General features: G+C 52.0%; 294 protein-coding genes and 4 tRNA genes. 163 read left to right on the forward strand and 135 right to left on the reverse strand.

All coding sequences use genetic code 11. The annotated features are described in order from the left end of the window. From ABD843_RS14800 to ABD843_RS14810, 3 genes are all read left to right on the forward strand, one after another. Positions 1-3,089: Ig-like domain-containing protein (locus tag ABD843_RS14800; RefSeq protein ID WP_345084785.1), on the forward strand; the 3,089-nt coding region annotated here is incomplete at its 5' end. A 103-nt stretch (positions 3,090-3,192) separates the two neighbouring features. Then, positions 3,193-3,705, forward strand: a complete 513-nt coding sequence (locus ABD843_RS14805; RefSeq protein WP_345084788.1) for a hypothetical protein — start codon at positions 3,193-3,195, stop codon at positions 3,703-3,705. 159 nt (positions 3,706-3,864) lie between these two features. Continuing rightward, the gene (locus ABD843_RS14810; RefSeq protein WP_345084793.1) at positions 3,865-6,612 is read left to right on the forward strand and encodes a 2-oxoglutarate dehydrogenase E1 component; all 2,748 of its coding nucleotides are present in this window, start codon (positions 3,865-3,867) and stop codon (positions 6,610-6,612) included. A 59-nt stretch (positions 6,613-6,671) separates the two neighbouring features. On the opposite strand, the gene ABD843_RS14815 is transcribed toward ABD843_RS14810, so the two are convergent. Both ABD843_RS14815 and ABD843_RS14820 read right to left on the reverse strand, forming a co-directional pair. Beyond that, positions 6,672-7,397: an alpha/beta hydrolase gene (locus tag ABD843_RS14815; RefSeq protein ID WP_345084796.1), complete on the reverse strand. Its 726-nt coding sequence runs from the start codon at positions 7,395-7,397 to the stop codon at positions 6,672-6,674. A gap of 44 nt (positions 7,398-7,441) precedes the next feature. Beyond that, positions 7,442-8,494: a hypothetical protein gene (locus tag ABD843_RS14820; protein WP_345084799.1), complete on the reverse strand. Its 1,053-nt coding sequence runs from the start codon at positions 8,492-8,494 to the stop codon at positions 7,442-7,444. 406 nt (positions 8,495-8,900) lie between these two features. On the opposite strand from ABD843_RS14820, the gene ABD843_RS14825 reads away from it, so the two are divergent. The 3 genes from ABD843_RS14825 to ABD843_RS14835 all read left to right on the forward strand — a co-directional run bounded on the left by ABD843_RS14825 (position 8,901) and on the right by ABD843_RS14835 (position 21,114). After that, complete coding sequence (locus ABD843_RS14825; protein ID WP_345084802.1) at positions 8,901-12,260, forward strand: PKD domain-containing protein; 3,360 nt, start codon at positions 8,901-8,903, stop codon at positions 12,258-12,260. 283 nt (positions 12,261-12,543) lie between these two features. Further along, on the forward strand, positions 12,544-15,918 hold the full coding sequence (locus ABD843_RS14830; protein ID WP_345084805.1) for a T9SS type B sorting domain-containing protein: 3,375 nt from the start codon (positions 12,544-12,546) through the stop codon (positions 15,916-15,918). Between the two features lie 282 nt (positions 15,919-16,200). Then, a complete protein-coding gene (locus ABD843_RS14835) occupies positions 16,201-21,114 on the forward strand; it encodes a PKD domain-containing protein (RefSeq protein ID WP_345084808.1) in 4,914 nt (1,637 codons plus the stop codon). A 101-nt stretch (positions 21,115-21,215) separates the two neighbouring features. Here ABD843_RS14835 and ABD843_RS14840 read toward each other — a convergent pair whose 3' ends face one another. The 4 genes from ABD843_RS14840 to ABD843_RS14855 all read right to left on the reverse strand — a co-directional run bounded on the left by ABD843_RS14840 (position 21,216) and on the right by ABD843_RS14855 (position 25,582). Further along, positions 21,216-22,499: a serine hydroxymethyltransferase gene (locus ABD843_RS14840; protein ID WP_345084811.1), complete on the reverse strand. Its 1,284-nt coding sequence runs from the start codon at positions 22,497-22,499 to the stop codon at positions 21,216-21,218. Positions 22,500-22,780: 281 nt separating this feature from the next. Further along, positions 22,781-23,656 carry a YitT family protein gene (locus ABD843_RS14845; RefSeq protein WP_345084814.1) on the reverse strand — a complete coding sequence of 292 codons (876 nt, stop codon included), beginning with the start codon at positions 23,654-23,656 and terminating at the stop codon, positions 22,781-22,783. 9 nt (positions 23,657-23,665) lie between these two features. Further along, positions 23,666-24,247, reverse strand: coding sequence for an HD domain-containing protein (locus ABD843_RS14850; protein ID WP_345084817.1), 582 nt, complete (start codon positions 24,245-24,247; stop codon positions 23,666-23,668). 108 nt (positions 24,248-24,355) lie between these two features. After that, positions 24,356-25,582 (reverse strand): MFS transporter, encoded by a 1,227-nt coding sequence (locus tag ABD843_RS14855; protein WP_345084820.1) that lies wholly within the window; start codon positions 25,580-25,582, stop codon positions 24,356-24,358. Positions 25,583-25,661: 79 nt separating this feature from the next. Here ABD843_RS14855 and ABD843_RS14860 point away from each other — a divergent pair, with 79 nt between their 5' ends. The 3 genes from ABD843_RS14860 to ABD843_RS14870 all read left to right on the forward strand — a co-directional run bounded on the left by ABD843_RS14860 (position 25,662) and on the right by ABD843_RS14870 (position 27,765). Next, complete coding sequence (locus ABD843_RS14860; protein ID WP_345084823.1) at positions 25,662-26,882, forward strand: BaiN/RdsA family NAD(P)/FAD-dependent oxidoreductase; 1,221 nt, start codon at positions 25,662-25,664, stop codon at positions 26,880-26,882. Positions 26,883-26,943: 61 nt separating this feature from the next. Next, positions 26,944-27,246 (forward strand): DUF4286 family protein, encoded by a 303-nt coding sequence (locus tag ABD843_RS14865; RefSeq protein ID WP_345084826.1) that lies wholly within the window; start codon positions 26,944-26,946, stop codon positions 27,244-27,246. Between the two features lie 237 nt (positions 27,247-27,483). Continuing rightward, on the forward strand, positions 27,484-27,765 hold the full coding sequence (locus ABD843_RS14870) for an HU family DNA-binding protein (RefSeq protein ID WP_345084829.1): 282 nt from the start codon (positions 27,484-27,486) through the stop codon (positions 27,763-27,765). 82 nt (positions 27,766-27,847) lie between these two features. Here the strand turns inward: ABD843_RS14870 and ABD843_RS14875 are convergent, their stop codons facing one another. Together ABD843_RS14875 and ABD843_RS14880 are read right to left on the reverse strand one after the other, a co-directional pair. Next, positions 27,848-28,867 carry an NAD(P)H-dependent glycerol-3-phosphate dehydrogenase gene (locus ABD843_RS14875; protein WP_345084832.1) on the reverse strand — a complete coding sequence of 340 codons (1,020 nt, stop codon included), beginning with the start codon at positions 28,865-28,867 and terminating at the stop codon, positions 27,848-27,850. Positions 28,868-28,929: 62 nt separating this feature from the next. Then, positions 28,930-29,586 (reverse strand): hypothetical protein, encoded by a 657-nt coding sequence (locus ABD843_RS14880; RefSeq protein ID WP_345084835.1) that lies wholly within the window; start codon positions 29,584-29,586, stop codon positions 28,930-28,932. A 22-nt stretch (positions 29,587-29,608) separates the two neighbouring features. Here ABD843_RS14880 and purB point away from each other — a divergent pair, with 22 nt between their 5' ends. From purB to ABD843_RS14895, 3 genes are all read left to right on the forward strand, one after another. Beyond that, positions 29,609-31,006, forward strand: coding sequence for an adenylosuccinate lyase (gene purB, locus ABD843_RS14885; protein WP_345084837.1), 1,398 nt, complete (start codon positions 29,609-29,611; stop codon positions 31,004-31,006). Between the two features lie 95 nt (positions 31,007-31,101). Beyond that, positions 31,102-33,069, forward strand: a complete 1,968-nt coding sequence (locus ABD843_RS14890; RefSeq protein ID WP_345084840.1) for a KUP/HAK/KT family potassium transporter — start codon at positions 31,102-31,104, stop codon at positions 33,067-33,069. 96 nt (positions 33,070-33,165) lie between these two features. Continuing rightward, positions 33,166-33,249 (forward strand) — tRNA-Leu (locus ABD843_RS14895). A gap of 281 nt (positions 33,250-33,530) precedes the next feature. Here the strand turns inward: ABD843_RS14895 and ABD843_RS14900 are convergent. Beyond that, the gene (locus ABD843_RS14900) at positions 33,531-34,091 is read right to left on the reverse strand and encodes a dihydrofolate reductase family protein (protein ID WP_345084843.1); all 561 of its coding nucleotides are present in this window, start codon (positions 34,089-34,091) and stop codon (positions 33,531-33,533) included. A 190-nt stretch (positions 34,092-34,281) separates the two neighbouring features. Between ABD843_RS14900 and ABD843_RS14905 the strand changes: the two genes are divergently transcribed. From ABD843_RS14905 to ABD843_RS14925, 5 genes are all read left to right on the forward strand, one after another. Then, the gene (locus ABD843_RS14905) at positions 34,282-34,920 is read left to right on the forward strand and encodes a hypothetical protein (protein WP_345084846.1); all 639 of its coding nucleotides are present in this window, start codon (positions 34,282-34,284) and stop codon (positions 34,918-34,920) included. Between the two features lie 54 nt (positions 34,921-34,974). After that, a complete protein-coding gene (locus tag ABD843_RS14910) occupies positions 34,975-35,472 on the forward strand; it encodes a GNAT family N-acetyltransferase (protein WP_345084849.1) in 498 nt (165 codons plus the stop codon). A 123-nt stretch (positions 35,473-35,595) separates the two neighbouring features. Next, positions 35,596-36,279 carry a DUF6766 family protein gene (locus ABD843_RS14915; protein WP_345084852.1) on the forward strand — a complete coding sequence of 228 codons (684 nt, stop codon included), beginning with the start codon at positions 35,596-35,598 and terminating at the stop codon, positions 36,277-36,279. Between the two features lie 113 nt (positions 36,280-36,392). Then, a complete protein-coding gene (locus tag ABD843_RS14920; RefSeq protein WP_345084855.1) occupies positions 36,393-36,998 on the forward strand; it encodes a hypothetical protein in 606 nt (201 codons plus the stop codon). Positions 36,999-37,021: 23 nt separating this feature from the next. After that, positions 37,022-38,206, forward strand: coding sequence for a DUF748 domain-containing protein (locus ABD843_RS14925; protein ID WP_345084858.1), 1,185 nt, complete (start codon positions 37,022-37,024; stop codon positions 38,204-38,206). 109 nt (positions 38,207-38,315) lie between these two features. Here ABD843_RS14925 and ABD843_RS14930 read toward each other — a convergent pair whose 3' ends face one another. Further along, positions 38,316-38,588: a hypothetical protein gene (locus ABD843_RS14930; protein WP_345084861.1), complete on the reverse strand. Its 273-nt coding sequence runs from the start codon at positions 38,586-38,588 to the stop codon at positions 38,316-38,318. 200 nt (positions 38,589-38,788) lie between these two features. Between ABD843_RS14930 and ABD843_RS14935 the strand changes: the two genes are divergently transcribed. The 4 genes from ABD843_RS14935 to treY all read left to right on the forward strand — a co-directional run bounded on the left by ABD843_RS14935 (position 38,789) and on the right by treY (position 48,524). Then, complete coding sequence (locus tag ABD843_RS14935) at positions 38,789-40,456, forward strand: ABC1 kinase family protein (protein WP_345084864.1); 1,668 nt, start codon at positions 38,789-38,791, stop codon at positions 40,454-40,456. 131 nt (positions 40,457-40,587) lie between these two features. Continuing rightward, positions 40,588-42,720 carry a glycogen debranching protein GlgX gene (gene glgX, locus ABD843_RS14940; protein WP_345084867.1) on the forward strand — a complete coding sequence of 711 codons (2,133 nt, stop codon included), beginning with the start codon at positions 40,588-40,590 and terminating at the stop codon, positions 42,718-42,720. Further along, complete coding sequence (treZ, locus tag ABD843_RS14945; protein ID WP_345084870.1) at positions 42,701-44,527, forward strand: malto-oligosyltrehalose trehalohydrolase; 1,827 nt, start codon at positions 42,701-42,703, stop codon at positions 44,525-44,527. Before glgX ends, treZ begins: the two co-directional genes overlap by 20 nt. Further along, positions 44,520-48,524: a malto-oligosyltrehalose synthase gene (treY, locus tag ABD843_RS14950; RefSeq protein ID WP_345084873.1), complete on the forward strand. Its 4,005-nt coding sequence runs from the start codon at positions 44,520-44,522 to the stop codon at positions 48,522-48,524. Before treZ ends, treY begins: the two co-directional genes overlap by 8 nt. Here treY and glgB read toward each other — a convergent pair whose 3' ends face one another. The 5 genes from glgB to otsB all read right to left on the reverse strand — a co-directional run bounded on the left by glgB (position 48,525) and on the right by otsB (position 58,200). Further along, positions 48,525-50,420 carry a 1,4-alpha-glucan branching protein GlgB gene (glgB, locus tag ABD843_RS14955; protein WP_345084876.1) on the reverse strand — a complete coding sequence of 632 codons (1,896 nt, stop codon included), beginning with the start codon at positions 50,418-50,420 and terminating at the stop codon, positions 48,525-48,527. Positions 50,421-50,457: 37 nt separating this feature from the next. Continuing rightward, positions 50,458-53,787: a maltose alpha-D-glucosyltransferase gene (gene treS, locus ABD843_RS14960; protein WP_345084879.1), complete on the reverse strand. Its 3,330-nt coding sequence runs from the start codon at positions 53,785-53,787 to the stop codon at positions 50,458-50,460. A gap of 10 nt (positions 53,788-53,797) precedes the next feature. After that, positions 53,798-55,747, reverse strand: coding sequence for an alpha-1,4-glucan--maltose-1-phosphate maltosyltransferase (locus tag ABD843_RS14965; RefSeq protein ID WP_345084882.1), 1,950 nt, complete (start codon positions 55,745-55,747; stop codon positions 53,798-53,800). 35 nt (positions 55,748-55,782) lie between these two features. Beyond that, positions 55,783-57,267, reverse strand: coding sequence for a bifunctional alpha,alpha-trehalose-phosphate synthase (UDP-forming)/trehalose-phosphatase (locus tag ABD843_RS14970; RefSeq protein ID WP_345084885.1), 1,485 nt, complete (start codon positions 57,265-57,267; stop codon positions 55,783-55,785). Between the two features lie 153 nt (positions 57,268-57,420). Further along, positions 57,421-58,200 (reverse strand): trehalose-phosphatase, encoded by a 780-nt coding sequence (otsB, locus tag ABD843_RS14975; protein WP_345084888.1) that lies wholly within the window; start codon positions 58,198-58,200, stop codon positions 57,421-57,423. Between the two features lie 151 nt (positions 58,201-58,351). Here otsB and ABD843_RS14980 point away from each other — a divergent pair, with 151 nt between their 5' ends. Together ABD843_RS14980 and ABD843_RS14985 are read left to right on the forward strand one after the other, a co-directional pair. Beyond that, the gene (locus ABD843_RS14980) at positions 58,352-58,939 is read left to right on the forward strand and encodes a YdeI/OmpD-associated family protein (protein WP_345084891.1); all 588 of its coding nucleotides are present in this window, start codon (positions 58,352-58,354) and stop codon (positions 58,937-58,939) included. A gap of 99 nt (positions 58,940-59,038) precedes the next feature. Next, a complete protein-coding gene (locus ABD843_RS14985; protein WP_345084893.1) occupies positions 59,039-62,509 on the forward strand; it encodes a TraB/GumN family protein in 3,471 nt (1,156 codons plus the stop codon). Positions 62,510-62,529: 20 nt separating this feature from the next. On the opposite strand, the gene ABD843_RS14990 is transcribed toward ABD843_RS14985, so the two are convergent. After that, entirely contained in the window at positions 62,530-62,949 is a 420-nt protein-coding gene (locus tag ABD843_RS14990; protein WP_345084896.1) for a DUF3828 domain-containing protein, read from the reverse strand. A 228-nt stretch (positions 62,950-63,177) separates the two neighbouring features. Here ABD843_RS14990 and ABD843_RS14995 point away from each other — a divergent pair, with 228 nt between their 5' ends. The 6 genes from ABD843_RS14995 to ABD843_RS15020 all read left to right on the forward strand — a co-directional run bounded on the left by ABD843_RS14995 (position 63,178) and on the right by ABD843_RS15020 (position 70,426). Further along, the gene (locus ABD843_RS14995; RefSeq protein WP_345084899.1) at positions 63,178-64,926 is read left to right on the forward strand and encodes a DEAD/DEAH box helicase; all 1,749 of its coding nucleotides are present in this window, start codon (positions 63,178-63,180) and stop codon (positions 64,924-64,926) included. A 325-nt stretch (positions 64,927-65,251) separates the two neighbouring features. Next, positions 65,252-65,629, forward strand: a complete 378-nt coding sequence (locus ABD843_RS15000) for a response regulator (protein WP_345084902.1) — start codon at positions 65,252-65,254, stop codon at positions 65,627-65,629. A 43-nt stretch (positions 65,630-65,672) separates the two neighbouring features. Then, the gene (gene truB / locus ABD843_RS15005; RefSeq protein ID WP_345084905.1) at positions 65,673-66,389 is read left to right on the forward strand and encodes a tRNA pseudouridine(55) synthase TruB; all 717 of its coding nucleotides are present in this window, start codon (positions 65,673-65,675) and stop codon (positions 66,387-66,389) included. A gap of 175 nt (positions 66,390-66,564) precedes the next feature. Continuing rightward, the gene (locus ABD843_RS15010) at positions 66,565-68,202 is read left to right on the forward strand and encodes a hypothetical protein (RefSeq protein ID WP_345084908.1); all 1,638 of its coding nucleotides are present in this window, start codon (positions 66,565-66,567) and stop codon (positions 68,200-68,202) included. Between the two features lie 157 nt (positions 68,203-68,359). Beyond that, a complete protein-coding gene (locus ABD843_RS15015; protein WP_345084911.1) occupies positions 68,360-69,901 on the forward strand; it encodes a YifB family Mg chelatase-like AAA ATPase in 1,542 nt (513 codons plus the stop codon). A gap of 207 nt (positions 69,902-70,108) precedes the next feature. Beyond that, positions 70,109-70,426: a helix-turn-helix domain-containing protein gene (locus ABD843_RS15020; protein ID WP_345084914.1), complete on the forward strand. Its 318-nt coding sequence runs from the start codon at positions 70,109-70,111 to the stop codon at positions 70,424-70,426. 72 nt (positions 70,427-70,498) lie between these two features. Here the strand turns inward: ABD843_RS15020 and ABD843_RS15025 are convergent, their stop codons facing one another. After that, a complete protein-coding gene (locus ABD843_RS15025) occupies positions 70,499-71,230 on the reverse strand; it encodes a DNA-formamidopyrimidine glycosylase family protein (protein ID WP_345084917.1) in 732 nt (243 codons plus the stop codon). Between the two features lie 27 nt (positions 71,231-71,257). Further along, on the reverse strand, positions 71,258-71,623 hold the full coding sequence (locus ABD843_RS15030; RefSeq protein WP_345084920.1) for a DUF6496 domain-containing protein: 366 nt from the start codon (positions 71,621-71,623) through the stop codon (positions 71,258-71,260). Between the two features lie 217 nt (positions 71,624-71,840). Between ABD843_RS15030 and ABD843_RS15035 the strand changes: the two genes are divergently transcribed. Further along, positions 71,841-73,988 carry a prolyl oligopeptidase family serine peptidase gene (locus ABD843_RS15035; protein ID WP_345084923.1) on the forward strand — a complete coding sequence of 716 codons (2,148 nt, stop codon included), beginning with the start codon at positions 71,841-71,843 and terminating at the stop codon, positions 73,986-73,988. A 113-nt stretch (positions 73,989-74,101) separates the two neighbouring features. On the opposite strand, the gene fsa is transcribed toward ABD843_RS15035, so the two are convergent. After that, positions 74,102-74,755, reverse strand: coding sequence for a fructose-6-phosphate aldolase (gene fsa / locus ABD843_RS15040; RefSeq protein ID WP_345084925.1), 654 nt, complete (start codon positions 74,753-74,755; stop codon positions 74,102-74,104). A gap of 216 nt (positions 74,756-74,971) precedes the next feature. On the opposite strand from fsa, the gene ABD843_RS15045 reads away from it, so the two are divergent. From ABD843_RS15045 to ABD843_RS15055, 3 genes are all read left to right on the forward strand, one after another. Then, positions 74,972-76,114, forward strand: a complete 1,143-nt coding sequence (locus ABD843_RS15045) for an acyl-CoA dehydrogenase (RefSeq protein WP_345084927.1) — start codon at positions 74,972-74,974, stop codon at positions 76,112-76,114. Positions 76,115-76,342: 228 nt separating this feature from the next. Continuing rightward, positions 76,343-77,017, forward strand: a complete 675-nt coding sequence (locus tag ABD843_RS15050; protein ID WP_345084929.1) for a calcium-binding EGF-like domain-containing protein — start codon at positions 76,343-76,345, stop codon at positions 77,015-77,017. Between the two features lie 62 nt (positions 77,018-77,079). Further along, positions 77,080-77,982 (forward strand): DUF72 domain-containing protein, encoded by a 903-nt coding sequence (locus tag ABD843_RS15055; protein ID WP_345084932.1) that lies wholly within the window; start codon positions 77,080-77,082, stop codon positions 77,980-77,982. A 15-nt stretch (positions 77,983-77,997) separates the two neighbouring features. Here ABD843_RS15055 and ABD843_RS15060 read toward each other — a convergent pair whose 3' ends face one another. Genes ABD843_RS15060 through metH form a run of 4 tightly spaced genes read right to left on the reverse strand, consistent with a single transcriptional unit; the run spans position 77,998 to position 82,896 of the window. After that, positions 77,998-78,657, reverse strand: a complete 660-nt coding sequence (locus ABD843_RS15060) for a PKD domain-containing protein (RefSeq protein WP_345084935.1) — start codon at positions 78,655-78,657, stop codon at positions 77,998-78,000. 43 nt (positions 78,658-78,700) lie between these two features. Further along, positions 78,701-79,417 carry a nucleotidyltransferase family protein gene (locus ABD843_RS15065; RefSeq protein ID WP_345084938.1) on the reverse strand — a complete coding sequence of 239 codons (717 nt, stop codon included), beginning with the start codon at positions 79,415-79,417 and terminating at the stop codon, positions 78,701-78,703. A 54-nt stretch (positions 79,418-79,471) separates the two neighbouring features. Continuing rightward, positions 79,472-80,152 (reverse strand): hypothetical protein, encoded by a 681-nt coding sequence (locus tag ABD843_RS15070; RefSeq protein WP_345084941.1) that lies wholly within the window; start codon positions 80,150-80,152, stop codon positions 79,472-79,474. Between the two features lie 20 nt (positions 80,153-80,172). After that, entirely contained in the window at positions 80,173-82,896 is a 2,724-nt protein-coding gene (metH, locus tag ABD843_RS15075; RefSeq protein WP_345084944.1) for a methionine synthase, read from the reverse strand. A gap of 90 nt (positions 82,897-82,986) precedes the next feature. On the opposite strand from metH, the gene ABD843_RS15080 reads away from it, so the two are divergent. Next, complete coding sequence (locus ABD843_RS15080; protein WP_345084947.1) at positions 82,987-83,361, forward strand: DMT family protein; 375 nt, start codon at positions 82,987-82,989, stop codon at positions 83,359-83,361. A 216-nt stretch (positions 83,362-83,577) separates the two neighbouring features. Here the strand turns inward: ABD843_RS15080 and ABD843_RS15085 are convergent, their stop codons facing one another. The 4 genes from ABD843_RS15085 to ABD843_RS15100 all read right to left on the reverse strand — a co-directional run bounded on the left by ABD843_RS15085 (position 83,578) and on the right by ABD843_RS15100 (position 86,274). Further along, a complete protein-coding gene (locus ABD843_RS15085) occupies positions 83,578-84,180 on the reverse strand; it encodes an RNA recognition motif domain-containing protein (protein ID WP_345084950.1) in 603 nt (200 codons plus the stop codon). A gap of 159 nt (positions 84,181-84,339) precedes the next feature. Continuing rightward, positions 84,340-85,152, reverse strand: coding sequence for a TPM domain-containing protein (locus tag ABD843_RS15090; protein WP_345084953.1), 813 nt, complete (start codon positions 85,150-85,152; stop codon positions 84,340-84,342). Continuing rightward, positions 85,149-85,607 (reverse strand): TPM domain-containing protein, encoded by a 459-nt coding sequence (locus ABD843_RS15095; RefSeq protein WP_345084956.1) that lies wholly within the window; start codon positions 85,605-85,607, stop codon positions 85,149-85,151. Before ABD843_RS15095 ends, ABD843_RS15090 begins: the two co-directional genes overlap by 4 nt. 85 nt (positions 85,608-85,692) lie before the next feature. Beyond that, entirely contained in the window at positions 85,693-86,274 is a 582-nt protein-coding gene (locus ABD843_RS15100; RefSeq protein WP_345084959.1) for a LemA family protein, read from the reverse strand. Between the two features lie 238 nt (positions 86,275-86,512). Here ABD843_RS15100 and kynU point away from each other — a divergent pair, with 238 nt between their 5' ends. Next, on the forward strand, positions 86,513-87,781 hold the full coding sequence (gene kynU / locus ABD843_RS15105) for a kynureninase (RefSeq protein WP_345084962.1): 1,269 nt from the start codon (positions 86,513-86,515) through the stop codon (positions 87,779-87,781). A 32-nt stretch (positions 87,782-87,813) separates the two neighbouring features. Here kynU and ABD843_RS15110 read toward each other — a convergent pair whose 3' ends face one another. Both ABD843_RS15110 and ABD843_RS15115 read right to left on the reverse strand, forming a co-directional pair. Then, positions 87,814-88,518, reverse strand: a complete 705-nt coding sequence (locus tag ABD843_RS15110) for a peptidase associated/transthyretin-like domain-containing protein (protein ID WP_345084965.1) — start codon at positions 88,516-88,518, stop codon at positions 87,814-87,816. Positions 88,519-88,558: 40 nt separating this feature from the next. Continuing rightward, on the reverse strand, positions 88,559-89,194 hold the full coding sequence (locus tag ABD843_RS15115) for an NUDIX hydrolase (RefSeq protein ID WP_345084968.1): 636 nt from the start codon (positions 89,192-89,194) through the stop codon (positions 88,559-88,561). Positions 89,195-89,275: 81 nt separating this feature from the next. Between ABD843_RS15115 and pyrE the strand changes: the two genes are divergently transcribed. After that, positions 89,276-89,881 carry an orotate phosphoribosyltransferase gene (pyrE, locus tag ABD843_RS15120; RefSeq protein ID WP_345084970.1) on the forward strand — a complete coding sequence of 202 codons (606 nt, stop codon included), beginning with the start codon at positions 89,276-89,278 and terminating at the stop codon, positions 89,879-89,881. 74 nt (positions 89,882-89,955) lie between these two features. Next, positions 89,956-90,231: a hypothetical protein gene (locus ABD843_RS15125; protein ID WP_345084973.1), complete on the forward strand. Its 276-nt coding sequence runs from the start codon at positions 89,956-89,958 to the stop codon at positions 90,229-90,231. A 76-nt stretch (positions 90,232-90,307) separates the two neighbouring features. Here ABD843_RS15125 and ABD843_RS15130 read toward each other — a convergent pair whose 3' ends face one another. Genes ABD843_RS15130 through ABD843_RS15140 form a run of 3 tightly spaced genes read right to left on the reverse strand, consistent with a single transcriptional unit; the run spans position 90,308 to position 93,082 of the window. Then, a complete protein-coding gene (locus tag ABD843_RS15130; RefSeq protein WP_345084976.1) occupies positions 90,308-91,762 on the reverse strand; it encodes a hypothetical protein in 1,455 nt (484 codons plus the stop codon). Continuing rightward, the gene (locus ABD843_RS15135; protein ID WP_345084979.1) at positions 91,759-92,241 is read right to left on the reverse strand and encodes a hypothetical protein; all 483 of its coding nucleotides are present in this window, start codon (positions 92,239-92,241) and stop codon (positions 91,759-91,761) included. Before ABD843_RS15135 ends, ABD843_RS15130 begins: the two co-directional genes overlap by 4 nt. 58 nt (positions 92,242-92,299) lie before the next feature. Further along, entirely contained in the window at positions 92,300-93,082 is a 783-nt protein-coding gene (locus ABD843_RS15140) for an ABC transporter ATP-binding protein (RefSeq protein WP_345084982.1), read from the reverse strand. A 179-nt stretch (positions 93,083-93,261) separates the two neighbouring features. Between ABD843_RS15140 and ABD843_RS15145 the strand changes: the two genes are divergently transcribed. The 4 genes from ABD843_RS15145 to ABD843_RS15160 are packed head-to-tail and all read left to right on the forward strand — an operon-like array spanning position 93,262 to position 95,672. Beyond that, positions 93,262-94,095, forward strand: a complete 834-nt coding sequence (locus tag ABD843_RS15145) for a DUF3822 family protein (RefSeq protein ID WP_345084985.1) — start codon at positions 93,262-93,264, stop codon at positions 94,093-94,095. After that, complete coding sequence (locus ABD843_RS15150) at positions 94,083-94,628, forward strand: RsmD family RNA methyltransferase (RefSeq protein ID WP_345084988.1); 546 nt, start codon at positions 94,083-94,085, stop codon at positions 94,626-94,628. The genes ABD843_RS15145 and ABD843_RS15150 overlap by 13 nt, the downstream gene beginning before the upstream one ends. Before the next feature lies 1 nt (position 94,629). Then, on the forward strand, positions 94,630-95,088 hold the full coding sequence (gene coaD / locus ABD843_RS15155) for a pantetheine-phosphate adenylyltransferase (protein WP_345084992.1): 459 nt from the start codon (positions 94,630-94,632) through the stop codon (positions 95,086-95,088). 35 nt (positions 95,089-95,123) lie between these two features. After that, the gene (locus ABD843_RS15160) at positions 95,124-95,672 is read left to right on the forward strand and encodes a GNAT family N-acetyltransferase (protein ID WP_345084995.1); all 549 of its coding nucleotides are present in this window, start codon (positions 95,124-95,126) and stop codon (positions 95,670-95,672) included. 57 nt (positions 95,673-95,729) lie between these two features. Here the strand turns inward: ABD843_RS15160 and ABD843_RS15165 are convergent, their stop codons facing one another. Continuing rightward, positions 95,730-98,897: a protein O-mannosyl-transferase family gene (locus ABD843_RS15165; protein WP_345084998.1), complete on the reverse strand. Its 3,168-nt coding sequence runs from the start codon at positions 98,895-98,897 to the stop codon at positions 95,730-95,732. Between the two features lie 355 nt (positions 98,898-99,252). Here ABD843_RS15165 and ABD843_RS15170 point away from each other — a divergent pair, with 355 nt between their 5' ends. Beyond that, on the forward strand, positions 99,253-100,122 hold the full coding sequence (locus tag ABD843_RS15170) for a sigma-70 family RNA polymerase sigma factor (RefSeq protein WP_345085001.1): 870 nt from the start codon (positions 99,253-99,255) through the stop codon (positions 100,120-100,122). A gap of 293 nt (positions 100,123-100,415) precedes the next feature. Here the strand turns inward: ABD843_RS15170 and ABD843_RS15175 are convergent, their stop codons facing one another. The 8 genes from ABD843_RS15175 to ABD843_RS15210 form a co-directional block, all read right to left on the reverse strand. Then, positions 100,416-101,162: an MBL fold metallo-hydrolase gene (locus ABD843_RS15175; RefSeq protein ID WP_345085004.1), complete on the reverse strand. Its 747-nt coding sequence runs from the start codon at positions 101,160-101,162 to the stop codon at positions 100,416-100,418. A gap of 119 nt (positions 101,163-101,281) precedes the next feature. Beyond that, positions 101,282-102,991 (reverse strand): T9SS type A sorting domain-containing protein, encoded by a 1,710-nt coding sequence (locus ABD843_RS15180; RefSeq protein WP_345085008.1) that lies wholly within the window; start codon positions 102,989-102,991, stop codon positions 101,282-101,284. A 135-nt stretch (positions 102,992-103,126) separates the two neighbouring features. Beyond that, positions 103,127-104,455, reverse strand: a complete 1,329-nt coding sequence (gene rodA, locus ABD843_RS15185) for a rod shape-determining protein RodA (protein WP_345085011.1) — start codon at positions 104,453-104,455, stop codon at positions 103,127-103,129. Between the two features lie 8 nt (positions 104,456-104,463). Further along, positions 104,464-106,491 carry a penicillin-binding protein 2 gene (gene mrdA / locus ABD843_RS15190; RefSeq protein ID WP_345085014.1) on the reverse strand — a complete coding sequence of 676 codons (2,028 nt, stop codon included), beginning with the start codon at positions 106,489-106,491 and terminating at the stop codon, positions 104,464-104,466. Positions 106,492-106,686: 195 nt separating this feature from the next. Continuing rightward, complete coding sequence (gene queA, locus ABD843_RS15195; RefSeq protein WP_345085017.1) at positions 106,687-107,736, reverse strand: tRNA preQ1(34) S-adenosylmethionine ribosyltransferase-isomerase QueA; 1,050 nt, start codon at positions 107,734-107,736, stop codon at positions 106,687-106,689. Between the two features lie 138 nt (positions 107,737-107,874). After that, the gene (locus ABD843_RS15200; protein ID WP_345085020.1) at positions 107,875-109,074 is read right to left on the reverse strand and encodes a lytic transglycosylase domain-containing protein; all 1,200 of its coding nucleotides are present in this window, start codon (positions 109,072-109,074) and stop codon (positions 107,875-107,877) included. 87 nt (positions 109,075-109,161) lie between these two features. After that, the gene (locus ABD843_RS15205) at positions 109,162-109,362 is read right to left on the reverse strand and encodes a Sec-independent protein translocase subunit TatA/TatB (RefSeq protein WP_345085024.1); all 201 of its coding nucleotides are present in this window, start codon (positions 109,360-109,362) and stop codon (positions 109,162-109,164) included. A gap of 179 nt (positions 109,363-109,541) precedes the next feature. Beyond that, a complete protein-coding gene (locus ABD843_RS15210; protein WP_345085027.1) occupies positions 109,542-110,858 on the reverse strand; it encodes a pyruvate dehydrogenase complex dihydrolipoamide acetyltransferase in 1,317 nt (438 codons plus the stop codon). A 163-nt stretch (positions 110,859-111,021) separates the two neighbouring features. Here ABD843_RS15210 and ABD843_RS15215 point away from each other — a divergent pair, with 163 nt between their 5' ends. Continuing rightward, positions 111,022-111,870, forward strand: coding sequence for an NAD(P)-dependent oxidoreductase (locus ABD843_RS15215; protein ID WP_345085030.1), 849 nt, complete (start codon positions 111,022-111,024; stop codon positions 111,868-111,870). A 4-nt stretch (positions 111,871-111,874) separates the two neighbouring features. Here the strand turns inward: ABD843_RS15215 and ABD843_RS15220 are convergent, their stop codons facing one another. Next, positions 111,875-112,282, reverse strand: a complete 408-nt coding sequence (locus tag ABD843_RS15220; RefSeq protein ID WP_345085033.1) for a Fur family transcriptional regulator — start codon at positions 112,280-112,282, stop codon at positions 111,875-111,877. An 82-nt stretch (positions 112,283-112,364) separates the two neighbouring features. Here ABD843_RS15220 and ABD843_RS15225 point away from each other — a divergent pair, with 82 nt between their 5' ends. Next, a complete protein-coding gene (locus tag ABD843_RS15225; RefSeq protein ID WP_345085035.1) occupies positions 112,365-112,793 on the forward strand; it encodes a MerC domain-containing protein in 429 nt (142 codons plus the stop codon). Positions 112,794-112,924: 131 nt separating this feature from the next. Next, on the forward strand, positions 112,925-114,259 hold the full coding sequence (locus tag ABD843_RS15230; RefSeq protein ID WP_345085038.1) for a saccharopine dehydrogenase C-terminal domain-containing protein: 1,335 nt from the start codon (positions 112,925-112,927) through the stop codon (positions 114,257-114,259). A gap of 158 nt (positions 114,260-114,417) precedes the next feature. Here the strand turns inward: ABD843_RS15230 and smpB are convergent, their stop codons facing one another. The 6 genes from smpB to ABD843_RS15260 form a co-directional block, all read right to left on the reverse strand. Next, positions 114,418-114,864, reverse strand: coding sequence for an SsrA-binding protein SmpB (smpB, locus tag ABD843_RS15235; protein ID WP_345085041.1), 447 nt, complete (start codon positions 114,862-114,864; stop codon positions 114,418-114,420). Positions 114,865-114,895: 31 nt separating this feature from the next. Beyond that, on the reverse strand, positions 114,896-115,753 hold the full coding sequence (accD, locus tag ABD843_RS15240) for an acetyl-CoA carboxylase, carboxyltransferase subunit beta (RefSeq protein ID WP_345085044.1): 858 nt from the start codon (positions 115,751-115,753) through the stop codon (positions 114,896-114,898). A 100-nt stretch (positions 115,754-115,853) separates the two neighbouring features. Then, positions 115,854-116,774 (reverse strand): cytochrome c biogenesis protein CcdA, encoded by a 921-nt coding sequence (locus tag ABD843_RS15245; protein ID WP_345085047.1) that lies wholly within the window; start codon positions 116,772-116,774, stop codon positions 115,854-115,856. A 29-nt stretch (positions 116,775-116,803) separates the two neighbouring features. Next, entirely contained in the window at positions 116,804-117,178 is a 375-nt protein-coding gene (locus tag ABD843_RS15250; RefSeq protein ID WP_345085050.1) for a response regulator, read from the reverse strand. 160 nt (positions 117,179-117,338) lie between these two features. After that, positions 117,339-119,006 (reverse strand): ArnT family glycosyltransferase, encoded by a 1,668-nt coding sequence (locus ABD843_RS15255; RefSeq protein WP_345085053.1) that lies wholly within the window; start codon positions 119,004-119,006, stop codon positions 117,339-117,341. A gap of 61 nt (positions 119,007-119,067) precedes the next feature. Then, a complete protein-coding gene (locus ABD843_RS15260; RefSeq protein WP_345085056.1) occupies positions 119,068-119,460 on the reverse strand; it encodes a YraN family protein in 393 nt (130 codons plus the stop codon). Between the two features lie 89 nt (positions 119,461-119,549). Here ABD843_RS15260 and ABD843_RS15265 point away from each other — a divergent pair, with 89 nt between their 5' ends. The 3 genes from ABD843_RS15265 to ftcD all read left to right on the forward strand — a co-directional run bounded on the left by ABD843_RS15265 (position 119,550) and on the right by ftcD (position 122,666). Beyond that, positions 119,550-120,536 (forward strand): bifunctional phosphoglucose/phosphomannose isomerase, encoded by a 987-nt coding sequence (locus ABD843_RS15265; RefSeq protein ID WP_345085059.1) that lies wholly within the window; start codon positions 119,550-119,552, stop codon positions 120,534-120,536. Between the two features lie 133 nt (positions 120,537-120,669). Continuing rightward, positions 120,670-120,879, forward strand: a complete 210-nt coding sequence (locus ABD843_RS15270; protein ID WP_345085063.1) for a hypothetical protein — start codon at positions 120,670-120,672, stop codon at positions 120,877-120,879. Between the two features lie 98 nt (positions 120,880-120,977). After that, positions 120,978-122,666: a glutamate formimidoyltransferase gene (gene ftcD, locus ABD843_RS15275; RefSeq protein WP_345085066.1), complete on the forward strand. Its 1,689-nt coding sequence runs from the start codon at positions 120,978-120,980 to the stop codon at positions 122,664-122,666. 142 nt (positions 122,667-122,808) lie between these two features. On the opposite strand, the gene ABD843_RS15280 is transcribed toward ftcD, so the two are convergent. The 4 genes from ABD843_RS15280 to tmk form a co-directional block, all read right to left on the reverse strand. Next, positions 122,809-123,888: a TolB family protein gene (locus tag ABD843_RS15280; RefSeq protein WP_345085069.1), complete on the reverse strand. Its 1,080-nt coding sequence runs from the start codon at positions 123,886-123,888 to the stop codon at positions 122,809-122,811. Positions 123,889-124,118: 230 nt separating this feature from the next. Next, positions 124,119-126,563, reverse strand: coding sequence for a YfhO family protein (locus tag ABD843_RS15285; protein WP_345085072.1), 2,445 nt, complete (start codon positions 126,561-126,563; stop codon positions 124,119-124,121). An 80-nt stretch (positions 126,564-126,643) separates the two neighbouring features. Then, positions 126,644-129,088, reverse strand: coding sequence for a YfhO family protein (locus ABD843_RS15290; RefSeq protein WP_345085075.1), 2,445 nt, complete (start codon positions 129,086-129,088; stop codon positions 126,644-126,646). Between the two features lie 117 nt (positions 129,089-129,205). Next, positions 129,206-129,820 (reverse strand): dTMP kinase, encoded by a 615-nt coding sequence (tmk, locus tag ABD843_RS15295; RefSeq protein WP_345085078.1) that lies wholly within the window; start codon positions 129,818-129,820, stop codon positions 129,206-129,208. 116 nt (positions 129,821-129,936) lie between these two features. Between tmk and ABD843_RS15300 the strand changes: the two genes are divergently transcribed. The 11 genes from ABD843_RS15300 (at position 129,937) to ABD843_RS15350 (ending at position 147,810) form a co-directional block, all read left to right on the forward strand. Next, positions 129,937-130,047, forward strand: coding sequence for a 30S ribosomal protein THX (locus ABD843_RS15300; protein ID WP_345085080.1), 111 nt, complete (start codon positions 129,937-129,939; stop codon positions 130,045-130,047). Positions 130,048-130,153: 106 nt separating this feature from the next. Beyond that, entirely contained in the window at positions 130,154-131,134 is a 981-nt protein-coding gene (locus ABD843_RS15305; RefSeq protein WP_345085083.1) for an SDR family oxidoreductase, read from the forward strand. A 105-nt stretch (positions 131,135-131,239) separates the two neighbouring features. Beyond that, entirely contained in the window at positions 131,240-133,507 is a 2,268-nt protein-coding gene (locus ABD843_RS15310) for a S8/S53 family peptidase (RefSeq protein ID WP_345085086.1), read from the forward strand. Between the two features lie 50 nt (positions 133,508-133,557). After that, complete coding sequence (locus ABD843_RS15315; RefSeq protein WP_345085089.1) at positions 133,558-134,715, forward strand: homogentisate 1,2-dioxygenase; 1,158 nt, start codon at positions 133,558-133,560, stop codon at positions 134,713-134,715. 157 nt (positions 134,716-134,872) lie between these two features. Continuing rightward, positions 134,873-136,078: a phosphoglycerate kinase gene (locus ABD843_RS15320; protein WP_345085092.1), complete on the forward strand. Its 1,206-nt coding sequence runs from the start codon at positions 134,873-134,875 to the stop codon at positions 136,076-136,078. A gap of 329 nt (positions 136,079-136,407) precedes the next feature. Next, entirely contained in the window at positions 136,408-137,481 is a 1,074-nt protein-coding gene (locus ABD843_RS15325; protein WP_345085095.1) for an anhydro-N-acetylmuramic acid kinase, read from the forward strand. 337 nt (positions 137,482-137,818) lie between these two features. Then, positions 137,819-141,631: a DNA-directed RNA polymerase subunit beta gene (rpoB, locus tag ABD843_RS15330; RefSeq protein ID WP_345085098.1), complete on the forward strand. Its 3,813-nt coding sequence runs from the start codon at positions 137,819-137,821 to the stop codon at positions 141,629-141,631. A gap of 46 nt (positions 141,632-141,677) precedes the next feature. Then, entirely contained in the window at positions 141,678-142,028 is a 351-nt protein-coding gene (locus ABD843_RS15335; RefSeq protein WP_345085100.1) for a four helix bundle protein, read from the forward strand. 48 nt (positions 142,029-142,076) lie between these two features. Then, positions 142,077-146,399, forward strand: a complete 4,323-nt coding sequence (gene rpoC / locus ABD843_RS15340) for a DNA-directed RNA polymerase subunit beta' (protein WP_345085103.1) — start codon at positions 142,077-142,079, stop codon at positions 146,397-146,399. Between the two features lie 144 nt (positions 146,400-146,543). After that, on the forward strand, positions 146,544-147,125 hold the full coding sequence (locus ABD843_RS15345) for a M949_RS01915 family surface polysaccharide biosynthesis protein (protein WP_345085106.1): 582 nt from the start codon (positions 146,544-146,546) through the stop codon (positions 147,123-147,125). A gap of 40 nt (positions 147,126-147,165) precedes the next feature. After that, complete coding sequence (locus tag ABD843_RS15350) at positions 147,166-147,810, forward strand: M949_RS01915 family surface polysaccharide biosynthesis protein (RefSeq protein ID WP_345085108.1); 645 nt, start codon at positions 147,166-147,168, stop codon at positions 147,808-147,810. A 14-nt stretch (positions 147,811-147,824) separates the two neighbouring features. Here ABD843_RS15350 and yihA read toward each other — a convergent pair whose 3' ends face one another. Next, positions 147,825-148,448 carry a ribosome biogenesis GTP-binding protein YihA/YsxC gene (gene yihA / locus ABD843_RS15355; protein ID WP_345085110.1) on the reverse strand — a complete coding sequence of 208 codons (624 nt, stop codon included), beginning with the start codon at positions 148,446-148,448 and terminating at the stop codon, positions 147,825-147,827. Positions 148,449-148,644: 196 nt separating this feature from the next. Between yihA and ABD843_RS15360 the strand changes: the two genes are divergently transcribed. Next, positions 148,645-151,623, forward strand: a complete 2,979-nt coding sequence (locus ABD843_RS15360) for a T9SS type A sorting domain-containing protein (protein ID WP_345085112.1) — start codon at positions 148,645-148,647, stop codon at positions 151,621-151,623. A 157-nt stretch (positions 151,624-151,780) separates the two neighbouring features. Then, positions 151,781-152,707 (forward strand): bifunctional riboflavin kinase/FAD synthetase, encoded by a 927-nt coding sequence (locus ABD843_RS15365; protein WP_345085115.1) that lies wholly within the window; start codon positions 151,781-151,783, stop codon positions 152,705-152,707. Between the two features lie 264 nt (positions 152,708-152,971). On the opposite strand, the gene ABD843_RS15370 is transcribed toward ABD843_RS15365, so the two are convergent. From ABD843_RS15370 to ABD843_RS15380, 3 genes are read right to left on the reverse strand one after another with little or no spacing between them, the layout of a single operon-like run. Next, positions 152,972-153,094, reverse strand: coding sequence for a hypothetical protein (locus ABD843_RS15370; RefSeq protein WP_345085118.1), 123 nt, complete (start codon positions 153,092-153,094; stop codon positions 152,972-152,974). 5 nt (positions 153,095-153,099) lie between these two features. After that, complete coding sequence (locus tag ABD843_RS15375; protein WP_345085121.1) at positions 153,100-153,768, reverse strand: hypothetical protein; 669 nt, start codon at positions 153,766-153,768, stop codon at positions 153,100-153,102. Between the two features lie 27 nt (positions 153,769-153,795). Further along, positions 153,796-154,599 (reverse strand): DUF6597 domain-containing transcriptional factor, encoded by an 804-nt coding sequence (locus tag ABD843_RS15380; protein ID WP_345085124.1) that lies wholly within the window; start codon positions 154,597-154,599, stop codon positions 153,796-153,798. A 143-nt stretch (positions 154,600-154,742) separates the two neighbouring features. Between ABD843_RS15380 and ABD843_RS15385 the strand changes: the two genes are divergently transcribed. The 3 genes from ABD843_RS15385 (at position 154,743) to ABD843_RS15395 (ending at position 157,241) form a co-directional block, all read left to right on the forward strand. Next, positions 154,743-155,117 carry a BlaI/MecI/CopY family transcriptional regulator gene (locus tag ABD843_RS15385; RefSeq protein ID WP_345085127.1) on the forward strand — a complete coding sequence of 125 codons (375 nt, stop codon included), beginning with the start codon at positions 154,743-154,745 and terminating at the stop codon, positions 155,115-155,117. Between the two features lie 6 nt (positions 155,118-155,123). Beyond that, complete coding sequence (locus ABD843_RS15390; RefSeq protein ID WP_345085129.1) at positions 155,124-156,308, forward strand: TonB family protein; 1,185 nt, start codon at positions 155,124-155,126, stop codon at positions 156,306-156,308. 159 nt (positions 156,309-156,467) lie between these two features. Further along, a complete protein-coding gene (locus ABD843_RS15395; RefSeq protein ID WP_345085132.1) occupies positions 156,468-157,241 on the forward strand; it encodes a DUF475 domain-containing protein in 774 nt (257 codons plus the stop codon). Positions 157,242-157,280: 39 nt separating this feature from the next. On the opposite strand, the gene ABD843_RS15400 is transcribed toward ABD843_RS15395, so the two are convergent. Together ABD843_RS15400 and ABD843_RS15405 are read right to left on the reverse strand one after the other, a co-directional pair. After that, positions 157,281-157,913, reverse strand: coding sequence for a hypothetical protein (locus ABD843_RS15400; protein WP_345085135.1), 633 nt, complete (start codon positions 157,911-157,913; stop codon positions 157,281-157,283). Between the two features lie 141 nt (positions 157,914-158,054). Then, positions 158,055-158,798 carry a biotin--[acetyl-CoA-carboxylase] ligase gene (locus ABD843_RS15405; protein WP_345085138.1) on the reverse strand — a complete coding sequence of 248 codons (744 nt, stop codon included), beginning with the start codon at positions 158,796-158,798 and terminating at the stop codon, positions 158,055-158,057. A gap of 80 nt (positions 158,799-158,878) precedes the next feature. On the opposite strand from ABD843_RS15405, the gene rsfS reads away from it, so the two are divergent. From rsfS to ABD843_RS15425, 4 genes are all read left to right on the forward strand, one after another. After that, positions 158,879-159,271 carry a ribosome silencing factor gene (gene rsfS, locus ABD843_RS15410; RefSeq protein ID WP_345085141.1) on the forward strand — a complete coding sequence of 131 codons (393 nt, stop codon included), beginning with the start codon at positions 158,879-158,881 and terminating at the stop codon, positions 159,269-159,271. 59 nt (positions 159,272-159,330) lie between these two features. Further along, a complete protein-coding gene (gene ftsH, locus ABD843_RS15415; protein ID WP_345085144.1) occupies positions 159,331-161,355 on the forward strand; it encodes an ATP-dependent zinc metalloprotease FtsH in 2,025 nt (674 codons plus the stop codon). 180 nt (positions 161,356-161,535) lie between these two features. Further along, complete coding sequence (locus ABD843_RS15420) at positions 161,536-162,201, forward strand: LutC/YkgG family protein (protein WP_345085147.1); 666 nt, start codon at positions 161,536-161,538, stop codon at positions 162,199-162,201. A gap of 360 nt (positions 162,202-162,561) precedes the next feature. Then, positions 162,562-163,731, forward strand: coding sequence for a class I SAM-dependent rRNA methyltransferase (locus ABD843_RS15425; protein WP_345085149.1), 1,170 nt, complete (start codon positions 162,562-162,564; stop codon positions 163,729-163,731). Positions 163,732-163,804: 73 nt separating this feature from the next. Here the strand turns inward: ABD843_RS15425 and ABD843_RS15430 are convergent, their stop codons facing one another. Beyond that, positions 163,805-168,397, reverse strand: a complete 4,593-nt coding sequence (locus tag ABD843_RS15430; RefSeq protein WP_345085152.1) for a T9SS type A sorting domain-containing protein — start codon at positions 168,395-168,397, stop codon at positions 163,805-163,807. Positions 168,398-168,800: 403 nt separating this feature from the next. Between ABD843_RS15430 and bshC the strand changes: the two genes are divergently transcribed. From bshC to ABD843_RS15470, 8 genes are all read left to right on the forward strand, one after another. Next, positions 168,801-170,408: a bacillithiol biosynthesis cysteine-adding enzyme BshC gene (bshC, locus tag ABD843_RS15435; RefSeq protein WP_345085155.1), complete on the forward strand. Its 1,608-nt coding sequence runs from the start codon at positions 168,801-168,803 to the stop codon at positions 170,406-170,408. Positions 170,409-170,490: 82 nt separating this feature from the next. Next, complete coding sequence (locus ABD843_RS15440; RefSeq protein WP_345085158.1) at positions 170,491-170,967, forward strand: RNA polymerase sigma factor; 477 nt, start codon at positions 170,491-170,493, stop codon at positions 170,965-170,967. Between the two features lie 2 nt (positions 170,968-170,969). Further along, complete coding sequence (locus ABD843_RS15445; protein WP_345085161.1) at positions 170,970-171,830, forward strand: hypothetical protein; 861 nt, start codon at positions 170,970-170,972, stop codon at positions 171,828-171,830. Positions 171,831-171,866: 36 nt separating this feature from the next. After that, complete coding sequence (locus ABD843_RS15450; protein ID WP_345085164.1) at positions 171,867-172,718, forward strand: hypothetical protein; 852 nt, start codon at positions 171,867-171,869, stop codon at positions 172,716-172,718. A 220-nt stretch (positions 172,719-172,938) separates the two neighbouring features. Beyond that, positions 172,939-173,574, forward strand: coding sequence for an START domain-containing protein (locus tag ABD843_RS15455; RefSeq protein WP_345085167.1), 636 nt, complete (start codon positions 172,939-172,941; stop codon positions 173,572-173,574). A gap of 104 nt (positions 173,575-173,678) precedes the next feature. Beyond that, entirely contained in the window at positions 173,679-174,272 is a 594-nt protein-coding gene (locus ABD843_RS15460) for a TetR/AcrR family transcriptional regulator (RefSeq protein WP_345085170.1), read from the forward strand. Positions 174,273-174,319: 47 nt separating this feature from the next. Further along, positions 174,320-175,492: an acetyl-CoA C-acyltransferase gene (locus tag ABD843_RS15465; RefSeq protein WP_345085172.1), complete on the forward strand. Its 1,173-nt coding sequence runs from the start codon at positions 174,320-174,322 to the stop codon at positions 175,490-175,492. 1 nt (position 175,493) lies between these two features. After that, positions 175,494-175,721, forward strand: coding sequence for a DUF2798 domain-containing protein (locus ABD843_RS15470; RefSeq protein WP_345085174.1), 228 nt, complete (start codon positions 175,494-175,496; stop codon positions 175,719-175,721). Between the two features lie 55 nt (positions 175,722-175,776). Here ABD843_RS15470 and ABD843_RS15475 read toward each other — a convergent pair whose 3' ends face one another. Both ABD843_RS15475 and fmt read right to left on the reverse strand, forming a co-directional pair. Next, positions 175,777-176,922, reverse strand: a complete 1,146-nt coding sequence (locus ABD843_RS15475) for an acyl-CoA dehydrogenase family protein (protein ID WP_425575772.1) — start codon at positions 176,920-176,922, stop codon at positions 175,777-175,779. Between the two features lie 77 nt (positions 176,923-176,999). After that, positions 177,000-177,932: a methionyl-tRNA formyltransferase gene (gene fmt / locus ABD843_RS15480; protein ID WP_345085636.1), complete on the reverse strand. Its 933-nt coding sequence runs from the start codon at positions 177,930-177,932 to the stop codon at positions 177,000-177,002. Between the two features lie 131 nt (positions 177,933-178,063). Here fmt and ABD843_RS15485 point away from each other — a divergent pair, with 131 nt between their 5' ends. Then, positions 178,064-181,327 carry an amidohydrolase family protein gene (locus ABD843_RS15485; RefSeq protein ID WP_345085176.1) on the forward strand — a complete coding sequence of 1,088 codons (3,264 nt, stop codon included), beginning with the start codon at positions 178,064-178,066 and terminating at the stop codon, positions 181,325-181,327. 82 nt (positions 181,328-181,409) lie between these two features. Here the strand turns inward: ABD843_RS15485 and ABD843_RS15490 are convergent, their stop codons facing one another. Further along, positions 181,410-182,666, reverse strand: a complete 1,257-nt coding sequence (locus ABD843_RS15490; protein WP_345085178.1) for an NAD(P)/FAD-dependent oxidoreductase — start codon at positions 182,664-182,666, stop codon at positions 181,410-181,412. A 121-nt stretch (positions 182,667-182,787) separates the two neighbouring features. Between ABD843_RS15490 and ABD843_RS15495 the strand changes: the two genes are divergently transcribed. Both ABD843_RS15495 and ABD843_RS15500 read left to right on the forward strand, forming a co-directional pair. Next, positions 182,788-183,321: a hypothetical protein gene (locus tag ABD843_RS15495; protein ID WP_345085180.1), complete on the forward strand. Its 534-nt coding sequence runs from the start codon at positions 182,788-182,790 to the stop codon at positions 183,319-183,321. A 59-nt stretch (positions 183,322-183,380) separates the two neighbouring features. Further along, positions 183,381-184,859: a tetratricopeptide repeat protein gene (locus ABD843_RS15500; RefSeq protein ID WP_345085182.1), complete on the forward strand. Its 1,479-nt coding sequence runs from the start codon at positions 183,381-183,383 to the stop codon at positions 184,857-184,859. Positions 184,860-184,907: 48 nt separating this feature from the next. Here ABD843_RS15500 and iscX read toward each other — a convergent pair whose 3' ends face one another. The 4 genes from iscX to ABD843_RS15520 form a co-directional block, all read right to left on the reverse strand. Next, a complete protein-coding gene (gene iscX / locus ABD843_RS15505; RefSeq protein WP_345085184.1) occupies positions 184,908-185,138 on the reverse strand; it encodes a Fe-S cluster assembly protein IscX in 231 nt (76 codons plus the stop codon). Positions 185,139-185,170: 32 nt separating this feature from the next. Beyond that, entirely contained in the window at positions 185,171-185,506 is a 336-nt protein-coding gene (locus ABD843_RS15510; RefSeq protein ID WP_345085186.1) for a 2Fe-2S iron-sulfur cluster-binding protein, read from the reverse strand. Between the two features lie 151 nt (positions 185,507-185,657). Next, on the reverse strand, positions 185,658-186,053 hold the full coding sequence (locus ABD843_RS15515; RefSeq protein ID WP_345085188.1) for a VOC family protein: 396 nt from the start codon (positions 186,051-186,053) through the stop codon (positions 185,658-185,660). Positions 186,054-186,106: 53 nt separating this feature from the next. After that, positions 186,107-186,280, reverse strand: a complete 174-nt coding sequence (locus tag ABD843_RS15520; RefSeq protein ID WP_345085190.1) for a phosphatidate cytidylyltransferase — start codon at positions 186,278-186,280, stop codon at positions 186,107-186,109. A gap of 138 nt (positions 186,281-186,418) precedes the next feature. Between ABD843_RS15520 and ABD843_RS15525 the strand changes: the two genes are divergently transcribed. Further along, a complete protein-coding gene (locus tag ABD843_RS15525; protein WP_345085192.1) occupies positions 186,419-187,258 on the forward strand; it encodes an endonuclease/exonuclease/phosphatase family protein in 840 nt (279 codons plus the stop codon). Between the two features lie 51 nt (positions 187,259-187,309). Next, positions 187,310-188,335: a nucleoid-associated protein gene (locus tag ABD843_RS15530; RefSeq protein WP_345085194.1), complete on the forward strand. Its 1,026-nt coding sequence runs from the start codon at positions 187,310-187,312 to the stop codon at positions 188,333-188,335. Between the two features lies 1 nt (position 188,336). Here the strand turns inward: ABD843_RS15530 and ABD843_RS15535 are convergent, their stop codons facing one another. After that, positions 188,337-190,445, reverse strand: coding sequence for an endonuclease MutS2 (locus ABD843_RS15535; protein WP_425575781.1), 2,109 nt, complete (start codon positions 190,443-190,445; stop codon positions 188,337-188,339). A gap of 97 nt (positions 190,446-190,542) precedes the next feature. After that, on the reverse strand, positions 190,543-191,235 hold the full coding sequence (locus ABD843_RS15540; protein WP_345085198.1) for a hypothetical protein: 693 nt from the start codon (positions 191,233-191,235) through the stop codon (positions 190,543-190,545). A 140-nt stretch (positions 191,236-191,375) separates the two neighbouring features. Between ABD843_RS15540 and ABD843_RS15545 the strand changes: the two genes are divergently transcribed. The 3 genes from ABD843_RS15545 to ABD843_RS15555 all read left to right on the forward strand — a co-directional run bounded on the left by ABD843_RS15545 (position 191,376) and on the right by ABD843_RS15555 (position 194,956). Further along, positions 191,376-192,455 carry a ligand-binding sensor domain-containing protein gene (locus ABD843_RS15545; protein ID WP_345085200.1) on the forward strand — a complete coding sequence of 360 codons (1,080 nt, stop codon included), beginning with the start codon at positions 191,376-191,378 and terminating at the stop codon, positions 192,453-192,455. A gap of 217 nt (positions 192,456-192,672) precedes the next feature. After that, complete coding sequence (locus ABD843_RS15550) at positions 192,673-193,689, forward strand: TIR domain-containing protein (protein ID WP_345085202.1); 1,017 nt, start codon at positions 192,673-192,675, stop codon at positions 193,687-193,689. Positions 193,690-193,693: 4 nt separating this feature from the next. Further along, on the forward strand, positions 193,694-194,956 hold the full coding sequence (locus ABD843_RS15555) for a hypothetical protein (RefSeq protein WP_345085205.1): 1,263 nt from the start codon (positions 193,694-193,696) through the stop codon (positions 194,954-194,956). 18 nt (positions 194,957-194,974) lie between these two features. On the opposite strand, the gene ABD843_RS15560 is transcribed toward ABD843_RS15555, so the two are convergent. From ABD843_RS15560 to ABD843_RS15595, 8 genes are all read right to left on the reverse strand, one after another. After that, a complete protein-coding gene (locus tag ABD843_RS15560) occupies positions 194,975-195,127 on the reverse strand; it encodes a hypothetical protein (RefSeq protein ID WP_345085208.1) in 153 nt (50 codons plus the stop codon). A gap of 17 nt (positions 195,128-195,144) precedes the next feature. Then, positions 195,145-196,128 carry a pyruvate dehydrogenase complex E1 component subunit beta gene (locus ABD843_RS15565; protein ID WP_345085211.1) on the reverse strand — a complete coding sequence of 328 codons (984 nt, stop codon included), beginning with the start codon at positions 196,126-196,128 and terminating at the stop codon, positions 195,145-195,147. 41 nt (positions 196,129-196,169) lie between these two features. Further along, positions 196,170-196,712 (reverse strand): hypothetical protein, encoded by a 543-nt coding sequence (locus tag ABD843_RS15570; RefSeq protein ID WP_345085214.1) that lies wholly within the window; start codon positions 196,710-196,712, stop codon positions 196,170-196,172. A gap of 46 nt (positions 196,713-196,758) precedes the next feature. After that, positions 196,759-197,259, reverse strand: coding sequence for an acyl-CoA carboxylase biotin carboxyl carrier protein subunit (locus ABD843_RS15575; RefSeq protein WP_345085217.1), 501 nt, complete (start codon positions 197,257-197,259; stop codon positions 196,759-196,761). 138 nt (positions 197,260-197,397) lie between these two features. Next, positions 197,398-198,471: a Glu/Leu/Phe/Val family dehydrogenase gene (locus ABD843_RS15580; protein WP_345085220.1), complete on the reverse strand. Its 1,074-nt coding sequence runs from the start codon at positions 198,469-198,471 to the stop codon at positions 197,398-197,400. Between the two features lie 106 nt (positions 198,472-198,577). Further along, entirely contained in the window at positions 198,578-201,907 is a 3,330-nt protein-coding gene (secA, locus tag ABD843_RS15585; RefSeq protein WP_345085223.1) for a preprotein translocase subunit SecA, read from the reverse strand. Positions 201,908-202,160: 253 nt separating this feature from the next. After that, positions 202,161-202,763, reverse strand: coding sequence for an IMPACT family protein (locus tag ABD843_RS15590; protein WP_345085226.1), 603 nt, complete (start codon positions 202,761-202,763; stop codon positions 202,161-202,163). After that, a complete protein-coding gene (locus tag ABD843_RS15595; protein WP_345085229.1) occupies positions 202,750-203,256 on the reverse strand; it encodes an acyl-CoA thioesterase in 507 nt (168 codons plus the stop codon). Before ABD843_RS15595 ends, ABD843_RS15590 begins: the two co-directional genes overlap by 14 nt. Between ABD843_RS15595 and ABD843_RS15600 the strand changes: the two genes are divergently transcribed. Beyond that, positions 203,218-203,829 carry a fumarylacetoacetate hydrolase family protein gene (locus tag ABD843_RS15600; protein WP_345085232.1) on the forward strand — a complete coding sequence of 204 codons (612 nt, stop codon included), beginning with the start codon at positions 203,218-203,220 and terminating at the stop codon, positions 203,827-203,829. The genes ABD843_RS15595 and ABD843_RS15600 overlap by 39 nt on opposite strands. A gap of 12 nt (positions 203,830-203,841) precedes the next feature. Here the strand turns inward: ABD843_RS15600 and ABD843_RS15605 are convergent, their stop codons facing one another. From ABD843_RS15605 to ABD843_RS15615, 3 genes are all read right to left on the reverse strand, one after another. Next, positions 203,842-204,285, reverse strand: coding sequence for a hypothetical protein (locus ABD843_RS15605; RefSeq protein ID WP_345085235.1), 444 nt, complete (start codon positions 204,283-204,285; stop codon positions 203,842-203,844). Positions 204,286-204,364: 79 nt separating this feature from the next. Continuing rightward, a complete protein-coding gene (trmD, locus tag ABD843_RS15610; RefSeq protein ID WP_345085238.1) occupies positions 204,365-205,039 on the reverse strand; it encodes a tRNA (guanosine(37)-N1)-methyltransferase TrmD in 675 nt (224 codons plus the stop codon). 161 nt (positions 205,040-205,200) lie between these two features. Continuing rightward, positions 205,201-205,707, reverse strand: a complete 507-nt coding sequence (locus ABD843_RS15615) for a ribosome maturation factor RimM (protein WP_345085241.1) — start codon at positions 205,705-205,707, stop codon at positions 205,201-205,203. 231 nt (positions 205,708-205,938) lie between these two features. Between ABD843_RS15615 and lon the strand changes: the two genes are divergently transcribed. From lon to ABD843_RS15640, 5 genes are all read left to right on the forward strand, one after another. Then, positions 205,939-208,362: an endopeptidase La gene (gene lon, locus ABD843_RS15620; RefSeq protein WP_345085244.1), complete on the forward strand. Its 2,424-nt coding sequence runs from the start codon at positions 205,939-205,941 to the stop codon at positions 208,360-208,362. Positions 208,363-208,472: 110 nt separating this feature from the next. Continuing rightward, entirely contained in the window at positions 208,473-209,138 is a 666-nt protein-coding gene (locus ABD843_RS15625) for a hypothetical protein (protein WP_345085247.1), read from the forward strand. Between the two features lie 153 nt (positions 209,139-209,291). Further along, a complete protein-coding gene (locus ABD843_RS15630) occupies positions 209,292-221,822 on the forward strand; it encodes a T9SS type A sorting domain-containing protein (RefSeq protein WP_345085250.1) in 12,531 nt (4,176 codons plus the stop codon). Between the two features lie 108 nt (positions 221,823-221,930). Beyond that, positions 221,931-222,812, forward strand: a complete 882-nt coding sequence (gene atpG / locus ABD843_RS15635) for an ATP synthase F1 subunit gamma (RefSeq protein WP_345085252.1) — start codon at positions 221,931-221,933, stop codon at positions 222,810-222,812. Between the two features lie 218 nt (positions 222,813-223,030). Beyond that, a complete protein-coding gene (locus ABD843_RS15640) occupies positions 223,031-227,794 on the forward strand; it encodes a translocation/assembly module TamB domain-containing protein (RefSeq protein WP_345085255.1) in 4,764 nt (1,587 codons plus the stop codon). 16 nt (positions 227,795-227,810) lie between these two features. Here ABD843_RS15640 and ABD843_RS15645 read toward each other — a convergent pair whose 3' ends face one another. Beyond that, positions 227,811-228,665 (reverse strand): N-acetylglucosamine kinase, encoded by an 855-nt coding sequence (locus tag ABD843_RS15645; RefSeq protein ID WP_345085258.1) that lies wholly within the window; start codon positions 228,663-228,665, stop codon positions 227,811-227,813. 243 nt (positions 228,666-228,908) lie between these two features. Between ABD843_RS15645 and ABD843_RS15650 the strand changes: the two genes are divergently transcribed. The 4 genes from ABD843_RS15650 to ABD843_RS15665 all read left to right on the forward strand — a co-directional run bounded on the left by ABD843_RS15650 (position 228,909) and on the right by ABD843_RS15665 (position 232,832). Further along, positions 228,909-229,877 (forward strand): lipid A deacylase LpxR family protein, encoded by a 969-nt coding sequence (locus tag ABD843_RS15650; protein ID WP_345085261.1) that lies wholly within the window; start codon positions 228,909-228,911, stop codon positions 229,875-229,877. 365 nt (positions 229,878-230,242) lie between these two features. Next, a complete protein-coding gene (locus ABD843_RS15655) occupies positions 230,243-230,827 on the forward strand; it encodes an RNA polymerase sigma factor (RefSeq protein ID WP_345085263.1) in 585 nt (194 codons plus the stop codon). Further along, positions 230,808-232,076, forward strand: coding sequence for a hypothetical protein (locus ABD843_RS15660; protein ID WP_345085266.1), 1,269 nt, complete (start codon positions 230,808-230,810; stop codon positions 232,074-232,076). Before ABD843_RS15655 ends, ABD843_RS15660 begins: the two co-directional genes overlap by 20 nt. Before the next feature lie 210 nt (positions 232,077-232,286). Further along, entirely contained in the window at positions 232,287-232,832 is a 546-nt protein-coding gene (locus ABD843_RS15665; protein ID WP_345085269.1) for an REP-associated tyrosine transposase, read from the forward strand. A gap of 385 nt (positions 232,833-233,217) precedes the next feature. Here the strand turns inward: ABD843_RS15665 and ABD843_RS15670 are convergent, their stop codons facing one another. After that, positions 233,218-234,168, reverse strand: coding sequence for a proline and serine-rich protein 1 family protein (locus ABD843_RS15670; protein ID WP_345085272.1), 951 nt, complete (start codon positions 234,166-234,168; stop codon positions 233,218-233,220). A gap of 237 nt (positions 234,169-234,405) precedes the next feature. Here ABD843_RS15670 and hemL point away from each other — a divergent pair, with 237 nt between their 5' ends. From hemL to rlmB, 3 genes are all read left to right on the forward strand, one after another. Further along, a complete protein-coding gene (gene hemL, locus ABD843_RS15675; RefSeq protein ID WP_345085275.1) occupies positions 234,406-235,689 on the forward strand; it encodes a glutamate-1-semialdehyde 2,1-aminomutase in 1,284 nt (427 codons plus the stop codon). A 107-nt stretch (positions 235,690-235,796) separates the two neighbouring features. Beyond that, a complete protein-coding gene (locus ABD843_RS15680; RefSeq protein ID WP_345085278.1) occupies positions 235,797-236,720 on the forward strand; it encodes an SGNH/GDSL hydrolase family protein in 924 nt (307 codons plus the stop codon). Between the two features lie 59 nt (positions 236,721-236,779). Further along, a complete protein-coding gene (rlmB, locus tag ABD843_RS15685; RefSeq protein ID WP_345085281.1) occupies positions 236,780-237,532 on the forward strand; it encodes a 23S rRNA (guanosine(2251)-2'-O)-methyltransferase RlmB in 753 nt (250 codons plus the stop codon). A 110-nt stretch (positions 237,533-237,642) separates the two neighbouring features. Here the strand turns inward: rlmB and ABD843_RS15690 are convergent, their stop codons facing one another. The 3 genes from ABD843_RS15690 to ABD843_RS15700 all read right to left on the reverse strand — a co-directional run bounded on the left by ABD843_RS15690 (position 237,643) and on the right by ABD843_RS15700 (position 239,685). Further along, entirely contained in the window at positions 237,643-238,170 is a 528-nt protein-coding gene (locus tag ABD843_RS15690; protein WP_345085284.1) for a lipocalin family protein, read from the reverse strand. Between the two features lie 147 nt (positions 238,171-238,317). After that, the gene (locus ABD843_RS15695) at positions 238,318-238,992 is read right to left on the reverse strand and encodes an outer membrane beta-barrel protein (protein ID WP_345085287.1); all 675 of its coding nucleotides are present in this window, start codon (positions 238,990-238,992) and stop codon (positions 238,318-238,320) included. Positions 238,993-239,049: 57 nt separating this feature from the next. Then, on the reverse strand, positions 239,050-239,685 hold the full coding sequence (locus ABD843_RS15700; RefSeq protein ID WP_345085290.1) for an outer membrane beta-barrel protein: 636 nt from the start codon (positions 239,683-239,685) through the stop codon (positions 239,050-239,052). Between the two features lie 70 nt (positions 239,686-239,755). Here ABD843_RS15700 and ABD843_RS15705 point away from each other — a divergent pair, with 70 nt between their 5' ends. From ABD843_RS15705 to ABD843_RS15720, 4 genes are read left to right on the forward strand one after another with little or no spacing between them, the layout of a single operon-like run. Further along, complete coding sequence (locus tag ABD843_RS15705; protein ID WP_345085293.1) at positions 239,756-240,064, forward strand: hypothetical protein; 309 nt, start codon at positions 239,756-239,758, stop codon at positions 240,062-240,064. A 2-nt stretch (positions 240,065-240,066) separates the two neighbouring features. Further along, positions 240,067-240,831, forward strand: coding sequence for an MBL fold metallo-hydrolase (locus ABD843_RS15710; RefSeq protein WP_345085295.1), 765 nt, complete (start codon positions 240,067-240,069; stop codon positions 240,829-240,831). A 46-nt stretch (positions 240,832-240,877) separates the two neighbouring features. Continuing rightward, positions 240,878-241,339: a GNAT family N-acetyltransferase gene (locus ABD843_RS15715; protein ID WP_345085298.1), complete on the forward strand. Its 462-nt coding sequence runs from the start codon at positions 240,878-240,880 to the stop codon at positions 241,337-241,339. Between the two features lie 58 nt (positions 241,340-241,397). Next, positions 241,398-241,877: a GNAT family N-acetyltransferase gene (locus ABD843_RS15720; protein WP_345085301.1), complete on the forward strand. Its 480-nt coding sequence runs from the start codon at positions 241,398-241,400 to the stop codon at positions 241,875-241,877. Between the two features lie 65 nt (positions 241,878-241,942). On the opposite strand, the gene ABD843_RS15725 is transcribed toward ABD843_RS15720, so the two are convergent. Together ABD843_RS15725 and ABD843_RS15730 are read right to left on the reverse strand one after the other, a co-directional pair. Then, a complete protein-coding gene (locus ABD843_RS15725; RefSeq protein WP_345085304.1) occupies positions 241,943-242,923 on the reverse strand; it encodes a hypothetical protein in 981 nt (326 codons plus the stop codon). Positions 242,924-243,180: 257 nt separating this feature from the next. Further along, positions 243,181-245,598, reverse strand: a complete 2,418-nt coding sequence (locus tag ABD843_RS15730; protein WP_345085307.1) for a TonB-dependent receptor — start codon at positions 245,596-245,598, stop codon at positions 243,181-243,183. Between the two features lie 264 nt (positions 245,599-245,862). Here ABD843_RS15730 and ABD843_RS15735 point away from each other — a divergent pair, with 264 nt between their 5' ends. The 6 genes from ABD843_RS15735 to ABD843_RS15760 all read left to right on the forward strand — a co-directional run bounded on the left by ABD843_RS15735 (position 245,863) and on the right by ABD843_RS15760 (position 252,105). After that, positions 245,863-247,332: a phytoene desaturase family protein gene (locus tag ABD843_RS15735; RefSeq protein ID WP_345085309.1), complete on the forward strand. Its 1,470-nt coding sequence runs from the start codon at positions 245,863-245,865 to the stop codon at positions 247,330-247,332. 6 nt (positions 247,333-247,338) lie between these two features. Continuing rightward, a complete protein-coding gene (locus tag ABD843_RS15740; protein WP_345085311.1) occupies positions 247,339-248,175 on the forward strand; it encodes a phytoene/squalene synthase family protein in 837 nt (278 codons plus the stop codon). Next, entirely contained in the window at positions 248,172-248,672 is a 501-nt protein-coding gene (locus ABD843_RS15745) for a hypothetical protein (RefSeq protein WP_345085313.1), read from the forward strand. Before ABD843_RS15740 ends, ABD843_RS15745 begins: the two co-directional genes overlap by 4 nt. A gap of 11 nt (positions 248,673-248,683) precedes the next feature. After that, positions 248,684-249,169 carry a sterol desaturase family protein gene (locus tag ABD843_RS15750; protein ID WP_345085315.1) on the forward strand — a complete coding sequence of 162 codons (486 nt, stop codon included), beginning with the start codon at positions 248,684-248,686 and terminating at the stop codon, positions 249,167-249,169. Next, the gene (locus ABD843_RS15755) at positions 249,162-249,881 is read left to right on the forward strand and encodes a lycopene cyclase domain-containing protein (RefSeq protein WP_345085319.1); all 720 of its coding nucleotides are present in this window, start codon (positions 249,162-249,164) and stop codon (positions 249,879-249,881) included. Before ABD843_RS15750 ends, ABD843_RS15755 begins: the two co-directional genes overlap by 8 nt. 202 nt (positions 249,882-250,083) lie before the next feature. Further along, positions 250,084-252,105 carry a DUF7619 domain-containing protein gene (locus tag ABD843_RS15760; RefSeq protein WP_345085322.1) on the forward strand — a complete coding sequence of 674 codons (2,022 nt, stop codon included), beginning with the start codon at positions 250,084-250,086 and terminating at the stop codon, positions 252,103-252,105. Positions 252,106-252,180: 75 nt separating this feature from the next. Here the strand turns inward: ABD843_RS15760 and ABD843_RS15765 are convergent, their stop codons facing one another. The 5 genes from ABD843_RS15765 to ABD843_RS15785 all read right to left on the reverse strand — a co-directional run bounded on the left by ABD843_RS15765 (position 252,181) and on the right by ABD843_RS15785 (position 258,178). After that, positions 252,181-253,752 (reverse strand): Na+/H+ antiporter, encoded by a 1,572-nt coding sequence (locus tag ABD843_RS15765; RefSeq protein ID WP_345085325.1) that lies wholly within the window; start codon positions 253,750-253,752, stop codon positions 252,181-252,183. Positions 253,753-253,805: 53 nt separating this feature from the next. Further along, positions 253,806-254,276 (reverse strand): DinB family protein, encoded by a 471-nt coding sequence (locus ABD843_RS15770; RefSeq protein ID WP_345085328.1) that lies wholly within the window; start codon positions 254,274-254,276, stop codon positions 253,806-253,808. A gap of 109 nt (positions 254,277-254,385) precedes the next feature. After that, positions 254,386-255,480 carry a fatty acid desaturase family protein gene (locus tag ABD843_RS15775; protein WP_345085331.1) on the reverse strand — a complete coding sequence of 365 codons (1,095 nt, stop codon included), beginning with the start codon at positions 255,478-255,480 and terminating at the stop codon, positions 254,386-254,388. Between the two features lie 253 nt (positions 255,481-255,733). Beyond that, the gene (sucC, locus tag ABD843_RS15780) at positions 255,734-256,951 is read right to left on the reverse strand and encodes an ADP-forming succinate--CoA ligase subunit beta (RefSeq protein ID WP_345085334.1); all 1,218 of its coding nucleotides are present in this window, start codon (positions 256,949-256,951) and stop codon (positions 255,734-255,736) included. Positions 256,952-257,176: 225 nt separating this feature from the next. After that, entirely contained in the window at positions 257,177-258,178 is a 1,002-nt protein-coding gene (locus ABD843_RS15785) for a fatty acid desaturase family protein (protein ID WP_345085337.1), read from the reverse strand. Positions 258,179-258,330: 152 nt separating this feature from the next. Between ABD843_RS15785 and ABD843_RS15790 the strand changes: the two genes are divergently transcribed. The 4 genes from ABD843_RS15790 to ABD843_RS15805 all read left to right on the forward strand — a co-directional run bounded on the left by ABD843_RS15790 (position 258,331) and on the right by ABD843_RS15805 (position 260,455). Then, the gene (locus ABD843_RS15790) at positions 258,331-258,834 is read left to right on the forward strand and encodes a hypothetical protein (RefSeq protein ID WP_345085340.1); all 504 of its coding nucleotides are present in this window, start codon (positions 258,331-258,333) and stop codon (positions 258,832-258,834) included. A gap of 47 nt (positions 258,835-258,881) precedes the next feature. Then, positions 258,882-259,088, forward strand: coding sequence for a hypothetical protein (locus tag ABD843_RS15795; protein WP_345085343.1), 207 nt, complete (start codon positions 258,882-258,884; stop codon positions 259,086-259,088). Between the two features lie 135 nt (positions 259,089-259,223). Beyond that, positions 259,224-259,958, forward strand: coding sequence for a head GIN domain-containing protein (locus ABD843_RS15800; protein ID WP_345085345.1), 735 nt, complete (start codon positions 259,224-259,226; stop codon positions 259,956-259,958). 50 nt (positions 259,959-260,008) lie between these two features. Further along, positions 260,009-260,455, forward strand: coding sequence for a DUF2147 domain-containing protein (locus ABD843_RS15805; RefSeq protein WP_345085348.1), 447 nt, complete (start codon positions 260,009-260,011; stop codon positions 260,453-260,455). Positions 260,456-260,462: 7 nt separating this feature from the next. Here ABD843_RS15805 and ABD843_RS15810 read toward each other — a convergent pair whose 3' ends face one another. Next, complete coding sequence (locus ABD843_RS15810; protein ID WP_345085351.1) at positions 260,463-261,623, reverse strand: amidohydrolase family protein; 1,161 nt, start codon at positions 261,621-261,623, stop codon at positions 260,463-260,465. A 28-nt stretch (positions 261,624-261,651) separates the two neighbouring features. Further along, positions 261,652-263,517, reverse strand: a complete 1,866-nt coding sequence (locus tag ABD843_RS15815; RefSeq protein WP_345085354.1) for a pseudouridine synthase — start codon at positions 263,515-263,517, stop codon at positions 261,652-261,654. 114 nt (positions 263,518-263,631) lie between these two features. Here ABD843_RS15815 and dnaG point away from each other — a divergent pair, with 114 nt between their 5' ends. Next, on the forward strand, positions 263,632-265,599 hold the full coding sequence (gene dnaG / locus ABD843_RS15820; protein WP_345085357.1) for a DNA primase: 1,968 nt from the start codon (positions 263,632-263,634) through the stop codon (positions 265,597-265,599). 2 nt (positions 265,600-265,601) lie between these two features. Here dnaG and ABD843_RS15825 read toward each other — a convergent pair whose 3' ends face one another. The 4 genes from ABD843_RS15825 to ABD843_RS15840 all read right to left on the reverse strand — a co-directional run bounded on the left by ABD843_RS15825 (position 265,602) and on the right by ABD843_RS15840 (position 268,644). After that, a complete protein-coding gene (locus ABD843_RS15825; protein WP_345085360.1) occupies positions 265,602-265,868 on the reverse strand; it encodes a hypothetical protein in 267 nt (88 codons plus the stop codon). After that, positions 265,865-266,137 carry a hypothetical protein gene (locus tag ABD843_RS15830; RefSeq protein WP_345085363.1) on the reverse strand — a complete coding sequence of 91 codons (273 nt, stop codon included), beginning with the start codon at positions 266,135-266,137 and terminating at the stop codon, positions 265,865-265,867. Before ABD843_RS15830 ends, ABD843_RS15825 begins: the two co-directional genes overlap by 4 nt. A gap of 52 nt (positions 266,138-266,189) precedes the next feature. Next, entirely contained in the window at positions 266,190-267,863 is a 1,674-nt protein-coding gene (locus tag ABD843_RS15835; RefSeq protein WP_345085365.1) for a helix-hairpin-helix domain-containing protein, read from the reverse strand. Between the two features lie 286 nt (positions 267,864-268,149). Continuing rightward, the gene (locus tag ABD843_RS15840; protein ID WP_345085367.1) at positions 268,150-268,644 is read right to left on the reverse strand and encodes a hypothetical protein; all 495 of its coding nucleotides are present in this window, start codon (positions 268,642-268,644) and stop codon (positions 268,150-268,152) included. A 355-nt stretch (positions 268,645-268,999) separates the two neighbouring features. On the opposite strand from ABD843_RS15840, the gene ABD843_RS15845 reads away from it, so the two are divergent. From ABD843_RS15845 to ABD843_RS15855, 3 genes are all read left to right on the forward strand, one after another. Beyond that, positions 269,000-270,868, forward strand: a complete 1,869-nt coding sequence (locus tag ABD843_RS15845) for a tetratricopeptide repeat-containing sensor histidine kinase (protein WP_345085369.1) — start codon at positions 269,000-269,002, stop codon at positions 270,866-270,868. Then, positions 270,865-271,611, forward strand: a complete 747-nt coding sequence (locus ABD843_RS15850) for a LytR/AlgR family response regulator transcription factor (protein ID WP_345085372.1) — start codon at positions 270,865-270,867, stop codon at positions 271,609-271,611. The genes ABD843_RS15845 and ABD843_RS15850 overlap by 4 nt, the downstream gene beginning before the upstream one ends. Positions 271,612-271,955: 344 nt before the next feature. Next, positions 271,956-272,903: an NAD-dependent epimerase/dehydratase family protein gene (locus ABD843_RS15855; protein WP_345085375.1), complete on the forward strand. Its 948-nt coding sequence runs from the start codon at positions 271,956-271,958 to the stop codon at positions 272,901-272,903. A gap of 97 nt (positions 272,904-273,000) precedes the next feature. On the opposite strand, the gene ABD843_RS15860 is transcribed toward ABD843_RS15855, so the two are convergent. Both ABD843_RS15860 and ABD843_RS15865 read right to left on the reverse strand, forming a co-directional pair. Continuing rightward, positions 273,001-273,777, reverse strand: coding sequence for a T9SS type A sorting domain-containing protein (locus ABD843_RS15860; RefSeq protein ID WP_345085378.1), 777 nt, complete (start codon positions 273,775-273,777; stop codon positions 273,001-273,003). A gap of 59 nt (positions 273,778-273,836) precedes the next feature. Continuing rightward, a complete protein-coding gene (locus tag ABD843_RS15865; RefSeq protein WP_345085381.1) occupies positions 273,837-275,873 on the reverse strand; it encodes a vWA domain-containing protein in 2,037 nt (678 codons plus the stop codon). 106 nt (positions 275,874-275,979) lie between these two features. Here ABD843_RS15865 and ABD843_RS15870 point away from each other — a divergent pair, with 106 nt between their 5' ends. Then, positions 275,980-276,765: a hypothetical protein gene (locus ABD843_RS15870; protein ID WP_345085384.1), complete on the forward strand. Its 786-nt coding sequence runs from the start codon at positions 275,980-275,982 to the stop codon at positions 276,763-276,765. Between the two features lie 8 nt (positions 276,766-276,773). Here the strand turns inward: ABD843_RS15870 and ABD843_RS15875 are convergent, their stop codons facing one another. Then, positions 276,774-278,153: a hypothetical protein gene (locus ABD843_RS15875; protein WP_345085388.1), complete on the reverse strand. Its 1,380-nt coding sequence runs from the start codon at positions 278,151-278,153 to the stop codon at positions 276,774-276,776. A gap of 47 nt (positions 278,154-278,200) precedes the next feature. Next, positions 278,201-279,589 (reverse strand): hypothetical protein, encoded by a 1,389-nt coding sequence (locus ABD843_RS15880; RefSeq protein WP_345085391.1) that lies wholly within the window; start codon positions 279,587-279,589, stop codon positions 278,201-278,203. A gap of 108 nt (positions 279,590-279,697) precedes the next feature. On the opposite strand from ABD843_RS15880, the gene ABD843_RS15885 reads away from it, so the two are divergent. Further along, a complete protein-coding gene (locus ABD843_RS15885; RefSeq protein WP_345085394.1) occupies positions 279,698-280,297 on the forward strand; it encodes a hypothetical protein in 600 nt (199 codons plus the stop codon). Here the strand turns inward: ABD843_RS15885 and ABD843_RS15890 are convergent. Together ABD843_RS15890 and tsaD are read right to left on the reverse strand one after the other, a co-directional pair. Then, a complete protein-coding gene (locus ABD843_RS15890) occupies positions 280,292-281,014 on the reverse strand; it encodes a tRNA1(Val) (adenine(37)-N6)-methyltransferase (protein ID WP_345085397.1) in 723 nt (240 codons plus the stop codon). The genes ABD843_RS15885 and ABD843_RS15890 overlap by 6 nt on opposite strands. After that, positions 281,008-282,018, reverse strand: coding sequence for a tRNA (adenosine(37)-N6)-threonylcarbamoyltransferase complex transferase subunit TsaD (gene tsaD / locus ABD843_RS15895; RefSeq protein ID WP_345085400.1), 1,011 nt, complete (start codon positions 282,016-282,018; stop codon positions 281,008-281,010). The genes ABD843_RS15890 and tsaD overlap by 7 nt, the downstream gene beginning before the upstream one ends. Before the next feature lie 87 nt (positions 282,019-282,105). Between tsaD and ABD843_RS15900 the strand changes: the two genes are divergently transcribed. Both ABD843_RS15900 and ABD843_RS15905 read left to right on the forward strand, forming a co-directional pair. Continuing rightward, complete coding sequence (locus ABD843_RS15900; RefSeq protein ID WP_345085403.1) at positions 282,106-284,763, forward strand: glycoside hydrolase family 2 protein; 2,658 nt, start codon at positions 282,106-282,108, stop codon at positions 284,761-284,763. Positions 284,764-284,807: 44 nt separating this feature from the next. Next, positions 284,808-285,647 (forward strand): hypothetical protein, encoded by an 840-nt coding sequence (locus tag ABD843_RS15905; protein ID WP_345085406.1) that lies wholly within the window; start codon positions 284,808-284,810, stop codon positions 285,645-285,647. Positions 285,648-285,716: 69 nt separating this feature from the next. On the opposite strand, the gene pckA is transcribed toward ABD843_RS15905, so the two are convergent. Both pckA and ABD843_RS15915 read right to left on the reverse strand, forming a co-directional pair. After that, on the reverse strand, positions 285,717-287,330 hold the full coding sequence (pckA, locus tag ABD843_RS15910; RefSeq protein WP_345085409.1) for a phosphoenolpyruvate carboxykinase (ATP): 1,614 nt from the start codon (positions 287,328-287,330) through the stop codon (positions 285,717-285,719). 198 nt (positions 287,331-287,528) lie between these two features. After that, positions 287,529-288,719, reverse strand: a complete 1,191-nt coding sequence (locus ABD843_RS15915) for a pyridoxal phosphate-dependent aminotransferase (protein ID WP_345085413.1) — start codon at positions 288,717-288,719, stop codon at positions 287,529-287,531. A gap of 183 nt (positions 288,720-288,902) precedes the next feature. Between ABD843_RS15915 and ABD843_RS15920 the strand changes: the two genes are divergently transcribed. Next, entirely contained in the window at positions 288,903-292,094 is a 3,192-nt protein-coding gene (locus ABD843_RS15920; RefSeq protein WP_345085417.1) for a tail fiber domain-containing protein, read from the forward strand. 109 nt (positions 292,095-292,203) lie between these two features. Here the strand turns inward: ABD843_RS15920 and ABD843_RS15925 are convergent, their stop codons facing one another. Further along, positions 292,204-293,511, reverse strand: coding sequence for a hemolysin family protein (locus tag ABD843_RS15925; RefSeq protein WP_345085420.1), 1,308 nt, complete (start codon positions 293,509-293,511; stop codon positions 292,204-292,206). Between the two features lie 202 nt (positions 293,512-293,713). Here ABD843_RS15925 and ABD843_RS15930 point away from each other — a divergent pair, with 202 nt between their 5' ends. Next, positions 293,714-294,301 carry a hypothetical protein gene (locus ABD843_RS15930; RefSeq protein WP_345085423.1) on the forward strand — a complete coding sequence of 196 codons (588 nt, stop codon included), beginning with the start codon at positions 293,714-293,716 and terminating at the stop codon, positions 294,299-294,301. 2 nt (positions 294,302-294,303) lie between these two features. Here ABD843_RS15930 and ABD843_RS15935 read toward each other — a convergent pair whose 3' ends face one another. The 7 genes from ABD843_RS15935 to metG form a co-directional block, all read right to left on the reverse strand. Then, positions 294,304-294,771: a hypothetical protein gene (locus tag ABD843_RS15935; RefSeq protein WP_345085426.1), complete on the reverse strand. Its 468-nt coding sequence runs from the start codon at positions 294,769-294,771 to the stop codon at positions 294,304-294,306. Then, positions 294,768-296,999, reverse strand: coding sequence for a T9SS type A sorting domain-containing protein (locus ABD843_RS15940; protein WP_345085429.1), 2,232 nt, complete (start codon positions 296,997-296,999; stop codon positions 294,768-294,770). The genes ABD843_RS15935 and ABD843_RS15940 overlap by 4 nt, the downstream gene beginning before the upstream one ends. 333 nt (positions 297,000-297,332) lie before the next feature. Next, on the reverse strand, positions 297,333-298,301 hold the full coding sequence (locus ABD843_RS15945; RefSeq protein WP_345085432.1) for a polyprenyl synthetase family protein: 969 nt from the start codon (positions 298,299-298,301) through the stop codon (positions 297,333-297,335). Continuing rightward, on the reverse strand, positions 298,302-300,335 hold the full coding sequence (rnr, locus tag ABD843_RS15950) for a ribonuclease R (protein ID WP_345085435.1): 2,034 nt from the start codon (positions 300,333-300,335) through the stop codon (positions 298,302-298,304). It lies immediately after the preceding gene. 169 nt (positions 300,336-300,504) lie between these two features. Further along, positions 300,505-300,894, reverse strand: a complete 390-nt coding sequence (locus tag ABD843_RS15955) for a HEPN domain-containing protein (RefSeq protein WP_345085439.1) — start codon at positions 300,892-300,894, stop codon at positions 300,505-300,507. Beyond that, positions 300,891-301,208, reverse strand: a complete 318-nt coding sequence (locus tag ABD843_RS15960) for a nucleotidyltransferase domain-containing protein (RefSeq protein WP_345085442.1) — start codon at positions 301,206-301,208, stop codon at positions 300,891-300,893. Before ABD843_RS15960 ends, ABD843_RS15955 begins: the two co-directional genes overlap by 4 nt. Before the next feature lie 54 nt (positions 301,209-301,262). Continuing rightward, positions 301,263-303,380: a methionine--tRNA ligase gene (gene metG, locus ABD843_RS15965; protein WP_345085445.1), complete on the reverse strand. Its 2,118-nt coding sequence runs from the start codon at positions 303,378-303,380 to the stop codon at positions 301,263-301,265. A 151-nt stretch (positions 303,381-303,531) separates the two neighbouring features. Here metG and ABD843_RS15970 point away from each other — a divergent pair, with 151 nt between their 5' ends. Beyond that, complete coding sequence (locus ABD843_RS15970) at positions 303,532-304,752, forward strand: trans-sulfuration enzyme family protein (RefSeq protein ID WP_345085448.1); 1,221 nt, start codon at positions 303,532-303,534, stop codon at positions 304,750-304,752. 148 nt (positions 304,753-304,900) lie between these two features. Then, positions 304,901-305,896 carry an amidohydrolase family protein gene (locus ABD843_RS15975; RefSeq protein WP_345085451.1) on the forward strand — a complete coding sequence of 332 codons (996 nt, stop codon included), beginning with the start codon at positions 304,901-304,903 and terminating at the stop codon, positions 305,894-305,896. Between the two features lie 5 nt (positions 305,897-305,901). On the opposite strand, the gene ABD843_RS15980 is transcribed toward ABD843_RS15975, so the two are convergent. From ABD843_RS15980 to ABD843_RS15995, 4 genes are all read right to left on the reverse strand, one after another. Continuing rightward, complete coding sequence (locus ABD843_RS15980) at positions 305,902-307,254, reverse strand: T9SS type A sorting domain-containing protein (protein WP_345085454.1); 1,353 nt, start codon at positions 307,252-307,254, stop codon at positions 305,902-305,904. 12 nt (positions 307,255-307,266) lie between these two features. Then, positions 307,267-307,977, reverse strand: a complete 711-nt coding sequence (locus ABD843_RS15985; RefSeq protein ID WP_345085456.1) for a carboxypeptidase-like regulatory domain-containing protein — start codon at positions 307,975-307,977, stop codon at positions 307,267-307,269. A 100-nt stretch (positions 307,978-308,077) separates the two neighbouring features. Further along, positions 308,078-308,377 (reverse strand): hypothetical protein, encoded by a 300-nt coding sequence (locus tag ABD843_RS15990; protein WP_345085459.1) that lies wholly within the window; start codon positions 308,375-308,377, stop codon positions 308,078-308,080. An 85-nt stretch (positions 308,378-308,462) separates the two neighbouring features. Further along, positions 308,463-310,241: an ATP-binding protein gene (locus tag ABD843_RS15995; protein WP_345085463.1), complete on the reverse strand. Its 1,779-nt coding sequence runs from the start codon at positions 310,239-310,241 to the stop codon at positions 308,463-308,465. A 231-nt stretch (positions 310,242-310,472) separates the two neighbouring features. Between ABD843_RS15995 and ABD843_RS16000 the strand changes: the two genes are divergently transcribed. From ABD843_RS16000 to ABD843_RS16015, 4 genes are all read left to right on the forward strand, one after another. Beyond that, positions 310,473-311,159 (forward strand): succinate dehydrogenase cytochrome b subunit, encoded by a 687-nt coding sequence (locus tag ABD843_RS16000; RefSeq protein ID WP_345085466.1) that lies wholly within the window; start codon positions 310,473-310,475, stop codon positions 311,157-311,159. Between the two features lie 50 nt (positions 311,160-311,209). Then, positions 311,210-313,186, forward strand: a complete 1,977-nt coding sequence (locus ABD843_RS16005) for a fumarate reductase/succinate dehydrogenase flavoprotein subunit (RefSeq protein ID WP_345085469.1) — start codon at positions 311,210-311,212, stop codon at positions 313,184-313,186. Beyond that, complete coding sequence (locus tag ABD843_RS16010) at positions 313,186-313,863, forward strand: hypothetical protein (protein ID WP_345085471.1); 678 nt, start codon at positions 313,186-313,188, stop codon at positions 313,861-313,863. The genes ABD843_RS16005 and ABD843_RS16010 overlap by 1 nt, the downstream gene beginning before the upstream one ends. Positions 313,864-313,927: 64 nt before the next feature. Next, entirely contained in the window at positions 313,928-314,698 is a 771-nt protein-coding gene (locus tag ABD843_RS16015) for a succinate dehydrogenase/fumarate reductase iron-sulfur subunit (protein WP_345085474.1), read from the forward strand. Between the two features lie 208 nt (positions 314,699-314,906). Here ABD843_RS16015 and ABD843_RS16020 read toward each other — a convergent pair whose 3' ends face one another. Beyond that, entirely contained in the window at positions 314,907-316,697 is a 1,791-nt protein-coding gene (locus ABD843_RS16020) for a hypothetical protein (RefSeq protein ID WP_345085477.1), read from the reverse strand. 112 nt (positions 316,698-316,809) lie between these two features. Between ABD843_RS16020 and ABD843_RS16025 the strand changes: the two genes are divergently transcribed. The 8 genes from ABD843_RS16025 to ABD843_RS16060 all read left to right on the forward strand — a co-directional run bounded on the left by ABD843_RS16025 (position 316,810) and on the right by ABD843_RS16060 (position 326,437). Then, positions 316,810-317,400, forward strand: a complete 591-nt coding sequence (locus tag ABD843_RS16025) for a hypothetical protein (protein WP_345085480.1) — start codon at positions 316,810-316,812, stop codon at positions 317,398-317,400. Positions 317,401-317,464: 64 nt separating this feature from the next. Next, positions 317,465-319,291, forward strand: a complete 1,827-nt coding sequence (gene uvrC / locus ABD843_RS16030) for an excinuclease ABC subunit UvrC (protein WP_345085484.1) — start codon at positions 317,465-317,467, stop codon at positions 319,289-319,291. 38 nt (positions 319,292-319,329) lie between these two features. Beyond that, a complete protein-coding gene (locus tag ABD843_RS16035) occupies positions 319,330-320,001 on the forward strand; it encodes a copper homeostasis protein CutC (protein ID WP_345085487.1) in 672 nt (223 codons plus the stop codon). A gap of 6 nt (positions 320,002-320,007) precedes the next feature. Beyond that, positions 320,008-320,919, forward strand: a complete 912-nt coding sequence (locus tag ABD843_RS16040; protein WP_345085490.1) for a ChaN family lipoprotein — start codon at positions 320,008-320,010, stop codon at positions 320,917-320,919. A 137-nt stretch (positions 320,920-321,056) separates the two neighbouring features. Beyond that, positions 321,057-321,812, forward strand: a complete 756-nt coding sequence (gene lptB / locus ABD843_RS16045) for an LPS export ABC transporter ATP-binding protein (protein WP_345085493.1) — start codon at positions 321,057-321,059, stop codon at positions 321,810-321,812. Positions 321,813-321,962: 150 nt separating this feature from the next. After that, entirely contained in the window at positions 321,963-323,480 is a 1,518-nt protein-coding gene (locus ABD843_RS16050; RefSeq protein ID WP_345085496.1) for a GH3 auxin-responsive promoter family protein, read from the forward strand. Positions 323,481-323,580: 100 nt separating this feature from the next. Continuing rightward, a complete protein-coding gene (locus ABD843_RS16055) occupies positions 323,581-324,675 on the forward strand; it encodes an Ldh family oxidoreductase (RefSeq protein ID WP_345085499.1) in 1,095 nt (364 codons plus the stop codon). A gap of 37 nt (positions 324,676-324,712) precedes the next feature. Continuing rightward, complete coding sequence (locus ABD843_RS16060; protein WP_345085502.1) at positions 324,713-326,437, forward strand: M23 family metallopeptidase; 1,725 nt, start codon at positions 324,713-324,715, stop codon at positions 326,435-326,437. Positions 326,438-326,512: 75 nt separating this feature from the next. Here the strand turns inward: ABD843_RS16060 and ABD843_RS16065 are convergent, their stop codons facing one another. After that, positions 326,513-328,834: a zinc-dependent metalloprotease gene (locus ABD843_RS16065; protein WP_345085505.1), complete on the reverse strand. Its 2,322-nt coding sequence runs from the start codon at positions 328,832-328,834 to the stop codon at positions 326,513-326,515. A gap of 182 nt (positions 328,835-329,016) precedes the next feature. Here ABD843_RS16065 and ABD843_RS16070 point away from each other — a divergent pair, with 182 nt between their 5' ends. Together ABD843_RS16070 and ABD843_RS16075 are read left to right on the forward strand one after the other, a co-directional pair. Next, the gene (locus ABD843_RS16070; RefSeq protein ID WP_345085508.1) at positions 329,017-329,964 is read left to right on the forward strand and encodes a class I SAM-dependent methyltransferase; all 948 of its coding nucleotides are present in this window, start codon (positions 329,017-329,019) and stop codon (positions 329,962-329,964) included. A 72-nt stretch (positions 329,965-330,036) separates the two neighbouring features. Beyond that, entirely contained in the window at positions 330,037-330,384 is a 348-nt protein-coding gene (locus ABD843_RS16075; RefSeq protein ID WP_345085511.1) for a c-type cytochrome, read from the forward strand. 39 nt (positions 330,385-330,423) lie between these two features. Here ABD843_RS16075 and ABD843_RS16080 read toward each other — a convergent pair whose 3' ends face one another. Beyond that, on the reverse strand, positions 330,424-331,353 hold the full coding sequence (locus ABD843_RS16080; RefSeq protein ID WP_345085513.1) for an aspartate carbamoyltransferase catalytic subunit: 930 nt from the start codon (positions 331,351-331,353) through the stop codon (positions 330,424-330,426). A gap of 45 nt (positions 331,354-331,398) precedes the next feature. Then, complete coding sequence (gene pyrR, locus ABD843_RS16085; protein ID WP_345085515.1) at positions 331,399-331,941, reverse strand: bifunctional pyr operon transcriptional regulator/uracil phosphoribosyltransferase PyrR; 543 nt, start codon at positions 331,939-331,941, stop codon at positions 331,399-331,401. A 160-nt stretch (positions 331,942-332,101) separates the two neighbouring features. Between pyrR and ABD843_RS16090 the strand changes: the two genes are divergently transcribed. Together ABD843_RS16090 and ABD843_RS16095 are read left to right on the forward strand one after the other, a co-directional pair. Next, on the forward strand, positions 332,102-332,530 hold the full coding sequence (locus ABD843_RS16090) for a hypothetical protein (protein WP_345085518.1): 429 nt from the start codon (positions 332,102-332,104) through the stop codon (positions 332,528-332,530). A gap of 62 nt (positions 332,531-332,592) precedes the next feature. Continuing rightward, complete coding sequence (locus tag ABD843_RS16095) at positions 332,593-333,396, forward strand: CHAD domain-containing protein (protein ID WP_345085521.1); 804 nt, start codon at positions 332,593-332,595, stop codon at positions 333,394-333,396. A 144-nt stretch (positions 333,397-333,540) separates the two neighbouring features. On the opposite strand, the gene ABD843_RS16100 is transcribed toward ABD843_RS16095, so the two are convergent. Beyond that, positions 333,541-335,814, reverse strand: coding sequence for a T9SS type B sorting domain-containing protein (locus tag ABD843_RS16100; RefSeq protein WP_345085524.1), 2,274 nt, complete (start codon positions 335,812-335,814; stop codon positions 333,541-333,543). Between the two features lie 147 nt (positions 335,815-335,961). Then, positions 335,962-338,157, reverse strand: a complete 2,196-nt coding sequence (locus ABD843_RS16105; RefSeq protein WP_345085527.1) for a glutamine synthetase III family protein — start codon at positions 338,155-338,157, stop codon at positions 335,962-335,964. 312 nt (positions 338,158-338,469) lie between these two features. Between ABD843_RS16105 and ABD843_RS16110 the strand changes: the two genes are divergently transcribed. From ABD843_RS16110 to ABD843_RS16125, 4 genes are all read left to right on the forward strand, one after another. Then, on the forward strand, positions 338,470-338,955 hold the full coding sequence (locus ABD843_RS16110; protein ID WP_345085530.1) for a DinB family protein: 486 nt from the start codon (positions 338,470-338,472) through the stop codon (positions 338,953-338,955). A 147-nt stretch (positions 338,956-339,102) separates the two neighbouring features. Further along, the gene (locus tag ABD843_RS16115) at positions 339,103-339,606 is read left to right on the forward strand and encodes a hypothetical protein (protein ID WP_345085533.1); all 504 of its coding nucleotides are present in this window, start codon (positions 339,103-339,105) and stop codon (positions 339,604-339,606) included. Between the two features lie 64 nt (positions 339,607-339,670). Then, the gene (locus tag ABD843_RS16120; protein WP_345085536.1) at positions 339,671-340,603 is read left to right on the forward strand and encodes a hypothetical protein; all 933 of its coding nucleotides are present in this window, start codon (positions 339,671-339,673) and stop codon (positions 340,601-340,603) included. Between the two features lie 132 nt (positions 340,604-340,735). Beyond that, on the forward strand, positions 340,736-343,357 hold the full coding sequence (locus tag ABD843_RS16125; protein WP_345085539.1) for a DUF3857 domain-containing protein: 2,622 nt from the start codon (positions 340,736-340,738) through the stop codon (positions 343,355-343,357). 9 nt (positions 343,358-343,366) lie between these two features. Here the strand turns inward: ABD843_RS16125 and ABD843_RS16130 are convergent, their stop codons facing one another. The 4 genes from ABD843_RS16130 to ABD843_RS16145 all read right to left on the reverse strand — a co-directional run bounded on the left by ABD843_RS16130 (position 343,367) and on the right by ABD843_RS16145 (position 344,747). Further along, positions 343,367-343,834: a hypothetical protein gene (locus tag ABD843_RS16130; RefSeq protein ID WP_345085542.1), complete on the reverse strand. Its 468-nt coding sequence runs from the start codon at positions 343,832-343,834 to the stop codon at positions 343,367-343,369. Between the two features lie 223 nt (positions 343,835-344,057). Continuing rightward, the gene (locus tag ABD843_RS16135; protein ID WP_345085545.1) at positions 344,058-344,447 is read right to left on the reverse strand and encodes a DUF1398 domain-containing protein; all 390 of its coding nucleotides are present in this window, start codon (positions 344,445-344,447) and stop codon (positions 344,058-344,060) included. 70 nt (positions 344,448-344,517) lie between these two features. Beyond that, positions 344,518-344,603 (reverse strand) — tRNA-Leu (locus tag ABD843_RS16140). A gap of 71 nt (positions 344,604-344,674) precedes the next feature. Continuing rightward, positions 344,675-344,747, reverse strand: a tRNA-Gly gene (locus ABD843_RS16145). A gap of 120 nt (positions 344,748-344,867) precedes the next feature. Between ABD843_RS16145 and ABD843_RS16150 the strand changes: the two genes are divergently transcribed. The 6 genes from ABD843_RS16150 to ABD843_RS16175 all read left to right on the forward strand — a co-directional run bounded on the left by ABD843_RS16150 (position 344,868) and on the right by ABD843_RS16175 (position 350,144). Beyond that, positions 344,868-345,551 carry a heme exporter protein CcmB gene (locus ABD843_RS16150; protein WP_345085548.1) on the forward strand — a complete coding sequence of 228 codons (684 nt, stop codon included), beginning with the start codon at positions 344,868-344,870 and terminating at the stop codon, positions 345,549-345,551. Positions 345,552-345,648: 97 nt separating this feature from the next. Then, a complete protein-coding gene (locus ABD843_RS16155; RefSeq protein WP_345085551.1) occupies positions 345,649-345,969 on the forward strand; it encodes a hypothetical protein in 321 nt (106 codons plus the stop codon). A gap of 144 nt (positions 345,970-346,113) precedes the next feature. After that, positions 346,114-346,443 carry a hypothetical protein gene (locus tag ABD843_RS16160; RefSeq protein WP_345085554.1) on the forward strand — a complete coding sequence of 110 codons (330 nt, stop codon included), beginning with the start codon at positions 346,114-346,116 and terminating at the stop codon, positions 346,441-346,443. A gap of 131 nt (positions 346,444-346,574) precedes the next feature. Next, positions 346,575-348,896 (forward strand): TonB-dependent receptor, encoded by a 2,322-nt coding sequence (locus tag ABD843_RS16165; RefSeq protein ID WP_345085556.1) that lies wholly within the window; start codon positions 346,575-346,577, stop codon positions 348,894-348,896. 27 nt (positions 348,897-348,923) lie between these two features. Beyond that, positions 348,924-349,490 (forward strand): hypothetical protein, encoded by a 567-nt coding sequence (locus tag ABD843_RS16170; RefSeq protein WP_345085560.1) that lies wholly within the window; start codon positions 348,924-348,926, stop codon positions 349,488-349,490. A 96-nt stretch (positions 349,491-349,586) separates the two neighbouring features. Next, complete coding sequence (locus ABD843_RS16175) at positions 349,587-350,144, forward strand: hypothetical protein (protein WP_345085563.1); 558 nt, start codon at positions 349,587-349,589, stop codon at positions 350,142-350,144. 8 nt (positions 350,145-350,152) lie between these two features. On the opposite strand, the gene ABD843_RS16180 is transcribed toward ABD843_RS16175, so the two are convergent. Continuing rightward, a complete protein-coding gene (locus ABD843_RS16180) occupies positions 350,153-350,590 on the reverse strand; it encodes a TlpA family protein disulfide reductase (protein WP_345085566.1) in 438 nt (145 codons plus the stop codon). Between the two features lie 248 nt (positions 350,591-350,838). Between ABD843_RS16180 and ABD843_RS16185 the strand changes: the two genes are divergently transcribed. Together ABD843_RS16185 and ABD843_RS16190 are read left to right on the forward strand one after the other, a co-directional pair. After that, complete coding sequence (locus ABD843_RS16185) at positions 350,839-352,278, forward strand: MBOAT family O-acyltransferase (protein WP_345085569.1); 1,440 nt, start codon at positions 350,839-350,841, stop codon at positions 352,276-352,278. A gap of 3 nt (positions 352,279-352,281) precedes the next feature. Next, a complete protein-coding gene (locus ABD843_RS16190; RefSeq protein ID WP_345085572.1) occupies positions 352,282-353,235 on the forward strand; it encodes a hypothetical protein in 954 nt (317 codons plus the stop codon). 7 nt (positions 353,236-353,242) lie between these two features. Here the strand turns inward: ABD843_RS16190 and ABD843_RS16195 are convergent, their stop codons facing one another. Continuing rightward, entirely contained in the window at positions 353,243-353,944 is a 702-nt protein-coding gene (locus ABD843_RS16195) for a hypothetical protein (RefSeq protein WP_345085576.1), read from the reverse strand. A gap of 345 nt (positions 353,945-354,289) precedes the next feature. Here ABD843_RS16195 and folK point away from each other — a divergent pair, with 345 nt between their 5' ends. After that, entirely contained in the window at positions 354,290-354,760 is a 471-nt protein-coding gene (gene folK, locus ABD843_RS16200; protein WP_345085579.1) for a 2-amino-4-hydroxy-6-hydroxymethyldihydropteridine diphosphokinase, read from the forward strand. Positions 354,761-354,768: 8 nt separating this feature from the next. Here folK and ABD843_RS16205 read toward each other — a convergent pair whose 3' ends face one another. Beyond that, complete coding sequence (locus tag ABD843_RS16205; RefSeq protein ID WP_345085582.1) at positions 354,769-356,142, reverse strand: DUF5723 family protein; 1,374 nt, start codon at positions 356,140-356,142, stop codon at positions 354,769-354,771. Between the two features lie 117 nt (positions 356,143-356,259). On the opposite strand from ABD843_RS16205, the gene ABD843_RS16210 reads away from it, so the two are divergent. Continuing rightward, on the forward strand, positions 356,260-356,679 hold the full coding sequence (locus tag ABD843_RS16210; RefSeq protein ID WP_345085585.1) for an acyl-CoA thioesterase: 420 nt from the start codon (positions 356,260-356,262) through the stop codon (positions 356,677-356,679). Next, positions 356,676-357,935, forward strand: a complete 1,260-nt coding sequence (locus ABD843_RS16215) for a CinA family nicotinamide mononucleotide deamidase-related protein (RefSeq protein ID WP_345085588.1) — start codon at positions 356,676-356,678, stop codon at positions 357,933-357,935. Before ABD843_RS16210 ends, ABD843_RS16215 begins: the two co-directional genes overlap by 4 nt. Before the next feature lie 103 nt (positions 357,936-358,038). Here ABD843_RS16215 and ABD843_RS16220 read toward each other — a convergent pair whose 3' ends face one another. Both ABD843_RS16220 and ABD843_RS16225 read right to left on the reverse strand, forming a co-directional pair. Then, a complete protein-coding gene (locus ABD843_RS16220) occupies positions 358,039-360,315 on the reverse strand; it encodes a zinc-dependent metalloprotease (RefSeq protein ID WP_345085591.1) in 2,277 nt (758 codons plus the stop codon). Positions 360,316-360,686: 371 nt separating this feature from the next. Then, positions 360,687-361,157, reverse strand: coding sequence for a Dps family protein (locus ABD843_RS16225; RefSeq protein ID WP_345085594.1), 471 nt, complete (start codon positions 361,155-361,157; stop codon positions 360,687-360,689). Between the two features lie 158 nt (positions 361,158-361,315). Here ABD843_RS16225 and thiL point away from each other — a divergent pair, with 158 nt between their 5' ends. The 3 genes from thiL (at position 361,316) to gldA (ending at position 363,992) form a co-directional block, all read left to right on the forward strand. Then, on the forward strand, positions 361,316-362,341 hold the full coding sequence (gene thiL, locus ABD843_RS16230; RefSeq protein WP_345085597.1) for a thiamine-phosphate kinase: 1,026 nt from the start codon (positions 361,316-361,318) through the stop codon (positions 362,339-362,341). Between the two features lie 106 nt (positions 362,342-362,447). Further along, a complete protein-coding gene (locus ABD843_RS16235) occupies positions 362,448-363,002 on the forward strand; it encodes a hypothetical protein (protein WP_345085600.1) in 555 nt (184 codons plus the stop codon). Between the two features lie 78 nt (positions 363,003-363,080). Further along, a complete protein-coding gene (gene gldA, locus ABD843_RS16240; RefSeq protein WP_345085604.1) occupies positions 363,081-363,992 on the forward strand; it encodes a gliding motility-associated ABC transporter ATP-binding subunit GldA in 912 nt (303 codons plus the stop codon). A 7-nt stretch (positions 363,993-363,999) separates the two neighbouring features. On the opposite strand, the gene tamL is transcribed toward gldA, so the two are convergent. Continuing rightward, positions 364,000-366,438, reverse strand: a complete 2,439-nt coding sequence (gene tamL / locus ABD843_RS16245; RefSeq protein ID WP_345085607.1) for a translocation and assembly module lipoprotein TamL — start codon at positions 366,436-366,438, stop codon at positions 364,000-364,002. A gap of 36 nt (positions 366,439-366,474) precedes the next feature. On the opposite strand from tamL, the gene ABD843_RS16250 reads away from it, so the two are divergent. The 3 genes from ABD843_RS16250 (at position 366,475) to hisS (ending at position 369,726) form a co-directional block, all read left to right on the forward strand. Next, positions 366,475-367,215 carry a TrmH family RNA methyltransferase gene (locus tag ABD843_RS16250; protein WP_425575779.1) on the forward strand — a complete coding sequence of 247 codons (741 nt, stop codon included), beginning with the start codon at positions 366,475-366,477 and terminating at the stop codon, positions 367,213-367,215. A gap of 83 nt (positions 367,216-367,298) precedes the next feature. Next, positions 367,299-368,093: a proline and serine-rich protein 1 family protein gene (locus tag ABD843_RS16255; RefSeq protein WP_345085613.1), complete on the forward strand. Its 795-nt coding sequence runs from the start codon at positions 367,299-367,301 to the stop codon at positions 368,091-368,093. 220 nt (positions 368,094-368,313) lie between these two features. Continuing rightward, complete coding sequence (hisS, locus tag ABD843_RS16260; protein WP_345085616.1) at positions 368,314-369,726, forward strand: histidine--tRNA ligase; 1,413 nt, start codon at positions 368,314-368,316, stop codon at positions 369,724-369,726. Here hisS and ABD843_RS16265 read toward each other — a convergent pair. Beyond that, positions 369,721-370,125 carry a helix-hairpin-helix domain-containing protein gene (locus ABD843_RS16265; RefSeq protein ID WP_345085619.1) on the reverse strand — a complete coding sequence of 135 codons (405 nt, stop codon included), beginning with the start codon at positions 370,123-370,125 and terminating at the stop codon, positions 369,721-369,723. The two genes, hisS and ABD843_RS16265, sit on opposite strands and share 6 nt — an antisense overlap. Before the next feature lie 98 nt (positions 370,126-370,223). Here ABD843_RS16265 and ABD843_RS16270 point away from each other — a divergent pair, with 98 nt between their 5' ends. From ABD843_RS16270 to ABD843_RS16280, 3 genes are all read left to right on the forward strand, one after another. Beyond that, entirely contained in the window at positions 370,224-370,844 is a 621-nt protein-coding gene (locus ABD843_RS16270; RefSeq protein WP_345085622.1) for an ABC transporter ATP-binding protein, read from the forward strand. A gap of 51 nt (positions 370,845-370,895) precedes the next feature. Further along, positions 370,896-370,967: transfer RNA gene (locus ABD843_RS16275), tRNA-Arg, on the forward strand. Positions 370,968-371,231: 264 nt separating this feature from the next. Then, complete coding sequence (locus ABD843_RS16280; protein ID WP_345085625.1) at positions 371,232-372,731, forward strand: hypothetical protein; 1,500 nt, start codon at positions 371,232-371,234, stop codon at positions 372,729-372,731. A gap of 296 nt (positions 372,732-373,027) precedes the next feature. Here ABD843_RS16280 and ABD843_RS16285 read toward each other — a convergent pair. After that, positions 373,028-373,418: START domain-containing protein (locus ABD843_RS16285; protein ID WP_345085630.1), on the reverse strand; the 391-nt coding region annotated here is incomplete at its 5' end.

Raw genomic sequence — 373,418 nt, forward strand, 5'->3', positions numbered from 1 at the left:
CATCGGCCATCACCGGCACGAGGGTGATATGCCAGGGCAATACGAGCACCCTGTCCAACGGCATAGGTGGCGGTACCTGGACAACGGCCTCATCTGCCATAGCCACCATAGATAACAACGGCATACTGACCGGTAACGGCCAGGGTGTGACCCAGGTGATATATGAGCTGCCCACAGGCTGCTCGCGCAGTGCTAACGTAACGGTGAACGCCCTTCCTGCGGCCATCACGGGCAATACCATACTGTGCGCACAGGGCGCATCTCAGCTGGCGAGCGCTACGCCCGGCGGCAGCTGGAGCAGCAGCAACACGACAGTGGCCACAGTGAGCAATACAGGTATGGTAAGCGGTCTTACCAATGGTTCGGCCAATGTATCGTATACCCTGTCCACCGGCTGCCGCGCAGTAGCAGCAGTGAACGTGAACGCGCTTCCCGACAATATAGGCGGCGCCACATCGGTATGCCAGGGGCGGTCGGCCCTGGTGCTGAACAGCACCGGCAGCGGTACCTGGAGCATAGACAATACAACGGTAGCGAGCATAGACGGCACAGGTAATGTGACCGGCCTGATGCCCGGTACTGCTACGATAAAGTATGAGCTGCCTACAGGTTGCTACAGGACGGCGGCCTTCACGGTGAACGCGCTTCCTGCGGCCATCACAGGCACTATGGGCATCTGCCAGGGTTCGGCAACGACACTGGGCAATGCTACGCCTAACGGCAGCTGGAGCAGCAGCAACCCTGCGATAGCGCCTATCAGCAGCACCGGTTCTGTTACGGGTATGCAGGTAGGTATGAGCACCATCGACTACACCCTGCCTACAGGCTGCAGCAGCAATACGACGATAGTAGTGAACGCGCTTCCTGAGATAATAACAGGTACTGCCACGGTATGTGCGGGCGGTAACACGCTGCTGGAGAGCATCACGCCCGGCGGCACCTGGAGCACATCGAACGCAGTGGCCTCAGTGAACGCAGCAGGCGTAGTGAGCGGTGTGGCAGCAGGCACAAGCACAGTATATTATACGACAGGCAATGGCTGCCGCAGGGCGCGCATAGTAACGGTGAACGCGCTTCCGGGCCTGATAAGCGGTGTGAACACGGTATGCCCCGGTCTGAGCACCACGCTGGGCAATGCTGCCGCTGGCGGTAGCTGGAGCAGCGACAATGGGGCTATGGCCTCAGTGAACGCTGCCACAGGTGTGGTAACGGCCATGGGCAATGATGGTACGGCCAACATCATCTACACCCTGCCTACAGGCTGCAGCCGCAGCCGCCAGGTGACCGTCTACCCATCGGTGGATGCGATACTGGGCGCAGGTGCTATATGTAAGAACGAGACCACCACTATGAGCAATACGACAGTGGGCGGTGTATGGAGCAGCAGCAACCCGGCGGTAGCCACCATCAGCAATACAGGTGTGGTGACAGGTATGGGCGCAGGTCTTGCATCTATAGCCTATACGATGCCTACAGGCTGTAAGGCTACTACAACGATAGCCATCAACGGTTTGCCGGGCAATATCAGCGGTGCTGCAGCAGTGTGCGAGGGTTCGACAGTGGACCTGAGCAATACGGTGAGCGGCGGCAGCTGGAGCAGCAGCGATGATGCGATAGCGATGGTGAGCGCAGCAGGCAGCGTGACAGGTGTTGCGGTAGGTAATGCTACAATGACGTACACCCTGTCCACAGGCTGTAAGGCCACCATGGATATGGTGGTGAACCCGCTTCCTGAGGTGAAGAACGTGACCGGCGGCGGTGCATACTGCGAGAACGGGACAGGCGTAGCGATAGATGTTGACGGTTCGCAGGCAGGTACACTGTACAAGCTGATGAACGGCGGCAGCACGCCTGTACTGACAATGATGGGTACGGGTGCCGTAGTGAACTATGGGCTGCAGACAGGGGCCGGTGTATACAATGTGGTAGCGGTATCACCGCAGGGCTGTATGGCCGACATGAGCGGTACTGCCACGGTGAGCATCACTGCGCTGGTGACGCCTGCGGTAGTGTTGTCATCGGGTAGTGGCAGCACGGTATGTGCGGGTACAGGCGTACTGTACACAGCTACAGGCACGAATGGTGGTACAGCACCTACATTCACATGGAATGTGAACGGAACGGATGTGGCAGCAACGGGCACTTATTCATTCACCCCTGCCAATGGCGATGTGGTGACGGTGAAGTACACGAGCAATGCGGCATGCGCTACCCCTGCCACGGTGAGCAGCAGCATGGTGATGGCGGTTCGTGAGAACCTGACACCTGCAGTGAGCGTGACGGTAGGTCCTGACGATAGCCTGTGCGCAGGCAGTGTGGCCAGCTTCAGCGCGAGCGCGGTGAATGGCGGTACGGCCCCTGTATACACATGGCTGGTAGATGGTGTGATAGTGAGCGGCGCAACGAACGCTAGCTATGCCTATATGCCGTCGGATGCGGATGTAGTTACCGTAAGGCTGAACAGCAGCTATGCATGTACGTCGGTGAACGATGTGCAGAGCAATGGTGTGACGATGCACATGTCTCCTGTATATGTACCGGAGGTAGAGATAACTACCGACCCCGGCACACAGGTGCAGAAGGGCACAGAGGTGACCTTCACTGCGAATGTGAAGAATGCGGGTCCTGCTCCTGTATACCAGTGGCTGGTGAACAACTTCGAGATATCGGGCGCCTCATCATCGGTGTACACGACATCGAAGCTGAAGGATGGAGATTCTGTGACCTGCCGCGTGACCGGTACAGGCGAGTGCAGCAAGGTATCTATCAATTCTGTATCGATGAAGGTGACACCTGCCACAGGCGTGAGCGTACAGGCTATAGGCAACAGCGAGATAAGGCTGATGCCTAACCCGAACGCGGGTGTGTTCACGGTGAGCGGCACCCTGGGTACAAGGGCCGATGAGGCGGTTACGTTCGAGGTGACGGACATGCTGGGCCAGGTGGTATACCGTGGCAGCACTGTTGCCAAAGGCGGTACACTGGAAGCACGCATAGAGCTGACCAACACCCTTGCCAGCGGCATGTACATGCTGAACATGAGCATAGGTGCAGAACGCAAAGCGTTCCACTTCGTAGTGAAGCAATAATATCTATCAGTGATAGAATAATAGCCGGGCCGCCTTATAGGTGGCCCGGCTTGTTTTTAAGGGATAATGGCAGATGATGGGTGTATCTTGCAGCAGACAGATCATGAAAGGATATAGAATAGTATTGCTGACGCTGCTTTTTGCAGTGATGTGCAGCATGCATGCGCTGGCGCAGAAAGGCGATATAAGCCCGCAGGATGCCGCAAAGGTGGATAAAGCATGGAGGGCCTTTTTAGGAGGCCTGCAGAAAAGAGATACGGCCCAGTTGCGCAGCATGTCTTTACCCAGGATAGAATGTGTGCCCTGCCAGGACAGGATACAGGGCAGGTTAGAGTACCGTGTGGGGCTTGATACGTTTCTTACGCATCTCAACAGCTGGCCGCCCGATAGATGGAATGCGATAATGACCAGGAAATACTGGGTCAATACTATAGTGACCAGCCATACCCCACCGGGCATAATAGATACCCGCAAGCATTTTCTTATATACGAGCTGGCGTTCGTGACCACAGAGCCTAATGTGGTAGCGCCTGGGCACGAGGGCGTAAGCCATTTGTTCCAGTTCATAGATATAGATGGAACACTGCGGTTCTACGGCATGGCCACGGTGCCATGATGCGCTTTTTGGCATAGATATGTCAATGTGTTAAATGTTATTGGTTCTATATTCGTCCGGCTTATAAATACTGGTCTTTTTCCTTGTAAATCCGTAAATTGCGCCGTTCAATATGAGGCCTGCATATCGCACGTCTTAAATGCTTATACCATCGTAAAAATGAAGGATCTCTCATTCGTCATCGGACCTACGCCGGAATACATAGAATCGCTTTATCGCGATTTCGCCAAAGACTCCACAACGGTAGACCCCGAGTGGAAGAAGTTTTTTGAAGGGTTCGATTTTGCTGTCAATAACGACCTGGCGAAAACCCCTGCCGAGGCAGGTAAGGCCGCAGTGAGCAGCACTCACCTGGAAAAAGAACTGGGCGTGTTCGAGCTGATACGCGCGTACCGCAAGCGTGGGCACCTTATGGCCACTACCAATCCCATTCGCACCCGCAAAGACCGCCATGCGCAACTGGAGCTTGCCAATTTCGGCCTGTCTGACAGTGACATGGAGACCGGTTTTTTTGCCGGAAAGGCCATAGGCCTGAAAGATGGTAAACTGAAGGAGATAGTGGCCCGCCTGAAGGAACTGTATGCCAGTAATGTGGGCGTAGAGTATACCTACATCAACGATACTGAAAAGTGCCAGTGGGTGCAGAAGACCTATGAAAACCTGATGCGTACACCGCTGAACACAGGCCAGCGCAGGCGTATACTGGAGAAGCTGAACGAGGGCGTGATCTTCGAGAAGTTCCTGAATACAAAGTTCATAGGGCAGAAACGCTTTGGCCTGGAAGGTGGCGAGGCTACCATAGCCGCGCTCGATAATATCATCAATGGCGCTGCAGAGGCCGGTGTACAGGAAGTAGTGATAGGTATGGCCCACCGCGGCAGGCTGAACATACTGGCCAATATACTGCGCAAGACATATGAACAGATATTCTCTGAGTTCGAAGGTAATATGCCGGAGGACATGACCATGGGCAGTGGCGACGTGAAATACCACCTTGGTTTTCATAGCGATATCACTACGCCGGGCAACAAGGCCATCAATGTGCAACTAGCACCCAACCCATCGCACCTGGAAGCTGTAGACCCTGTGGTGCTGGGCTTTGCACGCGCCAAGGCCGATACACTTTACGACCGTGAATATGACAAAGTACTACCCATACTGATACATGGCGATGCCGCTGTGGCAGGCCAGGGTATCATATACGAGCTGCTGCAGATGTCGAAGCTGGAAGGCTACCACACAGGTGGTACCATTCACTACGTCATCAACAACCAGATAGGCTTCACTACCGATTTCGACGATGCACGTTCATCGGACTACTGCACCAGCATAGCTTCTATGCTGCAGTGCCCCGTGCTGCATGTGAATGGCGACGATGCCGAGGCCGTAGTGAAATGCGCCATGCTGGCTCTTGAATACAGGCAGAAATACAACGAGGACATCTTCATAGACATGGTATGCTACCGCAAGCATGGCCATAACGAGGGCGATGAGCCAAAGTTCACCCAGCCGCAGCTGTATGCGCTGATAGAAAAGCACCAGAACCCGCGCGAGATATACATGCAGTACCTGATGGAGCATGGCGATGCAGAAGCAAAGGAGCTGGCAAAGGAAATGGAGACACGTTTCTGGAACGACCTGCAGGCACGCCTGGACGAGGTGAAGCAGAAGCCCCTGCCATACAAGTACCAGAAGCCCGAGATGTGGTGGAAGGAGCTGCGCAAGGCAAAGGCCACAGACCTGGAGCGCTCGCCGGATACGGCCATCACTACCGATCAGTTCAAACAGTATTTCAGTTCGCTGATGCAGTGGCCATCGGACTTCAGCCCGCTGCGCAAGGTAGAGAAGCTGCTGCAGGACAAGATAAAATTGTTCGAGACGGATGGCAAGGTAGACTGGGCCACAGGTGAGCTACTGGCCTACGCCAGCCTGCTGGCCAGCGGCAACGAGATACGCCTGAGCGGCGAGGACGTGAAAAGAGGTACTTTTTCTCATCGCCATGCGGTGATATATGACCAGAACAGCAACAAGCCTTATAACCGCCTGAGCAGACTGCAAAAAGAGCAGGGTACGCCATATATATACAACTCGCTGCTGAGTGAATATGCGGTGCTGGGCTTTGAATATGGATATGCCATGGCCAACCCGCACAACCTGGTGCTGTGGGAGGCTCAGTATGGCGATTTTGCCAATGGCGCACAGATAACCATAGATCAGTACATAGCCAGTGCAGAGCAGAAGTGGACCGCAATGAACGGCCTCGTGATGCTGCTGCCGCATGGCTACGAAGGTGGTGGTCCGGAACACTCCAGCGCACGCCTGGAGCGCTTTTTGCAGAACTGCGCCGAACTGAACATGATAGTGACCAACATCACTACCGCGGCTAACTTCTTCCATGCGCTGCGCAGGCAGATGTCGTGGGAGTTCCGCAAGCCGCTCATAAACTTCTCTCCCAAGGCCAACCTGCGCCATGCACGGTCCTACTCCTCTATGGAAGAGTTCACAACGGGTGGCTTCAGGGAAGTGATAGACGACCCGAACGTGAAGAGCGCAGCAAAGGTGAAGCGAGTACTGCTGTGTACAGGCAAGATGTACTTCGACCTGAGCGAAAAGCAGCTTGCCGATAAGCGCGAAGATGTGGCAGTAGTGCGCCTGGAGCAGCTATACCCGCTGCCCATAGCACAACTGCGCGAGATACGCGCCCGCTACAAGAAAGCAGAGTGGGTGTGGGTGCAGGAAGAGCCGCAGAACATGGGCGCCTACTGGTACCTGTATATGCATGCAGGTGCAGAGGGCTTCGATATGAGGTACATCAGCAGGCAAGCAAGCGCATCGCCGGCTACCGGTTTTGCCAAGAAGCACGCCATAGAGCAGGCCGACCTTGTAGAGCAGGCATTCGCCAAATAAGTAGCTGATAGAACAATACTATAGCGAAAAGGGTCTTTATCCGGAAGGGTAGAGACCCTTTAGCTTTTCAGCCATTTCACAAGGTCTGCCACTACCTGCGATGTGATGGTGTGCGCCATGCCGGTATATGTATGCAGTTCGGGCTTCAGGCCCAGTTTCACCAGTTGGTCGTAGCCATCTTTGCCGTCCTGGTAAGAAAGGATATTATCGGCCGTGCCATGGGCAATGAAGATGCGCAGACGCGACAGCGTGGGCGATGGCTTTATTTCTTTCTCGAGCCCGGTGGGCAATCCCCCGCTCAGTATGCCTATGCCCTTTATGGTGGCCGGCGATGTAAGGCCTACCTCGTAGCTCATAATAGCGCCCTGGCTGAAGCCCATAACATATATATTGGCAGCATCGGCATGATGCCAGCTCACCACTTGTGGTATGAATTTCAGCAGCAGGTCACGGCTATCCTCTACCTGTGCTTTTATGGGTGTGTACTTCTGTTTCGACCGGTCCTTCTCGAACCACTGGAAACCTGTAGGCCCCTGCGGGTAGGGTGCCCGTACCGATATGACCAGGAAATCATCGGGGAAGAATTGCGCCAGCTCAAAGAGGTCGGCCTCGTTGCTGCCATAGCCGTGCATCAGTATCGCCACAGGTGGCTTGCCTGCATGTGTCCTTGGCTCGCGAACAAGGTATTTCAGCGCCAGGCCTTCCTGTAGCATATTGTTCTGTGCGCAGGCAGAGAAAGCTATGCTGATAATGGTGCAGCAAATAAAAATGGCGATACGTTTCATATCGCCAAATTTAGGCATTGCTGCCAATAGGTTTGCAAGAAGTATTACCTGTAAACGGTACCCCTTATCTTGGCCGATGTGAGCAGTGGGTTCACCATCAGCGAGTCTACGGTCCTTTTATCTATGGTCACAAGGCCGCTTATGCTGGCCCGCGATGTGAAGAGGCCCAGTACGTCCTTGCCTTTTATATTGGTATATACCGGCGATATCTCGCTGCCCGTAAGGCCATTGCCCTGTATCAGCAGTGCGTTCCTGTAGTTGGCATAGTCGGTCGTGCTCAGGTATACGGTTATGCGGCTGCGGTCCAGCAGTCTTACTATATTATCGGGTGCGGCGCCCATGCCCAGTGCCATAGCGCTGTGCAGCGAGTTGTTGGATAGCTGGTAGGAGAATGAATTCTTATCTACAGGCTGGTAACCGGCATCCATATCATAAGAGCGGGGCGTATGCGCCTTTGTATTGATGTCGGAATCATGCCAGTTGAAGGTGATGAATGACTGGGTTATCCTCACCGGGGTAGACTCGCCATTGTAACTGTAACCCACCAAAGGCTGGTAAGTGCCATCGAAGTCGAAATACCTCTTTGCTATCACAGAGTAGAAACTCATACCGGCAATGTTCAGAGCGCTATTGGTGAGTATAGGCACCTGCAGGGTAGGAGGTATATTATTGATAACAGGTGCATCGGCAGAGTCTACATTACCGGTATTGAAGTGTACTATCTTCAGGCGGTATATATATTGCGGATCCAGCGGGTCGGTGAATTTGTAGGCATAGTTCGGCGATGTGAAGAAGGTGCCGGGCTGTTTTGTATAGCCTTCCTGTGCCATATCTACCCTGCGCAGGTGTATAGAATCGACATAGGCATGTACGCCGTTCACACCCGCTGCGCGGTAGCGTTCTACGCGCACATTTATATTATTAAAAAAATTAGAATCTGAACTCTGCGCCATTGACACAGCGCTCTTGTTCTCGTCCAGGAATGCTTTTTGTATGCGAATGTAGTGGGCCGTATCGGCTATATCCAGGAAACCATACACTACAGTTACGTCTTTATAGGGTGCCGTTACTTCGAATTTTTCTGAGCAGGAGGTCATCAGAAGCGCAGCGGCTGCGGAAAGGGATAAAAATATTTTTTTCATCTAAATTTCAGGTAAAAGCGCTCAAAGATAGCAGAATAGTTGAGACATGGTCTTCGGGAAGAACATTTTACAAAAATGTTAAGATTTATGTATTTAAGCACATCCGCTCACTGTTTTGTTTTCCACACCCGGCACACAAAAACATTAAGAAGATATATTTTATATAACACAAAGATCAACGGTCTCATTCGTGTTGAATATATTTGGTACGGCTCACGAATGGTAGTTGTTATAGTAGGGTAGTTAGTAAAAAATATCGTTAAATATCGTTACTTTTATACAAACGTTTTTGTGCCAGATACCGTCTCTTAATAGCGGTAAAGTATTTGTTGTACCACACACTGTTTTTAATTCGATGTATATGAAAAGAAAATTGTCTACACTCGTATGCAGGTTGTCGCTGATAATGCTCTTCATGGTCAGTGCAAAAGCCTCGTTCGCCTCGCACATAGTAGGCGGAGACCTGTACTATACCTGGATCACAGGTAATACCTACAGGATAACAGTGGTGCTATACGGCGACTGTGGCCCTGCCAGTGCATCGGTATTTGGTACACTGCCTACGGGTGCGCCCCAGGTATGTGTGTTCAACGGTTCCACCCCGGTCACCACCATTTCCTGCGCAGTACAGGCGCCCTCGGCAGGTACAGAGATAACGCCCGTATGCCCCGACTCGCTGACAAGGACACAATGCGTGAACCCCGCCAATCCCATTCCCGGTATCAAAAGGTTCGTTTATTCGGCCAACTATACACTGCCCAGTACATCTGCCAACTGGCGTTTCGTTTTCAACTCGAACCACGTCTCTGCTTCTGCCGGCCGTGCTGCTGCCATTACCAATATAGTAGGGCCGGGTGGTACGCTGATGCAGCTGGAAGCTACTCTTGACAACACTGTTTACAGCAATACATCGCCCAGTCTTACGGTGGTTCCAACGCCCTTCTTCTGCCTCAATACCCCCATATGCTATACTCCTGGTGCTATAGACCCCGAGGGAGACAGCCTCAGGTTCGAGCTCGTACCTGCTACCAATGCTACAGGTGCCTGTACTTCTATAGGCGGCCCTGTAGCGTATACAGGTGCAGGAATATCTGCTACCAACCCACTCACTGTGGCTCCGGGCAGCTTCAGCTTCAACACCGCCAATGGCCAGGTATGTTTCAACCCCAATGCACTGCAGCGTTCCATAGTCGTGTACAAGGTGAATGAATACCGCGATGGTATGCTGGTAGGATCGTGTATGCGCGAAATGACCTTCCTGGTACGCAACTGTACGGTGTTCCCGCCCACCATCGATACGGTGGCCACAGGCGGTGTAGTGGTACGCGACGGTGGCCCTACCTCTACCAGCTTCCATGTATGCGGCGACCAGGGCGCCTTCACGCTGAAGATGGAACCCCGCCCCGATGCTAGCGTTGCGCCACCCCTGAAGGTGACCGTGACCGCTACGGGCGTACCTACCGGCATGACCTTCTCTGTAGTTGGCAATGGTACCGATACCCCGCATGTGACCTTCAGCGGCAATGCATCGCTGATGGCCCCGGGCGTATATACCTTCTTCCTGAACCTGCGCGATAATGCCTGCCCGCTGAACGGTAACAATACCATAGGTTATACCCTTACCATCTACCCTGTGCCTACCATAGATGCCACGGTGGTATCGCAGGCCACCTGCCTGCAGGATGCCATAGTGCGCATCACTCCCGGCGGTACGGGCAAGCCATGGACGATGAAGGTGATAGACCCATCGCTGGCGCCCGGAGTGGATACGATAGCTACTTTTGTGGATTCCGTAGCGTTCTACGATACGATACCTCCCGGTGCGCTGCCCGGCCCCAACCAGTTCTATGTGAAGATATTCACGTCGGTATCTACAGAGTGTGCGCTGAGCGATACATTCAGCCTTGTAGTGCCATCGAAGCTGCTACCTGTTGCCGATACGGTACACCCGAGCCACTGTGGCAAGAACGATGGCCAGATAATACTGACGAACCTGAACGCAGGCGGCATAGATACGGTGACCTATAACAAGGATGGTGTACCTCAGACACCATACATAGCTATAGTGGACCCATCGGGAACACTGACGATACCGAACCTTCGGGGAGCGGTGTATACGAACATAGTTGTTCGCTACGGGTATTGTACCTCTGACCCGATAGGCCCTGTGACGCTTGTGGACCCACCGTTCACGCTGCGTGCAGTGACGTCTCAGAACCCTACGAAGTGCGGTTTCTGCGATGGCTGGATAAAGCTTCATGGTCTGCACCCCGACCAGCTGGACACACTGACCTACAACAAGGACGGTCTTCCCCAGACAGCGACCTCGTACTACATCAATTCGGACAGTACGATAACGCTGAACGGTATGTGCGCAGGCACCTATACGACCTTTACGGTGAAGACAGCAGGTGTGTGCCAGAAGACACTGACCACGATAGTGACGCTTGTAGCGCCCCCGATAGGTGCGCTGTTCGATACGATAGTGAACTATGGCTGTAAGGGCGATACGCTGCAGGTGATAAACAATTCGTTCCCTGCGAGCGACCTTACCTATACCTGGGACTTCGGTGATGGCGGTACCTCTACCGAGGTGAACCCCGTGCATGTGTATACGAACACGATAGGCGCATCTTATACCATAAAGCTGTATGCTACTAACACAAGGTGTATAGACAGTTCTATCAAGATACTGAACCTGAACCACTTTGTGAAGACGGACTACAGCACGAGCCCCACAGAGTTCGTGTGCCAGACAGACCCTGTAACGTTCACGAACCTGTCCACAGGTACAGGAGTTGACTATGCATGGTACTTCGCAGACGGTACTACTGCCAACACTACTGATGTGGTACACTCCTACACGAACATGGGTACCTATACCACGATACTGGTGGGTCACAATGTGACGGAGAGCGTACACTGCTACGACACTACGCGCAGGAGCATAATAGTTGACTCGAACAGCATACTGTCACTGAAGGTATCGGGCGATGTGAACGCGATATGCCGAGGCCAGGCGGTGACGCTTACGGCCATCTACACCAATAGCGGTCAGCTGAGCAACAAGTGGACGATGACGGATGGTTTCGAGATGGTGGATGTGAACCCTGTGCTGCACTCGTTCGAGGGTGTAGGCCCGATGAACGTGCGCTTCGATGCGAAGTTCAGGGCTTGTCCGGACAAGACGATAGAGCGCAACATCCATGTGTTCGATGTGCCGAGCATCTACCTTGGCGGCGACACAGCGATGTGTCCCGGCAGCAGCCCTATAAAGCTGATAGACACGAGGAACGCATCGAATCCGAGGGCGAAGTGGCAGTGGAGCACCGAGGAGACCACCTCGAGCATCATGGCCAAGAAGCCGGGTGTGTACCGTGCCACGGTGACAGTTGATGGTTGTAGCACTACGGACAGTGTGACGGTACGCAGGGATTGTTTTGTGGATGTACCGAACATCTTCACTCCGAACGGCGATGGTGTCAACGACCATTTCTTCCCGAGGAGGTTCCTGTCTCGTGGAGTGACGGCGTTCAAGATGAGCATCTACAACCGCTGGGGCCAGCCTGTGTACGAGACGAGCAACACCGATGGTAAGGGTTGGGATGGCGCACTGAACGGCATACAGCAGCCTGAGGGCGTATACATCTATGTGATAGATGTGACCTTCAAGGATGGCCAGATAGAGCAGCAGAAGGGCAATGTCACTGTCATGAGATAGATAGTAATGAATTGTTTATATAAAGGTCGCCAGCAATGGTGGCCTTTTGTTTTATTATATAAATATCTATTGGTAAGGAGGTGACAAATAATGGTCTGCCACATTAAAAGGAGATAAGAATTTGGTCTGTTAATATATTTAGATGGCGCAAATTTTTATTATTTGACAAAAAGGAATTATTTTTACTCACATGCCAAACGAAAAGCGATAAGAGATCGTCTAATTTGGATGTAAGCTCATTTTTTGAGTGTAAACTTTTTATTTTCTGTCATCAACATATAATATGAAAAGAACATTACCATTACTTTTCCGCAGTATGCTCATTGCATTCTTCTGCCTGTTCGCAACAAAAGATTCTTTTGCGACACACATAGTAGGCGGAGACCTGTACTATACCTGGATCACAGGTAACACTTACAGGGTGACAGTGGTACTATATGGCGACTGCGGTCCTGCTAGTGCGGGCGCTTTCGCCTCTTTACCCACAGGTACGCCTCAGATATGTATATATAATGGTGCTACATACCATTCTACGCTCACACTCGATCAACCGGTGCCTTCGGCAGGTACGGAGATAACTCCCGTGTGCCCCGACTCACTGACCAAGACCCAATGTGTGAACGTGTCGAACCCTATACCGGGTATCAAACGTTTTGTGTATTCCAAGAACGTAACGCTGCCCGGCGCTTCAGCCAACTGGCGTTTCATATTCAACTCGGTATATGGCTCTTCGTCCGCAGGTCGCGCGGGAGCTATAACCAACCTGGCCACACTGCCCAATATGCAGTTGCAGGCCACACTGGACAATACCGTTTATACCAACTCTTCGCCCAATCTTACGGTGGTTCCCACACCCTTCTTCTGCCTCAATACTCCCATCTGCTATACGCCCGGAGCTATAGATGGTGAGGGCGACAGCCTCAGGTTCGAACTGGTGCCAGCCGAAGGTGCTACATCTAACTGTACCGCTATAGGTACTGCGGTGGGATATGCTACAACAGCGCCCGCATGGCCAGGCATGCCACTGTCGGCCACCACGCCTCTCAGGTGTGTAGCGGGCAGTTTCAGCTTCAACACGGCCAACGGCCAGGTATGCTTCAACCCGAACTTCACCCAGCGTGCGATAGTAGTGTATAAAGTGAGCGAGTACCGCGATGGTATGCTGGTAGGTACCATGATGCGCGAAATGACCTTCCTGGTACGTACTTGTACGGTATTCCCTCCGACCATCGATACGGTGGCCACAGGCGGTGTAGTGATACGCGACGGTGGCCCTACCTCTACCAGTTTCCATGTATGCGGCGACCAGGGCGCCTTCACGCTGAAGATGGAGCCCCGCCCCGATGCGAGCGTTGCGCCACCGCTGAAGGTGACAGTGACCGCAACTGGTGTGCCTACCGGCATGACCTTCTCTGTAGTAGGCAATGGTACCGATACCCCGCATGTGACCTTCAGCGGCAATGCATCGCTGATGCCTCCCGGTGTATATACCTTCTTCCTGAACCTGCGCGACAATGCATGCCCGCTGAACGGTAACAATACCATAGGTTATACCCTTACCATCTACCCTGTGCCTACCATAGATGCCACGGTGGTATCGCAAGCCACCTGCCTTCAGGATGCCGTAGTACGCATCACTCCCGGCGGTACGGGCAAGCCATGGACGATGAAGGTGATTGACCCATCGCTGGCACCCGGAGTGGATACGATAGCTACTTTTGTGGACTCTGTAGCGTTCTACGATACTATACCTCCCGGTGCGCTGCCCGGCCCCAACCAGTTCTATGTGAAGATATTCACGTCGGTATCTACAGAGTGTGCGCTGAGCGATACATTCAGCCTTGTAGTGCCATCGAAGTTGCTTCCCGTTGCCGATACGGTACACCCGAGCCACTGTGGCAAGAACGATGGCCAGATAATACTGACCAACCTGAACGCAGGCGGCATAGATACGGTGACCTATAACAAGGATGGCGTACCGCAGACACCATATATAGCTATAGTGGACCCATCGGGAACACTGACGATACCGAACCTGCGAGGTGCTGTGTATACGAACATAGTTGTACGCTACGGCTATTGTACATCTGACCCGATAGGCCCTGTGACGCTTGTGGACCCACCGTTCACGCTGCGAGCCGTGACGTCTCAGAACCCTACGAAGTGCGGTTTCTGCGATGGCTGGATAAAGCTTCATGGTCTGCACCCCGACCAGCTGGACACACTGACCTACAACAAGGATGGTCTTCCCCAGACAGCGACCTCGTACTACATCAATGCGGACAGTACTATAACGCTGAACGGTATGTGCGCAGGCACCTATACCACCTTTACGGTGAAGACAGCAGGAGTATGCCAGAAGACACTGACAACGATAGTGACGCTTGTAGCGCCCCCGATAGGTGCGCTGTTCGATACGATAGTGAACTATGGCTGTAAGGGCGATACGCTGCAGGTGATAAACAATTCGTTCCCTGCGAGCGACCTTACCTATACCTGGGACTTCGGTGATGGCGGTACGTCTACCGAGGTGAACCCCGTGCATGTGTATACGAACACGATAGGCGCATCTTACACCATAAAGCTGTATGCAACGAACACAAGGTGTATAGACAGTTCTATCAAGATACTGAACCTGAACCACTTTGTGAAGACGGACTACAGCACGAGCCCCACAGAGTTCGTGTGCCAGACAGACCCTGTAACGTTCACGAACCTGTCCACAGGTACAGGAGTTGACTATGCATGGTACTTTGCGGACGGTACTACCGCCAACACTACTGATGTGGTACATTCCTATACGAACATGGGTACCTATACCACGATACTGGTGGGCCACAATGTGACGGAGAGCGTACACTGCTACGATACCACCCGCAGGAGCATAGTTGTGGACTCGAACAGCATACTGTCACTGAAGGTATCGGGCGATGTGAACGCGATATGCCGTGGCCAGGCGGTGACGCTTACGGCCATCTACACCAATAGCGGTCAGCTGAGCAACAAGTGGACGATGACGGATGGTTTCGAGATGGTGGATGTGAATCCTGTGCTGCACTCGTTCGAGGGAGTAGGCCCGATGAACGTACGCTTCGATGCGAAGTTCAGGGCCTGTCCTGACAAGACGATAGAGCGCAACATCCATGTGTTCGATGTACCGAGCATCTACCTTGGCGGCGACACAGCGATGTGTCCCGGCAGTAGCCCGATAAAGCTGATAGACACGAGGAACGCATCGAACCCGCGTGCTAAGTGGCAGTGGAGCACAGAGGAGACCACTTCGAGCATCATGGCCAAGAAGCCGGGTGTATACCGTGCAACGGTTACGGTGGATGGCTGTAGCACCACAGATAGTGTTACGGTACGCAGGGATTGTTTTGTGGATGTACCGAACATCTTCACTCCGAACGGTGATGGTGTCAACGACCATTTCTTCCCGAGGAGGTTCCTGTCTCGCGGAGTGACGGCGTTCAAGATGAGCATCTACAACCGTTGGGGCCAGCCTGTGTACGAGACGAGCAATACCGATGGCAAGGGCTGGGATGGTGCGCTGAATGGCATACAGCAGCCTGAGGGTGTGTACATCTATGTGATAGATGTGACCTTCAAGGATGGCCAGATAGAGCAGCAGAAGGGCAATGTCACTGTCATAAGATAGTAGATAGCAGACCCTCAGAATAAATGAATGCAGAAAGGCTGTTCCCTTAAAAATGGAGCAGCCTTTTTTGCTGTATAAGATGCTCTTCTGATGTTGGTGGAGGTAGGGTGGTCATGCAAGTGTAGAACGCCGGTCTACGGGAAGTGTATGTGGAAAAATAATTGAGTTTTTATACAAAATAAATTTTTCAAATTAGTGATCATTCTATAATTTTATACGACATGTGAAAGTATGCCCGGATCCATGTTCGGGTGTACACAAGAACCTTTATGAATTTACTGTATGGCCAAACTTTATCGTAAACTCCTATTCACGGTAGCATTCCTGGTTACCGCGCTGCCGCTCTTTGCCAATCACCTTGTGGGGATGGATCTTTTCTACACGCATGTAAGTGGCAATACTTACAAGATAACGCTCATAGCGTATGCCGATTGCGGTTCGGCAAGTACCACTTCTGCGTTCGGGCTGCTGCCTACCAGTACACCTACTGTACACATATACGATGGCAATATCCTGCACAACTCTATCAATCTTTCGGTGCAGGCCCCTTCGGCGGGGGTAGAGATAACACCTGTTTGTCCAGCCTTCCTATCGCTTACACAATGCACAGATCCGAGCTTTAGTACTCCGGGCATCAAAAAATTCGTTTACAGTGCCAACTACACGCTGCCACACGCATCATCGGTATGGCGTTTCATATTCACAGGTACTATGGGCGCAGGTGCGCTGGCCGGCAGGGCGCTGTCTATCACCAACATCAGCTCGGCGCCTGTAACATACATACAGCTCGTAGATACCCTCAACAACCTTAGCGCACCGAACTCTAACGTTACGCTTACCAGCGTACCCACACCGTACTATTGTGCATCTACGGCCAGCAACTACAATCCCGGCGCCGTGGATCCCAATGGCGATGCATTGAATTTCTCGCTGGTGAATGGCGCTGCAGGTAGTACCTCCAGTGTGCCCGGAGGGGATGTTACATATTTCCCGCCCTATTCGGGTACTTCGCCGCTTGATGCGAGCGCAATGTCGTTCGATAATGCCACGGGACAGATCAGCTTCACGGCAAGCTCGCTGCAGCGTTCACTGGTAGTGTACAACATCAGGGAGTTTCGTGGCGGTACCTTTGTAGGTTCCTGCCAGCGCGAGATGACCTTCCTGGTGCAGTCGTGTTCCAACACACCTCCCAATGGTAGTCTGTCGGGCGCCAGTGCGGGTACCATCACAGACAATACGCACTTCAATATCTGTCAGAACTCGGGTCCGTTCACGCTGAACATATTCCCCTTCCAGGCAGTTACCACCAACAATATAGTTGTTACCACATCGGGTCTGCCTGCGGGTCTTACATTTACCACTACAGGTAATAATACACCCTCGCCACACTGTGTGATATCGTGGAACTCTACAGGCGTAGCGCCGGGTGCATACACCTTCTATGTTACCTACACAGATAACAACTGCCCGCTCTCGGGTACGCAGACCATAGCCTATACAATAACCGTGTTGCCGCAGCCTACTATATCGCAAACGCTTCTGGCTGCTGCTACCTGTCTCAAGAAAGGTGCGATCACCATTACTCCCGGTGGCGGTGGTTTCCCATGGACAATAAAGGTGTCAAGGTTGACATCGCCCTTCGATACCATACAGACATTCGGTGGTTCTACCGGCGCCTTTACAGACAGCCTTTGGCCCGGCAACTATACTATTACAGCATTTTCTTCGGGTGCCGGCTGCAGGGCCACTACAACAGTGAATATTGCAGCGCCCTCTTTCCCCACACCTGCAGTTACGCTTACCAACCCCAGCTTCTGTGGCAACAACAATGGCGCCATCAGGCTATCGGGTCTTATAGCCGGTACTACAGATACAGTGAAGTATAACAGGAACGGCATACCACAGCCACCACAGCTATATACTGTAGCTGCTGATGGCAGTATCACTATTACTGGGCTCCTTGCCGGTACCTATAGCAACATAGTGGTGAGCTTTGGCAATTGCGCCAGCACACCGGTAGGGCCGTATTCGCTGGTCAATCCTGCATTCACCATGCGGGCTATCAGCGGTGTGAGTCCTACATTTTGTGGTGCATGCGATGGCTCTGTGACCCTCTTCGGGCTGAGGCCGGGTCAGCTCGATACCATCACTTACTGGAAGGATGGCGGTTTGCAGGCCCCAGTAGTTCGCCTGATAGGTGCTGATAGCCAGGTAGTGATAACAGGCCTTTGCCCCGGTACATATGCCAATTTCGTAGCGCGCACTTCGGGTATCTGCGTATCCAATGCGCTGGGCCCCGTGGTACTGGCCATACCTCCTTTTACCGCGCGCGCCATCACATCTACCAACCCACCATACTGCGGCATATGCACAGGCACTATGACCATATGGGGGCTACGTCCCGGCCAGACCGATACCATACACTTCTGGAAGGATGGCGTACCGCAAACACCCGTGGTGCGTACCATAGGTACAGATAGCACTGCCACCATCACCGGGCTGTGCGCAGGTACTTATTCCAATATCATAGTGCGTACAGCAGGTATATGCGTGTCTAATACGATGGGCCCTGTGACGCTTACTGTGCCTCCCTTCACGGTACGTACACTTTCGTTCACCAACCCTCCATATTGTGGTATCTGCACAGGTACTATCACACTTTACGGTCTTTATCCCGGCCAGACAGATACTATCAGGTTCACAAAAGATGGTGTGGCCCAAACGCCTATAGTGCGTACTGTAGCGGTGGATAGTACAGTTGTTATCACCGGGCTGTGCGCAGGCCTGTACGACAATTTTGAAGTGCGTACAGGTGGTGTATGTGTGTCCAATATCATTGGCCCTGCCAACCTCACTGTACCGCCCTTCACTATGCGTGCAAGCAGTCATGTGAACCCCGACTACTGCGGTATATGCAATGGTGTGGTGAGGCTGTATGGTCTTTATCCCGGGCAGACAGATACTATATACTACAAGAAAGATGGTGTAGCACAGCCGCCGCATGTGCAGCTGGTAGGCCCCGATAGTATTATTACTATCTCCGGTCTTTGTGCAGGTATGTACAACGACTTCGTGGCGCGTACAGGTGGTGTATGTATGTCGAACATACTGGGCCCGGAGAACCTTACCGTGCCTGCCTTCACTATGAGCTACCTTACATTCACCAACCCGCCATACTGCGGTATATGTACAGGTACCATCACACTGCATGGTCTTTTCCCCGGCCAGCTAGATACAATAACCTACACCAAGGATGGTGTACCGCAAACGCCTTTCGTGCATGTAGTGGCAGGCGATAGTACCATTACCATAACAGGCCTCTGCGCCGGTCTGTACGACAACTTCGTAGCGCGTACGGGTGGTGTATGTGTGTCCAACACACTGGGCCCTGCCAATCTTACTGTGCCTCCGTTCACCATGCGTGCGCTCAGCTTTACCAACCCGCCTTATTGCGGTATCTGTACAGGTACGGTCACACTTTATGGCCTGTATCCCGGCCAGGCCGATACCATATACTTTACCAAAGATGGTATAGCGCAACCGCCTGTAGCAGCTACCGTGGCTGCCGATAGCACCATAGTGCTTACCGGCCTGTGCGCAGGGCTTTACGACAACTTTGTGGCGCGTGCCGGTGGTGTATGCGTATCGAACACACTGGGCCCTGCTAACCTCACAGTGCCGCCATTCACCATACGCGCTCTTAGTCGTACCAACCCTACCAAGTGCGGTTTCTGCGATGGTATAGTAAGGGTACATGGGCTATATCCCGGCCAGACAGATACTATAAGCTATACTAAGGATGGTGTGCCACAAACACCGGTGCCATATGTAGTAGGGCCGGACAGCATAGCTGTGATAGCCGGTCTTTGCGAGGGTACCTACAGCAACTTCGTGGCCCGCACGGGTGGTGTATGTGTGTCCAATTCGCTGGGCCCCATCTCGCTTGTAGATCCGCCCATAATACCTGCGTTCGATTTCTTCGTACAGCTTAATTGCAGTGCCGATACCGTGACCTTCACCAATAATTCCTCACCGGCATCAGACCTTACCTACAGGTGGTTCTTTGGCGATGGCGATTCTTCTGTACTCACAAACCCGGTGCATATATATACCCTGCCTGCTATCTACAAGGCAAAACTGATCATTACCAATACCCGCTGTGTAGATAGCATAGAGAAGGATATACCCATCACCAACCTGGTAAGAGCAGGCTTCACGGCCACGCCCGATAGCTTTGTATGTACCGGCGATCCTGTAACGCTCACCAATACATCGCTCGGTTTCAACCTCAATTACCTGTGGTCGTTCGGCGATGGCGCATCAGCTACTTCAAAAGATGCGGTACACACATATAGCCGCACAGGTACCTATCAGATAATGATGGCGCTGTCGAACGATGTGCCCTGCCGCGATACTGTTTATACTACTATGATGGTAGACTCTATAAGCAAGGTGAGCATAACTGCCACAGACTCGGTTTTGTGCGGTGGTAAGACCGTTACTTTCACCGCCATATATGCGGGTATAGGCAATACAGGCATACTGTGGTCATTCGGTGACGGCTCTACTATAGCCAATGTGAACCCTGTGGTACATGCCTTCGATCGTCCGGGTACGCTGAGTGTGAGGATAGATGCCTTCTACCGTGCATGCCCCGATACCTTCGCTACCCGTACCACATGGGTGTACGATCATCCGCAGATATACCTGGGCCCCGATGTTTCGATATGTGCGGGCAGCAACCCAATAGTGATATCGGACAGGGATAATGCAAATGCCATGGGTATGCGCTGGCAGTGGAGCACAGGCAGCCGCGATAACAGCATAACCGTAGGTGCGCCGGGTGTATACTGGGCAAAAGCAATAGTAGATGGCTGTACCACGACCGATACTATAGAAGTGAAGCAGGACTGCTATATGGATGTGGCCAATGCCTTTACGCCTAATGGCGATGGTATGAACGACTACTTTATGCCAAGGCCGCTGGCAGGTAAAGGGCTGTCTACCTTTACAATGACCATCTACAACCGCTGGGGCCAGATAATATTCGAGACCGAGAATATAGAAGGTCGCGGATGGGATGGCCGCTACAATGGCGCTGCACAGCCCGAGGGTGTGTATGTGTACAAGATAGATGCCGCCTTCAAAGATGGCCAGATGGAAAAACGACAAGGCAATGTGACCCTGCTGCGATAACAATCTTGCAAGAAGAGATATAAAAGGAGAAGGCTACCGATCGGTAGCCTTCTCTCCTTTTATAGTTATGTATGTAATGGTAGGCCTGAAGTGAGGCTGATCTATGCAGTATACTCAGGGTAGAGGGGGAATGACCTCATGAACTCGTTCACCTCGCCTTTTACGGTGGTTATCACCTGCTCGTCATCGGCAGACATAAGTACCCTGTCTATCCAGTTTACCACCTGGGCCATATCGGCGGCACGCATGCCGCGTGTAGTGATGGCCGGTACACCTACGCGTATACCCGATGTGATGAATGGCGACTTATCGTCGAACGGCACCATGTTCTTGTTGATGGTGATATCGGCATGTACCAGTGTGTTCTCGGCCTTTTTACCGCTTATGTTCTTGTTGCGCAGGTCTATGAGCAGCAGGTGATTGTCCGTACCGCCCGATACTATGTTGTATCCTTTCTCCAGGAAGCTGGCGGCCATGGCCTGTGCATTCTCTATTATCTGCTGCGCATACACGCCGAACTCTGGCTGCAGTATCTCGTGAAATGCCACAGCCTTGGCGGCAATCACATGCTCCAGCGGGCCGCCCTGCGTACCGGGAAACACGGCCAGGTCTATCAGTTGGCTCATCATGCGTATCTCGCCCTTGGGCCCTGTGATACCGAAGGGGTTCTCGAAGTCTTCCTTCATAAGGATGAGGCCACCGCGCGGGCCACGCAGGGTCTTGTGGGTAGTAGTGGTAACGAAGTGGCAATGATCGAACGGGCTGCGCAGCAACTGGCGGGCTATCAGGCCGGCCGGGTGCGATATATCGGCCATTACCAGTGCGCCTACTTTATCGGCTATGGCGCGTATGCGGGCATAGTCCCAGTCGCGGCTATAGGCCGATGCCCCGCATATGATGAGCTTCGGCTTATGTTCCAGCGCCTGGCGCTCCATCATGTCATAGTCTACAAGGCCGGTCTCGCGCAGTACGCCATAGTGTACCGCATTGTACAGCTTGCCCGAGAAATTGACAGGCGAGCCATGTGTAAGGTGGCCGCCCATACTCAGGTCCAGCCCCAGTATGGTATCGCCGGGATGCAGTATGGCCAGCATCAGGGCTGCATTGGCCTGCGCGCCACTATGCGGCTGCACATTGGCATATGCTACGCCGAACATCTCTTTGGCCCTGTCTATGGCCAGTTGTTCACTTTTATCTACTACCTCGCAGCCGCCATAGTAGCGCCTGCCGGGATAGCCTTCGGCATATTTATTGGTCATAACGCTGCCCATGGCCTTCATCACCTGCATGCTGGTGAAATTCTCAGAGGCTATCAGTTCCAGCCCCTGGCGCTGGCGTTCCAGCTCTTCGTTTATCAGTTCGGTAATGAGCGTATCTGGTCGCATAAATGGTATCGTATTGGTGAGACGATGTGCAAATATACTCTGCTAATGTGAGTAATGCGGCAATGCGATAATGCGGGAAATGTGGGGCAATGTGATAATGTGCGGGGAATGCGACAATGCGAATAATGGGACAATGCGGTAGAATGTGAGAATATCACATTTGTCATATTAGCACACCTGCCGCCTGATAAAGAAAATTCCACATTTCCCACATTATCGCATTCCCCCACATTCCCCGCATTATCGCATTGTCGCATTAGCGAATCACATTGCCGCATTCCCTAATGCCCCCTGTGGTGTTTCAGAATGCCGCCGGCGGCCTCTTTTATGGTGTTGGTGAAGATGAATGCCTTAGGGTCTATGCCATGCACCACATTGCGCAGGCGGCGCACCTCTAGCCGGGTAACGATGGTAAAGACTATATCGCAGTCGTGATGTACCTCGAAGCTCTCCTTCATATAGCCGCGTTCGCCCTTGTAAATGGTAATGCCACGGCCCAGTTGCATCACCAGTTCTTTCTTTATCTCGTCGCTCTTGCCCGATATGATGGTGACGCCCGTGTACTCTTCCAGGCCCTCTATCACATAGCTGATGGTGCGCGAGGCGGTGAAGTAGGTGAGCATAGAGTAGAGCGCGGTCTCCAGTCCCAACTTCATGGCCGCTATCAGGAAAATGATGGTATTGAGGCCCAGGATGATCTCGCTGATGGTGAAGCTGCTGCGCTTCAGCGTATATAGCGCCAGCACCTCTATGCCATCTATGGCGCAGCCGCCACGCATGGCCAGCCCTATACCTATACCCAGGAAGAAACCGCCGAATATGGATACCAGCAGCTTATCGGACGTGATAACGGGGTAGGGTACCAATGTAAGGCATATGCCCAGGCATATGATACTCGCCAGCATCTTGAAGGCGAATGTTCTGTTCACATGCATGCCCCCTGCTATGATGAAGGGCAGGTTCAGCAGCAGTATGACGATGGCTATATCGTAGTGGTACAGCTCGTGTATGAGCAGGGATATACCCGTTACACCACCATCGAAGAAGTGGTTGGGGATAAGGAAACTTTTGAGTGCGAAGCCGCTGATAAGGGTACCTGAGATAGTGTATAGAGTATCTTTTATTGCGCGAGGTATGTTGCTGCCAGCAGATGTCATCGGGAGGTACTATTTTTTTATTTTCGATCTTATGAGCGCAAGATGCTCCTCTTTTTTTGCTTTTCGCAATTTTTTTGCCGAAGTGGTGAAATACTTATGCCCTTCCAGGAAGCGCACCTGCAGTTTGTTCCACTCGTTCTCGGTATTGATGAGGCCGTACATACACAGCTCGTCGAACAGGTAGTTGCCTATCTTGAAGAAATCATCGCGGCCCAGGTAGTCCAGGTCGGCATCGCAAATTATCTTTTCCAGTTTGTTGTGCGGGGTCTGTGGTATGCGTGTGGCCATTATCATGCCGCAGATACGTTCTACCTGCTCGGCGGTATAGTCATATTCGGGCAGGTACTGGCGGGCTATGTCGCAGCCCAGTTTCTCATGCTCTTTCTGCTGCACAAGAAAGCCCGAATCGTGAAAGAGCACAGCGGTAAGCAGCAGGGTCAGGTCCTCACCCTCTACCTTTTCCAGCTCGGCCAGTTGCTCTGCAGCCTTGTATACATCTTTTATATGGCCCAGGCTATGGTAGGTGAGGTTTTTGGGTAACTCTTTTTTCAGCTTGTTCAGTATGAACTTCTTTGCCTTCTCGAACTGCATACGGTGCCGTATTTAAACTACAATAAAAGTATAAAAATATTTCAGTAAAATAATTAGATACAAGACGGTATGTTTTGCAGCATAGACCGGTTCACGGGAAGGTGACCCTTATGCTTTTGATGCCAGCGGATAGCGGTCCTTGTTCAGGCGCAGCCAGTTGAAGCCCAGCGCACATATGGCACCTATGGCGCCTACTGCCAGCCACAGGGTGTAGAAGCCCAGGTGCTGCGCTGCCTGCCCCCCGCTGTATGGGCCTATCACCTGCGCTACCGACCATGCGGCGGTATACAGCCCGGCATACTGCCCACGGTTGTGGCTATTGGTGCGCCCGCTCCAAAAAGTGTTCATAAAGGGCATAGACAGCATTTCCCCGGCAGTTACCAGCACGGTAGAGAACAGGGCCAGCAACATGCCGCCCGTACCCATGTTCAGCACTACAAAAGAGAACGCACATAGCAGGCAGCCTGCCACTATGAAGCGCATATAGCCGCTGCGCTGCTCCAGCGTATATACCAGCGGCATTTCTATAAGGGTTATCAGTATACCGTTGAAGGCCATGGTGATGCCTATCTGTGATGGGGACAGCAGCAGCTTTTGCTTGAAGAACACCGGTATGGTGGCGAACAACTGGAAGAACATGGTACCGAACAATACGGTGAGCGCTATGAACACCATAAAGGGCACATCGCTAAAGGCAGAGTGGCTTTTTACCTTCGGCCCCGCATCTTTATGCGATGGGGTGGCGCTGTTGCGCGACGGTGATAATACCGCTAGCAGCAGTATGGCCGCGCCTATATTGGTGATGCCGTCTATCCAGAAAAGCAGGCTGTAGTTCTTGGAAGCAATGAAGCCACCCAGCGCCCCGCCGAATGCCCAGCCCAGGTTCACTGCCAGCCTGTTCAGCGAATAGCAGCGGGTACGGTTGGCATCGGTACTGTAGTGGGCCACGGCCGTAGCATTGGCCGGCCTGAAGGTCTCATTGAGGGCTGCCAGCACAAAGGTGCATATACATATATGTGTATAGTCCTTTAGCTGGCCCAGCACCATGAACAGTATGCCGCCACACAGCAGCGACACAAGCTGTATGTTATAGAACCCGAATTTGTCGGTGAGCTTGCCGCCCAGTATGCCGCCGCATATGGCCCCTGCACCGAATATGGCCATCACCAGCGCCGCCCTAGCTATGGTGCAGTGCATGGTGTCGGTAAGGTAGAGGGTCATGAAGGGCACCACCATAGTGCCCGACCTGTTAATGAGCATCACCAGCGACAGCCACCATGTGGCCGGTGCCAGGCCGGTATATGCGTTCTTGTATAGGGTGGTGAGCGTTCTCATTTGCAGGGCCGCAGGCGAAATGTGCCTTCGGTAGAAGTAAGTGTGTGCAAAGGTATGTGTAATTATATTTGTGCTACCGATGAAGATAGCCATAATAGGTGCAGGGGCCGCAGGATGCTTTGCTGCTGCCAACATAGCCCGCCGCAGCGGGGTAGAGGTAGCCCTGTTCGAGAAGACAGGGAAGGTAATGCAGAAGGTAAAAGTATCGGGTGGGGGCAGGTGCAATGTGACGCACGAATGCTTCGATATACCCACGCTGGTAGACCGTTACCCGCGTGGCAGGCAACTGCTGCGCAAATCGCTCTACAGGTTCGGGCCGCAGCAGACCATAGACTGGTTCGCTGCGCGGGGTGTGCGGCTGAAGACCGAGGACGATGGCCGCATGTTTCCCACCACCAACGACTCGCAGACCATAATAGATGCCATATGGCAGGAGATGCAGCAGCAGCAGGTGCTGGTATATTATCACAAGTCTGTGAAAAGGATAACTATACGGCCCGGTGAGGCGCAGCGTTTCCTCATAGAGTTCGCCGATACATCGGTATATGCTGCCGATAAGGTATTGATAGCGGCAGGTGGTTTCCCCAAGGCCGAGCAGTATGAATGGCTCACAGCCACGGGGCACCATATAGAAAGCCCTGTACCATCGCTCTTCACCTTCAATATCCCGAAGCATCCCATCACAGAGCTTATGGGTGTAAGTGTGCCCGATGCCGCCGTAAAGGTGGCAGGTGCAAAGACCACACAACAAGGTCCGCTGCTGATAACACACTGGGGCATGAGCGGCCCTGCAGTGCTGCGTACATCGGCCATTGCGGCCAGGGAACTTGCTACATGCAGCTACGAGTTCAGGGCCGTGGTGAACTGGTTGGGCGCTACCACCGACGATGAGCTGCGGGAGCAACTGCAGCAACTGCGTATGGAGCATGGCAAGCAGTTCGTAGCACAGAAGAACCCCTTTGGCCTGCCACGCAGGTTGTGGGAGTACATGATGCCACGCTGTGGCATCACCGACCAGACACGCTGGGGTGATATACCCGCGGCCGCACGCAACAAGCTCACAGAGCACCTGCTGCGCGATGTCTACAATGTATCGGGCAAGACCACCTTCAAGGAAGAGTTCGTGACGTGTGGCGGCATAAAGCTGACCGAGGTAGATGCGCAGACCATGGAGAGCCGCGTACACAAGGACCTTTACTTTGCCGGCGAGATAATGGATGTGGATGGCATAACGGGCGGCTACAACTTTCAGCATGCATGGAGCAGCGGCTACACAGCGGCCATGGCCATGCAGCAGTGATGCAGCATATGCGCAGTTCGCGCACATTGGCCTACATTTACTTTTCTAAAGAATAGCAACGATGATAGTATACAACGTGACCATAAAGGTAGAGGCCGATGTGGCCGACGAATGGGTGAGCTGGATGAAGGACGAGCACATAGCCGATGTGCTGAGCACGGGCCTTTTTACCGAATGCCGCCTGTGCCGCCTGCTGGAGCAGGACGAGGCCGAAGGTGTTACCTTCTCTGCACAATATACCTGCGCCACACTGGCCGAGTACAACAAGTATATAGACGTACATGCCCCGGCCATGCGCGAAAAGGGCTTCAAGCGCTTTGGTGGCCGCTTCGTGGCCTTCCGCTCGGTGATGGAAGTAGTGTAGGTACGGCTATTTAGTGAATTTGCAGCAAACGGTGTGCGTTTTATATCATGCTTTCATTGCGGCCCGGCAAAAGTTATGCACACGGTATCACCAATAATTGCTTTATATGAGGAAACCTGCTACTGGCAAGGGTTTTAAGGCGAAAATATTTTTTCTTCAGTGTTTGGAAGTGTGCTAAACGTAAGTATATTTGTTCCATCCACAAAAAGATCATTTCACAACAAAAAACAAACAGTTATGAACAAAGCTGAGTTAATTGACAAGATCGCTAAGGACGCAGGCATCACTAAGGGTCAGGCAAACGACGCGCTGGACTCTTTCACCAATGCTGTGATCACTACGCTGAAGAAAGGTGACCGTGTTACGTTGGTAGGCTTCGGTACGTTCTCTGTATCTGAGCGTTCAGCGCGTAATGGCCGCAATCCCCAGACCGGCGCTGTGATCAAGATCAAAGCACGCAAAGTTCCTAAGTTCAAAGCAGGTAAAGAATTCTCTACCCGTATCAGCAGCAAGAAGTAATACTTCTGCATGCACAACGGTAAATGATAATGGCGCTGATACAGCGCCTTTATCATTTTTATCACTTTGCTACAGGGTTGTATCAGCTCATCATCTTTTCCAGCTTCAGAAAGCCCTCTGCGGCGGGTGTACCCTGCCATAGTATATCATATATCACGGTGGCCATGGGCAATGGTATAGCGTACATGCCCGATATGTGCTGCATGCCGCGCGCGGCATAGTAGCCCTCTGCCACCATGTTCATTTCCAGTGTGGCAGCTTTTACAGAGTAGCCTTTGCCTATCATGGCGCCGAATGTGCGGTTGCGGCTGTGCAGCGAGTAGCATGTCACCAGCAGGTCGCCCAGGTAGGCGCTGGTATGAAAGTCGGGCTGCTCGTCGGATGGGTGTACCTTTTCGAAGTGGCTTTGCAGGAAGCCATACATCTCGCGGTAGCAGTTTGTAGCATATACGCTCAGGAAGTTGTCGCCATAGTCCAGCGAGTGGGCTATGCCTGCGCCTATGGCATATATGTTCTTCAGCACGGCGGCGAACTGTGCGCCCCATATATCGTGATTGCTGGTAGTATTGATATAGCTGTTGTTGAACGCTGCCTCTACGGCCTGTGTCAGTTCGTCGTTCAGGCCCGAGAAGGTGAGGTAGGAGAGGCGTTCATAGGCCACTTCCTCTGCATGGCATGGCCCGGTGATGGCCACATAGCGCTCCAGCGGCATATTGTATGCTGCTGTCATGTGGTCGTTCAGCAGCAGGTTGGTATCGGGCAGCACACCCTTTATGGCCGATATCACATTCTTTTGCCGCCACACCTCGGGCGGTATCTCGTTCATCACACCCTGTGCATATGCCGATGGTACGGCCACTATCACCGTATCGCATTGCTGCAGCATGGCGGGCAGGTCGTTGGTGGGCAGTATGGTATTGGGCAGAAAGCGTACGGACGTAAGGTAGTGCGGATTGTGGTTGCGGTCCTTCAGGTGGTCTATGGCCTCCTGGTTGCGCACCCACCAGTGAATGGCGCGGCCATTATCTGTAAGTATCTTGGCAAGGGCAGTGCCCCAGCTTCCATTCCCTATTATGCCTACCTGTCCTAATAGATCTTTCAATTCCTGTAGAGATGATGAGCCTCAAAAATACGCTATTTGCAATAAGTAGGGTATGACGGGTATTAGCCGGTCACCGGTACTATGGTGAACCTGCGGCATGCCAGCTCTTCCAGTTTTCGCTTGCTCACCACTATGTTTATAGGCCTTTCGGCCAGTTGGGCAGAGAAGAAGAAGTTGCACGGCCGGTCGTTATCCTTTTCGTAATAGCCTTGTTTCCCGGTGGCCCGTATCCTGGGCGCTATCGCTTCCACATATTCCCTGTCTATACCATAGTTGCGCAGCATATTGATGATGGCCTTTCGGTTCACCAGCAGCGTATCCAGCGAGAGGATGTTATCGGCCGTAAGGTGCAGCGACCGCTCACGCGGGGGTATATCATTACTTATATCGGCCCGTATCCACGATAGCAGGTAGTACCGGGTACGTTTGCCTGTATCGAAGAGCCAGCCGGGTGTCAGCTCGCCACTGCTCCTCAGGAAATCTACCTCGAAGGCGAATGTGGGCAGGTCCTCATTTATATACTGCGATACCGCCTTTTCGTCTATCAGCAGCTCTTTCAGGTCTCCTATATCGCATATGGTATCTATGCCCTGTAGTTGATGCTCCTTGTCGTTGTAGCGCCGGTAACTGGTGGTATGCTGCGGGTAGAAATACCTGTCCAGGTACTGCATCAGGGCAGTATCTGCGGCATGGTCCATATCTCTGAGCGTACGGGGCATGGGGGTAGAAATATCGGTGCGGATGATGGTAAAAGTAATAATAAACCCTGCGCTAACTATCTTTGCACCCATGGAACTCAATGCGCTATCTGCTATCAGCCCCATAGACGGGCGTTACCGCTCACAGCTTGCTACTCTCGCGCCTTATTTTTCCGAGTACGGCCTTATAAAGTATCGCGTGCGCGTAGAGGTGGAATATTTCCTCTTCCTGGCCGAAAAGAAGGTGATAAAGCTGCCCGCCGGGCTGAAACCCGCCAAACTGCGCAGCATTTACCAGCAGTTCACCGAAGAGGATGCGGCACATATAAAGAAGACAGAGCGCACCACTAATCACGATGTGAAGGCAGTAGAGTACTTCCTGAAAGAAAAACTGGAGGCCATGGGTGCAGGCGACAGTGTAGAATGGATACACTTCGGCCTCACCTCGCAGGACATAAACAATACGGCCGTACCCCTGTTGTGGAAAGAGGCCATGGAAGAGGAATTTTTGCCCCTGCTGCTGAACATGCACCTGCACCTGTACCACCTGGCGCAGGAGTGGCAGGGTATACCCATGCTGGCGCGTACACATGGCCAGCCGGCATCGCCCACTACACTGGGCAAGGAGTTCATGGTGTTCGTAGAAAGGCTGGAAGGACAGATAGACCAACTGCTGAACATACCCTTTGCGGCCAAGTTCGGCGGGGCTACGGGCAATTTCAATGCCCACCATATAGCTTTCCCCGGTATGGACTGGGTACGCTTCGGCAACGACTTCGTAGAGAAGAAACTGGGCCTGGAGCGCATGCAGTACACCACGCAGATAGAGCATTACGACAACCTGGCCGCACAGTTCGACACCCTGAAGCGCATCAATACCATACTCATAGACCTGTGCCGCGATGTATGGCAATATATAAGCATGGAATACTTCCGCCAGAAGGTAAAGGCGGGCGAGATAGGCAGCAGCGCAATGCCGCACAAGGTGAACCCCATAGATTTTGAGAATGCCGAAGGCAACCTGGGCATAGCCAATGCCCTGTACGAGCACCTGGCGGCCAAGCTGCCCATAAGCCGCCTGCAGCGCGACCTTACCGACAGCACCGTACTGCGCAACATAGGCGTACCTATGGCGCACAGCTACCTGGCGCTACGCTCTATAGAAAAGGGCCTGGGCAAACTGCTGCTGAACAAGGACAAGATGACCGAGGACCTGGAGCGCAACTGGGCCGTGGTGGCCGAGGCCATACAGACCGTGCTGCGCCGCGAGAACTACCCCAAGCCCTACGAGGCGCTAAAAGAGCTCACCCGTGGCAAAGCCAGCATCAATAAGCAGGATATACATACATTCATAGATACACTGAAGGTGAGTGCCAAGGTGAAGAAAGAACTGAAAGCCATAACACCGCACAACTATACCGGGGTAGATCTGGCCTACTAGGAAAGATATTAACGAGTGGTTATGTGGTTTTTTTGATTTATGCTATGCTTTCTGTATAACTTTGCATCCGCTTTTTAACTAATAAAGCGAAGGGTTTGGGAAAAGATCTGCACAAGGCGTCTCTTGCGGGCTTCATCATAGCGCTCGGCATTATATATGGAGACATAGGTACATCGCCGTTATATGTGATGAATGCCGTATGTAATGGCAAACAGATAAGTGAACTACTGATAATAGGTTCGCTATCCTGTATCATCTGGACCATAACCCTGCAGACCACCGTCAAGTATGTGATGTTCACCCTGCGGGCCGATAACAAGGGCGAGGGTGGTATATTCTCGCTCTTTGCCCTGGTGCGACGGCATGGCAAATGGACGGTCTTCCCGGCCATGGTGGGTGGCGCCGCCCTGCTGGCCGATGGTATGATAACACCGCCCATATCGGTCACATCGGCCATAGAGGGGTTGCGCAATATACCCGGTATGCATGGCATAGGCACGCATACCATCGTATCTATCGTACTGGCTATCATCGCGCTGCTGTTCTTTTTTCAGCAGTTCGGCACATCATCCATAGGCAAGGCCTTCGGCCCTATCATGACGGTCTGGTTCCTGATGCTGGCAGTATTGGGCATATACCAGCTATATATGGCCAACGACTGGGGCGTGTTCAAGGCGTTCAATCCCTATTATGCCATAAAGCTCCTTACCCAATACCCCAAAGGTTTCTGGATACTGGGCGCTGTGTTCCTTTGCACTACGGGTGCCGAGGCCCTCTATTCCGACCTTGGTCACTGCGGCCGGCAGAACATCCGCATCTCCTGGCCTTTTGTAAAGGCATGCCTTATCCTCAACTACCTGGGCCAGGGCGCCTTCCTGCTCAATGTGCATAGTGATGCTGCATGGAATGCCCTTGCCAAGAACCCCTTCTACGAGATAATGCCCGACTGGTTCATCATACCCGGCATACTCATAGCTACGGTAGCGGCCATCATAGCCAGCCAGGCCATGATATCGGGCTCGTTCACCCTCATCAGCGTGGCCATAAAGCTGAACCTGTGGCCCAAGATGAAGATCAACTATCCCACTATGGAACGTGGCCAGTTGTTCATACCCGGCATCAATACACTGCTTTTTGTGGGCTGTGTCATCATTACGCTCTATTTCCAGCGCTCATCCAGCATGGAGGCCGCTTATGGCCTGGCCATAGCCACTACCTTCATCATGACGTCGGTACTCTTTTCGTACTATATGTTCATCAAGCGGGTATCGCTGGTGTGGGTGGGTATATACCTGCTGGTGTACCTTACCATAGAGCTGTCCTTCATCACTGCCAACCTTGTAGAGAAATTTGCCGAAGGCGGCGCTATCACCGTACTGATAGCTGGCGCCATATTCGCAGCAATGATCACTTGGTTCAAGGCGCGCAAGATAAAGAACCGCTATGTTGAATTCGTGCGGCTGGAGAACTACATACCCATACTGCAGGAACTGAGCAACGATGTGAGCATACCCAAGTACGCCACCCACCTGGTATACCTTACCAGCGCCAATAACCCCAAGGAAATAGAGCATAAGATACTTTACTCTATACTGTACCGCAAGCCCAAACGTGCCGACATATACTGGTTCGTGCATGTAGATGTATTGGACGACCCCTATACTACCGAATATGTGGTGCAGACCATAGTGCCCAACGAGATAATAAGGGTCGAGTTCCGCCTGGGGTTCCGTATGGAGCATAAGATACAGTACATGTTCAAGAAGGTGGTGGAAGAGATGGTGGCCAATAAGGAGGTGAACGTGGTGAGCCGCTACGAGTCGCTGAGCAAGAACAAGGTGATGGGAGATTTCCGCTTCATAGTGATGGAAAAGTTCCTGTCGCGCGACAACTCCCTGCCGCTGTGGGAGCGCCTGATAATGAGGGGTTACTTTATACTCAAAAAATTCAGCCTGTCGGAAGAGCGTGGTTTCGGTCTCGACTCTTCGGATGTGACGCTGGAGAAATATCCCATCATCGTATCGGCCACGTCCGATATAAACCTAAGGAGGATATTCGAATAAGCGCCGAACGTATCAGTAAAATAATTCTCTGAGTACACATTTGGCAGAACCAAAAACTTGCTTACTTTTGCACTCCCTGACACACAAGTCAATGATGCCCAGATGGCGAAATTGGTAGACGCACTGTGTTCAGGTCGCAGCGCCTTCACGGGTGTGCTGGTTCGAATCCAGTTCTGGGCACATAAAAGCAAAGACCCGCTCAATGAGCGGGTCTTTGCTTTTATACCAATATCGAAATTCGCGGTCGCTATTTCTCTATATTTACCCTGTTTGGCGTAGTCTCCGACTACGTCATGCTGGCTGTCGATCTCCAGATCGACGAACATATTACCGCTACGACAGATCTACAAACTCCCCAAGGGCAACCCCATACACACTGGTCTGGAGACCGCGTACCGCCATGACGAAGTCTAGAAACTTCGCCGAACTACTTTTAAGTTTGCCGAATTACGCCCGACCGGTCACTGCTTTGCATACTTTAGCGCAACATGTCCTGAGTCGAATATCTTTGAACCCACAAGCTTTAGATACAGGCTTTCCTCCAGGTTCGTGGTATCTAAGATGCGTCTGCCGGCTCCTGCTATTATTGGCTGCACCACTATATGAAATTCATCTACCAGGCCCAGTGCTATTAGCTGCGAGGGGATATCTACGCCGCCGGTAGAGATATTTCCGCCCGGCTGCTGTTTCAGCTTTAGTACCTCGTCCCTTAGGTTCCCACGAATGATGCTTGTATTCTTTCCTTCCACCTTATCCAGCGTGCGCGAACAAACGACCATATTGTTCACTGCAGCAAAGGCAGTGGCAAAGTCATTCATTGCTTTTGTACTTCCCGAACCATTTTTTGCGATATCAGGCCAGAAGGGCACCATCAGTTCGTAGGTCTTTCGGCCATACAGCAGCGTATCCGAGTCCTGCATCAGTTGTGTGAAATACTCATGTACCTCCTCATTGCTATCCCCTTTGGTATGATCGCAGCAACCATCCAAGGTCAGGTTTATTCCAAAGATCAGCTTTCGCATAGATTTTTAGTTTCTTGAAAATAGCTACTTTTTTCAACTTTAGATCTCCTTGTCCCACAGATCTTCCTTCTCGATCCTTGGCGGGAGGCGACATAGAAGCATATGCCTGGGAATACTTTCATAATAGAAAAGAAGACCACTAAATAATAGTGATCTTTATATTGCACGTCTTATGTTGTACCGGCAATTGATGAACTTCATGAAAATACCCATAGCTATCGGTATCATTTTACTGCTGGCCACCCCTGGTACCGCACATGCCCAAAAGCGAAAGAACAGGAAAGCTGTTAGAGACCCGGGCGAGTGGGTATATTCTGATGAGGTAAGTGGCGCCGATACGCTTTGGAAAAAGCGGGTATTAAGGTACATAGACCTCAGGGAGCGCACAAATGCACCCCTCCTGTACGATGCCTCTATTCCGCATGATAGTAATTTCGTAGTGCTGCTTTTCAATGGTCTGCAGCGGGGCGATTACAAGGCATACCATATACAGGAGAACGCATTGGACAGCATATTGCCAGGCAAGCAAATGCCTGTGAAAGATATACCGACCACTATACCATTGCAAGACACTGCTATAGCAGGTATAAAGATCATTGAAGATTGGTTATTCCTACGGTCGAAGGGGGAAATGACCGTTCGCATTGTGGCCATAGCTCCCGTGACTACCGGTAAGACCGATGTCTTTTGGTTGTTGTTTCCCGACATCACACATATGCTTGCAGCGCACTACATACCTAATGCCAATATCCGCCTTAGTTACTTGGACTACTTCGAGGCACGAAAGTTCTCAAGCAGGATAATAAAGATGAGTGGCAGTGGTCAGTGATCTCATCATCTTGTTCTAATGCCCTATCTTCATACCATGTATTCGTACGAAGAATTGTCAACATCCCGTCTCGCACTTCGCAGGTTAAGGACCGATGACCTGCAGGCCATATTTGCGTTGCGCTCTGATGAGGCCGTATGCAGGTATATAGACAGGCCTGTGATACAGCATGCAGATGAGGCCGCTGCGTTCATTGAAAGGATCGTGAATGGGTATGCCAACAATGATATTTATTACTGGGCGCTTACCCCTAAAGAGGGGCAGGATCTGATAGGTACCATTTGCCTGTGGAACTTCTCTGCCGATGGAACAGTTGCCGAGGTAGGCTACGAAATGCTGCCCATGCATCACGGCAAGGGCTATATGCACGAAGCGCTGGCCGCCATAAGCCAATACTGTTTCAATACCTTAGGGCTTACTGCTATCGAGGCATTTACCCACCACGCCAATACAGCCTCCCGGCAACTGCTGGAAAGAAATGGCTTCATCCTTTGCGAGGGCAGGGTAGACCCCGATGTAACGGCAAATGTGATCTACAAGAAAGGCAGATAGCTTTCAGGGCCAAGAGTATATATGTCTTGAGCTAGGATAAACATAATTTCCCTACCCAAGTTTATAAAGCCACGGCACATACCGCATACGAACTTTGTGCCACTGCTTACAACCCGGCAGTATTTGCGCTTGAAACAGAAGACCACTTTTCTTTATCGCAACGGCCTGAGTATAGTGCTTTTGCTGCTTATGGTCGTTTTCTGGACATCGCAGGCCATAGCCGGGTGGCTGGACCATAACGAGACCCTCACCGAACTTGGTGCACCCGCCCTCACTCTGGGCCAGTACCTTGGCAGTGGCCATTTTGCTTCTGCTACCTTTGAGAACTGGGAGAGCGAATTTCTGCAGATGGCGCTTTATGTCATACTCACCGTATGCCTGCGGCAGAAGGGTTCTGCAGAGTCGAAGAAGACCATGGACGAAGAGGGAGCAGGAGAGGAGGACATAGACAAGGAACCGCAGCCCAAGGCAGATGCGCCATGGCCGGTGCGCAGAGGCGGCATATGGTTAAAGCTTTACCAGAATTCGCTGTCCATTGTTTTCGTGTTGTTGTTCCTCGGTTCGTTCTACCTGCATCTTTGTGGTAGTCTTCGCGACCAGAACGATGAACTGCGCCTGAAAGGCAAGCCAGAAAAGACGGTGACCGAATACCTGGGCGATGCACATTTCTGGTTCGAATCTTTCCAGAACTGGCAGAGCGAATTCCTTGCCGTGGCATCTATAGTGCTGCTGTCGGTATGGCTGCGACAAAAGGGTTCGCCCGAATCGAAGCCGGTGGATGCACCGCACAGCCAGACCGGCAAATAGCTGCAGAACACCTTGTGGCCTTTTTATAAACTATTTCAAGAAGCTTGTCAGAGTGCCGCCTGTAGCTGTATTTATTTTTGTGCATAATAGTTACCCTAATGAATACCCTCACTATGACCGAACTGATTCCCGAACAGATAAGTGGCAAGAAAGTAGATCTGTCGCATACCGCTGAGCTAGCCACGCAGGAAGAGGCCGCAGCATGCTTTGCCCGTGCCCGCATGCGCATGCTGGATCCCGGCACATGGCACGAGCTCTCCGGTGCATTGAGCGCCGAGTTCATACTGGTACCACAGACCGGTACTCCACCGCATCAGTGGGCACAGACACACGATCATATAAAGATAGATATACCCGGCCCGGGGCCCTCTTCGGGCAAGGGGTACGACTGGGTATTGATAGAACTGATAAAGGACGAAACAGATGCCATCGCCCCGAGCGAGCGGGTAGGCATGAGGCTGTCGCCCTGCAGCGACCCTACCGGTAAGGATACCGATACTGCGCATTTCTTTACAGGGCAGGCCAGCTCTACTTTCGTTATTACACGCAATGGTAATAAGGTCGTTGCACAGTATCACGGCCGCAACGAAATGCCCAATATAAAGACCACTAGGACAGTGGACAATATACGGAATGCCATTGTAGCATCGGGCGCATTGGCCAGCCTTTCAGAGATGCAATGGATGAGCCTTATCAAGGGTTTTCTGAAGAACGAATAGGCCATACCTCTAAAACATGTCCTATGCAACAAAAGAAGCGCAGGCGATACATTATCATTGGCAGCATTCTGTTGCTGCTTATCATAGCACGGCTGCTATTGCCTTATTTCGTATTGAAATATGCCAACAGGTCGCTGGCAGAGATGAAAGGCTACTATGGGCATGTACACGATATAGACATATCGCTGTATCGTAGTGCATACCAGTTGGATAGTATCTACATCAACAAGGTAGACTCTGCCAGTGGGCAACAGGTAGATTTCTTCAGCGCGCGTAAGATAGACCTAGCCATAGAATGGCAGCCATTGTTGCATGGATCGGTAGTAGGAAATATCGGGTTCCTGTATCCCAGGCTGGTCTTTACAAAGGATAAGGCCGAACTGGGAGAAGTAGCAAAGGACACCAACGACTTCAGAAAGATACTTAAGGACCTTATGCCGCTAAAGGTGAACAGGTTCGAGATACAGCATGGCAGCATTCACTATGTAGACAGTACTGCAATACCTAAAGTAGATGTGTCTCTGGATGATGTATATGTACTGGCACAGAATCTGAAGAACACTACCGATAGCAGGGAACTCCTTCCATCTACCGTTGTAGCCACGGCCGGTGTATATGGCGGTACATTGGAAATGAACATGAAGCTGGATGCTCTTGCGGATGACCCCACATTCGATATGATGGCTGATATGAAGGGTGCGAACCTGGCATCGCTGAACGACTTTTTCAAGGTATACGGCAAATTCGATGTGAGCCATGGCACAATGGGCCTGTATACAGAGTTCGCTGCCAAGGAGGGGCGTTTCACAGGCTATGTGAAACCTATAGCCAAGGACCTGAAAATTCGTGGCCCCGAGGATGAGCATGATAAATTCCTGCAGAAGGTAAAGGAGAGCGCACTGAACATAGTAGGAAAGGCTGTGACCAATCCGGGGAAGAAGCAACTGGGCACCAAAGTGCCTATAGAGGGACGTTTCGACGACCCAAGCATCAACAACTGGGAGGCCATATGGGAACTGCTGCGCAATGCATTCATAGAGGCGCTGATGCCTGCCGTGGACAACGAGATAAACATTGGTTCGGTAGACGAGGCCAAAGAAGAAAGGCCGGGCTTTTTCAGGCGCCTGTTCGGTGGCAAGAAGAAAGAGAAAGAAGAGAAGGCAGATAAACAGGAAGAAGGCCTTGAGCGCTATAAGACGAACAGATAGGGTACATCCTCCTTACATCAACATATAGGGCTACCAATTGGTAGCCCTATATTCCTACAACTATGGAACACAGAAAAATGCCTTAGTGTGTAGCTGTTCCGGTTGTAGGTCATTCTTTTTTGTCGCCACTGCCGTGTACTTCGCCGGGGTTCACAGGTCCCGGCGAGTTGTGGTCTTGTTTAGGGTCTATGTCCACATTACTATTTTGTGAGTCGCTATCCTGCTGCGTGTCTTCCGCATCGGCTATGTACCCGGGCTCCATTTCGGGTTTGTCGCCCTGCTTCTCATATTGCCCTTCAAGGTGGCTGGCAGGGGCACTTTTTTTCTTGTCGCTCTGGGTGCTGCTGGTGTTGGGGTCCTTGTTCTCTTCGTTGGTTTTCATAGTTGATGTGTTTTTCTACAGCAAAGTTAGACCCCGGCCACAGGCACACCGATACGCACTTTTAACAGGATATTATATAAATATCACATCCCGCTATCGCATGCCGTAGTGGGAATTTTGCAACTGCCGGCCAAAAGCTCGAAACGATAGTACGCACATTGAAAAGTACTTTTGAATAGACCTGTCAAGAAACGCTACCCATGTCTTCTATCCCCACAAAATTCCAGCGCTATGTCAAATTCATCGGCTTCCTGGTCAAATACTGGAACAGCGATGTGATGGGACATGCCGCCAGCACGCTGAACAGCGATGTAGTACACGACGACCAATCTCATAAAAGTTACGAAAAGCCGGAAGAACTTATTGAGGACCTGAAAGATATGGGGCCTACCTGGGTGAAGCTGGGCCAGTTGCTCTCTACCCGGCCCGACCTGCTGCCCGAAGAATACCTGCAGGCACTCAGCACCTTGCAGGACAATGTAGAGCAGGTGTCTTACTCCGAGATATTGCCTATAGTGGAAGAGGAGTTGGGTGTGCGTATATCCAAGGGGTTCGCCTCTTTCGATGAGATGCCTCTTGCATCCGCCTCTATAGGCCAGGTGCATAAGGCTATCCTACGGTCGGGCAAAGAGGTGGTGGTGAAGATACAGAGGCCCGGCATCAGGCAAAAGTTCGTTGAAGACCTCGATACGATACAGGAGATCGTAGACCTTGCCATGAAGTACAGCCGCTCTGCAAGGAAGTATGCCCTTGGGGAAATACTGGAAGAACTGCGTCATATCTTGCTCAACGAGCTGGATTATAATAAAGAGGCGCAGAACCTGGTAACACTCGGCGAGAACCTCAGAGAGTTCAGGGGTATTATCGTTCCTATGCCGGTGCCGGACTATTGTACATCGCGTGTACTGACGATGGAGTATATAAAAGGCCGAAAGGTAACAGAGATAAGCCCTTTGATAAGGACCGAGGTAGACCTGCGGCCGCTTGTAGATACCTTGGTGGAGTGTTACCTGAAACAGATCATTATCGATGGTTTTGCCCATGCCGATCCTCATCCCGGCAATGTGCACCTTACCGATGATAATATGATAGTGCTGATGGACCTGGGCATGGTGGCCAGGTTCAGTAATGCGGTGCGCGACAAGATGCTGAAACTGCTGATAGCCATAGGCAATGCCGATGGTGATGCGGTCGCCAGTACCTTGCTGCAACTGAGCGCGCACGACAGGGAGGTCGATACCGACCATTTTCGCAGGAATGTGAACCGGCTGGTGCTGGATAATAGCAGGTATTCGGCAAAAGAGATGCAGACAGGCAAGCTGCTGATACAGATAAACCAGCTGGCCGCAGAGGAAGGCATCAAGATAGGGGCAGAACTGAATGTGGTGGGTAAGATACTGGGCAATCTGGACCGCATAGTGGCTGTGCTCTCGCCCCATTTCGATCTGCGGTCATCCATCAGGGAGCACCTTGAGGACCTGTTGCGAAGGAAACTACTCAAAGAGCTGCGACCCGAGAATATGCTGGAGGCCATAGTAGAGCTGAAGAACCTGGGCAAGAACTTGCCTGCCCGCATCAATGCCATCACCGAAAAGATAGCGAACAACGAGCTGGAGATAAGGGTGAACGCAATAGATGAGAAACGTTTTACCGATGGATTCCAGAAAGTGGCCAACCGCATAACGCTGGGGCTGATAATAGCCTCCATCATCATAGGCGCCGCCATGCTGATGCGTGTACCTTCCACATTCTCTATCCTTGGTTATCCGGGCCTTGCTATGCTTTTCTTCATTACTGCGGCTGCGGCTGGTTTCTACCTCATTTATATCATCATTTTCAAAGACGAGGACTTCAGGAAACGACATTGACCATATGCTTATGTGACCTTTTTATAAGCTACTGTCATAAGCGTATAAGGTGCATGCAGGGCTTTGGTAGGAGCTTTGTAGCTATACCGCGCCTCGTGCTGCGATACCATTAACAAGACCCATTACACAGAATGAGCAGAAGAACATATCCCGGGGTCCCGTTCCCGTTAGGCGCCACATGGGATGGCAAGGGAGTGAATTTTGCCCTGTATACCGAGAATGCCACCACCGTTACGCTATGCCTTTTTGACGGGAACGAGAAAGAGACGGAACGGGTGAAGATAACAGAGCACACAGGGTATATATGGCATATATACCTGCCCGGCATAGGCCCCGGTCAGCTATACGGCTATTATGTGGATGGCCCCCATGATCCCGCCAATGGTCATAGGTTCAATGCTAATAAACTGCTTATAGACCCGAATGCGAAAGTGCTTTCGGGCCACATAAAATGGGATAGCTCTCTGTACGGTTACCAGGCGGGTAGTGATGACCTCTCCTTCAATGAAGAGAACAGTGCGCATGCCATACCTAAATGCACCGTTATCAATCCCTCTTTCGACTGGGAGGGCGATACCCTGCTGAAGACCCCGTGGCATAAGACCATCATTTACGAGCTGCATGTAAAAGGCTTCACTCAATTACACCCCGATATTCCAGAGCATATACGCGGCACCTATGCAGGTCTTGCGCACCCTGCAGCTATAGAACATCTTACCGATCTCGGCATTACCGCCGTAGAGCTAATGCCTGTTCACTACTTCGTAGACTATCCGTGGCTGGCAGAGAAAGGGCTTTGCAACTACTGGGGGTACAATACCATCGGCTTCTTCGCCCCGGCCAACAGGTACAGCCATGACCTGAAGGATGGAGCGCCCGTGCGCGAATTCAAGAACATGGTGAAGGCCCTGCATGAGGCAGGCATAGAGGTGATACTGGATGTGGTGTTCAATCACACAGGCGAGGGCAACCAAATGGGCCCTACCTTATCTTTCAAGGGTATAGATAATGCGATGTATTACCGCCTTGCCGATGACAGGCGTTATTATAATGACTATACCGGAACCGGCAATACACTTAACACGCGATTGCCTGCCGTACTGAGGCTGATAATGGATAGCCTGCGATACTGGATAGTAGAGATGCATATAGATGGTTTCCGGTTCGACCTTGCGTCTACCTTAGCACGGGAGCTGCATGAGGTCAATGCGCTCAGCTCTTTCTTCAATATCATTTACCAGGATCCCGTCATTTCGCAGGTGAAGCTTATTGCCGAGCCATGGGACATTGGCGAGGGCGGCTACCAGGTGGGCAACTTCCCGCCCGGCTGGTCGGAATGGAATGGCAAGTACCGCGACCTGATGCGCGATATATGGCGTGGCGCCGATAGCTCTATCGCAGAGTTCGCAGAGCGGTTCGCAGGTAGCCCCGATCTTTACCAGGAGAATGGGCGCAGACCTTATGCCAGCGTCAATTTTATCACTGCGCATGATGGCTTCACATTGGCTGATCTCGTGTCTTATAATGACAAACACAATGAGGCTAATGGTGAGGACAATAAGGATGGCGAAAGCAATAACCGCTCATGGAATTGTGGTGCAGAAGGCCCCACAGATGATGCAGAGATACTAAGGCTGCGAAGCAGGCAGCAGCGCAATCTGCTGGCTACGCTCTTCCTGTCTCTGGGTGTGCCCATGCTGGTGGCAGGCGATGAAATGGGCAGAACACAAAAAGGTAACAACAATGCCTATTGCCAGGACAACGAGATATCGTGGATAGACTGGCAGCACAAGGACGAAAAGCTGCTTGCGTTCACACAAAAGCTCATACGCCTTACATCCGGCCTTTCCGTTTTTCACCACAAAGGCTGGTTCTTGGGTAAGAAGATAAGAGGCTCCTCTACCGAAGACATCGCCTGGTTCAGACCCGATGGCGCCGATATGACAGAGGAAGACTGGAACAATGGTTATACACGGTCGCTGGGGATATACCTGGGCGCAAAGGCTGCCATTTCATCGGGCAATGTGAAGGATGTGCCTGGGACCAATGATAATGTTTACATGATATTCAACACCTACCACGAGAATATCACGTTCACATTGCCGGCGGAGAGATATGGCAAAGAATGGGTGAAAGTAATGGACACTGCCGATGACGACGCCCACGAACAGGTATTGAAGGCCGGTGGTACTGTAGAGGCCATTGGCAGGTCGGTGGTGGTATTGGTAAATAAGCAGCGTAAAAATGAGAAGAGTAAAGGCTAGCGAACGAAGGATAGGACTGGTATACAAAGATGAAAATGCCTTTGTACGCGTATGGGCGCCAATGGCAGGGAAAGTGTCGCTCATGATAGGGCGAGAAACTGTGCATGACCTTGAGAAGGATGAGTTCGGTTATTGGACAGGAGAAGTGGCTGCACAGCCCGGGATCAAGTATCGTTTCATGGTAGACGACAAGTTGTTGCCCGATCCTGCATCGCTGTCGCAACCCGAAGGAGTTCATGGCCCTTCGCAGGTATTCGATACCACTGCCTTTACATGGGCAGATGATAACTGGGTGAACCCCGCTCTCGATAAATATGTGTTCTATGAATTGCACACCGGTGTCTTCACGCCCGAAGGCACTCTTAGTGCTATAGAAAGCAAGCTCGATCACTTGTGTGAATTGGGCATCACTGCTGTAGAACTGATGCCGGTGGCACAGTTCCCCGGCGAGCGCAATTGGGGCTATGATGGTGTGTTCCCTTTTGCGGTACAAGACTCATATGGTGGCCCGGAGCAACTACAGCAACTGGTGAACAAATGCCACGAAAAGGGGCTGGCCGTAGTGCTGGATGTGGTATACAACCACCTGGGCCCTGAGGGCAACTGCCTGCCATCTTACGGACCATATTTTACTGATAGATACAAGACCCCATGGGGCGATGCCATCAATTTCGACGATGCATGGTGCGATGGTGTGCGCGACTATTTCATAGAGAATGCCCTGATGTGGTTCCGCGACTTTCATATCGATGCCCTGCGGTTCGATGCCGTGCATGCTATCAAAGACCTTAGCGCAAAACACATATTGAGAGAGATAAGAGAGTATACTGATGAATTGATGAAATATACCGGCAGAACGCACTACCTCATAGTGGAGTGCGTTCTTAACGATACCCGTTTCGTAGAAGATACCCGGCGGGGCGGATATGGCATGGATGCCCAGTGGAACGATGAGTTCCACCATGCGTTGCGGGTATGCGCGGGCAACGAGCGGAATGGCTACTATAGCGATATTTCCGGCATAAGGGACCTCGCAAAGGCCTACACCAATGCATATGTCTACGATGGTATATTCTCCCGCTATCGCCGGAAGACCTTTGGCAGTGATGCTTCCGGTGTGCCCGGCAATAGATTCATAGTGTTCTCTCAGAACCACGATCAGGTGGGCAACCGCATGTTGGGAGAGCGTACCGGCATGCTGGTGCCTTTCGAGATGCAGAAACTATTGGCGGGCGCTGTAATGGTGGCGCCGTATCTGCCTCTGCTCTTCATGGGAGAGGAGTGGGGCTGTACCACGCCCTTTCAGTATTTCATACATCATGGCGACAAAGAATTGATAAATGCCGTGCGCGAAGGAAGAAGAAAAGAATTCGAGCATTTTTTCAGCGAGGAGAATTGCCCCGACCCGCAGGCTGAGGAAACATTTATGGCGTGCAAGGTGCCATGGGAAGAACTGCAGCAGCCGCAACATGCATTGCTGATGCGATATTACCGTATGCTCCTATCGGTACGCATGAACACACCTGCCCTCTATGTGCTGAACAGGGACAATGTGAATGTAGTGGTAGATGAAAGGACACAGACGCTCATGCTGCACCGCTGGCACGATATGCAGCATGTGATATGCGTTATGAACTTCTCAGACATGCCGCAGCTTATACAGGTGCCATGGCAACTTCCCGCCCTCAGCAGCATGTTCGACTCTGCATCTATAGAGTGGGGTGGACCGGGAGAAAGTGACCTCGATGGAGGAAGTATTGTCATCAGACCACATTCCATAGGCATATACAACGACCAGAATGTTTGATCCTGTTTCTACATATCGTATACAGTTCCGCAATGGCTTCAACTTCGATGATCTTGAAACTATAATACCCTACCTGCATCAGTTGGGCATAAAGACCATTTATGCCTCACCGATATTTAAGGCCGTTCCCGGCAGTACGCATGGCTATGATATCACCGACCCCAACAGCATCGACCCGGAGGTAGGTACATTGGAACAGTTGTACAGCATAAGCGCAATGCTGAAAGAATACCATATATCCTGGCTGCAGGATATAGTGCCCAATCACATGGCCCTGCACCACGATAATGCATGGCTGATGGATGTATTGAAGAACGGCGCCCATTCGCCTTACATCTCCTATTTCGATATAGACCTGCAACATCCTGCATTCGAAGGAAAGATGATGCTGCCCATACTTACCGCTTCGGTGCAGGATGCGCTGGACAAAGGCGATATACGGCTGGAGTATGCACAAGGCGCACCCGGGCTGGTATGCAATGGCATGACCCTCCCGCTGAATGAGGACTCCTTAGCCATGTTGTCCCAACATGATGCCGAAAAACTACTGGCGGATAAGGAGCTGCTTTCTACATTGCTGGCAAAGCAGTACTATACACTTTATCATAACGAAGAGGCCAATAAGAAGGTAGGTTACAGGCGTTTCTTTACCATCAATGGGCTTATAAGCCTGAATATACAGCGGCAGGAGGTGTTCGATGATCACCACCGCCTCATAAAGCAACTGTGCGATGATGGTATATTCCAGGGTCTGAGGGTAGACCACATAGACGGTCTGTACGACCCCGCGGAATACCTGTATCGCCTCAGAAGGCTGGCAGGTAAAGACGTGTATATCGCAGTAGAGAAGATACTGGCACAGGATGAGGAGCTTCCCGGCTGGCCTGTAGCAGGCTCTACCGGCTACGATCTTCTTGGTGTGGTCAACAATGTATTCACGGTACGCGCTGCTGCCAGACCGCTTACAAAACTCTACAGGGGTATGACGGGTATGGGGGCTGATCTGTGGGGCATGACATACCAGAAAAAGCTTCTCGTACTGCATGAGTACATGGCAGGCGACCTCGATAACCTCTGCCGACTCGCAGAGGGCCTGCTCGATAAGTACGATACCCCTGTCCCGGCCAGCACACTCAGAGCTGCCATAGGCCGTTTTCTCGCACATTGCCCCGTTTATAGGTATTATGGTTCCTTGCCTCTCGGGCAGGAAGAGGCTACAGCAGTAGAGAATGTACTGCAGACGCTTGAACGCGATAAGCATGCTGAAGAAGTACGTTTACTTCGGTATCTGCTGCTGAACAGGCCTGCCGAAGGTGATAGCGCATACAACGATCGCGCTACACATTTTTATCGCCGTTGTATGCAGGTCGCAGGTCCGCTCATGGCCAAAGGTGTAGAAGATACGCTGATGTACACATGGAACTGCTTTATTGGTCACAACGAGGTAGGAGACAGGCCCGGTAGCTGGGGTTGCAGCATAGAGCGCTTTCATGCGTTCATGCAGGACAGGCAACACAACTGGCCATTGGCACTGAACGCCACCGCCACGCACGATACGAAGAGGGGAGAGGATGCACGGGCCCGCCTGAATATGCTCACCGTCATACCCGGTGAATGGGCAAAGTATGTAGCACACTGGCACGAGACATTCATGCAGGAACAATATGCTATAACACCCAACGATGAATACCTTATATACCAGGCATTGCTGGCGGCATGGCCCATGATGCCCGGTGAATTGCAAAACCTGAAAGACCGATTCAGGGAATATATAGTAAAGGCATTGCGTGAAGGCAAGGAACATAGCAATTGGCACAAGCCGGCCGATGAGTACGAACAACGTGTGGCATCCTTTGCAGAGCAGCTTCTGGATTCTGGCAAGTTCCGGAGCTCTATGGAAGAGTTGCTTGCATCTATACACGATGGCAGTATAGCTATCGCTCTTGGTCAGTTACTGCTGAAAATGACCTGCCCCGGCATACCCGATATCTACCAGGGATGCGAGTTGTGGGACCTTTCCCTGGTAGACCCTGATAACAGAAGGCCTGTAGACCTCATGCTGCGCGAAAGTTGGCTGAAGGATATTCCCGCGCATACCCCTGCCCAATGGTGGCAGCAATTATGGAACAGCTCTGCCGATGGCCGCATCAAGCTGGCGCTCACGCACAAGCTATTGCAAGAGCGTGCCCTTGCGCAGCAGGTGTTTTCAGAAGGAGCGTATATACCGCTCATAGTGAAAGGAGAACATAAGGAACAGGTACTTGCCTTTGCGCGGCGGCATGGGTATGCCCTATATATAGTGGTAGTTGCACTGAATATTTATGGCAGAACACAGGAAGACCGGCATGATACCGTTGTAGAGTTGCCGGGGGCGAATACACATACATGGCAAGATGTACTGACGAGCGAAACATTTGAGCTAGGGCGCAGTTGCAAGGTGGGTCAGTTATTCCATACACTGCCGTTCGCTATTCTAAAGTGCATTAATAGACCTAATGAGCGCAGCAGTGGCATACTCATGCCTGTGTTCTCCCTGCCTTCCTTCTATGGGATCGGCGACCTCGGAGAGGGCACATATAGGTTCATCGATCTCCTTGAAAGCGCACATCAAAAGGTATGGCAACTGCTACCCCTCAACCCCACAGTGGCCGGCGAGGCCCATTCTCCCTACAGCAGTATATCCGGTATGGCTATGAATACACTTTTCATAGCCGCCGATGTGTTGGTAAAGTATGGTCTGCTGCTGCAAGAAGAATTGCCGCAATGGCAATTGCCATATTCTGATGCCATAGACTACGAGCTATGCAGGGAAATGAAAGAAAATATGCTGCATACAGCGTGGAAACGATACTCGAATGGAAGCTTTGAAAAGATGCGGCATGAGTTCGAGGCATTCTGCAGCGAACATGACGAATGGCTGAACGACTTTGCACTCTACGTTTGTATAAAGCACGAACAAGGTTATGAACCCTGGCATAAATGGCCCACACGATACCGTGAACGCGAACAGGATACTTTAGATACATTCGTCACTGCGCATAGAGAAGAGATCACGAAGGTCAAGTGGTTCCAATATCTTGTATGTAAACAATGGGGCGAGGTAAGACAGTATGCCAGGGTAAAGGGTGTCACACTTTTCGGCGATATGCCTTTTTACATGAGTTACGACTCTGTAGATGTATGGGCCCACCCCGAACTGTTCTGCCTTGACCATAAGGGCCACATGACAGGTATAGCAGGTGTTCCGCCCGATCTTTTCAGCGATACAGGACAATTGTGGAACATGCCTACCTACAACTGGCACACAATGCAGCGCACTGGCTACAAATGGTGGATAGAGCGACTAAAGAGGAACCTGCAGATATTCGATCTGGTGCGGATAGACCATTTCCGCGCTTTCGAGGCATACTGGCAGGTGCCTGCCGGGGCGTTCACTGCAGAAAATGGTAAATGGTTGAAGGGACCCGGTATGCACTTTTTTGATGCTGCCCGCAAGCAACTGGGGCAATTACCTTTGATAGCGGAAGACCTCGGCGAGGAAATGCAGGATGTATATGTGCTGCGCGACAAAACAGGCCTGCCGGGTATGAAGGTGTTGCAGTTCGCATGGGGAGAGAATATGGCCACAGCAGTAGATGCGCCGCACAACTACACCAGGAACTGCATAGTATATACCGGCACGCATGATAACAATACCACCCGCGGCTGGTGGGCCGACGATGCCACCAAAGAAGACAAGGAACGCTTGCGTGAATACGCCGGCCTGAAAATAAAGGAGAATAATGTGCATACTGCGATGATGCGCATTGCATATGCCAGCGTGGCAAAGATGGCCATCATCCCCATACAGGATATTTTGGGGCTAGGCAGTAAGGCCCGCATCAATACGCCCGGGTCCTCGGAGGGCAATTGGGTCTTCCGCCTGATGCCCGGTATGCTTACTGCAAAGGTGAGGAAAATGCTCAGGCAGATGGCCGTTCGCTACAATAGATACTGATCAGAAGTTGCTGCCTGTTGGTCGCAGCACTATCACCCCCAGCGGCGGCAGTACGAGCGATAACGAATGTGTACGCCCGTGTCGTGCTATGGGGAATGCCTCCAGGTCGCTGTTGCGTATACCACTGCCGCCATATCTTATGTCGTCCGTATTCAGTACTTCTTTATAGTGGCCGGGCATCGGTATGCCTATGCGGTAATTGCGCCGTACTACAGGCGTAAAGTTGCAAACAAATATTATGATGCTACCATTACTTGTTTTTCGCATCCAGCTTATCACGCTGTTCTCCCTGTCGTCGAAGTGCAGCCATTCATACCCTGTCGGCGAGAAGTTCTGCTCATACATCTCAGGCAGCCTGCACAGTGCGTTCAGGTCGCGCACCAGCGCTTGTACGCCCCTGTTCATAGGGTGTTCGTTCTCGTGCCAGTCCAGGCTGTGGTCGTGTCGCCATTCGTGTGCCTGAGCAAATTCCCCGCCCATGAATATCAGTTTACTGCCTGGGTGGCCATACATATAGCCATACAGCAGCCTCAGGTTGGCAAATTGCTGCCACTCATCGCCCGGCATCTTCTTTAGTAGCGAGTATTTGCCATGCACCACCTCATCATGCGACAGAGGCAGTAGGAATTTTTCAGAATAAGCATAGTATATGTTGAAGGTAAGCGCATCATGGTGGTGGCTTCTGTATATCGGTGCTTTTTGCATGTAGGTAAGCGTATCGTTCATCCATCCCATCATCCACTTCATATCAAAGCCCAGTCCGCCTTCATTGGTCGGCCTCGTTACACCCGGCCATGCGGTAGACTCTTCCGCTATCGTTATCACATCAGGGCAGTGTGTATGCACAGCATCGTTGAACTGTTTTATATATGCTACCGCCTCCAGGTTCTCCCGGCCTCCGTATTCGTTCGGGCTCCACTCGCCGGGTCGCCTGGAATAGTCCAGGTAAAGCATAGATGCCACTGCATCTACTCTTAGACCATCCATGTGGTATTCGCGCAGCCAATACAATGCACTCGAGATAAGGAAACTGCGTACCTCGTTTCTCGCCATGTTGAATATATAGCTGTGCCAGTCAGGGTGGAAACCTTTTTGCGGATCTTCATGCTCGTAAAGATGTGTGCCATCAAAGTTTCCCAGCCCATGTTCATCATCGGGGAAATGCGATGGTACCCAATCCAGCAGTACACCTATACCGGCCTTGTGCAGCTCATTGATGAGGTGCATCAGGTCTTGAGGCACACCATAGCGGCTGGTAGGTGCATAATAGCCTGTTGCCTGGTACCCCCACGATCCGTAGAACGGATGTTCCATTATGGGCATCAGCTCTACATGCGTGAAACCCATGTACACACAGTATGCAGGCAGTTCTTCCGACAGCTCTCTATAGCTGAGAGACCGACCATCCTTACGCCGCCATGAGCCCAGGTGTACTTCGTAAATGGTGACGGGCTTCTGCATCTGTGGTTTTCGCTGGCGCTCGTTCATCCATTTTTTGTCCGTCCATTTATATTGTCTGTCCCATACCACCGATGCTGTGCCAGGCGATGTTTCGCAATGTGTGGCATAGGGGTCGCTTTTTTCCACCACACGGCCATCAGGGCCGGTTATGGCATATTTATAGTATTCACCCTGTCCTATGCCCGGCACGAATAGCTCCCATATACCCGAGCTGTCCCAGCGTACATTCATTCTATGGCTGTCCTTGTTCCATCCATTGAAGTTCCCTGTCAGCGATACGTTCTTCGCATTAGGCGCCCATACTGCAAAGTAGGTACCTGTAGTGCCGTTCGCGTCCATTATGTATGCGCCGAGTTTATTGTACAGCTCATAGTGTACACCCGCTTTAAATAGCGCTATGTCATACTCGCTGAACCGCGTTATATGTTGTTGCATTTCCCGCGTATCCAATTTTTCTGTATCGGAACTCTTCTTAGCCATTGCCCATTATCGCTTTTATACCTCTTATGGGTATTATCACCCAGTCCGGCCGGTTGTTCAGTTCATAGTTCAGTTCATAAACAGCTTTCTCCAGTATATAGGTGTCCAGCAGTATACGCAGCTCGTTCATGTTGGGTGGTATCAGTATGGTGTCTCTTACTGTGTTCAGGTATGCCTGCAGGTAAAGAGTGTTCATGTGTCGCTGCCACTGCTCTGCAAATGGCACAAGGTGACCTATGTCATCCTTGCTCATATTGCTGTCCAGCAGCAGGCTGCCATATGCCGCATAGTGGAACGAGCGCATCATGCCCGCCACATCGCGCAGTGCTGATCGTTTCAGCCTGCGTTCGCTATAGCTGCGTGCCGGCTCTCCTTCAAAATCTATTATCATCACATCCTTCCCCGTGAACAGGGTCTGTCCCAGGTGGTAGTCTCCATGTATGCGGATCTTCGCCACATCGAACTTCTTCTGGTATATCAGTTTGAATCTTTCCAGTATGGCGTTCTTCATGCCCATCAGTTCTTCCGCTTCTGCGCGTACACTATCTGGCAGTTTTTTCAGCGCACGCGCCAGGGTTTGGAACGACCTCCGCGTCAGCGACTGGAAGGAAGAATACAGCGAGCGCTGATAGTGCTGCGAGAACCGCTCCGGTACGAATGCAGGGGCGTCCTGGGAAGAGGCCAGCGCCAGGTGCATTTCTGCTGTCCTTATGCCTAGTGTGCGTACGCGTTCTATCACCGATGTGTCCAGCAGTTCCTGTATCTCTGTAGGCAATTGTTCATACTGGTCCGGTACAGGTGCCAGCGTTCTGTACTTCTCTATATAGCCGGCCTTGATGTTCGATAGTATGCGTTCGTTGTATTTATCCAGCTTATCCAGCATGTATGCCCATCCGTCCGTATTTTCCTCCACTACCTCCTGCATCATGCCCAGTACCATATCGCCTTTTGGTGATGACCACTGTATGGCGCCCGCGAACGCAGGTATATGACCGAATGTGGTCTTCTCAGAAAGGAAACGGGTTATCTCCAGGTCAGGGTTGATGCTCCTGTCCACCTTGCGGTACAGCTTGAAGAAGTATGCCTTGTCATATATCACCGAAGAATTGCTCTGCTCTGCAGAAAGCACTTTCGATGATATAGTGCGCCTGTTGCGCGCATGCTGTCGCAACCCTTTGGAGCCCATGAAGTATAGTTCCTCTCCTGTATCTATGTTGTGCACCACATCTTTCGACATATAGGCGAACAGCGCATTGCGGTATTTGTTGCTATAGATAGCGTCGTACAGTATGCCGTTCTTCGTCTCCGTTCGCACCTGGCATATCACTGCCTGCGGCGATCCCTCTTTTATCGCCGTTGCATTCCTGCCCCATGCGAACGCTACAGGCAATTGATAGATATCCGGCAGGCCCGATGTATAGCTCACTTCTATCAGCAGTAGCAGCACATCATCGTCGCCATGTACAGGTATAGACACATGGTCCATCACCTGTATGGCCTGTATGGTACGCGCCTTTCCCCCGAACCATCGCATATTCGCCATATAGGCGGGTAATACATATTGTGCCATATCCTCTGCTACTGCGGGTTCTGTTATCTCCATCCGGTCGTTCACATGCAGCGTGAACAGGTCTTGCGAACGTACAGGGGCTTGTTTGTTCTTCTCTACCACGAACCACAGGCATTCATATTGCGAGAGGGTGAAGAAATAAGGTGCATCTCCTTTTATAGCCGGGAAGCGGTTGCCGCTGAATATCTCTTTCAGCGTGTGGTCGCGGTACTCCGCCAGGTCCAGTTCTACCGGCTGCGCAAAGCGCGATAGGTTTACCACTATCAGTATGGTCTCATCTTCATAGGTGCGGGTAAAGGCCAGCACCTTTGCATTCTCACTACTTATGAATTTCATATCACCACGACTGAAGGCCTTGTATTTCTTACGGGTGTTTATCAGTCGTTTCATGAACCACAGCAGCGATGTTGTGTTCCTGTTCTCTATCTCTACGTTCACATATTCATAGTGGTACAGTGGGTCTGTTATTATGGGCAGGTACAGTTTCTGTGGGTTGGCCTGCGAAAAACCCGCATTGCGGTCCATGGTCCATTGCATGGGTGTGCGCACCCCATCCCTGTCGCCCAGGTAGTAGTTGTCGCCCATGCCTATCTCGTCGCCATAGTATATCACCGGTGTACCCTGGAACGAGAACAGCAGGTAGTTCAGCAGTTCTATCTTCTTGCGGTCGTTGCCCATCAGTGGCGCCAGCCTGTGTCTTATACCCAGGTTTATCCTTGCCTTTGGGTCTTTTACATATACTTTGTACATGTAGTCGCGTTCCTCGTCCGTCACCATTTCCAGTGTCAGCTCGTCATGGTTGCGCAGGAACATCGCCCACTGGCATGTCTCGGGTATAGCGGGTGTCTGGTCAAAGATGTCTGTTATCGGGTAACGGTCCTCCATCTGCAGTGCCATATACATGCGGGGCATCACCGGGAAATGATAGTTCATGTGGCATTCATCCCCATTGCCAAAATAATTTGCCGAATCCTCCGGCCACATATTGGCCTCTGCCAGCAACAGCGTGCCGGGATAGTTCTTATCCACATGCCGGCGCAGCTTTTTCAGAAACGCATGTGTCTCGGGCAGGTTCTCACAGTTGGTGCCTTCCCGTTCAAATAGGTAGGGCACCGCATCCAGCCTGAAGCCATCCACACCCATGCCGCACCAGAAGTCTATCATCTTGAATACCTCTGCCTGCACAGCCGGGTTGTCATATTTCAGGTCGGGCTGGTGATAAAAGAACCTGTGCCAGTAGTACTGTCCTGCCACGGGGTCCCATGTCCAGTTAGAGCTTTCGAAATCCTGGAAGATGATGCGGGTATCTTTGTATTGCTGCGGGTCATCGGTCCATACATAATACTCCCTCATCTTCGATCCCCTTGGCGCCCTGCGTGCCTTCTGGAACCACGGGTGCTGGTCTGATGTATGGTTTATCACCAGTTCTGTTATCACTTTAAGTCCCCTGTTATGCGCCTCTTTCAGTAGCTTCTTGAATTGTTTCAGGTTGCCATATGCAGGGTTTATGGTGTAGTAGTCGGCTATGTCATAACCATCATCCTTTAGTGGCGAGGGGTAGAAGGGTAGCAGCCAAATGGTAGTGATGCCCAGGTTCTGCAGGTGGTCCAGCTTGGTCATCAGGCCTTCCAGGTCGCCTATGCCATCACAGTTGCCATCGCAGAATGCTTTGATGTGCAGCTCATAGATCACCGCATCCTTATACCAGTGCAGGTCGTCATCTATTTTCGTATTGTTCACTTTCTTTGCCACAGTATGTTCTTTAAGGTTCTGGTCTCAGTATGTGGGCCGGCATGTCCCATGGCGACAGTGATATGTAGTTGTTCCCCATCTGCCATTCGTAGCGGTCGCCACTCAGCATGTCGTATACTTTGAAGGTGCCCGGCATATCTTTCCCCATTTTCTCTGCCGATACATTCACCATTGCGCTCTGTGTATGGAAGGGGTCCAGGTTCACCACTACTATCAGCTTGCTTCCTTCTGCCCATTTCAAATAGGCTATCACCTGCTCATTATCCGTGGGCAGGAATTCTATGGCGTTCGTTTGCTGCAGTGCTGCATTCTCGCGCCTTATACGGTTCAGATAGCTCACCACTTCCTTTGTCCTGGTATACCGGCCCCACTCCCAGTGCTTTATCTCGTATTTTTCGCTATCGGCATATTCATCCTTCCCATGTGCCATTTCATTCAGCCCGAACTCATACACCGGCCCATACATGCCCCAGGAAGAAGATAGAGTGGCGGCGAGAATAGCCCTTATGATGTGTCCTGCCTCACCGCTGCGTGCCAGTTCTGGGGTGAGTATATCGGGAGTGTTGGGCCAGAAATTGGGCCGGAAATAGTACTGCAACGGTGTCTTTGTCAGCTCCGTCATATATTCCTCTATGTCCTGCTTTGTATGACGCCAGGTGAAGTATGTATATGACTGCGAGAACCCTATCTTGGCCAGGTGTTCCATGATGCGTGGCCGTGTAAAGGCCTCGGCAAGGAATATCACCTGCGGATGCTGTGTTTTTATTTCTCTTATCGCCCATTCCCAAAAGGGTAGTGCCTTGGTATGCGGATTATCCACACGAAAGATACTTACGCCCTGTTCTATCCAGTACAGGAAAATGCTTCTCAGTTCCTGCCATAGGCTTTCCCATGCAACGCTCTCAAAGTTCAGTGGCAATATATCTTCATACTTTTTGGGCGGGTTCTCTGCATGCTGCACCGTGCCGTCGGGTCGCCACTTGAACCATTCAGGGTGCTGTGCTACATACGGATGGTCCGGCGCACACTGAAAGGCTATGTCCATGGCCAGCTCTATGCCGTGTTTCTTTGCCGATGTTATAAGCTCTTTCAGATCGCGCAGTGTACCCAGTTGCGGGTGGATGGCCTTGTGTCCACCCGTACTGTTGCCAATGGCCCATGGCGATCCGGGATCGCCTATCGCTGCCACGGCCGCATTATTTCGCCCCTTTCGTTTTTCCTCGCCTATAGGGTGTATGGGCGGTAGGTATAGCACATCGAACCCCATCTCGCTTATTCTTGGCAGCAGCTTCTTTACATCTTTGAATGTGCCATGCATACCTTCCGCACTTGCTGCCGACCGTGGGAACAATTCATACCATGTGCTGAACTGTGCTCTCTGTACATCTACCTCTATTTCATGAACGGTAGGTGCGGTAGTGGTAATGCTATCCTTCTCCCTGTGGCGGCACATGATGCCTGCTGCTTCTGTCTCTGCTGCTATGGCCGCCTGCTCGTCGGCGGTGGCAGCAGCTTGCATGCGGGTCGTCCACTGTTGCAGTATGTTCTTTTCTTTGCCTGCAATGGTGGCCATATATTGCGATACCTGCATTATGCCGGCTTGTATCTCTACGGTTATGTCCTGGCTTGCGCCATGTTTCTTTTTTAGTGCTTTTTGCCACGAGGCGAAATGGTCTATCCAGGCCTGCACCTGCAGTTGATATCGCCCCAGTTTATCCGGCACAAATGTTGCCGTCCAGTGGTCATTGTTCACAAGTTCCAGTTGTACGGTCTTCCATTGCTTGTCGGTGCTGTGCTTTAGCAGCGCTTCCGCATATATCTCGTCATGCCCGTCCGCGAATATGCTGGCCGATATCGTTACCGGGTGCCCTACAGTAGCTTTCGCGGCATACCTGCCACGGTTCACAGATGGCCGCACATCATCTATTACGACCCTTCTTTTTCCGTATCTGCTGATCATTCTTCAACGTCCGTCTTTTCTATTCTCTATCATCCCTAAGAGGCCAGGGGTATATTGTTCGGGAAGACCACCGTATTGTCCTTTTGCTTAAAGGAGATGCTGGTCTGCTGCGGGCGCTTTTTTTCGTTATCCGTCTCCGTCATTCGCTCATTGAACCGTTCCGCCCACTGGAAGATGTCCGCTTCTGCTACCACCTGCTGCATCCTTTGCATTCTTTCCTTCTTCTCTTTGGCAGGCATTGTCAGGCCTTCGTATATCTTGTTCGCAAAGTCCTTGGTATCGTTCGGGTTCAGCAGTATGGCGTCCGTCAGTTCGGCTGCGGCCCCTGCGGCCTCGCTCAGCAGCAGTACGCCGTTCTGGTCCACATTACAGGCCACATATTCTTTGCTCACCAGGTTCATCCCGTCACGCAGCGGTGTCACTATGGCCACATCTGCGATCTTGTACAGTGCAGCCAGCATATGCGGTTCGAACGACTGGTAAAAGTGTTGTATAGGCTGCCAGCCGAATACTGAGTATGTTCCGTTTATCTGGCTTATCTGCCGGTTCATTTCCTCCTTCAGCTTCTTGTAGTTGGGCACATTATCGCGCGATGGTACTATGAGGTGTACCAGTGTCACCTTCTGGCGCCATTCAGGATGCTTTTTCAGGAACAGCTCATATGCCTGCAGGCGTTGCAGTATGCCTTTGCTGTAGTCCAGCCTGTCTATCGATAGCATTATCTTGGTATCGCCCATGGCTTTTACTTTCTGCACATGTTCATCTGTTGCCTTTTCTTTGGCCAGGTCGTGGAACTTCTTATGGTCTATGCTTATCGGGAATGCTTCTATCACTATTTTTCTGCCACCCATCACCAACTCCTTATTTCCATTAGGCGTCATCGACAGCACAGTTCTTACCGTGCTCAGGAAATGCCGCACATCTGCCTTTGTCTGGAAGCCTATTATGTCCGCACCCAGCAGTCCTTTCAGTAGCTCTGCCTTCCAGGGCAGTGCACGGAATATCTCATAGTCGGGAAAAGGGATATGCTGAAAGTATCCAATGGTGATATCAGGCGCCATTGCGCGTACCATAGATGGCACCAGCATCAGTTGGTAGTCGTGTACCCATACCATATCGCCCGGTCTGGCCACGTTTACCACCGCATCTGCAAATTTTTTATTCACTGCTACATATGACCTCCAGTATTGCTCATTGTAATTGCTGTACGATGGAAAGTAATGGAACAGTGGCCATAAGGTATCGTTAGAAAAGCCTTCGTAGAAATTGGCTATCTCTTCTTCGCTCAGGTAAACGGGTGTCAGGTTGCGTTCGTTCAGTTCCATTGTAGTGCTATTCTGATGCTCAGGTACCACTACCGCACCCGGCCAGCCTATCCACTGGCTGCAATAATTATTGAAAACGCTGCTGAGTCCTGTTGCCAGGCCTCCTTCGCTCTGCTGTAGTATAAGTTCGTCTGCCACCCGGCATAGTTTCACCGGTAACCGGTTCGATACATTGATGATCCGTTTCTGTTCCATAGGTCTGGTCGTTTGGTCTGTCGGTATGCTATACTGCCTTTGTGTGTGCTTCTGTCGTAAAGGTATTGGAATGCTGTGGCCTACGCTTTACACGAACTTGTTGGATAATTGTACATTTCACATGTCGTACCTATCTTAATATCTAATTTCCTTCTAGTGAGTATGCACGGCCAGGTCGTGCAGGAATGCGCGTACAGTGTTGATATCCTGTAGCCTGTACTTGGCCACAGTATCGCTCATGCCCACTTTTATGGTGGCGGCGTTCTGTTCCTCTGCCAGCGCGGCGAACATGTCCTCGTCTGTCATATCGTCACCTATCGCCAGTACGAACTCATAGTTGTTCCCTTCTATCAATGCCCTCACTGCCGACCCTTTGTTGTATCCACGGCCTTTTGCTTCTATCACTTTATTACCGTTCAGCACTGCCAGTGTCAATGCCTGCTCCTTATTTTGCAGTTCTTGGTACAATGTCTCTGCATTTTCGCTTCCTGTATGTTCTTCTGCGTTCCTGTAATGCCATGCCAGGGAAAGGTCTTTCTTCTCTACGAACGAGCCTGGGCATCCCAGCGCATACCGGTTCATCATTTCTTCTATTTCCGGCATCCAGCTTATGTCATCTGCTGCTGCTGTCTGCCATACACTATCCTTTTTTTTGAACCTCGCGCCATGGTCCGTTATCAGTCCCAGCGGTAGTTGTCCCAGCCAGTTATCCAGCGTATAGCTGTCGCGGCCGCTTATTATGTACACATCGTTCCCCTGTAGTGTTCCCAGTTGTTCCAGTAGTTGCATCAGCTCGGTATCGGGTGTGGCATTCGTTGGCAGATCGGCAAATGGCACCAGGCAGCCATCATAGTCCAGCAGGAACAGCCTGCTCTTTGCTGCGGCGTACTGTTCCATTAGGTTGGTCCTTATGGCATTGTCTATCAGAAGCATATCTTTCGCGAATATTCCGCCTATTGGATGGGAATATACCTTATTGTAAAGGTATAAGCCATAACAGGCCGCAGCTTTACAAAGTACACCTGTACATGTTACAGAATTCGCACATCACACTGGTCCAAACTGTTCGTACATTCGATCTTGCATGACCCCCAAAGAAAAACAGATAGAGACCTTTTACCCTGCAAGCGTACAGGAGTGGCGCTTGTGGCTGCAGCAGCATCACGATAAGAAACCATCTATATGGATCGTTTGCTACAAAAAGGAGACCGGCATACCTACCATAACATGGAGCGAGGCTGTAGACGAGGCGCTCTGTTTCGGCTGGATCGACAGTACGCGCAGGTCTGTAGATAGCGGCAGCTTCATACAGTTCTTTACCCGGCGCAAACCTACTAGCACATGGTCCAGGATCAATAAGGAGAAGGTAGACCGCCTGACGGCAGAAGGCCGTATGACCCCTGCAGGCCAGGAAGTGATAGAAAAGGCGAAAAAGAACGGATCGTGGGAGTTGCTGGACCAGGTAGAGGATCTGGCCATACCCAAAGAAATGGAGAAGGAATTCAAGTTGCACCCCGGTTCCAAAGACTTTTTCCTGGGCCTTAGCAGGTCTGTGAGAAAACAGATGCTGCACTGGGTGACCATGGCCAAACTGCCCGAGACAAAGCACAAGCGTATAAAAGAGATAGTGACCCATGCGGCACAGCAGCAGAGGGCTCCGCGGTTCAGGTAGTGCCCTGGTCCGTTCTTTGGGCATAAGTTCTGCTGCTTATATTATGATGCTTACCAATAATACACGACTTTTGGTCTTTGTATTTTAATACATATCCTTATGAGATCCTTCATACCCTTTCTTATACTGTTGTTCGCCCTGCATATGCCTGCTCATGCGCAGGAGACCGGCAAGACCCTATTGTGGCGTATCACCGGCAACGGGCTGCAAAAGCCATCTTATCTCTATGGCACCATGCACCTGAAGGCCCGCAAGCTTTTCGATTTCCCCGATTCCCTCTATGCCGCCCTCGACAATACCGAGGTCTTTGCGCTAGAGGTCAATCCCGACAGCCTCAACAACCTTGTTACCGACTATGCCGATAAACTCATAAACAAGAAGGAAAAAGATGAGGACCACAAGAAGGAGAAAAAACTCAGGGATATACTTACACCCTCAGAACTGAGGACCCTGCGCGAGAACCTGCCCGCCGGCAGCGACATAGATCCCGAAGAACTGACCGTGAAGCAGGCCTATCTTATGAAAGATAAACTGACCCGCCACCGTACCCACAAAGACGACATGTCCACCTTTGTAGATGCTTACCTCTATTCTATAGCCAAAGACAAGGACAAGATCATATCTGGCCTGGAACGTATGGAAGACCAGTTGAACCTGCTGCTGGAGACCGATATGAGTTCTGTGGACCCCAAGAAAATGGCCAATTACATCAGCAGCAGCACATCTATAGAGGACCAGATGATAGAGATGTACCTCGATAAGGACCTGGATGCGCTGCTGAAGCTCACCAACCTGATGTCGGAAAAACAGGAGGACCTCCTGCTCACCGAGCGCAACAAGACAATGCTGCACAGCATGGATAGCATTATGCAGTTACATTCCCTGTTCAGCGCTGTGGGAGCGCTGCACTTGCCCGGCGCTCATGGCCTTATCAGCCTGCTGCGTGCAAAGGGTTATACCGTACGGCCGGTCATGTGCAATACTTATAAGAATGGTGCCGATTACAAGTTCAGGGCCGAAGGGGCCAATTGGGTCACCGTCACCAGCGAAAAAGATGGGTACAGCATAGCCATGCCCGGCCAGCCCAACGACATCAATGCAGGCAACGGTACAGTGGTCATGAAGATGTATTTCGATCTCGTATCTTCCAAGTGCTATATCGTCAATCATACCAACCGGCCCGATACTTCCACCTCGCCCGATGAGCTGGCCGACATCATGGCAAAGAGCATGTCTGCCGTTGCCGATGATATAGAATCGCGGCCCGTTAAGAACGGTGGCCTTACCGGCAAGGAGTATTTTTTCAAGGGCAAGGCCGACCTGCATTACCATATGCAGATACTGGTGAACAATACCGATATATACATGCTGGGCGTATATGCCCAGGGGCCCACAGTGCGCAATGCCGATGCCTTTTTCAATTCGTTCAGGCGCATACCCAAATCCAGCGCAGCCCTCATCACCCGCACGTTCGATGATATACGCCTCACAGCCTCTGTACCCGACAATAAGCCGGTACGCGCCGTAGAGCATTCCGAAGATTCATCGGGCAAGCAGACGGTATATACCATAGTCGATCCTGCATTGGGGGTCTATTATTTCATAGTATGCAACGAGGTAGGTGTCGGTTACAATTTCAACAACGATACTGTGTTCGTACGCGGTATGAAAGACAAGCTGGCAGGGCAAAAGCTGGGGAGCACCTTCAGCAAGATAAGCCACGATGGCTATAACGGATATGATATAGAGACCGATCTGTTCAGCAATATGCGTATAAAGAGCAGGCTCCTGTTCTGCGGCAACAGGGAGTACAATGCACTGGTACAATACCCCGATAATGAGAAGAACAGCGCCGGTGCCGATGAGTTCCTGCGCTCTTTGCGTGTCATACCTTCATATCCAGCATCTATGCACCTGCAGATGCCATCTACAGGGGCGTTCAGCACTTTTGCACCTCTTCCTTTCCGCGAAGATACCGCCGATGGACCAGGTGTAGATACCACCATGCCCTATACGCTTACCTACCAGTGCTTCGATACCGGTACACTGCTTACCTACGATATACGCGTGAAGCGGCTGAGCCCCTACTACTGGAATACCGACGATACCCTCATGCTCCGTACATGGATCAGTATGGTCATACTTCCTACCGATTCTACCCCCGTCTATACATACCGCACAAAAGACGGCATGCTGTATGGCGAGGCCCGCGCTTACAAGACCTATTCCGATAAGATACACCGCATAGTTGCCATAAGCGATGGTCGCACCCGTTATATGCTCGACTGCACCTACCCCATATCGCTGAAGGACGACAGGCGTATAGATTCCTTCTACTCAGCATTCAGGGTATTAAAGAGAGACCTCCAGTCCCTGCGCCGGTCTTCCGATGCTCTGCTTGCCGATCTGCATAGTGCCGACTCTGCCACCAATGCCCGTGCCAACAAGTCTATAGACGAGGTGTTCTTTTCCACGAACGATCTGCCTATTTTGCTCAGAGAGGCATGTCGTCCTTTTCCATACGATACCTCGTCCACCACTTATGAGGACATCAGCTCAAGGCTTTTCGACCTGGTGGTACGCTATGCAGATAGCATCACATTGCCACAGCTAAAGGCGTTGTACAATGATCCTGTTATAGCCCGGAAAGGCCGCCAGTTCAATGTACTGAATATGATATCCGACAAGGAAGATACCGTGGCCGCATATAGTATCATCAAAGAGCTATTGCTCACCTCTCCGCCTGCCCACGGCAGTTCCTACCTGTCCTATTACAGGCTCAGGAGGCATCTGCCATTGGTGCGTACACTTTATCCCGAGCTGTTGCAGCACTGTGCCGATAGTACCATCAGCTACCTTGTTTGTGAGCTTGCACACGACCTCTTGGACAGTGGTCGCATCTCCATGAACGAGATATTCCCATACGCCGCCACCATCATAGAAAAGAGCAGGCAGCAAAGGCAGCACAATGGCGCCATGCCCGATAAAAGCCTGCTTCACCTGCTGGCCCGTATCGGTTCCGCAGATGCCTGGAAGGAAATAGAACAGTATCAGTATATAAACAAGAACGGCTTGCGCTACGCGGCCGTAGTGGTGCTTGTAGATAGCCAGCGTACGCCGGCACCCGCCGTGCTGGACAGCATAGCTGCCGATAGAGACCTCAGGAAGGGCCTGTACGATATGCTGGACAAGCATGGCCGCATCTCCCTCTTCCCACGGCGTTTTCTAAAGCAGGAGCACTTTGCCGAAAGCAGTATATCGGAAATGGACTACGAAGGATATTACAGCAATTACACACCTATAGGCACCCGGATGGAAATGTATAAGGGCAAAAAGCAGAAGTTCTACCTCTACGATATAGAGGAGATAGAAAGCGGTAAGCACTACCTGGGTGTGGCCGGGCCTTACAAAGACAATGTCTCCCTTACCATAGACAGCGATGACGATGCCTCTGGTATGTACGAAGAGCCGCTGGATAAGACGAATGTGAACAACCAACTGAAAGTGTACCTCATAAACAAGAAGATAGCCGATACCCGCAATGCCGACAAGGTCAGCGATACCGATTAGGTATCAACCCCTCGGGCTGCCTATTTCTTATTGTCCACCACATCGTCTATTTTCCATTCGCCATCTTCCTTGGCCATGGTCACTACTATGTTGTGGCTGTTGTGCTGTGCATCGGTCTGGTAGCTCACACGGTATTCTTTCTCGCGGCCCTGGGTGGCTTTGGTCACAGTAAGGGTCCTGGTCCATTTTGTATCATAGCCCTGCCCCGATATCACAGGGTCGTAGTCTATGTCCGTATCGTCATAAGAGCGTGCCAGGAAACCCCGTGTGCAGTATTTCATCAGCGTATCACGGCTGAATTGCTCGTTCGGTTCCCTCCTGTCGTTCTCGGTTATGTAGTAGGTATAGAAGCGCTTTAGTTTTTCTTCATTGCTTTCATGTGCGGTATCCTCGCATGCGCACAGTAGCACGGGTAAAAGCAGTAGCTTTAAAGATCTCATCAGGGGGTATATTTATTCGCAAGGTAAGGAACCGCCCGCACATCACCGGCACTTATTATTGGGTGGTAGTTCGTTGTGCTACAGCGTTTAGCATCGTTCTTATGTCTTCTCTTATGTTGCCTTTCCAATATTTTTTGATCATTTTAACCTTTTTTATATCGATGATCCGTACCTTTGCACCCGCATTTACCATACAGGTAGTGCATTTTTATCATAAAAGTTCTTTTAATGACTTCATTTTCATCGTTCTCCCTCAGGGAAGAACTGACGCAGGCTATTTCTGACCTTGGCTTTGAGACTCCTACTCCTATCCAGCAAAAAGTAATACCAACTCTCCTAACAGATCCCCAGGACATAATAGGGCTTGCGCAAACCGGTACCGGCAAAACTGCCGCATTCGGGCTGCCCTTACTTCACCACGTTGATGTATCGGAAAGGCATGTACAGTGCCTGGTGCTTAGCCCCACACGCGAACTCTGTATGCAGATACAGGAAGAAATGGGCAAGTATGGCGCATACATGCGCGGACTGCGCATTACTGCCGTTTATGGCGGCATGCCCATAGGTGGGCAGATACGCGAACTGAAAGGCCATCCGCAGGTGGTAGTGGCCACACCCGGCCGCCTTATAGACCTGCTGGAACGCAAGGCGATCAGCCTTGATGATGTAAAGTATGTAGTGCTCGACGAGGCCGACGAGATGCTGAACATGGGCTTCCGCGAGGATATAGACCTCATACTGAAGAATACCCCTTCGCGCGAGCATACATGGCTCTTCAGCGCCACTATGAGCAACGAGGTGCGCGGCATAGCCAAGCGCTTCATGAAGGACTGGAAGGAATTCGCTTCGGCGGCGGCCAATACCACCAACGAGAACATCGATCACCAGTACTACGTTACCCAGCACCACAACAGGTTCGAGACCCTGCGCCGCCTGCTCGATTTCACACCGGGTATATATGGTATCATATTCACCCGTACCAAGCAGGACTGCCAGGAGATAGCCGAAAAACTGATGAAAATGGGCTACCATGTAAGCCCCCTGCATGGCGATATGGACCAGAAGATGCGCAGCAAGGTAATGGAGCGCTTCAAGAACAAGAGCCTGCAGTGCCTGGTGGCCACAGACGTGGCCGCGCGTGGTATAGACGTGAACGATATCACACACGTTATAAACTACGAACTGCCTGACGACCCCGAAGTATATACACACCGCAGCGGCCGTACGGCCCGCGCAGGCAAAAGCGGTATATGCATGAGCATAGTATCGCCCAAGCAGATATCCAACATACGCCAGATAGAGCGTATGGTGAAGCAGAAGTTCCACAAGAGCGATATACCCGACGGTGCAGAGGTAGTGCGCAAACGCCTGTTCTTCTACATGGAGCAGATAGCCAGTGCAGAGCCCCGTGCCGACTTTGCCAAGCTGTACCGCGATAGCATACACGAGCAGTTCGCCGATGTGGACAAGGACGAGCTCATACGCAAGCTCATATGGCTGCAACTGCGCGATACCATAGATGTATATCAGGACTCCGACGACCTTAATGCAGGTTACGAGAGCAAGGAACGCAGTGGCAGGGGTGGCCGTTTTGCCCGCATATTCATAAACCTGGGCGAAAAAGATGGCCTCAGTGCCCAGAAGCTCGTACAGTTCATCACAGAGTCTACCGATATAGAGTCTAACGTCATAGAGCGTGTTACCGTGCGCGAGCTCAGCAGCTTCTTCAATGTGCCCGGCGATGCTGCTCCTTACATCATAGAGCAGTTGTCGTCCAAGAAATTCAAAGGTCGCAAGGTAAGGCTCGAAGAGACCGACCAGAACCAGGCCCGCGGCTATGCTGGTGGCGGCGGTGGCTACCGCGGTGGCGACAGGCCCAAGCCCGGTCCCCGCTATAGCAACGATATACGTTCCTATGGCGACCGCAATTCTGGCGGTGGTGGCGGAGGCTACAAAGGCCGCAAGCGCTCATCATAGTACCACTTAGGTATCAGCGATACACGATCATTAACGATCCCATGATCTCACAGATCATGGGATCGTTGTTTTTAGGAAGATCAGGTATTAGGTATTAGGCCATGGGGATCTGTGATCTGGGAATTAGGTATTAGGAATTTGGGATCTGGAATTTGGGATTTGGGATCTGGAATTTGGAATTTGAAATTTGGGATCTCCCTAATACCTAATACCTAATACCTAATACCTAATACCTAATACCTAATACCTAATACCTAATACCTAATTCCCTAATTCATAACTCATAATTCCTAATTCATAATTCAAACTTCCCTATCTTTATAATATGGCCACAGAAAAAAAGATATTCATAGTAGATGACAACGAGATGCTGTCCATGGCGCTCGAAGACCATCTTACCCGCCGTGTCGATCATGAAGTATCTACCTTCACCACCGGCGAGGAATGTATGGAGCAGATAGGCGATATGCCCGATGTCGTCATTCTCGACCGCAATCTCGATTCCGAGGACAAGAACGCAAAGAACGGGGTAGAGATATTGGCCGCTATCAAAGACTATGCTCCCGGCATACATGTCATCATGTTCTCGGGCGAGGCAGGTACCGGCACGGCCGATCCCCTCACCAGCCGCGCCGATCATCATATATACAAGAGCGAGGACGCCTTCGACCAGATAGCCGCCATCATCAGCCAGATGTCCTAGGCGTTTCCTATCTACCCCCAATAGGCTTACCTTTGCGCCCGACATGCAGAAACGACCTTTACCCGCCGATCTGAAGAAGGGCGGGGTGATACTTGTGGACAAACCATACAAATGGACATCGTTCGATGCCATAAACCAGATAAAGATAGCCCTGCGTGCCAAGATAGGTCATTGCGGCACCCTCGATCCCCTGGCCACCGGCCTGCTCATATGCTGCACCGGCGAAATGACCAAACGCATATCAGACTACCAGCAGTTGCCAAAGGAGTATACAGGCATCATTCACCTGGGTGCCATTACCGATACCTACGACCTCGAAAGCCAGCCGCACACACCCATGCCGTATGAGCACATCACGCAGGAGGCCATAGATGCCGCCGTGGCAAAGTTCACCGGCGATATCATGCAAACACCGCCCATTCATTCTGCCATCAAAAAAGATGGCAAGCGAGCCTACGACCTCGCCCGTGCTGGCAAGGAAGTAGTGCTCGATGCCCGCCCCGTTACCATAGGCGAGCTGGAGATCACCAAAGTGGCCCTGCCCGAGCTACATTTCAGGGTACTTTGCAGCACAGGTACATATATACGTTCCCTTGCGCACGATATAGGGCAAGAGCTGGGTTGCGGAGGCTACCTGCAAGAGCTGCGCCGTACCAAAATAGGCAATTTCAAGGCCGAGGATGCCCTGACCCCTCCTGCCTGGAAGGAATACTGGAAAGATACCGCTACCGGGCCCGATATGGGTGTACCGGAGCCCTGACCCCTCTACCATTTTCTGCGGCAAATAATATGGTAAGATCACTTGTTAATCACTGGTTATCGCGCAACTAATCACCCGTTAAACAGGGCCGATAATAACTGCATATCTGCAGATCGGGCGTAATATTGTAAGGATTTTAGTATGTCTCTGCCTATTACTAATTGATAATATTTTTATGGAAAGGAGTAGTGCATTCTTGGGGAAGATGGAAGACCTTGTAAGGCAGGTAGTTGCATATCACAACATACCGTGTTACAGGGTCGCTTCTGCTATAGAGAACCATGTGAACGCTAATGGAGAGCATGTGGCCGTACCGGTGGTAAGGGTAGTGGGCTTTTTCGAAGATACCATCAGTACCATCACCGGCGTGCTCAATAGCGAGTTCGAGCTGTACCAGGTCAATGTTACCGGTGCCGATGCCTTCGCCGCCTCTTCCAAAGTATACCAGGCCAGCCTCAGGGAAAACCGCATAGACCTTCCCGAATACAACATACTGCGCCCATACAAGTTCGAAGTACATGTATCTTCCATATTGCAGGATGTGTACAGTGCTATGTACCTCAGCCTCACAGGCAACAATGGTACGTCCATGCAAGACCATATCCGCAGGGATTTCAACCGCATAGGTGCCTTCCTGGAAATGGCCGATATCGAGTTCATCAAGATACGCAATAAAGTAGGTAGTGCCGATGACGGTATGGCGTACAGTGCTATGCCGCATCTGCCCACTGCCGACCGCCAGGGCTTTACACCTGTTTCCGGGCAGCAAGTGGCCGAGCCCGTTACCGCTGCTCCGCAGCAGGTAGCAGAGACACCTGTACAGGCCACTATAGCCGAGCAGATACCTGCCGCTAAGGACAACCATATAGAGCATATACAGTCGATGGATATGTCGGTAGACAGCTTCGACTCGCTGGCTGTCAGCATCGGTAATGTCGATAGCAGGAACAGCGCTTCCGGCAACGACTATTTCGATATGCTCACCTCCTCTTCTTCGCAGAAGCAGACCGATAGTTACGACCTTGTGTCTTCTGAGAAGAACACTCCTGTAGTGGCAGAGGTCATTGAAGAAATAAAGCCCGTAGAGAATGTAGTGCCTGAGCCAGCTCCTGCACCTGTGGCCGAAACACCTGCCGCTACTACCCCCGAGGTACAGGAGACCCCCAAGGCAGGTTTCGCTCCGTCCGAAGGCGTGGCCCTGAACATAGATAAGATCGACACGTTCAATATGAATGTGAGCGGCATGATAGAGCGCACTACCGAGATAATACGCGAAGTAGGCGCAGGTGCAAATGGTGCCGCCACACCTGCCATAGCCGGTAGTGTGAAGAAGGAGGAAGAAGCCGATATGGATGAGAATGCGAACATGAACGACGCATCTCTGAAAGAATTCGTTATGACCAGCCCGCTGGTGAAGGAAGTGGACCGCATGATAGCCGAAAGGGCAGGTGCCAAGATAAATGACGATGTGGACATAGAAGGCGATGTAGAGCGCCTGCGTTTCCTGAAAGTGTTCACCCTGAAGCAGCTTCACGAAAGGATAGCTGACAATAAGGACGATGTTGTGGCCTTTGCCGAAAAATGGATAGGCAAGGACAATGGCGGTTCCTTCGATTCCGGTATATGTCTCTTCTACCTCGAGTACCTGCTTGTAGGCAAGAAGAACGACCCTGCCTTCTCGGTAGAGTATGTGCTCAAGTTCATATCCGATAACGACTATAGCGCGCGCTACATCATACCTACATACAATGCCATCAGGCATGCTGCAGGCGAGCCGCAGTCGTCCAATTTCGCTCACCTCACACTGAAGTGATCGTAGCTGCTTTTATTGTTCCAGATAGATATTCAGGTCCTGCGCAACAGCGCAGGACCTTTGCTTTGTGGATATGTTCATGCATATATAGCGGGGCATATCCTTGTATACAATTTCGTTATGCTTAAATTTACCGGCTAAATATCAGCACAGGCAAATGCTCGTAAAACTATTCGGCAGCGCGGTATATGGCGTAGACGCTATTACGATAACGGTAGAGGTAGATACGCCCGGCGGCCCTATAGGAGTATACATAGTAGGCCTTCCCGATAACGCGGTCAAGGAAAGTACCGACCGTGTCATATCGGCCATACAGAATACGGGTTACGACAGGCCGCGTGGCCGCATCGTCATCAATATGGCCCCTGCCGATATCAAGAAAGCAGGCGCCGCCTACGACCTGCCCATAGCCATGGGCATACTGGCCGCCACCGCGCAGGTGCCGCACCCGCAACTGCACGAATATGTGATGATGGGCGAGCTCTCGCTCGATGGCAGCGTAAAGCCCATAAAGGGAGCCCTGCCCATAGCCATAAAGACCCGTGCCGAGAAGTACAAAGGCCTTATAGTGCCCAAAGAGAACGCCCGAGAGGCCGCCCTGGTGAACAACCTGGAGGTATACGGGGTAGAGCACATCAGCGAGGTCATAGGCTTCTTTCGCGGCGATGTGGAGCTAAAGCCGCTGAAGGTGAACACCCGCGAAGAGTTCTTCGATGCGCAATCCCACTTCGAGCTCGATTTCAATGATGTAAAGGGCCAGGAAAATGTGAAGCGCGCGCTGGAGATAGCCGCAGCCGGTGGCCACAATGCCATACTCATAGGTCCGCCCGGCGCCGGCAAGACCATGCTGGCCAAAAGGCTGCCTACCATATTGCCGCCCCTCACCCTGCACGAGGCACTGGAGACCACCAAGATACACAGCGTGGCCGGCAAGCTGCCCGGCAATACATCGCTGGTAGCACAGCGCCCCTTCCGCAGTCCCCATCATACCATCAGCGATGTGGCCCTTGTAGGCGGCGGTGGCAATCCCCAGCCCGGCGAGATATCGCTGGCCCACAATGGCGTCCTCTTCCTCGATGAGTTGCCCGAGTTCAAGCGTACCGTGCTCGAGGTAATGCGCCAGCCTATGGAAGAGCGAAGGGTATCCATATCGCGTGCGAAGGTCAGCATCGATTTCCCGGCATCCTTCATGCTCATAGCCTCCATGAACCCATGCCCCTGCGGGTTCTTCAATCATCCCGAGAAGGAGTGTACCTGCTCTCCCATCATGGTGCAGCGCTACCTCAACAAGATCAGCGGCCCCCTGCTCGATCGTATCGACCTTCATGTCGAGGTCACGCCCGTACCCTTTTCCGAGCTATCATCGCAGCGCACCAGCGAGGCCAGTGACGATGTGCGTGCCCGTGTCATAAACGCCCGCGAGATACAGGCAAAACGCTATGAGGACAGCCCGGGTACCTATGCCAATGCACAAATGAGCAGCAAGCAGCTCAAAGAGATCTGCACCATCAATACCATAGGGCAGAACCTGCTGAAGACCGCCATGGAGCGCCTCAACCTCAGTGCCCGCGCTTACGACCGTATTCTCAAGGTCAGCCGCACCATTGCCGACCTCGCCGATAGCCCCGATATCCGCCCCGAGCACCTTGCCGAGGCCATCCAGTACCGCAGCCTCGATAGGGAAGGGTGGGGCGGATAACTATTTCTGTGTCATATTTACCGCGCTTTTACTCATTTTTGTACTTTTTACGTCATTTTTTAATATTTCACATAACATTAACCTGTTGTAATATTCCCGGTTATTAATAGTTATCGTAGCTTGCAGTTGTTATTCCCTCCCCAGGGGCATTGCATACCGTACCAGTATTGTAAGAACATAATACCGGATACGCAAAAACTATGACCTATGAATATCGGCTTTGCCATCAAGACCATCCGCACGCGTTTGGCCATCAGTCAATTGGAGCTTGCGGAAAGAAGCGGCATCACACAGACCGCCCTCTCGCAAATAGAGACAGGTAAGAAAAGGCCTGCACAGAAAACACTGGATAGTATCTGTGCGGCATTGGACATACCACAGTCCATCATATACCTTGTTGCTATAGAAGATACAGATGTATCGCCCGAAAAAAAGGCCGTATACGACATGCTGTACCCTTCTATAAAAACACTGGCCCTGCAGATGGTCGATCCGGCACATCACAGCCTCATGAACGAGAAATAACCCCACGGTACATCCATCAGGGCTATATTTTTAGGTCTTTCGGCCGATGGGTCTCCCCATCTTCCTGTTATTCTATTGATACAGGCGCTGGCATTCGTTGCAGAAAAAACTGCGCCGCTTCTTGGTACCTGTTATCTTCCGGGTGATGGGGCCATTGCACTTGCCGCATATGGTCTTCGTGTGGGCCAGCCAGTGCTTTTTCAGCTCATATTTCTTCTTCCACTCCAGGAAGTCGAAACTATAGTTGCGTGCCTCATCTACCATCTTTCGTGCCTTTGCCACGGGTAGTGCACCCACCGTCGATTCCGGGTGTACCTGTATGCGGTACAGCACTTCGTTCTTTATTATGTTGCCCACCCCTGCAAATATGTCCTGCTCCAGTAGTGCATCGCATACCAGTTCGGCGGGTACCAGTTGTAGTTTCTCCATTGCTTTCTTTTTATCCCACGCATCGTTCATCACGTCTATGCTCATGTCGTAGTGGTCGCTCACATCGCCCTCCAGCATCTTTATAGAGCAGGAATAGAAGTTTATTTCCCCGTTCGTGAATGTCAGGCTCATTCTCGGGGCCTGTGGCTTGCGGTCGTTTATCCTGTACGACCCAAAGAGCAGGAAGTGTACCCTCACTATAAAACCATTGAAACAAATAAGGAAATGTTTGCCCCAGCTTTGCAGGCGCAGCACTTTTTTGCCCTTTAGGCGGGCCAGGTCTATTTTGCTGTTGCCACTCACGGCCGTTACCTTCCTTCCTGCGAATTTCGCTGCCTCCTCCTTGAGGATCACTATCGATGGGCCTTCGGGCATAGATGCGATGGGGTTTTGTCTGTCAGGTCATGCCTTCCTGGTGGCACGTTTCTTTGGGGCCGCTTTTTTAGCCGGTATGCTCTTTTGGGTAGCGGCTTTTTTCGTTGGGCTTTTTTTTGTGGCTGCCTTCTTGGGCGCTGCCTTTGGGGCGGATGCGCTCTTTTTTGTAGCGGTCTTTTTGGGTGCAGCCTTTTTAGCTGTCGCGCTTTTCCTGGTCGCGCTCTTTTTCTTCGGCACTTTTTCTCCCTCTTCCCGCGCTTCCGACAGGGCTATGGCCACAGCCTGTTTCGGGTCGGTCACTTTTTTCCCCGATCCGCTCTTTAGCCGCCCTTTTTTCATTTCGTGCATCTCTTCACGAACCTTCTCCTGTGCGCCTTTCGAATACTTTGCCATGGGTATGGGTTATGTGGTGAATAGAATGGTGTCAGGGTATTTCCCTAACAACAAAAATAGCCCTGCCCTCCGTCCCCACCGTGACGATCTGCCTGGGACATGTTATATAGTTCACACATAGCATATAGGTCTCCCCCTGTTGGTGGTAGGCTGTGCCATTGCTTATATCGTTACATTTGCCACAGTTTAGTTCATCAACATTTTAATGCAAATTCATATGAGGACGATCGCAGTTTGCAGCACATTATTATTTACAGGTATCATGGCGCATGCACAAATGAACGCATTCACGGGGCAGTATCCCGCAACGAAGAAAGTAGATCAGGCAGATGATTATTTCGGCACTAAGGTAGCAGACCCCTACCGCTGGCTGGAGAACGATATGGCCGATGATACCAAGGCATGGGTAGTAGAGCAGAACAAGGTCACAGATGCTTACCTCGACCGCATACCCTTCCGTTCCGATATAAAGAAGCGCCTCACCGAGCTGTGGAACTACGAGAAATACAGCGCGCCCTTCAAAGAAGGTGGTTATACCTACTTCTACAAGAACAATGGGCTGCAGAACCAGAGCGTGCTCTACAGGCAAAAGGGCGACAATACCCCGGAGGTATTCCTCGATCCCAATACCTTCTCCGCCGATGGCACATCATCGCTGCAGGGTATAGATTTCTCTAAAGATGGCTCACTGGCCGCCTACCAGGTGAGCGAGGGTGGCAGCGACTGGCGCAAGGTGATAGTGGTAGACACCCGCACCGGCAAAAAGGTGGATGATACCCTGCACGATGTCAAGTTCAGCGGTACATCATGGTTCATGAACGATGGCTTTTACTACAGCAGCTACGACAAGCCCAAGGGTAGCCAGCTATCTGAAAAGACTCAGATACACAAGCTCTACTACCACAAGCTGGGTACACCCCAAAGCCAGGACAAGCTCGTATTCGGCGGCGAGGCCACACCCCGCAGGTATGTGGGCGGCTATGTTACCGAAGATGGCAAGCTGCTCATCATATCGGCCGCCAATGCCACCTATGGCAACGAGATGTATATACGCGACCTCACCATGCCCGATGCTCCCATAGTGCCCGTGGTCACAGGCTTCGACAACGAGCAGGATGTGGTATATGCCGAAGGCAAGACCATGTACATCCTTACCAACCATGGCGCCCCCAACCGCAAGCTGGTAATGGCCAGTGCCGACAAGCCCGGTATGGAGAACTGGAAGACCATCATACCCGAGGGCAAGTTCCCCCTCAGTGTATCGGCCTGCGGCCGCAAGCTCTTCGCCCAATACCTGGAAGATGCAGTTTCAAAGGTCTACCAGTACGACCTGAATGGCAAAAAAGAACGCGAGATAGTGCTGCCCGGCCTGGGTACGGCAGGTGGCTTCGGTGGCAAAATGAATGAGACAGAACTCTACTATTCCTTCACCTCCTACGTCTATCCCTCCACCATCTTCCGGTACGATATAGCTTCAGGCAGGTCTGAGGTCTACAAGAGGTCGCAGGTCAAATTCGACCCCTCGCAGTACGAAAGCAAGCAGGTCTTCTACAACTCTGCCGATGGTGAACGCATTCCCATGATCGTTACTTACAAAAAGGGCATGAAGCTCACCGGCAAGAACCCATTACTGCTCTATGGCTATGGCGGCTTCAACGTCAGCCTCACACCATCGTTCAGTGTCAGCAACCTTGTGTTCATGGAGGCCGGAGGCATATATGCCGTGGCCAACCTGCGCGGTGGTGGCGAGTATGGCGATAAATGGCATGTGGCAGGCACCAAGCAGCAGAAGCAGAACGTCTTCAACGACTTCATAGCCGCCGCCGAATACCTCATAAAAGAGAAGTACACGTCCAAAGACCACCTGGCCATAGCAGGGGGCTCTAATGGTGGCCTGCTGGTAGGCGCCTGTATGACACAGCGCCCCGACCTATATAAGGTATGCTTCCCGGCAGTAGGCGTTATGGATATGCTGCGTTACAACAAGTTCACCGCAGGTGCAGGCTGGTCTTACGACTACGGTACTGCCGAGGACAGCAAGGAAATGTTCCAGTACCTGTACAAGTACTCTCCCGTACACAATGTAAAGAAGCAGGCATATCCCGCCACCATGGTCACCACCGGCGACCATGACGACCGCGTGGTACCTGCCCACTCTTTCAAGTTCGCATCGGCCCTGCAGGCCGGGCAAACGGGCGCCAACCCCACATTGATACGCATAGAGACCAAGGCAGGCCACGGTGCAGGCAAGCCCACAGACATGCTTATAGGCGAGCAGGCCGACAAATGGTCTTTCCTCCTCTGGAACATGGGCCTGCCCTACAAGGTAGCGCACACCCAGAAAGTAGACATATCAAAAGGATAGATTAACTAAGCAGATCAAATGCTCACATAGAAGAAGGGCTGACGATACCACGTCAGCCCTTCTTAATTACTATCGTACCAATTCCCAATACCCAATACCCAATACCTAATTCCCTACTGGAACACCTTCGCATCGTTCAGGAACTGCTGCAGGCCTATATCCGTCAGCGGGTGCTTCAGCAGGCCCAGTATCGATGACAATGGGCAGGTACATACATCGGCGCCGGCCTCGGCACAGCGTACTATATGCAGCGGGTTGCGTATCGATGCCGCCAGTACCTCTGTCATATAGCCTTGTGCGTTGTATATGCCCACTATCTGCTCTATCAGTTGCACGCCATCCCAGCTACCGTCGTCTATACGGCCTATGAAGGGCGATACGAAGGTAGCGCCTGCCTTGGCGGCCAGTATGGCCTGCCCTGCAGAGAATACCAGGGTACAGTTGGTCTTTATGCCATTGTCGGTGAACCATTTTATGGCTTTTATGCCGTCCTTTATCATAGGCACTTTCACCACTATATTGGGGTGTATCTCGGCTAGTTTCTTGCCCTCTTCCACCATCTCGGCAAAGGTAGTGCTCACTACTTCGGCGCTTACGGGACCATCCACTATGTCGCATATGGCTTTGTAGTGGGCGTTTATGGCATCGGTGCCTTTTATGCCCACCTTGGCCATCAGCGATGGGTTGGTGGTCACGCCGTCAAGTATACCCAGGTCATGCGCCTCCTGTATCTGGGCCAGGTCTGCTGTGTCGATAAAAAACTTCATATTATGATATTTGCAGAGGCAAAATTACTTAAATGAACGGGAACCGCATAACCGTTTTATACATGCCTTATTCACAAATGCCTATATGCATCCAATGCTATTCATCATTTATTGTACCGCAGGCTCTTAGGGTGTTCCACTTGTCAGATCTTTGATGTATTTTGCGGCCCGTACTTTTTCTAAAATATTCACGCAAGCAATAAAACGAGTAACGAAATGAATTTCCAGCTTACAGAAGAACAAAAAGCGGTACAGATGGCCGCAAGAGATTTTGCAAGGAACGAACTGCTTCCCGGCGTTATAGAGCGCGATGAAAAGCAGAAATTCCCTGCCGAACAGGTACAGAAACTGGGTGAGCTGGGCTTCATGGGCATGATGGTAGACCCTAAATGGGGTGGCTCGGGCATGGATACCATATCCTATGTACTGGCCATGGAAGAGATATCCAAGATAGATGCCTCTGTTTCGGTATGTATGAGCGTGAACAACTCGCTGGTATGCTGGGGCCTCGAAAAATATGGCAACGATGCACAGCGCGAAAAATACCTCGTTCCCCTGGCGTCAGGCCAGAAGATAGGTGCATTCCTCCTCAGCGAGCCCGAGGCCGGCTCTGATGCCACCTCTCAGCGTACTACAGCCGAAGACAAGGGCGATCACTACATACTTAATGGCACCAAGAACTGGATCACCAATGGTAGCTCTGCCTCTTATTACCTCGTTATAGCACAGACATACCCCGAAAAGGGCCACAGGGGCATCAATGCCTTCATAGTAGAGAAGGCATGGGCCGGTGTTACCGTAGGTGCCAAGGAGAACAAGCTCGGTATCCGCGGCAGTGATACGCACAGCATCATGTTCCAGGATGTGAAGGTGCCTAAGGAGAACCGCATAGGCGATGATGGCTTCGGCTTCACATTCGCTATGAAGGTGCTGGCAGGTGGCCGTATAGGCATCGCATCGCAGGCGCTGGGTATAGCCAGTGGCGCTTACGAGCTGGCCCTCAAATATTCTAAGGAGCGCAAGGCTTTCGGTACCGAGATATCCAACCACCAGGCCGTAGCCTTCAAGCTGGCCGATATGGCCACCGAGATAGAAGCTGCCCGCCTGCTCTGCCTCAAGGCCGCCTGGACCAAAGACCAGGGCCTCGACTACACACTGTCTGCCTCTATGGCCAAGCTGTTCGCTTCCGATATCGCCCAGCGCGTTACCAACGAGGCCGTACAGGTACACGGCGGCTATGGTTATGTGAAGGAGTTCCATGTAGAGCGCCTCATGCGCGATGCCAAGATCACACAGATCTACGAAGGTACCAGCGAGGTACAGCGCATTGTCATCAGCCGCACTGTGCTGAAGGGCTAAAAGACAACAAAGAACATTATACAAATAGTATCATATGCAGAGGCCGGTATCACCGGCCTCTGTTAGTTTATATTTTTCTCCTCCCTTTAGGGAGGTCGGGAGGGTTTTTTTCAAAGAAACTATTAATTTTATGCTCTTACCAAAAGTATACCATATCTTAGCCGTACAGCGTTAAGGGTAGTGGCAGTTATATCCATTTCCCCTGCTGTTATCTACAAAACACAACCGATGATGAAACAAACAAAGGCGATAGTTTATACAGTTATACTCACATTGCTGGCATTTGGCAGCGTTGTATACACTGCCTGCAGAAAGGACTATTGTAAGAACATGGTGTGCCAGCACGGCGGCACCTGCAACGATGGCGCCTGCATATGCCCGCAGGGTTTTACCGGTACCTATTGCCAAACGCCTAATGTATCTTCTATCGGCTTCCGCAACAATACTTTCACTCCCGTTACCATCACCGTAAATGGTGCCGAATATAGGGTAGACACCGGCAGCGTGCTCACATTCACCGGTTCACACGGCGATACCCTCAAGGGTACAGCCAAAACACATGGCCAGTACGGCCTCAATGTCGATCTGCCCGCGTTCAAAATAGTTTTCCCTGTGCGCAATACCCTCTATCACGATCTGGATGCGCCTGATAATACGTTCTTCCTCATGGCTACCAACAATAGCCCTGTTCCCTACATCACCCAGGTGCATGTTTTCAACGATGCCGATTCTGTGCTCGATATCACCGTTATCAACAATACCGGCGCTCCCCATTACATAGGCTATTACAATGCTACCCTGAGGTCGAAGGTGCGTCTCGAGAAAACGCCATACCGCTGGTCGTTCGATACGCTGAGCCTGCCTATGACCAAGAACCAGTATTTCAACGCCATAGCCAACTAAACGGCTCTTCCGGCAGTTGAGAAGGGATGAGTGTTGCATGTGATGAGTGAAAAGACCCTGCTATGGAATTCGGCAAGATACCTGTACAAGAACTAGAGGCTACCGACCTGCACCTGCGGCCGGAACCCGCCTCCAATGCGTCCATCCTGCACAAGGGGAAGGGCCATACTAAATTCTATATAGGCTGCGCAAAATGGGGCCGTAAGGACTGGATAGGAAAGCTATACCCGCCCGGCACCAAAGAGAAGGATTTCCTGCGGTACTATGCCCGCCAGTTCAATAGCATTGAGTTCAATGGGTTTTACTACAAGTTATACCCGCCAGAGCAGGTACTGAAATGGGTAGAGCAGGTGCCCAAAGATTTTCTCTTCTGTCCCAAGTTCACAGAGTCCATTACGCACCGCCAGCGGCTCAAAGGTACAGAGCAGGAGGTCACTGCCTTTCTCGAGGCCATCACTGCTTTCGGCCATCACCTTGGCCCCATATTTCTCATGCCGCATCCCGGCATGGGCAAAAAACAGTTCCCCGTTATCGCCGATTTCATAAATGCGCTCCCTACCGATGTAAAAGTATTCCTGGAGCTTCGGCATGAGGACTGGTACAAAGACCCCGATGGTTACGACAAAGACCTGCTCTTTTACCTTATGCAGCATAAGCGCGGCACAGTGATCACCGATGTGGCCGGCCGCCGCGATATAGTGCATATGCACCTCACCACCACCGAATGTTTCATTCGCTTCGTAGGCAATGCCCTGCATCCTACAGACTACACGCGTATAGATGAATGGGTGGCCCGTATAGGCCTGTGGATGAAGCAGGGGCTCGATACCTGCTACTTCTTTATGCACCAGCACGATGAATTGCACTCTCCCGAGCTCATAAAATACTTCATAGAGCAGATGAACAGGCACAATGGTACTGATATACCTCTCCCTGTACTCTATACTCAGCCGGGCCTGTTCTAAAGGCACCTGTCAAGGTCACTGTGTATGGATGTTGATATCGTAATGGTCCGATTTTTTTCCTGACCATTTGCTCTCATAAACGGCGCTATCGCTTGCGTAGTAGTAGTATAGGTATGTACGGGCAAAAACATCCATGGAGAAGGTGAGGACCTTTGCCGCGGTGTCTATTTTCGTCAGTCTCAAAACATTTTCCGTTGCCGTGTTCGGCATTATTATCGTGCGTGCATCTTGCACATTTATTGATAATTGGGTGTCAATGGTAACATATGTATCGGTCGCTTCATAGCCTAGTTCCTTAGCTGCTCCTGCCACTGAGCCCGCCCAGCGTCTGCTGCCGGCAAGCGCAGCCGTATGAGGCGATGAGATAGGGGCTTCAACTCTCAAGCTCGTGGAGAAGCCTCTGGCGTTCATCTGGTATTCACCCGGTGAAGAATAAGTATGCTCTACGATGAACCCGCTCACATTAGGTGTGCCATCACCAAAATCCCAGGTTATCGATGATGGGTCTTTATCAATGGTATCAGAATAGTAGAACGAGTTGACATCACCGGTGAACAGGTGAGAATTGTGATGTATAAAAATTATCGGTGGGTTTTCTTCTTCCTTTTTACATGCACATATCATTCCGATGAGGAGAAATATAGGTAGTAATGATAATGTTTTTCGGGTACGCATAAGATCTATTAAGGCTGTAAAAAAATAGAAAAATACGTTTGTTCTAGGAAAAAAGATATTCTGCCTGCTCCACACTACCCGGCTTGCCCACATCTATAAAGAGGTTGCCTGTGTGGTCATAACCTTTTACCGTGTTCTTTGCGGCATGGTACAGATACACATCTATCATAGAGAATTTCCCCTCGAAGGGCATATCCTCCAGCAACTGGCCCGATACCACCTGTATACCGCTGAAGGAGTAGGGTGTAGTGCCCGCTATGTCTCTGGCTATTTTCTGTTGTCCATTGGCATTGTTCTGCCACCCGCATAGCTGCATACCTCCGTCGAATAGCAGTTGCCGCGACGATTCGCGCTGCATCACAGCCAGTGTGGCCATGACATCGCTGGCCTTGTGGGCATCTATCATCTTGCCCAGGTCCAGGTTGGTCAGTATATCTACATTCATCACCACCAGGTCGGTCTCACCGGCAAAGTAGTGTGCTGCCTTCTTCAATCCGCCTCCTGTTTCCAGCAGCATATCCGTCTCGTCCGATATGGCTATTTCGCTGCCATAGGCATCATTATCGGCTATAGCTTCCTCTATCTGGTCGGCAAAGTGATGCACATTGATGACGACCTCGTATATACCCACACGCTGCAGGTAGCGCACATTATGCTCCAGCAGCGATCTGCCGTTCACCTCGGCCAGCGCCTTCGGTGCATGGTCTGTGAATGGCTTCAGCCTTGTACCCAGGCCTGCGGCAAATATCATGGCTTTCATGATGCAGATATATATCAGTTCAATGGAAAAGTAAGCAAAGACAGGCAATAAATACTAACTGCTCACATAAACGTAGGCGCCCAGTTGTGCTATTATGCCTATTATGTAGCCCAGCCATACATCGCCCCGCTGGTGGGCGCCCAGTGCCAGTCTTGCCGACCCTATGATGCCCGCTACTATAAGGCCTACGAACAGCGGCAATATCATGTTGGCAGGACTGGTCATCAGCAGCACTATCAGTATGCCTATCATGCCACCGGCTGCCGCAGTATGCATGCTCACCTTCGTGAAGATATTGGCAAGAAAAACAAGTATGATACCCCAGAAATTGCCCCGTAGCAGCACACGCAGCGCCAGCGGCATCGCAGGCAGGTTGTTGAATACATGGCTTATCCAGAAGTAGAAGATCATGGTGGCCAGCAGGGGTATGATGCGGTCGCGCGCTGCAGGCATCCTGAAGCTGCCTATGAAGCCCAACGGCTTCATAAGCCCTATGGCGAACAGCGGGAAGAACAGGGTAGATATGCCTATACTGGCAAATAGCAGTACCACCTGTTTTGGCTGCATACCTGCAAAGCCCGCAGGTGCCAGCTTGTATATCACCAGCGCCATAGCCAGCGGCATGAACACCGGGTGAAATATCACCGATATCAAATTGGCAACTGTCTGCATGGCCGTGGCTTTTGGCTGCACGGCTTGCTCATTCACGGTGTTCGTAGCTGTTCTTTCTTCCACTTCGTTCTGTTATCTATCTATTATTCCAGCACGGGCGATAGCCAGCGGCTCAGTTCGTCTATGCTCATATTCTTGCGGCGGGCATAGTCCTGTAGCTGATCGTCGGTTATCTTGTTGATACCGAAGTAGGTGCTTTCCGGGTGGCTGAAGTACCAGCCGCATACCGATGCCGCAGGGTACATGGCCAGCGATTCTGTTAGTTCTATACCTGCCGTCTCATGTGCGTTCAGCAGGGCAAAGAGTTTGTGTTTCTCGGTATGGTCCGGGCAGGCAGGGTAGCCCGGTGCCGGGCGTATGCCCTGGTATTTCTCTTTTACCAGGTCCTCGGTGCTTATCTGCTCATCCGGCACATAGCCCCACCATTCGGTGCGTGTACGCTTGTGCAGTACCTCTGCAAACGCCTCTGCCAGTCGGTCGGCCAGTGCCTGCAGCATTATCTTGTTATAGTCGTCGTGGTCGGCCATAAAGCGTTTCAAGTGTGGCTCTATGCCATGTATGCTCACCGCGAATGCGCCTATGAAGTCCGCCTCATGTTTGCCATCTTGCGTGTGCGCGCAGGGCTTTATAAAGTCTGCCAGCGAATAGTTGGGTTGTCCTGCAGCCTTCTTTATCTGCTGGCGCAGCATTTCCAGTGTTGCCAGTTTATTGCCCGCCTCGTCGCGTACCGATATCGTATCGGCGCTCTTCTTATGCGCCTCCCAGAAGCCCACCACACCGCGAGCTGTCAGCCACTTTTCGGTCACTATCTTGTCCAGCAGGGCATTGGCATCATTGTATAGTTTGGTGGCCTCTGCGCCTACATTGGCGTCGCTCAGTATGTCGGGGAATTTGCCCCTCATCTCCCACGATATAAAGAATGGCCCCCAGTCTATATACTGGCGTATCTCTGCCAGGTCATAGGCTTCAAATACCGTTACACCCATCTTCTTGGGTCTGGGTGGGGTATAGTTGCTCCAGTCTATCTTCACGGGGTTGGCCTGCGCATCGGCGAACGACAGGTACTGCTTCACCGTCTTCTTGTTCTCAAAGTCCTCGCGCAGTTTGCCGTACTCGGTATCCAGCCCTTGCAGGAAGGTCCCTTTCTGGTCTTTGTTCAGCAGGCTGCCTGCCACCGTCACGCTGCGGCTGGCATCCAGCACATGCACCACGCCCTCGCTATATTGCGGAGCGATCTTCACTGCCGTATGCATACGGCTGGTAGTGGCACCGCCTATCATCAGCGGCTGTTTCATGCCGCGGCGTTTCATCTCCTTGGCCACATGCACCATCTCGTCGAGCGATGGGGTTATCAGTCCGCTCAGGCCTATTATATCCACTTTCTCGCGCTGTGCCGTGTCCAGTATCTTGTCGGCGGGCACCATCACACCCAGGTCCAGCACTTCGTAGCCATTACAGCCCAGCACTACGCCTACTATGTTCTTGCCTATATCATGCACATCGCCCTTCACGGTGGCCATCAGTATCCTGGCCGCGCCTGCGGCCTCTTCGGCCGTAGTGCCTGCCGCAAGGTGTGCAAGGCGTTTTTCTTCTTTCTCTGCCTCTATGAATGGGAAAAGGTAGGCTACGCTCTTCTTCATCACGCGGGCACTCTTTACCACCTGCGGCAAGAACATCTTGCCACTGCCAAAGAGGTCGCCTACTACGTTCATGCCGTCCATCAGCGGGCCTTCTATCACATCCAGCGGACGTGGGTATTTCTGCCGCGCCTCTTCCGTATCATTGTCTATATGGTCGGTTATACCGTTCACCAGCGCATGTTTCAGGCGTTCTTCTACCGTAGTGGCGCGCCACACATCATCCTTCTTCTCTTCCTTGCCTTTGGCCTTTACCGTCTCTGCAAATGTTATCAGTTTTTCTGTGGCTTCGGGGTTGCGGTTCAGTATCACATCCTCGCACAGTTCGCGCAGCGCTGGCTCTATCTCGTCATATACCACCAGCGCGCCGGCGTTCACTATACCCATATCCATACCCGCTTTTATGGCGTAGTACAGGAATACGCTATGCATGGCCTCACGCACCACATCGTTCCCGCGGAACGAGAACGATATATTGCTCACACCACCGCTTACGCGCGTCAGTGGCATTTTTTGTTTTACTATACGCGTAGCCTCTATGAAGTCCACGCCGTAGTTGTTATGCTCTTCTATACCGGTAGCTATCGCAAAAATGTTCAGGTCGAAGATGATGTCCTGCGGCCTGAAGCCCACCTTGTTCACCAGTATGCCATATGCACGTTCACATATGTCCACCCTGCGTTGCAGGGTATCGGCCTGGCCATGCTCGTCAAAGGCCATCACTATCACCGATGCCCCATAGTTCAGGCATGCCTCGGCCTGCTCCACGAATTTCTCTTCCCCTTCCTTCAGCGATATCGAGTTCACTATGCATTTGCCCTGTATACACTTCAGCCCTGCCTCTATTATAGCGAATTTCGACGAGTCCAGCATTATAGGTATGCGGGCTATATCAGGTTCGGCTTGCAGCAGGTTCACATAGGTCACCATTGCCTGCACGCCGTCCAGCAGCGCATCGTCCATGTTTATGTCAAGTATCTGTGCGCCGTTCTCTACCTGCTGGCGTGCTACAGACAGTGCCTCCTCATACTTTCCCTCGCGTATCAGCCTCGCGAATTTCTTCGATCCTGTCACATTCGTTCGTTCGCCTACATTCACAAAGTTGGTCTCCGGGCGCACTACAAGGGGTTCCAGTCCGCTCAGTCTCAAAAAAGGTCTTATTTCTGGCATCTGTTATATTTTGGGAAAAACTGTGCAAAGGTAGTTGTTTGCCCATTAAAATAGGGCACTTATGAAACCTCGCCCCCAAAGGGTAACTTTATGCCCATGAAGGCAGTTACCACCATCGTTCTACTGGTCATATCCAATATATTCATGACGTTCGCCTGGTATGGCCACCTGAAGCTGAAGGATATAGAATGGTTCCGCAACCCAGGCCTTTTCACGGTCATACTCATGAGCTGGGGCATGGCTTTCTTCGAATATGTTTTCCAGGTACCTGCCAACCGCATCGGCTTCAAAGGGCAGGGTGGGCCGTTCAGCCTGGTAGAGCTGAAGACCATACAAGAGGCCATCACCCTCATCATATTCATGATATTCTCTGCCGTTGTCTTCAAACAACGCTTCGAGTGGAACCACATAGTAGGATTCGCACTCATTGTGATAGCTGTATATGTTATCTTCCGTAAATGGTGATCCGCTGCTTTCTATACTAAAATGTACTTTTTACCGATGGTCGAACAGCCATCTATTACAAGAGACCTCAAAACATGTTAACTCCTTCCCACCTCCCCGCGGGGGAGGCCGGGAGGGGCTTAATGCAAATAGCGCTCAGCGCATCGCCTCACTCCTCCAATGAGGGTTAGGGATAAGCTGAACGCTACATGATCAGTATATTCGGTATGGCCTTACTTACAGCTTGTTGAAATCGTCGCTGTTCGTATTGCTTATATTGCTGTCGGCATTGCCATAGCGCGGCCTGTCGTTATTGTACGATGGCCTGTCGTTGTTATAAGACCTGTCATTATTGTAAGACCTGTCGTTATTGTACGATGGACGGTCATTATTGTACTGCCTGTCGTTATTATATGGCCTGTCGTTGTTGTACGGCCTGTTGTTGTTATAACCGCCGCCGCCTTGCCTGTTGTAGCCACCACCGCCCTGGCGGTCGTTGTTATAGCCACCCGGCCTTTTGTTGTAGCCGCCGCCACCGCCTTGCCTGTTGTTATTGTAGCCACCCGGCCTGCTGTTGCCGCCGCCGCCGGTGCCGGTATTGCTCTGCTTGGCCTCTTTTACATTTATGATGTTGCCTTCAAAGTAGCTCATGTCCAGGTTGTCTATGGCATCATAGCTATGGCCCTTATCGGCCATCTCCACAAAGCCAAAGCAGCGCGATGCGCCTGTAGCATTGTCGAATATCACTTTTGAAGAGGTCACCTCGCCAAATGTTGCGAACAGGGTCCTCAGGTTATCGGCTCGTGTGTCAGGGTGCAGATTGCTTACGAATAAATTCATGACCGTGTGAGTTGTATTTAAAAGTTCTCTGCACCATTTTTTAGCTCAGGCGCAGCCTGTGAAAGGGTTCACAAGATACGCATTTCTTTCGTACTTATAACGGTGCATTAGCTGTATTAAGATTTCTTTATCAAAGGCCAAAATCCCGAAGGTGTCCTCTTACCAGCTGCCGCCGGCACCGCCGCCTCCGCTGCTGCCGCCACCAAAGCCACCAAAACCACCTCCTCCACCACCAAAGCCACCGCCGCCCCAGCCACTGCTGCGGCCACCGCCACCCAGCATATTGCCCAGTATCCAGCCGGTGGCCAGGTCGTCTATACCTGTTCTGCGGTATTGCCTGCGGCCGCCGCCACCGCCGCCTTTTTTAATGATGCTCGCTATCACCACCACTATTATCACTATTATGGCCCCGGTAGGGAAGCGTTTCCCCTCACCCCTTATGCCATCGCTCTTGTACTCGTCGCGGGTCACGGCTATTATGGCATCCGTAGCATTGTCCAGCCCGGTATAGTAGTCCTTTTCTTTAAAGGCCGGCCTTAGCTCATTGCGGAAAATGCGCGATGTCTTTGCATCTGTCAGTACGCCTTCCAGCCCCTTGCCTGTGGTTATCCATGCCTTGCGGTCGTTGGGCGCCACCAGCAGCAGCACGCCATTGTTCTTGCCTTTCTGCCCTATGCCCCAGGCGTTGAACACCTTCACTGCATAGTCCGACACATCATAGTCGTTCAGGGTAGGTACCGTCAGCACCGTTATCTGGGTCGATGTCGTTCTGTCAAAGCCCTCCAGCTTATGCTCCAGCCTTTCTTCCTGGGCCGGGTCCAGTATACCCGCCAGGTCGTTCACCAGGCGTGGTGGCGTAGGCCTCGGTGGAAAGAGGCTTTCCTTTGCCCAGGCACCTGTGCCTGCCAGCATCACCAGCAGTGCCAGCGCCCATGTCCTTAGCAGCCTGCCATATGTTGTCCTGTGCATCATTTTCCAAATACTATTTCGTCAGGCAATTCGTTTTTCGTAATGTTCGGGTCGGCCGGGAAATGCGTGGCCAGGGCATTGCCCAGTTCGTCTATGCAGTTGCACAGCCCCAGCGTATACTCGCCATTGCGCATATGCCCGCTCAGTGTGGCCGCCGCCTTTTGCCAGAATTCGGGTCCGCCGGCCAGCTCATATATGGCCTTGTCGCCGAACAGGGCGAACTGCCTGTCGTCGTACGCCACATACACTATCACTGCATTGCGCATCACCGTCTTTTCCATGCCCATCTGCACAAAGAGCTCCTTCGCACGGTCCATGGCGTCCACATAGGTACACTGCGGCTCCATGAATACCCTTATCTCTCCCGTGGTCCTGCTTTCAGCATTGGCTATGCAGGCCACCACCTTTTTTTGCGACCCCTCATCCAGGAAGTCCTTGCGTGGCGATAGTGAGAACATCTTTTTACGGTTTTAATGGTGAATGGCTATTGGTGAAAGTTCACCGGGGCCGTATCATACGGCCCCGGCAACAGTATATCCTATCTTAGAATTTCACTTCAGGCGCTTTTTCGCTGCCTGCCTCGGCCTGGTACATGGTCATTTCCTTGAAGTGGAACATACCTGCCATCATCACACCGGGAAAGTTGGTGATCTTCACGTTATACTCCTTTACGGCCTCGTTAAAGGCATCGCGCGATACTTTTATGCGGTTCTCGGTACCCTCCAACTGGCTCTGCAGGTCGCGGAAGCTCTCGTTGGCCTTTAGCTCGGGGTACTGCTCCGATACCACCATCAGCCTGCCCAGCGCCTGGCTCAGTTGCCCCTGCGACTGCTGGAACTGCTGCAGCTTCTCAGGCGTCATATCCTTCGGGTCTATCTTTATGGCCGTAGCGCTGGCCCTTGCCTGTATCACCTGCGTCAGTGTGGTCTGCTCAAAGTTGGCCACACCCTTCACTGTAGCCACCAGGTTGGGTATCAGGTCGGCACGGCGCTGGTAGCTGCTCTGTACATCGGCCCATTTCTGCTGGGCCTCTTTCTGGGCAGTGTTCATACCATTGTAGCTGCTGCAACCGCCCATCAGCAGTATGGCAACGATAACACCGAAAATAATTAAACCTTTGTTCATGTGTTTTAGAATTTGATGTCAAAAGTACGCCACACATACCGCACCGCCCAACCCCTAGTAGGTGAATGCGGTTAAAATATCGGTAATTGTAAACTGGGGGAGTATGAATGGAGGTGTTCTAGAGTTCACTCACATACTAATGACTTTCTACTTTCGTCTTTCTACTAACGAAAAACAACCATTCGCACACCGTTTCTCACTACGGCACACTACTTTTGCAGCCAAATAGCACATACACATGCCTGCAGTATACGAAGCCACGCTCGACTATGCACGGTCGCAAGACCAGGTAGACACGCTTTTCCCCTTCCGGGAGCGGTTCCTCTTCCCACAGCATAATGATGAGGATGTTCGTTATTTCTGCGGCAACTCACTGGGCCTGCAGCCCAAAAGTGTAGAATACCTCATGACCCGCGAGTTGCGCGACTGGGCCCGCTATGGGGTAGAAGGGCACTTCCGTGCAGGTTATCCATGGTTCTCTTACCACCACTTTTTTACCGAGCGCCTTGCAAAGCTAGTGGGCGCGCAGAAGGATGAAGTAGTGGCCATGAATGCCCTTACGGTGAACCTGCACCTGCTCATGCTATCGTTCTACAGGCCCACACCGGGTAGGTACAAGATACTCATGGAGGCCGGCGCCTTCCCCTCCGATCAGTATGCTATAGAGACCCAGGTGCGCATGTATGGCTACGACCCCGCCGATGCTATCGTAGAGATAGCCCCGCGCGAGGGCGCTCACCTCATAGAGCATGAGGATATACTAAAGGGTATAGCCGATTCCGGCGAAACACTTGCCCTCGTTATGATAGGCGGTGTCAACTATTACACCGGCCAGTTCTTCGACCTGGCAGGTATCACGGCCGCTGCACATGCCGTAGGCGCTTATTGCGGTTTCGATCTGGCACATGCCGTAGGCAATGTCTCCCTTAGCCTCCACGATTGGGATGTGGATTTTGCCTGCTGGTGCTCTTACAAATACCTCAATTCCGGGCCCGGTGGGGTAGGCGGTGCCTTTGTTCACCAGCGCCATGGCAACGATCCTGCTATGTTCCGCCTGGCAGGCTGGTGGGGCAATGGCGAGGAGAACCGCTTCAAGATGCAGAAGGGCTTTCACCCCCAGCCCGGCGCGGCCGGATGGCAAATGAGCAATGCGCCCGTCTTCAATATGGTGGCCCATAATGCCGCGCTCGATATCTTCGATAAGGCAGGTATGGACGCGCTGCGCCGCAAGAGTGTACACCTTACAGGCTATATGGAGTACCTGCTGCGCCAGGTGGCCCACCTCGATTTCGAGGTCATCACGCCCACCGACCCCGAGAGGCGCGGCTGCCAGCTATCGCTGCTCTTCGGTGCCAATGGCCGCCAGGTGTTCGATACCCTTACCGAGAACGGTGTAGTGGCCGACTGGCGTGAACCCAATGTGATACGCATAGCCCCGGTGCCATTATACAACACTTACGAAGACTGCTACAGGCTCTACGAGCTGATGGTGAGTGTGGAAGAATAAATGAGGTACCGTAGGGAATGTCCGGCATTCCGTTACCTGGGGCTTATCGCCCTGTCTCTGCTGCGGAAGCGGTAAGCGCTGTTCTTGATATAGGTAAAGAACGTATACTCGTTCATGCTGCTCACCTGCTCATATGTGGGCCTGAAGCGTATCATGAATTTCGCCAGGCTATCGTTCTTCAGCCCCGTCACGCGGCTCACCATCTCCGGGGAGAACCTGTGGTCCACATACTTTTCCCGCTCTTTTTCCGCATACATGTCCTGGAACTCCCACATCGCCTTGTTGCGGGCGCTCAGGGCAGAGAAAGGTGACTTTATCTTCTCTATCGCAGACATGCGCGGAAACGCCAGCACATGGCCATACAGCTCCCGCGATCGTATGCTGTCTCTGCGGTAGTCGCCGGTGCCGGCCAGCATATGGTCGTCCATTACAGGTGTTGCAGGGCGCTCCATTATTATTCGGAAGAAAGTAGGTACATACCCATGCGGTATGCGCACACGCGTCACCTTATAGCCGGGTATACGAAATTCCAGCAGCTCGCCCGATGCACCCGCTATCACAAAGGTGCCATCTATGCCCGCGCTGGTGTGTATGTCGTTATGTATATTGTTTATAGACACGCCGGGCAGGGGCTTTTTGCTTTCCATTTCCAGCACCTCGCCATGTATCAGTTGCGCCAGGCAGGCGTTGCACAGCAGTGTGCTCAACAATATGGATATCAGTACCCTTGCGTGCATTAGGTATGTTGAGCAGGCAAAGTAAGTAATATAGCGCAGCTTACCACTTGCACCCGGCCGTTTTTAACACTTCTCTTATAGCCTCGTACGCGCGCCCGGCAAAAAGGCTCATTTCCTTTTCGGCCACCCAGCGAGCCTCCAGTATGTTCTCTTCCTTCTGTGGCCGCAGCTTTTCTTCCGATGAGCCGCTCATGGTATACCATACTGTTTGTTTCAGGTATTGGTCACCATCCTGGCTATATATGTGGTAGCTGTCGCACAGGTGGGCGCGCAGGGTCAGCCGGTGCAGGCCGGTCTCTTCGCTCACCTCTCGCAGGGCGCACTCGGCTATGTCCTCGCCATCGTCCAGCTTGCCTTTGGGCAGGTCCCATTTGCCGCGCCTGAATATCATCAGCAGTGCTCCCTGTTCGTTGAACACCAGCCCACCGCCTGCCTGTATGGGCTGGTACATGGCCTGTAGCTGGTCTATGAGCGCGGTCTCCGATATATCCTCTATTATGGCCCCCGGACTTCCGGGGCGGTCCATCACCTGTAGCGCCTGCAAAAAGCTGCGCGGTGTGGCCCCACTGAAATACTGGTACATCTCGGCTACCGGGTAGGCCTCCAGGTATGCTTCATGGTCGGTGGTGAGCACAAGCGGTTTGTCATTATAATATATCTTCCGGAAAAAGATCATTGTGCTGTTTTTTTGAAGGCTTGCCGATCTGGTGTAGGTTTGCACCGTATGAGCACACCAAAACAATTCGCTGAAAAATTATTGCAAATTAAGGCATTACAGGTCAACCTGCAAAAACCATACACATGGGCCTCCGGCTGGCGTTCGCCCGTTTATTGCGACAACCGCAAGGTGCTGTCTCACCCATATGTGCGCGACTTCGTGAAGAGCGAGCTGGCCAACATGATACTCGACAAATTTCCCGATGCTGATGTGATAGCCGGTGTGGCCACTGCAGGTATAGCGCATGGCGTTATGGCCGCCGACCTGCTGAAACTACCTTTCGTATATGTACGCGCCAAGCCCAAGGAGCATGGCATGGGCAACCAGATAGAGGGTGAGCTGGCCCCGGGCAAGAAGGTAGTAGTGGTAGAGGACCTCATATCTACCGGCAAGAGCAGCTTGCAGGTGGTAGATGCCCTCAGGGCACATGGCGCCGATGTGGTAGGCATGTGTGGCCTGTTCACCTATGGCTTTCCCGTGGCCGACGATGCTTTTGCACAGGCAGGGCTGCCACTTTACACCATCAGCAACTATACCGCACTGATGGAAGTGGCCGAAGAGCAGCAACTGGTGCGCCCCGAAGATAAAGAGGTGCTGGCCATGTGGCGCAAAGACCCTGCTAGCTGGCAACCGCCTGTTATGTAGCATTTTGTTATGCTACACCCTTTTTATTATTTGAAATAAATACTACATTTACACCACTAACCGTGTATCTGAATATGAAAAGATCGTTCGCCATTACGGCCATACTGTTGTCGGGCATACTGTACCTTGCATCATGCAACAAGGGCGATGATAATCCGTATAAGAATTGGAAATGTACCTGCTTCGTTACCCAGTTCTATTATATCGATACTGTCAAAAAGACCTTCTTCGATACCGTGACGCTTAAGGCCGATAATATGGATAAGAATTCAGCTACATCGTTCTGCACCAGCGCCCAGACGGGCTATTTAGATACGTTCGGCAGTTTTGCCAAGTGTACCCTCAAATAATTTCTTTTTGGTATAAGACATAAAGTAAGGGCAGATCTGAAGATCTGCCCTTTATCTTTGGTAGCGCACTGCCCGGTTATTTTTTCCCTTTTACCTGCTTTGGTGCAGGTGTGGCCCTTTCTGCAGGTGCGGCGGCCACTGTACCTTTTTGGGTAGCTGCTTCTTCTTTTCTCCTCAGGTAGGCCGATAATTTCTGCAGAATGCCGCTATGCGCCATATACAGCACCATCAGGGGAATGAGCTTGAAAAGGCCGCGCTTGGCAGAGTTGATGACCGTATGGCTGGGTATAAGGAAACACAGCAGGCCCAGCGTCAGGAACACTACCAGCACACCCCAAAGGGCCAGCCCGCCATCTTTACTGAATTTGCGTGTCGCCACTATATCTATACCCAGCACCGCCAGGAAGAAAATGTAGAAATGTGCGAACACCTGTTCTCCCTTCGATGAGAACATAAGGTCCATCAGCAGTTCTTTGTACCTGGCAAAAAGCTCCGATACATTGGTCATATCATGGTTCAGCAGGTCTCCCAGCTTGAACTCTGCAGGTACCAGGTTCCTGATGAACACATTGCTGAGTATGAAGTTGAACAGCAGAGGCCCTGCCATGAACACCGCGGCCCTTATGGCTATCTTTTTCAGCGGCATTTTGGCCCTGTACTGGTACCATGCCATCAGCACCACTACCACGGCGGCCAGCACCAGCGTTTCCGATCGTATATAGGTGGCCATGCCAAAAAGGAAGGTTACCCACAGCAGTTCGTTCATACGGTCGTTATCCAGGTATCGCATCATAAAGTAGAAACCGGCGAAGAAGAATATCATATTACTGTAGTCGTACAGTATGATGTAGGTATAGGCAAAAAGGTCGGGTATGGCAAAGTATATCAGCATCAGTATACCCGCCAGCAATGGGTGTACAATGCTGCGTATGAGCGTATACAGCCATGTGGTGAATGCTATGAACAACACACTGAGCCATAGCTGCCCGAAGGGTAGCACCAGCATCTTGTATATCACCTGCAGACCGGTGATGAAGGGCGATTTGAACATGTTGTTGGCAGCGCCATTCAGCCTGTAGTCTACCGAGAATACCGAGTTGCGCATGGTATGCTCCTTTACTGTGAATTCTGCTATCAGCTCTGTACCCGTAAGCACATCGCGCGGGGTAGGGGGGAAGTACCAGCAGCGCCATACGCTCACTGCTGCCAGGCCCAGGAAAATGAGGATGAACGGCAGCTCATACAGTTGTGGCAGCTCCAGCCGGGGCATTTTGGTCTGCTTTATGTTCAGTAGCAGTGGTATGGAGAACAATACTGCCGAGCCGGCCAGCCATGCGTACATATTAGGCACGGTAATGGGCACATGCAGCAGTTCCATGATACAGGGCACCATAGAGTGTACGGTGACACCGCAGATGAGGGAAAAACAGAAAAGTGCCACGGCCGTCATCTCTACCCTGAACAGGCGTACGATGCCGCGACCGGTGAAATAGTGTGCGAACAATAGGAATATGAGTCCGGTGAGGTTCATAGGTCTAGCTTATATTTTTTATATATATCCAGTAGTTTGTGCAGTTCCTCTTGGTTGGGTATTCTCTGTATCATCACCTTGCCGTTATTATCGGGCAGCAGGGCGCAGTTGGCCTTTTCCACATCAGGGCTGTCGTACCATACTGCCTTTTTACCGGTGAGGTAGTAGTATACCGTTGGCTCCACTACGTTCAGCCCGTTCACACCTCTTTCTTTCAGAAATTTCTCGGGTGGCAGCAGCAACAGGGGAGAATCCAGCTTCAGTTTCGGATACATACTAACGAATTCGTTATATATGACGTAGGAAGAGCCATAGCGCGCTGCCTTGCGCTGCTCTACGCTCAGTTGGTCCTTTACCGTAAAGTAGCTGATAGATTGGTTGAATATGTTGGTGTCCAGCCAGTTCTTATAGAATGGTATGTTGAAGAACAGCACTATTGCCAGAACAGCTATGAGTGTAAGGTTTATCTTGAAGTGCATTATCCGTTATTTATCGTCAGGGTTAAAAGTAGAAAAAAAGCCGATGCGATAAAGTGCATTATTTATTTGCAGGTGTGTTTTTTGCTTCCTGCATGGCTTCCTTGGCCTTGGCCAGGAAGTCCGATGCGAATATGAACGAGTTCAGTTTTTCGTCCTTGCTGAATATGATGTCCTTGTTCGATCCCTCCCACTGCTTGTGCCCCTGGTACATATACAGTATATGGTCGCCGCTTTCCATCACGGTGTTCATATCGTGCGTGTTTATCACCGTGGTTATCTTGTATTCGGTGGTTATCTCCTTTATCAGCTTATCTATCACCAGCGAGGTCTGCGGGTCCAGGCCCGAGTTGGGCTCGTCGCAGAAAAGGTATTTGGGGTTCTGTACTATGGCGCGTGCCAGGGCCACACGTTTTTTCATACCACCGCTTATCTCTGCCGGGAATTTTTTGTTGGCATCCTTCAGGTTCACACGTTCCAGCACCTCGTTCACACGGGCCAGCTTTTCTTTGTAGCGCAATTTCGTGAACATATCCAGCGGAAACATTACATTGGCCTCTACCGTCTTACTGTCGAAAAGGGCGCTGCCCTGGAAGAGCATACCTATCTGCATACGCAGCTCTTTCAGTTGTTTTTCGTCCATTTTGGTTATGTCCTGCCCCTCATACAGCACCGATCCCGAGTCTACATCCATCAGGCCTATCATTATCTTCATCAGCACCGTTTTGCCGCTGCCGCTGCTGCCTATTATCAGGTTCGTCTTGCCCGACTCCATCTTTGACGACACATCGTGTATCACTACCTTTTCGCCGAAACTTTTCTTGATATTCCTTATTTCTATCATCGTGCTGCTATGGATGCCGTATAGGGTATCATCCCCTCTGTGATGTAAAAATAGGGTAGTTTTGATAATGCGTGAAATAGAAAAAGCGGCAAGGCGCGCATCATTTCCCGGTACAGGGGGCAGGCAAAAGATATTCAGCCATTTACCACTACAATTTCTTATCATTGTGCGGTCAAGCTATGGCGGCAGCGAACACGAATAAGAACGAACAGGTATATAACATTCGGGAAGATGAGCAGTTACTATCCCGCGTGGCGCTGGTGGTATGCGTACTCACCCGGCGCGAGCTTTACATTGCAGGTCTCAGCATCACCAAAGAGCTGCTCACCATACATTATTACGCATACAACGCCAATAAGCCCGTATGGGAGACCGGCTTCTTCGAGCAGCTTTTTGCCAACGAGCCGCTGCTGTTGGTAAGGGAGAAGGTAAAAGGGATATTCATAGCCAGCGACCGCGAGCTTATAGTGCCCGACGAGCTATACAACGAGGCCGAGGCCATACGCTGGCTGCACCGCCTGCACTTCATAGAGCAGAACGATGTGATACGGTCTCACCCGCTGGAGAACGATAAGGCCACCTATATGCTGGCCGTGCCCCTAAATATAGCAGAGCTTATAAAGATCAATTTCAAGAAAGCGGCGGTACTGCCGCTGCCTGCATACCACTTTGGCGAGCGTCCCGCGCAAAGCCTGCATCTGCAGCTCTGCTTCGGCAATGGCCAGGTGGCAGTTACCCTGCACAACTACAGCCAGCTACTGTGGCACAGATACATCGAATACACCTCTGCCGAAGATGTGGCCTTTGCTATAAGGGCCCATTGCAGGGAGAATTATATAGACCCGGCAAAGCTCACCATCACCTGCAATGCCCTTTCGGCTGCAGAGTACGATGTCATCAACGAGCTTTCTGCATATTTCCAGGTAGTGAAAGCCGGTAATGGCCTTACCATACATGCCCGCTGGGATCCTGCTATAACATTGGCAAATCAACTTTTAGAATGCGTATCGTAGGTGGTATATTCGGCGGCAGGCGGTTCTCGCCACCTGCGCGCATACCTGCAAGGCCTACCACCGAGGTGGCCAAGGAAGGACTGTTCAATATGCTGAACAACAGCATGGACCTGGAAGGTATAAAAACGCTGGACCTCTTCGGCGGTACAGGTAGTATCTCTTATGAGCTGGCATCGCGCGGGGCAGGCCATCTCACCATCGTAGAGCGCGATCCTGTGACGGTCGATTTCATTAAAAAGACCATACAGGAGCTGGGTATCAAAGACAAGATGGACCTTATTCGCAACGACGTGTTCAAGTTCATGAAGCAGAACACTGAGAAGTACGACCTTATTTTCGCAGGGCCGCCCTATGCCCTCGATACCATAGACGACCTGCCAAAGCTGGTCTTCGACCTGCAGATGCTGCTGCCCGGCGGCACCTTCGTACTGGAGCATACCCCGCGCAACGATTACCAGAACCATCCCCGTTTTGCACGCATAAAAAATTACGGCACCACAGTTTTTACCTTCTTCACCCGACCCGATGAATGATATGGAACGTATCTGCCTTTTCCCCGGAACCTTCGACCCCATTACCCTGGGGCATATCGATGTGGTAGAGCGCGCAGTGTCCATGTTCGATAAGCTGATAATAGGCGTAGGTATCAATTCTACCAAGCAGCCTATGTTCTCGGTAGAGCAGCGCGTAGGGTGGATAGGGGAGATATTCAGCCACGATAAGCGCATAGAGGTGATGGGCTATGAAGGCCTCACTGTAGACATATGCCACAAGCTAAAAGCGCAATACATATTGCGCGGCATACGCTATATTGCCGACTTCGAGTACGAGAAGGCCATAGCCGATATGAACCGTATGCTGGCGCCCGATGTAGAGACGGTCTTCCTTACATGCTCACCGGCATATTCCACTATATCGTCCACTCTTGTGCGCGATGTGATACGCAATGGTGGCAACGCCCGCCTCTTCCTGCCGCCACAGGTACGTTATTAAGAGCGATATTATCACCCGATACCCATACATAGCTCATGCAGGTACTTCTAGAGACCGAAAGGTGCATCATAAGGCCCATTACAATGAATGACATTGCAGGTATGTACGAAATGGACAGCGACCCCGGGGTGCATATGTATGTAGGTAAGAAACCTGTGACCTCTATAGAGCAATCGGGAGAAATGATAGCCTCCATCATGCAGCAGTACCGCGACCTGGGTATAGGCCGCTGGGCCGTAGAAGAAAAGGCCACCGGCAGATTCATAGGTTGGACGGGTTTTAAATTCATTGCCGGGCCAGTGAATGGCCACGCCAATTATATCGACTTCGGCTATCGTTTCGTAAAGAAGGCCTGGGGCAGGGGATATGCTACCGAGACCGGCCGTGCGGCCCTGCACTACGGTATCCGCCACCTCATGTTCAGAGATATTTTTGCCACTACCGATGTGAACAATACAGCATCGCGGCATGTGCTGGAAAAGCTGGGCTTCAGGTATACCCACACCTTCGCCTACGATGGCGAGCCCACCTGGCGACAGCCTCATGAACCTACTACCTGGTACGAATTGCAGTACGACCAATAGAAAGATAAAAGGCGACCAAGTGGTCGCCTTTTATCATCTTCGTATCGTTAGCAGCCATTACTCGTCGCCGGCGGGTGCGCTCTGGCGGCTGGCATTCTGGCGGGCTTCCAGTATCTCCCTCAGTTTAGGGTTGCGCTCAAAGAGGCCTTGCATCTTGTCTACTATGGCCTTCATGGTCACAGAATCCCTGCCCTCGTATGCTGCCTGTCCCAGGCCCTGCATTATGCTGTAGTGCTGTGCAGCGCCATCGGCCATCGCAAAGCGGCTGTCGTTGTTCAGAGATGCTATCCACTGCAGGTTCTTCTCTGTGCTGCTCATTATCTTGTTGGCTATCCTGGCTCCTTTCTCTTTCTCGCCCGCATGGTAGTATGCCGCTGCCAGCAGGTAGCCCGAATAGTCGTAGCCATAAGGGTAAGAATGCTCGGTGATGTTCTTGTTCACCTTATCCAGTATCTGTACGGCCTTGTCCCTCTGTCCTTCGGCTATCAGCTGGTTGGCCAGGAAGGCCGCGTTCATGCGGTAAGATATCAGCTCGTGACGGTTGGGCTCGTCAAAGTATACGTCCTCCCTTTCTGCGCCACCCCATACGAATTTGTTCATGAACATATCGTAGCTCTTGGCCGTATTGATGGTACCAAGCACACTTGGGTTCACCCTTACAGAGTCCATCACTTTGAACGGCATCAGGCGGTATACCATACCTTCCATGCGCATGTATTCGCCGGTGCCTACATAGTCGCTCTGGCGCAGGCCTGCGTCAAAGTATATGGGGCGTTTCCAGCCGTCGCGTGCCACGCCGGCTATTATGTTCAGCACGGCCAGGTCGCTTTTGGTAGCGGCGTTCTTGGGGAAGGAGAATCGCATATCCGTTACCACGCGTACAGTATCTTCTGCGCCTATGAGGCCACGCGCCACCAGCTCTTCTTTAGATGGGGTAGGCGTCATGAAGTTCTTCACAGGCATGTAGTTCACTATCTCATCGCCACGGCGTGCTGTCTTGTCGGGGTCGGTGCTGTTCATGAAATTGCATATGTCCTCCAGGTTGAAGTACCTGTCCTTGGGTATCTTCACTGTTGGCGGCTCGTAGAACTGTACATAGTTATGCTTGTCGCCTATGTAGTCCTGCTTTTTCCATATCATGGGCACCGGCATGCCATCGTTGGCCCTGTTGTTCAGCTGGTCTATATACCAGTCTATACCCAGCAGGCTGGTGTTGATGATGCGCACATCCCTGCGGAAGCCTTCTATTTCCTGTATGTACCACAGTGGGTAGGTCTGGTTGTCGCCATAGGTAAAGAGTATGGCATTGGGTGCGCAGCAAGACAAGGTGTTGTATGCTGTAGCATTGGCCAGTGTCTTGCGCGAGCGGTCGTGGTCGTCCCACTCTTCGGCGGCCATCAGCACAGGTGCTGCCAGCAGGCTCACGGCCACAGCGCCATAGGCGGCGCCTGCGCCATTGCCTATGCGTTTGCGCAACATATCATATATCATCAGTGCGCCCAGGCCTATCCATATGGTGAACGTATAGGTACAACCGGCAAAGGCATAGTCACGCTCACGCGGCTGTAGCGGCGTCATGTTCAGGAATATACCTATGGCCGCACCCGTGAAGAAGAACAGTGTGAGCACTGCTATGCCATCGCGCTTGTTGCGGTCGAACTGGTAGATGAACCCGAGTATACCCAGTATAAAGGGCAGGAAATACAGCTTGTTGTGTGCTTGGTTGCGGCTCAGGTCGCCCATATTGTCCGTATTGCCCAGGCCGCGCATACCGTCTATGAACGATATGCCCGATATCCAGTTGCCGTGGTCGGGGGCGCCCTGGCCTTCTACGTCGTTCTGCCTGCCGGCAAAGTTCCACATGAAGAAGCGCCACCACATCCAGTTCATCTGGTAGCGGAAGAAGAAGCTGAAGTTGTCGCGGGCCGTAGGTGTCTCGTTCTCGTCCAGGCCCAGGTAGCTGCGGTAGAAGGATATGTGGCTGGGGCTGTTGTAATCCCATATACGCGGGAAGAAGTGGCTCTGGCTTTCACCCGTCCTTGGGTCTATACCGAATACAGGATCCGTTTTGCTGCCTACTACCTCGTACACGTCCTTGCCATCCTTCTTCATAGGTGCATAGGTCTTCTTAGTGGCGTCTACATCTGTCCATACGCTGGTAAAGTATGGGCCGAAGAACAGCGGCTGCTGGCCGAACTGTTCGCGGTTCACATAGTCCAGGAAGCTCATAGGGTTATCGGGGTTGGTCATGTCTATAGGCACATCGGCACGGGAGCGGATGATGGCCGTGAAGTAGCACGAATAACCGATGATGATGAATATGATGCACAGCATACCTGTATGCATCAGGTAATAGCCCTTTTTCTTTGCGAACAGCAGCAGGAAGACCAGCAGTGCCGAAAGCAGCAGCAGGAACACTATAGCGCCTGTATCGAACGGCATACCAAGGTCGTTAGTGAATACCCTGTCGAATACCGATGCTATGCGGGGTATGTACTGTATGACGCCGAACTGTATGAAACCAAGTATCACGCAGCCTACCAGGAATGCTATGATAGTACCCATAGTGGTGGGCTTGTACCGCTTGAAGTAGTAGATCATGGCAAGGGCAGGTATGGTCAGCAGGTTCAGCAGGTGCACACACACCGACAGGCCCACCAGGAACGACAGCAGCACCAGCCACCTGTCGGCATACTTATTGTCGGCTATCTCTTCCCACTTCAGCATGGCCCAGAAGGTGAAGGCCGTGAACAGTGATGAGGTAGCATAAACTTCGCCCTCTACGGCCGAGAACCAGAAAGTATCGGAGAAGGTACATGCCAGTGCGCCTACAAGGCCGGCACCCATAATGGCTACTGTCTGTGCGTTATCGGGCTCGGTATTGCTGCCGGCCACCAGCTTTTTGCCAAAGTGGGTGATGGTCCAGAACAGGAACAGTATGCTGAAAGAGCTGGCGAATACCGAAAGTGAGTTGATGAAGAAAGCAGCATTGGTAGAGGGTGCGCCCGTCCATGCGGCGGGGCCCGAGAAGAGCGCGAAAATGCGCTGCAGCAACATGAAGAAGGGGGCGCCGGGAGAGTGACCCACCTCCAGCTTATAGGCACAGGACAGGAACTCGCCGCAATCCCAGAAGCTGGTAACGCGTTCCATGGTCATCAGGTACACCGCTGTTGCGATAGCGCACACTACCCATCCCGTAAGGTTATTGACTTTACGATAGTTCATGATACATTTTTAGAGAGCGACAAAAATAGCAAAAGTTGTCAGTTATCAATACTTTATTGCCCTGCCTATGCCACTACCGGCACACGTTTGCCACATTGCACCGCATACCTTATAGTATATAGTTACATAGGGCTGATATACAAGGTTCGCTATAAGCAGGATACGGTCTTACACAGTACTACGCAGGTGCATAACTATATCTGTAGGATACTATGATGTATTGTTAATGCCATCATAATTTTTTTTGGGTCGCATTGTTAAGACACTTAGCTTTGTGATACGATCAGCTTTTATTGCTTTTACTAGTTGCGAGTTAAATTTTTCCAAACACACACTCAATGTACCGCCTATGTCAATGCGTCAGTTAAAGATCACGAAGTCGATCACCAACCGGGAAAGCCAATCATTAGAAAAATACCTGCAGGAAATAGGCAAGGTCGATCTCATTACCCCTGAAGAAGAAGTTCAGCTCGCCATTCGTATAAAACAAGGCGACCAATACGCCCTCGAAAAACTCACAAAGGCCAATTTGCGTTTTGTGGTATCGGTAGCAAAGCAGTACCAGAACCAGGGCCTTTCGCTCAGCGACCTTATAAACGAGGGCAACCTCGGTCTCATAAAGGCCGCCCAGCGTTTCGATGAGACCCGTGGTTTCAAGTTCATATCCTATGCCGTATGGTGGATCCGCCAGTCTATACTGCAGGCCCTTGCCGAGCAGTCGCGTATCGTAAGGCTGCCGCTCAATAAGGTGGGCCTCAGCAACAAGATCAGCAAGGCATATTCACAGCTGGAGCAGGAGTACGAGCGCGAGCCATCTACCGAAGAGCTGGCCGAACTGCTGGATATAGGCACCGAAGAGGTAGAGACCACACTGGGCGTGGCCGCAAGGCATGTATCGGTGGATGCACCCTTCGTAGATAGCGAGGACAATACACTGCTGGATATACTGGAGAACCCCAATTCAGACTCGGCCGATGCAGAGCTCTACCATGGCGAATCGCTCCGTTGTGAGATAGAGCGCTCCCTCAGTACCCTCACCGACCGCCAGCGCGATGTGATAAAGCTCTACTTCGGTATAGGTGTTCCCAACCCCATGAGCCTGGAGGATATAGGAGAGAAATTCTCCCTTACCCGCGAGCGTGTACGCCAGATAAAGGACAAGGCCATCACCAAGCTGCGCACGGCCAGCAGGTGCCAGTTGCTGAAGACCTACCTGGGCAATTAATAGTACTATAATAACATCTCATATAGCGAAAGCCACCCATGCGGTGGCTTTCGCTATTATGTGAGCTTTGGGGTGGGCCATCCCCGCATATAGGACGTTCCCACTCAAAAAATATACATTCATCATCATTGGCGGTCATGTATCGCTTGCTCACTGTGAAATTTGCCCCGATCGCAACTACAATATCTGGTCCTATGAAAAAACGAATGTCTATGGGCGCTCTCGCCCAGAAAGATACATTAGTAGTATGGGTGGTGGTGATACTGCTGGCGCTGATGCTTATAGCCGTCTGATCACAGCCTGGCCACAGGTATCTTTACATCGTGGTAAAAGAGAAATTGCCAGCCCTCTGCACGGCCTTGTTCGGCATACTGCTCGCGTAGCCGCATGGCTTTTTTGCCGTCAAAGTCGTACTTGGCCACATACTTCATCTTCATCTGCTTTAGCTGTGGGGCCTCGTCTCCGCCAAAGAACACTTTGTCTGTACCGTCGTCTACCAGGTACACTATGTGCTGCGGGCAATGCCCGCCCGAGTGCATGTAACGTATGTAGCCATTTATAGTGCCGGCCTCGCCCTGCAGCCAGCGTACCTGACCTGTGGCCAGCAGGGGTTCTATATCCTCGGGGTGGTAAGATGGCAGCCCTGTGGCCAGCGCAAAGTCTGCCTCGGCTCGGTATATATAGTACTCCGCATTGGGAAAGGTGGTCTTTATAAGGCCGTTCTCATCAGTATACGTCAGGCAGCCGGCATGGTCCTTGTGCAGGTGCGACAGCAATACTTTGGTCACCTGCCCGGGTTCATAGCCATGGGCGCGCAGGTTGGCATGTATCTGCAGTACACCATCAGCGCCTTTAAAGCCCAGGCCTGTATCCAGCACCATCACATCCTTATCTGTCACCACCAGGAAGGGCAGTATCTCTACCAGCAGCGATCCCGTAGGGCGGTCGGTAAGCACATCCTTATCAGGGTCGAAGGGAACGAATTCCTTATCATGACCAATAGTAAAAATGCCTTCCGATAATGGATAGATAGCTGCCATATTGCAAAAGTAGAACGATGGAGGTCTTATTCAAAGTGCATATTGCGTAACGATAGTATAAAAGAAGAACGCCGGCACTGATACCGGCGTTCTATACTTATATCGACATTCGTTATTGTTTATTGTTTCTCGAACTTGATGGCCTTCGATCCGCCCATTCCCTTGAGTACCACATAGTATATACCGGGTGCCAGCGAGCCGGTAGCTACCGTTGTCTCGGCCTTAGTTATGTCTTGTGTGCTCAGTGCCTGGCCGGTCATGTTGTAGATGGTAAGGGTAGCATAGGCCACACCGTCTGTCCTTATGTTCATGGTCTCGCTTACGGGGTTGGGGTACAGCTCTACCCGGGTAAGGGCCGCATGCTGCACACCCGTTACAGGCAGCGGTATCTTGCTGTATACCGTATTGGTCATCACCACAGGGTTCACATCAAAGTATATGCCTACACGGTTGGCTATGGTGGTGCCCGGTGTCAGCGTGGTCTTTGCATTTATCGTGAAGGTGACCATGCCCCTGCATATCTCGTCGGCATGATGGGTGGTATCGGGCAGCAGTATGTTCGGGAAGTCGAATTTCAGTATGTTGCTGCCACCGCTCGTCATTGTCGATACCATATAGGTGTGAGTGCTTGCGCCGCGCACCATGGTGCTCACATCCAGGTAATTCGACAGGGTGTCCATTATGTGTATGTTGTACGCAGTGTCGGTACCCGTGTTCTCGAACTCCAGCAGATATTCCAGCCTTTGGCCGGCGGTTATATTGCCTGTAGGCGTTACCGATTTCTGGTTCGGGTCATAGGCTGCGCGTACCGTATCGCACCGTACCACTATATTGTTGGCAGGGTAGGTGTCGCTGGTGGTAGGTAGTACGGTGTATTTGGTATTCACGGTATCGCCTATTGTCAGTGCGGCAACAGGTGTCACCTTCACGGTGAACATTTTAGGAGTAGTAGAGGAGATCGTACCGGCATCGAACAGAACGCTTGTGCCAACTACAGTGTGGCTGGCGGCCGGCGTTATAGAAGTGTAGCTGAACTTTGGCCCGAACTCGAATTTTACCGTTGTTGCTGTGCCGGTGCAGGCAGAGTTGTACACCAGTATGTCGGCCCTGTTGGCAAGAGGACCTGCATTGGCTGGCCTGAATGTTGCCGATATGCCAAGGTCGAAGCCTGAGGCTGAGCCGCACTGCAGCAGCCAGTACTTGGGTATGTGTACCGTGGACGGGAACATAGGTATGGTATCATATATCACATCCATCGACGGGCAGGATACCATGCCTGCAGGCGGCACCACCGCCGTGAATTTGTATATGGTGCCCGGAGGGCCATATGCCCTGTAGTCGTAAGAGCAGTATGCCGGTATGGTATCTACAGGTACGCCTGCCGAGTCCACTCTTATTAGGCCGGGGGCCACTATGCCGTGGTCTGCGGCATCCAGTACACAGTTGCTGTTAAGGTCGGCCCACGCCTCCAGCCATATGTGGCTGCATGGTATGAATTCGTGCGAGTATATGGCCGAGTCGAAACGGGTGAAATTGTTCTTCAGTACATGTTTTACTGTGTAGGTGCCCGCTGTGGCATAGACGTGTGCTGGTGTCAGCGTGGCACCGCCGCTCATACAGAAGATGGTGAGCGAATCCATGGTGCCGTCTCCGTAATAGGACAATAGTTTCAGGCCGCTTATACAGCCTGTGATGTTGACCACACCGCTGGAAGACATACAGGAACTATCCACGAACATCTGTGCGGTAGTAATGGATTGTGCCCTGGCGGCGTTGCGGCCAAAAAGCATCAGCATGCCTAACAGGCATAGGTAAAAGGTCTTTTTCATAAGGTCTCTTTTTAGGTTAAGATATTGGGTACTATCCTAATAGACGTTCGATCGCTGCAAATGGTTGGTAAGATGCGGAAATACACTTCCTTGGGAAGTGTAAAGCAAAGCGGATATCAACGCTGTGATAATGACCTACTTTATCAGCACCTGCCTGTCGGCATCCAGCCTTACCAGTATGAAGATGAGTATACTGAACGACAGCAGCGACGACCCCCCATAGCTAAGGAAGGGTAGGGTAATGCCTATCACCGGGGCAAGGCCTATGGTCATAGATATATTCACCGCAAAGTGGAAGAACAGTATACAGGCCACACAGTAGGCATATACCCGCGTAAAGTCCGACCGCTGTCGTTCGCCCAGGTATATGATGCGCAGCATCAGCGATATGTACAATATGATGAGCACCGCACTGCCTGCGAACCCGAACTGCTCGCCAATGGCACAGAATATGAAGTCGGTGTTCTGCTCGGGTACGAACTGGTTCTTGGTAGAAGTGCCATTCAGAAAACCCTTGCCCATCATTCCGCCAGAGCCTATGGCTATCTTAGACTGCAGTACGTTGTACTCCGAGCTGTTGGTACGCTCCTTGCGCTCCTCGCCTGGTGCCAGTGCCTTGTTGTATTCATCAGGCACATCTATGCCTATCATAGAGTATATGCGCTCTATCTGGTGCTTCTGCAGTACGTTCTTGAACACAAAGGGCACGGCCAGTTGCGAGAACAGCAGCGAGAACAGCCATGCGCTGATGAGTATGACCCTTGCCGCCATCTTGCGCCGCAGGGTAGTGCGTATGAGCAGCCCTACCAATACCGTGAACACGGTGATAAGTATGGCCAGCGTGGTACGGTCTATGAGCAGGCTGGTAAGCACCAGCGCTATGGCCGCGAACCCTATCACCAGTATGGCATTGGGCAGTCCTTCGCGGTACATCACCAGGAAGAAGGAAAAGTATACCAGCGCCAGTCCGGTCTCTTTCTGCAGCAGTATCAGCACCGCGGGCGACAGGGCTATGGCCGTGGCTATCAACCTTTCTTTCAGCTTGCGGAAGTTGGTCTCGTTCAGCGAGAAGAACTTTGCCAGCGCCAGCGATGTGAATATCTTGGCCACTTCTCCGGGCTGAAAGCGGAAACTGCCCACGCCCAGCCAGCTTCGCGATCCCTTCACATCTATCCCGGCAAATATGGTAATGATGAGTATGGCTATACCCACGGTATATATCAGGAAGGCGAACGAGGAGAAGAACTTGCTTTCTGTAAGTATGATGATAAGCCCTATGAACAGCGAATAGCCCAGCCATATCACCTGCCTCATATAGCTTTTGTTCATCATTATGATAGAGGTATCGGTAGTGCGGTGCTCTACCGAGAATATGGCCAGTATACCCACTGTTACCAGCATAAAGTACAGTAGCAGCAGTGTGCCGTCTATACGGTTGAAAAGCGTTTTCCTCAGTTCGCCCATCGGTGTGGTTATTTACTGCTTCTTGGTCTTAAATGATGTCTTATCCAGCGGTTGTACAGTATAGAGTCCTGTGCGCGGCCGGTACTGTCAGCTATGCGTTTCCTTTCCACCTTGGCATTGTATATACGCAGGTCGCGCAGGCGGTTCACAGAATCTATAGTATATACATATTTGTTTATAAGGTTCGCCTTCAGCATTTTTTCCTCCACAGGTTTACGCTTGGCCGATATGCTGTCTTTCAGGTATTTCTCCATCAGCAGGGCGGCTATGGGTGCGGCCCATGTAGCGCCAAAGCCTGCATTCTCTATGGCCACTGCTATGGCTATCCTGGGGTTCTCCCTCGGTGCAAAGGCCACGAACATAGAGTGGTTCTGCATCTTTATCACCTCGCCGTTCACTATGGCCTTGTTCTCGGCAGTACCTGTTTTGGCGCATACTGTTACGCTGTCTATGCGTGCTGCGGCCGCTGTACCGTGGTCCACCACATCCTGCATGGCCTGCTGCACTATGGTAAAGGTGCTGTCGGGTATGTTCAGTACCACATGTTTCTGCTGGTATTTGCGCAGCAGGGTATCTTTCTCGTTCTTGCCTATCGCCCTTACGAAGTGTGGCGTATAGTAATAGCCCTTGTTGGCTATTATGCACATGCCATTGGCCATTTGCAGCGGGGTCAGCAGCAACTCGCCCTGCCCCATACCTACGAACACTATGGTACACGAGTTCCACGACCCGCGGTACATCTTGTTGTACAGTGCAGTATCCGGTACCAGGCCCTTTCCTTCAAAAGGTATGTCCACGCCCGTCTGGCGGCCATAGGCAAAACTCAGGTAATAGTCGTGCCAGGCCTGCAGGCCATCCTTCACACTGGCATATTTGCGGTAGTCCACCATCAGGCGGAAGGTGTGGCAGAAGTAAGAGTTGCACGAGTGTGCTAGCGCCGCCCTGAAGTTGGCAGCGTGGCCAGCATCGTGGTGTTCGCACGCTATGCGGCGGCTGCAGCCGCCATAGCTGCCACCACATGGGTAGCCATAGTTGGGGGTAATGGCGCCCTCGTTCAGCGCCACCAGGCCTGTGAATGGCTTTATGGTAGAGCCCGGCGGGTACATGGCCTGCGTAGCCCGGTTAAAGAGGGGGCGCGTAGGTTCGCGGTACAGGGTAGAATAGTTGCGGGCGCGTTCCTTGCCACGCAGCAGGTTCGGGTCAAAGGTGGGACTGCTTACCATGGTCAGTATACCACCGGTCCTGGGGTCTATGGCCACTACACTGCCTATCTTATTGGCCATCAGCTTTTCGGCATATTCCTGCAGCTCCATGTCCAGGTACAGGTCCAGTTGCCGGCCCGATACTTCCATGCTGTCCAGCTCGCCATTCCTGTATGGGTCGCGCGGCCGGTTGAATTTATCCCTTTCCAGGTAGTGTACGCCGCGCTGCCCGCGCAGTACCTCCTCGTATTGCAGTTCCAGCCCGCTGAGGCCTGTATAGTCGCCCTGGCGGTAGCTCTGGTACCTGGGCTTCTTCAGCATCTCCGGCGATACCTCGCCTATGTACCCCAGTACCAGGCCCGCTATGGGTTTTTCATACACGCGTATATTGCGCTCTACCAGCTCAAAGCCCGGGAACTTATACGCATTCTCCTGGAAGCGGGCCGTCTGTTCCTCGTTCAGCAGGTCCATAAATGGGCTCTGGCGCACATCCAGGTTGCGCACCAGCACACGCCCCAGTATGGCCTCGTATGTGGGTATGTCTATATCCAGCGCAGCGCACAGCTCGGCAGTGTCCAGTGTCTTGGGCACATTGCGCGGGGTTATCATCAGGTCGTAGATGGGGGTGTTAGAGAGCAGGGTCTTTCCTTTCCTGTCTATTATCACGCCGCGTGGCGGGTACACCACCTTCTTGTATATGGCTATGTCATTGGCCAGTATCTTGTACTTCGGCTCGAAATTTTGCAGAAAGAACAGCCGCAGCAGCATTATCGATGCTACCGCGATAAAGATGAAACTGATGACATACCGGCGAGGGTTTGTCGCAAGAGACATAAGGGAGATATTGAGAGACGAACCTGCTGCAAACGTACCACATTTACCTATGCCAAAATGAGGGTGTGAAAAAATATTTTCAACGGTATGTGTGAATAACTTTCAGGTATGTTACGGGCATATGGTATGCTATAAAAAAGGAACAGGGCCTGTACATGTACAAGCCCTGCGGTATGAGTGTCTTATGTATCGCTACTATATCACCAGCATGGCATCGCCATAGCTGAAGAAGCGGTATTTTTCCTTTATGGCCGTTTCGTAGGCGGTCATCATCAGGTCGTACCCGGCAAAGGCGCAGGCCATTATCATCAGGCTTGTCTTTGGCAGGTGGAAGTTGGTGATGAGCGAGTTGGCTATGGAGAAGTTGTAGGGCGGGTGTATGAACACGTTCGTCCAGCCTTCTTCGGGTTTCAGCAGGCCCTGTGCGGTCACCGAGCTTTCCAGCGCGCGCATGGTGGTAGTGCCTATAGAGCAGATGTGCCTCTTCTCTGTTATGGCCCTGTTCACCAGGTTCGATGCATAGTCGTCCACGCGGAAGTATTCAGCATCCATCTTATGCTTCGACAGGTCTTCCACCTCTATGGGGCGGAAGGTGCCGAGGCCGGTGTGCAAGGTCACCTCTGCAAATTTCACACCCACTATCTCCAGCCTCTTTATCAGTTCGCGGCTGAAGTGCATACCGGCCGTAGGTGCGGCCACAGCGCCCTCGTATTTGGCATATACTGTCTGGTAGCGTTCTTTATCCTCTTCTTCGGGTTTGCGCTTTATGTACTTGGGCAGTGGGGTCTCACCCAGCAGGTCCAGCATACCGCGGAACTCCTGCTCATTGCCATCGAACAGGAAGCGTATGGTACGCCCGCGCGATGTGGTGTTGTCTATCACTTCTGCCACCAGCTCGTCGTTGTCGCCAAAGTAGAGCTTGTTGCCTACGCGTATCTTACGCGCAGGGTCCACTATCACGTCCCACAGGTGGTTTGGCTTGTTCAGCTCGCGCAGCAGGAACACCTCTATCTTGGCACCGGTCTTTTCCTTGCGGCCATACAGGCGTGCGGGAAATACCTTGGTGTTGTTCACTATCATCACGTCCTTGTCGTGAAAATAGCCCAGGATGTCCTTGAATATCTTATGCTCTATCTTGCCCGTGTCACGGTGAATGACCATCAGGCGGCTTTCGTCACGTTTTTTGGCGGGGTGTTGCGCTATGAGATTTAATGGGAGATCAAACTTGAATTGCGACAACTTCATATAAAAAGAGATATAAGGGAAGATCGATTAAAAGTGTGCAAAGTTAGCAAATATAACGACAACTTAGGAATATAGGCAAATAATAAATAGGAAGAAGGTGACTATTTAACATGCCGCCTGCGCGGCTCATACCCTCGGCTACTTGGTGGTCTGCGCGAATATCGCTGCCGACTTTGTGGTCAACTGGTCCTTTTTGGCCAGGAAGGCGTCCACCTTGTCCTTTGGCAGGCGCAGGTTATAGAACGGGGTAGGGTAGGTCTTGTAGATGAACTGGTCATAGTCGGGGTTCCAGCGGTTCAGCAGTCGTTTGTCTATTCCGAACTCCTGGGCCACGAGGTCGAAGTGTACGGGCGCCTTGATGCGCACTATGGCCATGTTGTGCAGCTCTTCCTCGGTGAACTGTACTGGCTTCTTTTCGGCCGTAGCAGCGTTCGTTGCAGGTGTCTTTGCATTCGCGGTAGCACCGGGTGCAGGTGCCATCATATCATTCACAGATGGCCCGCTGCCTGCTGTCAGGGGTTTCAGAGGCCCGGGGTCTTCTTCCTTGCCGAATCTGAAATCCACAGGTATGCTGCCCAGGTCTATGAATTTGCTCAGGTTCTCAAATATGCTGGCCGTGGCTATGAATGCCAGTACATGGCCCTGCGTTTCGCGGGGCAGGTGCTCCTTTATGTCCCAGAAGTTGTGGCTGCCGGTACGCTCTATGGCGCGCTGCACAGGTGTAGGCCCGCTATTGTAGGCTGCTATCACCAGCAGCCAGTCGTTCAGCTGACTATAGAGCAGTTCCAGGTATTTGGTGGCCGCCGCGGTCGATTTGTACCAATCCGTACGCTCGTCCTTGCGGCGGGTCACAGACAGGCCCATCATTTTGGCGGTCGACTCCATCAGTTGCCATGGTCCCACGGCTCCCGCACGCGATACCGCTTTGTGGTTCAGGGCCGACTCTATCACCGCAAGGTATTTTAACTCCTTCGGTAGCTGTTTTTTCTGTAGTACGGTGTCTATTACCGAGAAAGGTTTGGCGCTGGCGTTCTGCACGCTGTATAGGGTGCGGTTATGCAGTTCCAGGTAACGGCGGGTGTAGTCGTTCACAAAATCGTTCTTCTCGCCGAAGTACGACCGTGTACCCGCCAGTGGCACAGGGCCATACATGGGCTTACCATCGGGCGTAGTGGCTGCGGCCATGGGCCCGGTAGGTCTCACCTGCTTTGCTGTGGTATCCTTGGTGGCCGTAGCAATAGCAGAAGGCCCTTTTGCTGTACCATGGCCCTGCTGACCATAGGTATGGCCAGCCAAGAAAAATGTTACCACGGAGAGCAAAAGAGCCTTGTATTGCATGTTTTATCGTTTTTGAGGCGGTGAAGCATGCAACCCATAAAAGGGAAGCAAAAATGAAAAATAAGGAGAATTACCGGAACGCTCTTATTAAGCGTTGTTGCCTGTGTTAGAGCGGACATTGTCCTTCTCTTTCAGGCCACTCTCTATCTCGTTCTTGATACCGTCCTTGGCATCGTTGAACTCACGGATACCTTTACCAAGACCCTTTGCGAGCTCAGGTATTTTCTTTCCACCGAACAATACAATGATTATCAGCAACAGTATCATCAACTCGCCTGAATTAGGCATACCCATTAGCATCTGCGGAAAAATATTGAGCATTGACATTGGTACGAAAATTTAAGAATAATATAAAGCAAATAATAATTATGCGTGCAAAGATACGACCTTATAGGCGGAATTACCGTTTTTTTCTTCTCCTGTGAATAAATATTGACAACTAATGACAATTCATTTCCCTGCGGCTATCACACCAGCATGGTCACAGGGTTCTCCAGGTAGGTCTTCAGCGTCTGCAGGAAGCGCGATCCCACGGCGCCGTCCACCACGCGGTGGTCGCAGCTCAGGGTCAGCTTCATCAGGTTGCGCACCACTACCGCACCATTTTCCACTACCGGGGTAGCGGCTATCTTGCCCACGGCCAGTATGCAGCTATCAGGCGGGTTTATGATGGCTGTGAACTCGTCTATATCCATCATGCCAAGGTTCGATATGGTGAAGGTATTGCCTGTGAATTCCTGCGGCTGTATCTTTTTGGTCCTTGCCTTGTCTATCAGTACGCCTGCCTCCTGGGCTATCTGCGCCAGGCCTTTCTGGTCGGCAAATCGTACCACGGGCACTATAAGGCCCTCGTCTACAGCTACGGCGCTACCTATGTGTATATGGTGGTTCTGGCGTATGAAATCGCCCATCCACGAGCTGTTCACGGCCGGGTGCTTGCGCAGCGCCATGGCGCATGCCTTTATCACCATGTCGTTGAACGACACCTTCTCTGGCGACACCGCATTGATGGCCTTGCGTGCTTCCATGGCATTGTCCATGTTTATGGTCATGCGCAGGTAGAAGTGCGGCGCGCTGAACTTGCTTTCGGCCAGGCGCTGGGCTATTATGCGGCGCATCTGTGTCAGCGGTGTATCGGTATGGCCTTCCTGCCCGTTGAATACAGGTATGGTGGCAGGTGCTGCCTTGCCTGCCGGTGCGGCGGCTGCGGCAGGTGCCGGTGTATAATTGTCTATATCGCGTTTTATGATACGGCCATTATCGCCGCTGCCTTTTACGGCCTGTATATCCACGCCCTTTTCCTCGGCCAGCCTCTTTGCCAGGGGCGATGCCTTTACTCTGTCGTCGCCGCCTGCTGCAGGTGCTTCCTGCGCTGCCGGGGCCACTGGTGCGGGTGCTGCCGCCTGCTGAGGTGCAGCGGCCTGTGGCGCTGGTGCAGATGCCGGAGCCTGTGGGGCTGCAGCAGGTGCGGCCGGTGCTTCCTGTGCGGGCGCTGCCGCCGGTCTTGCACCGCCCTCTCCGTCCAGTATCGACTGGAAGTCTTCGCCCGGCTTGCCTATGATGGCCATTATACCGTTCACGGGTACGCCCTTGCCTTTCTCTACTCCTATATATAGCAGTGTGCCATCTACATACGGCATCACTTCCATGGTAGCCTTGTCTGTTTCTACTTCTGCTATTATATCGTCCGATTTAACGGTATCGCCTACTTTTTTGTGCCATTCAGCAATGATCCCTTCCTTCATTGTGTCGCTCAGCAGCGGCATGCGTATAGCTTCAGCCATGATCCTTTGGTGTATTTTGAGTGCCAAAAGTAATTTTTTTTAGCCAATTGTTATCACTATTTCGGGCGGGTGCATTTTGCGCATACCGGCCGGTCGCAGGGCCCTGTATCGTGCCTGTTCTTTTGTGCCAAGTCATTACCTTTAGCAGCAAAATCACATACACATGATAGCATATTTGGGTACCGGCCTGCTGGGCTCGGGCTTTGTGAGGGCCATGCTGGCAAAGGGCGAGCAGGTAAGGGTATGGAACAGGAGCGCGGCAAAGGCGCAGGCGCTGGCAGAATACGGGGCTATAGTATGCGCCACACCCGCCGAGGCGGTGCAGGGCGCATCGCGCATCCACATGACCCTGAAGGACGATGCCAGCGTGAACGAGGTGCTGCAGGCCGCACTGCCCGGGTTCGCTCCCGGTGTGGTCATAGCCGACCATACTACTACCTCGGTAGCGGGTGCTATAGAGCGTACCGCACTGTGGAAGGAGCAGGGCTTTACCTATGTGCATGCGCCCGTCTTCATGGGCCCTCCCAATGCGCTGGAAAGTACGGGTTATATGCTCGTTTCGGGCGACCAGGATGTGATAGCCGGCCTTATGCCCGCCCTGCAGCGCATGACGGGCAAGGTCATCAACTTCGGGCCCGAAACAGGTAAGGCCGCCGGTATGAAGCTGGCCGGAAACCTCTTCCTTATAGCCTTTACCGCAGGTATATCCGATACACTCTCGCTCACGCATTCGCTGGGCATACCCGCTACCGACCTGATGGACCTCTTCAACGAATGGAACCCCGGCGCTATGCTGCCCGCCAGGCTCAAGCGCATGGCCGGAGGGGTATATGACAAGCCATCTTGGGAGCTGGATATGGCCCGCAAAGATGCCGGGCTCATGATAGCCGAGGCCGAAAAAGCAGGCAGGCCGCTGGCCATAATACCCGCCGCCGCTGCCGAAATGGACCGCTGGATAGCCAGGGGCTATGGCAATAGTGACTGGACGGTGATAGCAAAGGATAATTTGTAACAGGCTAGGCGCAATGCTTGCACACCCCATGTACCAGTGTATGTACGCTGGTGGGGGTGAAGCCCGCAGGCAGCTTCAGGGCAGGGGCATGTGTATGCTCCAGGCAGAACATCTTGTGGCAGCGCGTACAGTTGAAGTGTACATGATCATCGGTATGGGTCACATCGGGGCAGTCGTGGCTGCATACCGCAAAGCGGGTCACGCCGTCGGCACCCACTATCTTGTGTACTATGCCGGCCTCTTCAAAGTCTTTCAGTGCCCGGTACAGGGTTATCCTGTCCACCTTGCCGAAGGTGGCCTCCAGCTCTGTATGCGACATGGCCAGGTGCGTATCCTGCAGCTCTTCCAGCACTTTCAGGCGCACCGGGGTCACTTTCAGGCCCTTACCGCGTATATATTCGGTACCGTTCACGCAGCAAAGATAAATAATAAACGCAACATGGTTGCATTTGTGTTTTTTCCTTACATTTGCAACCGTGTTGCGTTTACACTCATTGTTGCACTCATCCCGTTACTTCTCTGGCGCCGATAAACTGGGCATAGCCAGCGCGGTCATATGCGCCGTGCATTGCCTGGTGATACCCGCCATATTCCTTATCAAATATTCCTGGGCCGATAGTGTTGCCGATGTACATGCGGGGCATCATGCTGGCCTGCCCGCCTGGTGGCATGTGCTCGATTATGTTTTCCTCGTAGTGGGCTTTGTGGCCGTGCTGCATGCCTCTTCCCATGCTCCTGCAAGGGGAGTAAAGCTCTCTCTCTGGTTCTTTTGGCTATGCCTGGCGGTAGCAGTAGTGTTCGAAGAGCAACTGCACTGGATGACCTACCTCGCCTCAGCAGGCCTCATAGCTACCCACTTCTTTAATATCCGTTCCCACAGGAACACCAGGCATGCACAGGCTTCCGATATGGCAGATAAATAATATGTCTTTCGCCATTTTTCCGCATAGTATGCATATCATTTGTATTAATAAAAAATACACCTGAATATTTTCCTTAAAATAACAACGGATTTGACCTACTTTTGCCGAAATTTTCGAGCATTACATTTGTGATGAAGCAGACAATACTGGTAGCCGGGGCAGGCAGATCATCGATATATCTGATAGAATACCTACTTGAGAACGCACTAAGGAAAAAATGGCATGTGATAGTGGCCGATGGCGATAAGGACGCCATAATGAGGAAACTGAACAAGCATCCATGCGGCGAGGCAGCAGCAATAGATATTACCAACGATGAGCAGCGCCAGTCGCTGGTACAGCGGGCCGATATAGTATTGTCGCTCATGCCACCGCACCTGCACATCCTTTTGGCCCACGACTGCCTGAAGTTCAACAAGAACCTCATCACGTCCTCCTATATATCCGACGAGATGAAGGCCATGGACGAAGCGGTGAAAAAAGCCGGTCTCGTGTTCATGTGCGAAATGGGCCTCGATCCCGGTATCGATCATATGACGGCCAGCCACATCATACACAGTGTGCGCAAGGTGGCAGGTCGCATCACTGCTTTCAGGTCGTACTGCGGTGGGCTGGTAGCTCCCTCCAGCGACGACAATCCATGGCACTACAAATTCAGCTGGAACCCCCGCAACGTGGTCATGGCAGGTATGGGCGGCGCCAAATATCTCAGCAATGGCAAGGTCACCGAGGTGCCCTACGAGCATATGTTCGAGAACAATAAGAAGATAAAAGTGCCCGGCCTGGGCTCACTGGCCTACTATCCCAACAGGGACTCGGTGAAATACCTGGATATACTGGATGTGCAGGGCATCAATACCTTCCTGCGTGCTACACTGCGCTACCCGGCCTTCTGCAAGGGCTGGCAGGCCATCATAAAGCTGGGCCTTACCGACCTGGAAGATACCATGGATACCACCGGTCTTACCTATGCAGGCTGGATAAGGAAAAAGACCGACTGCAGGCCCAAGACCGACATACTGAAACATGTAGCCACCATACTGGGTATAGAAGAGAGCGATAAGGTGATGGGTATGCTGCTGTGGCTGGGAATTTTTGAAGATAATGCCATAGGTGATAGCAAGATGTCATCGGCCGATGTACTGTATACGCTGCTGCAGGAAAAATGGCAGATGTCGCCAAAAGACAAGGACATGGTGGTGATGCAGCACGAGATAGAGTACGAACACAAAGGCAAGCTCATAACCCTTACCAGCTCTATGGTGCTGGAGGGCGATGGCGGCGAGCATACAGCCATGGCCAAGACCGTAGGCCTGCCTATGGGTATACTGGCCTCGCTGATGCTGCGCAAAAAAGTGACCCCTCCTGTGGGCGTGCATATGCCCGTGATGCCGGTGGTGTACAAACCCGTATTGAAAGAACTGGAACAGCACGGCATCATCTTCCACGATGTGGTGAATGGCTAGTGCGTTACGAGTTAAAAGGGTAAAAGGTTAAAAAGTTAATTAGGGCAATAAGTTAAAGGGCAAATGGTGTAGTGACCATTTGCCCTTTTTCTATTTGAATATTTACGATAATGGACCTTTTACCTTTTTAACCCATTACCCAATTGACCCTTAACAGTCTATTTCAGGTAGCGCTTCATTTCTCTTTCCACATCGCGGTTCTTTATGGTCTCGCGCTTGTCGTGCAGTTTTTTGCCCTTACCCAGGCCTATCTCTACCTTGGCATAGCCGTTCTCATTTATGAACACCGCCAGCGGCACTATGGAATAGCCTTTCTCTTTCACCTTGTTCTGCCACTTCTTTATTTCCTTCTTGGTCAGCAGCAGCTTGCGGTCGTGTACGGCCACATGGCCCGCATACCCGGCATTCACATATTCGGCTATATGCAGGCTCTTTACCCAAAGCTCGCCATCGTCGAACAGGCAATAGCTGTCGTTGAAGCTCACCTTCCCTTGCCGTATCGATTTTATCTCCGATCCCGTTAATACGATACCCGCCTTTAGCCTGTCCTCTATCGCATACTCGAATGTAGCAGGGCGGTTCTTGATGTATATGTTCTCAGGCAAGGTATCTCTCTATTTTACTACAGGGCTTATGTTACTGTTCTTTCATGAACCATTCTGCGGTCATGCTCAGCTTGTTCTTCAGGTTCTTGCGCTCGGTTATGAAGTCCAGGAAGCCATGCTCCAGCAGGAACTCCGATCGCTGGAAGCCGGCAGGCAGGTCTTTCTTTATGGTCTCCTTTATCACGCGGGGGCCGGCAAAGCATATCAGCGCATTGGGCTCGGCTATGTTTATATCGCCTAGCATAGCGTACGATGCCGTTACCCCACCGGTGGTAGGGTCTGTCATCAGCGATATATATGGCAGACCTGCTTTTGCCAGTTGGGTCAGCTTGGCCGATGTCTTTGCCATCTGCATCAGCGAGAAGGCGCTCTCCATCATACGCGCCCCGCCCGATTTGCTTATTATCAGCAGCGGCATCTTGTGGGCAATGCTGTGATCTATGGCGCGGCTTATCTTTTCGCCCACTACCGACCCCATGGAGCCGCCTATGAAGTTGAAGTTCATGCAGGCCACTACAAAGGGTACACCGTTCATGGTGCCGGTGCCCACTGTCATGGCATCCTTCAGGCCGGTGTTGTTCTGTGCTTCCACTATGCGCGATCCGTAGGGCTTCATATCCACAAAGCCCAGGAGGTCCTTCGGCATTATGTTCTCGAAAAGCAGGTCGTACTTATTGTTGTCAAAAAGTATCTCGAAGTATTCCAGCGAATCTATACGGTTGTGATAGTTGCACTTCGCGCATACATGCAGGTTATCGTGCAGTTCTTTCACGGTAGTGGTGGTCTTGCATTCAGGGCATTTGTGCCACAGTCCGTCCGGGGTCTCCTTTTTCTCTTCTGTCGATGTGAGTATGCCTTTTTTACTGCGACGGAACCACGTTGATGACATGATCGGTGTTATTTGGTCAGGCGACAAAGATACATTTTAAGCAGGATAAGTTGATACAGCACATATATCAAAAACACCCTCCCTGTCCTTGCAGTATATATCAGGCCGGGGGCAGAAAACGGCTGATACCCTCCAGTGGTGCGCCCCATATGCCCGGCAGCAGGTATACTATGAAAGTGAATAGCGCGATGGCAATGAAAAGATTGGGCAGCGATACATACTTTACCCCATAAAGGTTCTTGGTAGGGGCATAGTCTTTCGACAGGCGTATGACGCCCAGCATATAAGCGCCCGCTGCTGCCGCCAGCATAATGATAATGATGATGAACAGGTAACGGTCTATAAGGTGCCACTGCAGCGCCAGGTCTGTGCGCGACAGGAATTTTACGCCTATGGTCAGCGCTACGAAGCCCATTATACCTTTTACCTTGTTCAGTACTTCTTTCGATGGTACCAGTATCTCCAGTATCCTGGGGTATATGAATGGCAGCGACAACCCTACCGAGAAACCGAATAGGCTGAATGCGGGGCCCAGTACGCCTGCATTATGGCCGGTAAGCAGCGCCACCACCATCATAGGAATTACCGATGAGAACGATACCGCAGGCATAGTAAGGGCCATGTACATGATGCCCACTACATTGCCCGATCGTGCCTTGGCCGATGCTGCATTGGCCCACGATGCAGGTAGCTTGAACTCGAACACGCCCAGCAGCGATATACCCAGCCCCAGGAACAGGCGGCATATGGCAAAGTTAAAAAGCCAGTGCTCTATGAACCTGAACACACCCGTAGCATTGGCTATGATAGATAGCAGTATGCCCAGTGTAGAGAAGATAAGCACCAGTGTACCGGTATATATCAGTATGTTCTTCTGACCTTCTTTTTTGCTTTTGCTCTTGGGCGAGAGGTAGCGTACCGTCACCGGCAGTATGGCATATATGAAGGGTGTTATGGCGGTGAGCACACCCACCACTATAGCCTTCAGCAATACCCCGCCTAACAGTAAAGCATGGTTCAATGTAGAATAGCTGTTTTTTAGAACACGCCCTAACTAAGCCCGTCTATGATGGCCACTATCTTCTCAAAGGCGTCCTCGTCCTTTATCACATAGTCCTCTGCGCCCTTCCTGATGGTCTGCAGTGCCGTGCCATATGCATCCTGCCCCGAAAGCATGATGACATGTATGTATTTGTTTATCTTCTTTATCGATTCCAGTATCTGCATGCCGTTGGCCGCATCCTTGTTCTCCGAGTTCAGGTTGAAATCCAGTATCACTACATCGGGCTGCTCTCTCAGGTTCTTCAGGCATTCTTCTCCGGTGCTGAACAATTTTATCTCGTGAAAAGTTTTGGTCGTCAGGTAGTCTTCCAGAAGGGTCGACATCATCTCATCATCGTCTACAACGAAGATCTTCTTTACCATTTTATTTGCCATAGGTCAGTGGTGGGTGTTGACTTCTTTTGGGGTTGAAATATTCTATGTGTTCAAATTTAGTATTTGTTTTTCGAAATGTCAATTATGCTTTCATGAAATGCTGCCGCAGTATCCGCAGCAACCAATTGTACCACAAGGCTATATACTTTTATTGTTTCCTTTTCAGGAATACGAAGCCATTGCTGCTGCCGGTCACCTCTAGCTGTGGGTTGCGGGCATATTCTGCGCTGTCGTGCACCTTGCATATGAAGTAGGCCGGTCTGTCGGTATTGCCATATATCAGCCAGTCGCCATTGGCCTCGGGGGTCTCACGGCCGGTCTTGTCCTTTCGCACACCGCGGTATTCAGGGGCATTATAGGGCTGCTTGGCGGTATAGAAAAGGTTGGCATAGCTTTTATGCCCCAGCGGCTGCACATATACTTTCTTTCCGCTAAAGCTCTTGTAGTATTCTATGGCCGCCCGTTGCGAGTAGCCCTCTATGCGGGGCGCGCAGTACAGCAGTACGAACTGTATCGCCACCACCTGCGTTATGGCCAGCAGGGTCATGCCCTTTTTCAGGTCCTGGCGCATCATGCGTGCCGCTGCTATGATGATGGCCAGGTATATGATACCCGGCACACATGCCGCATAGCTCCACTGCACATCGGCGCGTAGGTTGGCCACGGCAAATGGGTCGGCTATATAGGGTATCAGCACAGCTTTATTGATGCCCACCGCTGGCAGCAGGGCTATCACCACCGCCAGTAATATGCCTGTTACCAGTAGCACTATGGCCGTGCCTTTGCGCAGCCTTTCCTTTCCCTCGCTCAGTGCGTATAGCTGCAGTGCGGCCAGGTAGGTAAGGGGAAAATAGCAGAGCGACGAGTAGTGTACTATCTTGGTCTTCACTATAGAGAATAGCAGTAGCACTACCCAGAACAGCAGCCACATCCATGTGGCGAAGCCTGTATCTGCCACTTTTTCGCGCTTGCGCCCCAGGTACTGGAACAGGAATGCCGATGCCGGGAAACAGCCCAGCAGCAGCACTACGAAGTGGTATATGAAGGGCCCTCCATGGTCGGAATCCTCGGTGCTGAAGAGGCGTACCTGGTACTGTATGAACTCGCGCAGGAACCACGTCCCATACTCTGTGCCATGTACCGCCGTAGTTATACCCACCCACAGCCCGAAGGGTACGGCCGCGAACACGGCCATGGCCAGCAGGTGTTTTATCTTGTACCCGTTCAGCCCGCGGTGCAGCACTATGTACACGCCTAGCGCCAGCAGTGCCACCAGTATGGCCACTGGGCCCTTGGTGAGGGCGGCCATACCCAGCAGCAGCCCGCCGGCTATGGCGTGCAGCCATGCGCGGCTACCGGTACGCAGCACATGTACCTGGTAAAAGGCCAGGAATATGAGCAGGTTGAAGGTGGGATCTATGATACCCGTTTTGAAGTAAAAATGCGGCAGCCACGATGCCGCGAACAGTACCGCCCACCATTGCCCCATCTTATGGCTTACCAGCCGCCTGCCGCAGTGGTATATGGCCACCAGTGTCATTACGCCCACAAGAGCATTTGGGAAGCGTGCCGCGAATTCATTGATGCCGAACAGTCTCATGCTCACCACCTGCATCCATATGAACAGGGGAGGCTTTTCCCAGAAGGGCATGAAGTCTATCTGCGGGCGCAGGTGGTCGCCGCTCACTATCATTTCGCGGGCGCACTCGGCAAAGTTGATCTCGTCCCAGTCGAACAGGTGTACCCCGCCCAGGAAGGGGAAGAACAGCAAGCCCGATAAAATGATGATGGCCAAATAGCCTCCACGTTCACGCATGGGGATAGATAAGAGCGGTAAAGGTCGTACAGGTTTTTGATGATGCAAAACAGATAGCGGCTTAATGGAATGCTTCCTCAAAATGTACTATCTCCCTGGCATGTTCGTCGTTCAGTAGCACACTCACTATGTCAAAGCGTACCGACCGGTAGGCCGTATATTGCTCCAGGAAGGTGCCGGCCGCCACGCGCAATGCCTCCTGTTTCCTGTGACCCACAGCCTCTTCGGGAAATTGTAATATGTTCTTCGAACGGGTCTTAACCTCTACAAATACCAGCACATCCCCCTTCGATGCCACTATATCCACCTCCTTTTTGCCCGTCCTCCAATTACGAAAAACAATATTATAACCTTTATTTGTCAAAAAGTCTACAGCGATCTGTTCGCCGTTCATACCAATTTTACTATGTTTGGGCATCGAAATATAAATATAGTGTGAAACATCCGTTCCCATGCAATAATACCCCTTATGATGTGCTGAACGAGTGAGACGCCCGGCAAGCCATACGGAAACCAGAACGGCAGATAAACTACCAACAAAAAATGAAACAATTAGTACTGGACTTCCCTTTACAACTACAGGAAGCTCTGATAATAGGAAAGAACCACAGGTTCATCACCCAACCCAGGCAATTCAGCAATATAGTAGTTACAGGCCTTGGTGGCAGCGGCATTGGCGGCTCCATAGTGCAGAACTATGTGTTCGATAAGCTGAACGTACCCTTCGTAGTGAACAAGGATTATTCACTGCCCGCATTCGTAGGTAAAGATACCCTCGTTATAGCCTGCTCTTACTCCGGCAATACCGAAGAGACACTGATGGCCCTGCAGCAGGCCAAAAAGAAGCGTGCTACCATCATATGTGTCACATCGGGCGGCAAGGTGGCAGAATTTGCCGGTGCAAAAAAACTGGATTGTATACTGGTACCTGCCGGTATGCCGCCACGTTCCTGCCTAGGGTACTCATTGGTACAGTTGCTTAGCATCTTGAACCACTTCGGCCTTATACCCGGCAATTTCGACCGTGAGATAAAGGCTGCCATAAAGCTGCTGAAGACCAATAGCGCCGATATACAGAAGAAAGCATCGGTACTGGCAAAGAAGATGTTCGGCAAGCTGCCCATCATATATTCTGCTGCTGCACTGGAGGGTGTGGCAGTGCGTTTCCGCCAGCAGATAAATGAGAACAGTAAGCTGCTGGCATGGCATGGCGCCATACCCGAAATGAACCACAACGAGCTGGTAGGCTGGCGCGACGATGCGTCGGACAAGGTAGTGATCATCCTCCGCGACCAGGACGACTTCTCTCGCGTACAGGCGCGCATGGAGATAGGCAAGAAGATAGCCAAGAAGTACAACCCCACTATATTGGAGATTTACTCTGAAGGCAAGACCTACTGGGAGCGTGTCTTCTACCTCATACACCTTACCGACTGGGTATCGGTATTTCTTGCCGACCTGCGCGGCGTAGATGCAACCGAGGTGCGTGTGATAGACTACCTGAAGGGCGAGCTGGCCAAGGTGAAATAACATAAAATAACATAGAGGTACGAAGGGCACATATATTATGTGCCCTTCGTCGTTCATGGGGTTTCCGTTAACTCGTTTTGCTGGTACGCTGTCCTTTACATATCATTGTACAGGTATAAAAAACGATACACCTATGGAACAGCAGAAAATGAATATGGCCACACTCACTGCCCTGTCTATGATAATAGCCCGCCAGGAATTTCTCACCGGCCTTATGATAGAGTCCATTGCCGTAGGCAATCCCGAATTCCAGGAGACCCTGCGCGATTCGCATACCAAGCTCGTAGAGGAGTCCTCCCGGGAATGGCTGCAACGCCTGATGGCGGTAGGGGCCACTATGTAAGCGCCGGTCTACCGGGTATGTCAGGTAAATGCCGGTAAAAAGTTCCACTCTTTTTATAGGGCATCTGCTATTTTTGCAACCTCAACACATCACGAACAATGAAGGACTTTTCTAATGCCATTATAGAATGCGTGCCCAATTTCAGCGAGGGCCGCGATATGAATATCATCAAACAGATAACCGATGAGATAGAGCGTACCGAAGGTGTGCGCCTGCTGGATGTAGACCCCGGCAAGGCCACCAACCGTACCGTGGTCACCTTTATAGGCAACCCTCATGCTGTAGTAGAGGCCGCCTATCGTGCCATCAAAAAGGCCGGCGAGCTTATAGACATGCGTACGCATACCGGCGAGCATCCGCGCATGGGCGCTACCGATGTTTGCCCGCTTATACCCATATCGGGCATCACTATGGAAGAGACCGTAGAATTTGCGCGTATGCTGGGCCAGCGGGTAGGCGAGGGTGCAGGTATACCTGTATACCTGTATGAGTATGCCGCTACTGCCGACTACCGCCGCAATCTTGCCGACATCCGCAAGGGCGAATACGAAGGTCTGCAATCGAAGATAATGCAGCCCGAGTGGAAGCCCGACTATGGCCCCGCTGCGTTCAATGCCGTGAGCGGCGCCACTGTTATAGGTGCGCGCGATTTCCTTATCGCATACAATGTCAACCTCAATACCACTTCTACCCGCCGTGCCAATGCGGTGGCCTTCGATATACGCGAGAAGGGCAGGCAGAAGAAAGATGCCAATGGCAAGATAGTGAAGGATGCCGGCGGCGAGGCTGTATGGGAGCCCGGCCTGCTGAAGAATGTAAAGGCCATAGGCTGGTATATAGAGGAGTATGGCATAGCGCAGATATCCATCAACCTCACCAACATGAACACCACGCCACTGCATGTGGTGTTCGATACCGCCTGCGAACGTGCCAATGCCCGTGGTATGCGCGTTACAGGTAGCGAGCTGGTGGGCCTTGTGCCGCTGCAGGCCCTGCTGGAGGCCGGTAAGTACTTCCTGCAGAAGCAGGAGCGCAGCATAGGCGTGAGCGAGGAAGAGCTGGTGCGCATAGCCGTAAGGTCCCTTGGTCTGGACGAGCTTGGTCCCTTCGATCCCAAAAAGAAGGTGATAGAATACCAGTTGCAGGACACCAATGCAAAGAAGCTGGTAGATATGACCGTTACCCGTTTCGTACACGAGACGGCCAGCGAATCGCCCGCGCCGGGCGGTGGCTCGGTATCGGCGCTCTGTGGTGCGCTGGGTGCGGCACTGGGTACTATGGTTGCCAATCTCTCATCGCACAAGAAGGGCTGGGACAGCCGCTGGAAGGAGTTCAGCGATCATGCTGCCGAGGGCCAGAAGCTGCTGAAAGAGATGCTATACCTGGTAGATGAGGATACCAATGCCTTCAACGCCATCATGGCCGCCTTTGGTATGCCCAAGGGGACAGACGATGAGAAGGCGGCCCGCAAAGCTGCCATAGAGGCCGCCACCATATATGCCATCAAGATACCGTTCCGCACTATGGAGGTAGCCTATGCCTCTATGGACCTGGCCATAGCGATGGGAAAGAAGGGCAATCCCAACAGCATCAGCGATGCCGGTGTGGGCGCGCTCTGTGCCCGTACCGCTGTAAAAGGTTGCTACCTGAACGTAAGGATAAATGCACAGGACCTCAAAGAGCATCCCGAGGTAAAAGACCTGCTGGCGCGTGCCGAAGAGATAAACACTGCTGTAGAGGCCAAAGAGCATGAGGCATGGAGCATAGTACTGGGCGCTATGAAGTAAGCCCCAAGCCCCTCCCGACCTCCCCCGAGGGGAGGAGGTATCAATACTAATAGAGAAGAGGCTGTATCACTGATACAGCCTCTTCTCTATTATGCAAAACATGGGCGACCCATCGCCTCCCCTCGGGGGAGGTCGGGAGGGGCTACTCCACCCAATCGCATATGAACACATTCGTGTCCCTGTTGCCGCCATTGTTCCTGTTCGATGAGAAGATGAGCTTCTTGCCATCGGGCGAGAACATAGGGAAGGCATCAAAACCCGCATCGTTCGATATGCGCTCCAGCCCTGTCCCATCTATGTTCACCAGGTAGAGGTTGAAGGGGAAGCCTCGCTCATGTTCGTGGTTCGATGCGAATATCAGGCGCTTGCCATCCGGTGCAAAGGAGGGCGCCCAGTTGGCCTTGCCCAGGCTGGTCACCTGTCTTGCATTGCTGCCATCGGCATTGGCTACGAACACTTCCATGTTGGTAGGCATCACCAGCCCCTGTGCCAGCAGGTCTTTGTATTCTTTTACCTGCTCCTCGGTCTTCGGGCGCGATGCACGCCATGTTATCATCTTGCTGTCGGGCGAAAAACATGCGCCGCCATCATAGCCTGTGGTTGTGGTTATCTGCTTTACATCGGTGCCGTCTATGTTCATCGTATACAGGTCTATATCTCCGTTGCGCATACTGGTGAACACTATTTTCTTCCCATCGGGCGATACCGTACCCTCTGCATCATAGCCGGGTGTATTGGTAAGCCTCTTGGTTATGTTGCCCTTTAGGTCGGCCACATATATGTCGTAGCTGTCGTATATAGGCCATACATACTTTTTTATCTTGCTGCGGTCGGGCACAGGTGGGCAGCTATCTGCGGCCATATGGGTAGATGCATATAGGAAGTGCTTCATATCCGGCATCAGGTAGGCGCATGTGGTACGGCCCTTGCCGGTGCTTACCAGTTTATAGCTGAATTTCTTTTTACCGGAAGCAGGTATGGTGCCATAAAATATCTGGTCGCAGGGTACACCGTCTTTCGCATCGGTGCGCTGAAAGGTCACATGCTCATTATCGAACCCGAAATAGGCCTCGGCATTATCGCCGCCAAAGGTCAGTTGGCGTATGTTCCTGAAGTGTTTCTCATCAGGGTAGGTAAGTGGTTTGTCCTGTGCTTTTGCAGCAGTGGTCAATAGTGTGGCTGCTGCCAGTAGGCTGTGAAGGTGAGTTCGGTTAAATATCATGTTTTGTTTTATGTGGCGCAAATCTACTCCAACGCCTTGCATCAGGCACTGATAATGCAGTGCATTTTGTCAGCCGATCGTCATAAACGTATATGCGAAGTAGTTGTGACGTGCGTTGCAAACGCACTGCCTGAGCATCCTCGTTGTAAACGAGGACGAGTGGGGTTAATGACGTGCGTTACAAACGCACTACCTGAGCAGCATCCTCGTCGTAGACGAGGACGAGTAACTTATCTCCTCCCCTCGGGGGAGGTCGGGAGGGGCTTCTTCCTGAATAGTTGGGAAACGGCCACACCTATAAGTATCAGTATCAGCACACTGCTTGCCATGGCCACCTTCTGCCCATTGTAGAAGCTCTCAGGCCTGAAGTGGAACTCTATACTATGGGTGCCTGCAGGCACTTTTATGGCGCGTAGCACATAGTTGGCCCTTATTATGGGGGTCTCCTTGCCATCTACATATGCCTTCCAGCCTTTGCTGTAATATATGTCCGAGAATACCGCAAGGCCCGCCTGGCTGTTGCTGCTGGTGAATGCCAGGTCGTTCAGTCCATATTGCGACAGCCGTACATAGGCCGCGCTGTCCTTGCCAAAGCTATAGTTGCCCAGCTCGTTCTTGAAGGTAGCGCGTATAATGGCCGTCCTGCGTGGCTCGAAGGCGCCGGGTACCATGGTAGTATCGCCTATCTGTGGTGCGCTCAGGCTGTTCATTTCCTCGTCGGCGGTATTGGCCCATTTCACCTCGTTCACGAACCATGCATTGCCACATGCCGTAGGGTTGGGTATAGGCTGCGGTGCCGAGCCCCTGCGGCCTGCTATGATGTACTTGGTGTTCAGCATGTCCAGCACGGCCCCGTTGAAGCCCTGGCTCATGTGGCGGTCTATCAGGTCCTGGTATATCTCCATCTTGGCAGGGTGGTAGCCGCCCACACATTTGTGGAAGTATGCCTGTACCGCATCGTTATAGGTATCGCGGCTCAGGTCCAGCACACGGTAGTACGGGTCGGGATCCTGCATGATGGCCTTGTCCGCCTCTGTAGGTTCAAAGGCCGCATCATATTCCGCAGCATCCACATAGTTCTCCTTGTTCAGGTAGTTCAGCGATGTAGGTATCAGGTCTATCACTACTATGGCGCATATACCACTTATCAGCATCGTGGGCTTTATCTTATCCTTCATATACGCCCACAGCAGGCCTGCCGTTATCAGTATATATGCCGCGCTGGTCAGGCCGCTGGTCATCGCCAGCGATGCACGGTCCTGGCGCAGCAGTTGCAGCATCTCGGGCTGCATACGGGCGTCGCTGCCGCCGGTAAAGTCGAAGAACATGCTGCCACCTACGCCCAGCAGCAGGCACAGGCCGGCGGTGATGCCCGCAGCCAGTTTTATGTTCTGCCATACTTTAGGGTCGTTCCTGCGTTCCATCACTTCATTGATGGCCCATGCGCCCAGCAGGGGGAAGAGGAACTGCGGTATCACCAGTACCATAGATGGTGTACGGAACTTATTGAGGTAGGGTATATGGTCGAACAGGAAGTAGTTGATCCCTTCAAAGTTCTTACCCCACGACATCATTATGCATATGGCGCTTGCGGCCAGTATCCACCATTTGTGCGGCGAGCGCACCACCATCAGCCCCAGTACAAAGAGGAAACACACTGCTGCACCAAAGTACACAGGCCCGCTCAGGAAGGGCTGCGGCCCCCAGTAAAGGGGCAGCTTGTCGGCGCTGCCGCCTATGGCTTCCAAGGTCTTGGGTGCTTTCGCTGCATCCTCCCCGCTGGCGCCACCGTAGAGGTAGGGTATCATCAGGCAAAATGTCTCGCCTATACCATTGCTCCAGCGGAAGGCATATTCTTTGTCCAGGCCGCCATTCTCCTTCTTGTCGTGGCCCGATAGCTCACTGGCGCCGCCGCGCATGGTCTCCTTGGCATACTCGGCCGTAGTGAGCAGCGATGGCATACTGGGGCCTACACCCACTGCTATAGCGCCAGCCGCTATGGCCGATGATATGAGGAAGCTCTTGATGCGCCCTTCCTTTATGGCCTGCACCAGCATCACTACGCCAAAGCATCCGAACATGATGAAGGAGTAATAAATGACCTGGAAGTGATTGTTGGTAAAAATAAGCGCAAAAGTCACTGCCAGCAGTGCCGCTCCCGTCAGCCATTTTTCCTTGTATATCAGGTACAGGCCGGCCAGCGCCGCAGGCAGGTAGCCCATGGTCAGCATCTTGGTCTCGTGGCCCACACTTATGATGATGCCGTTGTATGTAGAGAAAGCATAGGCTATAGACCCTATGGCGCCTACCCACTTATTTATCTTCAGCACCCGCATCAGCAGGAAGAAGCACAGCATGGGTATGAAGAAGAAGTAGGCCGGCTTGCCTATGCCCTGCAGTATGCTTTGTATGAAGCTGGTATAGTTGGTGTTGGTGGCGGCCACATAGGTGGTATAGGTGGGCATGCCGCCGAACATGCTGTTCGACCACAGTACATCCTTGCCGGTGGCCTTGTGGTATTCCATGGCCTCGTGCGACATGGCCTGCCACGATATGTTATCGTGCTGGTTCAGTTTCATCCCCTGCAACTGGGGGTAGCAATAGAGCAATGCAAGCACCGCAAAACCCACGATGATGATGAGGTCTTGTTTGTATTTCTTTATATCGAACTGCATATGATAATGGCTGAAAAGCCAAAAGTATAGCGTAGCCGATCATTTTCCTAAGCTATTTTTATAGCAGGTACATCTGCCCGTCATGCTTTTCCTCTCTTTCGGGCAGGAACGTATACCGCCGCCACGCACAGCGCTATTATCAGCAGGCTGCCTGCCATGGCCACCTTGCGCCCATTGTAAAAGCTATCAGGCCTGAAGTGGAACTCTATATTGTGGTTTCCCGCAGGTATCATTATGGCCCTCAACACATAGTTGGCCTTTACTATAGGTGTCTCTTTGCCATCTATGTAAGCCTTCCAGCCTTTAGAGTAATATATATCGGAGAAAACGGCCAGCCCCGGCTTTGGTGCCGATGAGCTGAAGGAAAGGTCGCCCAGCCCATACCGCGTCAGTGTTATTTTCGATGTACTGTCGGCCCCGGGTACAAAGCTGCCTATAGTGCTTTTGAAGGTATTGCGTATCACTGCCGTCTTGCGCGGGTCAAAGGCATCGGGTACCTGCACCGTATCGCCCAGTATGTTCGATCTCAGGGCATTTATCTCTTCCTCTGCCGTATTTACCCACTTTATCTCGCTCACGAACCATGCATTGCCGCAGGCAAAAGGGTTGGGCATCACCCTGTCCTGCCCGTCCTTGCCCAGTATTATATATTTGGTGTTCAGCATGTTCAGTACCGCCCCGTTGAATCCGTTGCTCAGGTGCCTCTCTGTCAGGTCCTGGTACATTTCCATCTTGGCGGGGTGGTAGCCGCCCACACATTTATGGTAGTATGCCTGTTGCGCATCGTTATAGGGGTCGCGGCTCAGGTCCAGTACACGGTAGTATGGGTCGCGGTCCTGCAGTATCGCCTTATCTACCTCGCGTGGTACAAAAGTATCCTCCAGTTCGCCGGCATCCACATAGTGGTCCAGCTCGGTACTGTTGTGTTGTTTGCCGCTCAGGTAGTTGTGCGCTACGGGCAGTATATCTATCACGGTTATGAGGGCCAGGCCGCCTACCAGGTAGCTTTTCCGCAATTTGTCGTTCAGGTAAGCCCACAGCAGGCCTGCCGCTATCAGAATATATACGGCGCTTTTCAGTGCGCTGGCCATGGTCAGCGCTGCACGGTCCTCTTTGAGCAACCGCACCATTTCAGACTGGAACTGCTTATCCCGGAAGCCCGAAAAATCGAACAATATGCTGCCCAGCAGGCCTATCACGGCACATATGCCTGCGGTAATGACGGCAGCATATATCACCTTCCGCCGTAGCTCTTCCCGCTGTTCCTTGTCTTCCATTGCTTCCATTATCTCCTGCACACCCAGTATGCCCAGCAGGGGGAATAGGAATTGCGGTATCACCAGCGCCATCTCTACCGTGCGGAATTTGTTCAGCAGCGGCACATGGTCAAAGAGAAAGTAGTTCACCGTGGGCAGGTTCTTGCCCCATGCCAGTACTATGCCCAGCAGGCTGGCAAAGAACATCCACCACTTATGTGGCGATCGTATCACCATCATTCCCAGCACGAACAGGAAACACACCACCGCGCCAAAGAACACAGGCCCCATTTGCGTAGGGCGCTCACCCCAGTATACAGGTAGCAGGTCGGCATTGCTACCTACTGCCTCTAGTGTGCGGGGGGCCAGATCGGCATTATCGTAGGTAGCGCCGCCATACATATAGGGTATCATTATGCAGAAGGTCTCCACCAGTCCCGTGCTCCAGCGAAAGGCATATTCCTTGTCCAGCCCGCCCGATGTTTTCTTGTCGTGCGAGCTCAGTTCGCTGGTGCCGCCGCGCATGGTCTCCTTGGCATATTCCTGCGTCGTCAGTACCGAGGTGATGTTCGGCATCAGCCCCAGCAGGCCCGTACCCATTGCCACCAGTGCAGACAGGAAGAACTGTTTTACCCTTCCCTCGCTGATGGCATCATAGGCCAGCACCACCGTAAAGCACAGCAGCAGTATGATGATGTAGTACATCATCTGGAAGTGGTTGGTGCCCGATAGCAGTACCATGCTCACCGCGAAGAGTGCACCACCCGTCAGCCATTTTTCTTTGAATATGAGGTAAAAGCCCGCTATCACGGCAGGCATATAGCCTATGGCCAGCATCTTGGTCTCATGCCCCACTACTATTATTATAGGGTTGTTCGATGCGAACGCGTATGCAAAGGCCCCTATGCTAGCCAGCCACCTGCTTACACCCAGCACCCGCGCCAGCAGGTAGAAGCACAGCATGGCTATAAAGAAGAAATAGGCCGGTTTGCCTATGGCCTGCAGCACGCTCTGTATATAGCCGGGATAGTTGGTGTTGGTAGCGGCCACATAGGTGGTATATGTAGGCATACCACCGAACATACTGTTCGACCACAATACATCCTTGCCCGTAGAGTCGTGGTATGTCATGCCCTCATGGGCCATGGCCTTCCACATCATAGTATCCTGCTGGCGTAGCTGTTTGCCCTGTAGCTGCGGGTAGCAATACAGCAGCGCCAGCACTGCCAGCCCCAATACTATAAAAAGGTCCGTTTTGTACTTCTTCAAAAGATCAGAGAACATTGTAGTGGTCGTTTCTAAAAAAGTTGAAAGGAAAGGGTTTGTGTTCTATTTACTTTATTACTCTACTTCACACTTCATAACTCATAATTCATAATTCATAATTCATAATTCAAAAAGCTTTCCCACATCTGCTGCCACTGCGTCTATGGCCCTGTTGCCGTCTATGATGGTCACTTTTTCTTCATTGCCCAGCCTTGTGAAGGCCGCCAGGTAGTTGTCTCTCACTTTTCGCAGTATATCAGTGGTCTCATACAGCTCGGGTACTTCCCTGTTGGCCACTATGCGTTGCATACAGGCCTCAGGTGGTACATCTATGAAAATGGTCATATCGGGCCGTAGCATACCGGCGCACATGCGGTTGCATTCTATCACCCAGTCCATATCCACATATACGCTATGGTATGCATACGAAGAGAAGTAATATCTATCGCATATCACCGTATACCCATCGGCAAGCATTTTCAGCAGCCCATCATTTTCATTCTGTATATGGTCCAGCCTGTCGGCCAGGAAGAGTGCGGCAATGGCTTTCTGGTCGGCCTTTAGCTCACCTCTCAGTATGCTGCGCAGCAGCCTGCCTATGTGGCCGCCTGTGGGCTCGAATGTGGTATGTACCTTATGTCCTGCCGCTGCCAGCCGTTCTGCCAGCAGCCGGGCCTGTGTGCTCTTGCCGCTGCCGTCCGTTCCTTCTATGGTTATGAATAATGGTCTGTTCATGTTGCTATATGGCAAGGTAATAAAAACCTTGTGAAATGTGACCGGGGTGTCGCTAAGATCCCCGATCTGTACTATATTTGCCCACAATTAAATAATACTTTAAAACTAAACTTATTATGGGAAGAGGTGATAAGCGTACCAAACGCGGAAAGATAACAATAGGCAGCTTCGGCAAATCTCGTTCTGCACGCACAGGCAAGAAGGCCAGGATAGCCAAGAAAGCCTAATGGCGATACACAGTAACTCAACGAATGAATAAGGGCCGTACCATACACAGGAGTACGGTCTTTTTCTATACTATCTTCACACAACTGCACACACTTCCATATTCGTATGGCGTTATTTCATGAGGCCGACCTTTCAGGCAAGCACTTCCTGGTCACAGGGGGCGCCGGGTTCATTGGTTCACACATCGTAGAGTACCTGCTGCGCCATAGTGCGGGCAAGGTGCGTGTGCTGGACAACCTCATGACGGGCAATGTCGCCAATGTCGATCTTTTCCGTAGCTATGCCAATTACGAGTTCATGGAGGGCGATATCCGCAATGCCGATGTGTGCGGGCGTGCCTGCGAAGGCATCACCCACATCTCTCACCAGGCCGCTCTTGGGTCGGTGCCCCGCTCGGTAAAGGACCCCATCACCAGCAATGAGGTGAATGTGGGCGGTTTCGTGAACATGATAACCGCTGCCAAGAATAGGGGAGTGCAGGCGTTCGTTTATGCATCTTCCTCCTCTGTCTACGGCGATGAGCCCAACCTGCCCAAGACCGAGGACCGCACGGGCAACCTGCTGTCGCCCTATGCGGTCACCAAAATGACCAACGAGCTCTATGCAGGAGTGTTCCACAGGCTTTATGGCCTCAATGTGGCCGGTTTGCGCTACTTCAATGTGTTCGGTTCGCGGCAAGATCCCAATGGGCCCTATGCTGCCGTTATCCCGCTCTTCGTTACGGGCATACTGGGCCGCACGCCGGTATATATAAATGGCGACGGTGAGCAGACCCGCGATTTCACCTATGTAGAGAATGCCGTACAGGCCAATATCCGCGCCATGCTGGCTACCGATCCTGCCGCTTTCGGGCAGGCATACAATGTGGCCGTTGGCGCCAACTATACGGTCAATTTCCTCTACCGCTCCATAGGCGAGATACTGGGTATAGACCATCCGCCCACCTATCGCGAGCCCCGCGCCGGCGATATCCGCGACTCCCTTGCCGATGTTTCCAAGGCTACCCGCCTGCTGGGTTATGTACCCACGCAGCAGTTCCTCGATGGCCTCAGGCTTACTGTTGAGTATTTCCGTTCCATACAGTAGTGTTCTGATAAATGTGAACCTTGTGCCCTTGGTGTATTCCTTTGTGTGCCCCTTGTGGTGAGATAGATACTATTTCCGACTATCTTTGTATGAAACGCTTTCTATATGAAAAGGTTCTTCCCTTTGTCCCTCCTGTGCATGTCATTACTGTCCCTGTCGGCACATGCGCAGACCACTGCCAAACTATCTACCCTTACCAAGAAGTATGTACACGATATGGCTGCATACAAAGGCAAGCCGCAGCAGGGCTACATCTACAACAGGGGCAATGATGGAACCGTTTACATAAGCGCCCTCATTCGCGTGGCCGATGCAGGCCAGGCGCAGACCGGCCTCGATGCCATAGGTGCCCACATAGGTACCCGTGCCGGTAGCATATGGACGGTAAAGGTGCCCGTAGATAAGGTATCCGCTTTCATTACCGCCACAGGCATCAGCTACATCCAGCTCGATGAACCTGTATACCCGCAACTGGATATGGCTCGCAAGACCACCAGGGTCGATTCTGTACACGGTGGCTACGACCTGCCCATAGCCTATACCGGCCGCGATGTGGTAGTAGGCGTCATCGATTTCGGGTTCGATTACAACCATCCTACCTTCTACGATACAACCAATACCACATATCGCATCAAGAAGGTATGGCAAATGAACGGTACGGCCGCACCGCCTGCCGGTTATACCTATGGCAAGGAGCTGGTAGGCGAGGCTGCCATCAAGGCCGAGGGTACCGACGATCCCAGGCAGAACCATGGTACCTGTGTGGCCGGTATGGCCGCAGGCTCGGGCTATGGGGCTCCGGCGGCCAGCCCTCGCAAATACAGGGGCATGGCCTATGAATCTGATATGGTGATGGTCTGCGTTCGCCGCGACTCCATAGGCGGTCAATGGATGGCAGGCAGCTTTTCCGATTTCCTCGATGGTGTCAACTATATCTTCAATTACGCCACCTCTGTAGGCAAGCCCTGTGTGGTCAATATCAGTTGGGGTTCACAGTCAGGCTCGCACGATGGCACTTCGCTTTTCAACGAGGCCTGCAATTCCATGTCAGGCCCCGGCAAGCTCATAGTTATGAGCGCGGGCAACGAAGGGCAGGAGAACATACATATCGCCAAGACCTTCACGGCTACCGATACCACCGTACAGTCCTTCCTCACCTTCAACCCCACCACAGTGAGGCGCACCTGGGTAGATATCTGGGGCCAGCCCGGCAAGACCTTCTGTGCCAAGGCCACGCTCTATACCAATGGTACTTCCACCGCCGGGCAGACCACCGGTTACAAATGCATAGACAATGCCGTTACCGATATGTTCCTTATAGGCGCCAATGGTATAGATACCTGTTATGTGCAGTTCATCACCTCATCGGCCGAGGACAATGGCAAACCCCGTATCACCGTCAACATCAACAACAAGAGCACCGATACCATACTCGTATCTGTAAAGGGCAACGATGGCAAGATAGACATGTGGGACGAATACTACTACTACGGCTTCCCTTACAAATACCAGAGTGCCTTCTTCAATTTCGGACAGCCATATGCGGTGGCCGGCAACAATGCTTCTACCGTGTCCGATATGGGTAGTGCTACCTCGGTATTGCTGGTAGGCGCCTATGCCTCAAAGGTCAATTTTGTGGATATCAATGGCAATTCATGGAGCTATTCCTCCTATGTGCTTGCCAACAAGCTGGTTCCTTTCTCCAGCCGCGGCCCTATGGTAGATGGCCGTATCTCGCCCGATATCACAGCCCCCGGCCTTACCATAGCTACTGCCCAAAGCTCTTACGATACCTCCCATACCGCTACCGGCACCAACAGCAATGGCACCGTATATAAATACACCGATGGCACAGGTAAAGATTATTATTACTCCGAGTTCTCAGGTACGTCGGCCTCTGCACCTGCCGCCTCGGGTATAGTGGCCCTGCTGCTGCAGGCCAACCCCGCGCTTACGCCCGCAGCCCTCAAGACAGTGCTTTTCTCTTCCGCCATCACCGATACCTATACCGGCACTTTGCCTGCAGCGGGCAATAACAACTGGGGCCATGGCAAGATAAATGCCTATGGCGCCCTCAAAAAGGTGCTCACCGACCTCAGCACCTTTACCTATACCGGTACCCGGCCCGACTGTGTGCTCTACCCCAATCCTTCCAACGGCAACTTCTCGCTCGATCATACAGCTACCGCTGCCGGTCCCGTATCGGTATCGGTATATAATATGGCAGGTGTCATGGTCTACAGCAAGCTATGGCAGGTGGCCGCAGGCGAAAATCGCCTGGGCATACCTTTGGCCGATGTTGCCAAAGGTATGTATGTGGTAAAGGTGTCCTCGCCTAAAGGCACTATAGCCATACAGGCCGCTGTACGATAGTTGTCGCCAATGGTCAGGGAATTGATTAATTTTGTTGGAAATAACAAGAGATGCCTCATTACTATTCGCTGGGGAATATTCCTCACAAACGTCATACACAGTTCAGGAAGCCCGATGGAGGCCTTTATTCAGAGCAGTTGTTCAGTACAGAGGGTTTTTCGTCCAATTACTCCCTGCTCTACCATCTGCATGCCCCTACCAGGATATTAAGGACCGAAGAGCCTGTGAGCGTGGCCCCGGTGGCGGCTACTTCCAATATCCTGAAGCATCGCAGCTTTAAAGGTTTCAATGTAAAGCCCGATGCCGATTACCTCAAAAGCCGCAAGACCGTCCTGTTCAATAACGATGTGATGCTCACGCTGGCCGCACCCACCAAAGGGCTTACCGATAATGTTTTCTACAAAAATGCTGATACCGACGAGGTCCTCTTCATACACGAGGGTAGTGGTGTGCTGCGTACACAGTATGGCCGCCTGCCTTTCGGCTATGGCGACTATGTGGTCATACCCCGTGGTACCATATATCAGGTAGAGTTCGAGAACGAGCATAACCGGCTCTTCATAATAGAGTCGTTCAGCCCCATCACGCCGCCCAAAAGGTATCTAAGCCGCTATGGTCAGTTGCTGGAGCATTCTCCCTACTGCGAGCGCGATATCCGTAAGCCGCAGGACCTTGAGACATTCGACCTTCAGGGCGAATTCCTCATAAACGTGAAGAAAAAGGGCAACCTGTACCCCATATGGTACGGCCATCATCCGTTCGATGTAGTAGGCTGGGATGGCTGCGAATATCCCTTCATCCTCAGCATACACGATTTCGAGCCCATCACCGGCCGTGTACACCAGCCACCGCCAGTACACCAGACCTTCGATGCGCACAACTTCGTTATCTGTTCCTTCGTGCCCCGCCTGTACGACTACCATCCGCAGTCCATACCTGCGCCATACAACCACAGCAATATCGATAGCGATGAGGTGCTTTACTATGTCGATGGCGACTTCATGAGCCGCAAGCATGTAGAGCGTGGTATGATAACCCTGCACCCTGCAGGTATACCGCATGGCCCGCATCCCGGTACGGTAGAGAAAAGCATAGGCGCCAAAGAAACCAAAGAGCTGGCCGTGATGGTAGATACCTTCCATCCCCTGCACCTCACCAATGATGCTCTGGGTATAGAAGACGATGCCTACATCACCAGTTGGCTATAGAATTCAAATTCTAAAATTCAAATACCAAATACCAAAATTTCAAATACCAAATACCAAAATTCAAACATCAATAACCAATTCCTAATTCCTAATAACCAATACCTGATCCCCCCACCAATTCATAATTCATCATTCATAATTCATCATTCAATAAATAATGTTCAACGATCATAACTTCAACGGAAAAAGAGCGCTCATACGCGTCGATTTCAATGTGCCTATAAAGAATGGCGTTATCACAGATGATACCCGCATCCGTGCAGCATTGCCTACCATTAAGAAAGTACTTGCCGATGGTGGCAGCGTGGTACTTGTGAGCCATTGGGGCCGTCCGCTGAAGGATATAGAAAAGAAGCCGCACCTTACTCTTGCCGACTTCACCCTCAGGCCCGTGGCCGAGCACCTCACCAGGCTGCTTGCTACCCAGGTACAGTTCTCCGACGATTGCATCAGCGAAGATGCAGCACAGAAGGCCGCTGCCCTGCAGCCCGGCCAGGTGCTGCTGCTAGAGAACCTGCGCTACTACAAGCAGGAAGAGAAGGGCGATAAGGACTTTGCCGAAAAGCTCTCTAAGCTGGGCGATGTATATGTGAATGATGCCTTCGGTACAGCCCACAGGGCCCATGCCTCCACGGCCGTCATAGCTGACTTTTTCCCTGCAGGCAGCAAGATGTTCGGCCTGCTGATGGAGGGCGAGGTAAAGGCCGCCGAAGAGGTGATGAACAATGCCCAGAAGCCCTTCACTGCCATCATAGGTGGCGCCAAGGTATCTGACAAGATACTGATCATAGAGAACCTGCTCGACAAGGCTACCGACATCATCATAGGTGGTGGTATGGCCTATACCTTCTTCCGTGCACAGGGTGGCCAGATAGGTAATTCCCTCTGCGAGGAGGACAGGCTGGATATGGCGCTGGACCTGCTGAAGAAAGCCGAGGCAAAGGGTGTTTGCATACACCTGCCTACCGATAGCATAGTGGCCGATAAGTTCGCTGCCGATGCAGCCACATCATCTGCCGCCAGCACCGAGATACCCGAAGGCTGGATGGGCCTGGATATTGGCAATATAGCTATAGGCCAGTTCCAGAACATCATCGATGCTTCCAAGACCATACTGTGGAACGGCCCCATGGGCGTGTTCGAGATGGAGAAGTTCCAGCACGGTACCAAGGCCATAGCCGAGGCCGTGGCAACGGCTACCGGCAAAGGTGCTTTCTCCCTGGTAGGCGGTGGCGATAGCGTAGCCGCTGTCAACAAGTTCCAGCTTGCCGATAAAGTAAGCTATGTTTCCACCGGCGGTGGCGCCATGCTCGAATTTTTCGAGGGCAAGGTACTTCCGGGTATAGCTGCTATAAAGAATTAGCCCCTCCCGGCCTCCCCCAATGGGAGGTGGTGCGTTTCATATCTTGCATAGCATTTTCGCTGATAATACCCGCGCGACAGCGCGGACATTGGATCTCCCTCTCCATCGGAGAGGGCTGGGGTGAGGCTGAAGGAGCGAAGATCTGAAATATACCTAAGAAGAAAAGGGAAGTAATTGGTAGCACAATGTTTATAATTTATTTTTTATAATTGACCTCCTCTCCTCATGATCATCGCATTAGCGATGATCATGAGGAGAGGTCCCTAACAGCCCTTCTCCTCCCCTCGGGGGGAGGTCGGGAGGGGCTCTTTCTGATAATGATCTACAAAGTGATAGGCCTAATGTCGGGTAGCTCGCTCGATGGCCTGGACATAGCATATGTGCAGCTAGAAGAAGTACGTGGCAAGTGGGAATACACCATTCTGCAGGCAGAATGTATACCTTACGACCGGCAGTGGAGCGCTGCCCTGAAAGGCGCTGCGGCCTTACCTGTGCCCCATATGCTGCGCCTGCATACCGCCTATGGCAGGTATACCGGCGAGGCCGTTCGCGCCTTTATGGAAAAACACGACCTGGAGCATAAGGTGCATTTCATAGCCTCGCACGGGCATACCGTTTTTCACGAGCCCGCCAGCAATACCACCTTCCAGCTTGGCGATGGGGCTTCTATAGCCGCTATTTGTGCGCTGCCCGTCATCAGCGACCTCCGCGCTATGGATGTGGCACACGGTGGACAGGGTGCGCCCATAGTGCCTGTGGGCGACAGGTTGCTGTTCGGCAGCTACGACCTCCTGCTCAACATTGGTGGCATAGCTAACATCACCATCCGCCGCCCCGATGGCGACCTTGCATTCGACGTATGCCCGGCCAACCAGGTCATCAATGCGCTTGCCGGCAGGGTAGGGAAGACCATGGACGAGAACGGAGCCATAGCGCGTACCGGTAGTATCCTTCCCGGTATACTGGCCACGCTGGAGGCTGAGGAGTATTATAGCCAGGTGCCGCCCCGTTCGCTCAGCAATGAGCAGGCAATGCAAATGGCCGATGCCCTACTTGCAGACGATACATCTGAAATAAAGGATCTGCTGCGTACTACCACCGCTCTCATAGCAGGCCGTATCACCGATGCTGTTGTTCGTTATGCCCCTAGCAGGGAGCAGGCCACTATGCTGGTAACAGGTGGGGGAGCGTTCAATACCTTCCTGGTAGATGAATTGCAGACGCTTTTAGCCCCCTACGGTGTTACTTTGTCCGTTCCTGATGCTGCCGTGGTACAGTACAAAGAGGCTCTTGTCATGGCCCTTATAGGTGTATTGCGCTGGCGCGAGGAGGCGAATGTCTTTTCTTCTGTCACAGGATCGTCAAAAGATAGTGTAGGTGGTGCCCTGTGGCTGCCCGGCTAGTTTGGTATCTGTATTATTTATTTGCGATAAATTATTCATAGACAGCTTTCTACCACCTACGCAAAAGCTGCCGGAACAGCGCTTATAAATATTAAGGTAAAATAAATTCACCCCTACTTTACTAGGTTCCGGGGTATAAAAGGATGTCTTTTAGATATTTTGGAATATTTTTTGCTTAATTAATACCCATTTTATATCTTTGCATCCCTTTTTCTAAGGAACAATACGTGCGCGCAACTGTTTTTAGTATTTTTTGATATTGCAGATCACCTGTAAGGGTAGGCTACGCCTGTCTTTCAGGATTTTTTTATTTGTATAAAAGGAGCAACAGACCATTATGGCTATAACGCAAAAAAAGACCGCATCCGGCAGGATAAATTTCGGTAAGATACATGACCCTGCAGCAACACCCGACCTTCTGGCCATCCAGTTACAGTCTTTCCAGGATTTCTTTCAGCTCGAAACGACCCCGGACAAGCGTAACAACGAAGGCCTTTTCAGGGTGTTCAAGGAGAATTTCCCCATCACCGATACGCGTAACATTTTTGTACTCGAATTCCTTGACTATTTCATCGATCCGCCCCGCTACACCATAGACGAGTGTATGGAGCGTGGTCTTACCTACTCTGTGCCCCTGAAGGCCAAGCTGAAACTGAGCTGTAACGACGAGGAGCATGTGGACTTCGAGACCATCGTTCAGGACGTGTTCCTTGGCAATATCCCATATATGACCCCGCGCGGCACATTCGTTATCAACGGTGCCGAGCGCGTTGTCGTTTCCCAGCTTCACCGTTCTCCGGGCGTGTTCTTCGGCCAGAGCGTTCACCCCAACGGCACCAAGATATATAGCGCCCGCGTTATACCTTTCAAAGGTGCATGGATGGAGTTCGCTACGGACATCAACAACGTGATGTATGCCTACATCGACCGTAAGAAGAAGTTCCCCGTTACCACACTGCTGCGCGCCATAGGCTACGAAACAGATAAGGATATCCTCGACCTCTTCGGTATGGCCGAAGAAGTGAAGGTGGACAAGAAGAGCCTGGAAGGCCACATAGGCCGCCGACTGGCCGCTCGCGTACTGCGCAGCTGGACCGAGGACTTCGTGGACGAGGACACCGGCGAAGTGGTGACCATAGAGCGTAATGACGTAGTGCTGGACCGCGACAGCGTTCTGGACGAGGCCAATGCCGAACTGGTACAGGAAATGGGCATCAAGACCGTATTCCTGCAGAAGGAAGAGGTAAGCGGCGACTTCTCTATAATATATAATACTCTTAATAAAGATACCTCGAACTCAGAGCTGGAAGCGGTACAGCACATCTACCGTCAGCTTCGTGGTTCTGACGCGCCAGATGATGAGACCGCCCGCGGCATCATCGAAAAGCTGTTCTTCAGCGACAAGCGCTATGACCTGGGCGAAGTAGGTCGTTACAAGATAAACCGCAAGCTGGGTCTTGATATCAACCTCAATACCAAGGTACTGAGCAAGGAAGATATCATTTCCATCATCAAGTACCTGGTACGCCTCACCAACGGTAAGGCCGAAATAGACGATATCGATCACCTGAGCAACCGCCGTGTACGCACCGTGGGCGAGCAGTTGTTCGCACAGTTCGGTGTGGGCCTGGCGCGTATGGCACGCACCATCCGCGAGCGTATGAACGTTCGCGACAATGAGGTGTTCACCCCCATCGACCTCATCAACGCCCGTACCCTTTCTTCAGTTATCAACTCCTTCTTCGGTACTTCGCAGCTGTCGCAGTTCCTCGATCAGACCAACCCTCTGTCAGAGATAACGCACAAGCGTCGTATATCGGCCCTCGGCCCCGGCGGTCTTAGCCGCGAGCGCGCAGGCTTCGAGGTGCGCGACGTTCACTACAGCCACTATGGCCGTCTGTGTACCATCGAAACTCCGGAAGGTCCGAACATCGGTCTTATATCTACCCTTTGCGTACACGCGCAGATCAATGATATGGGCTTCATCGAGACCCCTTACCGCAAGGTGAAGGAAGGCAAGGTGGACCTGAAGAACTTCCGCTTCCTGAGCGCCGAAGAAGAGGATCTGGCCAAGATAGCCCAGGCCAACGTGCCGATGGACGAAAAAGGCAACTTCGTAGAAGACAAGATCAAATCGCGCCAGACAGGCGACTTCCCGATACTGGACCGCGAAGAGGTAGAATACATGGACGTGGCCCCCAACCAGATAGTGGGCCTCAGTGCATCCCTCATTCCGTTCCTGGAGCATGATGACGCCAACCGTGCGCTCATGGGATCGAACATGCAACGCCAGGCAGTGCCGCTCATCGTTCCGCAGGTACCTATCGTAGGTACCGGTCTGGAGGCCAAGGCCGCACGCGACGCGCGCATACAGATACATGCCGAAGGCAATGGTGTGGTAGAGTATGTAGATGCCGACCACATACATGTTCGTTACGACCGCGACGACACAGCACGTCTCGTATCGTTCGAGGACGACCTGAAAGTGTATTCTCTCACCAAGTACAAGAAGACCAACCAGAGCACCAGCATGACACTGCGCCCATGTGTGCGCAAGGGCCAGAAGGTAAGGCTGGGCGACTTCCTCACAGAGGGCTATGCCACACAGGATGGCGAACTGGCACTGGGCCGCAACCTCAAAGTGGCATTCATGCCATGGAAGGGTTACAACTTCGAGGATGCCATAGTTATAAACGAAAAAGTGGTTCGCGAAGACTGGTTCACATCGGTACACATCGATGAATATGAGCTGGAAGTGCGCGATACCAAGCTGGGTGAGGAAGAGCTGACCCCGGATATACCCAACGTATCGGAAGAGGCCACTAAAGACCTCGACGAGAACGGTATCATACGTATAGGTGCGCACATAGGCGAGGGCGACATCCTTATAGGTAAGATCACCCCCAAGGGTGAGACCGATCCTACTCCAGAGGAGAAACTGCTTCGCGCTATCTTCGGCGACAAGGCCGGCGATGCTAAGGATGCTTCGCTGAAGGCTCCGAGCGGTACCGAAGGTATAGTTATCTCCAAGCAGCTGTTCCAGCGTGCCAAGAAAGATAAGAACTCGAAAGTGCGCGAAAAAGCACAGCTCGAGAAGATAGATAAAGTACACGAGAAGAACCTGGAAGACCTGAAGAACTTCCTGTTCGAGAAACTGCAGATACTGCTGAAGGACAAGTCTTCGGCCGGTGTTACCAACAACTTTGGCGAGACCGTGCTTACTAAGGGTGGCAAGTTCAACTCTAAGACCCTTGGCTCTATCGACTACCAGAACGTGAACCCACTGGGCTGGACAGGCGATAAGGAGACCGATGACCTCATCAACCAGCTGCTGCACAACTATAATATCAAGTTCAACGAAGAGCTGGGTCGCTACAAGCGCGAGAAGTTCAACCTGAGCATTGGCGATGAGCTTCCTGCAGGTGTGCTGAAGCTGGCCAAGGTATACCTCGCCAGCAAGCGTAAGCTGAAGGTGGGCGACAAGATGGCGGGCCGCCACGGTAACAAAGGTATCGTAGCCAAGATAGTACGCGAAGAGGATATGCCGTTCCTTGAGGATGGTACTCCTGTAGATGTGGTGCTGAACCCCCTTGGTGTGCCTTCGCGTATGAACCTCGGACAGATATATGAAACTGTTCTGGGCTGGGCCGGTCAGAAACTGGGTGTACGTTTCGCTACGCCTATATTCGATGGCGCCAGTGTAGATGAGATAGGTAACCTGATAAACGATGCGGGCCTGCCCGAATTCGGTCATACTTACCTGCACGACGGCGAGACCGGCGAGCGTTTTCACCAGAAGGCCACAGTTGGTGTCATATACATGATCAAACTGCACCACATGGTAGATGATAAGATGCACGCCCGTTCTATAGGCCCATACAGCCTCATCACACAGCAGCCGCTGGGTGGTAAAGCACAGTTCGGTGGCCAGCGTTTCGGTGAAATGGAGGTTTGGGCGCTCGAAGCATATGGCGCATCCAACATCCTGCAGGAGCTGCTCACTATCAAGTCCGATGACATCGTAGGTCGTGCCAAGACATACGAGGCCATAGTGAAAGGCGACAACATACCAAAGGCCGGTATCCCCGAATCGTTCAACGTACTCGTTAACGAGCTCCGTGGTCTGGGTCTGGAATTGAAATTCGAATAGTTCTTAAAGTAGATGGTAGAGAGTAGGTAGTAGATAGTCGCTATGTATGAATAATTTTCGGGAACTTATTGTTTGGCAGAGGTCGATCAACTTGGTTGTAAAGATCTATGAGATAACAAAGGAATTCCCAAAAGAAGAGAAGTTCAATTTGGTATCACAGATGCAGCGAGCTGCAACATCGATACCAAGTAACATAGCAGAAGGTGCGGGAAGGAACACGAACAATTTCTTCAAGCATTTTTTGACCATAGCTATCGGCTCTTCACACGAGTTGGAAACACAGATAATTATTAGTAAACAATTGGGTTATATAAATGAAGATGATTGTGGAATGATACTTACAGAGTTGAATAGCATACAAAAAATGCTGTATGCACTTCACAACTCGTTACAGTGATCGAAACAACTATCTACTATATACTAACTACTAAGTACTGACAAGAAAATGGCTATAAAAAAAGATAATCGTCCCCGCGCGGGATTTGGTAAGATCACCATCAGCCTTGCATCACCCGATGCTATCCTCGACCGCTCATATGGTGAGGTGCTGAAGCCGGAAACTATCAACTATCGTACCTACAAGCCCGAGCGCGACGGCCTGTTCTGCGAAAAGATATTCGGCCCTGTGAAGGATTACGAATGCTATTGCGGAAAGTACAAGCGTATCCGTTACAAGGGTATCGTGTGCGACCGTTGCGGTGTGGAAGTAACTGAAAAGAAAGTGCGCCGCGAGCGCCTGGGCCACATAAAGCTCGTAGTACCTATAGTACACATATGGTACTTCAAAAGCCTGCCCAACAAGATAGGCTACCTGCTCGGCGTTAGCTCTAAGAAAATGGAGAGCATCGTTTATTACGAGCGCTATGTAGTAGTACAGTCGGGCGAGGCAGAAGGTATGATCCGTACCAAGCTGAACCTGAAAGATTCTGAGAATACCGATCAGCAACTGCTTACCGAGGACGAATACCTGGAGCTGCTGGATGCATTGCCGAAAGAGAACCAGTACCTGCCTGACGAGGACCCTAACAAGTTCATCGCCAAGATGGGTGCCGAGGCCGTACATATGCTGCTTTCTCGCATAGACCTCGATAAGCTGTCTTACGACCTGCGCAACTCTGCCGCCAACGAAACTTCTCAGCAGCGCAAGCAGGAGGCCCTCAAGCGCCTCAGCGTGGTAGAGGCCTTCCGCGATGCCAATACCCGTATAGAGAACCGCCTGGAGTGGATGGTGATGCAGTACATACCGGTGATACCACCGGAGCTGCGCCCACTCGTTCCGCTGGATGGTGGCCGTTTCGCCTCTTCCGATCTGAACGACCTCTACCGTCGTGTCATCATACGCAACAACCGTCTGAAGCGCCTTATAGAGATCAAAGCTCCCGAGGTCATCCTCCGCAACGAAAAGCGTATGCTGCAGGAAGCCGTGGATTCTCTGTTCGATAACAGCCGTAAGAGCAATGCCGTGAAGGCTGAAGGTGGCCGCGCGCTGAAATCGCTCTCTGATGTACTGAAAGGTAAGCAGGGTCGTTTCCGTCAGAACCTCCTTGGTAAACGTGTGGACTACTCCGGCCGTTCGGTTATCGTGGTAGGCCCCGAAATGAAGCTGCATGAGTGTGGTCTGCCCAAGGACATGGCCGCAGAACTGTTCAAGCCGTTCATCATACGCAAGCTCATAGAAAGGGGTATCGTAAAGACCGTAAAGAGCGCCAAGAAGCTCGTAGAGCGCAAGGAAGCCGTAGTTTGGGATATCCTCGAGAATGTACTGAAGGGTCACCCCATCCTCCTCAACCGTGCCCCTACGCTGCACCGTCTTTCTATACAGGCTTTCCAGCCAAAGCTCATAGAAGGTAAGGCCATACAGCTTCACCCCCTCGTCTGTTCGGCCTTCAACGCCGACTTCGATGGTGACCAGATGGCCGTGCATGTGCCACTGAGCAATGCTGCCATACTAGAGGCACAGCTGCTGATGCTGGCTTCGCACAACATCCTCAACCCTCAGAACGGTACGCCTATCACCCTGCCATCGCAGGACATGGTACTCGGTCTGTACTACATATCTAAGGGCAAGAGGTCTACCGAGACAGAAAAAGTAAAAGGCGAGAACAAAGCCTTCTATAGCACCGAAGAGGTGATAATAGCACACAACGAAGGCCGCGCCGACCTCCATGCCTGGATCAAGGTTCGTGCCAGTGTGCGCGAGGCCGATGGCACTATGGCCACAAAGCTCATAGAGACCACCGTAGGCCGCGTAATGTTCAACCAGTTCGTACCCAAGGACAATGGTTTTGTGAATGCGCTCCTCACCAAGAAGTCGCTCCGCGAGATCATCGGCCAGATACTGAAGAACACCAACATACCAAAGACAGTACAGTTCCTCGACGATATCAAAACGCTCGGTTTCCGTACGGCCTTCCGTGGTGGTCTGTCGTTCAATATCAAGGACCTTTCTGTACCTGATGTTAAGGAGCAACTCGTTGCTGCTGCCCAGGTAGAGGTGGACGAGGTATGGGACAACTACAACATGGGTCTCATCACCAACAACGAACGCTACAACCAGATCATCGATATATGGTCGCGCGTAGATACCCGCGTTACAGAGACACTCATCCGCGAGATGGCCGCAGATAAGCAGGGCTTCAACTCTGTGTACATGATGCTCGACTCCGGTGCCCGTGGTTCTAAGCAGCAGGTAAAACAGCTCGCCGGTCTCAGGGGCCTGATGGCCAAGCCGCGTCGTAGTGGTTCTACCGGTTCCGAGATCATCGAGAACCCGATCCTGTCCAACTTCAAGGTAGGTCTGAACGTATTGGAATACTTCATCTCTACGCACGGTGCCCGTAAGGGTCTGGCGGATACGGCCCTTAAAACGGCTGATGCCGGTTACCTTACCCGCCGTCTTGTGGACGTGGCCCAGGACGTTGTTATCAACAACGAGGACTGCGGTACACTGCGTGGTATAGCCACTTCGGCCCTGAAGGACAACGAAGAAGTAGTAGAGCCGCTCTACGATCGTATCCTCGGCCGTACTTCACTGCACGATGTTTACGATCCGCTTAGCGATAAGCTGCTGGTAAATGCCGGTGAAGAGATAACAGAAGATATAGCCAGGGCCATAGAAGAAAGCCCCATAGATGTAGTAGAGATACGCTCGGTGCTCACCTGCGAAAGCCGCAAGGGTGTATGTGCCAAGTGCTATGGCAAGAACCTTGCTACCGGCTACATGGCCCAGAGGGGCGATGCAGTGGGTATCATAGCTGCCCAGTCCATTGGTGAGCCGGGTACACAGCTTACACTGCGTACCTTCCACGTTGGTGGTGTGGCCGGTTCTTCGGCCATCGAGTCGCAGCTGGCTGCCCGCTTCGATGGTACCATACAGTTCGACGGTCTGCGTACTACCAAGTACAAAGATGCTGAGGGCGAAGAGCAGATAGTGGTAATAGGCCGTACCGGCGAGGTGCGTATAGTAGACGTCACTAACGACCGCCTGCTCATCACCAACAACATACCTTACGGTTCTATACTCAAAGTAGCCAACGGTAAGAAGGTGGCCAAGGGCGATGTGATATGCACATGGGATCCGTTCAATGCTGTCATCATATCCGAGATCAGCGGTAAGGTGCGTTTCGAGAATGTTATAGAAGGTGTTACCTACCGCGAAGAGGCCGACGAACAGACAGGTCACCGCGAGCGCGTGGTAATAGAAACAAAAGATAAGACCAGGATACCTGCTATATGGGTAGATGGCAAGGAGCAGAAGATGTACAACCTGCCTGTTGGCTCGCACATCATAGTAGAGCCCGATCAGGAAGTACACAATGGCCAGGTACTCGTTAAGATACCGCGTGTCATGGGCCGTAGCCGAGACATCACGGGTGGTCTGCCACGCGTTACCGAGCTCTTCGAAGCGCGTAACCCGAGCAACCCTGCCGTTGTTGCCGAGATAGACGGTGTAGTAGGCTTCGGTAATGTGAAGCGTGGTAACAGGGAGATCATAGTAGAGAGCCGCGAAGGCCTGGTGAAGAAATACCTGGTGCCGCTTACCCGCCACATCATGGTGCAGGATGGCGACTTCGTGAAGGCCGGTACGGCCCTCTCTGATGGTGCCACTACACCTAGCGATATCCTCTCTATCAAAGGTCCGTTCGCCGTACAGGAATACTTGGTGAACGAGATACAGGAAGTTTATCGCCTGCAGGGTGTGAAGATCAATGACAAGCACATCGAGGTCATAGTTCGCCAGATGATGCGCAAGGTCAACATCGTAGACCCGGGCGATACCAAGTTCCTTGAAGAAGATACAGTGGACAAGTTCGAGTTCATGGACGAGAACGACTGGATATTCGACAAGAAGGTAGTTATGGATCCGGGTAACTCTGACAAGCTGCACGCCGGCCAGATAGTTACCATCCGCGAGCTGCGCGAAGAGAACAGCGCCCTGCGCCGTGCCGACAAGAAGCTGGTTGAATACCGCGATGCCAACCCTGCTACTTCATCGCCCATGCTGCTTGGTATCACCAAGGCATCGCTGGGTACGCAGAGCTGGATATCGGCCGCGTCCTTCCAGGAAACTACCAAGGTGCTGTCGCAGGCTGCCATCAACGGCAAGCTCGATATGCTGGCCGGTCTCAAGGAGAACGTTATCACAGGTAACCTCATCCCTGCCGGTACTGGTATGCGCGAGTTCGAGAGCCTCGTTGTGGGTTCCAAGGAAGAGTTCGAGCTCCTCCTCGCCAACAAGGATGTCCTCCAGTTCGACGAAGAAGAATAACTTATACACATCAGTTATACAAAGGCAGCCTCATGGCTGCCTTTGTTGTTTATGAGATATGCTAACGAAATAATTACACTGCAATAGCGATCCGTGGTATATATTTACGACATGAAAACATATCTATGTATAACTGTGATGTTTTTGCCATTATTGACCTTCGCAAAACGTCCCCATGCCAAAAAAGCAAGAAAAAGAGCCCTTTCCTCAGAGATAACTTATCCGCGCAAATTCGTGCGTGCCGTAAAATGGAAGGATAATTCCGGCGATAATGTGGTGGTCTTCACCCGTACTAAAAGGTCGAAAAGCGCCAGCCGCCCCGAAGAAGGATACTACGAACAGCAGCTAGAGGTACGCTATTTTCTGAACGATGGTAAACACTGGCGCCAGAAATGGAACGTGCACGACCAGGTGATGGAGTGCGATCATGAAATGGTGGCCAACTATGTAAAGAAGACATTCGCCGTTACCGACCTGGATGAGGATGGAACGGCCGAGGTATGGCTGGTATACCGCACGGGCTGCGGTGTAGATGAGCACCCTGCCAATATGAAGGTGGTCATGTACGAAGGCCAGACCCGCTACTCTATGCGGGGCCGTGTGCGTATGAAGATAAACGAGAACAAGTACGATGGGGGCGAGTATGACCTGGACCCCGGCTTTGCCAAAGTGCCTGCTTTCAAACAATATGCGGTAGACCTTTGGGAGTCCAATTCGGAAAATTGATCACATAAAAAAACATCAGCTCACACATTATATTCCTCACATGAAAAAATATCTGTTCGCACTCCTGCCGCTCATACCTGTAATGGCTGAGGCGCAACCCAAAGTAAAAGAACTTGTACCCAAGACCATACCGTCAGAGGTGTCCTATAATGGCGACCTTGTACAGGCCATAAAATGGGAAGACAAGGTAGGGGAGAACATAGTGGTCATCAGCGAGACCCCCAGCGCACAAAGCATCACCAGGCCCGAGAAAGGTTATTACGAGGCCGCGCTGGATGCACGTCATTTTGTAAGGGAGGAAGAGCACTGGCGCCCCCGCTGGACCCTTCACGATCAGGTGAACGAGTGCAACCTGCAGATAGCGGCTAACTTCGTACAGAACACCTTCGATATCACCGATCTCGATAACAATGGCATTGCCGAGGTATGGCTCGTTTACAAGGTAGGCTGTTACGGAAAGAACCGACCCTCCTTCATGAAGGTGATCATGTACGAGAGCGAGACCCGCTACTCTATGAAGGGCCTTACCGATGTGGGGGCCAAGGGGAAGTACGGCGGCAACGACCGCAGCTTCGATGCCAACTTCAACAAAGGTCCGGCCATTTTCAGGGAGCATGCCACGCAGCTTTGGGACGATAATGTGAACGACCGCGCCGGCAGGTACAAGCCCCGCCAGTTCAAATGACGGTATAGGCCTCTTTAGCCGTTCTGTTCTTTTTCCGCCTCTGCTATGCTCTTGTTCATATCTTCCATGAACGATAGCATAGCTTTGCGGCCCAGGTTCTTCACAGAGCTGGTCATGAAGGTCTGCGGAATGAATTCCCATTCCTTTTTCATAGTTTCTATGAAATGGCGGGCATTCTTTGCAGCATCCTTTTGTGTGCTCTTATCTGCCTTGGTGAATACCACATTGAAGGGAACCTCCCATTCTCCCAGCTTGCGCAGGAAGTCCAGGTCCAGTTTTTGTGGCTCGTGGCGGCTGTCTATCAGTACGAATACCGTTACCAGGTTGGGGCGTTGTTTCAGGTAGTCGGCTATCATGCGCTCCCATGCTGCACGGGTGCTCTGTGCCACCTTGGCAAAGCCATATCCCGGCAGGTCCACTATATAGAACTGCTTGTTCACCAGGAAATGGTTGATGAGCTGTGTCTTTCCGGGCGTGTTGGATGTTTTGGCCAGTTTGCTGTTGTTCGTCAGCATATTTATCAGCGACGATTTGCCCACGTTCGACCGGCCTATGAAGGCATATTCAGGCATGTCGGGTTTGGGGCAATTATCTACTTTGGGGCTGCTGATAACGTATACGGCCGATGTGATATCCATACCTCAAAAGTACGCACCGGCAGGGTATTTACAGCATATTATCCCACATGCCTCTGATCCGTGGATAATTTGAATTATGTAAAATATTATATGTGTATATTCCTAACAATGGGCACCCCTTTTGCGCCTTATAAGCAAGGCTGGAAGCGAAAGATCTTATATTTTTGCCATACGGCCCCTTAACATAGGTTTTCTGATGAGATATTGCCTTTTACTTGTATTCGCCCTTCTGTTCACTACCATAGCCAACGGCCAGATAACCGGCACGGCTACCGTATGTACAGGGGCTACCACGGCACTATCTTGCAGCACACCGCCCGGCGGCACCTGGAGCAGTAGCGATACCACCGTCGCCCGCATCAATAGTTCGGGTATAGTTACGGGCATAAATGCAGGTACGGCTACCATCACATACCAGTTGATGCCAACGGTACACACCCGCATCGTTACCGTCAACCTGGCTCCTGCGCCCATTACCGGCAGCGCCAGCCTTTGCGTAGGTACCAGTATCACATATACCTGTGCCACTACCGGCGGTACCTGGAGCAGCAGCGAGCCTGCGGTGGCCACAGTAAGCGCTACTACCGGCTATGCGAACCCGCTGATGCCCGGCACCACTGCCATACAGTACACGCTCTCATCGGGCTGTTCTACCAGCACCGCTGTTACCGTCAATGCCATTCCCGATACCATGCTCGGTCCTTCCTCTGTATGCGTAGGCGGTAGTGTTACTCTTACTTCTGCTACACCGGGCGGTACATGGATCAGCGGTAGCACAGGCGTTGCTACTATAGGTTCTACTTCGGGCATGGTAGCAGGCATAGCGCCGGGTACTACGCCTATTACCTATCGCCTGGTCACTACCGGCTGTTACAGGGCGCGTTACTTTGTGGTCAATGCATTGCCCTCTGCCATCAGCGGTCCTACCGGTGTATGCGTGGGTTCGTTCGCTACATTGTCCGCCACACCATCGGGTGGAGTATGGACCTCCTCCAACCCAGCAGTAGGCAGCATACACAGTTCCACAGGTGTTGTCACCGGCAATACCGCAGGCACTGTCAATATTTCCTATACTTTGCCATCTACAGGCTGTGCCACAGGCAGGGTACAAACGGTCAGCGTCATGCCCGGGGCCATTTTAGGTACGCCTGTTGTTTGTCCCGGCGCTACCATCACCCTTGCCAATTCTGTAGGCGGTGGCTCCTGGGCCAGTGGCACTACATCGGTAGCTACTGTGGGCGTCACTTCCGGGCCTACCACATCTGTTCTTGGTATGTCTGCCGGTACGGCCATCATCAGCTATTATACCTCGCCTGCATGCGTAGCTACGGTCGTGGCCACCGTCAGCCCCGCGCCTTCCGCCGGTACTATATTAGGTGGTAGTACGGTATGTGTGTCCACAAGCGTCACATTGTCCAGTACAGTATCGGGCGGCACATGGTCCACACCATCTTCTGCAGTTACTGTTGGCAGCGCTACGGGTGTCGTTACCGGTGTTTCTACCGGTACTGCCAATATCACCTACATTGCTACCAATAGCTGCGGTACTACTTTCACGGTGGCGCCTATCACCGTATCTGCATTGCCCGGCGCCATTACCGGCCCGGCCACTTTGTGTGCGGGTACTACCGTCACCCTCACCAATGGCGTACCCGGTGGTACCTGGAGCACCTCCTCTGTGGCACTGGCCACCATCGGTATGAGCAGTGGCGTGCTTACCGGCGTATCGGGCGGCACAGTGGGTGTCACCTATGCTATAGCTCCTTCCTGCCAGGCCACAACAGTGGTCACCGTCAGCCCCGCCCCATCACCCATCTCCGGTCCCGATAGTGTCTGCGTCGGCTCCCTTGCCCCTCTTTCCGATACTGCATCGGGTGGGGTATGGACCAGCAGCGCCCCCTCTGTGGCCACGGTTGGTGTCATAGGGGTCAGCACTGGCATGGTCAGTGGTATCGCTGCCGGTACGGCCATCATCACATACGCCATTGGCGGTTGCAATGCATACAAGATAATGGTGGTAAATGCACTTCCTGTCATTACCGCCTCCTCTGCGCCTGATGCCTGTGGCACTGGCTTCTCGCTTGGCGCTACCGGTGGAGTGTCTTATTCATGGGCGCCTACTACGGGTGTTGCCTGCCCCACATGTGCGGGTACGTCGGTGGCGCCAATTGTTTCCACCACCTATACGGTCACAGGTACCAATGCCTCTGGCTGCTCTGCTACAGATACCGTTGTGCTGGGTGCCGACCGTGTATATGGCCATATCTCTTTCAGTGGCCCCACACCTGCCGTACCCGATCTGCTGGTATGGTTGGTAAGATACAACCCTGCCGATAGCACCATCACTGCTGTCGATTCCCTGGCTACCTGCCTCGATGGCAGCACTCCTTACTTCCAGTTCTCCGGCAAGCCTGCCGGCAATTACCTGGTAAAGGCAAAGCTGTTCAGCAGCGTGCCCGGTACCAGCGACTTCATGCCCACCTATGGCGACTCTGCCACTAGCTGGACGACGGCTGCTACCGTGGTGCATACCACAGGCGCCAGCAATGCGCGCAACATCACTATGAAGTTCGGTACTGTACCTGCGGGCCCCGGCTTCATTGGTGGCAATGTATATTCGGGTGCGGGTAAAGGCACAGCAGGTACCATACCCGAGCGTGGCATGCTCATTTACCTCAAAGACGCTGCTACAGGTGTAGTGCTAACATACGCCTATACCAATGCCGATGGCGCCTATTCGTTCACCGGTATCGCCCTGGGCAGCTACATCATCTATCCCGAAGAAACAGGTTATTACACCACTCCGTCTGCGGTCGTTACATTATCAGCCGCCTCGGCATCGGCCATTGGTATCAGTTTCAAAAAGAATACTACTCTGCATACCATCTATCCGTTCACATTCACCGGTATAGGCCAGGCAAATACCACGCAGGATGGGGTAAGCATCTATCCCAACCCTGCATCAGGTATGGTGAATATAGACTGCGCCGCTCTCCGTGGCGATGCACAGCTTTCTATCGCCGATGTCACCGGCCATACCCTTATTACTACCTCCCGCCAGCTTGATGGTACTGCGTTACAGATGGATGTTTCTACCCTTGCCAATGGCATCTACATCCTCAATGTCACATCAGGCAGCGCACACATCAGCCGCAAGCTGGTCATAGCCCGCTAACTGGTCCCCGGATCTGTTTTTCGCATCGTCTTTTACAATAGTCCCCGCGCAACTGCGCGGACATCAGCTCTCCCTCTCCTTGGGAGAGGGCTGGGGAGAGGCCCGAACACGCATGTAGCCCCATCTATACGGGAAATGTTACCTTTGCGTACTTTTTATGGCTGTTCATACAGATATAAGCCAGCTAAAGGGCATCAGCAGGCCCATTGTCACCATTGGTACTTTCGATGGTGTGCATGCCGGGCATAAGGCCATCCTTAGCAAGGTGGTCACCTATGCCCGCGAGGTGGGTGGCGAAAGCGTGCTGCTCACGTTCGAGCCCCATCCGCGCAAGGTGCTCTTTCCCACTCAGCCATTGGGTATCATCACCCCACTGCAGCGCAAAACAGAGCTCATAGCCGCTACAGGCATACAGCATATAGTAGTAGTGCCCTTCACCAAAGAGTTCGCTGCCCTCTCGGCAGAAGATTATATAAAGAACGTACTGGTAGACCCGCTGCGGCCGCATACCATCATCATAGGTTACGATCATCATTTCGGTCACGACCGCACAGGCAATATCGACCTCCTGCGCCGCTATGCGCCCACCTATGGCTACAACATAGTAGAGATACCCGCCCAGCTTATAGATCAGGCCACCGTTAGCTCTACCAAGATCCGCAAGGCCATACTGGCCGGCCACATTGCCGAGGCCAATACCATGCTGGGCAGGGAATATACGCTGGAAGGCACTGTTGTGCATGGCAAGAAACTAGGCCGGGAACTGGGTTATCCCACAGCCAATATCGCGCCGCTCAATGCCGACCAGGTGGTGCCGGGCATAGGTATATATGCAGTGCGTGTGCGTATAGATAATGTGCTCTACGGTGGTATGATGAGTATCGGGCTCAATCCCACTGTCTCCCATACGCAGGATGTAAAACTCGAGGTGAATATCTTCGATATCGATGCCGATCTGTATGGGCAGGTGCTGGAGATCGGTTTTGCAGATCGCCTTCGCAATGAACAAAAATTCTCCTCTCTCGAAGAGCTCATCGCCCAGCTCCATGCCGATAAGGCAGCCGCCATGGCAGCGCTTGGCTAATGCCAATTATGCATAAAGAATATGTATTGGTAAATGTGAGCTTTGTGCCCTCAATACGTTGCAGGTACTTGTGGCTTTTGTGCTTTCCTTAGTGTCCTTCGTGGTTAGACACAGATATTATACCGTTTACACATCGAATGTCGGCATGACGCATTATAGGCCGTAACACAGCCCTCCCCAAACGGGAGGGATGGGGCTTATTACTGGTGTCACCAATGCCGGATCTTGATGTTTAAATGATATTACATGCCGTATTATTGGGGTCTAGCTATAATACCTCATAAAGATATAGTAGCCCGCTATCTGCAGTGCCAGTGCGGCTATCACGGCCATATACCATACACGCCAGTTGCCCTTTGGTTCTTTGTGTATATGGCTCTCTGTCATCCCGGTCAGAATTTGTGGAAATAGGTCGTTTCGCCCCATCCGGTATCGGTGCCCGTACGCTGGCGGAAGAAGATGGTGTCCTTCGTATATATCAGTGTGGTAGAGTTGAACCTGCCCACGCCATTGCTGCGCTCATTGCTGAAGTAGTTGCTGTCTGCAAGATACGGTAGGCGTATGTTCCATGTTCTTACGGTATTCTCATCCTCCATCGCTATGTTGAAGAGGGTATCGTTCAACGTTTGGTTCGTCTGGCCCGGGCAGCAGTTCTTATAGGTAGTGAAGCGGCCACCCCGCCATGTACGCATACCGGTTATCTTAGGCACCGGCGGTTTCAGTTTGAAGGTCTTTATATTGGGGTGGTATATATCGTTATTGATGATCAGCGTTACCGTATCATCGCCTATCTCTGTGCCGGTACCCTTCAGCGTATAGTATGTGTATTTGGGCGATGCCTGCGTGGATATGTTCCCATCACCGAATATCCACTGGTAAGTACTGTTGGCCGGTGCGCTGCTCTGGAAAGATACAGGTTCGCCCAGTATCATCTCTCCCGAGTATGTTACATCATAGTACGGCTGTGTTTTGGGTACAGGGTACTTCTCGCAGCTTGTCAGCAGCGATAGGGCGGTCACAAAGGCCAGGCAGGCAGAGAAAATGGTCTTATGGCAAGACATAGCGTTGCATACAAAGATATACGATCTTCACGAACCCGTGAACAGGTCGGACATAGTATGTGTATCAGAAAAGAACTGCATAGGCGTTACCCCCGCGAACTCTTTGAAGTCGCGTATGAAGTGCGCCTGGTCATAATAGCCTGCATCCAGTGCCAGTTGCGTTAGAGAGGTGGTCTTTCCTGCCTGTGCGCTTTTTATCCCGTTCTGCGATCTCGTTATTTTCGAGAAGGCCTTTGCGCTCAGCCCCACCGTAGCCAGGAACACCCGCTCGAATTGCCGCTCGCTCATGAACACCTCTGCCGCCAGTTGGCTCACGGCTATATTGCCGCCATTGGCGGTTATGCGCTGCACCGCATAGGCCACGCTGTCCATTCTGGGCGTTGCCGCCCTCAGCCGCCCTAGCAGAAAACGCTCCATTATCGCTACTCTTTCCTCCTCGTTACGGGCATTTCCCAGTTGTTCCTCGGTGTGCATGGCCTCGCTGCCAAACAGCGTATGCACATCCACCACCAGCCCCGTCAGCTCCTGCATCGGCACTTTTGTGAACATAGCCAGCCCATGCGGGTAGAACCTGGCCGCTACCATGCCTGTATGGCCCGTTGGGCCTACTTCTATATAGCTCTTCATTTGCCCGTGTACAAAGCTGCGGGGCTGTAGCACATACCCTTCATTGCTATCGTATTGCCGGTATTTGTCGCCGTAGTGGAATATGAGCTCTATACAGCCATCGGGCAGTATCTTCTCCTTGTGCAGTATGCCCGGTTCGCCATCTACCTGCAGGCTCCATATGCATTTCACATAGGCAGCCAGTGGTGGGCTAGGTATATACACGTTATACAGCATAGAGGGTCGGACCACAAAGATAAGATAGCCCCACCTATGCCCGTTTTTAGCGTCTGAAAAAATAACTACTAAAAAATTAGTTTTATAACTAAATACTTAGTAGTTTTACTAAAAACTTAGTAGACGCAAATATGAAACAGCAGCACAAAGCACTCACAAAGGCAGAGGAAGATATAATGCAGGTACTATGGAAGCTCGATAAAGCGTTCATAAAAGAGATAGTAGATGCTATGCCGCAGCCACAGCCGCATTACAATACCGTCAGCACCATCATCAAGATACTGGTAGAGAAAGGCATCGTCGGCTTCGAGACCTTCGGCAAGGCCAATAGGTACTACCCACTCGTTCGCAAGGACGAGTACAGCAAGAACACCATGTCGCAGTTCGTAAAGAAATACTTCGAAGGGTCTTACAGCAATATGTTCTCCTTCTTTGCCAAAGAAGAGGATATATCTGTAAAAGAGCTGGAAGACCTGCTGAAAGAGTTGAAGAACAATAAAAAATAACGTCCCATGTTATACTTCATCCAGGCTACCATATACAGCGCGCTGTTCTACGGCCTATATATGCTGCTGCTGCGGGGTAGGGTAGCACACGCTTACAACAGGGCATACCTGCTCTCTATATCCGCCATATCGCTGTTGCTGCCCATGGTACAGCTCCCATCCTTTGCGCGTAGTGCCATGCCGGCCACTGTTGTCACCCTGCCTGCTATAGATATTCTGGGCAATGCGCAGCACCATGCAGGTATATTGCCCGGGCAATGGCTGCTATATGGCTATCTCGCAGTAGCAGTGGCCGCGCTGGCAGTGTTCGCAGTACAGCTCGTCACATGTTTCCGTTTTTTGCATGGGGCGCATACCGCCCGGCACATGGGGCAGGTGCATGTGTTCATAGGCACCGGCCGCGGTCCGGGTAGCTTTGGCCGCTACATTTTCTTCCCCGGCGAAGACCTTCCTGTCGATATCCTCCGGCACGAGCTCGCCCATGTCTCTCACCGCCATACCGCCGATGTGGTGTATATGCGCCTGTTGCAATGCATTTTCTGGCCCAATGTCCTGTTGCACATCATCTTCCGCGAATTGAAGGTAGTACACGAGTTCCAGGCCGATGCCAGCGCTGCCGCAGGCCGGGAGGGTTATGCACATGCGTTGCTGCATACCGTACTGCATGCGCACAGGTTCAGTTTATCTCATACATTTTTTCATCATCCCATAAAACGCAGGATCATTATGTTACAGACACCATCGGGCCGCGCTATGCGCCGCACCACTATCGCAAGGTCTGCTATCGCCACCTTGCTGCTCACAGCATCCATCATTTATCTGCAAGGTAGCACACAGCTGCATGCAGGTCCCGTTCCGCAGGCCGGGAAAGCGAAAAAGGTCCAAAAGGCAGCCGACGAGAATGTAGTACCCGCAAAGCCATCGGTAGATGTGGCCGCCTTCATGGGGCAGAACATCAAATACCCCGCTGTTGCAAAGAACAAAAAGATAGAGGGTAGGGTCATTGTCACTTTCACCGTCAGCGAGCAGGGCGATGTCATATCTCCCGTGGTCAAAAAAACGCCCGATCCGCTGCTGGCAGAAGAGGCCATCAGGGTATTGAAACTAATGCCCAAGTGGGATCCCGCTACTAAGAATGGCAGGGCCGTTGCTTCCGAGCTGTGCATACCAGTAGTGTTCAGGCTGCAATGATCTGCTTCATATCGTAGCCTGGCCCCGCTTCCCCCGGAAGCGGGGCTTTTTTATTACGATATTCCTACATCCGGCAGGCGCCGGTCGGTTAATTGTGCATACGGCCTTACATTTGCTCTCCGGGCGCATATACCCGTCATCCCGCTTACTGCATTCCTCATGAACGAACTGATACAGGATATACTGAAGAACCCTGCAGCGGCCCTGCTGGTAATGGGCAACCTGGTGCTAATAGAAAGCCTGTTGTCCGTAGATAACGCGGCCGTTCTGGCCACCATGGTCATGAACCTCCCCAAAGAGCAGCGAAGCAGGGCATTGAAGTACGGCATATTCGGTGCATACTTTTTCAGGGGCATATGCCTTTTCCTGGCCTCCTGGCTGGTAAAGATATGGTGGCTCAAGGGCCTTGGCGGGCTCTACCTCATATACCTTGCTATATCCTGGGTCTTCAAAAAAGACCATAAGAAGGAAGAAGAACAGGAGATAAAGAAAGAGGGTAGCATGCTGTACCGCGCTACGGTAGGGCGCATAGGCAAGTTCTGGGCCACTGTAGTGGCCGTAGAGGTGATGGATCTCGCTTTCTCGCTCGATAATGTATTTGCTGCCGTGGCCATATCCAAGAACATACTGGTCATCATGGCCGGGGTGTTCATAGGCATACTGGCCATGAGGTTCGTGGCACAGGCATTCGTAAAGCTGCTGGAGCATTATCCATTTCTTGAGGCCTGTGCCTACCTGGTCATAGGTATACTCGGCCTCAAGCTCACGCTGTCTCTTGTCAGCCATTTCTATCCCGGCAGCGCCTTCGATCAGGTCTTGCAGGGCCACGAGGCCGAATGGATCACTTCCGTCCTCACCATTGCCATCTTCATAGTGCCGGTCATCACCTGCGCGCTGTTCGATATACCTCGTAAACACAAGAGCAGGCACTGATGCCTGCTCTTATATTCTTCAGTTCTGTAGTTGTCTTGCTTACCTGTGCAGCGCTACACCCACCACCGATACGCCTGTCGATAGGTCAAGGAAGATACCTGTATGGTTCGATACATGGTATTCTGTACCCACATGTATATCCAGGAACAGCGGATTGATACCCGGTATCTCGCCTACAACACCGGTATAGCCGTCCTCCCACCTTTTATTGATGAAGGTAAAGCCCAGCGATCCTGCAGCATACAGGTCCCAGCGGGGTGGCATGTTTATCAGGTCGTCAAAGTAATAGCTTGCCTTTACGCCTATGGGCACTATAGTGCCGCGATAGTAGTAGTAGCGCCCGCCAAACGTTTGTGGGTTGCTGCGGTACGATGAAAAGCCTATAAAAGGAGCCAGCGTAAAGTCCGGCAGCACATCTATCTCATAGTTGAACGTGAAATAGGGCGACCGCATCAGGTATGCCCCGAAGTAGCCGGGCCCCAGCCCCAGATTGAAGGTGTGGCCATAGTGTTCGTGGCCGGTACTTCTGTTCACGGGCGTAGCGCTTTCGCCCACTCTTATATCGGTCTGGGCAGTAGCATTGGTGAGCGGGGCAAAAAGGGTTGTGGCAAAAAGTGCGGCGGTAAGCAGAAAGGAGCGGTGTGTGTGTTTACCGTTGAATATCGCTTTCATAAATGTAGAATTTTGAGTGAACAATAAAACAACAGCATGAAGATACATCACCGAATGTATATGAAATGTGAATGTATCAGCAACGAAATGTTAGATCTCGTTGTGCTTTGTTATACCCTCCCAGTGTTCACGACCGCTGGCTCACTCATATATCCACCTTACATCCCCATGCGTATAGAAGGCCACTCTGTTGTCTTCCGTACGCACTTCCAGGGTACCATCATCATGGGCCTGTATCACAGTGGCCTGCCATGTCTCTTCCCCCTTCCCGAACAGTTGCTGCTCTCCCCGTTTATACAATATCGCATTATATGCCTCCATTATGGCGGGTATAGATACCGGCCTGCCCGATAGGGCCAGCAGTGCGCTGCGCACCTCGTCGCGTATATCGTCTATATCCAGGTCCTCGCCTGTGGCTATCTTTAGCGATGTGGCATATGGCAGCTCCTGCGGAAACTGGCTCTGCAGTACATTCAGCCCCAGCCCCACTATGCTGTGTGTCCACATATTACCGCGTAGCGCATTCTCTATCAGTATGCCACCTGCCTTTTTGTCATTTACTATTATGTCATTTGGCCATTTCACTCGTACTGTCTTATCGCGCAGCAGGTTTTGCAAAATATTGGCAACTGCCGTCGCCACCGATGCGCTGAACACGAATTGTGCCGAAATGGGTAGTCGTGGGGTCAGCACTATGCTCATCAGCAGGCTTTTATTGGGAGTGTCCGCCCACTTGCGGCCTCGCTGCCCCTTCCCCCCATACTGGCTGCGCGCGGTAATGGTAAGGCCATGGTGCGCCTTATCGTCATTTACCAGCTGCATGGCATAGTTATTGGTACTATCGGTAGTATCCAGCTTTATCAGTATCCTGTCACTATTTGTCATGTGGTGAAGTGGGAAAAGATCTATAATTTTGGATAAAATAATTAAAAAACCAATTACCCAACAAGAAAAAGGAACCTGATTTGGAGAAACTGATCACCGCATTGCAGGAACGCAAAGTTACAGCGCCCCGTCTTACCAGGAACAGCAAACTGTTCAAGATCATCATCAAAGCTATACAGGACAAAAAAGGTGAAGGTGTCGTATCGCTCGATCTCAAGAAGATCGATGAGGCCGTTGCCGACTTTTTTGTGCTCTGCGAAGCCAAGTCCCATGTTCAGCTCAAGGCCATAGCCGATAATATAGTGGAAGAGGTGGAGAAAGAGTGCGGCGAAAAGCCATACCATACCGAATACGGAGATTCCTGGACCCTCGTAGACTATGTGAACGTGGTAGTGCATATTTTCCAGCACGAGCAGCGCGCCTTCTACGACCTCGAGAGCCTCTGGGAAGATGCTCCCCGCACCGAGCACTAATGTAAGAACGTCCGCCCCGCAGGCGGATCATATTGATATTTGTTACGTCAAAGGATAAAATGGAAGAGAATAAGCAGAATAACGATAATGGAGAAATAAGGCCCGGTGGCGACAACGGGGCCGGCAATAACCAGCGTAAGGGGCCACGGTTAAATGTATATTGGATCTATGGCCTCATACTCATGGCTATAGTCGTTGCCCAGTTCCTCGGTGGCAATTTCGGTGCCTCCGTGGCCGAGCGCAGTTTCCGCGACCTTACCCAGTACATTGGCAAGGGCCAGGTAAATAAGCTGGTTGTGGTGAACAACGAGCATGTAGAGGTATTCCTGAAACCGGGTGCGGTACCGCCCTCGGCCCCGGGCAAAGTACCCGCCCTCGCCAGCGGCAGCGAAAAGACACCTGCCTTCACCTTCAAGATAGGTACTGTAGACCAATTCAATAAAGACCTGGCAGAGGCACAGAAGAACATCCCCGAGACCGAGCGTCCGGCGGTGATGTACGATCAGCGTGGCGATAAGCTCTATACGCTGCTCAATACCTTCCTGCTGCCCGTGCTGCTCATAGTGGCCATGTACTTCCTGGTATTCCGCAAGATGGGCTCTGGCGGCGGTGCAGGTGGTGCCGGCGGCATCTTCAATATAGGCAAGTCAAAGGCGCAGCTTTTCGAAAAAGGTACACGAGTGAACATCACCTTCAACGATGTTGCCGGTCTCGATGAGGCAAAGGTCGAGGTGATGGAGATAGTCGATTTCCTGAAGAACCCCAAAAAATATACCTCTCTCGGTGGTAAGATACCTAAAGGCGCCCTGCTCGTAGGTCCTCCCGGTACGGGTAAGACCCTGCTGGCAAAGGCCATGGCGGGCGAGGCCCAGGTGCCCTTCTTCTCTATGTCCGGCTCCGATTTCGTAGAGCTGTTCGTAGGTGTGGGCGCCAGCCGTGTGCGCGACCTCTTCAAGCAGGCCCGCGAAAAGGCTCCATGTATCGTCTTCATAGATGAGATAGATGCCATAGGCCGTGCGCGTGGCAAGAACATGGTAATGAGCAACGATGAGCGCGAGAACACCCTGAACCAGATGCTGGTAGAGATGGACGGCTTCGGCGGCGATAGCGGCATCATAGTACTGGCCGCTACCAACAGGCCCGATGTGCTGGATAGCGCCCTTCTGCGCCCCGGCCGTTTCGACAGGCAGATATCTATCGATATCCCCGATGTGAAGGGCCGTGAGAAGATATTCGAGGTTCACCTCAAGCCCATCAAGCGTTCTAAAGATCTCAACATTCGCAAGCTGGCCATACAGACCCCCGGTTTTGCCGGTGCCGATATAGCCAATATCTGCAACGAAGCTGCCCTCATAGCTGCGCGTAAAGGCAAGTCAGAGGTAGATATGAGCGACTTCAACGATGCCATAGACCGCGTTATAGGTGGCTTGGAGAAGAAGAACAAGATCATTCTGCCCGAAGAGAAACGCGTCATAGCCTATCATGAGGCCGGTCACGCCGTATCGGGCTGGTTCCTGGAGCATGCGCATCCCCTCGTTAAGGTCACCATCGTTCCGCGTGGTGTGGCAGCCTTGGGTTATGCCCAGTACCTGCCCAAGGAAATGTACATACGCACTACCGATCACCTTATGGACGAGATGTGTATGTCTCTTGGTGGCCGTGCGGTAGAAGAGCTGGTATTCGGCAAGATATCTACCGGCGCCCTCAGCGACCTCCAGCAGGTGACCCGTATGGCATATGCCATGGTGTCTATGTATGGTATGAACAGCGCCGTGGGCAATATATCTTTCTACGATCCGCAGAACGAGAACAATTTCTCCAAGCCATACTCTGAAGAGACCGGTAAACTCATAGACGATGAGGTGCGCAAGCTGGTAGGCCAGGCCTACGATCGTGTGAAGCAGATGCTCTACGACAAGCTGGACTCTGTAAAGCTCATAGCCGAAGAATTGCTGAAGCGCGAAGTGCTCTTCAAAGACGATATGGAACGCCTTCTCGGCAAGCGCCCTTATGAGGACAACACCTTTGCCGAGGGCGAAGAGACCCGCGAGATAGAGAACACACCGGCCACTCCGGTAGCCTAAATGATAATAGAGATACAGGGGCCGAGAGGTCCCTGTTCTTTTTATATGAAGAGGGTACCATTCTTTTTGTTCTTTGTGTATTGCCGCTATGCCCTTTGTCGTGGCCCCGATATTGACCATGTAAGTCTAAATGGTATGAAATATCTTTGTACCGCTCCGGTCAGCTAAATATCATCCTCAATGCAGACATTCAAGACATCGAAGGCGAAAGAGAACATTCTTGCGCGTATACGCAAAGGCCTTGGCGAGGCAAAGCTGCCCATGCCATTCCCCGATGCCGAAAAGAATGCCACTCCTGTTTACGGTACGCCCGGCATGTCTGTAGAGGAAGATTTTGTTATGGCCTTCAAAGAGCTGGGTGGCAAATTCATCTTCTGCGATAGTGAGGAAGATCTGCTTGCCCAGCTCACCGTTCTGCATGCCAATAAAGACTGGAAACAACTTCTCTGTACGGATGAACGCCTGCTGACCCTATGCCGCCGCAGCGGCCTGGATATAGTCTCACCCGCCGATCCTTCCATCGAAGGGGCCGATGCCTGTATCACAGGTTGCGAGGCCCTTATAGGCCGTACAGGGTCCATACTCCTTAGCAGCGCGCAGCACATGGGTCGTACCTCGCCCGTATATTATCCCATACACATCGTGTTCGCCTACCTCGACCAGGTGCATCACGACATAGCCGACGGACTCAAGGCCCTGAAAAAGAAATATGGCGCCGATCTCCCTTCCATGATCAACATAGCTACCGGCCCCAGCCGCACTGCCGATATCGAGAAGACCCTCGTAGTAGGCGTTCACGGCCCCGCCGAGGTCTACTGCTTCCTGATCAATGGTTTCATGCCCTGACCGCGATACATACAAAATATTGGTCATTGCGAGGCCTGCGCAAAGCTATGTGAGTAGCCGCAGGCCGTGGCAACCTCGCGAAAGAAACACTAGCGAACAGATATGTTCTAGCCGGGTCTCCTAAGCGTAGCCTTGTGTCAGGCTGGGACCCGGCGCCTCGCGATGTTTATAGAATATGAACAAAAAAACACATGCCCTGGCAACCTCGCGAAAGACACACTAGCGAACATGCATCACCCACATCCCTCTCCTTTAGAGAGGCCTGCCTGCCGGTAGGCTGGGTAGGGGAGAGGTCCTATCATATAATACCCCCCTCAAAGTAGTGTCCCAATATTGCACAAGGCCATTTACTTTTGCACCATGAAATGTTTTCTTAGAAAAAAGATCGGCGACCGCGTAGCCAATGGCCATCCCTGGATATTCGGCAACGAGCTAGGCGATGTTGATGGTACGGCCCAGCCCGGCGATATAGTAGAGGTATATACCTACAACGGCTCCTTTGTGGGCAAGGGCTATATCAACCCCGCCTCGCAGATACGCATACGCCTCCTCACCCGTCAGAAGGATGATGTGATAGACGAAGCCTTCTTCCTCCGCCGCATCAGGGAAGCATGGGAATACCGCCAATCGATAGGATATGTCGAGAACTGCCGCCTCATATTCGGCGAGGCCGACCAATTGCCGGCCCTTATCATCGATAAGTTCAACGACCACTTCGTGATACAGACCCTGGCCCTGGGTATGGACCGCTGGAAGGGTGCTATAGTAGCGGCCCTGCGGCAGATATTCAACACCACACGCATATACGAGCGCAATGATGTGCCCGTGCGCACACTGGAAGGTCTGCCCCAGCAAAAGGGCTTTCTTTGCGAACCTTTCGATACCAACATCATCCTCAAAGAGAACGGCCTGAAGTTCCATGTAGATATCGAGAATGGCCAGAAGACAGGTTACTTCCTCGATCAGCAGGACAATCGCCGCGCCATACAGCATATAGTAAAAGATGCCGACGTACTGGAGGCCTTTTGCTATACCGGTACATTCTCTATGCATGCCGCACACTATGGCGCCAAAAGCGTTCTGGGACTTGATATCTCTGAGAACGCGGTAAGCACCGCCCGCCGCAATGCCGAGCTCAATGGCTTCACCGACAGGTGCAGCTTCGAAGCCGTCAACGCCTTCGATGTACTGAAACAGTGGGTAAAAGATGGCAAGCGCTACGATGTAGTGATGCTCGATCCCCCGGCCTTCACCAAGAGCCGCGAGAATATACAGAAGGCCATTACAGGTTATAAAGAGATAAACCTGCGCGGTATGAAGCTCGTAAAGCCAGGTGGCTTCCTCGTTACCGCCTCGTGTACCAACCTGGTACCGCCCGAGATGTTCCTGGAGATAATAGGTATGGCCGCCAAAGATGCCCGCCGCGAACTGCGCCAGGTGACCTGGCAGACACAGGCTTCCGATCACCCCATCCTTTGGAACGTACCTTCCACACAATACCTCAAATTCCTCATAGTACAGGTACTCTGATCGCACAATGAACCATAAAGAAGAAAGGCTGCTCACTGAGCAGCCTTTCTTCTTTATCAGTATCGGGTATTTCTTATTCGCTTATCACGAAGTGGAACATTTTGTTCTCAGTATCCGAGTTCACGCGCAGTATGTATGCACCAGCGCTCAGGTGGCTGCCTATGGTTATATCCTGGTCCACCTTTCCGTTCTTCACGTTCAGCTTACCGGTGTGTACCACCTGGCCCAGCACGTTCATTACATCGAATGTAGTGTTGGTATTTTCGGTCACATTCAGGGTGCCTGTCAGTTTAAAGGAGCCATTGTTAGGGTTGGGGAACAGTGTCAGATCTGTGCTGTTCCTTACTGTACCGCTCACACCCAGGTAGTCGCCCTGTATGGTTATAGAGTTGCTGGTAGCCCAGTAGCCGGTCTCGCAGGCAGGTGTACCGTTCACCCTGCAGTATACTACATCATTGTTGTATATGGCACGGGCGTAAGAAGAATTGGTAGCGCCCGGTACGGCTGCCTCATCCACATACCACTGGTAGGTAGGGGCTGCGCCTGCTGTGGTCACTTCTGCAAAGAAGGTCACTACCTGGCCTATGTACGCGATGGTAGTGGGCGATGTTGTAGATATGCTCACCACAGGGCTTACATTAGGATATATGTTCAGCGGTATGTTGGCATATGCAGGGGCAGGATAAGAACATACATCTGTGCTGTACATCATGAATACGCTTATTACATCGCCATGTATGGGGATATAGGTGTACACGCTGTCGGGGCCTGCTACCTCGGTCACACCGAATTTTTGCCATTCGAATGTTGGTGCTGCGCCGCCATTCACATGATGTGCGGTGAAGGTCACAGGCGTACCGGCACAAAGTGTATCAATGTTCGGTGTACGGGTAATGGTCACCGAAGCGGCCAGCGGTGTACGCACCTTGAAGTTCTTGGTACGGTTACAGCCCGACACCGCAGCATAAGTGATAGTTGTGACACCGTAGTTCACACCCGTTACCACACCTGTGGTAGCTACTATAGAGGCTATAGATGCGTTGTTGCTGCTCCACAGGCCACCTGTAGATGCTGTGGAAAGCGTTACCGATGCGCCCATACACACACTGTCAGGACCTGTGATAGGTGCAGGCAGCGTATCTACTATTATCGGTGCATTGCGGAAGCAACCTGTAGATGGTATGGTATAAGTAGAAACATAGGTGCCACCCACTACCAGGCCCGATACCACACCCGTAGGGGTGATGCTGGCGCCTGGGCCGCTGATGCTCCATACACCACCCGGCATAGAGTTGGTGATGGTGGTGGTAGAGCTGCCATCGCATACGGTGATACCGCCGCCTATCGGTGGTGGTGTCTGGTTCACGGTTATGGTATAGGTAACATTATTACATGCCAGTGTATGGTAAGAAATGGACACCGTACCACCGGCCACACCATATACCACGCCTGTGGGCGATACTGTACCTACTGCGGTATTGCTGCTGGTCCATGTACCACCCGGTGTACCATTGCCCAGTGGCAGGAAGGTCTCAGAGCAGATAACATTGCCCGGGCCTGTTATAGCTGTAGGGGCAGTGCTCACTGTCATTATCCTGAATTTCTGGCAACCTGTACCCAGCGTATAGGTGATAATTGCAGTACCGCTGGCAGCTACACCGGTTATTACGCCCGTTGTGGGATGTATCATTACCACGCCTGGCAGGTTACTGCTCCATGTACCACCGGCTACGGTATTTTTCAATGTATCTGTAAGTCCCTGACAGATCACATATGGGCCTGTTATGGTATCAGGCGGAGGGAAGACGGTCACGGTATTGGTAGTGAAACAGCTGGTAGATGTGAACTTGTATGTGATGACGCTCGACCCAGCTGATATAGCAGAAACTACACCGGTATTAGAGCCTATAGTAGCTACTGCTGTATTGCTGCTGCTCCATGTGCCGCCTGTAGATGTGGTAGAGAGGGTAGTAGTAAAGCCTACGCAAGCATACATGGTGCCTGTTATGGCATTAGGTGCCGAATTCACGGTCACCACAGCCGTAGTAGGAAGACAGCCCGTCACGTTGTACGATATCGTTGCCGTTCCTGCAGCTACACCTGTTACTACACCGCTGGTGGCATTCACTGTAGCTGTGGGCGATGTGGTAGACCATGTACCACCAACGGTGGTATTGGTAAGTGTAAGAGTGTTCATAGGGCATATGGCTCCTGCACCCGATATGGCCGCTGGTGGCGCAGCAACGGTAACTGTTGTGCCGGTGGCACAGCCCGAGGGAAGTGTATAAGATATCGTAGTAGTACCTGGTGCCATACCTGTTACCACGCCGGTAGTTGCGCCTACAGTGCCAACTGCCAGGTTGCTGCTGGTCCAGTTGCCGGTACCGGGGGAACTGGTATATACCGATGATGAACCCTGGCATATATTGGCAGGCCCTACTATACTGGTAGGAACAGGGTTAATGGTAAGAGATAGCGTATATGTCCTTGCACAAGTAGTGGTCGGGTTCCTTACCGTAAGCGTACCTGTATACAGGTTTACGGCAGTGCTTCCGGGCACGGCAACATTGACCGAACCGGCTGGCAGAGCAGTGAATGCTGCTACATCAGTAGGGCCTGCCGGTGACCATGTAAGTGTGTATTGAGAAGGTGTGCCTATCGACCCCGTATACGCATATGGCGCAGACTGGGCAGTAGTAGAATAACACAGTTGCTGGCTGGTAGTAAGACCAGTGAGATATACCACATTCACAGTGTATGTGTTGGGTGTGGTAGGTGCACTTGTAACAGTGTTCACATCGGTAGCTGCAAGGCCGGCCAGTGGGCTGCTGAACACAAGCGTAGGACCAACAGCGGTCTGGGCTATCACATAGTAAGAGATCACATCACCGGCAGTTACACCACCCATGGTAGCAGGGGTGATGATGAATGACCACTGGCTGTTCGTAGCCGTTCCGCTCAGTAGTGTACCTGCTGCGCTGAACCATGGGCCTGCACCCTTACGGAAATATATCCTCGGGGCCAGAGCGCCGGCAGTAGTTATACCCAGTTTCGACTCTATGGTAACAGGAGTAAGAGTTATGTTACCATCGCTACAGGTATTTGCCAGGTTGGTGTATGTTATCTTATTCAGTATCTCATGTGCGCCTATTGTAGGGGTCACATTATGACGCAGCTCATTGTCTATATCTGTGGTTATTGCCGGAGTTGTGATGGCAACACCTGCAATAAGTGGAGCATTACCTACCACTGTCTGCAAATGCAGATCGGTACCTGATACGAAAAGTGGGGGGAAATTGATAGAGTTCACATTGCCGCCGAACCCTGCCTGTACCTGGGCAATGGTAGTGCGTGCAACGCCTGCTATGAAACCAAGATTGGTAGATGTGGCCACATAATCATTGTAGTCTATGGCCGAGAATACAGTACTTGGCGAGATACTATACAGGCCATACCTGTTACCGGTGGTCTGTGTATTGCTCAGGATGTTGTCCCTGAAATTGACACTGCCGTTAGGAAGGCCGCCAAGCGGTGCATATGGTTCCAGTACTACGCAGCCATTGGTGGCGCCGGCACCAGAGTTCGTAGCCAGTTGTATCGTATTATGGTGAATGTTGAATCCATTGCCAAGGTCCATGTATATTCCATGCCCGTTGAACACCAGCGTGGCATTTGCAGGAGCGTTCGGGTTCAGTATGAAGTTGTTGTATACATTAACGTTGTTGGAAGTGGTATTGACATCGAAGTACATACCGTGAGCGCCTGCGTTGCTGATGCTGCTGATGTTCGCTATCTTATTTCCTCTTATGGTTGTGTTCTGGGCTTCGAAGGAAAGTGTGATACCTGATGTTGGTGAAGTACCGTTGATGCTAACATTGCTGATATCATTCTCGCTTATCACAGTACCGGTGCCATTGTTCACATGTACACCGCCAAAGCCTGTTCCGGATATCACATTGCGTGTTACCGTCCAGTTCTGGTCAGTACCGGCCGGGCCATAGGCATAAAAGCCAAGTTGCGCAGATGATAGTGCGTTGTTCTGAATGGTGTTGTTCGAATTCGGTGCTTCCGCTATCGCAAAAGGTGCGGTAGCCGCACCGCCTGTAGCAGAAAGTATGGCCATACCATTCGCTACGGCGCTGCATCTTACATTACAGTTCTTTACTACGTTGTTGGTATTACCTACTGTTACAGACGCACTACCGAACCTGATGCCGGCGATTGTTCCGGCTGCCAAGTTATTGACAATGGTAAGGTCGCGGGTAGTACCACCGGCAGTATTAGAGCCGTCTATCGTTACATTGCTCGCGCCACGCAGGAAGATGATACCCCCGTTGAACGATCCCGATATCGTAGGGGTCGTTGCAGCCGCAGGTTTTATCAATACGGAAGTATAGTTGGCCGGCGCTGTTGGCGGGTTGAGCTGGGCCTGGTTGGTCTCTGCAGTATTGGCCGTTATCGATATGGTTATAGCACCCTGGTGCGTACCTGCATTGATGGCGTTGAACGCAAGCCTGAGCTGCGTATACACCGTGGGACCAAGGGTACCTGCGGTAGCGGTCACCGTCACCTGCGCCTGTGAGCGTACGGCTGCAGACAATAATAATGCGCCAACGGCCGCATATCTCATCATCTTACCTACAGAATTGATAAATGTTTTGCTCATAATGTACTATGTATTTTGTACGGTATAGTTTCGGGAAAGTAATAGATCCAAAAATAACATTTTTTTTAAGTAATACCATCATTTCACCAAAGTTCTTTTTATGGTAAAATATGTCTTTTTCACCCCCTTTCCCCCATAATATCGCCCAAGGTTAATAAAAGATATAATATTTAATAAATAATTAATTTGTTTGAACGCATCTCCCTCATCCTTATGATAGGCGTTGCCGGCCGGCCGAATGTTAGAATTCAAAATTTGTGGTTATACAGTATCGGCATACGTTATATGGTCATAGAATATTCTGTGCCTGTTTTGTCACGGCCGTGTCCCGGCATATCAATGTCATTTTCTACTTTTGGGCCATCATTACAGGGCCATCGCCGCCTTGTTCAACCCAATAGATTTGACATACGCACATATCCCTTATGCCGATACCGGCTACTTCTCCAAACTGGTCGCCGATCACATCAGTGGCCATGCGCCACTTCGCCCATTCTATGACCATGCCCCCGATGAGGCTGGCATAGCACAGGCCATACAGCAGCGTGCGAACTTCCCTGTGGACAGGCAAAGACTGGTATCGGCGCTGGAGCGGCAGTACCGGGGGCTAGAGGTGGCAGATGCTGTTACTGCCAATATCCGGTCGCTGCTCAGTGCCCATACCTACACCGTCACTACGGCCCATCAGCCAAATCTGCTTACAGGATACCTGTATTTCATATATAAGATACTTCATGCCATAAAGCTGGCAGAGCATCTCAATGCCACGCATGCAGGTAAGCATTTCGTGCCTGTATACTATATGGGCAGCGAGGATAATGACATAGAGGAACTGGGCGTGTTCCGTTTCCGCGGCGATAAGTACATATGGGATGGAAGCGGCCAAAAGGGAGCCGTTGGCCGTATGGACACCTCAGGCCTCAAGCCCCTGTTGCAGCGGGTGTTCCACATGTTCGGCCCTCCCGGCCGGGATATGGACGACCTGGTACGCATCGTTACCAAGGCATACATGGGGCACAAGACCATAGGCAAGGCTACACAATACCTGGTGAATGAGCTCTTCGGCCGGTATGGGCTGGTGATACTGGACCCCGATGACCGCGAACTGAAGGAGGCCTTCGTACCTGTGATGGAAGACGAATTGCTGAACAGCAATGCCTACCCCATAGTATCGCAGCAGACCACCCTGCTAGAGGAGCAGTACAAAGCACAGGCATTCCCCCGTCCCATCAACCTGTTCTACCTTGATCACGGCATACGCGAGCGCATAGAGCGCCAGGGCGATAAATGGGTAGTGCTGAACACTGATATCTCGTTTTCCCGCGAAGAGCTATTGGCCCAACTGCACGAAGCCCCCGAGTCCTTCAGCCCCAATGTGGTGCTGCGCGGGCTCTTCCAGTCCACCATCCTGCCCGATGTGGTGTTCATAGGTGGTGGGGCAGAGGTGGCCTATTGGTTCCAGTTAAAGACACTTTTCCGGCATTACAATGTCTTCTATCCTGTGGTCATGCTGCGCAGGTCGGTACAATGGATCGCCCGCGAGCAGGCAAGGCTGCGCCACCAGTGCGGCATTTCCATAGCCGACATCTTCAGACCAGAGCTGCAATTGGAGACCGAACAGGTAGATGCCCACACCAGTGGCGAGTGGCGCACAGGTGCAGAAATGCAGGCCATAGAAGATATTTTTGCCGGGCTGCAGGCAAAGGCCACTGCCATAGACCCTACACTGGGCCCATCGGCCGCTGCCGCCCTGGCTCGCATGCGCCGCCAGGCCGTGGTGCTGGAAAAAAAGATGCTGCGCGCCGAAAAGCGAAAGATAGAGGTAGGGTTGCAACGCCTGCACCGTCTGAAAGCCGAGCTCTTCCCCAACGGTAGCTTGCAGGAGCGTACCGAGAATTTTGCCGAATACTACCTGTCATACGGCCCTGCCTTTTTCGATATAGTAAAAGAGGGCATAGACCCGCTGAACAATAGATTCCTGGTGATAGAGCAGCCGGCGGAAGATAAATGATGTATTTTTACTATGTCTGCTGCTCCGGATTTTTTTAAGTTACCTGTAACATTTTCTCCGCTCTGCCGATATAGCTATTGAAATGAACGCAGAACAGTACAATACTTGTGTGCACGAATGGTCTGACGCCCTTTTCAGGTTCGCCTGGAAATGTACCGGCCAGCAGAGCGACGCGCACGATGTGGTGCAGGGCAGTTTCGAGGTGCTATGGCAAAAGAAGGACGAGGTGTTGCCTGCCAAGGCAAAGGCATTCCTCTTCCAGGTGGCCTATCGCCAGTCGGTAGATAATTTCCGCAAAAGGTCGCGTGTCATGTTCAAGGATGCGCCCGAGGAGAGCTATTCACCCGTTAACCCCGACCTGAAAAAGGTACTGGACCGCGCACTGGCGCAGCTGGAAGAGAAACAGCGCGCCCTGGTACTGCTGAAGGACTATGAAGGATACAGCTATGATGAGATAGGCCAGATAACCGGGCTCAACGAAAGCCAGGTGAAGGTGTACCTCTTCAGGGCAAGGAAGACATTGAAAGAATATTTGGTAAGCGTAGAAAATATCATATAACTATGATCACCTGGGAGAATTATGAGGAGTATATGGTAATGCATGCCGATGGCGAGCTTACGCCTGCGCAGGAGCAGGAGCTTATGTCGTTCCTGTACGAGCACCCCGATCTCCAGAGCGAGCTTACGGCCTTTACCATGACCAAAATGATACCTGACGAGGCCGAGACCTATGGCCGCAAGGCAGCGCTGCTAAGGCCAGTACCTGCTGCCGAAAAGCCAAAGGTGATAGCCATACCCGTATGGCGCAGGTATGCAGTGGCCGCGGGTGTGGCCGCATTGCTGTTCGCATCTACCTACAGGCTGTGGACAGGCGCAGAGCATACCGGTGGTGAGATAGCAAGCGTAGTACCGGTGCCTGCTGCACCTGCCTCTGTCGCTCCGCCAGTAGCTGCCACACCGCAGCCTGCACAGGCCATGGCACAGGTACGGCCCGCCCATGTAGTGCCCGATGTGCCCGTACCTGCACAAAGGCCCGCAGGACAGGCTACCCGCCCTGTGCGCAAGCCTGTGAACACTATCGTACACAATAATGATGTACCCGCTATGGCCGCTGTGGACATAGACAGGCTGCCTGCTGCCGGTGTAAAAGAATTGCAGGCCACACAAAAAAATATCGCGCCGGTTGTAACAAATGTTCCTGCTCTGGCGATACAAGATAGAGAAGATGATACAGAAGAAGAGGTTGCTAAAGGCTCGCTTATAGACAGGTTGCCGATAAGCGATACCAAGCGGTCCGGAATGAAAAGCCTTGCAAGTGATGTGGCCAACGGATATGGCAAGGTCAATTCGATAGGACAGGAGATAGCCCGCTCCAATGTATCTGTAAAGCTCAGGAACAAACAACTTATTTTCTCTTTCTAAAAAACAACATTGCTCACAGCACTCAATTCAACGATCATGAAACATACATTTTGCACACTAGCCATAGCAGCAGGTCTTTTATTCGCACAGAACGTGAACGCCCAGGAGGCCGAGGCTACAACCCCTAAGAAGAAACACACACTCACCATATCTAACAAGGGTATACATGTGGACGAGGCTGCCGATAGCACCAAGCTGCATGCAGGCAAAGTGAAGGAAAAAGAAGAAAAAGCAGGCAAGTTCAGGACCTCGTTCTCTATGCTCGACGTAGGTGTGAACATGCTGAACGATAATACAGTGTACACCGACCCAAGTGTGGTGAACTACCTGAACGTACCCGCCGGCAAAAGGAATGCCGAGCTCTTCGATCTGAAGCCTTCCAAGTCCATAAACGTGAACATATACCCGCTGATGGTGAAGTTCCTGGCCGTTAAGACAAAGAACCAGCGCATTTACCTTTCTACCGGCATCGGCTTCCAGGTATACAACTTCCGTTTCGAAGAGGACCTTTCCTATACCAAGAACCCCAACAGCATCATAATGGATACTATCAAGTTCAGCAAGAACAAACTGGCGGTGAACTACCTGAACGTACCCCTTATGCTCACCGGCAAGACAAGGCTGCACAAGAAGACATGGCTCACCTATGGCGCAGGCATCACGGCCGGTTACCGCCTCTCATCATGGAACAAGCAGATATCCGGCGAAAGGGGTAAGAAGAAACTGCATGGCAATTTCGATCTCGAAGATTACAATGCCTGCCTCACTGCCGAGTTCGGTATAGATGGTATACTCAGGTTCTATGGCAGCTACCAGCTCACCCCCATGTACAACAATGGTATAGACCAGCGTCCCATATGCGTAGGTATCAGGTTCAGCGGCATATAATGCGCGGAACAAATATCACAACAGGGGCCCGCACTTTTGCGGGCCTCTTCATTTGTTATTCGTATGGCACAAAATGTGAAGTAGTACAATAAGATCACATCTCCTCCCCGTATGGGAAGGGGCTGAAAAAGCACCATTTAATATTCTGCCTCTTGTTTCGTTTTTAGCTGCGGCATGCATATATTGCCGCTTACTATCAATTCCCCTCAGGGCATTCGTTATGTATAAGCTGCTTGCCATTCTTGCATTGGTGTACTGTCCATGGGCCGTCCGTGGCCAGACCGACTGGAAATTCAGAAAGGAAGAACAGGGTATAAGGGTATATACGGCCCACACCGATAGCTCCCGCATAAAGTCGGTAAAGGTAGAGTTCTCTGTACAGGCCACCCCCGACCAGCTCATTGCTTTCCTGCTGGATATACCGGAGCAGCCCACATGGATATTCAATAGCAAGACAGCCTACATCATCAAAACATTGAAACCCAATGACATCATTTTTTATTCCGAGGTGACACTGCCATGGCCTTTTTCCAACCGCGATTATGTGGCCCATTTCACTGTCAGCAAACGTTCGGAGGGAATGTATCTGGTAGAGTCGCATGCCGAGCCCGAATACATCCCTGCAAAGCCGCCATTGGTACGCATGCCATATTCCTCGGCTAAATGGAACATCACCCGCGCAGGCGATAACGAATTAAAGATCATCTATACTTTCAGCTTCGACCCCGGAGGGGCCGTACCTCCCTGGCTGGTCAATATGTTCGTCACAAAAGGCCCCATACATACCTTTCAGAAATTGCGCGAGGGCGTAAGGCGACCCGAATACCGCGATGCACATTTGTCTTTCCTCAAGTAACCGTTCCTGATATACAGAGTAGTAAAAATGTCCGGCCGAAGATAAAATATACCATTCGGTATATTTTGTATATCTTTGTACTGCGAAAGCGAAATAAGAGCGCCATGTCGAAGGCAGAAAGAACGAAAGCATACATCATAGAAAGGGCTGCGCCCGTCTTCAATACCAAGGGGTATAGCGGCACATCTATGTCCGACATAGTGCAGGCCACACAGCTTACCAAGGGTGCCATATACGGCAATTTCACAGGCAAGGACGAGGTGGCCATAGAAGTATATAAGTACAATTTCGGCGCCTTGCGCAAACGTATAGCCAACGCCATGCTTGCCGAGACCACAGCGCAGGCAAGGCTAAAGGCATATACCAATTACTATCGTACCAACTGGCAGCAGGTGCAGGAGCGCGGCGGATGCCCGCTACTGAACGCAGCTGTAGAGGCTGATGACAATGTGGCCTTCATGCGGAAAAATGTGCAGGCAAGCGCCCGCCAGTGGATAAAGGATATAAGAACGGTGATACAGGCAGGTATAGATAGTGGCGAGTTCAGGGCCGACCTGGATGCGCAGCAAATGGCCACCTCGGTATGTATGATGCTGGAGGGAGGTATGATGTTCTTCAAGATAATGGACGATCGTACACTGCTCTTTCATGCGCTGGACCGCATAGACCGCATGGTGACCCAAGAAATGATGAGATAATTTTTTTTCACCAAAAATATACCGAACGGTATAAAATATAAAATCATATGGAAGCATACATAGTAGCAGCAAAACGTACACCGATAGGGTCACTGCTGGGTGGCCTGTCATCCTTAACAGCCCCACGGCTGGGTGCCATAGCCATAAAGACGGCCTATGAAAGCATAGGCCTGGATCCGGCGCTTGTGAACAGCATATACATGGGCAATGTACTGAGCGCAGGGGTAGGGCAGGCGCCCGCACGGCAGGCCGCCATATATGCAGGTATACCTTACGAGGCCGATGCCACTACGGTGAACAAGGTATGTGCATCGGGAATGAAGGCGGCCATGCTGGGCGCGCAGCAGATACAACTGGGCCTGGAGGATATAGTATTGGCAGGTGGCATGGAGAGCATGAGCAATGCCCCCCACTATGCACAGGTGCGCCGTGGCAATAAACTGGGCGATATGACCCTCATAGATGGCATGACCAAAGATGGCCTTTGGGATGCCTACCACAACTACCACATGGGCAATGCTGCCGAGTTGGGTGTACGCAAGTATGGGCACTCCCGCCGGCAGTTAGATGAATACGCCATCATGTCCTATACCCGTGCGCAGGAGGCAGCCAACAGCGGCCGCCTTACCGATGAGATAGTACCTGTAGATGTAGAAGGAAAGGGCGGGGTAGTGACCATCGCCCGCGATGAGGATATAGACAAGATAATAGCCGACAAGGTAGCGCGGCTGAGGCCTGTGTTCGAAGAGGGTGGTGCGCTCACCGCGGCCAATTCCAGCAATCTGAACGACGGCGCTGCTGCGCTGGTACTGGCCTCTGCTGCGGCCGTACAGAAGTACGGGCTGCGGCCGTTGGCCCGCATCGTTTCCTATGCCGATGCCGCGCAGGCGCCCGAGTGGTTCACTACATCGCCTGCCGTGGCCATACCCAAAGCACTGGCAAAAGCGGGTATCGGTCTGAAAGATGTGGACCGTTTCGAGATAAACGAGGCATATGCATCGGTCATTCTATCCATACAGCAGATACTGGGGCTCGACCTGGGTAAAGTGAATGTATACGGTGGCGCTGTGGCCATGGGCCATCCCATAGGCGCATCCGGCGCCCGCATCATGGTCACGCTCCTCAATGCCTTGCGCCAAAGCGGCGGCAGGTATGGTGTGGCTGCCATATGCAACGGTGGTGGTGGCGCATCGGCCATAGTACTGGAAAATATGAACTGATATGATAAAGCAGAAAATAGCATTCGCCATGATAATGGGGGCCATCACCACCGGGCTCATATCCTTCGTGGTAGTGTCGGTCAACATAGGTTACAACGCCCGTTTCCTGGCCATATGGTCGCGGTCTTGGGCGCTGGCATGGGTGGTAGCGGTACCGGCCATTATGCTGATAGCGCCGCGCGTAGAGCGCCTGGTGCAGTACCTGTTCGGGGAAGGGAAACGGCCATAAAAGCAGAGAGGCGGTACATGTACCGCCTCTCTGCTTTTATCATTCAGGGTATCTCCTAGTTCTTCAGGATATCCCTCGATATCACCAGCTTCTGTATCTCCGATGTACCCTCGCCTATGGTGCAGAGCTTGCTGTCGCGGTAGAATTTCTCTACAGGGAAATCCTTGGTATAGCCATACCCGCCGAATATCTGTACTGCATCTGTAGATACGCGTACACATACTTCCGATGCATAGTATTTGGCAAATGCCGACTCCTTGGTCATTCTCATGCCGCGGTTCTTCAGGTCGGCTGCCTGGTATATCAGCATCTCAGAGGCTTCTATCTGCGTGGCCATATCGGCCAGTTTGAAGGCTATTGCCTGGAAGTTGGCTATAGGCTGGTCGAACTGCTGGCGCTCCTTGGCATATTTTAGTGATGCCTCATAAGCGCCCTTGGCTATACCCAGCGACAGGGCCGCTATAGATATACGTCCACCGTCCAGCACCTTCATGGCCTGGTGGAAGCCATCGCCCACAGGGCCCATACGCTGCGCATCAGATATGCGGCAGTTGTCGAATACCAGCTCGGCGGTCTCGCTTGCACGCATGCCTAGCTTATTCTCTTTTTTACCCGCAGAGAAGCCGGGTGTGCCGCGCTCTACTATGAATGCGGTCACATTATTTTTGGCCCTTGGCTCGCCGGTACGCGCCAGTACTACGGCCACATTGCCGCTTATACCGTGTGTTATCCAGTTCTTGGTGCCGTTCAGTATCCAGTCGTCGCCATCGCGGGTAGCTACGCAGCGCATATTGCCTGCATCGCTGCCGGTATTGGCCTCTGTAAGGCCCCATGCGCCTATCCACTCGCCGGTGGCCAGCTTGGGCAGGTATTTTTTCTTCTGCTCTTCGGTACCGAAGTACAGTATGTGCCCTGTACACAGCGAGTTGTGCGCTGCCACAGACAGGCCTATAGAGCCGCATACCTTGGCCACTTCGCTCACTACGGTCACATATTCAAAGTACCCCAGGCCCGATCCGCCGTATTCGGCAGGGACAAGCACGCCCATCAGGCCCAGCTCGCCCATCTGGCGAAAGAGGTCTACAGGAAATTTCTGGGTCTCATCCCATTCCATCATGTTCGGGCGAATGTGCTTGTTGGCAAATTCGCGTATCATCGCTGCTATCGACTCCTGAGCTTCAGAGTACTTAAAGTCCATCATCTAAGTAAAAATAAATTTGTAAAGTGCGCAATTTTACGACTTTTTTCTGAACAGAACTAATGCTTTCTGCTACTTTCTCACCCCCTGAAACCCCTCAGGAATTCCACTATCCCCATCTTTTTTTTGCCTTCCTGTTGCAGTTCTTTTACATATATCCAGCCATCGGCAGCGGCAAAGCGCAGGTAGGTGCTATGGTCGGTATCATATGTGCCGGGTGTGGCATTGTGCGCCTCTGTCAATGCCTCTGCCACGAATATCTTTACCGATCTGTCCTTTAGCATAGTATAAGCGGCGGGGTAGGGCGACAGCCCGCGTATCATATTATGTATATCCTTTGCGGGCCTTGTCCAGTCTATCAGGGTATGCTCCTTGAATATCTTGGGGGCATGCCGCAGTTCGCTCTCGGGCACATCGCTCTGTGGTATCTCTGTTATATCGCCTGCGGCCAATCGTTTCACGGTGGTCACCAGCAGTTCGGCGCCGGCCAGCATCAGTTTTTCATACAGTGTGCCCATATTATCCTCGGGCAGTATAGACACTTCCTTTTGCAGCAGTATATTGCCCGTATCTATCTCATGCTTCAGCCTGAAGGTGGTCACGCCGCTCACCTTGTCGCCATTCATTATGGCATGGTTTATGGGCGCTGCCCCCCGGTACTGCGGCAGCAGCGATCCGTGTACGTTCACCGTGCCCATAGGCGGCATATCCCATACCGCCTGCGGCATCATGCGGAAAGCCACCACTATCTGCAGGTCGGCATTCAGGGCGCGTAGCTGCTCTATGAATTCGGGGGCTTTCATGCTCACGGGTTGCAGCACAGGCAGCCCTTCAGCCACGGCATATTGCTTCACTGCCGACCCCTGCATGTGCATACCCCTGCCTGCGGGTTTGTCGGGGGCGGTCACTACGGCCACTATGTTCGCACCGGCATCTTTCAGGGCTCGTAAAGAGGCCACCGCAAAATCGGGCGTGCCAAAGAATACTATCCTCAGTTGTTCGAAGGTCTTCATCACGGCTGCAAAGCTAATCAGATATGGCTACCCGTCCACCTGTTATCCTTTCACCCGAAACTTCCCCCGCCGTTATTTTTCATATTACAGATCGGTGCAACTATCTTTAACCCCTTATTTTACCGTTGGTCATGCGAAAGATATCTGCAATGGGTGCGCTGCTGCTGGCAGGCCTATACATACCTGTAGCCGCACAGGACAAAAAGGACGAGAAGAAGAAATGGGACGTGAACGCCCCCGGCGCACCGGGCAGGGATGTGTCCTTCACCGTTAACGAGGGTACATGGATGAACCTGGATGTAGCGCCTGATGGCCGGGATATAGTGTTCGACCTCCTGGGCGATATATATATCATACCATTTGCCGGTGGCGAGGCCCGCGTGCTGCGCAAGGGTATGGCCATGGAGGTGCAGCCCCGTTTCAGCCCCGATGGCAAAAAGATACTCTTCACATCCGATGCAGGTGGCGGTGATAATATATGGGTCATGGACCGCGACGGCAGCAATGCCAAACAGGTGACGAAAGAGAATTTCCGCCTGCTGAACAATGCCGTGTGGGCAGGCAATGATCACTTCATAGCCCGCAAGCACTTTACATCTACCCGCTCGCTGGGTGCCGGCGAAATGTGGATATACCATATCTCAGGCGGTGGCGGCCTGCAGCTTACACCCCGCAAGAACGACCAGCAGGACCTCAACGAGCCCTGCGTATCGCCTGATGGCCACTATGTGTACTATAGCGAGGATATGTATCCCGGCGGTTTCTTCCAGTACAACAAGGACCCGAACAACCAGATATTCGTCATAAAGCGCTACGACCGCGAAAAGGGCGAGATAGAGATAGTGACAGGCGGCCCCGGTGGTGCGGTGCGCCCGCAGATCTCGCACAGCGGCAGGCAACTGGCATTTGTAAAACGTGTGCGCACAAAGACCGTCCTCTACCTGCGCGACCTGGAGACAGGCGAGGAATGGCCCATATACGACAAGCTCACCAAAGACCAGCAGGAGGCATGGACCACCTTCGGCATCTATACCGGCTTTGCCTGGACGCCCGATGACAAGAACATCATAATATGGAGCGGTGGCAAGATACAGAAGATAGATGCCACGGGTAAGAACGCCGCTACAGAGATACCCTTTATCTGCAATGTGCAGCAGCGTATCACCGATGCGGTACGCTTCAAGCAGAACCTGAACCCCGATGAATTCACGGTAAAGGTGATACGCCATGCAGTTACCTCGCCCGATGGCAAATGGCTTGTGTTCAATGCCCTGGGCCACCTGTACAAAAAAGCCCTGCCTGATGGCAGGCCCGAACGCCTCACCACCAGTCCCCTGCAGGAGGGTGAACCCGCTTTCTCGCCCGATGGCAAATGGCTGGCCTATGTGACCTGGAACGATACCCTCACCGGTAGCCTCTGTAAAATGCCTATGGATGGCAAGGGTAAACCCACGGTACTCTCCACTAAAAAAGGTATGTACCGCACTCCGTCCTTCTCGCCCGATGGCAGGTGGCTGGTATACAGCAAAGACGGCAGCGACAACTCTATGGGCAATACTTATACGGTAAAGCCAGGTATATATTACATGCCTGCTGCCGGTGGTAAAGAGGAATATGTGACCGACAAGGGCGAATACCCGCGTTTCTCTAAAGATGGCAGCCGTATCTTCTACCAGGAGGGCGGCAACCTCTTCGGCTCGCTCGATAAGTCATTCAGTAGCTGCGACCTGCAGGGCAATGATGTGCGTACCATGTTCAAGGGCAAGTACAGCAGCCAGTTCACCGTATCGCCCGATGGCAAATGGGTGGCCTTCGTACACCTGCATTCGGTATATGTGGCAGCATTCCCCGGCATTGGCAAGCCCATATCCCTGGGCGATGATGTGACGGATATACCGGTAAAGAAAGTATCGAAAGATGCCGGTATCAACCTGCATTGGGGTGCCGGTAGCAAACAGTTGCACTATACACTAGGCGACCAGTACTTCACCGTCAATATCGAAGACCGTTTCGAATTTGTGGCTGGCAAGCCCGATTCTCTCTTCAAAGCGCCGGAGACAGGTATAGCTGTGGGCCTCACCGCGAAAGCCGATAAGCCACAGGGTACCATCGCCTTCACCAATGCCCGCATCATTACCATGAACGGTAACGAGGTGATAGAGGGTGGTACGGTAGTGGTAGAGGGCAACCTCATAAAGGCGGTAGGTAAAGGCACGGCCATACCGCAGGGCGCAAAGGTGGTAGACTGTGCAGGCAAGACCATAATGCCGGGCTTTGTAGATGCCCATGCACATGCGGCCCATTTCCGTTATGGGCTCACGCCCGATAAGCACTGGCCCTATTATACCAACCTCGCCTATGGCGTTACCACCATGCACGACCCCTCGGCCGTTAGCGAGATGGTATTTGCCCAGAGCGAACTGGTAAAGAGCGGAGCCATGGTAGGGCCGCGTGTGTTCTCTACGGGTACCATACTATACGGTGCCGATGGCGATTTCAAGGCCGTCATCAATTCGCCTGATGATGCGAAGAGCGCCCTGCGCCGTACACAGGCTTTCGGTGCGTTCAGCGTAAAGAGCTACAACCAGCCCCGCCGCGAGCAGCGCCAGATGGTGATAGAGGCCGCCCGCGAGCTAAAGATGGAGGTGGTGCCCGAGGGTGGTTCTTTCTTCTACCACAACATGAGCATGATACTCGATGGTCATACCACCATAGAGCACAACATACCCGTAGCCCCCCTCTACAACGATGTGATACAGCTTTGGAAGAACGCTAAGACCGCCAATACGCCTACGCTCATAGTTAGCTATGGCGCCCTCAGTGGCGAGTACTACTGGTACCAGCACACCAATGTTTGGGAGAAGGAGAGACTGCTGCGCTTTACGCCCCGCTCGGTAATAGATACCCGTGCCCGCCACCGTACCATGGCGCCCGAGGAGGAATATGAGAATGGCCACATGCTGGTATCGCGCAGCCTCAAAAAACTCTCCGATGCGGGTGTGACCATAAACATGGGCGCTCATGGACAGATACAGGGCATAGGTGCTCACTGGGAGATATGGATGATGGCCCAGGGCGGTATGACGCCTATGGAGGCCTTGCGTACGGCCACTATCAACTCTGCCACCAGCCTCGGTTTCGATGATCATATAGGTTCCCTGCAGCCCGGCAAGCTGGCCGACCTGTTGGTGATGGACAAGAACCCGCTAGATGATATACGCAATACCGAGAGCATTCGCTATACCATGGTCAATGGCCGCCTCTACGATGCCGAGACCATGAACGAAGTAGGTAACTACGACAATAAGCGTGGCCGGTTCTTCTGGGAGCTTGGCCGCAATGCCGAGTCTTTCCCATGGCACGAGGCCGCTATAGAGCTGGGCGATCAGGAGTAGCAGCCGGTCTTTAGGAACACGACACCGCACCTACCTCTCCTTTGCAGAGACCTGCCTGCCGGTAGGCAGGGTCGGGGAGAGGCTACCTGTTGAACAATATCTTTAGGTAGAACGATGGTTTGCTGAACTGGTCGCGCAGGTCCATGTCTGTGAACATGCAGCTTATGGTATTGCGTAGTGATGGGCTTTTGTATGCCTTGTTCACCACGAAGTTGAACAGCCATGGGTATTTGCTCAGTCGCTGCAGCGTAGCGCTTATACGGAACTCATCGCCCAGCCGTTTGTACAGCACATCATCATAGTCCGTCCGTAGCCGTGCTGCCGACAGGTCGCGTTGTGGTAGTACTTCTTTCAGTGCCATTGCGGCCAGCATACCGCTGTACAGTGCATTGCCTATGCCCTCTCCGCTAAAGGGGTCTACAAGGCTGGCAGCATCGCCGCACAGTATATAGTTGTCGCCCGATAGGGGGCGGCGCTCTGTGGCCAGTGGCAGTCCCCAGCCCTGTATCTTGTCTTGCAGTCGTGCATTAGCAAATCGCGGCGCTATCTGCGGATTTGTCTTTATGGCATGCAGCATCTGCTCGCGCAGGTTTATCTTTTTCTCCCTTACTATCTCCGACAGCAGGCCCACGCCCACATTGGCCATACCATTCGGCAGAGGGAATATCCATAGATAGCCCGGTAGTACTTCCGGCAGAAAGTGCAACTCTATATAGTTATCGGGGTGCATGTCCGTCACGCCCTCGTAATACGCACGCAAGCCCACTGCATATGCCTTTGGCTGCGAGCTGTCGCTTACGAATTTCCGGTGCACTATACTTTTGTCACCATCCGCACCTATTATTACAGGCGCGGTCACGATATGGGCCACGCCATTGTGCGTCATGTTCACGGTCACCTTATTGTCGCCCCGTTCTATGTCCGTTATGCTGGCGCCCTGGTATATGGTACAGTAGGGCGAGGGCATCTTGCGGAAAAGAAAGTCGTCGAACACCATACGCGGTACGGTAAAGCCGGGGGCCTTTGTCTCTGGCGTACGTTTGGGGCTGAAGGGTATATCCAGCGCGCGGCCATTGGGTGCCACGAATTTTATTCCCCACGATGGTGTGAAAGCCTGGGGTGCATCCAGTATCTCGTTCAGCCATTCAGGGTCGGCACGGTTTATCACCAACGCCGTCTTGCCACTGCACGCATCGCCGCATACTTTATCGCGGGGGAATGTCTCCTTATCTATCACCACATGCGGTATGCCATATTTGCTCAGGAAGAACGATGCTCCCGCACCAGCCGGGCCTGCACCCACTATTATCACCTGCGTATCTGTGCTCTTGCCCATCATCTGTACCGTCAAATATAGTGCTACTGCACGACACCCGCCCGCAAAATGCACCAGATCTCATTTCTGTCGCCTGGCTTGCGAGTTGTGTGTAATATTTATAGCTTTGTTTAAAATCGCATTTATGAAACTGTTGCATCTTATAGCGGCTATGGCCATAGCGCAAATGGCCTCGGCCCAGGACTTCTGTAAGGACATAAAGAAAGAAGTATCGGACAATAAGATGCTCACTGAGTACGAATCGCCCTACAAAGAGAGTGCGCTGCCCCTCATTAGGGTGAAGCGTTCTGTAAGTGTGGATGAGGATACCCCATTCGACAATTTCGTGATGGTATTTCGTGTCATTTGCGGGGTAGATGATATATATGCCACCAATTCTGACGGCGGTAAAACAGAGAAGCCCGAAAAAAGGCTCACCATCGTTTTCGATGACAATACGCGTATAGTAGACGATACAGTAGATGTGATGCACGACATAACCGTGGACCGTACAGAGGCCATCCGGTATATCTATTATCCCGTGATCCCTGAGACCGTGGGCGATCTTTCCTCCAAGAAGATATCGAAGTTCGTGATAGCCGGCCAGGAGGTTCCCGTACCCGCCGATAATGCCAATGCCATAATGCAGTATACCAAATGCATCCGCAATGCGAAATGATCTTCCGTTCGAATAAGGTCTTAATAGTTGATTATCTTTGGCATATCACGACCTATGCAATGATCAGGTATCGTCTGGTTCTGTTATTCTTATTGTTTGCCACTCCTCTGCATGCCCAGTTGGAAGGCAAGGCATTTATCGATTCTTTAGAGCGTGCACTGCCACTTATTAAAGAAGATACCAATAAGCTCAAAGCACTGTATGTACTTTCCACCAACAATAATACCATAGACCCTGGTAAGGGGATAAGGTTCGGCGAACAATTACTGGAAATGGCTACGGCGCTCGGCAAAAAGCGTTCAATCATAGGAGGCTACATAGCTATAGGCATCAATTACCAGCACAGGTCCGATTACCCCAGGGCGCTGGAGCACTACAACAAGGCTATGATGCTGTGTTCTGAGAACGAGTATCCCGAGTTGTATGGCGACATCATAAGCCATATGGCGGTCATATTGCAGGAAATGGGCGAATATGACAAGGCCCTGGATCACCAGTTCCGTTCCCTGCGGCTCAATGAGCGGTTTCGCGATAGCTTTAATATGGGTGGCGATCTTGGCAATATTGGCATAGCCTATATGCTGAAGAAAGATTACGAAAAGGCGCTGGAATATGATATGCGGTCGCTGGAGATCTTCAAGCTCATAAACGACAAGAACGGTATAGCCCACAACTATGGCAATATCGGCAATGTATACAAGGAGTATGGGAATTATGTGCTGGCGCTGGAATATGATATGCGGTCGCTAGATCTTTTCCGGGAGCTGGAAGACTACGGGGGAATGGCCATAAACCAGGGCAATATAGGCGATGTGTACCTGGAGACAGTGCGTGCCATGGATGCGGGGCATACTCATAAGGTACTTCCCAAAGGTACAAGGCAGGAATTCCTGGCCAGGTCCATTAAGCATTTCGAAGAAAGTATAGCCCTCAGCCGGCAGATAGAGCAGCTCGATAACATACTCGAGTTCAGTAAAGCCCTCAGCGAGGCATACAGGCTCACAGGAAACTATGAAAAAGCGCTGGAGAACTACCAGCTCCATGTCCTCTTCCGTGATTCCATACATTCTGATGAGAATAGGCTGAAGATAGCCAAGCTGGAGACCGGGCTGCAACAGGGCCTGAAGGAGAAACAGATACAGATCACCGAGCTGGAGCGGCAGAACAAGCGTACCGAGCGCATTCTGTACATAGCATCGGTATGCATATTGCTTATGGTCATGGCGGTCATCACCCGCAAATTCATGGCACAGAAGCAGCGCAACAAGTTGCTGGCACAGGAACGTAAGAAGAACCTGGAACGTATAGAGAAACAGAAAGAGGTAATGAGCGATATAGCCTATGCTCACTCGCACGATGTTAGCGGCCAGGTAGCCACCATCCTCGGACTTACCGATGTTTTTGACCTTCAGAACTATGCACACCCCGACAATAAGATAGTGATAGACGGTATAGCCGAGACCGCCCGCAAGCTCGATATCATAGTGAAGGACATGATAGTGAAAGAGAACATGCTCAATAAAGACAAAAAGAGCTGATACCCGCAGGCACAGCTCTTTGCATAAGTTCTTACTAGGGAATGAGCGTTACTGGTTATCGCGCCACTCGTATACCCAGGCCGACTGTATCATTTCCAGGTGGCCCTCATTGCATTCTTCGCGCTTGCCCTCAAAGCTAGGCAGCGTCAGCACCCACTCTATCAGGTCGGTGAAGCGTATGCGGTATATCTTGCTCTCGCCGAAGTCGTCTCCGAATTTCTCGTACAGTTTCAGTGCTATGTCTTCGTGGTCATTCCACTTTATAGGCGGTTCGTACATTGGTCTGTGTAGTTAAGCTGTTCTTACAAAGTTTATTCGCCATGTATCAGCGATTGGTCGGGTATGCATACTTCCAGTTCGCCCACACCGTTCACCAGCACACACTGGCACCCCAGGCGCGAGGACAGGCGTGGGTTGCGGGCCCGGTCTATGAAATCCTCTTCACGGTCGCTCAGTTCGGGTACGAACTCGGCTCCCTTTTCCAGGTATATATGGCAGGTGCTGCATGCGCACACCATGCCACAGTTGTGGTGAAGCTCTATATTATTTTCAAGGGCCACCTCCAGTATGCTTTGGTCGGGCGCTACGTTCTCCACCGTTATCGGCTCAAGCCCCTTCTGGTCAAATTTGAATTTTATGGTATACATTATCGTTCTGGTATTCCGGCCGCAAAGGTAGCACATAGCGGCGCAACTTGTGCATATAGTGGCCAATGGCATTTGTTATCGGCTCATTGCTTATGCAAATGCATATACCCCGTAGCGCCGCTACGGGGTATATGCATATCTTGCTGGTACATTACTGCAGTTTTCCACTGCTTGCAGGCTGCAGCATCCCGAACCGGTTGCCCTCGGTATCGTATGCTGTCACTGCCCATCCTATTCCGGGCACCTCCATTTTTTCGCCCTGTATGGTGCCTCCGTTCGCTTTTACTGTTTCTATGGCTGCGTCTATGTCGTCCACTTCCAGTGTACAGTCAAAGGTGGTTATCTTGTTATCGGCAGGGCGCTGGTACAGGCCTCCGTTTATACCCCGGCTGTCCGCAGGGCCGGTGTTAAGGCCCCAGTAGTCCATGCCGCCTTTCTCCTTGGTCATTATCATGTCTATTTTCCAGTCGAAGCATTTTTCGTAGAATGTCTTCGCACGCATCACATCATCGGCCTGTATCTCGAAATGGATCACCCTGTTCGCCATTGTCTGTTTTTTTAAGAAATGTTATTGAAAGAGTACTTTGCCGGGTGGGCAGGTCATTTTTTGCCTATACGCGCCACTAGCGCCACTATGCCCACTATCACTGCCAGCATTATGAATATACCGAAACCCATACCTGCCTGGAAGATGTCGCCCACCAGTTCGCAGGAGCTTAGCAGTATGGTCATAGAGGTCAGAAGAACGAGGACGATGCTGATATTGTTTTTCATAGCATGTTGTTTTTAGGGTGGTCGTAAGTGTTGTCTATACAAAGTTGGCCCCATTATGGCCGTACATCATTATATGTTCTGTACAATAAATTACAAGATCCTCACCTTCGTATGATGCACTTTTTATACATTGTGTACATGAAATGGTCTCGCATCCTCTCGTTATCCATCCTCTGCCTTACTGCCGTGGCCGCCTCTGCGCAGACAATAGTTGTCGGTACCTTCAACCTGCGCTATGCCAATGCGCACGACACAGGCGACCTGTGGGAAGACAGGTTGCCGATGGTCGCCGATATCGTCCGGTTCCATGAGTTCGATATACTGGGCACACAGGAAGGCCTGCACCGCCAGTTGGTAGATGTATACAAGACCTGCGAAAAATATGAATTCTATGGAGTAGGCCGCGACGATGGCGCCGAGGTAGGCGAGCATTCGGCCATATTCTACCGGGCCGACCGTTTTAGGGCAGTGGATAAAGGAGATTTTTGGCTGTCCGCAACTCCCGATAGACCATCATTTGGTTGGGATGCAAAATGCTGCAAACGATTGTGCACATGGGTAAAGCTCTATGACAGGCAGGCGCAGCAGGCTGTTTGGGTCTTCAATGCCCATTACGACCATGAGGGGCAGCAGGCCCGCCGCGAAAGCAGCAAACTGGTACTGAGAAAGATAGAAGAGATGGCCCAGGGCGATAAGGTGATATTGATGGGCGACCTGAATGCCACCCGCGATAGCGAGCCATATGGCCTTATTGCCCGTTCGGGCCTCCTGAAGGACAGCTATTCGCTGGCCACTGCAAAACTGGAAGGCAACCCATCCTATCATGCCTTCGGTAAGCAGCTAAAGGGGAGCGATGTCATAGATCATATCTTCATCAAAGGCAAATTCAAGGTGGCCCGGTGGAGCATACTCAGCAATTCTTTCCACGGGAAATTCCCATCCGATCATTTCCCCGTCATGGCCGAGCTGCAATATTGATCGCCGCTGCGCTTTTTGCCCTAATATTGATCATCTAAGCTATACTACAAGATGATACAGACCGAAATGGCCATAATAGGCGATATGATAGTGCACCGCGTAGGCGACGACGAAGCAAAGGCCGTGCTGAACAATGATGTGGCCCAGGTAGGCGATGACGATGAGGCAGCCCTCTTCCGCCGCATGTTCCTCAAGCCTTTTACTACCCATTCATCCACCTTCGAGTTCTCGCATCCTGTAGATGTAGAGTACAATGTGCTCTTCAAGCTGGCCAAGGCCATACACGAGGGCGAAGACCTGGGGGAATGCTCCCGCGATATAGCCCGCCACCTGGTGTCGGTATCGAAGCACCCCAATATAAAGGAGGGCGATCTCTTCATAGCCCGGTTCGATGATATAGGCTTTGGCGGCAAGCATTATCAGGGCCTTGGTATCTATAAATTCGAGGACAAGGACAGCTACCTCGAGGTGTCGGCTACAGGCAAACAGGTAAAGTACACGCTGAAAAAGGGCATAGGCGGCCGCAAGCCCGATAAGGCCTGCCTGGTGCTTTTTACCGACGAGCCATATACGCTACTCATAATAGACAACAGCAATACCGAGACCGATTACTGGCAGAACGAGTTCATAAAGCATCGCCCCAAGAGCGATTTTGTGAACAATACCAACGATGTGATGGGTATGGCCCGCACCTTCATCACCGAGCAGATACCCCAGGTATACGAGGTGTCCAAGGCCGACCAGATAGACTTCATGAACCGCTCTGTGAACTACTTCAAAACGCATGAGGTCTTTGACAAAAAGGAATTCGAGAAAGAGGTCTTTCATCACGAGGAGCTCATAAAGAACTTCCGCAAGTTCGATAAGACCTACCGCGAGGAGAACGAGCTGGATGTGGCCGATAGCTTCGAGATATCGCAGCAGTCGGTAAAGAAACAGGCCCGCATCTTCAAAAGCGTGCTGAAGCTGGATAAGAATTTCCACATATATATTCACGGCGACCGAGAGCTCATAGAGCAGGGTACAGACAGCCAGGGCCGCAAATACTACAAGATATACTACGAGCAGGAAAGCTAGGTCATTTCTCTGCCTTTTGTTTCTTCTTCCTCACCACCACCCACTCTTCTATGTTCACGTTGAAGGGCATTTTGCCTATCAGCACCACAGCGCGTTTATCGCGCAGGCTTTGCAGCGTGCCCACCTGGTGATTGGCCTGGTGGCGCACCAGGTCGCCGGGCTGGGGTGTGCCGCCTACGGTATCATAGGTCTTATCGGCCTTCTTCGCTGCCGATGCATTGGCCTGTATCTGCTTCTTGCGGAACAGCACATTCTCTGCTGCGTTTATCACCTCCTGCTTGTTCTCGGTCTTCTTCCAGTCGTGTATTATCTGTTTGAACTTGCGCTCCGTATCGCGCAGGTAGTCCAGTTCTTCCTTCTTTACCTTGTTCTGCAGTTTCAGCGTCTCGTACTCATGGCGGCGCTTCTCCTTGTTGGTCGCCTCCTCATAGTGCTTGCGCAGGCGTTCGTTCTCCTTTAGCAGCTTGTCCAGCTCTTTTTCCTTGTCGGTCAGTTTCACGCTCTGCTGCTCTGCCTGGTGCAGCATCTTATCCAGCTTGAAGTGCTCTCGCTGTGTCAGTTGCCTGGCCCTGTCTATCACGCTCTGCGGCAGGCCGCTGCGCTGCGCTATCGCAAAGGTGTACGAGCTGCCCGGCTTGCCTATGTTCAGCCTGTACAAGGGTTCCAGCCGCTCCTCGTCAAATGTCATAGCACCGTTGATGATGCCGCGCACCTTGCCCGCCATCACTTTCAGGTTCAGGTAGTGGGTGGTTATTATACCCAGGGCGTGTTTGTGTGCCAGATCCTCTACTATAGCCTCGGCAAATGCCCCGCCCAGGTTCGGGTCCGATCCGCTGCCCAGCTCATCTATGAAGAACAGGGTCTTGCCATCGGCAAAATCCATGAAGTGCTTCATGTGCTGCAGGTGGGCGCTATAGGTGCTCAGTTCATGCTCTATAGATTGTGTATCGCCTATCTGCACCATTATCTGCCTGAATATGCCCATCTCAGATGTCTCTGCGGCCGGTATCAGCAGCCCGGCCTGCACCATCAGTTGCAGTAGTCCTGCCGTCTTCATGGCCACTGTTTTACCACCGGCATTGGGGCCGCTTATTATCAGTATGCGCTGTTGCCTGTCCAGTCGTAGGTTCAGCGGTATGGTGGGTTTATTGTGCTGCCTGTTGTACAAGTATAGCAGGGGGTGGTATGCCTTCTCCAGGTTTATGCCGGGGTGCTGGCTCAGTATGGGCATACCTGCGTTCATGTCTATGGCCAGCAGTGCGCGTGCGCGTATATGGTCGTACACCCCGCACAGGTGGTAGTAGCTTTCCAGGTGTGCCGCATATACCGATACATCTTTTGTGGCCTGCGCCAGTATACGCTGTATCTCCCGCGCCTCGGCACGCTCCAGCGAAAAAATCTCGTTGTTCAGTTCCGTCGTTTCCTCCGGCTCTATAAATACGGTCTTTTGCGTATCGCTCTCGCCGTGCAGTATACCTTTTACTATGCGTTTGTACTCTGCCAGTACAGCGGCCGTGCGCCTGCCGTTCAGGAAGCTCTCTCCTATATCGGCCAGGTAGCCTGCCTTGTTCCATTTGCGCAGCACGCTTTCAAATACCCTGCGTGCCTCGTTGCGCACCCGGCCCAGGTCGGCGCGTATGCTCATCAGCTCGCGCGATGCGTTGTCGCGCACCATGCCTGTCTCATCTATCACCGCCGTTATGGTCTCTGCTATCTTCTTCTCATAGGTCACCTTATCGCTCAGCGCCCGCAGCACGGGAAACAGGTCATTGTTCTTCTTGAACCACAGCAGTATATCGCGTATCGACAGCGCCAACTGGTGAACGGATAGTAGTTGTTCTCCCGAGAGCACACCGCCCGGTATGGCCAGCAGCCGCAGCTCCTTGGTCATATTCCGTGTATGGTCGTTGGGAAAATGGTCGCCGCTCGTCAGTATGTTCTTATACTCCAGTGCCTGTTGCAGTTCGCGCTGGGCATGGTCCTTGTGTGTATGTATACGCATATTCGCCACACGTTCGCGTGCGGCATCTGTGCGGCATTTCTGCATTAGCAGGTCGCACACCTTATTGAATTCCAGGGCTTCTATGGCATTGGCCGGGTATAGCTGCATCATTTCCTCGTCTCATGGTCGCATCAGCGACAGGGCGCAAAATTACGGCATAGGCGCGAACCTTGGAAAGAGGATGGGATATAGCGCTGCGGATGTGCTAATATTCGGTACGGCGCTCGTTGTCTTTGCTGTGGAGTATCAATTTATTGCCATCTAGTCTCACTTTGGTATCATAGGCCAATGATGCGCAGCAGCGTGGGTCATCTTTTGTATAACACGAAGATGTGCCGGTCAATAGACCATTTTCTATTCCCGTTGCGCGGAAGTAGCCTCCATATTCGTCACAGCCACATATATCACCATCAGAAGTAACAGAATTCAGTTGATAATGCCCGCCAATGTTCTCATATAAGAAAATGTCCTGCGATGCCATATTGCCACCGCCACCACCTCCTTCCGTATGTACGCTTATCGCCAGGTCGGCGGTACCATCGTTGTTGAGGTCTCCATGCAGTAGAGCGCTGGCTCCACAAAATTCTTGTGGCTTTTTAGGGATGGAAATCGCTATCAGGTAGCCATCGTATCTGTCTTCTTTTGTCGGTATGGCATAGTAGGTCATTTCCAGCAGTGTATCAGAATTCTCCTCCTCCAGCCGTGCTTTGCTGCCATATTCTTTTTGGTAATGATCTTTTATCTCCTGCAGCACATCTATCGGGATGGTAGATATCTCTGCGGTCCGGGATGTGCCTATGGTATCTGCATGGCCGCTATTCCCTGATGATGGGCCACCCGGCCCATCACACCCGCATAGGTATAAAATGACCGCTACAGTAATGCAGATGTTCCTCATTTGTCCATTCTTTTTACAATGTTCTAAATTACAGATATTGTTCTGAAAGATATGCTCGTTGCAAAATGTATCTCTATTGCGTTCTTTGATAAACTAAGAAGATAGTTTATATTTGGACTATAATTATAGTTTTGATAGAAATGAGATCCATATTTTCGGTCGCGATATGCTTATCCATTAGCTTCGTATGCGCTTCGGGTAATGCATGGGCAAACGTTCCCGGCCTTATAACTACAGGCGATACTGTAAAGGCCATAGACACAAGTGCATGGTATGTCTTTCAGGATAGGAACAACAATTATTGGTTCGGCTCTGACGGCAATGGTGTATACCGATACGACGGTACACACACCATTCATTACTTCACAGGCAATGGCCTGTGCAACGACCGTGTTCGGGGTATACAGGGAGATAGCCTGGGTAATGTATACATCAATACCTGCAATGGTATCAGCAGATACGATGGCCGAACCCTTACGACATTAAAAGCCATTCCGGCAGATCGCCTCCCCGATGCCGGCTGGCGCCTGCACACCGGCGACCTCTGGTTCGCAGGCCCGCAGGACTCCGGGGTCGTATACCGCTACGATGGCAGCACATTGTATCGCCTGCGTTTCCCGAAACTGAAGGTGGCAGAGGACTTCATTGCCACCCACCCACGGGAGCGATTCCCGGCTATGGTATTCAACCCCTACGATGTTTACAGCATTTATCGCGACCGCAGGGGGCACTTATGGTTCGGTACGGGTATGCTGGGAGTGTGCCGATACGATGGCAACACCTTTGCCTGGATACCCGAGGACGAGCTGGGGCTCAGTGCTATCGCTTATGGCGTTCGTGCTACCATAGAGGACAGGCAGGGTAGGTTCTGGTTCTCCAATACCATGCACCGCTTCCTTATACATCGCAATGCCAATGGTACTATCGGCTATACCATGGAAAAAGGCATAGGTGATGCCGATGCACAGCACCCCGCAGGGCATTCCTACTTCATGTCCGCCCTGGAAGATAAGAACGGCGATATATGGATGGTGACCTATAACGAAGGCATCTGGCGGTACAACGGTAATAGCATGACACGATACGACATAAAGAGCAAGGGCAAAAATGCTACTACCTTCACCATATACAAAGACCGGCAGGGCCGGTTATGGGTAGGTACCCATGCTGCAGGGCCATACCTGTTCAATGGTAAGACGTTCGAACCTTTCACACTCTAGAGATACCATATACAGGCTATGCTGGTCCATTGCTAGCCTATCTTGAATTAATAACACAGGGGACGAGGGGAAATAACAATATCTTTTCATTTTAAGGGATATTGATCTTTGCATTTCTATTTGAATAACGATATAGCAATAATAATTTTCTTGTAATTGAGTATGATACACTTTTTTCAATAAAATTTTATATCTTTAAAGTGTTTACAAATTTCATATGCCGATCAAGGTATTTATTGGCTCATCTTTAGAGTCGCTATTCATCGCAAAAGCTATAAGGGATAGGCTGGATGATGATCTCGTTGTAAAAGTTTGGGATACTGCATTCAGCCATGGTGACTTTTTCCTTGAAACATTATACAAGGAATTGTTTCTAACAGATTTTGGTCTATTTATCATAGCCCCAGACGATCGTATCTTCAGGAGACGCAAAAAAGAATATACAACAAGGGATAATGTAGTTTTCGAATTAGGTCTGTTCATAGGCGCTTTAGGTCTAAAGAAAGCATATTTTGTTCTTGTGGATATTAAAAAGAATGGTAAAGAAATGAAGATCGCATTACCTAGTGATCTGGGCGGCATCAATAGAATATCAATGAAACTAGAGTTGGCCGCTGACCATACCTTACTGGACACAGAACAAAATAAGCTCGCACTAGCAATGACCGCTGAAAGGATCAAAAAGGATCTGCTGTATATCAATGGTCACATCTCTCTTAATTTGTTACCATCGACGTCTTTGGCTATCGGCTATTTTGAGAATTTTATTCTCAAAGCATGTAAAGAGCTGTCTACAGAAAAAAATTTCGAATTCGATGGTAGTACATATGACCTGACCAAAGATATATTTGACTTTAACGTTGTTATACCCGATAATGGCAGTGATATGGGGCATTCTGCTTACCGTAGGTTTGTGAATAGATGTGCATTAAAACAAATAGATGTTCGGTCTAAAGATAGTGCCCGTACTTTCCCGTTTTTTATAAATATCGACATGAACAATGGCCGCGTTCAGCTTTTCGATCTTCCTACTACATTGCGTGCTTCATGGGATACGATAAGAATGATAATGCCAAAAAATACTACCGAGAACGAGCTGAAGGAGCTTGAAATAAAAGAGATAGCGAATTTTACTCGTACACTGCGACATTTGTTATCCCATCCCGATCATGCTGAATTCAGAGATAATGTCAAGCTAATTACGGTCTCAGAATTGATAGATACAAAAATGTAAAAGCATGAAAATAACAGATGGTCGTTCACTGAAAAGAGCTTTGATATTAGCTCTTATCATGTTTATTGCAATGGTGAACCATTATGTCTTTAAGACAGGGGTAAATGCGATCGTCGTTAAAACATTCGGTGCGCTGAAAATACCCTGGATAGAACTGTGCGATGCTTTATTGAGTATCCTTGTTGTTTTTCTGTTGGTGAATATCAAAAAGATCAGAGCCCGGTTCTCTAGTTACATCATTTGGCTATCGATTATACTTAGTACCACTCTAATAGCATTAGGTTGGGTATGGAATATTTATACGAAAACCGATACAGTGTTATTTCTTATTGGCCTGGCGGGTAATATGCTGGTTTTTGCAGCCACATATTGTATATGGATGTTGCTGACCTCAACAGCGTTTATGAAGAGTTGGCTTACTATTACTCTTGTAGGCCTAGGAGCTCAATTAGGGGTATTTGTTGGTGCTGCTATTGCAAAGAATATGGCCTTACAAGGGCATATAAACAAATTGCCTATCTTGATAGGGGCAATATACATCTGTCTTTTCCCCTTCATTTCTTCCTGCATACGAAAGTTTTCATGTGGCGGGGTTGAAGAACAAGAGAATACCGGATCGTCACCAAAAGAAAGTGCAACACGTTCGGTTATTCCCGGTTCATATTTTATATTCTCCATTCTTCTGCTGGTACTTTTGGGTGGTATATATGGTAGGGCTGTTAATTGGCGTATTCAGCAATTTGCTGATTACAGAACCTCTATTATAAATGCCTCTACTTTTTTAGGTGATTATTATCAAACAATGTCTGTTCTATCGATCTTGTTCCAAATATTCATCACACCAATTGTCTTACGAAAGATACCTAATGTCATTGGCTTGGTCTTTCAGCCGATTTTCGGGATATTGATAGCGGTATTAGCTATATGGAAAAACGATGTACTGCTATGTTTGAATTGTATGCTTGTTTTTACATGTTCTGACTATACTATCTATAATGCATTCAAAGAACGTTTGTGGGTGCATTTGACATTAGCACAGAAAGTATACCACAAATCTTTTGCCGCATTGTTGATACCCAAAATAGCAGGTGTTGTCAATGCATTAAGTGTGCTTGTTTTCTCGAACAGCATAGGTATCTTCTGGATCGTATTTACATTGGTCATCGGGATATTATGGACGATCACTGCTATTTTGGTGGCAAAAGTTGCGAATACCAACAAAAAGATACCAATAACCGTATTTAAGTCTTCTATTGATAAAATATGATCGTGCAAGACCTACCCGCTACAGCTTCGTGAACATTTTCGTCTCTATGCTGTTAGCAGAGAGCTGTATCTTCATGATGTATGTACCGGCCTCAAAGCGGTAATGGTGTATAAGTTGCAGGATGAATATATAAAAGCAAACCCCATGCCAGAAAGCATGGGGTCTGTCCATATCATTGTATTTTCAGTTTACTTCACCATATACATCACTTCCTTTACCAGCTTTACGGTGCGGGGCACATCGGGCAGGTAGGCGGCCACCAGGTTGGGGGCATAGTGCATGTTGGCATCGGCGCTGCATATGCGGCGTATGGGCGCATCCAGGTAGTCGAATGCCTCTTTCTGCACACGGTAAGATATCTCTGAAGATATGCTGCCGAACGGCCACTGCTCTTCCACTATTACCAGGCGATTGGTCTTCTTTACAGACTCTACTATAGTATGCCAGTCCAGCGGGCGAATGGTGCGCAGGTCTATCACCTCGGCGCTTATGTTCTCCTTTGCCAGTTCTTCGGCAGTGGCCATGGCCACCTTCATCATCTTGTTGTAAGATACTATGGTCACATCCGTACCCTCACGGCGTACGGCGGCCTTGCCTATAGGTATCAGGTATTCGTCCTCGGGTACTTCGCCCGTATCGCCATAGGCCGACTCGCTCTCCATGAACACCACAGGGTCCTCGTCGCGAATGGCCGATTTCAGTAGGCCCTTCGCATCATATGGGTTGATGGTCGATATCACCTTCAGGCCGGGTACATTGGCATACCAGCTTTCAAAGGCCTGCGAGTGCTGTGCGCCCAGCTGCCCAGCAGAGCCATTAGGCCCGCGGAACACGATAGGGCAGGTGAACTGGCCACCGCTCATAGACACTGTTTTGGCAGCGTGGTTCACTATCTGGTCTATGGCCAGTTCGGCAAAGTTCCAGGTCATGAACTCTATTATGGGGCGGGTGTTGTTCATGGCTGCGCCCACGCCTATGGCCGTAAAACCCAGCTCGGCAATGGGAGTATCTATCACCCTCCTCGGGCCGAATTCGTCCAGCATACCCTGGCTCACCTTGTAGGCGCCATTGTACTGGGCTACTTCCTCACCCATCAGGAAAACGCCCTTGTCGCGCCTCATTTCCTCTTCCATCGCCTCGCGAAGAGCCTGTCTCAGTTGTATCGTACGCATGTTCTGTTATCTATAAGAAGGTGCAAATATAATGTATCGTATCAATTTTTCTCCCTTTGGAAGGTCACTACCGATGTGTCCAGCCGGCCCTCTTCTGTCTCGCGCATGAAAGCCAACTGCAGTGTGTCATTGACCAGGTGGCGTATGGCTATGAACAGGTGCTCTGTCTCTCCATATTTATTGGTCTCGTCCAGTACCAGCAGCCCACTGTCGTTTATATACCATTTACCCAGCTCGTTCGTACCGGGAAAACCCACCACCACACTGCTGTCCTCTTTGAAGTGCAGCGTGCTGCGGGTCTCTATATCTTTTAATGCGGCATAGGCACTGTCGTATTGCTTTTGCAGCTCCTGCCGCAGGCTGTCTATGTTCAGCGTGCCATAGAGTTCCAGCTTTGTTTCATCGCTGTCGCCATTGCCCATCGTATCTATGAAACGTTTGCTATCCCTGAAAAAATCATCCCTGCCACGTTCCTCTATCCTTACAGAGCGCCACTTGCCCAGTATCTTCTTCTCTGTCCGCTCGCGGCAAGAGCCCAGTAACAACACAAGCAGCAGTACGAAGTATGCGGGTCTTTTATTCATTCGGGAATTTGGGATCTGGAATTTGGAATTTGAGACTTTGGAATTTTTACTCAAGTTCTATCAGTATCGCACCTTTCTCTACCGCTGTGCGCTCGGTGGCCTTTATGGCCTTTACGGTGGCCGGTGCGGTAGCTTTCAATACGTTCTCCATTTTCATGGCCTCCAGTATCACCAGTGCATCGCCCTTGTTCACCTGCTGGCCGGGTGTTACCAGTACTTTCAGTACCAGGCCGGGCATGGGCGCCTTTATAGGTTCAGCCTTCTGCATTGCCTTCAGGTCCAGGCCCATATTGCTCAGTAGCAGGTCTATAGGTTCTTGTATGGTGGTGGTATATAGCTGTCCGTTCACGCGCACGTCCACTTCTTTTTTTGCAGTGTCCACACGCTCTATGATAGCGGTATAGCTCTTGCCATTGTGCAGTACGCTCACCAGTCCGCCAGGCTGCATACTGATGTCCGGGGTGCTTTCTGTACCGTTGATGTGCATGATACCATCGTTATGGTCTATGCTGAATACACTCTTGTCGTTGACCGTTAGTTGTAACATGGAAGACAAAAATAATCATCTGCACCGTGTTTTGGTGGTGTTTTTTGCGACTTTTTCTAATGAGCGGCAATATCGCCAAAAGCAAAGGCCGCCATGTATAGGCAGCCCTTGTTCTTACTATTCGTAAATAATGTTCCGTTACAGGCCCGTATGCACCTTGGCTATATCGTTCAGGCGCTTTTCGGCGGCCTGCATAGCGGCCAGCTGGGTATGCGTACCCTCTCTTTCCGCTGTGTCGAATATCTGCAGCGCGCGGTCATATATCTTCGATACAGTATTGTATGCGCGCTCGCGGTTGTAGCCGTCTATCTCTATGCTTATGTTGATGATGCCACCTGCGTTTATCAGGAAGTCGGGCACATATATGATGCCTTTCTCTACCAGCATGGGGCCATGCACGTTCTCATCGGCCAGCTGGTTGTTGGCGCCGCCTGCTATCACCGGGCATTTCATCTTGCCGATGGTCTCGGTGTTCACCGTTGCACCCAGGGCACAAGGGGCGTATATATCCATCTCCAGGTCAAAGATCTTGTCGCTGTCCACCACTTCTATCGATGGCATCATGGCCAGCACTTCTTTCACTTTGCTCTCGTTTATGTCGCTGGTATATACTTTAGCGCCATCTTTTACCAGGTATTCCATCAGGTACCTGCCCACATTGCCTGCGCCCTGTACCAGCACCTTGCGGCCCGACAGGTCGTCACTGCCAAAGGCTTTCTTTGCCGCGGCCTTCATACCCATGTATACACCATAAGACGTAAGAGGTGAGGGGTCGCCGCTACCACCCATATACTCGGGCTTGCCGGTCACGAACTTGGTCTCCATTCCTATGTACTCCATATCCGTTTTCGATGTGTTCACATCTTCGGCGGTTATATACTTGCCGTTCAGGCTGTTCACGAACCTGCCATACCTGCGCCAGTAGGCCTCGTTCTTCAGTTTCGATGCATCGCCTATCAGTACGGCTTTGCCGCCGCCCAGGTTCAGGCCTGCCAGCGCCGATTTGTAGGTCATGCCGCGGCTCAGGCGCAGTGCGTCCACAAGGGCGTCCTGGTGACTGGCGTAGTTCCATACGCGCGTGCCGCCCAGCGATGGGCCCAGCACTGTGTTGTGTATGGCTATAATTGCGTTAAGCCCGGTGTGCGGGTCCTGGCAGAAGGCCACCTGCTCATGGCCCATCTGCTGCATCAGTTCTAATGTCGATGGTTGCATTGTTGGTAAATAAAGGGGTGTGACCGAATGATATTTTATTTGTGAATGTGCCCGTAGCAACGATCGTTGCTACGGGCAGGTGTTCTTTTACTGGTTCGGGAATGGCTTATTTGCCGTGGCAGCTCTTGTACTTCTTGCCGCTGCCGCATGGACAAGGGTCATTGCGGCCTATTTTCGGGCCTGCCTGTACCGGAGCGCGTTTTATCTCTTCGTGATGCTCTGCGCTGGGTTCGCTATAATAGTCTTCCTCATCGGCGGCATATGCATGGCCCGCGGCCTCTACCTGGGCCTTGTTGTCGTGCATCTGGCTCATGTCGGTATACTGCTCGGGTATCTGCTGTATGGGCTGGGGTGGTGCGTCCTGTATGGGTATACCGGCACGCAGCAGGAAGCTGAGGATATTCTTGTTCGTATCGTTCAGCATCTTCTTGAAGAGGTTGAACGCTTCGAACTTATATATCAGCAGTGGGTCCTTCTGCTCATACGATGCCATGCGCACACTCTGGCGCAGGTCGTCCATGGCGCGCAGGTGGTTCTTCCACGCATCGTCTATCAGGGCCAGGGTAATGTTCTTTTCCAGCGCCTGTATTATGGGTGCCGAGTTGTTCTCTACCGCATGGCGCAGCGGCGCGTATATCTGCATACCGCGTATGCCATCGGTAAATGGTATCACTATGTTCTCTATGCGGTCGCCGTTCTCCTGCAGCAGTTGTGCCAGGTTGGGGGTGATATGCTCGCATATAGTGGCCATCTTGCGGGTGTAGAAGTCCTTCACCTCGTGGTATAACTGCTCTGCAATGGCCTGGTTCTGGGCTTCGGCCTTACCGCCGCCGCCGATACCGGGTTCAAAGTCTATGGCCAGGTGTTTCATCACCTCCAGCTTGAAGGTCTCAGGGTCGCCACCGGCATACTGGTCCACCATATCGGCACATACTGCGAACATGGCATTGTCTATGTCTATCGACAGGCGGTCGCCGAACAGGGCATGATTGCGGCGCTTGTATATCACATCGCGCTGGGCGTTCATCACATCGTCATACTCCAGCAGGTTCTTACGCATACCGAAGTTGTTCTCCTCCACCTTGCGCTGCGCACGCTCTATCGATTTGGTGATCATGCTGTGCTGCAGCACCTCGCCGTCCTTATGGCCCATCTTGTCCATCAGCGAGGCTATACGCTCCGATCCGAACAGGCGCATCAGGTCGTCCTCCAGCGATACGAAGAACTGCGAAGAACCGGGATCGCCCTGGCGGCCTGCACGGCCACGCAACTGGCGGTCCACACGGCGGCTCTCGTGGCGCTCGGTACCTATTATGGCCAGGCCACCTGCCTGTTTTACACCGGGGCCCAGCTTTATGTCCGTACCGCGGCCGGCCATGTTGGTGGCTATGGTCACCGCGCTGGCCAGGCCTGCCTCGGCCACTATCTGCGCCTCGCGGGCGTGCTGCTTGGCGTTCAGCACGTTGTGCTGTATCTTTTTCTGCTGCAGCATACGGCTCAGCAGTTCCGACACCTCTACCGATGTAGTACCTACCAGCACCGGCCTTCCGACTGCGCTCAGTTTTTCTATCTCGTCTATTACGGCTTTATATTTCTCGCGCTTGGTCTTGTACACCAGGTCTTGCTGGTCCTTGCGCGATATAGGCAGGTTCGTAGGTATGCTCACCACGTCCAGCTTGTATATCTGCCAGAATTCGCCCGCCTCTGTTTCGGCTGTACCGGTCATACCGGCCAGCTTGTGGTACATACGGAAGTAGTTCTGCAGTGTCACCGTGGCAAATGTCTGTGTCGCGGCCTCTACCTGCACATTTTCCTTGGCCTCTATGGCCTGGTGCAGGCCATCGCTATAGCGGCGGCCATCCAGTATACGGCCTGTCTGCTCGTCCACTATCTTCACCTTGCCGTCCATTACCACATACTCCACATCCTTGTCGAATAGGGTATATGCTTTCAGCAACTGCTGTATAGAGTGTATACGGTCGGCCTTCTGCGCATAGTCCTGTATCATGGCATCCTTGCGCTGCTGCTTCTCCTCCGGCGATACGTTCATTTTCTCTATGGCCGCTATCTCGCTGCCTACATCAGGCAGTACAAAGAAGTTAGGATCTTCACCCGCACCTGTTATCAGCGACAGGCCCTTATCTGTAAGGTCTACACTATTGTTCTTTTCGTCTATAGAGAAGAACAGCTCGGCATCTACCTTGGGCATGTTGCGCTGCTGCTCGCCTATGTAATGGTGTTCGGCCTTCTGCAGTATCTGCTTGTTGCCTTCCTCGCTCAGGAACTTTATCAGGGCGCTGTTCTTGGGCAGGCCGCGGTAGGCGCGGTACAGGTGCAGGCCACCTGCATCCTTGTCGCTCTTGCCTTCCGATATCAGTTTCTTGGCTTCGCTTATGCTCTGGTTTATCACCCTGCGCTGCGCTTCCAGCAGGCGCTCTATGCGCGGCTTCAGCGCGTGGAACTGCTGCTCCTCGCCCCTTGGTATAGGGCCCGATATGATGAGCGGTGTACGCGCATCGTCCACCAGTACGCTATCCACCTCATCCACCATTGCATAGTGGTGCTTGCGCTGCACCATCTCTTCGGGGTGGTGTACCATGTTATCGCGCAGGTAGTCAAAGCCGAATTCGTTGTTGGTACCATAGGTGATGTCGGCCAGGTATGCCTGCCTGCGCTCTGGCGAGTTCGGCTCGTGTTTGTCTATACAATCCGTGGTCAGGCCCAGCCACTCGAATATGGGGCCGTTCCACTCCTGGTCGCGTCGGGCCAGGTAGTCGTTCACCGTTACTATGTGCACACCCTCGCCTGCCAGTGCGTTCAGGTAGGCGGGTAGGGTAGACACCAGTGTTTTACCCTCACCGGTGGCCATCTCTGCTATTTTGCCCTCGTGCAGCACTGTACCACCTATCAGCTGCACATCATAGTGTACCATGTTCCAGTTCACTATATTGCCAGCGGCCTCCCAGGTGTTCTTATATATACACTGGTCGCCCTCTATGCGCATATTCGGGCGCATGGGTGCCAGCATCATATCGTGCTCTGTAGCGGTAGATACTATCTCGGTATTTTCCTTGAACCTGCGTGCCGTTTCCTTTATCACCGCAAATGCCTCTGGCATTATGGCCTTCAGCGCTTCCTCTATCTGCTCGTCGCGCTTCTTTACCAGCTTGTCCACATCATTATATATGGTCTCGCGGGCCTGTATATCTTCTATACTTTCGGCTTCGGCCTTCTTGTCAACTATCTGCTGGTCTATGTTCGCTATATACTCCTGTATATATGCACGGAATTCCTGTGTCTTATTGCGCAGCTCGTCATTGGTCAGGTCTTGCAGGCCGGCATAGTACTGGTTCACCTGCGCAACAATAGGTTGTATCTTTTTTACATCCTTGTCCGATTTGCTGCCGCCGAAGAGCTTCGAAAGAAAGTTGATCATTATATAAATAAAGTAAACGGTTAAAAGTATGTGGTTCGTACAGAGACAAAAATGCCCTTACGCACTCTGCCCCCTGTTACAACATCAAGATCTATGCAAATATCTCGCAACTGTCATGTTGGCGCAAAGGGGTGCCAAAGCTACGCCAAATAGGGCATACCTGCAACAACAGATACTACCCGTTCATCACATATTGTCATGTATGTACCATATGGTAACGCACCATATGTATCTGGGAAAATGCGCCTGTCCGTCATACCTCTTTTATGCTCATGCCGCGTATGTCGGTCAGTTTTTGCAGGTAGGCGGCGGCATGGGCCACAGGTATGCCCGCGTTCACTATGCAAAAGAGCTGCAGGTCCTGTTTGTATATGGTGGCTTCGCACTGGCGCAGCAGGTACAGCACCTCGCCCATGGCCGGGTAGTCGAACGATAGCTCATATTGCCTTTCTACCCATTTCTCTGTGCGTGGCAGCCCCTCCAGCGCCATGGCGGCAGATGTTTTGTAGGCATTTATGAGCCCCGGCACGCCCAGCAGTGTGCCGCCAAAGTAGCGCACCACCACTATCAGCACATTGGTGAGGCCCATGCTGTCTATCTGTCCCAGTATGGGTTTGCCGGCGCTGCCGGCCGGTTCGCCATCGTCATTGGTGCGGTATTGGGTACCATCCATGCCCAGCCGCCAGGCATAGCAGTGGTGTACGGCCTTGGGGTGTTCTTTTTTCAATGCCTGTAGTTTTTCCTTTATATCCTGCTGCGAGGCTATAGGGTAGGCATATGCCAGGAATTTGCTACCCCTGTCGCGAAAGTCGCCCTGCCCGTTGGCGGCTATGGTAGTATATTTATCTGCTGCCATTATCGCCGCTGTGTAAGAATGTGTTCAGTTCTGCCGTCATGGGCACTATCTTTCTGGTATCGTAGTCATAGCATACCATACCGGTCTTTGCATGTGCTATCACTACCGTGTTCTCACCCCTTATGGTCGAGATATAATATAATAGGCTAAAAGTATTGCCAGATATTTCTTCAGCATATATCTTTACAGAGAGAATATCGCCATAAAAGGCTTCTGCCTTGTAGGCGATCATGACGTCGGCCATTATCATGCTGTTGCCGCCTGCGTTCATTTCCGTATACCCAAAGTGGCACAGCATTTGCATACGGGCCTCATGTATAATGGACAATATAGCATCATTGCCAACATGATCTCCATAATTGATATCTCCTATACGAACGGGGATATTGGCAATATATAATGAATTGTAACTAGGAAATACTATTTTTACGCGTCCCATAGACCGATAAATAAAATGAAGATAATTTGTGTAGGGCGAAATTACGCCGATCATGCCAAAGAGCTGAAGAACGATCTGCCTACAGAGCCGGTATTGTTCATGAAGCCCAAGAGCGCGTTATTGTTGCCTCACAAGCCGCTATATTATCCCGAATTCACAGACGATCTGCATTACGAATGCGAACTGGTGCTGCGTATCAGCAAGAATGGAAAGTTCATCCAGGAAAAATTCGCACATAAATACTACGATGCCATCACCGTGGGACTAGACCTCACCGCACGAGACCTGCAGCGCAAACAGCAGCAGAAAGGGCTGCCATGGGAAATAGCCAAAGCGTTCGATGGCTCGGCGGCCGTAGGCGAGTTCAGGCCCGTAACAGAGAACACCGATATGGGCAACATCACTTTCAGGCTCGATAAGAATGGGGAGACGGTACAGAACGGCAATACCGCCGATATGATATTTCCCGTTCACAAGATCATCGAATACGCATCCAACTATTTCACTCTCAATATCGGCGACCTCATTTTTACCGGTACACCCGCAGGTGTAGGGGCCGTAACGGTACAAGACAGGCTGGAGGCATACCTGCTGGGCGAAAAATTACTTTCGGTAGATATACGGTAATATACTGATGAACTACCCTTTACGCGGGGCAGTAAAAGTGCCCCTTATCTCTGCCTGCATATAGAATAGGGTAAAGGTCCCCTTTATCACATCGGCCGTTACCTCTGTCACAGATATTTTGCCGTTCCTGGCCATTATCATGTTACTGCCATCCTTGTACGATCCCGTATTGCCCGTCATGTTGCCACCCGGCCCGCGGTAGTCTATGGTAAATATCTTTTTTGCACCGGTAAATCCGGTTATGGCCAGTTCCAGCTCCCGGCCACCATCATCGCTCACACCCTCTATATACATTACTCCATTAGAGATAGTATTGGTCACATTGCTGGTCACCAGCACGGTATCCTTGTCCAGCGCTGCTCTCATGTCCGTAGGCAGTACTTTATCTTGCTTCTTCTTGCAGGCCATGCTCAGCGTCACCAATAGTATGGCTACGATCGATAGTATTTTTTTCATCTTTTGCTTTTATTGTGTTCGGGTAAATAGTTGTCTTTCAAATGTATGCAAAATATTGCAAAAGCACTGTTGTATTTCATTACTCGGTCATGCCGGGGCGCCGTTCCTTCGTCCGTTTCACCGATTGCTCGTACCGCCAGTCATCTATTTTCTTAGGGTCGCCACACAGCAGCACCTCGGGTACTTCCCACCCGCGAAAGTTGGCAGGCCGGGTATATACCGGTGGTGCCAGCAGCCCGTCCTGGAAAGAGTCGAACAGGGCCGATGTCTCATCGTTCAGCACTCCCGGCAGCAGGCGGCCTACGGCATCTACCACCACGGCAGCGGCCAGCTCGCCACCACTCAGCACATAGTCGCCTATCGATATCTCGCGGGTCACATAGTGTTGCCTTATGCGCTCGTCTATACCCTTGTAGTGCCCGCATATGATGATCATGTTCTCTCTTAGCGATAACATATTGGCCGTCCTCTGGTCGAAGAGGGGACCGTCCGGAGTCATATATATCACCTCTTCATAGGTGCGTTCGGCCATTAGCTTGTCCAGTAGTATGGCCAGCGGCTCCGGCATCATCACCATACCTGCCCCCCCGCCGAACTGGTAATCGTCTACCTGTCCCTGCTTGTAGGGGGTATGGTCGCGCAGGTTGTGGGTGTGTATCTCCAGTAGTCCCCGGTCCTTTGCACGCTTCATCATAGAGTGTCCAAAGGGGCTTACCAGCAATTCCGGTACTACTGTTATTATGTCTATTCTCATTTTTGTTTTTTACTTCAATTTATTGATATTAAAAATTGAAAATCAATTGTTTATTTTATAATTTTCAACAAAAACAATTGATTTGTCAAAAAAATTGGAATTCCTCAGAAAAACACCTCATATCATCCCTTTAAAATGGGCATTCTCACCCAAATATCATACTATTCGTAAACTTCCAGTAATCCTTCTGGAAGATTGGTTTTCAGTATTTTGTGTTTTATATCTATTCCTGCAAGTGTCGCATCTACCAATGGTATCAGTACCTCGTTACCTTTATAGTGCAGCTTGCCTATCCATTGGGTGCCTGTTTGCAGCACATCGTCCAGTGGTCCTATGTTGCCATAGTGAGCATCAGATATAGCAAAACCTATCCACATCAGTGGCGAATGGTCTATCATACCGGCCAGTACTTTCTCATCTGTATACACCTGTTTGGTCACCAGTTTCTTTGCCTGCTGGGGTGTGGTCACATCTTCCAGATCCACTATGTATTCCTCATCGCTCGTGGCCCTGCACTGCAGCACGAAGTAGGGTATCAGGCTTCCTTTCTGCATCTCTATCATCAGGGCCTGTCCTTTTTTCAGCCATTTGCGGTCGCCTGTTATGTGGGTCATTATCACCGATCCCGTCACCCCATGGGTAGCTACTATCTTTCCTATCCGTATCATTTGTCCACAAAGATACTTTGTATCTGCATTAGGTATTAGGAATTTGGTGTTAGGTGTTGGGTATTAGGAATTAGGAATTAGGAATTAGGGATTTGGGATTTGGCATTTGGAATTTGCTTCTTGGAAATTGTTGGGGTTTTGCCAAAATTGCCGAATTCCTCCTTTTGGCACGATCATTGCCCATTATGAATTCCCCGGTTTTAATAGTAACTTGGGTATAACTTTGTCATAATGGCGGAAATAAACTCAATGATAGATATGCTGCTGAACCAGAACGAGCAGGAAATGGAGTTCATGCCCATAGTACCCCTTGGCGAGGACGAAATGGATGAGCAGGAGAAAAGCTCGTTACCCGCAGAACTACCTATAATAGCGCTGCGCAATACTGTACTCTTCCCCAATGTGGTCCTGCCCATTACCGTAGCACGCGACCGCTCGGTAAAGGCCATAGCCGAGGCCAACCGTACCAATAAATGGATAGGGGTGATAGCCCAGAAGGATAGCAATAACGATGACCCTACCCCCGATGATATATACAGCATAGGTACCCTGGCCAAGGTGGTGAAACAGATAAAGATGCCCGATGGCAATGTGACCCTCTTCATCATGGGACGTATGCGTTTCAAGGTAGATGCCTATATCAAGACCGAGCCATACTACACAGCACGCGTCAGCTACCTCGATGATGTATACCCTAAAAAAGATCCTGCCTTCGATGCGCTGCTTTCTTCCATAAAAGACTATGGTGAGCGTATAGTACAGCAGAGCAGTAATATACCTAATGAAGCAGGTATAGTGCTGAAAAATATTGAGAACCAGTCTTTTTTGATGCATTTTATCGCATCTAATATTTCTTCGAAGCTGGCCGAGAAACAGGCCATGCTGGAGGAGAACGATATAACCCTGCGTGCCGAAAAGCTGCTGCAGTTGCTGCAGTCAGAGCTGCAACTGCTGGAGCTGAAGAACGAAATAACCAATAAGACCCGTGCCGATATAGACAAGCAGCAGCGCGAATACTTCCTGCAGCAGCAAATGAAGTCCATACGCGAAGAGCTGGGCGGCGACCCCAACGACCGCGAGATAAAAGACCTGCAGAAACGTGCCGAGGACATGAAGTGGCCCGATGCCGCCAAAGAGCTTTTTAAGAAGAACATAGAAAAGCTGGAGCGCATGCACAGCAGTACGCCCGATTACTCGGTAGTGTACAACCACCTCGATCTCATGCTCGATCTGCCGTGGGCCACATACACCCAGGACAGCTACGACCTGAAGATTGCCCAAAAGGTGCTCGACAACGATCACTATGGCATGGAAAAGATAAAGGACCGCATACTGGAATACCTGGCCGTACTGAAACTGAAGGGAGACATGAAGTCGCCCATACTGTGCTTTGTGGGTCCGCCCGGTATAGGCAAGACCTCTCTGGGCCGCAGCATAGCCAGCGCCATACAGCGCAAATATGTGCGCCTTAGCCTGGGTGGCCTGCACGACGAGAGCGAGCTACGTGGCCACCGTAAAACATATATAGGCGCCATGCCGGGCCGCATCATACAGTCGCTTCGCAAGGTCAAGACGTCGAACCCTGTCTTCATACTCGATGAGATAGACAAGCTGGGCCGAGATTTCCGTGGCGACCCCAGCAGCGCCCTGCTGGAGATCCTGGACCCCGAGCAGAACAATACCTTTTACGATAACTACCTGGAGATGGAGTACGACCTCTCCAAAGTGCTCTTCATAGCCACCGCAAATAGCTTAAGCGAGATACAACCCGCCCTTCGCGACAGGCTGGAGATCATACAGTTATCGGGTTACTCGGCCGAGGAGAAGGTAGAGATAGCCAAACGCCACCTTTTGCCAAAGCAAAAAGAATTGCACGGGCTAACTAAAGTGCCACTTAAGTTCCCCGACAAGGTGATACTGAAGATAATTCAGGAGTATACCCGCGAGAGCGGTGTGCGCGAGCTCGATCGCCTGGTGGCCGGCATGATGCGTTCGCTGGCCAAGCAGGTAGCTATGGACGAGGTGGTAGCGCCTACCGTCACGGCTGATAGGGTAGAGCAGGCCCTTGGCAAGGCCCGCTATAGCAATGATATATATACCAAGGGCCACCCGGCGGGTGTCACCGTAGGGCTGGCATGGACGGCAGTAGGTGGTGATATACTCTTCATAGAGGCTTCATTATCAAAAGGTAAGGGTGGTCTTACACTCACCGGAAATCTGGGTAATGTAATGAAGGAAAGCGCCAGTACCGCCCTCTCTTATTTGCGGGCACATTGCTCTGACCTGGGCATAGACTCTGCCCGCTTCGATGAGCAGAACGTGCATGTGCATGTGCCCGAGGGGGCCGTACCCAAGGATGGCCCCAGTGCGGGTATCACCATGCTCACGTCTCTTGCCTCGGCTTTCACCGGGCGCAGGGTGCGGCCATACCTGGCCATGACGGGCGAGATAACCCTGCGCGGACAGGTGCTGCCTGTAGGGGGCATCAAGGAAAAGATACTGGCCGCCCGCCGCGCAGGTATAAAAGACATCATCATGTGTCGACAGAATGAGAAGGACATAGATGAGATAAACGCCCAATACCTGAAGGGTCTCCGCTTTCACTATGTCACCGATGCATCTGAGGTGCTGGAGGTAGCATTGGCTAAAAAGTAGATATTTTAATATATTTATTGCATACATCCAAGGCCCGGTAGCTTATACCGGGCCCTGGTATTTTATATATTGTGGCATGGTTTATGTATAATTGTACATAAACACACCTTATGCGCCCTATTATATATACCCTCTGTTTTCTTGTCTGTTCCGTAGGTCATATGGCCGCTCAGGCAGGTTCCCAGCCCGATACCGCAAACAAGCTCAGACGGGAGATCGGTATTGGTTTCGGCCTCCTCTCTCTCGATCAGGTCCGGGGTATCACCATGGAGGCCGGGCTTTACTCCTCGCGCAAAGACCTGCCTGTCCGTATGACGGGTGCCCTCTTCCTTACTTACCGTCACTATCTGTCGGGCATGTTTGCGGTAGCGGTCTGCGTCGGCATGGACAACCAGGTAGGTTACCTTAACGCTGAAAATGGCACCCGTCTCGGCTCGTATAAAAGAGAAGTATATACCGCCGCCGCCGAGTTTTTCTGGGTCTACGAGCAAGATCTTGACGAGCCCTGGCCCGCTACCGTGTATGGCCTGGCCGGTATAGGGTATACCGGCGGTCATTCCTATTTCGGGTATTACCCGCAGTTCAGCAACAATTACACCATACCGTACAATGCCCGCATCAGCCATTTCAATGTACAGGTCACACCCGTGGCCGTCCGCTTCGGGCGGCGCATAGGTGTTTTTTTCGAACTGGGTTATGGCTACAAAGGCCTGGTCTGTGGCGGCATATCCTATTTTCCCGGCAGGGGTAGCATCATAGCGGTGGAAGAAAAGTAGCTGTCACCTCTCTGCTATTTTCCCCTCGGTCCTCTGGTCTACTCACCTTACTTGCAGTATTTTATCTATTTTTGTAACTTAGGATAAGTGTATGTTGTCCGGGAAGCATTATACCCGGACAGCTAATGGTTTGCTACAAAGAAACGGTGCAAGATGAATAGACCATTACGCTTCTATACGGCGGCTATGCGCAGCAGGGTAGAACGTAAGTTGCTGGCAATGCTCATGCTGCTGTTGTGCATAGGTACAGCGGCCAGCGGAGCCGTGTCCATCACATCGGGTACAGGTGGCGGCAATATATGTAGCAATAAGGCAGTTACCGGCGTGGCCCCGGCATTCACCAATCTTGGCCCCATTGTCATTACCGAAGGTCTTAATACCGACCTCAGCGTAGGTACCAATACATTGGTGCTATACCCGCCGGCCGGCTGGCAGTTCAGCACTACGTTGCCCTCACTTACTTATATCACAGGTTCCAACATCTCGGGTGTTTCGGGTACCATTACCAATACCGCCCTCACGGTCAATGTCACGGTCACCAGCACCGTCGGTGCCGACCAGTTCACCATATCGGGGCTGCAGGTGCAGCCGCTCACCACATCGGCACCGGCTGGCAATATATATGCCGCATCGGTATCGGGCATAGCAGGCATCACTACGGGTACGGGTGGCAGCAATTTCGCCTCGCTGGCGGTGGTAGCGCCTGTTACGGCGTCTGTCTCCATAGCGGCCAGCCCGGCGGGTGCCATATGTCCCGGTACCAATGTCGTTTTCACACCCACACCCGTCAACGCCGGTACGCCCAACTATACATGGTCGCTCAATGGTGTGGATGTATCTATAGGTAGCAGCTATTCCAATAGCTCACTGCTCAATGGCAATACCGTTTCCTGCCGCATGACCAGTAGCCTCGGTTGCCTCACCGGCAATCCTGTTCATGCCAATACCATTACAGCTACCGTGCTTATACCCCCTGCCGCTATTACCGGCAGCAACAATGTTTGCCCCGGCAATACCGTGACTTTGGGCAATACTACCACCGGCGGGGTATGGAGCAGCACCAACCCTGCTGTAGGTACTATAAGTGGCAGTGGGGTAGTAACGGGTATAGTGGCAGGTACCACTACCATATCTTATACGGTAGGTGGCTGTGCAGCCACCCGCACCGTATTTGTCAACAACCATCCCTTTGCACCGGCCCTTAGCAGCACATCGGCGGCCATATGCAATGGCAGCACCTTGCCCATCACTGCTACAGGTAGCCCTGCATCGCCCAATATTCTCAGCCAGAACTTCAACTCCGGCCTCGGCGGGTGGGTGGTAGATACCATCGGTAGCATCAACATTCTCCCGGGTGCAGAGTGGAAGGCCTGCGCCGATAGCTACCTCAACGAGCAGGGATGGTATCGCAGCCCCGACCACACCACCTTTATGATGGCCAATGCCGATACTTCCGGCTCGTCGTCCACGCTATCTACCCGGCTTACATCGCCCATGTTCTCCCTGGCAGAGTATACCGCTGCCACGCTCACCTTCCAGCATGCATACGACTACTGGCCGGCGGGAGATGTATATGTGAACCTGGAGATATCTACCAATGGTGGCAGTTCCTGGACCACCATCAACAATTTCAGGGGGGCAAATGCAGGTACCAAGATGGGTTTCGTGGGTCAGTCCTTCTCGCTCAACCCCTTCCTCGGTTACCCCAATGTAAAGATCAGATTCCACTATCACTCCAGCTTCGGCTACTACTGGGCGCTCGATAATGTGATCGTTACAGGTACGCCCGGCTACATAGCCCCTACATGGTCTCCCGCTACCTGGCTTTATACCGATGCTGCATGTACTATTCCTTATGTGGCTGGTAACCAGTCTGCTACGGTATATGTACATCCTACTGCTGTGTCCAGCTCTACGCCCATCACCTATACGGCTACATCTACCAGTGGCGCCTGTGCCGGTGCTGCCAATAGCACGGTCACGGTCAATCCCGCGCCCGGTGCCATGTCCGGTGCGCTCAATGTATGCGTGGGTACCAGCAGTACCCTCAGCAATAGTGTGGCAGGTGGTACATGGGTGAGTGGCAATACCGCTATAGCTACCATCGGCTCTGCCTCCGGCGTGGTCAACGGCCTGTCTGCCGGTACTGCCGCTATGACATATATGCTGGGTAGCACCTGTACCGCGGTAGTAGTGGTAACGGTGAACATAAGCCCTGCAGCCATTACAGGTAATACCAATGTGTGCCTCGGCTATAGCAGCACCCTTGCCAATGCCACCACCGGCGGCGGCTGGACATCCGGCGACCCCGCCATTGCTCCCGTGAACGCTACTACGGGAGAGGTCTATGGCCTGGCCCTGGGTACGGCCAATATTACTTATTCTCTGGGTGCAGGTTGCATAGCTACATCTATGGTCACTGTGCAGCCATTGCCTGCCGCTATCAGTGGCCCGGCGGCAGTATGTGCCACTCACAGCGTTACACTTACCAATGCCACCGGCGGCGGCACATGGGCCGGCAGCAATAGCAGTATAGCCACGGTAGGCTCTGCCAGTGGCGTGGTCTCAGGCATAGTCGGTGGTACGGCCAATATATCTTATATACTTACCTCCACAGGCTGCTTTGCGGTAAAAAATGTGCAGGTGAACCCCGAAGCTCCCATCACAGGCCCTACACGGGTATGTGCAGGCGCTGCCATCACACTGGCCAATAGCGAGACCGGCGGCACCTGGACTAGCGGCAATACCATTGTCGCCACCGTCGATCCTGCTAGTGGCACGGTCACTGGCGCTTCCTCTGGTACTACAAGCATTACCTATATATTGCCTACGGGTTGTGTTTCCTCCCGCGATCTCACGGTCGATCCCTTGCCTGCCGGTATCACCGGTCCCGCCTCGGTCTGTATAGGCAGCAACATCACGCTTGGGAATACCACTGCTCCGGGTTCATGGTCCGGCAGCAATGCCGCGGTGGCCACCATAGGTACATCATCGGGTATAGTTACAGGCATGGGTGCAGGTACGGCCATAATGACCTATACTACCCCGCTGGGCTGCTACAGAACGTATACCATAAATGTATTGCCCGTTCCCGCTGCCATAACCGGTACGGCCGCTGTGTGCGAGGCCGGTACCACAGTGCTCAGTTGTGCCACCACCGGCGGCACATGGAGCAGTAGCAACGGCAATGCCACAGTTACTAATGGTACGGTCAGCGGTATCACTGCCGGTCCTGTTACCATCACCTATACCATTCCCAATGGCTGTTATGCCATACGCAGTGCCACTGTAAACCCGCTGCCCGGAGCCATCACGGGTACGATGGCCGTATGCCAGGGTCTCTCATCCACGCTCATCAATTCGGCCACCGGCGGCTCGTGGACCAGCAGTAATACCGTAATTGCCACCATTGGCAGCGCATCGGGTACTATGACAGGTGGTGCGGCAGGTACATCGGTCATTACATATACATTGCCTACCGGCTGTCTCGCCACTGCCGTTATGACCACCAATACCTTACCCGGCACCCTCACAGGGCCCTCTATAGTATGTACTGGTGCATCTGTGGCGCTTACCTCTGTCACAACAGGCGGTACATGGACCAGCAGCAATGCTAACGCATCTGTAGCCGGTGGTACGGTAACGGGGGCCACTGCGGGCTCTGTCGCCATCACCTATACATTGCCCACAACATGTATGGCCGTAAAGACCATGACGGTCTATACCTCTCCGGCGGCCATTGGTGGTACACCATCTGTCTGCGAGGGACTCACGACCTTGCTTACCTGCGCTACCACGGGTGGGGCATGGAGCACCGGCAATGCATCGGTAGCAGATGTGCCCCCATATTCGGGGCTGGTAACAGGTATGGCCGCAGGCACTACCAATATCACTTATATGCTGGTCACAGGTTGTACGGCCATAGCCACGGTCACGGTCATGCCCTTACCCGCAGCCATAACAGGTACTACCAATGTGTGCCCCGGCACCAGCGCTACCCTTAGTAGCATTACTACCGGCGGCACATGGGTCAGCAGTGTATCTGCCAATGTATCGGTGGGTAGCGCATCGGGTATCATCACGGGTGGGGTAGCAGGTACCTCGGTCATCAGCTATATACTGCCCACCGGTTGCTATACTACCACATATGCCGTTACTAATCCCTTGCCTGCGGGTATCGTAGGTAGCTCGTCGGTATGCGTGGGTTCGGGTGCTACCTATACCAATGTCACAGGCGGGGGCTCATGGGCCACAAGCAATGCCGCCATAGGTACCATAGGCAGTACCACGGGTATCTTCACGGGCATTGCTAATGGTACAGTGGTCATTAGTTACATTTTGCCTACCGGCTGTGCGGCCGTGCGCACTATAAGTGTGAACCCCCTGCCCGATGCCATCACCGGCCCCGATAATATATGCCAGGGCGCTACCGTCACATATACCAATGCCACGCCCGGCGGCACCTGGACCAGCGGGGTCATTACCGTTGCCTCCGTAGGCTCGTCCAGCGGCGATGTGTTCGGCGTGTCGGGCGGTATGGCTCCCATTACCTATACCTTGCCCACCGGTTGCCGTTCGGTGTTCATACTTTCTGTCACAGCTACGCCAGCGGCCATATCGGGGTCGGCAAGTGTATGTGTGGGTAGCAGTATACTGTTGTCCAGCGCTACGCCTGGTGGTAGCTGGGTGTCCGGTGCGCCTGCTATAGGGTCGGTAAATACGGGCGGTATAGTATCGGGTGTCAGTGCAGGTACTACGCTTATATCTTATGTATTGCCGCTGGGTTGCAGGGTCACAAAGCTTGTGTCTGTCAACCCTCTGCCTGCGGCCATCGTGGGTAATACCAGCCTTTGTATCGGTACACCATCCACCTTGTCCAATGCTACCCCCGGTGGTATATGGACATCAGCCACTCCCACCATAGCCTCAGTAGGCACAAGTACGGGTACAGTGAACGGTCTGTTGGTAAATACCACTACCATCAGCTACATATTGCCCACAGGGTGCTTTACCACTACTATGGTCACCGTCAATGTGACCCCTGCGGCCGTCACCGGGGCCAGCGGCCTGTGCGAAGGACAGTCCACTATATATAATAATGGGGTTTCCGGCGGTACCTGGAGCAGCAGCAATGCATCGGTAGCATCGGTGGGGGCTTCTACAGGTGTGGTAAGTGCCATATCTGCCGGTACGGCCACTATATCCTATACACTCTATGGCGGTTGCTCCGCAACAAGGGTCATCAATATATTCCCCATACCTGCACCCATAGATGGCGCCACCAATATATGTGTGGGGCAACTAGTGACCATGACAGATGTTACGCCCGGCGGCACATGGAGCAGTACCAATATCTCTGTTGCCAGTATAGGCTCTTCATCGGGGGTAGTGATGGGCCTTGCCACCGGTACTGCAAAGATCATATATATGCTGCCCGCAGGCTGTGTGGCTTCGGTCACCATCACGGTCAATTCCCTGCCTGCGCCCCTTACCGGCTCAGCGGTCGCATGTATCGGTTCTACTACTGTGCTTTCCACCTTATCCACAGGTGGCTCATGGTCCTCCGGCGATCCCGCCATTGCTACTGTCACCGGTGGCGTGGTCTCGGGTATCGCCCTGGGTACAGCGGTCATCAGTTACTCCTATGGCGGCGGAGGCTGCTTTGTTACAAAAGTAGTTACGGTGAACCCGCTCCCGCCGCCCATTACAGGTCCTGCATCTACCTGTCCCGGCCTCAGTATCGCCCTCAGCATCGGAGTTTCAGGTGGTGCATGGAGTAGTACCACATCGCCCGGTGTGGCCACGGTCAATCCCGCTACAGGGGTGGTCAATCCCATATCTGCCGGTACTGCCGTCATTACATATACCCATTCCACGGGTTGCAGGGCATATACTACGGTAACGGTAACTACGGTACCTGCCATAGTGGGGCCATCTGTCATGTGCATGGGTACGGCCACTGCATTCTCGCATCCCAATACCGGCGGTACATGGGGCAGCAGTAATACGCTCATTGTCGGTATCAATGCCTCTTCGGGTCTTGCCGTAGGTTTCAGTGCCAATACCGCCACCATCTCTTATACATTACCGGGAGGTTGTGTGGCTAAACAGGCTGTTACCATCAATACCGCTCCTGCTGCCATAGGTGGTGCTACCAGTGTGTGCCCCGGGCTCACTACCTTGCTCACCAATACCATTCCGGGCGGAACATGGAGCAGTAGTAATACTGCCAATGCTACCATTGGCTCCTCCTCGGGCATCGTATCGGGTATAGCTACGGGTGTGGTATCCATCAGTTATACACTGCCCACGGGTTGCGCTACATCAAAATTATTTACGGTAAATGCCGCTCCCGCGACCATTACCGGCCCCGCTACGGTGTGCGCTACCAGTAATATAGCGCTGGGTATAGCGGCTACCGGTGGCACATGGATCAGCGGCACTCCGTCCATCGCCTCCGTAGGGCCCACTACCGGCATTGTTACAGGTGTTACCGCAGGTACGGTCACCATATCATACCAGCCTGCTGTTGGCTGTGTCTCTACTACTGTGCTCACGGTACATAGTGTGCCTGCTGCCATCACAGGTACCGGCATCGTATGCAGTGGCAATACCACCACACTTGCCAATACTACCGCAGGCGGCACATGGAGCAGCAATAATACCGCTATAGCTACTGTAGGCTCTGCAACAGGTGTGGTAAATACCCTGACCGCCGGTACGGCTACCATATCATATACCTTACCTGCGGGTTGTGCGGCCACATCTACCATTACGGTCAACCAGACACCTTCTGTCATTTCCGGCATACCATCGGTATGCGTGGGGTATAACACTACGCTCACCAGCCTGCCCGGTGGCGGCACCTGGACGAGCACTACCCCCGCCGTTGCTGCCGTACCCACAGGCTCGGGACTGGTGAGTGGCATAGCTACAGGTACCTCTATCATCACATATCGCCTTGCCAATAGCTGCAGGAGAACGACCATAGTTACCGTCAGTGCGTCTCCATCGGTCATACCGCCTGCTACGGTATGCCTTGGGGCTACCGCCACACTCACCGATCCCGCATCGGCAGGAGGCACATGGAGTAGTGGTAATATTTCTATAGCCACCATAGGCTCGCTCTCTGGTGTGGTAGCGGGTATCAATACAGGTACTACTACCATTACCTATACCATTGGTACGGGTTGCGTATCTACCACTACAGTTACCACTCAGCCCGTACCTGCGGCCATTACAGGCCTTCCCAATACCTGCCTCGGCATGATCACCACCCTCAATACCACTACCACAGGCGGTACATGGAGCAGTTCCAATAGCTCGGTAGCGGTGGTAGGTACAGGTAACGGTGTGGTATTTGGCGCAGCCCCCGGCACAGCCGATATATCTTATATATTACCCACCGGCTGTAGCGCTGTGCGCACGGTGACGGTGAGCCTGGCCCCGGCCACCATCAGCGGTAGCGCGCAGGTATGCGCTGGCAGTACCATAGTGCTTACCAATAGTGTGGCAGGTGGCTCGTGGAGCAGCAGCAATACTGCCATAGGTACGGTAAATGCCGTTTCCGGCCAGGTAACGGGTATAGCGGCAGGTACTACAGACATTACCTATACCCTGGGTATAGGCTGCATAGCCACAAAGACCATTACGGTATACCCGCTGCCGGCGGCCATTACAGGTACTGCTGCCGTATGTACGGGCCTCACTACCATACTTTCCAATAGCACACCCGGAGGCTCATGGAGCACCGGCGGCGCGGCATATATAGGCACTACAAGCGGCATAGTGGTGGGTGTTTCGCCCGGTACTGCGGTGGTGAGCTATATGCTAGGCACCGGCTGCATGTCTACCACCATCATGACGGTACACCCCATGGCCGCCAACACAGGTACGGCCACGGCCTGCGTAGGGTTCACCACCACACTCAGCAACACCGTAGGTGGCGGTACATGGGTCAGTGCCAATAACGCGGTAGCTACCGCAGGTTCTGTTACAGGCATCATTACAGGTGCGGCGCCGGGCACAGCGGTCATTTCCTACACATTGCCCACCGGTTGTGTGTCCACTACCGTGGTCACTATAGCTGCCATATCGGCCATCACCGGTCCCACCAATATTTGTACCGGCCTTACTACTACTTTGGGCAATGCTGCGCCGGGTGGCACATGGTCTACCTCGGCTCCTGCCATAGCCACGGTATCGGGTGGGGCGGTCACAGGTATAGCGCCGGGTACTGCCACTATCTCTTATATATATGGTACAGGCTGTGTGGCATCGGTAGTAGCCACCGTGAACCCGCTCTCTGGCATAGCAGGCAGTGGTACCGTTTGCATGGGACAGACCATCGCCCTCTCCAATGCCATAACGGGCGGCACATGGAGCACCACAGGCCCCTGCGCTTCGGTAGATGCCACTACAGGAGTAGTTACGGGTATATCTGCCGGTACTACCGATATATCTTACCTGCTGCCTACAGGTTGCCGCGCTACCAAGACCATTACGGTAAATGCATTATACCCCATCACAGGCCCCACCAACCTCTGTGTAGGTCTCTCTATGACCTTGAGCAATGCCGCCACCGGCGGCACATGGAGCAGCACCAACCCCGGTGTGGCCACCATAACCTCTGCCAGCGGCATAGTGGTAGGGCTTTCGCTGGGCACTACTACTATATCATATATACGGTCCACAGGCTGCAATACCGCATTCGTGGTATCTGTTACGCCTATGCCTGCGGCTATTACCGGCCAGCCGCATGTATGTATAGGCGCTACTACCACACTGGCCAATGCCAGCACGGGCGGCACATGGGTGAGCAGCGATATCACGGTCCTTACCATAGGCTCTGCCTCGGGTATGGTAACGGGCCTGTCTGCCGGTGCGGCCACTGTCAGCTACAGGCTCACCTCCGGTTGTTTCGCTACTACTACGTTCACGGTAAATGCCCTTCCTCCGGCCATTTCGGGAGTACTGCAGGTATGCGCCGGTTCTGCCACGGCCCTTGGCAATGCTATAGCTGGCGGCACATGGTCGGGCGGCAATGCATCCATTGCTACTGTAGCCGCAGGCACGGGCATCGTATCGGGTGTGGCACAGGGTACGGCTGCGGTCACCTATACTGCAGGTACAGGCTGTGCCACATCGGCTATCGTCACGGTACAGCCGCTCCCGGCCACTATATCGGGTAGCGGCAGTGTATGTTCAGGTGCCACTACCACACTTGCTTCTGCGACGCCGGGTGGTACATGGAGTGCCGCAAGCCCCACTGCCGGTGTAGATATCACTACAGGGGTGGTAACGGGTATATCTGCCGGTACTGCTGCTATTACTTATACACTACCCACAGGCTGTTACCGTACCCATAGCATTACGGTCTATGTACCACCTACAGGTATCACGGGCCCCTCGCAGGTGTGTGCCGGTTCTTCTATACTATTGGCCAATGCCACTTCCGGCGGCACATGGGCCAGCGGCAGCACGGGCACTGCTACTATAAATAGCACCGGCCTGGTATCGGGCATCGCTGCAGGTACTAGTACCATCACTTATTCGCTGACATCGGGATGCAATGCTCTGTATACGGTGACCGTCCACCCATTACCTACCCCCATGGCCGGTGGTATGAATGTGTGTATAGGCAGCGCTACCACACTTGCCAGTGCCCCCACAGGCGGCACATGGGCCAGCAGTGCTCCGCTGGTGGCCACAGTGTCGGGTGGGGTAGTGTCGGGTATTTCGGCAGGTACAACTGTTATTTCCTATACGCTGCCTACAGGCTGCTTTATCGCAAGTACTGTTACTGTCAATACCCTGCCTGCCACCATTACCGGTGTCTTTAAGGTATGTACAGAGCATACTACCACACTTGCCAGCACCACCACGGGCGGCACATGGAGCAGCCTTGAGCCCACTGTGGCCACCGTGAATGCCACTACCGGTGTGGTCTCTGGCATAGCTACCGGTACCGCTACCATAGTTCATACACTTGCTACGGGCTGTAGCCGGTCGGCGGTGGTAACGGTCAACCTCACACCCGCCGCCATCAATGGCCTCTCCAATGTATGCGAGGGTGCTACCACGCCGCTCACAAGCGCTACACCCGGTGGTGTATGGAGCTCTGCCACTCCTGCAATAGCCACTATTGGCAGTAGCAGCGGCATAGTTACAGGCATTACGGCGGGCAGTGCGGTCATATCCTATTCGCTTGCTGCCACGGGTTGCTATACCCGTGCCACGCTCACCGTCGACCCCGTACCTGCAGGCATCACTGGTATCACATCCCTTTGTCCCGGTACCGGCACCACCCTGGGCAATACCATACCGGGCGGTACATGGAGTGCCTCCGGCGCTGCCATTTCGCTGGATGCTCTCACTGGCGAGGTGACCGGCGTTACCACTGGTTATGGCGTTGTCACTTATACGGTCAATGGCTGCTTCGCCATAGGCGTCATACCCGTCAACCCATTGCCGGCACCTGTCACGGGTCCGGCTACCGTATGCCAGGCAGGTCTCATTACGCTGTCCAATACCACTGCGAGTGGTGTATGGGTATCGGGTACGCCCGCTATAGCCACCGTTCACCCGGCCACAGGTGTGGTCTCGGGGTTGTCCGCGGGTGTTGCCGCCATCAGTTATAGGCTACCCACGGGCTGTGCCACGGCCTTGCCCGTCACCGTTAATGCCCTGCCCGCTGCTATAGTTGGGGCCACATCGGCCTGCCTGGGTACGCCCATGCCGCTTACCAGCGCCCCCATCGGCGGCACATGGACAAGTGGCAACATCACCATAGCCACCGTAGGTAGCGCTACAGGTATGGTGACAGGCGTAACCATCGGTGCCACCACCGCCACCTATACATTACCTACCGGTTGCCGCACAGTGGCTACTATAGTGGTACATCCGTTACCCTCACCGGTATCGGGGCCATCTACTATCTGCCAGGATATGAGCGTGCCCTACTTCAGCCCCACCCCCGATGGTGTGTGGAGCAGCAGCCTGCCCGCAGTAGCCGGGGTCAATAGTGTCTCCGGTACTGTTACGGGCGTTTCGGCGGGTACGGCTACCATTTCCTATACACTTGCCACGGGCTGTAGTGCGGTATCGGTGGTAACGGTAAATGCCCTGCTGCCCATCACCGGCCTCGATCGTTTCTGTGTTGGTGATACCAGTGTATATGGCAATGGTATACCCGGCGGCGTATGGAGCAGCAATACGCCCGTTGTGGCCACAATATCTGCTACAGGTACGGCCCATGGCCTGGTATATGGGGCTACCATCATTTCCTATTCGCTGCCTTCGGGCTGTGTGGCCACCCGGGCTGTCACGGTCGATCAGCTACCTGCTACCTATGTGCTCACAGGCGGCGGCACATTCTGCGCAGGCGCTCCCGGTGCACCCATTACACTTGTGGGTTCCACTCCGGGTATCAACTACAGGTTATACAATGGTACCTCGCCGGTATTTGCCCTCATAGGTACAGGCGGTGCCTTGAATTATGGGCTGCACACCACAGGAGGCACCTATTCCATTATAGCTACTAACCCCGCTACAGGTTGCTCCCGCGCCATGACGGGTACTGCCCTTATAGACCCTATACCGGTCCTGCCTGCCGCTATCAGCATATCCTCCCCCGTGGGCGATACCATGTGTTTCGGCAGCTCGGCCCTCTTCTCGGCCATCACCGCTATGGGTGGTAGCGCCCCGGCCTACCAATGGTCTGTCAACGGTACTGTGGTCAGCACCGCATCTAGCTATGCCTATACCCCTGCCGACGGCGATGTACTCTCCTGCAAGCTCACCAGCAGTTCGGCATGTGCCACTCCCGCTGTGGCCACGGCTTATATGAACATGACGGTTCTCCCCATCGTTGCACCCGGTGTCAGCATTGCTGCTACACCCACCGGCAAGGTATGTGCAGGTACACCTGTGTCCTTCATTGCCACACCTGTCAATGGTGGCATCACCCCCGCATACCAATGGCGTGTGAATGGTTCGGTTGCCGGAACCTCCTCTGCATACAGCTATACCCCTGCCCATAACGATCTGGTACAGTGTTTCATGGCATCGGGTATGCGCTGCCGCTCTGCCGATACCGTAGCCAGCTCCATCATCACTACCGATGTGGCGCCGCTGCTCATACCACAGGTCACTGTCAGTGCCACCCCGGGTTTCGATGTATTGCCGGGCACTACCATCACCTTTAGCGCTGCTGCCACCAATACGGGTGCCGCGCCTGCTTACCAGTGGAAGATAAGTGGCTCGGCCATTACCGGCGCCACCAATACTACGTTCACATGGAGCACCTTTGCGGGAGGCGATGTGGTAAGCTGTGCCGTTACCAGCAGTGGTGAATGTGCAGGCTATACCTCGGCCGATTCCGGTACGGTCACCTTCGGTACCGCAGTACATACCAATGCCGCATCCGCGGGCATAGGCCTTTACCCCAATCCTAATAAAGGGAATTTCATACTGAAAGGCAGGCTGGGTGCCGGGGCAGGCTACACCTTGCAGGTCACCGATGTGCTGGGCCAGGTGGTGTATACCGGCGCCGGTACGGCCGCCAATGGCGCCCTTCATACCCAGGTGACCATGCCGGGCCACCTTGCAAATGGTATGTATATGCTTTCTTTGTTATCAGATGATGGACAGCGATATATCCTGCATTTCGTCATAGAACGGTAGCCCGGAATAGCCGGTGTTCATTTATTGTTAGAAAATACTTGCCATCTAAATAAAAAGATCGGTAACTTTGCAGCGTTTTAGTGAATTAATTTACTATTTTTCTACTATATGTCAGGTCAGCTTAAAGAGGTCCGTAACCGTATAAAATCAGTACAGTCAACACAGCAGATAACCAAGGCCATGAAAATGGTGAGTGCTGCAAAGCTGCGCCGTGCGCAGGATGCCATCATACAGATGCGCCCTTACTCGAAGAAGCTGCAGGAGATGCTCAGCAACATAGTAAGCGCTGCTTCTTCTGATGTGAACCTGCCCCTGGCAGAGGTACGCGCTGCAGAGCGTGTAATGCTCATAGTAGTTACCAGCGACCGTGGCCTTTGCGGTGCATATAATGCCAACGTGATAAAGGCCGCGCGCAATACCATAAATACCAAGTATGCCGCACAGCATGCCAAGGGCAATGTGACCATACTGCCTATCGGCAAAAAAGGCTACGAATACTTCCAGCGCAATCACTACAAGCTCGTAGATAACTTCTGGGAGATATTCTCCGATCTTTCTTTCGAGAATGTACGCCACGCTGCCATATTCGCACAGGAAGCCTTCCTGGCCAAGCAGTTCGACCGTGTAGAGATAGTATACAGCCAGTTCAGGAACGCGGCCACACAGGTATTCGTTTCCGAAGACTACCTACCCATACCCAGGGTAGAGAAAAAGGCCGGCAGTATGAATACCGATTTCATATACGAGCCTTCTATGGATGTGCTGCTGCAGGAGCTTATGCCCAAGATACTGAACACGCAGGTGTACAAGTCGGTGCTGGATGCCAATGCCTCTGAGCATGGTGCCCGTATGACCGCCATGGATAAGGCCAGCGAGAATGCCAACGAACTGCTGAAGTCGCTGAAGATAAGCTACAACCGTGCCCGCCAGGCGGCCATCACCACCGAGCTTACCGAGATAGTGAGCGGTGCTGCTGCCCTGCAGGGATAATATATTCCTTCAATGTATTCGGCAAAAGGTGCAAGGTCTTCCCTGCACTTTTTTTCATGCATATAGGTCTCGGTAGCTGCCACTGTGGTTATATTAACAGATATTATAGTTATACTATCACTTACGCGTTAGCAATTACCCATATTCGGCCCTATTTTTGTAGCTATTCTGCGTATCGTACAAGTATTCTGAAGAGGTTCCTGAAAATATCGGGTTATGTGCTGGGCACTATCATGCTGTTGCTGCTTACCGCAGTGCTGCTGATCAACTATTCTCCTATACAGTCCTACCTCGCCAAAAGGGCCGCTGCCATACTCTCTGAAAGGCTGAAGACCAAAGTAGAGGTAGGCAATGTGCGCATAGGCCTGCTCAATAGCCTGCTGATACAGAAGGTGTCCCTGCAAGACCGCTCGCAGGATACCATTCTCTATGCCGGAGAGATACAGGTACGCATCACCGACTGGTTCATTTTCAAAGACAAGCCCGTACTGCACTATATAGGTCTGCAGGATGCCTATGTACACCTCTACCGCGATTCTGCCATCTGGAACTATGCCTTCATAGAAGATGCCTTTAGCACCCCCGGGGCTACTAAACAGGCCAAACAAAGCAGGCCTTTCGAGTTCGACCTGCAGAAGGCCGAGCTTACCAATGTGCGCATACATATGGACGATGCCTGGATAGGCGAGGACATGCACTACGATGTAGGCTACCTGCTGGCCGATGCCAATGGCATAGACTTTCATAAGAAGCTCATAGATATAGACGAGATAGCCGTGCGCAACACGGGTATACTTGTATACGAATACACAGGCTTGCGTCCCAAACACCTGAAACCGAAACGTGGCTTCGATACCACCGCATTCAACCCCGGCAATTGGGGGCTAAAGGTGAGCGAACTGGGGCTGCAGGGTTGTTATTTCCTCTTCTCCAGCAGCGACGATATTCCCGATCCCGGCGTGTTCGACGAAACGCATATAGATGTAAAGAACATAGACATAGACATTACCGGTGTGAATGTGGTAGGCGATACCATCACCGGCAATATCAACGACCTGCATGCCGAGGAACGCTGCGGCCTTATCATAAAAAAGATGAAAAGCCGTGTATCGGTATCGCCTGTAGCATCCATTTGCCGCGACCTGTACCTGGAGACCAATAACAGTGTGCTGAAGGACTACTACGCCATGCACTACCGCCATTTCCCCGATTTCAACCACTATATCGATAGCGTAGGCATGGTAGCGCATATGAAGGAGGCCCGTGTAGATAAGAAGGATGTCATGTTCTTCGCGCCGCAGTTGAAGGACTTCCCCGATATGCAGGTCACCCTCAACGGAAAGGGCCGTGGTACGGTGGCAAACCTCTCCGTCAGCGACCTGCGTGTTTCCGATGGCCATGTAGAGCTCAAAGGCGATCTTGCCATGCAGGGCCTGCCCGATATTTATACCACCCTCATCACATACACCAATGGCGAGATAGTTACCACCGGCAAGGGTATATTGCACTTTGCCCCCGGCCTGAAAGATAACCCCAACCTCGCCCTCGATAGCCTGTCCTATGCGGCCTTCAAGGGCATGTACGAGGGGTATATAGAGAATTTCAGGGTGAATGGAGTGTTCAAGACCAACCTCGGCGATGCGGTTACCGATGTGAAGATGTACATACCCGGTTTCAGTGCCGATTCGGCCACTTATTCCGGCAGCATCAGTACCAGCAAGCTCATGCTGGGCAAGCTCATACGCCAGCCGTTGATAGGCGATATCACCGTCAACGAGCAGATCTCCGGTCACTCCTTCAACCCCGACCTCATGCAGATGCGCCTGGATGGGGTCATAAAAGATATGGAGGTGAACAGGTACAGGTATCACAACATCATTACACAGGGTACGCTGGCCAAGAAGCAGTTCGATGGCAAGTTGCTCGTAGACGATCCCAACCTCGCCCTCGATTTCGATGGACATCTCGATTACAGTGGCGAGCAGGTACGCATAAATGCTATGGCCCACCTGCTGGCCAGTAATTTCAAGGCGCTCAATATCACGTCCGATAATGTTACCGTATCTGCCGACTTCGACCTTAACTGGACGGGCAGCAATATCGATAACTTCAATGGTTACGCCAAGCTCTTCAATATCGACCTCCGCAGGAACGAACACCTTCTGGCCATAGACTCGGTATATGCCCTCTCCAGCGGCGATAGCATGAACCGCACCCTGTCTATCAATAGCGACGCCTTCATGGCCGAGATAAAGGGCAACTATCGCCTCTCCGATCTGCCCGCGTCTGTGCAGTACTATCTATCCCGCTATGTGCCCAACTATATACCCGCGCCCGATAAATATGCCCCCGGCCAGGTGTTCGATTTCAAGGTCACCACACGCGGGGTCGATAGCATCTTCGCCGTTACCATACCCGATATTCGCGGGTTCGATAATGCTGTGGTGAAGGGCTCCTTCAATACAGCCTCTGGCAAGCTCACCCTCGATGCCGATGTACCCTATGGCAGCATAGGCGCTTTCGAAATGAGCGGTATCACGGTAGAGGGGGTAGGCGACCTCAATAATATAGCGCTCAATACCACGGTCGATCTTGTGGCCGTGGCCGATAGCGCGCTGAAAGGCGCCATGAGCCTTACCACCACTGTAGGGCGCGATACCATATCCTTCACCCTCGCCACCATATCGCCCGATAAGGAAAGCTCTGCATCTGTGTATGGCCAGATAGTGGCTCGTCACGATACCCTTACGCTTACCGCCCTTCCTTCCGAGTTCTACCTATCCAAGGCCAAGTGGATGGTAGCAGGCGGCAGCAGGGTAGTGTATACCGATAAGTACCTCTCTGTAAAGGATGTGCTCATGTCCTCGGGCATACAGCGCATCGCCGTATCTACCACCGAGGGCAATAATGGTACGCTATTGCTCAACATTCACGACCTGGATGTGGCGCAACTGGGCAATATGGCAGGCATGGCCGGCTACCAGCCCGAAGGCCGTATAGATGCCGTTGTCACGGTGAACGATATGTTCGGCAAGATGCTGGTGAATGCCAATGTAAAGGCCACAGGGGTGAAATTCGGTGCCGATACCATAGGGGCCCTCTCTGTCATAGGTCAGTATGATGCCGGCCGCAAGCTCATCACCGTCGATCCGCAAACGGGTATCTTCCGCGATCATGCAGCCATATCCGTCTCCGGCACCGTATCTCTCGATAGCGCCACCCGCCAGGTCATAGATGGCTCGGTACGCTTTCGCGATGCGCGTGTGGCCTGGGCCTCGCCCTTCCTGGTGGGGCTCATGAGCGAGCTTCGTGGCAATGTCAATGGCCAGGTCAATGTCACAGGCACCGTCTCTGCCCCCAAGATAGAGGGCAAACTAGCCCTCAGCGATGCCGGCCTCCGGTTCGATTATATGGGCTGCTCCTACGCCATACCCTCCGCCTCTGTCTCTGTAGACAATAAGCGCATATCGCTCGATGATGTGACCCTCTACGATGTTTACCGCAATACCGCGAAGCTGTCCGGCTACTTCTCCCACGATCTCTTCAGCGATATGCGCATGCGCCTCACCGTGACTACGCCAAAATTCGAGGTGATGAACCTCACCCATGCGCAGAACGAGCTGTTCTATGGCAAGCTTATAGCCGGTATGGATTCCTTCACCATTCGCGGCCCGTTCAATAATGTAAGGCTCAACCTATATGGCGGCGAACCTGCAGGGAAGTCTACCATTTACATACCTGCCAGCACCGGCAACTATACCGGTGGCTACAGCTATGTATCGTTCAAGACCTATGGCGAGGACCAGGAGCCTGCAAAAAGGAAGGTAAAGGATAAGATATCCATCAACCTGGATGCCAATATGAACCGCCTTGCCGAGATGCACATAGTAATGGACCCTGCTACCAACGACGAGATAGTTACCACCGGCACCGGCAACATACAGATAGAGATACCACCCAATAACGATATGCGCATGACGGGCCTCTACACCATATCAGAGGGTACCTATACGCTCACCTTCCCGCAACTGGCCATCAGCCGCCTGTTCAGGCTGGTGCCGGGTAGCTCCATTAGTTTCAATGGCCCTTTCTCCGAGACCGAGCTGGCCGTAGATGCCACCTACACCACCAAGGCCCGCCTGTACGACCTCCTCACCGAGCTGGACAAGAGTGCGCTGGCCGGCAACGATGGGGAGCTGCGCGATGCCCAAACGCCGCAGTTCGTAAATGTGATGCTGCATATGCGCGGGCCTATATACAACTCTGCGCTCTCTTTCGATATAGACCTCGATAACAACCATTCCAAGAATACCTACGCAGGGCGTACACTGATGCTCATAAACAGCGACGACAGGCGCAAATTCGACCAGGTGGCCTCATTATTGCTTATCGGCGCCTTCATACCTAATGATGGTGGCCCCGGTGGCGCCAATGCTATCTCGGGTACGGTGAACAATGTAAGCCAGATGCTCTCCAATACAGCATCTTCAGGCCTTACGCAGATAGTGAACCGCCTGCTGGGCAACCGCAATCTGAACGTTGCCGTGAAGTACACCAACTATAACCTCAACGATGCCTCTGCTGCCAATGTGAACATGAACCAGTTGAAGTTAGGTGTCACCAAGAACTATTTCAACGACAGGCTGCTGGTGTCCCTCGGCAGTACATCGGACTGGGGCAAACCTTCTACCACCAGCACCACTACCAATTTCAATTTCGCGGGCGACTTCCGCCTGCAGTATGTCCTCTCGGGCAATAGTGGTCTGCGGCTCAATGCCTTCTCCACCTCCGATTACGATATCGTGCGCAATGGCAACATTCAGCGTGTGGGTGCGGGTATCAGTTGGCGTCGCTCGTTCGATAACCTGGGCGAGTTCTTCAGCGGCCCCAAGTATACACAGCGGCAGAAGGAGAAAAAGACCAAACGCGACTCTACCGAAGCCGTAATGCGGGCTATGGGCGCGCAGGAGATAAAGAAGTAGGAGGTGTCACAAAGCACTACTTCACCAGCTTCTTATAATACTGTAGCAGGCCATCCATGGGGCTTTTCTCTATTTTGCCCAGTTCCAGCTCGTACTGGTCGCACAGGCTCTGTATCACATCGCCGAACATATATGCCACCGATCCCGTGAAGTGCAACGGGTTCTTCCATGCCTGACGGTACTTCAGTATACTGTTGTGAAAGAAGTCGTTGATGCAGTCCTCTATTATGTTCTCTACCATATAGTGCCCGCGCAGGTCGGCCAGCATAGGGGTAAAGGAGGCCAGGTATCGGTTAGGGTAGGGGGTCTTGTAAAGCTCGCTCACCAGGGCTGTCACATCCTTCCCGAAGCGCATCTCGAAACCCGTCTGCAGCTCGGCATCAAAGGTGCCATAGGCATAGTACTGCAGTATGCGCTTGCCCATATGGTTGCCGCTGCCCTCATCGCCCGCTATATATCCCAGCGATGGCTTCTGCTCTGCTATCTTTTTGCCATCGTAGTAGCAGCTAGAGCTGCCCGTGCCCAGTATGCACACCATGCCTTTTTTGTCGCCGCACAGTGCCCTTGCCGCTGCGGCAAGGTCGCTCTGCACGGTCACCTTTCCCCCGCCGAAGTGGGTCTTTAGTATACCGCTCAGCATCTTTTGCTTCTCGGCCGATGAGGCCCCCGCGCCATAGTAGTGTATATTATCGGGCCGGTGCTTTTTCTCGCTCCAGGGCAGTTCCTGTGCCAGCATATCTGCTATACCTGCCTCGCCTTGCAGGTGTGGGTTTATGCCCTGTGTGGTAAAATGCTGTGGCTTGTGCCCTTTGCGTATAAGGCACCAGTCGGTCTTGGTCGATCCGCTGTCTGCTACTAGGTACGATGCCATATTGGTTGTGCTTTTGTTGTACGAGTACACAAATATGCAATTTTTGCAAGGATATTCCTAGCGTATATCAATGCCGGTATCAACTATTTGTTATTCTTTTTCTGTCAGCCGCCGGTAGCCGCATTGTAACATTTATTTAAATACGTTATCAATTGTTCCGCCCGTTGCCTGTCGTATCTTTATTATGCTCATTCAGCGTGCCCCCACACCATATATTCTCTTTTCTAACCCTCCCGAAGGCCTATGAGAGCTATACTGAGCGGAGGTATGTTCGCCATACTTCTTTGCCGTCCCCTATTTGCACAGGGGCAGGGTATCGACAACCTCTCTGCCGATCGCCACATCAATAGCCACCGCTATTTCCGCCTTAGTTACGACAACGACTTCTTTGCTGCCCGGGACCAGTACTATACCCAGGGCTTCGATATGGAAGTGGTCTCGCCTGCACTTGGACATAGCTTTCTGCGTCGCATACTGGTACATCCTCTGCTCAGCGATACCCGTTATGGCATCGGCTTCCAGCACAATGCCTATACCCCCTCCAGCATCAGCAGTGACGACATACTTTATGGCGATCAGCCCTTTGCCGGTGTGGCTATGCTAAAGGCTTTCGCCATTGCTATAGACAGGCAGTGGCCGCAGCGGGTATCTACCTCGGTGCATGCGGGTGTGATAGGGCCCGCGGCAAAGGCAGCCCAGATGCAGACCTATATTCACGAGCAGCTAGACAACCTGATACCCCATGGCTGGCAGCACCAGCTACAGAACGACCTTGTGCTCAATTACGGCATCCTCTATGAGCGGCAGCTATGGGCATACGGGCGCTACCTCATGCTCAGCGGCAATGCCCGTGCACATGCCGGTACCCTCAATAGCAGCCTTGGCGCGGGGCTCACCCTCATGGCCGGGTACTTCTCGTCGCCCTTCCGCAGTGGCAGCGCCGATACCCGTTTCTCTGTGTACGGTTATGCCGCTCCTGTAGGGTCGTTCTGTGCCTATGATGCCACATTGCAGGGTGGCATGTTCCGCCATACCGGTGCCTACACTATTGTGACAGAGAATGTTTCACGGCTGCTTTTCCGCAGCCGCATGGGGCTGGTGGTGAGTTTCGGGGGGATATATCTCGAGTATTTTACGGCCTTCTCTACCCGCCGCTTCAGTACAGGCAGCGACTTCCGCTATGGCGGCATACAACTGGGGGTGAGTCTGTAGGGGATAAAATGCATGGCGATAAAAATTTTATTAGATATACCCAAGATACCGGCACCATTTTACGTCTATATATGTGAGTGGTTAGTTTTAAGCAGTAAAAAGGCGCCTTTTTCATCTTGATGCACCCACTTATAAGTTCTTTGTCATCATTATTTTGGATATTAAATATTGAGTTTTCTATATTTCTATGACCTAAGGACCGATAAGACCTATAACACATGACCTATATATCCCGAACCTTATCAGCCCTTATGAACACCTATCATCTTTATTCAGTGGCAGGGTGTGAAGATGCACCGATAAAAATTGACGTTATGAAGAATATTTGGTAATTTACTAGTACTATTTCACCTATGTTGCGCCTTATGCCCGCATATTCTGAACAAGAGATAATAGCTGGGTGCCGGCAAAAAAGCCGGGCGATACAGGAATATCTTTACAGGACCTATTACAGCCAGTTCCTTAAGGTATGCTCCCGTTACGCTAAGGATATGCAAGATGCTGAACAACTGCTCAATGATGGGTTTCTCAAGGTGTTCACGCAGATAGATAACTTCAAAAATACGGGCTCGTTCGAAGGGTGGATGCGGCGCATAGTTGTAAATACATGCCTCGACTACCTTAGAAGCACATCACTGAAAGAGGAAATGGCCATGCATGTGCGTGCCATTCCTGCCGAGGAAAGCGATCTTTCTGTGACCAATGTGGGGCTGGACAACATCGAATTCAAGGAATTGGTGCTCATGATACAAACATTACCCGCCATGACCCGCACCGTGTTCAACCTGTTCGTGTTCGACGGGTTCAACCATAAAGAGATAGGAGCACAACTGGATATAAGCGAGGGTACCTCGCATTGGCATCTGCACCAGGCAAGGAATCTGCTGCAGAAAAAGATATTGAAAAGTGATAAAAATAATAATATAACGTATGAAGCCAGGAGAATTTGATGAACTGATCAGGCAGAAGTTCGAACAGAACGACTTCGCGTATGATCCCGCAAATTGGGAACGGCTCAAAGAGCGAATGGATGGGCCTGCCAAAAAACGCAGTATGCTCATGTGGCTGTGGATGCCCGCAGCGGGTATGGCCGCATCTGTGGCACTGGCCATGGGCGTTACCTCGCTGCTCAGGTTCGGCGTGCCCGATGGCTCGTCGGCCGGTGGCGGCTATGCTGCAACAGGCAAATTCAATGCCCCCCGCGAACGTGAGGATAAAGTAGTGGCCATGGTACCCTCTGTCAACTACCAGGCGACAGAACGCCCTGCGCCCTCGAGGTCGCGTACCCCGCATGCCCGCAATACCGCAAGGCCTGCAACACAGCCATCCACTACCGCCGGCAATGGCATAGGTCTGAAGCTGGACCAGATGACAAAGACATCTGTGGCCGCTAACCAGCAGCACTCTGGCAACAGGTACGATGCCGAGGTATACAATAGCGCTACGCCACCAGTAGCTGCGAAGGCGCAGCCACCCAAACCAGAGAAAAAGGCCGTAGCTGCCGTACAGGAGCCTATGCATACCTTCCGCAAGGAGGAAGCCCAGCCACCCGTGCGCAAGAAGATGAACTTCTCTGTTATACTTTCCGGCGGTGTGAACCAGGGCAACAATAACAGCGGCTATATGGCCGGCGCTACCGTGCGCAAGATGATAAACGACAAGGTATACATAGAAAGCGATATAGCATTTGCCAGCAGCGATAATGTGCAGCGCACGAAGGTAGAGTCCATAGAGACAGTAGGCGGCGGTGCTACATCGGGCGGCGGCATGGGCAGCATACAGGCCAAGGTCTCTTCGGCATCCAAGGTATCATCAGACGGTGTGGCCACACAGCCCGTCAACAACCAGGTACGCGTCATCAAGACACAGGATGTAAGCTACAACCTGTCTTATGCGCAGATAACCCCTAGTGTTGGTGTAAAACTGGCAAAACGCATGTCTATAGGTATGGGCCCCGATTTCCAGGCCATGCTGCAGGACCACAGGCCCGAGCGTTCTATAGTAGACCGCGAGAACATAGCCGTGGCGCCTACATTCGATGTGGGCTTCGTAGGCAAGACCGAATATGCCTTTACCAACCGTATAAAGGCAGGCGTGGCCTACCGCAAGGGTGTGAACGGCGTCATTGTGCCCGGTGGTAAATACATAGACCGCGATTACCTGCAGTTCCAGATGAAGTGTACCATCTTCAACAAGTAGTGGAGGTGTAGAATGATACAACAGCGGCCATCCTTGCTAAAGGGTGGCCGTTGTCTTTATATGAACGCAAGCGTCCCACTTGCATAATATCAGGGACGAAGCGGGACGCTTCGACCAGGAAGAGTATACTGTTTGACGTAGTCGGAGACTACGTCATGGTGGTGGGCGATCTCCAGATCGACGAAATATAATATTCTCTACCTTGCAGTCATGAGCACGGGTTATCAGATAGATGATCAATATGGCATGTATTTTCTCACTTTCACGGTGGTTGACTGGGTGGATATATTTACACGCAAGGCTTACAGGGATATCGTTATTGACAGTATGAACTACTGTATAAAACAAAAGGGTTTATGTGTATTTGGATATGTGATAATGACCAACCACATTCATCTTATTGCGCAAAGCAAAACCGGCAAATTATCTGATACGATCAGAGACTTTAAAAAGTTCACAGCCCGCACTATTTTAGAAGTAATAAGAACCGAGCCGGAAAGCCGACGTGAATGGATGTTGCACAGGTTCGAGTGGAATGCATCACAGCATGAACGTAACAGCAAGTATCAGGTGTGGAGCCACGCAAATCATGCGATGTACATTAGTACGGAAAAATTCTTCAGACAAAAACTAGAGTATATTCATCAGAACCCTTTACGGGCAGGATGGGTAGAACGAGAGGAAGACTACGTCTACAGCAGTGCAAAGGCATTGTTTTGTAATGTAAATGGCATGGTGGATCTGTCGTATTGGTGATATGTTGTTTCGTCGATCTGGAGATCGGTCGCCGCTATGACGTAGTCGGAGACTACGCCAAACGGCGACTTCGCCGGACAATATTTTATCTTTGAGAAACTACGCCGAACGGGTGATATGTTGCTTCGTCGATTTGGAGATCGATCGCCGCTATGACGTAGTCGGAGACTACGCCAAACGGGATAATTTTTTAATATTTCTCCCTTCCTGGACGAAGCGGGACGCTTCGTCCTATACTTTTTGAAGCGTCTCGCTTCCGAAGAAGCGCTCCGCCTCACATATATCAGCCCATCCTCAACCGGCCGAATACAATATACGACCCAAAAACAACAAGACCGCCCCAAAAGAGCGGTCTTGTGTATAAATATCAGGAAGCAACAAAGCCTTATCGGCCACCCCTGCTTATAAAGTCGTTCAGTGCCTTCTTATTGGCATCGAAGTCGAACACAGATGCCACCTTGAAGTAGTTCTGCGGGTCTACGCAACGGTCGTACGCGAATTTCGCGAATGTTACCTTTGTATTCTCGAAAGAGAACAGCCTGCATATGTCCATCACCTGGGTAGTGGTCATATAGTTGGCGCCGAATATCGTCTTTGCCGTAGACAGCTTCGTATCCTCGAAAGATGCACCGTTTATACTGTTCTTCGCATCATTGAAGGTGCGCATGTCCATGGCTACAGGCATAGGAGGTGGCGGTGGTGTATAGCCGCCATTACCGCCACGGCCACCATTGTTGTAGCCGCCATTGTTATAACCGCCATTATTATATCCACCATTGTTATAGCCGCCGCCATAGCCATTGTCGGTAGTAGTAGTGGTAGTGGTCTCGGTTATCCACTGGCCTGTTATGGGGTCCATGTAGCTGGTCTCGGTCACAGTGTTCACCTGCTGTGGTTTGCCATAGTACATCACATACTCATCGCGCGGGCCACGGTAGTTGCGGTCGCACTCGTTCATCCTGTGGAACCTCAGCTTCATCCCGCTCCTTCCACCCGATATCCTCAGCGTCAGGTTCACCGCACGGCCATCTATGGGGTCGGCTATATTCACAGTGCGGCGTATAGGTGGCGCACCATTCGTGAACATTATCTGCACATCGTTCTGGTATTTGGGCAGCGCTTCCACCCTTATTTTGCTCTGCGGCACCAGGTTCTGCTTCATGCCGTTCAGTACCAGGTAGAACGGTTCACCGTTCTCAGAGAATATAGAGAGTACGCTGTTGTCGTACTGCATATTGTCGTAGCGGTATTGAAAGCCACCATATCCGCCGCGCTGGGCGTAGGTAGCAGGCCCTGCCAGCACGGCGGCCAGCAGCAATGCGTAAGTACATTTCATAGACAAATGAGTGATCTTTTGCAAGATTAGTGAATAAAAATGAATTGTGTGATAGGTACCTGCAGAACAACTAATATGCCAAACCCACTGTCATTCTATCTCTTGTGCTGTTAATATATTCACAATGCGTATTTCCTTGTTTACTATACAAACTACAATATTGTTACAAAACACCGCTTCGGCAGCCCGTTTTTATTTCGGAAATTGCAGCCCTTTACAAAACCATATCTACTTAAAATGAGCAATACAAGCGAGCAGTTATTTCAGCGTGCGCAGCGCAGCATACCCGGCGGCGTCAATTCTCCCGTGCGTGCCTTTCGCAGTGTGGGTGGTACACCCATCTTTATGCAGCGGGCAAAGGGCGCCTACCTCTACGATGCCGACGGCAAGCAGTATATCGACTATATCAACTCCTGGGGGCCCACCATCCTCGGTCATGCCTACGAGCCCGTGGTACGCGCCATACAGCAGCGGGCCGAGCTGTCTACATCTTATGGCGCCCCTACCGAGCTGGAGATAGATATGGCCGAGCTCATCATAGGCATGGCGCCCAATGTGGATATGGTACGCATGGTAAGCAGCGGTACTGAGGCCTGCATGAGCGCCCTGCGCCTGGCGCGTGGCTATACCGGCCGCAACAAGTTCATCAAGTTCGAGGGCTGCTACCACGGCCATGCCGATGCCTTCCTGGTAAAGGCAGGCAGTGGCCTCGCTACCTTCAATATACAGACCGTACCCGGCGTTACCGCCGGTGCTGCCAATGATACCCTCACTGCCCCTTACAACGACCTAGACGCGGTAGAACAACTGGTGCAGAACAACAAGGACGAGATAGCGGCCATCATCATAGAGCCCGTAGCGGGCAATATGGGCTGCATAGTACCTCGGCCCGGTTTCCTGGAAGGCCTGCGCGCCATCTGCGACCGCGAGGGTATAGTACTCATATTCGATGAGGTAATGACCGGCTTCCGCCTGGCGCCCGGCGGTGCGCAGGAACGCCTGGGCATCCGTGCCGATATGGTCACCTATGGCAAGGTAATAGGTGGTGGCATGCCCGTAGGCGCCTTTGGCGGCCGCCGCGATATAATGGAATGCATAGCTCCACTGGGCAATGTGTACCAGGCAGGTACCCTCAGTGGCAACCCCATAGCCATGATAGCGGGCTACACCATGCTGAAGACCCTGCGCGATGAACCCGGTATCTATATCGCCCTTGAAGAAAAGACACGCACCCTGCACGAAGGGCTGAACAGTGTGCTGGCCAAGAGCGGCAGGCCATACGTCATCAACAGGCTCGGTTCTATGATCAGCATACACTTCAGCGAGCGACCGGTGAGCAACTTTGCCGATGCTGCCGCTGCCGACAATGCCACGTTCAACCGTTTCTTCCACCAGATGCTCAGCAGGGGAGTCTACCTGCCACCATCGGCCTATGAGACATGGTTCATCTGCACCGCACTTTCCGATACCGATATAGACCATACCATACAGGCCGCTGCCGATAGCCTCGCAGCCCTCTGATGGATAAAATACCGATAGAGCATTAGCTCTTCCCATCTCCTCCCCTTGGGGGAGCCTGCCTGCCGCAGGCAGGGTCGGGAGGGACTTTTTTATGTACTTTCATTGCCATGTACGGCAAGGCCATATGGAAGGTAATGTTATTTGTAAGCCCTGTATTGGCGCTGCTCATAGCTGCCGAGGTGTATTGCCGTACTCACATTGCGGCTGTCACCCGCATGGCATATGTGCAAAAGCATGCTGCCACTATAGAGATCCTCATCCTCGGCGATTCGCACGCCCAGGATGCTATAGACCCCGCAGCCCTAGGCAACCCTGCTGCCACACTGGCCCTTGGCGGCCAGCCGCTGCATGTCGATCAGTTGTTGCTATTGCGGGTCATAGGCAAGTTGCCCCGCCTGCGTACTGTGGTCATAGAGGTATCGCCCCACCGTTTCTATTACGATCTTCAGCCAGATAGCTGGAACACTAACATGTACCATGCCCTATATGGTATAGACTATATGTCGCCCGGGGCTGCGCTGGCGCATCATTCCCTGGTAGCGGCCGATACCCGCCAGTGTTTGATGCTGTTCTTTCACTCCTTCGCCGGCCATGGTCTGCCTGCGTCTATCTCTCGTTTAGGTTTTATGTGGGTCGATACCGGTACACGATTTTCCCATCTGCATTACGATACTGCCCGCATAGATACCTCCTTTCACATGAAGCATACTTTCCGTGCCGCCGATGGCCCCGCGATCAACCTGCAAAGGTTGCAGGGGATCATAGAATTGTGCCAGGGCAGGGGAGTAAATATTGTATTGGTCTGTGCCCCTGTATACCGTACCTATCTGCGGCAGCTACCGCCATCTGCCCGTGCCCGGGTGTCGCGCGCCCTTAGCGATATGGCTGCAAAATACCATCTACGCTACATCGACCATCTCACCGATACCACCTATGCCGTCCACCACTTTCGCGATGATGACCACCTCAATGCCACCGGTGCGGCCCGTTTCACTGCCATGCTGCGAGAGGAAATGGAGCTTAATAGATAACACGAACATCCCACCTCCACTCCGGGAGAGGTCTCGTTTTTTTATCGTACGTTTACAGCATGAGACCCCGCCAGCCCTCATTGCCCCTGCTTGCAGGCCGCAAACCTGTTATGGAAGCCCTAGAGCAGGGCGTGGCCATAGAAAAGATATTCCTGCTGCGCACCGCTACCGGGCCCGAGATAGGTGTGATCAAACAAAAGGCCCGCGACCTCAATATCCCCATCAGCCAGGTACCTGCCGAAAAACTCGATGGCCTCACCCGCATTCAGCACCAGGGCGTGGTGGCATGGGGTTCGCTGCTGCATTATGTCGATCTGCAGGCGGGTATATCGCATGTGGTAGAAAAGGGCGAAACACCTCTTTTTCTCCTGCTGGATGGTGTTACCGATGTGCGCAATGTAGGGGCCATAGCCCGCAGCGCCCTCTGTTGCGGGGCGCAGGCGCTCATACTGCCCACCTCGCATGCCGCCTCCCTTACCGAGGAGGCCATCAAGACATCTGCCGGTGCCCTGCGCAAGATATTGCTCTGCCGCACACCCTCGGTACAGCAAGCCATGGACGTCCTGAAGCTCAATGGTATCCAGATACTCGGCACACAAATGAAGGGCAGTGTACCCGTATACGAGAGCGACCTCACCATTCCTAGCGTCGTAGTAATGGGTGCAGAAGATACCGGTATCAGCAAAGAGGTCCTCAAACGTGCCGATCAGCTCATACGCATCCCCATGGCCGCCAGCTTCGATTCCCTAAATGTGTCTGTAGCAGCCGGCATGGTATTGTATGAGGCTATGAGGCAGAGGCTGCTTTCCTAAAGCAAAAAGGAAAAATCAAAAAGAAAAACAGCTTTACTCTTCCTCGTCTGCGACGAGGATGTAACGGATGTGCGTGCAACGCACGGTCGTCTAAAGAAAGTATAAGCCGATCACTTGCACACCTGGTCCGTCCTGCGCAGTTTTTCCAGGTCGAAGCCCTTCTTTTCCAGCCGTGCCAGTATGGCCTGGTAGGTATCGGTGCTCATTTGTGGCGAGCGCGATAATATCCATAGATATTTTTTGTTCGGGTGGCTCACTACCGCATAGCTATAGTTGTCTGCCAGGTCTATTATCCAGTACTTGCCGCTGAATGGCCAGCGGAAACGCACTTTTAGCTTGGCATTACCGCTATTCTTCTGTATAAAGGCCTTTCCCCACGCTTCCTTTACCTTGCCGTTCGGCCCATCTTTGCGGCACCGGTTGTGTACTATCACATAGCCCCTGTCGCACAGCTCATACTCTGCCGTGGTACAGTGGCATCCCTTCTGGAACCGCTGCGGGAAGGATGCTATCTCGTACCACTTACCCGCATACTTGTTCACATCTACCGATGGTACCGTTCGTAAAGGCTGTGCATCACATACAAATGCCATTGAGGCCAACAGGAAGGCCCATACTATAGCTGCATACCGTATCATAGCTGCATATTTTGGTCTGCTGTAAAGTTCTTATGCCTTACATGCAAGACCACTACATGTTTGCAGCTTTACCTTGCATATTTGCCACATGATGGACATATAGGGTCATGGCCATCTTCCCATCCTTTGCATCAGGGTTCAGAACAATTATTTGAAAAGATACACCATCCGCAGTGTCCACATATTATTGAACTGCTGGCTCCGCCCATAGTTCACAGGCACCTTGTTGCGGATAGACAGCAGCGAGTACTGGAACCGCATATTGAAGAAAAGGCCCTTCCAGCAGTGCAGGCTGCCGCCTACCAGCATGTTCAGGTCGGTCTTGTTCACGGGGTAGTCGTCCAGGTTCACCAGCGGCTGTGCCGGGCTGAATTCTATGTTCTCTCGTTTAGTACCTATATAAGACAGCGAGAACCCACCCCCGAAGTGGTGCATATGCCTGTCGAAGTAGTTGATCATAAACGGCACCTCGGCATAGTTCAGCGTTATGCGGTAGTTGGTTATATACAGCCCCGGCGCTACGGTATAGGGCATCCCCTTCGATCGTGCGCCCTTCTGTGTGTACAGTACTTCCAGGCTGCCCTTCACATGCTCGGGGTCCATATTGAAGTACACTATACCACCTACGTTCAGGCCTGCCTTAGAGTAGCCTGCAAAGTTGTCGCCATCCACCTGCGAGAAGTTTACACCCGTTACCAGCCCACCATGAAAGGTCAGGTACTCATCGAAGATGTTATCCTGCGCCAGGGTGCGCATAGGTGCGGCCAGCACCAGCAGTGTGCATACGGTAAGTATACGGCACATATATCTCTTGCCGGCCATAGCCCGATCTTTATAGAACTGCCCGTACTGTCTATACATATCGCTAAGTTACAGGTACTACAAGAATATATACATCACCCGCACCGTCCACAGATTATTGTATTGCTTCTGCGCGCGCGCCACCTCAGGCGGCGATACCGTACGCATGGGCGACAACCCATACTGGAACCGCACATTGAAGAACAGCCCCTTCCACACATGCATCTGCGCACTGGCCAGCAGGCTGTATTCGCTCATTTTGAAGGGGTATTTCGTTACATCTACCATGTTGGCGGGGTATGTATCGGCCTTCTCCACTATGTTCAGCGCCCTGCTGTATGCTGCTCCCACCCCGAAATGGCTCTTATGCTTGTCGAAATAGTTGAACATCACGGGTATCTCTACATAGGGTGCATTTATATTGTACTTCACCAGCAGGGTAGCGCTGTCGGTAGGCAAAAAACGGGCCCCGTTGTCCTTGGCCCCCTTCTGGGTATACAGCAGCTCAAAGCTTACCGCCATAGACCTGTATACGCGTACATAGCCTATACCGCCTATGTTCAGCCCCTTTTTGTAGTAGCCCGCATAGGCGTCGCCATCTACCTGGCAGAAATTGGCCCCTATCACACCTCCTACCGATATCACGCGTATCCTGTCGGTATACACATCGGCATCCTCGCTTATCTGGGCATAGGAACGGCTGCAAAAAAACATTAATAACACAACAATGATGGCTGGAAATGCTCCGAATTCTCTACTTTTATTCATTGAAACAGCCAGGCTAATGAGCTTCAAATATACACCAAACACACTGAAGAAACTGGAAGAGCTTTTCGAGGAGACAGGCTATATGATACGGTACGAAAAAGGCAATTTCAACAGCGGGTATTGCATACTGGAGGAGCGCAGGGTGGTGGTCATAAACAAGTTCTTCAATGTAGAGGGCCGCATAAATGCCCTTATAGAGATACTGCACAATATCACCGTGAACGAAGAGGCCCTCAGCAGCGAAACGCTGAAATGGTACAAACAGCTGAATGTAGCCCCACCGGGTGGCAACGACCAGCCGGTACAAACCAAAATGGACATATAGCTGTGAAAGTCACCTTCCTCGGTACCGGCACATCACAGGGTGTTCCCTTCATAGGGTGCCCCTGCCCTGTATGCAATTCTGCCGATGCCCGCGATACCCGCCTGCGCAGCGCTATATGGATAGATGCGCCCGGGGCCAGCATAGTTATAGACAGCGGCCCCGATTTTCGCTACCAGATGCTGCGTGCCGGTGTGCGCAGGCTCGATGCCATTGTGTTCACCCACGGCCACAAAGACCATATAGCCGGGCTGGACGATATTCGCCCCTACAACTTCTTTCAGAAGAACGCCATAGGCGTATATGCCACCGAAGAGACGCAGGAGGCCCTGCGCCGCGAGTTCCGCTACATTTTTGCCGAGGTGTCCTATCCCGGCATACCGCAGATAGATATGCATACCATATCGCCCACAGAGCCTTTCAGCATCAATGGCCTGCATATCACTCCCATACGGGTGAAGCATTATCACCTTGAGGTATTGGGATTCCGCATAGGCAAGTTCACCTACATCACCGATGCCAACTATATAGCGCCCGAGGAGATGGAAAAGATAAAGGGCAGCGATACCCTGGTGCTCAATGCCCTCAGGCATGAGGCACACATATCCCACTATACACTATCGCAGGCCATAGAGGTGGCCCGGCAGGCGGGTGTGCCCAATGTTTACTTCACACACATCAGTCACCAGCTGGGCCTGCATTCCGATGTGGAAAATACCCTGCCTGCAGGTATGCACCTGGCATATGATGGCCTCTCGCTGAAGTTTTAATGCATAAGATCTGTTATCTTAGCTATATCACTGGTACCCCTTGCCTATGATGATAAATATTGCTACCCGGCTTCTGGGCGCCGATAAAAAGGCTGTGCTGGACCTTTGGAACAACGAATACCCGGCCATACTGGCTTATGCCGATATCGCTGCTTTCGATGCGTATATGGATGCCCTGGCCGATAAGCTGCATTACCTGCTCATAAGCGCTACAGGAGCGGTGCTGGGATGGGCCATGACGTTCACAAGAGATGAGGAGAAATGGTTCGCCATCATCATAGATCACAGTATGCATGGCCGTGGGTACGGCACCCGTATGCTAGATAGGCTGAAGGATACAGAGCTATCGCTGAACGGCTGGGTATCGGTCCTCGATACATACAAAAAACTAAATGGCACACCCTATATATCGCCACTGGGCTTCTACCTCAGGAACGGGTTCGCCCTCACCGGGCATACGCTCGATACCGGTCAGCTATCGGCCGCGAAGATATGCTGGCAGAGATAGAACGGCGATCGCACAACAAATAACAGGCCACCGGCGTTTAAAAGGTCTATTCCCGTATATGGATAACATAGAGTATCACCTGGCCACCGAGGCCGATGTAGACATCATACTGCGATACCGCATAAAATTTGGCGAGGAACTGGCGAGTACACAGGTAGCGGCCGATGAGGCCACACTTCGCGAAAGCCTCACAGAGTACTTCGCGCGCGAGGTGAACAGGAATTATATATGCTGGTACGCTACGCACGAGGGTGTAGTGGTATCTATCGCAGGCCTGGTGGTAAGGGTAGGGCCGGGCAATATAAAGAACCCATCGGGCCGGTGGGGATATGTGATGAATGTATACACCCTGCCTCAGTACCGTGGGCGTGGCCTGTCATCTGCCATTATGGACAGGCTGCTGGCCACGGGTGTAGAACGCGGTATCACTGCGTTCGAGCTGCACTCCACGCCTGCAGGAGAACCCGTATACATAAAGGCAGGCTTCAAATTGCACAACGAGCCTACCTACCGCAAGTTCATTACGCATACCCGATAACGAAAAAAGGCCGGTCTCCCGGCCTCCTTCTTACCTGCTAAAGTGGTATATCTCCCGTCAGGATATCATTTACTGCAGTCAAGGTCGTACTGACCGCCTATAGAATTGTAGTAGAGCGCATTCTGAAAGTTGGTGCCATCGTGGTTCTGCACAAATGACATCTCCAGGTAGCCGCAGTGGCCGTCGGGCCATATGGCGTATACATTGCCGCGTATCACACGGTTCAGCACTACACCGGTAAGCTCGTTCCTCCGCACATCCCAGTCCTCCGACGATATCTTCACCTTCATCGGTTTTTCTTTCCAGTGTTCGTCGGTGGCTTTTTTCTGGGCCGCTTTCAGCATTTTGGCTTCCAGCTCGGCATCTTTCATGCCTGCGGGCAGGTCCTCGAACGTTTTTCCCATTTTTGCGGTAGCGCCCTTGGCCTTTACCAGTGTAAAGGTGCCGGTGGCTATAGGATCTTTGGTAGACCGGCTCTGGTATGCGCCGCCATACATGTCTATGCGCACCTGGTGGCTGCCTTCGCTCATCGCGTTCAGCGCATCCGTTACTTCACGCACAGCGCCTCCGTCGGCGGCATTGGGTATTATGCGCGTTTGCCCGGTCGTTTGGTGGTTGCCTTTGTCTACAGGGTATTCGCTTTTATACACTACAGGGTATTTGTCGTTATATGGTTTGCCGTCTATACTCATTATGTAGTATGCCTCGGCCCAGCTGCCACCGCCGCCCATGGCGCTCGACTCGTTCTCATAAAAATACCCCTGGTCGAAAAGCAGGTACTTGTTCAGCCCCTTGGCCAGGTAGAAGCGCCCGTATATGATGTCGCCCACATTGAACGTGCTTTTATACACACTCTCATTGTTCATATTACCTCGCGTTATCTTGTCGTTAGAGAAGAGGATCTTTCCTATGTTCTTCTTATGAACATCGCAGGTGATACCTTCATCAGGTTTGGCATCGGCTTTTTTTTGCTCGTCCTGTGCCATTGTAGAACTGGCAAATAACAGTGCTGCCGCAACAAGAGAATAACTGATAGTTCTTTTCATAAAAAGGTCATTTTTTTAGTTGTTCGCATGGCAAAGTAGCAGCAACACAATGGTACTTTTTCACGCTTCAGACCCAATCTTGTATATAGTGTGTATTTCTTGGCTGTGGCCTGGCCACGGCACGGTTGCGTACAAAAGCTACACATGGCAGAGCCGCCATTTCATAGCCGATCCAGGATGGCGCAGGAATGCTATGCCAGGCGGCAGGAGAGGTGTTAGAAGAAGACAGGAAGGGTAAAATAGAAAGGCTATCGTGTTTACTTGCTGTTCTCCGGCGACTCTGCATTCAGGAAGTTATGCTCTTCCTTCTTGCGTATCCCGAAGTTGTACATCACATTCATACCATAGCGGCGGGTATCGCCCCTGCGCAGGCCGGTGGCATATATGTTGCCCTGCTCTATCACAAAATGGTTGTTGTTGGTAAAGAACATATCGTTCACGCTCAGTGTCACTTTTAGTTTCTTTTGCAGGAACTGGCGGTTCACACTCAGGTTCAGCGCGCCGAAGGTGCTGAGCTCGTAGAACTGTACCTGTCCCTTATACCGCATAAAGCCGTTCAGCACCACCTGGGTATATTTGCCCAGTTTCAGTGTCTGGTAGGTAAAGAAGGTCCAGCTGCCACGTGTGTACGATAGCGGCTGGCCATTGTAAAAACCCTCGTAAAAGTTGTAATTGTACTGCCCGCCCAGTACAAAGAAGTAGGTCTTGCCCGGCGGTATGGCTCCCAGGCCCTTCATGTAGAACTCTTTGTTGGTGCCCAGGTTGTCATATGTTCTCAGGGTCTGCCTGCGGCTGCTGTCTGCCTGGTATACCACTTGCGAGAACATGTCTGTCATGTCATTGTACCCAAAGGCTATGATAGGCCTGTCGTCTACCGATACGTTGGCCTCATAGTTCTTCGTGAACTGTGGCCTTAGCGATGGGTTGCCTGCTTCCGACAGGTATTGGTCCACATACCGTGGGAAGGGGTTCAGGTAGTCATAGGCAGGGCGGGTAATGGTGCGCCTGTATATGAGGTAGCTGCGCAGCTCCCATCCGGCTATCTTCATTAGCTTCCTGCTTATGTACAGGTAGGGGAACAGGTCTGTACGCCGTATGCGGAAGCCCGTATCGGTAGGCACCGTCTGGTGGCCCAGCATATTGGTGTTCTCTATACGGCTGCCTCCTTTTATCAGTATGCTCTGCAGGGTTTTGGTGGCCTGCAGATAGCCTGCATATATATGCTCCTCGTAGGTATATGCATTGGTGCGTGCGGGGTCGGGACGGGTAGTGTCGTTATAGGTACGGTCGTAATCGGTACTGCCGCAGAACCATACGTTCGATGCCTTTACACCTCCTTCCAGGCTTATCTTGTAGGGCAGTTTCCACACCATATCTGTCTGGAAGGCAAAGTAATTGTAGCGGTTGTCTATATTTCCCTTGCCCGAAAGGCTGTCGTAGAAAGGCGTATAGTAAACGGTGTTGTATGCCTGTTCCGATCGTGTAGGGGTACCGCTCCATGTCAGGTCCGTGCTCCATTCCGATCCCAGTGTGTCTATCTTGTATTTGCCCGAAAGCCCCTGTGTAATATTCTTGTTCGCCGCCCGGTTGGCAACGTCTGTCTTGTACGTCAGTACCTGCTCGCCTGTGCTTATCTTCTCTATATGTGCCGGGCTGCTGCTGTTGGTATTGTTATGGTTCAGGCTGCCACGGCCGTCATAGGTTATATCCCACTTCTTGTTGGGGGTATAGCCTATGCTGTAGCTGCCATAATAAGAGTCTCCGGGATAGGTAGTATAGGCATTCTGCGATAGCAGGGAGTCTGCGGCAAAGGTGCGGTCGGTATTCAGTTGTTCGCCTGTGGCGCGGCGGCTGGCCTGTATATTGAAGCTGGTGCTCAGTACGCCATTGCTGTTGTTTATCACCACCCCTGCGAATTGGTTGCCGTATGTGCCCTGGTTCATGCCTGCGTTCACGCTGCCGGTAAGACCTATACGCACACCCTTCTTCAGTATCACGTTCACTATACCCCCGCTCGATGAAGCATCGTACCGGGTAGATGGTGTGCGCATTATCTCTATGCGGTCTATGGAGCCCGGGGGCAGGCTTTTCAGCATGGCGGCCACCTCTGCGCGGCCCATCTTTTGCTCGCGGCCATTTATGTATACCGTGGCCGGGGTAGAGCTGGATATATATATGTTGCCATCCTGGTCTACGAACAGGCCTGGCACCTTCTCTATTATATCGAATGCATTGGTACTGCTTGCCGCCAGCTCTTCGGGGTCTACTATGGTCTTGTCTTCCTCCTGCCGCATCAGGGGGCGTTTGTAAGTCACATTCACGGTGCCCAGCGTCTTGGTATCAGGCTCCAGCACTATATCGAAGACAGGTCTTGTTCCCTTTACCAGTATGTTCTTCACTGCAGGTCTGTAGCCCATAGAGAAGGTGCGTACTATATACTTCTCCCCAGAGGTCAGGGTAAAAGTACTGGTGCCTGCGCTGTCGGTATCGGCTTCGTAATGTGCATTGGCGCTGTCTGTAGCGCTGCTTACCTGTATGGCGGCATACGATATGGGTACGCCGTTCTTGTCTGCCACCTTGCAGATGACCTTTACCGATTGGGCTACAGATATAATGGAGATAAGCAGTATCGCACAGCACATCAGCGCCGGCAGCATACACTTTTTGCGTTGCACGGCGCAAAGATAGGCTTGCGGGCCGGTCTGTTGTTATTATATACTCGTTCTCTTTTTGTTCATGTTTTTCATTTGTTTTGTTTATTTTATTTCAATATTATTTCAACAATATTTTTCTGTTCATAAACTGCTGATAGGCAATAATGTATCTGTATTCGTTTGTTTTCGGCATTTTTTGCTTATTTTTATTTAACACTTCTGCCATTTTTTCTTTTTGTTGTTTTTAATTTGTTTAATTAATTTGCATAAAAATTAAACAAAATAATGGGTCGCATCTCTGTCATCGGTTCTGGTTTTTCTGGGTTGACGGCAGCATGTGCGCTTGCCCGGTACGGCCACGATGTGACCGTGCTGGAGAAGAACGATACCATTGGTGGCAGGGCGCGGGTGCTCAGGGAAAAGGGGTTCACCTTCGATATGGGGCCTAGCTGGTACTGGATGCCCGATGTGTTCGAGCAATTCTTCGGGCGCTTCGGTAAAAGTGCCGATCAGTATTATGAATTGGTGCAGCTCGATCCGGGTTTCCAGATGATATTCGGAAAGAACGATGTATTGAAGGTACCTGCCCGGCTGGATGACATATATGCCACATTCGAGCAGGTAGAGAAGGGCAGTGCAGACAATTTGAAGAAGTACCTGGCAGAGGCGCGGTACAAGTATGAGATAAGCATGGGCGACCTGGTATACAAACCATGTTTCTCGTGGCGCGAGTTCATGAATATGACGGTGCTGAAGCACCTCTCCAGGTTATCATTATTGGGGTCCGTGAGTGGCCATGTGCGAAAGTATTTCAGAGACGAACGATTAGTGGCCCTCATGGAATTCCCATCTCTTTTTCTCGGTGCTACTGCCCACCGTATACCTGCCTTGTACTCCCTTATGAACTATGCCTCGCTCACTATGGGTACATGGTACCCTATGGGAGGTATGGGGCAGATAACGGAAGGTATGGCATCGCTGGCACGAAAGATGGGTGTGGAGATACACACAGGCTGTGAGGTCACACGCCTGGAGGTATCGGGAGGGTATTGCCGCTATGTAAATACAAAACAGCACAGAGAGCGGGTAGATGGTGTGATAGCCAGTGGCGACTATCATGCCATAGAGGAGCGCCTGCTGGAAGAGCGCTTTCGCAATTACGACGAGCGGTACTGGCAGGGTCGCACCTTCGCACCATCGTGTCTCATCTTTTATCTGGGTGTGGGCAAGCGGGTAAAGAACCTCATACATCACAACCTCTTCTTCGATACATCGCTGCAGCGGCATGCCGGGCATATATACGATACCCCCCAGTGGCCAGATGATCCCCTGTTCTATGTATGCTGCCCATCCAAGACCGATGTGACAGTAGCACCACAGGGTATGGAGAACCTTTTTATACTGATGCCCATAGCGCCCGGTCTTACAGATACTGCCGACATCAGGGAAAAATACTTTCATAAGCTCATAAAGAGATTGGAAGACCTGTGCGAAGAGAGCATATTGCCACATATAATTTATAAGAAGAGCTATTGTGTCAACGATTTTGTGAAGGACTATTATGCCTATAAAGGCAATGCCTATGGCCTTGCCAACACCCTGCGCCAGACAGCTGTGCTGAAGCCATCGCTGCGCAACAGGAAGGTAAAAGGTCTTTATTATACCGGCCAGCTCACGGTGCCGGGACCCGGGGTGCCGCCGGCCCTCATATCCGGCCAGATAGCCGCCCGTCAACTGCATAACACACTTAAATGATATACTATGAAAGAGCTATTCGATAAGGTCTCCGCTGCCTGTAGTGTGCATACTACCAATACCTATAGTACCAGTTTTTCATCGGGTATCCGTTTCCTGCACCGAGATCTCAGGGAGCCTATATACGGTATATACGGCTTTGTCAGGTTCGCCGATGAGATAGTGGATTCCTTTCACGGGCACGACAAGGCCACCTTGCTCACCGAGTTCAGGGCCGATACCTGGAAGGCCATAGAGCGCGGCATATCCGTCAATCCCATCCTGAACAGCTTTCAGCATGTGGTGAGGACGTACGGCATAGAGCGCGACCTCATCGAGTGCTTCTTCGATAGCATGGAGACCGATCTGCACACTACGGTCCATACTGCGGCATCTTATTCGCAGTACATACTGGGCTCGGCCGAGGTGGTGGGCCTTATGTGCCTGCGGGTATTTGTAGATAACGATAACGCGGCCTATGAGTCGCTAAGGCCTGCGGCCATGAAGCTGGGCGCGGCCTTCCAGAAGGTGAACTTCCTTCGCGATATCCGAGCCGATAACCAGGACCTGGGCCGCACCTATTTCCCGGGTGTAGACCTGGGCCGCCTGTCGGAAGAGGAGAAGATGGCCATACAGGCCGATATAGAGGCCGACCTGAAGGAGGCGCTGCTAGGTATACGCAGGCTGCCACTGAAGGCGCGTAGCGGGGTATACCTCGCATACTACTACTATATGTCGCTCTACATGCGCATCAAAAAGATGCCTGCTAAAGCCATAATGACAAAAAGGGTCAGGATACCTGACCTACAGAAACTGGGGTTGGTGTTCACATCTATGGTCAGGTTGCAATTAAATATCCTGTGAGGGCCGGCATCTTGACCATAATGTGCCTGTTCCATATGTGCGTAGGGGCCGCAGTGCCCTCGCTCACACAGATAAGGGAGCTGTACTACCGGGCCAATGAGAACAAAAAAGCGGCAGATCGTTTCTACACCACCATGCAGGCTGTGGACGACAGAGAACAGCCATTGCTCACCTGCTACAAGGGTATGGCCGCCATAATGAGGGTGAAATACGGTATAGAACCTTTCTCCAGGCTGGCAGGCTTTCAGAAGGGTAAAGGGCTGGTAGAGCAGGCCGTAGGGCAGGCCCCTGCTAATGTAGAGGTCCGCTTCCTCAGGTTCTGTGTACAGTCGCAGGTGCCGCGTATACTCATGTACAGCAGCGATATGGCTGCCGATAGAACATTCATACTACAGGCCTACCCACAACTGGCCGACAATGACCTGAGGAAAAGAATAAAGGAATATATGCTGAGATATGGCGACCTGACCCCGAACGAAAAACGATATTTACAATAAAAGAAACTACCATGTGGCTCATAAATATATTTACAACACTGGCCTCCTTCATAGCTATGGAGGCCGTTGCATGGCTCACACACAAGTATGTGATGCATGGCCTGCTGTGGAAACTGCATGAGGACCATCATAAAAAGAACCCCTCATCTTTTTTTGAGAAGAACGACAACTTTTTTCTCATATTCGCGCTGCCGGGTATAGCGTGCCTGGCGCTGGGTGTGTATACTACGGCCCACCTGCTGTTCTATATAGGGTTGGGTATTACCCTTTATGGTATGGCCTACTTTACCGTACACGATATTTTCATCCACCAGCGTTTCAAGCTGCTCAGGAACACCAACAATTTTTATTTCCGTGCCATACGCCGGGCGCACAAGATGCACCACAAGCACCTGGAGAAAGAGGATGGCGAATGCTTCGGTATGCTCTTCGTGCCTATGAAGTATTTCAAAGAGGCTATGAAAAAAGAAACAAAAGCTACTCCCGGCCATGCCTGACAGATATCTATACCTGCTTGTGGATAGCCTTTGCCTGCTGTTCCCCCTTATCTTCACCTTTCACCCGAAGATCAGGTTCTACCGGCATTGGCGCAGCTTTTTTGTGCCCTGCCTCGTCACCGCCATGGTGTTCATACTATGGGATGCGCTTTTTACCGCCAAAGGCATATGGTCGTTCAACGACCGCTATTTGCTGGGTATATATTTGCTAGGCCTGCCGCTGGAAGAGTACTTGTTCTTCATCTTCATACCCTATGCCTGTGTATTCCTCTACTACAACATCACCCGCTTTTACACCATACCGGTCACCGGCCGTTCAGTAGCGAATGGTACAGTGCTCTTCATATGTGTGCTTGCGTTCATGGCCATCATATATATGCCGCTGCTGTATACCTCGGTCACATTCCTGCTGCTGGCTGCCCTGCTCACGCTGTTGCTGGTATTGCGCGCATCCTTTCTGCCGGCCTTCTATATTTCCTTCCTGGTCACGCTCATTCCCTTCTTCCTGTCCAATGGGGTACTTACGGGGGCTGTCACCCCGCAGCCGGTGGTCATTTACAACGATAGTTACAACCTCGGTATACGCCTCGTCACCATACCTATAGAAGATACCTTCTACGGCATGGCCATGTTGCTTATGAATATCGCAGGGTTCGAGTATATGAAAGGTTTGGCGCATAGGCCTGTAGCGGTCGCATCATCTACTGTTTGATCTATTTCGGGGCTATTATATATCCCCAATGTTGTGTGTCTGGTTGCTCGCCGGTAGCTCTTATGAGCTATTCGGCGGGCTTTTTCTATTTTGCGGCCCCTATTACTGATGTATGACTTATATATTATTCTGAAAATATTTTATCATATATCTAACATAGGTTCTAATATAGCGTCTAATAATATCAGAAAACGAACAACTCGTGAAAAGATATATACCTCTCATAGCATTGCTGCTGGGCTGCCTCATGCCCCGTATAGCTACCGCCCAATGCTCAGGCACACCACCTTCGTACTTTGCATATTCCAGCACCACATTTTGCGGTTATTGCACCTTTACGTTAGATCTGGCCATTCCTCTGCCTGTTCCCTCAGGGCTCACTTACCAGTGGCAGGTATCGCCATCGGGCACCATGTGGCCTGCTTTATGGTATAACATCCCGGGGGCCACTACCGCTTCGTACTCCCACACACCTACGGCCCTTTTGCCTCCCATGTGGAGCTCAGGCAATAACCATTACAGGTGCAAGGTCACCTGCGCTACCAGTGGCGATTCCTCTTATTCTTCTGTGCTGCATATTCCCAGCCCTTTTTTCATGGAAGAGCGCGCCACGGTGGCCGTACCCGATACTACCTGCGGCCTCATACGTTTTTATATAGATAAACAGTGGGCGCCCGAATTGTATGTGCGTACCGACTATGGCGATGGTACATACGACTCTGTACTGACAATGACCGGCTCGCTGGGCGAATTTGTGCAGCATCAGTACACCGCTCCCGGCAACTACCACATCACGCACAAGCTGTATTACGACAACATATTCCAGGATTCATTATCGCGCGATGAGGTGGTGTATTCCTGCGATGTGCTGCCTATAAGGCTATATATGGTAGCCGATGCCGACTGCGAAATGAATGGCAGCGAACAGTACAATGCCGTGCCGCTGAATGTGGCCGTAGATTCCAACGGTGTACCTATAGATACCATATCGGCTACCAGTGGTATCAACTATCAGGGGCATGGGCCTACCGGTACCGTGTTCGGTTTCATGGTCATACCCGATAGCCGCTACGTTTCCTGCCCCGCCGGTGGAGTGATATACGATACCCTCGATCCTGCAAGGTCTGTGCGTACCAAGTATTTCGGTCTGTCGTGCGGCTCCGGTGGTGTGCCCGATCTCGCGGTCAATATGGTGGTACCTGTCACCGGCCGTATGGACCAGTGGGGGCACATATATGTGCGCAACAATAATTGCGCTCTCACCGATGCCACGGTAAAGCTCAGGTACAGCCACAAATATTCTGCGCCGCCATCATGGATCACCTACCCCTCGGCCATATCGTTTCCCACACTCACATGGAACCTGCCGGGCATGAGCAGTGGCACTACCAGCAGAGAACTTTATTATGCCAGTTGGGCCACCATGAGCACCATGCTAGATGTAGGCGATACCGTGACGGAAGAGGTCATTGTCACATCATCTACAGGTACAGAGCTGGTAATGTACAATAACATAATAGAGAGGATAGATACCGTAAAGGCATCCTGCGATCCGAATTATATCGCCGTAGACCCGCCCGCATGTTTCGATACCGATACACAATTCCAGTTCACTGTTCACTTCGAGAACACCGGCGACGATACCGCCCACAATGTATATGTGCTAGATACGCTCTCCGAATTCCTCGATAGCCACACACTGCAGTTGGTGATGTCTTCGGCAAAAGAGATGAATGTCACTCCCTATACCGAGGGTGGCTACAACATAGTGAAGTTCGACTTCCCCAAGATAAAACTGCTGGACAGCTCCTGGCATGGCCTCAACGATGGCGCTTTTATCTACAACATTAGGTCGCGCAGTGGCCTTCCTGCAGGTACGGTCATTAAAAGCAGGGTAGGTATCTATTTCGACTATAACGATGCAGTGATGACCAATACCACCGAGAACCTGAAGGGATGCCCCGTGACAACGAAAGTGTCTGCCGCTGCGGCTATCGTACCCACACTATACCCCAACCCCGCCACCAATGAGTTGTATGTAACTACTGCAGACGGCATGTATTCTTCGTTCGCTATCGCCAATGGCCTTGGGCAAAAAGTACTGCAGCAGGATATTGCTAAAGCCACCACCAGGGTATCGGTGAGCGCATTGCCCGCAGGTATATATTATATCACATTCAAGGGCGCTAACGGCACTTGCACACAGCGTTTCACCAAGTGGTAAACAAGATCTTCCCCCGCACAACATGATAAAGGCGGCCCCACCGGGTCGCCTTTTACTTTTCTGTTCTTTGCCTGTCTACAGGTATCGCAGTTTTTCCTCTTCCAGGTCTATTCGCGAAAGGTGTTTGCGTATCAGGTCCTCGTCTATGGTCTTGTCCTCGGTGTTCCTGGCTATCAGCCATTGTCTTTGCTGTTCCAGCACATCGCGGTATATGTGTTTGAATTCCTCTGTCACCCTTGTATCATCCGTCAGCAGGCGGGCGCCTTCCAGTTTCAGCGCCATCTGCTGTATGGTCTGGTGGGTGCGCACCAGGTCGCCATATTTGCTGTTCAGGTGTTGCAGCGCATGGTCGGCCACCTGCCTGCCTATCTCATGGTCCACATCTTCTTCCGGCCGGGTATGGTCGGGGTCGGGCATGTCCATTTTTTTGATGAGGTAGGGTAGGGTAAGTCCCTGTACCAGCAGGGTCAGCAGTATCACTATAAAGGTGATGAAGAGAATAAGGTTGCGCTGCGGGAAGAGCGTGCCATCGGCCATATGCACGGGTATAGACAGTGCTGCGGCCAGCGATACCACACCACGCATACCTGCCCACCCCAGTACCAGCGGTATCTTAAACCCGGGGTGGCGTGTATCGGCCACGGTTATGAAGTTGCGCATGATGAGGGTGACCACCACAGCCCCATATGCCGATATAAGCCTGCCCACTACCAGCACCGCAGTTATGAGCACACCATAGCCTATGGCGGCAGCAAAGCTCACATCGCCCAGGCCTGCGGTTATCTGCGGCAGGTCCAGCCCTATCAGTATGAACACAAGCCCGTTCAGCACGAAACAAAGGCTCTCCCACACATTGCCACCCTTCAGCCGCGAAGAGGTGCTGAGGAACTGGTGCCTCTGGTGCGACAGGAACAACCCTCCACTCACCACCGCCAGTACGCCCGAGCTATGTACCTCTTCTGCCAGTATATACATGATGTAGGGCGTTACTATGGTCAGTACTATGTCTATATTGGCATCGGTAGGCAGGTGTTTGTGGGCTTTCATAAATATCCAGCCTACGGCAAGGCCTATCAGCAGGCCGCCTGCCAGCATCCAGCTGAAGCTAAGTGCCACATCGCGCCATACGAACTGGCCTGTGGCCACTGCTATAGTGGCAAAACGGAAGATGATAAGCGAAGACGCATCGTTCAGCAGGCTTTCCCCCTCCAGTATCGACGACAGCCGTTTGGGCACCTTTACGAATTTCAGTATAGCCCCTGCGCTCACCGCATCCGGCGGCGATACTATGCCACCCAGCAGAAAACCCAGTGCCAGCGTAAAGCCGGGTATGAAACGATCGGCCACTAAGGCTACGGCCAGTGCCGAAAGCAGCACCACCACGAACGCAAAACTGCCAATGATGCGGCGCCAGTGCCACAGTTCTTTCCACGATATGGCCCATGCGGCCTCGTACAGCAGTGGTGGCAGAAAAATGATGAAGATAAGCTCGGGGTCTATGTACATAGGTGGTATACCTGGTATCAGGCTTATGACCACGCCGGCCAGTACAAGTACCACAGGGTAGGCCACTCTTATCTTCTTTGCCGCCATTATCAGCGATACGATGACCAGTATCAGCAGCAGGTAAAAAGGAAAATGTTCCACTATATTGCTATATATAGTATAAAGATAGAGATCGGCCCCGGTTCTGCAGCTATCTACCCATGCTCGCGAATGTAAAGAATGTAGTCGGTACCTGGCAGCTTCAGGCCCAGCTCCCTGAGGCGGGTAGCTATCTGCCCCCTGTGGTAGGTGCCATGGTTCAGTATATGATGCAGTATATCCTGCAGTTCATTGGTATAGGGTGTACCCACAATATTGGTATATGCGATGGTGGTGCTACCGGGCTCGCTCAGCATGTCTATGGCTTTTGTCATCCGTTGCATGTTCGCTGCCAGGCGTTCCCTTAGCACCGTTACGGGCACTATTTCCCATATATCTACCGGCCCGGTAGCAGGTTCGGCCAGTATCCGCATCAGCCATACCTGCTGTGCAATGCCTATGTGGCTCATCAGCCGCATTACCTTTTCGTCGCTTACGTTGTTCTGTTCTATGGCTTCTATCAGCGCTGCGTTGCAATGCAGCTCATATTTTGCCAGCTTGTGGAAGTGTGCGGTAAGTTCTTTCATTTATATGCTGTTCTACGTTCCAAATATATCTATAGCCGGCTTATCACGGTCGAAAAAAAACGTCCCACAAGGTGTGGGACGTTCTAGTATCATCATATCCGGGTGCCGGTTACTCCTGGCCCAGTTTTTTCAGCATTTTGTAGTGTTGCCCCAGTGCGTTCACAAAGGTGGGCATCACTTTATAAGGCACACCATATTGCTCGGCCGTACTTCTTACTATCTTCGATATCTGCGGGTAGTGCACATGCGATATGTGTGGGAACAGGTGATGCTCTACCTGGTAGTTCAGTCCGCCTACGAACCAGTGCATCCATTTGCTGCGGGGCGAGAAGTTGGCCGTGTTCAGCATCTGGTGTATGGCCCAGCTGTTCTCCATCTTGCGGTCGTCGGTGGGCATAGGGTATTCAGAGCTCTCCAGCACATGCGCCAGTTGAAAGATGCAGGACAGACCCAAGCCCGCTATAGCGTGCAGCAGCAGGAAGCCTGCTACTACATACTGCCATGGCATGCCCGAGTACAGTATAGGCAGCACCAGTATGTAGGTAAAGTATATCACTTTGTATATGCTCAGTTCCAGCAGTGCTTTGTTCAGCGATATCTTCTCTTTCTTCAGCAGTCCCTTCTTCTCGTATATGAACAGCAGGCGGTAGTCCTTATACGTTACCCACTGTATGGTGAGCAGGCAGTACAGGAACCAGCCATATATATGCTGAAAACGGTGCAGCACATGTTTTTTGCTGTTGGGCGAAAAACGCAGCAGGCCACCTGCATCTATATCTTCGTCCAGGCCCTCTATGTTGGTGTAGGTATGGTGCAGTATATTGTGCTGTATGCGCCAGGTCACGTCATACCCGCCTACCACGTTCACTATATCGCCTACCACCTTGTTCACCGTCTTGTTGTCAGAGTAGGACCCATGGTTAGAGTCGTGGTGTACGCCGCAGCCTACGCCTATCATACCAAAGCCCACCAGCGCCCACATACCGAAGAAGAGATATACGCTGGATGCGGCCAGGCCTGTGACTATAATAATGTATGGAACAAAGAAGAGCGCACACATAGCCACCGTTTTCCAGCGCAGCGATGCATTGCCCGATGGAGAGATGTTGTTCTCCTTGAAGAAAGTATCGATGTTCTTTTTCAGCGTATCGTAGAAACCATCTCCGTGCTTCGATGCGAAACGTACTATATTTACTTTGCTCACTCCCTGAATTTGAATTAAATGTGCAAATATAAACCAAATATCGTATCAGGAATGCTAAGTTTTCAACACGGTGGGTATGATATAGGTCATATCATATTGTGAGGTTATTTCAATATGTTCGGGCTGTGGCAGGTATCTTCCTGGTTCTGGTTGCTGTATGGCGTGGTAATTGAGAACGCTGTGCAAAAAAACGGGAAGTTGCCCCAATGAGCAACTTCCCGGTATGTATATAACAAGAAGGTAATAATTGTTATTAGCCCCTTACAGCCTTCTGCACCAGCTCTGCAGCTTCGCTCAGCAGTATGGCGCTCTGTACTTCCAGGCCGCTGTTCTCTATCAGCTCCTTTGCAGCCTCGGCATTGGTACCCTGCAGGCGTACTATGATGGGTATGTGTATGTTGCCCAGCTTTTTGTAGGCCTCTATCACACCGGCGGCCACACGGTCGCAGCGTACTATACCACCAAATATGTTGATCAGTATCGCCTTTACATTAGGATCCTTCATTATGATGCGGAAACCGGCTTCCACCGTCTGCGCATTAGCGGTACCACCCACGTCCAGGAAGTTAGCAGGTTCGCCACCCGCCAGCTTTATCATGTCCATGGTGGCCATGGCCAGGCCGGCGCCGTTCACCATGCAGCCCACGTTGCCGTCCAGCTTCACATAGTTCAGGTTATATTCGCCTGCTTCTACTTCTGTAGGGTCTTCTTCGCTCTTGTCGCGCATATCGGCCAGGTCGGTATGGCGCATCAGGGCGTTGTCGTCCAGGCTCATCTTGCAGTCCACTGCCAGTACCTTGTCGTCCGCGCTCTTGAAGAGCGGATTGATCTCCAGCATGGCGCAATCCAGGCCCACATATGCATTGTACAGGTCCGATACGAATTTCACCATGTTCTTATGGGCCGCACCGCTCAGGCCCAGGTTGAAGGCTATATTGCGCGCCTGGAAACCCTGCAGCGGAAAGCCCGGCTGTACCCACTCGCGGAATATCTTCTCGGGCGTATCATGTGCTACCGTTTCTATGTCCATACCGCCTTCGGTGCTGTACATGATCACGTTGCGCTTGGTGGCGCGGTCCAGCAGTATGCTCAGGTAGAACTCCTTGCGCTCGCTGGGGCCATCATAATACATATCCTGTGCTATCAGTATCTTGTTCACTTTCTTACCGGCCTCGCCTGTCTGTATGGTCACCAGGGTATTGCCCAGTATGTTGCGTGCTACGCGTTCCACATCCTCTGCGCTCTTCACTACCTGTACACCGCTCTGGTCGGGCGCTTCCTTCATGCGACCCTTACCGCGGCCACCTGCATGTATCTGCGCCTTTACTACGGCAAATTTGGTGCCTTTGTCTACGGCTATCTGTTTGTATGCATTCACTGCATCATCTACATTAGATACAGCTATGCCGTCCTGCGTGGGTACGTTGTAACGCTTCAGCAGCTCTTTGGCCTGGTATTCGTGCAAGTTCATGTATTGGAAAAATTTTTGCGAATGTAGCTAATTGTAAGGAAAATACTAAATGGGCGGCGAAAATGCCCCTCCGCTTCACATTTATTTTACCGGTCTATATCGGAACTCCCTCTTGGGAATTTGGAATTTAAGATCTGGGATCTGGAATTTTCTCTTTGAAATTTCCTTACCCCACTTTGGAATTTGCAATTTTGAAATTTGGAATTTTCTCTTTGGAATTTCCCCCTATGCTCTTGCCATTCTCCTGTCCTCTTCCATCTCATCAAAGCCTATCATCTTGTTCGCGTCAGCGTCCCATACCTTCAGGCGCAGGCAGGCAGCAATGTCGCCCGGCATCAGGGTGGTCACCTTGGCCTGTTGCAGCTCGGGTATGGCCGCCATGGCCTCGGGCAGGCGGTAGAAGGGGATCTTCGAGTTCAGGTGGTGAATGTGGTGGAAACCTATGTTCGCAGTTACCCACTGCATCAGCGGGTTCAGGTCCATAAAGCTCGATGATTCCAGTGCGGCATTCGTATAGTTCCAGTCTACGTTCTTGCGGTATGTAGCGCCGGGGAAATTGTGCTGCGCATAGAACAGGTAAGCCCCCAGCATATGCGCCAGGAAGAAGGGCAGCGAGAAACTGAGCAGCCATGTGAGCCAGCCGAACTTCACGAACAGGAATATGGCTATGCCATAGTGCAGCAGCAGCACGGCCAGCGAATCCCAGTGGCGGCGCGGGCTGCTGAGGAATGACTGTATGCACATGCCGTACATAAAGGTAGTGAAGTAGGCAAAGAACATATTGATGGGGTGCCGCACGGCCAGGTAGCCGAAGCGTTCCATCTTCGATGCCTCCAGGAACTTCTGGCGGGTCATGATAGGGTAGGAGCCTATGCTGGCGCTGAAGAGCTTGGCATTGTTGTTATGATGATGGTCGTGCGAACGCTTCCAAATGTTCGGCGGGGTTATCATGTATATGCCGAAGAGCGTGAAAAGCACATCGGCCACGCGCGACCCACGCAATATGGTATGGTGCTGAAAATCGTGGAAGATGATGAATACACGCGCCAGCATACCCGCCGCAACCACGCTGCAAGCGATGCGGAGAAAAATGTTATCGAAATAATAAGTGCCGGCTATGGAACCGATGAGCAAAAGAAAGGATGTGATAGTATAATACCAGCTCTTCCATCGTACCTCTTTTGCGAACGGCTTCGTGGCCAGAATAAGTTCTTTGCCTGTGAGCATCCTGCAAATTTACATAAACAAGCAGAAAATAATACACAGTAAGGAACAATTGCAATTCGTTAGGGTTTGTTTCTCTGTATATAGTGCCCCGCAAGCCTATAAAATAGGCGCTCTCATTTGTACCTGCACCCCCAATAAATTATATTTGCTACATGAGACGCCTGTTCCTGTTCTGTATATTGGTCAGTTCGCTTACTGTTATAGGTCGCAGTAAAGTGGCCCGCCCGGTGGTTTCCCGTTTCCGCAGCGACCTCTCGGCTATCGTTCGCACAGCGGCACATCCCTCGGGTTTCGATGAGCTGAAGAACATAGAGATGGTGACAGGAGTATGGGATTGCCGCCTGGGCCTGGATGGCTTCCTGCTCACTATCGTGCTCGATCAGTACCACCCGGCCGACCGCTGGCTGGTGCGGGCCGAATCGGTGACCCCGGCCGCAGCCCGCAATGTGCGCATGCTGCTACTGAAGGGCCTGCCCGGCTACACCATGAAGGACTCTGATACCGACAAGACGGTAGCGATAGACCGTACCCGCCACAGCCGCAAGGTGGTCTTCACTCGTAAGGACCGCTTTACAGAGTCTACCATCACCGTACTGTTCAATGCTCACCAATACGCATCGCTTACCATGCTCATAGAGTCTTGGTCGCTTTCATAAGTTTTTACCCTAATTTTGCAATATCGCTGCCAGGCGCCCACTTTTATATGAAACGTCTTTTGCTTGCAGGTCTGCTTGTATTCTCGCTCTCTCACACTGTGCTGGGACAAGGCTGTTCCATATGTACCAAAACGGCCTCCGAGATGGACAGCAAAAGTGCCAAGGGCCTCAATGGAGGCATTCTCTACCTGGCCATGCTGCCGCTGGGCATCATGGGTACGCTGGGTGTGGTATGGTGGCGCTCCAAGCGCTGATGTGCTACCCCCGGCGCAGTAAAAGCGACATTCACCGATAAAACACTCTCATTTACCGAACGTGACTTCCTTCCGGTGGTCGCAGGCGTAATTTTGTGTCATATTCCATTCCACACCATCAAAAAAAGACATTCCATGAAACAGCTATTGTACATATCATCGTTCGCGGCCGCTGCCATGCTCTTTTCCTCATGCGGCGCCAATGTACTGCGCGGCGAGGGCAAAAAGACCACCGAGATACCGTCTGTAGATGCCTTCAATGCGGTGGATATACGCATAACATCTGATGTGAAGGTCACCGTTACCGAGGGTTCGGCATATGGTATAGAGCTCAATGGGTATGCCAATATACTGAAGCACATACGCACCGAGGTAAAGGATAGTGTCCTCTACATAAAATACGACCTGGACGACACCTGGAACATAGACGACGATAATATGAATGTGCGTATATCGGTACCCTCGCTAAAGGCGCTATCCACATCAGGCGCACCTGATGTGGACATAATGGGCGATATAAAGGGCACTTCCTTTGCGCTAGATGTTTCCGGGGCAAGCTCCATCACCATACAAAGCATCCATACCGAGACGTTCACGGCCGATATGTCCGGCGCATCAGAGCTGAAAGTGCAGGGCGGTGTGGTAAAGAGCGCTAAGTACGAGATCAGTGGTGCCGGCCAGATAGAGGCCTTCGACCTGCAGACAGAGGAAACGGAAACATCCATGTCCGGCGCAGCCAAAAGCGAGGTCAATGCATCGCGCAAGCTGGTAGCTGATATAAGCGGTGCAGGCGAGGTAGAGTACAAGGGCCGTCCCGAGGTGATAAAGAATATATCGGGTATAGGCGAGGTGACCCCGGTAGATAAGTAGGAAATATGCGCGGGGAATGCTATATTTATTGGCAAAAAAAGATCCCGCCTATGTCAGCCAATTATTTTTTCAGGGCATCTATGCTGTGCGTATGCCTGCTTGCAGGCCGCACCATGGCCTTTGCACAAGACCAGATAGAGCGCCTGTGGTACAACGAAGAAAAGACCGCCAAGATCCAGGTGTTCAAAGCCACCGATGGCAAATTCTACGGAAAGATAATATGGCTCAAAGAGCCTAACAACGAGCAGGGCAAGCCCAAGGTAGATAAGAACAATCCCAAAAAGGAAAGGCAGAACGACCCCGTGCTGGGCCTGCAGATATTGAAAGGTTTTGTAAAGGACGGCGCTACGGGTTATGAGGATGGCACCATCTACGACCCCAAGAACGGCAAGACCTATAGCTGCAAGATCACCTATAAGGGCAACAGCCTGGATGTGCGTGGTTATGTAGGTATATCCCTCCTGGGCCGTACCACTACATGGACAAAGGCCGAATAATGTGGCTTTAAATTATTCTTGTTACCGAGGGCCTGGTCTCAAGCCCTCTTATCTGTATCATACCCGGCCTGGTACCGGGCGCCAGTGTACCTACTACATCCTGCATCTGCAGGGCGGCGGCGCCATTGGCAGTGCCCCACTGCAGCAGTGTTTCCCAGCCCAGGTGCGGGAAATGCGTTTTGATGGTACACAGCTCGCTCAGCACACACAATTGGTGGTTCGATGCCAGGCTGTCGGTGCCTATGCACAGGTTGGCGCCCTCTCTTATCAGCATATCTATATCGGGCAGGCGACCCTCTATGTACAGGTTGGCATTGGGGCACAGGCACCAGTGTACATAGGGTGCATAGGTATGTGCGAACCGCACATCACCCTCTGTTGACGAGGTATTGTGTACGAATATGAAAGGATGCTCTTTCGACATCCATTGCAGGTAAGACTCCAGCGAGGGTTTGCCCGTGGGTCTGAAGCTGCTGTGGTCTATACCCATCATCTGCAGCAGCTCGCACACCAGCCCTTCGCCCGTAGTGTAAAATCTGTTCTCTTCCTCGCTTTCCTGGTTGTGTATGGATATAGGTGCAGCCGGCAAATGCCTGTCTATAAGGCAGAACAGCGCATCGGATACCGAATAGGGCGCATGGGGTGTTATACTCTGCCTTAGCAGCGTATCGCTGCCGTGCTGTGCTGCATATGCGGCATACACCATCAGGGCATATTCAAAGGCCCTGTCGGCGTTTTGCGGGGTAAAGCCCAGCGCCTCTACAAAGGTGTGGAAGTGCATTTTGCCCAGCGCACGCACATCCGTTGTATCGGCCGTGTTGGCTATATCGCCCACTGCTACTATGCCGTTGTTCAGCATATGGTGGTAGGCCCGGTGGCGTGCTTCCGTTTTCTGCTCCTCGGTAAAATCGTTGCGGTACTGCGGTATGCTTTTCAGAAAAGGTATCAACCCCGTACGCTCCGGCACCACGCCCCTCATATGCGATAGCTCCAGGTGGCAGTGTACATTCACAAAGCCGGGTGCCAGTACGCCATCGTAGCGAACGGCGCCCTCTATGGGGCTGTTATGCACGGCCGCTATGGTACCATCATCGGCTACTTCTATAGTGGCGCCTGTGGGTAGCCATTCATGCCCGTTGTGTATGCGTTCTGCGGTAATGAGTTTCATAGAGTAGAGATGTGCCTGTACTATACCGTTACGACTTGAAATGTTTCAGCAGCCTTATCTCTTCCTCGTTCAGGTAGCGCCATTTGCCACGCGGCAGGTTCTTCTTGGTAAGGCCTGCATATACCACGCGGTCCAGTTTTTCTACCACATACCCTAGCGACTCGAATATGCGCCTCACTATACGGTTCTTGCCGCTGTGTATCTCCAGTCCCAGCTCGTTCTTCTGTTCCAGGTAGGCCATTTCGTCCACCTCGGCCTTGCCATCTTCCAGTTCCAGCCCGGCCATCACCTGCTCGAAGTGTGCTTTCGTCAGTGGTTTGTCCAGGGTCACATGGTATACCTTCTTCACCTCGTACGATGGATGCGATAGTTTCTGCGTCAGCATACCGTCATTGGTCAGCAGCAGCAGGCCGGTAGTGGCCCTGTCCAGCCGCCCTATGGGGAACAGCCTACTGGCATCGGCATTGGCCACCAGGTCCATCACGGTCTTGCGGCCGCGCTCGTCCTCGTTGGTGGTTATAAAGCCCTTGGGTTTGTTCAGCAGCACATATATCAGGCCCTTTTGCGGGGTCAGCTTTTTGCCGCCCAGGGTCACTTTATCGTCTTTCTCTACTTTATGGCCGGGTTCCAGTACCAGTTCGCCATTCACTTTCACCTTGCCTTGCTTCACCATTTCGGCGGCGTCGCGGCGGCTGCACTCGCCACTATGAGCTATATATTTATTCAGCGGCATGGGGTAGCTGGCCGCCGATGTCACTTGCTTGCGCGTATCATTGGTAGGCCGCCATTCTGCATCGTCGCCAAAATACTCGCGGTCGTTCTGGCGTGCTGCCATTTCATATTCCTCACGCTCGGTATAGCGGTTCTCTTTCTTATGGTCCTCCTTGCTCTTTTTGCGTTCGGGCATCCCGGCAAAGGGTTTATCTGCCGGCTTTTTGCCTGGCTTGCTATCCCTGCTGCCACTGTCCCTGCGCTCGCGGAATGGCCTTTCCTCTCGGTCCATGCTATCATCAGCACCCGGTTTGCCCCTCCTTTTCGGTTTCATAAAGGGTGGCACTTCTTCCAGCCCTTTGCTGAATGTCACACCTGTCTTTTTAGGCTTTTCTTCGCCTTCCTTCAGTGGCCTTTCTTCCTTGAAGGGGTCATTATCGCGAAAGCGTACAGGGCCTTTTTCTTTGCCGTATGGCTTATCTCCATCCTCGCGCTTGCGGAACGGCCTTTCCTCCCTGTCTCCACGGCTATCGTCGTCGCGTCTTGCGGGCTTCCTGCCGTATGGCTTGTCTCCAATTTCGCGCTTGCGGAATGGTCTTTCTTCCCTGTCGCCACGGCTGTCATCGTCGCGCCTTGCGGGCTTCCTGCCGTATGGCTTGTCACCATCCTCGCGCTTGCGGAACGGCCTTTCTTCCCTGTCGTCACGACTGTCATCGTCGCGCCTTGCGGGCTTCCTGCCATATGGTTTGTCCCCATCCTCGCGCCTGCGGAATGGCCTTTCCTCCCTATCTCCACGGTTGTCGTCGTCGCGTCTTGCGGGCTTCCTGCCGTATGGCTTGTCACCATCCTCGCGCTTGCGGAATGGCCTTTCTTCCCTATCTCCGCGGTTGTCGTCGTCGCGTCTTGCGGGCTTCCTGCCATATGGCTTATCACTTTCTTCGCGCCTGCGGAATGGCCTTTCTTCCCTATCTCCGCGGTTGTCGTCGTCGCGTCTTGCAGGTTTCCTGTCAAATGGTCTATCGTTATCATCAGCACGCTTACGGAATGGGCGCTCATCCCGCTCCTGCCCGCCGTCATCCCTTCTTTTGAAGGGCTTTTTGTCGAAACTGGCGGCAGGCCGGTCGTTATTGGCTTTATATCCTTTCTTAGGAGCCCCGGGGCCCGTAGACGTTCTTTTGTTCATGAAAACACTTTTCTAGCCTGCAAAGCTACCATAAATAAACCGATGCTACATATATGCCTCGCTGATGTATGATGCCTTTCTTCCCCTATCGGGCGTTAGGTGTACATTTGCAGCGTGATAACCCAGGCCTCTATAAAAACGGTAATGGACCGCGCAGACATCATAGATGTGCTGGGCCAGTTCATACGTTTGAAAAAAAGAGGCGCCAACTACATTGCCAATTGCCCCTTCCACAACGAAAAGACACCATCTTTCAACGTTTCTCCGGCCAAGGGTATTTTTAAATGTTTTGGCTGTGGCAAGGCGGGCGATGTGGTCACTTTTGTGCAGGAGCACGAAAAGCTCACCTATCCCGAGGCCATTCGCTGGATAGCCGACTATTACAAGATACAACTGGAGGAGAGCGAGCGCACGCCCGAGCAACAGCAGCAGCAAATGGCCAGCGAGGCCCTGCGCATACTCAACGAATATGCCGCCGGTTACTTCCACGATACCCTGCTCAATACCGAAGAGGGGCAGCTTGTAGGCCTTAGTTACTTCAAGCAGCGTGGCTTCAGGAAGGATATCATAGACCGCTTCAAGCTCGGCTTCAACCCCGACAGGGGTGATGTCTTCTACCGCGATGCGCTGGCCCATGGCTATAGCGCCGAGGTGCTGGAGCGCGCAGGCCTTGCCAAGAACCGCAACGGCATATACCACGATGTGTATCGTGGCCGCGTCATATTCCCCATACATGGTATGACGGGCCGCATACTGGGTTTTGGCGCACGCATACTGCGCACTACCGACAAGGCGCCCAAGTATATAAACACGCCCGAGAACGAGCTGTATGTAAAGAGCCGTGTGCTCTATGGTATGTACCAGAGCCGCCAGGCCATAGGCAAGCTGGATGAATGCCTGCTGGTAGAGGGTTATACCGATGTCATATCGCTGCACCAGGGTGGGGTAGAGAATGTAGTGGCCAGTAGCGGTACCTCGCTCACCGAAGACCAGTTGCGCCTCATAGGGCAGCTTACGAAGAACCTCACCATCCTTTACGATGGCGACCCCGCCGGTATAAAGGCCGCCCTGCGCGGGCTGGATATGGCCCTCTCGCAGAGCTTCAATGTGCAACTGGTACTGCTGCCCGAGGGCGAGGATCCTGATAGTTTTGTACAAAAGTCGGGCGCGGCCAGGTTCCACGAGTATATAAAGAGCCATAAGCAGGATGTCATCAGCTTTCGCCTGCAGGTGGGTATGACCGATGCCGGTGATGATCCCGTGAAGCGCTCGAAGCTGGTAAATGAGATAGCCGAGAGCATTTCCCGCATCAACAAGGCCGAGGATTTCGCCCTGCAGTCGCATTACATAAAGCTGGCCGCCCGCAGGCTGGATGTGGATGAGGCAGGGCTTATAAACCTCATCAACAAATACATCCGCGACCGCATAGAGACCGAGCAGCGGCATGCACGCCGTGCCGAGGGCCTGCCGCAGACCCCGGCCGCCATGCCCGATCCTGCTATACTGCCCACAGAGCAGGAAACACAAGGCCAGCCCGCACCCCCGTCTTCAGACGAGGAGCAGGAGTGGCAACTGCTGCGGGTGCTCATAGAGTATGGCGCTATGCCCTACGAAGGTCATGCATCGGTAATAGAGCTAATGGAAGAGCGTGTAGAGACACCGCTGCTCATGAACCCCACGGTACGACAGCTTTTCGAAGAGCATATGGCCCATTACAAGCGTACCGGACAGGCATACGATGTGCAGTACTACCTGCGCTACCCCGATGAGGCGGTACGCACCCGCATGGCATCGCTACTGCACTCTACACCCGATATAAGCCAGAACTGGAGCGAGAAATATGGCATGGAGGTGATACCTGTGCAAATAGTGGGTGTGAACGATGTGGATAGTACACTCTGCTACTTCGAGCTGAAGAAGATACTGCATATGCAGACCGAGCTGATAGAAAAACTGCCCCACGAAAAAGACCCATTGAAGCAGATGGCCATGCAACAGCTATTCCTGAAGCTGCGTGCCACCGAAAGAGACATCCTCAAACGCCACGAGACCGTGGTATTCAAGGCATTGAAGTACAGGTAGCACTACCTGAAACTATTGAACTCGAATTTCTTCCTGAAGTGCAGCTTTTTGCCGTAGAAGCCGGGCTTGTTCATGTTCCTGGCTACATATGCCCGCAGCTCTTCCGAACTTTTTATTTTGTACAGGGTAGTATCGGTCACAAGGGTCGCTATCATACCCCAGCTATTGGGTTGGCTTATCGTGTCTACCCGCAGCAGTACTGTTCCGCTGAACGACTTGTCTGAAATGAAACTGCTATAGGGCGCATTGAGGAATTTTACCCCATTCACTTCCGAGAAGTAACCTTCGGCATGTTCCAGCCCACGGTTGTCACCACCACGGTCATATAGGTCACATTCAGCCGGTAGTTCCCATCCCGCTCTACTACAAAATAGTTGTGTGCATTGGTATCTTCGTTAAGTTTCCATAGTCCTTGCAAATGTGCATCGGCCTCTACCATCGGTTGTGCATCCAGCGGTTGCTGGCACAGGTATTTCACAGGTACCTCATTATTGTAGGGTGCGCAAAAAAAGTACAGCAGCAGGAGTATATTTATCATAGCACATTCTTTTTGAATGGTAAAAATATAAGATCGGTAAGAATGCAGGTACTTACCCCTTCCTTTTCTCTTTGTTCTTTTCTAAAAAGGCCTCCAGCTCTGCCCTTGTGTAGCTGCTCAGGTTGTTCTGCCGCAGCAGGCCGCCTTTTTGGGCCACCATCACCCCATAGTAGGTATCGCGGTATCCCTCTATGCTGTGCGCATCAGGGTCTACCGATAGCAGCACGCCGCGCTCCTGCGCATATGCTATCCAGCGCCAGTCCATATCCAGGCGGCGGGGGTGGGCATTTATCTCTATCACCACATCATGCTCTTTGCAGGCGTCTATTATGGTCTTATGGTCCAGCGGATAGCCCTTGCGCGATAGCAGCAGCCTGCCCGTAGGGTGCCCCAGTATGGTGGTATAGGGGTTGCGTATGGCACGCAGTACCCGCTCCATGGCCTTTTCTTCGGTCATTTTCAGGTTGCTGTGTACGCTGGCTATCACCAGGTCGAAGGTGGCCAGCACACTATCTGCATAGTCCAGGCTGCCATCGCCCAGTATGTCCGACTCTATACTTTTGAATATCCTGAACGGGGCCAGCCTTGCGTTCAGCGCATCTATCTCCTGGTGCTGTTCGGCCACGCGCTCGGGCTTCAGGCCGTCGGCATATACTGCTGTTTGCGAGTGGTCGCTTATCACCAGGTATTCCAGCCCTGCATCGCGGGCGGCTATGGCCATCTGCTCCAGCGTATGCACACCGTCGCTCCATTTAGAGTGCGAGTGTATGATGCCCTTTATATCGCCCGGCACTATGATACCCTCGAATGTACTTTGCGGCTGCTGCAGCACCTCTGCCGTCTCGCGCATCATGGCCGGTATCACAGGAAGTCCGTTGGCAGTAAATATCTCGTCCTCGCTCGCAGGTGCATCGGGCAGGGTATATTTCTCTTTGAAGGCTGTCATGAATGCCTCGCTGCCCGTGGTCTCGAACAATGTGCGGTAAAAACGTTCAGCATCTGTAAAGTGGAAATGCAGCTTTGGCTGTCCCGGTATCGTTACTGTCATCAGCGCTTCATCATCATGGCTCACCGTCACACCCTCTGTATCGCCGAAGGCTACCGACAGGGTGGCCGCAGGCACATCGGTCACTATAGCTATGTGTTCTACCGTCTCGCACTGCCTGCGTACATCGCCCGTCAGGGCAAAGGTATTGCCCGGGTAGCGCGCCTGCAATTGCTGCAGCATCGCCCCGGCTATGGCCTCGGCCTCTGCCCACAGGTAGAAGCCCGCATTCTGCTTCATATAGGCTATGTTCTGCAGTACGCTCTCCTGCGTCTTCGCGCCAAAGCCCTTCAGCGATACCAGCCTGTTCTCATTACAGGCATATTCCAGCTCTCCCAGCGACTCTATGCCCAGCTCCATCCATATCACGGCTATCTTTTTTGGGCCCAGGCCTTTTATCTTCAGCATGTCCAGTATGCCGGGCGGTGTGCGTGCCAGCATGTCTTCCAGTGCCTGCAGCTTGCCGGTGTTCAGCAGTTCGCGTATACGTTTCGCGGTCGATGCGCCTATGCCCTTCATGCTGGCCAGGGTAGCATCGTCCATTTCTGCCGCCTCGCCGGGCAGGCGCTCTATATTGTATGCGGCTATGCTGTAAGACTTCGTTCTGAAACTGTCCTCGCCATGTATGTCCATCAGCTTGCTCAGCAGTGCGAAGTGGTCGGCTATTTCGTAGTTGGTCATTTTGGTAACATGCCCCGTGCTATGGGCCGTTCCAAAAGTAATGATAACGGCTCATAAGCCGAACCGCCCCGTATCAGCGGGGCGGTTCAGATGTTTCAGGGCCATATATGTGGCCGCTGTGGGGTAATGCATAGTGCCAGGTACTTACAGGGTCCTATCTTTTTTTGATCAACTCATTTTTTACTTGTTACCGGTTTCCCTGCGAGGAGCGAACCCCTGGAAAAGGGCTCGCTGCAGGGGCCTATCAACTATTTTGGTTTCTTTTATACATCCCATCAGGCGTTTGTCAGAAGAACATGTTGCCCTCACGCTCATATCCATTCACATTGCTCTTCCAGGCCTTTTTTAGCTGCTCGTTCAGCTGGCCATGCAGGCCATACGGTGTGTGAAATGCTCCCGTTCTGCTGAAGATGACGATGGATGCGATATCGGCCTCGTCTATTCGGTAGCCATCGGCGCTGCTTCTCACCCTCACCGATGCCAGGTCGCCGTTCTGCAGCAGGAAGAGCGGGTTAGTAAGAGCAGGGTAGTGGTTCTTGTTGCGCATATCGGCCTCCCAGTTGAATACGCCCTGCCGGGTATGCTCTATATTGCGCCATCCCATGTTGAAGCCGAAGCTATACCGGGTGGCATTGGCGGGCAGGCCCACCACGCTGCCGGTATGCACATTGTACATCAGCGATACCTCTGTGCGGTCCGTAGTGCCGGTGAGCCCGGTATTGCACACATAGCGCCCGGTGATGTTGATGCCCGTAGGCAGGCCCGCAGGTTGCATAGGCATGTTATGGCATATATCATTTGCAGACCGGTATGTTCTTGCCTGTTCCATCGTATAGAGGTGTTATTAACAAATGGCTGTTATTAGCCTGTTGCCTGATGTAAAATTGCGATGCCCCGGGCCCTTTCTCTACGGGAAAAATCACGTTTTTTTCAGGCATTTTTGCCCCGGCAGGCGCAGGTATGCCATTTGTTACGGGCTTGCCGCCCTATCTGGCTACTACCCGTTCACACATTCTTTGTACTCACTTATGTATCGGCCTGTTCCCCGAGGCGGCATTATATATACCTTAGCATTCTTTGTTTTGAGCAGTGCCAGCACATCATATGGAGATCGGATATACAGGCTTGCAGTATGCATGCTGGTGGCCGTTCTGTGTACCATTTCGACAGACCTGTATGCTACCAGCAAGGATACGGCCATAGCGCGGCTGCAGCATGCCGCAAAGGACAGTATAGCCACCGATCCCCGTGTTGCCGTATCGCTTGCTACCCGTGCCTACGATATGTCGCTGCGGCAGGGCGATATGGAAAGTGCCGCGCTCAGCCTCAATATCAAGGCATCGGCCCAGCATGAGGCCGGTGACCTCAACGATGCCATCGCCACCTTCATACAGGGTATAGACATCGCTCATCGCCATGGGCTGAAGGACCTGGAGGCCGATCTGACCCTCAACATAGGCATAGTTTACGAGAACCTGGCCGATTACAAGAGTGCCTTGCAGCATTTCGAGGCAGCATTGCGTGCCTTTACTACACGGAAGGATACGCTAAGCCTCGGTAATGGCTATTACAATATGGGAGTGCTGACGCTGCATATGCAGAACGATAAACTCGCCACCCGTTATTTCGACCTCGCCGCACAGATGTATACCGCCATAGGCGATCTGTCGCATCTGGCCGGTACATACATTGCCATAGGGGGCAGCTATGCCAATATGCAGCGCCACAGGGAGGGGCTCGGCTACCTGCTGAAGGCCCGGAAGATAAACGATTCCCTGAACAGCCACGAGACCTCAGCGCTTTGCGATATGAACATCGCGCTCTGCTACCAGGAGCTCAAAAAGGCCGATTCTGCGCTGTATTTCTATGGCAAAACGCTTCAGAGGTTCAATACCATGAACCCCGATTACAACCATGTGTTCCTTCACCTCAATATAGGTTCTGTATACGAAGAGCTGCTGCGCCGGCCCGAGCCTGCAATAGCCAATTACAAGCAGGCGCTAAAGATAGCCGGAGACATCAGCTATCCGCTGGGCATGTGTATAGCCTATGGCAACCTGGCAAGCGTATACAAAATGATAGGCGATCATAAAAAGGCCAACGAATACCTGGGGCTGCAGATGGTGATAAAGGACACTATACTGAACCGCGAAAAGGTGGCCGCCCTGGAAGAGATGACCGCAAGGTACCAGACCCGCGAGCTGGACGATAAGAACAAGTTGCTGCGCAAAGAGAACGACCTGCAGCGCCTGAGGCTGCGCAATAAAGACCTTCTTATATACAGTGGTTTTGGCGCTACGCTGCTATCGCTGGTGATAGGGGTACAGGTAGTGCGGCAGAACCGGCTGAAGGCCGCACGGCAGAAGCTGGAACTGGAACAGCGCCAGCTGCAGGCGCAGATGAACCCGCATTTCATTTTCAATTGTCTCAACTCCATACAACAGTTCGTATTACAGAACGATAGGGCCAATGCCAATAAGTACCTCGCCGATTTTGCCCTGCTCATGCGCCAGACACTGGACAACTCGAAGGATGGCACCATATCGCTGCACCGGGAGATAGGCTACCTGGAGAATTACCTCTCTTTCGAGCATATGCGATACGAGAACAAGTTCACGCATACCATCACCTGCGCGCCCGATATTAATACCTATACCACCGAGGTGCCTGCCATGATAGTGCAGCCCTTTGTAGAGAATGCCATAAAACATGGCCTCTGCAACCTGGAAGAGGGTGGGGGAGAATTGAGGATCTCTTTCTATATAAAGGATGGTTCGCTGTATTGCGAGGTAGATGACAATGGCATAGGTATGAAGGAGGCGCAAAAGCTGAAGGAGCGCAGCTTCATACAACACCAGAGCCACGGTATGGAGCTCACCCGCCAGCGCCTGGCCCTTACTGCCAAAATGCAGAATGCAGAGCATACCATCAGCATCATCGACAGGTCGGCGCAGCCCGGCGGGCGTGGCACTACAGTGATCATAAAATTCCCACTCGATATATGATAACAGCTATAATAATAGACGACGAACCCAAAAGCGTATTCACCCTAAAATGCTTTCTGGAGGAGCACTGCCCATCGGTAAAGGTAGTGGCCGTGGCAGGCAGCGCCCGCAGCGGAAAGGAATTCATAGAGTCGCTGCAGCCGCAGCTTGTCTTCCTGGATATAGAGATGCCCATGGGCAGCGGTTTCGACCTGCTGCGCTCCCTGCCGAAGATCGACTTCGAGATCATCTTCATCACCGCCTACAACCAGTATGCTATCAATGCCTTCCGGTTCTCGGCCGTAGATTACCTGCTGAAACCCCTGCGCATACCCGAGCTGGTGCAGGCCGTAGAGAAGGCCGAGGCGCGTATACGCAACAAGGTGCTGATGGGCAATTATGAGCTGCTCATGCGCAATATGAGCGAGAAGAACGCCGCCCGGCAGAAGATATCATTCACCGAAAGGGGAGAGCAGTACATGGTACCCGTAGAGGACCTCTCTTACCTGGTGGCCGATGGCAACTATACCCATGTACACACCGCCGATAAGGTATACCTCACTACCCGTACTCTCAAGGAGTTCGAAGACCTGCTGCCACCCGGCATGTTCTGCCGCATACATCATGGATATATCGTGAACCTGGATCATATAGCAAAGGTGCAGAAGGGGCGCGGCGGCGCTGTGGTGATGAAGGATGGCAAGGTGCTGGAGATAGCCATACGCCGCAAAGAGGCTTTCAAGAAGGCTTTTGATAAGGCATAGAAGGTATTAGCGGGGCCTGTTCCGCACTTGTGTAGGCTTTAGGCGCAAATACGAACTTTATTATTTTCCCGTTCGCCGGCTACCTATTTTTGGTACATGGCAGGTAAAAATAGCTCTTGGACCCTATCATTTTTGCTTTGGTAAGTTACCGATCTGTATTCTGAAGAGTGTATCCCCAACCCCCATCACGGCCAATATATTAGATATGGCTCGCGAGCATTCCACCCGGAATGCTCTTTTTTTATACCCCTGCCGCCTCTATTATCCTTTAGCAAAAACAAGATCCGTCAATTATTTGTGAAACACATATCTACTTCCTATTTTTAGCCCTCTCCGAACGAAAAATGAAAAAAGATAAAGTACTCGTTATAGGCGCGGGCGGCCAGATAGGTGTAGAGCTCGTTGCTGCTTTGCGCCACCTGTATGGCGCCGACAATGTAGTGGCCACCGATATCCGCGAGGCACACCCCATGCTGAAGGGCCGCGGCCCTTACGAGATACTAGATGCCATGGATGGCAATGCCATCAGGGCCATCATCAGCAAGTATGGCATCACGCAGGTATACCTGCTGGCCGCCCTGCTGTCTGCCACAGGCGAAAAAGACCCCAGGCGCGCCTGGGACATCAATATGGAAAGCCTGTTGCAACTGCTGGATATAGCCGTGCAGGAAAAGCTGGCCAAGGTATACTGGCCCAGCTCTATAGCGGTCTTCGGCCCTACCACACCCCGGGATAATACCCCGCAGCAGACCATTATAGAGCCGCGCACCGTATACGGCATCAGCAAGTATGCCGGCGAGCAGTGGTGCCAGTACTACAACCTGCGCTGGGGGCTGGATGTGCGCAGCCTGCGCTATCCCGGTCTCATCAGCTGGAGGTCGGCACCCGGCGGCGGCACTACCGACTATGCCGTGGAGATATACCACGAGGCGCTGAAGCATGGCAGGTATACCTGCTTCCTCTCTGAAGATACCTACCTGCCCATGATGTATATGGACGATGCCATACGCGGCACCATAGAACTGATGGAGGCGCCCGCCGAAAAGCTGGGTACCCGCATGGCATACAACCTTTCGGCCATGAGCTTCTCGCCCAGAGAGATAGCCGAGGCCATACGCAAGCACATACCGGACTTCGCCATAGACTATGCGCCCGACTTCCGCCAGCAGATAGCCAATGGCTGGCCCCGCAGCATAGACGACTCTGTGGCCCGCGCTCACTGGGGCTGGAAGCACGACTTCGACCTGGCCCTCATGACCGCAGACATGCTGAAGAACCTCGGCGGGAAGTAATTGGTAGTTCTAAAGTTATAAACAAGAAGCCCGATGCGCTACTCAGCATCGGGCTTCGATATTTTTATGGTAAAGAATGAATGACCGGGGGAATGCTTTACTTCCTTACTACCAGCTTCGTTTCTCCGGTGGTAGCGCCGGTGGTCACTTTTACGGCATATATACCTGCGGGCATTTCAGACAGGTCCAGCTTGTATTTGTTGTTACCAGCCTGTGTTTTGAAGTTGTCGGTGCTTATCAGCCTGCCTGCATTGTCTACCACCTGTATGTTGGCATATCCTGCCTCTTTTACCGTCATTGCCAGCGATGCATGGTCAGTGGCAGGGTTGGGATAAACACTCAGGGGCATTTCCGTAGCTTTTATATCATGTGCCAGGGTGGTTATGCCCAGTGCCGCATCTATATCGTTGTATAGCTTGCCTATGTCCACCACATCGTTCTGTATGCCGTATATGCGGTGGTCGGTACCGCCCAGCACCACTATCTTGGGCATGCCGGGTGTACCATATTGTGCCTGCACAAAGGCCGTGTTGGAGAAGGTGGGCATCAGCGGCAGGCCGTTCGCATTGCGCCATGCCATAAGCGATGAGCAGGGTGTGGCAGCCTCGTCATCGGCCAGGTACATCACCACGCGCCCGGGATGGCTGGTGCCATAGGCGCTCACCACGTTCTGCGCATCCTGCGAGGGGGCTATGCAGCCCACGCACGGCATCACGAAGGATACCACTATTATCTTGCCTGCATCCAGTTGCTCAAAAAGATGGTAGGGCACACCCGAACAATCATTTATAGTGAAATCTGTGGCCGTGGTCTGTGCGTTCACACTTGCCGTGGCCAGCATCGCACTTGCCAGCAGCATCAGTATCTTTTTCATTCCCTGTTCGCTTTACTTCAAAGATATGGATAAAATCGATGCGATAGGACGCTGACGTACTATTGCGCCAGCCAGTATTTGCGCAGCAGCCACTCTGCCACTGCCAGCGCCAGTATGATGATGAAGTACCACTTGCGGTCTATCAGCGGTACACTTTCCGAGTTGGTCAGTATCACTGGCTTTATGTTATTGTTGGCCACTATGCTGTCATAGAGGGCTGCCACATTGTTCGCCGTCACAAAGGTCCCGTTGTGCTCATGCGCCAGGTTGTATAGCATACCATAGTCGGCCCCTGTAGCCATCAGTTCCAGCGGAATGCTCTCTACCACAAAAGAGCCCGCGGCCGTCAGTTCCTTGCCATTATAGCTGGTACGCGCCATATAGCTGTAGCGGCCGCCGGCATGTATGCCGGTGTTCAGGCTATAACCCGTGCCCGATCGTTCCATGGTATATTGCTGTTTCCTGCCCGCGCTATCGGTAAGGGTCAGTTGCACATCTGCCGTGTTCACCTGCTCGTTATTGGCATTCAGCAGTCGCGCCGTAAGCGATACCGGTTCCTGGTCGCTCCATACCCGCTTCGGCATCGCCACATCGAATTGCCGCTCATTATTGTTCGCACACAGGAAGGCCACCGTCTGCCTTATGCATTCGTCTATCACATCATGCCCGTCAAAGTTCTTGTACTCATACATACGCCAGCGCCATATGCCCTCGCCGGTAAGTATGGCCGTAGGCACCGCGCTCTGCTGCATCACCCATGCAGGCAGGGTACCCGCAGCGGTACGCTGGGTAAAGAGCACATTACTGCCCGGTGCGGCCTGCACATTGCCGGCATACACCGTTAGTGGCGGCATCTTGTCGGCTATCACAGCTATGCGCTGGGGCAGGGTAAAGGCATTAAAAGAGCTGCTGAGGGAAAGCACTGCATCGCGGCCGGGGGCTTGTGTTATGCCCGTATGCGTCAGTTCTTTCAGTTGGTTCACGGCTGCTATGTCCGTCTGCTGGCTCAGGATGATCCAGAACGGCTTGCGCGATGCCGTCACAGCATTGGCCACTCTGTGCCGTACAGAGGGTAGCCCATGCAGAATAAGGGCATCATATGCCTCCAGCGATGCAGGCATATCATCCGCACCGCACAATTTTACCTCGTATGTGCCTGCCGATGCCAGTGCATCTTTCAGCGCGTTCACATCGGGGTGGGGGGCGGCTGCGGCTATCAGTATCTTCTTTGTCTCGTTCGTTACCTCTACAAATATGTCGCGCCTGTTGTTGGTGGTGTTTTGCTCGCCTGCGGCCTCCGGCAGCGACAGGGTATAGTGGTGCAGTCCTGCCTTATCTGCCTTTACCGAGAACGATACCGAGCGGTCGAAACGGTCGCCGTTCACAGGTATGGCCGTGCTGCCTATGGTCTCGTTACCTTCTTTCAGGTTCACATTTTCGCTATAGCCCTTGCATAGCTCGGCTATTATATCTGCGCGTATCTCGAAGCTGCTGTTCAGCGCGGCCGTCCTGTTGGCATAGGTGCGCGATATGCGTATATCCTTCTCGCGGGTACTATCGCCGAGGGCCACAGTATACATAGCCCCCTGGTAGGCCGTCTGCCGGTACATGGGGTTCGCCCCCATATTGAAGCGGCCATCCGTTACCAGTATCACGGCGCCTGTCTGCCCGGTGCCATAGTGTTCCTCGGCATGGTCCAGCGCGCTGGCTATGTCGGTGCCCTGGCGGTCGTAGGTAAAAAGGCTGTCCTCCCTTACCTGGTCGCCAAAGCCACACTGCACCACGCGGTAGTTATCGCCTAGTTTCTGAATGAGGGATGTAACATTGTTTCTATATGTGGCAGAGTCTTTACCCAGTGCTATACCTGCCGATACAGAATTGTCCTGCAGCAGGAAGATCACAGGGCGTTCGGTAGTGTGTTTGGTCACCACCACATCGGGTACCAGTACCAGCAGCAGGGCCGACAGTATCACCAGTCCGCGAAGCAGGGCCGTAAGCCAGGGTAGCGGCACTGCGCGCCTCCGATCGGCCTTATACACCCAAAAGGCTGCACCCAGGGCTATGGTCACAGCAAGCAGCCAGTACATCAGTTGCATAGGGGCAGCAAGCTAACTAAAAATTCAAAAAGAAAGCCAACCGCCACTATTTTAACTTTATCTCCTGCTCCCCGTCCATCAGGAATTACCTAATTTCACACGCGTTATGAAGCATATCATACTTATCGCCCTGTTGTTCTGCTCTGTAGGCGCCCATGCCCAGGCCGACCTGTTCGGACCTTCCGAAAGCAAGGAGGCCCGCAGCGGTGTACTGCTCAATGGCAATGCCAGCTTCGACTTCCCGGCCGGAGATATGGCCGACCGCTTCAGCAATTCGTGGCGCCTGGGCCCCGCCCTGCTCTACAAGACAAAGTCCAACTGGCTCTTCGGTACCAAGTTCGATTTCATAGTGGGCAGAAATGTGAATGAGGACTCGCTGTTCATAAATGTGGCCGACAAATATTATACCAGCAAAAAGAACCTTTACGAATTCATCAACAACAGTGGTCAGCGTATAGGTGTGCCTGTATATGAGCGTGGCTATGCAGTGGGCCTGTCGGCGGGCAAGATATTCTCCCGTTCCAAAGATCACCCGGATAATGGTGTGGTAGTGCTCACCACGGCCGGCTTCATACAGCACCGCATCAATATCTACGACAAGGACAAGACGGTAGAGCAGGTGCGAGGCAAGTATGCCAAGGGGTATGACCGCCTCACCAATGGCGCCTTTATAGAGCAGTATATAGGATATATCTATTTTGCGCGCAACAAGCTCATCAATTTCTCTCTTGGCGCCGATGTGCTCGTGGGCTTCACACAGGGCCGCCGCGAGTTTCTCTACGACGTGATGCGCCCCGATAATGCCAAACGGCTCGATGTGCTTTTCGGGCTGCGTGGTGGGTGGTACATACCTATCTACAACCGCAAGTCCGAGGACCTGATGTTCGAGTAGGGTCTTTGTCACTCCTTCGATATCTCCGCCCTTTCGTCCCAGTAGGTCTTGCCGTCTATCAGGTAGGTCTCATATTCTTCCCTGTTCAGCCATACCTTGCCGAACGAGCGGCGGTATGCCTCAAAGGTCATCCTGTCCCAATGGATGATGTACATGGAGTACTGGTAGGACTGGAACATGTTCAGCGTTATGAAGAAGGCCACGACCACTACTGCCGCCGATGTCAATAGTTTCTTCCTCCGCGAATGCACATAGCTCACCAGTGCCGCCAGTGGCAATGCCAGCACTGTGAGCGCCTCTATGAATGGCCTGCAGCCAAAGCTGCCGCCATACCACCACATCTTCCAACTGAATACCACATAGGTGAACACCGAAAAGAACACCAGCATAGCAGGTACCAGCTTTTTGTGGGTACGCCACAGAGCTACGAAGCCCGCCACGCCCAGCAGTGCCATAGGTGTATAGACGAACCACCCCTTGCGGAAGCTGAACAGCCCATCCCATATGCGCGGGTGTGCCAGGTCGAAGTGTTCGCCCTTATAGCTATAGGTTATCCAGTGGCCGGTGGTATATTTCCAGTAGGCCATCTGTATCATGCATACGGCCAGGCACAGGCCTGCGGCGGCCAGTATGTTCTTGCTGTTGCGTACAAAAAGGGCCCACCTGTCGCGCAGGTCGCTCATACTTGCTACACCCCATAGCAGTGGCAGTATGGCCACTACTATGTTCACAGGCCGGGTTATTATGACCCAGCCCAGCAGCAGGCCCGTCAGCAGCAGGTGTTTGCGTTCCCCGGTGCGGTACCAGCTATCAGTATGGTACAGTATGGCCGCGAACAGCACGAACGATACAGGGTGGCTCATGCCCTGCTCAAAAGCTATGTAGTGGTACAGGTTGGTACCGAACGACAGGCACAGCAGCGTAAAGGCCACTACGCCATCGGTATGGTACCGCCGCAGCAAGCGCCGTAGCAGCAGTAGCCCCAATACTGCCAGCAGCGGATAGGTATATACCCCTGCCAGCCGGTACGGTGGCGAAAAACCATCTGCAGGGTACATATGCGTTGCCAGGCAAAAGGTGTGTGCCACCAGGAAGAGCGGTAACTGTGCTATCGCCACGCCTGCGGGGTATTTGTTCACCCTTCGGCCATTGGGCATCAGGTGGGTACCGTAAGGCTCCTTGCTTTCCCACCCGCGAAAATGGTATCGCTCATATATCTGCGGGTAGAACTTCAGCTCACCCACATCTTTGTATATGATGGTAGCAGGCAGGTACAGGTAGTAGCCAAAGGGATCGTAGCTATACAGGTCGTTATCCCAGTTCTGCCTGTTGTTTATCACAAAGACAGATGTTGCAAAGAATAGCGCTATTACTATACGAGACCACATATATGGGAGAGTAGGGTATGCCTGCGGCAAAAATGGGCAATGGGGTTTTATTCTGCTTCTTTATCGTCTTCTTTTTCTTTATCCTTTTTGTTGTTGTCCTCTTTCTTTTTGTCTCCTTCGGCCTGTTTCCCTTCCTCTTTTTTGCTCTCGTTCTCTGTCGTTTCTTTTTTTGCCCGTCTTTTTCTCTTTTCTTCCTTCCTTTTTTGTTTCTCTTTTTCCCGCTCCAGTCTTTCTTCTTCTTCCTTTTTCTTTTTGGCTTCCTTCTCCTCTTTTTCCTTTTCTGCTTCCTTCTCCTTCTCGAATTTGCTCTCGTCTATCTTGCCCGATAGTTTCTGGTCTATTATCTTATCCAGCGTCTCTATCTTGCTCTGCTGCGATCCCGTCTGGGTCAGCACCACATCGTAGCCATTATCCTCCGCGTTCGACCATGTTCCCGTATACGTCCGCCCGTTCATTGTCAGCTCCATCGTTCCCACCGCCGATTCGTCCTCTATTATCCATTTCCCATCGGCATTTTTGGTTATCTCTAACCTCAGGTAGCGTTTGTTCTCGCCCAGCTTGTACACCCCATCATATAGTTGTGCCTTGCCGGGCGGTGTTTTCAGGTAGCGTATGTACAGCACTATGGGTATCTCATTGTCCAGTGTACCCTCGTAGTACCGCCTTTCTATCACTTCGCGGCGTACCCTGCCATCCTCTTCCTCTTCTATAGCGCTCAGTTTCAGCGGGTCTGCCTCGGTGGTATCGCTTGCGGCGCTATCGGCCCTGGCAGTGGTGGTGTCTGTGAGCACGGTATCGGGGTGCGCGGCCAGCCATGCATAATAGTCCTGCTCCATCTGTTCCTTCGCATTGAACTCATCTGCTGTTCTTGCCGGTAGTATGTTCAGTACCTGCCCGCCAAAGAAATGATCTTTTATCTTCTGTACCTCTGCCACGCGTATACCATAGGTAGTGCGGGCATAGGCATCGTTTATGAACATGAACCCATGGAAACGCTCCGGCACCACGCGGTCATAGCCTATCAGGTCCTTTGTCGGTTCCGACTTGTACAGCTCGTACCGGGCCATCACTATGCTGTTCCAGTTCACGCCAGAGTCCTCTCCCTTGGCCAGTACATGTGCAAAGCCCCCCACTATGGTACGGTTGTACAGAGGGTCGAACTCTATCAGCACCTGGGGGCGCTCCTTTAGTTTGTTCAGTACCTTCTGTGTCTCTGTGTCTTTGTCGCTATTGTGTATCACCATGCCCCACAGGGTATCGAAGGTGGGAAAGAGCTCGTAGAAGGCCGCCGTATCTTTTCGTTGCAGGGTGCCCAGCAGCTTGTGCATCATCTCGCCCTCGGTACGGGGCCATTGCGGTCTGTACCTGCGCCACTGTGCGTGCGCATCTGCCACGCACAGCGATAACACTATAAAGAATGCTGCAAAATATCTCATCACACGCCTGTGGCTACGTTCAAAATTAGTGTTTTTGCCCCCAAATGCCAGTTGTTCATGCCATATGCCCGATATATGTTAACTTAGTATTCTGTTATACCACAGCTTATGAGACCTATACTCACCTCCATAGCCCTCACCTTTTTAACCTTCGGCGCTGTACATGCCCGCATAGCGGTGGCGCCCACTGTAGCTGCCTCATGGGCAGGCGCCAAGGCCACTTCTTCCCTGCCCTCTGCACCCGTGGGCAATGTCACCGGCATAAGGGCCGGCATACAGGTACAGAAGCGTATAACACCGCATTTTTACCTTGCTCCCGGCCTGTTCTACTCTGTATATGGCTACAAGACCCGCTGGACCGGCATAGATGTGCAGTACCGCTACAATGCTGCAGAGGTGCCGTTGTACCTGCTTTTAAAGACAGGGATGCCCTGCAAGCCCCGTCTGGTATTGGGTGCCGGGCTGTTCGGCGCCATGTTCGTCAATAATGTTTCCGTTTCTGAAAGCGGTACGCATACCATGTCTGGCAAGAACAGCCCCATAGTAGGTGTGGGCCTCACTGTCGGGCTGGAATTCCCCCGGGGGCTTTACATTTCCGGTACCTACCAGTCTATGAAGAACGATATGGGTACCGGCCCGCAGAACCTCTTCCAGTACAGCCTTGGTGTAGGTTTCCTTTTTGGTAAGGTCTCCCGCAAGTGCTCATAGGCTCAGGTAAAAGTCCCCCAGCAGTTCCCTGAATTGTGTGGTATACCCGTCATGCGAAACATCTTTTATCACCAGTAGCTGTTCCTTAGGTTCAGGTATATGGTGCTTGCCCAGTATGCTCACCACGCGTTTCACAGGTGCGCCGGGACGGTGCGCTATATGCAGGCATTGCTGCTCGTACAGGCCGCAGGTGGCTGCCAGTGGTTTCCATAGCTGGTATTCGGTATAGGGTAGCAGCAGGGAAAAATAGCCGTCATCCGCCAGCAGTGCAGCCACCGTTCGCAGCAGTTCGTGCCGTGTAAGCGATACATCATGCCTGGCCATATTGCGGCTATGGGCATCGCCCAGCAGGCTTGCCGAAAAGAATGGCGGATTACATATGATAACATCATACGGTCCATCGGCCGTGTAAGCGCGTATATCCGCATGTATCACCCTTATACGTTCGCCCCATACCGATGCCGCTGCATTGGCCCTTGCCTGCTGTGCTGCGGCCTCGTCATATTCCACGGCATCTATCGTCAGCCCGTTATTGCGCTGCGCCAGCATTAGTGTCAGCAGCCCTGTACCCGTGCCTATGTCCAGTACTCGTGCGGTATGTGGAGGCAGGGGTGTCCACGCGCCCTGTATACAGGCATCTGTGGTCACCTTCATGGCACAGTGCTCCTGCTCTACCCCGAACTGTTTGAAACGGAACCATGTATTGCTCATCACCATGCGGCCCGTGCGCTGGGCACAGCGGATAGGTCGGTGAACAAACCCTTCTGGTATTTATAATATCCCGTTATGCCTATCATGGCCGCATTGTCGGTGCAGTATTCGAATTTCGGTATGTACACCTTCCAGCCATTGCGTTCGCCGGTCTCTCTTAGCGCCTTGCGCAGCCCGCTGTTGGCGGATACGCCACCGGCTATGCCCACATGGGTTATGCCCAGGTCTTTGGCTGCTTTCTCCAGCTTCACCATCAGCGTGCGAATGATAGTATACTGTACCGAGGCGCATATGTCCTTCATGTTCTTCTCAGCAAATTCGGGGTCCTCCTTCCTGCGTGCCTGCAAAAAGTAGAGCACCGAGGTCTTTATACCGCTAAAGCTGAAGGTATATTCCTTCTGCTCGCTCATCGGGAATTTGAATTTCAGTGGGTCGCCCTCGGCAGCGTATTTGTCCACCAGCGGCCCACCGGGATAGGGTAGCCCCAGCATCTTTGCCACCTTATCGAATGCCTCGCCTGCGGCATCGTCCATGGTCTCGCCCAGTACTTCCATATCCAGGTGGTCGCGGCACAGCACTATCTGTGTATGCCCGCCCGATACCGTAAGGCAGAGGAAGGGGAATTCGGGTCGTTCGTCTATGAAGTGTGCCAGCACATGGGCCTGCATATGGTGTACGGCTATCAGGGGTAGGTTCAGCGCCTGCGCAAAGGACTTAGCGAAGCACGACCCCACCAGCAGCGATCCTATCAATCCCGGTGCCTGCGTAAAGGCTACGGCCGTTATATCCTTCTTGCCCAATCCCGCATCCTTGAAGGCCGCATCTACCACAGGCACTATGTTCTGTATATGCGCCCGCGATGCCATCTCGGGCACTACGCCACCATAGCGCTCATGCACCTTCTGGGTGGCTATATGGTTGCTCAGCACCCTGCCGTTCTGTATTATGGCCGCGCTCGTCTCATCGCAAGACGACTCTATGGCCAGTATATTGATGTCTTTTTGTGACATAAGGCGGTAAAATTACGTCAATGTGTTCTCTTTTGTATCCCACTTCATTAGTTGCATCTTTTGTACTTTACACCTTCTATACCTCTCATGCGCATACTATTATACCTCATTTGCCTCTTGCTGGTCACCCCCACCACCCATGGCCAGCAGATAGAACATGAACTAAGCAGCGGCTGGCAGTGCCTCCGTGCCGATGTCGCGGCCAAGTCCAAAGACCGCAAATGGATGGCCCCCGGCGCACCCATACCGGGTAGTATGCCCGCCATAGTACCCGGTACTGTGCTCACCACACTGCTGCACAATGGTAAGGTGCCCGACCCCTTCTTCGGTTTCAACATCACGCGTATACCCGACATATATGAGTCCGGCAGGGCTATGTATACCTATTGGTTCGTAAAGGACCTTGAAGAAAAGGTATCGGGCAACGAGCATGTCTTCCTCCGCCTGCGCGGTGTCAACTATGCCTGCGAGGTATACCTCAACGGCCACAGGGTAGACGAGGGCAGGGTAGAGGGCATGTACCTCCGCCATAGCTTCGATATCACAAAGTTCTTGTCAAAGAACGGTCGTGACCGGCTGGCCATACTGGTAGAGCCGCCATACCATGTGGGCCGCCCCAATGGTGGCCAGGGAGGCGATGGTACTATAGCCCGCAATGTTACCAACCAGTATGTGGCCGGCTGGGACTGGATACAGCCCATTCCCGACCGCAACACAGGCATATGGGACAAGGTGATGATAGAGAAAGTGAAGGGAACGGACATAGAGGATGTACACATCATCACCCATGTGGTGGGCAGGCGTTCCGCCACCGATACCGCTCAGGCCCCCGCTACTATAGATATACACCCTACCTTGTACAATCCCGCCGCTACAGCCATATCAGGTTTTCTTAGTTACCATATCGATGGCACCACCATGCAGATGCCCGTCAGCCTGCCGCCCGGCCGCAGCACCATCGTTATGCCATCATGTACCATGAAGCATCCCCGCCTGTGGTGGCCCAATGGTATGGGCGGTCAGCCCCTCTATGGTCTCAATGTGCAGTTCATTAATGCCAATGGCACCCCCGGCGATGAGGAGCGCTACAGGGTAGGCATTCGCGAGATAACTACCAGCTGGAACACCCACACCCAAAGCCGCGAGATCTATGTCAACGGTCAGCGTATGTTCGTAAAGGGCACCAACCGCATCCTTTCCGATGCCATGCTGCGTTTCTCTCCCGACAGGTATGATGCCGAGGTGCGCTACCACCGCGATATGAATGTGAACATGATACGCGTGTGGGGCGGTGGCATTACCGAGCGGCCCGAGTTCTATAATGCCTGCGACAGGTATGGTCTGCTGGTCTTCCAGGACCTCTGGGCCTCCGGCGACTGCAATGGCCGCTGGTACGATCCCACCAAGAAGGACGATACCGTTACCCGCCGTACCTACCCCGATGATCATAGCCTGTGGCTTGCCTCTGCTGCCGACCAGATAGTAATGCTGCGCAACCACCCCTCCCTTGCCCTCTGGTGCGGTGGTAACGAGATACGCCCGCCGGCCGATATACTGTCCACCCTGCGCGATTCCCTGTTGCCTGCGCTGGATGGCGGCCGCTATTTCTTTGAATACTCCAATCACGACAGCATGTCGCTGCACGCCCACGATGGCCCATACACCATTCAGCCCGATACCTACTTCTGGCAGCACCGCTCTTGGGCTTTCAATTCCGAGGTCGGCTCCATAGGTATGGGCGATATCACCTCCCTTCGTCGCTTCATGCCCGAGGAGCATCTGGTACCCCCACACTATGATGCCGATAAGAAAAAATGGGTGGCCGATACTATGTGGAAATTCCACAAGTATTGCAGCTACGATTCCGCGATAGAGGCCTATGGCCATCCCGACGATGCCGCGCAGTTCGCCCGTCTGGCACAACTGGTCAATTACAACCAGTACCGCGCCCTTATGGAGGGTATACGGTCTCACATGTGGGACTGGTACACGGGCGTAATGGTATGGAAGACGCAGAACCCATGGACAGCCCTCGTAGGACAGATGTATGATGTCTACCTCGATCCCAATGCCTGCCTCTTCGGTATGCGCATCGGCGCACGGCCGCTGCACATCATGTACGACCCCATAGGCCGGCGCATAATGGTGGCCAATGACGGCCATACCGATCAGATGGTGACCATGTCATGGGGCCTCAGCCGTGGGGCCAAGCTTGGCCAGGAAGCTTCCATTGGCAGGCAGGATATGGTGCTGGTAGTACCTGCCGACACCTGTGTACCTGCGCTGTCCATAGCTGCTGAGGTGGCAGAGTATGAGCGTTCGGGTGCATTCCTCTCGCTGGGCCTCAAATGTGCCGACAGCACGCAGGACGAGGAGAACACTTACTGGCTGCCCGATAGCAGGGGTAGCTACCGCTGGCTGCAAGACCTGATGCCTGCGGCCATGCTGATGCATGTCTATGCCTGGACGCCCGGTAAGGGCATACTGGAGCTCACCATCGATATGGACCCCGGTGGCATAGCCTTCTTCACCCACATATCACTGGTAGATAAAAAGACCAAGAAGCGCATACTCCCGGTCTTCTGTGACGATAACTACTTCACCATGATAGGAGGCCGCAAGACCATAAAGGTAGCATACACATCACAGGAGGGCATAGAGCCGGTAATATGCATAGATGGGTTCAATACGGGTAAGCGTTATGTAGAGATACAGAACGAGGTGCCAAAAGAGCTACGCAAGTAATGCCCCGGTTTTTATAGCTATATTTGGTTATACATTTCCGCTCTATGTTCGGTGCGTTTCTAAGGTGGCTTATCAATGCTTGGCTCTATGTCACCGGTAAGGTGGTACCCTACAAGGGCAACGAATGGCTGCGTGGCCCCATGTCCGATACCGAAGTCATAGGTGGTCAGTTCTATGAGCGTTATGCTGCCGACAGGGGCCTTGTTATAGATAAGGACCACAAAGACGGTCTCATAGGCGATTTCGCAGCCCTCATACCCGCCACCGATCCGTTGAAGGACAAGCTGCACCCACGCGTGCGGCACTTCTACGAGCATACCACGCAGTACAAGCTAGAGGTGTGGTCGCAATGGTATTCGCCCATCAGCTTCTTCTCGCGCATCCTCATCAAGAGTGTCAGTACGCGTATGGACCAGCTCAATATACCGCTGGACCCTTTGGAGACCAGCCGGGGCATGACCAACGATGTATTGCAGCTAAAGGACCCAGCCACCGGTGCGCTTGTCTGTGCCTGCTGGCTGCGGCGTTCCATACTGTCGGGCAGGGTGGTGTATGCGGGTTTCTATTCAGGTGTGATCATAGATGGTAGCCCATTGGTAAAGGTCGCCTTCCCCCTGCCCAATGGCAATGTTACCGTACTGCTGCGTGTAGTGGTACAGCCCGATGGTTCTGTAAAGCTCATATCGCGCGGCAGGGGCATTGGCGATGCAGGCTACTACCGTGTTCAGAAACGCGATGCCGATAGTGTTCGACTGCGCTACCTGCCACTGAAAGAGAGCATCCATGTCTATGAAGACGAGCACGGCACCCTCCGCACCGACCACCTCTTCTCCTTCTGGCGCTTCAAATTCCTACACCTACACTATAAGATAATGCCGGTATGAAGAGAGGTAGCAATGAAAAAGGGAGCAGCATCAGCCACTCCCTTTATTTACTCATTCCAATATGCTTCTTTATGCATTCTCCAGCACTTTGGGTGCGGCAGAGCGTATCTCTTCGTTAGCTTTGTCGGCATACTTAGCGAAGTTGTTCACGAACAGTTTCGCCAGTTCGTTAGCCTTCTTGTCATATGCTTCCTTGTCGGCCCATGTGTTGCGTGGGCTCAGTATCTCGGCAGGTACGCCAGGTACAGCAGCTGGCATCAGCACACCGAATACAGGATGCGCCTCATAGCTTACATTGTCCAGTTCGCCCTTCATGGCGGCAGTTATCATAGCGCGTGTGTAGCTCAGTTTCATACGGTGACCTACACCATAAGAGCCACCGCTCCAGCCGGTGTTCACCAGCCATACGTTCACATCGTTGTGCTCTTCCAGTTTCTTGCCCAGCAGTTCTGCATATTTAGCAGGGTGCAGCGGCAGGAACACACGGCCAAAGCATGCCGAGAAAGTGGTCTGCGGCTCAGTAACGCCTACTTCTGTACCGGCCACCTTTGCAGTATAGCCGCTTATGAAGTGGTACATGGCCTGTGCCTTTGTCAGCTTAGATATAGGAGGCAGTATACCGAACGCATCACACGTCAGGAAGAAGATGTTCCTGGGCTGGCCGCCGAAAGATGGTTCTTTCGCGTTCTCTATGAAGTTGATGGGGTATGCAGCACGGGTGTTCTCTGTTATTTTGGTGCTGGCATAATCCACTTTGTTGGTGCCTTCGAAGAACTCGATGTTCTCCAGTATGGAACCATGCTTTATGGCACGGTATATCTGTGGCTCTTTCTCTTCTGTAAGATCTATACATTTAGCGTAGCAGCCACCTTCGAAGTTGAATACCGAGGTCTCGCTCCAGCCATGCTCGTCATCACCTATCAGGGCGCGGTTGGGGTCGGCGCTCAGCGTCGTCTTACCCGTGCCGCTCAGGCCGAAGAACAGGGCCACATCGCCATCTTTACCTTCGTTGGCCGAGCAGTGCATGCTCAGTACCTTGTGGTCGTGCGGCAGTACGAAGTTCAGCACACCGAAGATGCCTTTCTTCATTTCACCGGTATAGCCCGATCCGCCTATCAGTATCACGCGGCGGGTGAAGTTCACTATCGTGAAGTTGGCCTGGCGTGTACCATCCACTGCGGGGTCGGCCTGGAAGCCGGGTGCCTGCAGTATCAGCCAGTCGTGGTTCTGTGTTTCTATCTCTGCAGTTGTAGGGCGCAGGAACAGGTCGTTGCAGAACAGGTTGGCCCATGGGGTCTCGTTCACTACGCGTATGTTCAGGCGGTATTTGGGGTCGGCGCAGGCATATGCATCGCGTACCCATACTTCGCGGCCACCCATATAGGCGCACACTTTATCATACAGCTTGTCGAATGCATCGGGTGCCATAGGGATGTTCACATCACCCCAGTCCACGCTGTGTTCTGTTATAGCATCCTTCACTGTGAATTTATCCTTAGGGGAGCGGCCGGTGAATTTGCCTGTGCTTACGCACAGTGCGCCGGTATCATTGAGCACACCCTGTCCCAGTTCCAGTGTCTTGTTCACGAGCTCTTCAGGGGAGAGGTTCCAGTGCGCTGTGCCGACATTCAGTCCGAGCGAGCTGAGATCGAACGACGGATTTTTTCTGCCAAATTCCTGCATAGATTATTTTTTTATTAAGATTTTTTCAGGCGACAAAAGTAATGCATTAAGCTGAAAGAACGTGTATTAATTTTTCCACGCCAGCAGGTTAAATACCAGTATATATTCCTTTATTTTTCTTCGTAAGATGTATGTATATACCCACATTCAATTCATAGGCATATGCTTCGGGGTGTGGTATAGCGTATAAGTATATCTCTATGAGAGCTTTGCCAGCGCCATAGCTACCCGGGTCATGGCTTCGTGCAGGTTCTCCATCGATGTTGCGGTAGAGAAACGTATACAATCGCCATTGCCGAAAGCACTGCCGCATACACTGCTCACATGCCCCTCGTGCAGTAGGTACATGCTCATGTCCATATCATTATTTATGACGTGTTCGCCATAGCTCTTCCCAAAGAATGAGCTTATATCGGGGAAAGCATAGAACGCTCCTCCCGGCATGCTGGCCTTTACACCCGGCATCTGGCGCAGGGCATTTATCACATGGTCGCGGCGTTCGCGGTAGGCTGCCACCATCTTTTGGGTAGGACCCAGGTCGCTGAGCAGTGCCGCCACCGATGCGCGCTGCGCTATCGCGTTGGTGCCCGATGTGAACTGTGCCTGCAGCTTGTCGCACGCCTGTGCCAGTACCCTGGGTGCGGCCATATAGCCTATACGCCAGCCGGTCATCGCAAAGCCTTTCGACATACCATTTATCACCACCACTCTGTCCTTCATCCCGTCGAACTGGGCTATGCTCTCATGTCCGCTGCCAAAGTTGATGTACTCATATATCTCGTCGCTGATGATGGTGACCTGCGGGTGTCTTTTGAACACCTCTGCCAGCGCTGCCAGCTCGTCTCGCGTATACACCGAGCCCGTGGGGTTGCAGGGCGATGAAAAGATGAACAGTCGTGAGTTTGGGCTTATCGCCGCCTCCAGTTGTTCCGGTGTCAGCTTGAAGTCCGTATCTATGCCGCAGGGTAGGTACTTCACCTCGCCGCCTGCCAGTCGTGCCAGGTCGGCATATGTCACCCAGTAGGGTGTAGGTATCAGCACCTCGTCGCCTTTGTCTACCAGGCAGTGTATCGCATTTGCCAGGGATTGCTTCGCCCCTGTAGATACCACTATCTCGTTCGGCGCATAGTCCAGGTTATTGTCGCGTTTCAGTTTTATGCTTATGGCCTCCTGCAGCTCGGGTATTCCCGCTACCGGGGTATACTTGGTATATCCTGCATTTATGGCCGCTATGGCTGCCTCGCATATATGGTCGGGGGTGCGAAAGTCGGGCTCGCCCAGGCTCAGGTCTACTATATTTATTCCCTTGGCTTTCAGTTCACGGCCCAGCTTGGCCATCTTTATCGTTTGGGGTTCCGAGAAAGAATTAAGTCTTTCAGCTAATCTCATTTCCTATAGAAAATATTAGGCTTACAAACCTACATGAAAAACATGAGAATAGGTTAAAGAGGCAAAAGTCTTTACAGCTTGTCCGGATCGTATTTTCCCGGATACCTTATTCAGCTTTTGTATTAGTGATATTTTATTGTATGTTTGGTGGCAATGCATTATACTGTCAAATAAATACATTTTATGAAACAATACCGCACCATTTGCCTGCTAGTAGCTGCCATGATGGCCCACAAGGCACATGCCCAGGGCATAGCCATGAATACCGATGGCGCTCCCGCCCATAGCTCGGCCATGCTCGATGTCGCCTCTACCACGCGTGGCCTCCTTGCCCCCCGCATGACCACCGCCCAGCGCGATGCCATCCCCGCACCCGCCACAGGCCTGCTTATATACCAGGTAGATGGCACTGCGGGTTTCTACTACTACAACGGCACTGCATGGACCGCCCTCAGCGGCGGTAGCAGTGGCGGTGCGCACTGGGATATCTCCGGTGCCAATATATTCAATGTCAATCCCGGCAATGTAGGTATCGCCATCACCGACCCTGCTGCTACCTTACATACCACTGGCAATGCCATCATAGCAGGTGGTATGGGCACTACCGTATCGGCCGTAAATGCAGTGGCTATGAACCAGATGAGCAATGCAGGAGGTCTTAACTCGGTAGCTGCAAGTGGGGGTACCACTACAGCGTCTGGCGAAAATGCTACTGCCATGAGCTATGGCATCGCATCGGGGCTCACTTCAGTGGCCTTAGGGTCTTCCATTTTGGGAAATTCCCGTGCCCAGGGCCCTCTCTCGGTGGCGCTTGGTGGTGGTTATGCGGTAGGTATCAACAGTGTGGCCATCGGTACTGAGGGCAATATTTTCTCGTCTATCGCAAGTGGCGATAATTCCACCGCCCTGGGTGGTGGTACTGCTAGTGGTACCAACTCGGTGGCTATTGGTGTTGCACAAGGTACTGTTACTTCCAATGCATTGGGTAGTTATTCTACCGCTATAGGTGGCGGTTATGCTGTCGGTACCAGCGCTGTGGCCATAGGTGGTTCCACCGCACAGGCCGAAAATTCTACGTCCATAGGTTTTGGCGCCGAAGTGCTTACCGAGGCCTATCAGAGTTTAGCTATCAATTTTGCTACGACCCGGGCTCCGCGGTCTGTTGCCATAGGTGGTTCGGTCCTCTCTTCGGCCAATACTACCGGTACTTATGCAATGGCCTTGAGTGGCGGTAATGCGGGCGGTGAGAATTCCTTCGCCGTAGGTACCGATGGTATGCATATTTCTTCGGCCATGGGCAGTTTTGCTACAGCTATGAGTGGTGGTATTGCAGATGGGTATAACTCGGTAGCGCTTGGCGGCAACGAGTCGTTTACCAATTCTCATGCTTCAGGAGGTTTTGCTACTGCAATAGCAGGTGGCAATGCCTCTGGTATGGGTTCGGTCGCACTTCTCAATGGCCATGCCGATGGGTATAAGGCATTTGCGGTCAGGGGCATCGCCACCGGCAATTATGCTACCGCTATAGCTGGTGGTTCGGCATCGGGCGATGGTTCTATAGGCATCGGTTTAGGTATAGCAGAGGGGGCAGGTTCCATCGCATTGGGTAGCAGCGCTTCCGGACTATCATATGCCAGTGGCCATGAGTCTGTGGCCATAGGTGGCGGCCAGGCCAGCGGAGTGGGCTCTATAGCATTTAGTGGTGGCAATAGTTATGGTATCCGTTCTTTTGCTATGGGATCTGTCAATGACTACCCCACAACTAATTCAGAGGCTTGGGGAGTGCATTCTATAGCTATGAATGGTGGCCGTGCCTACGGCGAAAGTTCCTTTGCCTTAGGGGGCATTACTACCTCCCCGGCCAGTTCTTCCGTAGCTATTGGCAACACCTCTGTTGCCTTCTCCCCATACTCTATGGCGTTGAACGGTGCCGTCACCAATGGCGAACATGCCGTAGCCATTGGCGCCAGCGACATGGTACAAAGTGATGCTGCCGGTTCATTTGCGATAGCAATGGGCGGCGGAATGGCAAATGGTAATAATTCATTTGCGGTCGGCAGTTATAGTACCGCCCAGGGCAGTGATGCTATATCTTTGGGTAACAATGCATTGGCCAGTGGCTCTAACTCCATATCCTTAGGTCGTCATCTTTTCGCTTCACAGGCTACCGGCGATTTTTCTACAGCGCTTGCCGGCGGCCGTGCTTCCGGCCCCTTTTCCGTAGCTATTGGCACCAACGAAGGTGGTGTTCACCTCCCATCTTTGGCAACTGGTATGTTCGCTACGGCTATCGGCGGCGGTACTGCCAATGGCGTCGCCTCTGTGGCCATAGGCTGGGGACAGGCAGATGCCGATCATTCTGGCGCGTTCATGGGTGGTCAGGCCAGTGGCTATAATGCTATTGCAATAGGTACCGATGGCGCCAGCCCATCAGTTGCCACAGGCACTGCCGCTACAGCTATAGGTGGGGGCAGCGCACAGGGCAACAATTCTGTTGCCATAGGTCCTGGCTCTTCGGCTTTAGGCGCGCGTTCTATTGCGATGCTCGGCGGTTATGCCGAAGACAATTCATGCGCGATAAATGCCACAGCTAGCAATAGTTCATTTGCAGTGAATGGAGCCAATGCCAGCGGCATTTCGTCTATTGCGATGAATAGTGGCATCGCCAGCTACGAATATGCAATAGCCTTGGGTGGTACAGCTACCGGGTATGGAGCGGTTACCATTGGATCTTCAGCGGTCGCAAGTGGGTTAAGGTCGGTCGCTATAGGCGAATATATATCTACCAATGGAAAAATGGGAGCCTTTGCGTTCGGCGATGTTTCTACAGGTACATCTACCGCCAATGATGCCGACAACCAAATGATGATGCGCTTCGCCGGTGGTTATAAACTTTATACCGATTCTAATGCTACAGTAGGCGCACAAATGGCCCCCGGTGGCAATAGCTGGAGCACCATCAGCGACCGCAGGAAGAAAGAGAACTTCAGCGCGGTAGATGGAGAAGCATTCCTGAAGAAAATAGCCGCGTTCTCCCTTACCAGCTGGAACTATAAGGGACAGGATGCTGCCATACACCGCCACTATGGCCCTATGGCGCAGGACGTTTACGCTGCCTTCGGCCACGATAGCTATGGTACCATCGGAAACGATACCACCATCAACCAGGCCGATATGGAGGGCATAAGCCTTATTGCCATACAGGCACTGGAAAAGCGTACACAGGAGATAGCCGTACTAAGGGCAGAAGTAGAAAGGCTAAGGAACGAGAACCGCGACCTCAAGACCATTGTTTCTGAGCAGAACGCCAGCCTCCGCAACGAGATAGACCAGCTTCGTGCCGAGGTACGCGCAGGCAATATCTCTGCAAAATGATCGGCTGTACAGATATCAAGCCCTCTCTTTCATCATCCGGATGGGGTTCAAATAAAATGGTGTGCATCTCTGCACACCATTTTATTTTTGTTGTATATACCGTGACTCCTTATTCTTCCTCATTTTTCTCTTTTCCTTCCACCCTCGTCAGCATTATCTTGTCTATGCGCATGCCATCCATATCTACCGCCTCTATCCTGAACTCCATCCACTCGAACTGCTCGCCCAGCGCAGGTATACGCGCCGCCAGGTGCAGTAGCAGCCCTGCCACGGTATTGAAGCTCTGCTCGGTGTCCATCCCATCTTCATGGCTTATACCGAAGTAGTTCAGCAGCTCGAAGTAGGGGTACTGCCCATCTATCAGCCAACTGCTCTCATCCCTTTGCACTATGTTGTACTCCTGCATCATATTTTCCGATACATCTCCCACCAGCGCATCCAGTATATCATCCATCGATATCATACCCTGCAGGCTGCCATACTCGTCCACTATCATGGCATGGTGCATTCTGTACGCCCTGAATTTCTCCAGCAGTATATAGGGCTGTGTGCTCTCATGCACTATCAATGGCTTTTTCACGAATTTGTCCAGCCCGAAGCTACCCGCCGCCAGGTCTGCCGCGAACATTTCCTTCACATTCACCACACCCAGGAATTTGTCCAGCGTACCATCTGCCACCGGGTATATGGAGTGGGTCTCGCGCTCTACCTTCTTCCTTACCACATCCACGCTATCTTTTATATCGAACCACGCTATCTTGGTACGGTGCGTCATCAGCTCCGATACCTTCCTGTCTCCCAGCGCAAATACCCTGTCCACTATGCTGTGTTCTATGGCCTCTATCTCGCCCACATCGGCGCCCTGGCGCACTATGGCCTTTATCTCCTCCTCGGTCACTTTGCCCTCCAGGTCGTCCTTTATACCGAATATTCGCAGCACTATATCATTGGTCACGGTCAGCAGCCAAATGAAGGGTGCCGCTATCATAGATACCACATTCATAGGCCGCGCCACGAAGGTGGCTATCGTTTCGGGGAACAGCAGGCCCACGCGCTTGGGGATCAGCTCGCCGAACACTATAGAGAAAAAGGTGATGATGATGACAACGCACAGCACCGCCAGCGAATGAGCATATGGCTGCAGTGCATCTATCCGTTCCAGCGCGGCCTGCAGGTCTGTCGTCATTTTCTTGCCGCTGAATATACCTGTAAGTATACCTATCAGGGTAATGCCTATCTGCACCGTAGAAAGGAAGCGGGTAGGGTCGTTGGCCAGTTCCAGGGCCTTTTTCGCATTAGCGTTGCCCCGTTTGGTGGCAGCCTCCAGCTTGAACCGCTTGGAGGAAATAAGGGCTACTTCGCTCATAGAAAAAATTCCATTCAGAAGTATAAGGAGTAATATGATGATGATCTCCATAGTGTGGTGTCGTTAATGCATCTGTCGAACAAGCCTATCCTGCCCGGTCTGTACCAGTTACCAAAGATAGAGAGTTGAAAAAACATAAAAGAATAAAGAAGCATACCCGTTCGTACAAGATCTATGGATACTGCTCTTCCCGGCCTGTTTCTGCTTTACAGCACGCACATTCTACTTCCTTAACCTTACTTTTACCGTTGTAATGGAGTACTTCTTTGTTTTCCTGGCGTCGTTGTTGGTAGATATAGTACCCTTCATAGGGCCACCCGCATGGACCGTCATGGTATTCTTCCAGATCAGATACGGGCTGGATATATGGCTCGTACTGGTGCTGGGCGTTGCAGGTTCTGCATTTGGGCGTTATATCCTAAGCCTGTATATGCCTGTGGTGTTCGGTGGGGTACTCAGTGAGCAGAAGAAGCAGGATATACAGTTCATTGGCGAAAAACTATCGGGCAATAGCTGGCGGGTACGCCTGTTCGCGTTGCTGTATACCCTCATCCCGCTGCCATCTACGCCTCTTTTTACTGCTGCCGGTATGGCGCGTGTGGGAGTGGGCAATATCATACCGTCCTTCATAGTAGGTAAATTCATCAGCGATATGGTGATGGTGCTCACCGGCGATTATGCAGCCCGAAATGCCATAGATATCACCGAGGGACTGGTGACATGGAAAAGCGTATCGGGTGTGGTGCTGGGTGTGCTCATATTGCTGGCGTTCTTCTGCATAGACTGGCGCTACCTGCTACAGAACAAGCGTCTCCGTTTCGACTTCCGTATCTGGAAGTGAGGCTATTTCATTCGTCTGCACTTTGTGGCAAGGCGCTTTTTGCGTGCCAGTTTTTTTAATTGCTTGTCAGATAGCTTATCGCGTACACCGCAATCCCATAGCTCGGTCATGGGGTTGCGCACTTTTATCATGTGCATCATTTCAACTTGTGTTGGCGGCTCTTTCAGTGCGCTGTATTCTTTTTTTGTCATGCCCAGGAAGGCAATTCGCTCCGATACGCCCGCACTTGCTATCCAGTACCCGTTGCCCAGCCGTACCGGCGGCGGCTGACCGGCCATATCTGTAGGAGCAGGGTAGTAGGTGAGCTTGCTGCCATCGGCCGAGAGTTGTACCGCCACCAGCTCTTTTATGTCCGCATCGGTCTTGTACACTATGGTATGGGGTAAAGCTTGCCCCGGCTGTGCAAAGGCCGGGGCAATGCTGTAAGCTAGCGCACTTATTGCCAGCGATAGTGGTATCAAGAGCCTCATTCGGCGATGTTTATCTTTTTGGTGATGGTACCCTTATCGGTAGCGAGCTGTATCATATATATACCCGGCGCCTGCCCTTTTACCGGTAGCTGCATGCTGGATGCATTGGGGTCGGCAGGGAATTTTCTTAGTACTTTCCCGGTCACGTCCATCAGCAGTACTTCCGATACCTTGTGCCGGTTGAACATCACTGTCAGCAGATCCTTTGCAGGGTTGGGGTAAACGAATACATCGTTCTTCATGCTTTCCAGCATGGGTATATCGGCAGCATCGCCCACCTGTACCAGCCTGGGGTTGTCATAGTTCTTGCTGCCCGTGGTATAGAACTCTCCTATGCCATCGTATTTATGCTGTATCTCCAGCGCGTACAGGCCATTGGGTGCGCTCAGTGTAGCCAGGTCGAACCACACTATGTTATATTCATATGCCGCTATGCTCACACCGGTGCGTGTCTGTATAGGGTATACTGTACCTGTGCTCAGGTCCACCAGTTGTGCGCGTACCCATCCGTAGAAGTCGTTCCAGCCCCAATTGTTGATGTTAGTGCCTATAGATACGGCATCGCCCGTATGCATAGGCAGGCCCGATGCTATCTCTATAGTATCATACAGCCTCATATCGGTGTCGTTCTTCACATCCAGTGTGCTGTAGTTGTGTATGGTGCCATTGTCACCTATGGGGGTCCATGTACCGGCACCGGTATTGCGGTACATCAGCTTTAGGGTATACGTCTTAGGCAGCAGGTTGGTCATACCTGTGCTGCCGAAGGTGAGCATGGCCGAGCTGTCGCCTGCCGCTACCGACACTCCTGTCAGCGTGGCCACAGTGCCTTTCAGTGTAGTATTGTCATATACCTGCGCGCATACATCCCCGTTAAAGGGTGTGCTTCTGCTGTTCAGTATCTTGGTCTGCAGCGAAAAAGCCTTGCCATAAGGCAGCGGTGTGCTGTTCATATGCATTACCGGGCGTTTTAGCTTTATGTTGTCGGTATAGGCAGGGTATGTATCGGGTTCTATGCCTACCGTTGCGGTCTGCATCATGTTATAGTTGCCGCCGCTGCCACCGGTGCCTAGTACGGGTGGCGCTACATCATCTACCGAATAATAGCCGTTGGGCCCTGCACCGCCCCATCCCCAGTTGAAATGGAAAAAATCATCGGTGGACCTGTAGCCGTCGGCCACCCATGCATGCCCGCCCGATGTGCCATCGTTGCCTGTGTAGATAAATGGTCTGCCGGCATCCAGCTCGGCTTTCAGCGAAGATATCCATATGGCAGATGGTATGGACGGTATGGGGTAAAAGGTGTACATATAGTCTCCTTCGCGAAGCAGGCCATGTACCGTAGGCTTGTAGTGGAAATAGGTCTTGAACGCATATTCGCTGCTGTTGACATAGCTGGAGTAGTGCGAGACCGGCCACGCACCACTACCGCCCGATGCAGCAGTACCGTAGCGCATGTTCACACTGATGCCGCAGTGCGACATCAGTGTGGCTATGGCATTGTTGGCGATGCTTATAGAATTGGGCATCGATGACCATTGGTAGGTAGTAGCGCCGAAATCGGCTGTGAGTGGCCCATAGGTCATGTCCTCGTATGTGTGCATGCCATCGCCCATCACCGGCCAGTTCCAGAATTTCATTACCTGTGCCATGGCCGTGGCCACGCAGCCGGTCACGGCCAGCGAACTGCCTATGCCGGGGCATAGGGCATTGTAATTGGGGCTCTGGTTCCACAGGGTAGTGAGCATGGGCGCTACCGATGTAGTTCTGGCCGCGGTTGGTGCGGCAGCTACTATCTTCAGTGACGCCCATTTCTCTGCAGTGCCCACTTTAGGGTCCAGTTGATGAGTTACCACATATTCGATCTGTCGCTTGTACCAGTTCACCCACACTACTGCTGCCGGGGCTACCTGGTCTATGTGGAAAGATGCTTCATCGGAATAGGCAAGCACCGGGGCCACCCTGTCGTCTCCCGATACAAGTACGAAACCCTGCCCGTTCTTTATATTGAAGACATATAGGTCTGCCACCGTTCGCCCGTCTATCTGCGATACCGGGGCATACGATAGCGCCAGGTCATCGGGTGTTTTCACGTTCTGCACGCCTTGCCGTACCAGGTAGTTGCAACCTATGGTGCGGGCGGTGGTCTCATCTACCGTTTTTGCAAAAGAATGGAATGGTAAAAGCGCCAGCAGTAGCGCCGGGATGCGGAGGAAGGGTCTTTTCATTTTATCGGGTTTTATTGTAGAGAAATAATATTCTGAACTAGCTGCGGTCGGGTGCTTAATGGAGCTCTTCTTCTGATCTTATTCTTTTATAAGGTATGCGATATGTGCTGATCCTTAGATACGTTATAATACCAAATATATGGAAAAAGTGCGAATGGGTAATAAGATAATTGGTCGTTACCATCACTTTTTTGTGAATGGTCTTACCACGCCCCGAAAGTTCAACTTTTGGTAAGAGTCATTAGCAGGCATGGACGGTCCAGGGCAACACATAGCCAGCCCTGAGGCTTACCGGCCACAGGGTATGTCATGTTTTAAGGAAGATCGCTGTTGTTATTTATCCCTTACCAGCAGGTAGCGGGCCAGCTCGCGCAGTGGTTCTTTGCGCACAGTGGGTATGGCCACATCTTCCAGGTTGGCAAATGCAAGGTCAGCGTAATGGGTCATTGCATCCCGGCATGCCTTGTCGGCGCCAGTGGCAGTGTATAAGGCCAGCATGTCTGCTACTTTTTGGTTGCCGGCATCGGTGGCCAGCAGTTGTGCTATCTGTGCTTTTTGGTCGCCTGTAGCATTCTCCTGTGCTTTTAGCAGCAGGTATGTCTTTTTATTGGCGCGTATGTCGCCGCCGTTCTGCTTGCCTAGTTTTGCAGTGTCGCCAAATGCATCCAGCAGGTCGTCCTGCAACTGGAAAGCTATGCCCATATTCTTGCCGAAGTCGTATAGCTTGCGCGCATTATCGCCCAGCGCACCACCCGTCAGTGCGCCTATCTTCAGGCTGCATGCCAGCAGTACCGATGTCTTCAGTGTTATCATGGTCAGGTACTCCTCTATGCTCACATCGTTACGGGTCTCAAAGTCCATATCCATCTGCTGGCCTTCACATACCTCTATCGCCGTCTTGTTGAATAGCTGTATCACCTGCGGCAGGTTCTTGCGTACATGTGCCAGTTGCTCATAGGCATATATGCACATCACATCGCCGCACAGTATGCCTGCCGTCATGCCATATTTGTGGTGCAGTGTAGGCTGGCCCCGGCGCAGCGGGGCCTTGTCCATTATATCGTCATGTATGAGGGTAAAATTGTGGAACAGCTCTATGGCATTGGCGGCATACCATGCGTCATCTCCTATGGCGTCGAACAATTCGCAAGCCATAAGGCAGAGCACAGGGCGCACACGTTTGCCACCCAGGTGCAGCAGGTAGCTGCACGGCTCGTATAGTGCTGTAGGCTGGTCGGGGAAGGGTAGGGAAGATGTGAAACGGCTCTCGAAGGACCCTGTAAGGTCAGAGAATGACTGCATTTATTTACGTTTTTTTGATGTTCTGCTTTTTTCGTTCTTTGCGGGTCTGCCACGTTTTATGGCCCCGCCCTTCCTGGCGCTTTGCGGGGTCTCTGCCAGTGCATAGTCTATTTGCCTTTTCACCAGGTTGGCGGCCACTACGCGCACTTTTACCTTGTCGCCCATGGCAAATCGCAGGCCGGTGCTGCGGCCTACCAGCGCATATTCGTTCTCGAGAAACTCGAAGTGGTCTATGTCATTCAGGTCGTTCACCGGTACCAGTCCCTCGCATTTATGCGCCACTGTTTCTGCCCAGAAACCGAAGGTGGCCACACCGCTTATCACCGCCTCGAATTCATCGCCCACATATTCCTGTATGTATTCTACCTGCTTGTACTTATTGGCGGCACGCTCTGTCTCCATGGCACGGCGTTCCTGGTCAGAGCAGTGGCGGCATTGAGCCTCCAGGTTCTTTATAGGGTGTATACTGGTGGTGAGGCACTGCTGCAGTATGCGATGCACCAGTACATCGGGGTAGCGGCGTATGGGCGATGTGAAGTGACAGTAATGCTCGAAGCCGAGACCATAATGCCCTATGTTCTCGGTAGTGTATACGGCCTTCGCCATGGTGCGTATGCCCAGTTGCTCCAGTACATGCTGCTCGGGTTTGCCCTGTACGCTCGCCAGCATCTTGTTGAAGGAGCGTGCTATGTTCTCGGGTGTTGTGAGGTCGAACCTGATACCGAAGTGTGCCGCGAACACGGTGAACATTTTCAGCTTGTCCTCGTCCGGCACATCGTGTACGCGGTAGGGAAAGGGTACTGGCTTGTCCTTGTTCCTTATATTGCCCACATACTCTGCAATGGTACGGTTGGCCAGCAGCATGAATTCCTCTATCAACTGGTGTGCCTCTTTGCTCTCTTTTACCACTATGCCTATGGGCTTGCCGGTCTCGTCCAGCTTGAAGCGCACCTCCTGTGAAGAGAAATTTATAGCCCCCTTGCTGAAGCGTTCGGCACGCAACGCCTGTGCCATGCCGTTCAGCAGCATCAGTTCTTTTTTGTGATCGCCGTCAGCACCTTCTATCATTTCCTGCACGTCCTCGTAGGCAAAGCGGCGGTCGGAGTGTATCACTGTCTTGCCTATCCAGGTATCTTTTACCTTACCTTGCTTGTTGATGGTGAATATGGCCGAGAAGGTATACTTATCCTCGTTGGGCCGCAGCGAGCACAGCTCGTTCGATAACCGCTCGGGCAGCATGGGCGATACCCTGTCGGGCAGGTACACGCTCGTAGCGCGGCGATAGGCCTCCTTGTCCAGCAGTGAGTCCGGCAGTACATAGTGGCTCACATCGGCTATATGCACACCCACTTCGTACCAGCCACCTTTCAGGGCCTTGAAGGAGAGCGCATCGTCAAAGTCCTTGGCATCCACAGGGTCAATGGTCATGGTGAGGGTACCGCGCATATCGCGGCGCTGCTTCAGCTCTGCCTTGTCTATACCTTCAGGGTAGCGCGCGGCCTCTTCCAGCACATCATCGGGGAAGGAGAGGGGAAAGCCGTTCTCTACCAGCAGGCCCTGCATGGCTATCTCGTTCATGCTCTCGTCGGTCAGCACGCTTACCACCTCGCCTACGGGGTTCTTTGTTTTGCCCGTCCATTCTACTATACGCACCATGGCATGATCGCCATCTTTTGCGCCGTTCAGCAGGTGCAGGGGTATGTATATGTCCACCGGCATCTTTTCACTGTCGGGTATCATAAAGGCAAAATGAGGATGTACCTCTATATGCCCGCTGAATTCTGACTGCTTGCGGTGCAGTATGGCAATTATCTCGCCTTCCTGTCTTTTATTGTTGTCCCTGTGGCCGCGTACTTCTATGCGCACCTCATCTCCGTTCAGCGCGGTCGACATCCTGTCGGGCCGTATCAGTATATCCTTTTCCAGGCCTTCCACTATCACAAAACCCATTCCTCCACGGCTCACTTCCAGCCGGCCGGTATACATTTTCTTACCGGTATCGGGGCTCTTGTTCTTCTTCGTTCTCTTTGACATTATGAGTATAAAGATACGGCTAAATAAGCTATGGCATTTATAAGTAGCCGTGAAGAAAATATCATATTTATGCTTTGCACGTCTTTTGCAGAAGTGGTCTATGCTTAAGATAATAGATAACTGACCACCGGGAGAAATGATCTTTGAAGGAAGGCGCCCATACCGCTTATCATTTATTTATTTCTGTTTCTATAGCAGTTATCAATTCCCTGGCGGGAGCTAATAGTTTCAATACATCTTCTCTTTCATATTCTACAAGGTCTTCGTAGTCGGCATCTTGCCTCATTTCGAAAAGCGTCATGTAAAATGCTCCGATATGCTCCTTTATGATACTTGTTTTGATAAAATGCAAGCTGAACAACCGTTGCACACCACCATGGGTCTTTGTTTCCTGTCCGTTCTGAAACAGCAAAGCTGTAACGGCATAAAAGCAAGCATAATAAAGACGATTTACAGCAGTGTTCCAAAGCTCGTTCTGAATATGTATCTCCGTTTCATTGAGTGTCTTTTTAGCTTTGGTGAGACGTCTGGCTACTATTTCCTGATCATTTGATCTCATAACACTATGCCATCTTTTGCAACGTTCTTGTAGAAGGGGGTCACTGAGCGCTCTGCTTCCCATTTTTTTCGTGGGCATAGGAAAGGGCTAATGAGAATATCCCTTTCAACCTGTATGTGATACAATGGATAACCGATACGCTTCCTGTCCTCAAAAGTGATCTTATCCTTGTCCAGCAGCACCAGAATGTCTATGTCAGAATCAGCATTATGGTCGCCACGGGCATACGAACCATACAAAATAAGCGTTGCATACGGGTCGGTAGCCAGCACGGAGCGCTTTATTTGTTGTAATATCTGATCGGTATCGGGCATAGCCAAAGTTACCTATTTCTATGAAAAAGATAACGATTTAGCATAGTCTATCGTTTACCTCACCTCTCCGCCATTATCGGCCGTTTCTAACGGCGATGCGAATATCAGCCTGCCATCCAGGTTCTGGGCCATCAGTATCATGCCTTTGCTCTCTATGCCTCTCATTTTGCGGGGCGCCAGGTTGGCCACTACGGTCACTTGTTTGCCCACTATCTCTTCGGGCTTGAAGTGCATGGCTATACCCGATAGCACGGTGCGGATCTCATAGCCTAGGTCCAGTTCCAGCTTCAGCAGCTTGTCTGCCTTTTCCACTTTCTCGGCCTTTAGTATGGTGGCCACACGCAGGTCTATCTTGGCAAAGTCGTCTATGGTTATCTCGGGTTTTGGCGGCAGGTGTTTTGCGGCCTCTTCTGCGGCAGGAGTTTCCTGTGGTGCGGTAGTGTTGTTATTGTCCATAGCGGGTGTTGTTGCTTTTTTCAGGTTATTGTGCAGTTTCTCTACTTGTGCGGCCACTTCTGCGTCCTCTATCTTCCGGAAGAGCAGCTCGGGCGCGCGCAGCGGGTAGTTGGTCTTCAGCAGGGTGATGCTGCCGGCATTCTCCCATTCCAGCATGCGGTCCACCACCTTCATCATATGGCACATCTTCTGTGCTGTAAAGGGCAGGAAGGGGTTGGCCAGTATGGCCAGGTTGGCCGTTAGCTGCAGGCACAGGTGCAGGCAGTTATCTATCAGTTTCTGGTTGTCGGGGTTAGTTTCCAGTGTCCTGGCCACTATCCATGGTTCCTTGTCCTGCATGTACTTATTGGCCTTGCGGGCCAGGTCTATCACCTCGTACAGGCCATCACGGAACTTATAACCCTCTATACAGTTCTGCACACTTATCTTGGCATTCTGTATCTCGGCTATCAGCGCATGGTCGGCAGCATCCATCACATCGGTATGCAGTGCAGGTACACGGCCATTGCACAGCTTGTGCATCAGCACAAAGGCCCTGTTCACAAAGTTGCCGAACACCGATACCAGCTCATTATTGGTCCTGTCCTGGTAGTCCTTCCAGGTAAAGTCGTTATCCTTTGTTTCGGGCGCATTGGCGCACAGCACATACCGCAGCACGTCCTGCTGGTCGGGCATGTCCTTTATGTATTCATCTACCCATACGGCCCAGTTGCGCGATGTAGATACCTTCTGCCCCTCTATGTTCAGGAACTCGTTGGCGGGCACATTATCAGGCAGCACAAAACCCCCATGCGCCTTCAGCATAGATGGGAATATGATGCAGTGGAACACTATATTGTCCTTGCCTATGAAGTGTACCAGCTTGGTATCATCCTTGCACCAGTAGTCGCTCCATTGCGGGGTCAGCTCTTTGGTAGCGCTTATATAGCCTATCGGCGCGTCGAACCATACATACAGCACCTTGCCGTCTGCGCCCGGTATGGGTACAGGCACGCCCCAGTTGCTGTCGCGGGTCATGGCGCGGGGCTGCAGGCCGCTGTCTATCCAGCTTTTGCACTGGCCATATACATTGGCCTTCCATTCGTCCTTCTTGCCATCTGTTATCCACTCCTTCAGCCAGCCCTCATATTTGTCCAGCGGAAAGTACCAGTGCTTGGTCTTGCGTTTAACAAGCGGACCGCTGCTCAGTGCGCTGCGTGGGTTTATGAGTTGCTCCGGTGATAGGGTAGAGCCGCACTTTTCGCACTGGTCGCCATAGGCGTTCTCGTTGGCGCATACGGGGCAGGTGCCCACTATATAGCGGTCGGCCAGGAAGGTGTTCTTCTCCTCGTCATAATATTGCTCGCTCTCGCGCTCCTCGAAGACACCATCATCGTACAGTTTCCTGAAGAAGGCCTGCGAGGTCTCATGGTGTATCTTGTTGGATGTGCGCGAATATATATCGAACGATATGCCCATCTGGGCAAAGCTGTCCTTGATAATGGTATTGTATTTGTCCACCACATCCTGCGGGGTTATACCCTCCTTCATGGCGCGGATGGTGATGGGCACACCATGCTCATCGCTGCCGCAAACGAATTTCACATCCCTTTTCCGGGCGCGCAGGTAGCGAACATATATATCGGCAGGCAGGTAGCAGCCCGCCAGGTGGCCTATATGTACCGGCCCATTAGCATAGGGCAGCGCAGCGGTCACCAGGTATCTCTTGAATTCCATACAGGGTGCAAGATAAACAACAGTTGTCAGTTTATGAGGAGTGCATCTGCCCGGTAGTATCTCACTATTCACGGTCATACTTCATAATTCATCATTCATAATTCATACTTCATCATTTATTACCTTTATACCGCTCATATCTTTCTCCAAAATGAAAATAGAAACATCTACAGGTTTCGATACCGTCTGCATCCGTGGCGGCCATGTTACAGAAGGGCACCGCGCTCATCTCACCCCCATATATGCTTCCAGTACTTATGTGTTCGAGAGTGCCGAGCAGGCCATATCGGTGTTCAAGGGCGATGAGAAAGGCTATGTATATAGCCGATGGGGCAATCCTACCATCACCGAGGCCGAGGAGAAGATAGCCCTGCTGGAGGCCTACAAGCTCACCAACAGCAATGGTACGCCCCTGCAGCTCAAGGCCATATTGCATGCATCGGGTATGGCGGCCGTTACCACCATGCTGCTGGGCAACATAAAGTACGGGCAGAAGCTCATCACGCACCAGTCGCTGTACGGTGGTACGCACGAGCTGATAGAGAAGATACTGCCCGGGCTGGGCATACAGTCCATCATTGTCGATTTTCACGATATCAATAAGGTAGAGGACGCTTTGAAGGCCGACGGCAATATCGGCCTCATGTACCTGGAGACCCCTGCCAATCCCACCTTGCAGTGCATAGACCTGGAGGCGCTATCATCGCTGGGCAAATCTTATGGCCTCACCGTATGTGTGGACAACACTTTTGCCACGCCCTACCTGCAGCAGCCCTTCAGGTATGATGTTGATTATGTCATGCACTCCACTACCAAATTCCTCAATGGCCATGGCACTGCCATCGGCGGTGTGGTCATAGGCCGCGATATAGAGAAGATGGAGGGCCCCATGACCAAGACGCATCGCCTGCTGGGCGGCAATAGCAATCCGTTCGATGCTTTCCTGCTTACTAACGGCCTGAAGACCTTTGGCATTCGCATGGAGCGCCATTGCAGCAATGCAGCAAAAGTGGCAGCTTTTCTGGAGCAGCACCCTGCTGTAGGTACGGTCAATTACCTGGGCCTTGCCAGCCACCCCGATCATGCTACTGCCATGCGGCAGATGAAGAACGGCGGCGCCATGATGAGCTTTGAACTGAAGGATGGCTTCGATGCCGGGGTAAGTTTCATCAACAAGCTCAAGATGTGTACCAATGCGGTATCGCTCGGTACCTGCGATACGCTGGTATCGCATGCCCCGTCTACTACTCATATGGGTGTGGACAGGCAGCAGCGGCTGGCGTTCGGTATCACCGATGGCCTCATACGCATGAGCGTAGGTATGGAAAATGTTGAGGACATCATATCCGACCTGGACCAGGCCATGAAATAGGAGAGTCCAAATTTCAAATTTCAAATTCCAAAATTCAAAATTCAAAGGTCAAACTTCAAATAACAAATTCCAGATCTCAAATTTCAAAGCCTGGCTTTTCTACTTAATGACCAACTACTATCTACTAACTACTATCTACTAATAAAAAATGAAGATCGACATACATACGCATATCATGCCCGAGCATATTCCCAATTGGTTCCAGAAGTTCGGGTATGGGGAGTTCATAAGGCTGGAGCATCACAAGCCCTGCTGCGCACGCATGATAAAGGGTGACAAGGTGTTTCGAGAGATAGAGCAGAACTGCTGGGATCCTGCCACCCGCATGAAGGAGATGGATATGACCGAGGTAGGTAAGCAGGTGCTTTCTACCATTCCTGTGCTGTTCAACTATTTTGCGAAGCCCGAACATGCGCTGGAGACCTCCCGCTTCTTCAACGATCATATAGCCCAGTGCTGCGACCATCATCCCGACCGCTTCATAGGTATAGGTACAGTGCCTATGCAGGATGTGGATACTGCCATCAAGGAAATGGAGCGTTGCGTTACCGAGCTAAGAATGCCCGGGTTGGAGATAGGCTCCAACATCAATAACAAAAACCTCAGCGATACCTCATTCCATCCCTTCTGGGAAGCGGCAGAGCAACTGGGTTGCAGCATTTTCGTACACCCGTGGGAAATGATGGGCGAGAACGATATGACCCGCTACTGGCTACCGTGGCTGGTGGGTATGCCCGCCGAGACCAGCCGTGCCATATGCTCTATGATATTCGGTGGTGTGTTCGAGAAATATCCGAAACTGAAAGTGGCTTTCGCACATGGCGGTGGCAGCTTCCCCCTCACTATAGGCCGCATAGAACATGGCTATAATGTGCGCCCCGACCTCTGCGCCATAGACAATGCCGTGAACCCACGGAACTACATAGGCCGTTTCTGGATAGATGCCCTTGTACACGACCCCAAGGCGCTGGACTTCGTGGCCGATGTAATGGGGCATGACAAGATATGTATGGGCAGCGATTATCCCTTCCCCCTGGGAGAGCATCATCCCGGCAAGCTCATAGAAAGCATGGGCTATCCGCAGGATGTAAAGGAAAAGCTGCTCTACAGAAATGCTCTCGATTGGCTGGGGCTGCCTGCATAACTGGTCTACTGCAACACTATCTTCCTTCTTACCGGCTGCCCATTCACATGGGCCGATAGATAGTATATGCCGGGTGGTTGCGTCGAAAGGTCCAGCAGTATATTTCCACCGGTCTTCCCGGTTATGGAGAATGGTACTTTTCTGCCCACTATATCACTGATGCTGATATCCTCAATGGCCTTATCACAGTTGATGTGAAATGTGCCTGCAGATGGGTTCGGGTAAATGTCCAGGCTCGTTCCGCTCACATCATCCACAGCTCCTGTTACAGGGTCGTAGATGCATATGCCGAATGTGGCCCCGCCGGGTGCATTGGCATATGCGTTCTCGGCATGGTCGTACACTCTTATATAGTAGGTATTGCCCGCAGCCAGTGTTGTCAGCGCTATCGTCTCTGCCTGCCCGGTGCCATTGGCGTTCATGCAACTGCCTATCATGGTGGCAGTAGCGCATACCGTGCTGTATACTTCTACCACTGCGTCGAAGTTAGCGCCGCTCTGTACCCGCACATTCAGGGTGGGTAGGGTAGCGGTAAATGAGTACCACACATCCTTTACATTGCTATTGACACCACTGTTGCTGCAACTGCTGCTGCTCGTCATTATAGAGGCCGTTGCACCGCAGGTAGTGCCATTGGCAGGGGTACACATACTGCCCGGTACCAGTACCGCAGGTGCCGGCGGCCCATAGCAAAAGTCGTTGCCCGTGGTCGGCGAACAGGCCGATGTACTGCTGCAGCGGTACATATTCCCGGGGTTGTAGTAGTGGTCCAGTATCCAGGTATATGTCTGCCCAGCCAGTGCCCATCGCTGCGATCCCCACTGGCACATGCCCCGCCAGTGCCCTGCCGATGCCTTTCCGGCGCATACCGCATCGCCGGTACAGGGCCATGCGGGTGTGCAGGTGCTGCATCCCGTAAACCCATCGCCGCAGCCGAACCCGTTCGTCTCGGCAGCATATTCCGACCGTGCTATGGGGCCACCCACGCCTGTGCTCAGTATCTCCGATGCCGTAGCGCCCGCGGCCGCCTCGCATGCCGATGATGATGCCGCACTCCACACCTGCTTGCAGGTGGTATTGGCCAGGTCGTAGGTGCCATTATAAGGGTTGGCTACATAGTACGCCCCATAGCTGCGGTATGCCACAGATCCCGCTTTTAGCGACTCCACATTCCACGATGGTATCCATTCATCGTTCAGCCCCGTGCGTGCATAGGTCTCCAGGCTCATTACCTCTACCGTGCTGCATGCATTGCAGGTACAGTCGGTACCTACGCGTATGGTAGCGCCCGGTGTGCATTGTGCCGCCAGGAACCGGGGCAGCATTAAAAAGACAATGATGACAAGGAAAATTCTCATTCGTACAGTGGCTTAGGGTTCATATAGTTCGTGGTGTATCTCTCTTTTGGTAACTATAGTTTCGCTATGGCTTCCCGCTCCCTGCTTCATTCTTATGTTCAGTATCATATCGCCATCGGGCCAAAGGTCGAAGTGGCTGCGCTGTTCTGTAGTATATCCCTCCTGTGCGAAATGCAGTACATCCCTTCCCGTCAGTTCTGTCTTATTTGTAGGCAATGGTAATATCAGCCGGTAAAGGCCACCGCTGTCCGATACCGCGCTTGCCGAGCCATCCGCTGCTTTTACCGTCACATTGCTCAAAGGCAGCCCTGTCGCATCATCTATCACAAAGCCCGTTATCACCACGGCATCTGGGCGGTGTATGCTGCGCAGGTATTCGGGCGCCAGTTCTCTTACCCGCTCCTTGTTCACCAGCCTGAAGTTCACGTTCAGCGTTTGCTGCTTTACCTCCAGCCAGGTGCTCATCGCCTCATACCCATGTGCGATCACGGTCACATCGTACCTGCCATCGGGTATGGGCAGGGTAACAGTGCCATTGGCGGCTACCTGGCCTTGCTCAACCTTATAGGCAGTATCTCCATTCGCCTTGCTTGTTACCATCATATGTTCGGGTATCACCCTTATGCCTGTCTGTTCGTTGAAGAAACGGAAACGGAACGCGCTGCCCTGCGCATAAGCGCCGGAGCATACAAAAGCCAGTAGTAGCTGTAATAGTATCTTCATCCTTGTTCTCTGAGAGCGTATCGCGAAATTAGGACGAAGCCCCGCCACTATCGCAGGCAGGTTTTACACATAATTGTGGATAAGCATTGATGTATGAGGCTCACTGAATGGCGATGACAGTATAAAGGGGAGGGCCGTTCTCTACCATAGAGTGTGTGCCTACGGCTGTTATGGTCACTTTTTTGCCTATGGCCTTGTCCAGGTCCAGCTTGCTTTTCAGTACCATCCGGTCATTGGCTGTTACCAATATGTGCGTTCCATATTGGTATGTTGTCATTCCCTGCCGTTCCACTATGCCGGTGCGTACCACTATATCCGTCTCGCGATGCCTGCGGCAAGAAGCCAGCAATAGTATGAGAGCAGCTATAGAACAGTAAAGTACGATGGATATACGCTGCATGATGGAAGAATTGGTAGTTGTAATATGAACATAACGCAGAAAAACGAAATTTATTTCCGCATCCCTCATTCATAATTCATAACTCCTAATTCACCAACCTCATTGCCGCTACCTTTTCCAGCTTATTGCGCAGGTCGTTCAGGCTTACCGGTTTGTACAGGTGGTCATCGAAGCCTGCATCTACTATTCTCTGCTGCTCTGTTACCGATGCGGTAAAGGCCACGGTATATGTCCGTGCTTTTACGGGGTCTTTGTCAGAGCGTATCTTGCTTACGGCCTCATATCCGCCCATCACAGGCATATGCAGGTCTACGAATATGGCATCGAAATCGCTGGCTATGAAAGCCTCATATGCTTGCTTGCCATTCTCTACTATCACCGGTTCTATCCCCAGCTTTTGCAGCTGTTTCTTTATTATCATCCGGTTTATATTGTTATCCTCGGCTATCAGCACCTTTACATGGCCCATGTCTCCGGTACCTTGCGACAAATGAGGTAGTTCCGGCTCCAGACCTGCCGCAGCTATCGTAAGCGGCAGGGTGAAGAAAAAGCGCGACCCCTTGCCGGGTATGCTTTCCAGGTTTATCTTACTATTGAAAAGTAAGAGCGTCTGCTTTACTATGGCCAGCCCCAGACCCGTGCCGCCATACTGCCTCAGTATATGCGACCCTGCCTGCGAGAAGAGGTCGAATATTGCTTCGTGCTTGTCGGCAGGTATGCCTACTCCCGTATCTATCACTGAGAACATTACATCCATGCCGCTGGCCGTTCTGCCGGCCAGTTCCAGTTTTATGGTCACACTGCCCCTGTCGGTGAATTTTATGGCATTGCCCACCAGGTTGTACATCACCTGTGCCAGCCGGGTAGGGTCGCTCACTACCGTCATACCTGTTATGCGCTGGTCTACGTCCATTACCAGGTCCAGCTTGCGGCTGCTGGCTCTTATACGCATCACGTCGGCTATGTCCTTTATCAGTTCCGATAGTACAAAAGGGGCCGAATCCAGTACCAGCTTGTCCGAATTGAGTTTGTTTACATCCAGTATGTTATTGATGAGCGATAGCAGGTCGTGTGCCGATAGCTGCAATATCCGCAGGTTCTCTTTTTGCCGTTCTTCCGGCTTGTCCTCTATCAGCAGTTCGGTTATACCCACTACCGAGTTCAGCGGTGTGCGCAGCTCATGCGACATGGTGGACAGGAAGTTGGTGCGCGATGTTGCCAACTGGTTGGCCACTGCTATAGATGCGGTCAGGTCTTTGTTCAGCTCTTCCTTCTCCCCAAGATTCAAATGAAAAGCCCTGAAGAACAGGTAATGCGACACCGCTATGGACACAAAGTTCAGTATCACTATTATCTCGAAACCCGGTGATGCGAGTTCCTGGGCAGTATTGGCCGAATAGATATCAGTGCTTCCCCTGAATAGCATCAGTATCACCACCGGCAATGTGCTGGTGATGGTATAGATGACCCCCCAGGTGCTGCCAAGCGCAAAGAAGCTGCTCATCAATACCATGAACACGAACTGGATAGTGACCAGGTTGATCTTGTGGGCGAATACGAAAATATTGGTCCACACTATGGCCACGCCCAGCAATATCATCACATGGGTGATGACCTTCAGGTGAGCCGGCCTGTACAGCAGCCATTTCACAAGCCCTACATACAGACACAGCGCCACTACGGCCCGCGATACCTGCATCGTTTGTCCGAAACCTATGCCCATGCCCACCACTATGGCGGCTTTTGCCACAGAGAACATGAGTATGGTATAAAGGATAGGTATACGCACGCGGATAAAACTATCCGGCTCTGCGTGTTCGGCTTTTTTCAGCGACCAGTTGAAGAAGGGTAATGGGTTGTTCATGCTGTGTTACACGGGCATAAATATACCATTCTAATTTTATAAAATGTTGATCGCCCTTATGTAGTACGAACTACGCACATGTGTGTGCCTGCTTTTTGCCATGTACTGCTTCGTGGCTTCTTATCACTTGCCATTGTGCAGGTTGTAGCGTGTTTTTATTGGCTTTTAAATATCCGCGTATTATCTTTGTGACATACATTCTCACATATAATAAAAATTCATCCGGATAAAATGAACTGGAAAAATTATTTCAGCACATCTATTGGTAAAAAACTCCTTGTTGGCGGTACCGGTCTCTTTCTCATTTCCTTCCTTGTGATACATTGCTATGTCAATGCTATGATACTGTGGAACGATAATGGCAAGCACTTTACCGAGGCAGCCGCCTTTATGGGAGGCAATGTAGCCGTAAGGATACTGGAGATAGGCCTTTTCGCAGGTCTCATACTGCACATTGTGCAGGGCCTCATGCTGTGGAGCCAGAACTCAAAGCGCCGCCCCGTGCGCTACGAGGTAAGCGCCGGCAGCAAGACCAGCCGCTGGTACAGCCGCTCTATGGGTCTGCTGGGTACGCTCATCCTATTGTTCCTTATCCTGCACCTTTATCATTTCTGGGCGCCCAACCGTTATGGTCAGGCCTTCGACCCTGCATGGCGCGAAGAGGACCTTTATGAGAAAATGGCGCTCGTTTTCAGCGAAACATGGGTGGTCGTTATATACATACTTGGTTGCTTCTCCCTGGCATGGCACCTTATGCATGGCTTCTTCAGCGGCTTCCAGACATTCGGCCTCACTACGCACAAGTACAAAGGCATGATACGCTCTATAGGCGTTGCTTTCTCTATACTCATACCGCTGCTGTTCGCCATCATGCCTATATACATGCATATGGTAGGCAATAGCGTACCTCACCAGTAATAGACCCCACGATCCATAATTTATAATTCAGAATTCCTAATTCAATATTCATGGCACTTAATGCTAAGATACCGGCAGGCGAACTGGCCCAGAAGTGGGAGAAATACAAATCTACCTGCAAGCTGGTGAACCCTGCCAACAAAAGGCAGCTGGAGATAATAGTTGTAGGTACCGGTCTTGCCGGCGCATCTGCTGCTGCATCACTCGGCGAAATGGGCTATAAGGTAAAGACCTTCTGCTTCCAGGATAGTCCGCGCCGTGCGCACTCCATAGCAGCACAGGGTGGTATAAATGCCGCCAAGAACTACCAGAACGATGGCGATAGCACTTACCGTCTTTTCTACGATACCATCAAAGGTGGCGACTACCGTGCGCGCGAGGGCAATGTGCATCGCCTGGCCGAGGTGAGCGCCAACATCATAGACCAGTGCGTGGCTCAGGGTGTGCCCTTCGCCCGCGAATATGGCGGTCTCCTCAGCAACCGTTCTTTCGGTGGTACACAGGTACAGCGTACATTCTATGCTGCGGGGCAGACAGGCCAGCAGCTGCTTATAGGCGCCTACCAGGCACTGGAGCGCCAGGTGGCCCTCGGCACAGTGACCCAGTACTCGCGCCACGAGATGCTGGATGTGGTGATCATAGACGGCAAGGCACGCGGCATCATAGCCCGCAACCTCGTTACCGGCGAGCTGGAACGCCACTTCGGCCATGCGGTGCTGCTTTGCACCGGTGGTTATGGCAACGTTTTCTACCTCTCTACCAATGCCATGGGCAGCAACGTTACCGCTGCATGGAAGGCACACCGCAAAGGAGCCTTCTTCGGTAACCCATGCTTTACGCAGATACACCCCACATGCATACCTGTTAGCGGCGACCACCAGTCAAAGCTCACCCTCATGTCAGAGTCGCTGCGCAATGATGGCCGCATATGGGTGCCCAAGAAACAGGGCGACAACCGCAAGCCTACCGATATAGCCGAGGAAGAAAGGGATTACTACCTGGAACGCAGGTACCCTGCCTTTGGTAACCTGGTACCGCGCGATGTGGCCAGCCGTGCCGCCAAAGAGCGTTGCGATGCCGGCTATGGTGTGGGGTCGTCCAAGATGGCCGTATACCTCGATTTCGCATCGGCCATAGAGCGCTACGGCAAGGTAGAGGCCAACAAGCAAGGCAAGGCCAATGCCGACAAGGCCACCATCATTGCCCTGGGTAAAGATGTGGTGAAAGAAAAATATGGCAACCTCTTCGATATGTACGCCAAGATAACCGGCGAGAACCCATACGAGGTGCCTATGCGTATATACCCTGCGGTACACTACACTATGGGTGGCCTGTGGGTAGACTATGAGCTCATGACCTCTGTGCCCAACCTATATGCCCTCGGTGAGGCCAATTTCTCCGATCACGGTGCTAACCGCCTCGGCGCCTCTGCCCTCATGCAGGGTCTGGCCGATGGTTACTTCGTTATACCATACACACTCGGCAACAACCTTGCCGATGACATACGCACCAAGGCCATACCTACCGATCACCCCGCATTCGTGGCGGCAGAGAAGGAAGTGGCCGACCGCATCAACCGCCTTATGGGCATCAAAGGCAAGGAGAGTGTGGAGAGCTTCCACAAGCGCCTTGGCAAGATAATGTGGGACAAATGCGGTATGGGCCGCAACGCAGCAGGTCTGCGCCAGGCCATAGAAGAGATACAGGCACTGCGCAAGGAGTTCTGGAGCAATGTGCGCATACCCGGCGAGATCAACGAGTTCAACCCCGAGCTGGATAAGGCCAACCGTGTTGCCGACTTCCTGGAGCTGGGCGAGCTGATGTGCAAGGATGCCCTGGACCGCAACGAAAGCTGCGGTGGCCACTTCCGCGAGGAATCGCAGACCGAGGATGGCGAGGCGCTGCGTGATGATGAAAAGTACATGTACGTTGCCGCATGGGAGTACAAGGGCGAAAGCCAGTACGAACTGCACAAGGAAGACCTCATTTACGATGTGGTACACCCAAGCGCGCGTAGCTATAAATAATGAACAAGTGGCTGCTCATATCAGTGTTCTGCTTTGGTAGTACTGTATGTGCGGCCCAGGATGAGCAAGTTCTTTCACATATACCGGCCATCGGTAGCGCCATAAAGGCTTTTATACCTAAAGGATACGATAGTGTATATAGTGCTCGTGGCGATATGAATAAGGACGGGCTGGAAGACGTGGCCATAGTACTGGCCAAGACCGTACAGGAGCCGGGAGACGAAAACGTGAACGACGACCCGGCGAAGGATGCAGATGAAGGGTACAGGTATCTGGTAGTACTGCTGAGGACCGCCAACGGATGGAAACTCGGTGGCAAAAGCGCTACAGCGGTATACTGTCGTACCTGTGGTGGCGTTTTCGGCGACCCGTTCGAGAGCATCACTATCAAAAAGGGAGTGATGGTGATAGAACACTATGGTGGTTCGCACACACGGTGGGCTGTTACCACCAGGTTCCAGTACAGGGGCGATGCGTTCTACCTGATAGGCAGAACGGATGCCAATATGGAGTCGACATGGGATTGCGATGAGCAACCCATAGAACTGACAGACACGAACCTGCTTACCGGCGAACGGTACAGGAAAACGGTGACCCGGGAGTGCAAGCATGTGCTGGACAAAAAAGACAGGGTACCGAAGAGTCCGTTAGTAAGACTTGAGGATGTGAAAGAGTGACGACAGTTGAAAATGAATTGAGTAAAGAAATAATAATATATCTCTACGATAAAGAAGTATACTTATGCAGCATTATAACATGAACCTCAACCTCAAAGTATGGAGGCAGAGGAATAACAAGGTAAAAGGCCATTTCGAAACATTCCATGTAAAGGGGATATCTTCCGAGATGTCTTTCCTCGAAATGTTCGATGTACTGAACGAGCAGCTCGTTGCAGAAGGCAAAGACCCCATAGCTTTCGATCATGACTGCCGCGAGGGCATATGCGGTATGTGCAGCATGTACATCAATGGCCGTGCGCATGGCCCATGGCACGAGACCACTACCTGCCAGCTGCATATGCGCGAGTACAGGGATGGCGATACCATAGTGGTAGAGCCTTGGCGTGCCGATTCGTTCCCCGTTATCCGCGACCTGGTGGTAGACCGTTCGGCCTTCGACCGCATCATAGCGGCCGGTGGCTATATATCTGTGAATACAGGTAATGCTGTAGATGCCAACTCACTGCCCATAGAGAAGCAGAAGGCCGATGAGGCTTTTGCTGCTGCTACCTGCATAGGTTGTGGTGCCTGTGTGGCCGCCTGCCCCAATACATCGGCCATGCTCTTCGTATCGGCCAAGGTGTCGCACCTGGCGCTGCTGCCGCAGGGCGATCCCGAGCGCAAGGTACGCGCTGTGAACATGGTACAGCAGATGGATACCGAAGGCTTCGGTAGCTGCACCAATATAGGCGCCTGCGAGGCAGAATGTCCCAAGGGCATATCGCTAGAGAACATAGCCCGCCTCAACAGGGAATATGTAAGTGCGGTATTCTCTGGCAGCAAGCAAGGATAAAATTGCTCCTATATATAACTTCAAAGGGTCGGATGGTGATGCCATCCGACCCTTTTATATTTACAGGTATTGCTATGTTCTCATATCAATTGAACACCTAAATGATGCATTTGTTCAGCCCCTCCCAAGCCTCCCCATTGGGGAGGTGATGAACTGTGGAATGTTGAGAAGATATTTTGCATGCTAGATATAGATGTAGAAAATGGTATTACTCGCTGAACTGTATGGCCTGCATATCCAGCACATGTATCTCTACACCCGTGCCCGCGTTCCAGAACCGTACATGCACACTGTCAAATGGCTTTCGGGGCAGGTCCATGTCCAGCGCTATGGTGCGGGTCTCCTGGCGGTTCAGCACCCTGTACACTCTCAGCAGGTTCTGTTTCACTACAGCGTTCTTGTTCTTGCTGTCTGTCAGCTCTGCTATCATCTGGGTCATTTTCCAGGTGTCCCATTCTTTCTCCGTACTGCGGAAGGTAGCCTCTATCCTTAGCCGGTCGCCCTTACTGCGGTCTATCGCAAATGCATATACAGGGCTTTCCTGGTGGTCTTTATCCAGCCGCAGGTAACGGGTATGTGTGGTGGTGTCTGCTACATATGCGCTGCCGGTATCCTGCGCAAAGCTGGCGTGCCATATCACCTTGCTGTTCATGGGCTGTTCTTCGTACAGGTCGGCATTGTCGCGCAGGAAGATAGTGCCCTCCGGTGCGCTCCAGCGGCCCACCACCCGCCAGAAGTAGCGTTTGGTCATACTTTCGCTATCATACAGCTTGCCGCCATGGTACTGCACTGTAAGCCATAGATTATAGTAGGTCAGCAGCAGTACCACCGGCCAGAAGATCACTGCCAGCCACCTCCTTTCAATAGCCACCTCTACCGCCGCCGCTATGGGAAACATCAGTACCGGGTAGCTCTGTACCATGGCCCTGCCGCCATACCACCATATGTCCCATGCCGTCACCACATAATAGTTCAGCAGGAAGAAGGCTATGATGGCCACTTTGTTCTTTCCTCTCATTGCAAAAGGAAGCAGGCCCAGGAAGGCAAATACCATAATGGGGCTGTACACCAGCCAGCCGCTGCGGTAGCTGAGGGTATAGTCATATATGTGCGGATGTTTCCACGAGAACTCCTGCCCGCCATAGCTATACACCATCCAGTGCCCCGATGCGTATTTCCAGTATATAAGCTGTATGGCCACTACAGGTGCGGCGCACGCCACTGCCAGCAGGAAGAGCCTGTACCTGCTCACAAGCAGTGCCATGCGTTCGCGTATGCTCGTTATCGATATTCCCTCCATGCCCCACAGCAGCGGTATCATGCAGGACAGTATATCTGTAGGGCGGGTAAGCGTGGCCAGGCCCACCAGCAGGCCTATGCGTATGGCGTGTTTTGCTTTATATTCCCTGTAGAAATGGTGCGTGTTCAGCAGCAGCAGCACATAGAGCGTGAACAGCCAGCAGTGCGACATGCCACAGTCTATGGCCGCATAGTTCAGATAATTGCTGCCTGCTGCCAGCATCAGCAGGGCTATAGCCACTACCTTATCGTCATAGTACAGGAGCAGCAGCCTGCGCAGGTACCATAGTCCCAGTATCGATACCAGTATACCACCTAGTTGTATGGCCAATTGGTAGGGTGGGGAGAAGCCATCAGGCGGGTAGCCCAGTGGCTTTGCCATTATATGTGCCGCAGCAAAGAATGGCAGGTACATCACCGCCATGCCCGATGAGTACTTCATCACATAGTTGCCGTTCTCCACCTTCATCGCCTGCTGAAAATCCTGGTTGGTGGGGGCGTACCTGTTCAGTATACTGTCTTTGAACGACTGACCCGTGAGGTCGTTGTATATGAATATGGAGGGCAGGTACCAGTAATACCCCGATACGTCCCACGATAGGGTGGCCTCTGTCTTTTCCTGCTTCCATTTGGGGTAATACCAAAAGGATGCTACGAGCATCAGCGCAACAGATACCATATACGCAATGCGTGACAACATGGGGACTATTGTAGTGGGGGCCGGGTTGAGAAGGGGCCGGTCCCGGTCTAAAGAAACGGCAACTTTGGCACATTTGCGCATTCCTTCCGTACAAGTTTATTATTTTTATGCCGTGATACCAATATCCCGCCTCTGGGCGCTCCTTGCTGTTCTGTTCCTGTTCCTTTCTGTTTCTGCCTGTAAAGAGGACGAGACACCAGAAGGTGTCAACCCTGCCGAGGGTTCCTATTTTTCCATAAGGCAGTATGCGCAGGACCAGTGGAACACCTTCAGGGGCGAGCCCTTCCTCATCCTGAAGACCGTAAGGGTGAACAAGGGAAAGTACGACAGCAGCTATACCAATTCCGATACGCTGGATTGGGGAGGGATACTGCAGAAGTTCTTCGCCACCGAGATAAGCGACCCCTCTTTTCTGGGCAAATACAAGTTCACCCAGTTCAACGACGAGCAGGACGATTCGCACAACTATTTTTATGAGGCGCTCGAGGACGACCTGTATACTCGCAAGCTGCTCATATCTGTAAGCCAGGAGACCAATGTAGCGCAGGGTATATATATAGAGGCCATAGACAAGGCACCGCTGGAAGAAAGGATGGTGAAGCTCTACTACAAGCCCATGAAGCGCATTCAGATACAGGAGATAGTGACACCGCTCTTCGGCGAAAAGACACATACCGTCACCGAGTACGAGTTCGAGCGGTGACCGGCGGCCTCGGTGTGTTGGTTTCCTGTAAATAGGCGAATAATAACGAAGGGATAGTGAAGAGATGACAAGAGAGCAATTCAGCGACATATCGCAGACCATACCCAACAAGCCCGGCTGTTACAAGTATTACGACCGGCAGGGCGAGCTGCTGTATGTAGGCAAGGCCAAAGACCTGCGCAAGCGGGTAAGCTCCTATTTCAACAAGACGGTAGATAATGTAAAGACCCGCAGGCTCGTTGCCCTCATCCACAGCCTCGACTTTACTATTACCGATAGCGAGCACGATGCTTTCCTGCTCGAGAATTCACTTATCAAGCACTTTCAGCCCCGCTTCAATATCGCCCTCAAGGACGATAAGACCTATCCATATATCGTCATCCGAAACGAGGCCTTTCCGCGTGTCTTCCTCACCCGCCGCATAGTGCGCGACGGCTCGGAATACCTGGGGCCTTTTACAGGGGTCTTTCATGTAAAAGAGCTGCTGGAGCTGATAAAGCAGAACATTCCCCTGCGTACCTGCAACCTCAACCTTTCGCCCGCCAATATAGCCAGGGGCAAATACAAGGTGTGCCTGGAATACCACCTGGGCAATTGCAAAGGCCCATGCCAGGGCTTCCAGTCGGTAGAAGATTATAATACCGGCCTGCAGCAGGTACGCCATGTTCTCAAAGGCAATATAGGCGATGTGATAAAGCACCTAAGGGGAGAGATGATGAAACACGCCGCCGCGCTGGAGTTCGAGAAAGCGCAGGTGCTGAAGCACAAGATAGACTGGCTGCATGGCTACAGCGCACGCTCTGCCGTTGTGAACCCCCGTATGGACAATGCCGATGTGGCCACCATCCTCAGCGACGAGCACAGCTACTTTGTGAACTATATGATGGTGAGCATGGGCAGCGTGATACAGGTGAAGACCATTATGATAGAGAAGGTGCTGGACGAGCCCGAGAGCGATGTGCTCTCGCTGGCGCTCGATACCATGCGCAATACCTTCCAGAGCAATGCCAATGAGGTGATAGTGCCTATAGAGATAGATGTGACCGACCCTGCCGTTAAGGTGACCATACCCAAGGTGGGCGACAAGAAAAAGCTGCTGGAGCTAAGCCTGAAGAACGCAGAGATATTCAAAGAGGACATTCGCAAGAAAAAGACCCTGCTCATAGCTGAGAAGACCCGAGAAGAGCATATGGCCGTGCTGGAAGAACTGCAGGATTCCCTGCAGCTACCCGACCTGCCTGTGCATATAGAATGTTTCGATAACTCCAACTTCCAGGGGGCATACCCGGTATCGGCCATGGTGTGCTTCCGCAATGGCCAGCCGTCCAATAAGGATTACCGTCACTACCACATCAAGACCGTAGAGGGCATCAACGACTTCGCCTCCATGAGCGAGGTAGTATACCGCCGCTACAAGCGCCTCACCGATGAGCAGCGCCCCCTGCCGCAATTGGTGATCATAGATGGTGGCAAGGGTCAGCTTGGCGCCGCGCTGGAAAGCATAGAAAAGCTGGGTCTTACCGGCCGCATGGCCCTTGTGGGCCTGGCCAAGCGCGAGGAATCCATTTTCTTCCCTGGCGATACCGACCCCATACAGCTTCCCTACGATAGCCCGGCGCAACTGCTCATACGCCGCATTCGCGACGAGGTACACCGTTTCGGCATCACCTTTCACCGGCAGACCCGCAGCAAGGGCACCTTCAAGAACGAGCTGGAAGGCATACCCGGCATAGGGGAGAAGACCGCTACCGACCTGCTCAAAGAGTTCCGATCGGTAAAGAACATCAGAACACTCACCGAACGCGAGCTTACCCGTGTGATAGGCGCATCCAAGGCCCGCGTGGTATGGGAATATTTCAATTCCACCACCTCCGGCGAGCAGCCCGTTTGATATTGTGGCCACACTTAGTACATTTACCGTACCGAACCATGGTACTGGAAGTTTGTGCATATAATATAGCCTCGTGCATCATAGCAGGCAAGGCCGGTGCAGGCCGCATAGAGCTTTGTGTGAACCCGCTGGAAGGTGGCATCACGCCCAGCTTTGGCCTCATAGAGTATGTGGCAGAATATGTGCCCATACCAGCCTTCCCCATGATACGCCCGCGCGGCGGCAGTTACGTTTACGATACCCACGAGCTGGCCATCATGAAGAAGGACATTCTGCGGTGCCGCGATATGGGCTGCAAGGGTATAGCCACAGGTATACAACTGCCCGATGGCCGCCTCGATGCCGATAACATGAAGCGCCTGGTAGAATGGGCATACCCCATGCAGGTAACCTGCCACAAGGCGTTCGATGTCACACCCGATGCATTTGCCGCGCTAGATGTGCTCATAGCCGCAGGTGTCAGCAGGGTACTTACATCAGGCCTGCGCAAGACCGCCCTGGAAGGCGCAGACCTGCTGCGGCAGCTGGTAGCGACAGCCGATGGCCGTATAGTGATAATGCCCGGCGGCAGTGTGCGCTCCTCCAATATAGCACAGCTTGCCGCAGCTACAGGGGCTGTAGAGTTCCATAGCTCGGGCATACTTTCCATGGCCATGGGTCAGGTGGCCAATGAGGATGAGGTACGCAAAATGGTGAACGAATTAAAATAACGTAAAATGAAAAAGATATTTCTCTCCCTTCTGGCACTGCCGTTCTTTGCCTCTGCGCAAAAGCTCGATGAGAACAATTACCGCATATACTCTGTAAAGCAGGGCAAAGAGGTAACGCTCAAAGAAATGGTGTCCGATATGGATAACTATGATGTAATGCTCTTTGGCGAGGAGCACAACGATAGTGTCACCCATTTCCTCGAATTCTCTGTGTTCGAGCTTATGCACCTCAAATACGGCTCAGACCTCGCACTCTCGCTCGAGATGTTCGACCGCGATGTGCAGCCCGTAATGGACGAATACCTGCAGGGTTTCATAAAGGAGAAATACTTCAAAAAAGATGCCCGTGCTTGGAACAATTACCGCGACTACAAGCCCATGGTAGACTTTGCTCGCCAGAAGAAGCTGGATGTGGTATGTGCCAATGCGCCCAGCCGCTACACCAACTTGGCCGGCCGTGGCGGGCAGGGTATACTCAAAGAACTGCCCGATGATGCGAAGAAGTACATAGCCCCACTGCCGTACGATACTGCTACGGGGCCATACCATGCCAAACTGACGCTGGTGACCCATATGCCCGCCACCACTGCCGATACAACGGCAAAGAAGGGCAGGCCCTTCAATATGATCACCGCCCAGTCTCTGTGGGATGCTACTATGGCCTACTCTGTTACCGGTTACCTCGATCAGAAGAAGAACAAGGGAAAGAAGATAATGCATGTCAATGGCAAGTTTCACAGCGATGAGGGCTATGCCGTGGCCACACAGATGGGTAAGTACAACTCCAAGCTGCGCAAGCTTATAATATCGGCCGCCAGCGATGAGTCTTTCCCCAAGGTGAATTGGGAGACCCTGAAACCCAATGGCGACTATATCATTGTCACCGATCCCAAGGTGCCTAAGACGTATAGCGAGTAGTCTTAAGATATATACAATGAATAAATGTGAGGTGTCTGTACAGGATGCCTCTTTTTATTTTTCCGGAAGTGTTAAATCCTCTTCATTTCCCATAAACTACCCGTCTTTTGTTATTTTTGCGGACAAATTAGCACCGGTTGAGGATACACACACAAGGTCTTGTAAAGCAGTATGGTAAACGTACCGTAGTGAACAATGTGTCGTTCGAGGTGAGCCAGGGCGAGATAGTAGGGCTTTTGGGGCCCAATGGTGCAGGCAAGACCACTTCGTTCTACATGGTGGTAGGTATCGTGAAGCCCGATCAGGGCCAGGTGTTCCTGGATAATGAGGAGATCACCAAGCTGCCCATGTACAAGCGTGCCAAGATGGGAGTAGGCTACCTGCCGCAGGAGACCTCTATCTTCCGCAAGATGTCTGTGGCGGATAATATAGCTGCCGTGCTGGAGATGACAAAGCTGACCCGGGCCGAGCAGCAGCGCAAGCTGGAAGAATTGCTGGACGAATTTCACCTGCAGCATGTGCGCAAAAGCCCCGGCGATGTGCTGAGTGGTGGTGAGAAACGCCGTACCGAGATAGCCCGTGCCCTGGCCGTAAATCCGAAGTTCATACTGCTCGACGAGCCCTTTGCCGGTATAGACCCCATAGCGGTAGAGGATATTCAGAGTATAGTGGCCACGCTCAAGTACAAGAACATAGGTATACTCATCACCGATCATAATGTGCAGGAGACCCTCTCCATTACCGACCGTGCCTACCTCCTTTTCGAAGGAAGGATACTAAAGGCCGGTACTGCTGAGGACCTCGCCGCCGACGAGCAGGTGCGCAAAGTATACCTCGGCCAGAACTTCGAGCTTCGCAGAAAAGATTATCTTACAGCTAAGAAGCAGGGGTAAGGAATTATAAGTTAGGAATTGGGAATTAGGAATAGGTAATAGGAATTAGGGCTTGGGATCTGTGATCTGATATTTGGAATTTGATCTTTTGGAATTTACAATTTGATCTTTTAAGATCTGGAATTTGACTTTTTGGAATTTTTTTAAAGAATGAGCATCATTAGTCCGGCATTCAGGGGTTACATCAAGCTTCGTCAGAGCGCGATAGATAACTTCATGCACAACCCTATAGATACCCAGCAGCAGGTATTCAACGAGCTTGTCGGGTCTGCTCAGTTCACCGAATATGGTAAAAAGTACCGTTTCCAGGATATCGACAATATCTCCGATTTCCAGAAGAAGGTACCGATAAACGACTACGAGACCCTCAAGCCCTATATACACCGCATACTGGAGGGCGAGCAGAATGTGCTCTGGCCATCGCCCATCACATGGTTCGCCAAGTCTAGCGGCACCACCAGCGACAAGAGCAAGTTCATACCCGTGAGCAAAGAGTCGCTCGATGATAACCATTACCGCAGCGCGCGCGATGTGCTGGCACTCTACCTGCGGTACAATCCCAATGCCAATGTCACATCGGGCAAATGCCTGATACTTGGTGGCAGCCACCAGGTGAACCAGCTCAATGCTGCATCCTTTTTTGGCGATCTGTCGGCCGTAATGTTGCAGAACATGCCGCTGGCCGGCCAGTTGTTCCGCCTTCCCGAGATGTCCATTGCCCTCATGACCGAGTGGGAAGAGAAGATAGAGCGCATGGCGCACAGCACCATCAAAGAGAATGTGACCTACATAGCCGGTGTACCCACCTGGACGGTAGTGCTCATAAAACGAATATTCGAGATAACGGGTGCCAACAACCTGCTGGATATCTGGCCCAACCTGGAGCTATACATACATGGTGGTGTCAATTTCACCCCCTACCGCCGCCAGTTCGAACAGCTCATACCATCTCCCCGCATGTCCTATCGCGAGACATACAACGCCTCAGAGGGCTTCTTTGCCGCGCAGGACAGAGAGGACGAGGAAGGCATGATGCTTTTCCTCAATCATGGCATATTCTACGAGTTCATGCCTACAGAGGAGTATGGCAAGGAAGAACCACGCACCCTAACGCTCAAGGAAGTAGAGCTGTACAAGAACTATGCCCTCGTCATCAGTACCAATGGCGGCCTGTGGCGCTATGTGGTAGGCGATACCGTGCAGTTCACCTCGCTCGATCCCTTCCGTATCAAGGTCACCGGCAGGCTCAAGCATTTTATCAATGCCTTTGGCGAGGAGGTTATCGTGGACAATGCCGACAATGCCATAGCCATAGCCTGTGCGGAGACCGGCGCCATAGTGGCCGACTATACTGCCGCCCCCGTTTACATGACCGGTGATAGTAATGGCGCACACGAATGGATCATAGAGTTCGAGCGGCTGCCTGTGCCGTTGAGTACGTTCACGACTCTGCTTGATAAGTCGCTGCAGGCCATCAATTCCGATTATGAGGCGAAACGCCACAAGGATATAGCGCTGCGCATGCCCATAGTGCACGAAATGCCCTCTGGGGGCTTCCGCCGCTGGCTGAAGGATAAGGGCAAACTGGGAGGCCAGCACAAGGTGCCCCGCCTCAGCAACGATCGCAAATACCTGGAAGAACTAATGCCCTATACACAAGGTAACTAGTTCTTCTATGAATAACATTTTATAACACTAACACAACCCACCTCCCTCTTCTTTGGAGAGGCCTGCCTGCCGGCAGGCAGGGTCGGGGAGAGGTCCGATCATGGAACATATCTTTTCTTACCATAGTTTATCTGCTTTTACCAAGGCCATATTCATTGCCATAGGTTGCGACGATGCCTCTGCTGCATTGGCTACAGAGGTTCTGCTCTCTGCCGACCTCCGCGGTATCGATAGTCATGGCGTGGCACGTCTTTCGGGCTATGTGCGCCTGTGGGAGGCCGGCCGTATCAATGCCACTCCTCATATCCGCATAGTACACGAGACCCCATCTACCGCCGTTATAGATGGCGATGCAGGGCTGGGCCTTGTGGTAGCCCCATATGCCATGGAAGTGGCCATACGCAAGGCGCAGACCGCCGGTACAGGCTGGGTGAGCGTGCGCAATAGCAATCACTTCGGTATAGCGGGCTACCATGCCATGATGGCCCTACAGCACGATATGACCGGCATTGCCATGACCAATGCCAGCGCGCTCGTAGCGCCTACTTTTTCCATAGAGCGCATGCTGGGTACCAACCCCATAGCGGTGGCTATACCTGCAGGTACGCAGCCGCCATTTGTGGCCGATATGGCCACCACCACGGCCGCCAATGGCAAGCTGGAGATACTGCAGCGCAAAGATGCTCCCGCACCCCTTGGCTGGGTACAGGACAAGGACGGCGCCGATACCACCGATGCCAACATACTGAAGAAACAAGGCGCCCTGCTACCCCTTGGCAGCGATAGGGAGCATGGTAGTCACAAGGGCTATGCCCTGGGTAGTATAGTAGATATATTCTCGGCAGTATTCAGCGGTGCCAGCTATGGCCCGTGGGTGCCCCCCTTCCCGGCCTATGTACCTATGCCGCAGGGTATGCCCGGGCAGGGCCTTGGCCATTTCTTCGGGGCCATGCGGGTCGATGCTTTCCGCCCGGCACAGGAGTTCAAAGAACATATGGACAACTGGATAGGCAGGTTCCGAAATGCTACCCCTGCTCCCGGCCACGAAAGGGTGCTGATACCCGGCGATCCCGAGCGCGAAACAGAGGCCATACGCGCGGCAGAGGGTATACCTGTGGTAGATAGTGTTGTCTCTGACCTGCGGGAGCTGGCCGCTAAAATGAATGTACCCTTCCCCGCTGCAATGACCGCATGATGGTGTAACTTGCTGGTTCATCAGCTTCTTTACCGCAATGAGTATTGCAAAATATATTCTGCCCTCTGTGCTGCCGCTTGTGTGTGCAGCACAAGAGCCCGGTTCGCCATATCCGCAAGACCTTTTCCGCAACCCGCTCGATATTCCCATATCGCTTGCGGGCAACTTCGGAGAGTGCCGCCCGGGCCACTTTCACAGTGGTCTCGATATTCGCACGCAGGGTAGGGAAGACCTTCCTGTATATGCCGCTGCCGAAGGCTACATCTCGCGCATCAAGACAGATAAGGGCGGCTTCGGTCATGCCATATATATCACGCATCCTAATGGCTATACTACCCTGTATGCCCACCTCAATAAGTACATACCCTTTCTGCAGACCTACCTGCGCCAGCAGCAGTACGAACGCAAGCGCTGGGATGTGGATATATCCCTCAAGCCCAGCCAGTTCCCTGTTCGCAAGGGCCAGCAGATAGCATGGTCGGGCAATACCGGCTCCTCCTCTGCACCTCACCTGCACTTCGAGATACGCAATTCCGAGACAGAGCATCCGCTCAATCCCCAGCTATTCGGTCTGCGGGTGGAGGACGATATCGCACCCACCATCCGCGAGGTGGTCTTTTATGGCAGCAATGTTTACGAGGGGGCTCCCATCACAGTAGCTATGGCAAAACAGGGTAGCCGTTACAAACCCACCCGCGCAGGCAACAGCCGCCTGCGTATGAACAACGATACGCTGGAGGTGCAGGAAGGCCTTGTAGGGGTAGGTATAAATGTGGACGATTATATGAATGGCAGCGAGAACACCATCACCTTCTACATCGCACGCCTGTTCCTTGATGGGGAACAGGTATCAAAGGTAACGATGGATGATATAGGCTATGATGAGTCGCGCTACGTCAATGCCTATACCGATCATAAGACACGCCAGCAAACAAAACGCTGGGTGCAGTGTATGTTCAAGGTACCGGGCAACAAGCTCACCAGGATATACAAGTTCAGCGGCAGCGATGGCCGCATAGACCTCACCGACAAGGCTACGCACGAACTGAAAATAGAGATAACCGACAACAATGGTAATACCAGCACTGCTACCATGTATGTATCACCCTGTATACGCGAGGAAGCGCCTGCCGCAGATGCAGAATGTACGCCGTTCAGGGTAGGGAAGGTGAATGAATACAGTGGCCCGGGCATATCCTTCACCATCGATGAACGCCAGTTATACGACGATATATGCCTTAGTGTAAGGTCTACCCCCGATGCCGCTGCGCTCTCAGAGAAGTACAGGGTACATTATCCATACATTCCCCTGCATCATTACTTCGACCTAAAGGTGAAACCAAGTAAGACCATTCCCTTCGACCTCCGCAGCAAGGTGGCGCTTATGTATACCGATGGCAAGGATACCGATGGCAAAGAGGCGGCATCGGTAGAGAATGGCTGGTACAAGGCCAGCGTGCGCAACTTTGGTACTTACTGGCTGGCGCTGGATACTACAGCGCCTGTTATACGGTCTGTGCATAAGAACGGCGCCGATCTATCCCGCTTAAAACAGCTCACCCTCACCGTCAAGGACGACATGACATCTGTACGCAGTTTCTCCGGTACGATAGATGGGGAATGGGTATGCTTCGAGCAGCATGGCAATTCCTTCTTCTACGAGTTCGATGAGCATTGCACCCGTGGCCGGCACGAGCTTGTCTTCAAGGCCGAGGACGAGAACGGCAACAAAGCCACTTACAAGCTCGATCTTTCAAGGTAATATCACATGCCATAGAACTAAGAAGGGGCAAGCATGGCGCTTGCCCCTTCTTTATTATCATTCATTAAGGTGTCATTATTGCTTGCTCAGTGTGCCGGTATAGGCATTGTTGCCGCCTACTATGCGGTAGAAGTACATGCCGGCAGGCAGCATAGTAGCATCTATCACATTGGTGCTACCACCGCGCAGCACCTGGGTCTGTACCAGCCTGCCATCGGCGCTGTAGAGCCTTATGGTGAGCTCATCGCTCTCCGAACCCGACAGCGAAACATTCCACATTGTATTGGTAGGGTTGGGGTAGATCTTTACTGCATTGTGCTTCGCATCTATATCTTCCACGCTTGTAAGCGAGCTGTTGTAGAAGCCCGATCCGCCACCTTTCAGGTTGCTGGTCCTCATGTTGGCGAACATGGTGCTGCCCACAGTGCTCACGGCCCAGTTGGTGGTGCTAGCCGCACTGCCCAGCGTATATACCGATACATTGGCCGCTGTAGTGAAGCGCACGCTGTCTATCGCAGGGTTGGGGTTCACCGGTGCGTTCACCCTGTACATCTTCAGGTTGGCCATAGATGTAGGGCCGGGTACGCTGCCGTCTACATCTGTAGTGTCCTGCGCGGTGAAGGGGAACATCACCGTTACAGGAGACGAAGGCGTAGCTGTAGCATTTATCTTCCAGTACCTGCGCATGGCTATCACCACGGGGGTAGCGCCTGTGATGCCTGTTGGCAGCATCATCGTATCTCCCTTGTTCGACCCGTACATGGGGCTAGTGCCTGTTTCTACGGTGAAGCCTGTAGAGTCCAGCCCGCCTATGAAGTTGCCATGTTTCTGTATGGCCAGTACCAGGGTGTCATCGCCATATGCGGCAGTGTTCTTGTCGAACCAGTAGTAGGTAGTGGTATCGGTGTTTGTTATGTTGGTACACTCCCTGTTAGCCACCAGTTTCTTGTTCGACCTTGAGAGGCCTGTAGTGGGTGTATATACTGCGCCGCAGGTGGGGAATGCCGTAGACGTGCTGCCCATGCGTGAGCGTATATAACGGCGTATAGTGTCGCCGGGCTGTGTGCCGAAGCCTTTGGTGAAGTTGATGCCTACCGATTGCAGGTGGCAGTAACTCATTATGGTACCACCGCCCGAAGGGTAGAGGGGCGATGTATTGGGGCAGGAGCCCTCCTGTGTCTGGCATACGTCTATAGCCGTATTGCGCGCAGGTGGGTTCCATACGCAGGCATGTGTGTGTGGCGATCCTACCATGTGGCCCATTTCGTGCGCCATCACCATTACGTTCCAGCTATATGATGGGAATGTGGTAAGGCCCACATTGTCCAGGTTCGAGAAACCATAAGATCCGCTGGAATCGGATGCGCTGTACGAACGGCATATGGCCCTCAGCCACGCTACACCACCCATAGTGCCATAGCGGGTAGATGCCAGCAGGGCCACATCGCAGCCATGCATCACGTTCTTCGTCACCCATCCGAATTTGTAAAGGAAACGCCTTGATGTGGCGCTTGCTATGCTCATATATTCATCGCTGGCAGTATTCACCTGCAGGTACTTCAGCGATATCAGTACGCCCTCATTGCGGTATATGGTGGCCTGGCTGTTGAAAAGTGAGGTCATATAGTTGGTAGCCGTCGTCACGTTCGATCCCTTCTTTACATACATATCATAGTCTACCACCTCGTATACCTGCACTGCGGTACAGTTGTTATACACATTGTTGTTGAAGAAAGTGGTCGTTTTCGATCCCAGAGGGTTGCTTTCCATTTCATCATGCAGTTGGTCTGTACTGCACACCGGGCCATCGCGCTTTATCTTCAGCAACTTGTCGTTATACAGTATGTAGTTCAGGTTATTCTCATCGCGTCCTATCAGGCTGTTGGGCGCCAGTACGAAGTTGCCCACATCAGGTATAGAGAACAGGCCATATACCTCGCCATTGAAGAACGAGAAAGATGCCAGCGACCCCGGGTATCCCTTTACCACGCCGCTGTAGTACAGGCCGCGAGTATAGTTCACCAGTTGGTCCTTACCGTTCTCCCCGCGTGCATGTACCTCGAAGCTGTTCGAAAAATAGTCGTACCTGCCCAGCTCTATCGTGTATGCGCCGCCGCCTACACCGGGTATGGTAAGGCTTATAGCAGTGGTCTTCTGCTGCATGAACATGCCCAGGTTGGCCAGGTCTATGCTCAGCGGTTGCACTTCCTCTACATATTTCAGCAGTTCCTTTTTGTCAAAGTTGTTGTCGGCCTGCCATATATTGCTCACCGGGGCGAACGTGTTGGTGGTCTTCATCCTTGCGATGAAAGATTCTATGGGGGTTATGGCCGAGGCTGTGAGGGTACACATGCCTGCTACAAGCAATGAGCATAGGTATTTTGCCGTCCTGTTCATTTGTTTGATTATTAATGATTTACGTTGTTTTGCGTTATGCAATATATAGAACATTTCTCACAGCCCGAAAAAATTAACAAAGTCTAATTTCATTTTAATGTATAAAGTGTGTATCTCTACCCCATGCTTTTGCTCCTTTATTGCTAATTGAAGTACCTTTAATGCCCTAATACATTAGCCATTTGAGCGCCGAAAAACAGGTCATGTTCCACAACCGGCTTGCAAAAGTGTACAAGCACATCAGCAAGCTGGCCCGCAAGCAGGGTATAGCATGTTACCGCATTTACGACCACGATCTCCCCGAATTTCCCTTTGCCATAGACCGGTACGATGGGGTAGTACATGCTGCCGAATACAAGCGCCGCCACGGTATGGAAGATGAAGAGCATGATGCCTGGCTGCAGGAATGCCGCGCCACCATAGCCGCCGTGCTGGAGGTAGATATAGCCGCCATATATATGAAGGTGCGCCAGCGAAAGGCCGGCCGCCAGGGGCAGTACGAGAAATTCGGCGAGGAAAAGGTAGAGCGCATAGTTCCCGAGAGCGGCCTTAATTTCATTATCAATCTTACAGATTACCTCGATACCGGTCTCTTCCTCGATCACCGCATTACCCGTGGCATGGTGCGCGACCGCGGCAAAGATGCCCATGTGCTGAACCTTTTCTGTTATACAGGCTCCTTCAGTGTATATGCGGCCAGCGGTGGTGCGGCCACCGTTACCTCGGTAGATATGTCGAAGACGTACCTGAACTGGGCAAAGCGCAATATGCAGTACAACAAGCTGTATAAAGAGGACAAGCACGAATTCATACATGGTAATGTAATAGAGTGGCTCGATTATATGCCGCGCGATCATTATGACATCATCGTCTGCGATCCGCCTACATTTTCCAACAGCAAGCGCATGGAAGATACCTTTGATGTGCAGCGCGATCATGTGATGCTGCTCAAAAAGCTGCTGAAGGGCTGTGCCGATGGCGGTGTCATTTACTTCAGCAACAACTACAGAGGCTTTGTGCTGGATAGAGATAGTATACCCGCCGTATCGGTAAAGGACATCACGGGCGCTACCACGCCCTTCGATTTCCAGGGCAAGCTGAACCGAAAATGTTATCTCATAGAAAAATAAAGTGCTCCAAGCCGCTGATAACTATCATCTTACGCCCTTATCTGTTATTTTTGGCGCCAACATACACACTCTATGAGAAAATTGTCCATCATCATAGCCGCCATGGCATTAGCAGGTTGTTTCGCCTCTTCCAAAGCCCCCAAGCCCTCGCAGAGGGACCTGGCAAGGGTAGAGGGTAAATTCTCTGGCTACACCCTGGCCCAGCTCAATGAGGGCCGCGAACTGTATAAGCAACATTGCGGCAACTGTCATGGCCTGAAGAGCCCTTCATCGGAAAGTGAGGCAGAATGGAAGGAAATAGTGCCCGATATGGCCAAGCGTGCCAACAAGAACGGGGTGGTCATCAATGCGCCCAGCGAAAAGCTGATACTTAAGTACCTCATTACCATGAGTGGCTCTGTACCCGCTTCCAGGCATTAAAAAGGGAACCTGCCTGCGGCAGGCAGGGGCCGTGAGGGTCTATTCTATTTCTCGCTTGCCCGATAGCAGGTATATCACTGCCATGCGTATGGCCACACCGTTCTCTACCTGGTCCAGTATGATGGACCTGTTGGGGTCGTCGGCCACGTCCGAGTTCAGTTCTACGCCCCTGTTTATAGGCCCGGGATGCATTATCACTATATCCCTGCCCAGGCTGTCCAGCATATCGCGGTTCACACCATAGTATAGCGCATATTCGCGCAGGGTAGAGAAGAGCGGCTTGTGCTGGCGCTCCAGCTGTATGCGCAGCACATTGGCCACGTCGCAGTTCTCCAGCGCCTTTTTCAGGTCATACTCCACCTTTACCCCGAGAGTGGCTATATGCTTCGGTATCAGTGTGGGCGGCCCGGCCACGGTCACCCTGGCGCCCAGCTTGTTCAGGCAGTATATATTGCTCAGCGCCACGCGCGAGTGCATTATGTCGCCTATTATGGTTATGTTCTTGCCGCGCAGGTCGCCTATGCGTTCGCGCATAGAGTAGGCATCCAGCAATGCCTGTGTGGGGTGCTCGTTGGTACCGTCCCCGGCATTCACTATGCTGGCATTTATGTGGTTGGCCAGGAACCACGGCGCCCCGCTTGCCGAGTGCCGCATCACCACCATATCCACCTTCATAGACAGGATGTTCTTTACCGTATCTATCAGCGTCTCTCCCTTCGATACCGAAGAGCCCGATGCCGAGAAGTTCACCACATCGGCCCCCAGGCGTTTCTCTGCCAGCTCAAAAGACAGGCGGGTGCGGGTAGAGTTCTCGAAGAATATATTGGCCACCGTAGTGTCCCGTAGCGAGGGCACTTTCTTTATGGGGCGTTGCAATACCTGTTTGAAGTTATCGGCCGTTTTGAATATCAGCCCGATATCCTCAGTTGTCAGATCCCTTATTCCCAGCAGATGTTTTACCGATAACATTCTTTATAGATTCAATGCCTTTAAAAAATTCAAAAAAAATGCCCCCTATGCGGAAGGCTTGTCTATCAGCGCTACTTCGTCTTTCCCGTCCTTTTCCTGCCAGTATACTTTTACCTTCTGTGTGAGTATGGTATCTACGGTATAGCCTACATAGTCGGGCTGTATGGGCAGCTCGCGGCTGAAGCGCCTGTCTACCAGCACCAGCAGCTCTACCTTGGCAGGCCGCCCGAAGTCTATGAGCGCATCCATTGCCGACCGTATGGTACGGCCCGTATACAGTACATCGTCTATGAGCAGCACATTGCGGCCGCTTATGCCAAAGGGCATATCTGTCTGCGAGGGCACCTGTATATCGGCCGATGTATGCACATCGTCGCGGTAAAAGGTGATATCCAGCTTGCCGTGGTCTATGTTCTTCTTGCGGGTTATCTTTTTCAGTATGCGCACTATGCGCTCCGACAGTTGAATGCCGCGTGGCTGTATGCCTATTATGGCCAGCGAAGCGAGGTCGGTATGGTTCTCTACCAGCTGGTGTGCCAGCCGTTGCAGTGTCAGCTCCAGTTGTGTCTCGTTGAGCAGGGTCTTCAAAGGCAGTGCTATTTGCCGCCAAAATTAATCATACCCGCCCTATTTTACGAATTAGTAAGGGAAAAATGTTTTGCAGGTCATTTCCCGCATTATACAGATCGGTAATTTTGCCACTCACTACACATGGCGCTCATCCGCGCCGCTTCATCGGCTATAAAAAATGCAAAGTATCAATACCTTCTTCGAGAACTATGCGCGGGCATTAGAGCAGTACAATACCAAAGGGCTCTCATACATGTATCATATTCCCTGCACCATGCTGTCGGATGATGCTACGTCTCTTTTCAACGATGCAGGCAAGCTGGAAGGCTTCTTCAACCAGGGGGCTACGTTCTACCGCCAGTTCGGTATAGCCCATGTGCGCCACGATGTGTGGATGAAGCGCGAAGTGACCTCAAAGATAGTGAACGTGAAGGTGCTCTGGCATTACCTCGATACCACGCAGAACCTCATATATAGCTGCGATTACCACTATACCCTCAAGCTCGATAAGAACGACCAGTGGCGCATCATCCTCTCTATATCCGTTAACGAGAAGGAACGTATGGAAGAGTGGCAGGCGCAGCAAAGAGCCGCTGCCCTGCGATAAGGGTATTGTTATCTTTTTGTCCGCCGTCCTTTTATCCCCTATGCATTTTCTAAATTTGTATAGTGAGAAGGAAAGAGATAAAGGCCATCATCAGGAAGAAGGTAAAAGAGATAGCCGCCCTTGCCGAAGATGTGGATAAGGATCTGGGCATGGAGGCTATTCATGCTTTCAGGGTGGCTGTCAAGTCGCTCAGGTCTTTCCTGCGCCTGCAGCAGATGCATAGCGGCAGCCGCAAGATACGCATAGCGCCCCGCTACAAGCGCCTCTACGATATAGCGGGCGCCATACGCGAGGCTCAGTTGGAGATAGCTCATTGGGAAAAAGAAGACACTTACCTGCCTACCTACATAGCCTACCTGCATCACACCATAGCACAGAACAAAAAGGAGTGGAGGAGGTACTATACAAAAAAGCTGTTCACCCGCCTGCGCAAGGATCTGGATGATATAAAGTACTGCCCAATGGATACCGGTGTTCCGCAGGCATTTTTCGCAAAGCGGCTGGCCGAAGCATATGAGCTGGTCAGCATTCCTGCACCACATGCCGAGCAGCTTCATACCGCGCGAAAGAGAATAAAGGATGTGCTATACGTTGCCAAGACCATAGCCAAAGAATGGCCTGCTGCTCACGAGCATATCGGCGATGTGCCTTTGAAAGAATTAGATAAACTTGCTGACCTCGTTGGCGTATTGAACGACGAACGCATGAGGCTGGAACATTTGGAGGTCTTCGTTCCGCACCCCGATCAGCAGGCCGAAACAGATACGATACAGTTATTGAAAGCCAAAGAGCACAAGCTGCTCACCACAAAGAAGACAAAGGCCGTAAGAACACTTAGAAGTTCACTAAAAACACTACACCCCTGACAAAGACCAAATTTCAAAAAACAAAGACCAAATTCCAAAGACCAAATTTCAGATCCCCATGCCCCAATTCCTAATTCCTAATTTCTAATTCCCAATTCCCAATTCTCAATTCCCAATTTCTAATTCCTAATTCCTAATTCCCCATCACCTCACCAGCGTCACATCGCCCCTTAGTACCTGCTCTTTACCCGTTGCCACCTTGTAAGATACCAGGTACATATACATGCCTATATCCATGGTACGGCCATTGAAGGTGCCATCCCATTTCTGGGTCATATCCTGCGTCAGGAACACCTTATTGGCCCAGCGGTCATACACCGCGAACTGGTACTGTACTATGTTGCAGCCCTTCGCTATTATAGGCGCGAACACATCATTGGTCCCATCACCGTTCGGGGTAAAGGCATTGGGCACGGTCATACCACAGCCGCACAGCTCTCCGGCTATATACACCGTATCGCTGGTTATGCATCCCGGCGCCGTCATCTGCATCCAGTATTTACCCGTCTCTTGCACATATATCTTGTCAGTGGTCTCGCGGGTACTCCAATACACGGTGGCATCGGGTGGCAGCGCTATCTCCAGTCCCAGCCCTACGAACATATCATTGCAAATGATAGTATCGCGCAGGGGAGCAGGCAGGGGCACTATGTTCACATTCACTATTGTGCTATTCACGCAGCCCTTCAGGGTGGTGGTCACCGTATAGGTGCCAGATGCCGTTCTTGTTGCACCCTTTATGGTATGGTACTGCTCTCCCGACGTAAAGCCTCCCGGTCCCGCCCATTCAAAGGTGCGCAGCACATCGGTAGGGCCTGAGGCCAGCAGCACATCCTCGCCCTCGCATACCGGGCCGCCTACCATAGCTATAAGGGTGGGTATGGGGTTCACTTCCACAGGTACATACACCGTATCGTAGCAGCTGCCCATAGCCGCTACTACGCGGTAGGTCCCTGCCAGGTCGGGGTTGATGCCATATATGAGCGATGTATCGTGCTCTGATGAGAAGCCGCCGGGACCTGCCCATGTATACACTGAGGTATCCATTACCGCACCCGGGTAGCCCGCCATCAGGAAGAGGGTATCTCCTGTGCATAGCGGCGAGTTGCTTGTGGCTGTTATGTCCGGCGATGGCAGTACCGTTACCCACCTTGTGGCGGTATTGTCGCAGCCATCCAGCGATACTACCACCGAGTACTGGCCCGAGTGTACCAGCTTTGCCGGCGATATCAGCGGGCTTTGCGATGTACCGGTAAAACTCTCGGGCCCGCTCCACGAATAGGTCTGCCCCGCAAATATGGGCGATACCGATAGCGACAGGTCGCGCCCCTCGCACACGGGGTCGTTCACCGATATCATAGGGTTCAGTGGCAGGGTCGTCACTACGAACAGCTCCACCGTATCCTTGCAGCCATAGAGGTCGGTATACAGGGTATAGGTGCCCATTTGCAGGCTGGATATAAAGTAGAGATCGGGGTTCTGCAGCGTGCTGGCAAAACCCGCCGATCCTTCCCAATTATACGTTATCCCCGGCACATAGGGGCTGGAGCGGAAGGATAGCGTATCGCCCTCGCACACAGGCGAGTTGCTTGTGGCCGTTACTACCGGCGCATCGAACACCGCTACTTCTATCGTATCGGTATACGTCATCAGGCCCACAGTATGCACCACCGTATACGTCCCCGATACCGTAGGCGCAGGCGCGGGTATGGTAGGGTTCTGCAGGGTACTGGTAAAGCCTCCCGGGCCCGTCCATACATAGGTGCCTATATTGGTACTGTTGGCATACAGGTTCAGTACAGGCCCGTCGCACAGGGGGGCATTCGAGGCTGCTATCACCTCGCAGGGGGGCATAGGCAGCGTATCTATGCTCACATGGTACGATACACCATTGGCGTTGCCATTACTACCCACCGAAAAAGAGGTGATGCCCGAGCACATCTTTATATGCAGTACACCGCCATTGTAGTGGCTCAGCGATATGGCACCTGCCTCGGGCCCATACAGGCGCCCCGATGTGAGGTAGCATGTATCGGCGCCCGCACTGCCGCAATGGTCGTATGATAGTACATCTGCAGGTGTTATCACATACTGTACGCCATTTATGAATACCTCCAGGTACTCGCTGGTACCAAATGGGCCTGCGTTCAGGTTGCTGGCCTGCACCCATATGCCATATATGGGGCTGCTAAGGGCAAATTCATACTTGCCCGCGCCCGACAGGCCTGCATGGTATTGCAGGGGCGATCCCAGGCATGTGTCATTGGCTGTAGTGATGCTGCCCGAGGAGGTCACGGTCACGGTTTGTGTGCCATAGGCCACCGGCCCTGAAAAGTGACTTACCTGCACCATTTGTGCAAAGGCCGGTATGGACAGGAGAAGGAACGTAAGGGTCGCCACGAAAGACCGTCTGATCATGGGGGCTAAGGTATTATGGTGAAAATTTATATAGTGCGTATGCCAAAGGTAGCGATAATCCCGCTTCGCCATCAAAATTTTGCGTATAAAACGAACGGGCGATACCCAGAGGGTACCGCCCGTATATGTTCCTTTCACTACGTTCATTTATTTTATGAACAGCAGCTCCCTGTACTTTGGCAGTGGCCACAGCTTGTCGTCCACTATCAGTTCCAGCTTGTCGGCATGGTAGCGTATCTTGTCGAAGTAGGCCTTCACTTCGTGGCAGTACATGTGGGCGCGCTTGTGCATATCCTCTGTATTGTTGGCACGTTTGCGGGCCTCTATCATGGCTTCCACATTGTCGTTTATGTTCTGTATGTGACCGCTTATGATGCTGGCCAGGTTCAGCTGTGCCTTGTATGCGCTGCTTTCCAGTCCTATCTCCTTCAGGCCGCGTATGTTCTCTATCAGCGTATTCTGGTAGTTGATGGCTGCAGGCAGTACATGGTTGGTAGCTATGTACCCCAGTATGCGGGCCTCTATCTGTACCTTTTTCACATAGTCTTCCAGCATTATCTCGTGGCGGGCTTCCAGCTCGCGCTTGCTGAATATGTTGTTGCCAAAGAACAGGTCTTTCGCGTTGTCGGTAACATATGCGTCCAGCGCCTCGGGTGTGGTCTTGAAGTTGCTCAGGCCGCGGCGTTTGGCCTCTTCTGCCCATTCCTCGCTGTAGTTATCGCCCTCAAAGCGGATCTTCTTCGATGTGCTTATGTACTGGCGCAGTATGTGCAGTATGGCTATCTCTTTCTTCTCGCCTTTCTCTATCAGCGCATCCACATCGTGTTTGAAGCGTTTCAAGGTCTCGGCCATTATGGTGTTCAGCACCATCATAGGCGAGCCGCAGTTGGCCGATGAGCCCACCGCGCGGAACTCGAACTTATTGCCTGTAAAGGCGAATGGGCTGGTACGGTTGCGGTCCGTATTGTCCATCAGCAGTTCGGGTATCTGCTTGTGTATGTCCAGCTTCAGTATCACCTCGTCCTGCTCGCTGAATTTATCCTTTACGCGGCTCTCTATCTCGTCCAGCACCTCTGTGAGGTATTTGCCTATGTATACCGATATGATGGCAGGCGGAGCCTCGTTGGCGCCCAGGCGGTGATCGTTATTGGCCGATGCTATGGCACCACGCATCAGGTCGGCATAGTCATGCACAGCCTTTATCGTGTTCACGAAGAAGGTGAGGAACATGAGGTTGGTACGCGGTGTCTTGCCGGGGGCCAGCAGGTTCACGCCGGTATCGGTAGCAAGGCTCCAGTTGTTGTGCTTGCCCGATCCGTTCACGCCTGCAAATGGTTTTTCGTGCATCAGGGCCTTCAGCTTATGGCGTTTGGCCACTTTGTGCATCACGTCCATCAGCAGGGTGTTGTGGTCCACTGCTATGTTCACCTCTTCAAATATAGGTGCGCACTCGAACTGGCCCGGCGCTACCTCGTTGTGACGGGTGCGCAGGGGTATACCCAGCTTGTAAGACTCCTGCTCGAAGTCCTGCATGAAGGCGAACACGCGCTCGGGTATAGAGCCGAAGTAGTGGTCTTCCAACTGCTGGCCCTTTGCTGGGCTGTGGCCCAGCAGGGTACGGCCGCACATCAGCAGGTCGGGGCGGGCATTGGCCAGTGTCTCGTCTATTACAAAGTATTCCTGTTCCCAGCCCAGGGTGGCGGTCACCTTGGTCACGTTCTTGTCGAAGTAGTGGCATACATCCACAGCGGCCTTGTCCAGCGCGCTTATCGATTTCAGCAGGGGCGCCTTGTGGTCCAGCGACTCGCCATTGTATGCTATGAATATGGTAGGTATACACAGCGTCTTGCCCGAGCCTGCCTCCATGATGAAGGCGGGCGATGAGGGGTCCCATGCGGTATAGCCGCGGGCCTCGAAGGTGGCGCGTATACCACCGTTCGGAAAGCTCGATGCATCGGGCTCCTGCTGTATCAGGGCATCGCCGTCGAACAGTTCTATCGCAGTGCCATCGCTTTTGATAGTGAAGAAAGAATCATGTTTCTCTGCAGTAGTACCTGTAAGTGGCTGGAACCAGTGCGTGAAGTGTGTAACACCGCGCTCCTCGGCCCATGCCTTCATACCGGCAGCTACCTGGTCGGCCATGCGGCGGTCTATTTTAGCGCCTGTCTTTGCCGAGTTCATGAGGCTCTTATATGCCTCATCGCTCAGACACTCACGCATAGCGCGTCCATTGAATACGTTACTACCGAACATGGTAGTTATTCTCTTTTCGGTGTAGCCGGATACTTTTTTCTCTTCTCCTGCTGCCAATGCCTGTAAGGCCTGAAAACGTAGTGATGACATAATGTATTAGATTTTACGCAAATCTAGTGTATTTGTTCTGATTTTCTATTTTTCTTAGAGATTTTCTTTTAAAATAAAACATTAATATTATTTTACTATTTATATTTTATAGAGCTGCATGACCATTATTTGCTGTGACTATCCTCTTTGCGTTATCACATTTAGCTGATGTACAGTTGTTTATGTTCGTTTTTGTGGTCGTATCGCATCATGTTGTACGGTATCGGTTAAAAAATATATTTGACGTGTTGTTTTATTTGCATGTATGTGTGAATGGTGTTTGCCTTAGGCGAAAGTAAATATCTTCGTGATATGAAAGAGCACATCATCTCCCTGCTGCGATACAATGATACCGCCAACCATACATTACTTCACACCATATTACAATTGCCGCACAGGGACGAGGCGTTAAGGCTGTTCAGCCATCTCATTTCTGCGCAGGATAAATGGATGAACCGCATAACAAATGCTGCGCCTGATAGCCAGTATCAGTGGTACGGACCTGTTTATGATGCCGATCGCATTGGGGGAGAATGGGAGCGTAGCATCAATGCATGGAAAGAGCTGATATCGGATACCGGAGAAACCGATCTTCGCCAGTATATATACTTTCACCGGCCTGCAGATGGCCGGAAGATGATGCTGCCGCTTGCCGACCTCTTTCTGCAGATAAATTATCACAGTATGCATCACCGTGCGCAGATCAATAAGCTCATTAGTGCACAGGGGCTGCCTCTTCCCGCTACCGACTTTATATTTACAGTGCTCAGGGAAGCGCCTGCGCCCGATAGTGTATAGGCAGGAACACCAGGGCCTGGCGCATTGTTTATCACAGACCCATGCATATACTTTTCAACAATTAACATTTTTTATGTGAAGAACGAACGATAGTCATTTTTTGATATGCCTAAGAAAAATACCTTTGCCCTACAAAAACGTAACACAATGATAAAGAAGAATGTACCGGTAATGTCGATAGCGCTGGCCGCTACCATTACTGCCCTTGTTTCCTGCTCCAAGAACAAGTATAAGAACACCGACCAGCTTGCTTCCCTGGGCAAAGCTACCGTATCGGGTAAGGCCTATGCCCGTACCGTAGACACATCGGGTGCTGCGGTGATACAGTATGCGCCCTCCGGTACTGTTATAAAAGCATGGATAGATGGCCGCGACCTGGTGATAGGCGACTCTACAGGCCTGCTCTTCGGCAAGCGCTACTTCACCGGCACTGTAGATGGCTCTGGCAAATACAGCATCTCTATCGATGTATCTAAATACAGATCGGGCCTGGTGCACATAGCGCCTGTGACCTTCGAACATGATGTGATAATAAAGAGCGGTAAGACCGTAAAGACCGAACGCCGCAAATTCAAATGCGACGAATTTCCCTACAAAAGCATGAAAGATGGCGATAGCGATACTACTGCTATGGTCTATTATGTGAATTAAGCCTTGTTGCGTTACAGGTCAAAATGATATTCTCTCTTAAAAACATCACTCAAAAAAGACTTAAATGAAAAATACTATAATTCTTACTACATCGCTTATGCTGGCCGGTTCGGTGGCATTTGCACAGACCACCGATGTGCCCGCTACCAAAAATGAAGCGGCACATACCTTCAGCTCAAAGAACGGACACGAAGTACTGCCCCAGGCCAAAGACTGGGCCCTGGGCATATCGGCCACAGGTTTCCTCAACTATATGGGCAACCTCATGAACGGCAATAGCTTCAACAGCGCGCCTGCTTTCAACAGCGCTAACGAGCCTACGGCCTTCGCCATAGGCAACATAAGCGGCATGGCGCTTTCCGGCAAGTATATGAAGACCGCTACACTGGCATACAGGGCCAGGTTCCAGGTAAATGCCGGCAGAACATCGTACCACAACTCTGTGTACAAGAATCTTGCTACCCCCGATCCGCTGAATCCCCAATATGTGGAAGATGCGCTGAATGTAGATGCACATGTAGTGCTCCTTAGTGCGGGCTTCGAGAAGCGCAGGGGCAACGGCAGGCTGCAGGGCCTGTATGGTGCCGAGGCCATAGTAGGCTTTGCCGGCAACAAGAGGACGTATAAATATGGCAACGCTTTCTCTGCAGAATTCCCCGCAGTGGCCACTACCACCGATTTCGTATCGGGCTCCAGCAGCTATGTGAGCTCGCGTACGCTGGAAACATATAGTGGCAATACCATGCTGGCAGGTGTGCGCGGCTTTACCGGTGTAGAGTATTTCATAGCTCCTAAAATGTCGATAGGTGGTGAGATAGGTTATTCGCTCGGCTTCTCTACCAATGGCAAGGGCTATACTGTGAACGAGCAGTGGGTACCCGGTATGGAAAAGACAGTTACCGTTAACCGCGAAGTATACCCATCATCGGGTCTAAGGTCTTTCGGTGTAGGCCTGGACAATGTGAATGCAGGCATCAACCTCCATTTCTATTTCTAAGCACAGTACAATATATATAGTATGATGAAAGCTCCTGTGAGGGGGCTTTCATTATATATAATAGACATCAGGTCATTGGTTTTATTGCAGATCTTGTATATTTCACCTGCCTTTTGATATAATACTATACTAATGTACCTCCGTTCATACCTGCTTATAGCCCTGCTGTGTGTATCTTTTTCTTTTGCAAAAGCCATTGAGCCTACGGTGCGTACCGGGCCTGTGCCTGCATGGGTGATACCCGCAAAACAGAACGATGAGCGCATAGCCGGTACTGACCTTCGAGAAGTGAACGATGGGTACTATATACGGCTTTATGAGCAGGAGGAGAATGTAGAAAAGAAAGAGACCTATACGCACCTCATTCGCGAGATAGTGTCGGATGCGGGTGTGCAGCGGGCATCGGATATCACCATCCATTTCGAGCCCGCGTATGAGCAGCTGACCGTACACCAGGTCATTGTATGGCGCAATGGCATACCCATCAGCAAGCTGCAACAGGGAGCCTTCAAGATGATAGCGAACGAGCAGGACCTCTCGCGCTTTCTTTATAACGGGAACTATACGGCATACCTGATACTCGATGATATACGCAAAGGCGATAGGGTGGAGTGGTCCTACACCACATCGGGCCGCAACCCCGTATTCGAGAATAAGTTCTTCACCTCCTTTGTGCTGGGCACTCCCGAGCCGGTGGCCCATATTCACTACAGTATACTGATGCCTGCATCGCGAAAGCTCAATTTCAGGTATCTGAACGATGGCCCGCATGCTACCGAGAAGATAGCTGGAAATACGAAAGTATATGATTGGGACCTGGTGAATGTGCCCGCTGTAGAGACGCCAACAAGCCTGCCTGCATGGTACAATCACTTTCCCTTTGTGCAGATGTCGGAGTACAACGATTGGGGAGAGGTGGCGGCCTGGGCGTATAAGGTGAATACACCGCCCGATAAATTGACGGGCGAACTGGGTGCCCGTGTAGCCAAGGTAAAGGAACAGTACAATGATAAGGACTCGTTGCTGCGTGCACTGGTACAGATAGTGCAGAACGATATACGCTATATGGGCATAGAGATAGGCCCATATTCGCACAAGGCCAATGCACCGGGGAAAGTATATGCACAGCGCTATGGCGACTGTAAAGACAAATCGCTGTTGCTTGTATCTATGTTGCGTAGCGTGGGTATAGATGCAAATATGGCCTTGGTAGGTGTGCAGTTGAAGGACAAGATAGCCGATAGATGGCCAAGTCCTTCCCTGTTCGACCATGCTGTGGTGCTGGCCCAGGTATCGGGCAGGCCTGTGTGGATAGATCCTACCTTGTCCGACCAGGGTGGCAGCGGTTCTGACATCTATTTCCCGCATCGCGGACAGGCGCTGGTGCTGGCGCCTGGTACCAAAGAGCTAACAACGATGCCCGAGGGCGCAGCGGGAGAGGTGAGATATACCGAGATATACGATATCACCGATACCAAAGATGCGGTATCACTTACGGTGAATACCACCTATTATGGGCATGAGGCCGAGGTGATAAGGCGCGAACTGGCCACCAAAAGTAAAAGCAGTATAGAAAAGAACTACCTGGACTATTATCTGAAAACATATCCCGGTATCGAAAGAAAGGATACCCTTGCAGTGCTGGACGACATAAGATCGAACACGGTAGAGACCATAGAGCATTATACTATAAACGACTTTTTCGATCATGACTCTGTTGCTCATAATTATCCTGTCAGTTTCTACGTCAGCAGCATACGCAATGTGCTGCCCTCGGTAAAGAACAACAAGAAATACCCTATAGCCGTAAGCTATCCGTACAACATGCATTACACCATACAGGTGAATGCGCCACTGCAATGGCAGATACAAGACAGAAGCGAGACCATAGAGCGCGACGCTTACCGTTTTGCACAGAATGTTTCTACCAATAACAATACCTTGTCGCTGGAATATGAGTTCAGGTTCCTGAAAGACCATATTGCACCGGAAGACATAGCCCAGTATGAGGCCGACAGCAAGAAGCTGATAAACGAACATCTGTCTTTTTCTTTCACTTATACACCTTCATCCGACGAAACCTATACGGGGTACAATACATGGGGCATATTGTTGTTCCTCATCACGCTGGGCGGCTGTGTATACTTAGGCACCCGTATATATCGTACACACACCGAGCGCGATGCAGATGCATATGCCGTATCAAGGAATATAGGAGGCTGGCTCATATTGCCGTTGCTGGGGCTTGTTATATCTATACTGCGCATTTTGACCACCATCTTTACCGGCGGGTATTTCCGCAGATCGCTATGGCATGTTTACGATGCACATGACAAGGCAGTATTGTACAAGGTATTCCTAAGTGCAGAGTTCTTTATCAACACCATAGTATTATCGCTCTCCATTTTCTGCCTGGTGCTTATGCTGGCCCGTCGCGATATTCTTCCGCGGTATATAAAGATGCTCTACATCGGTTCTGCCATATTCGTGACCATGGATGATGTATTGACCAACATGATCTTCAATATCACAGAGATAGATTATAAGAACATTGGGCAAAGCATTTTCGCGGCATGTATATGGGTGCCATATTTCTCTATGGCGCAAAGGGTAAGGGAGACGTTCGTGGTGCCTTATCCCGATATACCCATCTATTATTATGAACCGGAGCCGCAGCCTATTGTGGGCGATGTTGCTGCCGTAGACACGGCTGCACCCCATACACCCGAAGCAGAAGGTGATGGCACTGAATAGTGTCCTTTATCAGCAGCCCTCTTTGGGTTTGCTCTGCACGCAGGGCGATGAGAACATCACAGGTAGCAGTACCTGCATGAACCCTGCCTCGGGATGCTGTCTCATCCTTTCCCTGAATGAGAACACCTGCACGCGTATCTCTTCTTTTTTCAGGGTAGAGAGGTATTTGTTCGCTACCTCATCAGGCTGCCTGATGCCGTCTATGAACAGCATGTCCTTTCTTTTTTCTACCACGAAGCCATTCATCTGGTTGATGAGGCCATCCTGCTCTAGCTGCTGTACCAGCAGCATCTCTTCATTCACCGGCGCTGCCTGCTCTGCGGTCTTTGCAGGCATAGCATTGCTGCCTTTTTCGTGAGCCTTATCCTTATCGGGCTCTGTAAGGGAGGGCGTGCCCCATGCTACCAGGCAGCCCGATACTACGATAGCCGCTACAGTGGCTATCCCCCTGCTCATGCTGAATTTGCTCTTTTTCATTGGTATGGAATTTTAGAGTTGAACTATAATTATAGTCCAAAGTTAGAACTATATTTTTAGTTCAACAAAAAATGAAAAGATATTTTTTTGCCTCGTAGTATAGTTATAACATACTGCAGGCATAAAAAGCATGGCATAGAGCAGAGGCAATGCAGCATATGGCATTGCGGGAAGGTGATAAAAGAAGCTGAGCGGCAGGGAGATAGAAGAGCCCTTATTGTTGTTATTGTGGTATCTGTTCTACCAGTACCTCGTTGCCTTGTTTATCATAATAAGTACAGGTCATTTGCTGCAGATCTACTATCCATTTCTCTATTCCCCCTTTTGCAGAGTCGCTGCAGAAAGTAGGGTAGTCTGTACCTCCTTGCTGGTGGGTCTTGAGGTCGGTCTTGAACTGTGCAGCATTGGCTATATCGGCAACAGCAAGTGTTTCATATTTGGGCAGTGAAGATGCCATATGGTCTGCTGAGCCGTAATAGTCGGTATGCCCGTCTGCAACATAGCTTTCGTATCGGGTCACGCCCAGGAGCTTTAGCTCGCGTATATATGCGGGAAAATCAGCTCCCGATCGTACTTTGCTATGTGCCTGCTTTATCTGGTCTATAGTGAACATGGTCTGTCGGTCTTTTAGATAAAAAAGGGAGGGCATCGCTCTTTCGCTCTACCACTCCCGCTCTTATTCGTCCCCCAGACGGGAATCGAACCCGTACTCGCCTTGCGGCAAACAGGATTTTAAGTCCTGCGCGTCTACCTATTCCGCCACCAGGGGAGGTGCTGTGATCAAAGATAGCATTGCTATAAATAAAAAGATCCAAACCGTGAGGTTTGGATCTTTTAGCGAGCGGAAGACGAGACTCGAACCCGCGACCCCGACCTTGGCAAGGTCGTGCTCTACCAACTGAGCTACTTCCGCTTGTGTTAAGAACTTTTGAGGTTGCAAAGATAAGGGCCGATGTTGAATAAACAAGGCCTTTTACGAAAAAAATTTATCGTCATATACCATGCCTTTTTGCATGCCGAAAATAGGCAGCACATGAATGTGATACAAGTATCTTTGCCGGCTATGGGCTCGGCATTCATGGCACTGTTACGCAAAGACCTGATAATGGAATGGCGTCAAAAGCATACGCTTTTTGGCGTGCTGGTATATGTGGGCGCTATCGTGTTCGTGGTGTATATGATGAACGGCCAGCCCGATGCCAAAGTGTGGAACGCGCTCTTCTGGACGTCGCAGCTTTTTGTGGCGGTCAACTCTATGGCCAAGAGTTTTTTGCAGGAGCATCCGCATCGTTTCCGTTATTACTATACCATAGCCCGGCCGGTCACCTTCCTGCTGGCGAAGCTGGCATACAGCACGCTGCTGATGATAATGATGACACTGGTGAGCCTGCTGCTGTATGCGCTGATGCTGGGCTGGCCTCCGGTGCAGGGTGGGTTGTTCATACTGATATCGGTGACAGGCAGCCTGAGCCTGGCCGTGGTGTTCACTTTTCTGTCAGCCATAGCTGCGCGTACGCAGCAGAACTCATCGCTGATGGCCATACTGGGCTTTCCGCTGGTAACGCCACTGCTGATGATACTGAGCAAGCTGGCCTCTGCAGCGTTGCAGCCCGTATATATACCCGGCTGGTGGAGCCTGACCGGCATACTGCTGCTGCTGGATGTACTGATAGTAGCGCTGGGAGTAGTGCTTTTCCCCTTCCTGTGGCAGGAATGATGCCGGTCGGTTGTTAAAAATATGGTACATATGCCCCTGGTTGCACTGCGAATGCATGGCATTGTCTATATTTACATCTATAAATAACGTACTGATCATGAAAAAGACCATATTCTACACCCTTACTGCGGCTTTTGTAGCGGGTGCAATGAGTGTATCGGCACAGAGCGGTGCCCCGGTTCAGAACCTGGCCACTACTGCCCGCCAGCAATCCACTGCGGCCACATCGCCCAGAACAGCAGCTACCACTACCGATAAGAAGGCCGTAGCTGCTGCATCGCAGGCAGATACGAAGCAGTCCACAAAGTCGAAGAAAGTGAGTGCCACACCTGCCAAAACAGCAAATGCCGACCAGGCCACAAAAGCTGTAAAGGTAGAGCAGGGCGCAGTAGCGCCCGCACCCGCCACAGGCAGGTAATGATCTGAAACTCTTTTGATACAGATGGGCATGTTCTTAGAACATGCCCATCTGTATTTTTATTCCCCCCTACAGGGGTAAAGGAGCGGACCGGCTGATACGAGTTTATAAAGTATCTTTGTGCGGCTATCGAAGCCGCATTACTTGAGAAAGCCTTTCGTACGCATATCGGGCATATTGCTGTTCTTTGTCTTCCTGGTGGGCATCATGCCCAAGGAATACATACATCATGCCTTCTTCGATCATGAAGATGGCGTACACCCCCTTTATAAAAAAGGCGAGGTGGTGATAACCGAGAAGCACGAGCACTGTTCTTTCCTTAGCTTCGAATTCGCTCCATTTGTTACCACAGAGCAGCCGCGCATCTTATTTGCTGTGGCAGCCGTATATAGCGGCTATTTAGCGCCATTATATACCTATCATTATACGTCTCCGTACAGTATCATTGCCACACGAGGTCCTCCCGTGGCATAGTTTTTTTCTTTCTCTTTTCGCTCACTTCCATATAGCTGCAGGTCTTTGCGACCAGTAGCTATATGCACATGCAGGATATAGGTATCGCCCCATGCCTGTTATTCATTCATCTATACAAACCCACTATTATCGTGGCACATATCATATTGGCCATGGCCATGTTCATCATGTTCGTCGGTGATGCACAAAGGTGTACTGCACAGTCGTGCAACTTTCGCATATCGGGCGTGGTGACGGATGACCAGAGGCATCCTCTTATAGGAGCCATCATTCGGCTGGAGACCGACTCTGCAAAAGGCGATGTGACAGATACCGGCGGCCGGTTCTCTATACACAGGGTATGCCCCGGCCATACGCTGCTCACCTGCCGGGCCGATGGCTTCAGTACAGGTGTAGCGCACATGCACATCACGGGTAACAGCACCATCCGTTTCTCCCTCAATGCCGATAAGAACCAACTGGCAGAGGTGGTAGTGAACGGTGTGCGCCTGCAGGATATACATTCGCTGTCGCAGGTAGAGCTAAGGGGGCTGGAACGTTTCCAGGCCAGTGGCAAAACGCTGGGCGATGCCATAAAAGCGCTGCCCGGTCTAAATGCCATACAGACAGGCCCCACGATATCGAAACCGATGATACATGGCCTGCACAGCAGCCGTGTGCTGATACTGAACAATGGTATACGCCAGGAAGGACAGCAATGGGGATCGGAACATGCGCCGGAGATAGACCCCTTTGTGGCCAACCGTATATCGGTGGTGAAGGGTGCGGCCAGTGTACGCTATGGCGCCGATGCTATAGGTGGCGTAGTGCTGCTGGAGCCCGACCCGCTGCCTGTGGCAAAGGGTATGAGTGGTAATGTATACCTGATAGGGCAGAGCAATGGCCGTATGGGTACGGCATCAGCCACGGTGCAGGGGCGCACAGGCGAGCATGGTATAGCATGGCGTGTACAAGGTACTGCCAAGCAGGGTGGCAACTTCAGTACGCCGCACTACTACCTGAAGAACACTGCCATGCGTGAGCAGAACTTCTCGGCACAGGCGGGCTACAAGTATAAAGGGCTGGATGTGGCGGCATATTACAGTATGTACCACACACGCAATGGCATATTCGAGGGCTCGCATGCGGGCAATATCACCGACCTGTATGCTGCCATAGCGCGCGAAAGGCCTGTGACAGCTTCGGTATTCTCTTATGATATAGCCCGCAGTTACCAGGACATAAGGCACGAACTGGCCAAGGTGGGCGCAACTTATCATTTTGCCAACGAGGGCAAGCTGGAAATGAACGCCGCCCGCCAGGACGATATACGCCAGGAGTATGATGTGAGCCTGCCATATACCAAAGACCCCACATTGCTGAGCAAGCCGCAGGTGAGCTTTCAGCTCATGACCCATAGCGCCGAACTGGTATATACCACACCTTCGCGGAATGGCCTCTCGGGAAATATGGGCATGGCAGGCAATACGCAGGGCAATGTGTTCAAGGGTATACGCTACCTGGTGCCCAATTTCCGTACATACAGTGGTGGGGTGTTCGCTATAGAGCGGTACAATACCGGCAAGCTGACCTTTGAGGCCGGTGCGCGGTACGACCATCGCTGGCAGCGGGTATACCAGCGCAATGCCAGTACACTGCAGACCTACCATACCACGCTTACCTTCAGCAATCCCACGGGTACGGTAGGCGCCATATACCGGGCTACCGACAAGCTGTCGTTCACTGCCAATGCAGGTACGGCATGGCGTGCCCCGTCGGTGAACGAGCTGTATATACATGGTGTACACTTCAGCGATGCCAGCTACCAGGACGGAGATTCTACACTGAAGGCCGAACGCTCGCTGAATACAGGTATCACTGTGGCATACAACAGCAAGAAGCTGCGTGCTACCGCCGATGTGTACCGTAACCATATAGGCAACTATATATACGAGACACCGCAGCTGCAGCCGGTAACATTGTTGAGCGGTACGTTCCCCGCATTTCGCTTTACACAGGACAATGTGACCATAAGCGGTGTAGATGCATCTCTGCAGTACGACTTTGCCAGGCATTTTACCCTGCAGTCGAGGGCTACTATAGTGAGGGGGTATAATAATACCGCCGATGCATGGCTGATATACATGCCCGCCGACAGGTATGAGAACGGTATCGTATTCAACCTGCATGAGCTACGATTCATGGAGGAGCCTTACATATCTGTAGAGAATGTGAGTACGCTGCGGCAGACGCGTGTACCACAGGGACTGGATTATGCAGCGCCGCCGGCAGGTTATAGCATCTTCAATGCGAGTGCGGGTTTCACTACCCACATCAGGAAAAAGAAAATGATGGTGGACGTGACCGTGGCCAATATGACCAATACGCGCTATAGGGATTACCTGGACAAGTTCAGGTACTATGCCGATAATATCGGTATCAATTTTATAGTAAAGACCAGATTCTCATTCTAACAACAGTCAAAAAAAACATTCAGAAACATGAAAAAATATATAGCAATAGTAACAGCAGCATTACTTGTATCTACAATATGGACATCTTGCCGTAAACCCGAGGAGGACGTGGATATACCGGACCCTGACAACGAGGTGATAACCACTGTGAGGCTGGAGGCGGTGAACGCTGCCGATACCACCGATAAGGTGACCGCCGAGTGGCGCGACCTGACACCCAATGATGGTAACCCCGACCTTTCTAAGGCGAATATGACACTGAAGAAAGATGCAGTGTACAATGTATCGCTGACCTTCCTGGATGAGACCAAAACACCGGCGGGAGATATAACAGAGGAGGTGCGCGACCGTGCCAATTATCACCTGGTATGCTATGCCCCTGCCACAGGCCTGAACCTGGGTGTGGTGCGTACCGATAAGGACAACAATACCCCGCAGATGGAGCTGGGGCTGCAAAGCAAGTTCACCACGGGAGCGGTCAGTACGGGCAATCTGCAGGTGGCCCTGCACCACCAGCCCAGCGGCAAGAACGGCACCGACTGCAGTATAGGCAGTACCGATGCCGAGGTGAATTTTGCCATTACGGTGCAGTAGTTGGCCCCCCATTTTTATCATATAGCCACCGGGTGTTCAGCAGCCCGGTGGCTTTTTTGTTGGAAGATCGTTTAACTTGGCGGCCACTTTAGCTGTATGAAGCATTTGAAACTTATACCTTTTTTTATATTGCTGGCGCTGGCCGCATGCCGCAGGGACAAGGATGACAGCCCACGGCAAGACCCCGATAATGAGGTAGTGACCACTGTGCAACTGAGGGCCGTGAATGTGGCCGATACCACCGATGTAGTAACTGCCGAGTGGCGCGACCTGACCCCCAATACCGGCGACCCGGACCTGACCAAGGCATACCTGGTACTGCGCAGGAATGCTGTATATGATGTATCGGCTACGATACTGGACGAGACACATGTGCCTATAAAGGATGTGGGCTACCAGATATGGCAGCGCGCCGATTACCACCTGGTATGCTACGCTCGCGCGGCGGGGCTGGACCTGACCATAGTGCGTACCGACCATGACAACCATAACCCGAAGATGGAGCTGGGGCTGTTGACGAAGTGGACGACCGGGGCGGCCAGCAATGGCAACCTGCGCATATCTGTACGGCACCAGGCAGGGGTGAAGAATGGTACCGACTGCGGCCTGGGGTCGAATGACGCGGAGGTGAATTTTTCTGTGAGGGTGGAATAGTGAGCGGGTCAGCGGCTGGCCATTTCGCGTAGTTTCCTGAGTATGGCCACATCGGTGAGGTAGCCGGTGTGGGTGTAGGCTATGCGGCCTTTTTTATCTACAATAACTATATAGGGTAGGGCAGAGGCGCCAAGCGCGTGCTTGAGGGCGGAGCCGGGATCGGTGTAGCAGGGGAAGGTCCAGCCACGGGCCTGTATGTAGGGTAGTAGCTGGTGTTCGAGGCCTTCCTGGTCGGTGGCGATGGCTATGTGGTGGAAGTCCATAAGGCGCTGCCATGTGGGGAGGTTGCGGGCTATGGTCTGCTCTTGCCGCTTGCCATGGGCACACCATGTACCCCAGAAACATACCAGCGTGACACGGCCGCGCGGGCATGCATTGGCAAAGGAGACCTTTTGTCCGGTGCGCACATCGGTGAGGGTGGCAGCGGGTAGTGACCGCGCTTGCATGTGTAGTGCCGCTACCAACATTGCGAGTATGAGCAGGAGGTGCCTCATGTGCTACATTTCGGCTAAATGTAAAAAGTTGTTTATGAATGGGGTGTTAAAACCCTCCCGACCTCCCCTAAAGGGAGGAAATAAAATACTCTCCTTCCCGCTCTCTTTTATTGGGCTATGCACTTTATGGTCATCCGTTATTACTTTTACTGCCATAATTTTGGCCATTGCCCCGGGTCATGGCCTAAACCTTAACTATAGTGCTGTTCAATTCATTTGAATTTTTATTATTCCTTCCGGTAGTATTCATACTATACTGGTTCGTATTCAATAAGAAGCTGCTGTGGCAGAATGCGCTGGTGCTGGTGGCCAGCTACTTCTTCTACGGCTGGTGGAGCTGGCAGTTCATGGGCCTGCTCATGCTCAGTACCCTGCTCGACTATGTGTATGGATTCTCCGTTGCCTCGCCCGACCGTAAGAGGGCGCGCTTCTTCCTTACCCTTAGCATTATCAATAACCTGGGCATACTGGGTATCTTCAAATATTACAATTTCTTTGCCCTGCAGTTCCAGCAGGGTTTTGGGCTGCTGGGCATCCATATCGATCCCGTACTGCTCAACGTGGCCCTGCCTGTGGGTATATCGTTCTATACATTCCATGGCATGTCCTATGTGTTCGATATATACCGTGGTCACCAGAAGCCCATCCGCAGCTTTGTAGATTATGCGGTGTTCGTCAGCTTCTTCCCACTGCTGGTGGCAGGCCCTATAGAGCGGGCCAATCACCTGCTGCCCCAGGTACAGCGGCCCCGCTACTTCAATTTTACACGGGCCATGCAGGGCTGCAGGCTCATATTGTGGGGCATGTTCAAAAAGGTGGTGATAGCCGATAGCCTCTCAGGCACGGTAGATATGATATTCACCAACTATCACGAGCTCAATGCCTTCTCCCTCATAATGGGTGCCATTGCTTTCTCCTTCCAGATCTATGGCGACTTCAGCGGCTATTCCGATATAGCGCTGGGTACGGCCAAGCTGTTCGGGTTCGAGCTGCTGTCCAATTTCAAGTTCCCCTATTTCTCGCGCGATGTGGCCGAATTCTGGCGGCGCTGGCATATATCCCTTTCCTCATGGTTCCGCGACTACCTGTATATACCTCTCGGCGGTTCCAAACATGGCAAGTACAAGGCCATCCGCAATACCTTCATCATTTTCCTCGTCAGTGGTTTCTGGCATGGCGCCAGCTGGAATTTCATAGCATGGGGCGCACTGCATGCCTGTGGTTTCCTGCCCCTGCTGCTGCTGAACAGGAACCGAAAGCATGTATCGGACGTGGTGGCACAAGACAGCGCATTACCCAGCCTCAAGGAGTTCTGGCAAATGCTCACCACCTTCATTTTCGTCACCATTGCGTGGATATTCTTCCGGGCCGATACTATCTCGCAAGCCGCCGGGTATATCAAAAGGATAGTTGTCAATTCCATGCAGCAGCCCTCGCAGTTCCTGCATGCGCCAATGGGTAAGGGCGCTCTTGTGTATATAGTGCCCATGCTGCTGATGGACTGGACCCTGAGGCGCAACGAGCGTATACTGGCCGCACCGCGCAACAAGCTAGTTCGTTACATCATCTACTATATCCTTTTCGCACTCATATTGCTGAACCTGGGTAAAGAGAACTCATTCATTTATTTCCAATTCTGACCCATGCGCTCTTTTATCAGAAAGATACTCCTTTTCATGCTACCGGTGGTGCTAATACTGCTGGGGTGCGAATGGGCATTGCGGCAGATACCCAATTCATATTCTATAAAGTACCGCTACCTGCAGCGCAATAGCGATAAGCTGAGCAACCTGGTACTGGGCAGCTCGCATACTTACTTCGGTATCGATCCGCAGTATTTCAGTGCTCCTACCTTCAATGCGGCCGAGGTATCGCAATCTGTAGATATAGACCTGAAGATATTAAAGATGTTCAGCTACAAAGAGCTGCGTTTTGTGATACTGCCTGTCTCTTATTCCAGCCTGTTCTCCAAGATAGAGGGTGGCGCAGAGGCCTGGCGACTTGATAACTATGCCATGTATTTCCCTGTAGAGAAAGGTGCGTTCATATCCTTCAAAACAGAGCTGTTCAAAGACAGGCTGGTGAACAGCCTGGAAAAGCTACGCTACTATGTAAAGAAGGACAGCGCTGCGATGGAATGCTCTCCCCTGGGCTGGGGTATTGACCACACCGATCCTGCACATGTGGATACTGCCATGCTAAGGACCACCGCAATAGAGGCCGCTAAAAGGCATACCAGCATTGCTACCGAAGCCGACCTAAGGACCAGCCTGCTAGCAGAGAATACCGCTACGCTGGAGGGGATAATAAAATATTGTGCAGGCAAAGGTATAAGGATCATAATGGTGTCTATCCCCGTTACCGATATGTACTATTCCCACCTCAACTCCATTCAGCTACAGACCACTATGACCACCTTGCAGGCGATCGATAAGAGGTACGATAACTGCCATTACATAGACCTCTCCCAAAGCGACCGCTACGGCTATAGCGATTTCAAGGATGGAGACCACCTGTCCCGCAGGGGCGCGAGGAAGCTATCTATCTATCTGGATAGTACTATACAGAGTATGAGCGCTATGGGGCAGACCCACTAGGCTTCTCTTATATATACCTCACCAGCGATCGTTTGGCTATAGGCAGCAGTGTCTCGTGAAAGGGTATCTCTGTCGGGAACTCTACCTTGTATACGGCGGGGTTGGGCAGGGTGCGTATATCGCGCACTATGTCCAGCTTTATCTGCTCATAGGTATTGGCCAGGTTCTTGGCGCGGCTGTCCACATAGGTCATTTTTATGCCTTTGTAGCGGGCATCCTTATGCTCGAAGATAGAGACCGTATAGTTGTATATGCGCACCTCGCTATGGCCTGTTATGCGCATGAATATATAACCCTCGTTCTTGTACAGGGGTATGATGCCTACAGGCTCTATCAGCATTTGCTTTTCTATGAGCTCATATATTTCGGCGCCCTCGCTTATGGTGTCCTTCATCTCTGCCACGGCAAATGCGGTTATGTCCTCCAGTTCCTGCATCAGTTCGCTGTCGGTGAGCATGCGCTCGTATACCATCTCTATCTTTTCGGTATCTATGCCGGTGAGCTTGCGCGGGAAGCTGTCCTGCATCAGTTGCTTGTTCGATCTGAAAAGGAGCAGGTTGTTGTAGTGTGCTACTATGTCCGAGAGCTGTGGATAGAGCTTTGTTTCGTTGAAGTATCTTTTCACATCCTGCAGGTAGGCAAGCAGGCGATACTTCTGTAGTTCATAGTCGATATAACCGTCCATGAACCAGGTGTCGCTGAGTATCATAGAGTTAACGCTTTGGTTACCTAAATATACTACAACAAACACAATGCCAGAAGAAGGTAGGGTGGCGTTAAAATTGGGGAATTATACCAATTAGACAATGAAAACAGGCATGTTTTTTTGGCCCCTCCCGAACCTCCCCAAAGGGGAGGAGGTGAACTATGAGCGCTATAACGTGAAATTTTCCTGTGCCGAATTTTGAAGTCAAATTGGTATTAGGGATCGGGTATTGGGAATTAGGATCTGGGGATCGGGCCTTTGTTCTTTGGTTTTTGAGATCTGGAATTTGGAATTTGAAATTTGGAATTTGAAATTTGGGCTTTGGAATTTGCGACCACATATTTGTCATTGGGCAGCAACGAGGGCGACCGCCTTGCATGGCTTGGCAGGGCCGTGGCATCGCTTGCCCATGTGGGGCAGGTGCAAAACATCTCTGCTCTTTATGAGACGGCGGCATGGGGCAGGGAAGAGCAGCCGCCCTTTCTGAATATAGCCTTGCAGTTGCATACGGCCCTGCCTGCACATGAGCTGCTGCAGGCCACACAGCAGATAGAGCAGCAACTGGGCCGGGAGCGTACCATAAAATGGGGCCCGCGCACGCTGGATATAGACATGCTTTTCTATAACGATGAAGTGATAGATACACCTCTCTTAAAGGTGCCGCATCCCTACCTGCACCAGAGGCGTTTTGTGCTGGCGCCCATGGCCGAGATAGCGCCATGGTATGTACACCCTGTGCTGCACAAGACCATTGCAGTGCTACTGGATGAATGCACCGACACACAGGCCGTCACCAGGGTAGGCACTTTTGGATCGTAGCGCTCCTTTTACTTATAAAAACGCTTGGTAACACCTGCATAGATGTTGATACCGTATTGGCTCTTCGATACGAAGCCCAGCATATCGTCGCTGCCTATGTAGAAATTGTGGAACGATATCCCGGCTCCCACCTTCAGGCTGTGCGATAATATGCCATAGGTTATAGGCAGGCCCATGGTCAGATTCTTGGTCTCGTAGCGCGGTATGATGCTGAACTGGTTGTAGAACGAGTTGCCATAGGCATGCCTGTTGGCCAGGTTTATAACGGTCATGGCGGTCACATAATACTGCTTTTTCAGGTGGTGGTCGCCGCTAAGGATGAGGTGGGCCGGCATATACACCACCGTACTTTTGTTGCGCGTAGTGGCGGTAAAGCCCTGCTTCTCCACATACTTCTCCATGTTGGCAAAGTTCTTCACATTGTCCAGTATGCCTTTGGCGCTTACATTGCCGCTGCCGTTTATCACTTGGTTGGTGTTCACCTTTTTCGAATAGAATATGGCCCCTACATCGCATATCGATAGCGATACTTTGGTCTTATAGCCTTCCCTTGCTTTGGCACCTTTTGCCTTCAGCTCGTACACGGCCCCTATATCGCCCCCTATACCGTGCCCGAATTTCCCCTTGCGTATCAGGTTTATGAAGTTCTGCGAGAAGTTGCTGCCCTGGTATGTATAGGTGTTCAGCACATTGCTGGCATACTCTATATCGGTATTTTCGCTGTGGAAGGTGGTCTGTCCCTTGGTAAAGGTGGTGTTCATGCTGGTGCCCTGTACGCCTACATATGCCAGTCCCAGCAGGTACCTGAAGGTGCCTCCCAGCTTCAGTTTCTGCCCATCCTTGTTGTATACGGTGCGGGCATAAGAGCCGCCCAGTTCCATCCAGAAGTGTACGGTATATACAAAGTCCCTGGGCAGGGACAGCATATCCTGCTCGGGGGCATATTTAGGGTCGTTGAAGGCATGGAAGATCGTCTGGTCAAAGAAATTGAACTGGTTCATACCCCGTAGCCTTGTAGTGATGGCTATGCTGCTGGCAGAGTCCAGGCGTTTTACTGCACCCGGCCCTATCATGTTGAAGTAAGGGGCCATCATGCTTATCTTACTGTTGTTCTTGTAAGAGAACATATTGTTGGTCTTGCCATCGCCTACGGCCACTACCAGTCCTTCCGATGCATTGAATGGGCCCACATTGTTGTCTACATAGAACGATGCCGCAAGCGCGCTCACAGACCTCTTTTCCTTCATCTCGGCTATGCTGGCCGGGTTCAGGAAGATGCCGTTGATACAAGACCAGTTGCTATAGGCTATGGCCAGATTGTGCTGCGCCCTTGCTGCAGAAGAGGCGATCAGCAGTATGAACAGGAAAAGAGGGCGTCTCATTTTTTTCAAAGTGTGGTTCAATGAATACATCGCCCGCCAAAAATAGATAAAAATGCATTGGCGATGTCCATTGCTTTCTGCGCATTATAAAGGCATTAAAAGGCTTACATTTGGCGTATGTTCACCGCTACCACCCAGATACGCGTAAGGTATGGCGAGACCGACCAGATGGGGTATCTATACTATGGCAATTATGCGCTCTATTACGAAGTAGGCCGTGCCGAAGCCATCAGGCAGTTGGGCTTCACCTACCGCCAGCTAGAGGAGATGGGTGTAATGATGCCCGTGGCCGAGCTGAATTCGCGCTACTTCAGGCCAGCCCTTTACGACGACCTCATCACTGTAAAGACCAGCCTGCACGAGCTGCCCGCCGGCTCCCGCATACAGTTCCATTCCGAGCTGTTCAATGAGGCCGGTGCCCTGCTGAATAAGGGTATCACCACTCTTGTGTTCTTCGACCCGAAAGAAAAAAAGACCGTGAACATGCCACAGGTACTGCACGAGCGCCTTGCACCATATTTCAATACCACACCATGAGCAATACCGCTGTTTCCATCATCACCATAGGCGATGAGCTGCTCATAGGGCAGACCATAGACACCAATTCGGCATGGATAGCCCAGCAGCTCAATGCGCTGGGCATGGATGTCCTTCGCCGGGTGGCCGTAGGCGATGAGCGTGCGGCCATGACCAATGCGCTGGATGCCGAACTTGCCGTGGCCGATGTGGTCATCATTACGGGTGGTCTCGGCCCTACATCTGACGATATCACCAAGCCACTTCTGCTGGAATATTTCGGTGGTGCCATGCGCACCGACGAGCGGGTGCTGCAGCATGTAAAGGACATCTTCTCCAGGAGGAACAGGCCCATGCTTGATGTGAATCTAAGGCAGGCCGATGTGCCCGATAGCTGCACCGTACTGTTCAACAGCAGGGGCACTGCACCGGGTATGTGGTTCGAACGGGATGGAAAGGTCATCGTATCGCTGCCCGGTGTGCCGTTCGAGATGATGGGCATCATGCTGGACGAGGTACTTCCCCGCCTGCGTATGAGAGACCGCAAGGGAGCCATAGTGCATTACACTATAGTGACGGCTGGTGAGGGCGAAAGCTTTGTGGCCGAAAGGATAGCAGATATAGAAGGCTCGCTGCCTGCGCATATAAAGCTGGCCTTCCTGCCTGCATTGGGTATGGTAAAGCTGCGGCTCACCGGCAAGGGCGCGGATGAAGACCAGCTTCATAAAGATATATTGCCCTACCGCGATGCCATAGCAGAGCGCCTGCAGAACATTGTGGTATCTCTCCAGGACGAGCCACTGGCAAAGGCCCTGTATGATGTGTTCTCGGCACGCGGCATCACGCTGGCCCTGGCAGAAAGCTGCACAGGCGGCCTCATAGCCCACCAGCTCACACAGGTGCCGGGTGCATCGGGCTATTTCATGGGTGGGGTGGTATGCTATAGTAATGGTGCCAAGACAGACCTGATAGGGGTCGATGCCGATACCCTTGCTACCCATGGTGCGGTAAGCGAGGCCACTGCAAAAGAAATGGCCACAGGTGTGCAGCAGCGGCTTGGCGCTACATATGCGCTCTCTGCCACAGGGCTCCTTGGTCCCGCCTCTGATGGCAGCGCCGAACCCATAGGCACGGTATGGATGGCCGTTGCAGGCTCCGGCAGGGTAGAAGCGCGCAAATTCCGCTTCTTCTACGACCGCGAGCGCAACAAGGAAATGGCTGCTACTATGGGTATGCTCCTGCTCTTCAGGTTCCTGAAAGATGAAAACAATATCTAGCGTACTCCCTCCGGTTTTTATAAAAAGCAAAAGCGGCCGTACCTATCCGTAGTACAGCCGCTTTACGCTACTCCTTAGGGTTTATTCGGATCTATCTATCCATTTAGTATACCACTAGTTTTTGGGTGCTCACCTGGCTACCGGTAAGGGTCTGCACCAGGTACATGCCGGGTGTGCCTATGGCCTGGGCAGGTATCATTATGCGGGCAGTTGTACCCGTCAGCGCCTGTTGTGCCTTGTACACTACTTTGCCGGTTATGTCGGTCACCACTATGCTGGCCTCTGTTGCGGCAGCATCTTTTATCACTACCCATGCATCGCCCTGTGTGGGGTTTGGCACTACCCTTACTTCTGTGCTGGCCATGTTCACATCGTTCACATCGGCGGCCCATGGGGTTATCTGTATCCTGTCCATGTAGAAGTTGTTGCCGGTGCTCTGTAGTGTGGTCTTGTTCACACCCGGCTTGTAGCGGAAGCGGAACACTACATAAGAGGTACGCGCGGCAGTGGGTATGCTTATAGACTTGCTGGCCCAGTCGTCTATGCCATCAGGTGTATATGCTGTAGCTATGGCACCCTTATTGCACAGCTCTGCCTTTGCCATAGTGGCCAGTGGCAACCATACATGTTTCTTGTCTGTAGAGTATTCTATCACCAGTGTGTCATTGATATTGGTGTTCAGCGTGCTGCGCGATGCGCCTGTATAGTTGAAGTGCATAAAGCATTTGCCCGATCCTGCGAACTTGCTCAGGTCGTACGCTATACTGTACAGGTCGTCGAAATCGCCTACGGGTGTGCCTGTGGTCTGTTCCATGCCGGTACGGGTATCAAAACCCTGGTACATGATGCAGTTGTTATCGTACACACCTACATTGCCCTGCTGCCACTTCATGTTGTTCTTGTAATAGTTGAAATATGGCCACTTATCCCTCTTACCACCCTCCTGGAAGTCCTCCAGGTAGCCGGTGAGCGGGTCTATACCCTGCAGGTCCGATACGAACACAGCTTTCTCATACATGGTAGATGTAGTGCCCGAATTGTTGCCGCTGGCGGCCAGGTTTATGTTCACCCATCCCGGGTCGGCAAAGGTGTTGCCAAAGGCGCCATTGATGGCCGCATAGCTGTTGTGCGTCACATTAGGCGTTGCAGCTCCGTTGGTGAAGGACCATTCTGTCTTTATCACCGTATCACGCCAGCTCTTGTTGGTAAAGAACAGGGGTACACCGGGGAATGTGAAGAGTGTAATGACGTTCGACGCTGCTGAAGCCCTCGTTACGAATTCGGTAACGGGTGGAAGATCGGGCAGGGGATCGCCTGCACCGGTGATAGACAGGTTGGTGCTATCCCACAGGTTGTTCCTGCCGCCTATATTGCTGTTCAGTGCGGCACGCATGCGCCATATCTGGCCCTCGCTCAGCATGATGTTGGGGCATGATGAGTAGTTCATCACGTTCTGCACATTGGCCGTGTCGGGGTAGTTCACCAGTGAATCGGCAAAGCCCGATGCGCTTACATATATCTTATAATAGTTGGTAGCGCAGTTGGTATCATAGAGCGGGCATGTGCTGAAGTTGCCTTTTGTAGGTGGTGTATCGTCCACACCATCGTCGCCACAGGCCTCACCCGGCCCAGCCAGGCTCGATGACCATGTATGCTGTAGGTTGAAGTAGTGCCCCACTTCATGCTCCATGGTGTTCTTGTCGTTGATGTAGGAGAAGGCGGCTATCACGCCATCGCTGAATGGATAGGCCTCTGCCGATGCCGGGAAGGTAGAGTAGGCAAGGGTAGTACCGGCAGTAGGGGTCAGTCCTATGCGGTTCTCTATCCATATATTGAAGTAATTGCGAGGCGGCCACAGGTCTATCTTGGCCTGGTCGTCGCCGCCATAGGTGAGGTAGGTGAGCCTGCGGGTAATGCCCTTTGTAGGCTTGCCCTCTGGGTCTTTTGTGGCCAGGTGGAACCTGATCTTTGCATTACCTATATATTTTTTGAACGGCTGTATGATGCCACTGAGGTCGTTCTGCTTGCTGTAGAACTTGTTCAGGTTGTCCATCATCACATATATGTTGCTGTCCTTTACATACTCGCCCCCAAAGCTGTGCATTATATGCACCACCACGGGTATGTCGTAGTAGTCGGTATCGTGGTGTACACTGCCGCCCTCTGTGCCCTTTGCGGCCACGTTGCGCGTTCGGCCCTTGCTGGCTATGTATGCCGCTATCTGTTCGTTAAGCTCTTTTTCGTATTCGGCCACCAGTGGGTTCATTTTCTGGTAGTGGTGGTGCATCTCGTCGGTAGCGCATGGCTGTGCATGCTGCGCGTATGTCCTGCCTGCCAGCAGCGACATCGCAAAGGCCAGGTACAAGTAATTTTTTCTCATTATAGTTCTGTTATGGGTTTAAAAAAAGAAGAAGATGCGGGCAACATATATCCCCGCACGAAGCCTGCAAGGGTCTTCGTGTATGCATTAGATATGCCGCCTGTTATATAAGACGTAAAATGCTGCGTGGAACTTGGGTGCCTGTCAAAAAAAATATTCCCCCTAGGTTATTGAAAGGGGTATAAAGGCCTGCTATTTCAGGCATAAAGGCCCGTATAGGTAATATATAGCTGTCATAATATCACCCTTTTACACCCCCTAAAATGAGAGCGGGGTGCGGAGAAACAGCGCGGTAATGCCTATGACATAAAAGCCACCCGTGTATCGCAGGGGTGGCTTCATGTTTTATATCAGTGTAAGAGATCGCGGTACTAGAGGTGTGCCCGCAGCATCCACGCCATTTTTTCGTGCGCTTCCATCACCCCGGTCAGGAAGTCGGCCGTACCGGCATCCTTAAATGCCTCGTTCACAGTATCTAAGTTCTCGCGCACTTCGCGTATTATGGTCTCATGGTCGTTCAGCAGGCCCAGCACCATTTTCATGGCTCCCTGTTCTTCCTTTGCCTCTGGCAGGCGGGCAGAAGCACCTATGCTGCCCATATTGCCCGCTGCGGCCGTACCGCCCAGCATGCGTACACGCTCGGCCACTTCGTCTATCATAGTGGCCAGTTGTTCATATTGTTCTTCAAAGAACTTGTGCAGTACCGAAAAGGCAGGCCCTGTCACGTTCCAGTGGCAGTAGCGGGTGCGTGCATACAGTGCGAACTCGTCTGCCAGCAATGCATTCAGTATGTTGCAGGTCTGTGTAAGATGTTCTTCAGCGATGCCGATATTAGGTCTCATATGTAGTGGTGTTTCGTGTAAAATTAGAAAAATGCCACTATTCTTTTTCTGACCATTATCAGCTTTAACGATCTGCTAAAAGATCGGCCTTTCCTTAGGCCCTGCGTATCACCATTGCCTTGCCAAATACCATACCTTTGCGGCCTTAGCATACATACATGAGAACAGAGATATCTTCCCTTGGCGAGTTCGGGCTTATAGACCACCTCACCCGCAACAACGAGACCGCAAATGCAGGTACCCTCCTTAGCGTGGGCGACGATGCCGCTGTCATAGACCAGTTCGGCCGCCAGTGCGTCATATCTACCGATATGCTGGTAGAGGGTATCCATTTCGACCTCATGTATACCCCGCTGAAGCACTTGGGCTACAAAGCGGTGGCAGTGAACCTGTCCGATATATATGCCATGATGGCCACGCCTACGCACATCACGGTGAGCATAGCGCTTTCTAACAAGGTATCGGTAGAGGCGCTGGAGGAATTCTACGAGGGTATATATGCCGCCTGTGAACGTTATGGGGTAGATCTTGTAGGGGGCGATACCACCAGCTCGCGCTCGGGCCTGGTCATCAGCATCACTGCCATAGGCGAGGTAGCGCCCGATAAGTATGTGACCCGTTCGGGCGCACGGCCGAATGATCTTATATGTGTGACCGGCGACCTGGGGGCGGCCTACCTGGGCCTGCAACTGCTGGAGCGCGAAAAGAAGATATTCCTGGAGAACCCCGGTGTACAGCCCGATCTGCAGCAACAGGCCTACCTGGTGGGCCGTATACTGAAGCCCGAACCGCGTATGGATGTGGTGGAATGGCTGCGTGAGAACAACATAATGCCTACATCGATGATAGATGTGAGCGATGGCCTGAGCTCAGAGCTGCTGCACCTGTGCAACAAGAGTGATACAGGCTGCGTGCTGCATGAGGATAAGATACCTGCCCACGAAGAGACCCGCGCCATGGCCATGCAGTTCGGTCTGTCGGTAACTACCTGTGCCCTCAGCGGTGGGGAGGATTATGAGCTGCTTTTTACCATAGGGCAGGAGCATTACGAACGTATATCGCAATATGCACATGTAAGTGTCATTGGTTATATGACAGAAAAAGACCAGGGTAGATATCTCGTCACTAAAAGCGGTGGCAAACATCCCCTTACCGCACAGGGGTGGAACGCCTTCGACCAGTAAATACCTTGCCAGCCAACCAATAGGGCCTTTCATCACGTCTTATAGGGTAACTGATCTTTGCTTTATCAGGAATATTAACTATCTTGGTCACAAATATTTGTTTCAAATGAAGTTCTGGAAGCCTCTTCTACTCACAACTGCCCTGTTCGCTGCTGTCATATCTACATCCGTCCTCACATCGTGCGAGCCCAACTCCTGCGATGGCATAGTGTGCTACAATGCCGGCTCTTGCGGCAATGGCGCATGTACCTGCCCTTCGGCCTATGAGGGTGTGCGCTGCGAGACAGAAAAAAGGAACAGATACCTGGGTATATACGGCGGCTTCACCCAGTGCGATAATACCGCGCAGGTGATAGATACCGTTACCATTGTGCCTGCCAACAGGGGCCTGCTGAGTGTGGATGTGTATGTGCAGAGCCTGCTGCCAAAGGTGCTGCGTGGTTTTGTAGAAAGCAATGAAAGCACCTACAGGATAGTGGTGACCAACAACGACAGCACCAAGCCCAATACCATAGAGTACCAGCGCGTATTCGAGATAACCCTGCAGTCGGACAAAACACTTGTATTGCACAACTACGAATATGAGATCACCAATAATGTGGACACCTTCCAGCATGCATGCCACTTCATAGGCCCCAAGACAAAGTTGCCTATACCATAACAGCCATTTCCTGAACGAACTTATAAAATGCCAGAGCGCCGCACTCCATGTGCGGCGCTTTGGTATCTTTGCCATACTATGTCCATCAAAGTTACTGCCCTTACCAAGGTATACGAGACACAGAAAGCGGTAGACGCTATCTCGTTCGAGATAAAGAAAGGAGAGATAACGGGTTTCCTGGGTCCCAATGGCGCCGGGAAATCGACCACTATGAAAATGATAACCGGCTACCTGCCACCCACATCGGGCTCGGCAATGGTATGTGGCTACGATGTGACACAGAAGCCCATGGAAGTACGCAAAAGGGTAGGCTACCTGCCCGAGGCCAATCCCCTTTATTACGAAATGTATGTAAGGGAATACCTGGAACTGAGCGCGGGTATACACAAGCTGGGCAAGAACAAGGGCGCACGCATAGAAGAGATGATATCGCTAACGGGGCTGGGCAAGGAGGCGCATAAAAAGATAGGCGCACTATCGAAGGGGTACAAGCAGCGTGTGGGCCTGGCACAGGCCATGCTGCATGATCCGGAGGTGCTGATACTGGACGAGCCCACATCGGGCCTGGACCCCAACCAGATAGTAGAGATACGCGACCTGATAAAGAACATAGGCGCCGATAAGACCGTTCTGCTATCTACCCACATCATGCAGGAGGTACAGGCCATGTGCAGCCGTGTCATCATCATCAACAATGGACAGGTGGCCGCCGATGACCCTATAGACCAGCTGCAGCAGAAGAACACCCGGAGGGATATCCTCGTCATAGCCTTTGAGCAGGAGGTAGCCGACGCACAACTGGCCGCGCTGAAGCATGCCGATAGCCGGGAGCATATAGGTGGCAACAAATGGAAGCTGGCCACAGCAGAGCCCGATGCACTGCGCCGCGAGGTGATGCAATGGGCCCTGGACCACAATGTGAACATAGGTTCTATGCAGGCGCAGACAGAATCGCTGGAGGATGTGTTCCGTACACTTACACGCAAATAGTGCCCGTCTAGAAGGGATAACCGATAGAAAAGCTGAAGACCACATTCTCGGCCCGCCAGCCGTTATCGAACGGGGCTATGTCTTTGAACACCCAGCCCGAATTGGTGTGTACATACGGCTTCTTCACAGGTATGGCCATATCCACACGCACAGTGAGGAAGGATGCTATCTCGAAGCGCGAGCCTATACCCAGGTCCATAGCTATATCCTGTCCCAGCTTGTCCATGGCCAGTTCACCGCCCGCATAGGCGGTATCGGGGTTGGCCAGCCATATATTGCCTGCATCGGCAAATAGTGCGCCATTCATTTTCACTGCCCCCGCAAAAAGCGGCATCACCGGGAAGCGGTACTCTGCATTTGCCTCCAGCTTTATGTCTCCCGTCAGGTCTATCTGGTTCACTTTTTCGGTGAGGGACTTGCGGTAGCTGCCCGGTCCCAGCGATCGTATGCGCCAGCCGCGCAGGCTGTATGGGCCGCCTGCAAAGTATTGTTTTATGTAAGGCAGTGTCCATGGCGGGCCATAGGGTATGCCTACGCCGCCATTGAACCTCAGCGCCATTACAGACTTGCGTATAGCGAAGTAGTGGCGCGCATCAAGGTCGTACTTGGTATACTGCGCAAAATTCGTGTCCTGCAGGGTGTATAGCTGGTTCAGCGCATAGCCTAGCTTGCGTGCGCCTTTCAATACGCCACCTGCCTCTTCGAAGGCTACGCGCAGGTAAGAGTAGCTGCGCCCCTTTCGCCTGGCGCTATTGTCGAAGCGGAACGATATGTTCTCGCCCTCTATGAATGTCTGTTTATAGCTGTTACTCAGGTATTCGTTAGAGCTCAGTACTTTCTGGAAAGAATCGGTAAGCTCCTTTTCAGGCAGGCGTATCTTGTTGATGAAAGCAGGTGTGAGTGTCCATGTCTTCGTTTCCGATTCGCGCCAGTTGTAAGAGAAGGTTGCGCTGGTGTTCAGCAACTGGAAATAGTTGATACGGTGAATGACGTTCTCGCCCACGCTTATCACTGTGTGCGGCAGGTTGCTGTTGCTGAATATGGACGATGCTACGGGGGCTACGAATTTGGGGAAATCCAAGCTGGCATTGATACCGTAATACTGTGTGAGTAGCTGGAAGCGCTTGTACAGGTCGTCGGCCAGGTTCTCGTCATAGTAAAGCTCTATACCGCCGCTGGCGCTTATGGTCAGCAGGTTGGCCCCGCGCAGAAAGTTCTTGTTACGGAAATTGAGGCTCAGGGAATTGCCTAGGTCGTATGTGGTACCGTTCGATACCTCGAAATTGGTAGAGAAATCATACTTCTGCGCACGGTTCAGGTATATGCTGCAATCCAGGCTGTCGCGCGTCACCCTGTTCTCGCGGAACTGTACCCTTATGTAATGGAAAATGCCCAGCCCGCCCATGCGCGATATGGTACGTTCCTCATCGGCCTTTGAGTAGGTATTGCCCGGCGCCAGGAACATGTGGCGGTACAGTACCCGTGGCAGTACATATTCGCTATGGTACTTGAATTCCACACCCTTTATGTTGCGCGTTATCATATTGGTGTCGTTACGGTCCTCTGCGCCACCATAGTCGGGGTATACCGTTATCTTGCTTATAGTGTATTTGTTGTAAGACAGGCTGTCATCGGCCTTTCTTATGATGATGTCTATATCCAGCGTGCCTTTCCGTTTCGCTGTGCGCGATATATAGTTCACCGCGTTCTCGAACGGGCTGGCCCCTATCTTGAATATCGACCTATCTATCGTATCTATCTTGAATGTGATATTTTCCAGGTTGAAGCGCCTGTAGCCATTGTTGTTCACGGCAGTGGTTATCCGGCTGCGCTCCTCTTCAAGCAGGCTGTAGGTGAAGATGGTACCTTTTTTCAGCCTGGTGGCATCGCTGGCTCCCCTCACCACGGCCGCTATTGCGCTATCGTCTATGTTATAGTTTATACGGTCTATCTTGTAATTGGGGCCTGTCTCTACGGTATAGGTAGTATACGCCTTCTTCTTTCTGAACACTACCGTATCATGCACACGGGCATAGAAAAAGCCCTGGTTGAAGAGGTAGTTCTTCATGTTCTGTTCAGACTGGGGCATCGTCAGCGAGTCGAATATCACCGGTCTCTGTACCGACTTCGGCAGCAGGGAATCAGGCCGTGTGTGCAGCCGTTTATAGCGGCGGTTATATGCCCATAGCTTCTTGGGTATCTTCACCACCGTTATACCCATAAAGTTGCTGTTGGGCTGCTGTACTACTAGGTTGTCAAGGTTCTCTTTCAGCTCGCCCTTGTTGGGCATAGGGGTCTCGTTCTTCAGTACTATCTTGTTCTTCCAAAGGAGATACTGATCTTTTTCGAGGTGCTTGGTGCTGCTACAGGCGGCCAGCAGGGCCGCAAGCAGCAGTGGCAGTACACACCGACATATATACCTCTTATAAAAAACACTCCCGGCCATGTACTGATAACAACAATTGATATAGTTTTGCGGTATATGCTATCGAAAGCGCAAAGTAAGCACATTCGCTCGTTAACACAGCAAAAATTCCGCAGTATGCACCGGCAGTTCATAGCCGAAGGCAGCAAGGTGGCGCTGGAATGGCTGCATAGCGATATGCCTATCGATACCATAGTGGCCACGGCCGAATGGCATGCTGCCAATACCCATGTTATAGCCCGCCATCCCGAGGCTGCGGTGCATATAGCATCCGATGATGACCTTACCGCTCTCTCTGCCTTGCATACTCCCTCGCAGGTATTGCTGGTGTTGCCTTATGCCGCTGCAAAGGATGTGCCAAATGTGAACGAATGGTACCTGGCGCTGGATGATATACAGGATCCGGGCAATATGGGGACCCTCATTCGCATAGCCGACTGGTTCGGGATACGGCACCTGGTATGCTCTCCTAACTGTGTGGATGTGTATAACCCCAAGGTGGTACAGAGTGCCATGGGCAGCCACATCAGGGTAAATATCTATGAGGCGCCGCTGGCCGATGCACTGCCTGCATTGAGTGCGCCAAAGTTCGCCGCTACCTTATCGGGAAGCGATGTATACCAGGCAGGTACACATGAAAGCGGTGTACTCATTATAGGCAACGAATCGAAGGGTATATCGCCGCAGGTAATGGCGCTGGCCACCCACTGGGTCACCATTCCCCGTACCGGCGGCGCCGAATCGCTGAACGCTGCCGTGTCGGCGGGGATATTATGTGCCCTGCTGCTGCCTCGTTAAATTTATCCTAAGATGTCTTTTTGCATTTAACTGGCATGTCCATTGCAGGTCATAGTAATAGCAAATAACTACCTTTATACTGTATGAGACAGCTATTTATACTTCTCTTCCTGCTGGTGACCGTTACCACAGCTACGCAGGCCCAAACACTGCTGCGTGTGCACCTGGCCGATAATTCCCGCATCAATATCTCGGTGAATGGTCGCTATTTCAATAAGCGCGGTACCACTGTCACTGTAGGCGACCTGCCACCCGGCAGGCATTACCTGAAGATATTCGGTGTGAGCTACGACCGCTGGGGCCGTGTTTACGACCGTCTCGTATTCCAGGGCTGGGTGAATACCAAGCCGGGTATGATCACCAATTTCCTCTACGACCCGCACAACCGCACTATGTCGGCCATGACCAACCCTATAGATGATAGCCGCGGCCCTGCCTATGCGCAGAACCCAACTAACGGCAGCTACAATGATGGCCCTGCTTACGAGCGACCAACACCTGATGCAGATGCGCCCGTCACCGGTAGCGACGATACCAGGGCCACTCCGCTACAGCCCGGTACGCCTGTGGCATCACCCGTGGCATCCGGCACACTCACGGAAGAAGCATCTGATAAGCTAAAGGCCAGGGTAGATGCCAAGACCACCGATACCGAAAAGCTGAAATACATAAAAGAGGCGCTGAGGAAGGAGACGCTTACCACCTTCCAGGTGAGCTATATGATGGACTGGTTCCTTTTCGAGAGCACGAAGGTGGAATTCGCACGCTGGGCCTACAACATCACCAGCGATAAGGAATACTATGCCGACCTCGCTGCCAAATTCAACTACAGCAGCTCAAAAGAAGAGTTACAGCAGTTTTTGGATAGTAGAAGGTAGAAGGTCTAAAGTAGAAAGTAAGGCCATCTACAAGTAAATAAACAAAACAGGAGGGACGCAAACAATACGTCCCTCCTGTTTTATTATGCTCACAGAGCAAACTTTACAGTTCTTACTTTCTACTTTCTACTTTCTACTTTCTACTTTCTACTTTCTACTTTCTACTTTCTACTTTCTACTTTCTACTTTCTACTTTCTACTAACAATTATCTTTGCCACCATGAAACCATCCATACCGCAAGGCACCCGCGATCTGTCGCCAGAAGTGGTGCGCAAGCGCCAGTATATATTCGGTACACTACGGTCCATATTCGAGCTCTATGGTTTTCAGCCGCTGGAGACCCCCGCTATGGAAAATCTCACCACCCTCACAGGCAAGTATGGCGAGGAGGGCGACCGGCTCATATTCAAGATACTCAACAATGGCCTGCATGAAAAGAGCGAGGCCGATAAAAACAAGCTGAACGCGGAGTGGAACAATGTGCTTAGCCGTTCCTATTCATCGCCCGTGGTCACAGAGCGTGCCCTGCGGTACGACCTCACCATACCTTTTGCCCGCTATGTAGTGATGCACCATCACGAGCTGGCCCTGCCTTTCCGCAGGTACCAGATGCAGCCTGTATGGCGTGCCGACAGGCCGCAGAAGGGACGTTACCGCGAATTCTGGCAGTGCGATGCCGATGTGGTGGGCAGCACCTCCCTCATTAACGAGGCCGAACTGCTGTGCATATACGGGCAGGCGTTCAGCCGCCTGGCCATACCCGTGGCCATAAAGGTGAACAGCCGCAAACTGCTGCAGGGCCTTTCGGAGATATGCGGCCATCCCGATAAGATGACCGACATAACGGTAGCGCTCGATAAGCTGGACAAGATAGGGTGGAGTGGCGTAGCCAATGAGCTACAGGCACGCGGCATAGATGCCGATGGTGTGGCCCGCCTGGAGCAGGTGATACAGGTTTTCGGTACTAATAGCGAAAAGCTGCAAGCGCTGGTGCAGATAATGGCCACGAGCGAGGCGGGTATGCAAGGGATAACGGAGATAACCGATACGCTTTCCTACTACGCACAGCTAGCCGATCACAATATGGCAGGCGATGCGCAGATAGTGGTAGATGTGAGCCTTGCCCGTGGTCTCAATTACTACACGGGTATCATTGTAGAGGTGGTATGTACCCACCCCGATGTAAAGATGGGCAGCATAGGCGGTGGCGGCCGCTACGACGACCTCACCGGGCTTTTCGGCCTGAAAGGGCTCTCAGGTGTAGGTGTTTCCTTTGGTATAGATCGTATATACGATGTGCTGGAAGAACTGGCCCTTTTTCCGCAGCAGCTGAGTGCGGCCACAAAAGCCATCATCCTCAATTTTGGCGGAGAGAACGAGCGCTATGCGCTGGATATACTGCGCCGTTGCAGGGAGGCAGGCATAGCGGCCGAGATATACCCCGATGCTGCCAAGTTCGATAAACAGATGAAGTATGCCAATAAACGTGGCATACAGTATGTGCTGCTGCCCGGCGATGACGAGCGTGCCGCAGGCCGCATCAGCGTAAAGAACTTCACTACCGGGGAACAGACCCTGCTGGATGTGGCCGATGCCATATCGCTCTTGCAGCAGGCCTCTGCAACGCTATAGGCATACATGTTTCCGTAGATCGGCAAATACGGTGTCGGGCAACGAGCAGGTCTCGCGCAGTTGCTCTATGTCGGTATATGGGCCTATGATGCGCCTGCGCCATATTATCTTGCGCGCGGCCTCGGGGTCTATGCCCTTTACCTGTACCAGCGTGGCAGAGTCTGCCTTGTTTATGCTCACCATGCCGGGCTGTTGCCGTGGTGCATCGGGGCCGCTGGCCTTATAGTTCTCCCATGCCTGCCGCAGGCGTTCCTCTTCTGCACGGTCCATATCGGGCTGTACCCACAGGTGCATAGTGGCCTTTATGCCTATCAGCAGCAGCAGCAATACCAGCAGCACGGCCAGTCCTGCTCTTTCCTTGCTGCTGAAGGTGATGTAAGAACGTATCCTGTTCTTCATACATTGTAGTGTAGATATACAAATATCGCTAATGCCCTGCCATTCTCATAATGCCATGCCTCTTTTCTTTCGGTCGTTTAATTACTTTTGACAGGAAAATGGATATTTCCCTTCACCAGGTAGGCAAGCGTTTCCAGCGGCACCGTGTATTCAAGGATATTACATACACCTTCACATCGCCGGGGGCATATGCTTTACTGGGTCCCAATGGTAGTGGCAAATCTACCCTGCTACGGGTGATAGCAGGCATGCAGCAGCCCTCTGCAGGCAAGGTGACGCATACCGATAGTAATGGTAAGGTAGTAGAGGCCTCCGGTGTATTCCACAGCATCAGCTTTTGCGCCCCCGGGCAGGAGATAGTAGAAGAGTTCACCCTGCGCGAGTTCCTGGGATTTCATTTCTCTTTCAAGCCACTTATAAAAGGTCTTTCCATAGAGCAGGTCATAGATATCATGGGCCTCACCGCCGCTGCCGATAAGCCTATATATGACTATTCATCGGGCATGAAACAGCGTGTGAAACTGGCACAGGCCATATTTGCCGATACCCCTGTGCTGATGCTGGACGAGCCCTGTACCAACCTGGACGAACGTGGAGTAGGGCAGTATCGCCAGTGGATGGACACCTATGCCGCAGGCCGCCTGGTGCTCATAGCCTCCAACGATCCACGCGAATACTACTGCTGCACACACCACCTGCGCGTAGAGGACCATCTATGATCATTATTTAGTTCCCAATATCAGTGCGAAACGATTATTTTTGCACCGCATGGCTTCGTAGTACAACGGATAGTATAAGAGTTTCCGAAGCTCCAGATCCAGGTTCGATTCCCGGCGAAGCTACACTTTATAAAACCCTTGCTATGCAAGGGTTTTGTGTTTTTCTGTCCTTTTCTTTTTAACGCAGCGGTTCTGATAGGAAAAGAGCCAGATAATACTACCGATATTGAGAATGATCGTTTAAATTTATAAGTGAACATCCTGATCGGTATGGAATTGTGTACCAAGGTATTCGACCCAATATTCAAAGTTGATATTCTCTAAAGCTATTTTATGTATAGATCATTTTTATGGATACTGTGTTCACTCCTGGCATTTGTTTTGCCTATGTACAAGGCCCATGCCCAGCTGCAGGTAGATAAGAGCGAGGTGCTGGACGAGGAATATACACGCGGGTTCCACTGCATATTACAGTTGAAGAATGGCAGCACATTCATTATGCGTGGCGGAACGAAGAATAGATGTGAAGTGATGCTGATAGATAAGGAACGCAAAAGATTTGCAGTTACCGAAGTAAGATGTGAGCATGTGAAGATAAATGATGTGTTGCTAGGGATATACGAGATCAATGGCGAACCGGTACTTTTTTTCAAAGAGTCTTATGGATATACGCCCTCGGTGTATCGTTTGCGGTTCCACCCGCAGACGGGGGCGCTTGTAGCAGAAGACCTGATATATGACTTTCCGCGTTTGGGTATGGCTGCCATGAAGGGAAATGTGAACAACAACATAGTAGTTGTAAAGGATCCTGCATCGGACTGCTATGCAATAGGTATATACCGCAGTGTGGGCGAGCGGAACGAGGACCGTATACGCACCATTCATTATGATGGCCACCACAAGCTGCTGAGCAATGTGGTGGTGCCCTATCCTGCCAGTGATATACTGAACTTCTATATCATGAGCATTGCCGTGAACGGGGATAAGAACCTGTTCCTGGCTGCATACGGAGCAGAGTCGCTGCTGTACAAGAACGGACGGGTATACCTGGCCCGGATAAATGCAGACAATTCTATACCAAAGATGAAACCATTGGACCTGGCACATGACCTTAGACAGACCAATGCCATACTACTATACGATAACCGGCGCAATGCGCTGCACATGCTGATGAATACCGAGGTAAGGCAGGGGGTGATAACAGGTGGTGTACATGCCTATACTTCCAGTGTGCTGGTGATAGACCCGGAGACACTAAATACACGAAGCGTGCATGACCTGAGCGCGGCCAAGGTGACAGAGGCTAAAAAGAAAATACCGGGTAAGAGCGGTGAATTCTCGGGCGTGCCGCAGAATATATTATTGCACGAGGATGGGAGCACTGTGATACTGATGGAGGAAATGAAGTATCAAGAACCAAGTGCCTTCGGCTCTACCGCCGCTACCATGACGCTGGGAGATATAGGGATATTGGTATTGGAAGGAGACAGCGTGGAGCGTACCGGATACTACATAGAAAGAAGACAGCCGAACCTGGGAACACCCAACCCGAACGTTATGCGGATGCATGGTGTGGATGTGATAACTACAAATAAAGACATCTACCTGCTGGCTAATGAAATAGGGGAGAATATAAAACGGAAAGAAGAGGGGAAACGCCTGAAGACATTGTACAGGATGGACAGGCAAATGGTGTGTTATGCCCTGCATGGCGGCAAAGCAGAGGTATTGCAACTGCAGGAAAAAGGTACGCAGGAAGAAGCGATATTCGAAGACTTTACCCTTCGGGGCAATTACAATGAGGCCACCCACACATTTGCCACTATAACGAAAGCAAATGAGGGATCGGAAAAGGTGGCGAGGGTGAGGTGGATAGGGCTTGAGTGAGGGAGCTTGCCATTACTCAGTTCAAGGATATAGACGTAATACCACATAAAACAAAAATGTCCCATTTGCGGGCGGCCCTCCTTCGCTCTATCGAGCTTCGGCGGGCAAGGGCGGGCAGAAGGGGACAACTTTCGAACTTTTTTGTGGAGGATTTGACAGCGATAATTCAATTTAATGTATAGAGAATGATTTCGTCAAGGATAATTTTTAGTGCTGATCTCAATCACTTAGTAGTCGTTTCGATCATGCTTGGCATAGGTTCCCATAGTTAATGACAAGCATCAATATATTGAACCTCAGTTATTTCTAAGTTGCTTTCGCAAATTTGTGAAAGTTTCGTACGGGCCCTTTGTTAAAAACATATTCGTTACCCATGCTGGCACTGTTCCTCCAGGATCTGCCTGTGCGCTGTATTCTATTTTCATTGTACCGGGGCTGATTGTTGATACTTTCCATGTTACTTCTGATGCAGGCACGCGCACAACTCCACTTTTTAAGGGAACCATATTTTCGATACTATGAGCGGTCATGATCAAAGTGCCGGCGACAGTATCTAATACCAATTTCATTTGCATCACTACGTCCCTGTTGCTTAGCGGCCAGGGCATTTTCTTTTCTGTATAATATATCAACTCGTAATTGTTCAGACGTTTTACTATACTTGCCGAACTTGTGCTATATACCCAG

Source organism: Nemorincola caseinilytica, assembly GCF_039540515.1.
Classification (GTDB): domain Bacteria; phylum Bacteroidota; class Bacteroidia; order Chitinophagales; family Chitinophagaceae; genus Nemorincola; species Nemorincola caseinilytica.

Coding starts and splice junctions, on each gene's coding strand:
- ABD843_RS14805 (WP_345084788.1), top strand. CDS start 3,193: ATGAAAGGATATAGAATAGTATTGCTGACGCTGCTTTTTGCAGTGATG.
- ABD843_RS14810 (WP_345084793.1), top strand. CDS start 3,865: ATGAAGGATCTCTCATTCGTCATCGGACCTACGCCGGAATACATAGAA.
- ABD843_RS14815 (WP_345084796.1), bottom strand. CDS start 7,397: ATGAAACGTATCGCCATTTTTATTTGCTGCACCATTATCAGCATAGCT.
- ABD843_RS14820 (WP_345084799.1), bottom strand. CDS start 8,494: ATGACCTCCTGCTCAGAAAAATTCGAAGTAACGGCACCCTATAAAGAC.
- ABD843_RS14825 (WP_345084802.1), top strand. CDS start 8,901: ATGAAAAGAAAATTGTCTACACTCGTATGCAGGTTGTCGCTGATAATG.
- ABD843_RS14830 (WP_345084805.1), top strand. CDS start 12,544: ATGAAAAGAACATTACCATTACTTTTCCGCAGTATGCTCATTGCATTC.
- ABD843_RS14835 (WP_345084808.1), top strand. CDS start 16,201: ATGGCCAAACTTTATCGTAAACTCCTATTCACGGTAGCATTCCTGGTT.
- ABD843_RS14840 (WP_345084811.1), bottom strand. CDS start 22,499: ATGCGACCAGATACGCTCATTACCGAACTGATAAACGAAGAGCTGGAA.
- ABD843_RS14845 (WP_345084814.1), bottom strand. CDS start 23,656: ATGACATCTGCTGGCAGCAACATACCTCGCGCAATAAAAGATACTCTA.
- ABD843_RS14850 (WP_345084817.1), bottom strand. CDS start 24,247: ATGCAGTTCGAGAAGGCAAAGAAGTTCATACTGAACAAGCTGAAAAAA.
- ABD843_RS14855 (WP_345084820.1), bottom strand. CDS start 25,582: ATGAGAACGCTCACCACCCTATACAAGAACGCATATACCGGCCTGGCA.
- ABD843_RS14860 (WP_345084823.1), top strand. CDS start 25,662: ATGAAGATAGCCATAATAGGTGCAGGGGCCGCAGGATGCTTTGCTGCT.
- ABD843_RS14865 (WP_345084826.1), top strand. CDS start 26,944: ATGATAGTATACAACGTGACCATAAAGGTAGAGGCCGATGTGGCCGAC.
- ABD843_RS14870 (WP_345084829.1), top strand. CDS start 27,484: ATGAACAAAGCTGAGTTAATTGACAAGATCGCTAAGGACGCAGGCATC.
- ABD843_RS14880 (WP_345084835.1), bottom strand. CDS start 29,586: ATGCCCCGTACGCTCAGAGATATGGACCATGCCGCAGATACTGCCCTG.
- purB (WP_345084837.1), top strand. CDS start 29,609: ATGATGGTAAAAGTAATAATAAACCCTGCGCTAACTATCTTTGCACCC.
- ABD843_RS14900 (WP_345084843.1), bottom strand. CDS start 34,091: ATGCGAAAGCTGATCTTTGGAATAAACCTGACCTTGGATGGTTGCTGC.
- ABD843_RS14905 (WP_345084846.1), top strand. CDS start 34,282: ATGAACTTCATGAAAATACCCATAGCTATCGGTATCATTTTACTGCTG.
- ABD843_RS14920 (WP_345084855.1), top strand. CDS start 36,393: ATGACCGAACTGATTCCCGAACAGATAAGTGGCAAGAAAGTAGATCTG.
- ABD843_RS14925 (WP_345084858.1), top strand. CDS start 37,022: ATGCAACAAAAGAAGCGCAGGCGATACATTATCATTGGCAGCATTCTG.
- ABD843_RS14930 (WP_345084861.1), bottom strand. CDS start 38,588: ATGAAAACCAACGAAGAGAACAAGGACCCCAACACCAGCAGCACCCAG.
- ABD843_RS14935 (WP_345084864.1), top strand. CDS start 38,789: ATGTCTTCTATCCCCACAAAATTCCAGCGCTATGTCAAATTCATCGGC.
- glgX (WP_345084867.1), top strand. CDS start 40,588: ATGAGCAGAAGAACATATCCCGGGGTCCCGTTCCCGTTAGGCGCCACA.
- treZ (WP_345084870.1), top strand. CDS start 42,701: ATGAGAAGAGTAAAGGCTAGCGAACGAAGGATAGGACTGGTATACAAA.
- treY (WP_345084873.1), top strand. CDS start 44,520: ATGTTTGATCCTGTTTCTACATATCGTATACAGTTCCGCAATGGCTTC.
- glgB (WP_345084876.1), bottom strand. CDS start 50,420: ATGCAACAACATATAACGCGGTTCAGCGAGTATGACATAGCGCTATTT.
- ABD843_RS14965 (WP_345084882.1), bottom strand. CDS start 55,747: ATGATCAGCAGATACGGAAAAAGAAGGGTCGTAATAGATGATGTGCGG.
- ABD843_RS14970 (WP_345084885.1), bottom strand. CDS start 57,267: ATGGAACAGAAACGGATCATCAATGTATCGAACCGGTTACCGGTGAAA.
- otsB (WP_345084888.1), bottom strand. CDS start 58,200: ATGCTTCTGATAGACAATGCCATAAGGACCAACCTAATGGAACAGTAC.
- ABD843_RS14980 (WP_345084891.1), top strand. CDS start 58,352: ATGACCCCCAAAGAAAAACAGATAGAGACCTTTTACCCTGCAAGCGTA.
- ABD843_RS14985 (WP_345084893.1), top strand. CDS start 59,039: ATGAGATCCTTCATACCCTTTCTTATACTGTTGTTCGCCCTGCATATG.
- ABD843_RS14990 (WP_345084896.1), bottom strand. CDS start 62,949: ATGAGATCTTTAAAGCTACTGCTTTTACCCGTGCTACTGTGCGCATGC.
- ABD843_RS14995 (WP_345084899.1), top strand. CDS start 63,178: ATGACTTCATTTTCATCGTTCTCCCTCAGGGAAGAACTGACGCAGGCT.
- ABD843_RS15000 (WP_345084902.1), top strand. CDS start 65,252: ATGGCCACAGAAAAAAAGATATTCATAGTAGATGACAACGAGATGCTG.
- truB (WP_345084905.1), top strand. CDS start 65,673: ATGCAGAAACGACCTTTACCCGCCGATCTGAAGAAGGGCGGGGTGATA.
- ABD843_RS15010 (WP_345084908.1), top strand. CDS start 66,565: ATGGAAAGGAGTAGTGCATTCTTGGGGAAGATGGAAGACCTTGTAAGG.
- ABD843_RS15015 (WP_345084911.1), top strand. CDS start 68,360: ATGCTCGTAAAACTATTCGGCAGCGCGGTATATGGCGTAGACGCTATT.
- ABD843_RS15020 (WP_345084914.1), top strand. CDS start 70,109: ATGAATATCGGCTTTGCCATCAAGACCATCCGCACGCGTTTGGCCATC.
- ABD843_RS15025 (WP_345084917.1), bottom strand. CDS start 71,230: ATGCCCGAAGGCCCATCGATAGTGATCCTCAAGGAGGAGGCAGCGAAA.
- ABD843_RS15030 (WP_345084920.1), bottom strand. CDS start 71,623: ATGGCAAAGTATTCGAAAGGCGCACAGGAGAAGGTTCGTGAAGAGATG.
- ABD843_RS15035 (WP_345084923.1), top strand. CDS start 71,841: ATGAGGACGATCGCAGTTTGCAGCACATTATTATTTACAGGTATCATG.
- fsa (WP_345084925.1), bottom strand. CDS start 74,755: ATGAAGTTTTTTATCGACACAGCAGACCTGGCCCAGATACAGGAGGCG.
- ABD843_RS15045 (WP_345084927.1), top strand. CDS start 74,972: ATGAATTTCCAGCTTACAGAAGAACAAAAAGCGGTACAGATGGCCGCA.
- ABD843_RS15050 (WP_345084929.1), top strand. CDS start 76,343: ATGATGAAACAAACAAAGGCGATAGTTTATACAGTTATACTCACATTG.
- ABD843_RS15055 (WP_345084932.1), top strand. CDS start 77,080: ATGGAATTCGGCAAGATACCTGTACAAGAACTAGAGGCTACCGACCTG.
- ABD843_RS15060 (WP_345084935.1), bottom strand. CDS start 78,657: ATGCGTACCCGAAAAACATTATCATTACTACCTATATTTCTCCTCATC.
- ABD843_RS15065 (WP_345084938.1), bottom strand. CDS start 79,417: ATGAAAGCCATGATATTTGCCGCAGGCCTGGGTACAAGGCTGAAGCCA.
- metH (WP_345084944.1), bottom strand. CDS start 82,896: ATGCCAGAAATAAGACCTTTTTTGAGACTGAGCGGACTGGAACCCCTT.
- ABD843_RS15080 (WP_345084947.1), top strand. CDS start 82,987: ATGCCCATGAAGGCAGTTACCACCATCGTTCTACTGGTCATATCCAAT.
- ABD843_RS15085 (WP_345084950.1), bottom strand. CDS start 84,180: ATGAATTTATTCGTAAGCAATCTGCACCCTGACACACGAGCCGATAAC.
- ABD843_RS15090 (WP_345084953.1), bottom strand. CDS start 85,152: ATGATGCACAGGACAACATATGGCAGGCTGCTAAGGACATGGGCGCTG.
- ABD843_RS15095 (WP_345084956.1), bottom strand. CDS start 85,607: ATGTTCTCACTATCGCCACGCAAGGACTTCCTGGATGAGGGGTCGCAA.
- ABD843_RS15100 (WP_345084959.1), bottom strand. CDS start 86,274: ATGAACAAAGGTTTAATTATTTTCGGTGTTATCGTTGCCATACTGCTG.
- kynU (WP_345084962.1), top strand. CDS start 86,513: ATGCCTGCAGTATACGAAGCCACGCTCGACTATGCACGGTCGCAAGAC.
- ABD843_RS15110 (WP_345084965.1), bottom strand. CDS start 88,518: ATGCACGCAAGGGTACTGATATCCATATTGTTGAGCACACTGCTGTGC.
- ABD843_RS15115 (WP_345084968.1), bottom strand. CDS start 89,194: ATGATCTTTTTCCGGAAGATATATTATAATGACAAACCGCTTGTGCTC.
- ABD843_RS15125 (WP_345084973.1), top strand. CDS start 89,956: ATGAAAAGATCGTTCGCCATTACGGCCATACTGTTGTCGGGCATACTG.
- ABD843_RS15130 (WP_345084976.1), bottom strand. CDS start 91,762: ATGAACCTCACCGGACTCATATTCCTATTGTTCGCACACTATTTCACC.
- ABD843_RS15135 (WP_345084979.1), bottom strand. CDS start 92,241: ATGCACTTCAAGATAAACCTTACACTCATAGCTGTTCTGGCAATAGTG.
- ABD843_RS15140 (WP_345084982.1), bottom strand. CDS start 93,082: ATGATAGAAATAAGGAATATCAAGAAAAGTTTCGGCGAAAAGGTAGTG.
- ABD843_RS15145 (WP_345084985.1), top strand. CDS start 93,262: ATGGCGGCAGCGAACACGAATAAGAACGAACAGGTATATAACATTCGG.
- ABD843_RS15150 (WP_345084988.1), top strand. CDS start 94,083: ATGCGTATCGTAGGTGGTATATTCGGCGGCAGGCGGTTCTCGCCACCT.
- coaD (WP_345084992.1), top strand. CDS start 94,630: ATGGAACGTATCTGCCTTTTCCCCGGAACCTTCGACCCCATTACCCTG.
- ABD843_RS15160 (WP_345084995.1), top strand. CDS start 95,124: ATGCAGGTACTTCTAGAGACCGAAAGGTGCATCATAAGGCCCATTACA.
- ABD843_RS15165 (WP_345084998.1), bottom strand. CDS start 98,897: ATGAACTATCGTAAAGTCAATAACCTTACGGGATGGGTAGTGTGCGCT.
- ABD843_RS15170 (WP_345085001.1), top strand. CDS start 99,253: ATGCGTCAGTTAAAGATCACGAAGTCGATCACCAACCGGGAAAGCCAA.
- ABD843_RS15175 (WP_345085004.1), bottom strand. CDS start 101,162: ATGGCAGCTATCTATCCATTATCGGAAGGCATTTTTACTATTGGTCAT.
- ABD843_RS15180 (WP_345085008.1), bottom strand. CDS start 102,991: ATGAAAAAGACCTTTTACCTATGCCTGTTAGGCATGCTGATGCTTTTT.
- rodA (WP_345085011.1), bottom strand. CDS start 104,455: ATGGGCGAACTGAGGAAAACGCTTTTCAACCGTATAGACGGCACACTG.
- mrdA (WP_345085014.1), bottom strand. CDS start 106,491: ATGTCTCTTGCGACAAACCCTCGCCGGTATGTCATCAGTTTCATCTTT.
- queA (WP_345085017.1), bottom strand. CDS start 107,736: ATGAAGTTGTCGCAATTCAAGTTTGATCTCCCATTAAATCTCATAGCG.
- ABD843_RS15200 (WP_345085020.1), bottom strand. CDS start 109,074: ATGCAATACAAGGCTCTTTTGCTCTCCGTGGTAACATTTTTCTTGGCT.
- ABD843_RS15205 (WP_345085024.1), bottom strand. CDS start 109,362: ATGCCTAATTCAGGCGAGTTGATGATACTGTTGCTGATAATCATTGTA.
- ABD843_RS15210 (WP_345085027.1), bottom strand. CDS start 110,858: ATGGCTGAAGCTATACGCATGCCGCTGCTGAGCGACACAATGAAGGAA.
- ABD843_RS15215 (WP_345085030.1), top strand. CDS start 111,022: ATGATAGCATATTTGGGTACCGGCCTGCTGGGCTCGGGCTTTGTGAGG.
- ABD843_RS15230 (WP_345085038.1), top strand. CDS start 112,925: ATGAAGCAGACAATACTGGTAGCCGGGGCAGGCAGATCATCGATATAT.
- accD (WP_345085044.1), bottom strand. CDS start 115,753: ATGTCATCAACGTGGTTCCGTCGCAGTAAAAAAGGCATACTCACATCG.
- ABD843_RS15250 (WP_345085050.1), bottom strand. CDS start 117,178: ATGGTAAAGAAGATCTTCGTTGTAGACGATGATGAGATGATGTCGACC.
- ABD843_RS15255 (WP_345085053.1), bottom strand. CDS start 119,006: ATGCGTGAACGTGGAGGCTATTTGGCCATCATCATTTTATCGGGCTTG.
- ABD843_RS15260 (WP_345085056.1), bottom strand. CDS start 119,460: ATGGGAACGGATGTTTCACACTATATTTATATTTCGATGCCCAAACAT.
- ABD843_RS15265 (WP_345085059.1), top strand. CDS start 119,550: ATGAAACAATTAGTACTGGACTTCCCTTTACAACTACAGGAAGCTCTG.
- ABD843_RS15270 (WP_345085063.1), top strand. CDS start 120,670: ATGGAACAGCAGAAAATGAATATGGCCACACTCACTGCCCTGTCTATG.
- ftcD (WP_345085066.1), top strand. CDS start 120,978: ATGAAGGACTTTTCTAATGCCATTATAGAATGCGTGCCCAATTTCAGC.
- ABD843_RS15280 (WP_345085069.1), bottom strand. CDS start 123,888: ATGATATTTAACCGAACTCACCTTCACAGCCTACTGGCAGCAGCCACA.
- ABD843_RS15285 (WP_345085072.1), bottom strand. CDS start 126,563: ATGCAGTTCGATATAAAGAAATACAAACAAGACCTCATCATCATCGTG.
- tmk (WP_345085078.1), bottom strand. CDS start 129,820: ATGAACAGACCATTATTCATAACCATAGAAGGAACGGACGGCAGCGGC.
- ABD843_RS15300 (WP_345085080.1), top strand. CDS start 129,937: ATGGGAAGAGGTGATAAGCGTACCAAACGCGGAAAGATAACAATAGGC.
- ABD843_RS15305 (WP_345085083.1), top strand. CDS start 130,154: ATGGCGTTATTTCATGAGGCCGACCTTTCAGGCAAGCACTTCCTGGTC.
- ABD843_RS15310 (WP_345085086.1), top strand. CDS start 131,240: ATGAAAAGGTTCTTCCCTTTGTCCCTCCTGTGCATGTCATTACTGTCC.
- ABD843_RS15315 (WP_345085089.1), top strand. CDS start 133,558: ATGCCTCATTACTATTCGCTGGGGAATATTCCTCACAAACGTCATACA.
- ABD843_RS15320 (WP_345085092.1), top strand. CDS start 134,873: ATGTTCAACGATCATAACTTCAACGGAAAAAGAGCGCTCATACGCGTC.
- rpoB (WP_345085098.1), top strand. CDS start 137,819: ATGGCTATAACGCAAAAAAAGACCGCATCCGGCAGGATAAATTTCGGT.
- ABD843_RS15335 (WP_345085100.1), top strand. CDS start 141,678: ATGAATAATTTTCGGGAACTTATTGTTTGGCAGAGGTCGATCAACTTG.
- rpoC (WP_345085103.1), top strand. CDS start 142,077: ATGGCTATAAAAAAAGATAATCGTCCCCGCGCGGGATTTGGTAAGATC.
- ABD843_RS15350 (WP_345085108.1), top strand. CDS start 147,166: ATGAAAAAATATCTGTTCGCACTCCTGCCGCTCATACCTGTAATGGCT.
- yihA (WP_345085110.1), bottom strand. CDS start 148,448: ATGGATATCACATCGGCCGTATACGTTATCAGCAGCCCCAAAGTAGAT.
- ABD843_RS15360 (WP_345085112.1), top strand. CDS start 148,645: ATGAGATATTGCCTTTTACTTGTATTCGCCCTTCTGTTCACTACCATA.
- ABD843_RS15365 (WP_345085115.1), top strand. CDS start 151,781: ATGGCTGTTCATACAGATATAAGCCAGCTAAAGGGCATCAGCAGGCCC.
- ABD843_RS15370 (WP_345085118.1), bottom strand. CDS start 153,094: ATGACAGAGAGCCATATACACAAAGAACCAAAGGGCAACTGGCGTGTA.
- ABD843_RS15375 (WP_345085121.1), bottom strand. CDS start 153,768: ATGTCTTGCCATAAGACCATTTTCTCTGCCTGCCTGGCCTTTGTGACC.
- ABD843_RS15385 (WP_345085127.1), top strand. CDS start 154,743: ATGAAACAGCAGCACAAAGCACTCACAAAGGCAGAGGAAGATATAATG.
- ABD843_RS15390 (WP_345085129.1), top strand. CDS start 155,124: ATGTTATACTTCATCCAGGCTACCATATACAGCGCGCTGTTCTACGGC.
- ABD843_RS15395 (WP_345085132.1), top strand. CDS start 156,468: ATGAACGAACTGATACAGGATATACTGAAGAACCCTGCAGCGGCCCTG.
- ABD843_RS15400 (WP_345085135.1), bottom strand. CDS start 157,913: ATGAAAGCGATATTCAACGGTAAACACACACACCGCTCCTTTCTGCTT.
- ABD843_RS15405 (WP_345085138.1), bottom strand. CDS start 158,798: ATGACAAATAGTGACAGGATACTGATAAAGCTGGATACTACCGATAGT.
- ftsH (WP_345085144.1), top strand. CDS start 159,331: ATGGAAGAGAATAAGCAGAATAACGATAATGGAGAAATAAGGCCCGGT.
- ABD843_RS15420 (WP_345085147.1), top strand. CDS start 161,536: ATGCAGACATTCAAGACATCGAAGGCGAAAGAGAACATTCTTGCGCGT.
- ABD843_RS15425 (WP_345085149.1), top strand. CDS start 162,562: ATGAAATGTTTTCTTAGAAAAAAGATCGGCGACCGCGTAGCCAATGGC.
- ABD843_RS15430 (WP_345085152.1), bottom strand. CDS start 168,397: ATGAGCAAAACATTTATCAATTCTGTAGGTAAGATGATGAGATATGCG.
- ABD843_RS15440 (WP_345085158.1), top strand. CDS start 170,491: ATGAACGCAGAACAGTACAATACTTGTGTGCACGAATGGTCTGACGCC.
- ABD843_RS15445 (WP_345085161.1), top strand. CDS start 170,970: ATGATCACCTGGGAGAATTATGAGGAGTATATGGTAATGCATGCCGAT.
- ABD843_RS15450 (WP_345085164.1), top strand. CDS start 171,867: ATGAAACATACATTTTGCACACTAGCCATAGCAGCAGGTCTTTTATTC.
- ABD843_RS15455 (WP_345085167.1), top strand. CDS start 172,939: ATGTATAAGCTGCTTGCCATTCTTGCATTGGTGTACTGTCCATGGGCC.
- ABD843_RS15460 (WP_345085170.1), top strand. CDS start 173,679: ATGTCGAAGGCAGAAAGAACGAAAGCATACATCATAGAAAGGGCTGCG.
- ABD843_RS15465 (WP_345085172.1), top strand. CDS start 174,320: ATGGAAGCATACATAGTAGCAGCAAAACGTACACCGATAGGGTCACTG.
- ABD843_RS15470 (WP_345085174.1), top strand. CDS start 175,494: ATGATAAAGCAGAAAATAGCATTCGCCATGATAATGGGGGCCATCACC.
- ABD843_RS15475 (WP_425575772.1), bottom strand. CDS start 176,922: ATGATGGACTTTAAGTACTCTGAAGCTCAGGAGTCGATAGCAGCGATG.
- fmt (WP_345085636.1), bottom strand. CDS start 177,932: ATGAAGACCTTCGAACAACTGAGGATAGTATTCTTTGGCACGCCCGAT.
- ABD843_RS15485 (WP_345085176.1), top strand. CDS start 178,064: ATGCGAAAGATATCTGCAATGGGTGCGCTGCTGCTGGCAGGCCTATAC.
- ABD843_RS15490 (WP_345085178.1), bottom strand. CDS start 182,666: ATGATGGGCAAGAGCACAGATACGCAGGTGATAATAGTGGGTGCAGGC.
- ABD843_RS15495 (WP_345085180.1), top strand. CDS start 182,788: ATGAAACTGTTGCATCTTATAGCGGCTATGGCCATAGCGCAAATGGCC.
- ABD843_RS15500 (WP_345085182.1), top strand. CDS start 183,381: ATGATCAGGTATCGTCTGGTTCTGTTATTCTTATTGTTTGCCACTCCT.
- iscX (WP_345085184.1), bottom strand. CDS start 185,138: ATGTACGAACCGCCTATAAAGTGGAATGACCACGAAGACATAGCACTG.
- ABD843_RS15510 (WP_345085186.1), bottom strand. CDS start 185,506: ATGTATACCATAAAATTCAAATTTGACCAGAAGGGGCTTGAGCCGATA.
- ABD843_RS15515 (WP_345085188.1), bottom strand. CDS start 186,053: ATGGCGAACAGGGTGATCCATTTCGAGATACAGGCCGATGATGTGATG.
- ABD843_RS15520 (WP_345085190.1), bottom strand. CDS start 186,280: ATGAAAAACAATATCAGCATCGTCCTCGTTCTTCTGACCTCTATGACC.
- ABD843_RS15525 (WP_345085192.1), top strand. CDS start 186,419: ATGAAATGGTCTCGCATCCTCTCGTTATCCATCCTCTGCCTTACTGCC.
- ABD843_RS15530 (WP_345085194.1), top strand. CDS start 187,310: ATGATACAGACCGAAATGGCCATAATAGGCGATATGATAGTGCACCGC.
- ABD843_RS15535 (WP_425575781.1), bottom strand. CDS start 190,445: ATGCAGCTATACCCGGCCAATGCCATAGAAGCCCTGGAATTCAATAAG.
- ABD843_RS15540 (WP_345085198.1), bottom strand. CDS start 191,235: ATGAGGAACATCTGCATTACTGTAGCGGTCATTTTATACCTATGCGGG.
- ABD843_RS15545 (WP_345085200.1), top strand. CDS start 191,376: ATGAGATCCATATTTTCGGTCGCGATATGCTTATCCATTAGCTTCGTA.
- ABD843_RS15550 (WP_345085202.1), top strand. CDS start 192,673: ATGCCGATCAAGGTATTTATTGGCTCATCTTTAGAGTCGCTATTCATC.
- ABD843_RS15555 (WP_345085205.1), top strand. CDS start 193,694: ATGAAAATAACAGATGGTCGTTCACTGAAAAGAGCTTTGATATTAGCT.
- ABD843_RS15560 (WP_345085208.1), bottom strand. CDS start 195,127: ATGGACAGACCCCATGCTTTCTGGCATGGGGTTTGCTTTTATATATTC.
- ABD843_RS15565 (WP_345085211.1), bottom strand. CDS start 196,128: ATGCGTACGATACAACTGAGACAGGCTCTTCGCGAGGCGATGGAAGAG.
- ABD843_RS15570 (WP_345085214.1), bottom strand. CDS start 196,712: ATGAATAAAAGACCCGCATACTTCGTACTGCTGCTTGTGTTGTTACTG.
- ABD843_RS15575 (WP_345085217.1), bottom strand. CDS start 197,259: ATGTTACAACTAACGGTCAACGACAAGAGTGTATTCAGCATAGACCAT.
- ABD843_RS15580 (WP_345085220.1), bottom strand. CDS start 198,471: ATGCAACCATCGACATTAGAACTGATGCAGCAGATGGGCCATGAGCAG.
- secA (WP_345085223.1), bottom strand. CDS start 201,907: ATGATCAACTTTCTTTCGAAGCTCTTCGGCGGCAGCAAATCGGACAAG.
- ABD843_RS15590 (WP_345085226.1), bottom strand. CDS start 202,763: ATGGCAGCAGATAAATATACTACCATAGCCGCCAACGGGCAGGGCGAC.
- ABD843_RS15600 (WP_345085232.1), top strand. CDS start 203,218: ATGAAGATAATTTGTGTAGGGCGAAATTACGCCGATCATGCCAAAGAG.
- ABD843_RS15595 (WP_345085229.1), bottom strand. CDS start 203,256: ATGATCGGCGTAATTTCGCCCTACACAAATTATCTTCATTTTATTTAT.
- ABD843_RS15605 (WP_345085235.1), bottom strand. CDS start 204,285: ATGAAAAAAATACTATCGATCGTAGCCATACTATTGGTGACGCTGAGC.
- trmD (WP_345085238.1), bottom strand. CDS start 205,039: ATGAGAATAGACATAATAACAGTAGTACCGGAATTGCTGGTAAGCCCC.
- ABD843_RS15615 (WP_345085241.1), bottom strand. CDS start 205,707: ATGATACGGATAGGAAAGATAGTAGCTACCCATGGGGTGACGGGATCG.
- lon (WP_345085244.1), top strand. CDS start 205,939: ATGGCGGAAATAAACTCAATGATAGATATGCTGCTGAACCAGAACGAG.
- ABD843_RS15625 (WP_345085247.1), top strand. CDS start 208,473: ATGCGCCCTATTATATATACCCTCTGTTTTCTTGTCTGTTCCGTAGGT.
- ABD843_RS15630 (WP_345085250.1), top strand. CDS start 209,292: ATGAATAGACCATTACGCTTCTATACGGCGGCTATGCGCAGCAGGGTA.
- atpG (WP_345085252.1), top strand. CDS start 221,931: ATGTCAGGTCAGCTTAAAGAGGTCCGTAACCGTATAAAATCAGTACAG.
- ABD843_RS15645 (WP_345085258.1), bottom strand. CDS start 228,665: ATGGCATCGTACCTAGTAGCAGACAGCGGATCGACCAAGACCGACTGG.
- ABD843_RS15650 (WP_345085261.1), top strand. CDS start 228,909: ATGAGAGCTATACTGAGCGGAGGTATGTTCGCCATACTTCTTTGCCGT.
- ABD843_RS15655 (WP_345085263.1), top strand. CDS start 230,243: ATGCCCGCATATTCTGAACAAGAGATAATAGCTGGGTGCCGGCAAAAA.
- ABD843_RS15660 (WP_345085266.1), top strand. CDS start 230,808: ATGAAGCCAGGAGAATTTGATGAACTGATCAGGCAGAAGTTCGAACAG.
- ABD843_RS15665 (WP_345085269.1), top strand. CDS start 232,287: ATGAGCACGGGTTATCAGATAGATGATCAATATGGCATGTATTTTCTC.
- ABD843_RS15670 (WP_345085272.1), bottom strand. CDS start 234,168: ATGAAATGTACTTACGCATTGCTGCTGGCCGCCGTGCTGGCAGGGCCT.
- hemL (WP_345085275.1), top strand. CDS start 234,406: ATGAGCAATACAAGCGAGCAGTTATTTCAGCGTGCGCAGCGCAGCATA.
- ABD843_RS15680 (WP_345085278.1), top strand. CDS start 235,797: ATGTACGGCAAGGCCATATGGAAGGTAATGTTATTTGTAAGCCCTGTA.
- rlmB (WP_345085281.1), top strand. CDS start 236,780: ATGAGACCCCGCCAGCCCTCATTGCCCCTGCTTGCAGGCCGCAAACCT.
- ABD843_RS15690 (WP_345085284.1), bottom strand. CDS start 238,170: ATGATACGGTATGCAGCTATAGTATGGGCCTTCCTGTTGGCCTCAATG.
- ABD843_RS15695 (WP_345085287.1), bottom strand. CDS start 238,992: ATGGCCGGCAAGAGATATATGTGCCGTATACTTACCGTATGCACACTG.
- ABD843_RS15700 (WP_345085290.1), bottom strand. CDS start 239,685: ATGTTTTTTTGCAGCCGTTCCTATGCCCAGATAAGCGAGGATGCCGAT.
- ABD843_RS15705 (WP_345085293.1), top strand. CDS start 239,756: ATGAGCTTCAAATATACACCAAACACACTGAAGAAACTGGAAGAGCTT.
- ABD843_RS15715 (WP_345085298.1), top strand. CDS start 240,878: ATGATGATAAATATTGCTACCCGGCTTCTGGGCGCCGATAAAAAGGCT.
- ABD843_RS15720 (WP_345085301.1), top strand. CDS start 241,398: ATGGATAACATAGAGTATCACCTGGCCACCGAGGCCGATGTAGACATC.
- ABD843_RS15725 (WP_345085304.1), bottom strand. CDS start 242,923: ATGAAAAGAACTATCAGTTATTCTCTTGTTGCGGCAGCACTGTTATTT.
- ABD843_RS15735 (WP_345085309.1), top strand. CDS start 245,863: ATGGGTCGCATCTCTGTCATCGGTTCTGGTTTTTCTGGGTTGACGGCA.
- ABD843_RS15740 (WP_345085311.1), top strand. CDS start 247,339: ATGAAAGAGCTATTCGATAAGGTCTCCGCTGCCTGTAGTGTGCATACT.
- ABD843_RS15750 (WP_345085315.1), top strand. CDS start 248,684: ATGTGGCTCATAAATATATTTACAACACTGGCCTCCTTCATAGCTATG.
- ABD843_RS15755 (WP_345085319.1), top strand. CDS start 249,162: ATGCCTGACAGATATCTATACCTGCTTGTGGATAGCCTTTGCCTGCTG.
- ABD843_RS15770 (WP_345085328.1), bottom strand. CDS start 254,276: ATGAAAGAACTTACCGCACACTTCCACAAGCTGGCAAAATATGAGCTG.
- sucC (WP_345085334.1), bottom strand. CDS start 256,951: ATGAACTTGCACGAATACCAGGCCAAAGAGCTGCTGAAGCGTTACAAC.
- ABD843_RS15785 (WP_345085337.1), bottom strand. CDS start 258,178: ATGCTCACAGGCAAAGAACTTATTCTGGCCACGAAGCCGTTCGCAAAA.
- ABD843_RS15790 (WP_345085340.1), top strand. CDS start 258,331: ATGAGACGCCTGTTCCTGTTCTGTATATTGGTCAGTTCGCTTACTGTT.
- ABD843_RS15795 (WP_345085343.1), top strand. CDS start 258,882: ATGAAACGTCTTTTGCTTGCAGGTCTGCTTGTATTCTCGCTCTCTCAC.
- ABD843_RS15800 (WP_345085345.1), top strand. CDS start 259,224: ATGAAACAGCTATTGTACATATCATCGTTCGCGGCCGCTGCCATGCTC.
- ABD843_RS15805 (WP_345085348.1), top strand. CDS start 260,009: ATGTCAGCCAATTATTTTTTCAGGGCATCTATGCTGTGCGTATGCCTG.
- ABD843_RS15810 (WP_345085351.1), bottom strand. CDS start 261,623: ATGAAACTCATTACCGCAGAACGCATACACAACGGGCATGAATGGCTA.
- ABD843_RS15815 (WP_345085354.1), bottom strand. CDS start 263,517: ATGAACAAAAGAACGTCTACGGGCCCCGGGGCTCCTAAGAAAGGATAT.
- ABD843_RS15830 (WP_345085363.1), bottom strand. CDS start 266,137: ATGATAAATATACTCCTGCTGCTGTACTTTTTTTGCGCACCCTACAAT.
- ABD843_RS15835 (WP_345085365.1), bottom strand. CDS start 267,863: ATGACCAACTACGAAATAGCCGACCACTTCGCACTGCTGAGCAAGCTG.
- ABD843_RS15840 (WP_345085367.1), bottom strand. CDS start 268,644: ATGCCTATGCAACCTGCGGGCCTGCCTACGGGCATCAACATCACCGGG.
- ABD843_RS15845 (WP_345085369.1), top strand. CDS start 269,000: ATGCTGGTGGCCGTTCTGTGTACCATTTCGACAGACCTGTATGCTACC.
- ABD843_RS15850 (WP_345085372.1), top strand. CDS start 270,865: ATGATAACAGCTATAATAATAGACGACGAACCCAAAAGCGTATTCACC.
- ABD843_RS15855 (WP_345085375.1), top strand. CDS start 271,956: ATGAAAAAAGATAAAGTACTCGTTATAGGCGCGGGCGGCCAGATAGGT.
- ABD843_RS15860 (WP_345085378.1), bottom strand. CDS start 273,777: ATGAAAAAGATACTGATGCTGCTGGCAAGTGCGATGCTGGCCACGGCA.
- ABD843_RS15865 (WP_345085381.1), bottom strand. CDS start 275,873: ATGCAACTGATGTACTGGCTGCTTGCTGTGACCATAGCCCTGGGTGCA.
- ABD843_RS15870 (WP_345085384.1), top strand. CDS start 275,980: ATGAAGCATATCATACTTATCGCCCTGTTGTTCTGCTCTGTAGGCGCC.
- ABD843_RS15875 (WP_345085388.1), bottom strand. CDS start 278,153: ATGTGGTCTCGTATAGTAATAGCGCTATTCTTTGCAACATCTGTCTTT.
- ABD843_RS15880 (WP_345085391.1), bottom strand. CDS start 279,589: ATGAGATATTTTGCAGCATTCTTTATAGTGTTATCGCTGTGCGTGGCA.
- ABD843_RS15885 (WP_345085394.1), top strand. CDS start 279,698: ATGAGACCTATACTCACCTCCATAGCCCTCACCTTTTTAACCTTCGGC.
- ABD843_RS15890 (WP_345085397.1), bottom strand. CDS start 281,014: ATGGTGATGAGCAATACATGGTTCCGTTTCAAACAGTTCGGGGTAGAG.
- tsaD (WP_345085400.1), bottom strand. CDS start 282,018: ATGTCACAAAAAGACATCAATATACTGGCCATAGAGTCGTCTTGCGAT.
- ABD843_RS15900 (WP_345085403.1), top strand. CDS start 282,106: ATGCGCATACTATTATACCTCATTTGCCTCTTGCTGGTCACCCCCACC.
- ABD843_RS15905 (WP_345085406.1), top strand. CDS start 284,808: ATGTTCGGTGCGTTTCTAAGGTGGCTTATCAATGCTTGGCTCTATGTC.
- pckA (WP_345085409.1), bottom strand. CDS start 287,330: ATGCAGGAATTTGGCAGAAAAAATCCGTCGTTCGATCTCAGCTCGCTC.
- ABD843_RS15915 (WP_345085413.1), bottom strand. CDS start 288,719: ATGAGATTAGCTGAAAGACTTAATTCTTTCTCGGAACCCCAAACGATA.
- ABD843_RS15920 (WP_345085417.1), top strand. CDS start 288,903: ATGAAACAATACCGCACCATTTGCCTGCTAGTAGCTGCCATGATGGCC.
- ABD843_RS15925 (WP_345085420.1), bottom strand. CDS start 293,511: ATGGAGATCATCATCATATTACTCCTTATACTTCTGAATGGAATTTTT.
- ABD843_RS15930 (WP_345085423.1), top strand. CDS start 293,714: ATGGAGTACTTCTTTGTTTTCCTGGCGTCGTTGTTGGTAGATATAGTA.
- ABD843_RS15935 (WP_345085426.1), bottom strand. CDS start 294,771: ATGAGGCTCTTGATACCACTATCGCTGGCAATAAGTGCGCTAGCTTAC.
- ABD843_RS15940 (WP_345085429.1), bottom strand. CDS start 296,999: ATGAAAAGACCCTTCCTCCGCATCCCGGCGCTACTGCTGGCGCTTTTA.
- ABD843_RS15945 (WP_345085432.1), bottom strand. CDS start 298,301: ATGCAGTCATTCTCTGACCTTACAGGGTCCTTCGAGAGCCGTTTCACA.
- rnr (WP_345085435.1), bottom strand. CDS start 300,335: ATGTCAAAGAGAACGAAGAAGAACAAGAGCCCCGATACCGGTAAGAAA.
- ABD843_RS15955 (WP_345085439.1), bottom strand. CDS start 300,894: ATGAGATCAAATGATCAGGAAATAGTAGCCAGACGTCTCACCAAAGCT.
- ABD843_RS15960 (WP_345085442.1), bottom strand. CDS start 301,208: ATGCCCGATACCGATCAGATATTACAACAAATAAAGCGCTCCGTGCTG.
- metG (WP_345085445.1), bottom strand. CDS start 303,380: ATGGAATTCAAGAGATACCTGGTGACCGCTGCGCTGCCCTATGCTAAT.
- ABD843_RS15970 (WP_345085448.1), top strand. CDS start 303,532: ATGAAAATAGAAACATCTACAGGTTTCGATACCGTCTGCATCCGTGGC.
- ABD843_RS15975 (WP_345085451.1), top strand. CDS start 304,901: ATGAAGATCGACATACATACGCATATCATGCCCGAGCATATTCCCAAT.
- ABD843_RS15980 (WP_345085454.1), bottom strand. CDS start 307,254: ATGAGAATTTTCCTTGTCATCATTGTCTTTTTAATGCTGCCCCGGTTC.
- ABD843_RS15985 (WP_345085456.1), bottom strand. CDS start 307,977: ATGAAGATACTATTACAGCTACTACTGGCTTTTGTATGCTCCGGCGCT.
- ABD843_RS15990 (WP_345085459.1), bottom strand. CDS start 308,377: ATGCAGCGTATATCCATCGTACTTTACTGTTCTATAGCTGCTCTCATA.
- ABD843_RS15995 (WP_345085463.1), bottom strand. CDS start 310,241: ATGAACAACCCATTACCCTTCTTCAACTGGTCGCTGAAAAAAGCCGAA.
- ABD843_RS16000 (WP_345085466.1), top strand. CDS start 310,473: ATGAACTGGAAAAATTATTTCAGCACATCTATTGGTAAAAAACTCCTT.
- ABD843_RS16005 (WP_345085469.1), top strand. CDS start 311,210: ATGGCACTTAATGCTAAGATACCGGCAGGCGAACTGGCCCAGAAGTGG.
- ABD843_RS16010 (WP_345085471.1), top strand. CDS start 313,186: ATGAACAAGTGGCTGCTCATATCAGTGTTCTGCTTTGGTAGTACTGTA.
- ABD843_RS16015 (WP_345085474.1), top strand. CDS start 313,928: ATGCAGCATTATAACATGAACCTCAACCTCAAAGTATGGAGGCAGAGG.
- ABD843_RS16020 (WP_345085477.1), bottom strand. CDS start 316,697: ATGTTGTCACGCATTGCGTATATGGTATCTGTTGCGCTGATGCTCGTA.
- uvrC (WP_345085484.1), top strand. CDS start 317,465: ATGACAAGAGAGCAATTCAGCGACATATCGCAGACCATACCCAACAAG.
- ABD843_RS16035 (WP_345085487.1), top strand. CDS start 319,330: ATGGTACTGGAAGTTTGTGCATATAATATAGCCTCGTGCATCATAGCA.
- ABD843_RS16040 (WP_345085490.1), top strand. CDS start 320,008: ATGAAAAAGATATTTCTCTCCCTTCTGGCACTGCCGTTCTTTGCCTCT.
- ABD843_RS16050 (WP_345085496.1), top strand. CDS start 321,963: ATGAGCATCATTAGTCCGGCATTCAGGGGTTACATCAAGCTTCGTCAG.
- ABD843_RS16055 (WP_345085499.1), top strand. CDS start 323,581: ATGGAACATATCTTTTCTTACCATAGTTTATCTGCTTTTACCAAGGCC.
- ABD843_RS16060 (WP_345085502.1), top strand. CDS start 324,713: ATGAGTATTGCAAAATATATTCTGCCCTCTGTGCTGCCGCTTGTGTGT.
- ABD843_RS16065 (WP_345085505.1), bottom strand. CDS start 328,834: ATGAACAGGACGGCAAAATACCTATGCTCATTGCTTGTAGCAGGCATG.
- ABD843_RS16075 (WP_345085511.1), top strand. CDS start 330,037: ATGAGAAAATTGTCCATCATCATAGCCGCCATGGCATTAGCAGGTTGT.
- ABD843_RS16080 (WP_345085513.1), bottom strand. CDS start 331,353: ATGTTATCGGTAAAACATCTGCTGGGAATAAGGGATCTGACAACTGAG.
- ABD843_RS16090 (WP_345085518.1), top strand. CDS start 332,102: ATGCAAAGTATCAATACCTTCTTCGAGAACTATGCGCGGGCATTAGAG.
- ABD843_RS16100 (WP_345085524.1), bottom strand. CDS start 335,814: ATGATCAGACGGTCTTTCGTGGCGACCCTTACGTTCCTTCTCCTGTCC.
- ABD843_RS16105 (WP_345085527.1), bottom strand. CDS start 338,157: ATGTCATCACTACGTTTTCAGGCCTTACAGGCATTGGCAGCAGGAGAA.
- ABD843_RS16110 (WP_345085530.1), top strand. CDS start 338,470: ATGAAAGAGCACATCATCTCCCTGCTGCGATACAATGATACCGCCAAC.
- ABD843_RS16115 (WP_345085533.1), top strand. CDS start 339,103: ATGATAAAGAAGAATGTACCGGTAATGTCGATAGCGCTGGCCGCTACC.
- ABD843_RS16120 (WP_345085536.1), top strand. CDS start 339,671: ATGAAAAATACTATAATTCTTACTACATCGCTTATGCTGGCCGGTTCG.
- ABD843_RS16125 (WP_345085539.1), top strand. CDS start 340,736: ATGTACCTCCGTTCATACCTGCTTATAGCCCTGCTGTGTGTATCTTTT.
- ABD843_RS16130 (WP_345085542.1), bottom strand. CDS start 343,834: ATGAAAAAGAGCAAATTCAGCATGAGCAGGGGGATAGCCACTGTAGCG.
- ABD843_RS16135 (WP_345085545.1), bottom strand. CDS start 344,447: ATGTTCACTATAGACCAGATAAAGCAGGCACATAGCAAAGTACGATCG.
- ABD843_RS16150 (WP_345085548.1), top strand. CDS start 344,868: ATGAATGTGATACAAGTATCTTTGCCGGCTATGGGCTCGGCATTCATG.
- ABD843_RS16155 (WP_345085551.1), top strand. CDS start 345,649: ATGAAAAAGACCATATTCTACACCCTTACTGCGGCTTTTGTAGCGGGT.
- ABD843_RS16170 (WP_345085560.1), top strand. CDS start 348,924: ATGAAAAAATATATAGCAATAGTAACAGCAGCATTACTTGTATCTACA.
- ABD843_RS16175 (WP_345085563.1), top strand. CDS start 349,587: ATGAAGCATTTGAAACTTATACCTTTTTTTATATTGCTGGCGCTGGCC.
- ABD843_RS16180 (WP_345085566.1), bottom strand. CDS start 350,590: ATGCAAGCGCGGTCACTACCCGCTGCCACCCTCACCGATGTGCGCACC.
- ABD843_RS16190 (WP_345085572.1), top strand. CDS start 352,282: ATGCGCTCTTTTATCAGAAAGATACTCCTTTTCATGCTACCGGTGGTG.
- ABD843_RS16195 (WP_345085576.1), bottom strand. CDS start 353,944: ATGATACTCAGCGACACCTGGTTCATGGACGGTTATATCGACTATGAA.
- ABD843_RS16205 (WP_345085582.1), bottom strand. CDS start 356,142: ATGAGACGCCCTCTTTTCCTGTTCATACTGCTGATCGCCTCTTCTGCA.
- ABD843_RS16210 (WP_345085585.1), top strand. CDS start 356,260: ATGTTCACCGCTACCACCCAGATACGCGTAAGGTATGGCGAGACCGAC.
- ABD843_RS16215 (WP_345085588.1), top strand. CDS start 356,676: ATGAGCAATACCGCTGTTTCCATCATCACCATAGGCGATGAGCTGCTC.
- ABD843_RS16220 (WP_345085591.1), bottom strand. CDS start 360,315: ATGAGAAAAAATTACTTGTACCTGGCCTTTGCGATGTCGCTGCTGGCA.
- ABD843_RS16225 (WP_345085594.1), bottom strand. CDS start 361,157: ATGAGACCTAATATCGGCATCGCTGAAGAACATCTTACACAGACCTGC.
- thiL (WP_345085597.1), top strand. CDS start 361,316: ATGAGAACAGAGATATCTTCCCTTGGCGAGTTCGGGCTTATAGACCAC.
- ABD843_RS16235 (WP_345085600.1), top strand. CDS start 362,448: ATGAAGTTCTGGAAGCCTCTTCTACTCACAACTGCCCTGTTCGCTGCT.
- gldA (WP_345085604.1), top strand. CDS start 363,081: ATGTCCATCAAAGTTACTGCCCTTACCAAGGTATACGAGACACAGAAA.
- tamL (WP_345085607.1), bottom strand. CDS start 366,438: ATGGCCGGGAGTGTTTTTTATAAGAGGTATATATGTCGGTGTGTACTG.
- ABD843_RS16250 (WP_425575779.1), top strand. CDS start 366,475: ATGCTATCGAAAGCGCAAAGTAAGCACATTCGCTCGTTAACACAGCAA.
- ABD843_RS16255 (WP_345085613.1), top strand. CDS start 367,299: ATGAGACAGCTATTTATACTTCTCTTCCTGCTGGTGACCGTTACCACA.
- hisS (WP_345085616.1), top strand. CDS start 368,314: ATGAAACCATCCATACCGCAAGGCACCCGCGATCTGTCGCCAGAAGTG.
- ABD843_RS16265 (WP_345085619.1), bottom strand. CDS start 370,125: ATGAAGAACAGGATACGTTCTTACATCACCTTCAGCAGCAAGGAAAGA.
- ABD843_RS16270 (WP_345085622.1), top strand. CDS start 370,224: ATGGATATTTCCCTTCACCAGGTAGGCAAGCGTTTCCAGCGGCACCGT.
- ABD843_RS16280 (WP_345085625.1), top strand. CDS start 371,232: ATGTACAAGGCCCATGCCCAGCTGCAGGTAGATAAGAGCGAGGTGCTG.